The 450640-nt window shown below is 71.1% G+C and carries 400 protein-coding genes, 3 tRNA genes, 38 pseudogenes and 1 riboswitch (2 of these 442 cut by a window edge); of the genes and pseudogenes, 265 read left to right on the forward strand and 176 right to left on the reverse strand.

Features of this window, described 5'->3' with window-relative positions:
- From tmk to ACQ86L_RS18220, 14 genes and pseudogenes are all read left to right on the forward strand, one after another.
- On the forward strand, positions 1-53 hold the final stretch of the coding sequence (gene tmk / locus ACQ86L_RS18155) for a dTMP kinase (protein ID WP_434316643.1). It extends 577 nt beyond the left edge of the window; the window shows 53 of its 630 coding nt (coding positions 578-630); the start codon falls outside the window, past its left edge; the stop codon is at positions 51-53.
- Between the two features lie 50 nt (positions 54-103).
- A complete protein-coding gene (locus tag ACQ86L_RS18160; RefSeq protein ID WP_434316644.1) occupies positions 104-1294 on the forward strand; it encodes a DNA polymerase III subunit delta' in 1191 nt (396 codons plus the stop codon).
- Complete coding sequence (locus tag ACQ86L_RS18165; protein ID WP_434316645.1) at positions 1291-2847, forward strand: alpha/beta hydrolase; 1557 nt, start codon at positions 1291-1293, stop codon at positions 2845-2847. The genes ACQ86L_RS18160 and ACQ86L_RS18165 overlap by 4 nt, the downstream gene beginning before the upstream one ends.
- Before the next feature lie 52 nt (positions 2848-2899).
- The gene (locus ACQ86L_RS18170; RefSeq protein WP_434316646.1) at positions 2900-3595 is read left to right on the forward strand and encodes a TetR family transcriptional regulator; all 696 of its coding nucleotides are present in this window, start codon (positions 2900-2902) and stop codon (positions 3593-3595) included.
- Between the two features lie 88 nt (positions 3596-3683).
- A tRNA-Thr gene (locus ACQ86L_RS18175) sits at positions 3684-3756 on the forward strand.
- A 538-nt stretch (positions 3757-4294) separates the two neighbouring features.
- Positions 4295-5644, forward strand: a complete 1350-nt coding sequence (locus ACQ86L_RS18180; protein WP_434316647.1) for a D-alanyl-D-alanine carboxypeptidase/D-alanyl-D-alanine-endopeptidase — start codon at positions 4295-4297, stop codon at positions 5642-5644.
- 30 nt (positions 5645-5674) lie between these two features.
- Positions 5675-6255: pseudogene (locus tag ACQ86L_RS18185) on the forward strand (isochorismatase family protein).
- A 91-nt stretch (positions 6256-6346) separates the two neighbouring features.
- Positions 6347-8530, forward strand: coding sequence for an MMPL family transporter (locus ACQ86L_RS18190; RefSeq protein WP_434316648.1), 2184 nt, complete (start codon positions 6347-6349; stop codon positions 8528-8530).
- Between the two features lie 93 nt (positions 8531-8623).
- The gene (locus tag ACQ86L_RS18195; protein WP_434316649.1) at positions 8624-9412 is read left to right on the forward strand and encodes a thiamine pyrophosphate-dependent enzyme; all 789 of its coding nucleotides are present in this window, start codon (positions 8624-8626) and stop codon (positions 9410-9412) included.
- Positions 9413-9441: 29 nt separating this feature from the next.
- Positions 9442-10221 carry an alpha/beta fold hydrolase gene (locus ACQ86L_RS18200; protein WP_434316650.1) on the forward strand — a complete coding sequence of 260 codons (780 nt, stop codon included), beginning with the start codon at positions 9442-9444 and terminating at the stop codon, positions 10219-10221.
- Positions 10218-10679: an Lrp/AsnC family transcriptional regulator gene (locus ACQ86L_RS18205; RefSeq protein ID WP_434316651.1), complete on the forward strand. Its 462-nt coding sequence runs from the start codon at positions 10218-10220 to the stop codon at positions 10677-10679. The genes ACQ86L_RS18200 and ACQ86L_RS18205 overlap by 4 nt, the downstream gene beginning before the upstream one ends.
- Positions 10680-10722: 43 nt before the next feature.
- Positions 10723-12185: pseudogene (locus ACQ86L_RS18210) on the forward strand (NAD-dependent succinate-semialdehyde dehydrogenase).
- 30 nt (positions 12186-12215) lie between these two features.
- A pseudogene (locus ACQ86L_RS18215) lies at positions 12216-13399 on the forward strand (thiolase family protein).
- Positions 13400-13435: 36 nt separating this feature from the next.
- A complete protein-coding gene (locus tag ACQ86L_RS18220; RefSeq protein ID WP_434316652.1) occupies positions 13436-14215 on the forward strand; it encodes a 3-hydroxyacyl-CoA dehydrogenase in 780 nt (259 codons plus the stop codon).
- Between the two features lie 4 nt (positions 14216-14219).
- On the opposite strand, the gene ACQ86L_RS18225 is transcribed toward ACQ86L_RS18220, so the two are convergent.
- A complete protein-coding gene (locus ACQ86L_RS18225; protein WP_434316653.1) occupies positions 14220-15677 on the reverse strand; it encodes a helix-turn-helix domain-containing protein in 1458 nt (485 codons plus the stop codon).
- 116 nt (positions 15678-15793) lie between these two features.
- On the opposite strand from ACQ86L_RS18225, the gene ACQ86L_RS18230 reads away from it, so the two are divergent.
- Positions 15794-17728: a phosphoenolpyruvate carboxykinase (GTP) gene (locus tag ACQ86L_RS18230; RefSeq protein ID WP_434316654.1), complete on the forward strand. Its 1935-nt coding sequence runs from the start codon at positions 15794-15796 to the stop codon at positions 17726-17728.
- A 75-nt stretch (positions 17729-17803) separates the two neighbouring features.
- Here ACQ86L_RS18230 and ACQ86L_RS18235 read toward each other — a convergent pair.
- Positions 17804-19762 (reverse strand): annotated as a pseudogene (locus ACQ86L_RS18235) (ABC transporter transmembrane domain-containing protein).
- A 109-nt stretch (positions 19763-19871) separates the two neighbouring features.
- Between ACQ86L_RS18235 and ACQ86L_RS18240 the strand changes: the two are divergent.
- From ACQ86L_RS18240 to ACQ86L_RS18250, 3 genes are read left to right on the forward strand one after another with little or no spacing between them, the layout of a single operon-like run.
- Positions 19872-20798 (forward strand): ABC transporter ATP-binding protein, encoded by a 927-nt coding sequence (locus tag ACQ86L_RS18240; protein ID WP_434316655.1) that lies wholly within the window; start codon positions 19872-19874, stop codon positions 20796-20798.
- Positions 20795-21640: an ABC transporter permease gene (locus ACQ86L_RS18245; RefSeq protein WP_434316656.1), complete on the forward strand. Its 846-nt coding sequence runs from the start codon at positions 20795-20797 to the stop codon at positions 21638-21640. Before ACQ86L_RS18240 ends, ACQ86L_RS18245 begins: the two co-directional genes overlap by 4 nt.
- On the forward strand, positions 21637-22467 hold the full coding sequence (locus ACQ86L_RS18250; protein WP_434316657.1) for an ABC transporter permease: 831 nt from the start codon (positions 21637-21639) through the stop codon (positions 22465-22467). Before ACQ86L_RS18245 ends, ACQ86L_RS18250 begins: the two co-directional genes overlap by 4 nt.
- 80 nt (positions 22468-22547) lie before the next feature.
- On the opposite strand, the gene ACQ86L_RS18255 is transcribed toward ACQ86L_RS18250, so the two are convergent.
- On the reverse strand, positions 22548-23942 hold the full coding sequence (locus ACQ86L_RS18255; protein ID WP_434316658.1) for an MFS transporter: 1395 nt from the start codon (positions 23940-23942) through the stop codon (positions 22548-22550).
- 167 nt (positions 23943-24109) lie between these two features.
- Here ACQ86L_RS18255 and ACQ86L_RS18260 point away from each other — a divergent pair, with 167 nt between their 5' ends.
- Complete coding sequence (locus tag ACQ86L_RS18260) at positions 24110-24556, forward strand: DUF2269 family protein (protein ID WP_434316659.1); 447 nt, start codon at positions 24110-24112, stop codon at positions 24554-24556.
- Positions 24557-24574: 18 nt separating this feature from the next.
- Here ACQ86L_RS18260 and ribH read toward each other — a convergent pair whose 3' ends face one another.
- The 6 genes from ribH to ACQ86L_RS18290 form a co-directional block, all read right to left on the reverse strand.
- The gene (gene ribH, locus ACQ86L_RS18265) at positions 24575-25051 is read right to left on the reverse strand and encodes a 6,7-dimethyl-8-ribityllumazine synthase (protein WP_434316660.1); all 477 of its coding nucleotides are present in this window, start codon (positions 25049-25051) and stop codon (positions 24575-24577) included.
- Positions 25048-26334, reverse strand: coding sequence for a GTP cyclohydrolase II (gene ribA / locus ACQ86L_RS18270; RefSeq protein ID WP_434316661.1), 1287 nt, complete (start codon positions 26332-26334; stop codon positions 25048-25050). Before ribA ends, ribH begins: the two co-directional genes overlap by 4 nt.
- Positions 26331-27005 (reverse strand): riboflavin synthase, encoded by a 675-nt coding sequence (locus ACQ86L_RS18275; RefSeq protein WP_345837332.1) that lies wholly within the window; start codon positions 27003-27005, stop codon positions 26331-26333. The genes ribA and ACQ86L_RS18275 overlap by 4 nt, the downstream gene beginning before the upstream one ends.
- 2 nt (positions 27006-27007) lie before the next feature.
- Positions 27008-28015 carry a bifunctional diaminohydroxyphosphoribosylaminopyrimidine deaminase/5-amino-6-(5-phosphoribosylamino)uracil reductase RibD gene (gene ribD / locus ACQ86L_RS18280; protein WP_434316662.1) on the reverse strand — a complete coding sequence of 336 codons (1008 nt, stop codon included), beginning with the start codon at positions 28013-28015 and terminating at the stop codon, positions 27008-27010.
- A gap of 124 nt (positions 28016-28139) precedes the next feature.
- A riboswitch (FMN riboswitch) is annotated at positions 28140-28292 on the reverse strand.
- Positions 28293-29079: 787 nt separating this feature from the next.
- Positions 29080-29712, reverse strand: coding sequence for a hypothetical protein (locus ACQ86L_RS18285; RefSeq protein ID WP_434316663.1), 633 nt, complete (start codon positions 29710-29712; stop codon positions 29080-29082).
- A 178-nt stretch (positions 29713-29890) separates the two neighbouring features.
- Positions 29891-30913, reverse strand: coding sequence for a sugar-binding transcriptional regulator (locus ACQ86L_RS18290; protein WP_434316664.1), 1023 nt, complete (start codon positions 30911-30913; stop codon positions 29891-29893).
- 138 nt (positions 30914-31051) lie between these two features.
- On the opposite strand from ACQ86L_RS18290, the gene ACQ86L_RS18295 reads away from it, so the two are divergent.
- From ACQ86L_RS18295 to ACQ86L_RS18310, 4 genes are all read left to right on the forward strand, one after another.
- Positions 31052-32791, forward strand: a complete 1740-nt coding sequence (locus ACQ86L_RS18295; RefSeq protein WP_434316665.1) for an FAD-dependent oxidoreductase — start codon at positions 31052-31054, stop codon at positions 32789-32791.
- Between the two features lie 129 nt (positions 32792-32920).
- Positions 32921-33700, forward strand: a complete 780-nt coding sequence (locus ACQ86L_RS18300) for an MIP/aquaporin family protein (protein ID WP_382457249.1) — start codon at positions 32921-32923, stop codon at positions 33698-33700.
- 70 nt (positions 33701-33770) lie between these two features.
- On the forward strand, positions 33771-35285 hold the full coding sequence (gene glpK / locus ACQ86L_RS18305; RefSeq protein ID WP_434316666.1) for a glycerol kinase GlpK: 1515 nt from the start codon (positions 33771-33773) through the stop codon (positions 35283-35285).
- Positions 35286-35415: 130 nt separating this feature from the next.
- On the forward strand, positions 35416-36714 hold the full coding sequence (locus tag ACQ86L_RS18310) for an LCP family protein (protein ID WP_434316667.1): 1299 nt from the start codon (positions 35416-35418) through the stop codon (positions 36712-36714).
- 55 nt (positions 36715-36769) lie between these two features.
- Here ACQ86L_RS18310 and ACQ86L_RS18315 read toward each other — a convergent pair whose 3' ends face one another.
- From ACQ86L_RS18315 to ACQ86L_RS18335, 5 genes and pseudogenes are all read right to left on the reverse strand, one after another.
- Complete coding sequence (locus ACQ86L_RS18315) at positions 36770-37138, reverse strand: HAD family hydrolase (RefSeq protein WP_434316668.1); 369 nt, start codon at positions 37136-37138, stop codon at positions 36770-36772.
- Positions 37048-37512, reverse strand: a complete 465-nt coding sequence (locus ACQ86L_RS18320; protein ID WP_434316669.1) for an HAD family hydrolase — start codon at positions 37510-37512, stop codon at positions 37048-37050. Before ACQ86L_RS18320 ends, ACQ86L_RS18315 begins: the two co-directional genes overlap by 91 nt.
- Positions 37509-38108 (reverse strand): GNAT family N-acetyltransferase, encoded by a 600-nt coding sequence (locus tag ACQ86L_RS18325; RefSeq protein WP_434316670.1) that lies wholly within the window; start codon positions 38106-38108, stop codon positions 37509-37511. Before ACQ86L_RS18325 ends, ACQ86L_RS18320 begins: the two co-directional genes overlap by 4 nt.
- Entirely contained in the window at positions 38108-39118 is a 1011-nt protein-coding gene (gene trpS, locus ACQ86L_RS18330; RefSeq protein WP_434316671.1) for a tryptophan--tRNA ligase, read from the reverse strand. The genes ACQ86L_RS18325 and trpS overlap by 1 nt, the downstream gene beginning before the upstream one ends.
- Before the next feature lie 34 nt (positions 39119-39152).
- Positions 39153-39991: pseudogene (locus tag ACQ86L_RS18335) on the reverse strand (exodeoxyribonuclease III).
- A gap of 210 nt (positions 39992-40201) precedes the next feature.
- Here ACQ86L_RS18335 and ACQ86L_RS18340 point away from each other — a divergent pair.
- On the forward strand, positions 40202-41758 hold the full coding sequence (locus ACQ86L_RS18340) for an RCC1 domain-containing protein (protein WP_434316672.1): 1557 nt from the start codon (positions 40202-40204) through the stop codon (positions 41756-41758).
- Positions 41759-41795: 37 nt separating this feature from the next.
- Here the strand turns inward: ACQ86L_RS18340 and ACQ86L_RS18345 are convergent, their stop codons facing one another.
- Positions 41796-43040, reverse strand: coding sequence for a YihY/virulence factor BrkB family protein (locus ACQ86L_RS18345; protein WP_434316673.1), 1245 nt, complete (start codon positions 43038-43040; stop codon positions 41796-41798).
- Positions 43041-43390: 350 nt separating this feature from the next.
- Here ACQ86L_RS18345 and ACQ86L_RS18350 point away from each other — a divergent pair, with 350 nt between their 5' ends.
- Both ACQ86L_RS18350 and ACQ86L_RS18355 read left to right on the forward strand, forming a co-directional pair.
- Entirely contained in the window at positions 43391-44410 is a 1020-nt protein-coding gene (locus ACQ86L_RS18350; protein ID WP_434316674.1) for a hypothetical protein, read from the forward strand.
- Between the two features lie 168 nt (positions 44411-44578).
- Positions 44579-45607, forward strand: coding sequence for a hypothetical protein (locus ACQ86L_RS18355; RefSeq protein WP_434316675.1), 1029 nt, complete (start codon positions 44579-44581; stop codon positions 45605-45607).
- Between the two features lie 64 nt (positions 45608-45671).
- Here the strand turns inward: ACQ86L_RS18355 and ACQ86L_RS18360 are convergent, their stop codons facing one another.
- The 5 genes from ACQ86L_RS18360 to ACQ86L_RS18380 all read right to left on the reverse strand — a co-directional run bounded on the left by ACQ86L_RS18360 (position 45672) and on the right by ACQ86L_RS18380 (position 50378).
- Positions 45672-46433 (reverse strand): succinate dehydrogenase iron-sulfur subunit, encoded by a 762-nt coding sequence (locus tag ACQ86L_RS18360; RefSeq protein WP_345836804.1) that lies wholly within the window; start codon positions 46431-46433, stop codon positions 45672-45674.
- Positions 46433-48235, reverse strand: a complete 1803-nt coding sequence (sdhA, locus tag ACQ86L_RS18365) for a succinate dehydrogenase flavoprotein subunit (RefSeq protein WP_345836803.1) — start codon at positions 48233-48235, stop codon at positions 46433-46435. Before sdhA ends, ACQ86L_RS18360 begins: the two co-directional genes overlap by 1 nt.
- A 22-nt stretch (positions 48236-48257) precedes the next feature.
- The gene (locus ACQ86L_RS18370) at positions 48258-48701 is read right to left on the reverse strand and encodes a succinate dehydrogenase hydrophobic membrane anchor subunit (RefSeq protein ID WP_434316676.1); all 444 of its coding nucleotides are present in this window, start codon (positions 48699-48701) and stop codon (positions 48258-48260) included.
- A gap of 1 nt (position 48702) precedes the next feature.
- A complete protein-coding gene (sdhC, locus tag ACQ86L_RS18375; RefSeq protein ID WP_185278297.1) occupies positions 48703-49119 on the reverse strand; it encodes a succinate dehydrogenase, cytochrome b556 subunit in 417 nt (138 codons plus the stop codon).
- Positions 49120-49256: 137 nt separating this feature from the next.
- The gene (locus tag ACQ86L_RS18380; RefSeq protein ID WP_434316677.1) at positions 49257-50378 is read right to left on the reverse strand and encodes a mannose-1-phosphate guanylyltransferase; all 1122 of its coding nucleotides are present in this window, start codon (positions 50376-50378) and stop codon (positions 49257-49259) included.
- Positions 50379-50452: 74 nt separating this feature from the next.
- Here ACQ86L_RS18380 and ACQ86L_RS18385 point away from each other — a divergent pair.
- The 11 genes and pseudogenes from ACQ86L_RS18385 to ACQ86L_RS18435 all read left to right on the forward strand — a co-directional run bounded on the left by ACQ86L_RS18385 (position 50453) and on the right by ACQ86L_RS18435 (position 62193).
- Positions 50453-51623, forward strand: a pseudogene (locus tag ACQ86L_RS18385) (glycosyltransferase family 4 protein).
- Between the two features lie 67 nt (positions 51624-51690).
- Positions 51691-52827, forward strand: coding sequence for a magnesium and cobalt transport protein CorA (locus ACQ86L_RS18390; protein WP_434316678.1), 1137 nt, complete (start codon positions 51691-51693; stop codon positions 52825-52827).
- Positions 52828-52990: 163 nt separating this feature from the next.
- Complete coding sequence (locus tag ACQ86L_RS18395) at positions 52991-54073, forward strand: BMP family lipoprotein (RefSeq protein ID WP_434316679.1); 1083 nt, start codon at positions 52991-52993, stop codon at positions 54071-54073.
- 231 nt (positions 54074-54304) lie between these two features.
- Positions 54305-55824, forward strand: a pseudogene (locus tag ACQ86L_RS18400) (ABC transporter ATP-binding protein).
- Positions 55821-57128, forward strand: coding sequence for an ABC transporter permease (locus ACQ86L_RS18405; RefSeq protein ID WP_434316680.1), 1308 nt, complete (start codon positions 55821-55823; stop codon positions 57126-57128). Before ACQ86L_RS18400 ends, ACQ86L_RS18405 begins: the two are co-directional and overlap by 4 nt.
- The gene (locus ACQ86L_RS18410; RefSeq protein WP_434316681.1) at positions 57125-58414 is read left to right on the forward strand and encodes an ABC transporter permease; all 1290 of its coding nucleotides are present in this window, start codon (positions 57125-57127) and stop codon (positions 58412-58414) included. The genes ACQ86L_RS18405 and ACQ86L_RS18410 overlap by 4 nt, the downstream gene beginning before the upstream one ends.
- A pseudogene (locus ACQ86L_RS18415) lies at positions 58411-58844 on the forward strand (cytidine deaminase). The gene ACQ86L_RS18410 and the pseudogene ACQ86L_RS18415 overlap by 4 nt, the downstream one beginning before the upstream one ends.
- 34 nt (positions 58845-58878) lie before the next feature.
- A complete protein-coding gene (locus ACQ86L_RS18420) occupies positions 58879-60183 on the forward strand; it encodes a thymidine phosphorylase (protein ID WP_434316682.1) in 1305 nt (434 codons plus the stop codon).
- A gap of 102 nt (positions 60184-60285) precedes the next feature.
- Entirely contained in the window at positions 60286-61407 is a 1122-nt protein-coding gene (locus ACQ86L_RS18425; protein ID WP_434316683.1) for an adenosine deaminase, read from the forward strand.
- Positions 61408-61562: 155 nt separating this feature from the next.
- Entirely contained in the window at positions 61563-61892 is a 330-nt protein-coding gene (locus ACQ86L_RS18430) for a PTS sugar transporter subunit IIA (RefSeq protein ID WP_434316684.1), read from the forward strand.
- Between the two features lie 28 nt (positions 61893-61920).
- Positions 61921-62193, forward strand: coding sequence for a PTS sugar transporter subunit IIB (locus ACQ86L_RS18435; protein WP_345836785.1), 273 nt, complete (start codon positions 61921-61923; stop codon positions 62191-62193).
- 24 nt (positions 62194-62217) lie between these two features.
- Here the strand turns inward: ACQ86L_RS18435 and ACQ86L_RS18440 are convergent, their stop codons facing one another.
- Positions 62218-62529 carry an ArsR/SmtB family transcription factor gene (locus tag ACQ86L_RS18440; protein WP_434316685.1) on the reverse strand — a complete coding sequence of 104 codons (312 nt, stop codon included), beginning with the start codon at positions 62527-62529 and terminating at the stop codon, positions 62218-62220.
- 51 nt (positions 62530-62580) lie between these two features.
- On the opposite strand from ACQ86L_RS18440, the gene ACQ86L_RS18445 reads away from it, so the two are divergent.
- Positions 62581-63789, forward strand: a complete 1209-nt coding sequence (locus tag ACQ86L_RS18445) for an MFS transporter (RefSeq protein WP_434316686.1) — start codon at positions 62581-62583, stop codon at positions 63787-63789.
- On the opposite strand, the gene ACQ86L_RS18450 is transcribed toward ACQ86L_RS18445, so the two are convergent.
- Together ACQ86L_RS18450 and ACQ86L_RS18455 are read right to left on the reverse strand one after the other, a co-directional pair.
- On the reverse strand, positions 63779-65479 hold the full coding sequence (locus ACQ86L_RS18450; RefSeq protein WP_434316687.1) for a phospho-sugar mutase: 1701 nt from the start codon (positions 65477-65479) through the stop codon (positions 63779-63781). The genes ACQ86L_RS18445 and ACQ86L_RS18450 overlap by 11 nt on opposite strands.
- Positions 65476-66309 carry a purine-nucleoside phosphorylase gene (locus ACQ86L_RS18455; protein ID WP_434316688.1) on the reverse strand — a complete coding sequence of 278 codons (834 nt, stop codon included), beginning with the start codon at positions 66307-66309 and terminating at the stop codon, positions 65476-65478. The genes ACQ86L_RS18450 and ACQ86L_RS18455 overlap by 4 nt, the downstream gene beginning before the upstream one ends.
- An 85-nt stretch (positions 66310-66394) precedes the next feature.
- On the opposite strand from ACQ86L_RS18455, the gene ACQ86L_RS18460 reads away from it, so the two are divergent.
- From ACQ86L_RS18460 to ACQ86L_RS18470, 3 genes are all read left to right on the forward strand, one after another.
- Complete coding sequence (locus ACQ86L_RS18460) at positions 66395-67831, forward strand: NAD(P)H-quinone dehydrogenase (RefSeq protein WP_434316689.1); 1437 nt, start codon at positions 66395-66397, stop codon at positions 67829-67831.
- A 15-nt stretch (positions 67832-67846) separates the two neighbouring features.
- The gene (locus ACQ86L_RS18465; RefSeq protein ID WP_434316690.1) at positions 67847-69724 is read left to right on the forward strand and encodes a cation:proton antiporter; all 1878 of its coding nucleotides are present in this window, start codon (positions 67847-67849) and stop codon (positions 69722-69724) included.
- A gap of 109 nt (positions 69725-69833) precedes the next feature.
- Positions 69834-71168 (forward strand): hypothetical protein, encoded by a 1335-nt coding sequence (locus tag ACQ86L_RS18470; protein WP_434316691.1) that lies wholly within the window; start codon positions 69834-69836, stop codon positions 71166-71168.
- Positions 71169-71189: 21 nt separating this feature from the next.
- Here ACQ86L_RS18470 and ACQ86L_RS18475 read toward each other — a convergent pair whose 3' ends face one another.
- Complete coding sequence (locus ACQ86L_RS18475; RefSeq protein WP_434316692.1) at positions 71190-72953, reverse strand: acetyl/propionyl/methylcrotonyl-CoA carboxylase subunit alpha; 1764 nt, start codon at positions 72951-72953, stop codon at positions 71190-71192.
- 102 nt (positions 72954-73055) lie between these two features.
- Positions 73056-73690, reverse strand: a pseudogene (locus tag ACQ86L_RS18480) (Maf family protein).
- A 24-nt stretch (positions 73691-73714) separates the two neighbouring features.
- Between ACQ86L_RS18480 and ACQ86L_RS18485 the strand changes: the two are divergent.
- The 4 genes from ACQ86L_RS18485 to ACQ86L_RS18500 are packed head-to-tail and all read left to right on the forward strand — an operon-like array spanning position 73715 to position 78003.
- Positions 73715-75004 (forward strand): class I SAM-dependent RNA methyltransferase, encoded by a 1290-nt coding sequence (locus tag ACQ86L_RS18485; protein WP_434316693.1) that lies wholly within the window; start codon positions 73715-73717, stop codon positions 75002-75004.
- Between the two features lie 41 nt (positions 75005-75045).
- Positions 75046-75705: a response regulator transcription factor gene (locus ACQ86L_RS18490; protein ID WP_345836774.1), complete on the forward strand. Its 660-nt coding sequence runs from the start codon at positions 75046-75048 to the stop codon at positions 75703-75705.
- Positions 75692-76972 carry a sensor histidine kinase gene (locus ACQ86L_RS18495; RefSeq protein ID WP_434316694.1) on the forward strand — a complete coding sequence of 427 codons (1281 nt, stop codon included), beginning with the start codon at positions 75692-75694 and terminating at the stop codon, positions 76970-76972. Before ACQ86L_RS18490 ends, ACQ86L_RS18495 begins: the two co-directional genes overlap by 14 nt.
- The gene (locus ACQ86L_RS18500; protein ID WP_434316695.1) at positions 76969-78003 is read left to right on the forward strand and encodes a hypothetical protein; all 1035 of its coding nucleotides are present in this window, start codon (positions 76969-76971) and stop codon (positions 78001-78003) included. The genes ACQ86L_RS18495 and ACQ86L_RS18500 overlap by 4 nt, the downstream gene beginning before the upstream one ends.
- A gap of 419 nt (positions 78004-78422) precedes the next feature.
- Here the strand turns inward: ACQ86L_RS18500 and ACQ86L_RS18505 are convergent, their stop codons facing one another.
- Together ACQ86L_RS18505 and ACQ86L_RS18510 are read right to left on the reverse strand one after the other, a co-directional pair.
- Positions 78423-78677: an acyl-CoA carboxylase epsilon subunit gene (locus ACQ86L_RS18505; protein WP_434316696.1), complete on the reverse strand. Its 255-nt coding sequence runs from the start codon at positions 78675-78677 to the stop codon at positions 78423-78425.
- A pseudogene (locus ACQ86L_RS18510) lies at positions 78674-80286 on the reverse strand (acyl-CoA carboxylase subunit beta). The gene ACQ86L_RS18505 and the pseudogene ACQ86L_RS18510 overlap by 4 nt, the downstream one beginning before the upstream one ends.
- 76 nt (positions 80287-80362) lie before the next feature.
- Between ACQ86L_RS18510 and ACQ86L_RS18515 the strand changes: the two are divergent.
- The 3 genes from ACQ86L_RS18515 to ACQ86L_RS18525 are packed head-to-tail and all read left to right on the forward strand — an operon-like array spanning position 80363 to position 81680.
- Positions 80363-80632: a hypothetical protein gene (locus ACQ86L_RS18515; RefSeq protein ID WP_434316697.1), complete on the forward strand. Its 270-nt coding sequence runs from the start codon at positions 80363-80365 to the stop codon at positions 80630-80632.
- Positions 80548-81123, forward strand: coding sequence for a biotin--[acetyl-CoA-carboxylase] ligase (locus ACQ86L_RS18520; protein WP_434318924.1), 576 nt, complete (start codon positions 80548-80550; stop codon positions 81121-81123). Before ACQ86L_RS18515 ends, ACQ86L_RS18520 begins: the two co-directional genes overlap by 85 nt.
- Before the next feature lie 8 nt (positions 81124-81131).
- A complete protein-coding gene (locus ACQ86L_RS18525; protein ID WP_434316698.1) occupies positions 81132-81680 on the forward strand; it encodes a PH domain-containing protein in 549 nt (182 codons plus the stop codon).
- On the opposite strand, the gene ACQ86L_RS18530 is transcribed toward ACQ86L_RS18525, so the two are convergent.
- Positions 81642-82208 carry a GtrA family protein gene (locus tag ACQ86L_RS18530; RefSeq protein ID WP_434316699.1) on the reverse strand — a complete coding sequence of 189 codons (567 nt, stop codon included), beginning with the start codon at positions 82206-82208 and terminating at the stop codon, positions 81642-81644. The genes ACQ86L_RS18525 and ACQ86L_RS18530 overlap by 39 nt on opposite strands.
- Positions 82209-82327: 119 nt before the next feature.
- Between ACQ86L_RS18530 and ACQ86L_RS18535 the strand changes: the two are divergent.
- The 6 genes and pseudogenes from ACQ86L_RS18535 to ACQ86L_RS18560 all read left to right on the forward strand — a co-directional run bounded on the left by ACQ86L_RS18535 (position 82328) and on the right by ACQ86L_RS18560 (position 88863).
- Positions 82328-83466, forward strand: a pseudogene (locus ACQ86L_RS18535) (5-(carboxyamino)imidazole ribonucleotide synthase).
- 80 nt (positions 83467-83546) lie between these two features.
- Positions 83547-84050 carry a 5-(carboxyamino)imidazole ribonucleotide mutase gene (gene purE, locus ACQ86L_RS18540; protein ID WP_434316700.1) on the forward strand — a complete coding sequence of 168 codons (504 nt, stop codon included), beginning with the start codon at positions 83547-83549 and terminating at the stop codon, positions 84048-84050.
- On the forward strand, positions 84047-85405 hold the full coding sequence (locus ACQ86L_RS18545; RefSeq protein ID WP_434316701.1) for an LCP family protein: 1359 nt from the start codon (positions 84047-84049) through the stop codon (positions 85403-85405). The genes purE and ACQ86L_RS18545 overlap by 4 nt, the downstream gene beginning before the upstream one ends.
- Before the next feature lie 97 nt (positions 85406-85502).
- A complete protein-coding gene (locus tag ACQ86L_RS18550; RefSeq protein WP_434316702.1) occupies positions 85503-87551 on the forward strand; it encodes an acyltransferase family protein in 2049 nt (682 codons plus the stop codon).
- Between the two features lie 92 nt (positions 87552-87643).
- The gene (locus ACQ86L_RS18555) at positions 87644-88444 is read left to right on the forward strand and encodes an acyltransferase family protein (RefSeq protein WP_434316703.1); all 801 of its coding nucleotides are present in this window, start codon (positions 87644-87646) and stop codon (positions 88442-88444) included.
- Positions 88339-88863, forward strand: coding sequence for an acyltransferase family protein (locus tag ACQ86L_RS18560; RefSeq protein ID WP_434316704.1), 525 nt, complete (start codon positions 88339-88341; stop codon positions 88861-88863). Before ACQ86L_RS18555 ends, ACQ86L_RS18560 begins: the two co-directional genes overlap by 106 nt.
- Before the next feature lie 3 nt (positions 88864-88866).
- Here the strand turns inward: ACQ86L_RS18560 and ACQ86L_RS18565 are convergent, their stop codons facing one another.
- The 3 genes and pseudogenes from ACQ86L_RS18565 to rfbB form a co-directional block, all read right to left on the reverse strand.
- On the reverse strand, positions 88867-90015 hold the full coding sequence (locus tag ACQ86L_RS18565) for a glycosyltransferase family 4 protein (RefSeq protein ID WP_434318925.1): 1149 nt from the start codon (positions 90013-90015) through the stop codon (positions 88867-88869).
- A gap of 105 nt (positions 90016-90120) precedes the next feature.
- A pseudogene (gene rfbD / locus ACQ86L_RS18570) lies at positions 90121-90873 on the reverse strand (dTDP-4-dehydrorhamnose reductase); the annotation flags it as partial.
- Positions 90873-91862 carry a dTDP-glucose 4,6-dehydratase gene (rfbB, locus tag ACQ86L_RS18575; RefSeq protein ID WP_434316705.1) on the reverse strand — a complete coding sequence of 330 codons (990 nt, stop codon included), beginning with the start codon at positions 91860-91862 and terminating at the stop codon, positions 90873-90875. The gene rfbB and the pseudogene rfbD, both read right to left, overlap by 1 nt.
- 96 nt (positions 91863-91958) lie before the next feature.
- On the opposite strand from rfbB, the gene ACQ86L_RS18580 reads away from it, so the two are divergent.
- The 5 genes from ACQ86L_RS18580 (at position 91959) to ACQ86L_RS18600 (ending at position 99846) form a co-directional block, all read left to right on the forward strand.
- A complete protein-coding gene (locus tag ACQ86L_RS18580; RefSeq protein WP_434316706.1) occupies positions 91959-93818 on the forward strand; it encodes a cell wall-binding repeat-containing protein in 1860 nt (619 codons plus the stop codon).
- Positions 93819-93827: 9 nt separating this feature from the next.
- The gene (locus tag ACQ86L_RS18585) at positions 93828-94433 is read left to right on the forward strand and encodes a dTDP-4-dehydrorhamnose 3,5-epimerase family protein (protein WP_434316707.1); all 606 of its coding nucleotides are present in this window, start codon (positions 93828-93830) and stop codon (positions 94431-94433) included.
- A 16-nt stretch (positions 94434-94449) separates the two neighbouring features.
- Positions 94450-95313 carry a glucose-1-phosphate thymidylyltransferase RfbA gene (rfbA, locus tag ACQ86L_RS18590; protein WP_434316708.1) on the forward strand — a complete coding sequence of 288 codons (864 nt, stop codon included), beginning with the start codon at positions 94450-94452 and terminating at the stop codon, positions 95311-95313.
- Between the two features lie 103 nt (positions 95314-95416).
- Positions 95417-97726, forward strand: coding sequence for a cell wall-binding repeat-containing protein (locus tag ACQ86L_RS18595; protein ID WP_434316709.1), 2310 nt, complete (start codon positions 95417-95419; stop codon positions 97724-97726).
- An 11-nt stretch (positions 97727-97737) separates the two neighbouring features.
- Positions 97738-99846, forward strand: coding sequence for a cell wall-binding repeat-containing protein (locus tag ACQ86L_RS18600; protein WP_434316710.1), 2109 nt, complete (start codon positions 97738-97740; stop codon positions 99844-99846).
- Between the two features lie 21 nt (positions 99847-99867).
- Here ACQ86L_RS18600 and ACQ86L_RS18605 read toward each other — a convergent pair whose 3' ends face one another.
- Positions 99868-100710 carry a glycosyltransferase gene (locus tag ACQ86L_RS18605; RefSeq protein WP_434316711.1) on the reverse strand — a complete coding sequence of 281 codons (843 nt, stop codon included), beginning with the start codon at positions 100708-100710 and terminating at the stop codon, positions 99868-99870.
- Between the two features lie 4 nt (positions 100711-100714).
- Positions 100715-103210 (reverse strand): glycosyltransferase, encoded by a 2496-nt coding sequence (locus tag ACQ86L_RS18610; RefSeq protein WP_434316712.1) that lies wholly within the window; start codon positions 103208-103210, stop codon positions 100715-100717.
- Positions 103211-103346: 136 nt separating this feature from the next.
- On the opposite strand from ACQ86L_RS18610, the gene ACQ86L_RS18615 reads away from it, so the two are divergent.
- The 6 genes from ACQ86L_RS18615 to ACQ86L_RS18640 all read left to right on the forward strand — a co-directional run bounded on the left by ACQ86L_RS18615 (position 103347) and on the right by ACQ86L_RS18640 (position 111615).
- Positions 103347-104474, forward strand: a complete 1128-nt coding sequence (locus ACQ86L_RS18615; protein ID WP_434316713.1) for a glycosyltransferase family 2 protein — start codon at positions 103347-103349, stop codon at positions 104472-104474.
- Between the two features lie 77 nt (positions 104475-104551).
- A complete protein-coding gene (locus tag ACQ86L_RS18620; protein ID WP_434316714.1) occupies positions 104552-105478 on the forward strand; it encodes an ABC transporter permease in 927 nt (308 codons plus the stop codon).
- 22 nt (positions 105479-105500) lie between these two features.
- A complete protein-coding gene (locus ACQ86L_RS18625; protein WP_434316715.1) occupies positions 105501-106745 on the forward strand; it encodes an ABC transporter ATP-binding protein in 1245 nt (414 codons plus the stop codon).
- A gap of 20 nt (positions 106746-106765) precedes the next feature.
- Positions 106766-108442, forward strand: coding sequence for a hypothetical protein (locus tag ACQ86L_RS18630; protein ID WP_434316716.1), 1677 nt, complete (start codon positions 106766-106768; stop codon positions 108440-108442).
- Complete coding sequence (locus ACQ86L_RS18635) at positions 108439-109410, forward strand: glycosyltransferase family 2 protein (protein ID WP_434316717.1); 972 nt, start codon at positions 108439-108441, stop codon at positions 109408-109410. The genes ACQ86L_RS18630 and ACQ86L_RS18635 overlap by 4 nt, the downstream gene beginning before the upstream one ends.
- Positions 109411-109494: 84 nt before the next feature.
- A complete protein-coding gene (locus ACQ86L_RS18640; protein WP_434316718.1) occupies positions 109495-111615 on the forward strand; it encodes a DUF7657 domain-containing protein in 2121 nt (706 codons plus the stop codon).
- A gap of 64 nt (positions 111616-111679) precedes the next feature.
- Here the strand turns inward: ACQ86L_RS18640 and ACQ86L_RS18645 are convergent, their stop codons facing one another.
- Genes ACQ86L_RS18645 through ACQ86L_RS18660 form a run of 4 tightly spaced genes read right to left on the reverse strand, consistent with a single transcriptional unit; the run spans position 111680 to position 115178 of the window.
- Complete coding sequence (locus ACQ86L_RS18645; protein WP_434316719.1) at positions 111680-112654, reverse strand: glycosyltransferase family 2 protein; 975 nt, start codon at positions 112652-112654, stop codon at positions 111680-111682.
- Between the two features lie 3 nt (positions 112655-112657).
- Entirely contained in the window at positions 112658-113110 is a 453-nt protein-coding gene (locus tag ACQ86L_RS18650; RefSeq protein ID WP_434316720.1) for a GtrA family protein, read from the reverse strand.
- Positions 113107-114075 carry a Gfo/Idh/MocA family protein gene (locus ACQ86L_RS18655; protein WP_434316721.1) on the reverse strand — a complete coding sequence of 323 codons (969 nt, stop codon included), beginning with the start codon at positions 114073-114075 and terminating at the stop codon, positions 113107-113109. The genes ACQ86L_RS18650 and ACQ86L_RS18655 overlap by 4 nt, the downstream gene beginning before the upstream one ends.
- Complete coding sequence (locus ACQ86L_RS18660) at positions 114072-115178, reverse strand: DegT/DnrJ/EryC1/StrS family aminotransferase (RefSeq protein ID WP_434316722.1); 1107 nt, start codon at positions 115176-115178, stop codon at positions 114072-114074. The genes ACQ86L_RS18655 and ACQ86L_RS18660 overlap by 4 nt, the downstream gene beginning before the upstream one ends.
- An 85-nt stretch (positions 115179-115263) precedes the next feature.
- Between ACQ86L_RS18660 and ACQ86L_RS18665 the strand changes: the two genes are divergently transcribed.
- Complete coding sequence (locus ACQ86L_RS18665; protein WP_434316723.1) at positions 115264-115974, forward strand: acyl-ACP--UDP-N- acetylglucosamine O-acyltransferase; 711 nt, start codon at positions 115264-115266, stop codon at positions 115972-115974.
- A gap of 711 nt (positions 115975-116685) precedes the next feature.
- Here the strand turns inward: ACQ86L_RS18665 and ACQ86L_RS18670 are convergent.
- The 3 genes from ACQ86L_RS18670 to manA are packed head-to-tail and all read right to left on the reverse strand — an operon-like array spanning position 116686 to position 120504.
- A complete protein-coding gene (locus tag ACQ86L_RS18670; protein ID WP_434316724.1) occupies positions 116686-117975 on the reverse strand; it encodes an O-antigen ligase family protein in 1290 nt (429 codons plus the stop codon).
- A 10-nt stretch (positions 117976-117985) separates the two neighbouring features.
- Entirely contained in the window at positions 117986-119332 is a 1347-nt protein-coding gene (locus ACQ86L_RS18675; protein ID WP_434316725.1) for an O-antigen ligase family protein, read from the reverse strand.
- A gap of 14 nt (positions 119333-119346) precedes the next feature.
- Entirely contained in the window at positions 119347-120504 is a 1158-nt protein-coding gene (gene manA, locus ACQ86L_RS18680) for a mannose-6-phosphate isomerase, class I (RefSeq protein WP_434316726.1), read from the reverse strand.
- 109 nt (positions 120505-120613) lie between these two features.
- Between manA and ACQ86L_RS18685 the strand changes: the two genes are divergently transcribed.
- The 6 genes from ACQ86L_RS18685 to ACQ86L_RS18710 all read left to right on the forward strand — a co-directional run bounded on the left by ACQ86L_RS18685 (position 120614) and on the right by ACQ86L_RS18710 (position 128176).
- Entirely contained in the window at positions 120614-121792 is a 1179-nt protein-coding gene (locus ACQ86L_RS18685) for an acyl-CoA dehydrogenase family protein (protein WP_434316727.1), read from the forward strand.
- Positions 121793-121952: 160 nt separating this feature from the next.
- Complete coding sequence (gene galE / locus ACQ86L_RS18690; protein ID WP_434316728.1) at positions 121953-122915, forward strand: UDP-glucose 4-epimerase GalE; 963 nt, start codon at positions 121953-121955, stop codon at positions 122913-122915.
- A gap of 183 nt (positions 122916-123098) precedes the next feature.
- The gene (locus tag ACQ86L_RS18695) at positions 123099-123419 is read left to right on the forward strand and encodes a WhiB family transcriptional regulator (protein ID WP_345836731.1); all 321 of its coding nucleotides are present in this window, start codon (positions 123099-123101) and stop codon (positions 123417-123419) included.
- 71 nt (positions 123420-123490) lie between these two features.
- Complete coding sequence (locus tag ACQ86L_RS18700; RefSeq protein WP_434316729.1) at positions 123491-124282, forward strand: glycosyltransferase family 2 protein; 792 nt, start codon at positions 123491-123493, stop codon at positions 124280-124282.
- A complete protein-coding gene (locus ACQ86L_RS18705) occupies positions 124240-126753 on the forward strand; it encodes a glycosyltransferase (protein WP_434316730.1) in 2514 nt (837 codons plus the stop codon). Before ACQ86L_RS18700 ends, ACQ86L_RS18705 begins: the two co-directional genes overlap by 43 nt.
- Complete coding sequence (locus ACQ86L_RS18710) at positions 126746-128176, forward strand: DUF5719 family protein (RefSeq protein WP_434316731.1); 1431 nt, start codon at positions 126746-126748, stop codon at positions 128174-128176. The genes ACQ86L_RS18705 and ACQ86L_RS18710 overlap by 8 nt, the downstream gene beginning before the upstream one ends.
- 25 nt (positions 128177-128201) lie before the next feature.
- On the opposite strand, the pseudogene ACQ86L_RS18715 reads toward ACQ86L_RS18710, so the two are convergent.
- Positions 128202-128644 (reverse strand): annotated as a pseudogene (locus tag ACQ86L_RS18715) (metallopeptidase family protein).
- 42 nt (positions 128645-128686) lie between these two features.
- On the opposite strand from ACQ86L_RS18715, the gene ACQ86L_RS18720 reads away from it, so the two are divergent.
- From ACQ86L_RS18720 to ACQ86L_RS18735, 4 genes and pseudogenes are all read left to right on the forward strand, one after another.
- Positions 128687-128899 carry a DUF3499 family protein gene (locus ACQ86L_RS18720; RefSeq protein ID WP_179607582.1) on the forward strand — a complete coding sequence of 71 codons (213 nt, stop codon included), beginning with the start codon at positions 128687-128689 and terminating at the stop codon, positions 128897-128899.
- A 9-nt stretch (positions 128900-128908) separates the two neighbouring features.
- Positions 128909-130351 (forward strand): phosphomannomutase/phosphoglucomutase, encoded by a 1443-nt coding sequence (locus ACQ86L_RS18725; protein WP_434316732.1) that lies wholly within the window; start codon positions 128909-128911, stop codon positions 130349-130351.
- 43 nt (positions 130352-130394) lie between these two features.
- A pseudogene (ahcY, locus tag ACQ86L_RS18730) lies at positions 130395-131875 on the forward strand (adenosylhomocysteinase).
- Positions 131876-132128: 253 nt separating this feature from the next.
- Positions 132129-132425: a GNAT family N-acetyltransferase gene (locus ACQ86L_RS18735; RefSeq protein WP_434316733.1), complete on the forward strand. Its 297-nt coding sequence runs from the start codon at positions 132129-132131 to the stop codon at positions 132423-132425.
- Positions 132426-132447: 22 nt separating this feature from the next.
- On the opposite strand, the gene ACQ86L_RS18740 is transcribed toward ACQ86L_RS18735, so the two are convergent.
- The gene (locus ACQ86L_RS18740; protein ID WP_434316734.1) at positions 132448-133350 is read right to left on the reverse strand and encodes a cyclase family protein; all 903 of its coding nucleotides are present in this window, start codon (positions 133348-133350) and stop codon (positions 132448-132450) included.
- A 49-nt stretch (positions 133351-133399) separates the two neighbouring features.
- Entirely contained in the window at positions 133400-134263 is an 864-nt protein-coding gene (locus ACQ86L_RS18745; protein ID WP_434316735.1) for an RDD family protein, read from the reverse strand.
- Between the two features lie 17 nt (positions 134264-134280).
- On the opposite strand from ACQ86L_RS18745, the gene ACQ86L_RS18750 reads away from it, so the two are divergent.
- Positions 134281-135276: a stage II sporulation protein M gene (locus tag ACQ86L_RS18750; protein WP_434316736.1), complete on the forward strand. Its 996-nt coding sequence runs from the start codon at positions 134281-134283 to the stop codon at positions 135274-135276.
- A gap of 141 nt (positions 135277-135417) precedes the next feature.
- Here ACQ86L_RS18750 and ACQ86L_RS18755 read toward each other — a convergent pair whose 3' ends face one another.
- From ACQ86L_RS18755 to ACQ86L_RS18775, 5 genes are all read right to left on the reverse strand, one after another.
- Positions 135418-136749: a DUF58 domain-containing protein gene (locus ACQ86L_RS18755; protein ID WP_434316737.1), complete on the reverse strand. Its 1332-nt coding sequence runs from the start codon at positions 136747-136749 to the stop codon at positions 135418-135420.
- A 9-nt stretch (positions 136750-136758) separates the two neighbouring features.
- A complete protein-coding gene (locus tag ACQ86L_RS18760) occupies positions 136759-137784 on the reverse strand; it encodes an AAA family ATPase (protein ID WP_434316738.1) in 1026 nt (341 codons plus the stop codon).
- Positions 137781-138959, reverse strand: coding sequence for a DUF4350 domain-containing protein (locus ACQ86L_RS18765; protein WP_434316739.1), 1179 nt, complete (start codon positions 138957-138959; stop codon positions 137781-137783). Before ACQ86L_RS18765 ends, ACQ86L_RS18760 begins: the two co-directional genes overlap by 4 nt.
- Before the next feature lie 103 nt (positions 138960-139062).
- Complete coding sequence (locus ACQ86L_RS18770) at positions 139063-139719, reverse strand: DUF4129 domain-containing protein (RefSeq protein WP_434316740.1); 657 nt, start codon at positions 139717-139719, stop codon at positions 139063-139065.
- A gap of 2 nt (positions 139720-139721) precedes the next feature.
- Positions 139722-141134, reverse strand: coding sequence for a hypothetical protein (locus tag ACQ86L_RS18775; protein ID WP_434316741.1), 1413 nt, complete (start codon positions 141132-141134; stop codon positions 139722-139724).
- Between the two features lie 228 nt (positions 141135-141362).
- Between ACQ86L_RS18775 and mtrA the strand changes: the two genes are divergently transcribed.
- From mtrA to secA, 6 genes are all read left to right on the forward strand, one after another.
- Positions 141363-142046 (forward strand): MtrAB system response regulator MtrA, encoded by a 684-nt coding sequence (gene mtrA / locus ACQ86L_RS18780; RefSeq protein ID WP_345836715.1) that lies wholly within the window; start codon positions 141363-141365, stop codon positions 142044-142046.
- A 13-nt stretch (positions 142047-142059) separates the two neighbouring features.
- Entirely contained in the window at positions 142060-143754 is a 1695-nt protein-coding gene (gene mtrB / locus ACQ86L_RS18785; protein ID WP_434316742.1) for an MtrAB system histidine kinase MtrB, read from the forward strand.
- Entirely contained in the window at positions 143751-145445 is a 1695-nt protein-coding gene (locus ACQ86L_RS18790) for an LpqB family beta-propeller domain-containing protein (protein WP_434316743.1), read from the forward strand. The genes mtrB and ACQ86L_RS18790 overlap by 4 nt, the downstream gene beginning before the upstream one ends.
- Positions 145446-145536: 91 nt before the next feature.
- Complete coding sequence (locus ACQ86L_RS18795; protein WP_434316744.1) at positions 145537-146220, forward strand: ComF family protein; 684 nt, start codon at positions 145537-145539, stop codon at positions 146218-146220.
- A gap of 165 nt (positions 146221-146385) precedes the next feature.
- On the forward strand, positions 146386-147087 hold the full coding sequence (hpf, locus tag ACQ86L_RS18800; protein ID WP_434316745.1) for a ribosome hibernation-promoting factor, HPF/YfiA family: 702 nt from the start codon (positions 146386-146388) through the stop codon (positions 147085-147087).
- Positions 147088-147373: 286 nt separating this feature from the next.
- On the forward strand, positions 147374-150178 hold the full coding sequence (gene secA, locus ACQ86L_RS18805; RefSeq protein ID WP_434316746.1) for a preprotein translocase subunit SecA: 2805 nt from the start codon (positions 147374-147376) through the stop codon (positions 150176-150178).
- Positions 150179-150268: 90 nt separating this feature from the next.
- On the opposite strand, the gene ACQ86L_RS18810 is transcribed toward secA, so the two are convergent.
- Positions 150269-150814: an Rv3235 family protein gene (locus tag ACQ86L_RS18810; RefSeq protein WP_434316747.1), complete on the reverse strand. Its 546-nt coding sequence runs from the start codon at positions 150812-150814 to the stop codon at positions 150269-150271.
- 141 nt (positions 150815-150955) lie between these two features.
- Between ACQ86L_RS18810 and ACQ86L_RS18815 the strand changes: the two genes are divergently transcribed.
- Positions 150956-152449: a sensor histidine kinase gene (locus ACQ86L_RS18815; RefSeq protein ID WP_434316748.1), complete on the forward strand. Its 1494-nt coding sequence runs from the start codon at positions 150956-150958 to the stop codon at positions 152447-152449.
- A gap of 170 nt (positions 152450-152619) precedes the next feature.
- Here ACQ86L_RS18815 and ACQ86L_RS18820 read toward each other — a convergent pair whose 3' ends face one another.
- Positions 152620-152868 (reverse strand): WhiB family transcriptional regulator, encoded by a 249-nt coding sequence (locus ACQ86L_RS18820; protein ID WP_018190103.1) that lies wholly within the window; start codon positions 152866-152868, stop codon positions 152620-152622.
- A 313-nt stretch (positions 152869-153181) separates the two neighbouring features.
- Between ACQ86L_RS18820 and ACQ86L_RS18825 the strand changes: the two genes are divergently transcribed.
- The 8 genes and pseudogenes from ACQ86L_RS18825 to ACQ86L_RS18860 all read left to right on the forward strand — a co-directional run bounded on the left by ACQ86L_RS18825 (position 153182) and on the right by ACQ86L_RS18860 (position 159380).
- Positions 153182-153529 (forward strand): hypothetical protein, encoded by a 348-nt coding sequence (locus ACQ86L_RS18825; protein WP_434316749.1) that lies wholly within the window; start codon positions 153182-153184, stop codon positions 153527-153529.
- A gap of 36 nt (positions 153530-153565) precedes the next feature.
- Positions 153566-154321 carry a DUF1684 domain-containing protein gene (locus ACQ86L_RS18830; RefSeq protein ID WP_434316750.1) on the forward strand — a complete coding sequence of 252 codons (756 nt, stop codon included), beginning with the start codon at positions 153566-153568 and terminating at the stop codon, positions 154319-154321.
- A gap of 75 nt (positions 154322-154396) precedes the next feature.
- The gene (locus ACQ86L_RS18835) at positions 154397-155896 is read left to right on the forward strand and encodes an ABC transporter substrate-binding protein (RefSeq protein ID WP_434316751.1); all 1500 of its coding nucleotides are present in this window, start codon (positions 154397-154399) and stop codon (positions 155894-155896) included.
- Between the two features lie 156 nt (positions 155897-156052).
- Positions 156053-156550: pseudogene (locus ACQ86L_RS18840) on the forward strand (ABC transporter permease); the annotation flags it as partial.
- A gap of 43 nt (positions 156551-156593) precedes the next feature.
- Entirely contained in the window at positions 156594-156959 is a 366-nt protein-coding gene (locus ACQ86L_RS18845) for an ABC transporter permease subunit (protein WP_434316752.1), read from the forward strand.
- A 102-nt stretch (positions 156960-157061) separates the two neighbouring features.
- Positions 157062-157835, forward strand: coding sequence for an ABC transporter permease (locus ACQ86L_RS18850; protein WP_434316753.1), 774 nt, complete (start codon positions 157062-157064; stop codon positions 157833-157835).
- Positions 157832-158620, forward strand: coding sequence for an ATP-binding cassette domain-containing protein (locus tag ACQ86L_RS18855; RefSeq protein ID WP_434316754.1), 789 nt, complete (start codon positions 157832-157834; stop codon positions 158618-158620). The genes ACQ86L_RS18850 and ACQ86L_RS18855 overlap by 4 nt, the downstream gene beginning before the upstream one ends.
- Positions 158617-159380 (forward strand): annotated as a pseudogene (locus tag ACQ86L_RS18860) (ABC transporter ATP-binding protein). Before ACQ86L_RS18855 ends, ACQ86L_RS18860 begins: the two are co-directional and overlap by 4 nt.
- A gap of 27 nt (positions 159381-159407) precedes the next feature.
- Here the strand turns inward: ACQ86L_RS18860 and ACQ86L_RS18865 are convergent.
- The 4 genes from ACQ86L_RS18865 to aroA form a co-directional block, all read right to left on the reverse strand.
- Entirely contained in the window at positions 159408-160025 is a 618-nt protein-coding gene (locus tag ACQ86L_RS18865; protein ID WP_434316755.1) for an acetate uptake transporter, read from the reverse strand.
- 85 nt (positions 160026-160110) lie between these two features.
- Complete coding sequence (gene bcp / locus ACQ86L_RS18870) at positions 160111-160584, reverse strand: thioredoxin-dependent thiol peroxidase (RefSeq protein ID WP_434316756.1); 474 nt, start codon at positions 160582-160584, stop codon at positions 160111-160113.
- A 67-nt stretch (positions 160585-160651) separates the two neighbouring features.
- Positions 160652-161722 (reverse strand): ribosome small subunit-dependent GTPase A, encoded by a 1071-nt coding sequence (gene rsgA / locus ACQ86L_RS18875; RefSeq protein ID WP_434316757.1) that lies wholly within the window; start codon positions 161720-161722, stop codon positions 160652-160654.
- On the reverse strand, positions 161723-163087 hold the full coding sequence (aroA, locus tag ACQ86L_RS18880; protein ID WP_434316758.1) for a 3-phosphoshikimate 1-carboxyvinyltransferase: 1365 nt from the start codon (positions 163085-163087) through the stop codon (positions 161723-161725).
- 160 nt (positions 163088-163247) lie between these two features.
- On the opposite strand from aroA, the gene ACQ86L_RS18885 reads away from it, so the two are divergent.
- Both ACQ86L_RS18885 and ACQ86L_RS18890 read left to right on the forward strand, forming a co-directional pair.
- The gene (locus tag ACQ86L_RS18885) at positions 163248-163856 is read left to right on the forward strand and encodes a sigma-70 family RNA polymerase sigma factor (protein WP_434316759.1); all 609 of its coding nucleotides are present in this window, start codon (positions 163248-163250) and stop codon (positions 163854-163856) included.
- The gene (locus tag ACQ86L_RS18890) at positions 163853-164098 is read left to right on the forward strand and encodes a zf-HC2 domain-containing protein (RefSeq protein WP_434316760.1); all 246 of its coding nucleotides are present in this window, start codon (positions 163853-163855) and stop codon (positions 164096-164098) included. Before ACQ86L_RS18885 ends, ACQ86L_RS18890 begins: the two co-directional genes overlap by 4 nt.
- 75 nt (positions 164099-164173) lie before the next feature.
- Here the strand turns inward: ACQ86L_RS18890 and ACQ86L_RS18895 are convergent, their stop codons facing one another.
- Genes ACQ86L_RS18895 through ACQ86L_RS18905 form a run of 3 tightly spaced genes read right to left on the reverse strand, consistent with a single transcriptional unit; the run spans position 164174 to position 166871 of the window.
- Positions 164174-164953: a VOC family protein gene (locus ACQ86L_RS18895; RefSeq protein ID WP_434316761.1), complete on the reverse strand. Its 780-nt coding sequence runs from the start codon at positions 164951-164953 to the stop codon at positions 164174-164176.
- Positions 164954-165006: 53 nt separating this feature from the next.
- Positions 165007-165414, reverse strand: a complete 408-nt coding sequence (locus tag ACQ86L_RS18900) for a DUF7144 family membrane protein (RefSeq protein ID WP_434316762.1) — start codon at positions 165412-165414, stop codon at positions 165007-165009.
- Positions 165415-165473: 59 nt separating this feature from the next.
- Positions 165474-166871 (reverse strand): MFS transporter, encoded by a 1398-nt coding sequence (locus ACQ86L_RS18905; RefSeq protein WP_434316763.1) that lies wholly within the window; start codon positions 166869-166871, stop codon positions 165474-165476.
- 165 nt (positions 166872-167036) lie between these two features.
- Between ACQ86L_RS18905 and ACQ86L_RS18910 the strand changes: the two genes are divergently transcribed.
- Complete coding sequence (locus ACQ86L_RS18910; RefSeq protein WP_434316764.1) at positions 167037-169394, forward strand: sulfatase-like hydrolase/transferase; 2358 nt, start codon at positions 167037-167039, stop codon at positions 169392-169394.
- 37 nt (positions 169395-169431) lie between these two features.
- Positions 169432-170535, forward strand: a complete 1104-nt coding sequence (locus tag ACQ86L_RS18915) for an epoxide hydrolase family protein (RefSeq protein ID WP_434316765.1) — start codon at positions 169432-169434, stop codon at positions 170533-170535.
- A 7-nt stretch (positions 170536-170542) separates the two neighbouring features.
- On the opposite strand, the gene ACQ86L_RS18920 is transcribed toward ACQ86L_RS18915, so the two are convergent.
- Entirely contained in the window at positions 170543-170827 is a 285-nt protein-coding gene (locus ACQ86L_RS18920) for an ArsR/SmtB family transcription factor (protein WP_434316766.1), read from the reverse strand.
- Positions 170828-171106: 279 nt separating this feature from the next.
- On the opposite strand from ACQ86L_RS18920, the gene ACQ86L_RS18925 reads away from it, so the two are divergent.
- Positions 171107-171511, forward strand: a complete 405-nt coding sequence (locus ACQ86L_RS18925; RefSeq protein ID WP_434316767.1) for an arsenate reductase ArsC — start codon at positions 171107-171109, stop codon at positions 171509-171511.
- Between the two features lie 93 nt (positions 171512-171604).
- Here ACQ86L_RS18925 and ACQ86L_RS18930 read toward each other — a convergent pair.
- Positions 171605-175473: pseudogene (locus tag ACQ86L_RS18930) on the reverse strand (multifunctional oxoglutarate decarboxylase/oxoglutarate dehydrogenase thiamine pyrophosphate-binding subunit/dihydrolipoyllysine-residue succinyltransferase subunit).
- A 135-nt stretch (positions 175474-175608) separates the two neighbouring features.
- On the opposite strand from ACQ86L_RS18930, the gene ACQ86L_RS18935 reads away from it, so the two are divergent.
- The gene (locus ACQ86L_RS18935; RefSeq protein WP_345836686.1) at positions 175609-177048 is read left to right on the forward strand and encodes a GuaB1 family IMP dehydrogenase-related protein; all 1440 of its coding nucleotides are present in this window, start codon (positions 175609-175611) and stop codon (positions 177046-177048) included.
- A 5-nt stretch (positions 177049-177053) separates the two neighbouring features.
- On the opposite strand, the gene ACQ86L_RS18940 is transcribed toward ACQ86L_RS18935, so the two are convergent.
- Positions 177054-177473, reverse strand: a complete 420-nt coding sequence (locus ACQ86L_RS18940) for a hypothetical protein (RefSeq protein ID WP_434316768.1) — start codon at positions 177471-177473, stop codon at positions 177054-177056.
- A gap of 202 nt (positions 177474-177675) precedes the next feature.
- Between ACQ86L_RS18940 and ACQ86L_RS18945 the strand changes: the two genes are divergently transcribed.
- From ACQ86L_RS18945 to ACQ86L_RS18955, 3 genes are all read left to right on the forward strand, one after another.
- On the forward strand, positions 177676-179007 hold the full coding sequence (locus ACQ86L_RS18945) for a hemolysin family protein (RefSeq protein ID WP_434316769.1): 1332 nt from the start codon (positions 177676-177678) through the stop codon (positions 179005-179007).
- Complete coding sequence (locus ACQ86L_RS18950) at positions 179004-180041, forward strand: hemolysin family protein (protein ID WP_434316770.1); 1038 nt, start codon at positions 179004-179006, stop codon at positions 180039-180041. Before ACQ86L_RS18945 ends, ACQ86L_RS18950 begins: the two co-directional genes overlap by 4 nt.
- A 72-nt stretch (positions 180042-180113) precedes the next feature.
- Positions 180114-180500 carry a VOC family protein gene (locus ACQ86L_RS18955; protein WP_434316771.1) on the forward strand — a complete coding sequence of 129 codons (387 nt, stop codon included), beginning with the start codon at positions 180114-180116 and terminating at the stop codon, positions 180498-180500.
- Positions 180501-180518: 18 nt separating this feature from the next.
- Here ACQ86L_RS18955 and ACQ86L_RS18960 read toward each other — a convergent pair.
- Positions 180519-181603 (reverse strand): annotated as a pseudogene (locus tag ACQ86L_RS18960) (NADH:flavin oxidoreductase/NADH oxidase).
- Between the two features lie 8 nt (positions 181604-181611).
- On the reverse strand, positions 181612-182229 hold the full coding sequence (locus ACQ86L_RS18965; RefSeq protein WP_345836680.1) for an HAD family hydrolase: 618 nt from the start codon (positions 182227-182229) through the stop codon (positions 181612-181614).
- 32 nt (positions 182230-182261) lie between these two features.
- Between ACQ86L_RS18965 and ACQ86L_RS18970 the strand changes: the two genes are divergently transcribed.
- The 5 genes from ACQ86L_RS18970 (at position 182262) to ACQ86L_RS18990 (ending at position 185185) form a co-directional block, all read left to right on the forward strand.
- Positions 182262-183143 carry an ADP-dependent NAD(P)H-hydrate dehydratase gene (locus ACQ86L_RS18970; RefSeq protein WP_434316772.1) on the forward strand — a complete coding sequence of 294 codons (882 nt, stop codon included), beginning with the start codon at positions 182262-182264 and terminating at the stop codon, positions 183141-183143.
- Positions 183144-183211: 68 nt separating this feature from the next.
- Entirely contained in the window at positions 183212-184081 is an 870-nt protein-coding gene (locus tag ACQ86L_RS18975) for a glycosyltransferase 87 family protein (protein ID WP_434316773.1), read from the forward strand.
- Positions 184081-184566, forward strand: coding sequence for a hypothetical protein (locus ACQ86L_RS18980; protein ID WP_434316774.1), 486 nt, complete (start codon positions 184081-184083; stop codon positions 184564-184566). The genes ACQ86L_RS18975 and ACQ86L_RS18980 overlap by 1 nt, the downstream gene beginning before the upstream one ends.
- An 82-nt stretch (positions 184567-184648) precedes the next feature.
- Positions 184649-184969 (forward strand): thiamine-binding protein, encoded by a 321-nt coding sequence (locus tag ACQ86L_RS18985; RefSeq protein ID WP_434316775.1) that lies wholly within the window; start codon positions 184649-184651, stop codon positions 184967-184969.
- Positions 184970-185185, forward strand: a complete 216-nt coding sequence (locus ACQ86L_RS18990) for a hypothetical protein (RefSeq protein ID WP_434316776.1) — start codon at positions 184970-184972, stop codon at positions 185183-185185.
- A 7-nt stretch (positions 185186-185192) separates the two neighbouring features.
- On the opposite strand, the gene ACQ86L_RS18995 is transcribed toward ACQ86L_RS18990, so the two are convergent.
- The 6 genes from ACQ86L_RS18995 to metX all read right to left on the reverse strand — a co-directional run bounded on the left by ACQ86L_RS18995 (position 185193) and on the right by metX (position 190982).
- Entirely contained in the window at positions 185193-186473 is a 1281-nt protein-coding gene (locus ACQ86L_RS18995) for an MFS transporter (protein ID WP_434316777.1), read from the reverse strand.
- A 133-nt stretch (positions 186474-186606) separates the two neighbouring features.
- Entirely contained in the window at positions 186607-187242 is a 636-nt protein-coding gene (locus ACQ86L_RS19000; RefSeq protein WP_434318926.1) for a response regulator, read from the reverse strand.
- Positions 187243-187309: 67 nt separating this feature from the next.
- On the reverse strand, positions 187310-187882 hold the full coding sequence (locus tag ACQ86L_RS19005) for a hypothetical protein (protein WP_434316778.1): 573 nt from the start codon (positions 187880-187882) through the stop codon (positions 187310-187312).
- A complete protein-coding gene (locus ACQ86L_RS19010; protein WP_434316779.1) occupies positions 187879-188598 on the reverse strand; it encodes a hypothetical protein in 720 nt (239 codons plus the stop codon). The genes ACQ86L_RS19005 and ACQ86L_RS19010 overlap by 4 nt, the downstream gene beginning before the upstream one ends.
- Positions 188595-189608: a sensor histidine kinase gene (locus tag ACQ86L_RS19015; protein WP_434316780.1), complete on the reverse strand. Its 1014-nt coding sequence runs from the start codon at positions 189606-189608 to the stop codon at positions 188595-188597. Before ACQ86L_RS19015 ends, ACQ86L_RS19010 begins: the two co-directional genes overlap by 4 nt.
- Before the next feature lie 168 nt (positions 189609-189776).
- Positions 189777-190982, reverse strand: coding sequence for a homoserine O-acetyltransferase MetX (gene metX, locus ACQ86L_RS19020; RefSeq protein WP_434316781.1), 1206 nt, complete (start codon positions 190980-190982; stop codon positions 189777-189779).
- A 126-nt stretch (positions 190983-191108) separates the two neighbouring features.
- On the opposite strand from metX, the gene ACQ86L_RS19025 reads away from it, so the two are divergent.
- A complete protein-coding gene (locus ACQ86L_RS19025; protein ID WP_434316782.1) occupies positions 191109-191399 on the forward strand; it encodes a hypothetical protein in 291 nt (96 codons plus the stop codon).
- Between the two features lie 7 nt (positions 191400-191406).
- On the opposite strand, the gene ACQ86L_RS19030 is transcribed toward ACQ86L_RS19025, so the two are convergent.
- On the reverse strand, positions 191407-192123 hold the full coding sequence (locus tag ACQ86L_RS19030) for a potassium channel family protein (RefSeq protein WP_434316783.1): 717 nt from the start codon (positions 192121-192123) through the stop codon (positions 191407-191409).
- Between the two features lie 10 nt (positions 192124-192133).
- Positions 192134-192909 (reverse strand): annotated as a pseudogene (locus tag ACQ86L_RS19035) (SDR family oxidoreductase).
- 131 nt (positions 192910-193040) lie between these two features.
- On the opposite strand from ACQ86L_RS19035, the gene ACQ86L_RS19040 reads away from it, so the two are divergent.
- The gene (locus ACQ86L_RS19040) at positions 193041-194363 is read left to right on the forward strand and encodes a bifunctional o-acetylhomoserine/o-acetylserine sulfhydrylase (protein ID WP_434316784.1); all 1323 of its coding nucleotides are present in this window, start codon (positions 193041-193043) and stop codon (positions 194361-194363) included.
- Between the two features lie 85 nt (positions 194364-194448).
- Here the strand turns inward: ACQ86L_RS19040 and ACQ86L_RS19045 are convergent, their stop codons facing one another.
- Both ACQ86L_RS19045 and ACQ86L_RS19050 read right to left on the reverse strand, forming a co-directional pair.
- Positions 194449-195240 carry a nucleotidyltransferase domain-containing protein gene (locus ACQ86L_RS19045; protein WP_434316785.1) on the reverse strand — a complete coding sequence of 264 codons (792 nt, stop codon included), beginning with the start codon at positions 195238-195240 and terminating at the stop codon, positions 194449-194451.
- 21 nt (positions 195241-195261) lie between these two features.
- A complete protein-coding gene (locus tag ACQ86L_RS19050) occupies positions 195262-196761 on the reverse strand; it encodes an MFS transporter (protein WP_434316786.1) in 1500 nt (499 codons plus the stop codon).
- Between the two features lie 42 nt (positions 196762-196803).
- Between ACQ86L_RS19050 and ACQ86L_RS19055 the strand changes: the two genes are divergently transcribed.
- The 9 genes from ACQ86L_RS19055 (at position 196804) to ACQ86L_RS19095 (ending at position 204127) form a co-directional block, all read left to right on the forward strand.
- Positions 196804-197325: a phosphoribosyltransferase gene (locus ACQ86L_RS19055; protein ID WP_434316787.1), complete on the forward strand. Its 522-nt coding sequence runs from the start codon at positions 196804-196806 to the stop codon at positions 197323-197325.
- A 50-nt stretch (positions 197326-197375) separates the two neighbouring features.
- Positions 197376-198029 (forward strand): uracil-DNA glycosylase, encoded by a 654-nt coding sequence (locus tag ACQ86L_RS19060; RefSeq protein WP_434318927.1) that lies wholly within the window; start codon positions 197376-197378, stop codon positions 198027-198029.
- A gap of 35 nt (positions 198030-198064) precedes the next feature.
- Complete coding sequence (locus ACQ86L_RS19065) at positions 198065-198643, forward strand: GNAT family N-acetyltransferase (protein ID WP_434316788.1); 579 nt, start codon at positions 198065-198067, stop codon at positions 198641-198643.
- Between the two features lie 27 nt (positions 198644-198670).
- Entirely contained in the window at positions 198671-199219 is a 549-nt protein-coding gene (locus tag ACQ86L_RS19070; protein ID WP_434316789.1) for a DUF2781 domain-containing protein, read from the forward strand.
- 1 nt (position 199220) lies between these two features.
- Positions 199221-199445, forward strand: coding sequence for a hypothetical protein (locus tag ACQ86L_RS19075; protein WP_434316790.1), 225 nt, complete (start codon positions 199221-199223; stop codon positions 199443-199445).
- Positions 199445-199861, forward strand: coding sequence for a VOC family protein (locus ACQ86L_RS19080; RefSeq protein WP_345836661.1), 417 nt, complete (start codon positions 199445-199447; stop codon positions 199859-199861). The genes ACQ86L_RS19075 and ACQ86L_RS19080 overlap by 1 nt, the downstream gene beginning before the upstream one ends.
- Before the next feature lie 101 nt (positions 199862-199962).
- Positions 199963-201057, forward strand: coding sequence for a hypothetical protein (locus tag ACQ86L_RS19085; RefSeq protein ID WP_434316791.1), 1095 nt, complete (start codon positions 199963-199965; stop codon positions 201055-201057).
- Positions 201058-201244: 187 nt separating this feature from the next.
- Positions 201245-202705, forward strand: a complete 1461-nt coding sequence (locus tag ACQ86L_RS19090) for an amidase (protein ID WP_434316792.1) — start codon at positions 201245-201247, stop codon at positions 202703-202705.
- A 51-nt stretch (positions 202706-202756) separates the two neighbouring features.
- Positions 202757-204127 carry a pyridoxal phosphate-dependent decarboxylase family protein gene (locus ACQ86L_RS19095; RefSeq protein WP_434316793.1) on the forward strand — a complete coding sequence of 457 codons (1371 nt, stop codon included), beginning with the start codon at positions 202757-202759 and terminating at the stop codon, positions 204125-204127.
- A gap of 5 nt (positions 204128-204132) precedes the next feature.
- On the opposite strand, the gene ACQ86L_RS19100 is transcribed toward ACQ86L_RS19095, so the two are convergent.
- Positions 204133-205944 carry a gamma-glutamyltransferase family protein gene (locus tag ACQ86L_RS19100; RefSeq protein WP_434316794.1) on the reverse strand — a complete coding sequence of 604 codons (1812 nt, stop codon included), beginning with the start codon at positions 205942-205944 and terminating at the stop codon, positions 204133-204135.
- A gap of 51 nt (positions 205945-205995) precedes the next feature.
- Between ACQ86L_RS19100 and ACQ86L_RS19105 the strand changes: the two genes are divergently transcribed.
- Entirely contained in the window at positions 205996-206703 is a 708-nt protein-coding gene (locus tag ACQ86L_RS19105; protein WP_434316795.1) for a YoaK family protein, read from the forward strand.
- A gap of 6 nt (positions 206704-206709) precedes the next feature.
- Here ACQ86L_RS19105 and ACQ86L_RS19110 read toward each other — a convergent pair whose 3' ends face one another.
- Both ACQ86L_RS19110 and ACQ86L_RS19115 read right to left on the reverse strand, forming a co-directional pair.
- Positions 206710-207042 (reverse strand): MmcQ/YjbR family DNA-binding protein, encoded by a 333-nt coding sequence (locus tag ACQ86L_RS19110; protein ID WP_434316796.1) that lies wholly within the window; start codon positions 207040-207042, stop codon positions 206710-206712.
- 5 nt (positions 207043-207047) lie between these two features.
- Positions 207048-207422 carry a DUF1844 domain-containing protein gene (locus ACQ86L_RS19115; protein ID WP_434316797.1) on the reverse strand — a complete coding sequence of 125 codons (375 nt, stop codon included), beginning with the start codon at positions 207420-207422 and terminating at the stop codon, positions 207048-207050.
- A 284-nt stretch (positions 207423-207706) separates the two neighbouring features.
- Between ACQ86L_RS19115 and infC the strand changes: the two genes are divergently transcribed.
- From infC to ACQ86L_RS19190, 15 genes and pseudogenes are all read left to right on the forward strand, one after another.
- A complete protein-coding gene (infC, locus tag ACQ86L_RS19120; RefSeq protein ID WP_208038327.1) occupies positions 207707-208363 on the forward strand; it encodes a translation initiation factor IF-3 in 657 nt (218 codons plus the stop codon).
- Positions 208363-208557 (forward strand): 50S ribosomal protein L35, encoded by a 195-nt coding sequence (rpmI, locus tag ACQ86L_RS19125; RefSeq protein WP_185278178.1) that lies wholly within the window; start codon positions 208363-208365, stop codon positions 208555-208557. The genes infC and rpmI overlap by 1 nt, the downstream gene beginning before the upstream one ends.
- Positions 208558-208594: 37 nt before the next feature.
- Complete coding sequence (rplT, locus tag ACQ86L_RS19130) at positions 208595-208981, forward strand: 50S ribosomal protein L20 (RefSeq protein ID WP_345836654.1); 387 nt, start codon at positions 208595-208597, stop codon at positions 208979-208981.
- A 169-nt stretch (positions 208982-209150) separates the two neighbouring features.
- Positions 209151-209953: pseudogene (locus tag ACQ86L_RS19135) on the forward strand (TrmH family RNA methyltransferase).
- A gap of 46 nt (positions 209954-209999) precedes the next feature.
- A complete protein-coding gene (locus tag ACQ86L_RS19140) occupies positions 210000-210353 on the forward strand; it encodes an ArsR/SmtB family transcription factor (RefSeq protein WP_434316798.1) in 354 nt (117 codons plus the stop codon).
- The gene (locus ACQ86L_RS19145) at positions 210350-211390 is read left to right on the forward strand and encodes an SRPBCC family protein (RefSeq protein WP_434316799.1); all 1041 of its coding nucleotides are present in this window, start codon (positions 210350-210352) and stop codon (positions 211388-211390) included. Before ACQ86L_RS19140 ends, ACQ86L_RS19145 begins: the two co-directional genes overlap by 4 nt.
- Positions 211391-211422: 32 nt before the next feature.
- A complete protein-coding gene (gene pheS, locus ACQ86L_RS19150) occupies positions 211423-212463 on the forward strand; it encodes a phenylalanine--tRNA ligase subunit alpha (RefSeq protein WP_434316800.1) in 1041 nt (346 codons plus the stop codon).
- Positions 212463-215005 (forward strand): annotated as a pseudogene (gene pheT / locus ACQ86L_RS19155) (phenylalanine--tRNA ligase subunit beta). Before pheS ends, pheT begins: the two are co-directional and overlap by 1 nt.
- A 334-nt stretch (positions 215006-215339) precedes the next feature.
- Positions 215340-216388 (forward strand): annotated as a pseudogene (gene argC, locus ACQ86L_RS19160) (N-acetyl-gamma-glutamyl-phosphate reductase).
- Positions 216385-217538 (forward strand): annotated as a pseudogene (argJ, locus tag ACQ86L_RS19165) (bifunctional glutamate N-acetyltransferase/amino-acid acetyltransferase ArgJ). Before argC ends, argJ begins: the two co-directional pseudogenes overlap by 4 nt.
- A gap of 1 nt (position 217539) precedes the next feature.
- The gene (gene argB, locus ACQ86L_RS19170) at positions 217540-218460 is read left to right on the forward strand and encodes an acetylglutamate kinase (RefSeq protein ID WP_434316801.1); all 921 of its coding nucleotides are present in this window, start codon (positions 217540-217542) and stop codon (positions 218458-218460) included.
- Positions 218457-219686 carry an acetylornithine transaminase gene (locus tag ACQ86L_RS19175; protein ID WP_434316802.1) on the forward strand — a complete coding sequence of 410 codons (1230 nt, stop codon included), beginning with the start codon at positions 218457-218459 and terminating at the stop codon, positions 219684-219686. Before argB ends, ACQ86L_RS19175 begins: the two co-directional genes overlap by 4 nt.
- A 44-nt stretch (positions 219687-219730) precedes the next feature.
- Positions 219731-220669 carry an ornithine carbamoyltransferase gene (gene argF, locus ACQ86L_RS19180; RefSeq protein WP_434316803.1) on the forward strand — a complete coding sequence of 313 codons (939 nt, stop codon included), beginning with the start codon at positions 219731-219733 and terminating at the stop codon, positions 220667-220669.
- Positions 220666-222123 (forward strand): argininosuccinate lyase, encoded by a 1458-nt coding sequence (gene argH / locus ACQ86L_RS19185; RefSeq protein ID WP_434316804.1) that lies wholly within the window; start codon positions 220666-220668, stop codon positions 222121-222123. The genes argF and argH overlap by 4 nt, the downstream gene beginning before the upstream one ends.
- Before the next feature lie 117 nt (positions 222124-222240).
- Positions 222241-222870 (forward strand): DNA-3-methyladenine glycosylase, encoded by a 630-nt coding sequence (locus ACQ86L_RS19190; protein ID WP_434316805.1) that lies wholly within the window; start codon positions 222241-222243, stop codon positions 222868-222870.
- A 91-nt stretch (positions 222871-222961) separates the two neighbouring features.
- Here ACQ86L_RS19190 and ACQ86L_RS19195 read toward each other — a convergent pair whose 3' ends face one another.
- Positions 222962-223561, reverse strand: coding sequence for a hypothetical protein (locus ACQ86L_RS19195; protein ID WP_434316806.1), 600 nt, complete (start codon positions 223559-223561; stop codon positions 222962-222964).
- Positions 223558-224184, reverse strand: a complete 627-nt coding sequence (locus ACQ86L_RS19200) for a DNA-binding protein (protein ID WP_434316807.1) — start codon at positions 224182-224184, stop codon at positions 223558-223560. Before ACQ86L_RS19200 ends, ACQ86L_RS19195 begins: the two co-directional genes overlap by 4 nt.
- A 167-nt stretch (positions 224185-224351) precedes the next feature.
- On the opposite strand from ACQ86L_RS19200, the gene tyrS reads away from it, so the two are divergent.
- Complete coding sequence (gene tyrS / locus ACQ86L_RS19205; RefSeq protein ID WP_434316808.1) at positions 224352-225683, forward strand: tyrosine--tRNA ligase; 1332 nt, start codon at positions 224352-224354, stop codon at positions 225681-225683.
- Here tyrS and ACQ86L_RS19210 read toward each other — a convergent pair.
- From ACQ86L_RS19210 to ACQ86L_RS19220, 3 genes are read right to left on the reverse strand one after another with little or no spacing between them, the layout of a single operon-like run.
- The gene (locus tag ACQ86L_RS19210; protein ID WP_434316809.1) at positions 225661-226734 is read right to left on the reverse strand and encodes a hypothetical protein; all 1074 of its coding nucleotides are present in this window, start codon (positions 226732-226734) and stop codon (positions 225661-225663) included. The two genes, tyrS and ACQ86L_RS19210, sit on opposite strands and share 23 nt — an antisense overlap.
- Positions 226731-227642: a glycosyltransferase family 2 protein gene (locus ACQ86L_RS19215; protein WP_434316810.1), complete on the reverse strand. Its 912-nt coding sequence runs from the start codon at positions 227640-227642 to the stop codon at positions 226731-226733. The genes ACQ86L_RS19210 and ACQ86L_RS19215 overlap by 4 nt, the downstream gene beginning before the upstream one ends.
- A complete protein-coding gene (locus ACQ86L_RS19220; RefSeq protein ID WP_434316811.1) occupies positions 227639-228688 on the reverse strand; it encodes a glycosyltransferase family 2 protein in 1050 nt (349 codons plus the stop codon). Before ACQ86L_RS19220 ends, ACQ86L_RS19215 begins: the two co-directional genes overlap by 4 nt.
- A gap of 218 nt (positions 228689-228906) precedes the next feature.
- Between ACQ86L_RS19220 and ACQ86L_RS19225 the strand changes: the two genes are divergently transcribed.
- The 8 genes and pseudogenes from ACQ86L_RS19225 (at position 228907) to xerD (ending at position 237238) form a co-directional block, all read left to right on the forward strand.
- On the forward strand, positions 228907-230076 hold the full coding sequence (locus ACQ86L_RS19225; protein ID WP_434316812.1) for a hypothetical protein: 1170 nt from the start codon (positions 228907-228909) through the stop codon (positions 230074-230076).
- Positions 230077-230095: 19 nt separating this feature from the next.
- Positions 230096-230251 (forward strand): hypothetical protein, encoded by a 156-nt coding sequence (locus tag ACQ86L_RS19230; RefSeq protein ID WP_434316813.1) that lies wholly within the window; start codon positions 230096-230098, stop codon positions 230249-230251.
- Positions 230238-231035: a TlyA family RNA methyltransferase gene (locus ACQ86L_RS19235; protein ID WP_434316814.1), complete on the forward strand. Its 798-nt coding sequence runs from the start codon at positions 230238-230240 to the stop codon at positions 231033-231035. The genes ACQ86L_RS19230 and ACQ86L_RS19235 overlap by 14 nt, the downstream gene beginning before the upstream one ends.
- 102 nt (positions 231036-231137) lie before the next feature.
- Complete coding sequence (locus ACQ86L_RS19240) at positions 231138-232064, forward strand: NAD kinase (protein ID WP_434316815.1); 927 nt, start codon at positions 231138-231140, stop codon at positions 232062-232064.
- Positions 232065-232113: 49 nt separating this feature from the next.
- A pseudogene (gene recN / locus ACQ86L_RS19245) lies at positions 232114-233855 on the forward strand (DNA repair protein RecN).
- Between the two features lie 52 nt (positions 233856-233907).
- Positions 233908-235668 (forward strand): CTP synthase, encoded by a 1761-nt coding sequence (locus ACQ86L_RS19250; RefSeq protein ID WP_434318928.1) that lies wholly within the window; start codon positions 233908-233910, stop codon positions 235666-235668.
- Positions 235668-236336 carry an NUDIX domain-containing protein gene (locus tag ACQ86L_RS19255; protein ID WP_434316816.1) on the forward strand — a complete coding sequence of 223 codons (669 nt, stop codon included), beginning with the start codon at positions 235668-235670 and terminating at the stop codon, positions 236334-236336. The genes ACQ86L_RS19250 and ACQ86L_RS19255 overlap by 1 nt, the downstream gene beginning before the upstream one ends.
- On the forward strand, positions 236333-237238 hold the full coding sequence (gene xerD / locus ACQ86L_RS19260) for a site-specific tyrosine recombinase XerD (protein ID WP_434316817.1): 906 nt from the start codon (positions 236333-236335) through the stop codon (positions 237236-237238). The genes ACQ86L_RS19255 and xerD overlap by 4 nt, the downstream gene beginning before the upstream one ends.
- Here xerD and ACQ86L_RS19265 read toward each other — a convergent pair.
- Positions 237220-237741: a GNAT family N-acetyltransferase gene (locus ACQ86L_RS19265; RefSeq protein WP_434316818.1), complete on the reverse strand. Its 522-nt coding sequence runs from the start codon at positions 237739-237741 to the stop codon at positions 237220-237222. The two genes, xerD and ACQ86L_RS19265, sit on opposite strands and share 19 nt — an antisense overlap.
- 125 nt (positions 237742-237866) lie before the next feature.
- On the opposite strand from ACQ86L_RS19265, the gene ACQ86L_RS19270 reads away from it, so the two are divergent.
- The 10 genes from ACQ86L_RS19270 (at position 237867) to ACQ86L_RS19315 (ending at position 248729) form a co-directional block, all read left to right on the forward strand.
- Positions 237867-238766 carry a ParA family protein gene (locus ACQ86L_RS19270; protein WP_434316819.1) on the forward strand — a complete coding sequence of 300 codons (900 nt, stop codon included), beginning with the start codon at positions 237867-237869 and terminating at the stop codon, positions 238764-238766.
- Between the two features lie 37 nt (positions 238767-238803).
- Positions 238804-239637, forward strand: coding sequence for a segregation and condensation protein A (locus tag ACQ86L_RS19275; RefSeq protein ID WP_434316820.1), 834 nt, complete (start codon positions 238804-238806; stop codon positions 239635-239637).
- Positions 239627-240241 (forward strand): SMC-Scp complex subunit ScpB, encoded by a 615-nt coding sequence (gene scpB / locus ACQ86L_RS19280; protein WP_434316821.1) that lies wholly within the window; start codon positions 239627-239629, stop codon positions 240239-240241. Before ACQ86L_RS19275 ends, scpB begins: the two co-directional genes overlap by 11 nt.
- Positions 240231-240977: a pseudouridine synthase gene (locus tag ACQ86L_RS19285; protein ID WP_434316822.1), complete on the forward strand. Its 747-nt coding sequence runs from the start codon at positions 240231-240233 to the stop codon at positions 240975-240977. Before scpB ends, ACQ86L_RS19285 begins: the two co-directional genes overlap by 11 nt.
- Before the next feature lie 30 nt (positions 240978-241007).
- On the forward strand, positions 241008-242096 hold the full coding sequence (locus tag ACQ86L_RS19290; RefSeq protein WP_434316823.1) for a prephenate dehydrogenase: 1089 nt from the start codon (positions 241008-241010) through the stop codon (positions 242094-242096).
- A complete protein-coding gene (gene cmk / locus ACQ86L_RS19295) occupies positions 242093-242770 on the forward strand; it encodes a (d)CMP kinase (RefSeq protein WP_434316824.1) in 678 nt (225 codons plus the stop codon). The genes ACQ86L_RS19290 and cmk overlap by 4 nt, the downstream gene beginning before the upstream one ends.
- Positions 242763-244268 (forward strand): ribosome biogenesis GTPase Der, encoded by a 1506-nt coding sequence (gene der, locus ACQ86L_RS19300; RefSeq protein WP_434316825.1) that lies wholly within the window; start codon positions 242763-242765, stop codon positions 244266-244268. Before cmk ends, der begins: the two co-directional genes overlap by 8 nt.
- Positions 244269-244478: 210 nt before the next feature.
- Positions 244479-246800 carry a glycosyltransferase family 2 protein gene (locus tag ACQ86L_RS19305; protein ID WP_434316826.1) on the forward strand — a complete coding sequence of 774 codons (2322 nt, stop codon included), beginning with the start codon at positions 244479-244481 and terminating at the stop codon, positions 246798-246800.
- Complete coding sequence (locus tag ACQ86L_RS19310) at positions 246800-248419, forward strand: chitinase (RefSeq protein ID WP_434316827.1); 1620 nt, start codon at positions 246800-246802, stop codon at positions 248417-248419. The genes ACQ86L_RS19305 and ACQ86L_RS19310 overlap by 1 nt, the downstream gene beginning before the upstream one ends.
- A 233-nt stretch (positions 248420-248652) precedes the next feature.
- Positions 248653-248729 (forward strand) — tRNA-Pro (locus tag ACQ86L_RS19315).
- A gap of 121 nt (positions 248730-248850) precedes the next feature.
- Here the strand turns inward: ACQ86L_RS19315 and ACQ86L_RS19320 are convergent.
- Positions 248851-249150, reverse strand: a complete 300-nt coding sequence (locus ACQ86L_RS19320) for a hypothetical protein (protein WP_434316828.1) — start codon at positions 249148-249150, stop codon at positions 248851-248853.
- A 343-nt stretch (positions 249151-249493) separates the two neighbouring features.
- On the opposite strand from ACQ86L_RS19320, the gene ACQ86L_RS19325 reads away from it, so the two are divergent.
- Complete coding sequence (locus tag ACQ86L_RS19325; RefSeq protein ID WP_434316829.1) at positions 249494-250249, forward strand: hypothetical protein; 756 nt, start codon at positions 249494-249496, stop codon at positions 250247-250249.
- 172 nt (positions 250250-250421) lie between these two features.
- Here the strand turns inward: ACQ86L_RS19325 and ACQ86L_RS19330 are convergent, their stop codons facing one another.
- From ACQ86L_RS19330 to ACQ86L_RS19340, 3 genes are all read right to left on the reverse strand, one after another.
- Positions 250422-250880 carry a DUF1801 domain-containing protein gene (locus ACQ86L_RS19330; RefSeq protein ID WP_434316830.1) on the reverse strand — a complete coding sequence of 153 codons (459 nt, stop codon included), beginning with the start codon at positions 250878-250880 and terminating at the stop codon, positions 250422-250424.
- A 129-nt stretch (positions 250881-251009) separates the two neighbouring features.
- Positions 251010-253871: a helix-turn-helix transcriptional regulator gene (locus ACQ86L_RS19335; protein WP_434316831.1), complete on the reverse strand. Its 2862-nt coding sequence runs from the start codon at positions 253869-253871 to the stop codon at positions 251010-251012.
- 405 nt (positions 253872-254276) lie between these two features.
- Positions 254277-254471 carry a hypothetical protein gene (locus tag ACQ86L_RS19340; protein WP_370056725.1) on the reverse strand — a complete coding sequence of 65 codons (195 nt, stop codon included), beginning with the start codon at positions 254469-254471 and terminating at the stop codon, positions 254277-254279.
- Between the two features lie 132 nt (positions 254472-254603).
- On the opposite strand from ACQ86L_RS19340, the gene ACQ86L_RS19345 reads away from it, so the two are divergent.
- On the forward strand, positions 254604-255098 hold the full coding sequence (locus ACQ86L_RS19345) for a peptidoglycan-binding domain-containing protein (RefSeq protein WP_434316832.1): 495 nt from the start codon (positions 254604-254606) through the stop codon (positions 255096-255098).
- Between the two features lie 99 nt (positions 255099-255197).
- Here the strand turns inward: ACQ86L_RS19345 and ACQ86L_RS19350 are convergent, their stop codons facing one another.
- Positions 255198-256379, reverse strand: coding sequence for an ROK family protein (locus ACQ86L_RS19350; RefSeq protein ID WP_434316833.1), 1182 nt, complete (start codon positions 256377-256379; stop codon positions 255198-255200).
- A gap of 147 nt (positions 256380-256526) precedes the next feature.
- On the opposite strand from ACQ86L_RS19350, the gene ACQ86L_RS19355 reads away from it, so the two are divergent.
- The 6 genes from ACQ86L_RS19355 (at position 256527) to ACQ86L_RS19380 (ending at position 262654) form a co-directional block, all read left to right on the forward strand.
- Positions 256527-257669: a Gfo/Idh/MocA family protein gene (locus ACQ86L_RS19355; RefSeq protein WP_434316834.1), complete on the forward strand. Its 1143-nt coding sequence runs from the start codon at positions 256527-256529 to the stop codon at positions 257667-257669.
- Positions 257666-258682: a TIM barrel protein gene (locus ACQ86L_RS19360; protein ID WP_434316835.1), complete on the forward strand. Its 1017-nt coding sequence runs from the start codon at positions 257666-257668 to the stop codon at positions 258680-258682. Before ACQ86L_RS19355 ends, ACQ86L_RS19360 begins: the two co-directional genes overlap by 4 nt.
- A 1-nt stretch (position 258683) precedes the next feature.
- Positions 258684-259814 carry an ABC transporter substrate-binding protein gene (locus ACQ86L_RS19365; RefSeq protein WP_434316836.1) on the forward strand — a complete coding sequence of 377 codons (1131 nt, stop codon included), beginning with the start codon at positions 258684-258686 and terminating at the stop codon, positions 259812-259814.
- Between the two features lie 187 nt (positions 259815-260001).
- Positions 260002-260787: an ABC transporter permease gene (locus ACQ86L_RS19370; protein ID WP_434316837.1), complete on the forward strand. Its 786-nt coding sequence runs from the start codon at positions 260002-260004 to the stop codon at positions 260785-260787.
- Positions 260784-261596: an ABC transporter permease gene (locus ACQ86L_RS19375; RefSeq protein WP_434316838.1), complete on the forward strand. Its 813-nt coding sequence runs from the start codon at positions 260784-260786 to the stop codon at positions 261594-261596. Before ACQ86L_RS19370 ends, ACQ86L_RS19375 begins: the two co-directional genes overlap by 4 nt.
- Positions 261596-262654 (forward strand): ABC transporter ATP-binding protein, encoded by a 1059-nt coding sequence (locus tag ACQ86L_RS19380; protein ID WP_434316839.1) that lies wholly within the window; start codon positions 261596-261598, stop codon positions 262652-262654. Before ACQ86L_RS19375 ends, ACQ86L_RS19380 begins: the two co-directional genes overlap by 1 nt.
- Before the next feature lie 138 nt (positions 262655-262792).
- Here the strand turns inward: ACQ86L_RS19380 and ACQ86L_RS19385 are convergent, their stop codons facing one another.
- Positions 262793-264460 carry an amidohydrolase gene (locus ACQ86L_RS19385; protein ID WP_434316840.1) on the reverse strand — a complete coding sequence of 556 codons (1668 nt, stop codon included), beginning with the start codon at positions 264458-264460 and terminating at the stop codon, positions 262793-262795.
- 121 nt (positions 264461-264581) lie between these two features.
- Positions 264582-265517 carry a LysR family transcriptional regulator gene (locus tag ACQ86L_RS19390; protein WP_345836604.1) on the reverse strand — a complete coding sequence of 312 codons (936 nt, stop codon included), beginning with the start codon at positions 265515-265517 and terminating at the stop codon, positions 264582-264584.
- 155 nt (positions 265518-265672) lie between these two features.
- Between ACQ86L_RS19390 and ACQ86L_RS19395 the strand changes: the two genes are divergently transcribed.
- Together ACQ86L_RS19395 and ACQ86L_RS19400 are read left to right on the forward strand one after the other, a co-directional pair.
- Complete coding sequence (locus ACQ86L_RS19395; protein ID WP_434316841.1) at positions 265673-267100, forward strand: purine-cytosine permease family protein; 1428 nt, start codon at positions 265673-265675, stop codon at positions 267098-267100.
- Complete coding sequence (locus tag ACQ86L_RS19400; protein ID WP_434316842.1) at positions 267097-268653, forward strand: GMC family oxidoreductase; 1557 nt, start codon at positions 267097-267099, stop codon at positions 268651-268653. Before ACQ86L_RS19395 ends, ACQ86L_RS19400 begins: the two co-directional genes overlap by 4 nt.
- Positions 268654-268884: 231 nt before the next feature.
- Here the strand turns inward: ACQ86L_RS19400 and ACQ86L_RS19405 are convergent, their stop codons facing one another.
- From ACQ86L_RS19405 to ACQ86L_RS19415, 3 genes are all read right to left on the reverse strand, one after another.
- Entirely contained in the window at positions 268885-270393 is a 1509-nt protein-coding gene (locus ACQ86L_RS19405; RefSeq protein ID WP_434316843.1) for an APC family permease, read from the reverse strand.
- Between the two features lie 76 nt (positions 270394-270469).
- Complete coding sequence (locus ACQ86L_RS19410) at positions 270470-271318, reverse strand: HpcH/HpaI aldolase/citrate lyase family protein (protein WP_434316844.1); 849 nt, start codon at positions 271316-271318, stop codon at positions 270470-270472.
- 10 nt (positions 271319-271328) lie between these two features.
- Entirely contained in the window at positions 271329-272792 is a 1464-nt protein-coding gene (locus tag ACQ86L_RS19415) for an aldehyde dehydrogenase family protein (protein WP_434316845.1), read from the reverse strand.
- A 239-nt stretch (positions 272793-273031) separates the two neighbouring features.
- Here ACQ86L_RS19415 and ACQ86L_RS19420 point away from each other — a divergent pair, with 239 nt between their 5' ends.
- The 6 genes and pseudogenes from ACQ86L_RS19420 (at position 273032) to ACQ86L_RS19445 (ending at position 277923) form a co-directional block, all read left to right on the forward strand.
- Positions 273032-273304: an FAD-dependent monooxygenase gene (locus tag ACQ86L_RS19420; protein ID WP_434316846.1), complete on the forward strand. Its 273-nt coding sequence runs from the start codon at positions 273032-273034 to the stop codon at positions 273302-273304.
- The gene (locus tag ACQ86L_RS19425; protein WP_434316847.1) at positions 273301-274308 is read left to right on the forward strand and encodes a flavin-containing monooxygenase; all 1008 of its coding nucleotides are present in this window, start codon (positions 273301-273303) and stop codon (positions 274306-274308) included. The genes ACQ86L_RS19420 and ACQ86L_RS19425 overlap by 4 nt, the downstream gene beginning before the upstream one ends.
- On the forward strand, positions 274308-274730 hold the full coding sequence (locus ACQ86L_RS19430) for a RidA family protein (RefSeq protein ID WP_434316848.1): 423 nt from the start codon (positions 274308-274310) through the stop codon (positions 274728-274730). Before ACQ86L_RS19425 ends, ACQ86L_RS19430 begins: the two co-directional genes overlap by 1 nt.
- A complete protein-coding gene (locus tag ACQ86L_RS19435) occupies positions 274727-275398 on the forward strand; it encodes a DUF1028 domain-containing protein (protein WP_434316849.1) in 672 nt (223 codons plus the stop codon). The genes ACQ86L_RS19430 and ACQ86L_RS19435 overlap by 4 nt, the downstream gene beginning before the upstream one ends.
- On the forward strand, positions 275391-276533 hold the full coding sequence (locus tag ACQ86L_RS19440) for a M20 family metallopeptidase (protein ID WP_434316850.1): 1143 nt from the start codon (positions 275391-275393) through the stop codon (positions 276531-276533). Before ACQ86L_RS19435 ends, ACQ86L_RS19440 begins: the two co-directional genes overlap by 8 nt.
- Positions 276530-277923, forward strand: a pseudogene (locus ACQ86L_RS19445) (aspartate ammonia-lyase). Before ACQ86L_RS19440 ends, ACQ86L_RS19445 begins: the two are co-directional and overlap by 4 nt.
- Before the next feature lie 22 nt (positions 277924-277945).
- Here ACQ86L_RS19445 and ACQ86L_RS19450 read toward each other — a convergent pair.
- From ACQ86L_RS19450 to ACQ86L_RS19460, 3 genes are read right to left on the reverse strand one after another with little or no spacing between them, the layout of a single operon-like run.
- On the reverse strand, positions 277946-278341 hold the full coding sequence (locus tag ACQ86L_RS19450) for a PIN domain-containing protein (protein ID WP_434316851.1): 396 nt from the start codon (positions 278339-278341) through the stop codon (positions 277946-277948).
- Entirely contained in the window at positions 278338-278604 is a 267-nt protein-coding gene (locus ACQ86L_RS19455) for a type II toxin-antitoxin system Phd/YefM family antitoxin (protein ID WP_434316852.1), read from the reverse strand. Before ACQ86L_RS19455 ends, ACQ86L_RS19450 begins: the two co-directional genes overlap by 4 nt.
- Before the next feature lie 32 nt (positions 278605-278636).
- Positions 278637-279290, reverse strand: a complete 654-nt coding sequence (locus tag ACQ86L_RS19460; protein ID WP_434316853.1) for a TetR/AcrR family transcriptional regulator — start codon at positions 279288-279290, stop codon at positions 278637-278639.
- A gap of 93 nt (positions 279291-279383) precedes the next feature.
- On the opposite strand from ACQ86L_RS19460, the pseudogene ACQ86L_RS19465 reads away from it, so the two are divergent.
- The 3 genes and pseudogenes from ACQ86L_RS19465 to ACQ86L_RS19475 all read left to right on the forward strand — a co-directional run.
- Positions 279384-280334, forward strand: a pseudogene (locus tag ACQ86L_RS19465) (primary-amine oxidase); the annotation flags it as partial.
- Between the two features lie 116 nt (positions 280335-280450).
- Positions 280451-281353 carry a hypothetical protein gene (locus ACQ86L_RS19470; RefSeq protein WP_434318929.1) on the forward strand — a complete coding sequence of 301 codons (903 nt, stop codon included), beginning with the start codon at positions 280451-280453 and terminating at the stop codon, positions 281351-281353.
- Entirely contained in the window at positions 281353-281868 is a 516-nt protein-coding gene (locus ACQ86L_RS19475; RefSeq protein ID WP_434316854.1) for a hypothetical protein, read from the forward strand. Before ACQ86L_RS19470 ends, ACQ86L_RS19475 begins: the two co-directional genes overlap by 1 nt.
- A 6-nt stretch (positions 281869-281874) precedes the next feature.
- On the opposite strand, the gene ACQ86L_RS19480 is transcribed toward ACQ86L_RS19475, so the two are convergent.
- A complete protein-coding gene (locus tag ACQ86L_RS19480; RefSeq protein ID WP_434316855.1) occupies positions 281875-282120 on the reverse strand; it encodes a DUF6457 domain-containing protein in 246 nt (81 codons plus the stop codon).
- The gene (mobA, locus tag ACQ86L_RS19485; protein ID WP_434316856.1) at positions 282120-282692 is read right to left on the reverse strand and encodes a molybdenum cofactor guanylyltransferase; all 573 of its coding nucleotides are present in this window, start codon (positions 282690-282692) and stop codon (positions 282120-282122) included. Before mobA ends, ACQ86L_RS19480 begins: the two co-directional genes overlap by 1 nt.
- A 70-nt stretch (positions 282693-282762) precedes the next feature.
- Here mobA and ACQ86L_RS19490 point away from each other — a divergent pair, with 70 nt between their 5' ends.
- The gene (locus ACQ86L_RS19490) at positions 282763-282999 is read left to right on the forward strand and encodes a PLD nuclease N-terminal domain-containing protein (protein WP_434316857.1); all 237 of its coding nucleotides are present in this window, start codon (positions 282763-282765) and stop codon (positions 282997-282999) included.
- 56 nt (positions 283000-283055) lie between these two features.
- The gene (locus ACQ86L_RS19495; RefSeq protein ID WP_434316858.1) at positions 283056-283478 is read left to right on the forward strand and encodes a hypothetical protein; all 423 of its coding nucleotides are present in this window, start codon (positions 283056-283058) and stop codon (positions 283476-283478) included.
- 41 nt (positions 283479-283519) lie between these two features.
- Here the strand turns inward: ACQ86L_RS19495 and ACQ86L_RS19500 are convergent, their stop codons facing one another.
- Positions 283520-284200, reverse strand: coding sequence for a hypothetical protein (locus ACQ86L_RS19500; RefSeq protein ID WP_434316859.1), 681 nt, complete (start codon positions 284198-284200; stop codon positions 283520-283522).
- 168 nt (positions 284201-284368) lie between these two features.
- On the opposite strand from ACQ86L_RS19500, the gene ACQ86L_RS19505 reads away from it, so the two are divergent.
- Together ACQ86L_RS19505 and ACQ86L_RS19510 are read left to right on the forward strand one after the other, a co-directional pair.
- Entirely contained in the window at positions 284369-284965 is a 597-nt protein-coding gene (locus ACQ86L_RS19505; RefSeq protein WP_434316860.1) for a PadR family transcriptional regulator, read from the forward strand.
- A 268-nt stretch (positions 284966-285233) separates the two neighbouring features.
- Positions 285234-286732: pseudogene (locus ACQ86L_RS19510) on the forward strand (ABC1 kinase family protein).
- Between the two features lie 86 nt (positions 286733-286818).
- Here ACQ86L_RS19510 and ACQ86L_RS19515 read toward each other — a convergent pair.
- Positions 286819-287664 carry an SDR family NAD(P)-dependent oxidoreductase gene (locus ACQ86L_RS19515; protein WP_434316861.1) on the reverse strand — a complete coding sequence of 282 codons (846 nt, stop codon included), beginning with the start codon at positions 287662-287664 and terminating at the stop codon, positions 286819-286821.
- A 22-nt stretch (positions 287665-287686) separates the two neighbouring features.
- Positions 287687-287980, reverse strand: coding sequence for a hypothetical protein (locus ACQ86L_RS19520; RefSeq protein ID WP_434316862.1), 294 nt, complete (start codon positions 287978-287980; stop codon positions 287687-287689).
- A gap of 190 nt (positions 287981-288170) precedes the next feature.
- On the opposite strand from ACQ86L_RS19520, the gene ACQ86L_RS19525 reads away from it, so the two are divergent.
- On the forward strand, positions 288171-288443 hold the full coding sequence (locus tag ACQ86L_RS19525) for a hypothetical protein (protein ID WP_434316863.1): 273 nt from the start codon (positions 288171-288173) through the stop codon (positions 288441-288443).
- A 3-nt stretch (positions 288444-288446) separates the two neighbouring features.
- Here ACQ86L_RS19525 and ACQ86L_RS19530 read toward each other — a convergent pair whose 3' ends face one another.
- Genes ACQ86L_RS19530 through ACQ86L_RS19545 form a run of 4 tightly spaced genes read right to left on the reverse strand, consistent with a single transcriptional unit; the run spans position 288447 to position 291886 of the window.
- The gene (locus ACQ86L_RS19530) at positions 288447-288740 is read right to left on the reverse strand and encodes a hypothetical protein (RefSeq protein ID WP_434316864.1); all 294 of its coding nucleotides are present in this window, start codon (positions 288738-288740) and stop codon (positions 288447-288449) included.
- 35 nt (positions 288741-288775) lie between these two features.
- A complete protein-coding gene (locus ACQ86L_RS19535) occupies positions 288776-289006 on the reverse strand; it encodes a hypothetical protein (protein WP_434316865.1) in 231 nt (76 codons plus the stop codon).
- 22 nt (positions 289007-289028) lie between these two features.
- Positions 289029-290381 (reverse strand): M20/M25/M40 family metallo-hydrolase, encoded by a 1353-nt coding sequence (locus ACQ86L_RS19540; protein ID WP_434316866.1) that lies wholly within the window; start codon positions 290379-290381, stop codon positions 289029-289031.
- A 23-nt stretch (positions 290382-290404) separates the two neighbouring features.
- A complete protein-coding gene (locus tag ACQ86L_RS19545) occupies positions 290405-291886 on the reverse strand; it encodes an anaerobic C4-dicarboxylate transporter family protein (RefSeq protein WP_434316867.1) in 1482 nt (493 codons plus the stop codon).
- Between the two features lie 186 nt (positions 291887-292072).
- Here ACQ86L_RS19545 and ACQ86L_RS19550 point away from each other — a divergent pair, with 186 nt between their 5' ends.
- The 3 genes from ACQ86L_RS19550 to ACQ86L_RS19560 all read left to right on the forward strand — a co-directional run bounded on the left by ACQ86L_RS19550 (position 292073) and on the right by ACQ86L_RS19560 (position 293847).
- Positions 292073-292453, forward strand: a complete 381-nt coding sequence (locus ACQ86L_RS19550) for an SHOCT domain-containing protein (RefSeq protein WP_434316868.1) — start codon at positions 292073-292075, stop codon at positions 292451-292453.
- A gap of 102 nt (positions 292454-292555) precedes the next feature.
- On the forward strand, positions 292556-293626 hold the full coding sequence (locus ACQ86L_RS19555; RefSeq protein ID WP_434316869.1) for an APC family permease: 1071 nt from the start codon (positions 292556-292558) through the stop codon (positions 293624-293626).
- Positions 293554-293847: a hypothetical protein gene (locus tag ACQ86L_RS19560; RefSeq protein WP_434316870.1), complete on the forward strand. Its 294-nt coding sequence runs from the start codon at positions 293554-293556 to the stop codon at positions 293845-293847. Before ACQ86L_RS19555 ends, ACQ86L_RS19560 begins: the two co-directional genes overlap by 73 nt.
- 128 nt (positions 293848-293975) lie before the next feature.
- Here ACQ86L_RS19560 and ACQ86L_RS19565 read toward each other — a convergent pair whose 3' ends face one another.
- Complete coding sequence (locus ACQ86L_RS19565; RefSeq protein ID WP_434316871.1) at positions 293976-294650, reverse strand: TetR/AcrR family transcriptional regulator; 675 nt, start codon at positions 294648-294650, stop codon at positions 293976-293978.
- Between the two features lie 107 nt (positions 294651-294757).
- Here ACQ86L_RS19565 and ACQ86L_RS19570 point away from each other — a divergent pair, with 107 nt between their 5' ends.
- The 9 genes from ACQ86L_RS19570 to ACQ86L_RS19610 all read left to right on the forward strand — a co-directional run bounded on the left by ACQ86L_RS19570 (position 294758) and on the right by ACQ86L_RS19610 (position 307636).
- Entirely contained in the window at positions 294758-296440 is a 1683-nt protein-coding gene (locus ACQ86L_RS19570) for an amidohydrolase (RefSeq protein WP_434316872.1), read from the forward strand.
- 47 nt (positions 296441-296487) lie between these two features.
- Complete coding sequence (locus ACQ86L_RS19575; RefSeq protein ID WP_434316873.1) at positions 296488-298137, forward strand: ABC transporter substrate-binding protein; 1650 nt, start codon at positions 296488-296490, stop codon at positions 298135-298137.
- Positions 298124-299092, forward strand: a complete 969-nt coding sequence (locus ACQ86L_RS19580; RefSeq protein WP_434316874.1) for an ABC transporter permease — start codon at positions 298124-298126, stop codon at positions 299090-299092. Before ACQ86L_RS19575 ends, ACQ86L_RS19580 begins: the two co-directional genes overlap by 14 nt.
- Complete coding sequence (locus tag ACQ86L_RS19585) at positions 299089-299955, forward strand: ABC transporter permease (protein ID WP_434316875.1); 867 nt, start codon at positions 299089-299091, stop codon at positions 299953-299955. The genes ACQ86L_RS19580 and ACQ86L_RS19585 overlap by 4 nt, the downstream gene beginning before the upstream one ends.
- Complete coding sequence (locus ACQ86L_RS19590) at positions 299952-301574, forward strand: dipeptide ABC transporter ATP-binding protein (protein WP_434316876.1); 1623 nt, start codon at positions 299952-299954, stop codon at positions 301572-301574. The genes ACQ86L_RS19585 and ACQ86L_RS19590 overlap by 4 nt, the downstream gene beginning before the upstream one ends.
- Positions 301575-301772: 198 nt before the next feature.
- Complete coding sequence (locus ACQ86L_RS19595; protein ID WP_434316877.1) at positions 301773-303038, forward strand: NAD(P)/FAD-dependent oxidoreductase; 1266 nt, start codon at positions 301773-301775, stop codon at positions 303036-303038.
- Between the two features lie 96 nt (positions 303039-303134).
- Positions 303135-304502: an NAD-dependent succinate-semialdehyde dehydrogenase gene (locus ACQ86L_RS19600; protein WP_434316878.1), complete on the forward strand. Its 1368-nt coding sequence runs from the start codon at positions 303135-303137 to the stop codon at positions 304500-304502.
- A 393-nt stretch (positions 304503-304895) separates the two neighbouring features.
- Positions 304896-306275 (forward strand): esterase/lipase family protein, encoded by a 1380-nt coding sequence (locus tag ACQ86L_RS19605; protein WP_434316879.1) that lies wholly within the window; start codon positions 304896-304898, stop codon positions 306273-306275.
- Between the two features lie 389 nt (positions 306276-306664).
- Positions 306665-307636, forward strand: a complete 972-nt coding sequence (locus ACQ86L_RS19610; protein ID WP_434318930.1) for a PrsW family intramembrane metalloprotease — start codon at positions 306665-306667, stop codon at positions 307634-307636.
- A 4-nt stretch (positions 307637-307640) separates the two neighbouring features.
- Here ACQ86L_RS19610 and ACQ86L_RS19615 read toward each other — a convergent pair whose 3' ends face one another.
- From ACQ86L_RS19615 to ACQ86L_RS19625, 3 genes are read right to left on the reverse strand one after another with little or no spacing between them, the layout of a single operon-like run.
- On the reverse strand, positions 307641-308477 hold the full coding sequence (locus ACQ86L_RS19615) for a hypothetical protein (RefSeq protein ID WP_434316880.1): 837 nt from the start codon (positions 308475-308477) through the stop codon (positions 307641-307643).
- Positions 308478-308532: 55 nt separating this feature from the next.
- A complete protein-coding gene (locus tag ACQ86L_RS19620; protein ID WP_434316881.1) occupies positions 308533-309504 on the reverse strand; it encodes an RNA polymerase sigma-70 factor in 972 nt (323 codons plus the stop codon).
- Positions 309501-310433 (reverse strand): NAD-dependent epimerase/dehydratase family protein, encoded by a 933-nt coding sequence (locus tag ACQ86L_RS19625; protein WP_434316882.1) that lies wholly within the window; start codon positions 310431-310433, stop codon positions 309501-309503. The genes ACQ86L_RS19620 and ACQ86L_RS19625 overlap by 4 nt, the downstream gene beginning before the upstream one ends.
- Positions 310434-310545: 112 nt before the next feature.
- On the opposite strand from ACQ86L_RS19625, the gene ACQ86L_RS19630 reads away from it, so the two are divergent.
- The 5 genes and pseudogenes from ACQ86L_RS19630 to ACQ86L_RS19650 all read left to right on the forward strand — a co-directional run bounded on the left by ACQ86L_RS19630 (position 310546) and on the right by ACQ86L_RS19650 (position 315089).
- On the forward strand, positions 310546-310746 hold the full coding sequence (locus ACQ86L_RS19630; protein ID WP_434316883.1) for a hypothetical protein: 201 nt from the start codon (positions 310546-310548) through the stop codon (positions 310744-310746).
- Between the two features lie 40 nt (positions 310747-310786).
- Positions 310787-311371 (forward strand): YdeI/OmpD-associated family protein, encoded by a 585-nt coding sequence (locus tag ACQ86L_RS19635; RefSeq protein WP_434316884.1) that lies wholly within the window; start codon positions 310787-310789, stop codon positions 311369-311371.
- A gap of 58 nt (positions 311372-311429) precedes the next feature.
- Positions 311430-312497, forward strand: a complete 1068-nt coding sequence (locus tag ACQ86L_RS19640) for a hypothetical protein (protein WP_434316885.1) — start codon at positions 311430-311432, stop codon at positions 312495-312497.
- 29 nt (positions 312498-312526) lie between these two features.
- Positions 312527-313141, forward strand: a complete 615-nt coding sequence (locus tag ACQ86L_RS19645; protein ID WP_434316886.1) for a GNAT family N-acetyltransferase — start codon at positions 312527-312529, stop codon at positions 313139-313141.
- Between the two features lie 386 nt (positions 313142-313527).
- Positions 313528-315089, forward strand: a pseudogene (locus ACQ86L_RS19650) (alkyl/aryl-sulfatase).
- A 15-nt stretch (positions 315090-315104) separates the two neighbouring features.
- Here ACQ86L_RS19650 and ACQ86L_RS19655 read toward each other — a convergent pair.
- The 3 genes from ACQ86L_RS19655 to ACQ86L_RS19665 form a co-directional block, all read right to left on the reverse strand.
- Positions 315105-315941, reverse strand: coding sequence for a tetratricopeptide repeat protein (locus ACQ86L_RS19655; protein ID WP_434318931.1), 837 nt, complete (start codon positions 315939-315941; stop codon positions 315105-315107).
- Complete coding sequence (locus ACQ86L_RS19660; protein ID WP_434316887.1) at positions 315926-317698, reverse strand: DUF4062 domain-containing protein; 1773 nt, start codon at positions 317696-317698, stop codon at positions 315926-315928. Before ACQ86L_RS19660 ends, ACQ86L_RS19655 begins: the two co-directional genes overlap by 16 nt.
- Positions 317699-317811: 113 nt before the next feature.
- Positions 317812-318777, reverse strand: coding sequence for a DUF1996 domain-containing protein (locus ACQ86L_RS19665; RefSeq protein ID WP_434316888.1), 966 nt, complete (start codon positions 318775-318777; stop codon positions 317812-317814).
- A gap of 141 nt (positions 318778-318918) precedes the next feature.
- Here ACQ86L_RS19665 and ACQ86L_RS19670 point away from each other — a divergent pair.
- From ACQ86L_RS19670 to ACQ86L_RS19685, 4 genes and pseudogenes are all read left to right on the forward strand, one after another.
- Positions 318919-319181: pseudogene (locus ACQ86L_RS19670) on the forward strand (response regulator); the annotation flags it as partial.
- 207 nt (positions 319182-319388) lie between these two features.
- Positions 319389-319574 (forward strand): winged helix-turn-helix domain-containing protein, encoded by a 186-nt coding sequence (locus ACQ86L_RS19675; RefSeq protein ID WP_434318932.1) that lies wholly within the window; start codon positions 319389-319391, stop codon positions 319572-319574.
- A gap of 5 nt (positions 319575-319579) precedes the next feature.
- Positions 319580-320932: a HAMP domain-containing sensor histidine kinase gene (locus ACQ86L_RS19680; protein ID WP_434316889.1), complete on the forward strand. Its 1353-nt coding sequence runs from the start codon at positions 319580-319582 to the stop codon at positions 320930-320932.
- A gap of 35 nt (positions 320933-320967) precedes the next feature.
- Positions 320968-321606, forward strand: a complete 639-nt coding sequence (locus ACQ86L_RS19685; RefSeq protein ID WP_434316890.1) for a DUF5666 domain-containing protein — start codon at positions 320968-320970, stop codon at positions 321604-321606.
- Between the two features lie 7 nt (positions 321607-321613).
- Here ACQ86L_RS19685 and ACQ86L_RS19690 read toward each other — a convergent pair whose 3' ends face one another.
- The 4 genes from ACQ86L_RS19690 to ACQ86L_RS19705 are packed head-to-tail and all read right to left on the reverse strand — an operon-like array spanning position 321614 to position 324797.
- Complete coding sequence (locus ACQ86L_RS19690; RefSeq protein ID WP_434316891.1) at positions 321614-322801, reverse strand: OmpA family protein; 1188 nt, start codon at positions 322799-322801, stop codon at positions 321614-321616.
- 8 nt (positions 322802-322809) lie between these two features.
- Positions 322810-323736 carry a hypothetical protein gene (locus ACQ86L_RS19695; protein ID WP_434316892.1) on the reverse strand — a complete coding sequence of 309 codons (927 nt, stop codon included), beginning with the start codon at positions 323734-323736 and terminating at the stop codon, positions 322810-322812.
- 10 nt (positions 323737-323746) lie between these two features.
- Positions 323747-324100, reverse strand: a complete 354-nt coding sequence (locus tag ACQ86L_RS19700) for a hypothetical protein (protein WP_434316893.1) — start codon at positions 324098-324100, stop codon at positions 323747-323749.
- Positions 324087-324797, reverse strand: a complete 711-nt coding sequence (locus ACQ86L_RS19705; RefSeq protein WP_434316894.1) for a hypothetical protein — start codon at positions 324795-324797, stop codon at positions 324087-324089. Before ACQ86L_RS19705 ends, ACQ86L_RS19700 begins: the two co-directional genes overlap by 14 nt.
- A 129-nt stretch (positions 324798-324926) precedes the next feature.
- Here ACQ86L_RS19705 and ACQ86L_RS19710 point away from each other — a divergent pair, with 129 nt between their 5' ends.
- Positions 324927-325793 carry an ABC transporter ATP-binding protein gene (locus ACQ86L_RS19710; RefSeq protein ID WP_434316895.1) on the forward strand — a complete coding sequence of 289 codons (867 nt, stop codon included), beginning with the start codon at positions 324927-324929 and terminating at the stop codon, positions 325791-325793.
- Here ACQ86L_RS19710 and ACQ86L_RS19715 read toward each other — a convergent pair.
- A complete protein-coding gene (locus tag ACQ86L_RS19715; protein ID WP_434316896.1) occupies positions 325739-326209 on the reverse strand; it encodes a GNAT family N-acetyltransferase in 471 nt (156 codons plus the stop codon). The genes ACQ86L_RS19710 and ACQ86L_RS19715 overlap by 55 nt on opposite strands.
- Before the next feature lie 41 nt (positions 326210-326250).
- Here ACQ86L_RS19715 and ACQ86L_RS19720 point away from each other — a divergent pair, with 41 nt between their 5' ends.
- Together ACQ86L_RS19720 and ACQ86L_RS19725 are read left to right on the forward strand one after the other, a co-directional pair.
- The gene (locus tag ACQ86L_RS19720; protein WP_434316897.1) at positions 326251-327027 is read left to right on the forward strand and encodes an alpha/beta fold hydrolase; all 777 of its coding nucleotides are present in this window, start codon (positions 326251-326253) and stop codon (positions 327025-327027) included.
- Between the two features lie 165 nt (positions 327028-327192).
- Positions 327193-328572 carry an FAD-binding oxidoreductase gene (locus tag ACQ86L_RS19725; RefSeq protein ID WP_434316898.1) on the forward strand — a complete coding sequence of 460 codons (1380 nt, stop codon included), beginning with the start codon at positions 327193-327195 and terminating at the stop codon, positions 328570-328572.
- On the opposite strand, the gene ACQ86L_RS19730 is transcribed toward ACQ86L_RS19725, so the two are convergent.
- Both ACQ86L_RS19730 and ACQ86L_RS19735 read right to left on the reverse strand, forming a co-directional pair.
- Positions 328544-330016 carry a DUF2252 domain-containing protein gene (locus tag ACQ86L_RS19730; protein ID WP_434316899.1) on the reverse strand — a complete coding sequence of 491 codons (1473 nt, stop codon included), beginning with the start codon at positions 330014-330016 and terminating at the stop codon, positions 328544-328546. The genes ACQ86L_RS19725 and ACQ86L_RS19730 overlap by 29 nt on opposite strands.
- A gap of 72 nt (positions 330017-330088) precedes the next feature.
- Entirely contained in the window at positions 330089-330466 is a 378-nt protein-coding gene (locus ACQ86L_RS19735; protein ID WP_434316900.1) for a hypothetical protein, read from the reverse strand.
- A gap of 112 nt (positions 330467-330578) precedes the next feature.
- Here ACQ86L_RS19735 and ACQ86L_RS19740 point away from each other — a divergent pair, with 112 nt between their 5' ends.
- From ACQ86L_RS19740 to ACQ86L_RS19790, 11 genes and pseudogenes are all read left to right on the forward strand, one after another.
- Entirely contained in the window at positions 330579-330929 is a 351-nt protein-coding gene (locus ACQ86L_RS19740) for a hypothetical protein (protein WP_434316901.1), read from the forward strand.
- 66 nt (positions 330930-330995) lie between these two features.
- On the forward strand, positions 330996-332258 hold the full coding sequence (locus tag ACQ86L_RS19745) for an MFS transporter (RefSeq protein ID WP_434316902.1): 1263 nt from the start codon (positions 330996-330998) through the stop codon (positions 332256-332258).
- Positions 332219-332617, forward strand: a complete 399-nt coding sequence (locus ACQ86L_RS19750; protein ID WP_434316903.1) for a hypothetical protein — start codon at positions 332219-332221, stop codon at positions 332615-332617. Before ACQ86L_RS19745 ends, ACQ86L_RS19750 begins: the two co-directional genes overlap by 40 nt.
- Positions 332618-332720: 103 nt before the next feature.
- Positions 332721-333428: a trehalase-like domain-containing protein gene (locus tag ACQ86L_RS19755; RefSeq protein WP_434316904.1), complete on the forward strand. Its 708-nt coding sequence runs from the start codon at positions 332721-332723 to the stop codon at positions 333426-333428.
- Entirely contained in the window at positions 333419-334552 is a 1134-nt protein-coding gene (locus ACQ86L_RS19760; protein ID WP_434316905.1) for a glycoside hydrolase family 15 protein, read from the forward strand. Before ACQ86L_RS19755 ends, ACQ86L_RS19760 begins: the two co-directional genes overlap by 10 nt.
- Positions 334549-334821: pseudogene (locus tag ACQ86L_RS19765) on the forward strand (helicase HerA domain-containing protein); the annotation flags it as partial. The gene ACQ86L_RS19760 and the pseudogene ACQ86L_RS19765, both read left to right, overlap by 4 nt.
- Positions 334822-334997: 176 nt before the next feature.
- Positions 334998-335645, forward strand: coding sequence for an ATP-binding protein (locus ACQ86L_RS19770; protein WP_434318989.1), 648 nt, complete (start codon positions 334998-335000; stop codon positions 335643-335645).
- 10 nt (positions 335646-335655) lie between these two features.
- Positions 335656-336540 carry an MIP/aquaporin family protein gene (locus tag ACQ86L_RS19775; protein WP_434316906.1) on the forward strand — a complete coding sequence of 295 codons (885 nt, stop codon included), beginning with the start codon at positions 335656-335658 and terminating at the stop codon, positions 336538-336540.
- 24 nt (positions 336541-336564) lie between these two features.
- Positions 336565-337119 (forward strand): hypothetical protein, encoded by a 555-nt coding sequence (locus tag ACQ86L_RS19780; protein WP_434316907.1) that lies wholly within the window; start codon positions 336565-336567, stop codon positions 337117-337119.
- A gap of 60 nt (positions 337120-337179) precedes the next feature.
- Positions 337180-337458, forward strand: a complete 279-nt coding sequence (locus tag ACQ86L_RS19785) for a type II toxin-antitoxin system RelE/ParE family toxin (protein WP_434316908.1) — start codon at positions 337180-337182, stop codon at positions 337456-337458.
- 17 nt (positions 337459-337475) lie between these two features.
- A complete protein-coding gene (locus ACQ86L_RS19790) occupies positions 337476-337739 on the forward strand; it encodes a HigA family addiction module antitoxin (RefSeq protein ID WP_434316909.1) in 264 nt (87 codons plus the stop codon).
- Between the two features lie 6 nt (positions 337740-337745).
- Here the strand turns inward: ACQ86L_RS19790 and ACQ86L_RS19795 are convergent, their stop codons facing one another.
- The 4 genes from ACQ86L_RS19795 to ACQ86L_RS19810 form a co-directional block, all read right to left on the reverse strand.
- Positions 337746-338336 carry a GAP family protein gene (locus ACQ86L_RS19795; RefSeq protein ID WP_434316910.1) on the reverse strand — a complete coding sequence of 197 codons (591 nt, stop codon included), beginning with the start codon at positions 338334-338336 and terminating at the stop codon, positions 337746-337748.
- An 80-nt stretch (positions 338337-338416) separates the two neighbouring features.
- Positions 338417-339640: an AI-2E family transporter gene (locus ACQ86L_RS19800; protein WP_434316911.1), complete on the reverse strand. Its 1224-nt coding sequence runs from the start codon at positions 339638-339640 to the stop codon at positions 338417-338419.
- Entirely contained in the window at positions 339627-341357 is a 1731-nt protein-coding gene (locus ACQ86L_RS19805) for a SulP family inorganic anion transporter (RefSeq protein ID WP_434316912.1), read from the reverse strand. The genes ACQ86L_RS19800 and ACQ86L_RS19805 overlap by 14 nt, the downstream gene beginning before the upstream one ends.
- Before the next feature lie 13 nt (positions 341358-341370).
- Positions 341371-341844, reverse strand: a complete 474-nt coding sequence (locus ACQ86L_RS19810; protein WP_345836532.1) for an SHOCT domain-containing protein — start codon at positions 341842-341844, stop codon at positions 341371-341373.
- Positions 341845-342075: 231 nt separating this feature from the next.
- Here ACQ86L_RS19810 and ACQ86L_RS19815 point away from each other — a divergent pair, with 231 nt between their 5' ends.
- The gene (locus ACQ86L_RS19815) at positions 342076-344421 is read left to right on the forward strand and encodes an arylsulfatase (protein ID WP_434316913.1); all 2346 of its coding nucleotides are present in this window, start codon (positions 342076-342078) and stop codon (positions 344419-344421) included.
- 16 nt (positions 344422-344437) lie between these two features.
- A complete protein-coding gene (locus ACQ86L_RS19820) occupies positions 344438-346042 on the forward strand; it encodes a SulP family inorganic anion transporter (protein ID WP_434316914.1) in 1605 nt (534 codons plus the stop codon).
- Between the two features lie 4 nt (positions 346043-346046).
- On the opposite strand, the gene ACQ86L_RS19825 is transcribed toward ACQ86L_RS19820, so the two are convergent.
- The 4 genes from ACQ86L_RS19825 to ACQ86L_RS19840 all read right to left on the reverse strand — a co-directional run bounded on the left by ACQ86L_RS19825 (position 346047) and on the right by ACQ86L_RS19840 (position 349972).
- On the reverse strand, positions 346047-346952 hold the full coding sequence (locus tag ACQ86L_RS19825) for a hypothetical protein (protein WP_434316915.1): 906 nt from the start codon (positions 346950-346952) through the stop codon (positions 346047-346049).
- A gap of 48 nt (positions 346953-347000) precedes the next feature.
- Positions 347001-348239 carry a hypothetical protein gene (locus tag ACQ86L_RS19830; RefSeq protein WP_434316916.1) on the reverse strand — a complete coding sequence of 413 codons (1239 nt, stop codon included), beginning with the start codon at positions 348237-348239 and terminating at the stop codon, positions 347001-347003.
- Positions 348236-349069 carry a DUF6777 domain-containing protein gene (locus ACQ86L_RS19835; protein ID WP_434316917.1) on the reverse strand — a complete coding sequence of 278 codons (834 nt, stop codon included), beginning with the start codon at positions 349067-349069 and terminating at the stop codon, positions 348236-348238. The genes ACQ86L_RS19830 and ACQ86L_RS19835 overlap by 4 nt, the downstream gene beginning before the upstream one ends.
- A 66-nt stretch (positions 349070-349135) precedes the next feature.
- Positions 349136-349972 (reverse strand): helix-turn-helix transcriptional regulator, encoded by an 837-nt coding sequence (locus tag ACQ86L_RS19840; protein WP_434316918.1) that lies wholly within the window; start codon positions 349970-349972, stop codon positions 349136-349138.
- Positions 349973-350074: 102 nt separating this feature from the next.
- Between ACQ86L_RS19840 and ACQ86L_RS19845 the strand changes: the two genes are divergently transcribed.
- Positions 350075-350851 (forward strand): SDR family oxidoreductase, encoded by a 777-nt coding sequence (locus tag ACQ86L_RS19845; protein WP_434316919.1) that lies wholly within the window; start codon positions 350075-350077, stop codon positions 350849-350851.
- 136 nt (positions 350852-350987) lie between these two features.
- Positions 350988-351401, forward strand: coding sequence for a hypothetical protein (locus ACQ86L_RS19850; RefSeq protein WP_434316920.1), 414 nt, complete (start codon positions 350988-350990; stop codon positions 351399-351401).
- 3 nt (positions 351402-351404) lie between these two features.
- Here the strand turns inward: ACQ86L_RS19850 and ACQ86L_RS19855 are convergent.
- From ACQ86L_RS19855 to ACQ86L_RS19870, 4 genes and pseudogenes are all read right to left on the reverse strand, one after another.
- Positions 351405-352196 (reverse strand): annotated as a pseudogene (locus ACQ86L_RS19855) (DNA glycosylase AlkZ-like family protein); the annotation flags it as partial.
- 342 nt (positions 352197-352538) lie between these two features.
- On the reverse strand, positions 352539-353216 hold the full coding sequence (locus ACQ86L_RS19860) for a DedA family protein (protein WP_434316921.1): 678 nt from the start codon (positions 353214-353216) through the stop codon (positions 352539-352541).
- On the reverse strand, positions 353213-354754 hold the full coding sequence (locus tag ACQ86L_RS19865) for a glycosyltransferase family 39 protein (protein ID WP_434316922.1): 1542 nt from the start codon (positions 354752-354754) through the stop codon (positions 353213-353215). The genes ACQ86L_RS19860 and ACQ86L_RS19865 overlap by 4 nt, the downstream gene beginning before the upstream one ends.
- A gap of 120 nt (positions 354755-354874) precedes the next feature.
- Positions 354875-355960 carry an NAD(P)/FAD-dependent oxidoreductase gene (locus tag ACQ86L_RS19870; RefSeq protein ID WP_434316923.1) on the reverse strand — a complete coding sequence of 362 codons (1086 nt, stop codon included), beginning with the start codon at positions 355958-355960 and terminating at the stop codon, positions 354875-354877.
- A 111-nt stretch (positions 355961-356071) separates the two neighbouring features.
- Here ACQ86L_RS19870 and ACQ86L_RS19875 point away from each other — a divergent pair.
- Positions 356072-358617, forward strand: a pseudogene (locus ACQ86L_RS19875) (ATP-dependent Clp protease ATP-binding subunit).
- A 212-nt stretch (positions 358618-358829) separates the two neighbouring features.
- Entirely contained in the window at positions 358830-361265 is a 2436-nt protein-coding gene (locus ACQ86L_RS19880; RefSeq protein ID WP_434316924.1) for a transglycosylase domain-containing protein, read from the forward strand.
- Here ACQ86L_RS19880 and ACQ86L_RS19885 read toward each other — a convergent pair.
- The 4 genes and pseudogenes from ACQ86L_RS19885 to ACQ86L_RS19900 all read right to left on the reverse strand — a co-directional run bounded on the left by ACQ86L_RS19885 (position 361262) and on the right by ACQ86L_RS19900 (position 364419).
- Entirely contained in the window at positions 361262-362155 is an 894-nt protein-coding gene (locus tag ACQ86L_RS19885) for a 3-methyladenine DNA glycosylase (protein WP_434316925.1), read from the reverse strand. The two genes, ACQ86L_RS19880 and ACQ86L_RS19885, sit on opposite strands and share 4 nt — an antisense overlap.
- A 22-nt stretch (positions 362156-362177) precedes the next feature.
- Complete coding sequence (locus ACQ86L_RS19890; RefSeq protein ID WP_434316926.1) at positions 362178-362783, reverse strand: HD domain-containing protein; 606 nt, start codon at positions 362781-362783, stop codon at positions 362178-362180.
- Positions 362784-362912: 129 nt separating this feature from the next.
- A pseudogene (locus ACQ86L_RS19895) lies at positions 362913-363946 on the reverse strand (alcohol dehydrogenase catalytic domain-containing protein).
- Positions 363943-364419 (reverse strand): (deoxy)nucleoside triphosphate pyrophosphohydrolase, encoded by a 477-nt coding sequence (locus tag ACQ86L_RS19900; protein WP_434316927.1) that lies wholly within the window; start codon positions 364417-364419, stop codon positions 363943-363945. The pseudogene ACQ86L_RS19895 and the gene ACQ86L_RS19900 overlap by 4 nt, the downstream one beginning before the upstream one ends.
- Here ACQ86L_RS19900 and ACQ86L_RS19905 point away from each other — a divergent pair, their 5' ends adjacent.
- A complete protein-coding gene (locus ACQ86L_RS19905) occupies positions 364420-364962 on the forward strand; it encodes a cysteine hydrolase family protein (protein WP_434316928.1) in 543 nt (180 codons plus the stop codon).
- A 4-nt stretch (positions 364963-364966) separates the two neighbouring features.
- On the opposite strand, the gene ACQ86L_RS19910 is transcribed toward ACQ86L_RS19905, so the two are convergent.
- On the reverse strand, positions 364967-366085 hold the full coding sequence (locus ACQ86L_RS19910) for a hypothetical protein (RefSeq protein WP_434316929.1): 1119 nt from the start codon (positions 366083-366085) through the stop codon (positions 364967-364969).
- 198 nt (positions 366086-366283) lie between these two features.
- Here ACQ86L_RS19910 and ACQ86L_RS19915 point away from each other — a divergent pair, with 198 nt between their 5' ends.
- Entirely contained in the window at positions 366284-366424 is a 141-nt protein-coding gene (locus tag ACQ86L_RS19915) for a hypothetical protein (protein WP_434316930.1), read from the forward strand.
- A gap of 19 nt (positions 366425-366443) precedes the next feature.
- On the opposite strand, the gene hpaD is transcribed toward ACQ86L_RS19915, so the two are convergent.
- The 6 genes and pseudogenes from hpaD to hpaH form a co-directional block, all read right to left on the reverse strand.
- A complete protein-coding gene (hpaD, locus tag ACQ86L_RS19920) occupies positions 366444-367517 on the reverse strand; it encodes a 3,4-dihydroxyphenylacetate 2,3-dioxygenase (RefSeq protein ID WP_434316931.1) in 1074 nt (357 codons plus the stop codon).
- 13 nt (positions 367518-367530) lie between these two features.
- Positions 367531-369027: a 5-carboxymethyl-2-hydroxymuconate semialdehyde dehydrogenase gene (gene hpaE / locus ACQ86L_RS19925; protein WP_434316932.1), complete on the reverse strand. Its 1497-nt coding sequence runs from the start codon at positions 369025-369027 to the stop codon at positions 367531-367533.
- 33 nt (positions 369028-369060) lie between these two features.
- Positions 369061-369741, reverse strand: a complete 681-nt coding sequence (locus ACQ86L_RS19930) for a GntR family transcriptional regulator (RefSeq protein WP_434316933.1) — start codon at positions 369739-369741, stop codon at positions 369061-369063.
- Positions 369723-371221: pseudogene (locus ACQ86L_RS19935) on the reverse strand (fumarylacetoacetate hydrolase family protein). The gene ACQ86L_RS19930 and the pseudogene ACQ86L_RS19935 overlap by 19 nt, the downstream one beginning before the upstream one ends.
- A gap of 79 nt (positions 371222-371300) precedes the next feature.
- On the reverse strand, positions 371301-372113 hold the full coding sequence (locus tag ACQ86L_RS19940; RefSeq protein ID WP_434316934.1) for an HpcH/HpaI aldolase family protein: 813 nt from the start codon (positions 372111-372113) through the stop codon (positions 371301-371303).
- Positions 372098-372883, reverse strand: a complete 786-nt coding sequence (gene hpaH / locus ACQ86L_RS19945; protein WP_434316935.1) for a 2-oxo-hept-4-ene-1,7-dioate hydratase — start codon at positions 372881-372883, stop codon at positions 372098-372100. Before hpaH ends, ACQ86L_RS19940 begins: the two co-directional genes overlap by 16 nt.
- 128 nt (positions 372884-373011) lie before the next feature.
- On the opposite strand from hpaH, the gene ACQ86L_RS19950 reads away from it, so the two are divergent.
- Positions 373012-373257, forward strand: coding sequence for a type II toxin-antitoxin system prevent-host-death family antitoxin (locus ACQ86L_RS19950; RefSeq protein WP_434316936.1), 246 nt, complete (start codon positions 373012-373014; stop codon positions 373255-373257).
- A complete protein-coding gene (locus ACQ86L_RS19955; RefSeq protein ID WP_434316937.1) occupies positions 373254-373691 on the forward strand; it encodes a type II toxin-antitoxin system VapC family toxin in 438 nt (145 codons plus the stop codon). The genes ACQ86L_RS19950 and ACQ86L_RS19955 overlap by 4 nt, the downstream gene beginning before the upstream one ends.
- 4 nt (positions 373692-373695) lie before the next feature.
- On the opposite strand, the gene ACQ86L_RS19960 is transcribed toward ACQ86L_RS19955, so the two are convergent.
- Complete coding sequence (locus ACQ86L_RS19960) at positions 373696-374991, reverse strand: MFS transporter (RefSeq protein ID WP_434316938.1); 1296 nt, start codon at positions 374989-374991, stop codon at positions 373696-373698.
- A 66-nt stretch (positions 374992-375057) separates the two neighbouring features.
- On the opposite strand from ACQ86L_RS19960, the gene ACQ86L_RS19965 reads away from it, so the two are divergent.
- From ACQ86L_RS19965 to ACQ86L_RS19975, 3 genes are all read left to right on the forward strand, one after another.
- Positions 375058-376002, forward strand: coding sequence for a GlxA family transcriptional regulator (locus ACQ86L_RS19965; RefSeq protein WP_434318933.1), 945 nt, complete (start codon positions 375058-375060; stop codon positions 376000-376002).
- Between the two features lie 163 nt (positions 376003-376165).
- Positions 376166-377161: a type I glyceraldehyde-3-phosphate dehydrogenase gene (gene gap, locus ACQ86L_RS19970; protein WP_434316939.1), complete on the forward strand. Its 996-nt coding sequence runs from the start codon at positions 376166-376168 to the stop codon at positions 377159-377161.
- A gap of 64 nt (positions 377162-377225) precedes the next feature.
- A complete protein-coding gene (locus tag ACQ86L_RS19975) occupies positions 377226-378176 on the forward strand; it encodes an MBL fold metallo-hydrolase (RefSeq protein ID WP_434316940.1) in 951 nt (316 codons plus the stop codon).
- 77 nt (positions 378177-378253) lie between these two features.
- On the opposite strand, the gene ACQ86L_RS19980 is transcribed toward ACQ86L_RS19975, so the two are convergent.
- From ACQ86L_RS19980 to ACQ86L_RS19990, 3 genes are all read right to left on the reverse strand, one after another.
- The gene (locus ACQ86L_RS19980; protein WP_434316941.1) at positions 378254-378796 is read right to left on the reverse strand and encodes a hypothetical protein; all 543 of its coding nucleotides are present in this window, start codon (positions 378794-378796) and stop codon (positions 378254-378256) included.
- A gap of 11 nt (positions 378797-378807) precedes the next feature.
- Complete coding sequence (locus ACQ86L_RS19985) at positions 378808-380643, reverse strand: alpha/beta hydrolase (protein WP_434316942.1); 1836 nt, start codon at positions 380641-380643, stop codon at positions 378808-378810.
- Positions 380644-380746: 103 nt separating this feature from the next.
- Positions 380747-381049 (reverse strand): DUF1905 domain-containing protein, encoded by a 303-nt coding sequence (locus ACQ86L_RS19990; protein ID WP_434316943.1) that lies wholly within the window; start codon positions 381047-381049, stop codon positions 380747-380749.
- A 109-nt stretch (positions 381050-381158) separates the two neighbouring features.
- Between ACQ86L_RS19990 and ACQ86L_RS19995 the strand changes: the two genes are divergently transcribed.
- Positions 381159-381554, forward strand: coding sequence for a DUF7144 family membrane protein (locus tag ACQ86L_RS19995; RefSeq protein ID WP_434316944.1), 396 nt, complete (start codon positions 381159-381161; stop codon positions 381552-381554).
- 437 nt (positions 381555-381991) lie between these two features.
- On the forward strand, positions 381992-382270 hold the full coding sequence (locus tag ACQ86L_RS20000) for a hypothetical protein (protein ID WP_434316945.1): 279 nt from the start codon (positions 381992-381994) through the stop codon (positions 382268-382270).
- Between the two features lie 15 nt (positions 382271-382285).
- On the opposite strand, the gene ACQ86L_RS20005 is transcribed toward ACQ86L_RS20000, so the two are convergent.
- Both ACQ86L_RS20005 and ACQ86L_RS20010 read right to left on the reverse strand, forming a co-directional pair.
- The gene (locus ACQ86L_RS20005; protein ID WP_434316946.1) at positions 382286-383731 is read right to left on the reverse strand and encodes a lipase maturation factor family protein; all 1446 of its coding nucleotides are present in this window, start codon (positions 383729-383731) and stop codon (positions 382286-382288) included.
- 57 nt (positions 383732-383788) lie between these two features.
- Positions 383789-384517 (reverse strand): endonuclease/exonuclease/phosphatase family protein, encoded by a 729-nt coding sequence (locus ACQ86L_RS20010; RefSeq protein ID WP_434316947.1) that lies wholly within the window; start codon positions 384515-384517, stop codon positions 383789-383791.
- A 97-nt stretch (positions 384518-384614) separates the two neighbouring features.
- Between ACQ86L_RS20010 and ligD the strand changes: the two genes are divergently transcribed.
- Positions 384615-385739 carry a non-homologous end-joining DNA ligase gene (gene ligD, locus ACQ86L_RS20015; protein WP_434316948.1) on the forward strand — a complete coding sequence of 375 codons (1125 nt, stop codon included), beginning with the start codon at positions 384615-384617 and terminating at the stop codon, positions 385737-385739.
- Here ligD and ACQ86L_RS20020 read toward each other — a convergent pair.
- The 8 genes from ACQ86L_RS20020 to ACQ86L_RS20055 form a co-directional block, all read right to left on the reverse strand.
- Positions 385719-386789: an ATP-dependent DNA ligase gene (locus ACQ86L_RS20020; RefSeq protein ID WP_434316949.1), complete on the reverse strand. Its 1071-nt coding sequence runs from the start codon at positions 386787-386789 to the stop codon at positions 385719-385721. The two genes, ligD and ACQ86L_RS20020, sit on opposite strands and share 21 nt — an antisense overlap.
- Positions 386790-386882: 93 nt before the next feature.
- Complete coding sequence (locus tag ACQ86L_RS20025; protein ID WP_434316950.1) at positions 386883-387740, reverse strand: SDR family NAD(P)-dependent oxidoreductase; 858 nt, start codon at positions 387738-387740, stop codon at positions 386883-386885.
- Positions 387737-388117: a Fe-S oxidoreductase gene (locus ACQ86L_RS20030; protein WP_434316951.1), complete on the reverse strand. Its 381-nt coding sequence runs from the start codon at positions 388115-388117 to the stop codon at positions 387737-387739. Before ACQ86L_RS20030 ends, ACQ86L_RS20025 begins: the two co-directional genes overlap by 4 nt.
- Positions 388118-388119: 2 nt before the next feature.
- Entirely contained in the window at positions 388120-389571 is a 1452-nt protein-coding gene (locus ACQ86L_RS20035; RefSeq protein WP_434316952.1) for a dihydrolipoyl dehydrogenase family protein, read from the reverse strand.
- Positions 389572-389634: 63 nt separating this feature from the next.
- Positions 389635-390420, reverse strand: coding sequence for a crotonase/enoyl-CoA hydratase family protein (locus ACQ86L_RS20040; RefSeq protein ID WP_434316953.1), 786 nt, complete (start codon positions 390418-390420; stop codon positions 389635-389637).
- A gap of 22 nt (positions 390421-390442) precedes the next feature.
- Positions 390443-391390 (reverse strand): arginase family protein, encoded by a 948-nt coding sequence (locus ACQ86L_RS20045; protein ID WP_434316954.1) that lies wholly within the window; start codon positions 391388-391390, stop codon positions 390443-390445.
- The gene (locus ACQ86L_RS20050) at positions 391387-392034 is read right to left on the reverse strand and encodes an NADPH-dependent F420 reductase (RefSeq protein WP_434316955.1); all 648 of its coding nucleotides are present in this window, start codon (positions 392032-392034) and stop codon (positions 391387-391389) included. The genes ACQ86L_RS20045 and ACQ86L_RS20050 overlap by 4 nt, the downstream gene beginning before the upstream one ends.
- 16 nt (positions 392035-392050) lie before the next feature.
- Positions 392051-392698, reverse strand: coding sequence for a TPM domain-containing protein (locus ACQ86L_RS20055; RefSeq protein ID WP_434316956.1), 648 nt, complete (start codon positions 392696-392698; stop codon positions 392051-392053).
- Between the two features lie 126 nt (positions 392699-392824).
- Between ACQ86L_RS20055 and ACQ86L_RS20060 the strand changes: the two genes are divergently transcribed.
- A complete protein-coding gene (locus tag ACQ86L_RS20060) occupies positions 392825-393565 on the forward strand; it encodes a gamma-glutamyl-gamma-aminobutyrate hydrolase family protein (protein WP_434316957.1) in 741 nt (246 codons plus the stop codon).
- 55 nt (positions 393566-393620) lie between these two features.
- Here the strand turns inward: ACQ86L_RS20060 and ACQ86L_RS20065 are convergent.
- From ACQ86L_RS20065 to ACQ86L_RS20115, 11 genes and pseudogenes are all read right to left on the reverse strand, one after another.
- Positions 393621-394253 (reverse strand): annotated as a pseudogene (locus ACQ86L_RS20065) (protein-L-isoaspartate(D-aspartate) O-methyltransferase); the annotation flags it as partial.
- A gap of 22 nt (positions 394254-394275) precedes the next feature.
- Positions 394276-395280 carry an N-acetylglucosamine kinase gene (locus tag ACQ86L_RS20070; RefSeq protein ID WP_434316958.1) on the reverse strand — a complete coding sequence of 335 codons (1005 nt, stop codon included), beginning with the start codon at positions 395278-395280 and terminating at the stop codon, positions 394276-394278.
- Entirely contained in the window at positions 395277-395825 is a 549-nt protein-coding gene (locus ACQ86L_RS20075) for a hypothetical protein (RefSeq protein WP_434316959.1), read from the reverse strand. Before ACQ86L_RS20075 ends, ACQ86L_RS20070 begins: the two co-directional genes overlap by 4 nt.
- Before the next feature lie 17 nt (positions 395826-395842).
- Positions 395843-396535, reverse strand: a complete 693-nt coding sequence (locus ACQ86L_RS20080; RefSeq protein WP_434316960.1) for a hypothetical protein — start codon at positions 396533-396535, stop codon at positions 395843-395845.
- Between the two features lie 3 nt (positions 396536-396538).
- On the reverse strand, positions 396539-397285 hold the full coding sequence (locus ACQ86L_RS20085) for a carbohydrate ABC transporter permease (RefSeq protein ID WP_434316961.1): 747 nt from the start codon (positions 397283-397285) through the stop codon (positions 396539-396541).
- The gene (locus ACQ86L_RS20090) at positions 397261-397443 is read right to left on the reverse strand and encodes a hypothetical protein (protein ID WP_434316962.1); all 183 of its coding nucleotides are present in this window, start codon (positions 397441-397443) and stop codon (positions 397261-397263) included. The genes ACQ86L_RS20085 and ACQ86L_RS20090 overlap by 25 nt, the downstream gene beginning before the upstream one ends.
- Positions 397440-398423, reverse strand: coding sequence for a carbohydrate ABC transporter permease (locus ACQ86L_RS20095; protein ID WP_434316963.1), 984 nt, complete (start codon positions 398421-398423; stop codon positions 397440-397442). Before ACQ86L_RS20095 ends, ACQ86L_RS20090 begins: the two co-directional genes overlap by 4 nt.
- A 4-nt stretch (positions 398424-398427) precedes the next feature.
- Positions 398428-399093, reverse strand: a complete 666-nt coding sequence (locus ACQ86L_RS20100; RefSeq protein WP_434316964.1) for an extracellular solute-binding protein — start codon at positions 399091-399093, stop codon at positions 398428-398430.
- Positions 399036-399758, reverse strand: a complete 723-nt coding sequence (locus ACQ86L_RS20105) for an extracellular solute-binding protein (RefSeq protein WP_434316965.1) — start codon at positions 399756-399758, stop codon at positions 399036-399038. The genes ACQ86L_RS20100 and ACQ86L_RS20105 overlap by 58 nt, the downstream gene beginning before the upstream one ends.
- A 70-nt stretch (positions 399759-399828) precedes the next feature.
- Positions 399829-400977, reverse strand: coding sequence for an ROK family transcriptional regulator (locus ACQ86L_RS20110; RefSeq protein WP_434316966.1), 1149 nt, complete (start codon positions 400975-400977; stop codon positions 399829-399831).
- Between the two features lie 105 nt (positions 400978-401082).
- Positions 401083-402078 (reverse strand): SDR family oxidoreductase, encoded by a 996-nt coding sequence (locus tag ACQ86L_RS20115; protein WP_434316967.1) that lies wholly within the window; start codon positions 402076-402078, stop codon positions 401083-401085.
- Between the two features lie 172 nt (positions 402079-402250).
- On the opposite strand from ACQ86L_RS20115, the gene ACQ86L_RS20120 reads away from it, so the two are divergent.
- The 4 genes from ACQ86L_RS20120 to msrA all read left to right on the forward strand — a co-directional run bounded on the left by ACQ86L_RS20120 (position 402251) and on the right by msrA (position 405563).
- Entirely contained in the window at positions 402251-403459 is a 1209-nt protein-coding gene (locus ACQ86L_RS20120; RefSeq protein ID WP_434316968.1) for a mechanosensitive ion channel family protein, read from the forward strand.
- 205 nt (positions 403460-403664) lie between these two features.
- Complete coding sequence (locus ACQ86L_RS20125; RefSeq protein WP_434316969.1) at positions 403665-404480, forward strand: hypothetical protein; 816 nt, start codon at positions 403665-403667, stop codon at positions 404478-404480.
- Positions 404481-404583: 103 nt separating this feature from the next.
- The gene (gene msrB / locus ACQ86L_RS20130) at positions 404584-405051 is read left to right on the forward strand and encodes a peptide-methionine (R)-S-oxide reductase MsrB (RefSeq protein ID WP_434316970.1); all 468 of its coding nucleotides are present in this window, start codon (positions 404584-404586) and stop codon (positions 405049-405051) included.
- Positions 405051-405563 carry a peptide-methionine (S)-S-oxide reductase MsrA gene (gene msrA / locus ACQ86L_RS20135; protein ID WP_434316971.1) on the forward strand — a complete coding sequence of 171 codons (513 nt, stop codon included), beginning with the start codon at positions 405051-405053 and terminating at the stop codon, positions 405561-405563. The genes msrB and msrA overlap by 1 nt, the downstream gene beginning before the upstream one ends.
- A gap of 6 nt (positions 405564-405569) precedes the next feature.
- Here the strand turns inward: msrA and rlmC are convergent.
- Positions 405570-406693: pseudogene (rlmC, locus tag ACQ86L_RS20140) on the reverse strand (23S rRNA (uracil(747)-C(5))-methyltransferase RlmC).
- Between the two features lie 77 nt (positions 406694-406770).
- Here rlmC and ACQ86L_RS20145 point away from each other — a divergent pair.
- Both ACQ86L_RS20145 and ACQ86L_RS20150 read left to right on the forward strand, forming a co-directional pair.
- Positions 406771-406965: a hypothetical protein gene (locus ACQ86L_RS20145; RefSeq protein WP_434316972.1), complete on the forward strand. Its 195-nt coding sequence runs from the start codon at positions 406771-406773 to the stop codon at positions 406963-406965.
- Positions 406966-407086: 121 nt separating this feature from the next.
- Positions 407087-407977: a trypsin-like serine peptidase gene (locus ACQ86L_RS20150; RefSeq protein WP_434316973.1), complete on the forward strand. Its 891-nt coding sequence runs from the start codon at positions 407087-407089 to the stop codon at positions 407975-407977.
- A gap of 68 nt (positions 407978-408045) precedes the next feature.
- Here the strand turns inward: ACQ86L_RS20150 and ACQ86L_RS20155 are convergent.
- Together ACQ86L_RS20155 and ACQ86L_RS20160 are read right to left on the reverse strand one after the other, a co-directional pair.
- Positions 408046-408118, reverse strand: a tRNA-Arg gene (locus tag ACQ86L_RS20155).
- 60 nt (positions 408119-408178) lie between these two features.
- Positions 408179-408790 carry an iron ABC transporter ATP-binding protein gene (locus ACQ86L_RS20160; protein WP_434316974.1) on the reverse strand — a complete coding sequence of 204 codons (612 nt, stop codon included), beginning with the start codon at positions 408788-408790 and terminating at the stop codon, positions 408179-408181.
- Positions 408791-408889: 99 nt separating this feature from the next.
- On the opposite strand from ACQ86L_RS20160, the gene argS reads away from it, so the two are divergent.
- The 8 genes and pseudogenes from argS to prfA all read left to right on the forward strand — a co-directional run bounded on the left by argS (position 408890) and on the right by prfA (position 420043).
- Positions 408890-410593, forward strand: a complete 1704-nt coding sequence (argS, locus tag ACQ86L_RS20165; RefSeq protein ID WP_434316975.1) for an arginine--tRNA ligase — start codon at positions 408890-408892, stop codon at positions 410591-410593.
- A 4-nt stretch (positions 410594-410597) separates the two neighbouring features.
- Positions 410598-411422, forward strand: coding sequence for an LmeA family phospholipid-binding protein (locus ACQ86L_RS20170; RefSeq protein ID WP_434316976.1), 825 nt, complete (start codon positions 410598-410600; stop codon positions 411420-411422).
- A gap of 136 nt (positions 411423-411558) precedes the next feature.
- Positions 411559-412974 carry a diaminopimelate decarboxylase gene (lysA, locus tag ACQ86L_RS20175; RefSeq protein WP_434316977.1) on the forward strand — a complete coding sequence of 472 codons (1416 nt, stop codon included), beginning with the start codon at positions 411559-411561 and terminating at the stop codon, positions 412972-412974.
- Positions 412971-414325, forward strand: a pseudogene (locus ACQ86L_RS20180) (homoserine dehydrogenase). The gene lysA and the pseudogene ACQ86L_RS20180 overlap by 4 nt, the downstream one beginning before the upstream one ends.
- A complete protein-coding gene (gene thrC / locus ACQ86L_RS20185) occupies positions 414325-415446 on the forward strand; it encodes a threonine synthase (protein WP_434316978.1) in 1122 nt (373 codons plus the stop codon). The pseudogene ACQ86L_RS20180 and the gene thrC overlap by 1 nt, the downstream one beginning before the upstream one ends.
- Positions 415443-416405: a homoserine kinase gene (gene thrB / locus ACQ86L_RS20190; protein ID WP_434316979.1), complete on the forward strand. Its 963-nt coding sequence runs from the start codon at positions 415443-415445 to the stop codon at positions 416403-416405. The genes thrC and thrB overlap by 4 nt, the downstream gene beginning before the upstream one ends.
- Before the next feature lie 260 nt (positions 416406-416665).
- Positions 416666-418879 (forward strand): transcription termination factor Rho, encoded by a 2214-nt coding sequence (rho, locus tag ACQ86L_RS20195; protein ID WP_434316980.1) that lies wholly within the window; start codon positions 416666-416668, stop codon positions 418877-418879.
- Positions 418880-418966: 87 nt separating this feature from the next.
- Positions 418967-420043: a peptide chain release factor 1 gene (gene prfA, locus ACQ86L_RS20200; protein ID WP_434316981.1), complete on the forward strand. Its 1077-nt coding sequence runs from the start codon at positions 418967-418969 to the stop codon at positions 420041-420043.
- A gap of 80 nt (positions 420044-420123) precedes the next feature.
- Here the strand turns inward: prfA and epsC are convergent, their stop codons facing one another.
- Both epsC and cysK read right to left on the reverse strand, forming a co-directional pair.
- Positions 420124-420693, reverse strand: a complete 570-nt coding sequence (epsC, locus tag ACQ86L_RS20205) for a serine O-acetyltransferase EpsC (RefSeq protein WP_434316982.1) — start codon at positions 420691-420693, stop codon at positions 420124-420126.
- 4 nt (positions 420694-420697) lie between these two features.
- Complete coding sequence (cysK, locus tag ACQ86L_RS20210) at positions 420698-421636, reverse strand: cysteine synthase A (protein WP_434316983.1); 939 nt, start codon at positions 421634-421636, stop codon at positions 420698-420700.
- 62 nt (positions 421637-421698) lie between these two features.
- On the opposite strand from cysK, the gene prmC reads away from it, so the two are divergent.
- The gene (gene prmC / locus ACQ86L_RS20215; RefSeq protein ID WP_434316984.1) at positions 421699-422571 is read left to right on the forward strand and encodes a peptide chain release factor N(5)-glutamine methyltransferase; all 873 of its coding nucleotides are present in this window, start codon (positions 421699-421701) and stop codon (positions 422569-422571) included.
- A 63-nt stretch (positions 422572-422634) separates the two neighbouring features.
- On the opposite strand, the gene ACQ86L_RS20220 is transcribed toward prmC, so the two are convergent.
- The gene (locus tag ACQ86L_RS20220) at positions 422635-423552 is read right to left on the reverse strand and encodes a TetR/AcrR family transcriptional regulator (protein WP_434316985.1); all 918 of its coding nucleotides are present in this window, start codon (positions 423550-423552) and stop codon (positions 422635-422637) included.
- A 118-nt stretch (positions 423553-423670) separates the two neighbouring features.
- Between ACQ86L_RS20220 and ACQ86L_RS20225 the strand changes: the two genes are divergently transcribed.
- Positions 423671-424567 (forward strand): ATP-binding cassette domain-containing protein, encoded by an 897-nt coding sequence (locus ACQ86L_RS20225; protein WP_434316986.1) that lies wholly within the window; start codon positions 423671-423673, stop codon positions 424565-424567.
- Positions 424568-424637: 70 nt separating this feature from the next.
- On the forward strand, positions 424638-425372 hold the full coding sequence (locus tag ACQ86L_RS20230; protein ID WP_434316987.1) for an ABC transporter permease: 735 nt from the start codon (positions 424638-424640) through the stop codon (positions 425370-425372).
- A gap of 9 nt (positions 425373-425381) precedes the next feature.
- Here the strand turns inward: ACQ86L_RS20230 and ACQ86L_RS20235 are convergent, their stop codons facing one another.
- Entirely contained in the window at positions 425382-426008 is a 627-nt protein-coding gene (locus tag ACQ86L_RS20235) for an HAD family hydrolase (RefSeq protein WP_434318934.1), read from the reverse strand.
- A gap of 74 nt (positions 426009-426082) precedes the next feature.
- Here ACQ86L_RS20235 and ACQ86L_RS20240 point away from each other — a divergent pair, with 74 nt between their 5' ends.
- The 13 genes and pseudogenes from ACQ86L_RS20240 to ACQ86L_RS20300 all read left to right on the forward strand — a co-directional run bounded on the left by ACQ86L_RS20240 (position 426083) and on the right by ACQ86L_RS20300 (position 436900).
- On the forward strand, positions 426083-426811 hold the full coding sequence (locus tag ACQ86L_RS20240) for an L-threonylcarbamoyladenylate synthase (protein ID WP_434316988.1): 729 nt from the start codon (positions 426083-426085) through the stop codon (positions 426809-426811).
- A gap of 4 nt (positions 426812-426815) precedes the next feature.
- Positions 426816-428075 (forward strand): MraY family glycosyltransferase, encoded by a 1260-nt coding sequence (locus tag ACQ86L_RS20245; RefSeq protein ID WP_434316989.1) that lies wholly within the window; start codon positions 426816-426818, stop codon positions 428073-428075.
- Positions 428072-428560: a hypothetical protein gene (locus ACQ86L_RS20250; protein WP_434316990.1), complete on the forward strand. Its 489-nt coding sequence runs from the start codon at positions 428072-428074 to the stop codon at positions 428558-428560. The genes ACQ86L_RS20245 and ACQ86L_RS20250 overlap by 4 nt, the downstream gene beginning before the upstream one ends.
- A gap of 170 nt (positions 428561-428730) precedes the next feature.
- Positions 428731-429527 (forward strand): annotated as a pseudogene (atpB, locus tag ACQ86L_RS20255) (F0F1 ATP synthase subunit A).
- Positions 429528-429579: 52 nt separating this feature from the next.
- A complete protein-coding gene (gene atpE / locus ACQ86L_RS20260; RefSeq protein WP_179607020.1) occupies positions 429580-429801 on the forward strand; it encodes a F0F1 ATP synthase subunit C in 222 nt (73 codons plus the stop codon).
- 33 nt (positions 429802-429834) lie between these two features.
- Entirely contained in the window at positions 429835-430401 is a 567-nt protein-coding gene (locus ACQ86L_RS20265; protein WP_434316991.1) for a F0F1 ATP synthase subunit B, read from the forward strand.
- Positions 430401-431192, forward strand: coding sequence for a F0F1 ATP synthase subunit delta (locus tag ACQ86L_RS20270; protein WP_434316992.1), 792 nt, complete (start codon positions 430401-430403; stop codon positions 431190-431192). Before ACQ86L_RS20265 ends, ACQ86L_RS20270 begins: the two co-directional genes overlap by 1 nt.
- A 33-nt stretch (positions 431193-431225) precedes the next feature.
- Positions 431226-432863, forward strand: a complete 1638-nt coding sequence (gene atpA, locus ACQ86L_RS20275; protein WP_434316993.1) for a F0F1 ATP synthase subunit alpha — start codon at positions 431226-431228, stop codon at positions 432861-432863.
- Positions 432864-432889: 26 nt separating this feature from the next.
- Entirely contained in the window at positions 432890-433789 is a 900-nt protein-coding gene (locus tag ACQ86L_RS20280; protein WP_345836450.1) for a F0F1 ATP synthase subunit gamma, read from the forward strand.
- Between the two features lie 25 nt (positions 433790-433814).
- Positions 433815-435278 (forward strand): F0F1 ATP synthase subunit beta, encoded by a 1464-nt coding sequence (gene atpD, locus ACQ86L_RS20285; protein ID WP_434316994.1) that lies wholly within the window; start codon positions 433815-433817, stop codon positions 435276-435278.
- 2 nt (positions 435279-435280) lie between these two features.
- Complete coding sequence (locus ACQ86L_RS20290; protein WP_345836448.1) at positions 435281-435541, forward strand: F0F1 ATP synthase subunit epsilon; 261 nt, start codon at positions 435281-435283, stop codon at positions 435539-435541.
- Between the two features lies 1 nt (position 435542).
- The gene (locus tag ACQ86L_RS20295) at positions 435543-436100 is read left to right on the forward strand and encodes an AAA family ATPase (protein WP_434316995.1); all 558 of its coding nucleotides are present in this window, start codon (positions 435543-435545) and stop codon (positions 436098-436100) included.
- Between the two features lie 191 nt (positions 436101-436291).
- Positions 436292-436900: a YaaA family protein gene (locus ACQ86L_RS20300; protein WP_434316996.1), complete on the forward strand. Its 609-nt coding sequence runs from the start codon at positions 436292-436294 to the stop codon at positions 436898-436900.
- Positions 436901-437215: 315 nt separating this feature from the next.
- On the opposite strand, the gene ACQ86L_RS20305 is transcribed toward ACQ86L_RS20300, so the two are convergent.
- Positions 437216-437842, reverse strand: a complete 627-nt coding sequence (locus ACQ86L_RS20305; RefSeq protein WP_434316997.1) for a DNA-3-methyladenine glycosylase I — start codon at positions 437840-437842, stop codon at positions 437216-437218.
- Entirely contained in the window at positions 437839-438336 is a 498-nt protein-coding gene (locus ACQ86L_RS20310) for a methylated-DNA--[protein]-cysteine S-methyltransferase (protein ID WP_434316998.1), read from the reverse strand. The genes ACQ86L_RS20305 and ACQ86L_RS20310 overlap by 4 nt, the downstream gene beginning before the upstream one ends.
- Positions 438337-438468: 132 nt before the next feature.
- Here ACQ86L_RS20310 and ACQ86L_RS20315 point away from each other — a divergent pair, with 132 nt between their 5' ends.
- The 4 genes from ACQ86L_RS20315 to ACQ86L_RS20330 all read left to right on the forward strand — a co-directional run bounded on the left by ACQ86L_RS20315 (position 438469) and on the right by ACQ86L_RS20330 (position 443908).
- Positions 438469-439440 (forward strand): aldo/keto reductase, encoded by a 972-nt coding sequence (locus ACQ86L_RS20315; protein ID WP_434316999.1) that lies wholly within the window; start codon positions 438469-438471, stop codon positions 439438-439440.
- 91 nt (positions 439441-439531) lie between these two features.
- On the forward strand, positions 439532-440008 hold the full coding sequence (locus ACQ86L_RS20320) for a TetR/AcrR family transcriptional regulator (protein ID WP_434317000.1): 477 nt from the start codon (positions 439532-439534) through the stop codon (positions 440006-440008).
- 157 nt (positions 440009-440165) lie between these two features.
- On the forward strand, positions 440166-441899 hold the full coding sequence (locus ACQ86L_RS20325) for an ABC transporter ATP-binding protein (RefSeq protein WP_434317001.1): 1734 nt from the start codon (positions 440166-440168) through the stop codon (positions 441897-441899).
- Positions 441896-443908: an ABC transporter ATP-binding protein gene (locus ACQ86L_RS20330; protein ID WP_434317002.1), complete on the forward strand. Its 2013-nt coding sequence runs from the start codon at positions 441896-441898 to the stop codon at positions 443906-443908. The genes ACQ86L_RS20325 and ACQ86L_RS20330 overlap by 4 nt, the downstream gene beginning before the upstream one ends.
- A 4-nt stretch (positions 443909-443912) precedes the next feature.
- Here ACQ86L_RS20330 and ACQ86L_RS20335 read toward each other — a convergent pair whose 3' ends face one another.
- Positions 443913-444695: a DUF1206 domain-containing protein gene (locus ACQ86L_RS20335; protein ID WP_434317003.1), complete on the reverse strand. Its 783-nt coding sequence runs from the start codon at positions 444693-444695 to the stop codon at positions 443913-443915.
- A gap of 117 nt (positions 444696-444812) precedes the next feature.
- Here ACQ86L_RS20335 and nusA point away from each other — a divergent pair, with 117 nt between their 5' ends.
- A complete protein-coding gene (gene nusA / locus ACQ86L_RS20340) occupies positions 444813-445820 on the forward strand; it encodes a transcription termination factor NusA (RefSeq protein ID WP_345836438.1) in 1008 nt (335 codons plus the stop codon).
- Positions 445821-445860: 40 nt separating this feature from the next.
- Here the strand turns inward: nusA and ACQ86L_RS20345 are convergent, their stop codons facing one another.
- Positions 445861-448302: a cell wall-binding repeat-containing protein gene (locus ACQ86L_RS20345; protein WP_434317004.1), complete on the reverse strand. Its 2442-nt coding sequence runs from the start codon at positions 448300-448302 to the stop codon at positions 445861-445863.
- A gap of 135 nt (positions 448303-448437) precedes the next feature.
- Here ACQ86L_RS20345 and ACQ86L_RS20350 point away from each other — a divergent pair, with 135 nt between their 5' ends.
- Positions 448438-448689 (forward strand): YlxR family protein, encoded by a 252-nt coding sequence (locus ACQ86L_RS20350; RefSeq protein ID WP_434317005.1) that lies wholly within the window; start codon positions 448438-448440, stop codon positions 448687-448689.
- 103 nt (positions 448690-448792) lie between these two features.
- On the forward strand, positions 448793-450640 hold the 5' portion of the coding sequence (gene infB / locus ACQ86L_RS20355; protein WP_434317006.1) for a translation initiation factor IF-2. Its footprint extends 927 nt past the window's final position; the window shows 1848 of its 2775 coding nt (coding positions 1-1848); the start codon lies at positions 448793-448795; its stop codon lies off the right edge, out of view.

Raw genomic sequence — 450640 nt, forward strand, 5'->3', positions numbered from 1 at the left:
CGGTCGAGGAGATCGCCGCCGACATCCGCCGCCGGCTGGAGGACCGCGTCTGACCGCCGCAGCCGGGCCCGCGCTGTCCTCCGTTCCCACTAGCCTGGAACGCATGGCGGTGTGGGACGACCTGACGGGTCAGGACGAGGCGATCGCCGTCGTCCGCTCCGCCGCCGAGGCGGCGACCGCCTCCGGCCCCGCCGCGGAAGCTGCACGCGGCATGACGCACTCGTGGCTCATCACCGGCCCTCCCGGGTCCGGCCGCTCCAACCTCGCCTACGCCTTCGCCACCGCCCTGCTCAGCCCGGGGGACCCGGAGGGCGACCTCGCCGCGCAGCGCCAGGTCGAGGCCCGCACGCATCCCGACCTCGCCGTCCTCAGCACCGAGCGCGTGATCATCTCCATCGAGGAGGTGCGGTCGCTGGTCGCGAGCTCCCAGTTCTCGCCGTCGGTCGGTCGCTACCGGGTGATGGTCATCGAGGACGCCGACCGGATGACCGAGCGGACGTCCAACGTGCTGCTCAAGGCGCTGGAGGAGCCGCCGGAGCGGACCGTCTGGATCCTCTGCGCGCCGAGCGATGCCGACCTGCTGCCGACGATCCGCTCACGCGTCCGCACCGTGCGCCTCAAGGTCCCCGGCGTCGCGGACGTCGCGCGCCTGATCGAGCGCCGCGACGGCGTGGACAGCGTCGTCGCCGAGCGCGCGGCGCGCCACGCACAGAGCCATATCGGGATGGCGCACCGGCTCGCCACCAACGAGGAGGCCCGCCGCCGGCGCGCGCAGACCCTCGACCTCGCGCTCGGCATCCGCTCCGTCTCCGGGGCCGTGCTCGCCGCGGCCACGTTGCTGGAGGTCGCGGGCGCCGACGCGAAGGCCATCACCGAGGAGCGCGACGCCGAGGAGCGGGAGCACGCCCTCCGCTCGCTCGGGATCGAGCCGGGCGGAGCCATCCCGCCCGCGCTGCGCGGCCAGCTCCGCCAGCTTGAAGAAGACCAGAAGCGCCGGGCGACCCGCAGCCTCCGCGACGGCATCGACCGCATCCTCACCGACCTGCTCTCGCTGTACCGCGACGTGATGATGCTCCAGCTCGGCAGCGGCAGCGACCTCGTGAACGTCGAGCTGGGCGAGCGCCTGACCGCTCTCAGCGTGCACACGAGTCCCGCGGCTACGCTCGCCGCGATGGATGCCGTCACGACCGCGCGCGAGCGGATCGACGGCAACGTCGCTCCCGCCCTCGCGCTGGAGGCCATGCTCACGACGATCCTGCGCGGGGGAGCCGCGCGAAAGGGGACAGACCTGTGACCATCCGAGAGGGCCGTCCGGCCCGCCGGCGGGCCGCTCGCACCGTCTTCGTCGCGATCGCCGCCGTCGTCGCGCTGACGCTGACCGGCTGCGTCACCTGGTTCATCCCTGCGAAGTCGTCCACGACCTCCACGCCGGCGCCCGAGAAGGTGTCGGCGGCCCTCCAGCCGTTCTACCAGCAGAAGCTGGTCTGGACCGACTGCTCCAGCGGCAAGCAGTGCGCGACCGCCAAGGCGCCGCTGACCTGGAGCGACCCCTCCGCCGGCCAGGTCTCCCTCGCGCTCATCCGCCAGCAGGCGAAGGGCACCAAGCAGGGCTCCCTGCTGGTCAACCCCGGCGGCCCGGGCGGCTCCGGTTACGACTTCGTCAAGGACTCGGTCGACTACGCGACCGACAAGACGCTGCAGAGCCACTTCGACGTCGTGGGCTTCGACCCGCGCGGAGTCGGCCATTCCACCGCGGTGAAGTGCTACGACCCGAAGCAGATGGACGACTACCTCTACGGGATCACGCCGGGACAGCGCGGGTCCGACCAGTGGATCGCCGAGAACACGGCCATCTCGCAGCAGTTCGGCGCCGCGTGCGCCAAGAACACCGGCGCTCTGCTCGACCACGTCGACACGGTGAGCGCTGCGCGCGACCTCGACCTCCTGCGCGCGGTGCTCGGCGACACGAAGCTCAACTACCTCGGCTACTCGTACGGCACCTACCTGGGCGCGGTGTACGCCGGGCTCTATCCGGGCAAGACCGGTCGGCTCGTCCTGGACGGCGCGCTCGACCCGGCGGCGAGCAACGACGAGGTGACGAAGGTGCAGGCGGTGGGCTTCGAGAGTGCCCTCCGCGCGTACCTCAAGAACTGCCTCACGCAGAAGAACTGCCCGTTCACCGGCACGGTCGACGACGGGATGAAGACCATTTCCCAGCTGCTGGCCGCGGTGGAGCGCAGTCCGATCCGCAACTCGGACGGTCGCGAGCTCGGCGCCAACACGCTCGTCACGGCGATCATCTACCCGCTCTACGACGCGACGGCGTGGTCGTACCTGAGCAGCATGTTCGCGAGCGTGATGAAGGGCGAGGCCTCCGTGGCGTTCACCCTCGCCGACGGCTACAACAGCCGCAATAGCGACGGGACCTACTCGGACAACTCCACCGAGGCGTTCACAGCCATCAACTGCCTCGACTACGGCTACGACGCGAACCCCGCCGCGATGCGGGCGCAGGCCGCCGAGCTCGCGGTCGCGGCGCCCGTGATCGGCCCGTACATGGCGTACGGCGACATCGGCTGCGCCACCTGGCCGTACAAGTCCACTGTGCAGCGCGGCCCGATCGCGGCGAAGGGCTCCGCGCCCATCCTCGTCGTCGGCACGACGAACGACCCGGCCACGCCGTACGTGTGGGCGAAGAACATGGCGTCCGAACTGGAGAACGGCCACCTGCTCACCTACAAGGGCGAAGGCCACACGGCGTACAACAAGTCGAACTCGTGCGTGAACAACACCGTGGACGATTTCCTGGTCGGGGGCACTGTGCCGCCCACGGGCAAGACCTGCTGAACGCCGCCGCGTTGAGTGGTGCAATTTTGCAGACAGTGAAATAATCGAAACCGTGACTGTAGAGATCGGAACCTCGGAGGGCGAGCTGGGCCTCCGTGAGCGCAAGCGCATCGCGACCAGGCGCGCCATCCAGCTCGCCGCGCTCGAACTGGCCAGCGAGCGGGGATTCGACCATGTCACGGTCGACGAGATCAGCCACGCGGCGAACGTCTCGCCGCGCACCTTCTTCAACTACTTCCCGTCCAAGGAGTCCGCGATCATCGGCGAGCTCCCGGAGCTCCCCGACGAGGAGAGCATCGAGCGCTTCATCGAGGCGGGCCCGGCCGAGCCGATCCTGGACGGGATGGGCACCCTCCTCATCGCGGCGATCGAGACCGGCGACCTGGACGGCGACCTCGGCGGTTCCGATGACGGTGAGAACGCGGCCACCGCGAAGGAGCTGCATGTCCTCCGCCGCTCGCTCCTGAAGGGCAACCCTGAGCTGTTCGCCCAGCGGATGGCGAGCATGCACAAGTTCGAGGACGCCTTGAGCGCGGTCGTGCAGCGCAGGCTCGCGCACGACGATCCGGAGCTGGCCGCCGACGAGGAGGCCCTGCACCAGCGGGCGCGCCTGGTCACCTACGTGGCGTTCGCCGGCATGCGGCACGCCTGGTCGTGCTGGGCCGACCACGGCGGCGTCGAGCCCCTCTCCGACCGCCTCCGCAGCTCGTTCGCGCAGCTCCAGGCCCTGGGCGGGCAGCTCAGCTGAGCCGTGCCCGCCGCCTCCGCGCGTGGTCGAAAGCACCCCGCGGGATCGGGTAAGCTATCTGACTGTGCCCGGGCGCGAGTCCGGCCACGCCGCCCTAGCTCAGTCGGCAGAGCATCTCACTCGTAATGAGAAGGTCAAGGGTTCGATTCCCTTGGGCGGCTCCGTTTCTTCCGTCTTTCTCCGAGTCCGTCGGCACTGGTCGTTCTCCCGTGCGCGCCCGTCGCCGGCGGCGTAGACTCCTGACTCGACAGCGGCGGTCGCGTTCTCCGGCTACCAGGTGGTAGCCGTGCCCTGAGCCGCCATCGCTTCCTCATCTCCCTTCGCGACGCGCCGGGTGCGAGCGAGGGGAGCGCGGGAGTGATGGCCCGGGCGGATTGGCGCTCTCAGGGAACGCCGGTACTATACCCGGATGCGCGAACCGGACCAGCGCGACTCCGGTGCAACCGACGGCACCGGGTCTGAATCGACGAACCCCCGAACTCTGTTCCCCCCACCGGGGACTCCTCTGCGACGAGTGAGCCCGGGGCGGGAGCGACCCCTTCCGGCCGTCGCTCGGCCGGCGGCGCGGGCTCGGGAGCGGCGGTCTCCGGCGCCCTCAGCGGCGCCGTCGCGGGCGTCCTGTCCGCCATCCGCACCCACCCGAAGGCCTGGATCGCCGCCGGCGCCACCGTCGCGTTCGTGCTCCTCGGTGCGGGCAGTGTGGCTCTCGGCGCAACGGCCGGCTCGGCGCCTGCCGGGGCCGCGCCCGCTGTGACGCCGACCCACTCCGCGACCCGCACGCCCACGCCGACCCCCACTCCCACTCCCACTGCCGACCCCGCGCGCCCCGTGCCCGCCGCGCAGCCGGCCGCGAGCCGCATCCGCACCTGCTCGGTGGGCTCCCTGGCCCAGGACGGCCGGCTCGGCAACCTGGAGGCCCAGGTCGTCAATGCCAAGACCGGTCAGGTGCTGTTCGACCGGAACGGCGGCAAGCCGGGCCCGACCGCGTCCGTGCTCAAGACGCTGACCTCTGCCGCGGCGCTCGCGACGCTCGGCCCGGACTACCGCGTGCAGACCACGGTCGTCGCGGGCAGCGTGCCCGGCCAGGTCGTCATCGTCGGCGGCGGCGACGTCACGCTGTCGCGCCTCCCCGGAGGCCGCGGCGCCTTCTACACGAACGCGCCCTCCATCCAGGACCTCGCCGCCCAGACCAAGCAGGCGCTCGGCGGTGCACCCGTGACCTCCATCGTGGTGGACACGTCGCTGTTCGGCGGCCCGCTGTGGCAGCCGAGCTGGGACGAGCACGAGGAGCGCGTCGTCGAGGGCTCGACGCCGTACATGTCCTCGCTGATGGTGGACGGCGACCGCAACGATCCCGGCGCGGTCGAGTCGCCGCGCAGCACCGACCCGGTCGGCCGCGCGGTGCAGTACTTCCAGCAATACCTCGGCACGAACGTCCCGGTGACCTCCGGGACGGCTCCGGCGGGCGCGCGCCAGCTGGCGGCCGTTCAGTCGCAGCCGGTGACCACGCTGATCGACCAGGCGATGACCTACTCGGACAACACGATCATGGAGGAGCTGGCCAGGCTCGTCGCGATCAAGACCGGCGCCGGCAATACTTTCGCCGCCGAGAACGCGGGCGTGCTGGCCGGGCTGAAGGGCTACGGCATCGACACCACCGGCATCCACATCGCGGACGGTTCCGGGCTGAGCGCCGACAACGCCGTGCCGCCGGCGTACCTGACCCAGCTCTTCATCAAGGTGCTCAACCGGCAGAACGGACTCGGCGTGGTCTACGACGGCCTCCCGGTCGCCGGCCGGACGGGGACGCTCGGGCCGGGCTACAGCCGGTTCACCGGGGCGAGCTCGGTCGCGGACGGCGCGGTGCACGCCAAGACCGGCTGGATCAACAACGGCTACACGCTCTCCGGCATCATCGACGCGGCGGACGGATCGCAGCTCACGTTCGCTGTGTACGCGCTCGGCCCGGTGAGCGACAATGCCAAGCAGGCGATCGACACGCTGACGGCCGGCTTCTACAAGTGCGGTGACAACCTCACCAACGGCTGAGCCGGGCGTCGGCCGAGGAGGGAGGCTTCGATGGGCAAGGCGCTCTTCATCATCGACGTGCAGAACGACTTCACCGAGGGCGGCGCGCTCGGCGTGGACGGGGAGCGGCGGTGGCTGCGGCCATCACCGAGCACCTCCGCGCGCACGCCGACGAGTACGCGATCATCCTCGCGAGCCGCGACTGGCACGATGGCGACAACGACAACGGCGGCCACTTCGCGACCGACGCCGAGCCGGACTTCGTGAACACCTGGCCGGTGCACTGCGTCGGGGGCACGGCCGGTGCGGAGTACCATCCCGCGCTCGACACGTCCCGCGTCGGCTACCACATCCGCAAGGGCCAGGGCGTCCCGGCGTACTCGATCTTCGAGGGCCGCACCGACGCCGGCTCGTCGGTGCACAACCTCCTGGACGAGCACGGGATCGACACCGTCGACGTCGTGGGGATCGCGACCGACTACTGCGTGCGGGCGTCGGCGCTGGACGCGCTGAGCCACGGGCAGCGGGTGCGGGTGCTGACGGGGCTGGTGGCGGGGGTCGCGGCGGAGTCGTCGGAGGCTGCGCTGGCGGAGCTGGCGCACGCGGGGGCGGAGCTCGTCGTCACCTCGTGAGCGCCCGGTCCCGTCGTCTCCGGGTGGCGCGATCCTTTTGATGCGCGCTAGGCTGATTACTAACCAGGCTAGCTAATCCGGAGGCGCGCAGATGAAGACCCGATCCGACTGGACGCCGGCCCGGTGGCTGCGCATCGTCCTGCCCGCCGTCGTCATCGTGATCTGGTTCATCGCCGGGAGCCTCGGCGGGCCCACGTTCGGCAAGCTCTCCGGGGTGTCCAGCAACGACCAGGCCGCCTTCCTGCCCGCCAGCGCCGAGTCGACCGCGGTGCAGGACTGGCAGAAGCGCTTCACCGACTCGCAGGCCGTGCCCGCGATCGTGGTCGTCCAGTCCGACTCCGCCATCCCGCCGAGCGACCTCGCCTCGTTCGCCGCCCTCGGCGCGAAGCTCGGCGACGTCACGGGCGTGCAGGCCCCGGAGTCCGGCCAGAGCACGAGCGTCGCCGGTCCCATCCCGTCGCAGGACGGCCGCGCGGTCGAGTTCATCGTCCCGGTCGCCGACACGAACAACGTCAAGACGGTCGTCGCCGACCTGCGCAGCGTGCTGAAGAACGAGCTGCCCTCCGGGACGCAGGGGTGGGTCACCGGGCCGGCCGGGCTGACCGCCGACCTGGTCAACGCGTTCGGCGGCATCGACGGCATCCTGCTGCTCGTCGCCGTCGGGGCCGTGTTCGTGATCCTGCTGCTGGTGTACCGGGCGCTGCTGCTGCCGGTGCTGGTGCTGCTCACCTCGGTGTTCGCGCTGTGCGCGGCGATCCTCGTCGTCTACCTCTTCGCGCTCTGGGGCTGGATCAAGCTGAGCGGCCAGAGCCAGGGCATCCTCTCCATCCTGGTGATCGGCGCGGCCACCGACTACTCGCTGCTGCTCGTCGCCCGCTACCGCGAGGCGCTGGAGCAGCACGAGTCGCGCTGGACGGCGATCGTGGTGGCGTGGCGGGCGGCGTTCGAGCCGATCCTCGCCTCCGGGGCCACGGTCATCCTCGCGCTGCTCTGCCTGCTGTTCTCCGACCTCAACTCGAACAAGAGCCTCGGCCCGATCGCCGCGATCGGGATCGTCTTCTCGCTGCTGTCCGCGCTGACGCTGCTGCCGACCCTGCTCGCGGTGTGCGGGCGGGCGGCGTTCTGGCCGTTCCGGCCGAAGTACGCGGGCGCCGAGCCCGCGCACGAGCACAAGCACGAGGGGACGGAGCGCGTGGCCGGGCTGGAGGGCATCCGCGGCGTCTGGCGGCGGGTCGGCCAGCTCATCGCGCACCGGCCGCGCCTGACCTGGATCGTGTCGTTCGTGGTCCTCGTCGCGTGCGCGTTCGGGCTGACGCAGCTCAAGGCGAACGGCGTCGAGCAGACCGCGCTGGTGCTCACCCAGTCGGACGCCGTCGACGGCCAGAAGGTGCTCGCGAAGCACTTCGACGCCGGGTCGGGCGCGCCGGTCCTGATCGTGGCGAAGGAGGCCGACGGGGACGCCGTGCTCGCCGCCGCGAAGCAGAACGACGGCATCTCGGCCGCGACCCTGTACGCCGGGAACGTGCGGCCGGCCCGGCCGGGCCAGAGCGCGCCGCCGCCGGTGGTGAAGGACGGCCGCGTCCTCATCCAGGCGACCCTGAAGGCGCAGCCCGACTCGTCCGCGGCCGAGCAGGTGGTCCGCGACCTGCGCCGCGACCTCCCCGCGGCCGGGTCGGGCGTGCTCGTCGGCGGCGTCACGGCGATCGCGCTCGACACCAACGACACGGCGCAGCGCGACCTGCTGCGGATCATCCCGATCGTCCTGCTGGTGATCCTGCTGGTGCTGATGCTGCTGCTCCGGTCGATTCTGGCGCCTCTGCTGCTGATCGGCAGCGTGGTGCTCTCGTACGCGGCGGCCCTCGGCGTGTCGGCGCTGGTGTTCGACCACCTGTTCCGCTTCCCGGGGGCCGACGCGAGCGTGCCGCTGTTCGGCTTCGTGTTCCTGGTCGCGCTCGGCGTGGACTACAACATCTTCCTGATGACGCGCGTGCGGGAGGAGTCCCTGCGGCTCGGCACCCGGCCGGGCATCCTGCGCGGACTCGGGATGACCGGCAGCGTCATCACGTCGGCGGGGGTGGTCCTGGCGGCGACGTTCGCGGCCCTCGCGGTCATCCCGATCCTGTTCCTGGTGCAGATCGCGTTCATCGTCGCGTTCGGCGTGCTGCTCGACACCGTGCTGGTGCGCTCGCTGCTCGTGCCCGCGGTGTCGTACGACGTGGGGCGCGCGATCTGGTGGCCCTCGAAGCTGTGGCGGGCGCCAGGGCAGTCTGTATAGCGGGAGGCCGCCGGCCGCTGCTCGGATGAGCAGGATGCACGGCGTGTCGCCGGCGCGTTGCCGCCTCCGCGACGGTCGGACAGAGTTGCCTGCATGACCCCCACGATCCTCGAGCCGGCTCTCGGCGCGTCGATCGGCGGACCGGGTGCCGACGTCGCCGCACTGCTCCGCCGGCTGTACCGGACCCTGGCGACCGTCCGGCGGCTCGATCGCGAAGCGGTCGTCCTGCGCGGCCACGGCGTCCTCCCGGGCTACGTCGACTCGCGCGGCCGGGAGGCGGTGCAGGTGGGCGCGGCGCTCGCGCTGCAGACCTCCCGCGACCGGGCCTTCCCGACCTCCCACGAGCCGGGGATGTCGATCGCCCTCGGCGGCGACCCCGCGGCCGCGCTGCGTTCCCGGCGCGGCGTCGACGCCGTCGAAGGGCCGGTGACCCACGCCGTCGGGTGGGCGCTCTGCGCGAAGCTCGACCGCACGGGAGGCTGCGCCCTCGTACCGCTCGGCTCCGGCGCCGGATCGACGGCGGAGCTGCGCACCGCGGTGACGACCGCGCGAACCTCCGCCCTGCCCGTGGTCTTCCTGTCCAGCTCGGGCCGCACCGAGGGGGCGGGGATGCCCGTCCTGCTGGTCGACGGCGCCGACGCGCTCGCCGTCCACGACGCCACCGTGAAGGCGCTGGACCTCGCCAGGTCCGGCGCGGGGCCCGTCCTGATCGACGCCGTCCTGCCCGGTCCGTCCGCCTGGCCGGCGCGCGACCCGCTCGTGGTCTGCGAGCAGCGCCTGCGCATGACCGGGACGGTGGACGACGGCTTCTTCGCCGAGGTCGCCGACACCGCGGACGCGCTCGCCGACCGGCTGCGCGCCCGGCTCGCCGTCGGAGCCTGAACCCGGCCGCGATCGGCGAGGATGGGACCATGCGCATCCACGTCGAACGTCATCCCGGAGCCGACCCCGTCCTGCTGGTCCACGGCTTCGCGACCACCGGCGCACTCACCTGGGAGTCCACCGGCTGGGTCGCCGCGCTCGCCGAGGCGGGCCGCGGCGCGATCGTCCCCGACCTGCGCGGCCACGGAGCGTCCGACGCGCCGCACGACCCGGCGGCCTACTCGCCCGACCTGCTCGCGGAGGACCTGCTGGCCGTGCTGGACGAGCAGGGCCTCGACCGCGCCGACGTCATCGGGTACTCGATGGGGAGCTGGGTGGCCCTGGCCCTCGTCGGCCTGGCACCCGAGCGCGTCAGGCGGCTCGTTGTCGGCGGCGTCGGCACGGTCGAGCAGTTCGCCCACTGGGGCGTGGAGGCCGTGCAGCGGGCGATCCTGGACGGCGCGGAGACGCTGCCGGCCGACGCCCCGCTGGCGCCGCTGCTGGCCTCCCTGCGAGAGGCCCCGGAGTCGACCGGGAGGCGCTCGCCGCGTGCGCCGCCGGGATGGCGCAGCATCCGCTCCCGCTGGCCTCGACCGTGCCGACCCTCGTGGTGGCGGGCGACGCCGACCCGGTCGCCGTGGACGCGGACGAGGCCGCCCGCCTGCTCGGCGCCGAGCTGGTGCTGCTGCCGCGCCGCAACCACATCACGGCCCTCAGTGCCCGCGCCTTCAAGCAGGCTGCTCTTCCCTTCCTGGGAGCTTCGGTCAGCCTGTAGGAGACGCGCCCGACGGGTCGTACGATGTGCGAGGAGCGAAGGAGTGCCCGCATGATCGACAGGCTGGATGCCGACCTCATCGCGCTGCTCACGGAGGAGCCCCGGCTCGGCGTGTTCGAGGCCTCCCGGAGGCTCGGCGTCGCGCGCGGCACCGTGCAGGCCCGGCTCGACCGGCTGCAACGTACGGGGGTGATCAAGGACTTCGCGCCGACGATCGACAACCTCCGGCTCGGCTTCCCCGTCACGGCGTTCGTCACCGCGGAGATCACCCAGAGCGACCTCTCCGTCATCGACCACCTTCGGGGCATCCCCGAGGTCCTGGAGGTGCACACCGTGACCGGCGCGGGGGACCTGCTGATCCGGGTCGTCGCGCGCTCGAACGCCGACCTGCAGCGGGTGATCAGCGGCATCCTCAGCGAGCCGGGCATCAGCCGCACCTCCACGGTGATCGCCCTGGAGACCACGATCGAGCATCGCAGCGTGCCGCTGGTGGAGTCCGCGGTGGAGGACTGAGCGCGCGCACACCCGACGACCCGAGACGAGACGAGGAGTGACGATGGACGAGAAGACCCTGCTGGAGAGAGTGCCCGACCGCCTGTTCATCGGCGGCGAGTGGCTGCCGGGAGCGAACGGCACCCTGAAGGTCTACGACCCGGCGACCGGCGACGTCATCCGCGAGATCGCGGACGCGTCGGTGGAGGACGGCGCGCGCGCACTCGACGCCGCCGTGGCCGCCGCCGACGCCTGGGCGGCCACCCCGCCCCGCGCCCGCGGCGAGATCCTGCGCCGCGCCTTCGATCTCCTGCAGGAGCGCCGGGAGGAGTTCGCCCTCCTGATGACGCTGGAGATGGGCAAGCCGCTCGCGGAGTCCAACGGGGAAGTCACCTACGGCGGCGAGTTCCTGCGCTGGTTCTCCGAGGAGGCCGTGCGCATCGCGGGCCGGTACGGGACCAACCCCGAGGGCACCGGCCGCATGATCGTCTCGCAGCATCCGGTCGGGCCGTGCTTCCTGATCACGCCGTGGAACTTCCCGCTCGCGATGGCGACCAGGAAGATCGCGCCGGCGCTCGCCGCGGGCTGCACCGTGGTCGTGAAGCCGGCCGAGCTGACCCCGCTGACGACGCTGTACTTCGCCCGACTGCTGGAGGACGCCGGCCTCCCCGCCGGCGTTCTCAACGTGATCACGACCTCCACCTCGGGGAAGGTCTCCGCGCCGATCATCGCCGACCCGCGGCTGCGCAAGCTGTCGTTCACCGGCTCCACCGAGGTCGGCCGCAAGCTCCTGCAGCAGGCGTCGGAGAACGTGCTGCGCACCTCGATGGAGCTCGGCGGCAACGCCCCGTTCGTGGTGTTCGACGACGCCGACCTCGACCGGGCCGTGGACGGCGCGATGCTCGCGAAGTTCGGAACATCGGGGAGGCCTGCACGGCCGCCAACCGGTTCATCGTGCACGAGGACGTCGCCGACGAGTTCGCCCGCCGGGTCGCCGACCGCGTGAAGGCGATGAAGATCGGCCGCGGCACCGAGGACGGCGTCACCATAGGCCCGCTCATCAACGAGGACGCGGTCGACAAGGCCGCCGAGCTGCTGGAGGACGCGGTCTCGCGGGGCGCCTCGGTGCTCGCGGGCGGGTCGCGGCTCTCCGGTCCCGGCACCTTCTTCGAGCCCACCGTCGTCACCGACGTGCGGGCGGGCAGCGAGATCCTGCGGCAGGAGATCTTCGGCCCGGTGCTGTCGATCGTGCGCTTCCGCGACGAGGACGAGGCGGTGCGGATCGCCAACGACACCGAGTTCGGGCTGGTCTCGTACGTGTTCACGAGGGACCTCGCGCGCGGCCAGCGGATGATCGACCGGCTGCAGACCGGGATGATGGGGCTCAACGTGGGCGTCGTCTCCAACGCCGCCGCTCCGTTCGGCGGCGTGAAGCAGTCGGGGCTGGGGCGCGAGGGAGGCCTGGAGGGCATCCATGAGTACCTCAGCACCAAGTACACCCTGACGCCGGACCCGTTCAGCGTCTGATCCTGCCACCGAGCCGAGGAGCGCACCAACATGGCCACCGAAGCCGTCATCGTCGACGTCGTCCGCACGCCCTCCGGGCGCGGCAAACCCGGCGGCGAGCTCTCCGACATCCACCCGGCCGACCTGCTCGCCGGCGTGCTGGCCGAGGTTGTGCACCGCAACGGCGTCGATCCCGCGCTCGTCGATGACGTCATCGCCGGCTGCGTGACGCAGTCGGGGGAGCAGGCGGGCAACATCGCGCGCACCGCGCTGCTGAGCGCGGGATTCCCGGAGAGCGTCCCCGGCGTCACGATCGACCGGCAGTGCGGCTCCAGCCAGCAGGCCGCCGCGTTCGCCGCGCAGGGCGTGATCGCGGGCGCCTACGACATCGCGATCGCCTGCGGGGTGGAGTCGATGAGCCGGTCGCCGATGGGCTCCAACCTCGGCGGCGCGTCGATCGGCGGCGAGCTGCTGCATGCGCGCTACCCCGAGGGACTGGTGAACCAGGGCGTCGCGGCGGAGCTGATCGCCGAGCGCTGGGGGTTCCCCGCGAGGAGCTCGACGCGTTCGCCGCCGAGTCGCACCGGCGCGCGGCGGAGGCGGCGGCCTCCGGCGCGTTCGAGGGCGAGCTCGTGCCCGTGCCGACGCCGGACAGCGGGAGCGTCGTGGCGGACGAGACCATCCGGCGGGGGACGACCGCGGAGAAGCTGGCGGCGCTGGCGCCGTCCTTCCGCACCGACCGGCTCGCGCAGCGGTTCCCGCAGCTGGACTGGCGGATCACGCCGGGCAACTCGTCGCCGCTGACCGACGGCGCCTCGGCCGCGCTGATCATGAGCGCGGAGGCCGCGGCGCGGCTGGGGCTGCGACCGCGCGCCCGCTTCCACTCGTTCGCCGTGGCAGGCAGCGACCCGCTGTTCATGCTCACCGGCATCCTCCCCGCGACCCGCAAGCTCCTCGACCGCAGCGGGGTCGCGCTGGACGACATCGCCGCGTACGAGGTCAACGAGGCGTTCGCGCCGGTGCCGCTGCTGTGGCTGCGCGAGTTCGGCGCCGACCCGGCGCGGATGAACCCGCGCGGCGGCGCGATCGCGCTGGGCCACGCACTCGGCTCGTCCGGGACGCGCCTGCTCGGCACCCTCCTGAACGAGCTGGAGGCCTCCGGCGGCCGCTTCGGCCTCCAGACCATGTGCGAGGGCGGCGGCACCGCCAACGCCACCCTCATCGAACGCCTGTAGCCCCACCACTCCCTCTCTCCCTCGAAAGGACCACCCATGCAGATCGACGGATGTTCGGCGCTCGTCACCGGCGGCGCCAGCGGCCTCGGCAACGCCACCGCCCGGGCGCTCACGGAGGCCGGCGCGCGCGTCGTCATCCTGGACCTGCCCAGCTCGGAGGGCGAGAAGGCCGCCGTCGCGCTCGGCCCGCACGCCCGGTTCGTCGCCGCGGACGTCACGGACGAGGAGCAGGTGCAGGCCGCCGTGGACACCGCGGGCTCCCTCGGCCCCCTGCGGGTCGTGGTGAACTGCGCCGGCATCGCCACCGCCCAGAAGGTGCTGGGCCGCGACGGCGTCCTCCCGCTGGAGAGCTTCGAGCGCGTCATCCGGGTCAACCTGATCGGCACGTTCAACGTGGTGCGCCTCGCCGCCGCCGCGATGGCGGAGACCGAGCCGCTCGGCGATGACGTCCCCGGCGGCCAGGAGCGCGGCGTCATCGTCAACACCGCCTCCGTCGCCGCGTTCGACGGCCAGATCGGCCAGCCCGCCTACTCGGCGTCGAAGGGCGGCGTCGCCGCGATGACGCTGCCGCTCGCCCGTGAGTTCGCCCGCAGCCTGATCCGCGTCGTCACCATCGCGCCCGGAATCTTCGAGACGCCGATGATGGCCGGTCTCCCGCAGGCCGCGCAGGACTCGCTGGCCGCCCAGGTGCCGCACCCGTCGCGGCTCGGCCGGCCGGCGGAGTACGCGCAGCTCGTGCGGTCGATCGTGGAGAACCCGATGCTCAACGGGGAGACCATCCGGCTGGACGGGGCGATCCGGATGCAGCCGAAGTAGCCGATCAGATCCCGGAGTGCGCCTCCAGGAACGTATACACATCCGAATCGTCCACCCCGGGGAACGACCCCGACGGCAGCGGCGACAGGATGTGCGCGTGCAGGCGCGCGCTCGGCCACGCCTTGCCCGCCCAGTGTCCGGTCAGCTCCGTCGCCGGCCGCTTGCAGCACGACTCGTCCGGGCAGCGGGACTCGGCGCGCGCCGTCGTCTCCCGGCCGCGGAACCACTTGGCCTGGTCGAACGGCACGCCGACGCTGATCGAGAAGCCGCCGTCCGCCGTGGTCCCGGTCTGCGTCGAGCACCAGTACGTCCCGGCCGGAGTGTCGGTGTACTGGTAGAACTCCGTGGTGCGGTTCGTGCGCGCGAACGCGTTGCGGGCGCCCCACTTGCGGCAGACCGTCTGGCCCTCGATCGACCCGGTGACGTCGGTCGGGAGGGGCAGTCCGTCGTTCTCGTAGCCCTTGTAGAGTGTGCCGTCGTCGCCGACGCGCAGGAAGTGCAGGGGCATGTCCAGGTGCCGCGTGGCCAGGTTGGTCAGGCGGAGCGCCGCCGCCTCGTGGGTGACGCCGAACGCGTCGCGGAAGTCCTCGACGGCGACGTCCTTCTCCTTCTTCGCCTGCTGGAGGAACGCCACGGCGGCGGCCTCCGGCATCAGCGCGCACGCCGCGAAGTAGTTGATCTCCAGCCGCTGCCGCAGGAAGTCCGCGTAGCTCGCCGGGCGCTCGTGGCCGAGCAGCCGGTGCGCCATCGCCTGCAGCGCCATCGAGCGGAGGCCGTGGCCGCCCGGGATGGAGGCGGGCGGCAGGTAGATGCGGCCGTTCTCCAGGTCGGTGATCGAGCGGGTGGAGCGCGGGAGGTCGTCCACGTAGATGAGCTCGAAGCCGAGCTTCTCGGCCATCACGCTCACCTCGCGGTGCGTGAGCGCGCCGCGGACGTGGCCTGAGGCGCGCACCTGCTCCTCCGCGAGCCGCTCGATCTCCGGGATGTAGTTGTCCTGCCTGCGCATCCGCTCGCGGAGCTCGGTGTTCGCCCTCCTGGCCTCCTCGGGCGTCGCGATCGCCTCGCTGGCACGACGGGCGAGCTCGCGGTGCAGGCCGACCAGGGCCTGCAGTGTCTCGGTCGGCGTGCCCTTGGTCGGCTTGACGGCGGGGAGGCCGAGCGAACCGTACAGCGAGCCCTTCTGGGCGCGGGAGAGCTCGATCTCCAGCGCTGCACGCTCGTCCGGCGGCTCGGCGGACAGCAGCTCGGCGAGCGGGACGCCGAGCGCGGCGGCCAGCGTGCCGAGCAGGGAGACGCGCGGCTCGCGCTTGCCGTTCTCGATCAGCGAGAGCTGACTGGCGGCGACCCCGGCGGCGGCGCCGAGCTCGTCCAGGGTCAGGCCGCGCTGTGTGCGGAAGTGCCGGATGCGGTGCCCGAGGGTGGCGACGTCGGCGGTCGCCGCTTCGGTGGCGAGGGAGTCCATCCCTTCACAATAGCGAAAGAATCACGATTCTTTACGGGCAGATTTTCACCCGCGACCCTGAATCCTGCTCGATCCTGGATTCACGACCCGATCTTTCCAACCGAGAGGACGACGGAATGTCCATCGCCGAGCTCCCGCTGACCGACCAGGCACACGACGCCGACGCCGACCACGAGACGCACGCGTACCCGGCGGCCTCCACCCCGGCCGCACATCGAACGCCTGCCACACAGTCGCCTGCCACCGAACCGACCCGCCCGACCGGCCTCGCCGGCCTCCGCGCCTGGGTCGCCGAGATCGCCGAGCTCGCCGAGCCCGAGAGCATCGTCTGGTGCGACGGCACACCGGGGGAGGCCGACCGGCTGACCAAGCAGCTCGTCGCCGAGGGCAAGCTCATCCGGCTGAACCCGGAGTGGCGCCCGAACAGCTTCCTGGCGCGTACCGACCCGGGCGACGTCGCCCGCGTCGAGGACCGCACCTTCATCTGCTCCCTCAACGAGGAGGACGCCGGCCCGACCAACAACTGGCGCGAGCCGGAGGCCATGCGCGCCGAGCTGCGCGGGGTCTTCGCCGGCAGCATGCGCGGCCGCACGATGTACGTCGTCCCGTTCTCGATGGGACCGCTGGGCGGCCCGATCTCGCAGGTCGGCGTCGAGCTGACCGACTCCGCCTACGTCGCCGTCAGCATGGGGCTGATGACCCGCGTGACCAGCCAGGTGCTCGACCTCATCGACGCCGGGCAGCCCTGGGTGCCGACCGTGCACAGCGTCGGCGCGCCGCTGATCGACGACGACGGGGCGCGCCACGACGACGTGACCTGGCCGTGCAACACCACCAAGTACATCGTCCAGTTCCCGGAGACCCGCGAGGTCTGGTCCTACGGCTCCGGCTACGGGGGCAACGCCATCCTGGCCAAGAAGTGCTTCGCGCTGCGGATCGCGTCGGCGATGGCGCGCGACGAGGGCTGGCTGGCCGAGCACATGCTGCTCGTCAAGGTCACCTCGCCGGAGGGCCGCGCGTTCCACTTCGCGGCGGCGTTCCCGTCCGCGTGCGGCAAGACGAACCTCGCCATGCTCAAGCCCACCATCCCCGGCTGGAACGTGGAGACCATCGGAGACGACATCGCCTGGCTCCGGCAGGGCGCTGACGGGAGGCTTCGCGCCATCAACCCCGAGGCGGGCTTCTTCGGCGTCGCGCCGGGGACGGGCGAGCTGACCAACAAGACGGCCGTGGAGACCCTGTGGGGCAACACGATCTTCACCAACGTGGCGCTGCGCGACGACGGCGACGTGTGGTGGGAGGGTCTCACCGAGACGCCGCCCGCGCACCTGATCGACTGGCAGGGCAACGACTGGACGCCCGGGAGCGGTCGCCCCGCGGCGCACCCGAACTCGCGCTTCACGGTGGCGGCGGCCCAGTGCCCGACCATCGCGGACGACTGGGACGCGGTCGACGGCGTGCCGATCGACGCCATCCTGTTCGGCGGCCGCCGCGCCACCAACGTGCCGCTCGTGGCGCAGGCCCGGGACTGGAAGCACGGCGTCTTCATCGGCGCGACCATCTCCTCCGAGAAGACCGCGGCGGCCGAGGGCACGGTCGGCGAGCTGCGCCGCGACCCGTTCGCCATGCTGCCGTTCTGCGGCTACAACATGGCGGACTACTGGGGCCACTGGCTCGAGGTGGGCGAGAAGCTCGGCTCGAAGGCTCCCGCGGTGTTCCAGGTGAACTGGTTCCGCAAGGGCGACGACGGCCGGTTCCTGTGGCCCGGTTTCGGCGAGAACTCGCGCGTCATCGAGTGGATCGCCCGCCGGGTGGAGGGCACGGCCGGCGCCGCGTCGACGCCGATCGGCCGCCTCCCGCTGGTCGAGGACCTCGACCTCGACGGCCTGGACATCCCGGCCGAGGACGTCGCCGAGCTCTTCGAGGTCGACACCGAGAGCTGGCTCGCCGAGTGCGACCTCACCGAGCAGTTCTTCGCGCAGTTCGGCACCCGCGTCCCCCCGGCGCTGAACGCCGAGCTCGCCTCCCTCCGCTACCACCTCCACGCGTAACCTCACAATCGCTTCCGGACTTGTGTACGCCTGCGACCGGCGTGTCGCGTACATAAGTCCGGGAGCGATTGTTCGTTAGACGAGGAGCTGGTGCTTGGCGAGGTCGCGGTAGAGGGGGTGCTGGCGACGAGCTCGGAGTGGGTTCCCACTCCGACGACGCGGCCGTGGTCGAGGACGACGATCTGGTCGCTGTCGACGACGGTGGAGAGCCGGTGCGCGATGACGAGGAGGGTGCGGTCCTCGGCGACGGCGTCGATGGCCTCCCGCATGAGCTGCTCGTTGCGGCCGTCGAGGCTTGAGGTCGACTCGTCCAGCAGCAGGACGGGGAGCGGCGAGCAGCGCACGCGCGATCGCGAGCCGCTGACGCTCGCCGCCGGAGAGCATGATGCCGTCCTCGCCGACCGGCGCGTCCAGGCCGAGGTCGCTGCGCTCCAGCACCTCGGTGAGGTTGACGGCGTGGAGGACGTCGATGCACTGCTCCTCGGTCGCGTCCGGCGTCGCGAGCCGCAGGTTGTCGCGCAGCGAGCCGGCGAGCACCGGAGCGTCCTGCTCGACGTAGCCGATGTTGGAGCGCAGGGCGACGCGGTCGAGCGTGCGGATGTCCATCCCGCCGAAGCGCACCTGTCCGGCCTCCGGGTCGTAGAACCGCTCGATCAGCGCGAGGATGGTCGACTTGCCCGCGCCGGACGGCCCGACCAGCGCCGTGCGCTTGCCGCGCGGCACCGTGAAGCTGACGCCGTGCAGCACCCCGCCGTGCGTCGCGGCCGGGGCGTCGGCGCCGAGCCCGGCCGCGGCCTCCGCTTCCGCCACAACGTCGACGCCGCCGAACGCCGCGAGGGCGACGCGCTCGGCGTCGGCAGGCGCGGCCGCGACGACGGACGGCTCGTCGCGCTCCGGCGAGGACGGGTAGGCGAACTGCACGTCCACGAACTCGATCGCCGGCGCGTGCGGCGCGAGCCCCTCGTTCGCGGCGCCGACGGTCATCCCGAGCGGCGCGATCTCGCGGTCGTGCTGGTCCTCGGTGGGGAGGTCGAGGATCTCCTGGATGCGCCCGAGCGCGCCGAGCGCCGAGTTGACCGCGGTGATCGCGCCGAACGCCTGGCCGAGCGGCAGGATCATCATGAACAGGAAGAGGATGAACGCCACCAGGTTCGCCACGGTGATCGCACCGCTGGCGACCCGGAAGCCGCCGACGCCGAGCACGACCAGGAACGACACCTGCATCGCGATTCCCGCGACCGGCACGACGAGTGCCGAGATCTTGGCGACCTGGATGCCCATCTTCCAGGCTCCCGTCGCGTCGTCATCCACCGCCGCGATCTCACGGTCGGTCGCGTTCGCCGCACGGATGGTCCGCACCGAGCTGATCGCGCGCTCCACCGCGGCGGCGAGGTCGCCGACCTTGGTCTGCGCCTTCTGGCTGGCGACGCGGATGCGGCCGGACAGCAGCGTGACCACGACGATCGAGACGGCGACCACGAGCACGGTCAGCCCGAGCAGTACCGGGTCGATGATGAGCATGGCGATGAGCGCGCCGACGAACGTCAGCGCGCCGCCGATGGCCTCCACGAGTCCCTGGGTCAGCACCGCCCGCAGCAGCGTGGTGTCCGAGCCGACGCGCGACACCAGGTCACCGGTGCGGCGGGTGTCGAACTCGCTGATCGGCAGCCGCAGCATCCGCGCCACCAGCTTGCGGCGCGACGACAGCACGACGCCCTCGCCGGTGCGCTGCAGGAGGTAGTGCTGGTAGCCCGAGATGAGCGCGGAGACCACGACGAGCGCGACGAGCCCCCACACGATCCCGTTCAGCGGCTCGCCCTTGCCGACGATCGTGATGACCTGGCTGACCAGCAGCGGCTGGGCGAGGCTCGCGGCGGCGCCGAGCACGCTCAGCACGACGACGAACGAGAGCACGCCGCGGTGCTCCAGCAGGTAGGGGAGGAGCTGGCTGAACCGCGCGCGCGGTCCGCTGTCCGCCTCCCGCCGTGCGAAGGGCGAACGGCGGCGTGGAGCGGCGGTGGTGTCGGTGCTCATGGGGGTCCTTCGAAAGGAGTTCGGGATGCTGCTTCGACCGTACTTCCTGCGGGCTGCCGGTTTGCTGACACTGCGGGAATGTCCGTGGCCCGGACTACAGTGCTGAACTATGCCGACGTCCGTCATCACCGCCGCCGACCTGGTCAAGAAGTACAAGGACTTCCCCGCGGTCGACGGCATCAGCTTCGAGGTCGAGGCGGGGGAGTCGTTCGGTCTCCTCGGACCGAACGGCGCAGGCAAGTCGACGACCATGCGGATGATCGGCGCGGTCTCCACTCGAACGGCGGGCGAGCTGAGCATCCTCGGGCTCGACCCCGACCGGTACGGTCCGGAGATCCGTTCGCAGCTCGGGGTGGTGCCGCAGTCCGACAACCTCGACACCGAGCTACGAGTGCGCGACAACCTCATCGTCTACGGCCGCTACTTCGGCCTCCCGTCGGCGCGGGTGCGGCAGCGCGCGGACGAACTGCTGGCGTTCGCGCAGCTGGAGGACAAGGCCAAGGCGAAGGTGGACGACCTCTCCGGCGGCATGAAGCGGCGGCTCACCATCGCGCGTGCGCTGATCAACGACCCGCGCATCCTGCTGCTGGACGAGCCGACCACCGGCCTCGATCCGCAGGCCAGGCACATCCTCTGGGACCGGCTGTTCCGGCTCAAGGAGCAGGGCACGACCCTGGTGCTCACCACGCACTACATGGACGAGGCCGAGCAGCTCTGCGACCGCCTCGTCGTGGTCGACAAGGGCACGATCATGGCCGAGGGGACCCCGGCGTCCCTCATCCGGCAGTACTCGACGCGGGAGGTGCTGGAGGTCCGCTTCGGCTCCGAGCGCAACGCCGAGGTCGCGCCGCGGCTGGACGGCGTCGGCGAACGCGTCGAGGTGCTGCCCGACCGCATCCTGGTCTACACCGACGACGGGGAGGCCGAGCTCGCCCGCCTGACCGAGCGCGGCCTCCACCCGCTCACCAGCCTGGTGCGCCGGTCGAGCCTGGAGGACGTCTTCCTGCGGCTCACCGGGCGGAGCCTGATCGAATGAGCACCGCCACGCCCGTGGACGAGGGCACGCGGGCCGCGCTCGCCGCCTCTGCGCGGCCGCGCCGGTTCGGCGCCTGGTACGTCGCCGAGCACCGCTTCCGGGTGATGCGCTCGTACCTGCAGACCCTGCTCGTCACCGGCTTCGGCAACCCGTTCCTCTACCTGTTCGCGATGGGTGTCGGTCTCGGGAGCCTGGTGAGCGCCCACATGGGTCCCACCGCGGTGAACGGCGTGAGCTACCTGGCGTTCGTCGCGCCCGCGCTGCTGTGTACGGCCGGCGTCACCGTCGCGAGCGAGGAGTTCACCTACCCGATCTTCCTCGGGTTCAAGTGGAATCCGACGTTCACCGGCATCAGCGCCTCCCCGATCGCTCCGGGGCAGATCATCGACGGCGTCGTCATCTCGGTGGTGGCGCGGTTGCTCGGCACGGGCATCGTCTACTACCTGTTCATGCTGCTGTTCGGGGCGGTGCCGAGCCCGTGGGGCTGGCTCGCCATCCCGGTCGCGACGCTCGGCGGCCTGGCGTTCGGAGCCCCGGTGATGGCGTACGTCTCGACGCTGGAGCAGGATACCGGCCAGATCGCGATGCTGATGCGGTTCGTGCTGCTGCCGATGACGCTGTTCTCCGGCACGTTCTTCCCGCTGGCCTCGATGCCGGTCTACCTGCAGTGGATCGGCTGGATCTCGCCGCTCTGGCACTCCACCGAGCTCGCCCGCGTGTTCGCGTACGGCTACGCCGAGCCGCTCTGGCTCACGTTCGTGCACGTCCTCTACCTCGCGGCGCTGTTCGTCGTGTTCTGGCGGTGGGCGCGCCGGATCGCGCGACGGAGGCTGAACAAGTGACCACCACCCGCGACCCGTTCGTCGAGACCGCCTCCCGGCCGCGGCCGCTGCGCGCGCTCTACGCCGGCAACGCCCGCTCCGTGATGCAGCGCGGCTGGTCGGCCACGCGCAGCACGAACTGGCTGGTCATCGTCTCCGGCTTCTTCGAGCCGATCTTCTACCTGCTCTCGCTCGGCATCGGCTTCGGCCGTCTGGTCGGGGAGGTCACGACCGCCGACGGCCAGCAGGTGCCGTACGCGGCCTTCATCGCTCCGGCGCTCCTGGCGACGGCGGCGATGAACGGGGCGGTGTACGACTCCACCTGGAACGTGTTCTTCAAGATGCAGTTCGCCAAGCTGTACGAGGGGATGCTGTCGACCTCCCTCGGTCCGCTGGACGTGGCGCTCGGCGAGATCCTGCTCGCGCTGCTGCGTGGCGCGCTGTACGCGGTCGGCTTCCAGATCGTGATGCAGGTGCTCGGCTTGAACCTGTCCTGGTGGGCGCTGCTCGCTCTGCCGGCGGTGCTGCTGATCGCGTTCGGCTTCGCCAGCTTCGGGATGGGCATCACCAGTTACATGAAGACGTTCCAGCAGATGGACTGGATCAACTTCATCCTGCTGCCGATGTTCCTGCTGTCGGCGACCTTCTACCCGATCACCGTCTACCCGGCCTGGATCCAGTCGATCATCATGGCCCTCCCGCTCTGGCACGGCGTGGAGCTGGTCCGCGGCCTCACGACCGGCGCCGTCGACGCCGGGATGCTGTGGCACGTCCTGTATTTCGCGGTGATGATCGTGCTCGGCCTCATCCTGACCACCCGCCGCCTCCGCGCCCTCTTCCTCGACTGACCACGCGCGAAGGGCACGTCGTTGTCACTTTCGCTCGCGAAAAGTGACAACGACGTGCCCCTCGATAGCTTTGAACCGGGTCAGCTCACGTTGTCGGTGAAGTCGATGTCGCGGGTCTCCTTCGAGAGCAGCAACGCGATCAGCGTCAGCACGCCCGCCCCGGACAGGTAGACGCCCACCCACACCGTGCTGCCGCCGCCGATCGTCCACAGCCACACCGCGATGGTCGGGGCGACCGCGGCGCCGAGCACGCTGGCCAGGTTGTATGCGATGGCGGAGCCCGTGTACCGGACGTTCGTCGGGAACAGCTCCGGCAGCTCCGCGCCCATCGGCCCGAAGGTGAGCCCCATGAGCGTGAAGCCGACGATGAGCAGCGCCATCGTCCCCACGATGCCGCCGGCGAACAGCGGAACGAACAGCAGCCCGAACAAGATGATCCCGAGGGTCACCCAGATCAGCGTCTTCCGGCGGCCGAAGCGCTCGGCGAGCGGGCCCGCGACGAGCGTGAAGACACCGAAGAACACCACACCGATGATGAGCATGACCAGGAAGTCGTTGCGCGCGTACCCGAGCCCCGGCACGAAGCCGGCGGCCGAGAACGTCTTGCCGGCCTTCTCAGCGGCGGCCCGCGCGGCCTCCGGGGTCGCGGCCGTCGTCCCGTAGGTCAGCGTGAAGGCCGTCATCAGGTAGAACAGCACGTAGGTAGCCAGCATGATGAACGTGCCGAGCACGATCTGCCGCCAGCTGGTCCGGAACACCCGCGCCAGCGGGAGCTTCGCCACCTCGCCGGTGTCCACGACCTTCTGGAAGGCGGGGGTCTCCACGAGCTTCAGCCGCACGTACAGGCCGACGATGACGAGCACCGCGCTCAGCAGGAACGGCACCCGCCAGCCCCACGCCGCGAACTGCTCCGCGTCGATGGAGAGGCTGAGCGCCAGGAACAGCAGGTTGGCGACGATGAAGCCGATCGGCGCGCCGAGCTGCGGGAACGTCCCGTAGATCGCGCGCTTGCCCGCGGGCGCGTTCTCGGTGGCGAGCAGCGCGGCGCCGCTCCACTCGCCGCCGAGCCCGAGGCCCTGGCAGAACCGCATCACCACGAGCAGGAAGGGCGCCCAGAACTCCCAGCCGGGGGTCTGCGCGGTGGGGAGGCAGCCGATCAGGACCGTCGCGATGCCCATCGTGAGCAGCGAGCCGACGAGCGTTCCCTTGCGGCCGATCCGGTCGCCGAAGTGGCCGAACAGGATGGAGCCGACCGGCCGCGCGATGAACGCCACGCCGAACACGGCGAACGACGACAGCAGCGCGGCCGTCGGGTCCTCGCTGGTGAAGAACAGCGACGGGAAGACGAGCACCGCGGCGGTGGCGTAGACGTAGAAGTCGTAGAACTCGATGGAGGTGCCGATGAGGCTCGCGAGGATGACGCGGCCGCGGGTGTTGGCGGGGACGGGAGGGGTGACGGAGGCCGTCGTGGACATGCGTGGAGAACTTCCGGTGACGTGACGTGGAGCCGCAGAGCGTGGGCGTCGGTCGGGCGTCGCGCGGGCGGGGAGGGGAACAGGACGCTTGTGGCGTCCCTTTCACCCTATGCCGCTCGCGTGGCCCGGCCGAATCGGGCGCCCGCACCGCTCGCTAGGCTGAGGGCATGGAAACCCTCTTCGCCGTCCTGCACGTCGTGTCCGCTGTGTTCATCGTGGGGCCGATGGCCATCCTGCCGATGACGGCGATGCGCGCGGTGCGCGCGGGCAACGCCGGCCAGGTGGCGGTGCTCGCCAAGTCGACGAACCTGATCTCGCTGCTGTCGCTGCTCGTCGTCTTCTTCGGTTTCGGCGTCATGGGGCTGGCCGACAAGAAGTACGACCTCAGCATCGCGACGCCGTGGATCCTCTGGTCGATCGTCCTGTACGTGATCGCCCTCGGGCTGACGCTGTTCCTCGTCGTCCCGACCATGCGCCGCGCCGCGGAGGCGCTCCAGGCCGTCGACACCCCGCAGGGCGGCGAGACGTCGAGCTACCCGGCCATCGCGGCCGGCTCCGGCGTCGCCAGCCTGCTGCTGGTCGCCGTGGTCGTCCTGATGGTCTGGAAGCCGTAGCCTCGCCGCGTCCGACCGCTAGGCGCGAAGCTCCCGCAGCACGATCGCGGTCGCGAGCGCCGCGTGCGCGGCCTCCTCGCCCTTGTCCTCCTTGGACCCGGGGAGGCCGGCGCGGTCGATGCCCTGCGCCTCGTCGTCCAGCGTGAGCACGCCGAAGCCGACGGGCTTGCCGGTGTCGAGCGCCACCCGGGTGAGGCCGTCGGTCGCCGCCGCCGAGACGTACTCGAAGTGCGGGGTGCCGCCGCGGATGATCACGCCGAGCGCGACCACCGCGTCGGCGCCCGCCTCCAGCGCCGCCTTGCTGACGACGGGGAGCTCGAAGCTGCCCGGGACGCGCACGAGCGAGTAGTCCGCTCCCGCGGCCTCCAGCGTCCGGGTCGCGCCCGCGATCAGGCCGTCCGTGATCTGCTCGTGCCAGGTCCCGGCGACGATGACGACCCGGAGGCCGCTCCCGTCGATGGTCTCTCCCGCGTTCGGCGCTCCGGCTCCGCTCATCGTGCTGTCCTCTCCGCCGCGACAGCGGCGTCTTCCTCGTTCTCGATCTCCGCGATCACGTGACCCATGCGGTCGCGCTTGGTCTCCAGGTAGCCCTCGTTGAACACGCCGACGCCGACGACGAGCGGCACGCGCTCCTCGACCGTGATGCCGTGCTCCTCCAGCTGGCGCACCTTCTCGGGGTTGTTGGTCAGCAGGCGCACCGACTCGATGCCGAGGTCCTGCAGGATGGCCGTCGCCGCGCCGTAGTCGCGCGCGTCGATCGGCAGGCCCAGCGCCAGGTTGGCGTCGAGCGTGTCGAGGCCGTCCTCCTGGAGCTTGTAGGCGCGCAGCTTGTTGATCAGGCCGATGCCGCGGCCCTCGTGCCCGCGCAGGTAGACGACGACGCCGCCCTCCCGCTGGATGGTCGCGAGCGCCGCGTCGAGCTGCGGCCCGCACTCGCACTTGAGCGAGCCGAACGCCTCGCCGGTCAGGCACTCCGAGTGCACCCGCACGAGCGTGCCCTCGACGGAGGGCGCGCCGGAGACGATGGCGACGTGGTCGGCGCCGGTCATCCGGTCGCGGTAGGCGCGCATCCGGAAGGTGCCGTTCGTGGTGGGGACGGTCGTCTCGACCTCGAAGATCACCCGCGACGACTCCGGGATGGGCGCGGGAGAGGCGAGCTGCTGGTCGCAGTGGAACTCCTGCAGGTACGCGATCAGGGCCTCGATGGTGATCACGAGGACGCCTTCGCGCTCGCCGAGCTCCAGGAGCCCGGGGAGGCGCATCATCTCGCCGTCGTCCGCGACGATCTCGGAGATGGCGCCGACCGGGTTGAGGCCGGCGAGCTTCAGCAGGTCGACCGCGGCCTCGGTGTGACCGTCGCGCTCCCGCACACCGCCGTCCACCGCGCGCAGCGGCATGATGTGGCCGGGCCGGTGGAGGCTGGCGGGCGTCGACTCGATGTCGGCGAGCACGCGCAGGGTGTGCGCGCGGTCGGCCGCGCTGATGCCGGTGGAGAGCCGGTCGGCCGCGTCGACGCTGACCGTGTAGTTCGTGCCGCGGGCGTCCTCGTTGTTCGCGACCATCACCGGCAGTTCGAGGCGGTCGGCGATCTCGTTCGTCATCGGAGCGCAGATGAAGCCGGAGGAGTTGCGCACGGTCCAGGCGATCCACTCCTGGCTGGCGAGCTCGGCGGCGATGACGACGTCGCCCTCGTTCTCGCGGCTCTCGTTGTCGACCACGATGACGGGCCGGCCGGCGCGCAGCTCGGTGAGGGCCTCGGGGATGGTGGCGAGCGTCATGACGCACTCCGTTCTGTCAGCGTCTGGGTGGCTGCTTCGGTGTCGGGGGAGAAGCGGGCGGCGAAGTCGGGCTCGAGCGCGAGCATCCGCTCGACGTGCCGGGCGAGGATGTCGGTCTCGATGTTCACGCGGTCGCCGGGGACGCGGTCGCCGAGGGTCGTGGCGGCGAGGGTCTCCGGGATGAGCGAGACCTCGAACCAGCCGTCCTCGCGGCCGCCGCCGACGTCGCTCACGGTGAGCGAGACGCCGTCGATGGCGATGGAGCCCTTGCGCGCGACGAGCGGCGCGTGGGCGGGGTCGAGGCTGAGCCGGACCACGCGCCAGGCGCTGCCGTCCTCGATGGAGAGCACGGTCGCGGTGCCGTCGATGTGGCCCTGGACGATGTGGCCGCCGAGGCGGTCGCCGACCTGCGCGGCGCGCTCCAGGTTCACCCGGCGGCCCGGTGCGACGTCGTCGAGCGTGCTCATCGCGAGCGTCTCGGCCATCACGTCGGCCGTGAACGTCTCGGCGTCCTGGCCGATCACGGTGAGGCAGACGCCGCTGACCGAGATGGAGTCGCCGTGTCCGGCGTCGCTGACGGCGAGCGGGCCGCGCACGGTGATCCGCATCGCGTCGGCGTCGCGCTCGACGGCGACGACCTCGCCCAGCTCTTCGATGATTCCGGTGAACACGCTCACGCCTCCTGGTGGGTGGTGGGGACGGGCACGGCCCGCAGGTACAGATCGCCGCCGAGCCGTTCGACGTCGAGGATGCGCAGCTTGCGCTGGTCGCCGATGGTCTCCGCGCCGATGTCGCCGAGCGCGAGCTTCGGGCCGCCGAGCAGCGACGGCGCGAGGTAGATGGCGTACTCGTCCACGAGCCCCGCGGCGACGAACGCGCTCGCGAGGGTCGGGCCGCCCTCCACGTAGACCCGGCGGAAGCCGCGCTGGTGGAGGTCGGCGACCACCTCGTGCAGATCGTGGGTGCCCTCGAAGATCACGGGGTGCGGGTGCCGGAACACCGCGGCGTCCTTCGGCACGGCGCGCGTCCCGACGACGACGGGCGTCGGCTGCGTGGCGAGCAGCTCGCCGGCGTCGCCGCGCGCGGTCAGGCTCGGGTCGTCGGCCAGGACGGTGCCGGTGCCGACCAGGATCGCGTCGGAGGCCTCCCGCTGCTCGTGGACGCGCTGCCGGGCGGCGGCGCCGGTGATCCACCGGCTGGTGCCGTCCGCGGCGGCGGTGCGGCCGTCGAGGGTGCTGGCCCACTTGACCGTGATGTGCGGCCGGCCGAGGCGCGCGGCCGTCAGCCAGTCGCCGAGGAAGCGCTCCGCGTCGTCCGCGAGCACGCCGCCGACGACCTCGACGCCGGCCTCCCTGAGTCGCTCGGCCCCTCCGCTGGAGTGCCGGCCCGGGTCGGCGACCGCGTACACGACGCGGGCGACCCCGGCGGCGATCAGCGCCTCCGAGCAGGGCCCGGTGAGGCCCCAGTGGTTGCACGGCTCCAGCGTCACGACGGCGGTCGCGCCGTGCGCGCCGCCCTCGGGGAGGCTGCTGAGCGCGTCGACCTCCGCGTGCGCGGTGCCCGCACCCCGGTGGAAGCCCTCCGCGATCGTGCGGCCCTCGGCGTCGAGGATCACGCAGCCCACGCGCGGGTTCACGCCGGTGGCCGGGCCGCCCTCGGCGAGCCGCAGCGCGGTGCGCATCGCGGCTTCCCAATCTCCAGTCCGGGTCATCCGGGCGTCGTCCTGTCTCTCGTTGCCGTCGAGACGTGGTGCCGGGGTCACTGAAGCGGAAAGCCCGCGTTCGCGACGGTCGTCACCGACCGCCGACGTGCGCCTCCCATCCGGACTGAGCGCCCAGGCTCCCGCCTGCACGCATTACCGTCGGTACCGGAATTCCACCGGTTCAGCAGAGGGCTCTCGCCTCCCGCTCGCGGACTGTCACCGCCGGTTCGGACTCTCACCGACCCCGGAGCACGTTCTTCTGTTGTCGAGTCTAGATCAACGCCGCCGCCCCCGAACTATTCCCGGACATGTGTAGTCATCGAGGGCCGGTGGCTGGGCCCGGTGCCGGCGGGCAGCTGGTAGGCTCCATGACGGCTGACGTCTCAGATTTATGAGTGCTGATGGAAGATTTCGCGGGCGGTGAGGAGCGACGGTGCGGTTCGAAGAGGGAAACGATGTTCATGAATGGCCGAACGACATGACGATTCGCGTGTCTGACGGCGCGAACCTGCTCGATCTCTTGTGGTTGCGTCACATGGCGGTGGGAAACGCCGAACCGTCGCTGCCGCCGGCCGCACTTCCCGGCGAACCGGTTTCCTCGGATGACCACCGACTGGTCGGGACTTGGGAGAAGCTGTGGAAGGAAAGCCTCGAACATTCGCGGAGCCTTCACGAGCTCGACCCGCTAGCGGTGGCGGAGCACAGGGAACTCTGGGCCGCGCCCGACATCGGATCGTTCGCGGATGCACTCGGTCTCGACGCCGGCGAGGGCGTTCGTTCGTGGCGAGAAGCTCCCGTTTTCCACAATGCCGAGAGGATGGCCGTCGAGGACGTTCGTGTTGCCTGGCGGCGAGGTCTGCGGACGGTCATCGAACTCCCTCTCGCCGCCGGGTATTGGCGAAAGCTCTCTCCCGCGACGTTCGTCGTTTCGACTGTCACCCGCCGCGACGCGGCGGCTACTCCGAGGCGCTGCGCTCGTTCGTGCGGAATTGAACGAGCGGGTGTCATCTACGCGATGACACCCACTCGTCGTCCTCGGTCAATCAGGAGTGGAAGTTCTCGCCCGGCGATCCGGACGCGCAGACTGTCCCGTTGTTCATGACGACGTTGGACCCCGGGAGTACGTTCGCGAAGCCGTCTCCGGACATCGAGAACGACCAGCTACTGCTCCAGGAGGAGCCGCTCGCGCCACCCCACCAGTACGAGGGCATGCCCGACCATCCCCACACCTGCACGGTCCAGTTCTTTGCGATCACGGGCCGCGGAACAACGAAACCGGTGGAGATGAACTTCGAGTTGCCGCGACTGACGGCGTTGATCCACGAGTTGCCGCAGGGGCCCTCTACCCAGGTGGTCCGGCTCATCGCGAGTGACTTCTCGAACCGGATGGCTTCGGGACTCACGGCGACCGATCTCTGCTGACCGTCGCTGTCCGTGACGATCTGGTATCCATTCGCTTCCGCGACGACGGAGTCGAATCCGGACAGGACCATCGCGACGGAGACTGTCTCCGTCGCCGGGGCTTGGTCGTCGGCCTGGGCGGCCAGAGCACCGGATAAGACGAGCGTGCCCGAAAGTGCCGCAGCCATGCCGACGCGGATTGCCTTGAGCCCAAAGGTCATGATTTTTCCCTTCATCGTTGAAAGCGCGATCTGTTCACGATCGCCGATCTCCACACTACAAAACGTTAGATTGAAGTTAGAAGGTTAAATTTCAATGACATCGAATGAGCACGCATCGGTCGATGCGGCCTACCCATCCGCTTCAACCACAGTGTGAGCCGAATTCCCGCGCCGAGAGGCGCGCAGACGCTCCTTAAAATCCGCGGGAAAGGGCGATAACGTGCCCTCGGTGTCAGGCTGCGTGGTCGGCGTGCTCGGCGAGCGCGACCGGCTCCACCGGCTCCGCGATGTCCGCCAGCGCTCGCGCCGTCCCCTCGTCCACGATCAGGTCGGTGATCAGCCCGGCGGCCAGCGCGCCCCGCAGGCTGTGCACCTTCGACGGCCCCGACACGATACACACCCGGCGCGGCACGCGCTTGATGAGGTCGATGTCCGGCCCGCTGGCCCGCTCGTTCAGCGGGATGCCGTGGTGGCTGCCGTCCTCGCGGAAGAACACCGTGGCCACGTCGCCGACGACCCGGGAGGCGTCCAGCGACGCGTAGTCGTCCGCGTCGAGGTAGCCGCCGGCGTAGACGTGCGAGCGCACCTCCGAGAAGGGCGAGCCCAGGCCGAACAGCGCCACGTCCATCCGCTCCTGGATGTCGAGGATGCGCCGGGTGCTGCGCTCCCGCCACATCGCCTGCTTGGTCTGCGGGTCGTCGAACAGCGCGGGCACCGGGAACTCCTGGATCGTCCCGGAGTAGGTGTCGCCGAACCGGCGCAGGATCTCCGACGCGTAGAGCACGCCCGTCGTATAGGTGTTGCCCGCGCCGTTGAGCTGCACGAACTCCACGTTGTGCAGATCCTTCGGGATGAGGTGCCTGCTGAGCGCGCTCATCGTCGAGCCCCAGGCCACCCCGACCGTGGTGTTGGAGTCGATGAAGCGGTCGAGAATCCGTGCAGCCGAGATGGCGACGCGCTCCAGGCGGTCCACGTCGCTGATCGCGCTCGGCATCGGGACGATGTGCGCTCCGATGCCGTAGCGGGAGTGCAGCTCCTGCTGCACGCGCGTGGCGCCCTCGTGCGGCTGGGCGATCTGGATGGTGACCAGCCCGGACGCGCGCGCATAGGAGAGGAGCCGGGAGACGCTGGACCGCGAGGTGTGCATCTCGTGGGCGATGGCCTCCATCGTCAGGTCCTGCATGTAGTAGAGGTGGCCCGCCTTGAGGGCGTCGCGGACCTTCTCGGGGAGGTTCTGGGTGTCGGGCGCGGACATTCGGGGACCGCCTTCCGGGTTCGGGTGACTGGTGGAGGTGGCGCTGCACGTATGTGCATCCGGCTTGATCGAAGTTGTGCCGGCATCGAAGACTATAGCGAAACCCACCGCCGTTCAGTAGAAGTTCCAGGAGTCACCGTGACGACGAAGTCGAATATCCGCCCCGAGATCCAGCAGCTGCGCGAGCGCCCGAGCGCGCAGGTCGTCATCGTGGGCGGCGGCATCAACGGGCTCGGCACGTTCCGCGACCTCGCCCTGCAGGGCGTCGACGTCGTGCTCGTGGAGCGCAACGACTTCGTGTCGGGCGCGTCCGCGGCCTCCAGCCACATGATCCACGGCGGCATCCGCTACCTGGAGAACGGCGAGTTCCGCCTGGTCAAGGAGTCGGTGACCGAGCGCAACGGCCTGCTGAAGATCGCGCCGCACTACGTGAAGCCGCTGCAGACGACCATCCCGATCTACTCCACCTTCTCCGGCATCCTCGCCGCGCCGTTGCGCTTCCTCACCCACAAGCAGGGCAAGCCGAAGGAGCGCGGCGCGTTCCTGATCAAGACCGGCCTGACCATCTACGACACGTTCTCCCGTGAAGGCGGCGCCGTGCCGCGGCACAGCTTCCACGGCCGCCGGAAGTCGCTGGAGACCCTCCCGAAGCTCAACCCGGGCCTCAAGTACACCGCCACCTACTTCGACGCCTCGGTGCACGACCCGGAGCGGCTCGCGCTCGACGTCCTCGCCGACGGCCTGGCCGCCGGCCCGCACGCCCGTGCCGCCAACTACCTGGAGGCGGTGGGCGCTCAGGACGGCGGCGTCCTGGTGCGCGACCGGGAGACCGGCGACGAGTTCACCATCACGGCCGACGTGGTCGTCAACGCGTCCGGCCCGTGGACCGACCTCACCAACGCGGCCCTGGGCCGGCCGACGCAGTTCATGGGGGGCACCAAGGGCTCGCACATCGTGCTCGACAATCCCGAGCTGCTGGAGGCCTGCGCCGGCCGGGAGATCTTCTTCGAGAACAACGACGGCCGCATCGTCCTCATCTACCCGCTGAAGGGCAAGGTCATGGTCGGCACGACCGATCTCGAAGCCGACATGTCGGTCCCCGCGGTGTGCACCGAGGAGGAGATCGACTACTTCATCGAGCTGGTCGCGCACGTTTTCCCAACGATCCCCGTCACCCGTGAGCAGATCGTCTACAGCTTCTCCGGGGTCCGCCCGCTGCCGCACCACGACGACACCGCGCCCGGTTTCGTCTCCCGCGACTACCGGATCGTGCCGGGCACGATCGCGGGCCTCGGCGACACCACCGTGCTCAGCCTGGTGGGCGGCAAGTGGACGACGTTCCGCGCGCTCAGCGAGCACCTCGCGAACGAGACGCTGGAGGCCCTGGGCATGCCCCGCACGGTCGCCACCCTCGGCCTCCCGATCGGCGGCGGCGCCGGCTTCCCGGCCACCCCGCAGGCCGAGCGCGACTGGGTGGCCCGCTACGGCGCCGACGTGGGCGCCGCCCGCGCGAGCGCGCTGCTGCACCGCTACGGGACCAAGGCCGCCTTCGTCATCGACGCGATCGCCGGCTGGGAGGGCGAGGACGCGCCGCTCGCCGCCGCCCCCGAGTACTCCCGCGCGGAGATCGACCACCTCGTGCGCACGGAGCGGGTGGCCCACCTCTCCGACGTGTTCCTGCGCCGGACGAGCCTGGCGTTCACGGGATCGGTCTCGATCCCGCTGGTCCACGAGATCGGCGAAATCGTCGCAAACGCCCTCGGATGGTCGCCAAATCGGCGGTCGGAGGAGGAAGATGCGTTCCAAGCGGAACTGGCAGCCGCCCACCGGGTGAACCTGGCGTCGGGGGACGGGAGCGAGGCCGCGGCGCTCCGATAATGCACGAACGTGCATAGAACGGTCCTTGCCCAGGCGGACCCGACCGCAATAGCGTTCGAACGCCCCCTGGCGAGAGCCAACACCATCGCACGACAGGGTGCGGGTCAACTGAACAACTGGAAGGTCAACGTGGACAATATCGGTATTGATTTCCTGTCAGAGTTGTGCGGAACGGCAATGCTGGTGCTTCTCGGTACCGGTGTCGTCGCGAACGTCGCCCTGATCAAGAACAAGGGCTTCAACGGCGGGTTCCTCCTGGTGAACTTCGGCTGGGGCATTGCGGTCTTCGCGGGTGTCAACGTCGCCTACAACTCGGGCGCGCACCTGAACCCCGCCGTGACGCTCGGCCTGGTCGCCAACGGAGCCAAGGCGTTCGGAAGTGCAGCCGCGCACACTCTGGTGCCGGTCAACTTCGTGACAGTGCTGCTGTACATCGTCGCCCAGCTGGTCGGCGCGTTCATCGGCGCCTGCCTGACGTTCCTGGCGTACAAGAAGCACTTCGACGAGGAGCCGGACCCGGGCAACAAGCTCGGCGTCTTCTCCACAGGCCCGGCGATCCGCAGCTACGCCTGGAACCTCGTGACGGAGATCATCGGCACCTTCGTGCTGGTGTTCGTCGTCATCGCCTTCGGCCACCAGCCCGGCACCGCTGCCGGCCTCGCCGCCCTCGGAGCCCTGCCCGTCGCCCTCCTCGTGGTCGGCATCGGCGCCAGCCTCGGTGGTCCGACGGGGTACGCGATCAACCCTGCGCGTGACCTCGGCCCGCGCATCGCTCACGCCGTCCTGCCCATCCGGGGCAAGGGCCCCAGCGACTGGTCCTACTCCTGGATCCCGGTCGTCGGCCCGATCATCGGCGGTCTGCTGGCCGGCTGGCTCGCACTGCTGCTGCTGCCCATCCTCACCAAGTAACACCCGGGGGCCGGCCGGGGAGACCCCGACCGGCCCTCTTCAGTCCCACCCCCAAACAAAGGAGTTACGTATGGCCGACTACGTCGTCGCTATCGACCAGGGCACCACGAGCACCCGAGCGATCATCTTCGACAAGTCCGGGTCGATCGTGTCGAGCGGACAGCTGGAGCACGAGCAGATCTTCCCGAAGGCGGGATGGGTCGAGCACAACCCGGTCGAGATCTGGAACAACACCCGCGAGGTCATCGGCCAGGCGCTGTCGAAGGCCGACCTGACCCGTCACGACATCGCGGCGGTGGGCATCACCAACCAGCGCGAGACCGCCGTGGTCTGGGACAAGAACACCGGCGAGCCCGTATACAACGCCATCGTCTGGCAGGACACCCGCACGCAGCCGATCGTCGACCGCTTCGCGGCGGACGGCGGGGTCGAGCGCTTCAAACAGGATGTCGGCCTCCCGCTGGCGACCTACTTCTCCGGCACCAAGATCACCTGGATCCTGGAGAACGTCGAGGGGGCGCGCGAGCGCGCCGAGCGGGGCGACCTGCTGTTCGGCAACACCGACGCGTGGGTGCTCTGGAACCTGACCGGCGGCCCGGACGGCGGCGTGCACGCCACCGACGTGACCAACGCCTCCCGCACCATGTTCATGGACCTGGAGACCCTCACCTGGCGCGACGACATCCTCGAGGTGTTCGGCGTGCCGAAGTCGATGCTCCCGGAGATCAAGGCCTCCTCCGAGGTCTACGGCACGGTCGAGTCGTCCAGCCTGCTGCGCGAGGTGCCCGTCGCGGGCATCCTCGGCGACCAGCAGGCGGCCACGTTCGGCCAGGCGGCGTTCGATCCGGGCGAGTCCAAGAACACCTACGGCACCGGCAACTTCCTCATCTTCAACACGGGTGAGGAGATCGTCCACTCCAAGAACGGCCTCCTGACGACGCTCGGCTACAAGCTGGGCGACGACAAGCCGCACTACGCCCTGGAGGGCTCGATCGCCGTCACCGGCTCCCTGGTGCAGTGGCTGCGGGACAACCTCGGTATCATCTCCAGCGCCCCCGAGATCGAGGACCTGGCGAAGACCGTGGAGGACAACGGCGGCGCGTACTTCGTGCCGGCGTTCTCCGGACTGTTCGCGCCGTACTGGCGGTCGGACGCGCGTGGCGCCCTGGTGGGCCTCACGCGGTACGTCAACAAGGGCCACATCGCCCGCGCCGTCCTGGAGGCCACGGCCTTCCAGACCCGCGAGGTGCTGGACGCGGTCAACGCCGACTCCGGGGTCGACCTCCAGGAGCTGAAGGTGGATGGCGGCATGATCGCCAACAACACCCTCATGCAGTTCCAGGCCGACATCCTCGGTGTGCCGGTCGTGCGCCCGGTCGTCGCGGAGACCACCGCCCTCGGCGCCGCCTACGCCGCCGGCCTCGCCGTCGGCTTCTGGAGCGACCTGGACGACCTGCGCAAGAACTGGCAGGAGGACAGCCGCTGGGAGCCGAAGATGGAGGCCGCCGAGCGCGACCGCCAGCTCCGCCTGTGGAAGAAGGCCGTCACGAAGACGTTCGACTGGGTCGACGACGACGTGAAGTAGTCCCCGCGCAGTGCCACCGAGCGCCGTCCGGCTCCCGCCGGGCGGCGCTCGCGCATGGTGCGTGTGGAACCTTGCAGATTCCTCACCCGCGGGAAAGGTTTCGCGCAGATTGCTGTCTTAGCTTCGAAGGATGAGGCATTCCACGGTCGCGCGACCGACCCCGGTACGGCACGGCCGCCTGCCGGTCCGTCGCGCCCGCGGACCGGTCGCGCGGCTGCTCGCGGGCATCGTCGCCGTCGCCGTGGTCTCGGTCGGCGCCGTCGCAGCGTACGCGGTGCAGGACACCGTCCGCTCCCTGAAGCCCTCCGTCCACCTGGTCTCCGCGGCGGGCAAGGCCGTCACGGTGCCCGCTGTCGGCGCGGAGTCCGGCGCTGTCAACATCCTCCTGGCCGGAACCGACACCCGCACCGGCCAGGGCGGCCAGTTCTCCAGCTCTCAGGAGCTCGCCGGCAGCTCGGGCGCGGGCAACAACGACGTCACGATGGTCCTGCACCTGTCGGCGGACCACCAGCATGCGACCGTGATCAGCATCCCGCGCGACCTGATGGTGCCGATCCCGTCGTGCCCGACGTCGAACGGCGGCTCCACGTCGCCGCAGGACAGCGCGCAGTTCAACACCACGCTGTCGACGGGCGGTCTCTCCTGCGTCGTGCTCACGGCGGAGGCGCTCACCGGCCTCAGCATCCCGTACGCGGCCGAGATCAGCTTCGACGGAGTCTCGGCGATGTCCAACGCGGTCGGCGGCGTTCCTGTCTGCCTCGCGACGCCGCTGAAGGACCCGTATGTCGGACTGAACCTGCCCGCCGGCCAGCAGACCCTGGTCGGCGACCAGGCCCTCGCCTTCGTCCGGAGCCGCCACGGCGTCGGCGACGGCAGCGACCTCGGCCGGATCAGCAACCAGCAGCTGTTCCTCTCGTCGCTGCTGCGCACGGTGACGAGCGCCGGCGTGCTGAGTAACCCGATCACCCTGTTCTCGCTGGCGAAGGCCGCGACCTCCAACCTCACGCTCTCGGACACGCTGTCGTCGCCGACGACCCTGGTGTCCATCGGGCTCGCGCTGAAGAGCGTCCCGCTGAGCGCCTTCGTCTTCCTGCAGTACCCGGCGATGACGGACCCCAGCAACGTCAACCGCGTCGTGCCGGAGCCGACCGGCGTGGACGCGCTCAAGCAGGCGCTGTCCACGGACACCCCGGTGCAGCTCACCGGAACGACCGGCAATGGCACGGAGTCGGCCACCCCGGCCCCGTCGGCGACGCCGTCGGGCGCGCCCAGCACGGCCGCGACGCCCGCGCCGAGCGCGACGCCGAGCGCCGCGAGCGGCAGCGCGTCGACGGGCAGCACCCCGGCTCCGACGTCCTCGGCCGTCAGCCTGCCCTCCAACGTCACCGGCCAAACCGCCGCCCAACAGACCTGCACCAAGGGCAACTAGGACATCTATCTGACAGGACACGCCGCCAAGCGTGCGCGCCGGACGGCGAGTCCTGTCAGTTCGTTTCTGCGACGAGCGCGCGCGGGACGGCGGCCAGCGAGCTCAGCTCGATAACGCCCAGACGGGCGGCCTCGGCGACGTCCTCGGCCGTCGGCGCGACCCCGCGGCGGTTCAGCCAGATGCCGGTCAGGCCGGCGCGGGCCGCGCCGATCGCGTCGGTGCGCAGGCGGTCGCCCACGTAGGCCGCGTCGGACGGCCGCACGCCGAACACGGAGCAGGCGTGCTCGAAGATGCGCCGATCCGGCTTCGCGACGCCGACCTCGCCGGAGGCGATCAGGTGCTCCATGCGCGTGTCGAGCCCGACCGCCTCCACCTTGCGGCGCTGGAAGGCCAGGTCGCCGTTGGTGATGAGCCCGAACCGCACCCCGGGATCGACGCCTCCAACGCGTCCAGGCACGGGATCGCGTCCTCATGCAGCGACCAGGCCGCGACGTAGTGCTCGAAGTAGTCCGCGAACCAGGCGCTCGCCTCGGCGTCGCTCAGCTCGACGCCGTGCCGGGCGGCGAAGTCGCGGGCGCGCGCCTGACGCTGCCCCTCGAAGTCCAGCCGGCCCGCGAGGTAGGAGTGGTAGTGCTCCTCCTCCAGGTCGTGCCAGAGCGCGGTCAGCTCGGCGGCCTCCATCGGGCCGTACGGCTCGCCGAGCTGGCCCGCGTAGCGCTGGATGCCCGCCGACACCGCGGCGCGGTGCGCGAACAGGGTGTCGTCGAGGTCGAAGAGCACGACGCGCGGGCCGGTCACCGCGTCGCCTGCGCGGACGTGATGGCCGGCCAGCCAGCCGCCGGCCGCCGCGGGTCGGCGGGCAGGATCGCGGCCTGCCAGTCGTCGCGTCGGACGCCCCGGTGCGACACTCCGAGCCGGGCGACGCCCTCCCACTGGAAGCCGGCCCGTCGGGCGACGGCGGCGCTCGCGACGTTGCCCGCGTACGCGTGCCACACGCAGCGCTGGAGCCCCAGCCCTGCGGCAGCGTCGAACGCGTAGTCGAGCACCAGGTCGAGCGCGGCGGCCATCCAGCCCCGACCCCGCGCGCCCGCGGACAGCCAGTAGCCGACCTCGCCCTCGCCGTCGTGGAGGTGGTGCAGCCCGATCATCCCGTGCAGGAGGCCGGTCCTCGCGTCGCGGAGCGCCCAGGTGCACTCCCGCCCGCTCGCCCAGCCGTCCGGGACGATGCCGGTCACGAACCGCTCCGCGTCGGCGCGGTCGTACGGCGAGGGCACGGTGGTCCACGCGGCGACCTCCGGATCGCGGCAGAACTCCGCGATCCGGTCGATGTCGGCCTCGACCGGCGCCGACAGGACGACAGGGCCGCCCGCCAGCTCCACCGGGGCCGGAGGCATCAGTGCGCCCGTCGCAGCAGGCCGATCGCGTTGAAGGCCTTCGCCAGCGTCCGCTCGGCGACCTCGCCGGCCCGCTCCGCGTTCCCGGCGAGGATGCGGTCGAGCTCGGCCGGGTCCGAGAGCAGGTCGAGCGCGCGCTCGCGGATCGGGCCGAACGTCTCCACCACGACCTCCACGAGGCCCTTCTTGAAGTCGCCGTAGCCCTTGCCGTCGTACTCCAGCTCGATGTCGGCCACCGCGCGGCCCGTGAAGGCGGAGTAGATGCTGAGCAGGTTGGAGATGCCCGGCTTGCCCGCGCGGTCGAAGGACACGACGCCGTCGGTGTCGGTCACGGCGCGCATGATCTTCTTGCGCGTCACGTCCGGCTCGTCCAGCATCCAGACGATGCCGGCGCCGGACTCCGCGGACTTCGACATCTTCGACTCCGGGTTCTGGAGGTCGTAGATGCGCGCGCCGTCCTTGAGGATCATCGCCTGCGGCACCACGAAGGTCTCGCCGAACCGGCTGTTGAAGCGCTCCGCGAGGTCGCGGGTCAGCTCGACGTGCTGGCGCTGGTCGTCGCCGACCGGCACGACCTCCGCGTCGAACAGCAGGATGTCGGCGGCCATCAGCACCGGGTAGGCGAACAGCCCGACCGAGGTCGCGTCGGCGCCCTGCTTGGCCGACTTGTCCTTGAACTGGGTCATCCGGGCGGCCTCGCCGTACCCGGTGATCGTGTTCAGCAGCCAGGCGAGCTGCGCGTGGGCCGGCACGTGCGACTGGACGTACAGGGTGGAGGCCGACGGGTCGATGCCCGCGGCGATGTACTGCGCGGCCGTGCGGCGCGTCTTCTCGCGGAGCTCGACCGGGTCCTGCGCGACGGTGATCGCGTGCAGGTCGACGACGGAGAAGAACGCGTCGTGCGTGCTCTGCAGCTCCTTCCACTGCAGGAGGGCGCCGACGTAGTTGCCGAGGTGAAGGGAGTCCGCCGACGGCTGCATGCCGGAGTACAGGCGGGGGAGTGTGCTCATGTCACTGCTTTCGAAGTAGAGGAAGGTGCGGATGCTAGACGGCGTAGTCGACGACCACGGGGGTGTGGTCCGACCATCGCTCGTCGTAGGCGGCCGCACGGTCCACCGCGTAGTTCTTCACCGTCGCCGCCAACGCGGGGAGGCGAGCTGGTAGTCGATCCGCCAGCCGGTGTCGTTGTCGAACGCCTGCCCGCGCCATGACCACCAGGTGTACGGGCCGTCGACCTCGCCAGCGGCCTTGCGGCCGACATCGACCCAGCCGAGCCCGGCGCCGTCGTTGTAGCGTGCGTCGCCCTCCGCGCCGAGGATGCGGTCGAAGTAGGCGCGCTCCTCGGGGAGGAAGCCCGCTTTCTTGACGTTGCCCTTCCAGTTGCGGATGTCCAGCGTCCGGTGGCCCACATTGAGGTCGCCCATGACGACCGCGTACTTGCTGTGCTTCACGAGCTGCGGGAGCCGGGCCTCCATCGCGTCGAGGAAGGCGTACTTGGCGTCCTGCTTCTCGGTGCCGGCCTCGCCCGAGTGCACGTAGGCGCTCACCACGGTGATCACGGTCGAGCCGACCTCGTAGTCGGCCTCCAGCCAGCGGCCGGCGCTGTCGAAGTCGGGCGCGCCGAGCTCGACCCGGTGGATCTCCGCCCGGGGATGCCGGCTGGCGATCGCGACGCCCGCGCGCCCCTTGGCTGTCGCCGGGTCGTGCACGATGTCCCACTCGCTTCCGAGTAGCCCCTGCAGGTCTTCGGAGGAGGCGCGCACCTCCTGCAGCGCGAGGATGTCGACGTCCCTGCTGTCGAGCCACGCGCCCATGCCCTTGCGGAAGGCGGCACGGATGCCGTTGACGTTCACCGTCGCGATGCGCAGGGGTTTCGAGGGCATGCCTCCAGCCTAGCGGGGCGCGCCGACGGCCGGTGGTTCGAAGATCAGACTTCCGATGGATGCGTGCGATATCTCAGATGGATACATTAGCAGGACATTCCCGGGGCATCAGCAGCACGCATTTTCCGCAGAGCAAAGGAGTGACCGAATGAACGAGCCCTTGAATCCCCTGACCGCCCCCTCCCGTCGCACGATCGTCAAGGGCGCCGCGTGGGCGGCGCGTGGGCGGCGCCCGCCATCGCGCTGACGGTCGCCTCTCCCGCTTTTGCGGCCTCCACCCCCGTGTCCGTCCTGACGGTCGAGTTCACCCAGCCGTTCTACACCACGACGCCAGGCGGCCAGTTCAGCTCCCCTGTCGTGGCCGCCAAGGTCTGGGACGCGAGCGGGCCCGTGACGAACGCCTCCGTCACATTCGCGATCGCGCCGATCGAAGACACCGACGAGCCGGACACCGAGGGTGACGACGATTTCGACGGCGTGGATGTCGTCGCCGCTTTCGGCCGTCTCGGCGGCCCGCCGGCGAACACCGTCATGTCGTCGGCCACGGGCCAGGCCACTCCTGAGGTCATCCACGCGGGTGAGGGCGTCGGTGTCCTTCGTGTCACGGCGACCGCCGTGGTCACGCGCGACGGCGCCGTCGAGAGCGCGATGGCAGAGGCGTACATCCGGATCTTCGCCTACACGACAACGACGGTGCCTTTCTCCGCCGGTTACCGCGGCACGTCCGCGCTGGGCACAGGCAGCAAGACCAATAATCCGGTTCCGGCCGCTGTCGCGATGCCGTCGTCCGCGGCTGACGTCATCCTGCTCGGCGCCGGACTGTACCGTGCGGGATTCGCTCTCGACGCGTCGGGGACCGTGTGGAGCTGGGGCTCCGATTACTACCGCACCCAGGCGGTGCGCAAGACCCAGCCGATCCCGGTGCCGTTCGCGAAGATGCCGAACGACATCGTGCAACTCGAAGGCACGTACTACGCGATGTTCGCGCTGACCAGAAGCGGCGAGGTCTGGGGCTGGGGTTACAACCTGGAGGGCCAGTTCGCCGATGGGACGACCATCGGCACGTTCCGGGAGACTCCGGTCCGCATCCCGAATCTCGGCCCGGTGAAGAAGCTGGCCGGTGGCCACTACAACATGCACGCCCTCCTCGAAGACGGAACTCTCTGGAACTGGGGTTACGGGCGGTACGGGAGCCTCGCGGACGGCGTCACCACCGTCCACCGGGCCACCACCCCGAAGCGGGTGACGGGATTCCCCGCCGGTCGCATCGTGGTCGACGTCGCAGGTCGGAACGACGGCGCGTCGGCCGTCCTCGACGACGGCACCGTCTGGTCGTGGGGCCGCAACGGAGAAGGCCAGATCGGCGACGGAACGAACCGGCACCGTTACGTCCCGACCCGGATCACCGCGCTCACCGGCGCGAAGCGGGTCTCCTCCAACTACTGGAACGCCGGCGTCGTCCTCGACGACGGCACCTGCCGGCTGTGGGGCTACGCCGCCTACTACAACCTGGGCAACGGCTCGGCCAGCAATCCCAGAGTTCCCGTCGATCCCGGCCTGACGAACGTGGCCGAGCTCTCCTGGGGGCTCCAGACCGGCCATGCCCTCCTCACCGATGGCAGCGTGTACGGCTGGGGTTACAACGGCAACTACGAGACGGGAACCGGCGTGCGCGGGGCCATCAAGACGCCGCTGCGTGTCCCCGGCATCGGCGCGGTGAAGCAGATCGCCCAGTCGCAGTACTCGACGTACTTCCTGCCCGCTTAGCCGTCGAGGACGTTTCCTCGACAGCGGCGTCGGTGCGCTACTGTCGCGCGCCGACGCCGCTGTCGTCCAGGAGGTCGTTGAGCCGGTGCTCGGCCCGCTCGACCCGGCGCTGGGCGCCGAGCCGCGCGAGGAACCGCGCGTGCGCCAGCTCGTCCTTCGCGGCCTCGAGCTCGGCCTTCGCGACCAGCACCCGGGCCTCGTACTCGGCGGCGGCCCGCTCGGCGGCGGCCTGCTCCGGCGTGATCATCCGCGGCGAGATCCCGCTGTCGAACATCCCGACCGCGATCCAGGACGCCGACAGCAGGATGACGCGCGACACCAGGTTGAACCAGATCAGCAGACCGACGAACACGGCGAAGGTGGCCAGCAGGGGGTTCTTCGAGGCGCCCGTGAGCAGGAGGCCGCCGAGCGCGCTCAGGCCTGCGAGCACGCAGGAGCCGAGCAGCACGCCGAAGAAGAGGTTCCGCCACGGGATGGAGACCCGCGCCATCACGCGGAACATCGCGCCGAGAGTGAAGATGTTCAGGACAACCGAGATGAGCAGCCCGGAGAAGCGGGTGAGCGCGTCCGTCCAGAACGTGTCCGAGCTGAGCCCGATGAGCTGGAAGAAGAACGTCAGCGCCTGCGTGCTGACGATCGAGATCAGCGCGGAGAACACGAGCACCAGCCCGAAGCCGAGCGCCAGGAACAGGTCGCGGATCTTCTGCAGCACGTAGTTGGTCGTGTCGCGGCTGAGCCCGAAGACCGCGCGTACCGCCTGGCGTGTGTAGTAGAGCCAGCCGATCGCCGTCCAGAGCAGGCTGATCGCCGCGACGATGCCCGACCAGCCGAAGGCCGTCGCCGACTCCAGCTGCTCCGAGTTGATGACGCCAGGGGTCGTTTCGGTCGAGATGAGTCCGGGGATCGCCCGGTTGATGATCTCCACGAGCGACTCGTAGATGTCCTGGTTGCCGCTCAGCCAGACCCCCGCCGCCGAGAAGCCGAGCCAGACCGCCGCGAACACGGCGAACAGCGACTGGAAGCCCATCCCGGCCGCGCGCAGGTTGCCGTCGGAGTGCGAGAAGTTGATGTAGACCCGGTACGGGCGCAGGGACTGCACCCACTTCGCCCAGCGGGAGACCCGGGCGACGGGCTTCTCCAGCCGCTCCTTCAGGGGTTCGGTCGCGTCGAGGATGCGCTCCTTCAGCGTCTCCTCCGGTTCGACAGTGCCCTCGGCGCGCTGGAGCGCCGGATCGGGCTGCGCCGTCACCGTGCCCTCCCCGCGTCGCGACTTCCTGGCCACGCGGCAAGGATATCGACTCGGCCGTCGCTGCTGGGCCTCCCGCTCTGCCGGCACGGCTCCGGACACCGCCGGTTCGACGTCGCCGTGGTAGAACTGCGGCCGTCAGCCGCGGACGGTCGCCACGACCGCCGCCTGGACGGCTCCCGCGATGGCCCTGTCGGCGGCCTTGCCGGCATTCGCCACGTCCACCCAGGCCATGATCCTGCTCGATGCCTCCTCGTATGAGTCGTGCCGGGGAGGACGGTGACGATCTGATGGGTTGCTGATAATCGCAGGCGTCGAGTTCATAAGTTCTCGGGTTAGCTGCTAACATTTACACGCAACATTTCAGCCCTCCCGAAAGTGAACTCATGAACGACTCGAAAGACGAAACCCCTCATCTGATCTCGCGGCGTACTGTCGCCAAGACCGCCGCGTGGGCGGCCCCGGCAATCGCCCTGGCGGCGGCGTCGCCGGCTCACGCCGCCTCGCCGGGCGAGGTCGCGATGATCCTGTTCGACGCTGACTCGTACGAGGTGCCGGCCCTGGGCACCATTACGATCACAGGGACGCTGGTCCCTGCCAAGGGGTCGAAGGTTCCCGCCGACATCAAGTTCAACGTGAACTTCCCCGGGGCGACCGGCTTCTACGGCACCCCGCCGGTCGTGTCGGGCAACACCTTCTCGATGATGGTGACGGCCTCTTCGAACGCGACGACGGCGACGCTGCGGGTGTCGTCCTCGAACTACCCGGCCTTCACGCCGGGCACCACCACGGTGACCGTCGCCAAGGCCGGCGCGATCCTCGTCGGCGAGCCGTCCTACGACGTCTCGCAGGCCGGTGTCTCTGTGAGGGGAACCCTGGAGGCTCCGCAGGGCGGAACCCTCCCCGAGGACATCACGCTGGTCGCCTCCGCCACCGACGGTTTCGAGGTGCTGATCCAGCCCCTCGTGACGGGCAACACCTACGAGTTGGTCGTGCGCGGAACCGCGGCGCCCGGCACTACGGGCACCCTCACCGTCTCGAGCTCCAGCCACCCGGCCTACACGCCGGGGACCGCAGTTCTGACGGCCGCGGGCGACGACACCCCCACCGGAGTACCTCAGCTCGTCTTCAACCAGCCGCTCTACATCGCGCCGGGGGCCGGGCCGCTCGACATCCCGGGAACGATCATCGTCCCGCCTGGCGTGACGCTGCCGTCCGACATCACGCTCACCGCGCAGTCCGCGGTCAAGGCATGGGAGATCATCGGGACCCCGCAGATGAGCGGGCCCGACACGTTCCGGGTGGTCATTTCGGCGCCGGTCGAACGCGCGATGACGTACATCATGCTGTGGAGCCCCTCCAACCTGGAATTCGGGTTCGTGTACACGTGGGTGAAGAACTTCTAGGAGGACGCACCTGCGCAATGACGAAGGCGCCCGCGGGACACCGGGGGCGCCTTCGTCGTTCGGCGCCGTTGTCGTGGGCGACGCTATCCATCGGCATCGAAATTACACGAGTCGTGGGTTACCTGCTAAGATTGGGGTCGAATATTTCACCGATTTGAAAGTGAATGCATGAACGACTCGAAAGACGAAACCCCTCATCTGATCTCGCGGCGTACTGTCGCCAAGACCGCCGCGTGGGCGGCCCCGGCAATCGCCCTGGCGGCGGCGTCGCCGGCTCACGCCGCCTCGTCGGGCGAGGTCGCGATGATCCTGTTCGACGAGCCCTCGTATGAGGTGCCGCCCCTCGGCACCATCACGATCACAGGGACGCTGGTCCCTGCCAAGGGGTCGAAGGTTCCCGCCGACATCAAGTTCAACGTGAACTTCCCCGGGGCGACCGGCTTCTACGGCACCCCGCCGGTCGTGACGGGCACCACCTTCTCGATGACGGTGACGGCCTATTCGAACGCGACGACGGCGACCCTGCGGGTGTCGTCCTCGAACCACCCGGAATACACGCCGGCCACCACCACGGTGACCGTCGCCAAGGCCGGCGCGATCCTCGTCGGCCAGCCGTCCTACGACGTCCCGCAGGACGGTGTCATCTCCGTGAAGGGGACCCTGCAGGCCCCGCAGGGCGGAACCCTCCCCGACGACATCACGCTGGTCGCCTCCACCACCGACGGATTCACCGTGCTCATCCAGCCCGTCGTGACGGACAACACGTACGAGCTGGTCGTCAGGGGAGACTCGGCGCCCGGCGCCACGGGGACCGTCACCGTCTCCAGCTCCAACCACCCCGCCTACACGCCGGGCACAGCGGTGCTGACGGCCGTGGCCGGCGACGTCGCCACTGGGGGGCCGAAGCTCGTCTGGGACGAGCACGCGTTCGTTGCTCCCGGGGGCGCGCCGACCGTGATCACCGGAAAGATCATCCTGCCGCCCGGGATGACGTCACTGCCGGCCGGCTTCACGCTCGTCGTCCAGTCTGCGACCGAAACGTGGAAGGTCCTCGGGAACCCGGTGATCACCGGTCCCGACACCTTCTCGGTGACCGTGTCGGGACCGACCGGTCGCCCCGCGATGTGCATCATGCTGGTCCTCAGCCCCTCGCACCCCGAGTTCCGTGGCGCCTTGGCCTACGTGACGAACTTCTAAGTAGCGGGCGAACGACGAAGGCGCCCCCGGGAGACCGGGGCGCCTTCGTCGTGACAGCGGAAGCTCAGACCTTGCCGCGCATGATGGCCTGCTTGACCTCGGCGATGGCCTGGGTCACCTGGATGCCGCGGGGGCAGGCGTCGGTGCAGTTGAAGGTCGTGCGGCAGCGCCAGACGCCCTCCTTGTCGTTGAGGATGTCGAGCCGCACCTGCGAGTTGTCGTCGCGCGAGTCGAAGATGAAGCGGTGCGCGTTGACGATCGCCGCCGGGCCGAAGTACTGGCCGTCCGTCCAGAACACCGGGCAGGACGACGTGCACGCGGCGCAGAGGATGCACTTCGTGGTGTCGTCGAAGCGGGCGCGGTCGGCGACCGACTGGACGCGCTCCTTGCCCTTCTCCGGCTTCGAGTTGGCGACCAGGAACGGCTGCACCTCGCGGTAGCTCGCGAAGAACGGCTCCATGTCGACGATGAGGTCCTTCTCCAGCGGCAGGCCCTTGATCGCCTCGACGTAGATCGGCTTGGAGATGTCCAGGTCCTTGATCAGCGTCTTGCAGGCGAGGCGGTTGCGGCCGTTGATGCGCATCGCGTCCGAGCCGCAGATGCCGTGGGCGCACGAGCGGCGGAACGTGAGCGAGCCGTCCTGCTCCCACTTGATCTTGTGCAGGGCGTCGAGGATGCGGTCGGTCGGGTAGAGCTCCACGTCGAAGTCCTGCCAGCGCGGCTCGGTGTCCACGTCCGGGTCGAACCGGCGGATGATGAGCGTCACGGTGAACGACTGGATCGGGGCCTCGGGGGCCGGGGGAGTCTCGAGCACGGCGCTGGACATCAGTACTTCCTCTCCATCGGCTGGTAGCGGGTCACGACGACCGGCTTCCAATCGAGCGTGATGTGGTCTGCCGCGTCGGCGGAGTGCGGGTCGCCGGTGAGGTAGGCCATCGTGTGCTGCATGTAGTTCTCGTCGTCGCGCTTGGGGTAGTCGTCGCGCATGTGACCGCCGCGCGACTCCTTGCGGTTGCGGGCCGAGAACACGACGACCTCGGCGAGGTCGAGCAGGAAGCCCAGCTCGACAGCCTCCAGGAGGTCGGTGTTGAAGCGCTTGCCCTTGTCCTGCACCACGATGTTCTTGTAGCGCTCGCGCAGGCGGTGGATGGTGCCGGTGACCTTCTCGAGCGACTCGTCGGTGCGGAACACCTGGGCGTTCCGGTCCATCTCGTCCTGCAGCTCCTTGCGGATGGCGGCGATGCGCTCGGTGCCCGTGCCGTTGCGGAGCCCGTCGATCATGTCGCGGACGGCCTTGGCCGGGTCCGCCGGCAGTGGGACGGCCGTGGCGGTCTTGACGTACTCGACTGCGTTGTTGCCGGCGCGCTTGCCGAACACGTTGATGTCGAGCAGCGAGTTGGTGCCGAGGCGGTTGGAGCCGTGCACCGACACGCAGGCGCACTCGCCGGCGGCGTAGAGGCCGGGGACGACGGTGGTGTTGTCGCGCAGCACCTCGGCGTTGTTGTTGGTCGGGATGCCGCCCATCGCGTAGTGCGCGGTCGGCATGACCGGGACCGGCTCGACCACGGGGTCGACGCCGAGGTAGGTGCGGGCGAACTCGGTGATGTCGGGGAGCTTGGTCTCCAGCACCTCCGCGCCCAGGTGGGTGCAGTCGAGGAGGACGTAGTCCTTGTGCGGGCCGGCGCCGCGGCCCTCCGCGACCTCCTGGACCATGCAGCGCGCGACGATGTCGCGCGGCGCGAGGTCCTTGATGGTCGGGGCGTAGCGCTCCATGAACCGCTCGCCCGAGGCGTTGCGGAGGATCGCGCCCTCGCCGCGGGCGCCCTCGGTGAGGAGGATGCCGAGGCCGGCGAGGCCGGTCGGGTGGAACTGGAAGAACTCCATGTCCTCCAGCGGGAGCTTCTTGCGCCAGATGATGCCGACGCCGTCACCGGTGAGGGTGTGGGCGTTGGAGGTCGTCTTGTAGATCTTGCCGAAGCCGCCGGTCGCGAAGACGATCGCCTTCGAGTGGAAGACGTGCAGCTCGCCGGTCGCCAGCTCGTAAGCGACGACGCCGGCCGGCTGGTCGACGCCGTCGACCTCGTTCATGATCACGTCGAGGACGTAGAACTCGTTGAAGAAGTTGATGCCGAGCTTGACGCAGTTCTGGAACAGCGTCTGCAGGATCATGTGGCCCGTGCGGTCGGCCGCGTAGCAGGCCCGGCGGACCGGGGCCTTGCCGTGGTCGCGCGTGTGGCCGCCGAAGCGCCGCTGGTCGATCTTGCCCTCGGGCGTGCGGTTGAACGGCAGGCCCATGTTCTCGAGGTCGATGACCGCGTCGATGGCCTCCTTGGCGAGGATCTCCGCCGCGTCCTGGTCGACCAGGTAGTCGCCGCCCTTGACGGTGTCGAAGGTGTGCCACTCCCAGCTGTCCTCCTCCACGTTGGCGAGCGCTGCGGCCATGCCGCCCTGCGCCGCGCCGGTGTGGGAGCGGGTGGGGTAGAGCTTCGAGATCACCGCGGTCTTCGCGTGCGGGCCCGCCTCGATCGCGGCGCGCATGCCGGCGCCGCCTGCGCCGACGATGACGATGTCGAACTCGTGGTAGTGGACGCCGTCGATGACGGTGGATTCAGTGGTTTCAGTTGTCACAGCGTTGGTTTCCGTCAATCAGTCACTTGGCCGGGCAGAACGAAGGCAGGTCGGCCGCGTGGGCGCCCGCCGGGCACGGGTCGAAGGTGAAGATCACGAGCGTGCCGAGCACGATGAGCACGACGACCGCCGCCAGGACCGCCCACTTGAGGATGCGGTTGACCATGACGTTGTGCGCGTAGTCGTTGATCAGCGTGCGCATGCCGTTGCCGCCGTGGATGAGCGCGAGCCAGAGCATGAGCAGGTCCCAGACCTGCCAGAACGGCGTGGCGTACTTGCCGGCGACGAAGGCGAAGTCGATCTGCTTGACGCCGTCGCCGAGGACGAGGTTGATCAGCAGGTGGCCGAAGATGAGGATCACCAGCACGAGGCCGGAGGCCCGCATGTAGATCCAGCCCCACTTCTCCCAGTTGACGCCCTTGCGGGCCGGACGGGCCGGCGTGCGCGGAGCCTCGATGGTCGTCACGTCAGTTCACCTCCGAGAAGATGTGGATGAGCTGGGTCGGCACGAAGCCGGCCATGAGGATCACCCAGAGGACGATGACGATCCAGAACATGACCTTCTGGTACTTGACGCCCTTGCTCCAGAAGTCGATCAGGATGATCCGGATGCCGTTGAAGGCGTGGAAGATGATCGCCGCGACGAGCGCCATCTCACCGAATCCCATGATCGGGTTCTTGTAAGTGCCGATCACCGCGTTGTACGCCTCGGGGCTGACCCGGATGAGCGAGGTGTCGAGGATGTGGACGAGAAGGAAGAAGAAGATGGCGACGCCGGTGATGCGGTGAAGCACCCACGACCACATGCCCTCACGGCCGCGGTACAGCGTGCCGCCCGGCCTCGACTTCGTCGGTTGCAGGGTCCCTGCCGCTTGCTCTGGCACGAACAACCCTCCCTGGTTGCGATCGCTGAAAGTAGGCGCACGAAGCGCGTGGCAAGTCTATGCCGCGGGGCGCGCGAGCGCTGCTTAGGGTGACCTTGGTTATCTCGACGTCGAGATAAATGGGGCGCGTCCGCGGCTCAGAGCACGTCGGTCGAGCCGGTGACCTTGAGCGCGTCCACCACCGACTTCACCCGTTGAGCGTTGTCCGTCGTCGTGACCAGCAGCGCGTCGGGCGTGTCGACGATGACGATGTCCTTCACGCCGATCAGGCTGATGACGCGCTTGGTCTGGCTGACGACGATGCCGCTCGAGGCGTCCGCGAGCACGCGGGCGTTCTCGCCGAGGATGGCGAGGTCCGTGGTGCGGCCGCCGGAGTTCAGCTTGGAGAGCGAGGCGAAGTCGCCCACGTCGTCCCAGTCGAAGTAGCCGGGGATGACCGCGAGCCTGCCGGCGGCCGCGGCGGGCTCGGCGACGGAGTAGTCGATCGCGATCTTCTCCAGCTTCGGCCAGATCCGGTCGACGGCGGGGCCGCGGGTGGCCGGGTCGTCCCAGGCCTCCGCGAGCTCGAGCAGCCCGGCGAGGAGCGCCGGCTTGCTGCGCCCGATCTCCTCCAGGAGCAGGTCGGCGCGGGCGATGAACATGCCCGCGTTCCAGAGGTATGAGCCGCTGTCGAGGTAGCTCTCGGCGGTCGGCAGGTCGGGCTTCTCCACGAACGCCTGGACCGCGAGCGCGCTCGGGGCGCCGGTCACGGTCAGCTCGCCGCCGCAGCGGATGTAGCCGAACCCGACGGCGGGCTCGGTCGGCTTGATCCCGATGGTCGTGATGTAGCCGGCGTCGGCGGCCGCGACGGCCTCCTTCACGGTGGAGGCGAACAGCCGATGATTGCGGATGACGTGATCGGCGGCGAACGACCCGATCACGACACCGGGCTCGCGGCGCTGCAGGATGGCCGCGGCCAGGCCGATGGCGGCGGTGGAGTCCCGCGGCTCGGACTCGAGGACCACGTTGGCGTCGGCCAGCGCGGGGAGCTGCGCCTCCACGGCGGCCCGGTGGGCGCGTCCGGTGACGACCATGATCCGCTGCTCGCCGGAGATGGGGGCGAGCCGGTCCCAGGTGTCCCGCAGCAGGGTCTGCCCCGACCCGGTCAGGTCGTGCAGGAACTTGGGGGCGTCCGCCCGCGACAACGGCCAGAGCCGGGAGCCGATCCCGCCCGCCGGGATGATGCTGTAGAACCGGTCGAGCGCGCCAGGGGAAGTCATGACGAAAGGATAGCGAGCGGTTCTGGACACCTTCCGTTCACGGTCGGGACATTCCCCGCCGCGACACTGAGGTCATGCGGGTCGCCGTCGTCAGCGAGAGCTTCCTCCCCACAGTGAACGGGGTGACCACCAGCGTCCTCCGGGTGCTCGATCATCTGGCCGCGGAGGGCCACGAAGCGATCGTCATCTGTCCGGAGGCCGGGGCGCCGGAGGAGTACGCGGGGTACCGCATCCACCAGGTGCCCTCCATCGCGTACCGGCAGTTCCCGGTCGGGCTGCCCAGCCCTCAGGTGCAGCGGATCCTCGCCCGGTTCGAGCCGGACGTGCTGCATGCGGCCTCTCCCTTCTTCCTGGGGGCGCAGGCCATCGCCGCCGCCAACCGGGTCGGCGTGCCCTCGGTCGCCATCTATCAGACCGACGTCGCCGGATTCGCGCGCCGCAACGGGCTCGGGATGACCGCCGCCATCGCCTGGAAGTACGTGCGCTGGGTGCACGAGGGCGCCGATGTCACCCTCGTCCCCTCGTCGGCCAGCGAGTACGACCTCCGCCAGGCCGGGGTCCGCCGGCTGGCCCGCTGGGGGCGCGGCGTGGACCTGGAGCGGTATCACCCGAACAACCGGCGCACGGCCGACGCCGTCGCCCTCCGGGAGCGGCTCTCGCCGGACGGGGAGGTCGTCGTCGGCTACGTCGGCCGGATCGCGCCGGAGAAGCAGGTCGAGCGGCTGCGCGTGCTGCGCGGGGTGCCGGGGGTCTCGGTCGCGATCGTCGGGGACGGCCCGGCCCGGGAGGCCGTCGAGCGGCAGCTCCACGGCGTCCCGACCACCTGGCTCGGCCGGCTCGGGGGAGCCGACCTCGCCGCCGCCTACGCGGCCTTCGACGTGTTCGTCCACACCGGCTCCGAGGAGACGTTCGGGCGAGACGGTGCAGGAGGCGCACGCTTCCGGCCTGCCGGTGGTCGCGCCGCGCGCCGGCGGCCCGATCGACCTCGTCGAGCACGGCGTCGACGGGCTCCTCTTCCCTCCGGCCGACGACCGCGGACTGCGCGCCGCCGTCTCGATGCTCGCCGCCGACGCGCCGCTGCGGCTGCGGATGGGGGAGGCCGGTCGCCGGCGTGTGCTCGGCCGCGGCTGGGACGTGCTCTGCTCCGAGCTCGTCGGGCACTACGAGCAGGTCATCCTCGACGCCTGCACCGGCGTCCGCCGCGCTGGGGCCGAGCGCACCGGCGGGCTGCGCGCGTACAGTTAGGTGGCGCTGCCGCCCGGGTCGCCGGGCGCCGGCCACCTCACTTTTTCCGCGCACCAGGAGGTGAACCTTGGCGAACCTGAACCGACGCGGCATCCCGATGCCCTTCGTGTCCCGAGCCCGGCGGGCCGATCCTCCCAGTTCGCCTGAGCCCGTCCTGACCGAGCCGCGGGCCGCCGCCTCCCGGTCGAGCATGGTGGACAGCGCGATCTACGCCGACGGCGTGCGGGTCGCCTCGCCGCGCAGCCTGGCCGAGACCTACCGCGCGCTGGACGACACCCCGGGCGGCGTGGCCTGGATCGGGCTGTACCGGCCGACCGAGCAGGAGCTGATGTCGCTGGCGGAGGAGTTCAGCCTCCACCCGCTGGCGATCGAGGACGCGATCGTCGCCCACCAGCGCCCCAAGCTGGAGCGGTACGACTCCGTGCTGTTCGTCGTGCTGAAGGCGGCCAGCTACCTCGACGTGCCGGAAGAGGTCGACTTCGGCGAGCTGCACCTCTTCGTCGGGCCGAACTTCGTCATCACGGTGCGGCACAGCGAGTCGCCCGACCTGTCCACGGTCCGCCACCGGATGGAGCGCGAGCGCGACCTCCTCGCGCTCGGCCCGCAGGCCATCCTCTACGCGATCATCGACGCCGTCGTGGACGCGTACAGCCCGGTCGTCGCCGGGCTCGCCAACGACATCGACGAGATCGAGACGCAGGTCTTCGGCGGCGACGTGCTGGTGTCCCGCCGCATCTACGAGCTGTCGCGGGAGGTCATCGACTTCCAGCGGGCCACGCACCCGCTGTCGTCGGTGATGGTCGCGCTGGAGCGCGGCTCGGCGAAGTACGGCGTCACCGAGGAGCTGGAGCGGCGCCTGCGCGACGTGGCCGACCACCTCACGCAGGTCAACGAGCGGGTGGACGGCTTCCGCTACCTGCTGCGCGACATCCTGACGGTGAACTCGACGCTGGTCTCCGAACGGCAGAACGAGGAGATGACGCGGCTGGCGCACTCCACGCACCGGCAGGGCGAGGAGGTCAAGAAGATCTCCTCGTGGGCGGCCATCCTCTTCGCACCGACGCTGATCGCCGGCATCTACGGGATGAACTTCCACAACATGCCGGAACTGGCATGGCCGCTCGGGTATCCGCTGGCGGTGCTCGCGATGGTGGGGTTGAGCACGCTGCTGTACGTGGTGTTCAAGAAGCGCGGGTGGATGTAGCGGGCCGCTTGCTCAAATGAGCAGTCGCCAACCGCGCGCGCGTTTGTAACGCTTGCATGAAGAAGCCGGATTTTCGATCAGAGCCGTTCGTCACATTCGGTAACGTGCAATGCATACACTGGCCGTCCGGCACCCGAGGCGGCCTGCATCTTGGAGGACAACCTTGACAATCACAGCTCGTAAGGCCGGCCTCGTCGGCCTTGCGGTGACCGGCGTCGTCGCGCTGCTCGCCGCGTGCTCGGCTGCCCCGTCGTCGACCTCGACGACCGGTGCGGCGAACAGCAAATTCCTGCCCTGCATGGTCTCCGACTCGGGCGGATTCGACGACCACTCGTTCAACCAGCTCGGCTACGAGGGCCTCCAGCAGGCCGCGGGCACCCTTGGTGTCAAGTACAACAAGGCCGAGTCGAAGAGCGAGAACGACTTCGCTCCGAACATCCAGAGCATGGTCGACGCCAACTGCAACCTCATCGTGACGGTCGGCTTCCTGCTTGCCGACGCCACCAAGAAGGCTGCCGCGGCGAACCCGGACGTCTCCTTCGCGATCATCGACGACAGCTCGATCACCGCGAAGAACGTCAAGCCGATCATCTTCGACACCGCGCAGGCCGCCTTCCTGGCCGGCTACGCCGCGGCGAGCTACTCGAAGACCGGCATCGTCGGCACCTTCGGCGGCATGCAGATCCCGACCGTCACCATCTTCATGGACGGCTACGCGGACGGCGTGAAGTACTACAACCAGCAGAAGGGCAAGAACGTCAAGGTCGTCGGCTGGGACGTCGACAAGCAGAACGGCTCCTTCACCGGTGGCTTCGACGCCAACGAGACCGCGAAGAACACCGCTCAGGGCGTCATCGACCAGAACGCGGACGTCATCATGCCCGTCGGCGGCCCGATCTACCAGTCGGCCGCGCAGGCCATCCGCGACTCGGGCAAGCCGATCGCGATGATCGGCGTCGACGCCGACGTCTACCAGTCCGACCCCACCGTGAAGGACCTGCTCCTCACCTCGGTGATGAAGGGCATGAAGCCGGCCACCAACGACGTGGTCACCCAGGCCGCGAAGGGCAAGTTCGACAGCACGCCGTACGTCGGCACGCTGAAGAACGACGGCGTCGGCCTCGCTCCGTTCCACGACTTCGCGTCGAAGGTGAACTCGGGCCTGCAGGGCGAGATCGACAAGATCAAGGCCGGCATCATCGACGGCTCGATCAAGGTCACCTCGCCGTCGTCGCCGAAGCAGTAACCGGCGCGGACGAACACTCGACGGGGAGGTCAGCGCACGCTGGCCTCCCCGTCGCACGTCCACCGCACGCCCGGCCGCACCTTGTCCCGGACGCTCGTTTGAGCACACACTGACATATGCGCAGAAAGGTAGTGTGAGGATGCGCAGCGCGGCCACCAGCGGTCTTCGCGTGCCACCCCCCTCACTAAGCTCTGTGCTCCCCCCGGGCGAGTAGAGAAGGAACCCACCCGAATGAAGCTCGAACTTCGCGGCATCACCAAACGGTTCGGTGCCCTGGTCGCGAACGACCACATCGATCTGGCCGTCGAACCCGGCGAGATCCACTGTCTGCTCGGCGAGAACGGCGCAGGCAAGTCCACCCTGATGAACGTGCTCTACGGCCTCTACCAGGCCGACGAGGGCGAGATCCTGCTGGACGACGTCGTCCAGCACTTCGCGGGCCCCGGCGACGCGATGAAGGCCGGCATCGGGATGGTCCACCAGCACTTCATGCTCATCCCCGTCTTCACGGTCGCGGAGAACGTCATGCTCGGCCACGAGCAGACCAAGCTCGGCGGCCGCCTCGACCTGAACGCGGCGCGTGCGAAGGTGCGCGAGATCTCGGCCAGGTTCGGCTTCCACGTCGACCCGGACGCCCTCGTGGAAGACCTCCCGGTCGGCGTCCAGCAGCGCGTCGAGATCATCAAGGCGCTGTCGCAGAACGCCAAGGTGCTGGTCTTCGACGAGCCCACCGCCGTGCTGACCCCGCAGGAGACCGACGAGCTGATGGCGATCATGCGCCAACTCAAGGAGCAGGGCACCGCGATCGTCTTCATCACCCACAAGCTGCGCGAAGTGCGCGAGGTCGCGGACCGCATCACGGTCATCCGCCTCGGCAAGGTGGTCGGCGAGACCGAGCCCACCGCGACGAACGCCGAGATGGCCTCCATGATGGTCGGCCGCGCCGTGTCGCTGACGGTCGAGAAGGAGCAGGCGAACCCGGGGGAGCCCGCGCTGGTCGTCACGGACCTCTCGGTCATCGACCCGATCGGCCAGCTCGTCGTCAACAAAGTGAGCTTCGAGGTCCGGGCGGGGAGATCCTCGCGATCGCCGGCGTGCAGGGCAACGGCCAGACCGAGCTGACCGAGGCCATCCTCGGCCTCCAGCCGCGCGTCGAGGGCCGGATCCTGCTCGACGGCACGGAGATCCAGGGCCACAGCCCGCGCAAGGTGCTCGACGCCGGCGTCGGCTTCGTGCCGGAGGACCGCAACGAGGACGGCCTGGTCGGCGAGTTCAGCATCCAGGAGAACCTGATGCTCGACCGCTCGACCGGGGCGCCGTTCGTCAAGGGCGGCAGCATCCAGTTCTCCTACCTCAAGCAGTTCGCCGAGGAGAAGGTGTCCGAGTTCGACGTGCGCACCCAGTCGATCGACCAGAAGGTCGGCCGGCTCTCCGGCGGCAACGCGCAGAAGGTCGTGCTCGCCCGCGAGCTGAGTCGCGAGCTGCGGCTGTTCGTCGCCGCGCAGCCGACCCGCGGCCTCGACGTCGGATCGATCGAGTTCGTGCACAAGCGCATCGTCGCCACCCGCGACGCGGGCGTGCCCGTGATCGTGGTCTCCACCGAGCTCGACGAGGTGGCGGCGCTCGCCGACCGCATCGCGGTGATGTACCGCGGAGGCATCGTAGGAATCGTGCCGGGGGACACGTCGCGTGACGTCCTCGGCCTCATGATGGCCGGCGAGTCGCCGGAGCAGGCAGGAGCAGCAGCATGACCGGGACCCCGACGCCCAGCCAGCCGGTGGCGACGCCCGAGCCCGCGCGGCCGGGACAGCCGGTGCAGCCGGGTCGGCCCGCGGCGAAGCCGGAGCACGACGACCGCTGGAGCAAGGCGGTCCGCGACATCATGGGCGGCCCGGTGATCATCTCCGTGCTGGCCGTCGTGCTGGCGCTCATCGTCGGAGGAATCCTGATCGCGCTCACCGACCCGGCAGTGCAGAAGGCGTCTGCGTACTTCTTCGCCCGGCCCGGCGACACCCTCTCCGCGATCTGGACGTCCGTCTCCAACGCGTACACCTCGATGTTCCAGGGCTCGATCTACAACTTCGGTCGGCCGACCTTCGCCGCGGGCATCCGCCCGCTGACCGAGACGCTGACCTTCGCGACCCCGCTGATCGTCGCCGGCCTCGGCGTCGCGCTGGCGTTCCGCGTCGGCCTGTTCAACATCGGTGGTCAGGGACAGCTCCTGATCGGCGCGGCGGCCGCCGCCTGGGTCGGTTTCTCGTTCGACCTGCCCCCGGTCATCCACCTGGTCGTGGCCGTGCTCGCGGGCATCGCGGGCGCTGCGGTCTGGGCCGGCATCGTCGGCCTCCTCAAGGCGAGGACGGGCGCGCACGAGGTGATCGTGACGATCATGCTCAACTACATCGCGTTCTACCTGATCTCCTACATGCTGCGCACCAAGGGCCTACTGCAGGCTCCCGGGTCGAACAACCCGAAGGCGCCGCCGATCCACGGCAACGCGGTTCTGCCTCCGCTGCTCGGCGTGCAGTACAACCTGACCTGGGCGTTCGTGCTCGTCATCGCGGCGACGGTGTTCGTCTGGTGGCTGATCAACCGCTCCAGCCTCGGCTTCCGCTTCCGCGCGGTCGGCGAGAACCCGAACGCCGCACGCGTCGCCGGCATCAACGTCAAGAACATCTACGTCTACGCGATGCTGCTCGCCGGCGCCCTCGTCGGCGTCGCGGGTGCGAGCCAGGCGCTCGGCGTCTTCCCGGCCGGCATCAGCTCGGGTGTGGACGCGGGAATCGGCTTCGACGCGATCACCGTCGCGCTGCTCGGCCGGTCCCGGCCGTGGGGCGTCTTCGTCGCCGGTCTGCTGTTCGGCGCGCTCAAGGCCGGCGGCTACACGATCCAGGCCGGGGGCATCCCGATCGACATCGTGCTCATCATGCAGTCCCTCATCGTGCTCTTCGTCGCCGCGCCGCCGCTGGTGCGCGCGATCTTCCGCCTCCCGACGCCGGGGAGCGCGCCCCGGAGACAGCGTCCCATCGTCTCGAAGGAGGTGGCGGCCAAGTGACCACCGCAGCCCCCGTCATTCCCGACTCCTCGCCCATCGTCCTGGAGAAGGCCGAGGTCCGGTCCTGGAAGGCGCCGATCGCCCTCGCCGTCTTCGTGGTGATCAGCATCGTGCTGTTCTTCGGCTTCGCCCGGCACGGCCAGAGCACCTTCCGGTTCTCGGAGGCGTCCGACGCCGTCAAGCTGCCGAACCTGACCGTCGACACCTTCACGACGACGACCGTCGTCACGATCCTGCTGGTCCTGATCACCGCCTACAGCGCCTGGCTGTCGTGGAAGGTGCGCAAGACGCCGATCTGGTTGGTCATCGTCTACGCGCTGCTGTTCATGTTCGCGTTCCTCGCCTGGGCCGGCTCCGGCCAGCTCCCGGTGCCGGTCACCGGCCTGCTGCTGGGCACGATCAGCCTCTCGGTCCCGCTCGTGTTCGGCGCCCTCGGCGGCGTCATCTCCGAGCGCGGCGGCGTGGTCAACGTGGCCATCGAGGGGCAGCTCCTCGCCGGCGCGTTCGTCTCGGCTATGACTGCCTCGATCACCGGGAGCTGGCTGGTCGGCCTGTTCGCCGCGATGGTCGCCGGTGTGCTCGTCTCCTTCGTGCTCGCCGCGTTCTCGATCAAGTACCTGGTGGACCAGGTGATCGTGGGCGTGGTGCTGAACGTGCTGGTCACCGGCCTCACGAGCTTCCTCTACTCCGCGGTGCTCGCGGGCAACCCGCAGATGCTGAACCACCCGCCGCGCCTGCCGGACTGGCCCATCCCGATCCTCAGCGACATCCCGGTCATCGGCAAGGTGCTGTTCGACCAGACGATCATCGAGTACCTGATGTACGTCGCGATCTTCCTGGTCTGGTTCGGGCTGTTCAAGACCCGCTGGGGCCTGCGCCTGCGCTCGGTCGGCGAGCACCCGGAGGCCGCGGACACCGTCGGCATCAACGTCAACGGCACCCGGTTCTGGAACGTCTCCCTCGCCGGAGCCGTCGCCGGGCTCGGCGGCGCGTACTTCACGCTCGGCTCGGTGGGCGCGTTCTCCAAGGAGATGACCGCGGGCCAGGGCTTCATCGCCCTCGCGGCCGTCATCTTCGGACGTTGGGACCCGATCCGCGCGACCCTCGCCGCGCTGCTGTTCGGCTTCGCCACCAACCTTCAGAACGTGCTCGGCATCATCGGCTCGCCGGTCCCGAGCGAGTTCATGCTGATGCTGCCGTACGTGGTCACGATCTTCGCGGTCGCCGGCCTCGTCGGGGTGTCCCGCGCCCTGGCCGCCGACGGCAAGCCGTACATCAAGTCATGACCGACGCGATCGACTGGCCGGCGCTGCGTGCCGCCGCGAACGAGGCGATGACGCACGCCTACGTGCCGTACTCGCAGTTCCCGGTCGGCGCCGCGGCGCTGGTCGACGACGGCCGCGTCGTCAGTGGCTGCAACGTCGAGAACGCCAGCTACGGCATCACCCTGTGCGCCGAGTGCGGCCTGGTGTCGTCGCTCGCGATGACCGGGGAGGACGGCTCGTCGCGTTCACCTGCGTGAACGGCGACGGCGACACCCTGATGCCGTGCGGCCGCTGCCGCCAGCTCCTGTACGAGCACTCGGCGGAGGGGATGCTGCTGGAGACGGTCTCCGGCATCCGGACCATCGACGAGGTGCTGCCCGACGCGTTCGGGCCGCGCCAGCTCGCCGCCTACGCGGAGGAGCACGGCGCCGCCGAGCGCGACGCCGACTGACCGAACCACCACCGAGCAAGAGGGTTACATCTTCGTGAGCACCGCAGGAGCGGTCGAGGCGTTCGACGCCGTCGACCTGATCAGGACCAAGCGCGACCGTGGCGAGCTGACCACGGCGGAGATCGACTGGCTGGTGGACGCGTACACGCGCGGCTACGTCGGCGACGAGCAGATGTCGGCGATGACGATGGCGATCTTCCTGAACGGGATGACCCGGCGCGAGATCCGGGACCTCACCCTGGCCATGATCGCGTCGGGCGAGCGGATGGACTTCTCCGGCCTCGGCAAGCCGACGGCCGACAAGCACTCCACGGGCGGCGTCGGCGACAAGATCACCCTGCCGCTGATGCCCCTGGTGGCGTCGTTCGGCGTCGCGGTGCCGCAGCTCTCCGGGCGCGGCCTCGGCCACACCGGGGGCACGCTCGACAAGCTGGAGAGCATCCCGGGCTGGCGCGCGAACCTCAGCAACGAGGAGATGATCGCCCAGCTCCGCGGCCCGGGCGGCGTGATCTGCGCCGCCGGCTCCGGGCTCGCGCCCGCCGACGGCAAGCTCTACGCGCTGCGCGACATCACGGGGACCGTCGAGGCCATCCCGCTGATCGCGTCCTCCATCATGTCCAAGAAGATCGCGGAGGGCACCGGCGCCCTGGTGCTCGACGTCAAGTTCGGCTCGGGCGCCTTCCTCAAGGACATCGACAAGTCCCGCGAGCTCGCCCGCACCATGGTGGAGCTCGGCAAGGACGCGGGGGTCGCGACGTCCGCCCTCCTCACCGACATGAACGTGCCGCTCGGCCTCGCCATCGGCAACGCCAACGAGGTGCGCGAGTCGGTCGAGGTGCTCGCCGGCGGCGGCCCGGCCGACATCGTCGAGCTGACCGTGGCCCTGGCCCGCGAGATGCTGACGCTCGCCGGGCAGCCGGACGCCGACGTGGAGGCCGCGCTGAAGGACGGCCGCGCGATGGACAAGTGGCGGGAGACCGTGCGCGCACAGGGCGGCGACCCGGACGCTGCGCTGCCGGTCGCCCGCGAGACGCACACCGTCGTCGCCGAGTCGGACGGGGTGCTCGTGGAGCAGCAGGCGCTGCCGTTCGGCATCGCCGCCTGGCGGCTCGGCGCGGGCCGCGCCCGCAAGCAGGACCCCGTGCAGCACGCCGCCGGGGTCGACCTGCACGCCAAGCCGGGGGACGAGGTGCGCGCGGGCCAGCCGCTGTTCACGCTGTCCGCCGACGAGCCGGCCCGCTTCGAGCGTGCGCTGGAGGCGCTGGAGGGTGCGTACCGCATCGCGCCGCTCGGGACGCCGTTCACGCGGACCCCGCTCGTCGCCGAGCGCATCGGCTAGCGCCGAAGCGGCGCAAAGTGGGGCCGAAACCCGCGAGACGGCGGATTATGCGCCGCTTCGACGACTGTCTGCGGGAGTACGCAGGCCAGTAGATTGAGAGACATGAGCTTGAACGAGAACAGCAGCTACACGCTCGCCGACGGGACCGACATCCGGGCGCTGCCCAAGGTGTCCCTGCACGACCACCTGGACGGCGGCCTGCGGCCCTCGACGGTGCTGGAGCTCGCGGACGGCATCGGCCTCCAGCTCCCGGCCGACGACCCGGTGAAGCTCGGCGCCTGGTTCGCTGAGAAGTCCAACTCGGGCTCGCTGGTCGAATACCTCAAGACCTTCGACCTCACCACCGCGGTGATGCAGACGCGCGAGGGCCTCAGCCGCGTCGCCCGCGAGTTCGTGCAGGACCTCGGCGCCGACGGCGTCGTGTACGGCGAGATCCGCTGGGCGCCCGAGCAGCACCTCACCCGCGGCCTCACGCTCGACGAGACCGTGGAGGCCGTGCAGGAGGGCCTGGAGCAGGGCATCGAGGACGTGCGCGCCGCCGGCGGCCGCATCCGCGTGGGCCAGCTCGTCAGCGCCATGCGCCACACCGACCGCAGCCTGGAGATCGCCGAGCTGGCCGTGCGCCACCGCGACCGCGGCGCCGTCGGCTTCGACATCGCCGGTCCCGAGGCGGGCTTCCCGCCCTCGAACCACAAGGCGGCGTTCGACTACCTCGCGTCGCAGTTCTTCCCCGCCACCGTTCACGCGGGGGAGGCGGACGGGCTCGACAGCATCCGCAGCGCCCTCCTCGACGGGCGCGCCCTGCGCCTCGGCCACGGCGTGCGCCTGGCGGAGGACATCACGATCGAGCGCCAGGACGACGAGAACACCTACGTGACCCTCGGCACGCTCTCGCAGTGGGTGAAGGACCGCGAGATCGCGCTGGAGACGAGCCCGACATCCAACCTGCAGACCGGCGCGATCGCGGCGTGGGGCGACGACATCCTCGACCACCCGTTCGACCTGCTGTACCAGCTCGGCTTCCGCGTCACGGTCAACACCGACAACCGGCTGATGAGCGGCACGACGCTGACGCGCGAGCTCAGCATCCTCGCCGACGCGTTCTCGTACGACCTCACCGACCTGGAGATCTTCCAGCTCAACGCCGCGGCGGGGGCCTTCCTCCCGGTCGAGCAGCGTGAGGAACTGGCCGAGATCATCACAGCAGGTTTCGAGGGTTCGTGACCCGCTAACGCGTACGCTGGACCCATGCCGCTGCCACCGTTGCCCGCCACCGCTGTGACCGTCGGAGCCCACGCGTCCGACTGGCGCGACGCGGTCGAACTCGCGGGGAGGCGCTGGCGCGCTCCGGCGCGACGGAGGAGTCCTACGGCGCGCGGATGATCCAGGTGATCGAGGAGTTCGGCGCGTACATCGTGATCGCGCCGGGCCTCGCCCTGGCGCACGCGCGGCCCGGGCCGGACGTGAACCGCGACGGGCTGTCGGTGGTCACGCTGGACGACCCCGTGGTGTTCGGCCACCCGCACAACGACCCGGTGTCCGTCGTCATCGGCCTCGCCGTGACGTCCCCGGAGGCGCACGTGTCCAGCGTGGCCGAGCTGGCGAACGTCTTCAACGACCCCGACGCCATCCCGGCGCTGGCCGCCGCGGGCGACGTCGCGGAGGTGCAGCGCATCCTCACGCTCAGCGAAGAGGAGGCGGCGCGATGACGACGGCCGGGACGACGGGGACGACCCTGTGAAGATCGTCGCGATCTGCGGCGCCGGGATCGGCACCTCCGGCATCCTGAAGGTGAACGCCGAGCGCGTGCTCGACCGCCTCGGCTTGGATGCGGACGTGACCGCCGCGGACGTCGCGAGCGTGGCCTCCGCGTCGAGCGACGCACAGATCATCCTCACGTCGCCCGAGCTGGTCGACCGGCTCGGTCCGACCAACGCGGACGTCATCGTCGTGCAGAACTACTTCGACCTCGACGAGCTGGAGCAGAAGCTGGACGAGGCGCTGGGCTGAGCGACCGGGCGGCTGGGTCCGGAGTCAGCCGGCCGAGTCGCTGAGCAGGGCGGCGATCAGCCCCGGGAAGCGCTTGTCGAGCTCCGTGCGCCGGAGCTGGATGTCGTGGGTGCGGCCGTTCACGATCGTGTTCGTGAGTCCGGCCTCGCGCAGCGTCTTGAAGTGGTGCGCCATCGTCGACTTCTGCACGTCGAAGCCCCACTCGGTGAGCGCCTTGGGGTGCGGCTCGCCGTCGGCGAGCACTCGCACGATCTGCAGCCGCACCGGGTCTCCGACGGCCCGGAGCAGGTCCACGAGCTGGACCTCGTCCATCGGCGGGGAGGGATATTCCGTCATGACGCACCCAATTGTTTGACAATCATCGAACAATCGCCGTACTCTAACCGTATGACGATCATCGAACAATCGTACCGCAGAACCACGCCGGCGCTCGTGGTCCTCGCGCTGGGCCTCTTCGTCGTCGGGACGAACGCCTTCGTCATCGCCGGCCTGCTGCCGCAGATCGCCGCGTCGCTCGGGACCTCGCCCACGGCTGTCAGCGTGTCGATCACCTCCTACTCGCTCGTCGTCGCGGTCGCCGCGCCCGCCATCTCGATCCTGCTCCCGCGGGTGCCGCGGTCGCTGCTGATGGCGACGGGCCTGGCGGTCTTCGCCCTCGGGACCGCGGTCGCCGCCCAGGCCCCCGACCTCGGCTGGTTCATCGCGGGCCGGACCTTCTCCGGGATCGGCGGCGCCGCGCTGGTGCCGACCGCGACAGCCGCCGCCGCTGCGCTCGCGCCGGCGGAGAAGCGCGGCCGTGCCCTCGCGCTCGTGGGCGCAGGCTTCACGCTCGCCACGGCGGTCGGCTCACCGCTCGGGACCGCGCTCGGCGGCGTCGCGGGCTGGCGCTTCGCGCTGTGGTCGGTCGTGGCCATCGGCGCTGTACTGGCCGCGCTGATCCCCGTGCTCGTGCGAGCGGTCCCGCTCGCCCCGCAGGCCACGCTGCGGCGCAGGCTGGCCGCCCTCGCCGATCTCCGCGTGCTGGCGCTGCTCGCGACCACCGTCTTCATGATCGCGGGGTTCAACATCGTCTACATCTTCTCCGCCAGCGTGACGCGGGCGTCCACCGGAGGCGCCGGGCCGCTGCTCGCGGCGCTGCTCCTGGCCTACGGCGTCGCGGGTGTCATCGGCAACGTCGTGGCCGGCCCGCTGACCGACCGCTTCGGCAGCCGCGGGGTCGCGGCCGTCGCGCTCCTGGGCCAGGTGGCCGCGCTCGTCGTACTCCCGTTCGTGGAGGCGTCGTTCGCCGCCTCGCTCGCGGTCTTCGCACTCTGGGGCGTCGCCGCGTTCGCCATGGCCATCCCGGTCCAGCACCGCCTCGTCCACCTGGATCCCGGCTCCTCGGCGCTCGTGCTCTCGTGGTACTCGACGGCCATGTACATCGGCATCGCGATCGCACCCCCGATCGGCACTCTCGCCCTCGGAGCAGGCGGGGCGGAGGCCGTGCCGTTCGCGGGCGCGGCTGTGACGCTGGTGGCGCTTGCGGCGTTCCTGGTCGGTCACGGCGCGCGTGCAGGGGTACGGCCCGCGGCGGCGCGGCCCGACCCTACTGCGTGAGCGCGCGCATCGCGTCGGCGAGGGCGGCCACGCGCGCTGTCGCGGTGGCGCGGCGTGTGGGCACGTCCCCCTGGTCGCTGGAGGCGTCGATGTAGATCTTGAGCTTGGGCTCGGTGCCGCTCGGGCGGACCATGACGCGCGAGCCGTCCGCGAGGACGATGCGGAGGACGTCGCTCGGGGGCAGCGCGCCGAAGCCGTCGCGGAGGTCGTCGATGTGGTCGACGGCCACGTCGCCCAGGCGGCTCGGCGGGGTCGAGCGCAGCGCGGCCATGATCTCGCCGATGCGGGACAGGTCGGTGACCCGGATCGAGATCTGATCGCTGGCGAAGTAGCCGAAGCGCTCCGCGAACGCGTCCAGATGGTCCGCGATCGTGCGGCCGGAGGCGGCGAGCTCGTTCGCGAGGTCGAGGAACGCCGTCGCGGCCGAGATGCCGTCCTTGTCGCGGATGGTCTGCGGGTTGACGAGGTAGCCGAGCGCCTCCTCGAAACCGTAGATCAGGCCGGGGGCGCGGGAGACCCACTTGAACCCGGTGAGCGTGTCGGCGAAATCGAGGTGGTAGGCGGCCGCGACGGCCGCCAGGGCCGGTGACGAGACGATCGAGCAGGCGAGGGCGCCGAAAGCCGCCCCGGCGGTCGATGTCCGCTCGGCGAGGTCCGCGGCGCGCCAGCCGAGCAGGGCGCCGACCTCGTTGCCGCTGAGCCGGCGGAAGCCGTCGGCCGAGTCGTCCGGGATGGCCACGGCCAGCCGGTCCGCGTCGGGGTCGTTCGCGATGATCAGGTCCACGCCTGCGGCGCGCCCGGTCGCGTAGGACAGGTCCATCGCTCCCGGCTCCTCGGGGTTCGGGAACGACACAGTCGGGAACGCGGGATCGGGATCGCGCTGTTCGGCCACCACGACGGGGGTGGAGAAGCCGACGCGCTGGAACACGGCCTCCGCGGTGCGCCAGCCGACGCCGTGCATCGCGGTGTACGCGAACGTGACGGCGTCGCGCGGGGAGGTCGTGGTCGCGACAGCGGCGGTGGCCTCGATGTAGGCGGCCTCCACGTCGGCCGTCGCGATCTCGAACTGCTCCGAGCGCGGGAGGTCGCCGATGTCGCCGCGCGCGACCTCCAGGATGTGCGCCTCGATCTCGGCGTCCGTCGGCGAGACGATCTGCGAGCCGTGGTTCTCCCCGCCCAGGTACACCTTGTAGCCGTTGTCCTGCGGCGGGTTGTGGCTCGCCGTGACCATGACGCCCGCACTGACGTCGAGGTGCCGCACGGCGAACGCCAGCACCGGGGTCGGCAGCAGCCGGGGGAGCAGGACCGCGCGCACACCGGCGCCGGCCATCAACTCGGCGGTGTCGCGCGCGAAGACGTCGGAGTTCTTGCGGCCGTCGTAGCCGATGACGACGGACGGCTGGGCGCCCTCGGCGTGCTCCAGGAGCCAGCGGGCGAACCCGGCCGCGGCCTGGGAGACCAGCACGCGGTTCATCCGGTTGGGGCCGGCCTCGATCCGGCCGCGGAGCCCGGCGGTGCCGAACTCCAGGCGGGTGTCGAAGCGCGCGTGGAGGTCGTCGACCGCCTCCGCCGAGCCCGCCTCGGCGGCCACGATCAGCGAGTCGAGCTCGGCGCGGGTCTCCGGGTCCGGATCCTGCGCGAGCCAGGCGCGTGCGTCCTCGAGGAGCCGAGGCGTGTCCTGTGGGGTCACAGCGCCTCCACGATCCGGGCGAGCAGGGCGCTGATCACCGGCTCGGCCTCCCGGCCGGCGTCGATGACCTCCTGGTGGCTGAGCGGGGTCTTCTGGATGCCCGCGGCGAGGTTGGTGACGAGCGACATGCCGAGGATCTCCATGCCGGCCTGGCGGGCGGCGATGGCCTCCAGCGCGGTCGACATGCCGACGATGTGGCCGCCGATCGCCTTGGCCATCTGCACCTCGGCCGGGGTCTCGTAGTGCGGTCCGCGGAATTGCGTGTACACGCCCTCGTCCAGGCTCGGGTCGATGGTCTTCGCGAGCTCGCGCAGCCGCTTCGAGTAGAGGTCGGTGAGGTCGATGAAGGTCGCGCCCTCCAGCGGGGAGTCCGCCGTCAGGTTGATGTGGTCGCTGATCAGGACGGGCGTCCCCGGCTTCCAGTGCTCCTTGATGCCGCCCGCGCCGTTGGTGAGAACCATCGTGGTCGCGCCGGCGGCCGCGGCGGTGCGGACGCTGTGCACGACCCGGCGGACGCCGTGGCCTTCGTAGTAGTGGGTGCGCGCGCCGATGACGAGCGCGTGCTTGCCGTTGGGGAGGCGGAGCGAGCGCAGCGTGCCGGCGTGGCCCTCCAGCGCCGGCTTGCTGAAGCCGAGGATCTCGTGAGCCGGGATGACGGCGACGGTCTCGCCGATCAGGTCGGCGGCCTTGCCCCAGCCGCTGCCGAGGGTGAGGGCGATGTCGTGCTTCTCGACGCCGGTCTTCTCGGCGAGCTGCTGCGCCGCCTGCCTGGCGACCTCGAACGGGTCGGCCGCGGGGTCGTCGAGCGGATTCTGGGTGGTTTCGAGCATGAGGCAACTCTACTGAGCGGCACCGCGCGGTACAGCGTCGGCCGGCGTGCGCATCCGTGTACCGGGATACGGAAGAATAAGCAGCATGGCCTATGAATTCGAGCGCAAGCAGCGCATCGCCGTCCTCGGCGGAGGACCCGGCGGGTACGAGGCGGCGCTCGCCGGCGCGCAGCTCGGCGCGGACGTCACGCTCGTGGAGCGCTCCGGTGTCGGCGGCTCGGCCGTCATCACCGACGTGGTGCCCTCCAAGAGCCTCATCGCCACCGCGGAGGCCACCAACTCCATCGCCGAGGCCACCGACCTCGGCGTCCAGTTCTTCTCCCGCGGCGAGACCGGCAAGCCGGTCCGGCCCGAGATCGCCGTCAACCTCGCCGCCGTCAACAAGCGCCTGATGGGCCTCGCCCGCCAGCAGTCGGAGGACATGCGCGCCGAGCTCGTCCGCGCGGGCGTGCGCATCATCACCGGCGAGGGCCGCCTCGACGGGGACGGGGCGATCATCGTCTCGACCGGGACGGGCGCGTCCGGCACCGACTTCGACCGGGTGGAGGCCGACACCTTCGTGATCGCGGTCGGCGCGAGCCCGCGCATCCTGTCCTCCGCCGAGCCGGACGGGGAGCGCATCCTCACCTGGACCCAGCTCTACGACCTCGCCACCGTGCCGGAGCACCTGATCGTGGTCGGGTCCGGCGTCACCGGCGCGGAGTTCGCGTCCGCGTACACCGCGCTCGGCTCGAAGGTCACGCTCATCTCGTCGCGCGACCAGGTCCTCCCGGGCGAGGACGCGGACGCCGCGAGCGTCATCGAGAACGTCTTCCGGCGCAACGGCATGCAGGTGCTGTCCAAGTCGCGCGCCGAGTCGGTGGTCCGCACCGAGAAGGGCGTCGTCGCGACGCTGACAGACGGACGGACCGTGGAGGGCAGCCACTGTCTGATGGCCGTCGGCTCCATCCCGAACACCGCGGGCATCGGCCTGGAGGAGGCGGGCGTTCAGCTCACGCCGTCCGGCCACATCCGGGTCAACCGGGTCGCGCGCACGTCCATCCCGAACATCTACGCGGCCGGCGACTGCTCCGACCTGCTGCCGCTGGCCTCCGTCGCCTCGATGCAGGGGCGCACGGCCGTCTTCCACGCGATGGGCGACGCGGTGAACCCGATCGAGCTGCGCAACGTCACCTCGAACATCTTCACCCAGCCGGAGATCGCGACCGTCGGCTGGAACCAGAAGCAGATCGAGGAGGGCATCGCGCAGGGGGACATCTACAAGCTCCCGCTGAAGTCCAACCCGCGCGCCAAGATGCTCGGCATCCGCGACGGCTTCGTGAAGCTGTTCGCGCGAACGGGTTCGGGTACTGTGATCGGCGGCGTGATCGTCGCGCCGCGGGCCTCCGAGCTGATCTTCCCGCTCGCACTGGCGGTGGAGCACCGGCTGACGGTGGACCAGGTGGCGAGGGCGTTCACGGTGTACCCGTCGCTCTCCGGATCGATCTCGGACGCCGCGCGGGCGATGCACATCGTGCTCTAGGCAGGAGGCCACGGGATGGAGGAGGTCCTGGTCGTCGGCGTCCTCGCCGTGCTGACCATCGCGGCCGCCACCGTCTACGGGCAGCGCTTCGGGGTGGCGTCGCCGCTCATCCTGGTGGTCTTCGGCATCCTGGTCTCCTTCCTGCCGTTCGTGCCGGTGCTGGAGGTCCAGCCCGAGTGGATCATCGCCGGCGTGCTGCCGCCGCTGCTCTACTCGGCGTCGGTGTCGATGCCGTCGATGAACTTCCGGCGCGAGTTCGGCGCGATCGGCGGGCTCTCGGTGGTGCTCGTGATCGTGAGCTCCGTCCTGCTCGGGATCTTCTTCGCCTGGGTCATCCCGGGGCTGGGACTGGCGTGGGGCGTGGCGCTCGGCGCGATCGTGAGCCCGACCGATGCGGTCGCGACCGGGATCGTCAAGCGCGCGGGGGTCTCGCCGCGCGTCGTCGCCATCCTGGAGGGCGAGAGCCTGCTCAACGACGCCACGGCGCTGGTGCTGCTGCGGGCGGCGGTCGCGGCGGCTGCGGTGGCGTCGTTCACCTTCGGCGCAGTGACGCTGTCGTTCCTCTACTCGGTGGTCGTCGCCGTCGTGTTCGGCTGGGTCGTCGGGCGGCTGAACCTGATCGTGCGGGCGCGGGTGAAGGACGCGACGGTCAACACCGTGCTCTCGTTCACCGTGCCGTTCCTGGCCTCCATCCCGGCCGAGGCGCTGGGAGCGTCGGGGCTGGTCGCCGCGGTGGTCGCCGGGCTGATCACCGGCAGCCGCGCGCCGCGGGTGCTGTCGCCGGAGCACCGGCTGTCGGACACCCAGAACTGGCGGACGGTCGAGCTCGTGCTGGAGGGCATGATCTTCCTGACCATGGGCCTGGAGCTGTTCGGCATCGTCCAGAAGGTGCAGACGGACCACTCCGGCGTGCTGCCGGCGGTCGGCATCGCGGCGGCCGCGCTGCTGCTCACGATCCTCGTGCGGGCCGCGTTCGTGGCGCCGCTGCTGGCACTCCTCGCCCGCCGCGGACGCAGGCGCGAGCGGATGCGGCCGGCGCTGACCAAGCTGCAGGAGCGGCTGGAGGACCCTGAGGCCGCGCGGCGGCTGCTGGAGCAGGGGCCGCCTCCACCCGATGCGATGCCCGCCCTGCCGGAGGGCGTCGACCCGGCGGAGGACCCGGACGCCCACGCGGACGTGCTGGCCGCCGACCCCGACGCCGCGCACGCGGAGGTCGCGAAGGTGGCGGGGGTCCAGGAGGCCGCGGGCGTCACGCGCGATCGGATCGGGGCGACGCCCGCGGGCTGGCGCGGCCGGCTGATCCGGCGGCAGCGGCAACGGCAGCGGGCCTGGACGGTCGAGAACATCGCCCGGTTCGGCACGCGGCTGCGGCGGGTGCTGGCGGACATCGACTACTTCACCGGGACGCCGCTCGGCTGGCGCGAGGGCACGATCGTCGTGTGGGCCGGGATGCGCGGCGCCGTCACCGTCGCCGCAGCACAGAGCCTCCCGTCGAACACGCCGGGCCGGTCGGTGCTGGTGCTGATCGCGTTCCTCGTGGCTGCCGGGTCGCTGCTGCTCCAGGGCGGGACGCTCGGGCTGGCGCTGCGCGTGGTGAAGCCGACGGCCTCCGACCCGCAGGCGGAGAAGGAGGAGCGCAGGCGGCTGCTGGAGCTGCTGCACGAGGCGGGGCAGGCGGTGGCGATGCCGGAGACGACGGAGCGGACGCCCGAGGCGTTCAACCAGCACAAGGTCGCCCGGCTGAAGCGCATCCGGGCCCAGCGCGACGCGCTGCTCGACGCCCGCGACGACGGCACCTTCAGCGCCGACGTGCTCGCCGGCGCCCTCAGCAACCTCGACGCCGACGAGATCAGCATCGATCTGAAGGGCGACCCCACCGAGGCCACCGGCTGATCGCCCCCGCGGCGGAATACAAGCGTTGCCGCCGCCGCCATGCGGGTTCTACGCTGTGACTCGCCGCCGACCGGATCGGCCCGGACGGCGGGAGCAGAGGGGGCGCTCCATGTTCTCCGTCTCGACGGGCAAGATCGACATCACACCGAGTGTGGGCTATCCCCTGGCCGGCTACGGGGTGGACGCACCGCGGCTCGCCACGGGCACCAACAGGCCGCTGTACGCGCGCTGCACGATCATCTACGACGGCGCAGTGCCGCACGTGGTCGTGACCGCCGACGTGCTCGGCTTCCGGCGGGACACCCACCAGCAGATCCGCACGGCCGTCACCGGGCTGGGCGTCCCATCGGAGGACTTCGTTCTGACGGCGACCCACACGCACAACGGGCCGGTGCTCACCGAGGGGCTGGATCCGTTCATCGCCTACGACCTCGAGAACCTCACCTCGGTCGGAACGTACACGGCCTGGCTGGTCGCCACCATCACGACACTGGTCGCGCAGACGAAGGCCGCGCCGAGCACCCCGTGCACCCTCGACTACGCGGTGCTGGAGGCGGGCTTCTCGTTCAACCGCGAGGACCTGCCGTACGTCGAGACGGACGTGCCCTGTCTCGTCGCCCGCGCCGGCGACGGGACTCCGCGAGCCGTGCTCTTCGGCTACGGGGCCCACCCGGTGGCGGGCGGCACCCAGACCGTGTTCGACGGGGACTATCCCGTGCCGGCGATCGAGGCGATCGAAGGGCGCTGGCCGGGATGCTTCGCCCAGTTCATGACCGGGCCCGCCGGCGACCAGAACCCGAACGCCGCCGGATCGTTCGACGATGTCGACACCTTCGGGAACGAGCTGGGTACGACCATCGTGGACGCCATCGCGACCGCGGGCCGCTCGCTGACCGGCCCGATGACCGCCGGCTACGGAGAGGTGACTCTCCCGCTGGATGTGTCACTCACCGCCGGGAACGTCGCCGCCGTCCGCGCGGAATACCTCGCCAGGAGCGAGAACCCCGCCATCGCCGGCTACGAGCGCAGGCACGCCTTCAGCATGACCCAGCTCATCGACACGACACCGCTCGCGGACCTGGAGAAGAGCATTCCCCTCCCCGTGCAGCGCTGGACCATCGGCGGCGCCGAGAAGCTGGTCCTCCTGTTCTGCGGAGGCGAGGTCGTGTCCGGGTTCGCCGTCGTCATCCGCCAGGAGAACGGCGGATCGGACGGAGTGTGGTTCCTGGCGTACTCGAACGAGATCCCGTGCTACATCCCGAGCGACGAACTCCTCCAGAAGTCGACCTACGCCGGAGGATGGGACCCCGACTATCCCGGCATCGCCTCGGCGTCGATGGCCGTGTACGACCACTGGGCGCACTTCTTGCGCGGGAGCGCGGGTGTCGATGGCGTCGAGCAGATCTTCCTGGCGCACCTGCGGCAGGTGATGGCGGCTGCCTGAGCGACGGCCGCCATCCCCGGGTCAGACGATGTTGAGGAGGAGGTGGCCGGAGGAGACGGTGTCGCCGACGGTGGCGTTGATGCCGGCGACGGTGCCGTCCTTGTGGGCGGTGAGGGGCTGCTCCATCTTCATGGCCTCCAGCACCAGCACCAGGTCGCCCTTGACGACCTCGTCGCCGTCCGCGACCGCGACCTTCACGACGGTGGCCTGCATGGGCGCGGTCACCGAGTCGCCGGTCGCCGTGTCCACGGCGTGCGCGCCGGAGCGGCGGCGCGGGGCGGGAGCCGCGGCCTCCGCCGGGCCGCCGCCGGTGAGCAGGCGCGCGGGCAGCGACACCTCGATGCGCTTGCCCTCGACCTCGACCACGACGTTGCTGCGGCGCTCGGCCGCGCCGGACTCGCCCAGCTCGCCCGACCACGGCTCGACGCCGCCGGCCCACTCGGTCTCGATCCAGCGGGTGTAGATCGAGAACGGCTCGCCGTCCTGCGGGGCGAAGGCGGGGTCGCGCACGATCGCGCGGTGGAAGGGCAGCACGGTCGGCAGGCCGGCGACCTCGAACTCGTCCAGGGCGCGGCGCGAGCGCTCCAGCGCCTCCTCGCGGCTGGCGCCGGTCACGATGAGCTTGGCGAGCATGGAGTCGAACGCGCCCGAGATGACGTCGCCCGCCTGGATGCCGCTGTCCACGCGGACACCGGGGCCGCCCGGCGCCTTGAACACGTGCACGGGGCCGGGGGAGGGGATGAAGTTGCGCCCGGCGTCCTCGCCGTTGATGCGGAACTCGAAGGAGTGGCCGCGCGGCGCCGGGTCCTCGTAGTCGAGCTCGCCGCCCTCGGCGAGGCGGAACTGCTCTCGCACGAGGTCGATGCCGGTGACCTCCTCGGAGACCGGGTGCTCGACCTGGAGGCGGGTGTTGACCTCCAGGAACGACACCGTGCCGTCCTTGCCGATCAGGAACTCGCACGTGCCCGCGCCCTGGTAGCCGACCTCCTTGAGGATGGCCTTGGACGCGCTGTAGAGCTTGTCGAGCTGCTCCGGGGTGAGGAAGGGCGCGGGCGCCTCCTCCACCAGCTTCTGGTGGCGGCGCTGCAGCGAGCAGTCTCGGGTGGAGACCACGACGACGTTGCCGTAGGCGTCCGCGAGGCACTGCGTCTCGACGTGACGCGGCTGGTCGAGGTACTTCTCCACGAAGCACTCGCCGCGGCCGAAGGCGGCGATGGCCTCGCGGGTGGCGGAGTCGAAGAGCTCGGCGACCTCGTCGCGGGTGCGGGCGACCTTGAGGCCGCGGCCGCCGCCGCCGAACGCCGCCTTGATGGCGACAGGGAGGCCGTACTGGTCGACGAAGTCGAGGACCTCGGCCGCGTCGGCGACCGGGTTGAGGGTGCCGGGGGCGAGCGGCGCGCCGACCTTCTCGGCGACGTGCCGGGCCGACACCTTGTCGCCCAGGCGCTCGATCGCCTCCGGCGACGGGCCGATCCAGGTCAGGCCGGCCGCGATGACGGCGCGGGCGAAGTCGGCGTTCTCGGCGAGGAAGCCGTAGCCGGGGTGCACGGCGTCGGAGCCGGAGCGGCGGGCGACCGAGAGGATCTTGTCGATGACCAGGTAGGTCTCGGCGCTCGTCGTGCCCTCGAGGGCGTACGCCTCGTCGGCGAGCCGTACGTGCACGGCGTCGCGATCCTGGTCGGCGTAGACGGCGACGGAGGCGATTCCGCTGTCCTTCGCGGCACGGATGACGCGGACGGCGATCTCGCCTCGGTTGGCGATGAGGACCTTCGAGATACGGGGCACAATTCCCTAGCCTATGCCGGGAGCGGGACCAGCTTTTGGACGATACTCACAAAAAAGCATTCGCAAGGCTTCAGAGAGTCGACAAATGCTGCTGGATTCGGATCAGGCCCGGTTCCACAGCTCCGTCCACTCGACGCCCAGCCGGCGCACGAGGTCGCGCAGCGTCGACAGCGACAGTCCCACGACGGTGCTCGGGTCGCCCTCCACGCGGGTGATGAACGGGCCCCCGAGGCTGTCGATGGTGAACGCGCCCGCGACCTCCAGCGGCTCGCCGCTCGCGACGTACGCGTCGATCTCCGCGTCGGAGACGTCGGCGAAGGTGACGGAGGCCACCGCGGCAGCGCCGACCGCGCCGTTCTCGCGCCCGTCGCGGTGGTCGATCAGCCAGTGCCCGGAGTGGAGCACGCCGGTGCGGCCGCGCTGCTGCTGCCAGCGCTCGCGTGCGACCTGCGGGAGGTGCGGCTTGCCGTGGATGTGACCGTCGATCGCGAACGCCGAGTCGCCGCCGAGGATCAGGCCGTCGATCGGCGCCCCGTCCAGCGTGCCGCGCACGGCCTCCGCCTTGAGCCGCGCGAGCAGCTGCACCATCGCCTGCGGCGACAGCGGCCCGTGCTCGGCCTCCGCCGCCGCGACGGCCGCCGGCTCGTCCACGTGCGACGGCACCACGATCGGTTCGACGCCGGCCGCGCGCAGCAGCGCGAGGCGGGCGGGGAGGTGGAGGCGAGGTAGAGGCGCATGTTCACCTGTGGGATGCTCGAAGGATGCCCCAGAAGGACGAGGTCGAACTCGACATTATCAACGTCGCGCACGGCGGCGTGTTCGTCGCCCGCCACGAGGGCCGCGTGGTCTTCGTGCCGGACACCATCCCGGGGGAGCGGGTCCGCGCGCGGATCGCCGACCAGGCGCACGACCGGTTCTGGCGTGCGGAGCTGCTGGAGGTGCTGGAGCCCGCGGCCGAGCGGCAGGAGCACGTCTGGGGCGCCGCGGCGATGAGCCGGGCGCCGGAGCGGCGCGCGGGCGGCGCCGAGTTCGGCCACATCCGGCTCGACCACCAGCGCGAGCTCAAGCGGCGCGTGATCGTGGACGCCCTCCAGCGCACGGCGAAGCTCGACGCTGCCGCCATCGAGGCGCTCGGCGCGGGCTCCGGCCCCGTCGTGGAGGCCGTGGCCGGCGAGACCGACGACGGCACCGGCTGGCGCACGCGCGTCCGGCTCCAGGTCGGCGAGGACGGTGCGATCGGGCCGTACGCCGCCCGCAGCCACACCATCGTCCCGGTCACCGATCTCCCGCTGGCGACGGCGGCCGTCGAGGAGTCGGCCCCGTTCGGCCAGCGCTTCCCCGGAGCGGAGTCCGTCGACGTCGTCGCGACCGGCAGCGGGGCGACCCATGTGCTGGTCAACGACCTCCCGGAGCGGCGGGGCAAGCGGCTGGTCCGGCCGCGCCGCCGTCCGGTGCCGATCCGCGAGCGGGTGGGCGAGCGCGAGTTCCGGCTCGACGCGCGCGGCTTCTGGCAGGTGCACCGTCAGGCTGCGGCCACGCTCACAGAGGCCGTCCGCTCCGCGGTGGACGAGGCGCTGTTCGACCCGCGCGCGGCGAACCTCGACCTCTACGGCGGCGTCGGCCTCCTCGCCGCGGCGCTCGGCGACCGGTTCGGCTCGACGCTCCGCATCACCTCGGTGGAGTCCGACGAGGCCGCGACCGACGACGCCGCCGAGAACCTGGCCGAGTGGGTCGGCGCGAGTGCCGTGACCGCCCGGGTGGAGCGCTTCGTCACCGGCCTGGCCGCGGAAGCCACCGCGACCGAGCGCGCGCGGTTGCGCGCGGCCACCGTCGTGCTCGACCCGCCGCGCTCCGGCGCCGGCCGGGAGGTCGTCGACGCCGTCGCCGCGATGCGTCCGGCCCAGATCGTCTACGTCGCCTGCGACCCCGTCGCTCTCGCGCGCGACGTCGCGTACTTCGCTGAGCGCGGCTACCCGCTGCGCACGCTGCGGGCCTTCGACCTGTTCCCGAACACCCACCATGTGGAGGCCGTCGCCACGCTGACTCCGTGATCCGACCGGAATACATGTACCCGCACACTACGATGGTCAGCATGGTGCGAGTGGCAATCGTCGACGATCACGAGTCCGTGCGGCTCGGGCTCAAAGCGGCCTGTCAGGACGCGGGCTACGAAGTGGTGGTCACCGCGGCGACGGTGGACGACTTCGTCCAGCAGCTCGGCACGCAGGAGTGCGACGTCGTCGTCCTCGACCTGTCGCTCGGCGACGGCTCCAAGGTGACCGACAACGTCAAGCGCGCGCAGGCCACCGGCGCCGCCGTGCTCGTCCACAGCATCGCCGACCGGGTCGCCAGCGTGCGCGAGGCGCTCGCCGCGGGCGCCGCCGGCGTCATCCCGAAGTCCTCGCCGACCACGACCGTCATGAACGCGATCGAGACGGTCGCGCGCGGCGACGTGCTGAACAACCTGGAGTGGGCCACCGCGATCGACGCGGACAGCGACTTCGCCAAGGCCCAGCTCGGCCGCCGGGAGCGCGACGTGCTCCACCTCTACGCGTCCGGCCTGCCGCTCAAGGCGGTCGCCGCCCAGCTCGGCATCGCCAACTCGACGGCGCGCGAGTACCTCGACCGTATCCGCGTGAAGTACGTGGAAGTGGGCCGTCCTGCCCCGACGAAGGTGGACCTCCTCCGCCGCGCGGTCGAGGACGGCATCCTGCCCGGGCTCGACCCCGACACGGGCAATGAGCGCGCCTAGCGTCCCGCGCTCTGCCGCCGGAGCACCCCGCGAGTCGGCCAAGCCGCGCAACCCGCTCAGCAGAGCCAGGATCGAACGCATCTCGGACCGCACGGTGTCGGCGTTCGGCCTCGTCTTCGGGCTGCAGACCTTCCCCACGGCGCTCGGGCAGCTCGGCGCCCTGCGCAGTCCGTGGGGCGTCATCGTCCTGGTCGTGATCTTCGGCGGCCTCGCGCTGACGGTGGTGCTGGCGATCTTCGCGCAGCGCGTCGTGAAGGTCACGATGGGTGTGCTGTCGGTCGTGTACTTCGGCGCGATCGTGACCTGGCCGCTGCTCGCGGCCGATCCGGCGGCGTTCACCTCGGACAAGCCGTGGGTCTGGTTCCTCTGCTCGGTCTTCACCGCGTTCGCCGCCGTCGCCTACCCGCTGTGGCTGGCCATCGCCTACACGATCCTGACCCCGATCGCCTACGGCGTCGTCCGCGCGCTGCCCGCGGGCGGGGGAGTCGGCGCGGAGCTGGCGGGGCTGGACGCGGTCTACGCGATCATCCTCGGCGGCGTCATCCTCGCCATCATCGCGATGATGCGGCAGGCGGCGACCGCCGTCGACGTCGCGCAGAGCCAGGCGCTCGCCAAGTACGGCAACGCGGTGCGCCAGCACGCGACCGAGGTGGAGCGTGTGCAGGTCGACGCGATCGTGCACGACAGTGTGCTGACCACCCTGCTGTCCGCCGCGAGCGCCCGCACGCAGGAGCAGAAGGACCTCGCCGCTCGGATGGCCGCCGACGCGATCGGCCACCTGCACGCCGCGGAGGCGTCCGGCCCCGAGGACCAGACCCAGGTCGGCGTCGAACAGCTCTCCGACCGGCTGGTGACGGCCGCGCGGGCGTTCTCGTCGCCGTTCGAGGTGGACGCGCGCGACCACGACGAGCTGCACAGCCTCCCGGTCAACGTCGCGGAGGCCGTCTACTCGGCGGCCGTGCAGGCGATGGTCAACAGCATGCAGCACGCCGGCGGCGACGAGGTGCGGCGCAGCGTGGTCGTCCGCGGCGGCGAGCACGGCGCGGCGGTCCGCGTGATCGTGACCGACGACGGCCGCGGCTTCGACGCCGACGAGGTCCCCGCCGAGCGGCTGGGCCTGCGGGTGAGCATCCGCGAGCGGCTGGCGAAGGTCGGCGGCCGCGCGAACGTCGTCTCGGCGCCCGGCGAGGGCACGACGGTCACCATCGTCTGGCCCGCGGCCGAGCGCACCTCGGTCGTGGAGCGCGAGCAGGAGGCCGCCGGATGATCACCCTCAACCGCGTGCTGTTCCTCGGCCTCGGAGCGCTCTTCTCGGCCTACCACCTGTTCCTCGGGCTGTCGTCGCTGTCGATCCCCGGCACCCCGGGCCCGGCGATCGTCGCGATGGCGCTGTACGCGGTCGCGACGGTGATCAGCCTGTGGCCGACGAGCCCGACCAAGATGCCGCTGTGGCTCGCGTCGTTCGACCTCGCCGTCTGCGTGGTCATCCCGATCCTGGTCACCAGCGAGCTGAACCCGGCCAAGGACAACGGCTACGCGACCTGGTACGTCGCGGCGGTGGGCACGCTGATGACGATCGCCGCCGTCCGCCGCCAGCAGTTCGTGGCGTGGGTCGGCGTCGGCTTCCTCGCGGTGCAGACGGTGGTCTGGGCCGGACCGGGCGCCCTCGCGGGCCTCGGCGTCATCGGCTCGGTCGTCTGGGTCGGTGTCGCCGTCGTCATCTCCGGCTCGCTCGCCAAGGCCGGCCGCGACGCCCTGCAGTTCGCCCGGGCGGAGCGGGAGGCCACCGAGTGGCAGGCCGCGCAGGAGGCGCACGTCATGGAGCGCCAGCTGCGCCTGCGGCAGACCTACCGCGTGGCCGCGCCGATGCTCGCCGAGATCGTGCGGCGCGGCGGCGACCTCACCGAGGCGGAGCGGCGCGAGTGCCGCTATCTGGAGGGCGCCATCCGCGACGAGATCCGCGGCCGCCGGCTGCTCAACGACGACGTGCGCCGGGAGGTCATGGACGCCCGCCGCCGCGGCGTGGTCGTGAGCCTGCTCGACGAGGGCGGCATCGACGACCTCGACCAGTCCGGGCTGGAGACGGTCCTGCGCCGGCTCGCGGACGCCATCCGCGGCACGACGACGGACAAGCTGATCGTGCGCACGGTGCCCCGGTCGTCCAAGACCGCCGTGACGGTGGTGGGGTTGCGGATGTCCGACGACGGCGCCGCCAACGCGCTGGGAGCGGACTCGGAGGACGACGAGGTCGACCTCTGGCTGGAGATCCCGCGCCCGCTCGTGGTCGCCGCCTCCTGACCACCCGCCGAAGGGCACGTCGTTGTCGCTTCGGAGCGCCGAAAGTGACAACGACGTGCCCCTCGGCGACGGGAGAAGTGGGCGTTAACGGATGAAAGGGGCCGACACCCGAATTTGTCGGCCCCTTTTCAAACCCCGAGTCAGGACGACAACCCGAATATCGTCCTGACTCGCCCCCAAAGCACTCGCCCGCTTACCCTAGTCGGCGAGTGATTGGCGGTGTAACTCACGAGGAGAGACACCTAGCAATAACAATATTGTCGGCACGGCCGATAAATACATAGTCGTCATTTTGGGGGACCCCAGGGGGACAGTTTCCGGGCCGCGCGGAGCGTGTGTGGCGGATTGTCGCCTGTCCCCGATGTGGGGGACACCCCGGCCGGGGTACAAAACCGATTTCGGGGTACGCCCGCCGGACGTCAGCCCGAGAACGAGCGCCACACACCGGGACCGGGCGTGAGCGGATTCCGGAGGCCGCGCTGGGTGCGCTCCCAGCCGTCCGGTCCGCGCTGCGGCCGGGCGTCCCGTGCCGCCGCAGCGGCCTCCGCCGCGGCCGTCGCGAGCACGGCGGTGACGGCCGCGATCTCCTCCGGGGTCACGCCCTTCGTGAGGAATCGCAGCTGCGACGGGTCGAGCGGGGACGGCCCGGCCGACGCTGCGTGCGCGCCGCTCACAGCGGGATGTTCCCGTGCTTCTTCGGCGGCAGCGACGCACGCTTGGTGCGCAGCGCCCGCAGCGCCTTGATGACCGAGATGCGCGTGGCGGCCGGCTGGATCACCCCGTCCAGCTCGCCGCGCTCGGCGGCGAGGAACGGGCTGGCGACGTTGTACGTGTACTCGCTCGCGAGCCGGGCGCGCACGGCGGCGACGTCCTCGCCGGCCTCCTCCGCGCGCTTGATCTCGCCGCGGTACAGGATGTTGACCGCGCCCTGGCCGCCCATGACCGCGATCTCCGCCGTCGGCCAGGCGAGGTTCATGTCGGCGCCGAGCTGCTTGGAGCCCATGACGATGTAGGCGCCGCCGTAGGCCTTGCGGGTGATGATCGTCACCAGCGGCACGGTGGCCTCCGCGTAGGCGTACAGCAGCTTCGCGCCGCGCCGGATGACGCCGGTCCACTCCTGGTCGGTGCCGGGCAGGTAGCCGGGCACGTCCACCAGGGTGAGGATCGGGATGCTGAACGCGTCGCAGAAGCGGACGAAGCGCGACGCCTTCTCGCCCGCGTCGATGTTGAGCGTACCGGCCATCGAGCTGGGCTGGTTGGCGACGATGCCGACCGAGCGGCCCTCCACGCGGGCGAAGCCGATCACGATGTTGGGCGCGAACAGCGGCTGGATCTCCAGGAACTCGCCGTCGTCGACGATCCCCTCGATGATCGTGGTCACGTCGTACGGCTGGTTGGGGGAGTCCGGGATGATCGTGTCGAGCCGGCGGTCGGCGTCGGTGATCTCCAGCTCCGGCTCCGCCTCGAACACCGGCAGCTCCGCCAGGTTGTTCTGCGGCAGGTAGCTGAGCAGGGTGCGCGCGTAGTCGAGAGCGTCCTCCTCGTCGCTGGCGAGGTAGTGCGAGACGCCGGAGATCTTGTTGTGGGTGAGCGCGCCGCCGAGCTCCTCGAAGCCGACGTCCTCGCCGGTGACGGTCTTGATCACGTCGGGGCCGGTGACGAACATGTGGCTCGACTTGTCGACCATGATCACGAAGTCGGTGAGCGCGGGGAGTAGACCGCGCCGCCGGCCGCCGGGCCCATCACGATCGAGATCTGCGGGATGACGCCGGAGGCGGCGGTGTTGCGGCGGAAGATCTCGCCGTACTTGCCGAGCGCGACGACACCCTCCTGGATGCGCGCGCCGCCGGAGTCGAGGATGCCGATCATCGGCACGCCGGTCTTGAGCGCGTGGTCCATGACCTTGATGATCTTCTCGCCGGCGACCTCGCCGAGGCTGCCGCCGAAGATGGTGAAGTCCTGGCTGAAGACCGCGACGTTGCGGCCGTGGATGGTGCCGACGCCGGTGACCACCGCGTCGCCGTACGGCCGCTTGGCCTCCATGCCGAACGCGTGGGTGCGGTGGCGGACGAACTCGTCGAACTCCACGAACGACCCGTGGTCGAGGAGCAGGTCGATGCGCTCGCGGGCGGTCAGCTTTCCCTTCGCGTGCTGCTTCTCGATCGCGGCCTGGCCGCTCGCGGTCACGGCCTCGTGGAACCGCTCCTTGAGGTCGGCGAGCTTGCCGGCGGTCGTGAAGGGATCGGGGGTCTGACGTGCTTCGGTGTCGGTCACGCCGTTCACTCTACCTTCCAGCCGAATAGCGATGCCGTCTACGGATTCCTACAAATCCGAGGGCGTTCGCTGGCAGAATCGAGCAATGAGCTTCCGTCGCAGCCGAGCTGTCGTCCCCGTCCTCGAGGTGCTGCCGGAGGCGGCGTCCACCAACGACGTGCTGCAGGCGCGCGCCGGTGACCTGCCCGACCTCGCCGTCGTCGTCACCGACAACCAGACGGGAGGACGCGGCCGCCTCGGCCGGGTCTGGGTCTCGCCCCCGGCAAGGCCCTGGCCATCTCGGTGCTGCTGCGCCCGGAGGGCCTCGCCCCGGAGGCGCTCGGCTGGTTCCCGCTGCTCGCCGGGGTCGCGATGAGCCGCGCGCTCGCGGGCTTCACGAGCCGGGAGGTCGCCGTCAAGTGGCCGAACGACGTGCTGATCGACGAGGCCAAGGTGTGCGGCATCCTGTCGGAGCTGCTGCCGGGAATGGACGGCGTGATCGTCGGCGCCGGGGTGAACCTGACGCTGGAGCACGACGAGCTGCCGACCCCGACCTCCACCTCGCTCGCCCTGGCCGGCGCGACGGACGTCGACCCTGACGCCGTGCTCGCCGCGTACCTCACCCAGCTCAGCGTGCTCTACCGCGAGTTCGTGGCCGCCGGCGGCGACCCGGTGCGCAGCGCCCTGCGCGACGAGGTCGTGGAGGCCTGCCACACCATCGGCCGCTCGGTGCGCGTCGAGCTCCCCGGCGGCGACGTGCTGCTGGGCACGGCGACGTCGATCGACGAGTCCGGACGGCTGATCGTGGACTCGGATGACGGTCCGACGGCGGTGGCGGCGGGCGACGTGACGCACCTGCGGTATTAATGGGATACATGAGCAGCACGCCGGAGGGTACGCCCGCGCCACCTCCCGAGCGGGTCATCGCCCGCCTGCGGTCGAACGCGCGCGCGATGTTCTGGCCGAGCCTCGCCCTGATCGCCGCGGCAGGCGGCGTCGGCTTCTTCGCCGGACGCATCTCCGAGGTGTGGGAGGTCGTGCTGCTGTGGAGCGCGGCGGCGGCCGTCGTCCTCCTGCTGTTCCTGCTCCCGCTCGCCGTCTGGCTGAGCCGGCGCTACACGATCACGACGCGCCGGCTGATCATCCGGCACGGCTTCTTCGTGCGCGTGCGCCAGGAGCTGCTGCACAGCCGCGGCTACGACGTCGCGGTGCGGCGCTCGTGGCTGCAGAGCATGTTCCGCTCGGGGGACGTGCTGATCAACTCCGGCCTCGACCACCCGGTCGTGCTGCGGGACGTGCCGAAGGCCGATCAGGTGCAGCGCGCGCTGAGCGAGCTGATGGAGCGCACGCAGACCGTCGTGGCGGTGCGCAGGCAGCAGTCGGAGTCAGTCTCCGACGAGACCACTGTCTGGGGTTCGCGCTAGCGTCGAGCCCGTCGTGTTGGCCGGCTCCGGCGTGACGACGGCCGTGGTGGTCACGGTCTTCGCCTTCGCCTTCGCGGCGCGCACCGGGGAGAACACCCACCAGCGGTAGAGCGCGAAGCGGAACAGCATGCCGACCGCGAGGCCGACGACGTTCGCCGAGATGTTGTCGGCGACCGGGCCCACCATGCCGAGCAGGTAGTGCGACACCCACACGCACAGCAGCGGGATGCCGGTGCCGGTGGCGAGGCTGACGGCGAAGAACTCGACGCCCTCGCGGGCGGCGTTGTCCTGGCGCTGGCCGGAGAACGCCCAGTAGCGGTTGCCGATCCAGTTCGTCAGGATGGCGATGACCGTCGCGATGATCGTCGCGTAGATCGTCCGGTGCTCCACGTTGCGCAGCACGATCAGCAGCATCACGTTGAAGACGACGAGGTTGACCCCGAAGCCGACAGCTCCCACCGCGCCGAACTTGATCAGCTGCGGGAGGAAGCGCCCCGTGCGGTGCGCTGTGGTCGTCTCGGTCGTCATGCTCCAGCCTGGCTATGCGGGAAGATAGGAGTGCGTTCGCCACATTACGCGGCCCGGGTGTCCGGTATCTGGGAGTTGCCCGCGCACCGTGTGAAGAGTATCGAGGAGAGACATCGGAGATGGCCAGGAACAAAGTCGGTGTGATCGGCGGCGGACAGCTGGCCAGGATGATGATCCCTCCCGCGGTGGAGCTCGGCATCGACATCCGCGTGCTGGAGGAGGCCGAGGGGATGAGCGCCGACCTGGCCGCGACCGGCGTCGGCGACTACCGCGACCTCGACACGGTGCTCGCGTTCGCCGAGACTGTGGACGTCGTGACCTTCGACCACGAGCATGTGCCTCCGGCGATCCTGCGTGAGCTGGTCGGCCGCGGCATCCCGGTGCACCCCGGCCCCGACGCGCTCCTCTACGCGCAGGACAAGCTGCAGATGCGCGCCAAGCTCAGCGAGCTGGGCCTCCCGGTGCCGGACTGGGCGGCGGTGGAGTCCGCCGACGAGCTCGGCGTGTTCCTCGCCGACCACGGCGGCCGCGCGGTCGTGAAGACGGCGCGCGGCGGCTACGACGGCAAGGGTGTCCGCGTGGTGTCGGAAGCCTCCGGCGCCGACGACTGGTTCCTCGCGCTCGCCGAGGACGGCCGCGGCGGCGCGCTGCTGGTCGAGGAGCTGGTGGACTTCCGCCGCGAGCTGGCGCAGCTCGTCGCACGCCGCCCGTCCGGCGAGATCGCCGCGTGGCCGGTCGTGGAGACGGTGCAGCGCGACGGCGTCTGCGCCGAGGTGATCGCCCCGGCGCCCGGCTCGGTCGGCCGCGTGGCGCAGGCCTCCGCCGACATCGCCCGTCACGTCGCCGAGGGTCTCGGCGTCACCGGTGTGCTCGCGGTGGAGCTGTTCGAGACCACCGACGGCCGGGTGCTGATCAACGAGCTGGCCATGCGCCCGCACAACAGCGGCCACTGGTCGATCGAGGGCGCGGTCACGGGCCAGTTCGAGCAGCACCTGCGCGCGGTCCTCGACCTCCCGCTCGGCTCGACCGCGCCGCGCGAGGAGTGGTCGGTGATGGTCAACATCCTCGGCGGTCCGGCCGAGGGCACGCTGCAGGACCGCTACCCGGCGGCGCTGGCGGCGCATCCGGAGGCCAAATTCCACGGCTACGGCAAGGCCCCCGGCCGGGCCGGAAGGTCGGGCACGTCACCGTGAGCGGCGACGACCTGGACGACGTGGCCTACCGCGCCCGTGCCGCGGCCTCCTTCTTCGAAGGCTGAGCCCGGATTCCACCCGAATCTCCGTCCCTCGCGGCGGGCCTAACCCACCCACCCCGCGTGCCGCACCTATCCTGGGTCGCATGCCCGCACAGTCCCAGCCCGTCGTGTCCGTGATCATGGGCTCCGACTCCGACTGGTCGGTGATGGAGGAGGCCTCGAAGGCGCTTACCGAGTTCGGTGTGGCGCACGAGGTGGAGGTCGTCTCCGCGCACCGCACTCCCGAGAAGATGATCGCCTTCGGCAAGGAGGCCGCCGACCGGGGCGTGCGCGTCATCATCGCCGGGGCCGGCGGCGCCGCGCACCTGCCCGGGATGATCGCGGCCGTCACCACCCTCCCCGTCGTCGGCGTGCCGGTGCCGCTCGCCCGGCTGGACGGCCTGGACTCGCTGCTGTCGATCGTGCAGATGCCCGCCGGCGTCCCCGTCGCGACCGTCTCCATCGGCGGCGCCCGCAACGCCGGGCTGCTCGCCGTCAAGATCCTCGCCACCTCCGACCCGGAGCTGTCAGCCGCTCTTGCGCGCTTCGCCGCCGACCTCGAGGCGAGCGTGGAGGAGAAGAACCGGGCGCTGCAGTCGCGGCTATGAGTTCGCGGACCCCGCTGCGGAACCCCGACGCGTCGTCGCCGGGGGAGATGACTGCGCGCGGATGGTGGCTCGTCGGCCTCAACATCCTGCTCCCCGGAACGCCCCAGCTCGTCGCGGGCAACCGCACCCTCGGGCGCGTGGGGATCTATGCGACCCTGGCGCTGTGGGTGCTCGGGCTCGCGGCTCTGATCCTGGTGATCGCGTCTCCATCGTCGCTGTACACGTTCGCGACCCAGGCCGGGAGTCTCACCCTCGTCCAGATCCTGCTCATCGCGTACGCCGTGCTGTGGGTGGTGCTCACCCTCGACACGCTGCGGCTCGTCCGGCTGATCAAGGCGCGGGCGAAGATGCGCGGCTGGATCGCCGCCTTTTCCGTCCTGGTGCTGGTCGGGCTGGCCGGCACCGCGGCCTACGGCTCCGCGGTCGCGGGCTCCGCGCGCGGCGCGCTCGGCGACATCTTCGCAGACGGCGCCCCCGTCGCGCCGGTGGACGGCCGCTACAACATCATGCTGCTCGGCGGCGACGCCGGGCCCGACCGGCAGGGGCTGCGCCCGGACAGCATGTCGATCGTCAGCATCGACGCGAGCACGGGGAAGGCGGTCACGATCGGCCTGCCGCGCGACCTGAACCCGGTGCCGTTCTCCGCGACCTCGCCGCTGCGGACCGTCTACCCGGACGGCTACGGCTACCACGACAAATGCGATGTGGACGTCTGCCAGCTCAACTCCATCTACACCGAGGTCGAACTCTACAAATCGGACCTGTACCCGAACGCGAAGAAGCAGCAGAGCGAGCCGGGCATCGAGGCGATGCGCGACGCGCTGGAGGGCGCGACCGGGCTGACCATCCAGTACTACGTGCTCATCGACATGCAGGGCTTCGCCGACCTGATCGACGCGCTCGGCGGGGTGGACATCACAGTCACCGAGAAGGTGCCGATCGGCGGCGACGAGAACCTCAACGGCGTCGTGGAGTGGATCCAGCCCGGCAAGCACCACATGGACGGCTACCACGCCCAGTGGTACGCGCGGGCCAGGCACGGCACCAGCGACTACGACCGGATGGCGCGCCAGCGGCAGCTGCAGGACGCGATCCTCAAACAGTTCAACCCGCTCAACGTCGTCACCAAGTTCCAGGACATCGCCCACGCCGGCGCGCAGGTGATGAAGACCGACATCCCGCAGTCGATGCTCGGCTACTTCGTCGACCTCGGCATGAAGACGCGCGCGCAGCCGGTCGACAAACTGGAGCTCGTGCCTCCCGCGATCGACCCGACGAAGCCGGACTACACGCAGATCCATCAGCTGGTGAAGACGGCGCTGACACCCTCGACGGCGAAGCCGTCGGCGCCCTGATAGCCCCTCCCATTGGGGCCGCCGTGGTGGCGTTCCCCTCGCGCGGCGTTTCATAGACTGGACCGCGGTCCTCGGCACGGACGCGGAAGGGGAGCCGGTGAGCGCCTCGCCCCGCACCAGTGCGCGCCGGATGCGCCCGGAGATCCAGGCGTTGCGCGCCATCGCCGTCGGGCTCGTGGTGATCTTCCACTTCTTCCCGACCCGGTTGCCCGGCGGCTTCGTGGGGGTCGACGTCTTCTTCGTCATCAGCGGCTTCCTGATCACCGGGAACCTGCTCCGGGAGGCCGGTCGCACCGGGCGCATCCGCTACGGGCGGTTCCTGCTCCGGCGGGCCAAACGCCTCCTGCCGGCCTCGCTGCTCGTGACCGTCTCGGTGTCGCTGGCGATCGCGGTCTGGGTACCCCGCCACCTGTGGGACCAGTTCTACAGCGAAGTCGTCGCCGCGACCCTCTACGTGCAGAACTGGCTGCTCGCGGCCAACTCGGTCGACTACCTGGCGGCGAACAACCAGGCCTCCCCGGTGCAGCACTTCTGGACGCTCTCGGTCGAGGAGCAGTTCTACCTGGTGATGCCGCTGCTGCTCTTCCTCACCATCGTCGTCTTCCGCACGCGCTGGCGCGCGGCGGCCGGCTGGTGCCTCGCGGCGATCTTCGCAGGATCGCTCTGCTACTCGATCGTGCTCACCGCGAACGACCACGCGGTCGCCTACTTCTCGACGGGCACGCGGGCGTGGGAGTTCGCCGCAGGAAGCCTGCTGGCAAGCCTCGGCTGGCGGGCGCCCGTCGGCGTGCGCACCGGCGTCTCCTTCGCCGGCATGGCCGTGATCGGGTCGTGCGGGCTCCTCATGAACGGCCAGCTGCCGTTCCCCGGACTGTACGCGGCGATCCCCGTCGTGGGCACTCTGCTGGTGCTCTGGGCCGGGATGCCGTCCACTGCCCTCGGCGCCCTCTACCGGCTGCGACCGGTGCAATGGCTGGGCGGGGTGTCCTACTCGCTCTATCTGTGGCACTGGCCGGTGCTCGTGCTGTTCCCCTTCGTGGTCGGCCACAAGCCGGTCCTCCCGCAGACGCTGACACTGATCGCCTTCTCGCTCCTGCTCGCCGCGGGGTCGAAGTACTTCGTCGAGGACCCCTTCCTCGGTATCAAGCACCGGTATCAGCACGCCATCACGCTCGGAACGGCGTGGGTGGGGGTGGTGGCCGTCCTGGTGGTCGCGACCGGCTTCACCGCCACGGCACGGGCGGACACCCGGGCGGAGGCGGCCGCCGCGCTGGCCGAGCTGAAGACGCACTCCGGATGCTTCGGGGCGATGTCGATGCGGCCGGACGCGCACTGCGACCCGGCCAAGGCCCCACCGGTGGATCCGGCGTTCGCGAAGAACGACGCCCACGGGATCGAGAGCGGCATCTGCGCAGGCGGCAGGGTGCTCGAGCAGATCTCCGACGGCAAGGCCTGCCTGTACGGGGACCCGAAGGGCGCGGAGTCGATCGCCGTGGTCGGCGACTCCCACGCGCGTCAGTGGGTCGCCCCGCTCGACGACATCGCCCGGTCCCGGCATCTGAGGCTGGTGACCTACGTGCACCCCTCGTGCCCGATGGCCGACTCCCCGGTGATCTCGTCGGACGGCGTCGTGGACGCGTCCTGCGCCGCGTGGGTGGCGGGCTCCATGCGGAGCATCGCCGCGCTCGCCCCGGCGGCGGTGATCGACGCGGCGCTCGTTCCGGCCGGGTACGCCGAGGCGGGCCTGTCGCAGGCGTCCTTCGAGAGCCAGGTCGCGGCGCATCGAGCGGCCATGGAGGCGTTCATCCACGACGGGGCGAAGGTCGTCGCGGTGGCCGACACGCCGTACGAGCCGCAGGACGTGCCCGACTGCGTCGCCGCCCATCCCGAGGATCGGTCGAATGCGTGCGCGGGGCCGCGGTCGACGGCGCTCGACGGGAGGCCGCAACCGCTGCTCGACGCCGCGAAGAGTGTTCCCGGGGTGATGGTGATCGACCTCAGTCCGTACCTCTGCACCCCCGCCGAGTGCCCCGTCGTGATCGGCGGCGTGATCGTCTACAAGGACCGGCAGCACCTGACGCAGACGTACGCGAGATCGCTGGCTCCGTTCATCGAATCCGCCCTCGCGCGCGACCTGATCGTCTGACCACGCCTTCCAGCTGACCCCTGAACAGGTCACAGGAACCACCCAGCGCCCGCCGGTACCGTCGCCCGCCTATGACGGGTACAGGTGGAGGAGTGGACCAGAAGACGCGAACGAACAGCAGTGCACGCCTGACAGCCCTCGACGGGCTCCGGGGGCTCGCGGCTGTCGTCGTCGTATTCCACCACGCCCTTTACACCAACCCGGAGTTCCCCGGCGCCCCGGGCGGCGGCCACGCGCCCGCCGGCTCCTTCATGTGGTGGATCAGCTACACGCCGCTCAAGCTGGCCTCCGCCGGCGTGGAGTCGGTGATCGTGTTCTTCGTGCTGTCCGGGCTGGTGGTGACGCTGCCCGTGGTGCGCCGGCGCGGCTTCGACTGGGTCGCCTACTTCCCGCGCCGCGTGGTGCGGCTGATGGTGCCGGTCGCGGCGTCGGTCGTGCTCGCCGCGGCGTGGGTGGCCGCCATCCCGCAGGTCAGCACCCAGCCGAGCGGGACGTGGCTGAGCAACTCCTCGACCCCGAACTTCTCGTGGGAGTACATCGTCAAGGCGATCGACCTGCTCGGCGGCGACGGCCAGATCAACAACCCGCTGTGGTCGCTGCGCTGGGAGCTCGCGTTCTCACTGCTGCTGCCCGTGTTCGCGATCGCGGCGCTCGCCGTGCGCAAGTGGTGGATCGGCGGCCTGGCGCTGGCCTGCGCGCTGACCTGGCTGGGCGCGCACGCCGGGTCGGGGAGCTGCAGTACTTCCCGGCGTTCTTCGTCGGGGCGATCATCGCCGTGCGGCTCGACGTGGTCCGCGACGCCGCCTCACGGATCAACACCCGCTGGTTCCGGCACCCGCTGTGGGCCGGGCTCACGGTCGGCAGCGCCCTGCTGCTCATCGCGCCGTGGCTGATCGGCCCGGGCGTCGGCAGCATCCCGGAGCTCGACAACGTCCTGAAGGGGCTCCTCCCGCTGGCGGCCGCCGGGCTCGTGGTCGCCGCGATCGGCTGGACGCCGCTGCGCGTGGTGTTCGAGTCGCGTCCCCTGCAGTTCCTCGGCGCGATCTCGTTCAGCCTGTACCTGGTGCACGTGCCGATCATCCTGTTCAGCACGTACCTGTTCGCCGGGCAGGCCTGGTACGTGCCGCTGCTGTTCGCCCTCCCGCTGGCGACGCTGGTCGCGGTCGGCTTCACCTGGCTGATCGAGAAGCGCAGCCACGGCTGGTCGAAGGCGGCGGGCGAGTGGGCGTCGGCGCGCTACCGCGCGTGGTTCGGCCCCGAGGAGGAGAACCGGGAGTCCGAGAAGGCTCGCGAGGACGTTGCCGCCCGGTGAGCCTCAGAGGTCGGCGTGCAGCTGCCAGACGCGCTCGGCGGAGTCGCGCCAGCTGAACGCGCGGGCGCGGTCGGAGGCGAGGACACCGAGGCGGCTCCGCAGCTCCTCCTCGTCGAGCACGCGGCCGATCGCGCCGGCCAGGCGCTCGCTGTAGCCGGCGTCGTCCTCGGCGGAGGCCGGCCGCTCCACGACCAGGCTCGCGCCGGCGGCGACCTCCACCAGGGCGGGGTCGTCGGAGTGGATGACCGGGAGGCCGAACTTGAAGGCCTCCACGATCGGCAGGCCGAAGCCCTCGGCGAGGCTCGGGTAGACGAACAGCGTCGCCCGGTCGAGCACGACCGCGAGGTCGGCGTCGTCCAGGCGGCCGAGCGCGCGCACGCGGTCCTCCGGCAGGCCGGCGGCGGCGGCCACACCGGTCGCCGTGCCGTCGCCGTAGCGGTCGGGGCCGGCGATGAGCAGCGGGATGTCGTGCGCTTCGGGCCGCGCGATGGCGCGGATCAGCGGCGCGATGCCCTTGCGGGGCATGATCGAGCCGAGCGTGAACGCGTAGACCGGCGGCAGGCCGAGCCGGGCGGCGCGCTCGTCGGCGTCGGCCGGGAGCCGCAGCGTCGTGGCGGGGGCGCCGCCGATGACCCGGATGCGGTCGCCGAAGTCGAGGGAGCCCGCGAGGCTGTTCGCCACCGCGTGGGTGGGGACGACGATCGCGTCGGCGTGCTTGCGGGCGCGCTTGGCCATCGACTTCGTCCACATCACCGACGCGGTGCCGAGCGACTCGGGATGCGTCCAGGCGAGGGTGTCGTGGATCGTCACGGCGACCTGGTCGCCGTCGTTCAGGGTGTCGTGCTTGCGCAGCGGAGCGAGGAGGCTCGGCGCGTGCAGCATCCCGCGCACGCCGCCCACGGCTATGCCCGACTGCCACGCGAGCGAGAGCTCGCGGCGGGCGAGCGGCAGCCGCACCAGGTCGGCGAGGCCGGGAAGGGCCGCGCGCAGCTCGTCGAGCTGCTCGTCGGGGACGTTGGACACGTACGCGCGCACCTCGCAGCCGGCGGGTGCGGTGGCGATCAGCTGGCGGGTCAGCTCCTCGGTGTACCGGCGGGCTCCGCCGGTCTCGGCCGAGGTGAGCTCATCGACCACCACGCTGAGTGTCGTCATTCGTCTCCAGGTCCAGGACTCCCTGCCGTGCGGCGTCTGCCAGGGCGGCCTCCACGACCGCATCGGCGCCAGTCCGGCCTTCGCCCAGGCGCCGTGCGCGAGCACGGAATAGGACGGTCGGGGTGCGGGACGGACGAACGTCGCGCTGTCGGTCGGTGTGACCCTATCAGGGTTCAATCCGGCCGCGCTGAAGACCGCCTTCGCGAACTCGAACCAGCTCGCCTGGCCCGAGTTCGTGCCGTGGTAGACCCCGGCGGGGGCGTCGGATTCCAGCAGCGCGACGATCTGTTCGGCCAGGTCGCCGGTCCACGTCGGCTGGCCGAGCTGGTCGGCGACGACGCTCACGGTCTCGTGGCTGCCGGCGAGCTTCACCATGGTCTTGGCGAAGTTCGGGCCGCCCGCTCCGTAGAGCCACGCGGTGCGCACGACGTAGGTGCCGTCCGGGTGGGCGGCGAGCGCGAGCTCCTCGCCGGCCGCCTTGGTGCGGCCGTAGGCGTTGATCGGGTCGCGCACGGTGTCCTCGGCGTACGGCTCGGTCGCGTGGCCGTCGAACACGTAGTCGGTGGAGACGGTCACGTACCGGGCGCCGGCCCGCGCGGCGGCGACGGCCAGGTTCTCCGTGCCGAGCGCGTTGATCGCGTACGCCTCGTCCTCGTGCGTCTCGGCGTCGTCCACCTTGGTGTAGGCGGAGGCGTTGACGACGGCGTCGTGGCCGGCGGCCGCGGCGACGGCCGCCTCACGGTCGGTCACGTCGAGCCCGGCGCGGCCGAGGGCCGTCACCTCGTGCCCGTGTGCGGCCAGCGCCGACTGCAGGTCCTGGCCGAGCTGTCCGTTCGCTCCGGCGACGAGGACGCGCATCAGTTGTCCAGCGCGGCGCGGGCCTTGAGGGGCTCCCACCAGTCGCGGTTGTCGCGGTACCACTGGACGACGTCGGCGAGGCCCTGCTGGAACGGGACCAGCGGCTCGTAGCCGAGCTCGTTCTGGATCTTGGAGATGTCGACGGAGTAGCGCAGGTCGTGGCCGAGGCGGTCGGCGACGCGGTCGACGTACGACCAGTCCTTGCCGGTGGCGTCGAGCAGCAGCTGGGTGAGCTCCTTGTTGGTGAGCTCGGTGCCGCCGCCGATGTTGTAGATCTCGCCCGCGCGGCCGTTCACGAGCACCATCGCGATGCCGCGGGTGTGGTCGTCGACGTGCAGCCAGTCGCGGATGTTGTTTCCCTCGCCGTACAGCGGGACGTGCTTGTCGTCGATCAGGTTGGTGACGAAGAGCGGGATGACCTTCTCGGGGAAGTGGTACGGGCCGTAGTTGTTCGAGCAGCGCGTGATCGACAGGTTGAGGCCGTGCGTGCGGAAGTAGCTGCGGGCGAGGAGGTCGCTGCCGGCCTTCGACGCCGAGTACGGCGAGTTCGGCTCCAGCGGGCGGTCCTCCGCCCACGAGCCCTCCGCGATCGAGCCGTAGACCTCGTCGGTGGACACGTGCACGAAGCGCTCGACCTTGTTGCGCAGCGCGGCGTCGAGCAGCTGCTGCGTGCCGAGGACGTTGGTCTCCACGAAGATCGACGCGTCGCGCACCGAGCGGTCGACGTGCGACTCGGCGGCGAAGTGCACCACGGCGTCGATCGTCGGGAACAGCTCGTCGAGCAGGCCGCCGTCGCGGATGTCGCCCTTGACGAAGGTGTAGCGCGGGGAGTCCGCGACCGGGGCGAGGTTCGCCAGGTTGCCCGAATAGGTCAGCGCGTCGAGGACGACGACCTCGGCGCCCTCCAGGCCCGGGTAGGCGTCCTGGAGCGTGCGGCGGACGAAGTTGGAGCCGATGAAACCGGCGCCGCCGGTGACGAGAATCTTCATAGGGGGTATGACCTGCCTTGGGAGATCGGAAAATGTCCGCCGCCGATTCTACCGGGTCGTTGACGGGAGACCGCTGACGACCGATATCCTGCGGAGATGGTCTCTGGGGGGAAACGGACTGCGGTCCGGCTCATCGTCACGTCCGTCATCGCGCTCGCGGTCGCCGTGGGCACGGCTGTTCCGGCCACGGCCGCGAACGACGCCGGGGGCGGAAGCGGCGGCGGAGGGTTCGATCAGCCGAGCGCCGCGCAGCTCCAGAAGAACCTGGAGGAGGGGCTTCGCGACTCGTTCTCGCCGTCGTCGGCCGCGGACGCGGATCTGTCGAAGTTCGTGGACGGCGACCTGATCAGCGACGCCGTGTTCTACAACGGGAGCGCGTGGAATCAGACGCGTATCCAGTCGTTCCTCGACATGAAGGCGACGAACAACGGGTGTGTGACGGGGAGCGACGGCTCGCCGTGCCTCAACGTGTTCACGACGACGACGCCCTCGAAGGCCGGCGGCGCGGCGTGCAATGCCTACACCGGCGTCACGAACGCGACCGCCGCGCAGATCATCTCCGGCGTCGGCCTGGCTTGCGGCATCAACCCGGTGGTCCTGATCGCGATGATCCAGAAGGAGGAGGGGCTCGTCTCGACGGGATCGCCTACGCAGTGGATGTACGACCACGCCACGGGCTGGAACTGTCCTGACAAGGGTGCGGACCCGTCCTGCGACTCCTCGCCCACGTCGACCGGGTTCTTCAACCAGGTCTACGGCGCTGCCTGGCAGCTCAAGGAGTACGGCGTCGACACGGCGACCTTCAACAACTACCCGGTCGGCAAGGTCAGCCCGGTGCTCTACAGCACCACGTCGAGCTGCGGCACGAAGCAGATCGCCATCCAGAACAAGGCCACCTCAGCGCTCTACACCTACACGCCCTACACCCCGAACGCCGCCTCCCTGGCGAACTACCCGGGTGAAGGCGACGCCTGCTCCGAGTACGGCATCCGCAACTTCTGGTACCTCTTCAACGCCTGGTACGACGGCCCGTCGACTGCGGGCTCCGTCCCGGCGATCAGCCGGCTGTCCGGCGCCGACCGGTTCGCCACCTCCGTCGCGATCTCGCAGGCCGCGTTCCCGACGCCCGGCGCCGGCATCCAGGCGGCCTACATCGCCAGCGGCTACACGTTCCCGGATGCGCTCGCCGCGGCCCCCGCTGCGGTCGCCATGAACGGACCGCTCCTCCTGACCGGGTCGGACACGCTCCCCGCGTCCGTCTCCTCGGAGCTCCAGCGGCTGAACCCCCAGACGATCTACGTGGCGGGCGGACCGGCTTCGGTCACCGACGGAGTCGTGGCGGCGCTCGGAGCGGCCGTGCCCGGCGCGACGGTCACCCGCATCGCCGGAGCCGACCGCTTCGAGACGTCGCGGGACATCGCCTCCAACGCGTACCCGACCGTCTCCACGGCCTACCTCGCCTCGGGGATGAACTTCCCCGACGCCCTGTCCGCGGGCGCCGCTGCCGGGGCCCAGCACCTGCCGGTGATCCTCGTCGGCGGCGACGCGCCGGACGCGGCGATCATCGACACCCTGCACAGCATGAGCGTGACGAACGTCAAGCTGATCGGCGGCACCGCGGTCATCCACGACTCCTACGCCTCCGGGCTCAGCTCGGCCGGGTTCACGGTCACCCGCGTGGCCGGCGCCGACCGGTTCCGCACGAGCCTCGCGGTCAACGCCGACGCGTTCCCGTCCGCGACCGCGAAGACGCTCTACGCGTCGGCCGCGGTCTTCCCCGACGCCCTGTCCGGGGCGGCGTACGCCGGCCGGATCGGGAGCCCGCTCCTGGTCACCCCGGCGGACTGCGTCATCTCGGGTGCGGCGGAGCTGTCGCTGCGGTCGTCGTCGATCGGCCTGCTCGGCGGCACGGCGTCGCTGACCGACGCGGTGGGGGCGCTCAGCATCTGCCAGTAGACTCCCCGGGTGCAGATTCGAGAACTCAACATCCCGGACGCCTACGAGATCACCCCCCAGCAGCACCGCGACGACCGCGGCGTCTTCATGGAGTGGTACCGGTTCGACCGCCTCGAGGAGGCGGTGGGGCACTCGCTCGACCTCAAGCAGGGCAACACCTCGGTGTCGCGCCGCGGCTCGGTCCGCGGCATCCACTTCGCCGACATCCCGCCGAGCCAGGCCAAGTACGTGAGCGCCAACCGGGGCGCCGTGCTCGACTTCGTGATCGACATCCGCGTCGGTTCGCCGACCTTCGGCCAGTGGGACTCGGTGCTCCTGGACGACACCGACCGCCGGTCGATCTACGTCGCGGAGGGCCTCGGGCACTGCTTCGTGGCGCTGACCGACGACGCGACCGTGAGCTACCTCGTGACCGACGTCTACAATCCGGGACGTGAGCACGGGATCAACCCGCTGGACGGCGACATCGCCCTCGAGTTCCCCGTGCCGGCGGACGAGCTCCTGCTGTCCGCCAAGGACACCGACGCCCCCGGCCTCCTGCAGGCGAAGGAGAGCGGGCTGCTTCCCACCTGGGACGCTGCACGCGCCTTCTACGCTTCGCTGGACGAGAAGTAAGGACGACCACTACCTCATGCGCGGAATCATCCTCGCCGGCGGCTCCGGCACCCGGCTGTGGCCCATCACCAAGGGCATCTCGAAGCAGCTCATGCCCATCTACGACAAGCCGATGGTCTACTACCCGCTGTCGACGCTGATGATGGCGGGGATCAACGAGATCCTGATCATCACCACCCCGGAGTACAACGAGCAGTTCCGCGCCCTCTTCGGCGACGGCTCGCAGCTCGGCATCCGGCTGGAGTACGCGGTGCAGCCCTCGCCCGACGGACTCGCGCAGGCGTTCATCATCGGCGAGGAGTTCATCGGCGAGGAGTCGGTCGCGCTCGTCCTCGGCGACAACATCTTCCACGGCACCGGCCTGGGCTCGTCGCTGCGCCAGCACGCCGACATCGACGGCGCCCTGATCTTCGCCTACCAGGTCAGCGACCCGACGGCTTACGGCGTCGTCGAGTTCGACGACAACTTCACCGCGCTCTCCATCGAGGAGAAGCCGGTCAAGCCGAAGAGCAAGTACGCGGTGCCCGGCCTCTACTTCTACGACAACTCCGTGGTCGAGATCGCGAAGACCATCGAGCCGAGCGCGCGCGGTGAGCTGGAGATCTCCACGGTCAACGAGCGCTACCTCCAGGCGGGCAAGCTGCAGGTGCAGGTCCTGGACCGGGGAACCGCGTGGCTCGACACCGGGACCTTCGAGTCGATGATGCAGGCGTCGGAGTACGTGCGCGTCATCGAGGACCGGCAGGGCTTCAAGGTCGGCTGCGTCGAGGAGGTCGCCTGGCGCGCCGGCTGGATCGACGACGAGCGACTCGCAGAACTCGCCGGCCCGCTGGTCAAGAGCGGCTACGGCCGGTACCTGAACACGCTCCTGGATCGCTGAGCGAGCATCGCCGTGGCCCCCTATCGGGGCTAGAGGGACCCCTCGATCCGGTCGACGCCCGAGGTTAGGGTGGAGAGCGTCTGTCGAAAGGGGACTCCACCAGATGGTCAGCGTCAGAGCGGCATCGGCCGCGCTCGCGGTCGTCGCCCTTGCGGTCGGCGTCTTTTCGGCAGCAGCTCCCGCAGCGTCCGCTGCCGAACCGCCGAGCCACGGAACCCCTGTCGGGCACATGGGCGACTACGCGCCGTCGCGCTTCGCCGGCCCGGCGGCCGAGCTTCCGCGCGGCCTGGCCGACGCGGTCCAGCGCGATCTCGGGCTGACCCCGACCGACTACCTGAGCCGTGCCGCGGCCGCGCAGGACGCGGGGCGTCTCGTGGCGAAGCTGAAGGCCGAGGGCGTCCACGTCGCCGACGCCCAGCTGGACGGCACACGGCTGAGCTTGCGGGTGACTTCCGCCGCCGATGTCGCGGTGGCGCAGTCGACCGGCGCGCAGGTGACGGTCGGCCAGGCTCCGCCGTCGAAGTATGCGCACCGCGACTTCTCCGCCGCCAACAGCAACGCGGTGGGTGGGACGGCCTGGGGGTACCTGACCGGGAACACCGGGATCCGCTGCTCCATCGGCTTCAACGGCGTCGGCCCCGCGCAGCGGGTGGACTTCGTGACGGCAGGGCACTGCGTCGCGGGCTACTCCGGCAGCGTCAGCGGCATCCAGCAGGCGATGCCGAGCGACCCCAACGCGTACTGGGGCCCACAGCTCGGGAACGTCGCGGGGACCGTCCAGTACGGCGGCGGCTCCGACACGGCGCGCGTCAACGTCACGAACCCGGCCTATTCGTCCGGCCCGGCGGTCTCCACCTGGGGCGGCGGCGCCAGCGCGCCCGAAGCGAGCCAGCTCGCCGTGCGCGGCGACACCGCCGGAGTGGCGGGCGCCCCGATGTGCAAGTCCGGGTCGAGCAGCGGCTGGACCTGCGGAACCATCCTCGCCGTCGACACCCCGGTGACCGTCGGAGGCCAGAACGTCAACGCCGTCGTGACGAGCGCCTGTGTCATCGAAGGCGACAGCGGAGGAGCGGCTCTCGTCGGCTCGTTCGCTCTCGGCACCACCTCGGGGAGCTCGCAGAGCACGAGCTGCGGCAGCGGCGAGATCGGCGTGTTCTTCCCGATGGTATCCGCCGCCGCGCAGCCGAGCGTGACCAGCATGCAGCCCGACTGGGAGCTCGGAGTCGGCGTCTCGACGCCCACGACCGCGGTGCCGAGCGGCGGCGCGTACTTCACGGGCAGCGCCTTCACCGGCACGGTCGCCGGGGCGGACCCGCAGACCACGGTGGCCGTCTACTGGGACGGCCGGACGGACGCGCAGGGGCCGAGCGCGACCACCAACCCGGACTCCAGCGGCGCCTGGTCGGTGCCGTCGCCCGCCGTCGGCACGCACAGCTACCGCATCCGGGCGACCTGGGGCGCCTACTCGAAGTCGCCGGTCACCAGCGGTACGGTCACTCTGGTCGCCGCGCCGGCCGTGAGCAGGATCTCCGGCAGCGACCGCTTCGACACATCGGTGCAGGTGTCCAAGCAGGCGTACCCGAATCCCGGCTCCGCGCTGGTCGTCGTCGTCGCGAGCGGGATGACCTTCCCGGACGCGCTGAGCGCCGGGCCGGCCGCGGTCAAGCTCGGCGGCCCGCTGCTGCTGACCGGGACGACCGAGCTGCCGTCGTCGGTCTCCTCCGAGATCCAGCGGCTGGCGCCGCCCAGGATCATCGTGGTCGGCGGCACCGCGGCCGTCTCCGACGGCGTCTTCGCCCAGCTCCAGCAGCTCGCTCCGCGGGTGCAGCGGGTGTGGGGCGCCGACCGGTACGAGACCTCCCGGGCGATCGTGCAGCAGGCGTTCGGCTCCGCGGGCAAGGTCTACTTCGCCTCCGGCGGCAACTTCCCCGACGCGCTGTCGTCCGGGGCGGCCGCGGGCAGCGCAACCTCCCCGGTGGTCCTGGTGCCGGGCGTCGGCACCGTCGACTCCGCCACCGCGCAGCTCGTCAGCGGCCTGCACGCGTCGACGCTCGACATCGTCGGCGGCACCGCTGCGATCTCGGATCAGTACGCATCGTCGCTGAGCGGGCTCGGAACGGTCCAGCGGCTCCAGGGCGCCGATCGCTTCGCGACGGCGCAGGCGGTCAACCAGAACGCGTTCGCCTCCAGCACGCAGCTCTACCTGGCGTCCTCCGCCACGTTCCCGGACGCGCTCTCCGGATCGGCGCTCGCGGGGGTGAGCCGGCACCCGCTGTACATCGGGCCGGCCACCTGCATCCCCCAGACCGTGGTGACCGAGGTCGGCCGCCTCGGCGCGACCGGCCTCGTGCTCGTCGGCGGCGCGGCAGCCCTCGGTGGGTCGGTCGCCGCTCTCACGGTCTGCAGCGGCTAGGGTCGGTTCCTGTGAAGACGCTCAGACTCCCGCCGCTGTACGCCGTCGTCGCGATGGTCGTGGCGCTCGTCTGCGGCGACGTCCTGGCAGCGGGGGCGGCGTCGGCTGCTCCGCCTGCCGCGGTGCGCGAGAGTCCGAGCGGCATCGTGAAGACGGCCGTGGCGTCGTCCTGGGATCCCGGCTACATCATCAGCGACTTCAACTTCTACAACGGCCAGGCGCTCGACGCCGCGACCATCCAGGGCTTCCTGAACGCGCAGGTCCCCACCTGCCGGGCCGGTTACACCTGCCTGAAGGACTACCGCGAGAACACGGTCAGCCGTCCGGGCGACGCGATGTGCACGCCATACACCGGTGCGGCGGGGGAGTCCGCGGCGACCATCATCGCGCGGGTGGGGGCGGCCTGCGGCATCAGCCAGAAGGTCCTCCTCGTCCTGCTCGAGAAGGAGCAGAGCCTGGTCACCGACGACTGGCCGTCGACCGGCCAGTTCCTCAAGGCGACGGGATACGCCTGTCCGGACACGGCGGCGTGCAACACCCTCTACTACGGCTTCTACAACCAGGTGTACATGGCGGCCTGGCAGTTCAAGCGCTACGGCAACCCGCCGGGGACGAGCAACAGCTTCACGTGGTACCCGGTCGGCGCGACGAGTGCCATCCGGTACAGTCCCACCGCGTCCTGCGGCTCCAGCCCGGTGCTGATCCGCAACGCCGCGACGGCGGCCCTCTACTACTACACGCCCTACCAGCCGAACGCCGCAGCGCTCGCGAACCTCTACGGCACAGGAGACTCCTGCTCCGCCTACGGCAACCGCAACTTCTGGCGCCTGTACTCCGACTGGTTCGGCCCGACCACCGGCGGTGCAGCGCCGATCGGCAGCTTCGACCAGGCGAGCCTGTCCGCCTCGACGTTCGACGTCCGCGGCTGGGCGCTCGACAAGTCCCTCATGCGCACGTCGATCGACGTCCTCGTGACGTACAACACCCCCGCCGGCCTCGCGAGCCGGACCGTGACGGCCAACCTGGACCGGCCCGACGTCGGCGCCGCGTACCCGGGCGCGGGCAACGCCCACGGCTTCTCCGTCAGCATCCCCCGCAGCGGCGACGGGCAGTACTACGCGTGCGTCACCGCGCTGCCCTCGCCGGGCAACGGCGCGGGGAGCACTCCGCTCGGCTGCCTCAGCGCCTTCTACTCGTCGGCCATCGGGGGAGCCCCCACCACCGCGCGGCTCCAGGGCGCCGACCGGTTCGCGACCTCGGCCGCCGTGTCGCAGGCCACCTACCCGTCCACGACGGGCGGCACGGTCTACATCGCCTCCGGGGTCGACTTCGCGGACGCCATCTCGGCGGCGCCGGCCGCGGCCGCTCAGAAGGCGCCGCTCCTCCTCGTCGGGCAGAATCAGCTCCCGGCGTCGGTGGCCACCGAGCTGAAGCGGCTCGCGCCGAAGAGCGTGATCGTCGTCGGCGGCCCCGCAGCGGTCAGCGACGGCGTCCTCAGCGCGATCGGATCGCTCCAGACCCTGGTCGTCCGCGTCGCGGGAGCCGACCGTTTCGAGACCTCGAGGAAGGTCGCCGACTTCGCGTTCCCCGGTGCGACCGGAGCGTACCTGGCCTCCGGGCTGAGCTTCCCCGACGCGCTCTCCGCGAGCTCCGCCGCCGGGTCGTCGAAGCGCCCCGTGATCCTCGTCGACGGCCGGAGCCCCGCTCTCGACCCGGCGACCAAGACCTACCTCGCGGGCAGGCCGATCTCCACCCTCGTCCTCGTCGGCGGGACGAGCGTCGTGCCGGACGGGATGCAGACCGAGCTGACCGGGATGGGCAGGTCCGTCACGCGGCTCGGCGGCGCGGACCGGTTCCAGACCAGCCAGGTCCTGAACGCCGCGGCGTACAAGACCGCCCAGACGGCCTACCTCGCCACGGGATGGAGCTTCCCCGACGCGCTCTCGGGTGCCGCTGCGGCCGGGGCCCAGGGAGCGCCGCTCTTCGTCGTCCAGGGTGGTTGCGTGCCCCGCAGCATCGGCAACACCCTGGCGAGCATGGGGGTCAAGAAGATCGTGCTCCTGGGCGGCACGTCCGTGCTGACGTCGGACGTCGGCGCGATCGTGCCGTGCTCCCCGTGATCCGCTAGCGGCGCAGGGGTCTCAGCGGGAGATCCACCAGAGCCGCCCCCAGAGCCCGAGGCGCAGCGCCAGGCGCAATGGAGCGAAGTACCAGGCCGAGTAGCGACGGGAGAGGTAGCGGTAGGCGCTGTCGTGGTGCGCGCGCTCCATCCGCTTGACCTCGCGGGAGGCCGAGTGGGCGCCCGTGTGCGTGATGACGGCATCCGGCACGTAGATGTTCCGCCATCCCGCCCTGCCGAGGCGGTCGCCCAGGTCGACGTCTTCGAAGTACATGAAGTAGCCGAGGTCGAATCCGCCGACCTCGCGCCAGGCGGTCGTGCGGATGAGGACGCAGGCGCCGGAGAGCCATCCGGCGGCGCGGCGGCGGTCCGTCTGTCCTTCGGCGCGATACGCGACCGACCAGGGGTTCGACGGCCAGACCCGACCGAAGAGGCCGTGCGCGATGCCGGTGCGCAGCGAGGGCAGCCGGCGGGCCGACGGGTACACATCGCCTTCGGCCGTCAGGATCCGCGGCCCGAACGATCCGCCTCCCGGCATCTCCTCCGCTGCGCGGACGAGCCGGTCGACGGCGCCCTCGGCGAAGACGACGTCCGGATTGACGACGAGCAGGTAGTCGTACTCGTCCTCGATCGTGGCGAGCGCGGCGGCGACGCCGCCGCCGTAGCCTCTGTTGCCGCCGGCGTCGACGAAACGGGCCCCGGCGGCGAGGGCGAGCTCCCGGGTCACCGCGGCATCGGGGGAGGAGTTCTCCACCACCACAGTCTCGGCGATCGACGCGCCTGCCCCGCTCAGTGACGCCAGGAACGCGGGGAGGACCTCTGACGACGCGTAGGTGACGGTGACGACGAGGACGCGAGGCGACATCGAGTCAGCTCTGGGCGTCGCGGCGGCGGACCGCGCGTGCCCGGTACCGCTCCACGACCGCCGTCGGACCGCCCTCGCGGAGGTAGTACATCGCGCGCTCCACGTCCCGGCGGATACCGGTGCTCGGCACCCGCTTGGCGGTCGTCTTGACGGCCTTCTCCCGCTTGGCGGACGCCACCTTCTTGTCGGCGGCGTGGACCGGGGCCTTGCAGAACTCGACCAGCGCCGCGAGGGTGCGCGACCAGCGGAAGTCGTCGCGCACGCGGGCGACGTTCGCGCGCGCCGCTGCGACCTTCTCGGGGTCGTACAGGTAGGTCTCGAGGGCGTCGACGAGCGCGGCCTGGTCGCGCTCGGGGACGGCCGCGCCGAGGCTCTCCGCGGCTACCAGGTCGCCGAACGAGTCGCCCTCCGTGGTCACGATCGGCAGGCCCGACCAGAGGTAGTCGAGGATGCGGGTACGGAACGAGAAGGTGGTCTCGACGTGCTGGAAGTGGGTGGAGACGCCGAGGTCGGCGTCGAGCAGGAAGTTCTGGCGGTCGTCGAAGTCCACCCAGTTGTCGTTGAAGAAGACGTTGACGCCGAGCACTCCGAGCTGGGCGGCCAGCGCGCGGGAGGTCGCGACGATCTCCATCTCGGGCACATCGGGGTTGGGGTGCTTGACGCCCATGAAGAAGAGTCGGACGTCGTCGTGGCGCTTGGCGACCTCGGCGACGGCCCGGATCAGCGTCTCGGGGTCGAACCAGTTGTAGATGCCGCCGCCCCAGACGATCACCTTGTCGTTCTCGCCGATGCCGGGCACCTGGCCGCGGATCGCGTGCCGGCTCTGGACCGGGTCGTCGCTCGAGATCCCGAAGGGCGCGATCGCGATGAGCGAGTCCAGCTCGGAGTCGCGGGAGTACGTGTACGCGTTGACGCGGCCGAGCGCGGCGAGCTGGCCCAGCCAGAAGTGCCGCTGGCGGTCGCTGGCGCAGAGGAAGAAGTCACCGAGCAGGAGCTGGTGGTTCAGCGTCGAGGTCGCGTCGGAGATCTGCTTGTCCCACGCCTTGATCGCCTGGCCACGACCCTGCTCGAGCTGTTCGAGGTGCATCGGATCGTAGACGTCCACGACCAGGACCTTCTCGGTCTTCGCGAGGGCGGGGAACAGCGCGATGCCGTTGCCCTGGGCGATGATGACGTCGGCCCACGCCTCGTGCTCGTTGACGGACGAGGGGTGGTGGTGGGAGATGACCGCGGTCTCGAACGGGATGTCGTCCAGCTTCTCGGCCCGCGTGTAGCTCACCAGGCGCACGTCGTGCTCGGACGAGAGCTCCTTGGCGATGTGCCAGGCGCGGATCGCCGGCCCGGCCATCTTGCCGCCGATCGGGTCGCCGGTCACGACGAGGATGCGCCGCTTCGCGGTGGCCGAGAGCACGTCGAGCTGGCTCACGATCTTCTCGTAGCCCGCGAGGTAGGACTCGATCGGGTACGCCGGCTCGTCGACCTTCCCGAAGAGGCGGATCAGCTCACGGTCGGAGCGCACGCGCGTGCTCTGGACCTTCTCGCGCTCGGCGGTGGCCTCGGGAAGGTGCTCGACGAACTGGTCGATGGCGAAGATGCCGGCGAGCGTCGACTTGTCGACGGGCGATTCGCGCTGCGAGTCGTCGCCGGGGTTGCGCAGGTCGAGGGAGGTGGAGTCGAGGCGACCGCGGGCGACCGCGCGCCGGACGGCGAGCAGGAGGGCGCCGGCGAACACGTCGCGGAGCGAGTCGTCCTCGAGGTTCTTGTAGAGCGTGTAGAGCGCGTTGCGCTCGAGCAGGTACTCCTCGCGGAAGTTGCCGAACTTGTTCATCGACGCGTGGTGCTTGTGATACGCCAGCGACTTCGGCTGGAACCGGAAGCGGTAGCCGAGCAGGTTGAGGCGCCAGCCGAGGTCGACGTCGTCGTAGAACATGAAGTAGTTGTCGTCGAAGCCGCCGAGCTCATCGAAGACCTCCGCGCGGATGAACATGGCGGCGCCCGTGCCGAAGAGGACGTCCTTCTCGACATCCCAGCTCCCGCGGTCCTTCTCGCCGGCGTGCGGCTTGTAGCCCATGCCGTACCAGGTCACCGAGCCGTCGACGAAGTCGACGTCGACGCCGTCCCAGTCGAGGACCTTGCTGGCGACCGCGCCGATCTCAAGGCCGCCGTCGAAGGTCGCGATCGCCTCGGCGATCCAGTCGGGGTGCGGCTTCGCGTCGTTGTTGAGGAACGCGACGAACTCGCCGCTGGAGTGCTCGACCCCGAGGTTGCAGCCTCCGGTGAAGCCGAGGTTGGCGCCGGAGTCGATCAGGACGATGTCGTCGCCGAGCGCCTTCAGCTTCTCGAGGCTGTCGTCACCCGAGCCGTTCTCGACGACGACGATCTCCAGCCGGTCGGCCGGCCAGTTGAGCTCCCGCAGGCCGCGCACGCATTCGACCGTGTCGTCCGCCCCCCGGAAGTTGACCAGGACGACGGAGACGACTCCGTTGCGGCGCTTCTTCATTCGTTCCGAACCCCTCGACCACTCTTCTCTGCTGATGAACCCACCGAGTCTACAAGGTAGCCCCCGGGAAAGGTCCGGATCACGTTTCGCGCTATGGCATGATTGTGTGAATTCCCGAATAGTAGTGAGGAAACCCGTGAGACTTGCCGTCACGCTGATGGTCCGCGACGAGGCGGACATCGTGGGACCGGTGATCGACAACCTGATCGCGCAGGGCGCGGACGCCATCATCGTGACCGACAACGGATCCGTCGACGGCACGACCGAGATCCTGGAGTCGTACGGCGATCGCATCGACCTCCGCCACGATCCCGTCCAGCGCAAGCAGCAGTTCAGCGTGGTCACCGGAATGGCGCGCGACGCTGCGACGGTGCACGGCGCGGACTGGGTCATCAACGCCGACGCGGACGAGTTCTGGCTGCCTCGGGCGGGTGGCGCGACCGTGCGCGACGTCCTCTCCGAGATGCCGGTGTCGCTGCGCACGTTCCCGGTCGAGGTCATCGACATGATCGGCGATCCCGCGGGACGTGGAACGGGGCTGCAGCGGCTCACGCTGCAGGACAGGCGCCCGGTCGGGCGGATGAACGAGCTCGGCATCCACGCGCACGCGACGGCCGACGCCGTCCACATCGGCTCGCCCGACATCGAGGTGGCGCAGGGCAACCACTTCGTCAACCTCGAGCGGAAGGGCGAGGTCCCGGCGGACCTGGCCCTGGAGGTGCTCCACTTCCCGTGGCGCTCGTGGGAGCAGTTCGAGGGCAAGGTCGAGAAGTCGGGTCGCGCGTACGCGTCGAACCCCGACCTCCAGCCCAGCCCGAACCACCACGGGATGCGCGAGTACCGGCGCTACCTCGACGGTCTGCTGTTCGCCTACTACGTGCTGCGTCACCCGGATGCCGCCGAGGTCGACGCGGCCGTCGCCGACGGGACCCTCGTGCGGGACCTCCGCATCGCCGAGGCCTTCGAGTCCCCGGTCGCCGATGTGCCCCTCGACGCGAAGGAGCTGTCGGCGGCGCGGCGCTGGGCGCCCTCGATCGCACGGCTCGAGCGCGAGCAGCGCCAGGCGCAGGCCGCGGCGGACGCGCGGATCGCGGAGCTGCTCGGCTACATCGACGAGGGCAAGCAGCGCATCGACGGTCTGCTCGAGGACGTCCGGGCGGTCGAAGCGCGGGAGGCGCGTCTCTACGAGGAGATCGACCACCTCCGGTCGCGCAAGGTCGTGCGCTGGAGCGACGCCGTCGTCCGCCTCCGTCCCGGCCGCTGACCACCCGGGGCCGCACAGCCGGGAACGGTTCGCTCAGCCGGGGTTCAGGAGGGCGCAAGCTATGCTTGCTTCTGCTCATGGCCAATCAAAGACTCTCCGATCGCGAACTGCGCGACGCCCGTTTCGCTGCGCTCGCCGACGCGCCGCTCGTCCGCACCGGCGCGAAGGGCGGCGCCCTCGGCGGGAGCTGGGCGTCGCTGCGCGAGATCCTCGGGCAGCGCGAGATGCTCGGCCTGCTGGTCCGCCGCGACCTCAAGGCCCGCTACAAGGACAGCACGCTGGGCTTCCTCTGGTCGCTCGTGCGGCCGCTGACCCAGCTCGTCATCTATTACGTGGTCATCGGCCGCTTCCTCGGCGCTGCGCGGGGCACGCCCGACTTCGCGATCTACGTCTTCACCGGCCTGACCGCGTACACGCTCTTCAGCGAGATCGTGGCGGGAGGGACCTCCTCGATCGTCGGCAACTCCGGCCTGATCAAGAAGATCTACCTGCCACGCGAGATCTTCCCGCTCGCGAGCGTCGGTTCCGCGCTGTTCAACTTCCTCATCCAGTTCGGCATCCTGGTGATCGCCACGCTGGTCCTGCGGAAGTTCCCGATCCACCCCGGCATCGTCTACCTCATCCCCGCGTTCCTGCTGGTCCTCGTGTTCGGCACGGCGTTCGCGATCCTGCTCTCGGCGGCGAACGTCTACCTCCGCGACATCCAGTACCTGGTGGAGGTCGGCCTGATGATCCTGATGTGGGCGTCGCCGATCGTGTACCCGTGGAGCACCGTCCAGGCTGCGCTCGGCAACGGCGTCCTGCTGGACATCTACACGAACAACCCGATCACCCTGGCCGTCCTCGGCTTCCAGAAGGCCATGTGGGTGAGCGGGGACACCCAGCCGTCGCCCGAATGGCTCCTGCCGCGGATGCTGATCGCGATCGCCATCGGTCTGATCATGCTGGTCGGCTTCCAGCGGGTGTTCGCGCGCCTGCAGGGCAACTTCGCGCAGGAACTGTGATCAGAAGGCCATGACGAGCAGTATGACTACACCAGTGACCGGCGCCTCGCCCGCCGAGGAGACCGCGCCGGAGATCATCGTCATCGACGATGTCACCAAGCGCTTCGTCGTCCGCAAGGACAACTCCCTCAAGGAGCGCCTCACCGGCTTCGGCCGCGGCCGCAAGCACCGCGAGGACTTCTGGGCGCTCAAGGGCGTGACGGCCCACATCACCGCGGGCACCACCGTCGGCCTCATCGGCCACAACGGCTCGGGCAAGAGCACGCTCCTCAAGGTGATCGGCGGGATCCTCGAGCCGACCGCGGGCTCCGTCAGCCACCGCGGGCGGATCGCCGCGCTCCTCGAGCTCGGCGCGGGCTTCCATCCCGACCTGACCGGCCGGGAGAACGTCTTCCTGAACGCATCGATCCTCGGGCTCACGCGCAAGGAGACCGAGGAGCGCTTCGACGAGATCGTCGCCTTCTCCGGCATCGCGGACTTCATCGACACGCAGGTCAAGTTCTACTCGTCGGGCATGTACGTGCGGCTCGCCTTCGCGGTCGCCGTGCACACCGACCCGGACATCCTCCTCGTCGACGAGATCCTCGCGGTCGGCGACGAGGCCTTCCAACGCAAGTGCCTCGACAAGATCCGGTCGTTCCAGGAGCAGGGACGCACGATCATCCTCGTGACCCATTCCTCCGGCCAGGTGACCGAGCTCTGCGACTGGGTCATCCTCCTCGACAAGGGCGAGGTCAAATACGAGGGCGAGCCGAACAAGGGCGTCGCGCTGTTGCGCGAGAACCTGGAGGAACGGCGCCAGGCCGCCGAGGGCGACAAGGTCGACGAGATCATGGGCCGCGGTGTGATCCACGACGTCCGGGTCTACCCGGCAGGCGGACAGCCGGGAGACGAGGTGTCTCCCGGGTCTGACCTGGTCGTCGAGATGGACGTCGAGCACTACGACGGGCTGGACGACTGGATGGGCGCCATCCAGATCGACAACACGATGGGACAGGCCGTCTACGGCACGACCACGAAGCGCATCGGGCTCCGTCTCCCGACCCTGCGCGAGGAGCGCACCGTCCGGTTCACGTTCAAGGACGTCCGGTTCGGCACGGGGAAGTACTTCCTCAATGCCTCGCTGATGGACTTCGCCGGACGGCACATCCACGACCTGCCGCAGGTGACCTCGTTCGACGTCCCGTACTACGAATACGCGGTCGGCGCGGTGTACGCCGAGCCGACCGCCGAGGATCTCGGCGAACGCAGCGGACGTCCGGCCTGAGCCCGAACGGGGGAAACGATTTGGGGATCACGCTCGCCGTCCACGTCTCGCCGGCCGACGTCGACCTGATCGCAGCGACCGTCGACCATCATCGGGCGCAGGGTGTCGACCGCGTCGTCCTCATCGACCCGGCCGACGATCCTGCGCTGCGGTCGGCGATCGAGAGCAGACTGGCGCCGGGAGCGGTCGAGCTCGTCGCGGCCTGGGCTCCCGACGGTGACGACTGGGTGCTCGATGCCGCCGGGGGCGAGTTCTGGGTGGCGGCCGACCCGTCGACCCGGCTCGTGGAGGCGCTGCGGGCGCTCGACCGCACGGTCGCGCGCATCGATGTTCCGGTGACGGGCCTGACCGGGCCTGCTGCGGCCTCGGGCGCCGGGTTCGATCGGCTCATCCACCGGGACGCGCGGGACCCGGACCGGCTGCGTTCGATCGGCGTGCCGGTGGATCCGGTGACGCGCACGGCGCGACGTCCCGGCCCCGACGTCCCGGCCGAGCAGTCGACCGTCGAGGTGCTCCGGCTGGGTTCGCGCTCGCTCGCGCAACGGCTGGCGGCGTCCGGAGGCGATCCGCTCGCGACCGCCCGGTATCTGGCCGGCACCCCGACGGCAGGCGAGCTGGAGTCCGCGGGCTTCGCGCTCGACGACAGGCTCCGCGACCTCCGGGCCGCGGCGGACACCCCGATCGACGCTCTGCCGGCGGTGGAGCGGGAGGCCCTGCGGGTCGCTGTTGCAGAACAGCTCTCGCTGGCCGGGCGGCTTGCGCACGCCGAACGGCGCGCGGAGGCCGCCGAGGCGGCCCTTGCCGCACAGCGCTCACGGCGCGTCGTGCGCGTGGCGGATCGGGCGGGAGCCGCGGTGAACGGCGTCGCCGGGCGCATCGCCCGCACGGCCGGCTCGGTGCGCGACGACCGCGACCGGCGCCGCGTCGCTCACGCCGAGGCGCGTCGGGCGCGGACCGTCCACGACCTCATCGCGGCTCCGATCCAGCCGCTCGTGACCCTCGGCGAGGTCACCGAGGACGCCGTCCCGATCGTCATGTGCCTCTACAAGCGTCCGGCGCGGCTGCCCGAGATCGTCCGGATGCTCGCGCTGCAGAAGACCGATCGGCCGATCCGGCTGATCCTCTGGAACAACCACGCCGCGAACACCGAGCTCTACCGGCGGGTGCTGGAGGACGCGCGGCTCGTGAACCTCGCGTCGATCGAGCTCTACGAGTCGCCGAGCAACATCGGCGGAATCGCCCGGTTCGTCGTCGCGCACTGGCTGTGGCAGGCCGGTGTGCGCGGTCCGTTCGTCATGCTCGACGACGATCAGGACGTGATGCCCGATTTCGTCGCCACCCTGCTGTCCGAGTACCGGCCGCACAGCGTCACCGCCTGGTGGGGCTTCGCCAATCACGGGAGCCACTGGCAGCGGTCGGAGGTCGCGGCCGGTGAGGCCCTGGACTACGCGGGAACCGGCGGTACGATCGCCGACATCGAGCTCGTCTCCGAGCCGGGCTATTTCGACCTTCCCGCGCGGTTCCTGATGCTCGAGGACCAGTGGATGACCTCGCGAGCGCTGCGGCACGGCTGGCAGGTGCGGAAGTCCGCCGTCCTGATCGGCCAGGTCATGGCGGAGGAGAGCGGCAACCAATACCACGGCCTGCGCGACCGCAAGGACGAGTTCTACGACTACTTGCACCAGGACGCCGAGTGAGGATCTCGGTCGCGTTGTGCACGCACAACGGTGCACGGTTCGTGGGCGAGCAGGTCGCGAGCATCCTGTCCCAGGCGCGGCTTCCCGACGAGCTGGTGCTCTCGGACGACGCCTCGGCCGACGGCACGGTCGCCATCGTCGCCGGGGCCGTCCGGGCGGCCGGAGGCGGTGCGCCCGAGCTGACGGTGATCGAGAATCCCGTCGCCCTCGGAGTGGTGCGAAACTTCGAACAGGCGATCCAGGCGGCGACGGGCGACCTCATCGCGCTCTGCGACCAGGACGACGTCTGGGAGCGGGACCGGCTGGAGGCTCTCGCCCAGCGCTTCGAGGCCGACCCCGGACTGCTCTGCGTGTTCACCGACGCCACGATCATCGACGGCGACGGCGCGCCGACCGGTGCGACCCTGTTCCAGAGCCTGGAGCTGCGTGCGGACGAACTGGACGCGGTGCGTGACGGCAGGGGGTTCGGAGCGCTCCTCCGAAGGAACCTGGCCACCGGGGCGACCATGGTCTTCCGCCGCTCGCTGCTGGAGGCCGCCGCTCCCTTCCCCGATGAGTGGGTCCACGACGAGTGGCTCGCGATCGTGGCGGCGGCGCGCGGCGGGCTCGCCGTCGTCGAGTCCCGACCCACCCGCTACCGGATCCACGGCGCGAACGCGATCGGGGTGATCGAGCCGACGCTCCGCTACAAGCTCGGCAGGATGCTCGAGCCCCGCGGCGAGAGGAACCGCACGCTCGCCAGGCGGGGCGCCGTGCTGGCCGAGCGGCTTCCCGCGATGGGCGCGGCCACCGACCTCGTGACCGAAGCGCGCCGTAAGGCGGTCTTCGAGTCCAGGCGTGCCCGGATGCCGCGCAACCGCCTGCTGCGGGCTGTGCCCGTCCTCCTGCTCGCCACGACGGGGGCGTACGCGCGCTACGCGAGCCGCGGCCTCCAGGACATTGCGCGAGACCTCGTCCAGCCTGCCTAGGCGCGCCGCAGGATCAGCGGAAATCCAGCGCCCGTCAAGTAAGCTCGTGGCTGCCATCACGCCATACACCCAAGGAATGAAGAAGTGAACTCTGCCGTCGGTGAGAAACCGGTCGAAGCCGCCACCGGCGACCAGGAAGAGGTCGCAGGACGGCGCCGTCCCGGCCGCGCCGTCGTCGCGCGCTGGCGCGCTGCGGTCGCACCGACGCAGGTCGGCCTCCCGAATTGGCGTGTCGTCGTCGCGTTCCCCGCGGTGCTGTTCATCCTCCTCGTCGTCTTCGTCGGACTCGGCATCACGGGCTCGTCGACGGGCTTCCTCCACCAGTTCTTCGCCACCGGGTCCGACTCGAGTCTCATCGCCGGCGAGCCGGAGGCGATCCGCAGCGACGAGTGGTCGGTGCAGACGGCCTGGACCATCTCGCAGGTGGAGCAGGGCCTCCCCGTGGTCAACCACACCTTCCCGGGCGGAATCGACTCCACCGTCCAGTCGGACCTGCCGTCGTGGGACTGGTCGATGGTCTTCCGTCCGCACCTCCTCGGCTTCTGGTTCCTGCCTCTGGACAACGCGATGGCGCTGAAATGGTGGCTTCCCGGCTTCGCGCTGATGGCGGCCGCGTACCTGGCCGCCGTCACGTTCCTGCCCCGGCGTCCGGTGACCGCGGCGGCGATCGCGGTCGGATTCTTCTTCGCCCCGTTCTTCCAGTGGTGGTACCTGCCCGTGACCTTCTGGCCGGCCGCGTGGGCGTTCGCCACGATCGCGGCCGTCGTCTGGCTGATCAAATCGCGCAGCCGCTGGCAACGCTGGACCTGGGTCGGCGTGGTCGGCTACCTGACGGTGACCATGGGGATGGGGGTCTACGTCCCGTTCATCGTGCCTGCGGTGTTCGTCGTGCTGTTCGCGGGCGTCGGCCTGCTGCTCGGGCGCCGGCCGCTCGCCTTCGAGGAGGGCGTCGGGTACGACGGCCCGATCCGGGCGCGCGTCCGCTCGCTCCTCCCGATCCTCGTCGGGGGCGCCGCCGGCGTCGCCGTGCTGCTCGTGTGGATCGTGACCAGGTGGGCCACGATCCAGAGGTTCCTCGACACCGTCTACCCGGGCCAGAGATTCGAGCACACCGGGCAGACGAACAAGGACGGCCTGATCGCCCTCTTCGCCGCCCCGGTGACGCGCAACCTCGGCGTTGTCGGCGGGCAGCCGCTCGGCGGGAACGCCTCGGAGGCCTCGACGTTCTTCCTGATCGGGCTGTTCCTCGCTGTCCCGGCGATCTGGCTCATCGTGCGCGACCGCCGCGCCCGGCGGGGGACCGACTGGCTCCTCGTCGCCCTGCTCGCGGTCACCGCGCTCTTCACCCTCTTCCTCGTCCTCCCGGGCTGGGACGCGATCTCTCACCTCATCCTGCTCGACCGGACGACGGATGGCCGCCTGCGGATGGGCTTCGGCCTCCTGTCGGTGGTGTTCGCGCTGGTCATCGCCCAGCGCGCCGACGCCATCCGCCGCGAGAAGGGCAGGATGCCGGTCATCGCCACGGTCCTGGCCGGTGTGCTCGCCGCGGGCTCCGTCGCGATCGTCGCCGTGCACCTCTTCCACCTCGGCTCGCCGCTGGTGATCCAGTCGTGGTCGTGGCCGATCGTCGGTGTGCTCTTCGTGCTCTCGGTCGTGGCCTACTCGTCGGGCTGGGCGCTCATCGGCAGCGTCTGCTTCCTCGCCGTCTCCCTGATCGGCTCGATGGGGGTCAACCCGCTCTACCGCGGGGTGTACGACCTCAACGACACGGCGGTCGCCAAGAAGATGCACGCGATGCAGGCGGCCGATCCCGGGAGCTGGGTGGGCGTCGGGGACTCTCGCCTGCCGAGCGCTGTGCTCGTCCAGTCGGGACTGCCCGGCTACAACGGGTTCCAGGGTGCACCCCCGGCGGAGATGTGGAAGCAGATCGACCCGGCCCACACGCACGAGCTGAACTGGAACCGCCTCGCGAACCTGAGCTGGGTGGCCGGCCAGGGCGCTCCGAACCCGCACAACCCCGCGGCCGATGCGATCGTGATGACCTTCGACTCCTGCTATTCGTTCGCGCAGAAGCACGTGCGTCACGTCATCTCCGACGCGCCCGTCGATCAGCCCTGCCTCGCCGAGCAGGCGACGATCAAACAGGGGCCGACCACCTTCCACCTCTACTCGGTGACGCCGCAGGCGGTCCCTGCCGCGCCCTGACGGAAGACGCACGAAGGCGGCCACCGCGCATCGCGGTGGCCGCCTTCTTCCGTTCGGAGCCCGATCAGGTGATGTCGGGCTCCCGTTCGAATGGGAGGTAACTCGGCGTCGACGGGCTCGCCTGGATGTCGAGTTGCAGGGCGCTGATGAGCATCTGCGTCCCCAGCATCAGCGGCAGTGCCGCGAGCATGACCGTGGCTGCCGTCGCGACCACGGAAGCGGCGATCTGGAAGCAGACCCAGATGGCGACGCCGAATCCGAAGAGGAAGAGGATCATGCCCAGCACCAGGAGCAGTGCGATGGGGGAGAACGACCACAGTACGTAGCGGTACCAGATCCGTCGCCAGAAGCCGCGCGTGAGGAGGCTGAGCAGCTCGGGGACCACCCGGCCGAGGCGGATGCTCGACACCTCTTCGCCGTAGACGGCGGGGATGGGCACGTCCACCGCAGGCACCTGCAGGATGTTGAGGTGGATCAGGAGGTCGTTCTCGAAGCTGTACCGCCGCGCGACGTTGTCCAGCGGCACCCGGCGCAGCACGTCCGTGCGGATCGCCGTGTAGCCGTTCTGCGGGTCGAAGAGGTGCCAGTACCCGGAGGCCAGCTTCGTCATGAACGACAGGACGATGTTGCCGAAGATCCGGTAGCGGGGCATCCCGTGGAAGGACTCCGGGGCGAAGAACCGGTTGGCCTTCGCGAAGCCGTAGCCCTCGGTCGTCACGTGGTCGAGCAGGGCCGGGAGGTAGGCCGGGTCCATCTGCGCGTCGCCGGCCATGATCACGTTCACGTCGGCGCCGAGGTCGATGGCAGCGCGGTGCCCGGTGATGATGGCGCCGCCGACACCCTGGTTGACCTCGTGGCGGATCAGCACGACGCGGTCGTCGGTGCTGGCCTGCACGACCGCGCTCGTCCCGTCCGGGCTGTGATCGTCGACGATCACGATGTGGTCCACGAATTCAGGCATCGTGTCGATGACCTGGGAGATCATCTTCTCTTCTTTGTAAGCGGGCACCACAGCGGCGATTCGTGCGCCGTTGTACATAGTTCAGTCCTCTCCGGGCTCCGGCTCGACGATGGCCGAGGGCGGCGATGCGAACACCCAGTATTTGTACGCGAAGTAGTTCCACACAGTGGTCACCGCGGTGGCGATCACCTTTCCGCCGGCCCAGGAGAGCGCGGATTGGTCGACCAGCCCGACGATGATCGCGGTCGCCAGGGTGTTGAAGGCGACCAGCAGAGTGTACTTGATCAGGGCCTTGCCATGCGGCGCGGTCGACTCGAACGAGAAGACCCGCTGGATGAAGTAGGTGAACGCGAAGCTGACGATGAAGGCGACGCCGGCGGCCAGCCAGGTGACCCATCCGAAGACCTCATGGAACAGCGCCAGGAGCCCGAAGTCGACGAGGAAGGCGACGCCGCCCGCGAGCAGGTAGCGCACCATCGGCTTCTGGAGCAGCGCGGGCATCCGTCTCTCACGGCGCCCGGTGGACGCGCTCATGCCGCGGCGCTCGGCCTCTGCGAGATGACCTGGTCGATCACGCGGTGCGCCGGGAGGAAGCTCGCGCGCTCGGCGGCGGCGTCGATGCGGCCGTCGATGACGTCGAGGAACCGGGCGAACTGCGTGGTCAGGGGCTCCTGCGAGCTCACGAGCTCGGGGATCTCGATGACCGTCTGCTGGCGGTAGCCGCGGCCGTCGTCGACGGAGTTCTCGGAGACGTGGCGGTAGACGGTGACATCGCGCCGCAGCAGGTCCACCTCGATGAGGCGGTCGCGCTCGTAGACCGAGAGCTGACGGATCTTGCGCTGACCGATGCGGCTCGCGGACACATGGGCGATGGCGCCGCCCGGGAAGTCGAGGATCGTCTCGGCGACGTCCTCCGCGCCCTGGAGCGACTCCGGGTGGAAGTATCCGAGCCGGGACTCGGCCGCGACGGGCGCCGCGCCGACGAAGCCGATGGCGAGGTCGACGTCGTGGACGAGCAGGTCCCACGCGACACCGGTGCGGATGCGCGGGGCGTACGGCGAGTGCCGGGACGCCGTGATGTGGATGGGCTCGCCCATGATTCCGCGAGCCGTCATGACCGCGGGGTTGTAGCGCTCGAGGAGGCCGCACATGAACGGGATGTCGCGCGAATCGGCGAGGGCGATGACCTCTTCGGTCCGCGCCAGGCTGTCCGCGACCGGCTTCTCGACCAGCAGCGGAACGTCCTGGCCGAGCACGCGCGTGGCCAGGTCGTAGTGGGCCTCGGTGGCGGCCGCAACGACGACCGCGTCGATCCCGTCGAGGTCGGGGAGCTCCGGGAGCCAGCTGGCGCCGAAACGCTCGGCGACGCTCGCGCCGACCGCTTCGCGGGGGTCGATGAGGAGCGCCAGCTCGGCGCCTGCCGACTGCGAGATCACGCGCGCATGGTGGCTTCCCATGGTGCCGGCGCCGACGAGCGCGACACGCTTGAGGGCGGTCACCGGTGTCCGCCCGCGACGGCGGCGACGGTCTCGACGATGGTGTCGAGGTCTTCGTCGCTCAGCGAGTTGTGGACCGGAAGCGAGACGACCTGGCTTGCGACCTGCTCCGCCACCGGGGCGTCGCGCTTGATCACGTTGGGGTGGTCGCGGTAGGCGTCGTAGTCCCACAGCAGACGCGGGTAGTAGACGCCTGCGCCCACGCCCGCCTCGCCCAGCTTGGCCACGAACTCGTCGCGGCTCACCGCGGCCTCCTCCGTCACGCGCACGGTGAACTGGTGCCACACGTGCGAGCGGCCGGGGAGCTCCTGGGGCGTCACGATGCCCGGCACGCCCGCGAGGCCTTCGATCAGGCGCGCCGCGTTGCGCTTGCGCGCCGCGACGATGGACGCGTACCGCGCGAGCTGCGGGATGCCCAGTGCCGCCTGCAGGTCGGTCAGTCTGTAGTTGTGACCGGCCATCTCGTACACGTACCGGGCGCGCATGCCCTGGTTGCGCATCACGCGGAGCGTGTCGGCGATCGCGTCGTCGTCGGTCGTGATCAGGCCGCCCTCGCCCGTGGTCAGGTTCTTGGTCGCGTAGAGCGAGAAGGAGCCGATGCCATAGCTGCCCGCGTAACGGCCGTTGTAGGTCGCCCCGTGCGACTGCGCGGCGTCCTCGAGGATCCGGAGACCGTTCTGCTCGGCGATCGCGGAGATCGGCTCCATGTCGGCCATCTGACCGTAGAGGTGGACGGGGAGCAGGACCTTGGTGCGCGGCCCGACGGCGGCTGCGACGGACTCGGGGTCGACGTTGAAGTCGTCGAGGCGGATGTCGGCGAAGGTCGCGGTCGCCCCCGTCTCCAGGATCGCGTTGAGGGTCGCGACGAACGTGAACGGGGAGGTGATCACCTCATCGCCCGGACCGAGGCCGAGGGCCTGCAGCGACGCGACCAGCGCGGTCGTCCCGTTGTTCACCGCGATCGCGTGCTTCGCGTCGTGCATACGGGCGAACTCGTCCTCGAGCTGAGCCACCTTCGGACCCTGGGCGATGGAGCCCGAGCGGAGGACCTCCAGGACCTCGCGCTCTTCTTCGGGACCGAACTTGACCGTCGTGATGGGAATCATTGAGCCTCGTGGGTATAGTGCTGTGGGCGTAACGGGAAAACGTGCGCTCCCACCTTACCTTGTCCTCTCCGTTCGATCGGTCTGCATGAGCGCCCAGCCCAATTCCATCCATCCCACCGCGGTCGTCTCGGGCGATGTGCGCCTGGGGGAGGGCAACACGATCGGTCCGTTCGCCGTGATCACCGGCCCCGTGGAGCTCGGCGACGGCAATTGGATCGGCGCGGGCGTCGTGATCGGCGCACCGCCGGAGGTCCGCTCGTGGGACCACCCGCGCGATGCGGCCGACCTGTCGAGCGGAAACGGCATCCGGATCGGCCACCGCAACGTGTTCCGCGAGTACGCGCAGGTGCACCAGGGCTGGCACGCGCAGACGGTCATCGGCGACGACGCCTTCGTGATGAACCAGGTCTACATCGCCCACGACTGCCGCCTGGGCGACGGCGTGACGCTGGCCTCGAGCGTGCTCCTGGCGGGTCACGTGCGCATCGGCGACGGCGCCAACCTCGGCCTCGGCACGTCGGTCCACCAGCGCCGCTACGTCGGCCGCGGGGCGATGGTCGGCATGGGGTCCGTGGTGACGCGGGACGTGCCGCCGTGGGCGAAGGCGTTCGGCAACCCCGCCAGGGTGCGCGGCGCCAACACGGTCGGCATGAGCCGGTCGGGGATCGGCCCGGGCGCGGTTGAGGCGGTCGCCGCGCTCTACGCGGACGGTTTCGGTCCGGGAGCGCTCGACGGACTCGACCACGAGGAGCTCGCCGCCGCGATCGCGGAGTGGCGCGAGGCGACGGCCGGCTGAGGCCTGAGCCCGGACCCTCGTCGATGCGCGGTTCCGGTCCTTCCGTCCATCGGCATCCGGCTGTGACCAAGCGGGGGATCATCGCGGCTGTCGCCGGCGCCTCCCCGTCCCGGGGCGGCGGCGGCCGTCACAGGCAGGGTCGTCCCTGTGCGACCTCCTCCGAGAGTCCCGCGATGCCGCCGAGCAGGAGGAGACACGAACGCAATGAGAACATCCGTGGCGGCGAAGCCCTGAGAACATGATGACTAGCGCGTATGTTCCGATTGATTCCGACACCGGTCTCATCGACGCCGACGTGATCGTGCCTTCGGATCTTCAACCCGGCCCGCACACGCTCGGGTGGATGTGCGCGGCTGATGACATGGCGTTCGGCGCCCATGACGAGCGGGTCCCGTTCATGGTCCTCGGGCCGGTTCCCACCGATCCGCCGACGACGCCTCCGGCCGGTTCTGCAGGATCGGATGGTGCTCCCGAGCTCCCTGCGTCAAAGGATGCGGTTGAGGGAACACTCGCCGAGACGGGCTTACCGAGTCCCGCGCCGGTCTGGTTACCTTCGGCGTCCTCGCCGCTGTCGGCACCGCGGTCGCGGTGCTCGCACGTCGTCGTTCGCGCGCGCGCCTGGACGACGCATGACGTCACCGGTCACTGGCCGTCGCGTCGCGCAACTCTTGCCCGCTCGGGAGCGTCACCCTCATCGAGCAGGCTGACGCCCTACGCCCCGTCCCGGTGCGGCAGCCGCAGCCGCCAGCTCATGCCCTGCGACGCCTTCACCGTGCAGATCACGATCAGCATCCAGCCGGACTCGATCAGGATCGAGCTCTCGAAGACGCTCGTGACCAGCAGGGCGACGAGCACGAGCGGCGCCCAGGCGTAGACGACGCTGCGGCGGTTGGAGGCGAGCAGCCAGGAGCGGCCGAACGCCAGCGCGATGAGCGCGACGAAGATCAGGAGGCCGATGAAGCCGACCTGGAGGTAGACGTCGAGGTAGGCGTTCAGGCCGTCCGGGTGGTAGGTGCCGGTCGCGTCCTGGATGGCGTTGAACGGGTAGAGGTCGGTCGGCCAGGCGCCCACCCAGCCCCAGCCGGCGATCTGGTTGATCGGGATGAGCTCCCAGATCTGGATCCAGAGCTTGTAGCGCACCTGGAAGTCCGCGCGGGCGTTGAGCAGGTCGATGACGCGGGTGCGGTAGATGTACGCGGTGACCAGGATCGCGATCGTCACGAGCGCCAGCACCCACTGCACCAGCGTCCGGCGGTGGGCCGGCACCTTCCGCAGCAGGTACAGCGCGAGCGTGGCGAACCCGACCACCACCGACACCGCGGCGATGACGGGGGAGTGCGCCAGCAGGATGCAGAGCGCGGCGAGCGTGATCGAGAACGCCGCCATCGTCGGCCGCACAGAGCGCGTGCGCAGCTCGACCAGGAACGTGACGAACGCGATCAGCGCGACGATGCTGAGCTGGTTGCGGGTGCCGAACAGGCCCTGGATCGGTCCTCCCGCCGCGATGTTGCCCGCGATCCCCAGGAAGCGGATCGGCACGTCCAGCAGCAGGCCGCTCAGGACCTCCAGCGCGAGCGACACGGTGAGCAGCACGCGCAGGGCGTCGCCCACCACCCGGACGATCTGGATCGCGTCGCGCACCAGGGCGATGTAGACGGCCAGGAAGGCGAACAGCAGTTGGTACAGGACCCCGGCGACCGTCGCCCACTGGTAGTCGCTCCAGATGATGGACAGAGCGCACCAGCCGACGAACAGCAGGGCGGAGATCGGCAGCAGGCCGTGCCACTCGATGAGCTTGCGCTGGGCGATGAACGACAACGCCGCCAGGACGGCGATGGCGCCGAGCACCCCGATGAGGCCGGGCCAGCCCATCAGCGCGCGGATCGCGTGCGTGGAGAATCCGGTCACGACCGCCAGCAGCGCGAGGGTCGAGTTGAATCGCGCCGATCCGAGGAACTCGGTCACCGCGGGCGGCACCAGGGTTCGACGCGGTTCGGCCATGGACAGAATCCTACGTGGCGGACTGCTTGGTCTTCAGGGAGAGCAACGCCAGCACCGCCCAGCCCCCTTCGATCAGCATGCGGCTCTCGGCGAGGCTCTGGGCGAGGAGTGCGGCCAGCAGCAGCAGCGGCAGGAGGGCGAGCGCGGTGTACGGCAGGTCGTCGGCGACGGCCACCCGCGGCCGGTCCACGGCCAGGAACCAGGACCGCCACAGCGTGCTCAGCACCAGGAGGGCGAAGATCACCAGGCCGACGATCCCGAGCTGCAGCCAGACGTCGAGCCAGGCGTTGTGCGCCTGCAGGTATTCGACGCCGCTGCGGACGGCGAGGTCTTTGAACGGCGACACCCAGGGCGCCCAGTAGCTCACCCAGCCCCAGCCGAACGCCGGGCGCTCCTGGGCGAGGTGGATGACGGAGTTCCAGATCGTCAGCCGGCCGGTGAGGTCTTCGCTCTTGCCGAGCAGCACGGGGATGCGGGAGGCGAACAGCACGACGGACACCACGACCACGACCGCGAGCGCCGCCGCGGTGAGGTACACCGGCCGCCTCCGCTCGGGGCCGGCGCGGCGCGTCCAGAGCGCGAAGCCGAGCACGACTGCGGTGAAGACGGCGGCGATGAAGACGGTGGAGGAGCGGGTCAGCGCGAACGTCACGACGGCGACGACGATCCAGGTGATCGCGGTCCCGCGGCGGATGCTGCGATCGGCGAGCTGGATGCCGAACACGACGAGCCCGAGCAGCGCGACCATCGCCAGGAGGTTGCTGTTGCCGACGATCCCCTGGATCTGGCCGCCGTGGAAGAGCAGGTCGCGGCTCCAGTAGAACGCCGACGGGATGTGCGCCGGCGCCGGCTGGGTGGGCGTGAGCGGGAGCACGGGCCGGCGCACGAAGACGGCCACGATCAACTCGAACAGCAGCGAGAGCCCGAGGATCCAGCGGAACGCGTTCGCCAGGGCCGTGAGCAGCGCCCGCCAGCTCAGGCAGAACGCGAGGAACAGCGCGGCGCCGGTCGTGGCGAACTGGGCGACCAGCCCGAGCGCGGTCGCGCCGGGGTACGCCGACCACGCCAGCGAGACGACCGCGAACGTGAGGAACAGCACCAGCGACTTCGGCAGCTTCCGCCAGCGCACGTCCGGCCGCAGCCGCACCAGGAGGACGACGCTCCCCACCGCCAGCACGCCTGCGAGGACGAAGTAGCCCGGCCAGCTGATCAGGTTGCGCCAGAAGTCCCCGGCGAACAGCGTGAACAGCAGCAGCGTCGCGAACACCGAGACCCCGGTGCCGGAGGCGCCGCGGGCGGCGTCGACGCGGTCGCGCAGCGGGTTCGATCCGGGCGCCGAAGGGGAGGGCCTGCTCACCCCCGAAGGATAGCTCACCGGTTCGGCGTCGCCACGAACAGTGTTCCCGCGCCGGCATATACGGTCAGCGTGCCCTCGTCCGCCGTCACCACCGCAGCCTCGCCGCGGGAGAGCCGCACCGAGCCGGTCGCGCCGCGGAGCTCCACGTCCCCTGCCGTGCAGAGCGCGATCGCCGTGCCCGGCAGGTCGACCGTGGCGGACGGCACGTCGCCGCCGACCTCCACGCGCATCAGCCGGAAGTCGGGCACGTCCGGCACGAACTCCTCGACGCCGGGCGCCGGCCGCTCCCGGACCATCGGGGTCACCGCCAACGGCCTGAAGTCGAGGACGCTCACCAGCTCGGGAACGTCGATCCGCTTCGGGGTCAGGCCGCCGCGCAGCACGTTGTCGGAGGCGGCCATCAGCTCGACGCCGAGGCCGCGGAGGTAGGCGTGGATGTTGCCCGCCGGGAGGTAGAGGGCGTCGCCCGGGCGCAGCGCGACCCGGTTGAGCAGCAGCGCGAGGACGATCCCGGGGTCGCCGGGGAAGGCCTCCGCCAGCATCCGGACGGTGTCGGCGTCGACGCCGTCCGCGGTCCGCGCCGCCTCGACCACGGCGTCGACGACCGCCGCCACCTCCGGCGCGCCGCCCAGCAGCCACTCGGTCGCGCGGCGCAGCGCCTGCTGCGGGTCGCCGTCGAGCGTGGCCGCGAACGCGGCCACCGCGGGGTCGCCGCCGGCCAGCCGTTCGAGCGCGGCGCGGCTGTCCGCCGGCTCCCGGAAGCCGCAGAGCGCGTCGAACGGGTCGGACAGCGCGAAGATCATCTCCGGCTTGTGGAACGGGTCCTTGTAGTTGCGCTCGGGGGAGTCCGGCGCCAGGCCCTCGGCGTTCTCGCGCTCGAACCCGGCGCGCGCCTGCGCGGACGAGGGGTGCGCCTGCAGCGAGAGCGGGCCCGCCGCCGCGAGCACCTTGAGCAGGTAGGGGAGCCTCCCGGCCGTCTCGCTCCAGTGCGCGAGGTCGGCGGCACCGCCGGCGTCCTCCGGGTCGAGGATGCGGGCGGGGGAGCCCGGGTGCGCGCCCAGCCACAGCTCCGCCTCCGGGGCGCCGCTCGGCGTCGTGCCGAGGAGCTGGGCGATCGCGGTGGTGGAACCCCACGCGTAATCGCGCGGGGTGTTGCCGATGCGCACAAACATCCGTCGTGTTCCCTTCGATCCGGTTAGACCAAAGTACCAATCGCTTTGCCGCGCCCAGGGCCGGTCCCTAGGCTGGCGGTCTCTGCCGACCGCATGCACTGGAGCACACATGGCCTTCGAACCCCTCGCCAGCGACTTCTACGGCTTCGAGAACCTCCTGACCGAGCGCGAGCGCGACTTCATCGCGAACCTGCGCGCGGCGCTGGAGACCGAGCTGAAGCCGATCGTCAACGAGTACTGGGAGCGTGCGGAGTTCCCACGGCAGATCGTGGACGTGCTGCATGGGGCGGGCGCGATCGGCCTCGGCTTCGAGGAGACCGCGCCGTTCGAGAACTCCGCGGTCTTCCGCGGCTGGGTCGCCCTGGAGCTGTCCCGTGTCGACGCCTCCGTCAGCACCTACGTGGGCGTGCAGAACGGCCTGGCGCTCGGCGCGATCGGCATCTGCGGCTCGACGGAGCAGCGTGCGGAGTGGCTGCCCAAGCTCGCCAGCGGCGAGGTGCTCGGCGCGTTCGGCCTCACCGAGCCGGACTCCGGCTCCGACTCCGCCCAGGGCCTGCGCACGGTCGCGACCCGCGACGGCGACGACTGGATCCTCAACGGCTCCAAGCGCTGGATCGGCAACGCCACCTTCAGCGACATCACGGTCATCTGGGCCAAGAGCGCGGAGGACGGCCAGGTGAAGGGCTTCATCGTCCCGACCAGCACGCCCGGCTACACCGCGACCAAGATCGAGGGCAAGACGTCGCTGCGCATCGTCCAGAACGCGGACATCACGCTGGAGAACGTGCGCGTGCCCGAGTCGCTGCGCCTCCAGAACGCGAACAGCTTCCGCGACACCGCCGCCGTGCTGCGGCAGACCCGCGCCGAGGTCGCCTGGTCCGCCGTCGGCGTCGCGGTCGGCGCGTACGAGGCCGCGCTGCGCTACGCGAAGGAGCGCGTGCAGTTCGGCAAGCCGATCGCCAAGCACCAGCTCATCCAGGACCTCCTGGTGAAGTCCATCGGCGACATCACGGCCTCCATCGCCCTCTGCACCCGGGTGTCCCAGATGCTGGACGACGACGAGCAGCGCGACGAGCACTCGGCGCTGGCCAAGGCGTTCGCGACGGCACGGATGCGCGAGACGGTGGCGCGCTGCCGCGAGCTGATGGGCGGCAACGGCATCGTCCTCGACTACGACGTGGCCCGCTTCTTCGCCGACGCCGAGGCCCTCTACTCCTACGAGGGCACCCGGGAAATGAACACCCTGATCGTAGGCCGAGCCATCACCGGCGAGGCCGCCTTCGTCTAACCCCCACCACCACGCCGCCGAGAGGTGAGTCGTTGCGGGAATCGCGCGAGCTGAACCCGCAACGACTCACGTCTCGGCGGCTGCATGTGGGGCCGGGGCCGGGTGACCGAACGATAGGGTGGCCGGGACCCCAGGAATGCGAATGAGCAGGAGGACGCCCGTGGCGTGGTTGGTGACTGGAGGGGCCGGCTACATCGGCTCCCACGTGGTGCGGGCGTTCCGGGCGGAGGGCATCGACGTCGTCGTGGTCGACGACCTGTCCAGCGGGCATGAGGAGTTCGTCCCCGCCGACGTGCCCTTCTACCGCGGCACCATCCTCGACGGCGCGCTGCTGGAGCGGATCTTCCGGGAGAACACCGTGAGCGGCGTCGTGCACGTCGCCGGCTTCAAGTACGCGGGCGTGTCCGTCCAGCGGCCGCTGCACACCTACGAGCAGAACGTCACCGCGACCGCCGTGCTGCTCGCCGCGATGCAGGAGGCGGGGGTCGACGCGATCGTCTTCTCCTCGTCCGCCGCGGTGTACGGAACCCCGGACGTCGACCTGGTCACCGAGTCCACCCCCAAGAGCCCGGAGTCGCCGTACGGCGAGTCCAAGCTGATCGGGGAGTGGCTGCTGCGCGACCAGGGCGTCGCCGCGAGCCTCCGCCACACCTCGCTCCGCTACTTCAACGTCGTCGGCTCCGGCGACCCGGCGCTGCGCGACACCAGCCCGCACAACCTCTTCCCCCTGGTCTTCGACGCCCTCGTCGCCGGCCGCACCCCTCGGGTCAACGGCGACGACTACCCGACGCCGGACGGCACCTGCGTGCGCGACTACATCCACGTCGCCGACCTCGCCGTCTCGCACGTCGCCGCGGCCAAGCGCCTCGACGCGGGGGAGCCGATCCAGCCCGTCTACAACCTGGGCAGCGGCGACGGCGTCAGCGTGGGCGAGATCATGTCGACGGTCGCCCGCGTGACCGGGATCGCCTTCACCCCAGAAGTGGGGCCTCGACGGCCGGGGGACCCGGCGAGGATCGTTGCCTCAGGAGAGCTCGCCGCGCGCGACCTCGACTGGAAGATGCGCCACTCCCTCGAGGAAATGGTAGGCAGCGCCTGGGAAGCACGGCAGGCGGCGTCCTGACCTGCAGCCCGACGGGGGTAGACAGGTCGGGCGTGTCGCGATTGTTGTCGTGCCCCGGCGCGTCGTGAACTCTCGACCAGGCGTTAAGGCTTTACGATTCGCGACTTGACGGAAGCGAATGACAACGGTGTAATTATTGCGACACGACAAACGTGTACGTCAGTTAGAGGGTGGGGAACCGATATGGCAATTCCTGAATATCGTTCTGGGGTACCCGACGACTGGTTCGTGGATCCGGTGCGACTCGGGGTTCCGGGAGTCCGGGCGGCTGTCGAGGACGACAACCCGCTCGCCTGGCAGTCCGACGCCCTGTGCGCGCAGACGGATCCGGAGGCGTTCTTCCCCGAGAAGGGCGGCTCCACTCGCGACGCCAAGCGGATCTGCACCTCGTGCGAAGTCCGGTCCCAGTGCCTCGAATACGCGCTCGCCAACGACGAGCGGTTCGGGATCTGGGGCGGCCTCTCGGAGCGCGAGCGCCGCAAGCTCCGCAAGCGCGCGGGCTGAGCCGGGTCGAATACGCGCCGCGCCCGATGCACTACCGGGATCGGCGCAGCCCCAACTTAGGCTGACTCCCGATGTATCCGAGAGTCACCGCCATCGTCGTCGCCCCGAGCGGCGGCACCAGCCTGCAGCGCACTCTCGACGCCCTCGCGGCACAGACCCGACAGCCGGACGCCGTGATCGCCGTCGACTGCGCGAGCACGGACGACGCCGCCCGCCTCCTCGCCGACGCCAAGCCCACCCAGCTCCTCCGCAGCCCGGAGAAGCTGTCCTTCGGCACGGCCATCGCCACCGCCGTGCGCGTGCTCCCGCCCACCACCTCGTCCGATGAGCTGCTCTGGCTGCTCGCCCACGACACCGCGCCGGAGCCGGAGGCCCTGGCCGCGCTGATCGGCGCGCTGGAGGTCTCGCCCTCCGTGGCCGTCGTCGGCCCCAAGCTGGTCGACGCCGAGGACGCCGCGTTCATCCGCGAGTTCGGCGAGTCGATGACGCCCTTCGGCGCCTCCCTGCCGCTGGTCGAGAACGAGCTCGATCAGGCCCAGCACGACGGCCTGAGCGACGTGCTCGCCGTGTCGGCCGCGGGGATGCTCGTCCGCCAGCCGGTCTGGGACGCCCTCGACGGCTTCGACCCGGCACTGCCCACTGTCGACTCCGGGCTCGACTTCTGCACCAGGGCGCGCCTGGCCGGCTACCGCGTGACGCTCGTCGCCCAGGCCAGGGTCGCCGTCGGCGGCGACGGCGTGGCCGGCCCCAACCTGTCGCGCAAGTGGTCGGTGCGCCGCAAGCTCGCAGGGAGCGCCGCAGGGCGCAGCTCCACCGCCGGATGGTCTACGCACCCGGTTGGGCGCTCGTGCCGCACTGGCTGACGCTCGTGCCGCTGGCGATCGTGCGCTCCATCGTGCGCCTCCTCCGCAAGGAGCCGGGCTCGGTCGGCGGCGAGCTGGGCGCGGCCTTCCGGGTCGCGTTCTCCGGCATGGCGGTCGGCAACGCCCGCCGCCGGCTCTCCCGCGCCCGCACGGTCGGCTGGGCGGCCATCGCGCCGCTGCGGCTGCCGTTCGCCGAGGTGCGCCGCGGCCGCGCGCTCAAGCGGGAGGCGGCGATGGTCCGCCAGCAGGGCGAACGCCAGGAACTCGACTTCTGGGGCACAGGAGGCGGCTGGGCGGTGCTCGCGATGCTGGCCGTCGGCGTCCTCCTCTTCTACCCGCTGGCCGGTTCCGGCGCGATCACCGGCGGCGGGATGCTGCCCCTGAATACCTCGGTCGGCGACCTCTGGGCGAACCTCGGCTACGGCTGGCGCGACATCAACCTCGGCTTCACCGGCGCCGCGGACCCGTTCTCCGCCGTGCTCGCCGTGCTCGGCACCCTCACCTTCTGGCAGCCGAGCGTGTCTCTCGTGGCGCTCTGGCTGCTCGCCCTGCCGCTGGCGGCGCTCGGCGCGTGGCTCGCCGCCGCACGGCTGACCGTCCGGCCGACCCTCCGGGCCTTCGCCGCCGTCGTCTACGCGCTGGCGCCGACCTTGTTCGTCGCGCTGCAGGGCGGCCGCCCCGGCGCCGTGCTCGCGCACATCCTCCTGCCGTGGCTGTTCTTCGCCGGACTCGCCGCCCGCCGGTCGTGGACGGCCAGCGCCACGACGGCGCTCATCGCGGCCGCGACCGTCGCCTGCGCGCCTGTGCTCATCCCGGCGCTCGTGATCGCCTGGATCGCGGCCATCGTGTTCGCCGGCCGCCGCGCCGCGCGCATCGTCTTCATCCCGCTGCCGGCCGTCGTGCTGTTCGCGCCGCTGGTCTGGCAGCAGGCCTCCCGCGGCGCGTGGCTGTCGATCTTCGCCGACCCCGGCGTCCCGCTCGACGCGAGGCAGACGCCCGCGTGGCAGCTCGCACTGGGCTTCCCGGACGGAGCGCTCGGCGGCTGGCACGCCCTCGCGCACGCGCTCGGGCTCGGCGCCCTCCCGGGCAGCATCATCGTGCCCATCCTGCTGGCGCCGCTCGGCATCCTCGCGATCCTCGCGCTCTTCCTGCGCGGAACCGTCCGCGCGGTCGTCGCCCTGCTGGTCGCGCTCGCCGGTTTCCTCACCGCCGTGACGGCGCTCCACATCGAGCTCGCGGTCTCCGGCTCCGCGGTCGTCCCGATCTGGCCGGGTAGCGCCGTGAGCCTCTACTGGCTCGGACTCATCGGCGCCGCCGTGCTCGCGCTCTCGGCGCTGCGGCGCGGCGCTCTCGCACCGGCCTGGGTGGCGATGGTGACCATTGCGATCGCGGCCGTTCCCTCGGCGCTCGCCACGCACGACGGCCAGGCCCTTGTGACGGCGAGCGACGGGCGGACGATGCCGGCGGTGGTGACGGCGAAGGCCTCGACCCAGCCGCGCACCGGCACGCTGCGGATCACCCCTCAGCCGGACGGCGGCATCCGGGCGGAGGTCGTCCGCGGGGCCGGGCAGACCCTCGACGGCCAGACCACGCTGAGCTCGACCGAGCGTTCGCTGTCGTCGGGGCAGCAGGAGCTCGCGACGCTCGCCGGGAACCTCGCGTCCCGCAGCGGCTTCGACGCCTCGGGCGAGCTGAAGCGGCTCGGTATCGACTTCGTGCTGCTCACCCCGTCGGCGACGGCGCTGGACGAGCACGTCGGGACCAAGCCGGACACCACAGCGGCCGACGCGACCCGGGTGCGCGCGAGCGTCGCGATGGACGCGAACTCGCTCCTCGCACCGGTCGGCCAGACCACGACGGGCTCGCTGTGGGCCTTCGACCGCGGAACGACCGTGGAGCCGCCCGCGGCGCAGATCCCGCCGGACGCGGGCGGGATGTGGCGCGTGATCGTGCTCCTCGTCCAGGGGTTGATCATCGGCTTCACGCTGCTGCTGGCCATCCCGACCACGCGGTCCGCCGACCGCGTCTCCGAGCTGAACTCCCGCCGCCCCGCGCGCAAGCACGGCGGGGAGCCTCCCGCCATCGAGCCGGACGACGAGCCGGTCCCGCCGTCGGACGGCGACGTCCCGGTCGCGGGCGAGAGCCTGGACGAATGGGACGCCGAGCCGGAGGACGAGGCCGTGGTCGAGTCCGCGGACGAGGACGAGGCGCGCGAGGCGCATCCGGAGCCGGAGGAGACCACGCGCCCGAAGCCCGAGCCCGAGCCGGAGCACGAGTCGGCCGCGGTCGTGGCCCCGGTCTCTGAGCCGGAGCCCCTCGCACCGGAGCCCGCCACCGGGCCGAACGCTACCGCGCACGACTTCGCCCTCCAGGCCGCCGTCTCGTTCGAGGCCCCGACCACGCTGGAGGACGGCCTCGACGAGACCATCATCCGGCCCCGTCCCGCCATCGAGAGGAGCGACCGTGGCTGACCGCCGTGCCCTCGCCCAGGGCGGCGTCCGCGCGATCGGAGGCGTCGTCGGCATCGGGATCGCCGCCGTCGTCATCGCCGGTGCGACCCTGCTCCCGCTGTCCGGCTTCGCGATCGACGCGCCGTCGAAGACCGTCCGCCCCGTCCCGGCCGACCAGCAGCGCGTCTGCCCCGGACCCGCGCTCGCCCTCGCCGCCGACGCCGGCCAGGCCTCGCAGCCGAGCGCCATCGGAAGGTTCTCGACCGTCTACGGCACGGACGGCCCTGACACCCAGACCAGGAACCTCAAGCCGGACGCCTCCACCGACTCGGCCGATCAGGCCCCGCTCGCGCTGACCGCGGCGACCCCGCAGGGCGCCACCCGTCCTCCGCTGTTCGCAGGCGCACAGGTGCAGAGCGTCAGCAGCCCGGACCTCGCCGGGCTGGCCGCGGCCTCCTGCGCCGAGGCGAGCGCCGACAGCTGGCTCGTGGCCGGCGCGACCACCCTCGGCCAGACCAGCCTCGTGCTGCTCTCCAACCCGACCTCCGTGGACGCGACCGTCAACCTCGACCTCTACACCGAAACGGGCCGGGTCGCGGCGCCGGGCGCGACCGGCATCGTCGTCCCCGCCGGCGCGCAGAAGGTCGTCCCGCTCGCGGGCCTCGCGCCCTCCGCCACCGCGCCCGTGGTCCACGTGAGCACCACCGGCGGCGCCGTCGTGGCCACCATGCAGCAGAGCTTCGAGCAGGGCATCGACCCGCGCGGCGTGGAGCTCGCCGGCCCGACGGGCGCGCCCTCCCGGGTGCAGACGATTTCCGGGGTGACCATCGCCTCGCTCGCCGCCGTCACCGCCGCGCAGTCCGCGGAGGCGGTCAGCGTCGAGTTCCCGACCGTGCGCGTCTTCGTGCCGGGGACCCAGGACGCCCAGATCACCGTCGGCGCCGTGGGGGAGACCGGAACGGCCGCGGGCAACTCCTACGCGCAGACCGTGAAGGCGGGCAACGTCGCAGAGATCCCGCTCGACCACCTCAAGGACGGGAACTTCGACGTCACCGTGCGATCGAGCGTCCCCGTCGTCGCGGCCGTCCGCACCTCGGTCATCGGGACCAAGACGCGGGACTTCGCGTGGTTCGTGTCCTCCCCGCCCATCACGGACTCCCAGCTCGTCGCCGTGCCGCCGGGACCCGGCCCGCGCCTGCACTTCGCCAACGCCGCCGACAAGGACGTCAAGGTGAAGATCCAGCCGGAGTCCGGCCCGCCGATCTCGCTCACGGTGCCGGCAGAGGGCGGGACCGGCGCGGCGGTCCACAGCGGCCGGTACACGATCACCGGGGGCGACGGTCTCGTGGCCGGCGTCAGCTTCACCGGCGACGGGCAGACGAGCGCGTTCGCGGTCTCGCCCGCGGGACCGCTCGCATCCCCGATCGAGGTCTACCCGCACTGAGTCCCGGGTGCGACCGCGGCTCGGCTCAGAAGTGCCGGAAGCGGTCGGGCGCGAGGTCCCAGGGGTCCTTGCCGAGCAGCTCGGCGACGGCGCGGAAGACGCATCCCTCGATGTACATCCGGCGGTGCAGGTCGTCGTCGCGGTGCAGCTTGGTCAGCCGCTGGATGGGCACGCGGTAGAGCACGACGCGCCGGCGCGCGTGGTCGACGTACCAGCGGTCGACGCCGTCGCTCCCGGTGTTGCCCACCGGCGTGGCCGCGACCTCGAAGTGCACGTCCGCCAGCTCGTCCGGCCAGACGCCCTTGAGGTAGTCGGCGGTGGAGGCCACGGTCATGTCGAAGAAGTCGATGCGGTTCTGCAGCATCGGCAGATGCGGTCCGGTGACCGGCCCGCGCGCGCCGCGTCCGTGACGGCTGCGCCACCGGCTGGTCGCCGGGGGTTGCTGCTGGTGCGGCGGTTGCGGGGCATGTCGCAATCCTACGTCGGTGGGGCTCCGGTAGTCTGAGGCCGATGTTGAGCCGCCCGTGTTCCCGTGTCGCGTGTCCGCGCGACGCCGTGTCGACGCTGACCTACGTCTACGCGGACTCGATGGCCGTGCTCGGCCCGCTTAGCCTCCACCACGAGCCGCACTCGTACGACCTGTGCGCCATCCACGCGGAGCGCCTGTCGGCGCCGCAGGGCTGGCAGATCGTCCGGCACGAGGTCTTCGGCGAGATCAAGTAGTGTGACCGGGTGCACACACCTGACTCGATCGACGACTACCGTGACGCCCTCTCCGGAGTGATCAAGACCTACGATGTGCGCGGGCTGGTCGGCAGCGGCCTGACCCCCGAGATCGTGACCGCGATCGCCGCGGCCTTCGTCGACGAGATCGGCGCCGCCGGCTCGGAGGTCGTGGTCGGCCACGACATGCGCGACTCCTCGCCGGAGTTCGCCGCCGCGTTCGCGCGCGGGGCGCAGGCCCGCGGGGCGGACGTCGTGTCGATCGGGCTGTGCTCCACCGACGAGTCCTACTTCGCCTCCGGCGCGCTGCAGGCGCCCGCCGCGATGTTCACCGCGAGCCACAACCCCGCCACCTACAACGGCATCAAGCTCTCCCGCGCCGGCGCGCAGGGCCTCAGCATGGACACCGGCCTCGCCGCCATCCGCGACCGTGCGGCCGTCTACCTGGCCGAGGGTCTGGAGCCCGTCGCCGAGCCCGGCTCGTACCGCGAGCAGGACGTCCTCGCCGACTACGCCGCGTACCTGCGCGGCCTGGTCGACCTGAGCGACATCCGCCCCATCACGATCGTCGTGGACGCAGGCAACGGAATGGGCGGCCTGACCGTCCCCGCCGTGCTCGGCGAGGCCGCGGGGCTGCCCGCCCTGCCGATCGAGATCGTCCCGCTCTACTTCGAGCTCGACGGCAGCTTCCCGAACCACGAGGCGAACCCGCTGGAGCCGGCCAACCTGGTCGACCTCCAGGCGGCGGTCGTCGAGCATGGCGCCGACCTCGGCCTCGCGTTCGACGGCGACGCGGACCGCTGCTTCGTCGTGGACGAGACCGGGGGCGCGGTGTCGCCGTCCGCCGTGGCCGCGATCGTCGCCCTCCGCGAGATCGACCGCGCCCGCGCGGAGGACCCGGACGCCGAGATCACGGTCATCCACAACCTGATCACGTCCAACATCGTCCCGGAGACGATCGAGGCAGCGGGTGCGACGGCCTACCGCACGCGCGTGGGCCACTCGCTGATCAAGGCGGCCATGCGCGAGTCGGGTGCCGTCTTCGGCGGCGAGCACTCGGCGCACTACTACTTCCGCGACTTCTGGAGCGCCGACAACGGAATGCTGGCCGCGATGCACATGCTGGCCGAGTTCGGGGCGCAGGAGCGCCCGCTGTCCGAGCTGGCGGCGGCGTGCACGCCGTACTCGCAGTCCGGCGAGATCAACTCGACGGTGGAGGACGTCCCGGCCGCGTACGCGCGCGTCGTGGAGGCGTTCACCGGCCGTGCCGAGTTCGACGAGCTGGACGGACTCACCATCACCGGCTACACGGACGAGACCGAGCCGTTCTGGTGGTTCTCGGTGCGTCCGTCCAACACCGAGCCGCTGCTGCGCCTGAACGTGGAGGCGGCGGACGCCCCCACGATGACCCGCATCCGCGACGAGGTGCTGGCGCTCATCCGCGCCGAATAGCCATCCGGCTGGCGCGACAGGACGCGCATGGGAGAATAACGGCATGCCTTCCGCCGTCACTGACACGTCCCTGCCGTTCCGCGTCGCCGACCTCTCGCTCGCCGGGGCGGGCGGCACCAGATCCGGCTCGCCGAGAACGAGATGCCCGGCCTGATGGCCCTCCGCGAGGAGTTCGGCGCCTCCCAGCCGTTGGCCGGCGCCCGCATCGCCGGCTCGCTGCACATGACCGTGCAGACCGCCGTGCTGATCGAGACCCTGGTGGCCCTCGGCGCGCAGGTGCGCTGGGCGAGCTGCAACATCTTCTCCACGCAGGACGAGGCAGCCGCGGCCATCGCGGTCGGCCCGCACGGCACGGTCCAGGCGCCCGACGGCGTCCCCGTCTTTGCCTGGAAGGGCGAGACCCTCGACGAGTACTGGTGGTGCACCCAGCAGATCTTCGACTGGAGCGCGGAGGCCGCGGCCGCCGGCGCCGACTGGACCGGACCCAACCTCATCCTCGACGACGGCGGCGACGCCACCCTGCTGGTCCACAAGGGCCGCGAGTTCGAGCTCGCCGGCGCGGTGCCGGACGACGCCGAGGGCGACAGCCACGAGTACCGCGTCATCCTCGCCGCGCTGCGCGCCTCCCTGGCGACGTCGCCCGACCGTTGGACGCGCGTCGCCGACGGCATCCTCGGCGTCACCGAGGAGACCACGACCGGCGTCCACCGCCTCTACGAGCTGGCCAAGCACGGCGAGCTGCTGTTCCCGGCGATCAACGTCAACGACTCGGTCACCAAGAGCAAGTTCGACAACAAGTACGGCATCCGCCACTCGCTGCCGGACGGCCTCAACCGCGCCACCGACGTGCTCATGGGCGGCAAGGTCGCGTTCGTCGCGGGCTACGGCGACGTGGGCAAGGGCGCGGCGGAGGCGCTGCGCGGCCAGGGCGCCAGGGTCATCGTCAGCGAGGTCGACCCGATCAACGCCCTCCAGGCGGCGATGGACGGCTTCCAGGTCACCACGCTGGAGTCGGTCATCGACCAGGTGGACATCCTCATCACCGGCACGGGCAACGTGAACGTCGTCACGCTCGACCACATCCTCGCCATGAAGCACCTCGCCGTCGTCGCGAACGTCGGCCACTTCGACAACGAGATCGACATGGCCTCCCTGGAGGCGCTGCCCGGCGCCGAGAAGGTGGAGATCAAGCCGCAGGTGCACGAGTGGCGGCTGCCGAACGGCCGCAGCGTCCTGGTGCTGTCCGAGGGCCGCCTGATGAACCTCGGCAACGCCACCGGTCACCCGAGCTTCGTCATGAGCAACTCGTTCGCCAACCAGGTGCTGGCCCAGCTGGAGCTCTTCGTATCGACCGAGGACTACCCGATCGGCGTCTACGTGCTGCCGAAGCACCTGGACGAGAAGGTCGCGCGCCTCCACCTGGCCGCCCTCGGCGTCCAGCTCACCACCCTCACGGACGAGCAGGCCGCCTACATCGGCGTGCCGGTCGACGGCCCGTACAAAGTCGACCACTACCGCTACTGATGGCGCTCGACTTCGCAGACCGGGAGCTCCCCGGCGGCCTCCTCCTGCGCCTGCGCCGGGAGGAGGACGCCGCGGCGCTCGCCGCCGCCTACGTCCGCAACCGCGGCCACCTGGCCCCCTGGGACCCGACGCGCTCGGAGGAGTTCTTCACCGAGGCCGGGCAGCGCGCCCGAACACTGGAGCTCCTGGCGCTCCGCTCGCTGGAGACCGCGGTGCCGCTCGTTATCGTGGACGGGGACGAGATCGCCGGGGGATGGACCTCAGCAACATCGTCCGCGGCGCCTTCCAGAGCGCGATGGTCGGCTACTGGCTCGACCGCGGCCACACCGGCCGCGGCCTGGCGTCGGTGGCGCTGTCGGCCCTGCTCGACGCCGCCCGCGACGACTACGCCCTGCACCGCGTCCAGGCGGCGACCCTGTTGGCCAACCACGCCTCCCAGTCGGTCCTCACCCGCGCGGGCTTCGAGCGGATCGGCGTCGCGCCGAACTACCTGAAGATCGCCGGGCGCTGGCAGGACCACGTGCTGTTCCAGAGGATCCTGCACGACTGAGCAGGCCTCGGGAGGGCTCTCGTCAGACCTCCGCGAACGCCCGCACCGGGAACGTCCCGAACCCCTCCACCGCCGGCGGCGCCGCCGTGAACCGCGCCCCTCGCGCCGGCAGGTCACCGAGCCGCGTCAGGTGCTCCACCACGTGGATGCCGTGGGCCAGCAGGATGCTGTGCGCGGGTCGCGAGCCGCCGCTCTCGGTGTCGTCGATGTTGAGCGAGTCGATGCCGACGAGCGTCACGCCCACGTCGGCCAGGTGCTGCGCGCCGGCCTCCGTGAGGTAGGGCGCCCCGGACGCGTAGGCCGGCGTCCCGAAGCGAGTGTCCCAGCCGGTGTGCAGCAGCACGGCCGTGCCCGCCAGGTCGCGGTCGAAGAACACCGAGGCGGGGATGCCTCGCTCCGCGGCGTCCTCCAGGTGGAACACCTCGGCGGGCAGCCCGACCAGGCTCGCGAGGTCGAGCGAGGCGAGGTCGCCGCCGTCCGCATAGCGGTGGTACGGGCTGTCGAGGTAGGTGCCGGTGTTGCCGATCATCGTGATGACGTCCATCGCGAACTCGGTGCCGGGGGCGTAGCGGGCGCGGGAGTCCTCGCGGGTGAGGTGCGGGGTGATGACCGGCTCGGGGAGGCCCGGGTAGGTGACCAGCCCGGCGCGGATGCGGTGGCTGAGGTCGACGACGCGGCGCGCGGGGGCCTCCGGCCACGGCGTCGCCATCCCGCGGCTGCCGCGGTGCGGCTCGGCCACGATCCGCAGCCCGCGAAGGTCGACGGCGCCCACGAGCGCCAGCCCGAGGTGGCGGACGAAGAGCTCCGCGACCTCCGCCTCGCCGATCGAGGCCGACGGCACATCGAGACGGAAGCCCTCCGCGGTCAGGCCGCCGCCGTTGACGAACGACACGCTCGCGTCGAAATGGGCACGGTAGTCGGTCATCGGCGCTCCTGGGTGTGCGGGATGGGACGGGTCAGCGGCCGGTCACGGGTCAGCGGTCCGGGAAGGAGTGCGGCAGCGCGTCGAGCACCGGCTCCAGCCGCTGCAGCCGCTCGGCCTCCAGCGCCAGGCCGGCGGCGTCCCGCTGCCTGCGCAGCACGGCGACCGCGACGAGGAACGCCTCGGCGTCGACCTGCGGCAGCGGCGACACGTACGGCGCCGCCTCCCGGGCCAGCTCGGTGCTCAGCCCGTACCTGGCGGCGGCGGTCAGCTGCGGGGCCTGCCGCACGAACTGCGCGATCCGGCGCGACAGCCGGTCGGGCAGCCTCCCGACGTCGGCGTTCAGCGCCCAGCCGGCGAGTTGCGGGGGCAGGTACAGCGTGAGCGGCTGCGGGTGGGGGACGCGCTCCATTTGGCTGTAGGTGCCCGCCAGCAGGTCGCCGAGGCGCTTGGAGCGGGAGTTGAGGAGGCCGGTGAGGGCGGCGATGCCGCCGAAGCTCAGGTAGATCTCGAGCACGCCCGCGAGAGCGCGGATGAACGCGTGGCGGAAGCCGGTCGCTCCGCCGTCGTCGCGCACGATGCGGGCGCCGACCGCCAGCCTGCCGAGTGAGCGGCCGCGGGTCAGCAGCTCCATCCCGGTCGGGATGATCACCATCCCGAACACGAGGATGAGGATGACCAGCGCGCGCTGCAGCGCCTGGTCGAGGCCGCCGCCGGTCCCCACCAAGAGCAGGATCAGCCCGAGCATGACGAGCATCGAGAACAGCCAGTCGATGATCGTCCCGGCCGCGCGGAGGATGTAGCTCGCCGGCTTGACGTCGAGGGTGACGGCCTCGCCCGTGACCAGCTCGCGCTCGGGCGCAGGTCCGGTGGCCGAAAGGCCCCCACTCGGGAGGAGGGGCGCGGATGCCGTCATGGCTATCATTCAAGCAGATGGATCTCGACGCATACACTGCCGCGCACAGCGCCGACTGGGACAGGCTCTCCCGGCTGGCCCGCCGCCGTCGCCTGGACGGCCGCGACGCCGACGAGCTGATCGACCTGTACCAGTCCGGGGCGGCCGATCTGTCGGCCATCCAGACCAGCGCGGGCTCGACCGCGGTGGGGGATCGGCTCTCGGTGACGCTCGCCTCGGCGCGGCTGCGCTTCACCGGCGCCGGCTCGAACCTGTTCTCGCAGATCCCGCGGTTCTTCGCCCTCCAGCTCCCGGCGGCGCTCTACCGGATCCGCTGGATCGTGCTGGCGGTGGCGGTCGCGACGGTCATCGTCTCCACGCTCTACGCGCTGTGGATCACCGGAAACCCGGAGGTGCTGCGCAACCTCGGCGACGACGCCGCCCTGAAGCAGTACGTGAACCACTCGTTCGTCGACTACTACTCGAACAACCCGGCCGCGTCGTTCGCGGGCCAGGTCTGGACCAACAACGCCTGGATCGCCGCGCAGTGCATCGCGTTCGGGATCACCGGGCTGTGGGTGCCGTACGTGCTCATCCAGAACGCGGTCGGGATCGGCACGGCGGCGGGCGTCATGTTCGCCTACGGCCGCGGCGACGTGCTGTTCTCGTACATCCTGCCGCACGGCCTCCTGGAGCTCACCAGCGTGTTCGTCGCCGCCGCGGCGGGTCTGCGGATCTTCTGGGCGTGGATCGCGCCGGGCGCCCGCACGCGCGGGCAGGCGCTCGCCGAGGACGGCCGCGCGCTGTTCACGGTCGCGATCGGGTGCGTCATCAGCCTGTTCGTCTCCGGCCTGATCGAAGGCTTCGTGACGCCGTCGGCGCTTCCGGTCTGGCTGAAGATCGCCATCGGAGCGCTCGCGCTCGGCGCGTACCTCTTCTACATGCTCTTCGTCGGCGGCCGGGCCGTGCGCGCCGGCGAGACCGGCGACCTCACCGAGTTCGAGGCGGGCGACCGCCGCGTCGTCGCCGGCTGAGCCCCGCCGCGCGATTCGTGCCGAATGTCGCGTTTCGCGGCGCCAAAGCCGCGATTCGTGCCGAATGTGACAACGACGATTCGTGCCGAATGTCGCGATTCGCGGCGGCGAAGGCACGATTCGGCACGAATGTGCCGAGCGTCAGAGGCGGCCGGCGGCCTTGAGGGCCAGGTAGCGGTCGGCGAGGGCCGGCGGGAGGTCGGCGGGGGAGCCCGTGACCACCTCGCCGCCCAGGCGGCGCACCGCGGCCGACACGCGCGCCACGTCGAGCAGCGCCCGCTCGGCGGAGGCCGCCCGGTAGACGTCCTCGCGGCGGTCGCGCTGCGTCGTCGCGGCCTCCGTGTCCGGGTCGGTGACGCTCGCCACCAGCACGAGGTGCTTGCGGGTGAGCTGCGGCAGCACCGAGAGGAGTCCGCGCGAGCCCCCGGGCGCGTCGAGCGAGGTCAGCAGCACGACGAGCGAGCGCTGGCTGGTCAGCGTGCCGACCTGGGCGGGCACCGCCGACCAGTCCATCTCGATGAGCGCGGGCTCGATGCCCGCCATCGTGTCCACCATCCGGGAGAGCAGCTCCGTCCCGGCCGCCCCCTGCACCCGGCCGCGGACGACGCGGTCGTACGCCAGCAGGTCCACGCGGTCGCCCGCGCGGGAGGCCAGCGCCGCCAGCAGCAGTGACGCCTCGAACGCCGTGTCGATGCGCGGCTCGTCCGCGATCCGCGCGGCCGAGGTGCGGGCCGTGTCGATCACCAGGACCACGCGGCGGTCGCGCTCCGGCCGCCAGGTGCGGACCATCACGCGCGCGCCGCGGCCTCCCGTCGGGTCGTGCCGCCGCGCGGTCGCGCGCCAGTCGATCGAGCGCACGTCGTCGCCACGCACGTACTCGCGCAGCGAGTCGAACTCGGTGCCCTGGCCGCGCAGCATCACGCTCGTGGTTCCGTCCAGCTCGCGGAGCCGCGCCAGTCGCGACGGCAGGTGCTTGCGGGAGTTGAACGGCGGCAGCACGCGGATGCGCCCGGGAGAGGACAGCGTGGCCTGCCGCGCCCAGAGGCCCAGCGGCCCCCACGCGCGCACCGTGACCTCCTCCACCCGGCGCTCGCCGCGCCGCCACGGCGTCAGCGACACCACGACGCGGCGGCGCTCGCCCGGCGGGACGCTGATCGCGGTGCGCGTCGGCTCCGCCCCGGCCGACGGCTCCCACGCGTCGCGCAGCACACCGCGCAGCGTCCGCGCGCCGGTGTTGGTCACGAAGAGCTCGCTCGCGGCCTCCGCGCCGAGGCGGACACGTGCAGGCAGCTCCCTGCTCAGCCGCAGCCGGCGCGGGGAGGCCGCCAGCGCGAGGTCGATCGCCCCTAGCACCAGGCACAGCAGCACCCAGCCGCCGAGCGCGGTGTAGGCGGCTGCCGTCACGCCGCCGAGCAGCACGACGGGGACGACGCCCAGCGCGAGCAGGGCGACGAAACGTCCGGACACGGTCATCGGCGCGGCCTAGATCGGAACCTGGACCTGCTGCACGATCGAGCGCAGCACGGCGTCGGCGCCCACCCCTTCCAGCTCCGCCTCCGGACGGAGCTGGATGCGGTGCCGCCAGACCGGAACGAGCATCGCCTGGACGTGGTCCGGCGTGATCGAGTCGTAGCCGGACAGCCACGCCCAGGACTTGGCTGCGGCGAGCAGGGCGGTCGTTCCGCGCGGGCTGACACCGAGGCGCACCGAGGGGCTGCGGCGGGTGGCGCGGGCCAGGTCGACGATGTAGGCGAGCACGTCCGGGTTCGCGCCGACGGCCGCGGCGGCCGCCCGTGCGGCTTCGAGCTGCCGGGCGTCGAGGACCGGCGTCACGCCCGCCCCCGCGAGGTCGCGCGGGTTGAAGCCGGCCGCGTGCCGGCGCAGCACCTCCACCTCGGCCTCGCGCTCCGGCACGTCGAGGGTGAGCTTGAGCAGGAACCGGTCGAGCTGGGCCTCCGGCAGGGTGTAGGTGCCCTCGTACTCGATCGGGTTCTGGGTGGCCGCGACGATGAACGGATCGGGGAGGCGGCGGCTCACGCCGTCGACGCTGACCTGACGCTCCTCCATCGCCTCCAGCAGCGCCGACTGGGTCTTCGGCGGCGTGCGGTTGATCTCGTCCGCCAGCAGGATGTTCGTGAACACCGGGCCCTCGCGGAACACGAACCCGCCCGTCTGCGCGTCGTAGACGAGCGAGCCGGTGACGTCGCCGGGCATCAGGTCGGGCGTGAACTGGATGCGCGTGGTCGACAGGCTCAGCGCCTCGCTGAGCGCGCGCACGAGCAGGGTCTTCGCGACACCGGGGACGCCCTCCAGGAGCACGTGGCCGCGGGCGAGCAGCGCGATGATCAGCCCGGTGACCGCGCCTTCCTGGCCGACGACGGCCTTGCCCACCTCGGCGCGGACGCGCGCCAGCGCGTGCCGCAGGTCGGAGGAGCCCGGCGAGGAGGGCGCCGTGGCGCCGTACTGTGCTGCCGAGGCCGAGTGAGAGCCGGTGGTGAGGTCGGTCATGGTTCCATTCTTCCGGTCGTTCGCCCAGTGTGTGTGGTGTGCGGCGACGCGGCGTCGGCCGTCGCGCGTTCGAGCTCGGCCAGCCGGTCGGAGAGCTCGACGAGCTCCCGGTCGCTGTCCGGATGCTGTTCCAGGAGCAGGTGGATGATGCCGGCGCGGTCGCGGCCGGTGATCGCGGCGACGGCGTCGGCGACCTCCTCGGTGGTGGCCACGCGCGGGAGGCCGACCTGGGCGGCCAGCCGGCCGATCGCCCCGATGCGCAGGGCGTCGGCGGCGCGGAGCCGGGCGGACGACCTCTGGTAGAGCCGCGCGCGGCCCTCACGGGTCTCACCCGCTCGCACGACGACGGGGAGGTGCTCGACGACCAGCGGCCCGAAGCGCCGGCCGCGCCAGACGGCGGCGGCGACGAACACGAGCGTCAGCAACAGGAGGACCGGCGTCACCCAGCCCGGTGTCAGCGTCGCGAGGTCGGGCGGCCCGGTGACCGGCCGATCGAGCAGGCCGGGCAGGTACCAGACCAGCGTGCGGTGCTCGCCGAGGAGGCCGAGGCCTAGGGCGGCGTTGCCGAGCCGGTCCACGCCGTCGTTCATGAGGGTGGCGGCCGACCCGAGCAGGTAGACGGTACGGCCGTCGTAGGTCGTGCGCACGAGGGAGGCGCGGTCTCCCGACGACACGAAGCACGCGGTCGCGTCGCCGGTCACGCGGAAGCTGCCCGGCGATGCGACGTCCTTGGTGTTGGCCGTGGGCCGGGGGTCGATCCGCTCCGCCCGCTGGGCGACGGGCAGGTCGCAGCGCGCGGCCGCCGTGGAGCCGGGGTCGCCCGCCGCGTGCACGCCGGGGGCGAGTGCCTGCAGCGCCGTGAAGCCGGGCTCGACCACCACGATCGTGCTCGCGATCGAGCTGAGCTGGTCGTAGCCCTTCCGGTCGAGGTTGGCCGCCGGGTCGTAGACCAGCACCGTGGTGTCGTCTCCCGCTGCGGCGCGCACCTCCTCGAGCGTCCCGGCGGTGCGTACGGTCACGCCCTGCTGGCGGAGCACCTGTGCGAGGGCCTTGCCGCCGACCGGACCCGGGTTGGTGGCGCTCAGCGGGTCGCCGCCGATGGTGCCGCCACCGTTCAGCAGCATGCCGGACAGCCCGATGATCACGGCGATGACGGCGAGGACGATCCACGGCACGGCGCGGCGCGCGGTGCGACGGACGGTGGGGAGACCGCGGGTGCGTCCCCCGGGCCGCCCTCGGGCGCGGCCGGTCGCTCGGCCTCTGGTGCGAGTGCTCCGGTCATGCGAGGGTTCCGGTCATGCGCTCGGGGGCCTCCTGGGGCGGCCGCACCCGCCGGAGTCGTCCGTCGAGGTCGAGGAGGTGCCGGTAGCCGGCCTCGGAGCCGGGCCGGTCGAGGTAGCGCACCTCGTCGAAAGTCCGGGCCGCCTGGCGCAGCTCGGCGGCCTCCGCGGGCGCCGCGCGCGAGGCCTTGGATGCGAACTCGGTCGCGGTGGTGCCGGGGCGGACGTCCACCAGGGTGCGCTCGTCGAGGGCGGCCGCGATGGCGCGGAACTGCTCCTCGATCGCGAGCGGCCAGTCCTCGGCCCGCGCCGCGTCGGCCGCCGACCGCCGCAGCTCGTCAGCGGAGCGGGCGTCGCCGGCGCCGAACAGCGCGCGCGGGGTGGACGCCGCCCGCCGGTTGACCCGGGGCCGGCCGAACACGAGGAACGCGACCACGACGATGGCCGCGACGATCAGCACGACCACGACGAGGAGCACCGGGCTCGCGCTCCCGGTCGGACCGTTCAGCAGCGACGCGAGCCAGTCCTGCACCGCCTTGGAGGCGATGTCGAACCAGGTCGGCTTCGACGTCTGGTACTCCGGCTTGGCGAGTTCGTTGCGGATCCAGTCCTGCGCCTGCGGCGAGCTCGGATCGACCGGGATGTCGAGGTGCACGCTCAGGCGCCCGGCCAGGCCGAGTTCGGGGCGGTCGCGCTCGGCGCGGGCTGCGTGAACGGATCGGGCAGCTCCTGGCCGGTCTGCCTGGCCTCCACGAACCGCACGAGCTCCAGGTCGAGGCCCTCCTTGCGCATCCGCAGGTCGATGTAGATGAGGCCGAGCGCGGCGGACTGGACGACGCTGCCGATCGCGCCCACGATCGCCCCGACGATCGCCGACATCCCGTTCACGCCGAGCTGTCCGATGATGACCTGACTGTACGAGTTCGGGTCGGCGGTGCTGAGCGAGGTCGGCGCGAAGATGCCGCCCAGCATCCCGCCGATGATCGCGAACGGGAACGCGATGACCTGGGTCACGGCGTAGATGATCATCGCCAGCAGGACGATCACCCCGAACGTGCGCCAGAAGTAGCCGGTCGTCAGCCGCCAGGAGCGCGCGATGGCGGAGCGGAACGGAAGCCGCTCGATGACGAGCGCGCTCGGCACGATCGAGAGCTTGGTGTACAGCCAGATGAAGACGGCCAGCAGGCCGAGGCTCCCGCCGATCCCCGCCAGGACCGCGCCGAGCACACCGGCCGTGCCGCCGAGCATCGCGAGGGCGACGATGATGGAGACCACGAGCGCGAGGGCGACCAGCCAGAACAGCGACCACAGGAACGTCCAGCCGACCAGGGCGCCGAACCGGGGGCGGATGAGCCGCCAGAGCGCGCGCAGGTTCAGCTTCTCGCCGAGCGTCTCGCGCGACACCTCGGCGACGATGATGCCCTGGAGCAGCGCGCCGAAGATCCCCGAGATGACGATGACGAGGACCCCGAGGACGATGCTGCCGCCCACGGCGCCCGCGGTGATGGTGCTGCGATCGGCGGCGTCCGCCGTCGCGACCCGGGAGAAGAGGAGGTAGAGGCCGCCGTACAGGATCGCGGTGACGAGGATCGCGGGGACGCCCTGGAGCAGGAGGGCCGCGCCGACGGTGATCTTCGGGTTGCGGCGCAGCGCCTGGAACGGCGCGCCCAGCAGGTTGCCGAACGACAGCGGGCGCAGCGGGATGAGTCCCGGCTTCGGCGGCGGAGCCCAGCCGGGTTGAGCGCCGGTCGCGCCGTACGGCTGCTGCCATCCCTGCTGCTGCCAGGCCTGCTGCTGCTGCCACGCGTGCTGCTGGTAGTCGTACTGCGGGTAACCGGGCTGCTGGGGGTAACCAGGCTGCTGCGGATAACCGGGCTGCTGCGGGTATCCCTGCGGTTGCGGGTACCCCGGCTGCTGCGGATACCCCGGCGCGTACTCCCCGTACCGCGGCTGCTCCGGCGCGGCCCCGCCAGCCTCCGGCCCCGCAGACGCGGCGCCGTCGGCCCCGGCGCCCTGGCCGTCCGGATCCCCGGCCTCCCCAGGTGCCCGCCAGCTCTGGTCGTCGCTCACGCCGTGCCTCTCATCCCCCGTTGTGCGGTGCTCCCATGCTGGCACATCCGCCGTCCCCGCGATGCCCCGCCCATAGGGCACGTGGACAACCCGGTTCTCCACAGTCTCGACGTGCCCACAGCCCGCACCGGGCCGGCATACAAGGCTCGTGCAGCGTCCTCGACTACGCTTGACCCGTTACTGCTGCGGCGCGCGCCGCCCGAGAGGGGTTCAGGGGATTCTTCGGACATGACTAGTCGCATCCTGGTGGTCGACGACGACACCGCCCTCGCCGAGATGATCGGCATCGTGCTCCGCACCGAGGGATTCGACCCCGTGTTCTGCGAGGACGGCGCACAGGCGCTCGACATCTTCCGCGCGGCCAAGCCCGACCTCGTCCTCCTCGACCTGATGCTGCCCGGCCTCGACGGCATCGAGGTGTGCGGCCGCATCCGCGCCGAGTCCGGCACGCCCGTCATCATGCTCACCGCCAAGTCCGACACCGCGGACGTCGTCAAGGGCCTGGAGTCCGGCGCCGACGACTACATGGTCAAGCCCTTCAACCCCAAAGAGCTGGTCGCGCGCATCCGCACCCGGCTGCGCCCGGCCCCCACCAGCCCGCCCGCCGAGCAGCTGCGCGTCGGCGACCTCGTCGTCGACGTCGCCGGCCACGAGGTCCGCCGCGGCGACGGCCGCATCGCGCTCACCCCGCTGGAGTTCGACCTCCTGCTCGCCCTCGCCTCCAAGCCGCAGCAGGTGTTCACCCGCGAGATGCTGCTTGAGCAGGTCTGGGGCTACCACTACAAGGCCGACACCCGGCTGGTGAACGTGCACGTCCAGCGCCTGCGCGCCAAGGTGGAGCAGGACCCGGACAACCCCAAGATCGTCATGACCGTGCGCGGGGTCGGCTACCGCGCCGGCGCGGCGACCTGACCGGGAGCCCGCGATGCGCTTCCGGTGGCCCGACAGGGAGTGGTGGCGGCAGGTGCCGTCCGAGCTGTCGCGCCTCTGGAGACGCTCGCTGCAGCTCCGCACGGTCGCGATCACGCTGCTCCTGACCGGCGTCGCGATCCTCGTCACGGGCGTCTACATGGCGCTCAGCATCAGCAACGACCTCTACCAGTCGCGGCTGGACCAGGCGCTCCGCGACTCCAGCCGGGCCACCACGGCTGCGCAGTCGACGCTCAACGCGTCGGACATCTCGTCCGGCGACAGCGGCAAGAACCTGCTCAACTCCACGCTGCAGTCCGTGCAGGCCTCGACCTCCAGCCGGCTGATCGCGGCCTACCGCGTCCCCGGCCAGGACACCAGCGTGCTCGCGCCTCCCGACCGCGGCAGCCCCGCCCTCAACCCGGTGATCTCCCCGGAGCTCCGCACCGCCGTCGAGAACGGCGGGACCAAGCAGTTCTACCAGTCGGTCGCACTGCCGGCGGCGTCCGACTCCACGGACCCGGGGATCGTCGTCGGCACCCAGCTCACCCTGCCGTCGTACGGCCGCTACGAGCTCTACATCGGCTACAACCTGCGCGACGCGGAGAACACCCTGCTCTTCGTCCAGAACACCCTGCTGCTCGCCGGGCTGGCGCTCATCGTCCTCATCGGCGCGATCACCTGGCTGATCGTGCGCTTCGTCGTGGAGCCCATCCGGGTCGCCGCGCGGACCAGCGAACGGCTCGCGGCCGGCGACCTCGCGGTGCGCATACCGGAGAAGGGCGAGGACGTCTTCGCCACGCTGGCCCGCTCGTTCAACGGGATGGCGGACAGCATGCAGAGCCAGATCAACCAGCTCGCGACGCTGTCCCAGCTCCAGCAGCGGTTCGTGTCGGACGTGTCGCACGAGCTGCGCACGCCGCTGACCACCATTCGGCTGGCCGGTGACGTGATCTACGATCAGCGCGGCTCGTTCCCGCCGGCGACCTCCCGGACGGCCGAGCTGCTGCACACCCAGATCGAGCGGTTCGACCGGCTGCTCTCCGACCTCCTGGAGATCAGCAGGTACGACGCCGGCTCGGTCGCGCTCGATCCGGAGCCCACCAACCTGGTGCGGCTGGCCGAGGAGGTCGTGGACGAGCTGCGCACGCTCGCCGAGCAGAACGGCTCGGAGCTCCGTCTGGAGGCCCCCGGTGGCTACTTCGACGTCGGCATGGACCCGCGCCGCATCCGCCGCGTCGTCCGCAACCTCATCGGCAACGCGATCGAGCACGGCGAGGGCGCGCCTGTGGTGGTCACCGTCGACAGCAACGAGACGGCGGTCGCGCTCGCGGTCCGCGACTACGGCATCGGCATGAGCCAGCAGGACGTCAACCACGTCTTCGACCGGTTCTGGCGCGCCGACCCGTCCCGCAAGCGGACCCTCGGCGGGACCGGCCTCGGCCTCGCCATCTCGCTGGAGGACGCCACCCTGCACTCGGGCTGGCTGCAGGTCTGGTCGATGCCAGCGCAGGGGTCGTGCTTCCGGCTCACCCTGCCGCGGTTCACCGGCAAGGGCATCATCGCCTCCCCGATCCCGCTGCCTCCCGTCGACGCGGGGACGAAGCCCTCGCGACCCGAGGCGTCGGCGCCCGACGACACCGGAGCGCTCGACCGCGGGGCGGGTAACCTCGACCCTGCGCCGCGGCCGGGAAGCGAGGCGCACGCATGATCCGGAGGACGTCCCGCGGACTCGCCGCCGCCGTCGCCCTGGCGCTCGCGCTGGTGCTCGCGTCGTGCGCGAGCATCCCCGACACCGGTCCCGTGCGCCGTGGCGGTCCCGTCGCGCAGGTCAACGACCAGCTCGACCTCGACTTCAACCCGTCGCCGCCGGAGAACGGCGCGACGCCGCAGCGGATCGTGCAGGGCTTCATCGACGCGGCCTCCAGCCCGAAGAACAACTTCCAGATCGCCCGCGAGTACCTCACCCGGTCGACGGCGGCCTCCTGGAACCCGGACGAGTCGGTCACGGTGGACGACGGCCGCAGCCGCACCTACGACCACAGCGGGAACCAGTGGTCGGTCGACGTCAACCCGGTCGCCAACGTGGACAGTGCAGGGACCTACCATCCGGTGTCGAGCAAGGCGCCGGTCGGGCTCAGCTACGAGGTGGCCAAGGAGAACGGCCAGTGGCGCATCTCCGTGGCGCCGGCGGGCGTGGTCATCGACGATCCGACCTTCCGCGCCGTCTACAGCCAGCAGACGCTCTACTTCTACAACGCGGACTTCTCCTACCTGGTGCCCGACGCCCGCTGGTTCCCCGCCCGCGTCGCGACGGCGGCCACGCGCGTGGCGAGCGCCGTGCTCGCCGGACCGGCCAAGTGGCTGAACGGCGCCGTGATCAGCGCCTTCCCCGAGGGCACGCAACTCGCGGTGCCGTCCGTGACGACGTCCAACGGCGCCGCGCACGTGGACCTCAGCTCGGAGGCGGGTCAGGCGAACCAGCTCCAGCTGCAGAGGATGCAGCTCCAGCTCGAACAGAGTCTCGGGTCGCTGGCATCGTCGGTCCAGCTGTCGATCGAGGGGAACCAGCTGCAGGTGCCGCCCCTGCCGGACGGGTCGGTGCCGCAGCAGGACCCGCCGGTGGACTCGCACGCCGTGGTCTATCGCGGGGAGTCGTTCGGCCTCCTCAACGGCTCGACCATCACCCCGCTGAGCGGGCTCAGCGACAAGGTCGTGGCCCTGGCGCCCAGCGCCGCTACGGTGAACGCCGCGCGCGACGAGGTCGCGGTGCTGTCGCGCGGGGCCGCCGTGCTCGTCCGGAAGTCCGGGGATCCGGTGCACGTCGACATCCGCCCGGGACTCATCGCCCCCGCATTGGACAACCAGGGCTGGCTGTGGAGCGTCCCGGCGGCGGCTCCCGACGCGATCCAGGTCGCGGGCCCCAACGGGCAGCCGCACGCCGTGAAGGTGGACTGGCCCGGCGCGGTCGGCATCGTCGCGCTCGCCGTCTCCCGGGACGGGACGCGGGTGGTGGCGATCGTGCGCACGGCGACCGGCTACTCGGTGCTCGCCGCGGGCGTGGTCCGAGGATCGGACGGCCTGCCGACCTCCATCACCGCGCCGATCGAGCTCACGGTCGGCGACGGCATCCCGACCTCGATAGCCTGGACGGGCGAGCTCACGGTGGTGGTGCTCAGCGCGACGAACGGCGATGCGACCGGGATCGCGGAGCAGACCATCGGCGGCACGACATCGACCACGACGGGTCCGGTGACCGGGCGGACGATCGTGGGGGCGGGCGGCCTGTCGCGCTACCTGGTGCTGGCCGGCGACGGGACGCTGCAGGCGCCCACGGGGAGCGGGTGGCAGACGCAGGCGGACAAGGTCGGCGCGGTCGCGGTGCAGCTCGGGCAGCCCTGAGTCCTCCTCCACAGCTGACGACGCGCGACGACTTGTCCACGGATTCCGTGATCGACGCCCGGCGCCGTACGGCCGCGGCGAGGGTGGATCCATGACGATCACCAACGCCTCCCTCCGCCCCGACCTCCGCTCGACCGTCCGCGACGCGTTCCTCGACGCCGCCGCCGTGCTGCTCCCGGTGAGTTGCGCGGGATGCGCCGCGCCCGACCGCTCGCTCTGCGCCGACTGCACACGCGCCCTCACCCCCGAGGTGCGCCTCCGCACCGTCCGCGGGGTCGCCGTGTGGTCCGCCCTGGACTACGACGAGGTGCCGCGAACCGTGCTCCTCGCCTACAAGGAGGGCGGCCGGGTGGACACGGCGCGCCCTCTGGCCGGTGCGCTGACTCCGGTGCTCGCCGCGGCCGCCGGGCCGCCCGGGCGCGGTGCCGTCCCCGTCCTGATCCCGTCGACCCGGGCGGCGTGGCGGCGGCGCGGCTACCACCCGACGGGGATGGTGCTGGCGCGCACCCGGGTGCTCGCGCCTCCGCTGTGGCACGCGCTCCGGCTCACCCGGCAGACCGCGGACCAGGCCGCGCTCGGGAACGTCCAGCGGGCCGACAACCGGGCGGGCAGCATGGTCGCCTCCCGGCGGCTTCGCGGCCGGAGGTGCGTGATCGTCGACGACATCGTGACCAGCGGGGCCACGATCGCGGAGGCCGCGCGCGCGATCCGGGCGGCCGGCGGCACCGTCGGCGGCGCGGCGACCATCGCCCGTACGCCGCGCCGCCGACGATGACCGGCCCCGCGCGGCGTCATCCGGCGGGCGTTCGGCAGAATCCTGGAATTCACCCGCTGATCACGGTTCCGTTACGTGCGGGGGAGCACTACGGTGGTCGAAAAGGCGAGAGCGATCCGCCCTTCGTGATCCGGGCGGACGTCACGCCGGATCAGGGAGGTCTTCATGGACATCAACATCGTCGGACGCAACCTGGGAATCACTGATCGCTTCCGTGAGTACGCGACGGAGAAGGCCGATAAGGTCGCGCATCTCGCCGAGCGGGCCATCTCCTTCGAGATCAAGGTCAGCAGGCACAACGAGAAGCTGGGTTCCCAGAACGGCGACGACCGGGTCGAGTTGACCCTGGTCGGACCGCGAGCCGTGGTCCGGTCCGAAGCGACCGGAACGGACAAGTACGCCGCGTTCGACATCGCGCTCGGGAAGCTTCTCGAACGTGTCAGGAGGGCCAAGGACAGGCGCAAGGTGCATCGCGGGCAGCATCGCCCGACCTCGCTGCGCGAGGCGAGCACCGACGGCTTCAGCGCGGTCGGGCTCGCGGCGGCCCCGGTGTCGGTGCTCGACCAGGTGCGCACGGGCAGTGTCCCCGTGGCGTCCGACGAGCCGGCGGACGGAGTGGAGGCCGAGGAGGAGTACAGCCCCGTCGTGATCCGGCAGAAGGTCTTCGCGAGCATCCCGATGACCGTCGACGACGCCCTCTATTACATGGAGCTCGTGGGCCACGACTTCTACCTGTTCGTGGATCAGGAGACCAAGCGGCCGAGCGTCGTCTACCGCCGCAAGGGCTGGGACTACGGCGTGATCGCCCTCGACGACGATGCCGAGGAGCTGCAGGAGGTCGCGACCGCGAGCCGCAAGCTCGGCTGACTCAGCGTCGATGGCGTGCGCCCAGGCGGCGCACGCCATCGCGCGGTGGAGCCAAGGGCAGCGCGAAGCGGTGGGCGACCCCAGCGCCGAGGGAGCCAGCGACCGAGGTTGAGTAGGCACAGAGCTTCCCGTTCACCGGTCTCGCAGCGCCCTCCCAGGGACCGCGGGACGTGCTCCGGGGAGGACCAAGTACGATGTTCTCTATCGTCGGCGGAGTATGCCGTGCGGCGTGCGTCCGCCGTGGCGCGGGCATCACCGGCCCGATCGATCAAAATGGAGTGCATCAGTGGCCTCAGTTCTTGAAAAGGTTCTCCGCGTCGGCGAGGGACGCACCCTCCGGCGCCTGGAGGCGTACGCGAAGGCGGTCAACGCTCTCGAGGACGACTTCAGCGAGCTGACCGACGACGAACTCATGCACGAGACCGTCGAACTGCGCGAGCGCTACAGCAACGGCGAGTCGCTGGACGACCTCCTCCCCGAGGCGTTCGCCGCCGTGCGCGAGGCGTCCAAGCGGACGCTCGGCATGCGCCACTTCGACGTGCAGATCATGGGCGGCGCCGCGCTCCACCTCGGCAACATCGCCGAGATGAAGACCGGTGAGGGCAAGACGCTCGTGGCGACGACCGCGGCGTACCTCAACGCGATCGCCAGCCGCGGCGTGCACGTCATCACGGTCAACGACTACCTGGCGAGCTACCAGTCCGAGCTGATGGGCCGCGTCTTCCGCGCCCTCGGCATGACGACCGGCGTCATCCTCTCCGGCCAGACGCCGGAGGAGCGCCGGGAGATGTACGCCGCCGACATCACCTACGGCACGAACAACGAGTTCGGCTTCGACTACCTGCGCGACAACATGGCGTGGCAGGCGAGCGACATGGTCCAGCGCGGCCACTACTTCGCGATCGTCGACGAGGTCGACTCGATCCTCATCGACGAGGCCCGCACCCCGCTCATCATCTCGGGTCCGTCGTCCGGCGAGGCCAACCGCTGGTTCAACGAGTTCGCCAGCCTCGCCACCCGCCTGACGCCCGACGTCGACTACGAGGTGGACGAGAAGAAGCGCACCGTCGGCGTGCTGGAGCCCGGCATCGAGAAGGTCGAGGACTACCTCGGCATCGACAACCTCTACGAGTCGGCGAACACCCCGCTCATCTCCTTCCTCAACAATGCGATCAAGGCCAACGCCCTGTTCAAGCGCGACAAGGACTACGTCGTGATGAACGGCGAGGTGCTCATCGTCGACGAGCACACCGGCCGCATCCTGGTGGGCCGCCGCTACAACGAGGGCATCCACCAGGCCATCGAGGCCAAGGAGGGCGTGGAGGTCAAGGCCGAGAACCAGACCCTCGCCACCGTCACGCTGCAGAACTACTTCCGCCTCTACAAGAAGCTGTCCGGCATGACAGGTACTGCCGAGACCGAGGCCGCCGAGTTCATGAGCACCTACAAGCTCGGCGTCGTCCCCATCCCGACGAACAAGCCGATGCAGCGCAAGGACCAGCCGGACCTCGTCTACAAGAACGAGAAGGCCAAGTTCGACCAGGTCGTGGAGGACATCGCCAAGCGCTACGAGAAGGGCCAGCCGGTCCTCGTCGGCACCACGAGCGTCGAGAAGAGCGAGTACCTCTCGCGCCTGCTCGCCAAGAAGGGCGTGCGCCACGAGGTCCTGAACGCCAAGAACCACGCGCGCGAGGCCGCGATCGTCGCCCAGGCCGGCCGCCTCGGCTCGGTCACGGTCGCCACGAACATGGCCGGCCGCGGCACCGACATCATGCTCGGCGGCAACGCCGAGTTCATCGCCGTCGCCGAGATGAACGCGCGCGGGCTCTCGCCGGTCGAGACGCCGGACGAGTACGAGGAGGCCTGGGAGGGCGTCTTCGACGAGGTGAAGGCGAAGGTCTCCGAGGAGGCCGAGAAGGTCATCGACGCGGGCGGACTCTACGTGCTGGGCACCGAGCGTCACGAGTCCCGCCGCATCGACAACCAGCTCCGCGGTCGCTCCGGCCGTCAGGGCGACCCGGGCGAGAGCCGCTTCTACCTGTCGCTGACCGACGACCTGATGCGCCTGTTCAACGCGGGCGCGGCCGAGAGCCTGATGGGCCGCACCAGCGTCCCCGACGACATGGCGATCGAGTCGAAGGTGGTCAGCCGCGCCATCCGCAGCGCGCAGTCGCAGGTGGAGGCTCGCAACGCCGAGATCCGCAAGAACGTCCTCAAGTACGACGACGTCCTCAACCGCCAGCGCGAGGCGATCTACAGCGACCGCCGTCACATCCTGGAGGGCGACGACCTGCACGAGCGCGTGCAGAAGTTCCTCACCGACGTGGTGGACGACATCCTCGACCAGCACACCGGCGAGGGCAGCGGCGACGACTGGGACTTCGACGCGCTGTGGGCCGAGCTCAAGACGCTCTACCCGGTCGGCGTCTCGATCGACGAAGTCATCGCCGAGGCGGGCAACAAGGGCCGCATCAACCGCGACTTCATGCGCCGCGAGATCATGTCGGACGCGAAGATCGCGTACCAGAAGCGCGAGGAGTCGATCGGCTCCCCGGCGATGCGCGAGCTGGAGCGCCGCGTGGTGCTCTCGGTCATCGACCGCCGCTGGCGCGACCACCTCTACGAGATGGACTACCTCAAGGACGGCATCGGCCTGCGGGCGATGGCGCAGCGCGACCCGCTGGTCGAGTACCAGCGCGAGGGCTACGCCATGTTCCAGCAGATGATGGGCGCGATCCGCGAGGAGACGGTCGGCTTCCTGTTCAACCTGGAGGTGGAGGTCAACCAGGCCCCCGATGAGATCGCTCCTGCGGTGGCCGCGAAGGGCCTGAACCGCGCAGAGTCGGAGGCTCCGCTCAGCTACTCGGCTCCGGGCGAGCAGGGCGAGGTCGAGGTGCGCAACCAGCGCGGCCAGCTGGAGAAGGCGGCAACCGACCGTGCTCAGCGCCAGCAGCGCCAGGCGGCTCCCGCCCAGGCGGCGCCGCCGGCCCAGGGCGCGTCGCAGCGCGGCGCGTTCGGCCAGCGCGTCCAGGACGGGGACGAGGCTCCCGTCAACCGCGCGGAGCGCAGGGCCCAGGCCAAGAAGCGCTGACCCTCGCGCGAGCGGGCTCCCGAACGGCGGGGCGGTCGACGACCGCTCCGCCGTTCGTCGTCCACGGCGCCGGTTCGCGGGCGTCGCCCGTCACAGCACCGTGATCGCGGTGGCGCGCCAGCGCGTCCTGTGGCGCTCCAGGCGCAGCGCCACCGCCCTCGACCGCGACGGCTGGTGGATCATCACGACGGCCTCCACGACCGAGTCGCCGAGCCGGTTGAGCAGCGGCTCGCCGACGCGCACGCGGGGCCGCTTGGCTTCGTCGCCCGTGACCTCCCGGGAGCGGGCGGCGATGACGGTGCGACGCAGGAGCTGAATGAAGACGGAGTCGCTGACCCAGCGGCCGAGCTGATCGAGCGGACGCGCACCCGCCAGGATCTCGATGACGCAGAGCGCGAGCTTCGCGCAGAGGAGGCGGGCATCCTCGCCGATGCCCGAGGCCGTCCCCAGGCCGTCCCCGGAGGCCGGGAGCTCGGCGTCGAGCGTCCGCGGCTCGAAGCGCGCCGCATCCGGCGGAGGGCCGGGCACCGGCGGCGGCACGACCCGCGGCTGCGGCACGAGCCGGAGCGGTGGCCGGGCCGCGTTCGGCCGCTCGATCGCAGGCCGTTCGAGGACGGGGGACAGAAGTGCGTTCATGCTGGTGGTGCTCGATTCTTTCTCGTCGACGGTGGTTCGTCGGTGCGTGGTGAACACTCAATCAGCGCGCCTCGCGGGTGGTCCAGGGCCTGAACGCGGGTGTGGACAACCGGTGCCGCGCGGGCTGTCTATAGTGGGGGAGTGTCGACGCTCAGTGATCTCGTCCATGCCCAAGGTCGTTCCTCCGAGGCGGACGTGGAGTGGCTCCACAGCCTGGTCGGCGACTGGCAGCTCCTGGCCGATCTGGCCTTCGCCGACATCGTGCTGTGGGTGCCGACCACGGACGACGACTTCGTCGCCGTCGCGCACGCGCGGCCGTCCAGCGCGGCGACGCTGTTCTACCGCGACTTCGTCGGCCAGCGGATCAAGCCGGAGTGGCGCCAGCAGGTCACCGACGCGTACCTGACCAAGCAGATCATCGACACCTCCGCCCCGGACTGGTACGAGGAGACGCCGACGCGCGTGCGCGCCGTCCCGGTGATCCGCCGGCTCAGCGTCCACTCGCCGCAGACGGCGGACGAGCCCGTCGCCGTCATCACCCGGCACACCAACCTCAGCGAGGCGCGCACCCCCAGCCGCCAGGAGCTGACCTTCAACGACTGCGCGAACGACCTGTTCGTCATGATCGCGTCCGGCGACTTCCCCGACCTGGGCGCGCCCGCCGCCCCGCGCCGGGGCGCGCCGCGCGCGGCCGACGGCCTGATCCGGCTGGACGACACCGGCATCACCACGTTCGCCAGCCCGAACGCGCTCAGCGCCTTCAACCGGATGGGGTTCACGGGCGAACTGGAGGGCGAGTCGCTGGCGACGGTCACGACCAAGCTCCTCGCCGGCACCATCACGGTGGACGAGTCGCTCCCGCTGGTGGTCACCGGCCGTGCGCCGTGGCGCACCGACATCGAGGCGCGCGGCGTGACGGTGTCGCTGCGCACCATCCCGATCCGCAACCGCGGGGAGCGCGTCGGCGCGATCGTGCTGTGCCGCGACGTGTCGGAGCAGCGCCACCAGGAGCGCGAGCTCATCACCAAGGACGCGACGATCCGCGAGATCCACCACCGGGTGAAGAACAACCTCCAGACGGTCGCCTCCCTGCTGCGCATCCAGGCGCGGCGCACCCACTCGGAGGAGGCCAGGGAGGCGCTCAGCCAGGCCATGCGCCGCGTCGCCGCGATCGCGGTCGTGCACGACACGCTGTCGACGGGCCTCGCGCAGATCGTGGACTTCGACGACGTGTTCGACCGCGTGCTGCTGCTGGTGGCGGAGGTCGCCGCCAGCCACACGACGACGGTGCACCCGAAGAAGTCGGGCACGTTCGGCTCGCTGCCGAGCGAGTACGCGACGCCCCTTGCGCTGGCGCTGACGGAGCTGGTCACCAACGCCGTCGAGCACGGCCTCGCGGGCCGCGAGGGCCAGGTGGAGATCGTGGCCGACCGCACGGAGGACTCGCTGACCGTGAAGGTCGTCGACAACGGCTCCGGGCTCCCGGAGGGCAAGGTCGGCTCCGGCCTGGGCACGCAGATCGTGCGCACGCTCATCCAGGGCGAGCTCGGCGGCGCGATCGACTGGCACACGATGATGGGCCAGGGCACCGAGGTGACCATCGAGGTCCCCCTGCGCTACCTCACCACCGTTTGACCCGCACCAAACGACCGCCGAGGGGCACGTTGTTGTCACTTCTCGCGCCGAAAAGTGACAACAACGTGCCCCTCGGCGCCTGCGGAATGAGAAACGCCGAGGGGCGCTTCCGGACGATGACGTCTGCTAGGTGTTCGGAAGCGCCGCCTCGGCGGCGATGATGCTGTGTTTCAGGACGCGCGGCGGGCGCGGGCGGCGCGGCGCTTGAGGGCGCGGCGCTCGTCTTCGGAGAGACCTCCCCAGACGCCGGAGTCCTGACCGGTCTCCAGCGCGTACTGCAGGCAGATCTCGGTCACGGTGCAGCGCGCGCAGACCGCCTTCGCCTTGTCGATCTGGTCGACCGCGGGTCCCGTGTTGCCGACGGGGAAGAACAGCTCGGGGTCTGCGGTCAGGCAGGCGGCTTTGTCGCGCCAATCCATGAAGATATGCTCCTTGTTCGCTGGATGTTTCCTTGGCCCGAGGGGACCTAGAATGCAGGTAAGCAGCCGCGTTACAGGGTTCTTCAGATCCTTGGGGAATGAGACCTGCCCACCACCCTGTGAGCACTAACTCGGCCTTGAATATGCTCCCATAGCAGTTGATCCGGATCAATAGTTCTGCATGGGATAACGCTGTGAACACACGCACGAAACGTCAGGATGCTATAGTGACCGACTCCTCCCGGCCTCCGCTGCTCATCGCGCTGGCTGTGATCCTGACGCTCGAAGCGCTGCTGGTCACGGGCCTCGCGGTGTGGCTGCTGGTCGAGCTTCTCACGACGACCCCCAGTCGTACACCACCGCCGTCGCGATCACGATCCTCGTGGCGCTCGGCGCCGCCTGGCTGATCGTCACGCTCGTCGGCATCCTCCGGCTGCACGCGTGGGCGCGCGCCTCCACCGTCACCATCCAGATCCTCATGATCGCGGTGGCCGTCGGCAGCTTCGAGGGCCTGGTCGCGCGGCCCGACGTCGGCTGGGCGCTGCTCGTCCCCGCCGTCGTCGCCGGTGTGCTGGCGCTCGCGCCCTCCGTGGTCCGGGCCACCGCACGCTCGGTCGAGACCGACGAGGACGCCGATCGCAATACGGGGACACACGAATAGCGTGACGGTGGGAACAAGGCGCAGACTCGCACTGTTATGGCTGACATCGTGACTGAACTCTCCGCTCCGGCCCTCGCATCCCCGTCCACCATTCAGACCGCCGAGGCCGGCTACGCCGACTGGCGCGCCTGGCGTCTCTCCTCCGTCGCAGCCCCGACCGGCAACCTGGCGCTCATCGAGACCCGCTGGCTCGCGGACGGCGACGAGACCACCGCGGAGCAGGCGCTCGCGGGGCACCCGGAGACGGTGACCGCCACCGAGCTGAGCCGCCGCAACCTCGAGACCGGCGCACCGGAGCGCGGCATCCGCCTCTGGGACGCGGCCTCGCCCGCGATCCGCGCGTTCGAGACGATCGACGCGTTCCCGTTCGACCCGTCCTGGATCGTGGAGGCCACCTTCACGCCCGTGAGCGGCGAGCGCACCATCCCGTTCGAGCACATCCGCGACAACGGAGGCACCCGCGACCTGGTCGTGCCGGGCGACATCACCTTCGAGCGCGACGGCGTCGACTACACGCTGAGCGCATTCGACGACGACGGCACGCTGCTGCTGGTCTTCGGCGACCCGACGAACGGCGACGACGGCCCGGACGGAACCTACGCCTCCGGACGCTTCCTCTTCGTGACGCGCGACGGCGACCGCGCCGTCCTCGACTTCAACCGCGCCTTCGTGCCGCCGTGCGGCTTCTCGGACCAGTACAACTGTCCGCTGCCGCCGCGGAACAACCGCTTCCCCGTCCCGGTCACGGCCGGCGAGAAGCGCGTCGTGCTCCGCGACGGCGCCACGCACTGAGCCTCGGCTCCACTGCGCTTCCCCTGCTTCACCCCTTCGATCACCCCCAACTCCACACAGCACAGGAGAACTCCGTTGAGAAAGACCCCCCTGCTCGCCACGATCGCGATCGGCATCGCCGCGTCCCTGGCGCTCGCCGGCTGCTCCGGCGCGTCCTCGTCGTCCTCCGGCGGCACGGACGCGTCCATCGCCGTCGGCTCGCTTTACGAGCCCGTCAACCTGGACAACACCGCCGGCGGCGGCCAGGGCGTGACCGAGGCGCTGAACGGCAACGTCTACGAAGGCCTGTTCAAGCTGACCGACGACGGCAAGGTCCAGCCGCTGCTCGCCACGAAGTACACGACGAGCTCCGACGGCCTCACCTACACGTTCACCCTCCGCGACGGGGTGAAGTTCCACTCCGGCAAGCCGCTCACCAGTGCGTCCGTCAAGAGCAGCATCGAGCGCGTGCTCGCCGCCGACTCCCAGTCGGCCCGCAAGTCGCAGCTCGCCGTCATCTCCGGCATCCAGACCCCGGACGACAAGACTGTGGTCATCTCGCTGAAGTCGCGGTCCATCTCGCTGCCGTACAACCTCAGCTACGTCTGGATCTACGGTCCGGGCACGACGAACTACAAGACGGCGGAGGACGGCACCGGCCCGTACACCCTCGGCACCTGGAAGCGCGGCAGCTCGCTGAGCCTGGAGCGCTGGAACGGCTACTGGGGTTCCAAGGCGAAGAACAAGGAGGTCGTCTACGACTACTTCACCGACGCCAGCGCCCTCTCCAACGCCCTGCTGACCAACCAGGTCGACATCGTCACCAGCATCCAGAGCCCGGACTCGCTGACCCAGTTCGAGGGCAACAAGAACTACACGATCAACAACGGCAAGTCGACGACGAAGGAGCTCCTCGCCTTCAACGACAAGGTCGCGCCCTTCAACAACGCGGAGGTCCGGAAGGCGGTCTACTCGGCGATCGACACCAAGAAGCTGCTCACCTCGATCTGGGGCAAGTACGGCACGCTCATCGGCTCGATGGTCCCGCCGAGCGACCCCTGGTACGAGGACCTCACCAAGGTCAACCCGTACGACACCGCCCTGGCGAAGAAGGAGCTGGCCGCGGCCGGTCTCCCGAACGGCTTCTCGTTCACCCTCGACACGCCCACCTACGACCCGCACCCAGCGGTCGCGGAGTTCCTCAAGAGCGAGCTCGCGAAGGTCGGCATCACGGTGAACATCAACTCCATCTCGGCCGACCAGTGGTACACCAAGGTGTTCAAGAACCACGACTTCACCGCGACCCTGCAGGAGCACGTGAACGACCGCGACGTGGTCTGGTACGGCAACCCCGACTTCTACTGGGGCTATGACAACCCGCAGGTCACCACGTGGGTGAACGAGGCGGAGCAGTCGTCCACCACGGCCGAGCAGACGGCGAAGCTGAAGCTGGTCAACCAGCAGATCGCGAAGGACGCCGCCAGCGCGTGGCTGTACCTCTACCCGCAGATCGTGGTGGCGTCGAGCTCGGTGAGCGGCTACCCGGTGAACGGGCTGAACTCGCAGTTCTACGCGTACGACATCGTCAAGAAGTAACCGGCGAACGTCCTCCACAGGACGTCCTCGACCCCGAGTCGTCCACTGATGCTCGGGAGGCCCGCACCGGGCCTCCCGAGCATCTACGCTGAAATGACCATGACCTCCTATCTCCTCCGCCGCACCGCGTTCCTCGTGGTGTCCCTGCTGCTGGCGATGGTCGTGCTGTTCTTCCTGCTCCGCGTGCTGCCGGGCGACCCGGCCAACGCCCTGCTGTCGGCGAGTGCGACGCCCGACCAGATCAAGGCGGCGCAGGAGCAGGTGGGCAGCAACCTCCCCCTGCCCGAGCAGTTCGCGAACTGGTTCGGCTCGCTGCTGACGCTGAACCTGGGGCAGTCCTTCATCACGTCGCTTCCGGTGGGGCCGGAGATCGCCTCGCGGCTGGCGGTGACCATCCCGCTCACCCTCCTGTCGTTCGTGCTCGCGCTCGTGCTGGCGTTGCCGATCGGCTTCGTCGCCGCCTGGAAGGCCGACCGCTGGTACGGCCTCGTGCTGTCCGCCTTCTCGCAGCTCGGCATCGCCGTCCCGGTGTTCTGGGTGGGCATCCTGCTGGTGGACGCCTTCGCGGTGAACCTGCGCTGGTTCCCGTCCGGCGGGTTCCCGCGCGACGACTGGGCCGACCCGGCGTCGGCGCTGCAGTCGCTCGCACTGCCGGTGATCACCATCGCCATCGTGATGAGCGCCTCCATCTCGCGGTATGTGCGCAGCGCGACGGCTCGACGTCATCGGCAGCGACTACCTGCGCAACGCCCGCGCGCTCGGCTCCGGGTTCGGGCGGGCGATGTGGCGGCACGGGCTGCGCAACGGCGCCGTGCCGGTCATCTCCATCCTCGGCATCGAGCTGGCGACGACCTTCCTCGGCGCCGTGGTGGTTGAGAGCGTCTACACGCTGCCGGGCCTGGGGAGCATGCTGCTCACGGCGATCCAGCAGCACGACTACCCGGACATCCAGGGCATCCTGTTCGTCTCGACGCTGCTGGTGCTGATCGTCGGCTTCCTCGCCGACATCGTGCAGCGGCTGATCGACCCGCGCCTGCGCCAGAGCATCTCGGGCAACCGATGAGCGCGGTGGTGCAGCAGGCGGCTCAGAACGGCGCCGGATCCGCGGGAGCGGGCGCGCCGGCGTGCGCGGCGGTCGGTCACGCTCGGGATCGGCCTCGCCCTGGTGGGCCTCGTGGTGCTCGTCGCCGCGCTCTCGTTCGTGTGGCTGCCGTTCGCCCAGGGCGACACCTCGGGAGGCAGGCTGGCGCCGCCGGACGGCACGCACTGGCTGGGCACCGACCGCTTCGGGCGCGACCTGACGACGCAGCTGATGATCGGCGCGCGCATCGCGCTCGCCGTCGGCGTCGGCGCGGTCGCGATCGGCGCCGTCATCGGCATCACGATCGGGATGCTGGCGGCCTTCGCGACGCGCTGGCTGGACGACACGATCTCGGCGGTGCTCGACATCATCATCGCCTTCCCCGTCCTCCTGCTCGCCATGCTCATCGTGGCCGCGCAGGGCGCCTCGCTGGGCACCGCCATCCTCGCCATCGGGCTGGCGATGTCGGCGGTGGTCGCCCGGCTCACCCGGGTGCTGTCCAAACAGGTGCTCGCGCAGCAGCACGTGACCGCGGCCCGCACGTCCGGCACGTCGTGGGGCGGGATCGTCGCCCGGCACGTCCTCCCCAACATCTGGCCGACGCTCGGCGTCAACCTGGCGCTCCAGTTCGGCGTCGCGGTGCTCGCGGAGGCCAGCCTCTCGTACCTGGGCCTCGGCGCGCCGCCGCCCAACGCGTCGTGGGGCCGGCTGCTGCAGGAGGCGCAGGGGACGGTCGCGGTCGCGCCCGTCGGCGCCATCGCGCCCGGTGTCGCGCTCGTCGTCCTGGTGGTCGGCGTCAACCTGATCGCCGACGGCTTGCGGGACGTCGCCGACCCGACGCGGAGGAGGTCGCGATGATCCTCGACGTGCAGAACCTCGGCGTGACGGCCCGCGACGGGTCGCCGCTGGTGTCGGACGTCTCCTTCCGGCTCGACGCGGGGGAGCGGCTGAGCCTGATCGAGGAGTCCGGGTCGGGCAAGTCGCTGACCTCGTTCGCGATCACCGGCCTGCTGCCGGACGGCCTGACGGCGACCGGGAGCGTGGCGCTCGCGGGCGTCCAGGTGATCGGCGCGAAGGAGCGGGCGCTGGTCCCGCTGCGCGGACGCACGGCGTCGACGGTCTTCCAGGAGCCGCTGACCGCGCTCGACCCGCTGATGCGCCTCGGCGCACAGGTTGCGGAGCCGCTGCGCCGGCACCTCGGGCTGCGCGGCGCCGCGCTGCGCGACGCCGTCCACGCGGCGCTGGCGGAGGTGCGCCTGCCCGACCCGGAACGGATCGCACGCGCGTACCCGCACGAGATCTCCGGGGGCCAGCGTCAGCGCGTTGCCATCGCCGCGGCGCTCGCCTGCCGCCCCCAGCTGCTCATCGCCGACGAGCCGACGACCGCGCTGGACGTGACCGTGCAGGCGGACATCCTCGCGCTCATCGACTCGCTCGTGACCGAGCGCGGGATGGCGCTGCTGTTCGTCAGCCACGACCTCGCGGTCGTCTCGCGGATGACGGAGCGTGCGCTGGTGCTGCGCGCGGGACGCGTGGTCGAGGAGAGCACGATCGAGCGCATCCTCACCGACCCCGCCGACCCGTACACGGCCGAGCTCGTCCGCAGCGCGCGCGAGCTGGACGCCGCCCTGGAGGTGCGATGACCGCCGTCCTCGAACTCCGCGACGCGGGCTTCCGCTACCGCCGGTCGAGCGCCCCGGCGCTGGAAGGCGTGTCCTTCGCCGTCGAGCCCGGCCGCAGCGTCGGCCTGGTGGGGAGTCCGGCGCGGGCAAGACCACCCTGCTCTCGCTGCTCCTCGGGCTCACGAGCCCGACCTCCGGGAGCGTGGTGTTCGACGGGAAGCCGCTCGTCCGCGCCGACCGGGGGCTGATGCGGGAGTTCCGCCGCAGCGTGCAGACGGTGTTCCAGGACCCGTATTCGTCCCTCGACCCGCGCCAGAGCGTGGGGAGGATCGTCGCCGAGCCGCTGGCGTCGCTCCGGATCGCCTCCGGCGCCGACGCCCGCTCGCGCGTCGCGGAGGCACTGCGCGCGGTCGCCCTGCCGGAGGACGCAGCGGGCCGCTACCCGCACGAGTTCTCGGGCGGCCAGCGGCAGCGCATCGCCATCGCCCGCGCGATCGTCTCGCGTCCGCGCGTCCTCCTCGCCGACGAGCCGGTCAGCGCGCTCGACGTGACCACGCGCATCCAGATCATCGAGCTGCTCGGTGAGCTCGCGGCTCAGGAGGGGATGACCGTGGTGATGGTGTCGCACGACCTCAGCGTGGTCGCGACACTCTGCGAGCAGACGGTCGTGCTCCGCTCCGGCCGCGTGGTGGAGCAGGGGGCGACGAGGGACGTGCTCGGCGCGCCGGGGGATGCCTACACGCAGCGCCTCATCGCGTCAGTGCCGCGGCTGCCCGCCTGAGCGCGGGTCGGCCAGGCCTCCTGGCGCTCAGGCGCGCGGCCACACCGGCAGCACGGCACGCTTCCAGGTCGCGTTCGTGACGCCGGCCCACGAGGTGTAGAGCGCGACCGCGGCCGTCGCGAGTCCGAGCCAGCCGCCGGTCTGCGTCGCTCCCTGCGCCCCCGCCAGATCGCCGGTCGTCAGCGCCACGAACGTCAGAGTCAGCAGCACGAACACCGCCAGCGTCGCCCCGTTGGTCTTCGCCGCGGCGACCGTCATCAGCGCCGTGAAGATCGTCCACGCGAGCAGGAAGAAGCCGACGCCGATGGAGCCGGCGTCCTCCGCCAGGCCGGGGGCGGTGCGCAGCCGCCAGAACGACAGCCAGAAGGCGCCGTACGACGTGAACGCGGTGGCTCCAAAGGTGTTGCCGCGCGCGAACTCCCACAGCCCCGCCGCGAACTGCGTCAGGCCGCCGTAGAACAGCGCCATCGCGACGGCCGTGGCCCCCGCCTCGCCGACCAGGCCCGCGTTGGCGAGGCTCAGCAGCGTCGTCGTCAGCGCGAACGCGGCGAGGCCGAGCGGGCCGGGATCGGCGACCCCGGCGCGGGCCGGCGGCGCGGCCGGGGTCGTGGGGTGGGCGATGGTCCGCTCGGCGGTTGCGCTCATGCGGTGCACTCCTTCGTACGAGGTCGGCCGGAACGGCCGTCCCTCGACATTAGAATGCCAGATCGCAGATTGCAAACACCTATTGTCAGTCCAGCCCGAGCTTCTTCCGCAGCGACGCGACGTGGCCGGTGGCCTTCACGTTGTAGAGCGGCAGTCGTACTGTGCCGTCCGGGTTCAGCACGAACGTGGAGCGGATGACACCGGTGACCGTCTTGCCGTAGAGCTTCTTCTCGCCGTAGGCGCCGTACGCGTTGTGCACCGCGAGGTCCTCGTCCGACAGCAGCGGGAAGTTCAGGCGCTCCTGCTCCTGGAACTCCTTGTTCTTGGCCGGGGCGTCCTTCGAGATGCCGATGACCTTGTAACCGCTGGAGGCGAGGGAGTTGAGGTTGTCGCGGAAGTCGCAGGCCTCGGTGGTGCAGCCCGGCGTCATCGCGGCCGGGTAGAAGTAGACGATCACATTGTCGCCCGAGTAGTCGCCGAGCGAGACGGGCTTGCCGTCCTGGTCCTGGAGGGTGAACGCGGGCGCGGGCTGTCCCGCTTCGAGTCGAACGTCAGTCATGCTCCCCATTCTGCAGCCTCCCGCCGAAGGGCACGTCAACGCCCCTACGACGCGGTTTCAGGGGCGCTTACGTGCCCTTCGGTGTCTGGTGGGCTGGGGCGAAGGTGGCGAGGAGGCGCTGAAGGGAGTCGAGGCGCGCGCGGCCGGTCTCGCCGAGCCGGCCCTCCTCGACGGCCTCGATGATCGCGCAGTCCGGCGCGTCCGGGAGGTGCGTGCAGCCGCGCGGGCAGTCCTCGGCGATCGCGGCGAGGTCGGTGAACGACTTGAGGATGCTCGCGGTGTCCACGTGGCCGAGCCCGAACGACCGCACGCCGGGGGTGTCGATGACCCAGCCGTGGCCGTCGGCGTTCTCCACCCGCAGCGACACCGTGGAGGACGATGTGTGCCGCCCGCGCCCGGTCACCACGTTGACATGGCCGGTCGCGCGCTTGGCGCCGGGCACGATCGCGTTCACCAGCGTGGACTTGCCGACGCCGGAGTGGCCGACCACCACGGTGTCGTGGCCGACGAGCGCCGATTTGATCTCGTCCACCGGGATGTGGTCCTCCCGGCTGGTGAACACCGGGAGGTCGAGGCCGGCGAAGTTCTCCAGGAACGGCGCGGGGTCGGCGAGGTCGATCTTGGTGACGCACAGCATGGGCTCGATCCCCGCGTCGTACGCGGCGACCAGGTAGCGGTCGACCAGCCGGGTCCGCGGCTCCGGGTTCGCCGCGGCCACCACGATGAGCATCTGGTCGGCGTTGGCGACGATGACGCGCTCCACCTCGTCGGTGTCGTCCGCGCTGCGGCGCAGCAGCGTGGAGCGCGGCTCGATCCGCACGATGCGGGCGAGCGTGCCCTCCTCGCCGGTGGTGTCGCCGACGACGGCCACGCGGTCGCCGGTCACGATCGGCTTGCGCCTCAGCTCGCTCGCGCGCGCCGCGGTGACCTGGCGCTCCTCGGCGGTGTCCTCGTCCAGCAGGACGGTGTAGCGGCCGCGGTCCACGCCGAGGACGCGCGCGATCTCGGCGTCGGCGTGCTCCGGCCGGGTCTTGGTGCGCGGACGATTCCCCTTCGGGTTCGGCCGGGAGCGGATGGCCGACTCGTCGTAGAGGTCGTACTCGTCGTCCTCGTCGTCGTCATCCGACCACCACGACATCTACGCCGCCGCGCCTTCGGCCAGCATCCGGGTCCAGAGCTGCGGGAACTGCGGCAGGGTCTTGGCGGTCGTCGCGATGTTCTCGATCTCCACACCGGGGACGACCAGGCCGACGATCGCGCCGGTGGTCGCCATCCGGTGGTCCTCGTAGCTGCGCCAGACGCCGCCGGTCAGCGGGCGCGGCTCGATGCGCAAGCCGTCCTCCAGCTCGGTCACCGCGCCGCCGAGGCCGTTGAGCTCGGCCGCGAGGGCGGCGAGCCGGTCGGTCTCGTGATGGCGGATGTGGCCGATGCCGGTGATCTCGCTCGGGCCGTCGGCGAACGCCGCGATGGCCGCGATCGCCGGGACCAGCTCGCCGCCGGTGGAGAGGTCGATCGAGACGGGCCGGATACGCTCCGGGCCGGTCACGGTGAGGCGGTCGCCGTCCTTCGTGACGGTCGCCCCGAACAGCGGCAGCAGGTCGGCGAGGTCGGCGCCCACCTGGGTGGTCGACTCGGGCCAGCCGGTGATCGTGACGGAGCCGCCGGTGACGACAGCGGCCGCCAGGAACGGGGCCGCGTTGGACAGGTCGGGCTCGATGTCGACGTCACGCGCGCCGATGGCGCCGGGCCGGACGATCCAGCGACCGACCTCCGGCGACTCGACCGTCACGTCGCGCGCGGCGAGGGCGGCGATGGTCATCTCGATGTGGGGGAGGCTCGGGAGGCGCTCGCCGGAGTGCGTCAGGTCGAGGCCCTCCTCGAACCGGCTCCCCGACAGCAGCAGCGCGCTGACGAACTGGCTGGAGCTGGACGCGTCGATCCCGATGGCGCCGCCCTGGACCGTCCCGGTGCCGTGGACGGTGAACGGGAGGGCGCCGCGGCCGTCGTCGTTGACGTCGACGCCGAGCGCGCGCAGCGCCGCGATGATCGCGCCCATCGGCCGGCCGCGCGCCGAGTCGTCGGCGTCGAACATGGTCGGCCCGAGCGCGAGGCCGGCGAGCGGCGGCACGAAACGCATCACGGTGCCCGCCTGGCCGCACTCGATCGTGGTGCTGCCGAGCAGCTCCTCCGCCGGCGTGATCAGGAAGTCGCTGCCGAACTCGCTCTCGCCCGGCTGCTCCACGATCGAGACGCCGAGCGCACGCAGCGCCTCCACCATGTTGGCGGTGTCGCGGGAGTGCAGCGGCGCGCGCAGCAGGGAGGGACCGTAGGCGAGGGCCGAGAGGACCAGCTCGCGGGCGGTCAGCGACTTGGAGCCGGGCAGGGAGACGGAGGCCGTGACCGGGCCGCCGGCGACGGGCGCGGGCCACAGCGTGTTCGGCTCCTCGGCGCGGTTGTCGCCGTACGGATCGAAGTCGGGGGCGGAATATTTCGAGATGAGCATTGTTGTCAAGGGTATCCGTGATCGAGCCCGAAGGAAGGACCGGCCCGTGCCCGCAGCCACCGCTGTTCTCGACGCCCCGCGCACCCGTGTGCTGGCGCCGTCGAGGGTCCGACCCTCCCGCCGGGTCGCTCGGCGGTCGTCGCAACTAGACTGGCCCCTGATGAGCACCGAAACCGAGGACAAGGGCGCACTGTTCGAAGAGCAGGCGCTACCCTTCATGGACCAGCTCTACGCGGCCGCCCTGCGCATGACGCGCAACCCGGCGGACGCCCAAGACCTGGTCCAGGAGACGTACGTCAAGGCGTATGCCGCCTTCGCGCAGTTCCAGCAGGGCACGAACCTGAAGGCGTGGCTGTACCGCATCCTCACCAACACGTTCATCAACACCTATCGCAAGAAGCAGCGCGAGCCGTATCAGGGGACGATCGACGAACTCGAGGACTGGCAGCTCGGAGGCGCGGAGTCGACCACCGCATCCTCCAGCCGCTCGGCCGAGGCGGAGGCGATCGACCACCTGCCCGACAGTGCCGTCAAGGACGCGCTGCAGGCCATCCCGGAGGACTTCCGGCTGGCCGTCTATCTCGCCGATGTCGAGGGATTCTCCTACCAGGAGATCGCCGACATCATGAAGACCCCGATCGGCACCGTCATGAGCCGCCTCCACCGCGGCCGCCGGATGCTCCGGGAGCTTCTGACCGACTACGCGCACGAACGCGGGCTCTCAGCGGTCCAGGGCCCGCCCGTGCAGACCACCAGGAGAACGAAATGACCGACTGCGGCTGTGACAAGGCGAAAGCCGAACTCGAGGAGTACCTGCGCAACGAGCTCTGCAACGAGGATGCTGCAGACGTGCGCGAGCACCTCGCGAACTGCGACGGCTGCTCCAGCGAGGCGCACCTGAACGTCGTGCTCACCGAGGTGGTGCAGCGCGCCTGCAAGGAGACGGCGCCCGAGACGCTCCGCACCGAGGTGCTGCTGCGCATCCGGTCGTTCCAGGCGTCGGCGCACTGACCCCCACGCGCGATTCGTCACGAATGTCGACGTGGCGGCGCTGAAACGCGCGATTCGTGACGAATGTCGCGGCGCTCAGGCGATCGACCCCGGCACCTCGTGGAGGAAGAAGAGCCCGCCCAGAGGGTCGGTGACCTGCGCGAAGCGGCCGAACTCGCTGTCCCACGGGTCGCGGATCGCCGTGCCGCCGAGCTCGACCACGCGGGCGACGGCCGCCGCCGCGTCCTGGACGCCGAAGTAGACCACCCAGTGCGACGGGACGTCCGGCGGCAGCATCCCGTCCGCGTCGAAGACGCCGCCGCTCGGTGAGTCGGGGTCGCCGAACGTCTCGTAGCGGAAGTCCGCGGTGTCGCCGAGCACGGTCGTCCTCCAGCCGAACACGCGCTTGTAGAACGCGACCTGCTCGGCGTAGCTGCGGGCGTACAGCTCGTGCCAGGAGAGCCCGCCCACCTCGGCCACGAGCTCGAAGCCGCGGTGCTGCTCCGGCTCCCAGAGTCCGACGACCGCGCCGCCCGGGTCGGCCACGACCGCGAGCCTGCCCTGGTCGCCGACCGCCATCGTGGGGGAGAGCACCTGCGCCCCGGCGTTCTCCGAGGCGCGCTCCCCGGCCGAGGCGTCCTCGACGAGCAGGTAGGTCAGCCACGCGTTCGGCTGCTGGCCCTCCATCGCCTGACCCAGACCGGCGACGAGGTGACCGTCCCGCCGGAAGGTCACGTAGCCGCCGTACTCGCCGCCCCCGGTCTCGGCGGTCCAACCGAACAGCGACGTGTAGAACTCCTGGGCGCGGGGGAGGTCGCTGGCGGCGTAGTCCACCCAGCAGGGCTCACCGAGACGGTGCGTGGTCAGGACGGTCATGCCGTCACCGTACGCCCGCCCGCGGCGGCCCGGCTAGCGGCCGGTCAGCGGTATTACGCCCGGTCGTACGCCCGCAGCTCGCGCCCGTGCACGGTGATCGCGTAGATGACGACGAGGTCGAGCGCGAACACGATGATCGACCACCAGGGCTGTGCCGGCAGGGACAGCAACTGGCTCACGGCGTTGACGGCGACCACGATCACCGCGAAGACCCGCGCCCAGGTGCGGCCGTTCGCCAGGGCGATGCCGGCGGCGATGAGCACCAGGCCGATCAGGAGGTGCCACCACCCCCACAGCGAGACGTAGTAGACCGTGGTGCCCTCGCTGGTCGTGAAGTACTGGCTCGCGGGCAGGAGGATCGCGAGGATCCCGAACAGGATCTCGATCGCGCCGCTGATCAGGATCATGATGGCTGCGAACCAGCCCCAGCCGATCCACGCGGTCTGTCGTTCGTCGCTCATGGCAGCCTCCCCGGTCGGCCACACGGTACAACGGCGCTCGTGGCCGCGACAATGCCGTCTCAGGCGGGCACAGGCTCCGCCGCTGTGCGCGGCAGCAGCAGCGCCGCGATCAGCCCCGTCGCCCCGAGCACCGCGACCACGGCCATCGCGATGCCGTACGCCTCGCCTCCGCGCTGCAGGTTCGCCACCAGGATGGTGCCGGCGATGGCGGTGCCGAAGGTCGAGCCGAGGTTGGAGACGCTGCGCGAGAGCCCGGAGATCTCGCCCTGGACCCGCTCGGGGAACGCCGACTGCACCACGTTCACCGACGGCGTCAGCATGAGGCCGAGACCGGCGCCGATCAGGAACAGCCCGGGCACGAACGGCCAGCCTCCTGTCGTGCCCGCCGCGAGCCAGATGAGCAGGACCACCCCGGGCACGCAGAGCACGAAGCCGGTGACGATCAGCCCGCGCTGCGAGAACCGGCGCGCCAGCCTCCCGGCGAGCAGGGAGGTCAGCAGCAGCCCGACCGTCGCCGCGGTGAAGATCACGCCGGTCTGGATGGCGTTGTAGCCGCGCACCACCTGGAGGTACGCCGACACGGTGAACGAGGTCCCCATCAGGATGACCCACTGCAGGTTCTGGGTGATCAGCGCGAGGTTCGACACTCGCACCCGGAACAGGCTCGTGGACAGCAGCGGCGCCTTCCCGGTCCGCTCGCGCCGGCGCACCCAGAGGAAGAACCCCACCAGGATCGCGACCCCCGCGAGCACGAGCACGATCATCAGCGGCACGCTCGTGTCGGCGGCGAGGATCCCCATCACCAGCACGAACAGTCCCAGCGCCGAGAGGATCGCGCCCACCGTGTCGAACGGCCGCGACGGGTCGGCGGGCAGCGGGTCGGTGAGCGACCGGCTGAGCAGCAGGATGACCACGATCACCAGCGCCTGGAACACGAACGCCGCCCGCCAGCTGATGCCGGTCGTGATCAGGCCGCCGATGAGCGGGCCCGCCGCGGCGCCGACGCCGCCCATCCCGCTGATGATCCCGAACGCGACCGCGCGGGTCGGGATGTCCGGCAGGCAGATCGTGGTGAGGATGTAGACCGGCGGGATGAGCATGGCGGTGCCGATGCCCTCCAGCAGCGAGTTGCCCAGGATCACCGCCCACAGCCCCGGCGCGAGCGCCGTGACGAGCGCGCCGACCCCGTAGACGATCAGGCCGATGACGAAGCTGCGCTTGCGGCCGATATTGTCGGTCAGCTTGCCCATCGGGATCATCAGGGCGGCCATCGTGAGCAGGAACAGCGTGATGCTGATCTGGATGCCCTGGACCGTCGTGCCGAGATCGCGCGACATGTCGTTGATCATCACGTTCATGTTCGAGCCGGCGAAGCTGCAGATGAACTGCGCCAGCGCCAGCGGTGCGATGATGCGGCGGATGGTGGCCTGCGAGGCCGCTGCGGTCGTTCCGGTCATGTCGGCTCCCGGGTCTGCTCGTTCGCTGCTCCGGCCGGATGCTACTGCGCCGGGATCGGCCGGTGCAATCGGGGTTGCCGCCGCCGGAAGGACCGGGTTAGGGTGCGGCCGTCCGGGGTCGCCGCGCCGCTCGGTGTCTGCCAGCCGGAGCCGAGAGGGGACATCATGCCTGCACCGTTCCGGGGCCGGATCGACCTGGACATCCGCGACTCGGAGCCCGACTGGGCGCCGTTCGAGCCGCCCAAGGCCCCGGAGGGCGCGCCCAACGTCGTCCTGATCGTGCTGGACGACGTCGGGTTCTCGGCGATGAGCTGCTACGGCGGCCCGATCGACACCCCGAACATCGACCGGCTCGCCGACTCCGGTGTGCGGTTCACGCAGTGGCACACCACCGCGCTGTGCTCGCCGACGCGCTCCGCTCTCCTCACCGGGCGCAACCACACCCGCAACTCGATGGCGTGCATCACGGAGGCAGCCACCGGTTTCCCGAACGCGAGCGGCACCATCCCGCAGGAGAACGGGATGCTCTCGCAGATCCTGGGGGAGCAGGGCTGGAACACCTACATCGTGGGCAAGTGGCACCTCTGCCCGTCGGACGAGATGAACCTCGCCTCCACGCGGCGCAACTGGCCGACCGGGCGCGGATTCGAGCGGTTCTACGGCTTCCTCGGCGCCGAGACGAACCAGTGGTATCCGGACCTGGTCTACGACAACCATCCCGTCGACCAGCCGGCGTCGCCGGAGGACGGCTACCACCTCACCGTCGACCTCACGGACAAGGCCATCGAGTTCATCGGCGACGCGAAGGCGCTGGCGCCGGACAAGCCGTTCTTCCTCTACTACGCGCCCGGCGCCGCGCACGCGCCCCACCACGCGCCCAAGGAGTGGATCGACAGGTTCGCCGGGCGCTTCGACGGCGGCTACGAGGCGATCCGGGAGGAGATCCTGCAGCGGCAGATCGCACTCGGGCTGGTCCCGGAGGGCACGGAGCTGCCGCCCATCAACCCGATCGGCACGACGGAGACCCGCAGCGGACCGGAGGGCCAGCCGTTCCCTCCGCTCGACGTGACCAAGCCGTGGGACACCCTCGGCGACGACGAGAAGCGGCTCTACGCGCGGATGGCCGAGGTCTACGCCGGCTTCCTCGCGCACGCCGACGACCAGATCGGCCGGCTGCTCGACTACCTGGAGGAGTCCGGCGTCCTCGATGACACGCTGATCGTGCTGGTCTCCGACAACGGCGCCAGCGGCGAGGGCGGCCCGGAGGGCTCGGTGAACGAGAACAAGTTCTTCAACGGCATCCCGGACAGCCTGGAGGAGAACCTGGCGTTGCTGGACGAGCTCGGCGGCCCGAAGACCTACAACCACTACCCGAACGGCTGGGCGATGGCCTTCAACACCCCGTTCAAGATGTGGAAGCGCTACGACTACAACGGCGGGACGGCGGACCCCTGCATCGTGTCCTGGCCGAAGAAGCTCGGGCACGGCGGTGAACTCCGGCACCAGTACCACCACGCGGTCGACATCGTGCCGACCATCCTCGACCTGCTGGAGGTGGAGGTCCCCGAGCAGATCGGAGGGCACGTGCAGTCCCGGATGGACGGGGTGAGCATGCGCTCGGCCGTCGCGGACGCCGACTCCCCGACCACCCGGCCGACGCAGTTCTACGCGATGCTCGGTTCGCGGTCCCTCTGGCACGAGGGTTGGAAGGCGGTGTCGAACCACCCCGTGCTCAGCGGCTGGAGCCGGTTCAACGACGACACCTGGGAGCTGTACCACACCGACGTCGACCGCTCGGAGGTCCACGACCTGGCGGCCGAGCATCCGGACAGGGTGCGTGAGCTGGTCAACCTGTGGTTCGCCGAGGCGGGCGCCAACCAGGCGTTCCCGCTGGACGACCGCTCGGCGATCGAGATCCTGCTGACCCCGCGCCCGACGCTGACGAGCCCGCGGAACCGCTATGTGTACCGGGTGGGCGGGGCCGAGATCCCCGAGTCGCAGGCGGTCAACATCCGCAACCGCTCGTACGCGATCGGGGCGCTCGTGGACCTGCCGTCGCCGGGGGCGGAGGGCGTGCTCTTCGCGCACGGCGCCCGGTTCGGCGGCCACACCCTCTACGTGAAGGACGGCCGGCTGCACTACGTCTACAACTTCGTCGGCAGCCTGGAGCAGCGCATCGACGCGACAGAGGACCTCCCCGCAGGCGAGAATCTCCTCCTGTCGGCGGCGTTCGAGAAGGACGGCGAGGAGGCGCCCGGCCTGGCGACCGGCATCCTGAGCCTGTACCACGGCGACCGCAAGGTCGGCGAGGGCCGCATCAAGACGCAGCCCGGTTACTTCTCCCTCACCGGCGAGGGCCTCTGCGTCGGGTACGACGGCGGCGAGCCGGTGACCGACGACTACCCGGGGGAGCGGCCGTTCCGGTTCACGGGCGGCACGCTGCACCGCGTGGTCGTGGATGTCAGCGGAGAGCCCTACCTCGACCTGGAGCGGGAGGCCGCGGCGATGCTGGCGCGGGAGTAGCGGGCCGGCTGTCGGGCGCTCCCGCTACGGTGGCCGGATGGCCATCGACGACTTCCGTATCCAGGCGCCCGACGACGTCCTCGCGGACCTGAGGGACCGCCTCGCCCGCACGCGCTACCCGCGCTCGCCGCGCTCCGGCTGGGAGGGCGGCCTCGGCGGGGAGGAGTTGCGTGCGCTGGTCGACGGCTGGCTGGCGTTCGACTGGCGCGCAGAGGAGGAGCGGCTGAACGCCGTGGAGCAGCACGTCGCCACGGTGGCCGGCCACCGCCTGCACTTCGCGCGCGTGCGCGGCACGGGGCCGGGGCCGCACACCCCGCTCCTGCTGGTGCACGGCTGGCCGAGCGCGTTCGTCGAGTACCTTCCGCTCGCGCGCCTGCTCTCGGACTCCTTCGACGTCGTCGTCCCGTCCCTCCCCGGGTTCGTCTTCTCCGAGGCGCTGGAGCCGCCGCTGACCCGGCGCGCGATCGCGGACGCGCTGCACGGGCTGATGACCGAGGCGCTCGGCTTCGAGCGCTACGCGACGTTCGGCGGCGACATCGGTGGGGGAGCCTCCACCTGGCTCGGCGTCGACCACGCGGACAGCCTGGTCGGCATCCAGCTGCTGAGCGGCCTGTTCCCGGAGGGCGACCCGGTGGACGAGGACGAGGCCCGCTACCTCGCCGCGCTGGACGCGTACGACCGGCTGGACGGCGGCTACAGCGAGATCATGCTCACCCGCCCCGACACCATCGCGGCGGCGCTGAACGACTCCCCGGCCGGGCTGCTGGCCTGGATCGCCGACAAGTGGCACGACTGGATCGACGACCGCGAGGACGGCGCGTGGCAGCGCGTGGCCGACTCCGGCATCCTCTACACGATCGCGACGCTGTACTGGACGACCGAGAGCATCGGGACGTCCTTCCAGCAGTACTACGACTACGAGCAGAACCCGCCCCGGCCACCGATCGCGGCGCCGGTGGGGGTCTACCTCGGGCGGGAGCCGGGGTTCGCCGGCTTCCCGCGCTCACTGGCGGAGCGTGCCGCGCCCGGGCTGCGCGAGTTCGTGCCGGCGCCGGCGGGAGGGCACTTCGCCGGGTTCGAGCATCCGGCAGCCGCTGCTGACGCCATCCGCGGCTTCCACGCCCGGCTTCGTGACGGGTGACCGGGCGTCAGACCGAGGTCAGGAACGACGAGACGATGTCGAGCGAGCCCGGGACGATCCGGTAGTAGGCCCAAGTGCCGCGCTTGCTGCGGCTGAGGTAGCCGGCCTCCACCAGGATCTTGAGGTGGTGGGACACCGTGGGCTGGGAGAGGTCGAGCGGTTCGGTCAGGTCGCACACGCAGGCCTCGCCGTCCTCGTGAGCGGCGACCATCGAGAGCAGCCGGAGCCGCGCCGGGTCGGCCAGCGCCTTCATCGCCCGGGCGACCGAGACGGCGTTCTCCTCGCTGATCACCTCTTTCGTGATGGGCGCGCAGCACGCCTGGAGGTCGCGCAGGGGAGGAGCTCGATGATCGCCATACTCTGATCTTCCTCGATACATTGACAAACGTCAATGTAGTTGTTCATCCTTGGTTCATCGACAACCGTCGATGGAGAAGGGAGAATGAACATGGGTTGCTGCGACACGACCGAATGCCAGCCGCTGCCGGACGGCTCCTGCCCGCCGGACTGCTGCTGACCGACCGGGCCGTCGCGGACGCGGCGGCCCACCACCCCGAACCTGGAGAACCGGATGACCGACACCACCCCCACCGTCCTCTTCGTCTGCGTCCACAACGCCGGCCGCTCGCAGATGGCCGCGGGCTACCTGAGCGCTCTCGGCGGCGACCGCGTGCGGGTGCTCTCGGCCGGCTCCGAGCCCGCCGATCGGCTCAACCCGATCGCCGTGCAGGCGATGGCCGAGGAGGGCATCGACATCGCCGGGAACACTCCGGCGATCCTCACCACCGACGCGGTGAAGGAGTCGGACGTCGTCATCACGATGGGCTGCGGCGACACCTGTCCGATCTTCCCCGGCAAGCGGTATGAGGACTGGGACCTGACCGATCCGGCCGGCCGGCCGATCGAAGAGGTGCGGCCGATCCGGGACGACATCAAGCAGCGCGTGGAAGCACTGGTCGCGGAGCTGCGCGGCTAACGGAGGAGATCCGGGCCGACGCGGCCTCGGAAAGCAGGAAACGGAGGAGCCGCGGCCCGAATCGGGCCGCGGCTCCTCCGTTGTCGACGGGTTCTAGAGCGTCAGTGCGCGCTGGATCAGCAGCGACTGCTCCTGCGCGTGGCGCTTCGCGGAGCCCGCGGCGGGCGACGCGGACGCGGGGCGCGAGATGACGCCGATCGGGCGCGGGCCCAGCTTGGAGGTCTCCAGGATGATGAACGGCCAGGCGCCCTGGTTCTCCGGCTCGTCCTGCGTCCACACCAGCTCGGCGTTCGGGTAGGAGTCCGCCACGGCCTTCAGCTCCTCGCCGGGGAGCGGGTAGAACTGCTCCACGCGCACCAGCGCGATCTCCGGGTTCGGGTTCTTCTCCAGCTCGTTCGCGAGGTCGTGGTAGAGCTTGCCCGCCATGAACAGCACGCGCTTGACCGCCGCCTTGTCGGTGATCCGCGCGTCGTCGATGACCGGCTCGAACTTGCCGTTCGTGAAGTCGGCGACATCGCTGGATGCGCCGCGCAGGCGCAGCATCGCCTTCGGCGTGAACACCACGAGCGGACGGCGCGGCCGGGCGTAGGCCTGGCGGCGCAGCAGGTGGAAGTACGACGCAGGGGTCGACGGGCGCGCGACGGTCATGTTGTTCTCGGCGCACAGCTGCAGGTAGCGCTCGATGCGGGCGCTGGAGTGATCCGGCCCCTGGCCCTCGTAGCCGTGCGGGAGGAGGAGCACGAGCGACGAGCGCTGGCCCCACTTCTGCTCGGCCGAGGTGATGAACTCGTCGATGATGATCTGGGCGCCGTTGGCGAAGTCGCCGAACTGGGCCTCCCAGAGCACGAGCGCGTCGGCCCGCTCGACCGAGTAGCCGTACTCGAAGCCCATCGCCGCGTACTCGCTCAGCAGCGAGTCGTAGATCCAGAACTTCGCCTGGTTGTCGCTGAGGTTCGCCAGCGGCAGCCACTCCTGGCCGTTCATGCGGTCGTGGAGGACGGCGTGGCGCTGCACGAACGTGCCGCGGCGCGAGTCCTGGCCGACGAGGCGCACCGGGGTGCCCTCCAGCAGCACGCTGCCGAGCGCCAGCAGCTCGCCGAAGCCCCAGTCGATGCCGCCGTTGCGGCTCATGTCGCTGCGCTTGTTGAGGAGCTGCTGCAGCTTCGGGTGCACGGTGAAGCCCGCGGGCGGGTTGTTGAACGCGTCGCCGATGAGCGAGATGACCTGCTCGCTGACAGCCGTGGTGTCCGGCTCGCCGACGTTGTCGTTCTCATCCTGCTGCGCGATCGGGTGCTCCAGGTCGGCCGTGGCCTCGCCCTGCGTGATGATCGGCACCGAGTTGGTCTGCGCGGCGTGCGTCTCCATGAAGGCGCGCTCGAGGCGGTCCTGGAAGTCGGCGTGCGCCGCCTGGTACTCCTCCTCGGTGATGTCGCCGCGGCCGACGAGGGCCTCGGTGTAGAGGCGGCGGACGGAGCGCTTGGCCTCGATGAGGTTGTACATCAGCGGCTGCGTCATCGAGGGGTCGTCGCCCTCGTTGTGACCGCGACGGCGGTAGACGATCAGGTCGACGACCACGTCGCGCTTGAACTCCTGGCGGTACTCGAACGCGAGCTGCGCGACGCGCACCACGGCCTCCGGGTCGTCGCCGTTCACGTGGAAGATCGGCGCCTGGATGGTCTTCGCCACGTCGGTCGAGTAGACCGACGTCCGACCTCGCCGGGAGGCGTGGTGAAGCCGACCTGGTTGTTGATGTTGACGTGGATGGTGCCGCCGGTGCGGTACGCCCGCAGCTGCGACATCTGCATCTGCTCGACCACGATGCCCTGGCCCGCCATCGCGGCGTCGCCGTGGACGAGGATCGGCAGGGTGAGGAAGGTGCCGGCGGGGCGGCGGTCCTGCTTGGCGCGGACGATGCCCTCCAGGACGCCGTCGACGGCCTCCAGGTGCGACGGGTTCGCGGCCAGGTAGACCGGGATCTCCGCGTCGTCGGCGCCCTTGAAGGTGCCCTCGGTGCCGAGGTGGTACTTGACGTCGCCGGAGCCCTGCACGGTGCGCGGGTCCTGCGTGCCCTCGAACTCGCGGAAGATCTGACCGTAGGTCTTGCCCGCGATGTTGGTGAGCACGTTGAGCCGGCCGCGGTGGGCCATGCCGATCGCCGCCTCGTCCATCCCGGCCTCGGCGGCACCCTGCAGGATGGTGTCCAGCAGCGCGATGGTGGACTCGCCGCCCTCCAGGCTGAACCGCTTCTGCCCGACGTACTTGGTCTGCAGGAAGGTCTCGAACGCCTCCGCCTCGTTGAGCTTGCCCATGATGCGCAGCTGCTCGTCGTGGGTCGGCTTCTCGTACGGGCGCTCCAGCTTGTCCTGGAACCACTTGCGCTGGGCCGGGTCCTGGATGTGCATGTACTCGACGCCGACAGTGCGGCAGTAGGAGTCGCGCAGCACGCCGAGGATGTCGCGCAGCTTCATCTTGCGCTTGTCGCCGCCGAACGCGCCGGTGACGAACTCGCGGTCGAGGTCCCAGAAGGTGAGGCCGTGGTTCTCGATCTCGAGGTCGGGGTGGCTGCGCTGGACGTACTCCAGCGGGTCGACGTCGGCCATGAGGTGGCCGCGCACCCGGTAGGAGTTGATCAGCTCCTGCACGCGGGCGGTCTTGTCGACGGCGCTGGCCAGGTCGACCGAGATGTCCGGGTTCCAGTGGATCGGGATGTAGGGGATGCGCAGCTCGGCGAAGATGTCCTCGTAGAAGCTGCGCTTGCCGATCAGCAGCTCGTGCACGATCTTCAGGAACTCGCCCGAGCCCGCGCCCTGGATGACCCGGTGGTCGTAGGTGCTGGTCAGCGTGATGGTCTTGCCGATCGCGAGGCCGGCGAGAGTCTTCTCGCTGGAGCCCTGGAACTCGGCCGGGTATTCGAGCGCGCCGGCGCCGATGATGGCGCCCTGGCCCTTCATCAGGCGCGGGACGGAGTGCACCGTGCCGATGCCGCCCGGGTTGGTCAGCGAGATGGTGGTGCCGGCGAAGTCGCCCGCGGTGAGCTTGTTGTTACGGGCCTTGGAGACGAGGTCCTCGTACGCGGCCAGGTATTCGCCGAAGGCCATCGTGTCGGCGCGCTTGATGCTCGGCACGAGCAGGGCACGGGTGCCGTCCGGCTTCGGCAGGTCGATCGCGATGCCGAGGTTGATGTGCGCCGGGGCGACGACGGAGGGCTTGCCGTCGACCTCCTCGTAGTAGACGTTCTGGCTCGGGAAGTCCTTGAGCGCCTGGATGAGCGCCCAGCCGATCAGGTGGGTGAACGACACCTTGCCGCCGCGGGCGCGCTTGAGGTGGTTGTTGATGACGATGCGGTTGTCGATCATCAGCTTGGCGGGGATGGTCCGCACGCTGGTCGCGGTCGGGACGGTGAGCGAGGCGTCCATGTTGGTGGCGAGCGACTTCGCCATGCCGCGCAGCGGGGTGACCTTGTCCTCCTCGGCCGCCTCCACGGTGGCGTTGGGGGAGGTGACCGGCGCGTCGGCGGGGACCGGCTGCGGCTTGGGCGCGATCGAGGTGGTGCGCGCCACCGGCTGGGCGCCGATGATCGGGATGGGGGTCGTGACCGGGCTGGGCTCGGACGACTCGGACGGACCGGAGGGCTGCTCAGGGGCGCCGGGCGCGGGTGCGGGCGCCGGGGGCTGCGCGGGAGGAGTCGGGACCGTCGGCTCGGTCGGCGTCGGGACGGTCGGCTCGGTGGGGGTGGGGACGCCCGGCTCGGCCGGCGTCGGGGCGGGCGTCTCGCTCGGGGTCGAGGCCTCGCCCTCCTTCGCGCTCGGCTTGTAGTTCTCCAGGATCGGCCACCAGGACTTGTCGACCGAGTTCCTGTCCCTGAGGAACTGTTCGTACAGCTCCTCGACGAGCCACTCGTTGGCTCCGAACTCGCCCGACGATCCGTCGTCGGTTCCTACTCCGGTCAATTGGCTCGACACAGCCGATCGCCCACTCTCTCCATTGATTTCGTTACGATCGGGCAGCCTTGGACCACCCGTTCCATCCGAGGTTCAAGCCTAATCCCATCCGCGACCGGGTGCGGGCGTTCGGCCCGGGAGGATACCGTTATTCTCATGCAGTTCTATGCGACGACTCCGCGGCACGACCTCACCTACTCGGACGTCTTCCTGGTCCCCTCGCGATCCAACGTGACGAGCCGTCTCGACGTGTCGCTCGCGCCGCAGGACGGGACGGGCGCGACCATCCCGATCGTGTCCGCGAACATGAACTCGGTGACCGGCAAGCGGCTGGCCGCCACGCTCGCCCGCCGCGGCGGTCTCGGCGTGCTCCCGCAGGACATGCACCTGCAGGACCTGGACGAGGCGATCCGCTGGGTCAAGGCGCAGCCGGTGGCGTTCGACACGCCGTACGAAGCGCGCCCCGAGGAGACCGTGGCCGACGTGCTGCGGCGCGTCCCTGCCGTCGAGGGGCACGGCGTGGTCGTGAGCGACGACGCCGGGAAGTACCTCGGCTGCCTCGCCGCCGTCCAGCTCGGGTCGGCGCTGGCGGACGCGCGGATCGGCGACCTCCTGCACGGCGCGCTCACCTCGCTGGACGCGGACGACCTCCCGGACGGCCGGGCCGCGTTCGACGTCATGGACGCCGCCGGCCTCGCCTTCGCGCCGGTGCTCTCGCACGGGCGGGTGGTCGGCACGCTGAGCCGCACGAGCGCGCTGCGCTCCACCATCTACACGCCGGCGCTCGACGCCCACGGCCGCCTGCGCGTGGCGGCGGCGGTCGGCATCAACGGCGACGTCGCGTCGAAGGCCAAGGCGCTGGCCGCGGCGGGCGTCGACGTGCTGGTGATCGACACGGCGCACGGCGACCAGGACGGCATGCGCCGCGCCATCCACACCGTCAAGAAGCTCGGGCTCGGCCTGCCGATCGTCGCGGGCAACGTGGTGACGGAGCAGGCCGTGCGCGACCTGGTCGCGGCGGGCGCGGACATCCTCAAGGTCGGCGTCGGTCCCGGCGCGATGTGCACCACGCGCATGATGACGGCTGTCGGCCGCCCGCAGTTCTCGGCCGTGCTGGAGACCAGCGCGACCGCGCGCGAGCTCGGCGCGCACGTCTGGGCGGACGGCGGGGTGCGGTACCCGCGCGACGTCGCGCTGGCGCTCGCCGCGGGCGGCGCGTCCGTGATGATCGGCTCCTGGTTCGCCGGCACCATCGAGGCGCCGGGGGCGATCGTGAGCGACGAGCGCGGCGCGCTCTACAAGGAGAGCTGGGGGATGGCCTCCACCAAGGCGGTCACCGGCCGGTTCGAGCGGCTCGACGCGTTCGACCGGGCGCGCAAGACGCTTTTCGCCGAGGGCATCTCCAGCTCGCGCATCTACCTCGACCCGCTGCGGCCGTCGGTCGAGGACCTGCTCGACATGATCACGACCGGCCTGCGCAGCTCGTTCACCTACGCCGGCGCCCGCACGCTGGCCGAGTTCCACGACCGCGCCCTCGTCGGCATCCAATCCGCCGCCGGCTACGAGGAGGGCAAGGCCCTCCCCGTCAGCTGGTAGCGCCCCTAGGAGCCGTTGCCGGAACCGGTGCCCGAACCGGTTCCGGAACCCGATTGGCCGCCGAAGCCGTTGCCGGACTGGCCGCCGAAGCCGCCGTTGCCGCCGAACTGGCGCGGGGTGAAGTTCTGGTTCGTGCCGAAGCCGCCGCGCGCTCCGCCGTCGACCGCGTGGGCGGTGAAATAGCCGGCGAAGAAGACGATGACGAGCACGGCGACGGCGCCGACCGCGAGGGCGCTGTTCTGCGCCCAGCTGGGCCAGCGGTGCAGGACGCTGCCGTGCGACTCCCTGGCCGGGGGCATGGAACCCTGCGGCACGGAGCCCTGCGGCGCGTAGTGCGGAGCGGGCGGCGCGTACTGCGGCGCCGGCTGGCCGTACTGCGGGTCCGGCTGCCAGGGCTGGCCGGGGTTCGGGGCTGTGGTGCTCATCGTGCGTTCCTCTCGGTGGACTTCTGCCGTGAGGATGCCGCCGCCCGCTCCGGACGCGCTATGGCGATCCGATGCGTCCGCTGGGAATCGCGCGGACCGTCCGACCCCCGGCATTTCGGCGGTCCGCGCCGCTATACTTCTCGGGAAATGGACGACCCTCCTTCTGCCAGCCCATTCCAACCGATGAGTCCGCCCGGGCGGGGTGGTCGCCGTGCTCTCTGAGTGGATCCTGCTGGGGGTCGGCCTCCTCCTGACCGTCGGCACCGGCCTCTTCGTCGCCAGCGAGTTCGCCCTGGTGAACCTCGACCGCGCCGACCTCGAAGCGCGGCGCGAGCGCGGCGAGTCGCGGCTGACGATGACGATCGCCGCCCTCAAGATCACCTCCACGCACCTCTCCAGCGCCCAGCTCGGCATCACGCTGACGACGCTGCTGACCGGTTACACGATGGAGCCCGCGATCAGCTCGCTGCTGCGCGACCCGCTCACCGCACTCGGCCTCCCGGACGGCGCGGTCGTGGTGATCGCGTCGGTGGTCGCGATCACGGTGGCGACGCTGCTGTCGATGATCCTCGGCGAGCTGGTGCCCAAGAACTTCGCTCTCGCGCTGCCGATCGCGACGGCCAAGCTGGTCATCCCCTTCCAGACCGTGTTCACGATGGTATTCCGCCCGTTCGTCTTCGTGCTCAACGGCACGGCCAACGGCTTCCTCCGGCTGCTCGGCATCGAGCCGAAGGAGGAGCTGTCGGCGGCCCGCACCGCGGACGAGCTGTCCTCCCTCGTGCGGCGGTCGGCGAGCGCCGGGGTGCTGGAGGCCGACACCGCCACGCTGCTGAGCCGCACGCTCGCGTTCTCGTCGCGCACCGCGTCCGACGTGATGACGCCGCGGCCCCGGGTGGAGGCCGTCAAGCGCACCGACCCGGCGCAGACCGTGATCGGGCTCGCCCGCCGCACCGGCTACTCGCGCTTCCCCGTCATGGACGAGGACGTGGACGACGTCGTCGGCTTCGTGCACGTCAAGCAGGCCGTCGCCGTCCCGCGCCAGCGCCGCGCGCGTGTGCCCGTCTCCGCCCTCCAGACCGAGGCGCTGCGCGTGCCGGAGACGATGACGCTCGACACCCTCCTCGGCGAGCTCCGCGGCCGCGGCTACCAGATGGCGGTCGTCGTGGACGAGTACGGCGGCACCTCGGGCATCGCGACGCTGGAGGACCTGGTCGAGGAGATCGTCGGCGAGGTCGCCGACGAGCACGACCGGACCCGGGCCGGCGTGGTCCGCGGCCGCGACTCCATCACCTTCCCCGGCATCCTGCGCCCGGACGAGCTGCGGGAGCAGGCGGGCGTGACCGTTCCGGAGGAGGGCCCGTACGAGACGGTCGCCGGCTACGTCATGAACGAGCTCGGCCGCCTCCCGAAGGTCGGCGACGAGGTCCTGATCGACGGCGGCACCCTGCGCGTCGAGCGGCTGGACGGGCGGAGGGTCGACCGGATCCGCTACACGCCCGACCCGGACGAGCCGTCGACGGGAGGTGCCGCATGAGCGACTGGGCCGGAATCGCCTGGCTGGTGGTGCTCCTCCTCGTGAACGCGTTCTTCGTCGGCGCCGAGTTCGCGGTCATCTCCGCTCGGCGCTCGCAGATCGAGCCACTGGCGGAGCGCGGCAAGCGCAGCGCCAAGACCGCGCTCTACGCGATGGAGCACGCGACCCTCATGCTCGCGACCACGCAGCTCGGCATCACCGTCTGCTCGCTGCTGATCCTGAACGTCTCCGAGCCGGCCATCCACCACCTGCTGGAGGCTCCGCTGCACGCGACGGGCTGGTCCGAGGACGTGATCGGCACGGTCGCGTTCATCATCGCGCTGGTGCTGGTGTCGTTCCTGCACGTGGTCTTCGGCGAGATGGTGCCGAAGAACATCTCGTTCTCGATGCCCGACCGGGCGGCGCTGCTGCTCGCGCCTCCGCTGGTCGGCATCGGACGCGCGGTGCGCCCGATCATCGTCGCGCTGAACGCGAGCGCGAACGCGGTGCTCCGGCTGTTCCGGGTGGAGCCGAAGGACGAGGCGGCCAGCACCTTCACGCTCGACGAGGTCGCCACGATCGTGAGCCAGTCGACGCGCGAGGGCCTGCTGACCGACCGGATCGGCGCGCTGACCGCGGCGTTCGAGTTCACCGAGAAGAAGGTGCGCGACGCGATGGTGAAGCCGGAGACGCTGGTCTCGCTGCCGCCCGCACCGACGCCCGCGGACGTGGAGAGGGCCGTCGCCAAGTACGGCTTCTCGCGCTACGTCGTGCCGGACGCCGACGGCGAGCCGACCGGCTACCTGCACCTGAAGGATGTGCTCGACCTGGAGGAGACCGGCTTCGACCTCCCGGTGCCCGTCAAGCGGATCCGCCGCCTGGTCACGGTGTTCATCGACTCCGACCTTGAGGACGCGCTGGAGAGCATGCGCCGCACCGGCAGCCACCTGGCGCGCGCGGTCGACGGCGAGGGCACGACCGCCGGCGTGGTGTTCCTGGAGGACATCATCGAGGAGCTCGTCGGCGAAGTGCAGGACGCCACGCGGCGGCTGTAGACCGTTCTGTTCAGGGGGCCAAAGCCGCCACCGGCGAGTAGCATGCGCGCGGAAAGAAGAGGAGAAATTCTCATGTTATCGTCGAGCAAGACCTACTCCGTCCTTCCTGCCTCGGACCTGGCGCGCGCCACGGCGTGGTTCCGCGACAAGCTCGAACTCGAACCGGAGGACACCAGCGAGCAGGGGGTCCGCTACCGCACGGGCGGGGACTCCTGGATCTACATCTACGAGACGTCCAACGCCGGCACCGCGCAGAACACCGCCATGTGCTGGCTGGTGGACGACATCGATGCCGAGATGGAGCACCTGCGCGGCAGGGGAGTGCAGTTCGCGGACTACGACTTCCCCGGCCTGAAGACCGAGAACGGCGTGGCGACGGACGACACCGGCAAGTCGGCCTGGTTCCAGGACAGCGAGGGCAACTACCTCTGCCTGACCCAGCCGCTGACTCCGATGTAGCCGGGGCGATGCGACGCCTCAGTCGCGCCAGACCGCCCGCAGGTACTGCGGCGGCCAGTAGTCGATCCTGACGCCGAGCTCGTGAGCGGCCCGCAACGGGAAGTGCGGGTCGCGCAGGAGTTCGCGCGCCAGCATGACCGCGTCGGCGCTGCCGCCCTCCACGATGTCGGCCGCCTGCTGCGGCGTCGTGATGAGGCCGACCGCGCTGACGTCCACCTCGGCCGAGCTGCGCACGTGCTCGGCGAACGGCACCTGGTAGCCGGGCTGCAGCGGGATGCGCACGCCGGTCTGGATGCCGCCGGAGGAGATGTCGAAGAAGTCGGCGCCGGCCTCCTGCGCCCAGCCGGCGACCGTCGCGGTCTGCTGCTCGTCCCAGCCGCCCGGCGTCCAGTCGCTGCCGGAGAACCGCACGAACAGCGGGAGGTCGTCGCCGATCTCCTCGCGCACCGCGGCGACGACGCGCAGCAGCAGCCGCGCGCGGTTCTCCAGCGAGCCGCCGTACTCGTCGGTGCGGTGGTTGGCGATGGGGAGAGGAACTCGTGCAGGAGGTAGCCGTGCGCGGCGTGCAGCTCCAGGATGCGGAAGCCGACGTCGACCGCCCGCCTGGCGGCTGCGCGGAAGTCGGCGACGATCGTGTCGATGCCGGCGAGGTCGAGCTCCTGCGGCACGGCCAGGTCGCCGAACGCGATCGGGGAGGGCGCGACGGCGCTCCAGCCGCCCTCCTCGGCCGGGACAGAGCCGTGCCGGTCCTCGAAGCCCCAGGCCGGCCAGCTCGACGCCTTGCGGCCCGCGTGCGCGAGCTGGATGGCGGGCACCGCGCCCTGCGACGCGACGAACTCGACGATCGGCCGCCAGGCCTCCGCCTGCTCGCCGGACCAGATGCCGGTGTCGCGCGGCGAGATGCGGCCCTCCGGGGAGACGGCCGTCGCCTCCGTGAAGACGATCCCGCTGCCTCCCGTCGCGAGCGAGCCCAGGTGGACGAGCTGCCAGGTCTGCGGCACCCCCGAGTGGTCGAGCACCGAGTACTGGCACATCGGGGAGGTCCAGATGCGGTTGCGGACCGTCACGCCGCGCAGGGTCAGCGGATCGAAGAGCGAAGTCATACTCGTTACTAAGCCGCGAGAGTCTGCAGATATGCCCGGAGGTCGTCCGCCGACGTGTAGACGTGCCCGGCGATCCCGAGCGCGCGGGCGCCCTCGACGTTCTCGGGCTTGTTGTCGATGAACACGGTATGCGCGGGCGTCACGCCGAGCTCGGCCATGACGTGCTCGAAGATCTCGGCGCTCGGCTTGACCGTGCCCAGCTCGCCGCTGACGAACACCTGCTCGAACAGGTCGCCGAGCGTGCCGTGCCGGAAGTAGGAGCCGAAGTCGCGGCCCGCGTTCGAGAGCAGCGCCAGGCGGGTACCGCCGGCCTTGAGGTCGAGCAGCACCTGGAGCGTGTCGTGGTCGATGGTGAGCCAGCTCCGGAAGTCCGCGAGCCACAGCCGGTGGATCGTCGCGTCCTCCCAGCTCTCGCCGAGCTCCCGCTCGATGCCGCGCCAGTACTGCTGGATCGACAGCGTGCCCTGGTCGAGTGCGTTGCGGTGCCGCCAGTACGCCGGCCAGAACTGCTCGGCGTCGCCGCCGGCGATCCCCACGAGCGCGGTGCGGTCCGCCTCGCTCGGAGTGACAGAGATGACCTCGCCGTAGTCGAAGACGACCACCGTTCCGGGGATGGAGATGCTCACATTCTCAACCTATCGTGGGCGGAGGAGGTTCGATGGAGGAGATGACGGTCCCGTCCGAGCTGGCGGTGGGGACGGCCTGGAGCGGGGAGCTCGCCCGCGGCTGGATCGCCGTGCCCACCGAGTCCGACGACAAGTACACGCGCGGGGTGCTGGGGATGGTCACCGGCTCCGCGCGCTATCCCGGCGCCGCCGTGCTCGGGGCCGAGGCGGCCGCCCGCACCGGCGTGGGGATGATCCGGTACCTCGGCCCCGAGCACGCCGCCCACGAGGTGCTGCGCCGCCGGCCCGAGGTCGTCTCGGCGCCCGGGCGCGTGCAGGCCTGGCTCCTCGGCTCCGGGATGGACGCCGACGACCGCGACGACGACGACCTCCGCCGGCTCCGCGAGGCGCTCGACGACGGCACCCCGCTGGTGATCGACGCCGGCGCGCTCGACCTGGTGATGCGGGGGCGCGGGCCGGTCGTGATCACCCCGCACTACCGCGAGCTGTCGAAGGCGCTCGCCGCGGCGGCCGACGACGCCGCTCCGACGCCGGAGCCCGACGAGATCAGCCGGGACCCGGGAGGCTGGGCCGAGCGTGCGGCCTCCGCGCTCGGTGTGACGGTGCTGCTGAAAGGCCACACCACCCACATCGCCACCCCCGACGGCTCCCGTGTCGCCGTGACCGCCGGGCCGCCATGGCTCGCGACCGCCGGCAGCGGCGACGTGCTCGGCGGCATCCTCGGCGCGCTCGTCGCGACACACGCCGACGCCGTCCGGGAGCGCGGGCACGAGGCGCTCGCGGCGCTCGCGGCAACCGCCGCCTGGGTCCACGGCCGCGCGGGCGAGGCCGCCTCGCAGGGCGGCCCCGTGGCGGCGCTCGACGTGGCGGAGGCCGTGCCTGCGGTGCTGCGGGCGCTGCTCGCGCGAAGCTGAGCGACCTCGCACACTGGCGGGCCTCCGCGGGCGGCGCCACCGATACCGGTCCCATAAGATGAGGCGCTATGGGGATAGACGCCGCGGGGATGGACGCCGCTCCGCTACCGGTTCCTGCGCCGCACGGGGGTTCGGACGCGTCGACTCTGCGCCGGGTCGCGGCCAGCCCGCTGAGCCTGTGGATCGGCTTCCTCGTCGTCCACCTCGTCATCGGCGGCCTCGGGCTGCTGCAGCACACGGGCTTCGGCGACGTCTTCTGGGTCTACAAGCCGTGGGCGCAGCTCGCCGCACAGGGCACCGAGATCGTCGGCCTCAACGCCGACTGGGTGTACCCGTTCGGCGCGATCGTGCCGATCATGCTGCCGCTGCTGTTCGGCGAGGACAACTACCTCGGCGGCTGGCTGACGATGGTCATGCTGCTGAACGCCGCCGCGTTCGCCGTCCTCATCGTCGGACGTGAGCCGCGCCGTCTGGTCGCCGCCTGGTGGTGGCTGGGCTTCCTGCTGCTCCTCGGCCCGATCGCGGTCGGCCGCCTCGACGCCGTCTCCGGCTCGCTCGCGATCGTCGGGCTGCTCTGGCTGACCTTCCACGAGCGCGCCGCGGTCGTGGTGCTGACCATCGCCACGTGGATCAAGGTGTGGCCGGCCGCCATCATCGTCGCCGCCGTGATCGCGATGAAGACGCGGTGGCGGATCGTGGTGACCGGAGCCGTGACCAGCCTGATCATCGCGGCCGTTCCGCTGATCTTCGGCGGCGGAATGCACGTGCTCAGCTTCATCACGGCGCAGACCGACCGCGGCATCCAGATCGAGGCGCCGGTCGCGACCTTCTGGATGTGGCAGGCAGCGTTCCACGTCCCCGACGCCGTCGTCTACTACGACCGGGACCTGCTCACCTTCCAGGTGACGGGCCAGGGGACGGTGCAGGCGGCTCCCTGATGAACCCGATGCTCGCGCTCACCGTGCTGGTCGTCGCGCTCATCGGCATCCGCTCGCTCCGGCGCGGGACGCCCTACACGCGCATCCTCCCCGAGCTGTCGCTGGCGCTCGTGACGGCCTTCATCGCGTTCAACAAGGTGGGCTCGCCGCAGTACATCGTCTGGCTCGCCGCCCCGGTCGTGATCGGGCTGGTGTACCAGGGCCGCGGGTTCAAGACGCCGGCCATCCTGGTGCTGACCACGGCGGCGCTCACCCAGGTCATCTATCCGTACCTGTACGACGGCCTGCTCGTGCCGCTGCCGGCGATGGTCGCGGTGCTCACGGCGCGCAACCTGATGTACTTCGCCGTCCTCGGCTGGACCATCGGCGCGCTCTGGCGCAAGCGGCACAGGGACGAGGCGTCGGGCGACCTGCTGCCCGCGCACGCGTGGCCGTTCCGCGCGGCGCCCGACGCGCACCCGGTACCGGTGAGCGAGGCGCCCTAACCGCACCGGCGTCTGCTCGCCCTCCTAGACTGGTCCGGGCGCCGGACCTACCATCCCGGTGCACGAGAGTAAGGAGGGGCTCATGCTGGTCGCATTCTCGGTTGCTCCGAGCGGGGGAGAGGCGCCGGACGCCTCGGTGCACGACGCGGTCGCGGCCGCGGTCCGGATCGTCCGCGAGTCGGGCCTCCCGAACCGCACGAACTCGATGTTCACCGAGCTCGAAGGCGAGTGGGACGAGGTCTTCGACGTGATCCGCCGCGCGACGGAGGCCGTGGGCGCCTACGGCACGCGCGTCTCGCTGGTGCTGAAGGCCGACATCCGCCCCGGTTACCGCGGCGAGCTCGACGGCAAGGTCGAGCGGCTGGAGGCCGCGCTGCGGCGGGACGAGGCGGCGGGCGAGTAGGTGGACCCGAACCCGTTCCTCACGATCGGCTACTTCGTGCTGCTCTACGGGTGGCCGATCTACCTGCCGGTGCTCGTGCTCATCGCGGGCACCCTCACCGGCGCCGTCGTCGTCGCGATCGTCGGCGCCGTCCGGTCCGGCCTCCGTCGGCCGGAGCGGGCCGAGGAGGGCGTGGACGTGGACGTGGCGGAGTTCTTCGAGGACGGGGCGCGCTAGCCGCCGGTCAGTCGATCGGCACCGGGTCGGGGCGCTGGGCGTGGACGACGCCGGTGTCCACCCCGCGCCGCTCCCGCGAGTGGTCGATCCCGAACGAGACCAGCGCGAGCACGATGCCCGCGACCGCGAGGATCGCGCCGACGACGATCGGCGACAGGTAGCCGAAGCCGGCCGCGATGGTCAGACCGCCGAGGAAGGCGCCGGAGGCGTTCGCGATGTTGAGCGCCGAGTGGTTCAGCGCCGCCGCGATCGACTGGCTGTCGTGGGCGACGTCCATCAGGCGGGTCTGGATCATCGGCGACAGCGCGGAGGCGGCCAAAGCGACGACGAAGACCGAGATCAGGAGGCCGGCCAGGCTCCACGCGGTGAGGAACAGCGCCGCCAGCCCGGCGAGCATGACCCCGAAGAACGCCAGCATCCCGCGTTCGACGCTGCGGTCGGCCATCCGGCCGCCGAGGAGGTTGCCGACGGTCATCCCGACGCCGATCAGGATCAGCACCAGCGGGACAGCCGACGCCGGGAGCCCGGTGACCGTCGTGACCATCGGCGCCACGTACGTGTAGACCGCGAAGAAGCCGCCGAAGCCGATCGCGCCGATGAGCAGCGCCAGCCAGACCTGGAGGCGGGTGAAGGCCCTCAGCTCGTTGCGCAGCGTGGCCCGCGGGTCGCCCGCCTGCCACGGCACGAGGAGGGCGACGGCGGCGAAGGTGAGGGCGAAGATCGCGGCGACCACGATGTAGGCGACGCGCCAGCCATGCTGCTGCCCGATCCAGGTGATGAACGGGACGCCGATGACGTTCGCGATGGTGAGCCCGGAGAGCACGAACGCGACGCCCTGGCCGCGCTTGCCCGGCCCCATCAGCGACGCGGCGACCAGAGAGGCGATGCCGAAGTACGCGCCGTGCGGCAGCGCGGAGAGGAACCGCGCGACCAGCACCAGCTGGAAGGTCGGGGCGAGCGCCGACGCGATGGTGCCGACCGTGAAGGCGACGAGCAGCCAGAGCAGCAGCTTCTTGCGCGGCCACCGTGCGGCGACCGCGGCGATGGTCGGCGCCCCGACGACGACGCCGAGCGCGTAGGCCGAGATGATCCAGCCGGCCTGCGCGTTCGCGGCCGTCGGGGAGGCCGCGTAGAGTTGGGGCAGGAGGTCGTGGGCGATGTTCGGCAGCAGGCCCATCGCGACGAATTCGGTCGAGCCGATGCCGAAGCCGCCGAGGGCGAGCGCGAGGAGCGCAAGACGAGTACGGGCCGGCGACGACGTCGTCGGCCCGTCGATAACCGGGTTCACCGTGACAGTCTATCGAATCGTTTCGAGTGTGACGTTTCAATCACGTTACGACAAAACGAACTGACAGAACACGCCGCCTGCGCGTGGCGCGAGACGGCGTGTCCTGTCAGGTGGTTTGCGCGGGCTCAGCGCGTCAGTCGTTCTGGAGGAGGATGCCGTCCTGGATGGCGCGCTTGCGGAGGGCGACCTTCGTGCCGACGTCGTATCCGGCCACGCGGTACTTCTCACGGATGCGCTTGAGGTAGCTCTTCGCGGTCTCGTCCGAGATGCCGAGCTGGAAGGCCACGGCCTTCACCGGCTCGCCCGCGCCGTACAGCGCCATCACGCGGCGCTCCTGCGCGCTCAGCTTGGGCGCGCCGCCCAGCTCGCCCGCGTTGAGCGCGAGGTCGAGCTCGGCGGAGATGAAGGACTCGCCCTTGCTCGCGGCGCGGATGGCCTCCACGATCATCTCGGCGTCCTCGCTCTTGACGAGGTAGCCGAGGGCGCCGGCGGCCAGCGCCTCCCGCACGACGGCCGGCTCGGAATACGTGCTCATCAGCACAGTGCGCACACCCGTCGTCTTCAGCGTCGACAGCTTCAGCGAGATCGGGATGTTGTCCTTGAGGTCGAGGTCGAGCAGCACGACGTCCACCGGGAACTCCGGGTGCGTCAGCAGCTCCGGCCAGCTCGCGACGGCCGCCACCATGCTGATGTCGTCCGCCGCGCCGCGGATCCACTCGGTGAGTGCGCCGAGGAGCATCTTGTGATCGTCGACGATGGCGATCCTGATGGGGGAGTCTCGCTCATGAGCAGCCCTTTCTTCCGGTGTGACCGGTCTTCCTGGTTGGCCGGCTGGGTCAGGTCAGCTCGGCCGTCGTGTCGCTCACGGTGGTGATCTCGATCCGCAACGCCGAGTCGCTGAACGACTCGGCGTGACGCCCCACCTTACGGATAGCTTGCCACGCCGCAGGGTCTACCCCGTTTCGCGGCACACCGGTGGTCGTGATCACGATGCCCATTGTGGCACCGGTGGCCACGGCCGACCCCGCGGCGACCTGTGGCCCGGCGGCGCGCTCGATGTCGAGGGAGAGGCTGCGGGTCTGTCCGGCGCCGGAGCGCACCGGGTCGCTGATGATCAGCCAGACCGCGGTGAGGAGGCCGTCGCGCTGATCACGGGTGAGGCCGGCGGCGAGGCCGTCCGGGTCGCTGAGCGTGACCGTCGGGCCGAGCAGAGCGGACTCCGTGACCGCGTGGTAGAGCCAGGTCTCCTTGCGGCCCTGGATCAGGTGCAGGCGCAGCTCGGTGGCGATCGAGGCCGCCTGGTCCGCGGTCGCCTCGTCGAGCGGGAGGGCGGTGCGGCCGGTCGCGACGCCGTCGAGCAGCCGCTCGGCCGCGAGGTCGAGCCGGGCGAGTTCCTCCGAGGCCATCATCCCGACCGCGTACCCGGGGAGGACACCGTGCTCTGCGCCTGCACGAGGTCCAGCTCCAGCTGGACCAGGGTGCTGAGCGAACGGACGATCTCGACGCCGACGAGGGGAGGGGCGACGGCGATCGCGACGGTCGCGATCCCGGGCCCGAGCATCTGGATGTCGTGGAACGACCGCAGCAGCAGGACGACGGCGAGCACCACCCCGAGCACCGCCGTCGAGACGAGGATGTCGCGTGCCGGCCGCACCGGCACGCACAGCAGCAGCGCCGGCCCGACCGAGGCCGCGGCGGTGAGGGGGAGCCAGTCCGTCGGGGACACGGTGCCGAGGACGTCGAGCACCACGACCGCCGCCCACAGCACCAGCGCGACGCCGAACAGCCAGTCCGGGAGCACGTCGGGCAGCCGGAAGCGAAGGACGAGCGCGGTCACCAGGGTGACGATCAGGACGCCCCACGCGGCGACGCTGAACGGCAGGGCCGGATAATACGGCGCCGTGATGACCATGATCGCGAACAGGAACGCGATCAGCGCGAGGGAGGCGACGTTGAAGCCGAGGTCGAGCCTGGCGCGCCCGAGGGCGTCGCGCTCCTGCCGGCCGCGCGGGAGCGACGCCGCCCCCAGCTTGGCGGTGCCGGAAGTGCCGGGCTTCGGCGCGCCGGGCACGCGGCCGCCCAAGAGCCCGCGGGAGATCGGGATGGTGCGATCGTTCCTGGTCACTTCGGCACCTCCAGCACCACGGTGGTCCCGCTGCCCGGCGACGAGAACAGCCGGGCATTGCCGCCGACGTCGCGCAGCCGGGCGACGATCGACTCGGTGAAGCCGAGCCTGCCCTCCTCGATGCTCGCGACGTCGAAGCCCTTGCCCGCGTCGGTGACCATCGCGCGCACGGTTGTCTCGTCGTCGGTGATGGTCACGTGCGCCTCGAGGACCCCGGAGTGCCTGCGCACGTTCTCCAGGCACTCGCCGAGCGCCAGCAGGAACGAGTCGAGCACGTCGCTGGGCAGCAGCACCTGGCCGGCGCCGTGCCAGTTGACCTCCAGCCCCATCCGGCGGAAGCGCTGCTTGACCGACTCCAGGGTGTTGCCGAGGGTGGACTCCTCCACGGGCTTCAGCCGGTAGTCGCCCGACCGCGACGGGTCGGGGGTGAAGCCGAGCCGGAGCTGGCGGAGCAGGGCGGCGTCCTCCGCGGCCTGCTCGCGCAGCGCGCTGACGCCCACCCCGACGCCGGAGTGGGCCAGCAGGGTGAGCGTGGCGAGCACCGTGTCGTGCAGCAGGCGAGCGCCCTGGCGGCGGCGCGCCTCCGTCTCGCTGGCCTGGCGCTCCACCCGGTAGGCGCGGCTCATGGTGGAGATGCGCTTCAGGCTCCGCGGCACCGCCCGCGACAGCCAGATGCCGGTCGCGGTCAGGGCGACCCAGCCGGCCGCGATGAAGATCAGGATCTCGACGAGCCGCGACCCGGTGGCCAGCAGCGTGGTCACCGTGGCGCCGATGGTCGCGGCGCCGGCCACCGCGGCCAGCAGCGTGCGGGCGCGGGATGTCGGCCCGACCACCGAGACGCTGGCGATGCCGACCGCGCCGACGACGCCGATCGTGGTGACGGCGGACGGACCGAGCTGGGCGTGCGGGAGCAGGTGCAGGAGGATCAGCCCGAGTCCCGCGACCACGGTCACGCACACCCAGACCGTGAGACGGTTGAGGGCGACGAGCTGGAACTGGGCGACGGCCATGCAGGCCAGCAGGACGAGCGACGCGAAGTAGAGGGGAGCGGGATCGTGCCGGGCACGCTCAGGGTGAGCAGCGTCGTCGCCGTGGCGGTGAGGCCGACGGTGCGGGCGGTGGTGGCGAGCAGCCGATCACGCTCCTTCTGGATGCGCGACATGCCCCTCCGTTCCCCTCTACGCCGCGAACAGCCTCCTGAGCTGCTCGCTGACCGCGTCGTCCTCGATCAGGAATCCGTCGTGACCGAAGTCGGAGCGGATCACCACCGGCAGCCTACCGTCGATCGTCTCCGGGAGGTGGGAGGCGATAAGCTCCTGTCCCTCCAGCGGGAAGAGCCGGTCGCTGTCGATCCCGACCACCAGGGTGCGCGCCGTCACGCGTGAGAGCGCGGCCGCGAGTCCGCCGCGACCGCGGCCGACGTCGTGAGAATTCATCGCCTCGACCAGCGTCAGATAGCTGTTGGCGTCGAAACGCCGGGTGAATTTGTTGCCGTGGAAGTCGAGGTACGACTCCACCGCGAACCGGCCGCCGCCGCCGAGCGGGCTGATCCCGCTCTGCCAGGCGCGCTCGAACCGCTCGTTCAGCTCGGACGGGCTGCGGTAGTTGAGCAGCGCCATCCGGCGCGCGAGCGCGAGGCCGCGGTGCGGGCCCTCGCCGTCCTTCTCGTCGTAGTAGTAGCCGCCGTGGAACAGCGGGTCGGTGCGCACCGCCTCGATCTGCACCGAGTTGAGCGCGATCTGGTCGGCGGTGGAGAACGGGGGTGCGGCGATGACCGCCAGCCGCTCGACGCGCTCGGGGAACGTCACGGCCCACTCCAACGCCTGCATCCCGCCCATCGAACCGCCGACGACCGCGGCCCAGCGGGCGACGCCGATGGCGTCGGCGAACGCGGCCTGCGCGTTCACCTGGTCGCGGATGGTCGTGAACGGGAAGCGCGGCCCCCACTCCGCGCCGTCCGGCGCGATCGAAGCGGGGCCGGTGGTGCCCTGGCAGCCGCCCAGCATGTTCGGGACGACGACGAACCAGCGGTCGGTGTCGATCGCCTTGCGGGGGCCGATGATGCCCTGCCACCAGCCCGGCGTCGAATGGCCGGGACCGGCGGCGCCGACCGCGTGGCTGTCCCCGGTCAGAGCGTGCAGCACGAGCACGGCGTTGTCGCGCGCCTCGGACAGCTCGCCCCAGGTCTCGTATGCGACCCGGACGAACGGGACGCTCTCGCCGCTCTCGAACGCGAACGCGCCGATCCCGGCGAACGACCGCGATCCGGCCGGGTCGGACTCCTTCCACGCGCCGCTCGCCGCGGGCTTGCCGAGCAGCGACCGCGCCTGAGCCTCCGTGATGAAGCTCGAGGGTGCCGTGTCCGCCGAGGTCTGCCACTCCATGCGCCCATTCTCGCCGAGCGCGGGAGTGCGCGGTGCTGTGTTACGCCGCGGTGGCGGCGCGGCCTCCCGCGATCTCTGGCCACTATGTCAGATGCGGAATGTAGCGCGGCAGACAAGGGGGAGTCCGTGCTCGTCTTCATCGCCATCGGCGCCGCCGGGCTCGTCGTCCTGCTCGTCTCGATGCTCTTCGGCGAGCTTTTCGACCTCCTCGACGGCGCGCTGTCGGGGACCGGCCTCGGCGCCGGGCTCACCCTGTTCGGCGCCTCGGGGGTGCTCGCGCTCGCCAACGGCTGGTCGGTCGCCGCCGCCTACCTGATCGCCGCCGGGATCGACCTCGGCGCAGTGCTGGGATCGCTGACCGGCGCAGCGCCGGCGGGAGGCGGCTCGGGGGACGAGCCCGCGTCCATCGAACGCTGAGCCGACGTCAGTCGTCGTCGCGGCGGTGCGGGTCGGGGTCCTCCACGGGCCTCGGCCCGTCCGCCCTCTCGTGCTCCCGCGCCCGGCGTTCCCTGGCCTGCTGGGTCTGGTCGTTCAGGTAGTTGACGATCGTGGCGCTCGCGGTGCCGACGATCGCGACGCCGCCGATCATCAGCACGATCGCCAGCAGGCGTCCCGCCACCGTGACCGGGTAGTAGTCGCCGTAGCCGACGGTCGCCATCGTCACGCACGCCCACCAGAGCGAGTCGCCGAAGGAGTGGATGTTGGACCCGGGGGCGTAGCGCTCGACCTGGTACTCGGCGAGCGAGATGACGTAGATGAACATCAGCACGAAGGTGCCCGCGATGATGATGATGCGCCGGCGCAGATGGCTCCCGCTCCCGCCGCGCAGGCTCGGGATGCGGAACAGATCGCCGATCAGCCGGAACGGCCGCGCGACCGGGATCAGCACCGACAGCAGGTCCACGACGTTGTGCCGGACGAACCGGCGTTTGTCCTCCGCGAGGTGGAAGCGCACGACGTAGTCCACGAGGAACCCCACCCAGATCAGGGCGAGGAGCGAGATGAGCGTCCCGTAGAGCAGCCGCCCCATGTCCGGCTGCAGGACCGTCCACGAGTAGGCGACGAGGAAGACGACGCTCGCGACGACGCCCGGCCACACCGTGGCCGTCTCCCAGCGCCTGCGCTTCGCGTCGTCCGCCATGATCGTCCCGTCAGCCCTTGACCTTCAGCTCGCCTTTGGCGAAGCGGTAGGAGGCCGCCTGCGCCACCGGCTTCACCACGATCAGGTCGAGGTCCACGTGCCGCGGCAGTTCGAGCGCGTGCACGATCGTCTCGGCGACGTCCTCGGCGGTCAGCGGCTCCGGCACGTCCTCGTAGACGGCGTCGCGGCGGGCCCGGTCGCCGTCGAAGCGGACCAGCGAGAACTCCTCGGTCGCGACCATGCCCGGGGCGACCTCCACCACGCGGATGGGCTCGCCGTTCAGCTCCAGCCGCAGCACCTCGGTGAGGGCGTGCTCCGCGAACTTGGCCGCGTTGTACCCGCCGCCGCCGACGTAGGCGTTGAGGCCCGCGATCGAGGTGAGGTTGAGGATGTCGGCGTGCCCGGTCTGGCGCGCGCCGTCTCGCAGCAGGGGAGCAGCGCGCTGATCACGCGCTTGGTGCCGATGACGTTGATCTCGTACATCCAGACCCAGTCGTCGACGCTGGAGGCCTCCACCGAGTCGAGCCCCTTGGCGCCGCCGGCGTTGTTGACCAGGGCGTGGATGGGGCCGGTCGCGGCGAGGTGGTCGCGCAGCGCGTCCACGTCCTCCTGGCGGGTCAGGTCGGCGGCGAACACCTCGGCGCCGGTCTCCGCCGCGAGCTGGTCCAGGCGCTCCTGCCGGCGGGCGACGCCGACGACCTCCCAGCCCCGCTCGCGGAACAGGCGGACTGTCGCCGCACCGATCCCCGAACTCGCTCCCGTCACGACCACACGTCTGCTGCTCATGCTGCCTATTCTCACGGGTTACGGCATGTTTCGGGCACGTTGCCCACGCGCGGCCGCGAGTCTAGCGTGTGAGCGACCACCGAACGGTGCCACCCACCCGCAGGACATCACCCGAACAAGGAGCTCAAGCCATGACCGACGCCGCCGACTGGCAGTTCGAGACCAAGCAGATCCACAGCGGCGCCGCGCCGGACCCCGTGACCAACGCGCGCGCGACCCCGATCTACCAGACGACCTCCTACGTCTTCAACAACGCGCAGCACGCCAAGAACCTGTTCGCGCTCGCCGAGTTCGGCAACATCTACACCCGCATCCAGAACCCGACCCAGGCGGTCGTGGAGGAGCGCGTCGCGGCGCTCGAAGGGGGCACCGGCGCCCTCCTCGTCGCGTCGGGCCAGGCGGCGGAGACCTTCGCGGTGCTGAACATCGCGCAGGCCGGCGACCACATCGTGTCGTCCTCCTCGATCTACGGCGGCACCTACAACCTGTTCAAGTACACGCTCGCCAAGCTCGGCATCGAGACGACGTTCGTGGAGAACCAGGACGACGCCGAGGAGTGGCGCCGCGCGGTCCGCCCGAACACCAAGCTGTTCTTCGCGGAGACCATCGGCAATCCGAAGATCAACATCCTCGACATCGAGCTCGTCGCCGAGGTGGCGCACGAGTCCGGCGTCCCGCTGATCGTGGACAACACGATCGCGACCCCGTACCTGATCCGCCCGTTCGAGCACGGCGCCGACATCATCGTGCACTCGGCCACCAAGTTCCTCGGCGGCCACGGCACGGTCATCGGCGGTGTCGTCGTGGACGGCGGCAGCTTCGAGTGGTCGAAGAACGCCGAGAAGTTCCCCGGCCTGACCCAGCCGGACCCGTCGTACCACGGCGCCGTCTACACGGCAGCGGTCGGCGACGGCCTGGCCTACATCATCAAGGCCCGCGTCCAGCTCCTCCGCGACCTCGGCTCGGCGATCGCGCCGGCGAGCGCGTGGCAGCTCATCCAGGGCATCGAGACGCTCTCGCTGCGTGTCGAGCGGCACACCCAGAACGCGCAGGAGATCGCGGAGTTCCTGGAGGCCCACCCCGATGTCGCCTCGGTCAACTACTCCGGCCTCCCGACGAGCCCGTGGTACGCCGCAGCCAACCGGTACGCCCCGAAGGGCGTCGGCGCCGTGCTGTCGTTCGAGCTCAAGGGCGGCGTGGACGCGGGCGCGGCCCTCGTCGACAGCCTGAAGCTGTTCAGCCACCTCGCCAACATCGGCGACGTGCGCAGCCTCGTCATCCACCCGGCCTCGACCACGCACTCCCAGCTCACCCCGGAGCAGCAGCTCACCGCGGGAGTGACCCCGGGCCTGGTGCGCCTCTCCGTCGGCCTGGAGAACATCGACGACCTGAAGGCCGACCTGTCGGCCGGCCTCGCCGCCGCCCGAGCGGTAGCCGACGCCGCCCGCGTCTAACCCCGGGAACCCCTGACGCCGAGGGGCACGTTGTTGTCACTTTTCCGCCCGAAAAGTGACAACGACGTGCCCCTCGGTCGTCTGCTCAAGCGCGGGCGAGGGCGACGCACTGGCGCAGGAGGGCGATGGCCTCCCGGGCGTCGGCGGTGATGAAGGTCTGCCGGTCGCCGGCGCGGTCGCGGATGGCGCGGTCCAGCAGGTCCGCGTGCTCTGGCCAGCGCGCGGCGGCGCTGCGGGCGGCGTCTGTCTTCGACACGATGCGGCCGGACTCCATGGTCTCCACCAGCCGGATCGGGCCGAGGGCGAGCCAGCGGACCGTCTCCGAGCGCACCGGATCGCCCGGCTCGCGGTCGGCGAGCTCGCCCTCGGCGCTGTCGCCGACCGGCCCCCAGAAGTCGATGAGGTCGCTGCGCGAGCGGGCGCCCACCCGTGACGCCGTGTCCGGGTGGCGGTCGGCGGTCGGCGTCCAGATCACGTCGCCGCCGTCCACGACGCCCTGCACGCCGTCCTCCAGCTCCAGCCAGGTCGCCCAGTTCAGCTGGCCGCCGGCGAGGGCGCTGACGAGCACGCCCTCCACCACCTGCGGCGCGGTCTCCACCTGGTCCGGGCCGCGGGCGATCTCCGACTCGGTGAGGTAGACGCCGTCGATGTGCGGGGACGACGCCGCGTGCAGGGGCGCCAGCACCGGGAGGTCGTCGACCGGGTCGCGCGTGACGACGAACACCACGTCGATGTCGCTCATCCCGTCGTACCAGTCGCCGGTCGCGGCGGAGCCGGTCACGACCGCGCGGCTGACCAGGCCGGGCGCCAGGCGGCGCTGTTCGAGCAGGAACACGGTGAGTGCCTCGCCGACCTGCGGCGGTAGTTGAGTGTCCATGATCCCCCTTGTTCGCGAACCCTAGCCGATCGTCGCCCCTGTGTTCACTGTCGAATCCGCGGCGATGGTCGCCGCCTCCGCGTCGGCGAACGCCAGGCGCGGCACGAAGAACAGCAGCACGGCGGCGACGAGGGCACCGAGTCCGCAGATCGTCCAGACCAGCATGTAGCCGAACAGGCTCGCTGCGGTGGCGGTGACGGTCGCCGCTCCGGTGAGCAGCACGACGCCGAAGACGGCGGACGCGAACGAGCCGCCGATCGTCTTGGTGGTGTTCGTCATCGCGGTGGCGACGCCGGTCTGCCCGCGCGGGGCGGCTGCTGCTGCGGCGGCGGGGAGCGCCCCGACCAGCGCGCCGGAGCCGATGCCGGCGATGGCCATGTTGGTGAACACCTGCCAGGTCTCCAGGTGGAACGGCAGGAACAGCAGGTACCCGATGGCCACCAGGAAGGACGCGCCGATGAGCGTCACGCGCGGGCTCAGCCACGACGACACCACGGGGAAGAGCACCGCGCCGACGATCATCGAGATGAGGTAGGCGCCGATCAGGATGCTCCTCTGGCCGGCGCTCAGCCCCAGGCCGTAGCCGTTGACCGGGTCGGTGCCGGCGTACGTGCTGAGCGGGGCCTGCGCGCCGAGGAGGCTGATCCCGATGAGGCCGGCGGTGAGCTGCACCGGCCACATGGTGGGCTGCCGCAGCACCCGCAGGTCGATGGCCGGGTCCTTCTGCCTCAGCTCCCAGCGCCCGAACGGGATGAACGCGAGCACCCCCAGGACGATCAGCGCCCAGACCCACCAGGTGCCGACGCCGTTGATCCGCAGGAAGGTCAGGCCGGAGGTGATGAGCAGCAGGGCGAGCGTGAGCAGCACGAAGCCGACCCCGTCCAGCGTCCGGCCGCTCACCGGCTCGGACTCGGGGACGCCGAACAGGATGGCGAAGAACACGAGCGTGACCGCCACGGCGGGGACCATGAGCGTGGTCGTCACGTTCTGGCCGAACGCGTCGAACAGCAGGCCCGCGCCGATCGCGCCGACGATGGCGCCGAACTCCAGCGCGACCACGAGCAGGCCGGCCGCCCGCCGGGTGCGCGACGCTGCCGTGTCGGTGCGCCGGCCGCGGTCGAAGATGAGCGCGATCTCCAGGGGCAGCCAGACCACGTAGAAGCCCTGCAGCGCGAACGCGATGAGGTACGTCGTGAAGTCGTGCGAGAACGCCAGCGCCCAGCTCGACAGCGCCGTGAGCACGGTCGCGACCAGCAGGATCCGCTTGTGCCCGAACATGTCGCCGAGCTTGGCGAGCACCGGCACGACGAGGGCGGAGAGCAGGAGCTGAGCGGCCTCGAACCAGTTGTAGTCGGCGTCGTGGATGCCCAGATGCTTGACGATGTCGGAGATCAGCGGCACGTAGTAGCCCTGCAGGATGCCGCTGGTGAGCTCGACGAGTGCGAGCCAGCCGATCAGCGCGGCGGTCGCGCCGATCGCGGTGGTCGCCCGGCGCTGGGCGACCGTCTTCTCCGAAGTCATGCGCGGATGCTAACACCCGCCGCGCCCTTGTACGGTAGAGACGTGGCCAGCGAACTCGACGATTCAGGTGCAGACGTCCTCGAAGAGACGGAGCGGGAGGTCCTGGGCTGGCTCGAGTTCGGCGACGCCGCCCGTCACCTGGCCGGCGAAGTGGTCGAGTCCGGCTTCGAGCCCGACCTGGTCGTGGCCATCGCCCGCGGCGGCCTCCTGCTCGCCGGCGCCATCTCGTACGCCCTCGGCATCAAGGCCTGCGGCGCCCTCAACGTCGAGTTCTACACCGGGGTCGACACCCGGCTGCCCGAGCCCGTCGTCCTGCCGCCGATGCTCGACTCGTCCGCTCTGGAGTCCAAGCGCGTGCTGCTCGTGGACGACGTCTCCGACTCCGGCCGCACCCTCGCGCTGGTCGTCGACCTGATCGCCGCGTCCGGCGCCGACGTGCGGACGGTGTGCCTGTACTCGAAGCCGCGCACGGTGCTGGAGCCCGACTTCGTCTGGCGCCGCACCGACAGGTGGATCACCTTCCCGTGGTCGGCGCTGCCGCCGGTGACGGCCTCAACGCACTGAGCCTCGTCGTGGTCGCCAAGTCCCTGGCCGAGCTCGCCGCCGACGGCTCGATGGACCCGGGCTGGGCGCAGGCGCTCGCCCCGGTCGCCGACCGCATCGCCGGGATGGGCGACTTCCTGCGCGCCGAGGTCGCGGCCGGGAGGCCCTACCTGCCCGCCGGCGAGAACGTGCTGCGGGCGTTCCGCGCGCCCTACGCCGACGTGCGCGTGCTGATCGTGGGCCAGGACCCGTACCCGACGCCCGGCCACCCGATCGGCCTGTCCTTCGCGGTGGAGCGGCACGTCCGGCCGATCCCGCGCAGCCTCCAGAACATCTACCGCGAGCTGCGCGACGACCTCGGCGTCGTGCCGCCCCCGCACGGCGACCTCAGCGCCTGGGCGGGGAACGGCGTGATGCTGCTGAACAGGGTGCTCACGGTGCGCCCGGGAGAGCCGGCCTCCCACCGCGGCACGGGCTGGGAGGCCGTCACCGAACACGCGATCCGCGCCCTCGTCGCCCGCGGCCGACCGTTCGTCAGCATCCTGTGGGGCAGGGACGCCTCCACGCTGAAGCCGATGCTCGGCGGCAACCCGGTCATCGAGTCCCCGCATCCCAGCCCGCTCTCCGCCTCCCGTGGTTTCTTCGGCTCCCGGCCGTTCTCCCGGGCGAACGCGCTCTTGGAGGCGGCGGGGGAGGAGCCGGTGGACTGGTCGCTGGAACCGTAACCCCGGCGAAACGCGCGACGACGTACCCTGGAACGGTGCTGGAAGAGGAATACGAGACGCGCCGGGTCCTGCCGCGACACCTGCGCAAGCCGGAGCCGTCCGAGACGCCGTTCGACTACAGCATCCGCGAGGCGCGTCCCGAGGACATGCCCGACGTGCGCGAGATCTACAACCACTACGTGGCCAACAGCACCGTGACGTTCGACGAGGACGCCATGACGCTGAAGGAGTGGAAGAGCAAGTACGCCTACCTGAAGAAGCTCGGGATGCCGTTCATCGTCGCCGAGTCGCCGAGCGGGCAGATCCTCGGCTACGCGCTGGTCTCGCCGTGGAAGCAGAAGCGCGCCTACCGCTTCACGGTCGAGAACTCGATCTACCTGGGCGCGGCCTCCACCGGCAAGGGCCTCGGCCCCATCCTGATGCAGGAGCTCATCGACCGCTCGAAGGCCGCGGGCCTGAAGGAGATGATCGCGGTCATCGCCGACAAGGGCGCGGAGGCCTCGATCAAGATGCACGAGAACTTCGGCTTCACGGAGATCGGGCGGATGGGGCGCGTCGGGTACAAGTTCGAGCGCTGGCTGGGGACGGTGCTGATGCAGAAATCGCTCAAGTAGGCCCGTCTCGCCGCTAGGCTCGCGTTCGTGACCACCGCCACCCCGCACCCCGGCGAGGTCGCCTCCGCCGCTCCGGCGACGCCCGCGAACCTCCCGCTGCGCAGACGCCCCTTCGACATCTTCTTCGTCGTGATGTTCTCGCTGTTCAGCCTGACCTGCATCATCAGCGACGCCATCCCCACCCTCGGGATCCCGCAGACGGCGACGACGACCAACATCCTCGCGCAGTGGAACTACACGTACTCGTCGCAGTACGACCCGCTGTACCAGCACGAGGCGCTGTGGCTGCGGTTCATCACGGGCACGAGCGCGTTCGTCTACCTGCCGTTCTACATCCTGCTGATCGTGTGCCTGGTCAAAGGCTTCAACTGGATCCAGCTCTACTGCGTGATCTACGCGACCATGATCATCAGCCTGACCGCCATCCCGATCTTCGGCGTCGAGTTCTTCGGGCCGGTCGGGGAGCGCACCCCGAACCCGGTCGTCTTCCTGCTGTACAACGGGCCGTACGTGCTGGTGCCGTTGCTGCTGCTCATCCGGATGCGCAAGCCCATGCCGTTCACCAGGAGGTTCTGAGATGCCGCTGCTGGAAGACCTGTCCGTCTACGAGGACGGCGAGACGTTCACCGTTTACGACCACTCCTACGAGGACGAGGACGCAGAGCCCGGTCGCGGGAGGCCGCTCGGCACCGTGACGCGCACCGCGGACGGCGGCTACGTCCCGGACGGGCCCGGCGCCATCTTCGCGTGGGTGTCGCCCGCGCGCACCATCGACGACGCGCTCGCGGCGTTCGTCGGCTGATGGCCGACGCAGCACCGGTGCGGCAGCTCCGCATCGTGGTGGAGGCCGAGGACTACGACGAGGCGCTGGCGTTCTTCCGGGACGTCCTCGGGCTCCCCGAGGAAGCGAGCTACTCCGGGGACGGCGGCGCGCAGGTCGCCATCCTCGACGCGGGACGGGCGACGCTGGAGCTGGCGAACCCGGCGCAGAAGGCGATGATCGACGACGTGGAGGTCGGCCGTCCGGTGGCGCCGCGCATCAGGCTGGCCTTCGAAGTCGACGACGGGCGCACCGTCACGGCGCGGCTGGTGGAGGGCGGAGCCGAGCTGATCGCGCCGCCGACCGTGACGCCCTGGAACTCGCTGAACTCCCGGCTCGCGACGCCCGCCGACCTCCAGGTGACGGTGTTCCAGGAGCTCGGGGAGGACGGCGTATAACGATTCGGGCATACGCGGCGGTGCGGTCTCCCCGGCGGCCCTAGAATCCGATCACGCGGGCCCGACCAGACGGTGCGCCCGGTGGACGAGTGGGGGATTCGATGAAGGCGGTTCTGCGCGCCTCAGGGGCGGCACTGCTGGCCGTCACGCTGCTCACCTCGTGCGCCGCGCCCAGCCCGGCCGGGCCGACGCCGACCGCCCGGCCCAGCACGCCCACCCCGACGGCGACGGTCGCGTCCGCGCCGACCCGGCGGGTGGCGACGACGTGCGACGCCCTGCTCCCTGCCGCGTCCGCGAAGGCAGCAGCCGGCGCAGGAGTGCAGCCTCGGGAGTGGGCGCCCGACACCCGTAACCCGGTGCTGTACGCGGACCTGCGAGCCGGGGCGCTGACCTGCGAGTACCGCGGTGAGCTTGCCGGGGACTCGGCCTGGCTCGCCCCTGACGTGTTCGTCGGAGTACTGCCGACTCTCGGGGCGAACGACCACTTCGGCGTCTTCGCGAACATCGGGGGAGTGACGGTCGACGGCGACCACTACTTCGGCTGCCCGGACTATCCCGGCCAGAACCCCACGTTCTGCGAGTTCGGCGCGATCGTCGGCGACTACCAGGTGATCGGCACCGTGACGCTCCCCGATCGCACCACGCTCGACCAGGACGCCGTCCGCGCGGTCTTCGACGGCGCGACCGCGGTCGTCGGCCGCCTGGGCGTGCCCGTGCCGCTGTGGCAGCCGGCGGATGGGAGCCTGCGCGGGGTCACCTCGTCGGACGGCTTCCTCCCGCTCGAACGCATCGCCGCCATCCTCGGGGTCTCCTCGGTGTACTCGCCGAAGTCCGAGGGCGGCGAGTACACGACGACCCGGCTCGCCTCCGCCCAGCTCAGCGGCGCCTACTGGTCGGACTTCGTCCAGGAGGACGGTGGGTCGGCCTCGGTTGCCATCGCCGTGCTACCGGGGGGTGCGAGCTACTACGACGACATGAAGGGCACGCCGGTGCCCGGCACGAGCGACGCGCAGGCCGTCCCCGGGCTCGGCGACGACGCGTACCTCTCGACGTTCCGGCTCGCCATGCCGGGCGGTCCGGGCGACCCGGTCCCGTACCTCGACGTGAAGGTGAAGAACAGCTGGCTGCAGGTCTCCGGCGCGTCGCCCGCCGTGCTCGAGCAGCTCGCGCGCGAGGTCGTCGCGAACCTGTCCTGAGTCGGCTATGAGTGTGCTGCGGATCAGGTCGCCGGGTTCGGCGCCGACCTAGGCTGACGTCGACGACATCGTCGGACGGCCCGCGTGGCGAGTCGGCCGAGTGAGGCCGATGGCACAAATCGTGGCCGGGAGCGGGGCTCCCGGCCACGTCCATGTCCGGCGTTCGTCCGCTGCGCAACATCGCGAAATGCATGCATTTTGTCGAGGGCATAGCGTTGGACCCGTGGAACTCCATGAGATGACGGCGCTGGCGTTGTGGCAGGAACTGCAGGCGGGACGGGTGTCGCCGCGGGAGCTGGCCTCCCACTACCTCGACCGCATCGAACGGCTGAACCCGCAGCTCGGCGCGTTCGTGACGGTCACCCGCGAGCGCGCGCTGGAGCGGGCCGACGAGGTCGCGGAGCAGGTGCCGAGGACCGCGCCGCTCTGGGGACTGCCCTCCGGTGACAAGGACCTCTGGCTGCGCGCGGGCGTGCCGGCCGGCTTCGGCTCGCGGGTGATGGCGGGCTTCGTCCCCGACACCTCCGACGAGATCGTGCAGACCCTGGACGCGGCGGGCGCCGTGAGCCTGGGCAAGACCAACGCGCCCGAGTTCGGCCTCCCCGCCTACACCGAGTCGCTAGCCGCGCCGCCCGCGCGCAACCCGTGGAATCCCGACCTCGGCGCGGGCGGGTCGAGCGGAGGGGCGGCCGTCGCAGTGGCGAGCGGGATGCTGCCGTTCGCGCCCGGCTCCGACGGTGGAGGGTCGGTGCGTATCCCCGCCGCCGCGTGCGGGCTGGTCGGGCTCAAGCCGTCGCGAGGGCTGGTCCCCGCCGGCAGCGGCATCGACTCGCTCGCCGGGCTGGTCGTTGACGGCCCGTTGGCGCGCACCACGGCGGACGCGGCGCTGCTGCTCGACGGGATGATCGCCAAGGTCGGCGGCAGAATCGACCACCACTACACGCTGCGCGCGCCCTACGACGACGACGGGCCCTTCCTCGGCACCGCGATCCGCGGGGAGGGGCGGTTCCAGCTCGGCGTCATGACGACCTCCGCGTGGGACGACGCCTACGACATCGTGGTCTCGCCGGAGGCCAGGTCGGCGCTCGACGCGGCGGTCGAGGCGTTCGCGGCGATGGGTCACGGCGTCGAGGAGACCGCGCTCGAGCCCGACCCGACCTACGCCCCGGCGTTCCGGACGATCTGGCAGGCGGGCGCCGCGCGCATCCCGGCCGAGGGGGAGGCGCTCGCGCTGCTGGAGCCGCTGACAGCGTGGCTCGTGCAGCGCGGCCGGAGCATCCTCGCCCGCGAGCTGAGCGAGGCGCTCAGCGCGCTGACCGCGTACGAGCGCTCGTTCATCCGGCAGCTCGCGTCGTTCGACGCGGTGCTGACGCCGGCGCTCGCCCTCACGCCGCGGCCGGTCGGCTGGTACGACCAGGAGGACGGCGAGCGCAACTTCGAGCAGCAGGTGCTCTACACGCCGTTCACCTCGATGCTCAACGTCACCGGTCTCCCGGCGATCGTCCTGCCCGTCGCGCAGACGGAGGACGGCCTCCCGATGGGTGTGCAACTCATCGGCCGCCCCGGCGGGGAGCGCACCCTCCTCTCCCTGGCCGCCCAGCTCGAACGCCGCCTCCACTGGGAGACCCGTCGGCCGCCCATGTGGTGACGACCAGGGCCTCCGTTGTCCACGCCGCCCCGGGAGGGCTACCCTGCGCGTGTGGACGATGCGTTCCGCCCGGTGCTCGGCGAGGCCGCCGTGCTCGCGGGGCGATGGCTGGACGGCGTGCGCGACGGGAGCATCCCGCCTTCCGCCGACGTCGAGGCGGTGAAGGATGCGCTGGGCCGGCGGCTGCCCGAGCGCGGCCCGGCGGCCACGGAGGTGCTGCGCCAGCTCGCCGCGGCCGCCGAGCCCGGGCTCATGCGGATGCACTCGCCGCGCTTCCACGGCTGGGTCATCGGCGGCGCGCAGCCCGTCGCCCTCGGCGCCGACTGGCTGGTCGCCGCCTGGGACCAGAACACGGCCCTGCGCGCCGTCACCCCCGGCGTGATCGCGGCCGAGGAGCTCGCCGCCGAGTGGATGCTCGACCTCCTCGGCCTGCCCGCCGAGGCGGAGGTCGGCTACGTCACCGGGGCGACCGTCGCGAACCTCGTCGGCCTGATCTGCGGTCGCGACGAGACGCTGCGCCGCGCCGGCTGGGACGCGCGGGCGGACGGCCTGGCCGGGGGCCCGCGGGTTCGCCTGCTGGTCGGAGCCGAGCGCCACGGCTCGATCGACAGTGCCGCGATGCTCGCCGGCTTGGGCGCCGGACGCCCCGTCGCCGCCGACGACCAGGGCCGCATCCGCGCGGACGCGCTCCGGGAGGCGCTCGCCGAGGGCGACGGCCCCACGGTCGTCTGCCTCCAGGCGGGCAACGTCCACTCGGGCGCGTTCGACCCGCTGGCCGACGCGATCGAGATCGCGCACGAGGCGGGCGCGTGGGTGCACGTGGACGGCGCGTTCGGCCTGTGGGCCGCGGCAGCGCCCGGCCTCCGTCACCTCACCGACGGGATGGCGGCCGCCGACTCCTGGGCGACCGACGCGCACAAGACGCTCAACGTCCCGTACGACAGCGGCGTCGCGATCGTCGCGCACCCGGAGGTGCTGCACGCCTCGATGGCGCAGCACGCGGCCTACCTCGCGGCGATGTCCGGCGCGTCCGATCCGGAGGACCGGGTCCCGGAGCTCAGCCGCCGGGCGCGCGGAGTGCCGGTGTACGCGACGCTGGCCCAGCTCGGCAGGGAGGGCGTCGCCGACCTCGTGCAGGGCCTCGCCGACGCGGCCACGACGATCGCCGAGGGCCTCGCGACCATCCCCGGGGCGCGGGTGCTCAACGACGTCGTCTACACGCAGGTGTGCGTCACGTTCGGCGACGACGACCGCACCCGGCGGGTGGGGGAGGCGCTGCGGCAGGGCGGGGTCGCGCTCGCGTCGTCGTCGGAGTGGCACGGGAGGGCGGTGCTGCGGTTCTCGGTCAGCAACTGGCTCACGGACGGGGTGGAGGCCGGGCGCACGTTGGACGCGGTGCGGGAGGCGGCGACCAGCGCGTAGGCCGCCTACCGCCCCGCCGCGTACCCCTGCATCCCGCGCGGATTCGCCGCGGCGCTCAGCACGCCCGTCTCCGGGTCCTGCCCCACCGACGACAGCCGCCCAAGCGTCCACGCCCCGGCGCGCGTCACGACATGCCCGCGCGCCTCCAGCCCCGCGATGACCTCCTCGCCGAGCCGCGACTCCACGACAGCGCCGGCCGGCACCCAGGTGCGCGGCCAGAACGACTCCGCCAGCGACGTGGTGTGCAGCGCGGGCGCGTCGATCGCCTGCTGCGGCGTGTAGCCGCCGACGAGGGTGCGCAGCAGGTAGAGCAGCTGCCACTGGTCCTGCTGGTCGCCGCCGGGCGAGCCGAGCGCGGTCACCGGGACGCCGTCTCGCAGCACGAGCGTGGGCGTGAGCGTCGTCCGCGGTCGCTTCCCCGGCTGCAGGGTGGAGGCCGAACCCTCCTCCAGCCAGGTCATCTGCAGGCGGGTGCCGAGGCAGAAGCCGAGCGCCGGGATGGTCGGCGACGACTGCAGCCAGCCGCCGGACGGCGTCGCCGAGACGATGTTGCCCCAGCGGTCCACGACGTCGAGATGGCAGGTGTCGCCGCGGGTGGTCCCGTCGCGCGCAACGGTCGGCTCGCCGACGCCGGCGATGGCCTCCGCCAGCGGCGGCTCGTACGCGGTACGCAGCGGCGGGAGGAACGGCTCGGCGCCCTCCACGCGGCCGGGGCGGAACTCGGCGGAGGCCCGGTCGCCGATCAGGGCGCGACGCTCCGCGATGTAGTCGGGCGCCAGCAGCTCCGCGACCGGCACGCGCGCGTCCCCGAAGTAGGCGTCGCGGTCGGCGTAGGCGAGCTTCTGCGCCTCCAGGATCGTGTGCGCGCCCAGCTCCGTGGAGGGGTCGAGGCGATCGTCCTCGAAGCCGTCGAGGATGGCCAGCGTCTCCAGCAGCGCGGGCCCCTGGCCCCAGGCGCCGGTCTTCGCGATCGTGTGTCCGCGGAACTCCAGCGTCGTCGCCGGCTCGTACCCGGCGCGGAACGCGGCGAAGTCGGCCTCCGCGATCACGCCCGCGTGGTCGGTGCCGGGGGAGTGCCGGTGCGGGATGCGCGCGAACGCGGACGCCTCCCGCGCGACGAGGCCGGTCGCCCACTCGGTGCGGGCGGCCTCCACCCGCTCCTCGCGGGTCGGAGCGACGTCGCCCGCTGCGATCAGTCCGCGCAGGACGCGCGCGTAGGCCGGGTTGCGGATCAGCTCGCCGGCCTCCGGGACGCGCCCGCCCGGCATCCACAGCTCGGCCGAGCTCGGCCAGTGCTCGGTGAACAGCCCGGAGACGGTCCGGATCGTCGTGCACACCCGCTCCAGCACGGGATGCCCGTCCTCGGCGTACCCGATCGCGAACGCGAGGACGTCGGCGAGCTCCCAGGTGCCGTGGTCCTTCAACAGCAGCAGCCAGGCGTCGACCGCGCCGGGCACCGCCGCCGCGAGGGCGCCGGCGCCGGGGACCAGCTCCAGCCCCTCGGCGAGGTAGTGCTCGCGCGTCGCGCCCGCCGGCGCCGGACCCTGCCCGGCGAGCACGACCGGGGTCGGGTCCTCCGCCGTGGCGAACAGCGCCACCAGGTCGCCGCCCGGCCCGTTGAGGTGCGGCTCCACGACGTGCAGCACGAACGCGCCGGCGACCGCGGCGTCGAACGCGTTGCCGCCGCGCTCCAGGACGGCCTGCGCGCTCGCCGTCGCCAGCCAGTGCGTGGAGGCTGTCATGCCGAACGTGCCGGTCAGGGTCGGGCGGGAGGTGACGGCGGGGGAGGGGTGAACGTCATGGACTCCATCCTGCACCGCCGCCATCCGGCACCGTGACGCGGACCGTCTCGAATAGGGTGGACCTCCGTGTCCGTCACTCACCGCCTGGGCCGCGCCGACGCCGATCGGCTGCACCTGGCCCTCATGCTCGCCCTCACGTTCTCGACCGGCGTCGTCGACGCCACCGGCTACCTCGGCCTCGACCGGGTCTTCACCGGCAACATGACCGGCAACGTCGTGCTGCTCGGGATGGCGCTGACCGGGACCACGAACCTCCCGATCCTCCGCCCGCTGCTGGCGCTCGGCGCGTTCCTCGCGGGCGCCGTGGTCGGCAGCCGCCTGGTGCGCCGCGACGACGGCTGGTCCGGACGCGTGACGGCGACGCTCTGGGTGATCGCCGGCCTCCTGACCGCGATCGCCGCGCTGCTGGCGTTCGCCCTCCACCTCGACCCGCAGCTGGTGGGCACCATCGCCACCTCGGCGCTGGGCTTCGCGATGGGGATGCAGGCCGCGCTGGCCCGCCGCGTCAAGGTCGCCGACGTCACGACGGTGGTGGTGACCTCCACGCTGACCGGCCTCGCCGCCGACAGCCGCCTCGCCGGCGGGAACGGCTCGTTCTGGGTGCGCCGCGCGCTCGCCGTGCTGCTGATCACCGCAGGTGCTGCCGCCGGCGCGCTCGCGCTGCTCGTGCACGTGTCGCTGGGCGTCCTGGTCTCGGCCGCGATCACGATCGCCGTCGCATCGCTCGGCCACACCGGCCACCGCGCCCGCAGCGCCGCGACGGTTGAGGGCTAGCGCCCATCAGTCCAGCAGCCGCCGGAGGGCCGCCGGCGCACGGTTGCGCCAGGCGTCCGTGACCAGCTCGCGCAGCAGCGCGGGATCGATGTCGGCGAAGTCGACCTGCGCAGACGAGAGCCGCCCCGCGAACCACCGCTCGGAGCAGTGCTCCGGCCACGCGGCGGTGGCCTCCCGGATGCCGGCCTCGCCCAGCATCAGATGGACCGTCGAGGTCGCAGGGTCGAGCATCGTGGCGAAGCGCTTGCCGCGAACCCGGAACGCCGGGAGGCCGCCGTGCTCGTACTCCTCGACCTCCGGGAGGCCCAGGGCCAGCGCGTGCACGGCGGCGGCGTCCATGGGGCTCAGTTCACCGGGCCGGTGTACTTCTCGCCCGGCCCCTTGCCGATCTCGTCCGGGAACGGCGACGCCTCGCGGAACGCGAGCTGCAGCGAGCGGAGGCCGTCGCGCAGGCTGCGCGCGTGCTGGTCGCCGAGGTGCGCGGCGCTCGCCGTCACCAGCCCGGCGAGGGCGTCGATCAGCTTGCGGGCCTCGTCCAGGTCGGTCTGGTGGTCCGGGTCGTCCGCCAGCCCGACCTTCACCGCGGCGGCGCTCATCAGGTGCACGGCGGTGGTCGTGATGACCTCGACCGCGGGCACCTCGGCGATGTCGCGCGTGGCGCCGGCGACGGCCTCGTCCTCGTGCAGGTGACCGTCTTGGATGGGGGATGTGTCGCTCACTGCTTTCCTCTGTTAGAATCGTTCGGGCTCCGGGGCATCTGCCTCGGGACGAAAGTGGAGATTCCTCCCACCCGCGCTTGACCGCTTTACAGGTTACCGGGTCGTTGCACTCCGCCGACGTGCGTCAGCACGGAGGTAGCCAGGGTGCTGCACCAGCCCCGCGAGACGAATCCTTCGGGAAAAATCGGGCGTGGGGCTGCGCTGGTGCGTGGAATCCTCACTTTCTCTGAGCCGTCTCGCGACGGCCCGAGCACTCGAAGCATCGCTCATCAGAGGAGACTGACATCAGCGAACCCCGTACGAATGACCGTATCCGCGTCCCCGAAGTTCGACTCGTCGGCCCCAGCGGAGAGCAGGTCGGCGTCGTCAAGATCGAGGTCGCCATCCGACTCGCGCAGGAGGCGGATCTCGACCTGGTCGAGGTCGCGCCCAATTCCAAGCCGCCGGTCGCGAAGATCATGGACTACGGCAAGTTCAAGTACGAGGCTGCGCAGAAGGCCAAGGAGGCCAGGCGCAACCAGGCGAACACCATCCTCAAAGAGGTGCGGTTCCGCCTCAAGATCGACAAGCACGACTACGAGACCAAGCGCAAGCGCGCCGAGGGCTTCCTGAAGGCCGGCGACAAGGTCAAGGCCATGATCCTGTTCCGCGGCCGCGAGCAGTCGCGTCCGGAGCAGGGCGTCCGCCTCCTGCAGCGCTTCGCCGAGGACGTCGCCGAGTTCGGCCAGGTCGAGTCCAACCCGACCATCGACGGCCGCAACATGGTGATGATCATCAGCCCGCTCAAGAACAAGTCCGAGGCCAAGGCCGAGGCCAACGCACAACGTGCCGCTTCCAAGGCGCGCGCCCAGGGGCGCGACCAGGACGCGGTTGCTGAGACAGCCGACGCTGCTCAGTCCGAAGAGAGTTCGCCCGCCCAGGCGACGAACGAGGAGAAGTAATGCCCAAGCAGAAGTCCCACTCCGGCGCCAAGAAGCGCTTCAAGATCACCGGCAGCGGCAAGGTCATGAAGCAGCAGGCCGGTATGCGCCACAACCTGGAGCTCAAGTCCAGCCGCCGCACCCGCCGGCTGAACCAGGACCAGGTCGTCCCCGAGGTGGATGCCAAGGTCATCCGCCGGATGATCGGCAAGTAAAGCTCCTCCCCGACACGCACGTAAGGAAAATCGACTAATGGCAAGAGTGAAGAGGGCTGTCAACGCCCACAAGAAGCGTCGGGTCATCCTCGAGCGCGCCGAGGGCTACCGCGGTCAGCGGTCGCGCCTCTACCGCAAGGCGAAGGAGCAGGTCACCCACTCGCTCGTCTACGCGTACCGTGACCGCCGCCAGAAGAAGGGCGACTTCCGCCGTCTCTGGATCCAGCGGATCAACGCCGCGAGCCGCGCGAACGGCCTCACCTACAACCGCCTCATCCAGGGCCTGGGCCTGGCGGGCGTCGAGGTCGACCGCCGCATCCTCGCCGAGCTGGCCGTGAACGAGCCCGCGACCTTCGCCGCGCTCGTCGAGACCGCGAAGAAGGCCCTCCCGGCCGACACCTCGGCCCCGAAGGCCGCCGCGTAAGCAGCGCACCCCAGCACCACGAACGGCCCGGTCGTCACGACCGGGCCGTTCTGCGTCTCAGCACACCGACGAGGGGCACGTCGTTGTCACTTCCGGGCCCGAAAAGTGACAACGACGTGCCCCTCGGCGGTGACTGCGGTGAGGTGCGCCACGCCGATAGGCTGTGCGCATGCTTGACAACCCGCGCTCCCCGCGCGTCCGCGCCGTTGCGAAGCTGGCGAAGCGTCCCGCCCGCGCCGAGACCGGGCTCTTCCTCCTCGAAGGGCCCCAGGCCGTCTCCGAGGCGCTCACCTACCGGCCCGAGCTGGTCGTCGAGCTGTACGCGACGCCGACAGCCCTGGAGCGTTACCAGGACATCGCGCAGACAGCGGTGGAGGCCGGCGTCGACGTCGAGTTCGTCACCGAGCACGTGCTCGACACGATGGCCGACACCGTCACGCCGCAGGGCTTCGTCGCCGTCTGCCGCCAGTTCCCCACCTCCGTCCGCGACATCTTCGCCGACGAGCCGCGGCTGGTGGCGATCCTGGAGGAGGTGCGCGACCCCGGCAACGCAGGCACGATCATCCGCGCCGCCGACTCCGCGGGCGCCGACGCCGTCGTGCTGACCGGCCGCACCGTCGACCTCTACAACCCCAAGGTCGTCCGCTCCACGACGGGGTCGCTGTTCCACGTCCCGGTCGCGGTCGGCGCCGACCTGGCGGACGTCGTCGGTCGCGCACACAGCGCAGGACTCCAGGTGCTCGCCGCGGACATCAAGGGGAGGACCTCCTCGCCGCCCGCCAGGAGGGCCAGCTCGCCCGGCCGACCGCGTGGGTGTTCGGCAACGAGGCCCACGGGCTCGCCGACGACCTGCTGGGGCTGGTGGACCGCGTGGTGACGGTGCCGATCTACGGCCGCGCCGAGTCGATGAACCTCGCGACGGCGGCGTCGGTCTGCCTGTACGAGTCGGCCTTCGCGCAGCGCTCCGAGTGACTAATAAGGCTTGCGTTATATAACGCAGACTTGATAGATTGTCCGCGTGGACGGTCTGGAGGCGGTGGGCGACCCGGTGCGGCGGCGCTTCGTGGAGCTGCTCGCGCGCGGTGAGCGCACGGCCGGTGAGCTCGCGACGCTGGCTGCCGAGGAGTTCGGGATCACGCAGCCGGCAGCCTCCCGGCATCTGCGCGTGCTCCGGGAGTCTGGCGTGGTGGCCTCCCGGGTGGACGGCCAGCGGCGCGTGTACGCACTGGAGCCGGCCGGGCTGGAGGAGGCTGCGGCCTGGTTCGACGGGCTCGCTGCTTTCTGGGAGCAGCGCCTGGACGCGCTCGGTACCGAGCTCGTGCGCGGGCGCAGACGCGCCGACAACCTCCACACCGGAAAGGCCGCCTCATGACCCTCTGGGGAGAGCTCTCCCTCGACGGCCCGCGCCGCTCGGTGACGGTCGAGCGAGAGTACCCGGCGACCGCGGCCGAGCTCTGGGCGGCGCTCACCGAGCCCGAGCGGCTGGCGCGGTGGATCGGGCGCTACGAGCAGTCCGCCGACGGGTTCCGCTTAGCGATGGGCGGCCCCGATACGGACGCCGTGGTCGACGGTCGCGTGCTGGCCTGCGATCCGGAGCAGCGCCTCCTGATCACCTGGCGCTTCAGCGGCGCCGGCCAGGTGGAGGCGCCGACCGAGCTGGAAGCCGTCATCCGGCCCGCGGGGGAGGGCCGCGTCCTCCTCACCCTCACCCACCGGCGCGTGCAGGCGGTCACCGCCTCCGTGTACGGGGCGGGCTGGCAGGACGTCCTCACCCACCTGGCCCGCGAGCTCGGCGCGGAGGCGTCGCCGCAGGAGCACGACGGCTACCTCGGCGAGGCCGCCGACCCGGCCGCGTTCGACGCCGCGCTGGACGAGTACCGCAGCGAGGAGGCGGCGCTCGTGCGGGCGACGACGACCCGCGTGGGCGACCGGTCCGCCGTGTCGCTGCAGCGGCTGCTCGACGCGCCCGTGGACGAGGTCTGGGACGCCCTGACGCTGCCCGACCGGGTCGGCCGCTGGCTGTGGCCGGTCGTGGAGTGGCCCGACGACCCTGCGCGCGAGCGCCGGCTGCGTCGCGGCGACGTCATGCGGCTCGGCGACGAGAACATCGAGGGCGCCATCCAGGAGCTGGAGGTGCTCGAGCTGGACGAGCGCGTCCACCTGCGCTTCACCTGGGGCGACGCCGCGCTGAGCATCCGCCTGGAGGAGACCGATGACGGCACCCTGCTCTCGCTGGAGCAAGACGGAGTGAAGGACATCTTCGGCGCCGGGCGGCTGCGCTCGGCGCCCGACTTCGCGGCGGGCTGGCACACGCTGATCGACCAGCTGACACTCCTGCTCGCGGGGCTGACCGTCCCGGCTCCCGACCGACTGTGGGAGGCCGCGTACCTGGTCTACTCGGCGGAGTAGCCTCTCCGCTCGCCCGGCTAGACTTGGGAACCGTGTCCGAAACCACAGAAATCACCGAGGAGTCCGTCGACGCGGCCGTCGCCGCAGCGCTCAGCGCGATCGACGCCGCCGGCACCTCGGACGCGCTGAAGGCCGTCCGCCACGACCACACCGCGGAGGGCTCCCCGCTCGCCCGGCTGAACGCCGCCATCCGCTCGCTCCCGGGTGACCAGAAGGCCGCGGCCGGCAAGCTCGTCGGCGGCGCCCGCGCCCGCGTGAGCCAGGCGTTCGCCGCGAAGGAGGCCGTGATCGCGGCCGAGGAGGACGCCGCCCGGCTCGCCGCCGAGGCGGTGGACGTCACCGCGCTCCCGACCCGCTGGACGCCCGGCGCCCGGCACCCGCTGAGCCTCCTCCAGGAGCGCATCGCCGACATCTTCGTCGGCATGGGCTGGGAGGTCGCGGAGGGCCCGGAGCTGGAGAGCGAGTGGTACAACTTCGACGCGCTCAACTTCGACGCCGACCACCCGGCGCGCGCGATGCAGGACACCTTCTTCGTGGAGCCCACGAACGCGCACCTCGTGCTGCGCACGCACACCTCCCCGGTGCAGCTGCGCGCCCTTCTTGGCAACGAGCTGCCGGTCTACCGCATCGCGCCGGGCCGGGTGTTCCGCACCGACGAGTTCGACGCGACGCACCTCCCGGTCTTCACCCAGACCGAGGGCATCGCCGTCGACAAGGGCCTGACGATGGCGCACCTGCGCGGCACGCTCGACCACTTCGCCAAGACGCTGTTCGGCGAGGGCGCGCGCGTGCGCCTGCGTCCCAACTACTTCCCGTTCACCGAGCCGAGCGCCGAGCTCGACCTCTGGCATCCGACCTTCAAGGGCGGCGCCCGCTGGATCGAGTGGGGCGGCTGCGGCATGGTGAACCCGAACGTGCTGCGCTCGGCGGGCATCGACCCGGAGGTCTACTCCGGGTTCGCGTTCGGGATGGGCGTCGAGCGGGCGCTGATGTTCCGCAACGACGTCAAAGACATGCGCGACATGGCCGAGGGCGATGTCCGGTTCTCCCAGCAGTTCGGAATGGTGGTCTGATGCGCGTCCCCCTGAGTTGGCTCGGCGAGTACGTCGACCTCGAGCCGGGCACCACGGCCGAGGAGGTCCACGCCGCCCTCGTGTCCGTCGGGCTCGAGGAGGAGGACGTCCACACCTTCGAGATCAGCGGCCCGGTGGTCGTCGGCCAGGTGCTGGACTTCGTGGAGGAGCCGCAGAGCAACGGCAAGACCATCCGCTGGTGTCAGGTCCGGGTCGCGCCGGAAGGCCAGAAGGCGGCCGACGGCGGCGAGGCCGTGCACGGCATCGTCTGCGGCGCCCGCAACTTCCTCGTCGGCGACAAGGTCGTGGTGACGCTGCCCGGCTCCGTGCTGCCCGGCCCCTTCCCGATCGCTGCGCGCAAGACCTACGGCCACGTCTCGGACGGCATGATCGCCTCCGCGCGCGAGCTCGGCCTCGGCGACGACCACGAGGGCATCCTCCGGCTGTCGACGCTCGGTCTCGACCCGGAGGTCGGCACGGACGCGATCTCGCTGCTCGGTCTGGACGACACCGCGGTGGAGGTCAACGTCACCCCGGACCGCGGTTACGCGTTCTCGATCCGCGGCATCGCGCGCGAGTACTCGCACGCCACCGGCGCGGCCTTCCGCGACCCTGCCGACGCGGTGCGCGTCCACTCGACGGGCGCGCACGCCCACGGATTCAGCGTGACGATCGACGACCGCGCCCCCATCCGCGGCCGCATCGGCGCGACGGTGTTCGTGACGCGCGTGGTGCGCGACGTGGACGGCAGCCGGCCGACCCCGCCGTGGATGGTCGCCCGGCTCAAGCTCGCCGGCATCCGCTCCATCTCGCTGATCGTGGACATCACCAACTACGTGATGCTGGAGCTCGGCCAGCCGATCCACAGCTACGACCTCGACAAGCTCTCCGGCGGAATCACCGTGCGCCGCGCCCACCCGGGCGAGACGCTCGTGACGCTGGACGACCAGACCCGGGTGCTCGACCCGGAGGACCTCCTCATCACCGACGAGTCCGGCGCGATCGGCCTGGCCGGCGTGATGGGCGGCGCGTCCACCGAGATCGGCGCGGGCACGAGCAACGTGCTGGTCGAGGCCGCCAACTTCGACCCGGTGTCGATCGCCCGAACCGCCCGCCGGCACAAGCTGCCGAGCGAAGCGTCCAAGCGCTTCGAGCGCGGCGTCGACCCGCGCGTCGCCGTCGCCGCTGCGGCGCGCGTCGTGCAGCTCCTGGAGCAGCTCGCCGGCGGCCACGCCGACGAGCTCGGCTCGCTGCTCGACACGGCGGGGGAGGCCGAGGCCATCCGCCTGCCGAGCGACTACATCCCCAACCTGATCGGCGTGGAGTTCACCGACGACGAGGTGCGCGGCGCGCTCGCGGAGATCGGCGGCACCGTCACCGGCGACGCCTCCGGCCTGCTGGTCGTGCCCCCGAGCTGGCGCCCCGACCTGCGGGACAAGTCCGACCTGGCCGAGGAGGTCGCCCGCATCGTCGGGTTCGACCGCATCCCATCCGTGCTGCCCGTCGCGCCTCCCGGCCGCGGTCTGTCGCGCGCCCAGAAGCTGCGCCGCGCCGTCGCCCAGATGCTCGCCGACAACGGCGCGACCGAGGTGCTTGCGTTCCCGTTCGTCTCGGAGGCGCAGAACGACCTGTTCGGCTCGCCCGAGGCCGCCCGGTTCCCGCGGTCCGCCTCGCGAACGCGCTGGACGCGACCGCCCCGTACCTGCGGACGTCCCTGCTCCCCGGCCTGATCGACGTGGCCAAGCGCAACCTCGCGCGCGGCCTGGTGGATCTGCGCGTCTACGAGCTGGGCACGGTGTTCCTGCCCGGCGGAGGCGTGCTCGGCAGCGAGGAGCTGCCGCTCGGCGCGGCCCTCCCCGGCGACGACGTGCTGGCCGGCCTGAACGCGGGCATCCCCGCCCAGCCGCGCCACCTGGCCGGCCTGATCATCGGCAACCCCGTGGAGAAGCAGCCGGGCCAGACGCCGGTCGCGGCCGGTCTCGCCGACGCGCTCACCGCCGTGCAGCAGACGGCGACCGCGGTGGGCGTGCGCGTGGAGCCGGTGCAGAGCCGCCACCAGGCCTTCCACCCCGGACGCACGGCCCAGCTGGTCGCGCACGCCGCGGACGGCGCGCGCGTCGTCGTCGGCTACGCCGGAGAGCTGCTGCCCGCGATCGCGGAGGACCTCGACCTCCCGCGCGTGGTCGCCGTCTACGAGCTCGACCTGGACGCCCTCATCGCCGTGGCGCCGGCCGACATCGTCGCCGGTGTGATCGCGGGGTTCCCTGCGGCGACTCAGGACCTGTCGCTCGTCGTGCGCGAGGAGGTGTCGGCGGGAGAGCTGCTGACCGCGGTCCGAGAGGGCGCGGGCGCGCTCCTGGAGGACATCCGCCTGGTGGACGACTACCGTGGCGCCGGCCTCCCGGCCGCGCACAAGAGCCTCACCTTCGCGCTGCGGTTCCGCGCCGACGACCGCACCCTCACCGCGGCCGAGGCCAGCGAGGCCAAGCTCGCGGGCGCTGCCCGCGCCGACGAGCTCTTCGGCGCCCACATCCGCGAGTAGTAGCGCCCCCGATTTGTGCCGAATGGCGCGTTCGGCGCCGCCAAACGCGCCATTCGGCACGAATGCGCTCCCTCGCACTTTTGGCGCAAATGGTGGTTACGACGGCGGCTTTCGCGCCATTCGGCACGAATGGTCGCTGTGTGACGGCGGCGATTTGGCGACCGGCGGGGGCGGGGCGCTAGGGTGGTCTACATGCTTACTGTCGGTGCCCCCTCGATGCGCCGACGCCTGCGCGACCGCCGAATCTAGGCGGCGCTCGGGCGACCCTTCGCGGTCGGACAGGGGCGTCGCCGGATCATCGGCCCCCTGTCGTCCATCCCATCAAGGAACAAGCATGACTTTCTCGGTTGCCGTCGCCGGTGCCTCCGGGTACGCGGGTGGCGAGTTGCTGCGCATCCTCGCCGACCATCCCGACTTCGAGATCCGCACCGTGACCGCGCACAACAACGCCGGTCACCCGCTCGCCGCGCACCAGCCGCACCTGCGCTCGCTCAGCCACCTCACCCTCACCGAGAACACGACGGAGAACCTCGCCGGTCACGACGTCGTGTTCCTCGCGCTGCCGCACGGCCGCTCGGGGAGGTGGCCGCCGACCTCCCCGAGGGCACCCTCGTGGTCGACGCGGGCGCCGACCACCGGCTGGACGACCCGGCGGACTGGGCGGCGTTCTACGGCGGCGAGTATTACGGCTCCTGGGCGTACGGCGTCCCCGAGCTCATCGTCGGCGCGGACGGCGCCAAGCAGCGCGCTCACCTCGCCGGAGCGACCCGCATCGCCGCACCCGGCTGCAACGCGAGCGCCGTCTCGCTCGCCCTCGCGCCCGGCATCCACGCCGGCGTGATCGAGGAGGAGGACCTCGTCAGCGTCCTCGCCGTCGGGCCGTCCGGCGCCGGGAAGTCGCTCAAGACGATGTACCTGGCCAGCGAGATCCTGGGCTCGGCGAACCCGTACGCGGTCGGCGGCACGCACCGGCACATCCCGGAGATCCAGCAGAACCTCCGCAAGGCGGGAGCGAACGCGCCGACCCTCTCGTTCACCCCGGTGCTCGTGCCGATGTCGCGAGGCATCCTGGCGACCTCCACCGCCCGGGTGAAGCCGGGGGTGACCGCCGCCGACGTGCAGCACGTGTGGGAGGCCGCCTACGCGGACGAGCCCTTCGTGCACGTCCTCCCCGCCGGGACCGTGCCGCGCACCGCGGACGTGCTGGGCTCGAACACCGTGCTGATCGGGGTCGCCCTCGACCAGGCGGCGGGCCGGGTCGTCACCGTGCTCGCCATCGACAATCTGTACAAGGGAACGGCCGGCGCGGCGATCCAGTCCGCGAACCTCGCTCTCGGGCTCAACGAGACCGCCGGCCTGAGTGTGAACGGAGTCGCGCCATGAGCGTCACCACTGCCAAGGGCTTCTCGGCCGCCGGGGTCGTCGCCGGCCTCAAGTCGAGCGGCAAGCGCGACCTCGCGCTCGTCCAGAACCGTGGGCCGCTCACCGCGGCCGCCGCGGTCTTCACCACCAACCGCTGCAAGGCGAACCCCGTCCTCTGGAGCGAGCAGGTCATCGCCGACGGCGTGGTCTCGGCCATCGTCCTCAACTCCGGCGGCGCCAACTGCTACACCGGCTCGCAGGGCTTCCAGACCACGCACGCGACCGCGGAGGCGGTGGGCGCCGCGCTCGGCGTCTCCGCCGGCGACGTGCTGGTCTGCTCCACCGGCCTGATCGGCGACCAGCTCGACGTCGGCAAGCTGACCGCGGGCGTCGCCCAGGCGGCCACCGCGCTGGCGGGCGACTCCGGGCTCGGCGCCGCCGAGGCGATCATGACGACCGACACCCGGCCGAAGCAGGCCGAGCAGGTCTCCCCGGCCGGCTGGTCGGTCGGCGGGATGGCCAAGGGCGCAGGGATGCTCGCGCCGGGCCTGGCGACCATGCTCGTCGTCATCACCACGGACGCCGTGCTCGACTCCACGCAGCTCGACACCGCCCTCCGTGCGGCGACGCGCGTCACGTTCGACCGGCTCGACTCGGACGGCTGCATGTCGACCAACGACACCGTCGCGCTGCTGGGGTCCGGCGCGAGCGGCGTCGCGCCCGACCCGGCCGAATTCACGCTCGCGCTCACGGAGGTGTGCCGCAGCCTGGCGAAGCAGCTCCAGGAGGACGCCGAGGGGGCGTCCCACGACGTGACGATCGAGGTCGTGAACGCCCGCACCGAGGAGGACGCCGTGACGGTCGGCCGCGCGGTGTCGCGGTCCAACCTCTTCAAGGCGGCCATCTTCGGCAACGACCCCAACTGGGGCCGCGTGCTCGCCGCGGTCGGGACCACCGACGCCGAGTTCGACCCGTACGGCATCGACGTCTCGATCAACGGCGTGCAGGTCTGCACGGCGGGGAGCCGGACCAGCCGCGCGACCTCGTCGACCTGACGCCGCGCGCCGTGCACGTGCTCGTCGACCTCCACGCGGGCGACGAGACGGCGGCCATCCTCACCAACGACCTGACCCACGACTACGTCCACGAGAACAGTGCCTACTCCAGCTGAGATGACGACAGAGACCGACGACAACGACACTGCGGAGGCCGCCGAGCGCGCCGCCGCCGCGGACAAGGCCGCGACCCTCATCGAGTCGCTGCCCTGGCTGAAGACCTTCCACGACCGCATCATCGTCGTGAAGTTCGGCGGCAACGCGATGGTGAACGAGGACCTCCAGCGCACCTTCGCGGAGGACATCGTCTACCTCCGTTACGCGGGCCTCCGTCCGGTGGTCGTGCACGGCGGAGGGCCCCAGATCTCGGCGATGCTCGACCGGCTCGGCATCGAGAGCGAGTTCCGCGGCGGGTACCGCGTCACGACGCCGGAGGCGATGGACGTCGTGCGCATGGTGCTGACCGGTCAGATCAACCGCGACATCGTGAGCAACATCAACAAGCACGGACCGCTCGCAGCCGGCCTCTCCGGCGAGGACGCGGGGCTCTTCCAGGGCCGCAAACGCGCAGCCGTGATCGAGGGCGACGAGGTGGACTTGGGCCTGGTCGGCGATGTCATCGGCGTGAACCCGGAGGGCGTGCTCGCCCAGCTCGACGCCGGCCGCATCCCGGTGGTCTCCTCGATCGCGCCCGACATCGACGACCCGGGGCAGGCGCTGAACGTCAACGCCGACGCCGCGGCGGCCGCGCTCGCTGTGGCCCTCGGGGCGGCCAAGCTGGTCATCCTGACCGACGTGGCCGGTCTCTACAGCGACTGGCCGAACCGCGACTCGCTGCTGTCCAAGATCGCGGCGCCGGAGCTGCGCGAGCTGCTCCCGTCGCTGGAGTCGGGCATGATCCCCAAGATGTCGGCCTGCCTGGACGCGGTCGACGGCGGCGTCCCCAAGGCCGCGATCATCGACGGACGGGTGGCGCACTCGATCCTGCTCGAAGTGTTCACGCAGTCCGGAATCGGAACGGAGGTGGTGCCGGCATGACCGCGCAGCTCGCACACAGCACGGACGCGAACACCCGGGGGCGGTGGAAGCCGCGCTTCGGCGACGCCATGATGCGCACGCTGGCGACCCCGAAGCTCATGCTGGCCCGCGGCGAGGGCTGCCGGGTCTGGGACGTCGACGGCAACGAATACCTCGACTTCCTCGCCGGCATCGCGGTCAACTCGCTGGGCCATGCGCATCCGGCGCTGGTGGAGGCCGTGAGCAGCCAGGTGGCGACGCTCGCGCACGTCTCCAACTACTTCTCCACGCCGCCGCAGCTGGAGCTCGCCGAGCGCCTGCGCGCGATCACCGGCGCGGGCGAGCAGGGCCGCATCCTGTTCGGCAACTCGGGCGCGGAGGCCAACGAGGCCGCGTTCAAGCTGGCGCGGCTCAACAAAGGCCCGCACGGCAGGCGCACACGGGTGCTCGCCCTCCACAACGCCTTCCACGGCCGGACGATGGGCTCGCTGGCGCTCACCGGCAAGCCGCCGATGCGCGAGGCGTTCGAGCCGCTGCCCGGAGGCGTCGAGCACATCGACTCGACCATCCCGGCGCTGGAGGCCGCGATCGACGACCGCGTCGCGGCGCTGTTCGTGGAGCCGATCAAGGGGGAGGCCGGCGTGCTCGACCTCCCGGAGGGCTTCCTCCAGCGCGCCCGCGAGCTCACCGAGCAGCACGGCGCGCTGCTGATCATCGACGAGATCCAGACCGGGATCGGCCGGACCGGACGCTGGTTCGCCTACCAGCACGCCGGCATCCTGCCCGACGCGATCACGGTCGCGAAGGGCATCGCCGGGGGCGTGCCGATCGGCGCCCTCATCACCTTCGGCCGGGCGTCCGAGCTGTTCAGCCAGGGCCAGCACGGCTCCACTTTCGGCGGCAACCCGCTCGCGACGGCGGCAGGCAACGCGGTGATCGCCGAGATCGAGCGCGCCGACCTGGTCGGCAACGCCGCCCGGCGCGGGGAGGAGCTGCGCGCCATCCTGCGCTCGTACGACTCGCCGCTGATCGGCGACGTGCGCGGCGCCGGCCTCCTGATCGGCGTGGGCCTCACCGACGGCGAGGGCCACCGGCTCTCCGACGCGGCGCTCGCCAACGGCCTCATCATCAACGCGCCGAACGAGTCGAGCATCCGCCTCGCGCCGCCGCTGATCGTGGGCGACGCCGAGCTCGCGGAGTTCCGCGAGAAGTTCGGCCGCGCACTCGCCGACGTGCACGCCTCCTGACCACCTCCTGACGCAGCTCCCCGGACGCAGACAAAGGACCCCCGATGACACGTCATTTCCTCCGCGACGACGACCTGAGCCCGGCCGAGCAGGCAGAAGTGCTCGACCTGGCAGACCGGCTGAAGGCCGACCGCTTCTCCGCGAAGCCGCTCGCCGGCCCGCAGACCGTCGCCGTCATCTTCGACAAGACCTCGACCCGCACGCGCGTCTCGTTCGCCGCCGGCATCGCGGACCTGGGCGGCAGCCCGCTGATCATCCAGAGCGGCGAGAGCCAGCTCGGCGGCAAGGAGTCGCTGGCCGACACCGCGCGCGTCCTGGAGCGGATGGTCGCCGCGATCGTCTGGCGCACGTTCGCGCAGGCCGGGCTGGAGGAGCTGGCGGAGGGCACGACCGTTCCGGTCGTCAACGCGCTGTCGGACGAGTTCCATCCCTGCCAGATCCTCGCGGACCTGCAGACGGTCCGCGAGCGCAAGGGCCGCACCGCGGGGCTGACGCTCGCCTTCTTCGGCGACGGCGCCAGCAACATGTCGCACTCGTATCTGCTCGGCGGCGCGACCGCCGGCATGCACGTCCGCGTCGCTGCTCCCGCGGCGTACGCGCCGGACGCCGCCGTGGTGGCCGACGCGGCCGCCATCGCCGAGCGCACCGGCGGCTCGGTCGCCGTGCTGACCGACGCCAGGGAGGCCGCGGCCGGCGCCGACGTCGTCATCACCGACACCTGGGTGTCGATGGGCAAGGAGGACGAGAAGGCCGAGCGCGTCGCCGTCTTCGGCGACTACACGGTGAACGCCGAGCTGATGGCGCTCGCGGCGGACGACGCCGTGTTCCTGCACTGCCTGCCCGCCTACCGCGGTCTGGAGGTGACGGCCGACGTGATCGACGGGCCGCAGTCGGCGGTCTGGGACGAGGCCGAGAACCGCCTCCACGCCCAGAAGGCGCTGCTGGCCTGGCTGCTTGCGAAGAACGAGGAGGGGGCGGCATGACCGCGGACACCGCAGACGGCGTCGGCAAGACCGACGAGGGCAAGCTCTGGGGCGCGCGCTTCGCGGGCGGACCCTCGCCCGAACTGGCCGCGCTGAGCAAGTCCACCCACTTCGACTGGGCGCTCGCCTCCTACGACATCGCGGGCTCCCGCGCCCACGCCCGCGCGCTCGCGGCGGCGGGCTACCTGGACGACGTCGAGCTCGCCGGGATGCTCGGCGCCCTGGACGTCCTGGAGGCCGACGTGGTCTCCGGATCGTTCGCCGCCGCCGAGAGCGACGAGGACGTCCACGGCGCCCTGGAGCGCGGCCTGATCGAGCGGGCGGGCGCCGAGCTCGGCGGCAAGCTGCGCGCCGGCCGGAGCCGCAACGACCAGATCGCGACGCTCGTCCGCCTCTACCTGCGCGACCACGCGGGCATCATCGCGGAGCGCCTGATCGCGCTCATCGACGCGATCGCCGCCCAGGCGGACGCGCATCCCACCGCGATCATGCCCGGCCGCACCCACCTCCAGCACGCGCAGCCCGTCCTGCTCGCCCACCACCTGCTCGCGCACTGCTGGCCGCTGGTGCGCGACCTGGAGCGGCTGGCGGACTGGGACCGTCGGGCGAACGTCTCGCCGTACGGCTCCGGCGCGCTCGCCGGCTCCACCCTCGGGCTCGACCCGCTGCTGGTCGCCAGGGAGCTCGGCTTCGCGACCAGCTCGGAGAACTCGATCGACGGCACCGCCGCGCGCGACGTCGTGGCCGAGTTCGCCTTCGTCGCGGCGCAGATCGGCGTGGACGTGTCGCGCTTCGCCGAGGAGATCATCCTCTGGAACACGCGCGAGTTCGGCTTCGTCACGCTGGACGACTCCTACTCCACCGGCTCGTCGATCATGCCGCAGAAGAAGAACCCGGACATCGCCGAGCTCGCGCGCGGCAAAGCCGGGCGACTGATCGGCAACCTGACCGGCCTGCTGACCACGCTCAAGGGCCTCCCGCTGGCGTACAACCGCGACCTTCAGGAGGACAAGGAGCCGGTCTTCGACTCGGTGCAGACGCTGGAGGTCGTCCTCCCCGCGTTCGCCGGGATGGTCGCCACGCTCCGTTTCCACACCGACCGGATGGCGGAGCTGGCGCCGCAGGGCTTCTCGCTCGCGACGGACGTCGCCGAGTGGCTGGTCAAGCAGCACGTGCCGTTCCGGAACGCCCACGAGATCACCGGCAGCCTGGTGAAGTTCGCGGAGGACCACGGCCTGGAGCTGAGCGACCTGACCGACGCGCAGCTCGCGGCCGTCTCGCCGCTGCTGACGCCCGAGGTCCGCTCGGTGCTGACCGTCGACGGCTCGGTCGCGAGCCGCACGGGAGCCGGCGGGACCGCTCCCGACCGGGTGGCCGACCAGCTCGCCGCCCTCACGGAACGCGTCCGCGCACTCACCCGCGCGCTCGTCGCGACTCGACGGGACCTCGGCTGATGGCGAAGCGGCCGGGGTGGCTCATCCCGCTGGTCGTCGTCGTGGCCGTCGCGGTGATCGTGATCGGGCTCATCGTGACGGTCGTGGCCGGCGGCCGGATCTTCTGAGCCGGCGCACATGACGCTCCACCGGCCCGGACGCGACGTGTTCACCGCGTCGGCGCTGGAGGTCGCCCCGATGCTGCTCGGCGCGGTGCTCCGCCACGAGACGGAGGAGGGCGTCGTCGCGATCCGCATCACCGAGGTGGAGGCCTACGTCGGCGACGGCGTCGACCCTGGGTCGCACTCCTTCCGCGGCCGCACGAAGCGCAACGCGGTGATGTACGGGCCGCCCGGGCATGTGTACACGTACTTCACGTACGGGATGCACGTGTGCGCGAACGTGGTGTGCTCGCCCGAGGGGGTGTCCTCGGCGGTGCTGCTGCGGGCGGGGGAGGTCGTGGAGGGCGCCGAGCTCGCGGCGCACCGGCGTGGAGGTCCGACCGGCCGAACTGTCCCGGCGCGCGACCTCGCACGCGGGCCCGCGCGGTTCGTCGTCGCCGCAGGCATCCTGCTGTCCGAGAACGGGTCCGACGTGCTCGCGCCGCCGTTCGATCTCCAGCTGCCGAGCGAGCAGCCGGCCTACGAGACCGGTCCGCGCACAGGTGTCTCCGGCGCCGGAGGAAGCGTCACGTTCCCGTGGCGCTACTGGCTGCCCGGCGACCCCACCGTCTCCCCGTACAAGCGCCACCCCAAGTCCCACGCCTGAAAGACCGCCGAGGGGCACGTCGTCGTCACTTTCGGCCGCGAAAAGTGACAACGACGTGCCCCTCGGCGAGGTCGGAGGGCGTGGGAGAGGGTCAGGCGACGGCGAAGCGGAAGAGGCCGGCGCAGACGCAGGCCCAGATCAGGCTGACGAGGGTGCCGATGATGAACCGCTCGCGCGCCTCCGGGGCCTCCAGCTCCGTGAAGCGGCCGACGCCCTTGACCGCGATGATCACGCCGAGAGCCTCGGGGAAGCCCGCCATGATCGAGCCGGTCGTCGCGAAGCGCTCCAGGTAGCCGATCGTCGTCCCTCCGCGCAGCACCTCGCGCGTCTCCTCCAGCCCGCTGACGCGGTCGTGCACGACGATGCCGCCGTGGAGGCCGGGCACCGACGTGCTCCGCGTCGCGAGCGCCAGGGCGAGCTGCGCCGCGGGTCCGCCGCCGACGACGCTGAGCGCGAGCGCGACGAGGCCGATGAGCACCCGGAAGACCAGGGGAGCGCCGTGCTGGGGGAGCGCGACGAGGAGGAACGCGAGGCCGAGCAGACCGACGGCGGTGTAGACCAGCGGCCGGCGCGGCGTACGGAGCGTGGCGATCATGCAGCACACCGCGGCGATGGCGCTGATCAGCGCGAGCGCCCACAGGATGACCGGCAGGACGGTGGCGAGGAGCTGCGGCACGGGCAGGGACGTCATCCATCCTCCGGTCGTTCGGCCGACTGCTGGGCTGCGTCGGCGGTCCCCAACAGCCTAACCAGGGCCGGCTGGGCCGCGAGGTCGGCGCGCAGGCCGGCGGCGCGGGCGCGGTCGTTCGCCGACTGCGGGGTGATGCCGAGCCGCGCGCCTGCCTCGGCCTGGGTCAGCCCGGCGGCGACGAGGTCGTAGAGCTCCCAGCCGGCCTCGCTGCGGCCCGCCCGCAGCGCCAGGAGGAGGCCGACGAGCGCCTCGACATCGGCGGCGGCCTCCGGCGCGACGACCGCCTCCGCGGCGAAGCGCAGCGGCGTGCGCTTGGCCCGGGTGACCGCGGCCCGGGCGGCGACGAACGCGTCGCCGCTGGCCTCGCGCGTGGCATCGGGGAGGGGCGAGCGCACGTCGCCGATGCCGAGGCCGACGCTCCAGGCGTCGCCGCGCGCGAGCGTCAGGACGATGTCGAGGGAGGTGGCGGCGTCCGCGGTGAGCGCCTGGAGCTCGTCGCCGGCGTTCCGGTCGGCGGGGAGCGCGAGCCGCTCGCCGTGGCGCTCGTTCAGCGCGGCGAGTGCCGGCGCGACGATGTCGGGCCGGCTGCGGCTGCCGACCTGGTCGGCGGTGACGACGAACACGGGGACCTCCTCGGGCTGCGCTCCGGAATGGATGAGGCGAAGCGAACATCAGGGCTGTGGACCTGATCCAGACTCTATCAGGTCCTGAAGCCTGATTCAAGCCTCATCAGGCCTGGAGACCTGATCATCGGACGGGGTGGAAGGACCGCCGCTGCTACTCTGTGGGAGTGCCAGAAACCGCCGCAGCAGCAGACCGGAGCAGCGCAGAGCAGAGGCTCGCAGCGCAGACCAACGACCCCACGTTCGACGACGTCTGGGACGAGCTGAAGTGGCGCGGACTCGTCCACGTCTCCACCGACGAGGCCGCGCTCAAGGAGCTCCTCGCCGGTGACCCGATCACGTACTACTGCGGCTTCGACCCGACCGCGCCGAGCCTCCACCTCGGCAACCTCGTGCAGCTCCTGACCATGCGCCGCCTCCAGCTCGCCGGCCACCGGCCACTCGGCCTCGTCGGCGGCTCGACGGGCCTCATCGGCGACCCGCGGCCGACCGCCGAGCGCACGCTGAACACCAAGGAGACCGTCTCCGAGTGGGTCGGCTACCTCCGGCAGCAGGTCTCGCGCTTCCTGTCGTCGGAGGGCGACAACGCCGTCCGCCTGGTCAACAACCTGGACTGGACGGCCCCGCTCTCGGCGATCGACTTCCTGCGCGAGATCGGCAAGCATTTCCGGGTCGGCACGATGCTCAAGAAGGACGCTGTCGCCGCCCGGCTCAACTCCGACGAGGGCATCTCGTACACCGAGTTCAGCTACCAGATCCTGCAGGGCATGGACTTCCTGGAGCTCTACCGGCAGTACGGCTGCGTGCTGCAGACCGGCGGCAGCGACCAGTGGGGCAACCTGACCAGCGGCACCGACCTGATCCGCAAGGTGGAGGGCGTCCACGGCCACGCCATCGGCACCCCGCTCATCCTGAACAGCGATGGCACCAAGTTCGGCAAGAGCGAGGGCAACGCGATCTGGCTGGACGCGAGCTTCACGAGCCCCTACGCGATCTACCAGTTCTGGCTCAATGCCGACGACGCCGACGTGATCGACCGCCTCAAGGTCTTCACCTTCCTCCACCGCGCCGAGATCGAGCGCCTGGAGCGCGCGGTCGCCGAGGAGCCCTTCCGCCGCGAGGCCCAGCGCACCCTGGCCTACGAGGTGACGGCGCTCATCCACGGCGCGGAGGCGACCGAGGCCGTCATCGCGGCGTCCGAGGCCCTCTTCGGCCAGGGCGACCTGGCCGGGCAGGACCGCGGCACGCTGGAGTCGGCCCTCCGCGAGCTCCCCAACACGACGACGGCCTCCTCCACGACGATCGCCCAGGCACTGGTCGACACCGGGCTCACCAAGAGCCTCGGCGAGGCCCGCCGCGCGGTCGCGCAGGGCGGCGTGTACGTGAACAACGCGAAGGTCGAGGACGCGGAGTTCGCCGTGGGCGACCACCTGCTGCCGGGCGGGATGGTCGTGCTGCGGCGCGGGAAGAAGACGCTCAGCGGCGTGTTCGTGGAGTAGCCAGCGCCGCTGAGAGCCAGTCGGTCAGAGCGGAGAAGCGCTGAGCGACGAAACTCTCGAGGCGATCGGCGACGGCAGGGTCGGCGCGAGGCGGCGCTGCGCGCAGTCGTTCGTACGCGGCGGTGAGGCCGGCCCGGTCATCGACGAGCTGCAGCATGTCGCCCGCGACGGGAACCAGCTCCTCGACCGCGGGCGTACGGCGGGTGACGACGATCCGCCCGGCCGCCAGGCCCTGCCAGACCTTGTTCGCGACGACGGATCGCGCTTTCGCGGAGTCCCCGAAGATGCCGAGGACGACATCGGCCTCGTAGATGTGCTCCAGCAGCTCGCGATGGCTCATCGTGTCGTGAAAGAGGCAGCGATCCGCGATTCCTGCGCGCTCGATAACCGCTCGCACGGGCTCGCGTGGCCCGTAGGAGACGAGTTCGAGGGTGATCCTGGGATCCGTCGCCTCCAGGGCTTCGAGCGCGAAGGGGAGGCCGTGCAACGGGATGTTGCCGCCGAAGTACAGCATTCGCAGTGTGCCGTCCGGCTCGCGCGGCGGGCGTGGCCGGATCCATGCCGGGGCCCCGACCGGGAGGCCGAGAACAGGCGTGGCCGTCCCGTGACGGTCCCGAAGGGCCTGTGCGCGGACCTCGGTGTCGATCAGATACAGGTCCGCCCACCGCACCGACAGCGCGTCGACCGTGCGGAGCAGACGCGCACGAGGAGAACGTGCGGAGGCGTACCCCCAGTCCTCGATGGCCGTCTCGTACTTTCGCACGAACCCGTCGACGATCAGCGGAATGCCGCGCAGCCGTGTCACCAGCCGGGCGAGGGGAACGAAAGGGAGCGAGAACTCCGAGAGGACGGCGGCGTCGGCGCTACGGGTGTCGCGCCACATCGTGACTGCGTCGGCGATCAGTCGCAGGGCTTTCGGCCCATCGACGCGGCGAAGGGAGACCCGCACGGCGAAGCCTGTCGCCTCGAGGTGCTCGCGGATCCGCGCGTTCCTCGGGTAGCCGGTGTCGTGTACGCGGAGCTGAGCGACGACCGGTTTCGGGACTGTCATCGCGCGACGCCCGCCGATGATCCCGCAGCTGCCGCGATGCGACTCATCCGGTTCAGCCGTCGCATCAGCGGGCCCCTTTCGGCAGGACGGAGACCGGCGATCGTGGCGGCGAATCTCCGGATGTCACCGGTGACGCCGGCGGGCGTCTGGTCGGGCGGGAATCCGGCGCGCCGCCATTCGAACCACCGCGGGACGAACCCCAGGCTGCGCTCCGCAAGCTCGTCGAACGACTGCTGGACGAGCGGATTCGCGGAGCGAGCCTGCCACCAGGACGGCTGAGCAGTCGTCTGGGTCGGTGTGCGGCGATAGATCATGCGCGGGAAGCGGAGGCGTTCGATGCGGTGACCGGCGCTGGCGGCGCGCAGATACAGGTCGAAGTCCTCACTCGCGATGTCGCTGCGCCAGCCGTCCAGCGCACGCACCGCATCGGTTCTGGCCAGCATGGTGGGTTGCATGAACGGATTCGTCAGCAACAGGATGTACGGCGCCGACGCGGGTGAGATCGCGTACGGCTTCTGCGGCCGGACGATCGCGCTACCCTCCCTCCACTCGACTCCCGTGGTGAAACTGAAGTCGACCCCGCGTCGGAGTCGTCGCAGCTGAGCGGCGAAGCGCCCGGGAAGCGAGATGTCGTCCGCGTCCATCCGGGAGAGCAACGGAGTGTCCACGCGGTCGAGGAGGAGATTGCACGAGCGCGCGATGCCGAGTCCGGTCTCGTCCTCGAGCACCTCGACGCGTCGGTCCGGGACCCTTCGGGCGACCGACTTCGTCCCGTCGACGCTGCCGTCCGACCGCACCAGGACTCGGCCGCTGTCGGGAAGCGAGGACAGGATGCTGCGGATCGCGGTCGCGATCGTGCGTTCCGCATTGCGCGCCGTGATGATCACGGTGATGGCCTCATCGTTCACGCGTCGGGCTCCTCTCGGTGCGATGGCCGGCGGACTCGGCGACCGAGATCGAGGACCGCGAGCGCCGACCTCAGCGCGACCGGCAGGAGCGCGGGCACCGTGCGGAGGAGCGTCACGGCGGCGGCGATGCCGAGCGATCGCCGGGCGATCGAGGGTATCGACAGTCCTCGCGCGTGTCTGCACGCGAGCAGAAGGGCCTCGTCGATGGCCGCCCTGTCGGCGTTCCAGCGCACGGCGGTCTTCACGGCGGCGAGGCAGAGGAACCGGGCGGTGAAGAGGTCTCGAAGCGACGGGGTCGCGGCGTCGTTCAACAGGGCGAGCACGTCGTCGTGAGCACGCTCGAGCGCACGGAGATCGGGTTTGCGCTTCCGGGTGATCGAGCCGGGCAAACGGATGTACGTGTAGACGGTCTCTGGGATGAGGCGGGCGCGCCGAGACCGTGCGATCGCTCTTGCGACTCCCACGATGTCGCTCTGCGACACGATCAGGGGGAACGGATCGACGCCGAGCGACGTCCGCCGGAACAGCTTCGACCACAGAAAGCCGTGGATCGTGCCGTCGAGCAGGAGCACGGCCGCCGCGGGCGCGTCGATGTCCTGCGGGGCACCGACCTCGGCGCCGTCGATGCGCCGACGCTCGTGTGCGTCCTGCCCCCACTGGAAGTCGGCGCGGCCGACGACCAGGTCGACACCCTCCGCGTGTCCGCGCAGAGCGGCGAGCCCGCTCTCCGTCCAGTCGTCGTCGTGGTCGACGAACCAGATGAACTCCCCGGTCGCGCGAGCAAGCGCCTCGTTGCGACGTGCGGCGACCCCCGCATTGTCGGAGTGGCGAACGTAGGCGATGCCGTCCGCCTCGCCGATGCGCTCGCCGAGTCGGTCGGCGCTCCCGTCGGTCGAACCGTCGTCGACGACCAGGACATCGACGCCCTCGACGCGGGAGAGACGGCGGAGGCGCTCTGCGAGCTGGTCTGCGCTCGCGCCGACATTGCGGAGGCTCAGGATCACCGTGGCGGATGGCGGTGGATCGAGTGCGGGGGAATCGGTCATCGTCAGGGTCGGCTCCAGTGATGAGGCTCGCGGATACGGCGGCTTTATAGTCTAACCTGTCACCATCTGACAGACCAATATCAAACCCATATTTCACCTACGGTGCGCTTCCTCCGCCGCCGGGATGGAGCCTCGTGAATCGCGCGTTGTCGTTCGCTCGACTCCTTTCCGGCTACCTGGCGGTACCGCTGCTCAATGCCGTTTCGCCTCTGCTGGCATTGCCCGCGATCACCGCGATGCACGGCGGCGGCGCGTGGGCGGCTGTCGCGATCGGCCAGTCCGTCGGCGGAGCAGCGGGCGTCATCGTCGAGCTCGGCTGGGCGTTGTCGGGACCACAGCGTGCCGCCCGCCAGTCGAGGCGCAATCGGGCGCGCGCTTTCGCTCTGTCGGTCGTCACCAAGGCGATGATCTCGATCCCGGTCCTCATGATCGCGTGTCCGCTGGCGTTTCTTCTTTCGCCCGGCTTCGAAGCGGACTCCGCGCTGGTGGCCGTGGGCGCGATCCTCGGCATGTTCGCCGGTGGTTGGATCTTCATCGGAATGATGAGGCCCGTACTCTTCCTGCTCACCGAGGTCCTGCCTCGCGCGCTCCTCATCCTCGGGGCTGCGCTGGCGATCTGGCTCGGCGGCCCCCTGCTCTGGTATTCCGGCGCGTTGGTCCTCGCGTCGCTCTTCGCATGCGTGTCGGGCGCGGTCGTGCTCGGCGTGCGTCCACAAGACTTCGTCGCCGTCGGCTTCCGACGGTGCCTCCGGATCATCCGGATGCAGGGGCACGCGCTCGCCGCCAATGTGTTCTCCAGTGTGTACATCTCGCTGGGAGTCACCGTGGCCACGCTCGGATCTCCGCACTCGACCCTCTTGTATGCGACCGTGGACCGTCTGCAGCGCATGACCCAGCAGGTGCTCTCCGCTCAGAACAGCCTGATGAAGGGATGGGTGGGCACGGTCGTCGATCCGACCGCCCGGCTGGAGCGCGCCCGCCGAATGGGAATCCTCGCGTCGCTGCTCGGCGTCGTCTTCGGCGTGGCCTTCGCCCTGGGCAGCCCCCTCGCAGCGGACCTCGTATTCTCCGGAACCGTGCACATCCCGCCCGCGGCCGCGGTGATCGGCGGGGCCTCGATCTGGGTCATCTGCACGTCGATGGCATCGGGGGGAGTGCTGCTCGTCACACTCGGTCGGGTCGACGCCATTGCGCGATCGGCGCTGGGCGGGGCGGTGGTGGGCGTCCCGCTCATCTTCCTCGGGAGCATGTTCGGCGGCGGGACAGGAGCCCTCGCGGGACAGCTCTCCGCAGAGGCGACCGTCCTCGTCATCCAGGTCGTGACCATCGCGAGCGTGCTGAGACGCCGCCGCGCGGCCCTCGTGGAGTCGGCGCCCGCGTCGCCGTGAAACTGTGTAGTGTGACCGCATGCCCGACTTCTCAGCAGCCGACGGCGACGCCCTCGTCGAGCGCCTCGAGGTGATCGAGGGGCAGCCGCTCGCCGAGCGCGCCGAGGCCTACGCTCAGCTGCACGAGTCGTTGCAGGCCCGGCTGGAAGGCAGCGATCGGCGTGGCGGGAACTGAGCGCCTCGACGTCGCCCTGGTCACCCGCGGTCTCGCCTCGTCGCGCACGCGCGCCGCGTCGCTGATCGCCGACGGCCTGGTGACCGTCGACGGCAGGCCTGTGGTGCGTGCGTCCGCGAAGGTGGGCGACGGGCAGGAGCTCGTCGTCGCCGGCGCCGATCACTACGTGAGCCGTGGCGCGCACAAGCTGATCGCGGCGCTCGACGCCTTCGAGGTCCCCGTCGACGGACGGGTCGCTCTCGACGCCGGCGCCTCCACGGGCGGCTTCAGCCAGGTGCTGCTGGAGCGCGGAGCGCGGCTCGTGGTGGCCGTCGACGTCGGGCACGGGCAGCTCGATCCGCGACTTGTCGGGGCGGAGAAGCTGCGGTCTTTCGAGGGCGTGAACGTCCGCTCCCTCGACGCGGCGTCATTCGCCGCGCTCGTGGGCGACGGGGTCGAGCCTCAGCTCGTCGTCGCCGATCTGTCGTTCATCTCGCTGACCCATGTCCTCCCGGCGCTGAGGTCGGTCGCGACCGGCGACGCCGACTTCGTTCTGCTGATCAAGCCGCAGTTCGAGGTGGGCAGGCAGGGCGTCCGCGAGGGGATCGTGACCGACCCCGGGCTGCGGCTGGAGGCGGTCGAGCGCGTGCTCTGGGCGGCCCACGATGTCGGGCTCGGCACGGCCGGCGTGATCGCGTCCCCGATCGCCGGCACGCACGGCAACCACGAGTTCCTCGCCTGGTTCCGGGCCGACGCGCCCGACCCGTCCGCGTCGCGCGAGGTTCTCCTCCACCTCTCGCCCTGAGTGAACGTTCTCCACAATCTCCCCGTCCCCAGCACATCCCCGACCGAAAACCGACAGAATGGTGGGACGGCCCGGAACCGGGCGGACGCAGAGGGAGGCGACGTGGCGGCATCGGGTGACGCGCAGCGATACATTCTCGTCGTCGCGCACACCGGCCGTCAGGACTCCCTCGACGCCGGCGTTCAGGTGTGCAGGCAGCTCATCAGCGCGGGTGTCGTTCCCGTGCTCAGCGAGGACGAGCGGCGCGATCTGCTCGCCGCGGAGCCCGACCTCGACGCGGTCGCCGTGCTCGGCGACGAGGTGCAGGCGAGCGAGCTGGAGCTGGTGATCGTGCTCGGCGGCGACGGGACCATCCTGCGCGCGGCCGAGCTGGTCAGGGGCTGCACGGCGCCGCTGCTCGGCGTCAACCTCGGGCACGTGGGCTTCCTGGCCGAGAGCGAGCGCGATGACCTGGAGATCGCCGTCGCGCGCGGGCTCGCGAAGGATTACGAGGTGGAGGAGCGCATGACGCTCTCCGCCCGCGTCAAGGTCGGCAAGGAGGTCGTCTACGAGAGCTGGGCGCTCAACGAGGCGACCGTCGAGAAGGCCAGCCGGGAGCGGATGCTGGAGGTCGTCATCGAGGTCGACGGGCGGCCGATGTCGAGCTTCGGCTGCGACGGCGTCGTGATGTCGACGCCCACCGGGTCCACCGCCTACTCGTTCTCCGCCGGCGGACCGGTGGTCTGGCCCGGCGTCGCCGCGCTGCTGCTCGTGCCGCTCAGCGCGCACGCCCTGTTCTCGCGGCCGCTCGTGGTCGACGCCGACTCGTCGCTCGCCATCGAGCTGCTCGATCGCGCGGGCGGGGAGGGCATCCTCTGGTGCGACGGCCGGCGTGCGTTCGACCTGCCGCGCGGCTCGCGCGTCGTCGTGCGGCGCTCGCCCATCCCGGTGCGGCTCGCGCGCCTGCACCCCGGGCCGTTCACCGACCGGCTCGTGCACAAGTTCGATCTCCCGGTGACGGGATGGCGGGGGCCGGCCGGACGTGACTGAGCGCTCAACCGCCCGCGCCGCTGCGGGACGCCCGAAGAAATCCAGCCCGATGGCACCCGCACCGCGCGGCGGCATCGACGAGATCTCCATCCGCGACCTCGGCGTCATCGCCGAGGCCGCGTTGCCGCTCGGGCCCGGGTTCACCGCGATCACCGGCGAGACCGGCGCGGGCAAGACCATGGTCGTCTCGGCGCTCGGCCTCCTGCTGGGCGAGCGCGCCGACACCGGCGCCGTCCGGCTCGGCAGCGCCCAGGCCTGGGTCGAGGGCCGCTGGCGCGTCGAGGAGCCGGGGAGGTCGTGGAGCGCGTCCGCGACGCCGGCGGCGACGTCGACCCGCTCGGCGACGGCGCGGCGGAGCTCGTGCTGAGCCGCTCGGTGTCCGCGGAGGGCCGGTCGCGCGCCGTGGTCGGCGGCCGCAGCGCCCCGGTGAGCGTGCTGACCGAGCTCGGGGAGCAGCTCGTCGTCGTGCACGGCCAGTCCGACCAGCTCCGGCTGCGGTCGGCCGTCGCCCAGCGCGAGGCGCTCGACCGGTTCGCCGGGCCCGATCTCGCGAGCGCGCTCGACGGCTACGTGCAGGTGTTCCACCGCTGGCGCGACAACGCGACCGAGCTGGACGAGCTCCTCGCCGACCGGGACCGGCGCGCGCGGGAGGCCGACGACCTCCGGATCGCGATGGCCGAGATCGAGGCCGTGGCGCCGCAGCCGGGCGAGGACGACGAGCTCGGCGAGCGCGCCGAACGGCTGACCAACCTCGAAGACCTACGGCTCGCCGCCTCCGGCGCCCGCGAGCTGCTCTCGGCCGAGGAGTCCGAGGAGCCGGACGTGGTCGGCCTCCTGGAGGCCGCGCGCCGCCAGGTCGAGCGGGTCGCGCCGCACGACGCCGAGCTCGCCCCGACGGTGGAGGCCGTCGCCAACCTCAGCTACCTGGCCTCCGACATCGCCGCCCAGCTCTCCACCTACCTCGCCACGCTCGACACCGACGGCTCCCGCGAGCTGGAGGCCGTCCAGGAGCGCCGGGCGGAGCTGTCCACGCTCGTCCGCAAGTACGGGCCGACTCTGGACGACGTGATCAGCACCCTGGAGACCGGGAGCCTGCGGCTGCTGGAGCTCGACGGCGACGCCGACCGCATCCAGGAGCTCACGGACGAGGTGGCGGCCGACCGGGCGCTCGTGATGGAGCTCGCCGCCGACCTGAGCGAGCGTCGCAGGGTCGCCGCCGCGCGGCTCGCCGACGCGGTCTCCGACGAGCTCGCCGCCCTCGCCATGCCGGACGCCCGGGTGGTCGTGGAGGTCACCCAGCGCGACGAGGCCGACCCGCAGAGCTACACGGCCAGCGGCCGCGACCAGGTCGCGATCCTGCTGCGCCCGCACCCGGGCGCAGAGCCGCGGCCGCTCGGCAAGGGCGCGTCCGGCGGCGAGCTCTCGCGCGTCATGCTCGCCATCGAGGTCGTCATCGCGGCGACCGACCCGGTGCCGACCTTCATCTTCGACGAGGTGGACGCCGGCGTCGGCGGCGCCTCGGCCATCGAGATCGGCCGCCGGCTCGCGCGGCTCGCCCAGAGCGCGCAGGTGATCGTCGTGACCCACCTCGCGCAGGTGGCGGCGTTCGCGAACAACCACCTCACGGTCGTCAAGGGCAACGACGGCGCGGTCACGGCCTCCAGCGTCCGCCGGCTCGACGGGGACGAGCGGATCGCCGAGATGGCGCGGCTGCTGTCCGGCCTGCCCGACTCCGAGAGCGGGCTCACGCACGCGCGCGAGCTCGTGGACATGGCCGCGTCCGCACGCTGACCCGCGACACGCGCGGGACTCCCCGCCGTAGGTGATAAGCTGAGAGCCCGTGGTGGATTATTCAGACGCGGCTCAGACCAACAGCAAAAACGGCACTACCAAGCACATCTTCGTGACCGGTGGTGTCGTTTCTTCGTTGGGGAAGGGCCTCACGGCCGCCTCCCTCGGAAACCTCTTGACGGCGCGCGGACTCCGCGTGGTCATGCAGAAGCTCGACCCGTACCTCAACGTGGACCCGGGGACGATGAACCCGTTCCAGCACGGCGAGGTGTTCGTCACGGACGACGGGGCGGAGACCGACCTCGACATCGGCCACTACGAGCGCTTCCTCGACATCAACCTCTCCCAGTCGGCGAACGTCACCACCGGCCAGATCTACTCGAACGTGATCGCCAAGGAGCGCCGGGGCGAGTACCTGGGCGACACCGTCCAGGTCATCCCGCACATCACCGACGAGATCAAGCGCCGGATGCGCCTCCAGGCCCAGCCGGGACCGGACGGCGAGCCCGCGCCCGACGTCATCATCACCGAGATCGGCGGCACCGTCGGCGACATCGAGTCGCAGCCGTTCATCGAGTCCGCCCGCCAGGTGCGCCACGAGCTCGGCCGCAAGAACTGCTTCTTCGTCCACGTCTCGCTCGTGCCGTTCATGAACGCCTCCGGCGAGCAGAAGACCAAGCCCACCCAGCACTCCGTCGCAGCGCTGCGCTCCATCGGCATCCAGCCGGACGCGCTCGTGCTGCGCAGCGACCGGCCGGTGTCCGAGTCGAACAAGCGCAAGATCGCGCTGATGTGCGACGTGGACGAGCAGGCCGTGGTCAACGCCGTCGACGTGCCGAGCATCTACGACATCCCGACCATGCTGCACGAGCAGGGACTGGACGCCTACATCATCGACCAGCTCGGCCTCGACAAGGCCAACGACGTCGACTGGAACGGCTGGGCGCGCCTCCTGGAGGCCGTGCACGACCCCAAGCACGAGGTCACGATCGGCCTGGTCGGCAAGTACATCGACCTCCCGGACGCCTACCTGTCGGTCACCGAGGCGCTGCGCGCGGGCGGCTTCGCCCACCGCACCAAGGTGAAGCTCAAGTGGATCCCGTCCGACGAGTGCCAGACCCCGGAGGGCGCAGCCGCGCAGCTCGGCGACGTGGACGCGATCTGCGTGCCAGGCGGCTTCGGCGTCCGCGGCATCGAGGGCAAGGTGGGCGCGCTGAAGTTCGCCCGCGAGAACGGCATCCCGGCGCTCGGCCTGTGCCTGGGCCTGCAGTGCATGGTCATCGAGTACGCGCGCAACGAGGCCGGCCTCGCCGGAGCGTCGTCGTCGGAGTTCGACCCGGAGACCGAGTTCCCGGTGATCGCCACGATGGCGGAGCAGGTGGAGATCATCGCGGGCGGCGACCTGGGCGGCACCATGCGCCTCGGCCTGTACCCGGCGCTGCTGGCGGAGGGGTCCCTCGCCGCCGACCTGTACGGCGCCCCGGAGGCCAGCGAGCGCCACCGCCACCGCTACGAGGTCAACAACAACTACCGCGAGCAGATCGCCGACGCCGGCCTCTGGTTCTCCGGCACCTCGCCGGACGGCCACCTGGTCGAGTACGTAGAGCTGCCGCGCGACGTGCACCCGTTCTACATCGGCACCCAGGCCCACCCGGAGCTGCGGTCGCGCCCGAACCACGCGCACCCGCTGTTCGCCGGGCTCGTCGGCGCGGCGCTCGACCGGCAGAAGGCCAGCCTCCTGTTCGAGGTCGCCGCGGACGACGAGGTCGGCGCCGCGGTCGAGGGCGCGGTCGAAGTCGGCGCGGACGCCTGATGGCGGACGGCGGCGCGTTCCGCGACGAGCCGTTCCGTCCGGAGATCGTCTCGTCGGAGGTCCCCTTCGACGGGAAGATCTGGGACGTGCGGCGCGACACCTTCCGGTACAACGGCGAGGAGATCACGCGCGAGTACGTCGACCACACGGGCGCCGTCGCGGTGCTCGCGCTGGACGACCAGGACCGCGTGCTGCTGATCAAGCAGTACCGGCATCCCGTGCGGCACCGCGACTGGGAGGTCCCGGCCGGGCTCCTCGACATCCTCGGTGAGGACCCGCTGATCGCGGCGCAGCGCGAGCTGGCCGAGGAGGCCGACCTCGAGGCCGAGCGCTGGAACGTGCTGACCGACGTCTTCACGAGCCCCGGCGGCAACGACGAGGCCATCCGCGTCTACCTGGCGCGCGGGGTGCGGGCCACCGCCGAGGCGTTCGAGCGCGAGGCGGAGGAGGCCGACATCGAGGTGGCGTGGGTGCCGCTGGAGGACGCGGTCGACGCGGTCCTGGAGCGGCGCGTCCACAACGCGGTGCTGATCATCGCGGTGCTCGCCGCGCGGGTCGCCCGCGAGAAGGGCTGGGCGAGCCTCGGCGCCGCCGACGCGCCCTGGCCGAGCCACCCCAAGCTGGCCGCGGCCGAGGCCGAGACCGCCGGGCAGAGCGCCGCGGGATGACCGTCGCGGCGGACGTGGACGCCTTCCTGAGGCACGTCGCCATCGAGCGCGGCCTCTCGGAGAACACCGTCGCCGCGTACCGGCGCGACCTCACGGTCTACACGGTCTGGCTGGAGGGCGAGGGCGTCGGCGACGTCCGCGAGGTCCAGCCGGTGACCGTCTCGACGTACCTCGCCCACCTGGGCTCGCGCGCGGAGTCGCCGCTGACCGCGACGTCCCTCGCCCGGATGCTGTCGACCGTGCGCGGCTTCCACCGGTTCCTGCTGGAGGAGGGCCGCGTGGAGGTGGACGCCGCCCGCGACATCCGCCCGCCCAAGCAGCCGAGCACCCTCCCGAAGGCGATCACCGTCGACCAGGTCGCCGCGCTGCTCGCGGCCACCGACGGCGACGAGCTGGACCACCTCCGCGACAAGGCGCTGCTGGAGCTGATGTACGCGACCGGCGCGCGCGTCAGCGAGGCGGTCGGCCTCAACGTGGACGACGTGATCGACACCGACGTGGTGCGCCTCACCGGCAAGGGCGCCAAGCAGCGGATCGTGCCGCTCGGCAGCTTCGCGCAGACCGCGGTCGCCGCCTACCTGGTGCGGGCGCGCCCCGTGCTGTCGGCGCGGGGGAGGGCGACGCCCGCGCTGTTCCTCGGGATGCGCGGCGCGCGGCTGTCGCGGCAGAACGTCTGGCTGATCATCCGCGCCGCCGCCGAGCGCGCCCAGCTCGGCGTCGAGGTCTCGCCGCACACCCTCCGGCACTCGTTCGCCACCCACCTGCTGGCGGGCGGCGCGGACGTGCGCGTGGTGCAGGAGCTGCTCGGCCACTCGTCGGTGGCGACGACGCAGATCTACACCCTCGTGACGGCGGACGCGCTGCGGGATGTGTACGTGACGGCTCACCCGCGGGCGCGGTGACGCCCCCGCGGCGCGCGGCGGAGCATCCAGATCAGCACGGCGCCGTCCTCGCCGGTGACGCGCCGCGGAGCGAAGCCGAGCTTCTCGAGGACGCGGAACGACGGCGCATTCCAGCGTCGGACGGTCGCCCACAGCGCGGGGAAGCCGGCCTCGAACGCGGCGTCGGCGACCGCGGCCGCGGCCTCGGTCGCGTACCCGCTGCCCACGTGGCCGCGCAGCAGCTCGTAGGCGAGCTCGGGCTGGGCGGCGCTGGCGCGGCCGACGATGAGCCCGCAGTAGCCGATCGGCTCGCCCGACTCGGCCAGCTCGACGGTGTAGAGGCCGAAACCGGCGTCGTCGGCGGCCCGGCGCTGCGCGTCGAGCCTGGCGCGCTCCCGGTCGAGCGGCAGCGGTTCGCGTTCCGGGGTCTCGGCGATCAGCCGCAGGTTCCACTCGGCGTCGCGGCTGTCGCGCAGCCGGAGGCGCAGGCGCTCGGTGGAGAGCTCGGCTGGCATCGTCGGCATCCGCACAGCGTACGCCTGCGGACCCGCCGTGGTCACGGCCCGCGGAGAGGGGTGGGCGCGGATAGGATGGAGCCCGTGAACAGGCCGTGAACGGCCGTCGATCGAAAGGGACGAGGATCAGCCAGGTGACGCGCAACGACGAGGTCAGGACGGAGCTTCCCGGCATGGACACCCCATCCCTCGCCGCGCCGCTCGGACCCACCGGGCGACCGCTGCGCACATTCCCCGCACCGGCCGAGCTCACCCAGCACGGGCCCGCCAAGGTCGTGGCGCTGTGCAATCAGAAGGGCGGGGTCGGCAAGACCACCACCTCCATCAACCTGGGCGCGACGCTGGCCGAGTACGGCCGTAAGGTGCTCGCGATCGACTTCGACCCGCAGGGTGCGCTCTCCGCCGGCCTCGGCGCGCAGACCCACGACGTCACGACCATCTACGACCTGCTCCTGAACCGCAACGCGGACGTGCGGGAGGCCATCCAGACCACCGGCGTGCCCGGGCTGGACATCATCCCGGCGAACATCGACCTCTCGGCCGCCGAGGTGCACCTGGTCAACGAGGTGGCGCGCGAGCAGATCCTCGCCGGCGTGCTGCGCAAGGTGTCGGCCGACTACGACGTCATCCTGATCGACTGCCAGCCGTCGCTCGGCATCCTCACCGTCAACGCGCTGACCGCGAGCCACGGCGTGCTCATCCCGCTGGAGTGCGAGTACTTCGCCCTGCGCGGCGTCGCCCTCCTGATCGAGACCATCGACAAGGTGCGCGAGCGGCTCAACCCGGCGATCGAGCTCGACGGCATCCTCGCGACCATGTACGACTCCCGCACGCTGCACTCGCGCGAGGTGCTGGAGCGCGTGGTCGACGCGTTCGGCGACCGCGTGCTCGAGACGGTGATCTCGCGCACGGTGAAGTTCCCGGACGCCTCGGTCGCGGCGACGCCGATCACGCAGTTCGCGCCCGAGCACCAGGCGGCGGAGGCCTACCGCCAGCTCGCGAGGGAACTGATCTTCCGTGGCGCCGTCGCCTGAGGACGCCTCGAGTGCAGTGACACCGAAGGGCACGTCGTTGTCACTTCCGGGGGCCGAAAGTGACAACAACGTGCCCCTCGGCGGGCAGGATGGTGGGTTTCGGGTTGCGGTCGGCCAGTTCGAGGGGCCGTTCGACCTCCTGCTGTCGCTGATCTCCAAGCACGAGCTGGACATCACCGAGATCTCGCTGAGCCGAGTCACAGACGAGTTCATCGCCTACCTGCGCCGCCTCGACGCGGACGAGAGCCTGGACGAGGCGAGCGAGTTCCTGCTCGTCGCGGCCACCCTGCTCGACCTCAAGATCGCCGGGCTGCTGCCGCAGGGCGAGCTGGTCGACGCGGAGGACGTCGCGCTGCTGGAGGCGCGCGACCTGCTGTTCGCGCGGCTGCTGCAGTACCGCGCGTTCAAGGAGGCGTCGACGTGGTTCGCCTCCCACCTCGACGCGGAGAGCTCGCGGCACGCGCGCACGGTGCGGCTGGAGGACAAGTACCGCCAGCGCACGCCGGAGCTGGTCTGGACGTTGACCGCCGAGGACTTCGCGGCCCTCGCCACGCTGGCGATGACGCCGCGCGAGATCCCGGTCGTCGGCCTCGACCACCTGCACGCACCGCTGGTCAGCATCCGCGAGCAGGCCGCCGTGGTCGTCGGGATGCTGCGCGCCGGAGAGCCGCTGTCGTTCCGGCAGCTCGTCGCCGGGGCGGAGCAGAAGGGTGTGGTGATCGCGCGGTTCCTGGCCGTGCTGGAGCTGTACCGGCACGCGGCCATCGCGTTCGAGCAGGTCGAGCCGCTGGGCGAGCTGACGCTGCGCTGGACGGCGGAGCACTGGTCGGAGGAGAACCTGTCGAACTTGGGAGCGGACTATGACGGTTGACGGAACCGAGCTGGAGACCGAGCCGGCGGGGGTCGAGGACGCGCAGATCGAGCGCGCGCTGGAGGCCGTCCTCATGGTCGCCGACGAGCCGATGAGCCTGGTGACGCTCGCCACTGCGGTGGGCGCGCCGGTCAAGCGCGTGCGCGCGGCCGTCGACGCGCTGGTGGCCGACTTCGACGGCGAGACAGGACCCGACGGCACGCCGGGCGTGCGCCGCGGCTTCGAGCTGCGGGAGGTCGGCGGCGGCTGGCGCGTCTACGTGCGGCCGGAGTTCGACGCTGTCGTCTCGGGCTACGTCCTCCAGCAGAACCCCACCCGGCTGTCGCAGGCGGCGCTGGAGACGCTCGCGGTGATCGCCTACAAGCAGCCGATCAGCCGCGGCGCCATCGCCTCCATCCGCGCCGTCAACGTGGACTCGGTGGTGCGTACCCTCGCCGGCCGCGGGCTCATCACCGAGCTCTTCACCGACAGCGAGACCGGCGCGATCAACTACGGCACCACCGATCTGCTGCTCACCCAGCTCGGCATCAACTCCATCGAGGAGCTGCCGAAGATCTCGCCGCTGCTGTCCGACGGCGCGGAAGGGTTCGACGATGTCCGCTGAGGCTGCGCAGGGCGAGCGCCTGCAGAAGGTCATGGCCGCCGCCGGGGTGGCCTCCCGCCGGGTGTCGGAGGACATGATCGTCGCCGGCCGGGTCACCGTGAACGGCCAGGTGGTCACCGAGCTGGGCCGCCGCGTCGACCCCGCGACCGACCGGGTCGCCGTCGACGGCACTGCGGTGCAGCTCGACACCTCCCGGCGCTACGTGATGCTCAACAAGCCCGTCGGCGTGGTGAGCTCGATGCGTGACGAGCAGGGCCGCCCCGACCTGTCGCGGTTCACGGCGGACTACCCGGAGCGGCTGTTCAACGTCGGCCGCCTCGACGCCGAGACCTCGGGCCTCCTCATCCTCACGAACGACGGGGAGCTCGCCCACGTGCTCGCGCATCCCAGCTTCGGCGTGACCAAGACGTACATCGCACGCGTACGCGGCACCGTCGCACCCCAGACGATCGCGCGCCTGACCAAGGGCGTCGAGCTGGAGGACGGCCCGATCGCCGCCGACAAGGCGCGCCTGCTGCAGTCCCGGTCGGGCGGCGGCGACAGCCTGGTGGAGATCACCCTCCACTCGGGCCGCAACCGCATCGTCCGCCGGATGATGGCGGAGGTCGGCCACCCGGTGATCGAGCTGGTGCGCCGCCAGTTCGGGCCGCTGCACCTCGGCACGCTGAAGGTCGGCGCGATGCGCGACCTGACGAAGGAGGAGCTGGGGGCGCTGCTGACGATCTCGCGGCAGTAGCGCGCTTTACGCCCCGGCTAAGGTTGATCCGTGACTGATTCCGCCTCCCGCCTCGCCGGACCCGTCCGCGTGGTCGGCGCGGGACTGCTCGGCGCCTCCGTCGGCCTCGGCCTGCGCGCCCGCGGCGTAGACGTCCTCCTCGCCGACGCCTCTCCGGCCCACCTGCGCCTCGCCGCCGACTACGGCGCGGGCCGCCCGGACGACGGGGGAGCGGAGCCCGCACTGATCGTGGTGGCGGTGCCGCCCGACCTCGTCTCGCGCGTCGTCGCCGAGGAGCTCGCCGCCCATCCCGGCGCCGTCGTCACCGACGTCGCAAGCGTCAAGGGCCAGCCGCTCGCCGAGCTGGTCGCGACAGGCATCGACCTCTCCCGCTACGTCGGATCGCATCCCCTCGCCGGACGCGAGCGCGGCGGCCCCAGCGCCGCCCGCGCGGACCTGTTCATCGGCCGCCCCTGGGTGGTCGCCGCGCGGCCCGAGAACGCGCGCGGCTCGGTCAACCTGGTGGAGGCGCTCATCCTCGACCTCGGCGCGACCCCGGTCGAGATGGCCGCGGCCGACCACGACGCCGCCGTCGCGCTCGTCTCGCACACGCCGCAGATCGTCTCGTCGCTGATGGCCAAGCGGCTCGCGGCCTCCACCGACGCCGCGCTCGGCCTCGCCGGCCAGGGCGTGCGCGACGTGACGCGCATCGCCGGCAGCGAGCCCGAGTTGTGGGTGCAGATCCTCGGCGCCAACGCGCCCGCGATCGTGGCGATCCTGCGTGACTACCGCGACGACCTCGACCGGATGCTCACCGCGCTGGACGACGTGGACGCCGCCGGCTCCCGCCGCACCATCGCGGAGGAGATCGCGGGCGGCAACCTCGGCGTCTCCCGGCTGCCGGGCAAGCACGGCCAGGACAAGCGCTTCTCCAGCCTCGTCGTCATGGTGGACGACCGGCCCGGCGAGCTCGCGCGCCTCCTCGCGGAACTGGGCGAGCTCGACGTGAACCTGGAGGACCTGCGCCTGGAGCACTCGCCGGGCGCGGCCTTCGGCCTGGCGGAGATCGCCGTGCTCCCCGAGGTGTGGCAGCGCACCGTGACCGACCTGACCGACCGCGGCTGGAGGATCGCCGGATGACCGACACCAACCCCATCGTCGTCGCCGTCGACGGCCCGGCCGGGAGCGGCAAGTCGTCGGTCTCCAAGGCGGCCGCGCGCTCGCTCGGCTGGTCGTACCTCGACACCGGCGCCGCCTACCGGGCGCTGAGCTGGTTCCTCGTGCAGCGCCGGCTCGACCTGACCGACGCGGACGCCGTGATCGACGCGCTGCCCGACTTCGACTACCGGATCGGCACCGACCCCGACACCTACCACGTGTTCGTCGGCGACCGCGATGTCACGGCTGCCATCCGCGAGCCGCAGGTCACGGCCGCGGTGAGCGCGATCGCGAAGGTCCCCGAGGTGCGCGCGTTCCTCACCGGCCTGTTCCGCTCGATCATCGCGCACGGCGAGAAGCGCGGCATCGTGGTGGAGGGACGCGACATCACCACGGTCGTCTGCCCGGACGCCCAGGTACGCATCCTGCTGACCGCCGACGAAGAGGTTAGAATTGCCAGGCGTTCCGCTGAGCTGGCCGATCATTCCGCCTCTCACGTCGGCGAGGCCCTCCGCCGCCGCGACGCAGCCGACTCCCGCGTGGTGGACTTCATGAACGCCGCAGACGGTGTGACCACCGTCGACTCCACCGACCTCGACTTCGACCAGACCGTTGACGCGGTCATCGCGGTCGTACAGAAAGAGACCCATGTCTGACATCGACAACGAGCCCACGGGCGCCGACGACCTGGTCGAGCGCCTCGCCGGCCTGGACGAGACCCTCGCGGTGCAGCGCGCCGCCGCCCTCCGCACCGGGCTGGAGGAGTACGAGCTCGACGACACCGACCTCGACCTCCTCGGCGCCGTCACCGAGGACCCCGACGCGATCACCTACCTGCCCGCGCTGCCGGTGCTGGCCATCGTCGGCCGCCCGAACGTGGGCAAGTCGGCGCTCGTCAACCGCATCCTCGGCCGCCGCGAGGCCGTGGTGGAGGACACCCCCGGCGTCACGCGCGACCGCGTCTCGTACCAGGCGGAGTGGAACGGGCGCCGGTTCACGATCGTGGACACCGGTGGCTGGGAGCCGGACGCCCGCGGCATCGACGCCTCGGTGGCAGCCCAGGCCGAGGTCGCGATCGACCTCGCCGACGCCGTGCTCTTCGTCGTGGACGCGACCGTCGGCGCGACCGCCACGGACGAGCACGTGGTCCGGCTGCTCCGCAAGACCAGGAAGCCGGTGTTCCTCGGCGCGAACAAGGTGGACGACGCCCGCCAGGAGCCGTACGCGACCGAACTGTGGTCGCTGGGGCTCGGCGAGCCGTGGCCGGTCTCGGCCCTGCACGGCCGCGGTGTCGCGGACCTCCTGGACGAGATCCTGAAGGCGCTGCCCGAGGTCTCCAAGGTCGCCAAGCGCGAGGTCGGCGGACCACGCCGCGTCGCGATCGTCGGCCGCCCGAACGTCGGCAAGTCCTCCCTGCTCAACAAGGCGGCGGGGGAGGAGCGCGTGGTCGTCAACGAGCTCGCCGGCACCACCCGCGACCCCGTGGACGAGCAGGTCGAGCTGGGCGGCAAGGTGTGGCGCTTCGTCGACACCGCCGGCATCCGGCGGCGCGTGCACCTGCAGCAGGGCGCCGACTTCTACGCGTCGCTGCGCACCTCCACCGCGCTGGAGAAGGCGGAGGTCGCCGTCGTCGTGCTCGACGTGTCCGAGCCGATCAGCGAGCAGGACGTCCGCATCATCGACCTCGTGCTGGAGTCCGGCCGCGCGCTCGTGCTGGCCTTCAACAAGTGGGACCTCCTGGACGACGACCGCCGCCGCTACCTGGAGCGGGAGATCGAGCAGGACCTCGCGCACGTCTCGTGGGCGCCGCGCGTGAACATCTCCGCCCGCACCGGCCGCCACCTGGAGAAGCTGGTTCCGGCGCTGGAGCTGGCGCTGGAGTCGTGGGACACCCGCATCCCGACCGGCAAGTTCAACGCCTTCCTCGCCGAGCTCACCGCGGCGCACCCGCACCCGGTCCGCGGCGGGAAGCAGCCGCGCATCCTGTTCGGCACCCAGGCGACCAGCCGCCCGCCGACATTCGTGGCGTTCACCACCGGCTTCCTCGACCCGGGCTACCGCCGCTACATCATCCGCCGCCTCCGCGAGGTCTACGGCTTCGAGGGCAGCCCCATCGTCCTCAACATGCGCGTCCGCGAGAAGCGCAAACGCTAGCTCCCGCTCCATCGATTCCGGAGTTGTGTACGCCCGCCGCCGGCGTGTCGCGTGCATAACTCCGGAAGCGATTGCGGCGATGCTCGGGCGTGCCTCGCTTGGGGGTCTTTGTACCCCGGTCTGTCCTCACTAGTGTGGACACCTGAGAGAGCTACCCGACTGCGCTACCCGAAGGCGCAGGCTCTCGTCATCGAGGACGCATACCCGAAAATGAGTTCTACAAGTTCATACACGCACGCCCGAAAACGGCAATGGGGCGCCGAGCGCCGCACCGAGCCACTGCCCACGGTCCACCCGAAGCCCTCGGACCGGAAAGTCACCTGGAGTCGCGTCGCCATCGTCGCGACGATCATCTTCTGGGCGATCTACGTCGTCACCACGATCATCCGCCAGTTCCTCGTGCTGGGCACGCAGGACTTCCGCTTCACGATGGAGGCGATCGGCTACACGGTCGTCGTCACTTTCCTGACCTTCTCCGCGCTGATGTACCTGGTCGCCCGGCAGGGCGCGCTGCAGCGCTTCCAGAAGCACGTCCGCGTCCCTCGCGCCGAGCTCGACCGGCACTTCGCCCAGCACCAGCCGTCCATCACGGTGCTGGTGCCCTCCTACGCGGAGGAGCCGGAGGTCGTGCGGATGACGCTGCTCTCGGCCGCCCTGCAGGAGTTCCCCTCCATGCGCGTCGTGCTGCTGGTGGACGACAACCCGAACCCCACCGACCCGGCCGTGGCCGAGCGGCTGCACGCCACCCGCGCCCTCGCCGACAGCATCACCGGCCAGCTCGCGGAGCCGCGCTTCCGCTTCTCGGACGCGCTGCTGCGCTTCGAGCTGAGCGACGAGCGCGCCTTCGTCGACGACGAGGCCGCGCTCGAACTGGCCGGTCACTACCGCTGGGCCGCCGAGTGGCTCTACGCCCAGGCCGACGCGCACGGGATCGACGACCACGTGGACGTCTTCTTCGCCGACCAGGTGCTCCGCGCTCTCGGCGACGAGCTGGCGCTGACCGCGGAGGCCGTGACGGCCGCCGTGAGCGAGGGCGCCGCGCTCACCACCGAGCGCGTGGCCCAGCTCTACCGCCGCCTGGCGTGGACGTTCGACGCCGAGCTGATGATCTTCGAGCGCAAGAAGTGGGCGTCCCTCTCCCACGAGGCCAACAAGGCGATGAACCTCAACTCCTACATCGGCCTGATGGGCGGCACCTACCGCGTCGAGGAGACGCCGGACGGCCCGATCCTGAACGCCGTCCCCGCGGGATCCCGCCGGCCCGGCGACATCGAGATCCCGGACAGCGACTTCCTGCTGACCCTGGACGCCGACTCCATCCTGCTGCGCGAGTACTGCCTGCGGCTGACGTACTTCCTGCAGCAGCCGGACAACGCCCGCGTCGCCGTGACGCAGACCCCGTACTCGTCGTTCCGCGGCGCCGGCACCCGCATCGAGCGCCTCGCCGGGGCGACGACCGACATCCAGCACATCCTCCACCAGGGCAAGAGCTTCTACGGGGCGACGTTCTGGGTGGGCGCGAACGCGGTGATCCGCAAGCGCGCGCTGGAGGACATCGTCGAGACCGAGTGGGTCGGCGGCTTCGAGGTGCGCCGGTACATCCAGGACCGCACCGTCATCGAGGACACCGAGTCGAGCATCGACCTCGGCACCCACGGCTGGACGCTCGTGAACTACCCGGAGCGGCTCAGCTACTCGGCCACGCCGCCGGACTTCGGCTCGCTGATCGTGCAGCGTCGCCGCTGGGCGAACGGCGGCCTCCTCATCCTGCCGAAGCTGTGGAAGCAGGTCAGGGAGCGCAAGCGCCGCGGGGAGAGCGTCTCGCGCATCGAGCTGCTGCTGCGGGTCAACTACATGGCCTCCATCTGCTGGGCGAGCTTCGGCCTGGTGTTCCTGCTGGCGTACCCGTACGACGGCCGGCTGCTCAGCCCGATGGTGCTGCTGGCCGCGCTGCCGTACTTCATCAGCCAGGCGAGCGACCTCCGCTACGCCGGGTACAAGGCGACGGACATCTTCCGGATCTACGGCTTCAACCTGATCCTGCTCCCGGTGAACCTGGCCGGCGTGCTCAAGTCGATCCAGCAGTCGCTGACCGGCAAGAAGATCCCGTTCGCCCGCACCCCGAAGGTGAAGAACCGCACCGCGTCGCCGCTGCTGTACGTGATCGCGCCGCTGGCGATCATCGCGTTCTCGCTGTTCACGCTGTGGCGGGACTGGAACGCGCACAACTGGGGCAACGCCGCGTTCGCCGCGTTCAACGCCTCGCTGGCGATCTGGGCGCTCGTCGCCTACATCGGCATCGGCAACACGATCGTGGACATCTGGCTCGGCCTGACCAAGCCGCTCTACGTCGAGAAGAAGCGCAAGCGCTCCGCCCCGGCGGCCGCGCCCGTGACCGAGTCGATCGACTGGCGGTCGGTGCTGTACCACGGCCACGCCGGCGGGGACGTGCCTCACCTGGAGCGCACGGCCGTGCGGGATGACGCGCCGCTCGACGCCCCCTCGGTCGACGGCGAACGGCAGGCCGCCTGATGTCGCGCAGGGACAGGAAGGCCGCCGCGGAGGCCTCCGCGACCGACCGGCTGCAGGCTCCCGAGTCCGACTCCGGCCGCCGCCTCTCGCCGCTGCGCGTGATCGGCGCCGCCCTCGTCGCGGTGGTCGTGGTCTCGGCCGGCGTCGTCGGCTTCCAGTGGTGGAGCGCGCGGGCGTCGGTGGACGTGAAGCCGTGGTTCGCCTCCTTCGTGGACGTGACTGCGACCCCGAAGTACGCGTTCGAGAACCTGGGCGCGACCTCCACCAAGGACGCCGTGCTCTCGTTCATCGTGTCCGACCTGACGAACCCGTGCACGCCCTCCTGGGGCGGCGCCTACACGATGGCGGAGGCGCGCGGCTCGCTCGACCTGGACCGCCGGATCGCCCGCCTGCAGCAGCAGGGCGGCACCGTCGCGGTGTCGTTCGGCGGCCAGCGGAACGAGGAGCTCGCGGTCGGCTGCACCGACCCGACGGCCCTGAAGGAGGCGTACGCGTCGGTCGTCGACCGCTACAAGATCGGCACCGTCGACCTCGACCTGGAGGGCGACGGCCTCGTGAACTCCGAGGCAGCCGCACGCCGGGCCACCGCCATCCACGACCTGCAGCAGGAGCGCCGCGCCGCCGGCAAGAGCCTCGCCGTCTGGCTGACCCTCCCGGTGTCGCCTACCGGCCTGACCGTCGACGGCACCGACGCGGTGTCCGCGATGCTGAAGGCCAAGGTGGACCTGTCCGGCGTCAACCTGATGACGATGGACTTCGGCACCGCGAAGGATGCGGGGAAGTCGATGGCCGCGACCTCCGAGGCCGCGCTCACCGCCGCCCAGCGCCAGCTCGGCGTGCTCTACGACCTGGCCGGCACGCACCAGTCCGACCCGAGCCTGTGGTCGAAGATCGGCGCGACCCCGATGATCGGCCAGAACGACGACCAGGGCCAGGTGTTCGGTCTCGCCGACGCCCGGACGCTGAACGCGTGGGCCGTCTCCACGGGCATCGGCCGGATGTCGATGTGGTCGGCGAACCGCGACAAGACCTGCGGCTCCAACTACGTCGACACGAGCGTGGTGTCGGACGCGTGCAGCGGGGTGAACCAGGGCAAGCAGACCTTCGCCGGCCTCCTCTCGAAGGGCTTCGACGGCCGCATCGCGCTGGGGGAGGGCGCGGTCACCACGGCCGAGCCGACCTCCGCCGCCGCGACCGACGATCCGGCCCACTCGCCGTACCCGATCTGGTTCGGAAGCAACTCGTACCTGAAGGGCACGAAGGTCACCTGGCACCACAACGTGTACCAGGCGAAGTGGTGGACCAAGGGCGACGTCCCGGACAACCCGGTGCTGAACGCGTGGGAGACCCCATGGGACCTCGTCGGACCGGTGCTGCCGGGCGAGACGCCGATCCCGCAGCCGACCCTCCCGCCCGGCACCTACCCGAACTGGAGCGGCGAGACGGCCTACGACAAGGGCGCCCGCATCCTGTTCGACGGCGTTCCGTTCGAGGCCAAGTGGTGGACGAAGGGCGACAGCCCGGAGGCCGCCAGCGCGAACCCCGACTCGTCCCCCTGGGCCCCGCTCACCCAGGACGAGATCGACACGATCCTGGGCGGTGGTACCGCCCAGAAGTGACTCGATGGCGGGATGCTGCCGCTGCGCGCATCCCGCCGCCGACCCCCTGGACGCACCGCTGCGGGGCGGGAGGTCCGGGCGTCGCGTCGCGCCTCCCTCGTCGGGAGGAAGGCCGCGCGGCGCTGTGTCGGCGGGGCCTGTGGCTTTCGGGTTGGTCACGACCGGCCCCGCCGACACGCTAAGATAGACGAGTTGTCCTGCTTGGCGCTCTCACGGCCTGGGCGGGACAGCAACGGGCTGTGGCGCAGCTTGGTAGCGCACTTGACTGGGGGTCAAGGGGTCGCAGGTTCAAATCCTGTCAGCCCGACCAACAAAAAGCCCCGGAATTACGCGGATCTCGCGTGCTCCGGGGCTTTTTCTATTCGTGCCGCCATGTCCGAAAATCGGCTTGTGTGTGCAGTGTGTGTGCATGCTTGGATGTGGGTGTGTCGTCATTCCCGCTGGTCTTCCGGTGACTTCCCACGGCGCATGAGGCGGGCGACCAGGTCGATGACGAGGAAGGCAACGCATACGACCACGCCTGCGCAGGCCGCGATGCCCGAGTTGGTGAACACGTCCGGGGCGTGGGCCGGCGACCAGAAGGCGACGATGAGCGAGGCGGCGGCGACAGCGATGGTCCTCCGAATTGACCGCCATGCGACAAGCGCGAGGATGGCGGGGACCGCGATGATCATCCAGGCCCGATTTGTGAAGTAGCCGTCGTCTACGAACGAGGCGAACGCGTGGTGCACGACATTCAACTTAGCGGTCCGACTTCTGCCCCACGGCTGCGGGGTTGCAGGGGACCAGAGATGCCGCGCGCTCGGACGCGTCGAGTGCGGCCGACCCGATGAGGTGCGAGTAGATATCGGCGGTCACGCTGACCGACGAATGCCCAAGCATCTCGGACACCACTGCGATATCCGGCTGACGGGTCTGAGTTGAAGTAGTCACGCCGGGTACATGTGGGCTGTGAAACGCGGTTCATCCAATTCCGGCTAGGACGGGCGTTGATGGGTTCGGCGCCCGTCGTCTTCCCGATATGGCCTAAGCGAATCCCGGAGCGTAGACCTAGTAAATCAGGGGAGGCACACGATGAAGATCAGGGATCGGGAGCGGATGCTGGAAGCGGTGAAGCGGGCGCAGTTCGAAGCATGTACCAACTACGTGGACGCGGGGCGAGTGCTCGCTCGTTCGAACGCGCGCACCGGGATGGAACTCGTCTCCGTCCTCGACGAGGAGGACAAGCCAGCGAAGCTCGTCGGTAGGAAAGATGGCTTGCGGGCCGCCCTCTCCGTCATCCGTTCCAAAGAGTTCTTAGAGCAGCCGACGTCGAGGTTCCATAGGGAGCACGGATGGACGTACTCCCTTTCAGTGGACGACCCGCGCTGGGATTTCTGGGTGGGCGACGACGCGGATCGCTTCTTTTACGGCCTGGTCGAACCAGTGAGGTACGTAACGAACTACCTCGTGGAGGCGATGGTTCCCGAATGGAGCGCGGAACGGACCCCCGTCCTGTGGGCGCTCGATTTCGGCGATCTCACGTCGGACACCGTCTTCTTCGCGATGAGCGACCGAGGCTACGCGTACATGGCTCTCGGGCCCGCTGACCCGGTTGCGAAGAAAGGTTGGGAGCCGCGGCTGAGTGATTTCACCGTCGAGCTGGATCGGACCAGAAAGGCTTTGACCGAGGCGATCGCGGCGGTGGCTCCGGCTCTGGACGCCACGGCTCTGGCGGGCGCGTGCTGGCAGTACTTCACTGAGGCGCACGGCCTCCGAGATGACGGGACCGATCCTCGGTGGGACGCACTCCAGGATGGGGTTACGGGCAGTCGCTCAACGTCTGCTTGATCGGGTCTGCGTCCATGCCGGCTGATGCTGAGCCTGGGGGTCAGAGGAAACACGGTGACGGAATGCCTCTGGCAGTCGGGGGTTGTCAGGTTTCGTAAACAGCCCACGTTCGCACTGACTATTGGGGGAGCGGGTGGGGCGCAGCCTGGCGACGCCCGTGGAGAACGGTGTCTCAGCCCCCTTCCCCACCAACCCGCCGCACAACCTCCACAACCCGCTCCCACGCCGCCTCGGTCGGCTCGATGAGCGCATACGACGTCGGCCACATCCCGCTCTCGTCGTCGAGGTTCGCCTCCGGACTCACCCCGAGCGTGGAGTAGCGCACCTTGTCGACCTGCCCGCTCCGGAAGAACACCACAGCCTTCCCGCCGCGCGCGTACCCGGGCTGGCCGTAGTACAGCTTGGGGGAGAGCCCAGGGGCGACCTCCGCCACGATCGCGTGCAACCGTTCCGCGAGCTCGCGGTCGCCGTCCGGCATCTCGGCGATCTTCGCCAGTACGTCCGCCGTGTCGGCGGCTGCCTTGTCGGCGGCTTTCGCGCGCTTGGCCTCCGCCCTCAGCTCTGCGGCGCGGGCCTTGATGGCGGCCCTCTCAACGGCCGAGAGTCCACCGGCCTCGTTCGTGTCGGTCATGTCGCCGCTCCTCGTTCCCACTCGCAGCTCGGAGTGGCATCCACGCTACCCGAGGGCCCCGTCGGCTGGTGAGTGGCATGAACTGCTCGCTGCCGGCGTTCGGGGGAGCGGGTGGGCTCGTCCCGACGCTTATCCCGTGGACGCGACCGCGTAGTAGGCAGCGGCCTCGGTCCGGTTGGCGGCGCCGAGCTTTGCGAGGATGGCGGAGACGTGCACGGATACCGTTTTCGGTGAGATGTAGAGACGGCCGGCGATCTCCCGGTTGGTGAGTCCCTCTGCCACGAGCGCGAGGATCTGCCGTTCGCGCCGAGTGAGCGGTGCGGCGACCTCGGGGCGCGGTTGCGGCAGGACGACTGGCACGTTCAGGCGCGCACGGATGATGAGCTCGCGCGCCCACCTGGCGATGAGGGACGCCCCTCTCGTGGGCGCCTCGGCGATCACCTGCTCAACGAGGGTGGCCGCTTCGTCGCGATGGCGGCTCTCGAGAAGGGCCTCGGCCAGCCGGAGGCGCGCGAGGTGGACGTACCGGTTCGGGATGCGCCCCTCTTCAGCCTGAGCGAGCGCATCACTCCACGCGGGGACCCCGTCGTCGGAAAACGCGTACGCGAGAGCCCCGAAGGCGGAGGATTGCGAACCCGTGGACGGGAGCGCCCGAGCGTGTTGAATCGCGGGTAACAGCCTCGTGCGCAGGGCCGGCTCGCGCATCGCGAGCCAGCCCGCCATGGGGAGCAGATGTTGTGTGCGCCCGGGGCGCTCCCAGTCGAGAACGGCCAGGATCCGTTCCCCGAGTGCGTTCGAACCCTCGACACGATGGCCCGGTGCAGCCTCCGTCAGCGCCGCATATCCGTCCAGCAGCAGTCGGCCGACGATGTTCTCGTCGTTGCCGTTGTCGGCCACCACGTCCTTTTCGCGTTCCCGGAGGGCACGCGACCGATCGCCTTCGTCGTCCCAGAGCGCCGCCATCGCGAGTACAAGGAGTATGCAGTTCTGGAAGTACGGCGTGGTGGGGAGGAACGGGAGCGCCCTTTCGCCGCAGGCGACGCCGAACTCGACGTCGCCCAGGTTGATCGCCGTCTCGGCGAGGTTGAGACTGAGGAATGCGCCGAGCCCGCGTTCTTGACCGGCGGCGATCGCCTCGTCATAGGCGCGTCGCCCGGCCTCGATGCCTTCCTGGTACTCGCCGATCTGGAGAAGGTGACCGGTCAGATTGACCATGGCGGCAAGATGGGTGCCGACGTCTGGAGCCACCGCAGCCGCCCGGTGCAGGGCGATACCGCCGCCCTCGAAATCCCCCCACTCGTCAAGCCAGTGCGCACGCGCAAAGAGGGCGTACGTGAGCGAGACAGGATCTCCTGCACCCTCGGCGAGTGCCACGGCACGGTCCGTCACCTCACGGGCTGTCGACGCGAGCCGCCGGTCGGTGATCGCCCTGGTCGCATCGATCCGCGCCAGTAACGCGCGTTCTTCAGGCTCGCCGTCGCCATCCACAAGCCTTCGCGCCGCGAGGAAGCACTCCGATGCCTCGTCGCGACGTCCAGCGCTGCGGTGCCGGCTGCCGATTTCGAACAGCAGCCGCGAACGCAGCAGCGTCTCGCCGGGTTCGGCCAGTCGCAGGCCGGCCTCGGCCGCAGTGAACGCTTGTACACGTTCGCCGGCGTCCTCATATGCGCGCGCGACCTCCAGAGCGACAGCGGCGCGAGAAAGTCCCGCTCGCATTTGCGCATCGGGTACCAGTGACCAGAGTTCGAGCAGGCGCTCACCGAGCGAGGCGGCGGAGATCGGTGCGAGCGTGTCGTTCGCATGATCGCGCGCCACGAGGATGGCGTCGAACGCATCCGGGATGCGACGGGCTCTGAGCCAGTGTTCGGCCAATTCGGCCGCGTGCTCCCGGTGACCCGCCGACACGCGACGGTGAAGGGAGGAGGCGTAGCGGGCATGCAGCTCCACGCGTTCCCCGGGCAGGAGAACATCGTGCACAGCCTCCTGGATGAGCGCGTGCCGAAACCGGTACCCATCGCGTTCGGTGACCAGCACACTCGCATCGATCGCTTCGCGCAAACCGATACGAAGCGAGTCGGGGCGGCCGTCGTAGACCTCGGCCACCAGGTCGTCGTCGACATACACGCCGCCCCCGGCCACCGTCGCGACCACGCCTGCAGCGAGCGGGCTCAAACGCTCGTAGCGGGCAAGCACGACATCGCGGAGCGTGACGGGTAAAGGGGTTCCGATGTCCAACTCGGCGAGTTCCTCGATGAAGAACGGCACGCCCTCGCTGCGCGCCGCGATCGCCGCGGCCTGGTCGTGCCCGAGGCCTCCGCCGACAGCGCGGGCGATCTGCTCGGCATCCGCCATGTCAAGCCGTGTCAGAGGCAGAGTGGTGACTGTGCGGTGACGATCCAACTCGGCCAGAAGTGCGTGCAGCGGATGAGCTGGCCCGACGTCATCGGATCGGTAGGTCATCACGGTCGTCACATGCTCAGAACGCGGCGTGATGCTCAGCGCCGTCATGAGGGCGAGAGTCGCGGGGTCCGCCCAGTGCATGTCTTCGAACACCAGGACCAGGTGACGAGCCAGGCTCAGGCCTGCGACCAGTCGCTCGACGGCCTCCCGGATGAACTCCGGAGGCACATCCGGCGTGGTGTCGGAGTCCGGTGCGAGTTCAGGCACCAGAGCACGGAGTGCCTTCACGGCGAGTGCCGAGCCCGCGGCGTCCCGAAACTCACGATCGCCGACCATTGCATACAACTCGCGAAGCATCCGACGGATCGGGGTGAACGGGGCACCGAAATCTCCCAGGTCCACACACTGTCCGGTCGCGACCACGACAGGCGGTGTTTGTGGTGCGGACTCGATCTCGTGGAGGAATTCGTTGATGAGGCGGGTCTTGCCGATGCCTGCTTCACCCGACACGAGCGCGACGCGCGCAACGCCGGTCGAGCCCGCAGCGAACACGTCGCGCATCACCGCCAGCTCGGCCGCGCGGCCGACCATGACGAGGCTCGTCCTCGCGGGAGGCATAGGACATGGTCCCACGGGCTCTGCGCCCGGAGTAAGAGCGGCTTCGGCTCACGGGGGGAACCCGAGGCCAGGCGGGTTGCCGACCGTGCTCGGATCGCTCCTTCTCGCAGACGTGTGTCGTCTCTCCCGGTGAAGGTTGTTCCCAGCGACCTCGAGCACGAGTACGTCGCTGCAGCACACACGCGGGGCAAGAGCATCATCGTCCCGTAGCCGGGGTCCGGCGGGCAGCGATGTGCGAGTGGGGCAGGAAGCGGCGCCGGCGGCGAACTGCCTTGGGGGAGGGCGGCCGCCGACGCTGCTGATGAATCTTCATCTACCGGGTCTAAGACGCGGCTAAGAATCCGACCGAACCGGGCGCCGGCTCGGAAGCGAACACCCCTATTCCTGGAACACCCCCAGCATCCGCTCCCGGTTGTCGCCGAGCGCCCGCTCGCAGCCGGACACGCAGTGCACGTCCTGCGGGGCCGTGCGGAAGCCGGCCTGGCCCGGGTTGCCGAGCATCTTGACGGTGCCGTTCATGCGCTTTCCGCAGACAGGGCAGTCCGCCGTCCGCAGTTCGATTCTGATCGCCATGCGCCCACGGTAGGCCCCCCATTCGCGGGACACGCGCGGCCACGCGGGAAGGCCACGAACGCCCAGGATCGGCGCCTTGCCGTAGACCGGGCGGTCTGCCACACTGGCGGCGCTCGGACGAGAGGAGTCATCATGCCGAATCCAGGACAGCCGACGGTGCAGGAGGGCGACACCGGCGATGCGGTCAAGCGGGCCCAGCGCGCGGTGCGGCGCACGCCGAACCTCGGCATCGTCGTCGACGGGATCTTCGGACCTGCGACGAAGGCCGCGATCATCGACTTCCAGGGCGGCGCCGGACTCGTGCCCGACGGGATCGTGGGGCCGCTCACCTGGGCCGCCCTCCCGGACGGCGGGCCGATGCCGACGCTGAGCGAGGGCTCGACCGGCGCCGTCGTCTCCAGCCTCCAGACCGTCCTCACCAACGGGGCCGACCAGTGGGGAGGCGTCACTCCGGGCGGCGTCGACGGGATCTTCGGGCCGCACACCCGTGCCTCGGTGGAGGCGTTCCAGGGCTGGGGCGGCGTCACAGTCGACGGCGTGGTCGGGGATCAGACCTGGAGTGTGTCGCTGCACGCGGCCAGCGCGACGTTGGAGACGGCCGTGGGGTTGGAGTACGTGATCTCCTGAGAAGGAAGACACGACGGGATCTCCGTCCGAATGGGGTTCGGAAGGAGTCCGGGGGTGTGTCGGGCACGAATCTCCTGGCACTGTGAAGGTGCGGTGGGGTTAGCTGGCGGCATCCTCGAGGGCGGGGAGGGGGATCCGGGCTCGGCCGATGGTGGCCACGCCCGCCGGCGTGAACAGCTGGTCGCCGAGGGACTCGATGCACATCCGGAGGCAGCCGGTCAGGACGCTGGCGTCGCCGTACTGGGAGCCGCGCAGGCGGGTCTCGATGGGGCGATCGTTGGTGGCGAGCTTGCGTTCGAGTGCGGGGATGAGGAGGTCCGCGAGGGTGCCGAGAGAGCCGCCGAGGATGATCTCCTCCGGCGCGAGCAGCCACGCGATCAGGGTGACGCCGGTGCTGAGCGCGCTCGCGAGGCGGTCGACCTCCGCTAGTGCGTGCGCCTCGCCGGCGCGGGCGGCGGTCACGAGCTCCCAGGTCGCCGCGTGGCCCGGCGCGAGCTCGTCGTCCAGGTCGACCAGCAGCGGGCTGACCAGGTCGTGGAGGCCGAGGTCGCGCGCCCAGCTCACCTCGCCGGCCGCGCCGTCGCGGCCGCGGTACAGCTCGTTGCGCAGCACCAGACCGATGCCGATGCGCTCGCTGTCCGAGAAGATGTAGGCGAAGTCCTGCACCTCGCCGTCGCGCGACCACTTCTCGCCGAGCGCGGCGACCTTCGCGTCGTTCTCGACGCGCACCGGGCAGTCGAACAGCTCGCCGACCGCGTCGCGCAATGAGAAGCCGGTCCACTCGGGCATGGTCATCGGGAGGTCGACCATCCCGTCGTCGCGCACGATGCCGGGGGTGGAGACGGTGACCGCGACGACGGCGGACCGATCGACGGCCGCCTCGTCGAGCAGCCGGGTCACGCAGTCGTCCAGGAGGCTGAGCCGCTCGGCGCGGGAGGTCTTGATCGGCAGCGGCACCCGCAGGTCGCCGAGGATCGTCGTCGCCAGGTCGGCGACGGTCGCGTGGATCTGCCCGGCCTCCAGCTGCAGCGCGACCACGCACGCGGCGTCGTAGCGGAACGCGAAGGACCGCGCGGGGCGGCCGACCGGCCGGGCGTCGGGGGAGGCCGCGGCCAGCTCCACGACCCAGCCGGAGTCCATGAGGTCGTCGAGGATCAGCTCGATCGTCCGCCGCGACAGCCCGGACTCCTGCTGCAGCTCGGTCATCTTCGCCGGACCGGTGCGGTACAGGATGCCGAGCGTGCTGGCGGCGTTGCGCTGCCGCATCTCCGAATGATCCATGTGTGGTCTACCCCTTCGTGCCAGTGCCTGATCTTACGCGAGAAAAATTAGTTTTGCTATTACCGCGCATAATTGCTAACGTTCCCGTTCAACGGCGAAAAGCAAACGTGCTTCCCCCGCCGAAAGCTTCGAAGAAGAAGGGCCAGCGTGACTGTTCAGAAAGACCGGATCGGGGTCGGCATCGTCGGCTGCGGCAACATCTCGGGCGCGTACTTCCGCGGGCTGGAGCGCTTCGACGGCCTCCACATCGTCGGCTGCACGGACCTGAGCCAGGAGCTCGCGCAGGCGGCGGGGGAGCGCTACGGCGTCCCGGTGTTCGCCAACGTGGAGGAGCTGGCCGCGGCGGAGGGCGTGGACATCCTCGTCAACCTCACCCCGCCGCTGGCGCACGAGAGCGTGACCCGCGCCCTCCTCGCGACGGGAAAGCACGTCTTCACGGAGAAGCCGCTCACGGCCTCCTTCGCCACGGCGGCCCCGCTGGTGGCCGAGGCCCGGGAGCGCGGGGTGCTGTTCGGCTCCGCTCCCGATACGTTCCTCGGCTCGGCGGGCCAGACCGCGCGCGCTGCGGTGGACGCGGGGCTGATCGGTGAGGTGATCGGCGCGAGCGCCTTCGTCACCCACAGCAAGGCCGAGCTCTGGCACCCGGACCCCACCTTCCTCTTCATCCCCGGCGGCGGGCCGGCGCTCGACATGGGCCCGTACTACATCGCCGCGCTGGTCAACCTCCTCGGCCCGGTCGCGACCGTCTCCGCCAGCGCCCGGATCGGCAGCACCGTCCGTCCGGTCTCCACGCCGGGCCGGCGGGTGGAGTCCATCGACGTCACCATCCCGACGCACGCCTCGGCGACGCTCGGCTTCACGTCGGGAGCGATCGGCACGGTGCTGGCCAGCTTCGACGTCTGGGACCACAACCTCCCGTTCATCGAGCTGTACGGCTCGAAGGGCACGCTCAGCGTCCCCGACCCCAACGACTACGACGACGCGGTGCGCGTGCGCCTGCACGGCGAGGACGAGTGGCGGGAGCTGCCCGCCGTCATCGAGGGCTTCACGGACGGTCTCCTGGAGGAACTCCTTCCGCTCCGCGGCCCCGGCGTCGCCGACCTCGCCGCCGCGCTGACCGGCGAGCCTCACCGCACCAGCGCCGGCTTCGCCCTGCACGTGCTGGAGGTGCTCGACGCGATCGCGAACGGCACCGACGGCCTCCACACCCTGACCACCACCTGCGAGCGCCCCGCACCCTCCGCGGAGACCTGGCGCTCGGCATCCCTCGAGGAGACCGCGATCGCATGACCGCCACCGCACCCACCACGACCCGCGCCTTCGGCGTCGACCTGATCACCTTCTTCGACCCCGGCTTCTGGGGCCTCAGCGGCAGTGAGGAGTTGGAGGCCCTCGCGGCCGCCGAGCCGCGCCGTGTCTGGGACACCATCCTCGACGCCCTGCAGGAGGCCGGTGTCGCCGAACTCGAGATGACCTTCCCGCCCGCCGACCGCCTCACCGCGATCGCGGCCTACGGATCGGCGGAGGCCTTCTCCGCCGAGCTGGAGCGCCGCGGGCTCTCGGTGGTCAGCGCCTACTTCGCCGAGATCGAGCACGCGGAGGACGTGACCGACCCGGCCACGCGCGCCGCCATCCTCGCCGCCGCCGAGACCGAGGCCGCCTTCCTCGCGGGCATCGGCGCCTCCTTCCTGGTCGCCGGGCTCCCGATGCGCCGCAACAACGCGGAGGGCGACGGCCTCGCGCCGGTCGACCTCGCGACCGCGGCGCCGATCGCCGACATCGCCAACGAGGTCGGTGCGATCACGAAGCGCCACGGCGTGACCCTCGCCCTGCACACCGAGAGCCACTCGGTGTTCTGGACGCCGCGCGACGTCGACCTGTTCCTGCTGCTGACCGACCCCTTCCTCGTCGCGTTCTGCCCGGACACCGGCCACATCGTGCTCGGCGGGGAGACCCGGTCCAGCTCGTCTCGCGCCACCGTGAGCGGGTCGTCATCGCGCACTGGAAGGACGCCGCCGGCGCCTTCCGCGAGCACGCGCTCGTGGACGAGGGCATCTGGGAGCGGCACCGCCCGTACTTCCGCGCCGCAGGCCAGGGCGTCGTCGACTGGCCCGCGTTCGCGGCGACGCTCGCCGGGATCGGCTACGAGGGCGGCATCCTGCTGGAGCTCGACGCCGCCTCCGACCCGGTCGGGCAGCTCATCGCGGCCCGCACCTACCTGGAGGACGCCACCGCCGGCATCCTCTGACCCACCCCCACCGCCAAGAGTGGACAGACGCACCACAACAACAAGGAGAGAATGACGTGAAAGACTCACGCAGCACCAAAGGGCAACGGCGCCGCTCCATCGCACGACGGACGAGCATGGCCGTCGGAGCAGCCGTCGCGGCCGCTGTCGCCCTGACCTCGTGCTCGCTGTCGCCGAGCGCATCGGGCAGCGGCAGCAACACCCTGACCGTCGCCATCTGGAAGGGCTACGGCGCCGACCTGCCGTGGGTCGCGACGGACTTCAAGAAGGAGACCGGGGCCACCCTCAAGTTCCAGTACATCGACTCCGAGTCGAACGAGCTGCAGCTGGTGGACAAGGCCAACGGCGGCATCGACGTCGCGCTGCCGAACATCCAGTACATCGGCCAGGGCATCGACCAGGGGATCTTCCACGAGCTGGACACCTCCAAGCTGACGAACTACAGCGACTTCTACTCGGACTTCTCGGGCCGCAAGGAGATCCGCAAGGACGGCAAGCTCTACGGCGTGCCGTGGACCTGGGGGAGCACCGGCCTGTTCTTCGACGGCAGCAAGGTGACGCCGACCCCCGATTCGCTCAGCGTGCTGTGGGACCCGAAGTACAAGGGCCAGATCGCGCTCATCGACGACGCGACCGTGCTCGTCCCGATCACCGCGCTGTACCTCGGTGAGGACCCGCAGAACCCCGACATGGCGAAGGTCACGCCGGCGCTGCAGAAGCTGAAGGACAACGCCAAGCTGCTGTACTCGTCCACCGACGACCTCGCCAAGGGCATCGCCAGCGGCGCGATCGTCGCGGGCATCGCCAACTCCGACGGCATCGGCGGACTGGTCGCCGGCAACGCCCCGGGGACGAGCAACTTCACGTACGAGATCACCAAGGAGGGCGCGGTCGGCTGGATCGACAACTGGGCGATCGCGGCCAAGACGCAGCACCTCGACCTGGCCTACAAGTGGCTCAACTACATGACGGGCAAGGACTTCCTCACCAAGTGGGCGAACACCCCCGCCGACTCGTCGCCGGCCCCGGCGAACAAGTCGGTCGTCGCCGCGCTCGAACCGGCCACGCTGGACCGCCTCCAGGCGAACCCCGACAAGATCTCGAGCCTCGCGCTGCAGCTCCCGCAGCCCGCGGACCGGCTCCAGTCGTGGGTCGACGCCTGGACGCAGGTGAAAGCCGGCTCCTGATGACCACCGTCCCGCTGTCCCTGGCCCGCCGTCCCCGGCGGCGGGCCAGGGGGCCCTGGGCGCGGGCTTCCTGCTCACGCCCGGCGGCCTCCTGCTCGTCCTGTTCGCCCTGCTCCCGCTGGTCGCGCTGCTGATCATCGGCTTCACGAACGGCTCCGGCGGCTTCACGGTCGAGAACTTCACCGAGATGTTCTCCAGCGCCGTCTACATGTCGCTGCTGGGCCGGACGCTGCTGATCGCGTTCTGCGTGACCGTGGTCAGCATCGCGCTGGCCTGGCCGGCGGCGTGGGCGCTGGCCCGCTACACGAGTCCGAAGGCGAAGCCGCTGATCCTCGGATTCGTCATCATCCCGTACATCACGTCGCAGCTGCTGCTGATCTACGGGTTCGTCAGCCTCATCCAGGCCGGCGGCCCGGTGATGTCGTTCCTGTCCTCGATCGGGCTCGCCGACCCGCAGGCGTCGATCATGTACACCCCGGCGGCGAACATCCTGATGCTGATCCAGGAGTCCATCCCCACGGCCATCCTGGTGATGTACTCGGCCTCCGAGCAGATCAGCGGCTCGGTGCTGGAGGCCTCCCGTACCCTGGGCGCGTCGAAGGGCTTCGTGTTCACCCGGGTCATCTGGCCGCTCAGTTCGGCGATGATCGGCGTGAACTTCGCCCTCACCTTCGTGCAGACCGTCGGCGCCTTCGCCGAGCCCGCCATCCTCGGCGGCCCCAACGGGCAGATGCTCGGCAACACCATCTCGGCGCAGCTCTCCGCGGGCGTCCACCAGCAGTTCGCGGGGGCGATGTCCCTGGTGCTGCTGGTGACGTCGCTGGCGATCGTCGGCGGCGTGACCGGGCTGCTGTCGTGGTCGCGCTCCGCCCTGTCGGGCGTCTCGAAGGCGGGTCGGCCACGCGTGGAGAGCGTCGCCGCTCAGACCCGCATCGCCGAGGATGCGCTGACCACGGAAGGAGTCCTCCGATGAAGACCGCCGTCCTGCCCCGGCTGATGAAGATCTGGCTCTACGTCGTGCTGGTCATCCTGGCCTTGCCGCTGATGGCGATGACCGCGCTCAGCCTCAACCAGTCCCGGTACGGCACGTTCCCGTTCCACTTCACCGTCGACTGGTACGCGAACCTCTCGCACGACCAGGCGCTCGTGGACGCGCTGCTCACCAGCCTCAACCTGGCGACGCAGGCGACGATCTTCGCGGTGATCGTCGGCACGCTCCTCTCGCTCGGGATGGCGCGCAGCCGCATCTACATCACGGCTCCGATCAACAGCCTCCTGCTCGCCCTGCTCACGGTGCCCGCGCTGATCCTCGCCGCCGGGTTCGTGGTGGTGTTCGGCTGGCTGGGCCTCGGGTCGAGCACGCTCGGGCTGATCCTGGCCTCTATCGTGACCTCGTTGCCGTTCGTGGTGCTGATCGTCTCGGGCCGGCTGCGGGACCTGAACCCGAACTACGCGGAGGCGGCGCACTCCCTGGGCGCCGGTCCGCTGCGGACGTTCCTGACGGTGACGATCCCGCTGATCGGGCCGTCGATCATCGCGGGAGGCCTGCTGGCGTTCGTGATCACGTTCAACAACTTCGCGATCCAGCTCTTCCTCGCTCCGATCGGGGTCTCGACGCTGCCGGTGCAGATCTACTCGATGGTCCGCCTCGGTGTGACGCCGGATGTGGACGCGCTGGCGACGATCATCATCCTCTCCACGGTGCTGCTGGTGGTCATCCTCAACTGGCTGTCCGGCAACGCCGCCAAGCTCTTCACGACCTCTACGAACAAAGGAAACTGATGGCCGAGCTCACCGTGACGGGTGTGTCCAAGACGTTCAACGGCACCCGGGTCCTCGAACCGCTGGACCTGACCGTCGGCGACGGCGCCTTCTGCTGCATGCTGGGCTCCTCCGGGTCCGGCAAGTCCACCCTGCTGCGCATCGTCGCCGGCCTGGAGGACCCCGACGACGGCGCCATCCGCGTCGGCTCCCGCGATGTCACCCGGCTCTCGGTGGAGAAGCGCAACATCGGGTTCGTCTTCCAGAACTACGCCCTCTTCCCGCACCTGTCGGTGCTGGCCAACGTGATGTACGGGCTGCGCGCCCGCCGCACCCCGCGGCCGGCGGCGAAGAAGAAGGCGGAGGACATGCTCGGCCTGGTCGGCCTCGGCGACTTCGGCGGGCGCTCCCCGGCCCAGCTCTCCGGCGGCCAGCAGCAGCGCGTCGCCCTCGCGCGCGCTCTCGTGACCTCCCCGGACCTGCTGCTCCTGGACGAGCCGCTGTCGGCGCTGGACAAGAAGATCCGCGGCGAGATGCAGCGCGAGCTCAAGCGCATCCACCAGGAGACGGGCCTGACGACGATCATGGTCACCCACGACCAGGAGGAGGCGATGGACCTCGGCGACCAGGTGATGATGCTCGACCACGGCGTGGTCCAGCAGAACGACACCCCCGAGTCGCTGTACCGCACGCCGGGCAACCGGTTCGTGGCGCAGTTCCTCGGCGGCCAGTCCCTCGGCACCGGCGTCGTCCACGGCTCCGGGCCGGCCGCGACGGTGGCGATCGGCGGGCTGTCGCTGACCACGGCGCAGGACGACCTCCGCGAAGGCGACCGCGTCGAGGTGCTGGTCATGGCCGAGCGCGTGCGCATCCTCGCGGACGACGCGGCGACCACCGCCGGGTCGGCCACGGGCGTACTGCGCGCGGTCGACTTCTACGGGCCGTTCGCGCGGGCCGAGATCGTCGCCGGCGACCTCCGCATCCCGGTCACCATGCTGTCCCAGGCCGCCGACGCGCTGACGCCCGGCCAGCAGGTCCGCTTCGCCATCGCCCCCGAAGGCCTTCACGCCTTCGCCTGACCCCTCGAAACGTGACTAATCGCGGCAATCCGACCTCGGATTCCCGCGATTAGTAACGTCTCGTCGGCGCGGATGGTGCGGCGGCGGGATGCGGGATCGGTGAGGATGGTCTGACCGGGGCCGACACGGTGTCGTCGATCACACCCCATCGTGCCGCGGGAGGCGTGCGTCAGGCGCGGTACACGCTGACGCCGGCGACGAGCGTCTCCACGACGCTCGCCGCGTCCAATCCGCGGCCGTCCGAGATGTCGCGGTCCAGGAGCACGAGGTCGGCCGCGAGGCCGGGGAGAGCCGGCCGGTCGCGTCCTCCAGCCGTCCGACCCACGCCGCCGTGCCTGTGTAGGCGTCCAGCACGGTCGCGTATGGAAGCGCCTCCGAGGCGAGCAGCGGCTCCGTGAGCGCCTGCCCCGTCGCATGCGGGTCGGTGGAGGGTGCCAGTCGCGTCGTGCCCGTGTGCATCGCCCACAGCGGGTTCGGGTCGGACACCGGCCAGTCGCTGCCGCCGACGATGCGGGCCCCGTGCCTCCGCAGCGACTCGAACGGGAAGTGCCGGCTCGCTCGTTCGTCGCCCATCATCGGCAGCTTGCGCTCCACAATCTCGGTGTCCGTGCGCGCCCACAGCAGCTGCGCGTTCACGGTCACGTCGAGCGCGGCGAACCGGTCGAAGTCGGCGGCGTCGACCACGTCGAGGTGCGCGAGCTGGTGACGGCCTCCCGCCGGCCCGTTGACGGACCGCGCGTGCGCCACCGCGTCCAGGCACTCGCGCACCGCGCGGTCGCCCACGGCGTGCAGGTGCACGTCGAAGCCGCGGGCGTCGAGCGCGGCGACGATCGTCGCGAGCTCCTCGGCCGGAATGAACGAGTCGCCGCGCACGCCCGGCTCGTCGCTGTAGTCGTCCAGGAGGGCGGCGGTGCGGTTCTCGATCATGCCGTCCTGCATGATCTTGACCGTGCCGGCCTCGATCCACCCGGCCTGCGCGACGCGCTCCCGACGGGCCTCCAGGTCGGCGAGCTGCTCCAGGCCGCGGTCGCGGTCCCACCACTGGCAGAGCACCACCCGGGCGGTGAGGGCGCCCTGCCGAGCCAGGTTCAGGTAGGCGTCGAGGGAGTCCGGCCCGAGCTCGCTCTTGCCCACCGCGGCGTCGTGCCAGGTGGTCACGCCGACCGAGTGGAGGCGGCGCTGGGCGGCCAGGACGGCCTCCTCCAGCGCGCCGGGGCCGGGCTCGGGGAGGATCGGGTCCAGCGCCTGCATCGCGGTGTCGAGCAGCACGCCGGTGAGCGCGCCGCCCTCGTCGCGCACGAACCGCCCGCCCAGCGGGTCGGCGGTGTCGGGCGCGATCCCGGCGGCCTCCAGCGCGCGGGAGTTGACCCACACGCCGTGGCCGTCGTGGCTGGTGAGGATGACGGGTCGGTCGGCCACCACACCGTCGAGCAGCGCGCGCGTGGGGAGGCCGCCGGGGAAGACGTCGCCGTACCAGCCGACGCCCACGATCGCGTCGAGTTCGGGATGCGCTGCCGCGTACCGGGCGATGATCCGCAGGTACGCGTCGACGTCGTGCACGGGCATGAGGTCGATGCCGAGCAGCGAGCTGCCGGCCATCGGCGGGTGCACGTGCGTGTCGTGGAAGCCGGGGAGGACGGAGGCGCCGGCCGCGTCGCGGACGACGGTGCCGGCATCCCGGAGCGCCGCGAGCTCGTCGTCCAGCCCGACCGCCGCGATCCGCCCGTCCCGGACGAGCACGCCGCCGTCCTGCCAGACGCCGTCGCCGAGGTACAGGCGGGCGTTCGTGATGTGCAGACTCGTCATCGGCGTCCCTTTCGCGCTTCCGACCAGTCTCGGCGAGAGCGCTGGATCACGCAAATAGCTTCAGCTGGATCAGTTCATCATCCATTCAGATGTGTGATCCTCCCGAAACCTCCCCGTCATCTCACGCGCGCAGCGGGTCGGGATTGAGTGCCTCCGCGACCACCTGCGCCGCGATGTCGCTCACCGCGCGCGCCCGGGCCGTCGCCCGCACCGAGCGCATCGCCGCCAGCACCACGGGGAGGGCGGGGACGCTGTCCGCGATCGGCAGCGCGGCAACCCGCTCGCCGTCGTAGCTGAAGTCGTGCCTGGGCCGCTGGTTGAGGATCGAGAAGCCGTGCCCGTGCGCCACGAAGGCGCGCACTGTCTCGTAGTTGAGCGACCGGTGCCGGATCTCCGGCTGGAGACCTGCGCCGGCGAGGATGCCGAGGAAGTACTCCCGGCTGTGCGGCAGGTCGAGCAGGATCATCGGCTCGCGCGACAGCTCGCGCAGGAACACCTGCGGCGACGCGGCGAGCGGATGGTCGGCGGGCAGGATGACGTGCGGCGGAGCGTCGGACAGCACCGCCGTGCGGATGTCGTTGCCGAAGCCGAAGTCGTAGCCGATCAGCAGCTCCACCCGGCCGCTGCGCAGGGCGGCCCTGGCGCCGTCGGTGTCCAGCTCGTCCACCTCGATGTCGAGGTACGGGTGCTCGGCCCGCACCCGGCTGACGATCGCGGGGAGGATGAACGGCGCGAGCGTGACGAAACAGCCGATCCGGATGGTGCCGCGCACCTGGTTGTCGATGCCGCGCGCGGTGTCGAGCGCCTCCTCCAGGTTGAGCAGGAGCGCCCGGGCGTCGCCCAGGAACTGCTGCCCGGCCGGCGTGAGCGTCAGCCCGCGGGAGCGCTGCCGGATGAAGAGCTGCGCGCCGACCTGCTGCTCCAGTTGTGCGATGGCCGACGAGACGGCCGACTGGGCGACGAACAGCTCCTCGGCGGCGCGGGTCATCGAGAGGTGAGTGGCGGCCTCGATGAAGTAGCGGAGCTGCGCGAGCGTGACGTCCGGCTTCTTGCTCATGGGAGGCCTCCATTACGACCAGGTTTCGGCACTGTTACCTGCGGCGCGGTATCTCCCCAAGTGATGCAGTGCTTCAGGCAACCTTAGTTGATTGATGCGCCAGGAAGGCAGAGGCTTCTATGCCAAGCCCCCAGGCCACGACGAGGAGCACACCCATGACCACAGAGGTCCGCAGCGACGCCCTCGGCGTCGAGACCCGCACCATCGACTACATCCCCGAGGACGAGCGGCACGGCAAGGCCCGCAACCTGTTCACGATCTGGTTCGGCGGCAACATCATGATGCTGTCGATCGCGACGGGCCTGCTGGCGACCGCGGTGTACGGCCTCCCGATCTGGGCGGCGATCGTGGCGCTCGTGGTCGGCAACCTGATCGGCGGCGTCGTGATGGCGCTGCACGCGGCGCAGGGGCCGCAGATGGGCGTGCCGCAGATGCTGCAGACCCGCGCGCAGTTCGGGTCGTACGGCAGCCTCCTGGTGGTCGTGATCGTGGTCGGGATGTATGTCGCGTTCTTCGCCTCGAACGTGATCCTCGGCGGCCAGGCGCTGGACTCGCTCACCCACCTCGGCGCGTTCTGGTCGACGGTGATCGTCGGCCTGATCAGCGTCTTCGGCGCTGTGTTCGGCTACCGGCTGCTGCACGTGTTCGGGACGGTGATGAGCGTCGTCGCCGGCCTCACCATCGCCATCGTCTTCGTCTACATCTTCGCCGCGGGAACGCTGCCCGCGAGCGCCATCGACTACGGCTCGGTCACCGCCGCCGGCATCATGGGGACCATCTCGGTCGCCGCGCTCTGGCAGATCGCGTACGCGCCCTACGTGTCCGACTACACGCGCTACATGCCGAAGGACACCGGCGTGCGGGCTGCGTTCTGGGCGACGTTCGCCGGCTGCGTGGCCGGGTCGGTCATCCCGATGGTGCTCGGCTCGATCGTCGGCGCGGCCTTCCCGAAGGACGACGTCGCGACCGGCCTCAGCGCCCTCATCCCCGGGATCGCGGGGCTCGCGATGCTCGTGTTCGGCGTGGGGATCAGCGTCAGCAACGGGATGAACCTCTACTGCGGGAGCCTCGCGATCATCACCATCGGGCAGACGCTGTTCCCGAAGTGGATCCCGCGGGCCGTCACGCGCGGCGCCATCGCGGTCATCCTCTTCCTGGTCGCGCTGGTGCTCGGCTTCGCGTTCTCGGCCAACTTCCTGGTCAACCTGTCGAACCTGATGATCCTGCTGCTGTGCGTGCTCATCCCGTGGACGGCCGTCAACCTGGTCGACTACTACGCGGTCAAGCACGGCAAGTACGACATCGCCTCGCTGTTCCGGCAGGACGGCGGAATCTACGGCCGGATCAACCGCAACGCCGTGATCTGCTACGTGCTGGGCGTCCTCATCCAGCTCCCGTTCATCAACACCGCCTTCTACACCGGCCCGATCGCGACCGCGCTCGGCGGCGTCGACATCTCGTGGATCGTCGGCCTGGCCGTGATCTGCCCGCTGTACTACGCGCTCATGAAGTGGGCGCCGTCCAAGGCTGCCTCGCCGGCGGCCTCCACCTCCCTCCCCACCCCCGTCGCAGGAGCAGAATGACCCTCGATCCAGCACAGGCCGCCGCCGAGTACGACTACGTCGTGGTCGGCGGCGGCACTGCGGGCGGCATCGTCGCCGCGCGCCTCTCCGAGAACCCGGACGTGACGGTCGCCCTCCTGGAGTGGGGGCCGAGCGACCGCGGCGAGAGCCGCGCCCGCGAGCTGCGGCGCTGGGAGGAGATGATCGGGAGCGCGTACGACCTCGACTACCGCAGCGTGCCGCAGGAGCACGGCAACTCGTCCATCCGGCAGACCAGGATGCGCATCCTCGGCGGCTGCTCGACCGCGAACACGATGATCGCGTGGCGGCCGCCGGCGTCCGACCTCGCCGAGTGGGTGGAGGCGGGGGCCGCCGGGTGGGACGCCGCGAGCTTCCAGCCGTATTTCGACCGGCTCGACATCCCCGTGCACCCGGTCGGCGCGGCGGACCGGAACCCGTTCGTCGCGGACGTGGTCGCCTCCGCCGTCTCGGCCCTCGGCCTCCCTTTGCAGGAGCGCTGGAACGACGGCCGCACCGACACCCTGGCGCGCGGCGCCGGCTTCTTCGAGGTGGGCTACGACCCGGCGACGAACGTGCGCGGGTCGAGCTCCATCCACTACCTGCACGACGTGATGGACGACCGCGCGTCGCTGGACGTAATCACGGGCGCGCGTGCGTCGCGGATCGTGCTGGAGGGCGGCCGCGCCGTCACGGTGCGCTACCGCGACGCGTCGGGCGTGCTTCGGGAGGTCCGGGCGCGCCGCGAGATCGTGCTCGCCTGCGGCGCGATCGACACCCCGCGGCTCCTGCTGCTGTCCGGGATCGGCCCGGCTCCGGTGCTCGCGGCGGCCGGTGTGCCCCTGGTGCACGAGCTGCCGGGCGTGGGGGAGAACCTCCAGGACCATGCCGAGGGGCTGGTCGTCTGGGAGGCCGTGTCGGCGCCGCCCGCGGTCTCGGCCTCGGGCTGGGACGCGGGCGCGATGGTCGGCGTGGACGGCGACCCGGCGCGCGCGGACGTGCTGATGCACTTCCCGGTGGAGCCGGTGGTCGACCATCCTCGCGCCCGCGGCGTCGAGTTCCCACCCGCCATCGTCGCGATCGCGCCCAACGTCGCCAAGCCGCACAGCCGTGGCCGCGTGACCATCGCCTCCGCCGACCCGGACGAGCCGCCCGTGATCGACTACCGCTACTTCACGGACGCGGACGGCCACGACGAGCGGATGCTGGTCGCCGGCGTGCGCCTGGCCCGCCGCATCGCGGAGGCCGAGCCGATGCGCGGCCACCTGGTGCGGGAGGTCTTCCCCGGCCCCGACGTCCAGACCGACGAGGAGCTGTCGGCCCTCCAGCGCGACATCCACCAGACCGTCTACCACGTGAGCGGCAGCTGCCGGATGGGCGCCGCCGACGACGCACTCGCGGTCGTCGACCCGGAGCTGCGCGTGCGCGGCATCGCCGGCCTGCGCATCGCGGACGCGTCGGTCTTCCCGACCCTCACGTCGGTGAACCCGGTCATCACGGTGATGATGGTGGCCGAGCGCGCCGCCGACCTGCTCGCGGCCACCGTCCCGGCCTAACCGCCCACCCGCCCCGCCCTCTCGTCGCTAACGGAGGAGATCTCGCCCCACGAGGGCGCAGACTCCTCCGTTAGCTGCTTTCAGGGCACCCGCCGCACCCGATCTCCTCCGTTACCGACGGCGTCGCTAACGGAGGACATCCACCGGCCGCGGCCCCCGGGTGCCAGTCAACGGAGGAGATCCCGGCTTGGTGGGCCGGGATCTCCTCCGTTGACCGTGTGTGGCCGCGCGTCAGTCGCGGACCGGCTCCAGCAGGACCTCGGGGCCCGGGTCGATGCGGCGGTCGCGGGCGCGCTGCCAGAAGTAGCCGGCCAGGGCCAGCACCGTGATCACGATCAGCGTCCCCACCGTGAAGCCCTCGAACGTCGGGCGGTCGACGCCCCAGGTGTCGACGAAGTCGTACTTCAGGCCGAGCAGCCCCTCCAGCGTGCCCGGGAAGACCGCGACCCAGGAGCCGAGCAGCACCCACGCGTAGATGATCACGACGGCGGTCCACAGGCCGCCGCGGCCTCCCGGGACCCGGAAGGGGCGCTCGACGTCCGGGTACTTACTGCGCAGCCGGACGATCGACGGGAAGATGACCAGGTACGAGAGCAGCAGGGTCGAGATCGCGACCGTCAGCACCACCGTGAACACCGCCGCGGTGCTGCCCTTGAGCAGGAGCGTCGCCGCGATGCAGAACACCGTGGCCACGATCCCGGAGAGCAGGTTCATCCGCACGGGGGTGCCGAAGCGCTTCGAGAAGACGCCGAAGTAGCGGAAGAACGCGCCGTCCGCGCCGGCGGCGGCCTGCACGCGGTCGGAGGCGATCATCCACGCGCTCGCCTGCGTGAGCACCACGAACACGAACAGCAGCGCGGCGACGAACATCACCGGGCCGGTGGCGATCCCGTAGACCGAGAAGACCTCCTTGAACGCGTCGAGCAGGCCGCTGGCGCCCTGGACCTTGTTCGCGGGGAGCACGGCCAGGATGGCGAAGATCGGCACGAGGTAGCACAGGATCGAGATGATGCCGGAGGAGGTGATCGCGCGCGGGACGTCGCGCTGCGGGTTGCGCATCTCCTCGGCCGCGCCGTTCGGCGCCTCGAAGCCGACGACCGCGAACAGGATGACCGGCGTCACCGCGAGGAACCCGCCGAGCGTCGGCGAGAACGCCCCGGCCGCATACCCGTGCACGCCGTTCTTGACCGCGTAGACGGCCACGGTCACCACGAACACCACCAGCAGCAGGATCTTGATGATCGCTCCCGCGGCCACGATGTGCTTGCCGTACTGGAGGCCGATGATCGCGGTGCCGATGGCCAGCCAGATGAACGCCAGCTTGAAGACGATGTCCCCTGCGCTGCCCTCCGGGAGCAGGGCGATGTAGGCGCCCCAGGTCGCGGCGGAGATGAACACCAGCGAGCCGCCCATCCAGAGCGGGTTGGTGATCCAGTAGAACAGCGTCGCGATCGCCGCGGTCAGCTTGCCGAACGCGAGCCGCACCCAGACGAACGGGCCGCCCTCGTCGTGGAACGTGCTGCCCAGCTCGGAGATGACGAGCGCGTACGGGAAGAGGAAGGTGATCCCGATCACCGCGGTCCAGGTGAACGCCTCTGCGCCGCCTCCCGCCGCGATCTGCGCGACGGTGTCGATGGAGATGACCGCGCTGATCGACAGGAAGACGATGTCGAGCCGGCCGAGGGTCTTGCGGAAATGCCGGGTTCGGATGTTCGAGGTCTGGAGCTTCGTATCGGTCATCGGGGGACTCCTTCGTCCTTGCATTCTCTTCGGATGGGACTGGCGGGGGAAATCCGGGCGGCGCCCGGTCGATGGGCTACCCGGCCGCGCTGAACGCGCGGTCCAGGCGCAGGATCTTCTCGGCGCGGCCGAGCCGCGGGAGGTCGCTGCCGTCGCGGACGACGCCGCCGGCCTCCTCGAACTCGCCGAGGAAGCCGGCCGCCCAGGACACGTCCTCGGCGGAGGGCGCCATCACCTCGTTGACGATGCCGACCTGCGTCTCGCGCAGGCAGAGCCGCCCGGTGAGGCCGAGCGCGGCGGCCGACCGGGACTGCTCGGTGACGATCGGCGCGCCGTCGACCACCGACGGCCCGTCGATCGGGCCGGGGAGGCCGCCGACCCGGCTCGCGACGACTAGCCGCGAGCGCGGGTAGGCCAGGGCGGCCTCCGAGTTGGCGACGCCGGTGTCGCGGCGGTAGTCGCCGCTGCCGAACGCCAGCCGGAAGGCGCCCGGCGCGCGGGCGATGAGGGCGGCGTTCTCGATGCCGAGGGCGGACTCGATCAGGGCGACCACCGGTGTCGAGCCGCCCAGCCGCTCGGCGGTCTCGGTGACGTGGGCCGCCTCCTCGGTCTTGGCGAGCACGACGCCGAGCAGGCCTGGGAGGCCACGGAGCCGCTCGACATCGCCGGACCAGAACGCCGAGGTGCGGTCGTTGACGCGCACCCAGGCCTCGCCGCCGGACTCCAGGAACCGTGCGACCCGCTCCCGCTCGACCTCCTTGCGGGAGGCGTCGATCGCGTCCTCCAGGTCGATCACGACGGCGTCGGCGGACGACCCCGCCACGGCCACCGCGTCGAGTCGGGCCGCCGAGAGGAGCAGCCAGGAGCGGGCGACCTCGGGCGGCACCCGGGTCGCGCGCGGCGTGGTGTCGAGCTGCATCGTCATGGCCGTCCTCCTACGCGTGCTGGAACCACGTGGTCTTGAGGCCCACATAGTTGTCGATGGCGTGCCGGGAGAGGTCGCGGCCGAAGCCGGACTGCCGGAACCCGCCGAACGGGGTCGTGGAGCCGAGCGCGTCCACCGTGTTCACCGAGACGGTGCCGGCGACCAGTCGCTCGGACACCCGGTGGGCGCGAGAGAGGTTCGAGGTCCACAGCGACGCGGCCAGGCCGTAGTCGGTGGCGTTCGCCGCGCGCACTGCCTCGTCCTCGTGGTCGAACGCCTGGACCACGACCAGCGGGCCGAAGACCTCGTCACGGTGCAGCGGGTGCGAGAGCGGGAGGCCGGCGACGATCGCCGGGTCGATGAACGCGCGCGAGCCCTGCCGCTGGATGCGCTCGCCGCCGATCAGCTCGCCGTCGCGCGCTGCCGTCTCGATCGCGGCGGCGACGCTGTCGGCGTGCGACTCGGAGACGAGCGCTCCGTTGCCGCTGGCCGGGTCAAGGGGGTCGCCGGAGCGGTACGCCTCGGCGGCGGCCGTGAGCAGCCCGACGAACTCGTCGTAGACAGGACGCTCGACGAAGATGCGCGAGTTGGCCGAGCAGACCTCACCCTGGTTGTAGAACGCGCCGAACGCGGCCTTCTCGGCGGCCAGCGCCAGGTCGTCGACGTCGGCGAAGACCAGGTTCGAGCTCTTGCCGCCGGCCTCCAGGCTCAGCCGTTTCAGGTTCGACTCGCCCGCGTAGGTCAGCAGCTTCTTCGCGACCGCCGTCGAGCCGGTGAACGTGAGCGCGTCGACGTCCGGGTGGAGGCCGAGCGCCCGGCCGATCACCGAGCCTGGGCCGGGGACGACGTTGAGCACGCCCGCCGGGATGCCGGCCTCCAGCGCCAGCTCGCCGAGGCGGAGGGCGGTGAGGCTCGTCGTCTCCGCGGGCTTCAGCACGACGCTGTTGCCGGCGACCAGCGCGGGCGCGAGCTTCCAGGCGGCGATGTCGAGCGGGTAGTTCCACGGCACGATCGCGGCGACCACGCCGAGCGCGACCCGGCTGACGATCGCGGTCGAGCCGGGAGGAGTGGAGGGCACCTCGTCGGTGAGCTTGTCGGCGAGCTCGCCGTACCAGCGGAAGGTCGCCGCCGTGCCGGGGAGGTCGACGGCGCTGGTCTGCGAGAGCGGCTTGCCCATGTCGAGGGATTCGAGGAGGGCGAGCTCGGCCGCGTTGTGCTCGATGAGGTCGGCGAGCCGGCGGAGGACGGCGCCGCGGTCGGCGGCGTCTCGGCGGCTCCAGACGCCGGATTCGTAGGCGGCGCGGGCCGCGGCCACGGCGCGGTCGACGTCGGCGGGGCCGCCCTTCGCGACCTCCGCGAGCGCTTCGCCGGTCGCCGGGTTGACCGTGACGAACGTGTCGCCCGACGCGGAGGCGACGCGGTCGCCGTCGATGATGGCCCTGCCGTCGATGCGGACGGTTGTGTCGATCGTCATGCCGGAAGAGTACGCACGTCCAGTGCATCGAAACGAGCGTTGAAAACCGTTCCAGTGGATCGTTTGAAGTGATGTAGCGCGCCCCGGCTGGGCGCCGCGCGATCATGAAATGAGGAGTTCACGCGCGTGAAACGCGCGCGAAGCATCACTTCCGTTGATCCAATACGGCGATTCTCATTGTTTTACAGATTCGGTCCGGCCTGCTGACAATGGCTGCACCATCAGCGAAGGAGATCAGCATGTCGAGCCAGGAAATCGAGGTCCTCGTCGTCGGCGCGGGACAGGCCGGTGTGGCGATGAGCGCCCACCTGACCGAGCGCGGCATCCCGCATCTCGTGCTGGAGCGCGACCGCATCGCCGAGCGCTGGCGCTCGGGCCGCTGGGACTCGCTCGTCGCCAACGGCCCCGCGTGGCACGACCGCTTCCCCGGCCTGGAGTTCGACGACGTCGACCAGGACGGCTTCGCCCCAAGGAGCGCGTCGCCGACTACTTCGTCGCCTACGCCGCCATGACGAACGCGCCGATCCGCAGCGGAGTGGAGGTGCTGTCGGTCCGCCGCAACGCCGGCGCGCCGGGCTTCACGGTCGAGACCACCGACGGCTCCTACACGGCGCGCCATGTCGTGGCCGCGACGGGACCGTTCCAGAAGCCGGTCATCCCCACCGTCATCCCGGCGGACGCGGGTGTCGAGCAGCTCCACTCCAGCGACTACCGCAACCCGGACCAGCTCCCGGCCGGCGGCGTGCTCGTCGTCGGCGCCGGGTCCTCGGGTGTGCAGATCGCCGACGAGCTGCGCCGCGCGGGACGCCGGGTGCACCTCTCGGTCGGCCCGCACGACCGGCCGCCGCGCCGCTACCGGGGCCGCGACAATGTGTGGTGGCTGGGCGTCCTCGGCAAGTGGGAGGCCTCCGCCCCCGCCGCCGGCGCCGAGCACGTGACCATCGCGGTCAGCGGCGCCCGCGGCGGCCGCACCGTGGACTTCCGCGAGCTCGCCGAGAGCGGCATCACGCTCGTCGGCCGGACGCAGGACTACGCCGACGGGGTCCTCCGGTTCGGCGGCGACCTGGCCGCCAACATCCACGCCGGCGACGCCAACTACCTCTCGGTGCTCGACGAGGCGGACGCCTACATCGAGCGCAACGGCCTCGACCTCCCGGAGGAGCCGGAGGCCCGCATCCTCGGCCCCGACCCCGCGTGCGTGACCGACCCGGTCACCGAGCTCGACCTCGCGGCGGCCGGGATCACCTCCATCGTCTGGGCCACCGGGTTCGGCGTCGACTACGGCTGGCTGCAGGTGGATGCACTGGACGCGGCGGGCAAGCCGGTGCACCAGCGCGGGGTCTCCGCCGAGCGCGGCGTGTACTTCCTGGGCCTGCCGTGGCAGTCGCGCCGCGGCTCCAGCTTCATCTGGGGCGTCTGGCACGACGCCGGCTACATCGCCGACCAGATCCAGATCCAGCGCACCTACCTGTCGTACGAGAACGCCGCGGTCGCGGCGGAAGGAGCAGCCGTCTGATGCCGACCCACACCCGCATCCGCCCGTTCAACACCAAGGACACCTACCCGGAGCAGAACCTCGACAACGACCTCTGCCAGGCCGTCGTCGCCGGCGGCGTCGTCTACCTGCGCGGCCAGATCGGCCAGGACCTGGAGACCCGCGAGTCGGTCGGCATCGGCGACGTGGAGGCGCAGGCCGAGAAGGCGATGGCGAACATCGCGATGCTGCTGGAGGAGGCCGGTTCGAGCCTGGAGGACATCGTGAAGGTCGTCATCTACATCATCGACCCGCGCTACCGGGAGGCGGTCTACCGGGTGGTCGGACGCTGGCTGAAGGGCGTCTTCCCGGTGTCCACCGGCATCGTCGTCTCGGCGCTCGCCCGGCCGGAGTGGCTGGTCGAGATCGACGCCACCGCGGTGCTCTCGGGAGGTGCAAAGTGACGTTCTCGATCCTCGCCGTCGACGGCACAGGGGCGATCGGCTCCGCCATCTGCTCCTCCTCGCCCGCGGTCGCCGCCCGCTGCGTGAACCTCGCCGACGGCGTCGGCGGCGCGCACTCCCAGAACATCACCGACCCGCGGCTCGGCCCGCGGCTCATCGGCGGGCTGCGCGACGGCCGGCCGGTGGAGGAGGCGCTGGCGTGGGTCGTGGACTCGACGCCGGACATCGACTACCGGCAGCTCCTCGTGATCGACCGCAACGGCCGCTCGGCCATCCACTCGGGCTCGCACGTGCTCGGCCACCACGGCCAGGCGCAGTCGGCGCACGCGGTCGCGGCGGGCAACATGCTCGCGCGCGCCGACGTGCCGCAGCTCATGGTGGACGCATTCGAGGCGGCCGCGGGCGAGCTGGAGGTGCGGCTGCTGGCCGCGCTCCGGGCGGCGATCGCGGCCGGCGGCGAGGAGGGGCCGGTGCACTCGGCCGGCGTCGCGGTCGTGCGCGACGCCGGCTGGCGGGTCACCGACCTCCGCGTCGACTGGGCGGAGAACCCCGTCGAGCTGCTGGGGGAGATCCTGGTGGAGACGTGGCTGCCGCAGCGGGACGCGTACGTGACGCGCGGGCTGATGCCGGCGGGTGCGCCGAGCTACGGGGTGCCCGGCGATGAGTGACACCGCGACGGCGACGTCGCTGAAGGACCGGGCCCGCTCGCTCGTGGACGCCGGCCTCCCGTCGCTCGTCGCGCTGTCCGAGGCGCTCCACGCCGACCCCGAGACGGCCTGGAACGAGCACCGCTCCAGCGCCCGCCTGCAGCAGGCCCTCGCCTCGCGCGGCTTCGCCGTGACGCCCGCCTACCTCGGACTGGACACGGCCTTCCTCGCCACCGCCGGCACCGGCCCGGTCCGCATCGGCGTCTGCGCCGAGTACGACGCCCTCCCGGGCCTCGGCCACGCCTGCGGCCACAATCTCATCGCCGCGATCGCCGTCGGCGTCGCCTCCGCCCTCGCCCCACTCGCGGACGAGCTCGGCATCACTGTGGAGGTCTACGGCACCCCCGCCGAGGAGGGCGGCGGCGGCAAGATCGAGCTGCTCGACCGCGGCGCGTTCGCCGGCCTCGACCTCGCCGTGATGGCGCACCCCGGGCCGGTGGACGTCGCCGAGGCGCGCCCGTTCGCCGTCGCGCACTCGCACGTCCGGTACGACGGCAAGGCCGCGCACGCGGGCGCGTATCCGGAGGAGGGCGTCAACGCCAACGACGCTTTCGTGGTCGCGCAGGTCGCGATCGGCCTGCTGCGCCAGCAGCTCCCGCACTCGGCGCGCGTGCACGGCATCCAGACGGTCGGAGGCCAGGCGCCCAACGCCATCCCGGACCGCACCGAGGGTCGCTGGTACGTCCGCGCCGAGACGCTGGAGGAGCTGGAGCGTATCGAGGACCGGGTGAACCGCTGCTTCGAGGCCGGCGCGCTCGCCTCCGGCACGACCCTCACGATCACGCCGGAGAGCAAGCCGTACTCCGAGTTCCGCAACGACGAGCGCGCGCTCGCGCTGTACCGGGCGAACGCGGAGGCGCTCGGCCGGGTGTTCGACGGCTCGTCCGCCGCGGGCCGGATGAACCGTGCCTCCACCGACATGGGCAACGTGTCACAGGTCGTCCCCGCCATCCATCCGTACATCGGCGTCGGCAGCCTCCCGGCCACCAACCATCAGCCCGAGTTCGCCGCCGCGTGCGTCGGTCCGCAGGCCGAGAAGGCGCTCCGGGACGCCGCCGTCGCCCTCGCGCAGACCGTCGTGGAGTTCGTCTCGTGACCGCCACCCGCACCGAGCACGACTCGCTCGGCCCCGTCGAGGTCCCGGCCGACGCCTACTGGGGTGCGAACACGCAGCGCGCCGTGGAGAACTTCCCGATCTCCGGGCGGGGGATCGGGACGTATCCCGAGCTCGTGACCGCACTGGCGCTGGTCAAGCAGGCGGCCGCCCGGGCGAACGCGGAGATCGGGGTTCTGGAGCCGGCGGTCGCCGACGTCATCGAAGCCGCCTGCCAGGACATCGTCGACGGCCGCCTCCACGACCAGTTCGTGGTCGACCTGATCCAGGGCGGCGCCGGCACCTCCACGAACATGAACGCCAACGAGGTCATCGCGAACCGCGCGCTCGAACGCCTCGGGCATCCGCGCGGGAGGTACGACGTCATCCACCCCCTGGACCACGTCAACCGCAGCCAGAGCACGAACGACGTGTATCCGACCGCCGTCAAGGTCGCGCTGACCATCGGGCTGCGGCGGCTGATCGTCGAGCACGCGCTGCTGGCCGGGGCGTTCCGCGCCAAAGGGGTGGAGTTCCGCGACCACGTGAAGATCGGCCGCACCCAGCTCCAGGACGCCGTGCCGATGACGCTCGGCCAGGAGTTCACGGCGTTCGCGGTGACGATGGACGAGGACAACCTCCGGCTGACCGAGACCATCCCGCTGCTGGCGGAGATCAACCTCGGCGCGACCGCGATCGGCACCGGCATCACCGCCTCACCCGGCTACGCGGCCGCGGTCGTGCGGCACCTCGCCGCGCTGACCGCCCTGCCGCTGGTCACGGCCTCCGACCTGATCGAGGCGACCTCGGACACCGGCGTCTTCATGCTGGTCTCCGCTGCCCTGAAGCGCGCCGCGATCAAGCTCTCGAAGATCTCCTCGGACCTGCGCCTGCTGTCCAGCGGCCCCCAGTTCGGCTTCGGCGAGCTGCACCTCCCAGCGCGCCAGGCCGGCTCGTCGATCATGCCGGGCAAGGTCAACCCGGTCATCCCGGAGGTCGTCAACCAGGTCGCGTTCGCGATCGCGGGCGCCGACGTGTCGATCACGATGGCGGCCGACAACGGCCAGCTCCAGCTCAACGCCTTCGAGCCGGTCATCGCCAACGCGCTGCTGCAGGGGCTGACCTGGCTGACGAACGCGTGCCGGACGCTGCGGGTCAACTGCGTGGACGGCATCCAGGCCGACGCCGAGCTGCTGCGGGCCCGCGTGGCGTCCTCGGTCGGGCTCGTGACGGCGCTGACGCCGCGAATCGGCTACACGACGGCGGCGCAGATCGCGCACGAGGCGCTGGAGACCGGGGAGACGTACGCGCGGCGATCGTCGGGCGCGGGCTGCTGACGGCGGAGGAGTACGACGCGATCACGGACCCGCGGGTGCTGACCGGGGCGCGGTGAGCCGGCGTCAGGGACCGTGCGGTCAGTCAGCGGGGATCACGCGGACGATGCGTTCGAGGCCGGCGAAGTCGGCGACATTGTGCGTGACGATCGCGGCGCCGTGCGCCCGGGCGACCGCCGCGATCATCAGATCGGCGATCCGGCCGCGCGGCGACCGGCCCGCTGCGTGCACCGCCTCCACGATGCGCCCGTAGTACATCGCCGCTACGTCGTCGAACGGGAGGCCGCTCCCGAACGCCTGCCGGATCTCCAGGACCTGGAGCTTGCGGTCGGCGAGCATCGACGGATCGAGCCCGGGCGCCCCCTGCCCCTGCTCGAGCTCGGCATACGAGACGGAGCAGATCGCGACGTCGGTGATCCCCTCCGGGATGACGAACCCGCCGGTGATGAGGACGTTCGTGTCGAGCAGAGCCCTCACTGCCAGGGGTCTCGCAGATCCTGCTCGGCCCGCTGGTCCTGGAGCTCGCGTGCCCAGTCCTCGTCGCCGCTGCGCTCGAGCAGCGCCGCGACCCGCTCGACCGGGACCCACGCGGACTCGACGTGGGGCACGACGTCGGCGACAGGACGACCATGATTGGTCACCACATAGCGCTCGCCGCCCTGGACGTCGGCGAGCATCTTCGTCGGGTTCTGCCGAAGCTGCCCGACGGTGATGCTGTGGTCATCGATGGTCGATATCATCCCCACACGCTACCTCAGCCGTAGACATTTATCTACGATGCGTCGCGACCCGCCCAGTATTGCAGCGTTCCGGTGGCAGGGGATCCGTTCTCGCCCAGCCACGGCAGAACGGCGGTCGCGAACGTCGCACGCACCTGGCTCACGTCGTCCTCCACGGACTCCGCCGCCCAGATCACCTGCTCGCCCGCGTAGATCGAGTCGAGCAGGCGCACCAGCGGCTCCACCGGAGTGGTGGTCGCGAGCTCCCCGTCGGCCACCGCCTGCGCGAGCGCGGTGCGGGTGAGCTCGGTGAACTCGCGCGTGCGGCCGAACGCCGAGCGCGGGTCGGAGCCCGGGTGCACCTGCCCCCAGAACGCCACGACCACGCGCGCCTCCTCGCGCGTCACCGCGGAGGTCGGCAGGATCTCCTCCGCGATCGCGAGCAGCGCCGCGAGCCCGCGGGCGTCCCCGGCGCGGGCGGCGATCCGCTCCAGCGTGCGCTCGACTCCCCGCTGGGCCGCTGCCTCCGCGATCTGCTCCACCGAGTCGAAGTAATGCCACAGCGTGCCGGGCACCACGCCGAGGTCGGCCGCGACGGAGCGGCCGTGCGTCCCCGCGACGCCGGTGCGCGCGAGCACGCGCAGGTAGGCGTCCACGATGTCGCGGCGGCGCTGGTCGTGATCGACGATCTTGGGCACGTCCCCCATCTTGCACGATCGTTTCGCCGGCGCTCTTCCGGAAACGGGTTTTTGACGCTACAGTCAATAACCATCGGGAACCACCGACGAAGGAGTTCTGGAATGTCCCTGACGATCGCCACCGCGACCTCCCACCCGCTCGCCGCGCTCACCGAGGCCGAGATCGACCGCGCCCGCGAGGTGTTCGCCGCGTCCGGCCTGGTGACCGAGCACACCCGGTTCACCTACGTGATGCTGCGCGAGCCGCACAAGCGCGATGTCCTCGACCCCGACCGCGCGCCCGGGCTGCACCGCGAGGTGGAGGCCCTGCTGCTCGACTTCTCGACCGGCGCCGTCACCCAGGCCGTCGCCGACATCACCGCGGGGGAGGTCGTCCACACCCGCGAGCTCGACCCCGTCGCCGAGGGCACCGCGCCCGTCCTGGACGAGGAGTTCACCCTCGTGGACGACATCGTCAAGGCCGACCCCGGTTGGGTCGCCGCGCTCGCCAAGCGCGGCATCCACGACGTCAGCGCCGTCCGCACCTGCCCGCTGACGGCCGGCCACTTCGACTACGACGACGAGGAGGGCCGTCGGATGTTCCGCGTGCTCGCCTTCGTCCAGCAGAGCGAGTCCGACCTCCCGTGGGCGCACCCGATCGACGGCGTGGTGGCGCACGTCGACACCCTCTCGCGCTCGGTCATCCGGCTGGTGGAGACCCCGGTCGACACCGTCCCGATGGAGTCGGGCGACTACCTCGACCCGGAGGTCACCGGCCCGCTGCGCACCACGCTCAAGCCGATCGAGATCACCCAGCCGGAGGGCGTCAGCTTCGAGTACCGGGACGGCGTGCTGAGCTGGGAGAACTGGGACCTCCGCGTCGGCTTCAACGGCCGCGAGGGCCTCACCCTCCACGACGTCGCCTTCACCTACCAGCAGGAGCGCCGCCCCATCCTGTACCGGGCGTCCATCTCGGAGATGGTGGTCAACTACGCCGACCCGACGCCCATCCACGGCTGGCAGAACTACTACGACGCCGGCGAGTACCAGTTCGGCCGCCTCGCGAACTCGCTGGAGCTCGGCTGCGACTGCCTCGGCGACATCTTCTACCTGGACGCCGTCGTCGCCGACGACTTCGCCGGCCGCGCACCATCAAGAACGCGATCTGCATCCACGAGGAGGACTACGGCATCCTCTGGAAGCACACCGACGAGTTCACCCACACCTCCGAGGCCCGCCGCCAGCGCCGCCTGGTCGTCTCCTTCTTCACGACCGTCGGCAACTACGACTACGGCTTCTACTTCTACTTCTACCTGGACGGGACGTTCGAGGTGGAGGCCAAGGCCACGGGGATCGTCTTCACCGGCGCCCACGACGGCGGCGACGACCCGTACTCCACCCCGCTCGCACCGGGCCTCGGAGCCCCGGTGCACCAGCACATGTTCTGCGCCCGGCTCGACATGACCGTCGACGGCGTGGCCAACTCCGTGGACGAGATCGACGTCGCCCGCGTCCCCGTGTCGGCGAGCAACCCGTGGGGGAGCGCGATCGGCCGGACCATGACGCGCCTGTCGTCGGAGTCCGACGCCGTGCGCGACGCCGACGGCTCGGTGGGCCGCGTCTGGTCGATCAGCAGCGCATCCCGTCGCAACCGCGTCGGCCGCCCGACCAGCTACGTGCTGCATCCGTCGTCGGAGCCCGCACTGTTCACCGCGGACGAGGCGCACCAGCGCCGCCGTGCCGGCTTCGCCGCGCACCACCTCTGGGTCACGCAGTACGAGCCGTCGGAGCTGTGGGCGGCCGGCTACGCGGTGAACCTGCACCCCGGTGGCGCCGGCCTCCCCGCGTACGTCGCCCAGGACCGCCCGCTCGACGGCGAGGACATCGTCGTCTGGCACACGTTCGGCCTGACGCACTTCCCGCGCCTGGAGGACTGGCCGATCATGCCCGTCGACTACGCCGGGTTCACGCTGAAGCCGTACGGGTTCTTCGACCGGAACCCGACGCTGGACGTGCCGCGGTCGGCGTTGTCGTGCCACTCCACGGCTGCGGAAGCCCCCTCCTGCGGCGCCGATTGCACCTGCGGGCACTGATGCTCCTCGACGTGGGCGCGCTCGGGGCATCCACTGTCTCCGCCTGCTGCCTGTTGGGTTCGCCGCGGCCGGTGCGGGTGTGGGTGTCGGCCGGGCTGATGGTGCTGGCGATGGCGGGCTGTGTGCTCGGAGCGTCCGTGCCCGGCGTCAGACTGGCCGCCATCGTGCTGTCGCTGGCGTCGGCCGGGTTCGCGCTGCAGCGGCGGTCGGGGAGGGTGCCGCCGATGAGCCTGCACCGGGCGCTGGGCGGGGTGACCATGGCGGCGCTCGTGGGGATGTCGTTGGGGATGTCGCGGGATGGTGGTGGTGGTGGTGCCGTCTCGGCGCACGCGCACGGGGTGTCGCTCGGCTCGATCGTGGTCGCGTTCGTCGCGGGGTACCTCGCCTACAGTGCGTGGCTGCTCGTCACGATAGTGCGGACTCGCCACCTCCCGCGTCGCCCCGGACGAGGGCTTCTGGAACTCGGCGAGGTCGCCGGGATGGCGGTCGGCGTCCTGCTGATGGCGGCGATGTAGGCGGGATCAGTCCTCGCTCTGCCCGGCCTCCGCGATCGCCACCCGCAACTCGCGGGCGACATCCTCGAACGTCCGCCCCGACCCGACGGCCATGCCGGCGATGTAGGCCGTGAGCGGCGCCGCCGGCCGCGTCACGCCGTGGGCGGCATCCCGCGCGAGGTCGAGCAGGGCGGCCACATCGCCCGGCTCGAGGCTCACCCCGAGCCGCCGCGCGGCAGCTCCGGCCCAGGCGTCGAGTTCCTGCGGTTCCATCAGGGTCGCTCCTTCACTCGTTCGAGGTCGTGCCGTTCGTCGATGTCCGCGACCGCGTCGCGGTGCGCGCGGACGATCGGGAGGCCGAGGTGGCCGATCAGAGCGCGGACCGGAAGGCCGGCCGTGCCCCCGCTGGCGTCGAGCACGGCGAGCTGTGTCCGGAGCGCCGCGGCCGGGACGCGCGCGATCAGCCACTGCGCGTTCCCGTCCTGGTCGGCGAGGACGCCCGACGCGATCGCGTGCAGCGCGGCGACGGCTCGGTCCGGTCGTGCGAGATCGGCCGAGACGATGAGCGTCTCGGCGGCGGTCTCCGGAAGCGCCGCGACGCCCGCGGCGATGCCGGCGCAGGGCCCGCCCCACCGCGGGAACTCGGACACGGTCACGACCCCGCGCGGCACCGTCTCGTTGGTCGCCGACACCAGGACGACCGTCGCGCAGCCTCCCACGGCCTCCATCGTCCGCTGCAGCAGCGTGCGGCCCTCGACCTCCGCGAGCAGCTTGTCGCTGCCGAAACGCGACGAGCGGCCACCGGCGATGACGATGGCGGCGGGCGGCGGGGGAGGAAGGGCCACGGTGTTCAGCTTGGCACGGTCGGAGGCGAGTTGCGGGAGCTGTTTCCCTACCGTTCGGTATTGTTCGGACATGCTCTATGGACTCACCGGTTGGCATGTGATGGTCGTGCTGTCGTTCTGGATCGTGCCGTTCGTGCTGTGGCTGATCGCACTCGTGCAGATCGCGAAGTCGAAGGCGGCGGCCGGGCCGGTGGTCGCGTGGGTGGTGCTCGTGACGCTGATCCCGCTCGTGGGCGCGATCGTGTGGTTCGCGATCGGGCGGCGGTCGCTGCGCGAAAGCGGTCCGGGTGACAGGGTGGTGGGTTAGGAGGGCCTCGCCGTCGACGGGAGCGAGGCAGGTATGTCGAATGGCAGGCTGGGCCTATGCAACGCGAGATCACGGGCCTCAGCTTCGACGTGGTGGGGATCGTCATCGATCCGGCCACCCAGGTGGAGCTCCCGGTTCCCGCATTCAGCGATCCGGAATCGACGGTGCTCCGCGAGACCAGGCGCCGCTCCGGCGAGTTGCGCGTGGTCCGGTTCTTCCCCGATCACGGCCACCGCTGGCCTCTCTGGGACTCGTCGGTCGGCTACACGGCCGTCCCCGAAGATTTCGGCCTGAGCGGCGCGCTCACCCGTGACCTTCGTCAGTGGTACGACGAGTGGGAGGCTGCGGTCGGCCCTGCGGAGCCGTGGAAGGATCCGGTCGCCGAGCGCGCATGGGAGGATCGTGGCGATGTGCTCGCTGTGCGGCTTGCTGCAGAGGTCTGGGATTTCGCGATCGTCTACGTCGCGCATCGCGCGTAGGCGAAATTCGGGGTGACGCGAGTTCGCGTCACCCCGAACGGTCAGCAGACCTTGCGGTTGGAGGGGAATGACGTGATCAGTTTGTCGCTGTCGGACGCCCACACGGTCTCGACTCCGAAGTCGTAGACGATCCTTTTGTAGTTCGTGTCCCACAGCCCGAACATCGCTTTCGTGCACCATTTGTTGCTGACCGCAATGTGCGTAAGTCCCAAACCGGGGTCTGCGACGACGGCGCTCGTGGTTCCGGACATCAGGTCGTCCCAGGAGTTGACGCCGAAGGCGGCCGAGTTCCACCCGTGGGCACGCGCTGAGTCCAAAGTCGCTTGCCATTGGGACTCGTGCCTCTCGCGGATGTGCTTGTAGCCCCACGAGCCGTTCCCGCATTTCAGGCGTACGCCGTTGACTCGCCCGTCCCACGGGAACCAGTACGTGGCGAAGACGTCGTTCTCGTTGTTCAGCACGTCGCAGCCGAACGACTGATTCCAGCCGATGAGTCGAGAGTTTCGGTTTCCGGCATCGTCGGGGGAACTGCTCTCGAGGTGGAGCGTGGCCGCCCGGAACCCGTCGGCGTCGAGGGGGATCCATTGGTCGCCCTCGAGGACTGCCAATTGGAGCGAGTCCGGTTCAGGCTCCGCTGCAATGGCCGGGCTGCTTGCGCCGATGCTGAGCAGACCCACCAGTACAGCCGACAAGGTCCACGCGGATGCGCGTCGAATCTTCATTTAGACCCTTCCTTAGATGTAAAAAGAAGAATCTAAAACGTTACCTATTCGACCCGTTGGCCCAAGTGATTGCTGAGAGATTCACCCGCATTCTCCCGCTCCACCCCTCAACGATATATCGTTGACTATCGTTACCGACTCACCACGATCCTTATCAGGAGGCACATCATGAGCGGAACTTTCACCGGTGGCGGCGGCTGGGGCAACATGAACGCCGACGGCCTCTTCCAGGCGTTCGACCAGCTGCGGTCGCAGTTCGAGAAGAAGGTCGGCACGCGGATGGGGCGCGGCGACGTCCGTAGCGCCGTGCTCGCGCTCCTGGCCGAGAAGCCCATGCACGGGTACCAGATCATCCGGGAGATCGAGGAGCGCAGCGGCGGGAGCTGGAAGCCGTCCGCCGGGTCCGTGTATCCGACGCTTCAGCTGCTGGCCGACGAGGGGCTGATCACGGCCGAGGAGTCCAATGGGCGCAAGACGTATGCGCTCACCGAGGAGGGCAAGGCTGCGGCTGAGGAGGCCGGGCCTGCGCCGTGGGCGCCGGAGGAGAAGACCGAGACCACCAACATGCCCTGGGGTCCCGGCAACTGGAGCGGCGGGCACAACCCGTTCGACTCCGAGCTTCCGAAGGCGGGGATGGCGCTCGCGCAGGCCGCCGCCCAGGTGCGGCGCACGGGTACGCCCGAGCAGGTGAAGGAGGCCGCCGCGGTCCTCGACGAGGCGCGGCGGAAGCTGTACTCGATCCTCGCCCAGGACGCCCAGGACTGAGCGGGTGGCGGCGCCCGACGCGGCCGGATCAGGCGCGACGACGACACCCACGAACAACAGGACAGCAGCAGTAGCGGGCTCGGGCAACACCCGGGCCCGCTACCGCCGCATCCTGCGGTTCGCCGCGGCCAACCTCATCCACATCTGGTGGTACGACCTCTTCCTCCCGCGCATCGGGCTCGGGCGCTTCAGCGAGCGCGGGCGCACCAAGCGGCTCACCGCGTTCGCCCGGCGGTTCCACGACCTCGCCGTCGAGCTCGGCGGACTCATGATCAAGGTCGGGCAGTTCATGTCGTCGCGGCTCGACGTCCTCCCTCCGGAGATCACGAAGGAGCTCGAAGGCCTGCAGGACGAGGTGCCGGCGGTGCCGTTCGACGCCATCCGGCGGCTCGCCGAGGCCGAGCTCGGGATGCCGCTGGAGCGCGTCTTCGACAGCATCGACCCCGTTCCCGTCGCGGCGGCATCCCTCGGGCAGGCGCACCGGGCACGGCTCGCGGAGCAGGACAGGAACGACACGGGCCTCGACACGGTCGTCGTCAAGGTGCAACGGCCGGGAATCGACGCGATCGTCGACGTCGACCTGGCGGCGCTGCGGCGGGTGGGCGGCTGGCTGAAGCGTGTCCGTGTGGTGGCCGACCGGGTGGACATGCCGGCGCTGATGGAGGAGTTCGCGGCGACGAGCCTGGAGGAGATCGACTACCTCCACGAGGCCAGGAGCGCGGCGCGATTCGCGGAGGAATTCACGCACGACCCGCGCGTGGCGGTCCCGGAGGTCGTCTGGGAGCGGACCACCCGCCGCGTGCTCACGCTCGAAGACGTCACGGCGATCAAGATCACCGACGTGCTCGCTCTGCGCGCCGCGGGGATCGACCCGGCGCACGTGGCGCCGGTGTTCGCCTCCGTGATGTTCGACCAGCTCTTCACGAACGGGTTCTTCCACGCGGACCCGCACCCGGGCAACATCTTCGTCACGCCCGACCCCACGCTCGCCGCCGACGGGATGGACGCGACCACCGCGCACCCGTGGAAGCTGACGTTCATCGACTTCGGGATGATGGGGGAGGTCCCCGACGGAACGCGGCGCGGCCTCCGCAAGCTCCTCATCGCGGCGGCGGGGCGCGACGGCAGGGACTCGTCGACGCGATGCGCGACGTCGGGGTGCTGCTGCCGACCTCCGACACGTCCGAGCTGGAGCGGGCGATGACGCAGCTCTTCGCGCGGTTCGGCGGGATGGGGTTCGCGCAGCTGCGGGAGGTCGACCAGCGGGAGTTCCGCGACTTCGCCGTCCAGTTCGGCGACGTCATCCGGTCGCTGCCGTTCCAGCTGCCGGAGCACTTCCTCCTCATCGTGCGGGCGATGTCGCTGACGTCCGGCGTGAGCAGCGCGCTCGACCCGGAGTTCAACCTGTGGGACTCGATCGAGCCCTACGCGACGCAGCTGCTGCGCGACGAGAGCGGCAACATGGTGCAGGACGCGCTGAAGGAGGCCGCCTCCATCGCGGGCGTGGCCGTCCGGCTGCCGAAGCGCCTCGACGGGATGGTCAACCGCATCGAGGAGGGCAACTTCTCGGTCAAGACGCCGGCGCTCGACCAGCGGATCGGGCGGCTCGAACGCGTCACCCGGCGGCTGATCGCGGCGGTGCTGTTCAGCGGGTTCCTGGTCGCGGGGGCCGTGCTGCTGCCGACGGTGCAGGCGTTCGGGATCGTGCTGATGAGCGTGTCGGCGCTGCCCCTGATCTACGTGCTCGTCGGCGGCCGGCGGCGGTAGCCCGGAACGTCGAGGGGCACGTAGACGCCCCTAAAACCGTGTCTTGAGGGCGACTACGTGCCCTTCGACGGCTAGGCGAGCGCGCGTCAGGCGGTGGTGACCCAGTGGCGGGTGACCGCCTGCACGTGGGCGCCGTCCAGGTCCGCGAGCTTCACCGCGGCGAAGCGGCGCGCCGCCTCCGAGGTCTGCACGCGCGCGGGAGGCTCGGCCGCCGTCAACGTCTCCACGATCACCTCGGCCACGCCCTCCGGGGTCTGCGCCGCGGACGGGTCGAACGCGGCGGCGGTGCGGGCGAGGTAGGCGTGCAACGCGCCCTCGTACGGCGTCCCCGCCACGGCCGGCGGCTCCTGGGCCTGCACGCTCGCGACGAACTCCGTCGTCACCGCGCCGGGCTCGATCACGCTCACGCGGACGCCGACGGTGGCGGCGACCGGGGTCAGCGACTCCATGAAGCCCTCGACGGCGAACTTCGCGGCGCAGTACGCCTCGTTGAACGGCTGGCCCACCACGCCGCCGACGCTGGAGACCGTGACGACGCGGCCGCCGCTCTCCCGCAGCAGCGGCAAGGCTGCCTTGGTGACGGCGACGACGCCGAAGAAGTTGACCTCCATCACGGCGCGCACGTCGTCGACGGACTCCAGCTCGACCGTCCCGAGATGGCCTGAGCCCGCGTTGTTGAGGAGGGAGTCGAGCCGGCCGTAGGCCGACCGGATGTGGTCGAGGCAGGCCTCGATGGACGCCGGCGACGTCACATCCAGGGCCTGCAGGTCGAGGGTGACGCCGGCAGCGTCGGCCGCAGCCTGCAGCGCGGACGCCTTGCCGATGTCGCGCATGGTCGCCACGACCGTGAACCCGTGGCGAGCGGCGGCGACCGCGGTCGCGAGGCCGATCCCGGAGGACGTCCCGGTGACGAGGAGGATGGTTTCGGTCACCCTGTCATCCTGCCATCCAAGCTCACTGCTCCGGCAGCGTCACCCGCGCCCCGTCTCGGGTGAATCCGCGCGTCGCCTCGTCGTACGTCGTGTGCGACCGCTTCGGCGACGAGTCGGCGGGCGGCGGCACCTCGGCGTGTTCGAGTGCGCGCAGCACGAGCGTCTCCACGAGGTGGGACGCAGTGGTGTGGCGGTGCAGTGCGATCCGGACGAGCGCGGCGTACTCCGGCTCGCTCAGGTGCAGTTTGAGTGGAATGCCCCCTGGCACGGTGCCGGGGCCGAGGGCGGTGGGGCCGGTGGCGTTGGCTTCGCTCATGTTCGGATTGTGCCTCCTGCGGCACGGCCTTGGCTATTACCGAGATTTTGTCCCCCGGGTGACCCTGCGCGACGTCTTGCCGCGCTCGTGACGGCTGGTGCATCATGCGGCCACACGGTTCGGGGAGGTGCCGGTTGGCTGAGGCGCGGTGTCCCGGCTGCGCTGCGGAGACGACTTTCGGGGGTGGGTCATGGACGAGGCGCGTGGCACGTTCGTGGCCGTCTTCCTCTACCCGGACGACTCGGCCGAGAGCCTCAGCAAACGGCTCCCGATCGTCGGTGCCGGGCCTCCCGCGGTGATCCGGGCGGCCTCGGCGTTCGAGGGAGCGGCGGCCGTCGACGTGTTCCGACTGGTGGACGCCAGTGCGTGGCCGGAGGCGGCGGCCTACCTCTACGAGGGGACCGTGCCGGGCACCGTGGCCGACAGCGAGGGCGTCGAGCAGGTGACGACGCCAGACGACTGACCGCTACCGCGGGGTGTACTCGTACACGACCGCCGACCAGTGGTTCTCCAGCTCATCCCACGCCGAGTCGTCCATGTACGCCAGCCGGAACTGCAGGTTGAGCACCGGCCCCAGCACCTCCAGAACGTCGGGCCGGAACGGCATCTCCGGCGGCAGCCCGATCCCGAAGCTGTGGATGACGCTGTCGTCGGCGGCGCGCAGCCACACGCCCCAGCCGCGGTCGAGCGGCATCGCGACCACGCGGAACACATGCGCGGGCTCGTAGTCGGCGGGGAGCGCGTCCGGGAGGTCGGTCATGGGAACAAACTACACAGGGGTGCCGTACGACCGGGCTATGACGGCACCCTCGACTTCGCCACCGGATCCGCCGCGACGGCCGCAGACGCCTCCCGCCCCCGCCGCACCTCCGCCACCCCCGCGCTGAACGCGCACACCGCCGCGGCGATCAGCACCACCAGCGCGTCCATCAGCCGTACCGTGCTCAGCGCGGCGCCCGGTGTCGTCGCCAGGGCGACCAGGGCGACGAGGGCCACCGCCCCCGCGAACCTGGCGAGCTCCCGCATCGACCGTCACCGCATCCCGGGCCTACATCGCGGCCGCGAGTTTCCGGATGAACAGGGTCTGGGTGACGATGATCCGCTCGATCTCGTCCGGGTCGACCGACTCGTCGGAGGCGTGGATGCGCGACTGCTTCGTGTCCTCCGCGCCCCACAGCAGGATCGCCGCCTCGGGCGACACCTTCTTCAGGGAGGCGACCAGTGGGATGGAGGCGCCGCTGCCGATCGACTCGACGTCGCGGCCGTAGGCCTCCCGCATCGCGTCCATCGCGGCCGGGATCGCGGGGTGGCTCTCGTCCACCCGGAACGCGTGCCCGACCTTCACCTTCTCCACCTCGACGACGCAGTTCCACGGCCGCTGCGAGCGCAGGTGCGCCATCAGCGCCTCCAGCTGGGCGTCGCCGTCCGAACCCGGGATGATGCGCATCGAGAGCTTCGCCGTCACCGACGGCAGCAGCACGTTCGACGCCTCGGCGGTGTTCGGGAGGTCCATCCCGAGCACCGTCACCGAGGGCTTCATCCAGATCCGGTCGGCCAAAGAGCCGGTGCCCAGGAAGTCGACACCGGGGAGGATGGCCGAACCTTCCCGGTACACCGGCTCGTCCATCGCAGCCCCGTCCCAGCGACCCGAGTCGACGCCGGGGATCACCGTGTCGCCGTTCTCGTCGTGCAGGGTGTCGAGGATGCGGATCATCGCCGTCATCGCGTCCGGCGCCGCCCCGCCGAACTCGCCGGAGTGGACAGGGTTGGCGAGCGTGCGCACGGTGACGGTGCACGCGACGTCGCCGCGCAGCGCGACGGTGAGGCCGGGGCGGCCGACCTCCTGGCCGCCGATGTCGGCGATGACCGCGGCGTCGCACGCGAACAGTTCGGGGTTGGCCTCCACGAACGCCTCCAGGTGCGAGATCGTCTCCTCCTCGCCCTCCGAGAGCAGGATGACGCGGCAGGGGCGGTCGGCGCCGAGCAGTTTCAGGGTGGCGTAGTTGGCGACCAGGCCGGACTTGTCGTCGGCGGCGCCGCGGCCGTAGATGCGGCCGTTCTCCCGCGGGGTCGGCTCCCACGGCGGGGTCGACCAGCCCTGGCTCTCCGGAGCCGGCTGCACGTCGTAGTGCGCGTACAGCAGGACGGTGGGGGAGCCCTCCGGACCGGGCAGGTCGGCGTACACGCACGGGTAGCCTCCCGGCACGTCGAGCAGGCGGACGCCCTCCGCGCCCGCCGCCGCGAACAGATCGACCACCGCCTGGCCCATGCGGTGCACGGGCTCCGGGTCGAAACCGGGGAAGGCGACGGACGGGATGCGCACCAGGGCGCCGAGCCGTTCGAGAACGTCGGGCATCAGCTCCTTCGCGGCTGCCGTCGCGTCGGCTGCGGTGTCGGTCATGGGTCTCCTCCGGGATGCGGCGGTCAGTGGACGACGAGCTGGATCAGGAGGCCGGAGGCCACGACGGCGACCCAGGACACCAGCATCGGGATGGTGAAGGAGTGCCAGATCGGCACCTGCGTCAGCTTGGTCGACCCGGTGCGGTCGGTCTCCACCGACGCGATCTGCGAGCCGTTGGCCGGGAACAGCCAGACGCCGATCAGCGACGGCCACATGGCGGTGATCACTCCGGGGGCCAGCCCGGCGGTCAGCGCGATCGGGATGAGCGTGTTGGTGGTCGCCGACTGGCTGGTCGTCAGGCCGCAGACGATGAACAGCGCCACGGCCAGCAGCAGCGGGTTCGCCTGGATGAGCTCGCCGAGAGGCTTGATGATCGTCTCCTCGTTGGCGGAGATGAAGGTGTCCGCCATCCAGGCGATCCCGAACAGCGCCACGGCGGCCACGTAGCCGGCCTTCAGCAGCGGCTGCTCGACCACCAGCGACGGCTTGACCCGGCGGACGAGGATGATGACGAGGGCGACGGTGAACATCACCATCTCGATCACGATCGCCATGGCGAGCGGCTGCGGGTTCCCCTCCGCGTCGGGGAAGGCCGGGCGCAGCGACGGGAACAGGCCGAGCAGCACCACGAGCAGCGTGCCGGCGACGAAGATCCAGGCGGCGGTCGCGCCGCCCGGCGGGACCGGGTGCTCGATCGCGGATGCCTCCTCCTTCGAGAGCCGGCCGGCCCCGCGCGGCGGCTTCGTGGCGACGGCGGTGGGGGCGGTGCCGGGAGTGCCGGCTGCTTCGCCGCCCGCGGTCGCCTCGGCGGGCGCCGCGCGGCCGATCTGCTGCTCGTACCGGCGCTCCAGCGCGGCGGGGACCTCCACGGTCCCGGCGTCCACGCGCTTGAGGAACACCGGGTCGTCGAGCAGCTCCTTGCCGATCCGCTGCTGCACGAACGAGGTCACGATGCACGCGACGATCGCGGACGGGATGGTGATCGCCAGCACCTGCGGGAGGCCGAAGCCCTTCGACTCCATCAGCACCAGGTAGGCGGCCATCGCCGCGGACACCGGGCTCGCCGTGATGCCGAGGCCCGACGTGACGGTGGAGGCCGCGAGCGCCTTCTCCGGGCGCTGGCCGTTGCGGTACGCGGTTTCGTAGATGACCGGGATGAGCGCGAAGAAGATGTTCGACGTGCCGGAGAGCACGGTGAAGACGAACGCGACGAGCGGAGCCACGTAGGTGAGGCGTCTCGGGTTGCGCTGGATGATCTTCGACGCGATCGACACCAGGTAGTCGATGCCGCCCGCGGCCTGCATCGCACTGGACGCGGTGATCACGGCGATGATGATGAAGAAGGCGTCGATCGGCGGCGACCCGGGCGGCAGCCGGAAGACGAACACGAGGATCGCGGTGCCGACCACGCCCCACAGCCCGAGGCCGATCCCGCCCGTCCTGACCCCCAGCACGATGGCGCCGATGACGACGCACCCCTGAATGATGACCAAGGCGATTTCCATGATCGGCCTCCCCTGTGGCGTCCCCCCAGCGCCGTCTCCCCAGCGCTGTGTCCCCGTCCGGCCACAGGATGCATCACCCGGCCTGCGATGGGAATAGGGCAAAAACCGGGTGTAGCCAGAAGCGTCGGGACGGGGTTACATTCCGGTCGCCGGTCAGAGGGCCGGCGGTGGAGGGGAGGAACCGAAATGAGCAACTTCTGGAGTACGGTCTGGCTGTTCTTCTGGTGCTTCGCGTTCGTCGCATACCTGTTCGCGCTGTTCGCGATCATCGGCGACCTGTTCCGCGATCAGAAGCTCAACGGCTGGTGGAAGGCGGTGTGGATCATCTTCCTGATCTTCGTGCCCTTCCTCACGGCGCTGATCTACCTCATCGCGCGCGGCCGCGGAATGGCGGAGCGCAACATGAAGGAGGCCGTCGACACGCAGGCGGCGGTGGACGCGCACATCCGCGAGGTCACCTCCACGGCGAGCCCGGCCGACGAGATCGCGAAGGCGCAGGCACTGCTGGACGCCGGCGCGATCTCGCAGGACGAGTTCGCGCACCTGAAGGCGCGCGCGCTCGGCTAGCGCGCACGCCGGATCACCGGCTCCGGGCGCCGCGACGGTTCAACCCCACGCGCAGCGGCGCCCGTTGTCGGACGCCGATGGGGAGGGGATCGGAGGCCGCGGATGAGTTCGACGACGGGCGCCAAGCGCATGACGGTGCTGCAGGCGACCTACATCGGGGTCGGCTCGATGGTGGGGGCGGGAATCTTCGCCCTCCTCGGAGCTGCGGGCGCGGTCGCCGGCGCGGCGGTCTGGCTGTCCTTCCTGATCGCGGGGATCATCGCCCTCCTGCAGGGCTACTCGTTCGCGAAGCTCGGCTCCAAGTACCCCTCGGGCGGCGGCATCCTGACGTTCCTCTCGAAGGGGTACGGGGAGGGCCACGTCGCCGGGATCGGGGCGTGGCTGTTCTTCACCGCGGGGTCGATCGTGGTCGCGATGATCGCGTCCTCGTTCGGCAGCTACGCGAGCTCGGTCGTGGCGCACGACGACCCGTTCTGGGCGAAGGTGCTCGGCGTGCTGCTCATCCTGGTGATGAGCGGGCTCAACACCATCGGCTCGACCGCGGTGGCGCGCGTGCAGTCGGTCATCGTGAGCGTCGTGCTCGTCATCCTGGTGCTGTTCGCGGTCGTGACGATCGCGACCTGGAACCCGGCCCTCCTCGCGCCGTCCGGCTATCCGGGTCTGCAGCACATCATCTCCAGCGTCGCGCTGACGTTCTTCGCGTTCCTCGGCTTCGGCGTCATCACGTTCACCGCGAAGGACCTCCCGAACCCGGCGCGCCAGCTGCCGAGGGCCATCTATTTCGCGCTGCTCATCGCCACGACGGTGTACGTCGCCGTGTCGCTCGGCGTGTTCGGCACGCTCACCGCCGACCAGGTGGTTCAGTACGGGTCGACGGCGCTCGCCGAGGCCGCCAAGCCGGTGCTGGGGCAGGCCGGGTACGTGCTCATGGTGGTGACGGCGCTGTTCTCGACGACCGGCGCGGTGAACGCCGGCCTCTACCCGTCGATCGGGATGACGCAGCACCTGGCGCGGGTCGGCCAGTTCCCGCCGTTCTTCGGCCGCAAGTGGGGCCGTTCCCGGCCGGGCTGGTCGTTATGGCGGTGCTGGCGATCGTGCTGGTGTCGTTCTTCAACCTCAACGCGATCGCCTCCATCGGCAGCGCGGTCGCCCTGTTGGTGTTCTCGGCGGTGAGCGTCGGCCACCTCCGCATCCGGCACGAGACCGGCGGCAACGTGGTGGTGCTGATCGTCGGCCTGCTGGCCACGCTCGGGACGTTCGTGATCTTCAGCACGACCACCCTCGTGAACGAGCCGAAGACGGCGTTCGCGCTGCTCGGGATCCTGGTGCTGGCGGTGGTGATCGACTTCGGGTGGAAGGCGGCGACGCGCGGGCGGAGTGCGCGCGCTGCGTGAGCGCGCGCGTCGAAAGGAAGACACAGCTGGATCTCCTTCCGAAGGGTGGTCGGCAGGAGATCGTTGGGGTGTCGACGCCGGAACTCCTGCCAGCGGGGGCAGAGGGGCGGGGGAGCGGGGAGCAGGGGTTAGGGGGCGGCGCGGGTGGCGGAGTCGAGGATGGCGTCGACGCCCATGCGGAAGATGTCCTCGTCGCGGAGGTCGCGGAGGTCCGCGGCGACGGAGGCGATGTGGGAGTGGGTCAGCGGGTCGACCAGGAGGGGGCCCTCGAACCAGGCGTTGCTGACGCGGGTGTCGTCGCTGGTCGCCGACGGGGCGGTGCGGCCGCGGGCGATGCCGGCGGCCTCCGAGAGCACGAACGAGGCGAACAGCGCGTAGTGGCGGACCAGGTCGGAGCGGCTGAGACCCGCCTCCGCGAAGGCGGCCAGGATGTACTCGATGGTCGCGAGCTCCGCCGGGCCGTTGGTGGTGAGCACCGTGGCCTCCAGGGCGATCGCCGGGTACTGGACGAAGGTGTCGAGCGTCGCGCGGGAGAGGGCGCGGAGGCGGTCGCGCCAGTCGCCCTCGACGTCTGACAGCTGGGCCAGCGCGACTGCCTGCACCTCGTCCAGCAGGGCCTTCATCAGGTCGTCCTTGCCGCGGAAGTGGCGGTAGACCGCGGTCGGGTCGACGCCGAGCGCGGTGCCGAGCGCGCGGATGGAGATCGTCGTGGTGCGCGGGCTGGAGGCGATCTCCAGGCCGGCCCTCACGATCGTGGCGCGATCGAGGCGCTTCGAGTGGTCGTGCGTCATCGCTTCAGTCACGAGCCAACACTAGCCCATGCCAACAGCAATGTCAGCAGTGTTGACATTGGTGTTGAAAGTCTTCTAGCATCGCCTCGATCCACTCGAAGACGAAGGGAACCAGGGCGATGGCCGACGCAGACGTGATCCTGACCGGGGGTCAGATCTTCACCGGGACAGGGCAGCCGCTGGCCGGCCATGCCGTGCTGATCGGCGACGGCCGCATCCTCGGGCTGGTGACCGAGGCGGCGGCGGAGGCTCACCGCGGCCCGGCCACCGAGGTGGTCGACCTGCGCGGCGCCCTGCTCAGCCCGGGCTTCCAGGACGCGCACATCCACCCGGTCGGCGGCGGCGTCGAGCTGCTGCAGTGCTCGCTGGCCGACTCGGCCGACGCGGCGGACACGCTGCGCCGGGTCGCCGAGTACGCGGCGGAGCATCCCGTCACGGACGACGCGAGCGCCTGGATCCTCGGCGGCGGCTGGTCGATGGACCACTTCCCGGGCGGCGCCCCCGTGCGCGGCCTCCTCGACGCCGTGGTGGGCGACCGACCGGTGCTCGTCGCCAGTCGCGACCACCACAGCCTGTGGGCCAGCACGGCCGCGATCCGGCTCGCCGGGCTCGACGCGAGCACGCCCGACCCGGTGGACGGGCGCATCGAGCGGGAGGCGGACGGGTTCCCGGCCGGCACGTTCCACGAGGGCGCGGGCGACCTGTTCGACACGGTCAAGCCGCCCATCGACGCCGACCTCGCCTACGCCGGACTGCTGCGCGCCCAGAGCGAACTGCTGAAGCTCGGCGTCACCGGCTGGCAGGATGCCATGATCGGCGTCGTCGCCTCGATGCCCGCCAACCTCCCCGCCTACCGCCGCGCGCTGGAGGAGGACACCCTCATCGCGCACGTCCGCGGCGCGCAGTGGTGGCTCCGCGACACCGGCGCCGAGCAGGTCGACGCGATCGTGGAGCGGCGCGACGAGTTCGAGCGGCTGGGGGACGACCGCTTCACGCTCGGCACGGTCAAGATCATGGTCGACGGCGTCGCCGAGAACTTCACCGCGGCGATGAAGTCGCCGTACCTCGACGCGCACGGCCACGAGACGGCCAACTCCGGGCTGTCGTTCATCGACCCGGTGCGGCTCGCCGACTACGTCACCGAGCTCGACCGGCTCGGCTTCCAGGTGCACTTCCACGCGCTCGGCGACCGCGCCGTGCAGGAGGCCCTGGACGCCGTCGAGGCCGCGCGCGACGCCAACGGCGCGAGCGACGGCCGGCACCACCTCGCGCACCTCCAGGTGGTGTCCGAGGAGGACGCCGCCCGCTTCCCGGAGCTGGGCGCCGTCGCCAACCTGCAGGCCCTCTGGGCGTGCCACGAGACGCAGCTCGACGAGCTGACGCTGCCCTTCCTCCGGGACGGCCTGGAGGAACGGCAGTACCCGTTCGGCGACCTCGACCGGGCCGGCGCCCGGCTGGCCGCCGGGAGCGACTGGCCGGTGTCGAGCGCCGACCCGATCGCCGCCATCCACATCGCCGTCAACCGCGTCTCGCCGGGGTCCGCCGACGCCCCGCTCGGGGGAGAGCGGCAGCGCCTCGACCTCTCCACCGCGTTCGCCGCCTACACCTCGGGCTCCGCGTACGTGAACCACCGCGACCACGACACCGGCACGATCGCCCCCGGATACCGCGCCGACCTCGTCGTGATCGAGCCGAACCCGTTCGCGGTGCCCGCCGACCGCATCCACGAGAGCACGGTCGTCTCCACCTGGGTCGGCGGCGTGCCCGTCTACGTCCGCGACCAGGTCGCCGCGACCGCCTGACCATCCCCGCCCGCCAACCCGCCCCCACCGCACAGGAGGATCACGCAATGCCTCGACTTCGCACCCGACGCCGTCTCGTCCTCGCGACGGCCGCCGTCCTCGCCACCGGGCTCGCGCTCGCCGCGTGCTCGCCCGCCGGCTCCGGCGCCTCCTCGTCCGGCGCCCATCCGTCATATCAGCTCACCGCCCAGACCCCCAGGCCCTCCGGCGACATCGGCTCGTTCACCTGGGTCTCGTACTCGGAGCCGTACTCGCTCGACTACGCGTACGCGTTCGACTACTCCGACAACCAGGTGCTCTCCAACGTCTGCGAGTCGCTGCTGCGGCTGAACCCGGACTACACGATCTCCCCGGGGCTCGCCGAGTCGTACAGCAACCCGACGCCGACGACGTGGGTGTACGAGCTGCGGCCCGGCGTCACCTTCCACGACGGCACCCCGATGACCGCCGCCGACGCCGTCGCGTCGATGCGCCGCCACCTCGACCCCGCGGTCGGGTCGTCCTGGTTCTCCGTCTACCAGAACGTCGCGTCCATCGACCAGACCGGGCCGATGGAGGTCACGGTGACCCTGACCAAGCCGGACTCGCAGTTCAACCTCGGTATCAGCGGCGCCGCCGGCGTCGTGGAGTCCGCCGCCACGCTCGCGGCGAAGGGCAAGAACTACGGCAACTCGACCGGACTGGTCAACTGCACCGGGCCGTTCGAGCTCACCTCGTGGAAGTCGGGCGAGTCGGTGACGCTGACCCGGTACGACAAGTACTGGGACCCGAAGCTCAGGGCCAAGGCGGGCACGGTCACCATCCTGTTCATGACCGACCCGAACGCGCGGGTGAACGCGCTGACGTCCGGCCAGGTCGACGGCGGCTGGATGGTGCCGACCGAGGCCATCCAGAAGCTGAACTCGACCAGCGCGGGGAAGCTCTACTTCGGCCTCAACACCGCGGTCGGCAGCCTGATCGTCGGCAACCTGAAAGGCGTCCTCGGCGACCTGGACGTCCGCAAAGCGCTGCTGATGGCGATGGACCGGCAGGGCATCGTGGACGCTGCAGTGAAGGGCTACGGCTCGGTCACGAACGCGCTCACCACCGAGTCGGTGTGGGGCCAGGCGTCCGACGCCACCAGGAAGGCGGCGTTCAGCGGACTGGACTCGTATAAGTACGACGTCGCCGCGGCGAAGAAGCTGGTCGAGAAGGCCGGAGCGACCGGCAAGACGATCACCATCCGCACCGCGCCGATGGGCGCCGACTTCAGCGTCGTCGCCCAGGCCACGGCCGCGGCGGCCGAGTCGATCGGCCTGAAGGCGAAGATCCAGACGATGACGCCCGACTCGTACACCACGCTGTTCTCCGACCCGACCGCGCGCCAGGGCGTCGACCTGTTCTACACCTCCTGGTACCTCTCCACGCCCGACCCGCTGGAGATGTACGGCGTGCTGCGCACCGGCCAGTTCAGCAACTACGGCAACTGGTCCGACCCGTCGTTCGACGCGCTCGTCGACAAAGCCGTGGGGACCGCCGACCCGAAGGCGCGCGCCGAGACGTCGGCCCAGCTGCAGAAGATCGCCAACCAGCAGCTCCCGTGGCTGCCGCTTTTCCAGGGGCCGATGACCGTGTTCGTCGGCAAGAAGATCACCGGGGTGGCGCCGTCCGTCGCGTTCCTCTACTACCCGTGGGCGGCCACGATTGGCGCGCGGTAAGGCGACGGCGCGGCGGGTCGCGGGCAAGCTCGGCTCGCTCCTGCTGACGCTGTTCCTCGCCTCGCTCCTGGTCTTCTTCTCGCGCTTCCTGGTTCCGGGCAACCCGGTGGGCTTCCTCCTCCGGGGGCGCAAGCCGTCCCCGGAGGCGGTGGCCCAGGTCACCGCCGAGTTCGGCCTGAACCTGCCGCCCTGGCAGCAGTACCTCAACTGGGTCGGCGGGATGCTGCACGGCGACTTCGGCCGCTCCCTGCAGTACCGCCAGTCGGTCGCCACGGTGATCGGCGACCGGCTGCCGGTGACCCTCGGGCTGGTCGTGATGGCCGGTCTGATGATCACGGTCGTCGGCCTCTTCGCCGGCACGGTCGCCGCGCTCAACCGCGGCAGGATCGCCGACCGGGCGACCCTGACCCTGCTGACCGTGCTGGGCGCCATCCCGTCGTTCGTGGGCTCCATCGTGCTGATCGCGGTCTTCGCCGTGCAGCTCGGCTGGTTCCCCGCGTTCGGTTCGGGCACCGGCCTCCTCGACATGGCCTACCACCTGGTGCTCCCCTCGATCGCGCTGGCGATCGTCTTCGTGGTCCTGATCGGAAAGGTGACGCGCATGTCGATGGTCGAGCAGCTCGGCCGCGAGCACGTGGAGGTCGCCACCAGTCGCGGCCTGAAGCGCGCCACGGTCGTGCGGCGGCACGTCTTCCGCAACGCCATCGGCCCGATCGTGACGGTGAGCGGCATGCTGGTCGCCGGCCTCCTGGTCGCAACGTCCATCGTGGAGTCGGCGTTCGGCATCTCCGGCATGGGCTCGCTGCTCGTGCAGTCGGTCGACCGGCTGGACTTCCCGGTCGTGCAGGCGATCGTGCTGTTCGTGGTGACGGCGTTCATCGTGGTCAACGCGATCGTCGACCTCCTGGAGCCGGTCATCGACCCACGTGCGGCGGCGGGGGAGGCCGGACGATGAGCGCCCCGACTCCGACCCTCGCGTTGAAGGTGATGCGCTCGACCGTGCGGAGGCCCGCGCGGCTCGGCTTCACCGTCGCGCTCGTCGTTCTCGCCGTGATCGCGCTCGCCGCGGTCTTCGCTCCGTTCATCGCGCCCTACGATCCCGACCACGTCGACTTCTCCGCCGTGTACGCGAACCCGAGTCCGGCGCACTGGCTCGGCGCCGACGCGCTCGGCCGTGACACTCTCAGCCGGATGATCTTCGGCGCACGCACGGCGCTGCTCGGGCCGCTGCTGGTCGTCATCGCCTCCACTTTGCTCGGCATCGTCCTCGGGCTCGTCGCCGGCTGGCGGGGAGGGTGGCTGGACGCCACGCTCGCCCGCGTCTTCGACGTGCTGTTCGCGTTCCCATCGCTGCTCATCGCGATCATGGCGGTCGCGCTGTTCGGCAAGGGACTGGTGGCCCCGGTGATCGCGATGAGCATCGCGTACTCGCCGTTCGTGGCGCGGCTGACGCGCCAGCTCGTGGCGACGGAGCGGTCCCGCCCCTACGTCTCGGCGTACCGGGTGCAGGGGTTCGCCGGCTCGTGGATCGCCGTGCGGCGCGTTCTGCCGAACGTCGCGCCCACAGTCGGCGCGCAATCCACGCTGAACTTCGGCTACGTGCTCGCCGAGCTCGCCGGCCTGTCGTTCCTCGGGCTGGGCGTCCAGGCGCCGACGGCCGACTGGGGCGCGATGATCAACGAGGCACAGGCCGGTGTCGCCGGTGGGTACTTCCTGCCTGCGATCGTCCCTGCCGTCGCGGTGGTGATCGCCGTGGTCGCGGTGAACGTGATCGGCGAGGAGCTCTCGGACCGGATCGGCGGAAGGACCCTGCCATGACCCTGCTCGACATCTCCGGGCTGACCCTCGACCTCCCCGCGACCGCCAAGGGTGCAACGAGCCGGCGCCTGCTCGACGGCATCGACCTCGCGGTGGCGGACGGTGAGACCGTCGGGCTGGTGGGGGAGTCCGGCTCCGGCAAGTCCATCACCTCCCGCACGGTGCTCGGCCTCCTGCCCGAACGAGCGGAGACGACCGGCTCCGTGAGGCTCGACGGCGCGGACGTGCTCACCGCGAGCCGCGCCGACCTGCGCAGGCTGCGCCTCACGACTGCCGCGATGGTGTTCCAGGACCCGCGCGCCGGGATCAACCCGATGCGCACGATCGGCGACCACCTCACCGAGGCCCTGCGGCTCGGCGAGGGCCGTCCGGCGGCGGAGGCCCGGGCCCGCGCCGTGGAGCTGCTGGAGGCCGTCCACCTGCCGCATCCCGGGCAGCACCTGCGGCAGTACCCGCACGAATTCTCCGGCGGGATGCTGCAGCGCGTGATGATCGCGGGCGCGCTGGCCGGATCGCCGAAGCTGCTGGTCTGCGACGAGCCGACCACGGCCCTCGACGTGACGACGCAGGCGCAGATCCTCGACGTGCTCGCCGAGCAGCGCGACCGGCGCGCGATGGGGATGCTGTTCATCACCCACGATCTCACCCTCGCGGCGGCGTTCTGCGACCGCGTCTACGTGATGCGCGAGGGGAAGGTCGTCGAGCAGGGATCGGCGGCACGTGTGCTCCGTCAGCCCGCGAATCCGTACACGCAGCGGCTGGTCGCGGCGACGCCCACCATCGAGGTGACCGGGGACGAGCCGCGCGAGCGGGCCGCAGCCGGCGCGCCTCCCGTGCTGGACGTGCACGACCTCGCCAAGACCTACGAGGTGCGCGGCCGGGGGCCGGTCCGCGCGGTCGCCGGCGCCAGCATCGCGATCCCGTCCGGGGAGGCGCTCGGCGTCGTCGGGGAGTCCGGCTCGGGCAAGTCGACGCTGGCCCGGATGATCGTCGGCCTCGAACAGCCGGACTCCGGGACGGTCGAGATCGACGGCGTCGCCCAGGCCGGACGTCCGCGCACCCGCGCCGACCGGCTGCGGCACGCGCGCCGCGTGCAGATGGTGTTCCAGGACCCGTACCTCTCGCTCGACCCGCGGATGACCGCCGGCCGGGCCGTGGAGGACGCGCTGCGCCTCCACCGCCCCGGCCTGAGCGCGACGGACGCCCGCGCGCAGGTGCTCGAACTGCTCGGCCGGGTCGGGCTCGTGGAGGCGCACGCGCAGGCGCTGCCGCGCACGCTGTCCGGCGGCCAGCGGCAGCGGGTCGCCATCGCCCGCGCGCTCGCGATCGAGCCGGCGCTGCTCGTCATGGACGAGGCGACCAGCGCGCTCGACGTCTCGGTTCAGGCGCAGGTGCTCGAACTGGTCGCCGACCTCCGGCGCGAGCGCGGGCTGACCGTGCTGTTCATCAGCCACAACCTCGGCGTCGTGCGCACGGTCTGCGAGCGGACGGTCGTGATGCGCTCCGGCGAGATCGTCGAGAGCGGCGCGACCGTCGACCTGCTCTCGGACCCGAAGCACCCGTACACGCGCCTGCTGCTCGACTCGGTCCCGCGGGCGGAGCCCGACCCGGTCTCCTGAGCCGCCGCACCCATCCATCCATCCATCCTTCGACAGGAGCTCCATGCCCCACACGACCGTCTTCGAACGGCACGCCCCTCCGCCTCCGCCGTCGCGCGCCTCCTGGAGGGCAGCGAGCACGGCTCGTTCTGGATCGCCGACGCTCCCGCGGCCCGGCGGCCCGCCGTCGAGGAGCCGCTCCGCGCCGACCTGGCGGTCGTGGGCGGCGGGTACCTCGGCCTCTGGACCGCGCTGCTCGCCAAGCAGGAGCATCCCGGGCGGCGCGTGGTGCTGCTGGAGGCCGAGCGGATCGGCTGGGCGGCCTCCGGACGCAACGGCGGCTTCTGCGAGGCCAGCCTCACGCACGGCGAGGTCAACGGCCGGGGCCGCTTTCCGAAGGACTTCGACCGCCTCCAGCAGCTCGGCCGGGAGAACCTCGACGCCATCGAGCGGACGCTCGCTGAACTGCGCGTCGACGCCGATTTCGAGCGCACCGGGCTGCTGAACGTCGCGGTCGAGCCGCATCAGGTCGCCTGGGCGGAGGAGGCCGCGGCCGGCGGTGACGGCGAGTTCCTGGACGCGGAGGCCGTGCGCGACGAGGTGGACTCGCCGACCTACCTCGCCGGGGTCTGGAACCGCCGCGACGCCGCCCTCGTGCACCCGGCCAAGCTGGCCCGCGGCCTCGCGGACGCCTGCGAGGCGCTCGGGGTCGAACTGTACGAGGGCTCGCCGGTCGGCGGCGTGGAGACCGACGGTTCCGGCCCGGTGCGCCTGCCGGTCAACGGCACAGTCGTGACCGCCGACCGCGTGGTGCTCGCGACCAACGTGTTCCGGTCGCTGCTGAAGCGCAACCGGCTGATGACCGTCCCGGTCTACGACTACGTGCTGATGACCGAGCCGCTGAGCGACACCCAGCTCGCGGACATCGGCTGGAGCAACCGGCAGGGGCTCAGCGACATGGCCAACCAGTTCCATTACTACCGGCTGTCCCGCGACAACCGGCTGCTGTTCGGCGGTTACGACGCCGTCTACCACTACGGCCGCCGGGTCGAGCCGGGTTACGAGGAGCGCAGCGCGACCTTCGAGCGGCTGGCCGGCCACCTGCTGACGACCTTCCCGCAGCTGGAGGGCATCCGGGCGACGCACCGCTGGGCCGGCGCGATCGACACCTGCAGCCGGTTCTGCGCGTTCTACGGCACGGCCCGCGCGGGACGCGTCGCCTACGCGAGCGGCTTCACCGGGCTCGGCGTCGGGAGCACGCGGTTCGCCGCGCGCGTGCTGCTCGACCTCCTGGGCGGCACGCCGACCGAGCTGACCGACCTGAAGATGGTCAGGAGCAAGCCGAGCCCGTTCCCGCCGGAGCCCCTGGCGAGCACCGGCATCAACCTGAGCCGGTGGGCGCTGAACCGCGCCGACCACAACGAAGGACGCCGCAACGTCCTCCAGAAGACCCTGGATGCGCTGGGGCTCGGCTTCGACTCGTAGCGCGAGCCGACACCGGACCCGTAGTGTCTTCTCGGGGGCTTCTCCGCCCCGATCACCCAGGGCCACGACCCCGTCACTGTAGGAATAAGGAGCAACATGAGCTACGCCGTGACCAATCCCGCCACGGGCGAAACGGTCAAGACCTTCGACACGATCACCGACGCCGGTCTCGAGGCCGCGATCGCGTCGGCCGAGAACGCCTACCGAACCTGGTCGAAGACGACCACGGTCGAGGAGCGCGCGGCCCTGGTGCGCCGCGTCGGTGAGCTGCACGTCGAGCGTCGCCAGGAGCTGGCCGAGATCATCGTGCGCGAGATGGGCAAGCCGATCGAGCAGGCGCTCGGCGAGGTCGACTTCGCCGGCGCGATCTACGAGTACTACGCCGACCACGCGTCGGAGTTCCTGAAGGACGAGCCCATCCAGCTGCTCGACGGCACCGGCTCCGCTGTCGTGCGCCGGTCGGCGCTGGGCGTGCTGCTCGGCGTCATGCCGTGGAACTTCCCGTACTACCAGGTCGCCCGCTTCGCCGGCCCGAACCTGATCATCGGCAACACCATCCTGCTCAAGCACGCCGAGCAGTGCCCGGAGTCGGCCGCCGCGATCGAGCGGATGTTCCTGGACGCGGGCTTCCCGGAGGGCGCGTACGTCAACATCTACGCGTCGCACGACCAGATCGAGAAGGTCATCGCCGACCCGCGCGTGCAGGGCGTCTCGCTGACCGGTTCGGAGCGTGCGGGCGCGGCCGTCGCCGAGATCGCCGGCCGCAACCTCAAGAAGGTCGTACTGGAGCTGGGCGGGTCCGACCCGTTCATCCTGCTGTCGACCGACGACCTGGACGCGACCGTGCAGAACGCGGTCGACGCGCGCCTCGACAACAGCGGCCAGTCCTGCAACGCGGCCAAGCGCTTCGTGGTCGCGGACGAGCTGTACGACTCGTTCCTCGCGAAGTTCACCGCCAAGCTCGCCGAGGTCGAGGCCACCGACCCCACCAGCGAGAGCTCGGCCCTCGGGCCGCTCTCGTCGCTGAAGGCGGCCGAGGGTCTCGACGAGCAGGTGCAGCGCGCCGTCGCCAACGGCGCGACCCTGGTGCGCGGCGGCGGGCGGAACGGCGCCTTCTTCGAGACCACCGTGCTCACCGACGTCACCCCGGAGAACCCGGCCTCCAAGGAGGAGTTCTTCGGACCGGTCGCGCAGGTGTTCCGCGCGAAGGACGAGGCGGACGCCGTGCGCATCGCCAACGACACCCCGTTCGGCCTCGGCTCGTACCTCTACACGACCGACGAGCAGCAGGCCCTCCGGGTCGCCGACCAGATCGAGGCCGGCATGGTCTTCGTCAACGTCGTGCTCGCCGACGGCGCGGAGCTGCCCTTCGGCGGCGTGAAGCGCTCCGGCTCCGGCCGCGAGCTGGGCCGCTTCGGCGCCGACGAGTTCGTCAACAAGAAGCTCATCCGCATCGGCGGCTGAGTTCTGTCCACAGGAGGCCGGTCGCGTCGCGCGGCCGGCCTCCTGTGTTGTACAGGAGAAACGTCACAGATCTCCTTCTGAACGGGGTTGGGAAGGAGATCCGCGGCGCGTCGGTCGCAGAACTCCTGCAGGAGGGTTGGGGCGGGGCGGGGTGGAACGGGCGGTCTTGACAGTTCCTCACCATCGGCGGGACCCTTTCCCCGTGCAAGAGTTGCCGATTGTCTATTGCCGGGGGTATGCGGGGCCGACCAGCCAGATCGACTCCACGGTCAACGATCCCTTCTACGGCTTCAACGAGGGCGCCACCCACACCCGGGTCAACGGGGACGGCGACCCGATGTTCTACCAGTTCGAGGGGCCGCTGCTGCGCCTGCTGGGGAGCGCGCCTACCAGGTGCTCGTACGCGGCAGCCAGAAGGAGCTGCTGGCGACCGCCGCCGACGGCTCCCTGCCGCAGAAGTCGATCTGGATCCACCGCTTCTACGACGAGGCCGCCACCACCTACGCCGCGCCGACGCCGCGCACCGGCAATCTGTTCGACCGGGCGATCACCTGGACGGAGGACCTCGTCAAGGAGCACACCAGCGCGCAGGGCTTCGACATCGAGCAGGCCGGGCGCGAGCTGTACGACCTCGTGCTGCAGGTGCGCGAGAAGACCGGCGCGCCGAAGGTGTTCCTGGTCGCGCACTCGATGGGCGGCCTGGTCGCTCGCTGCATGATGCAGAAGGTGTGCGAGGAGGGCGGCCGCATCCCGGCGAAGGAACTGGTCGCCAAGTTCTGCACCTACGCGACGCCGCACGGCGGGATCGTCTTCACCGGCGGCCTCCTGAACTGGCTGATGGAGACCTTCGGCCCGGCCGGGTCGGACATCTTCTCGCCGCCCAAGATGTACGGCTACCTCACGCCCGGCAAGAAGTTCGGGGACAAGCCGATCGGGGAGGCCTGGGACCCGCGGGTCATCCCGCCGGACGTGTTCGACGTGGACGATGTGTTCTGCATCATCGGCACCGACCAGAACGACTACAACCTGGCCAAGCTCGGCGTCGGTCCGCGCAGCGACGGGCTCGTGCTCATCGAGAACGCCTACGTGAAGGGCGCGCACCGGGCGTTCGTCTACAAGTCGCACTCCGGACCCTACGGGGAGGTCAACTCCGAGGAGGGCTACCAGAACCTGTCCCGCTTCCTCTTCGGCCACTGGTCGGTGCAGGTGGAACTGAGCAAGCTGCCTCCCGCCTCCGCCATCGCCGCGCAGCCCGACGTCGCCTGGCAGGCCGACCTCCAGCTCGCCATCCGCGGGCTGTCGGTGCTCATCACCGAGCAGAAGGCCGCGCACTACAACCCCGTGCAGCTCAACGCGGAGATCGCGCAGCACGCCGCCGGTGGGCCGGGCGACGACTCGGTGGACGCGCCGATCCCGCTGGTCGGCACGTTCCTGTTCTCGAAGGAGCCGCCGACCGACCTCCCGCCGACGCACGTCACGCCGGGGGTCGGCGACGACCAGGCCCCGGCGGTCGCTCCGACGCCGAGCGCACCGCCCCCGCCGGCACATCAGGGCTGGTGGCATCGCTTCGTCGAGTCGTTCTCCGCGGGGAGGAGGAGCAGGAGCGGGAGGCGCCGACGCTCGAACCGGCGAACGTCGCGCTCGACAATCCGCTCGACCCGACGCTGCCCGCGGTGGCTGCGGCGGCGGTCGCGTCGGTGTCCCACGACCTCGCGGCCGACGCGGCCGCGACCTCGTCGGGAGCGCAGCCGGCCTCCGACTACGCCCGCCTGAGCGCGGACCTCTCCCGCTACGCCCTCACCCTGCGCGTCTACCAGGTCATCACCCGCAACGGAGTCTTCGACTTCTCGAGCAACCTGGAGCAGGTCGGCGACTGGCAGGACGTGCTCATCGTCGACATCGGCCGCGCAGCGGACGGCCGGTTCGGCGCGTGGACGGGCTGGAACAGCGCCGTCCCCGGGGCGATCAACCAGCTCGGGCAGATGACGGACGAGCTCGCGCTCACCCCCGACCCGCAGGACCGCAACGTCATCCACGCGGTGCTCGACCTCCCGCCCGCCGCGCGAGCCCTGCCGGTCTTCGGCCCGGCCGCCCAACTCGCTTTCACCATCACCAACCGCGACCCGGTGTCTGCGCGCCCTCAACGGGGTAGCGTCGGGCGCATGACCGCAGCTGAAGCGCTGAACGTCGAGAACCGGAATCACCCGCACCACCACCACGGCTGGTGGTGGAAGACGCTCCTCGCCGGCCTCGGGCTGTGGATCATCACCATCGTCGTCACCGCGGTCACCGGCAACGTCAACCTCGTCCCGACGCTCATCCTGCTCGGCAGCTTCCTGGTGCCGTTCTGCGTCGTGCTGTTCGCGATCGAGCGCGTCACCGGTTCGATCAGCACGCTGCAGCTCATCCTCGCCTTCTTCGTCGGCGGCATCTTCGGCGTGCTCGGGGCGTCGCTGCTGGAGGCCGACCTCCATCAGAGCTTCTGGGTCTACGGGCTGGTCGGGTTGATCGAGGAGTTCGTCAAAGTCGTGCTGCTGGTGATCTTCGGCTGGCGGACCGTGCCCAAGACGGCGAAGCAGGGCGCGCTGCTCGGCGCGACGATCGGCGCGGGGTTTGCGGCGTTCGAGTCGGCGGGCTACGCGTTCAACGCCGCCATCACCTCACGCGGCATCGACCTGGTGTCGCTCCTGCAGACGGAGCTGGTGCGCGCCATCCTGGCGCCGGTCGGGCACGTGCTGTGGACGGCCATCCTCGGCGCGGTGATCTTCGGCGCGGCCGGGGGCCGGAGGCGGTTCCGCTGGTCGTGGTGGATACTCCTCACCTACGCGTGCGTGTCGCTGCTGCACGCAGCGTGGGATTCGGCGGGGGACGTGGCCTCCTTCTTCGCGGTGCTGTTCAACGGGGAGGCGGTGCAGGAGCTGCAGAACGGGTCGCTGCAGCAGAGCACCGCGAACCAGGTGGAGGCGCTCGCGACAGTGCTCTACGTGGCGGGGCTGGCGATAGTGTCGGCGGCGGGGATCGTCACCCTGTGGCTGGTGCTGCGGCACTACCACCGGGTGGAGGCCGTCGCCGCGGAGGTGGAGGCGCCGGACGCTGCGGCGCTCCCGACTGCGCCGCCGGCCCCGCCGCAGTAGCCGATCAGGCGTGCTGGTCCGCGATCGGTCCCGGCCGGTCCGCGTACGTGCGCCCGGTGACCACGAGCCGCAGGATGGCGGGCGCGACGTCGTAGCGCTCCGCCAGCTCGGCGAGCGGCGTGCCCTCCGCGTACGCCTCCCGGATGCCGCGGACCTCGTCGTCGCCCAGCCGCCTCCTGTGCGGCTGGGCGATCGGGCCGCCGTGCGCGGCGTGCGAGCTGCCGCGCACGATGAGGCTGACCCGCTGCTGGCTGGTGCCGAACCGGCGGGCGATCTCGGTCTGCGACACCCCCGCGCTGTGCAGCCGGCGCATCTGGACGACCTCGTCGTCCTCGCCGGTCGCCTCCGCCACACCCGTCGTCGCGCCGCGGACGACCGACGCGATCGTCCAGTGCGAGACGCCGAAGCTGTCCGCGATGGCCTGGCGGTCCTCCCCGGCGCGGACGCGCTCCCGGATGCGCTCCACCTGCTCGACGGTCAGTGGCCGGGCCCGCGTCGCCGCGCTGCTGGTGAGCGGCCCGCCGACGTCCGCGAACGCGCGGCCGGAGGCGATGTTGGAGACCATCTGGTGCGAGATGCCGTAGCGCTCGGAGACCTCCGCGCGCGGGGCGCCGGCGGCGACGGCCTCCCGGATCGCGACCACCTCCGCGCTCGTCACCTTGCGCGCCTTGCCCGGCATGATCGGGCCGCCGGCCTCCTGGCGCGACCTCCCGGTCACCAGGCTCGACACGGTGTTCTGGCGCACGCCGTACTCCGCCGCGAGCTGCACCTGGCGTGCGCCGGCGGCGTACTTCTCGCGCAGCTCGCGCACCTGCGCGTCGGTGAGCGGGACGGAGGCCATGAGCCGAGAGTATCGGTGCGGACGGGCGCGGAAAAGGCTCCGCGCGCGGCGCCGCTCAGTCGGGCCGGACGCGCTTGGCCAGCGGAGGAAGCGGGTCGCCGCCGGCCGCGAGACGCGCCCGGTTGGCCTCCCGCAGCACCGACCAGGCGTCGGCGACCGGGCCGACGTGGGTCAGCTTGTCGGGGTTGATGACGGTGCGGATGGTCTGGACGCCGCCGCCCGCGATCTCCAGGACCATCGTGTTCACCACCCGGCCGTCACGGTCGCGGAACACCGCGCCCGGCTGGCCGTTCACCTCGTGCGGCTCGATCGTCCCACCGATGCTCGCGAACGGCCCCGCCATCGCGACCAGCACTCCCGCCACCTCAGCCGCCCCCACGATCCGTCGCGCCCACTGCGGCGCCTTGCCTCCGCCGTCGCCGACCAGCTCGACATCGGCGAGGAGCAGCGCGCGCAGCGCCTCCACGTCCCCCGCGCGGAAGGCGTCGAAGAACCGGGCGGCCAGGTCCTCGCGCTCGACCCGGTCGGCGTCGAAGCGCGGCCGGCCGGCGTCCATGTGGCGGCGGGCGCGCACCGCGAGCTGGCGGCACGCGGCCTCCGACCGCCCGACGGCCGCCGCGATCTCCGGGAAGTCGAACGCGAACACCTCGCGCAGCACGAACACCGCGCGCTCCAGCGGGGTGAGCCGTTCCAGCAGCAGGAGGGCCGCCATCGACAGCGAGTCCGCCAGCTCGGCCGAGCGCTCCGGATCCTCGTACGGGTCGGAGAGCAGCGGCTCGGGGAACCAGGGCCCGACGTAGGCCTCGCGGCGCACCCGTGCGGAGGAGAGCACGTCGATGGACACGCGGGTGACGATCGTCGACAGGTACGCCTTCAGCGAGACCGGCTCGACGCCCGCCGCCTCGTAGCGGAGCCAGGTCTCCTGCACGGCGTCCTCGGCCTCCGTCACGCTGCCGAGGATGCGGTACGCGATCGAGAAGAGCAGCGGGCGCAACTCCTGGAACGTCTCCTGCGTGCCCTCGGTCACCTCAGCCCCTCCGCGAACCCCTGCCGCCACGACGGGTAGCGCAACTCCCAGCCCAGCTCGCGCTTGGCCTTCGCGTTGGAGAAGCCGCGGCCCTCGGTCATCATGATGACAGCCTGCTCGCCCGCGGCGATCCGCGCCAGCCACACCGGGATGCGCAGCGGCGGCTTGGCGCCGGCCGACTGCGCGAGGTACGGGAGCCAGTCGCTCGCCGGGGCCGGGTCGTCGTCCACGATGTCGAACACGCCGGTCGCGCCCTGCTCCAGCGCGAGGACGGTCGCCGACGCCGCGTCGTCCAGGTGGACCCAGGAGCTGTAGCCCTGCCCGCGGCCGACGAGCGGGTACTGCCGCCGCCGCACGAGCTCCACCTGGTCGTCGGTCGCGCCCGGGCCGTAGAAGGCGCCGTAGCGCAGGACGGTCCCGCCGAACGCGGTGACCGCGTCCTCGACGTGCTTCATCGCCCGCATCCCCGGCTCGGCCGGCGTGCCGGGGAGCAGGTCGAGCGGGTCGGCCTCCGTCTTCACCCAGCCGCCCGCACGGAGGCCGTTCCAGCTCGCGTAGCCCTGGGCGAGGAACCGCGTCACGCCCTGCGCCTCGGCCGCGGCCAGCAGGTGGTCGGTGCCCTCGGTGCGCAGGCGGTTGGTGCCGGCGAACCACTTGTCGGGATGCTTGAGGTCCGGCTTTCCCGCGTGCGCCGGGTTGATCGCGGTCATCTGGTGGATGATCGCCTCCGGCTCGGCCGACGCCACGGCCCTGCCGACGGAGGCGCCGTCCAGCCCGTCCATGACGACGCCCGCCGCGCCCATCGCCTCGATCGTCCCGAGCTTCGCCGAGCTCGTCGTCGACGCCGTCACCGCGTGCCCGCGCGCCACGAGCTGCGGCACCAGCCGCCGCCCGAGCACGCCGCTCCCGCCTGCTACGAAGACCCGCATGATGTCCACCTTTCGCCGTGTTCTCTGCGTACACCCCTGCAGACGGGACAGCGGTCGCGCGTGTGACATCGGGCGCTACCCGGCGCCGTCGCGGCTCGCTACGCTGGCGGCCATGAGCGAGAACGGGCGCGGCCGGGTGGTCGTGCAGTCGGCGCAGTGGGGGTTCTTCTTCTTCATCGCCTACATCGGCGCTGCGGTCTACTTCGTGTCGGTCTCCGACGGCTCCTTCTGGGGCGTCGTGCTCGGACTGCCGCAGGCGATCGTCTGGCCCGCGTACGTCGTCTACCACGTGCTGGTGCTGCTGCACGTGTGACGCCGCGGCCGGTGTCGGGGGCGGTCGCTAGGGTGGCGGAATGGGGCAGGAGACGATGACCGAGCTGATCGTCGCCGACGCCGCCGCGTGGCGCGCGTGGCTCGACGCCAACGAGGACGCCTCGGACGGCGTCTGGCTGGTGCTCGCCAAGAAGGGCACGACCGACCCGACCTCCCTCAGCTACGCGCAGGCGGTGGACGAGGCGCTGTGCAGCGGCTGGATCGACGGCCAGAAGCGCAGCCGCGACGCGTCGACGTTCGTGGAGCGGTTCACGCCGCGGCGCGCGGCGTCGCTGTGGTCGCAGCGCAACATCGGGCTCGTGGAGGCCTTGATCGCCGAGGGCAGGATGCGAGACCGCGGCCACGCCGAGATCGAGCGCGCCAAGGCCGACGGCCGCTGGGAGCGCGCCTACGCGCCGTCGAGCACGGCGGAGATCCCCGAGGACCTCGCCGCGGCCCTGGAGGTCTCGGCCGCGGCCGCCGCCACGTTCGCGACGCTCAACGCGGCGAACCGCTACTCCGTCATCCACCGCGTGATCACCGCGCCCAGCGCGACCAGCCGCGGCAACCGGCTCGCCAAGCTGATCGGGATGCTGGAGGCGGGGGAGACGCCGCACCCGCAGTAGGGGCTGACACCCGAACCGGGGAGCATCGCTGTGCGCCCGCGCCCCCTAAGCTCACTCCGTGACCGACACCGCGCCGCAGCGGACCCAGTACGACCTGGTTCCCGGGATGACCGCCTACCGCCTCAACGCCATCCTCAAGCGGGTGCAGTTCGGGGTGTACGCGGCCGCCTTCGCGGTGGTGCTCGTGTACGTCTTCAGCGTCTCCACCCACGGCGGCGGCCACGCGGACCGGATCGTCATGACCCTGATCATGGTCGTCCCGGCCCTGGCCTGGATCGTCATCGGCGTCCTCCTCGTGCGGCGACGCGACGCCGCGGAGACGGCCGCCGGGTACACCACCCGTGCGGGCGTCCTCCATCAGTTCGACCAGGTGGACCCGGTGACCGGTGTCGTCATCCGGCGCGCGGGCTCCGCTGTGCTCACCAAACCGGGGCGTGCGGCCACGGGAGACGCGACCGGACTCTCCGCGGGGGCGGTGCTCAACGGCGGGTCGTCGGGCGGAGTGCGGTTCGACGGTCGGTCCGGCAAGACGGGCGCGATGCTGATCGGCATCGCCGTGGTCGTCGCTGTGACGCTCGTGGTCGCCATCCCTCTGATCGCCGCACCCCCGGACGGCGCCGACACCGGGTCGGCGCTCGCGGTGGTCCTGCTGGTGCTCGGCCTCACGGCCGTCCTGATCGCGGCCGTCTACGGCGGCATCGCGCTCCGGACGCAGCTGAAGACAACCGCGGTCGCCGCGCGGCGCCCCGACGCGTTCGTCTTCCTCAGCCGCCGCACGCCCGAGCTGCAGGACGCGCTCGAGGAGCTGATGGGCAAGTATCCGAGTCTCGCGCAGTCGGTCACGGTCTCCGTCGGCCCGCTCGGTGTCGAGCTGTGGCGCGGGTCCGCCGACGAGCCGCGGGTCGTCCTCCCGTGGACCGCGATCGGTCACGTCCACCCGGGGCGGCTGCTCGTGGCTGTCAACAATCGCGAGTTCCCGGCCCGCGCCATCCACATCTTCCTGGGCGACGGCGCGCGACTGGACGCGCCGCTCCCGGTCTACGGCCGGCACGGGATCACCGTCGCGGGCGCCGACCGCGCCAACGAGGTGCTGGACGCCTTCCGCCGCTACACGACGGTCGCCTGAGCAGAGGCCTCCCCGCTACAGTTCCCGGTATGAACCACCGCACCGCCCGTCCCGACGACGTGGACGCGGTCACCACCACCATCGCGCTCGCGTTCCGCGACGACCCGGTGTGGGGTCCCGCGCTCGTCTCCGCGGACGGCGGCACCGGCCACCTCCTCCCGTTCTGGCGCTTCTTCGTGGAGGGCGCGGTCGGCCACGGGTCCGTCTCCCTCGTCGACGGACCGGACGGGGAGGCCGCGACCGTCGCCGTCTGGCTGCCGCCGGGAGCCGACGAGCTCACGCCCGGGCAGGAGCGCGACCTCGACGCCCTCCTGGTCGCGGCGCTGTCGCCCGAGCGGTACGCCGCCTACGAGCAGCTCTACTCGCTGTTCGACGACGCGCACCCGCACGAGCCCGACCACATGTACTTGAGCCTCCTGGCGACGCATCCCGACCATCGCGGTCAGGGGATCGGGCAGCGACTGCTCGCGGAGGACCTCGCCCGGTTCGACGCGGACGGCCTGCCCGCGTACCTGGAGTCGACCAACCCGGCGAACGACCACCGCTACGCGCGCGCCGGCTTCCGGCCGGTGGGCGGCTTCCGCGCGGTGCTCGACGGCGCCCCCGTCACGACGATGTGGCGCGATCCCGCGAATCGGGGCTAGACGCTCCGGTCGTCCCTGAGGAAACCTCGCGGTGACGGTGCGCACCGTGCGCCGCCTGGCCCCGAGGGAGAGACCCGATGAAGCAGAACGACCCGACCGCCTCCGTCGCCGACGCCAACCGCGCGCTGCTCGACGCCCTGCCGTTCGCCGACATGGCCGACTTCGCCGACGCCGACCGCGGCTACCTCGGCACGCTGGAGGACCCGGTGATCCGCGACGCCGACGGCAACGCGGTCTGGGACGCGGCGGCGTACGACTTCGTCGACGGGGACGCGCCTGACACGGTCAACCCGAGCCTGTGGCGGCAGTCGAAGCTGGTGGCCAAGCACGGCCTCTACGAGGTGGTCGAGGGCGTCTATCAGGCGCGCGGGCTCGACCTGTCGGTCATGTCCTTCATCGAGTCGGACAACGGCGTGATCGTCGTGGACCCGCTCATCTCGAAGGAGACCGCGGAGGCCGCGCTCAGCCTGTACCGGGCGCACCGCGGCGACCGCCCGGTGGTCGCCGTGATCTTCACGCACAGCCACATCGACCACTTCGGCGGCGTCCTCGGGGTGGTGGAGGCCGCCGACCTGGAGGGCCGCACGGTGCAGATCGTGGCGCCGGACGGCTTCCTCGGCCACGCCATCGCGGAGAACGTCTACGCCGGTACGGCGATGGGCCGCCGCGCCGGTTACATGTACGGCGCCGCGCTCGACAAGGGGCCCTCGGGCCAGGTGGGCGCCGGCCTCGGCCAGACGACCTCCACCGGCGAAGCGGGCATCCTCGTCCCGACTGTCGACATCCGGGAGACCGGCCAGACGCACACCATCGACGGCGTCGAGATCGAGTTCCAACTGGCGCCGGGCACAGAGGCTCCGTCGGAGATGCACTTCTACCTGCCGCGCTACCGCGCACTGTGCATGGCCGAGAACGCGACCCACAACCTCCACAACCTGCTCACGCTGCGCGGCGCGCTGGTGCGCGACCCGCACATCTGGTCGGCCTACCTGACCGAGGCGATCGAGCGCTTCGCCGACCGGTCGGATGTGCTGTTCGCCTCCCACCACTGGCCGACCTGGGGAGGCGACCGCATCCGGCACTTCCTCGGCGTGCAGCGCGACCTCTACGGCTACCTGCACGACCAGACGCTGCGCGGCATCAACCGCGGCTACACCGGGGCGGAGATCGCGGAGGACTTCGAGCTGCCGCCGGCGCTGGTCGCCGAGTGGAGCACGCACGGCTACTACGGCTCGGTGTCGCACAACGTCAAGGCGATCTACCAGCGCTACATGGGCTGGTTCGACGGCAACCCGGCGCGGCTCTGGCCGCACCCGCCGCAGGCGCTGGCCGAGCGGTACGTGGCGGCGATCGGCGGCCTGGACCGGGTGGTCGAGCTCGCGCGCGAGGCGTACGAGGCGGGCGACTTCCGCTGGGCCGCGACACTGCTCGACCACGCCGTGTTCGCCTCCCCGGGGCACGAGGCGGCCACGACCCTCTACGCCGACACCCTGGAACAGCTCGCCTACGGTTCGGAGAACGGCACCTGGCGCAACTTCTTCCTCTCCGGGGCGACCGAACTGCGCGAAGGCAACTTCGGCACCCCGACGACCGCGGACTCGCCGGCCATCCTCATCCAGCTCTCCCCGGAGCAGCTCTTCGACTCGGTCGCGATCCGCGTCGACGGCCCGCGCGCCTGGGACCTCGACCTGGCGTTCGACATCACGCTGACCGACCTGGGCCGCAGCTTCCACCTCACGCTGCGCAACGGGGTCTTCGTGTACGTCGAGCGCGAGCCGTCGGGGAGGCGCCGCTGCACCTGACGCTGACGAAGCCGCGGCTGCTGCGGCTGGTCGGGGGCGACACCACGTCGGACGGGCTGACGGTGGACGGCGACCTCGGAGTGCTGACGGCGCTGATCGGGGTGCTGGATCAGGGGGATCCCGGGTTCGACATCGTGGTGCCGTAGGGGCGGTGGTGTCCGTCAGTCCTCGTCGGGCCGGTTCTCCCCGCCATCGTCCGCGAACTCGCCGCGACCCTCCGCCAGCGCCTCCGCGACGGCCTCCTCCACGGTGAGCTCCCGTCCGTCCGCGATGGCGGCCGCGACCAGATCACCGTGCGGCCCCGCGAGCAGGTCGTCGAGGTATCGGCGGTGGAACGTGAACGTCGGCCCATTGTGGAGGCCGCTGCGCTCCCGCAGGGCCTGCGCCGCGCCGGCCAGCTCGCCCGCGCGCTCGTCGTCGTGCGACAGCGCCGCGACCGCGACCATGCCCTCCAGCCCGTACGCGATGCCCTCCGGGTGCCCGACCGCCGCGGAGATGGTGACGCTCAGCGCGAAGTCCGACCGCGCCGCCGCCACGTCGCCGAGCATGAGCTCGGTCCAGCCGAGGTGATACGACGCGATCCGCTGGCCCACGCGGTCGCCCGACCGGTTCGTGAGCGCGAGGCTCGTGGTGAAGTGGTCCTGCGCCTCCGCCAGGTCGCCCTCCCGCAGTGCCACCCGCCCCAGCAGCACCAGCGCCATCGACTCGCCCCACACGCTGCCGGTCGACCGGTAGAGGGCGAGGGCGGCCTCCATCACCCGCCGGGCGCGCTCGGTGTCGGGACTGTCGCCGGCGAGGAGCGCGAGGGCGAGCGAGATGGAGGCGATCCCCTCGCCGTTCGGGTCGCCGGTGCGGTGGAAGAGCTCGATGCTCTCGGCGAGGTCGGCGGCGACGCTGCCGTCCGGGTCCTTCCAGAACATGATCGTGCGGCTGAAGTAGAGCGCGATCGCGCGGGTGTGCGGGTCGAGCTCGTCGCCGGACGTCAGCGCCTCCTCCATCCAGGTGCGCACTTCGCCGAGGAGGCCGGTGACCCACCAGTAGAGGTAGAGGCTGAAGGCGAGGCGCGCCGCCCGATCCCAGTCGCGGCCGTCGAGCAGGAACCGCTCGGCCGCCCGCAGGTTGTCGCGCTCGTCGCCGAGCCGCTGCATCCACCGGCGCTGGCCTGCTCCGCGGAGGTCGTCCTCGGCGTCGTCGCCGAGCGCCAGGAAGTAGCGGGCGTGCGCGTCGCGGGTCGCCGGCTGGTCGCCGCTGCGGGCGAGCTGCTCCCTGGCGTACTCGCGGACGATCGCCTGCATGGAGAACCGCGGCCGGTCGTCGCTGTCGTGCTGCCCGACGAGGCTGCTGTCGACGAGAGCGGCGAGGTTCTCGAGGACGTCCGGGTCGCCGCCGCTCGCGTCCTCACGCTCTGCCGGCGCCGCCCCCACGAACTCTGCGGCCTCCAGCGTGAACCCGCCCTCGAAGACGCCGAGCCGGGCGAGCAGCGTCCGCTGGTCGCTGTCGAGCAGTTGCGTGCTCCACTCGATGGTCCGCCGGATGGTCTGCTGACGGGCCGGGAGGTCCCGTGGCCCGCCGACCAGCACCGACAGCCGGCGGTCGAGCCGGTCCAGCAGTTCGGCGGGGAGAGCACCCGCACGCGCGCCGCCGCCAGCTCGATCGCGAGTGGCACCCCGTCGAGGGCCTCGCAGACCCGCTCGACGGCCTCCTCGTTGTCCGGTGTGATCTCGAAGTCCGGTTTGACGGCGTGGGCGCGCTGCACGAAGAGGTCGACCGCCTGCTCGTCCGCGAGCGGCTCGACGTCGTAGCTCTGCTCGCCGCTGATCCGCAGCAGCACGCGGCTGGTGACCAGGATGGCGAGCTCCGGCGCCTCCGCGAGGAGGGTCGTGAGGGCGGGCGCGGCCTCCACCACCTGCTCGAAGTTGTCGAGCACGAGCAGGATGCTGCGCTCGCGCAGCGCGGTCGCCAGGTTCTCCATGATGGGTGCGTCCCCGGTGTCGCGGACGCCGAGGGACTGCGCGATGCGGCTGGGCACGCGATCGGGGTCGTGTACCGCGGACAGGTCGACGAACACCGAGCCGTCTTCGAAGTCCGGCGCCGACGCGCGGGCCGCCGCGATCGCGAGCCGGCTCTTGCCGATCCCGCCCGGGCCGACCAGCGTGACGAAACGGGTCCCGGCCGCGAGCATCCCGTGGATCGCAGCGATGTCGCGCTCGCGCCCGACGAGCCCGGTGAGCGGCGAAGGCAGCCGAACGGGATCCGCCACGGCCGGATCGGGGCCCGACCGTCCGATGGCGGGCCCCGGCGAATCCTGCTCCCCGAGGAACAGGGGCCGACTCTGATCGAACCGCTCGGCGAGGAGGATGGCGAGGTCGGCCTCCACCAGCCGGGCCAGCTCCTTGGCGGTCTCGAAGTACTTGTAGGCGGCGCGATCGTCCTCACGGATCCGGTTCAGCAGGCCGGTGAGGCGTTCGTCGCGGTGGTCGGACACCTTCACGTAGAGCAGCCGCGGCACGTCGTCGGGGCAGAGGTTGTACTCGTCCTCGAGCCCGGAGACCTCCTCGTCGGACGCCACCCAGCCGTAGCGCTCCCAGTACAGCCCGAGGAAGACGTCGGACTGCTGGAGGTAGGAACGATAGAGCTCCCGAGGAGGGTGCGGGCGCGCGCCGAGCTCGAACATGACGGGAGCGAGGTGCAGCCGCTCGATGGCGGTCTTGGCCGCATTGCGCTCGGCCGCGAGCTCCTGCAGCGTGGACGACACGAAGATGCGTAATCGCTGATCGGGAGTCCGGATTACATGAGGGTGGCTCATGTTATGTCATTGTGTTGCGTTCGTATGGAAATGTACAGGGGGCGGTCGAGCCCTTTCTACGGTTATGCCGTGCCGCCCTGAACCCTGCCACCCTGCGGCGTCGCCTCCGCCCCCTTCACCGGTCCGCAGCGCACCTGGGCCGTGTCGCACGCCGCGACGTCGGCGTCCATCCGGCTCTGCTGCCAGCCGCTCACGAAGTCGGCGTGCCCCGTGACCGGCGGTCCCTGGGTCTGCGGTCCGGTCGAGAGGGTGATCCCCGCGCCGCTCGCGGTCGGATACGTGACGTGCAGGACCAATTGCGGAATGTGCACGGGGTGCGACGCCGGGCATCCCGTGGTCGTGGAGTAGGCCGCCCCTGCACGGTCGCGGCCGTCCATCGTGTGGCCGTCCCAGCAGTCCGGGAAGGTGATGACGAGCCGGAGCTGCGAGCCGGACGGGCAGTCGTGCGGCAGCGCGGCCCGTCCCGGCCGGGGGTCGGAGGCGGTCGTCGTGCACGTCCAGTCGACCACGGACGTGCTCTGCGGCGCGGTCGCCGTCTCGTTGCCGGCGATCAGGCTGATGCCCTCGGGCATGGTCCGCGTGGAGGACGCGATGCCGGCCGGGGTCCGCCAGTACAGCAACGTGCGCTGCGGGACCAGGGCCGCGCCGTTCTGGTAGACGACCGGCGTCCAGTACGCCGAGGCGTCGGCGGAGGTCGAGCAGGTGGTCGAGCCGGCGCGGAGCATCGCCGGCGTGGAGGAGGCGTTCACGGCCGGATTGCCGAAGAAGTCGTGCTGCATCGACATCCCGGCCATGCCGGGCATCATGATCGGATCGTTCGGCGCGGTGGTCGACCGGGCGCAGGTGTCGGTGAAGATGCCCGGGTTCGAGCCACCCGCGGGGAAGCCGGTCGTGTCGACGGGCGGCGGCGGGGCCGACGAGGCGACCGTCGCTGCGGTCGCCGCCGCGGCGCCCGCGGCGAGGACGAGTGCGGCGCCGAACGCGATCAGCAGAGCGGCCGGGCTGCGGAGGCGGGAGGTGGCGGACATGCGCCGAGTCAACGCCCGCTGTGTTCGGATGGTGCGCGGGGAATGTAAGGAAACGGTAAGACGGTGCTGGAAACGGCCGTGCCCCGCCGCGCGACCAGGGAAGATGGTCAAGTGAGTGAGGAGAGAGGGCTGGTGCTCGTCGTGGAGGACGAGGCCGCCATCGTCGAGCTGGAACGCCTGTACCTGTCCGGTGCGGGGTTCGGCGTGCACGTCGAGACCGACGGGCACGCTGCGCTGGCCGCGGTGGATCGGCTGCGGCCGGCGGCGATCGTGCTCGACGTCGGCCTCCCCGGCCTCGACGGCATCGAGGTCTGCCGCGCGCTGCGGGCGCGCGACGACTGGACCCCGTCATCTTCGTGACCGCGCGGGACGACGAGATCGACCGCGTGGTCGGCCTCGAGCTGGGCGCGGACGACTACCTCACCAAGCCGTTCTCGCCGCGCGAGCTCGTCGCGCGGGTCAAAGGCATGGTGCGGCGTGCGGCGGGGCCGGTCCCGGCACCCACCCGCACGGTCGGCGGCGTGAGCATCGACGGCGCGCGGCGGCGTGTGGAGACCGCCTCCGGACGGGTCGAGCTGACGGCGACCGAGTTCGACCTCCTCGACCACCTGATGAGCCAGCCCGGCCGGGTATTCACCCGCGAGCAGCTGCTCTCGTCGGTGTGGGGGGTCGCGGACTACAGCAGCAGCCGCACCGTGGACGTGCACATCGCGCAGCTGCGCGTCAAGCTCGGCGACGCTGCCGGGATCGTGCGGACGATCCGCGGGGTCGGCTACAGCGTCGCGGACGAGGGCTGAGGGGCATGGCCCGGCGCACGCGGCTGTTCGGATCGCTCAGCGCGCGATTCACCCTGGTGACGTTCGCCGTCGCCCTGATCGCCGTGCTGGTGACCGCTCTCGTCGCCGTGCAGGTGGTGCAGACGGTGGAGCAGAACCAGGCGCGCCAGCAGCTCAAGGCGCAGGCGGCGGCGCTGGTCGCCTCCGGACGCGCAGCCGAGGGCCGGGTGGGCGTGGTCGGCGACCGGTTCGCCCTCGTCTCGCCCGACGGCACGGTCACCGGCGCGGCGCGCGGGTCGGTCGGACCCGACGTGGTGCGGATGCTGCAGGCCGGGAAGCCGGTCTCGGCGAACACGACCCTGAACGGCAAGGACGCGGTGCTGGTCGGCATCCCCGGCCCGAACGGCGGCGGGATCGTCGGGGTGCGCAAGGTGGCGGACATCGCCGCGGGCGACGCCGAACTGCTGCGCGGCATCGTGCTCGCCCTCGCGATCGGCCTCGCGGTCGCCACCGCGGCCGGTGTGCTGCTCGCGCGACTGCTCGGCCGCCCGCTGCGCCGGGTGGCCGACAGCGCACGGGCACTGGCCGGCGGCCGGCGCGGGGTGGCGATCGAGACCCAGTCGGTCGCCGAGATCGACGACATCGCCCAGGCGCTGCGCACCCTCGACACCGCCCTCGCGACGAGCGAGGACCGTCAGCGCGAGTTCCTGCTGTCCGTCTCGCACGAGATCCGCACGCCGCTCACGGCCATCCGGGGCTACGCCGAGGCGCTGGCCGACGGCGTCATCCCTCCCGCCGATGTCGCGGAGGCCGGGCGGACCCTCTCGGCCGAGTCCGAGCGCCTGAGGAGGTTCCTCGACGACCTCCTGGAGCTGGCCCGCCTGGAGGCGGACGAGTTCACGATCGTGCCGCAGCACTTCGACGCGCGCGACACCGTCGGCGCCGTGGTGCGGGCGTGGGCCGGAGCGGCCGGAGGCGCAGGCGTGGCGCTGCGCGCCGACCTGCCGGGCGACCCGATCCCGGTGCACACCGACGAGATGCGGCTGCGGCAGATCCTCGACGGGCTGGTGGAGAACGCGCTGCGGGTCGCGCCCGCCGGCACGGAGATCATCATCGTCGGGGGCGTCACCTCGCACGGGGTCGTCGAGCTCGCCGTCCGCGACCGGGGACCGGGGCTGAGCGCAGAAGACACTGCCGTCGCGTTCGACCGCGGAGCCCTCCACGCCCGCTATCGCGGAGCCAGGCCGGTCGGCACCGGCCTCGGCCTGTCCATCGCGCGGGCGCTCGTCGGCCGGCTCGGCGGCTGGATCGCCGCGGCGCCTGCCGAGGGCGGAGGGACCGAGTTCCGGGTGACTTTACCTTCCTCTGACATTCCGTGAGCCTCGCCCTGATCTGCGCCTGACACGGTTGTGCCATGAACACGAACGACGAGGCCGGCTCCGAACCCGCTTTCGCTGATGGAAATCCCACCGAGCCGCTGCCGTGGTGGTCGGAGCGGCCGGATGCCTCCGGTGCATCCGAGTCTGCGGCGCCCGTGAACCCTCCGGGCCGGGCGGTCACGGACACGATGAAGTCCGCCGACGCCGATCGCCCCTCGTTCTTCCGACGTCACGTGGTCGGGCTCTCCATCGCCGCCGCCGCGGTCGCGATCGTGGTGGTCGCGGGCGGGACGGCGTGGGGCGTGTCCGCCGCGGTCGCCGGGGTCGGCTCGGCGGCCCCCGCGGCGATGAACACGGCGGCGCACGCCAAGAAGGGCACGACCTCCGCCAAGCAGAAGCACACCCACGGCACCGTCGGAACCGTGACCGCGCTGTCGGGGGGCTCCTGGACGATCCAGTCGGCCGCCGGTGCGACCGTCACGGTCACCGTCGACTCCGCCACCGCGTTCGGCACGGCGAAGAAGCCGGCCACCGCCTCCTCCTTCGCCGTCGGCGACCGGGTCGGCGTCATCGGAGCCCGCAGTGGCGACACCGTCACGGCGACGCGCATCGTGCACCTCGGTGCGGCGAAGCACGGCACGACGGCCAGTCCCGCTCCGACGCCGAACACCTGACCGGCGGTCAGCCGCAGAGGGACACTCCGGACGACGTGAGGATGACCGACCGGTTCTGCTCGGCGAGCGCGTCCGAGTAGGAGCCGGAGGCGTCCGTCTCGCTCTGCCGGCCGCACCACTGGAAGCCGACTCCGGCGGTCGCGAGCTTCGCCTCCGGCACGCCCAGCGACACCAGGGCGGCCTTCACGGAGTTCGCCCGGCGGAGCGACAGCGCGGTGTCGGCGGTGTTGTCCGTGGCCTGGTCCTTCGACGCGGTGCCGGTGATCGTGATCACGCCGCTGCTCTGCTCGATCGAGGGTGCGAGGGTCGACAGGAGTCGCTGGGCGGCCGTCGGGTCGGAGAACGTGGCGGTGTCCTTGACGAAGTGGAGGTCGCTGTTGCGGATGACCACGGGATGCGACCAGTCGGTCTTGGTCGCGACGGCCTCCACCGGCACCGGAGTCACGGCGGGCAGCCCGGTCGCCGCCGCGCCGGACGCCGGCTCGGGCAGCAGCGAGAGGGTCCCGCCCGCGGCCTTGATCACGGCGGTCCAGATGGCGGCCAGATTGCTGCGCGCGGGGACGGTCAGCGGCTGTTGCGCCCCCGCCGTGTCGCCCATGCCGGACCAGTAGACGGTGACGCCGTGGAGGTCGGTCGGGAGGAGGTTCCGCGAGCGGAGGTCGGAGACCACCTGCGCCGGGTCGGCGTAGAGCAGGCCGCTTCCGGCGAAGTTCAGGGGGTCGGCGGTCTGGAGGCCGTTGCCGATGACGAGCACGCCGAGCGGATGGTCTCCGAGGTCACGGGCGGCCTGGCCGATCGCGCCGAGGAAGTCCACCTCCGGTGTGGCGGCCTTGAGGCCCGCGAGGTAGCTGCCGATCTGGGTGAGCTTGGTGCGCTGGTCGTTCTGGCAGACGATCGCGTCCTGCGCGCTGGAGCCCAGCGACGTGGTGCCCATCGTCTGCGGCGTCCCCGAGGGGATGACCACCGTCACGCTGCCGTTGGTGGTCCCGGCCGCCTTGAGCTGGTCGGTGGCGCTCGCGGGCACCGCCACGGCGGGGGCGTTGGCGGTGCTCCCCGCGACCACCCCGAGGTTGCGCTTGTGCGATTGGTCGCACGCCTGGCCCGCGGCGGTCGCCGACGTGCACGCGGTGAGGCCTGCGCCCACGGCGAGGACTCCGGCGACGGCGACGAGCGCGCGGACAGAGCCGGATCTCATGCCGCCTCTCATCGCTCGAGCCCGGTCGTCGAGGACGGCCACGTCGGCGCGGCCTCCGGCCCCTCCACCGCTGCGGCCTCCGGCGCCATCGGCACCGCCGGCGCCGGGGCCGAGGCCTCCACCACCCGCCGCGCGCGGAGTTCGCGGATGAGCTGGCTCGTGCTCTCCGGGTCCCGTTCGCGCTGGGCGAGGCTGGTGGCGAGGCGGGCGCGGATGACGTCCACCCGCGAGTGGAACGTGACGCGGGCGCCCGTGTAGCGGACGGCGTCGTGGGCGTCGAGCTGGGCTGCGTGGCGGGCGGCCTCCTCCGCCTTCACCGCCTCGGCGAGCAGCCGGTCGCGGTGGGTGCGGAGCTTCGCGACGTGAGCGTGAGCCTTCTCCACGGCGGTCAGCAGCGGCCGGGTCGTCAGCCAGGCGACGACGAAGCTGATCGTCCCGGAAGTGGCGAGCACCCCGAGCATGAGGAACGCCATCAGCGTGTCGGGCGCGGTCCACGAGAACGCCGGGGCGGTCGCCGCTCCGCCGCCGACCAGGCCGGTGAGGCCTCCCGAGCTCGCCGCGTCCATGCCCGCCTTGATCCGCGCGACCGTGATCGCCGTCAGCAGCGCCGCCCAGACCACGAGCAGGGCGACCGCGACCACGATCCAGCCGCGGGACATCACGCGCGCCTGCACGCGCCGCAGCAGGATCGCCGACACGTGGGGCAGCGAGACGACCGCGAGCGAGATGCCCAGCGTGATCACGTACATCTGCAGACCGATCGAGCCGTACTGGCTGTCGTTCCGCAGCAGCAGCGTCAGTGCCTGGGCGAGGAGGAGGTAGTCGACGGCCAGCATCGCCAGCAGCAGCACGTAGACCATGACGTGCGCGGCCGGCGACAGGTGCCCGACGCTGGGGCGGACCCGCGGGGGCTTGGTGACGATGTCTCTCGGCATGCGGTCCTCCTCAGGCGTAACTGTGCAGCTCGGGGTCGCCGCCGGCGAGCTTGGCATCGAGGCGGGCGGCGTCCTGCTCGGCGCGGCGGATGTCGGCTTCCGTGCGTTCCAGCGCGTGCCGGATCAGCTCGACCCTCGACTGCGCCTCGGCCAGGCGGGCCGAGCAGTCGGAGACGTTGCGGGTGCGCTGGCGTTCCAGGTCCGCGACCCCGACGCGCTCGAACGCGGCGAGCTCGTGCTCGAAGACCTCCAGCGTCTCGACGTCGACGGCGCCGCGCAGCCGCCGCAGCCGCCAGAGCAGCCGCCGTCGCAGCCCCGCAGTGGAGGGGACCCGGTACTCGGTGATCCTGTCACGGTGACGCATCGACGCTCCCCGGTTCGGTGGATGGTGATGTGGATGGTGCGAACGGCTGCACGGAGCCGGCGGGATGCCAGCGGTCGACGGACGTCTCCCGGCCGGCCAGCGAGTCGGCGCGACGCAGGGCCGGCGCCCGGACGGGCACGAGCCGCGGCGACAGTGCCCGCAGGTACGCGCTCCAGTAGACGGCGATCTTCTCGTCCGAACGGTCGAAGTGGCGGGTCGCGCGCAGCCGCGCGGCGGTGAAGCGGCCGTGGATGCGCGCGCCGAGCTGCTCCGACCGTGCGTTGCGGGCGGCGATCCGGCGGCGCAGCCGGCGCAGGTCCTGGAACGCCACGCCCTCGCCCTCCGTGATGCGGGTGGCGGCGCGGTCGGCGGGCGGCAGGGCGTCGAGCCGCTCGTCGTAGGCGTCGAGGTCCGCGGCCAGCGCCTGGGACAGTTCGCGCTGCTCGGCGAGGTCCCGCCGGGACCGGGCGAGGAAGCGCTGCTCCTCGCGATGGGCGTAGGCGTTCGCCCTGGCTTGGAGGGCGGCGACGGTCGGCGTCGGCTCGGCGCCGAAGGCGGCCTCGTCCGCCGGGTCGGCGAACCCGCGGGTCCCGGTCGGCTCCCCTGTCCGCGGTCGCACGGCCTCCGCGTCGCGGCGCGCCCGTGTCTCCAGCCGGCGCCGGGCGAACGGTCCGAGGCGGAGCGGTTGGGTCCCCATAGCGGGGGAGCGTACGAAGCGATGCTGAGCGCTTCCTACGTTTCCGGTGACGATGTGCCGTGTGAGACCGAACCGTGACCTCGGCGCGACGGCACGGGATGACACTCCCGGACAGGGCAGGATGGTCGCATGGAGATGGTGCTCGAACTGCGCGACGTGACCTTCCGGCGTGACGGCCGCCACATCCTGGAGGACATCGGCTTCGCCGTGCGCGCGGGGGAGCACTGGGCGCTGCTCGGCCCGAACGGCGCCGGGAGGAGCACGGTGCTCGGGTTCTGCGGCGCTGTCGCGTTCCCGACCTCCGGAACGGTCGACGTGCTCGGGCAGCGGCTCGGACGGGTCGAGCTGCAGGAGCTCCGCCGCCACATCGGCCAGGTGAACCCGCGTCATCCCGTGCGCTCACCGCTCACCGTGACCGAGGTCGTCCTCACCGGGATCACCGGCACGCTGGAGCCGCCGATGCGCTGGGAGCCGACCGCAGCGGAGGTCGCCCGCGCCAGCGACCTGATCCGCACGATCGGCCTCGACGGGCTGCGCGACGCCCGCTGGCCCACGCTCTCGCAGGGTGAGCGCGGCCGGGCCCTGATCGCGCGGGCGCTCGTGTCCGAGCCGCGGCTGCTGCTGCTGGACGAGCCGACGACCGGGCTCGACGTCGCCGCGCGGGAGCAGCTTCTGGAGACCATCGACGGACTGTCGGTCGCGGTGCCCGACCTGGCGAGCGTGCTCGTCACCCACCACCTGGAGGAGCTGCCGGAGACGACCTCGCACGCCCTGCTGCTGTCGCACGGGCGCATCGTCGCGGCCGGGCCGATCGCGGAGGCCGTGACGACCGGGACGGTGAGCGCGGCGTTCGAGCACCCGATCCGGGTGGAGCGCGAGGAGGGGCGTTGGAGCGCGCGGGCGGTGCGGGGCCCGCGGTCGGACGGATACGGGACGGCCGCTCAGCGCAGTTCGAGCAGCAGCTCCTCCACGGGTCTCCCGGCCCCCGCCGCGTAGGAGGTCTCCCGCCCCGTCTCCACGAACCCGGCGCGTGCCAGCACCCGCTGCGAGCCGATGTTGGCCGCGGCGACCCGCGCGTGCAGCGGCCGGCCCGGCTCCGTCGCGACGAGCAGGAGGAGCGCCGCCGTCGCGATGCCGTTGCCCCAGAGCTCGCGGCGGATCCAGTAGGTGACCTCCCGGTCGCCGGCGAGGGTGAACGCCGCGACCGTTCCCGCGAAGCCTCCGTCGGCTTCCACCGCGCGCATCGTGATCGCCGGATCGCCGAGGTGGCGCCGCCACCGGGCGTCGAAGTCGGCCCGGTCGTCGGGGTCGGCGGCGGTGAACGCCGCCATCCGCACGGCCTCCGGGTCGCGCATCATCTCGAAGGCGGCGTCGGCGTCGGCGTCGGTCACCGGCCGCAGTCGCACACGCATGCCGCGATGCTAGCGGGTGGCGGCCGGTAGACTCACACGCCGTGCCCCCTCTCGCGACCGCCGACGACGGTGTGCCGATCGCGTTCGAGGAGCGCGGGAGCGGCGTCCCGCTGCTGCTCGTCGCCGGGCAGGCGACCGGGATGCACGGCTGGGGGCCGTTCGCCGACGCCCTCGCCGAGGACTTCCGCGTGATCGTGTTCGACCACCGCGGCATCGGCGAGAGCGGCGCGGGCGACCCGGCCGCGTACAGCACGCGGCAGTTCGCCGACGACGCGCTCGCGGTGCTGGACGAGGCGGGCGTCTCCGCCGCGCACGTCCTCGGGCACTCGATGGGCGGGCGCGTGGCGCAATGGCTCGCGGCCGAGCACCCGTCGCGGGTCCGCCGGCTGGTGCTCATCGGCACGACGGCGAGCGACCGGGCCGGCGGAGCGCACAGCCGCCACGACCCTGCCGTCATCGGCGACCTTCTGAGCGGCGACCGTGAGCGGATGCTGCCGCTGTTCTTCGACGCGGACTGGGCGCGGGCCAACCCGGAGGCCGTGGCCGGGTTCTTCGACCGGGTCGCCTCGCGTGCGGCCCTGCGCGGGCACTTCGCCGCGAGCCGCGACCACGACGCACGGGAGGCGCTCGGCCGGATCCGCGCGGAGACGCTGGTGATCCACGGCCGGGAGGACGCCCTCACGCCGGTGGCCCATGCCCGCCTGCTGGCCGAGGGCATCCCGGACGCGCAGGTGCTGGAGCTCGACGCGCGGCACGGCCTGCACCTGGACACGCCGGGCGTCCTGGCCGCCGTCCGCGCCTTCCTCGCCGCTCGCTGACCCCGCGCCGGGCGACCATCAGGGGAGCGCGCCTGCTCACATGAGCAATTTTCAGTTTGGGGTGGTGCGAGCCCGGCGCCGAGGAGCATCCTTGCTCCCGTCGCCGTGCGTGCCCGGCCGCCGGCGGCCTTCACCAGAAACCAGTACCCGAACAGGAGCACCACTATGTCTCTCACCGAGACCGCCGTCTCTGATCGATTCCGAGATCTCGCCGCCCGGCTGACCGGCCGTGTCGTCACCCCCGCCGATCCCGACTGGGACCTCGAACGGCAGGGCTGGAACCTCGCCGCCGACCAGCGCCCCGAGGCCGTGGTCGTGGCGGCCGACGCCTCCGACATCGCCGTCGTCCTGGGGTTCGCGCGCGACCTCGGCCTGCGCGTCGTGCCGCAGGGCACCGGCCACCTCGCGGCGCCGCTCGGCGACCTCGCGGGCTCCGTCCTGCTGCGCACGTCGCGGTTGCGCGAGGTGGAGGTCGACGTCGCGAACGCGACCGTCCGCGCCGGCGCAGGCGTGCTGTGGGGCGAGGTCACCTCCGCCCTCGCGCCGCACGGCCTCGCCGCCCTCGCCGGGTCGTCGCCGGACGTCGGCGTCGCCGGCTACCTGCTCGGCGGCGGCTACAGCTGGATGGCACGCGAGCGCGGCCTCGGCTGCTCGGCGGTCACCGCGATCGACGTGGTCACGGCCGACGGCAGGCAGCGGCACGTGACGGCAGCCACCGAGCCCGACCTGTTCTGGGCGCTGCGCGGCGGCGGGGGCAACGTCGCGGTCGTCACGGCGCTCACCTTCACCGTGTTCCCGGTCGCGACCGTGTACGCGGGGATGCTGCTCTACCCGATCGCGCGCGCCGGGGAGGTGCTGCGCGCCTACGAGGAGTGGACGCGCGACCTGACCGAGGCGGCGACGACCTGCGTGCGGCTGCTGCACGTCCCGCCGCTGCCCGACCTCCCGGACTTCCTCCGCGGGCAGGCGTTCGTCGGAGTGGACGGCGCGATCGACCTGCCGGAGGACGAAGCCGCGGCGGTCCTGGAGCCGCTGCGCGAGCTCGGGCCGGCCATCGACACGTTCGGTGTCCTCCCTGCCGCCCAGCTCGGGCTCGTCCACATGGACCCGCCGCAGCCGGTGCCGGCGATCGGCGACGGGCTGATCCTCGACGACCTCCCGGAGGCCGCGATCGAGGCGTTGCTCGCGCTCGCCGGCCCCGAGGCGGACACCGCGCTGCTGGCGATCGACCTGCGGCACCTCGGCGGAGCGGCCGGCCGTCCGGCCGACAACGGGGGAGCGGTCGACCACTTCCCCGGCCGCTTCCTCGCGTACGCGGTCGGGATGCTGCCCGACCCGGCGCTCGCCCCGGTGCTCATGTCCCAGGTGGCGGCGATGCGCGCGGCGCTCGAGCCGTGGACGAGCGCGCGCGACTACTCCAACTTCCGCGAGGCCCCGGCCTCGCCGTCGCGGTTCTACGACCCGGCGACACTGGAGCGGCTGCGCGCGATCAAGCAGGCGTACGACCCGGAGCGCGTCATCCGCACCGCCCACCCGCTCGACTGAGCGCGCAACGCCCACCGAAGGGCACGTAAACGCCCCTAAAACGCGATTTTAGGGGCGTTAACGTGCCCCTCGGCGAGCATGGGTCAGCCGAAGTCGCCGGCGCGGACCGCGTCGACGAAGGTCGCGTAGTCCGCTTCGGACTGGTTCGCGTAGGAGTGCGCCCACTCGGCCACCGCGCGCACGAACGAGCCCCCGTTCCGATGTACCCCGCCGCGAACTGCGCCTTGGGCGAGCGCGCGTGGGCACGGCCCAGGACGACGGCGCACGACTGCGCGTAGTCGCCGAACTGGACGCGGTTCATGTCGGCGATCTCGAACGACGCGTTCCGGTTGCGGAAGATGCGCATGTAGAAGCTGAAGTCCTCCACGTTCAGATAGCCGAGGAACGGGTCCGACACCGCCTGCAGGATGCGCTGGCAGCCGACGACCCGGTAGCCCTCGTGCAGCGCCTCCAGCTCCGGGTCGAGGTAGCCGACGACGGGTGGGACCCCGCCGTACTGCTGGATGACGGAGCGGCTGGCCTCCTTGAGCTGGAGGATGAGCACGTCCCCGGTCGGGTCGCCGAGCGCGATGATGAAGCAGCGCGTCCCGACACTGCCGACTCCGACCACGCGCCGCGCGGCGTCGAGCACGGTGTACTGCGACAGCATCAGCGCGAGGTTCGTCGGGACGGTCTTGCGATACGCGCTGAAGACCGACTCGATGAGCGTGCGGATCTCCGGCTCCAGCCGGGTGAGCACCGGCGGGTTCTCGACGAACTGCACGCCCCCGTCGCCGCCCTCCTCGAGGGAGCGCCGGGCGACGCGCTCGCTCGTGCGCTTCTCCGACTCTTTGAGGGTCCGCTTGATCATGCGCTCGCTGTCCGGACTGAGGATCTGCCTGTCCACCAGGCTGGTCGGCCGGAAGTACCGGCCGATGAGCGTCTGCTGGAGGGCGTTCCGCAGGGAGTTGCGGTACATCGCGGCCGCCGAGACCACGATGGAGCGGAGGTCGGAGCCGCCCATGCCGAGCGAGCGTCCGGCCAGGACGACGCTGGCCAGCAGCCGCCGCACATCCCACTCCCACGGGCCGACGGACGCCTCGTCGAAGTCGTTGATGTCGAACACCATCGCGCGCTCCGGCGAACGGTAGATGCCGAAGTTGCTCACGTGCGCGTCGCCGCAGATCACGACCTCGGCCCCGGAGGTCGGGGCCCCGCGCATGTCGGCGGCCTGCAGCGCCGCGGTGCCCCGGTAGAACGCGAACGGGTCGGTGGCCATCCGCTGCATGCGCAACTGCACGAGGTTCGGGAGCCGCGACTCGTTCTGCTCGTGCAGGATGCCGAGCGGGTCGCGCCCGGGCGGAGGCGTGTACTCCGCCTGCGCGGACCGCGGAACCTGCGAGCGGGCCGCGCGGCCGGCGTCGTAGAGCTCGGTTTCGGTGAGCGGGGTCGCGATGGTCGTCATGACGCACCTCCTGGGTGGCGCTCATGGTAGCTCGGCGCGCGGCGGGCGGGTAGACGTCTCCCGTTAGGGTGGTCACCAGCGCTCGAAATCGCTCCCGACGAGCCTCTGGACGGCGATCCTCAACAGCCAGCCCGCGCCCGCGGACAGCAGAAGGCCACTGAACATTCCAACGCCCCCCGACAGTCCGAGCACGATGAGCACGGACGGGTACAGCGCCACCTGGCTCTCGACCATGACACGTGGGTCGATCTTCCTGATCAACAAGGAACTCGCGACGGCGATATCGGGAATCACGAAAGCAGTGACGGTGGCCCACAGGTGATCGGTCCCGGCGGTCGCGCACGCGATCGATGCGAGCAGCACGATCCCGAACGCATCGCGGCGGGTCACCGCGGCGCGCGAGGCCGCTTCCCAGTGCAGTTGGAGGACCTTCATGCTGTTCTGTGCCAATCCACTCATCAATATTCCATTGTGTCTGTACCGAAATCTTAGGTCAAGGTGTCGTGTGGGTGAAGAAGCAGGGTTCCTGCTGGTGAATGCGCGCATCGTTAGGGTGGAGACCGTGGATCAGACGGGATGGATCGAGCACCGCCGCCACGACGGCGAGCGCGTCGGCTGGATGCGCCCGTCCGGCGACCTCTTCGTCCCTGTCGACCTGCTCGGCCGTGACCTGAGCGCGCCGGTCGGCTGGCTGGAGGCCGAGGAGGCGCTCGAGGCGGCGGGCATCGGCTACCTCGCCGAGCTGTACGAGCTGCGCCAGCCGGACGGCTCCTGGCTGCGTGTCCGGCTCGCGGAGGTCTCGCCGGAGCGGATCGTGGCGAAGAAGGACGACTTCGGCGCGGTCGGGGCGCCCCAGCTGTACTACCCGCTGCCGTTCCCGGCGCCGGAGGGCCTGCGGCCGCTGCCGCGCTGAGCGCGGGTCTGGTGCGGCGCGACGGCCGCGGGCTACCATCGGGCAGATTTTCCGGAGGTGGCGGTCATGGCGAGTCGGTGGGGCGCGGTCACGGTGCTCGCGTCCGCCCAGTTCGTGATGACGCTCGACAGCACCGTGATGAACGTCTCCATCTCGACCGTCGTCAAGGACCTCCACACCACCATCTCGGCCATGCAGGCGTGCATCACCTTCTACACGCTGACGATGGCCGCCTTCATGCTGCTCGGCGCGAAGCTCGGCGACGTCTGGGGTCGCCGGCGCGCGCTCGTCATCGGCTCGATCGTGTACGCCGTCGGCTCCGGCACCACCGCGCTCGCGCCGAACATCGTGGTGCTGTTCCTGGGCTGGTCGGTGGTGGAGGGGCTGGGCGCCGTGCTGGTCATCCCGGCCATCGCCGCCCTCATCGCGGACAACTACTCGGGGCACGCGCGGGTGACGGCGTTCGCCGCGATCGGCGCCGCGTCCGGCGTGGCGGTCGCGGTCGGGCCGCTGATCGGCGGTTTCCTCACCACCTACGCGAGCTGGCGGTACGTGTTCGCGGGCGAGGTCGTCATCATGGCGGTCGTGCTGCTGTTCCGGAACGTGGTCGCCGACAACGGCGAGCGCCTGCGCATCCGGATCGACATCCTCTCCGTCGTGCTGTCGGCGGCGGCGCTCGTGCTCATCGTCTACGGCCTCCTGCAGACCAAGACCTGGGGCTGGATCCTGCCGACGCAGCAGAACATCAAGATCCTCGGGATCTCGCCGGTGCCGTTCATCGTCGGGTTCGGGGCCGTGCTGCTCTGGCTGTTCTTCCTCCGCCAGCGCCGGCTGATCCGGCTCGGGAGGCCTCCGCTGCTGAACACCGCCATCCTGCGGCTCCGGCAGCTCCGCGCGGGAGTGGGGAGCCTCGGCATCCAGTACACGGTGACCGCGGGCCTGTTCTTCGTCGTGCCGATCTTCCTGCAGCTCTCGCTCGGACTGGACGCGCTGTCGACCGGGCTGCGGATCTTCCCGCTGTCGGTCGCTCTGGTGCTGTTCTCCATCCTCGGGACCGCGCTCGCGCGGCGGCTGTCGCCGAAGCTCATCGCCCGGATCGGCCAGTACGGGCTCGTGCTGTCGAGCCTCGTGCTGCTCGGCTCGGTGGACACGAAGCTCGACAACTGGATCTTCGGCACCGGGATGTTCCTGGCCGGAGCCGCCCTCGGCCTGCTCGCGTCCCAGCTCGGCAACGTGACCATGTCGGCGGTGGGGGACGACGAGCTCAGCGAGGCGGGAGGCGTGCAGGGGTGTACCAGAACCTGGGATCGTCGCTCGGGACGGCGCTGATCGGCTCGGTGATGATCGCCTCGCTCACCACGCTGTTCAGCGGCGGCGTGGCGGCCAGCACCCTCCCCGACTCGGTGCAGCAGCAGATCGCGTCGGAGACGCAGGCCGGGGTCGCGGTCGTGCCGGTGGCCGACGTGCCGAAGATCGCGACGGACGCCGGGCTCTCGCAGGATCAGGCGAACGAGCTCTCCGCCATCTACAGCACGTCGCAGCTCGACGCCCTCCGGCTGTCGTTCGCGGCGCTGGCGATGGTCTCGCTCGGCGCGGTGTTCTTCTCGCGCAACCTGCCGTCGAGCGTGCTGGGGAAGCCGGACGGCGAGGCGAAGGAGGAGGCGGAGGAGGAAACCCCCTCCCGCTGACGGCCCGCGCCCTCCCGCTGACGGGTCTGGTGCCGCGCTCGCGCCCGGAGCTAGCATGCGGCCGTCAGCGCCGCCCGGCGCGGCACGACGGGAGGAGACCGGCATGGAGGCGTTCCCCGACATCGCGGACCACGGTCTGATCGGCGACCTGCAGACCGTCGCTCTGGTCTCGACGGGCGGCTCCATCGACTGGTTCTGCGCTCCCCGGTTCGACTCGCCCACGATGTTCGCGTCGCTGCTCGACCGCGAGAAGGGCGGCTTCTTCCGCATCCACGCGCTGGCCGACGACGTGCGCATCCGGCAGATGTACTTCCCGCAGACCGCGGTGCTGATCACCCGGTTCATGTCGTCGGCGGGCGTCGGGGAGGTCATCGACTTCATGCCGGTCGCCGACGAGCCGCGGATCGCCACCGCCAGGCGCATCATCGTGCGCGCTGTCCGCGTGGTGCGCGGCGAGCTGACCTTCCGGCTGGAGTGCCGTCCGCGGTTCGACTACGGCCGCAGTGCGCACACCGCCACGGCCTCCGACAACGGCGTGCTGTTCGCCGACGACACGACCAGTGCGGCTCTGCACGGAGTGCCGGCGGACGCGCTGGTGGACGGGGACGTCGACCTGGAGTTCGCGCTCGGCGCCGGCGACCTGCGCATCTTCGCGTTCGAGACCGAGCCGCGCGGCGAGCCCGCGACATCGGGCGCGCGCGCGGCAACCGCCTGTTCCGCGAGACCGTCGCCTTCTGGCGGGACTGGATCGGCCGCAGCAGTTACTCCGGCCGCTGGCGGGAGGACGTCGAGCGCTCGGCGATGGTCCTGAAGCTGCTGCAGTACGCGCCGAGCGGAGCGCTGGTCGCAGCTCCCACCGCCGCGCTTCCCGAGCAGCTCGGCGGCGTGCGCAACTGGGACTACCGCTACACCTGGATCCGCGACGCCTCCTTCTCGGTCTACTCGCTGCTCGCCCTCGGCTACGAGGAGGAGGCGATCTCCTTCGCGCTGTGGACCGCCGACCGGGTCTCGGAGCAGGTGGGCGAGGGCTCCGGCCCGCTCAAGATCATGTACCGGATCGACGGATCGTCCGATCTGGAGGAACTGACCCTCGACCACTTCGAGGGCTACGCGGGCTCGACACCGGTGCACATCGGCAACGGCGCCGCCGACCAGCTCCAGCTCGACATCTACGGCGAGGCGATGGACGCGCTCTCGATCGCGGAGGACCATCACCCGATCGGCCATCCCGGCTGGATGAAGCTCCTCGGCATCCTCGACTGGCTCGCCGACAACTGGGACCAGCCGGACGAGGGCGTCTGGGAGACCCGCGGAGGCCGCAAGGACTTCACCTACGGCCGGATCATGTGCTGGGTCGCCTTCGACCGAGCGATCACCATCGCCCGCGAGCGCAGCCGCCCGGCGCCCCTGGAACGCTGGATCGCCACCCGTGACGCGATCTACGAGCAGGTGTTCACGAAATGCTGGAACCCGGAGCGGAAGGCCTTCACCCAGCATCCCGGCACCGACGTCGTGGACGCGATCACGCTGCTGATGCCTCTGGTCGGGATGATCTCGCCGAAGGACCCGATGTGGCTCTCGACGCTGGACGCGATCGGGGAGGAACTGGTCACCGACAGCCTCGTGTACCGGTACAACCCGTCGGCGTCGCCGGACGGCCTCCCGGGCGAGGAGGGCACCTTCTCGCTGTGCTCGTTCTTCTACGTCTGCGCCCTGACCGATGCCGGCCGCCTGGACGAGGCGCAGTACGCGTTCGAGAAGATGCTGACGTACGGCAACCACGTGGGCCTGTTCGCCGAGGAGATCGACCCCGCCGGCCTCCAGCTCGGCAACTTCCCGCAGGCGTTCACCCACCTCGCGCTCATCCGGGCGGCGATCGCGCTCGACGCCGCGCTGACCGCCCAGAGCGCCACCGACCGGAAGGCGGCACGATGATCCCGCTCACCATCGGCACCACCGTCGACGCCCCCGAGCGTCCCGCCGTCATCGACGGCTCGCGCTTCAACCGGCACACCTTCTGGTGCGGGCAGAGCGGGTCGGGCAAGACCTACGCGCTCGGCGTCGTGCTGGAGCAGCTGCTGCTGCAGACCGAGCTGCCGATCGCGGTGCTCGACCCGAACGCCGACTTCGTCCGGGTGTCGCGCACGCGGGACGACGCGCTGGCCGAGGAGCGCGAACGGTTCGCCGCCTTCGACATCCGCGTCTTCCACTCCAGCACACGCACCGAGCCGCAGCTCCACGCCCGGTACGTGGACCTCAGCGTGCGCTCGCAGGCGGCGGTCGGCGGCTCGACCCGATCGCCGACGAGGAGGAGTACAACGCCCTCCTGCACCTCGACAAGTCACCGGGGCAGCACTTCGACAAGCAGCGCTTCCTGGAGATGCTCGCGTCCTCGGACGACCCGGCGCGCCAGCGGCTCGGGATGCGGATCGACAACCTGGAGATCCTGGACTGGCCGCTCTGGTCGTTCGGCCGCTCCTCGGTCGTGGACACGATCGACGAGCGCCCGCGGGTCACCGTGCTCGACGTCGGCGGTTTCGCCCACCAGGCCGAGCCCCAGGCGGCGGCCCTCTGCGTGCTGGAGCACCTCTGGGAGAAGCGGATGGAGCGCAACCCGCTGCTGATCGTCCTGGACGAGGCGCACAACTTCTGCCCGCCCGTCCCGCGGAACAGCGTGGAGGCGCAGCTCACCGAGCAGCTCATCCAGATCGCCGCGGAGGGCCGCAAGTTCGGGCTGTGGCTGTTCCTCTCCACGCAGCGTCCCACCAAGATCCACCCGAACGTGTTGTCCCAGTGCGACAACCTCGGCCTGATGCGGATGAACTCGCCGCGCGACATCGACGAGATCGGCGACGTGTTCGGGTTCGTGCCGCAGCACCTGCTGGAGCAGTCGCCCACGTTCCGGAAGGGCGAGGCGCTGTTCGCGGGCGCGTTCTCGGACGAGCCGCAACTCGTCCGGGTCGGCCGTCGCATCACCGTGGAGGGCGGCAGCGACCTGTCGGTGGAACCGAGCGCGGTGGGAGTGTAGAGGAGGCAGCATGAGCCAGGAGCAGACCGGCAGAGATGCCGCGGAGGCGCGCGGGATCATGAACGACGTCGTCCACGGGCGGCTCATGCACGTGCCCGCGTCGATCGAGCAGTCCATCGAGGACTTCCACGACACGTCGCAGGAGTGGCGGCGGCTGTTCTCCGAGCTGCTGGGCACCTTCTTCCTGGTGCTCGTGGCCGCCGGCGGCGGGATGATGGGCCAGGCGTTCCCCGGCGTCATCTCGCGCACGGCGGCGGTGACCGCGCCGGCGCTGATGGTGTTCGCGATCATCCTGTTCATGGGCAAGGTCTCCGGCGCGCACCTCAACCCGGCGGTCAGCGTGGCGTTCGCGCTGCGCGGAGACTTCCCGTGGGCGCGCGTGCCCGGCTACATCGTCGTGCAGCTCGGCGGGGCCTCCCTCGCGGCGTGGTTCCTGGAGGGCGTCACCCATGTGTCGGCGCGCTACGGATCGAACTACCCCGCGTCCGGCTTCACGTCGTGGGATGCGCTGCTGATGGAGACGGTCCTGACCTTCGGCCTGGTGAGCGTCATCCTCGGCACGGCCTCCGGAGCCCAGAACCTCGGCATCATCGGCGCGTTCGGCGTCGGCGCCTACATCGCGCTGGCCGGGCTGTGGGGCAGCCCGATCTCCGGCGCCTCGATGAACCCGGCGCGCACGTTCGGGCCCGACCTGGTGAGCGGGCACTGGGACGCGTACTGGGTGTACATCGTCGGTCCGGTCGCGGGCGCGGTGATCGCGGTCGGCGCGGCGTTCCTGCTGCGCGGCCGCGGGGAGGCCTCGCCGGGTCGGCCGCGGCGCAGGGCGGGCTCGCGACGGAGGCGCGCTTCCCGGACAAGGAGTGAGGCGCGTGCCACGACGGGGCTGACGCCGTGACCGGCCGCGGACCATGATGTCCTCATGGACTCGATGGACCTCAACCAGCCGGGTGCTGCTGCAGGCGGCGGAGTCCGGGTGCAACGCGCTCTGTGGCGGCACTGGGGCACGCCTGCGGGCATCTACGGCACCATCGTCTACGCGAGCGTGGTCGCCGCCAGCTCGGGCGGCGCGTCGGACCAGGCGGACGCCCTGCACGTCCTGGTCTTCAGCCTGGTCAGCATCGTGGTGTTCTGGTTGGCGCACGTCTACTCCACCGCCCTCGGCTTCCACGCCGACGACGACAGCGTCCGGGGGCGGATCGTGGACTCCCTCCGGCACGCCCTGTTCGAGTCGAGCGGCATGCTGGAGGCGGCGGTCGTCCCCAGCATCCCGCTGCTGCTGGCCGCACTCGGCATCCTCCCCGCCGAGGTCGGTGTGTTCGTATCGCTCTGGTTGGCCGTGCTGCTGCTGGCGCTGCTGGGGTACCTGGTCTTCCTGATCCGCGGAAGGTCGGTCCTGGTGTGCCTGACCGGGGCGGCGGTGACCGGCCTGTTCGGTTTCGTCGTGATCGTCCTGAAGACGACATTGCAGCACTGAGGGCGTCGGCGGCGGCTTCCGAGTTTGTGCCGCGTGCCGTTACGCGTTACAGTGGTCGAGGTGATCAAGAGTTTCGCCCACAAGGGTCTGTCCGCGTTCTACCACACAGGCTCGGCGAAAGGGATCGTTCCGCAGCACCGGCGACGGCTGCGGCTGATCCTGGCGACGCTCGATGACGCCGCAGTACCCGAGGATGTCGACCTGCCCGCGTTCGGCCTCCATGCACTGAAAGGCGACCTCGCCGGCATGTACTCGCTGCGGGTGAACGGCAACTGGAGAGTGATCTTCGCCTTCGACGACGAGGACGTGATCCTCGTCGACTACCTGGACTACCACTGACCAAGAAGGAGCGGATGATGACGATGCACAACAGACCGCACCCGGGCGAGGTGCTCGCGGAGCAGCTCGGACCCGAGGGCCTCGGGCTGACCGTCGGCGAGGCCGCGCTGAAGCTGGGCATGTCCCGCCCGGCCCTGTCACGGGTCCTCAACGGCCACGCCGCGATCAGCACCAAGCTCGCTCTCGCCCTGGAAGCCAACAGCATCGGTACTGCTGAGCTGTGGCTCAGGATGCAGATGCGCTACGAGCTGGAGAACGCCAGGGCCGCCGCGGCGGGCTGACCCCCCTCAGAAGCTCCCGATCCCCTTCCCGATCAGCACCACCCCGATCACCAGCAGCAGCACCGCCATCACCGTGGCGTTGTTCGCCACGAGCCATCCGCGCAGCGCGTCGAGCGGGCCGCGCATCGCGTCGGCGGCCACGAGATAGCCGATCACCGGGATGGCGACCGAGCTCGCCGCGACGACCACGAAGATCAGGATGACGATCGTCGCGGAGCCCGCGCTGAGCCCGGCCGTGCCGATGGCGACGCCCGCGCCCGCGGCGAGCAGGAGGTTCTTCGGGTTCACCGCGGCCAGGATGAACGCGAGCACGAACCCGCGCCCGGCGGTCATCGAGTCGATCGCGCTCATCCACTTCGGGAGCGCGGCCGTCTCGCCCGGTTTCGGCCGTGAGCGCCACTGCCGCAGCGCGAGGAACAGGAGGCCCAGCCCCAGGACGATCTTGATCGTCCCCGCGATCGGCGCGGACGCGTTCGGGTCGGCGGCGGGGATGAGGCCCGACAACAGCGTGAAGACCACCACCGCGACGACGATGCCCAGCACCCAGCCGATCAGGAACCCCACGCTCGTCCCGCGCGCCTTCGGCGAGAGCAGCATCAGGATCGCCGCGATGATCGGTATCGGGCTGATCGCGATGCCCAGCGCCAGCGGAGGGTGTCCCCGATCGCACTCCCCATCTACTCCTCTTTCCGCTCGTCGACCGCGGGCGTGTGCTTCGCGTCCTTGGCCGACTTGCGCTCCGCCTTCGCTGCGTCGGACTCCACCTTCATCAGGTCCTTCGTCTCCCGGAGGTCGCCGATGACGGCGCGCCAGATCCGGGCGCGCGGGTCGGAGTCCACCAGGATGGCCCGGGCCAGCAGCGTCAGCGGGATGGCGAGGATGGCGCCGATCGCGCCGAGCACGATCGCCCAGAGCAGCACGGAGAAGAAGGTGAGCGTCTGGCTGAGCGCCACCGCGTTCCCGACCACCTTGGGCTGCACGACCGACTGCACGACGGCGTTGACGACTCCGTAGATGACGATGATCGCGATGACGGTGCCCCAGCCGCCGATGAGGTAGCCGAACACCAGTGGCGGCACCAGCGCCAGGAAGTAGCCGACGTTGGGGATGAAGCTGCACAGGAACGACAGGATCGCCCAGAGCAGTGCCGCGGGCACGCCCAGGATGAACAGCGCGACGCCGTTGATGACGCCCTGCACGACACCGAGCACGGTGGTGACGACCATGTACCGCCGGACGCTGTGGGCGAAGCCGGTGAGCGCGTACACCAGGTTGGGCTTGGTCGGTTCGAGCTGGCGCAGCAGGGTCGGCGTGTAGGCGGCGTCGGCGGGCATCAGGATGAGCATGGTCAGCACGATCACGCCGAAGGTGATGAGACCGAACGCGCCCCCGAGCAGGCCGCTGAAGAAGTTCAGCAGTTTGGTCGGGTCGAAGCCCTGGGTCACGACCTTGAGGTCCTGCGGACTGATGCCGATGCTCGTCAGCCAGCTCGCGAACTGCTGGCCGATCTGCTGGAACTGCTCCTTGTACTGGGGCAGCATCGAGACGAACTGGGCCATCGCGATGATGAGGAGGGCGGCGAAGCCCGCCAGCAGCGCGAACGTCGTGAGCGCGACGGCGCCGGTCGCCACCCCGCTCGGCGTGCCGTGCCGCTCCAGCCAGACCCGCACCGGCTGCGCGCAGATGACGAGCACCAGGGCGAGCAGGGTCGGGGCGAGGATGCCGGCGATCGCGTGCATCCCGATCAGGATGACGACACCGCCCGCCAGCGCGAGGAGGATGCGGACGCTGCGGCCGTTCGCGGCGGCGGCCTCCTGGTCGGGGTCGGGCCCGGCCGGCGGGGGCGGCTCCGGCGCGCGGGTGCGGCGGCGGAACGGCCAGATCCCGCTAGTCGTGGACATGATCGGTTCCCGCGATCGGGGTCTGGAGCGCCATGATGGCCTCCCGGTTGGTGTCGAAGAAACGCACCCCGTCGAGGAGTTCGAGGTGGTGGAGGCGGTCGCGGATGCCGGGGCGCACCCGGCTGAGGGCGAGGTCGCCCCCGTGCGCGGCCAGGAAGGTCTGCACGGCCTCCCACGATTCGGCGCCGGTCACGTCGACGTCGGTGACGGCCTCCATGTCGAGCACGACGTGGGTGGCGCCGGTGTCCTGGACGGCGCGCTTCACCGCCTTCTCGAAGGAGGTCGAGTTCGCGAAGAACAGCGGTGCGGCCAGCCGGACGACCACGACGCCCGGGACGGTCGGCTCCCCGGCGGGGGCGGCCTCCAGGAGGGAGTGCTCCGGGTCGCCGTCCGCGGCCAACGTGTCGATCGGCGGGTTCGCCGCCCGGCGCGTGACGTTGATCACCGCGAGGACGAACGCGATGACGATGCCGGCGATCGGCCCGACGATCAGGGCGCCGAGGAAGCACGCGGCGCCGATCGCGAACTCGAACCGGTCGAGCCGCCAGAGCCGGATGAAGTCGGGGATGCCGAGAAGCGGGACGACCGCCACGGCGACGATCGTGCCGATGGCGGGGGAGGGGATGTCCGCCAGCAGGGCGGTCCCGAAGGTCAGGAGCAGCAGGGTGCCGAGGGCCGTGATCAGGGAGGGCAGCTGCGTGCGGGAGCCGGACTGGTCCATCGCGGCGGTGCGGGAGGTCGACGACCCGACCGCGAAGCCGCCGCTGACGCCGGCGGCGATGTTCGCGGCGCCGAACGCGAACAGGTCGCGGTCGGGGCGGGTCGGGTAGCCGCGCTTCTCGCCGTAGGAGCGCGAGACGAGCAGGCCCTCGCCCATCGCGACGACGGTGAGGGCGATGGCCGAGGGGATGAGGGCGAGCCACTGCCCCCACGCGATGACCGGCCAGGTGAGTGTCGGAGGGCCGGCATCGACGTGGCCGAGCACAGCGACGCCGGCCCTCTCCGCGCCGGTGAACACGACCACGACGGTCGCGACGATGAGGACGAGAAGTGCCCAGGGCATGGAGCCGGCGAGCCGGCGGCCGACCAGCAGGACGATGAGGGCGCCGAGCGAGATGAGCAGCGACCAGACGTTGAGCGTCGGCAGCCCGGTGATGAGGTCGCCGACCTTCTCCAGGAACTCCCCGCCGGAGTTGATCTTGACGCCCAGCATCTTGGCGACCTGCGACACCAGGATGTCGAGCGCGAGGCCGCCGACGAAGCCGACCAGGATCGGCTTGGAGAGGAAGTTGGCGAGGAAGCCGAGCTTGAAGAACGAGCACAGCAGGAAGAGCACGCCGCTGATCAAGGCCTGCGCGAGCGCCAGCGTTATGTAGTCCTGGTGGCCGGCCACCGCGAGGCCGCCGAGCGAGGAGGCCACCAGCGCGGCGGCCGCGGCGTCCGGCGACGCGACGAGCTGCCGCGAGGACACGGTGAGCGCGTAGACGACGGCGGGGATGACCAGCGCGTACAGCCCGGCGGTGGCGGGCAGGCCGGCGATCTGCGCGTAGCCGATGTTGAGCGGGATGGCGATGGCGAGCAGCGTGACACCGCCGAGCACCTCGCGGACCGCGTTCTTCGCGGTCAGGCCGGCCAGCGGCCGGATGCGGGTGCGCGACGGCGCCGGAGCCCTGGAGGACTCCGGCGCCGTCGCGGTCGGGTCGGTCACGTCGGTCACCGATCCCGTTCGATCACGCCGTGGGCGCTGCCGGCGGCGGGGTCGGCGCGGACGGGGCGGCGGGGGCCGCGGGCGCTGCGTGCGCTCCGGCTCCGGCCTGGTGGCCGAGGGCGACGCTCTTCAGGTGCGCGAACTCCTCGGGGGTGATGGTGCCGGCGTCGAGGAGGGCCTTCGCCTTCGCGATCTCGTCGGACGGGCTGGAGGACGCCACCTCGCGGATGTAGGCGTCGGTGCTCTGCTGCACCTGGCGGGCCTCCTTCTGGCTGCGCTCCGCCATCCCCGGCCCGCGGGCGATGAGGTAGACGAGCGCGGTGAGGAACGGAACGAAGATCAGGAAGATGATCCACAGCGCTTTCCACCAGCCGTTGAGCTTGTGGTCGCGGAACAGGTCGCTGATGATCGCGAACAGCGCGAACAGGTACGCGATGAATGCGAAGCTCCAGAAGAACAGCCAGATGATGTTCCAGAAGTTGTTCCAGAAATCCATGTCGTTTTACCTTTCCCCCTGGGCTCGGGTCCGAGCCTGGATGTGCGCTGAGAGTAACGCCGCGGGGGAGATGCGTCTAGAGGTCGTTGGGGTGGTGAGGAGGTGAAAATAAGAGAGGTCGTTATTTACACTCAGGCCGCTAAGTGTAAATAAGGACGACGCCGTGACACGCGTCTAGACGCCACTGCCCGCCTCGCCTAGCGTGACCCGTGAACCGAGGGGGTACACGCTGTGACCAGGGATTTCCAGGGAAAGATCGAACTCGATGTGCGGGACTCGGTGTCCGACTGGGACGCCTTCCTGCCGCCGAAGGCGCGCGAGGGGTCGCCGAACGTGCTGCTGGTGCTCTACGACGACACCGGGCAGGCCGCCTGGTCGACCTACGGCGGCCGCATCCAGATGCCGACGATGGAGCGGCTCGCGCGGAACGGCCTGACCTACACGCAGTGGCACACCACGGCCCTGTGCTCGCCGACACGGTCCACCCTGCTCACCGGGCGCAACCACCACTCCAACGGGTTCGCCACCATCTCCGAGTCGTCCACAGGCTTCCCCGGCTACAACTCGCACATCCCGGCCTCCAACGCGACGATGGCGAACCTGCTGCGCGACGCCGGCTGGGCGACCTTCTGGGTGGGCAAGAACCACAACGTCCCGATCGACGAGTGGACCGCGGGCGCCAGCAAGAAGAACTGGCCGCTGGCGCAGGGCTTCGACCGGTTCTACGGCTTCATCGGCGGCGAGACCAACAACTGGTACCCGTCGCTGGCCGAGGACAACCACTACATCGACCAGCCCTACCTCCCGGAGCAGGGCTACCACCTGTCCAAGGACCTCGCCGACCAGGCGCTCCGGATGCTGCGCGACGTCAAGCAGACCGAGCCGGGCAAGCCCTGGTACCTGTGGTTCTGCCCCGGCGCCAACCATGCCCCGCACCACGCGCCGCAGGAGTACATCGACAAGTACAAAGGCGTCTTCGACGACGGCTACGAGGCGTACCGGGAGTGGGTGCTGCCGCGGATGATCGAGCGCGGCCTGCTGCCGGAGGGCACCGAACTGACCGAGCTGAACCCGATGCCGCCGGGGACCTTCTCGCCGACCGACGAGGTGCGGCCGTGGGCCGAGCTGAGCGCGGAGGAGCGGGCGCTGTTCTGCCGGCTGGCCGAGGTCTACGCCGGCTTCTCCGAGTACACCGACGCCCAGGTGGGCCGCATCGTCGACTACCTGGAGGAGTCCGGGCAGCTCGAGAACACGCTCATCGTCTACTGCGCCGACAACGGCGCCTCGGGGGAGGGCAGCCCGAACGGGTCGGTCAACGAGGGCAAGGTCTTCGGCGGCTACCCCGACGACCTCCAGGAGAACCTGACGATGGTCGACAAGCTCGGCTCGCCCGACACCTACAACCACTACCCGACAGGCTGGGCGGCCGCGTTCTCCACCCCGTACCGGATGTTCAAGCGCTACGTCTACCAGGGCGGCGTCTGCGATCCGCTGGTGATCTCCTGGCCGAAGGGCATCGCGGCCCGCGGGGAGGTGCGCAACCAGTACCACCACTCGACGGACATCGTCGCGACCATCCTCGACGTCTGCGGGGTGGAGCTGCCGGAGACCTACAACGGCGTCGAGCAGCGCCCGCTCGACGGCGTCCCGATGACCTACAGCTTCGACGCCGGCCCCGACGGCGCGACAACGAAGCGCACGCAGTATTTCGAGATGTTCGGCAACCGCGGGATCTGGCACGACGGCTGGAAGGCGGTGACCGAGCACGGGCCGGTCAGCGGCCGCGGCGACTTCCCGAGCGACACCTGGCAGCTGTTCCACACCGATGTCGACCGGTCGGAGGCGCACGACCTCGCGGCCGAGCACCCGGACCGGGTGGAGGAGCTGAAGGCGCTGTGGCTGGAGGAGGCGAAGCGCAACGACGTGCTGCCGCTCAACGACCTCCAGATCCTCGGCAACCCGAAGGACTTCGAGACGTTCATGTCGATGGAGTTCAAGGTCCCGGTGCCGCCGAGCGGGCAGTACACCTACTATCCGGGCACGACCGAGATCCCGGAGCGGTCGGCGGCGAACACGCACGGCGTCTCGTACAAGGTCCTCGCGGAGGTCGAGACCACGCCGGACACCGAGGGCGTGATCTTCGCGCACGGCTCGCGATTCGGCGGCCACAGCCTGTTCGTGAAGGACGGGAGGCTGACCTACGTCTACAACTTCCTCGGCATCCCGCCGGAGAACGTCATCTCGGCGCCGGTGCCCGGCGCGGGCCGTCACATCTTCGGCGTGTCGTTCACGAAGGAGCGGATGGGCGAGTACCGGGAGAGCATCGGCCCGCTCGCGCTCTACATCGACGACGAGAAGGTCGCCGAGCAGGAGATCCGGACGATCCTCGGGCACTTCTCGCTCTGCGGCGAGGGCCTGTGCATCGGCTACGACTCCGGCGACGCCGTGTCGAAGCTGTACGAGGGCTCGCACTTCGAGTACAGCGGCGGCGGGATCGTGAAGGTCGTCTTCGACATCGCCGACGACGCCTACGTGGATGTGGAGGCGCACCTGGCCGCCGCGATGGCGCGGGACTGACAGCGCGGGGCCGACCATGACCACCGCGCCCCCGGCCGTCCGGCGGTCGTGGCTGCTGCCGACCCTGGCGGGGTACCGCAGGGAATGGCTGGGCCGCGACATCCTGGCCGGGGTGTCCGCGGGCGCGGTGGTGGTCCCGCAGGCGATGGCGTACGCGACCATCGCGAACCTGCCGGTGGAGGCCGGTCTCTACACGGCGACGGTGCCGATGGCGGTGTACGCGTTCCTGGGCGGCTCGCGCGCGATGAGCGTCTCCACGACCTCCACGATCGCGACGCTCACCGCCACAACGTTCGTGTCGGCGGGGGTCGTCGCGAACTCGCATGCGATCCCGCGCGACCTGGTGACGCTGACCCTGCTCGTCGGCGTGGCCCTCCTGCTGGCGCGGCTGCTGCGGCTCGGCACGCTGGTCGAGATCATCAACAAGCCGACGCTGCTCGGCATCCAGATCGGCGTCGGCGCGACGGTCGCGGTCGGTCAGCTCCCGAAGCTGCTGGGGGAGACGGACGCCCCGACCGGCGGCGGCTTCGTCCACAGCGTGAACGCGGTCGTCGCGGCGATCCCGCACGCCAACCCCGTGACGACGATCCTGTCGCTGGTGTCGGTCGCCGCGCTGTTCCTGTTCAAGCGCTTCCTGCCGCGGGTGCCCGGCCCGCTGCTCGTGGTGGCGGCGGGGATCCTGCTGGTGGCGTTCGGCGGGCTCCGTGCCGCTGGGGTGGAGCTGATCACCCCGGTGGCGCGCGCGTTCCCGCTGCCGGCGCTGCCGAGCCTCGACCATGTCTTCCAGCTGATCCCCGGCGCGTTGGCGATCGCGGTCATGGCTTTCCTGGAGTCGGCGGCCGTCGCGCGCGGCATCCGCGAACTGGACGACCCGCGGATCGACAGCAACCGCGAGCTGCTCGCGACCGCGATGGCGAACCTGATCGGCGGCTGGTTCCAGACGTTGCCGGCGGCGGGCGGCTTCTCGCAGAGCGCGGTGAACAAAGCGGCGGGAGCGCGCTCGCAGCTGGCGGCGCTGGTCACGGTCGTGCTGGCGCTGCTGATCGGGCTGTTCCTCGGGCCGGTGATCAGCCTCCTGCCGCAGGCGACGCTCGCCGCGCTGGTGTTCGTCGCGGTGTTCGGGCTGATCGACGTGAAGGACCTGGTGCTGCTCTGGCGGATCAGCAGGCGAGATTTCGCCATCGCCATGGCGACCGCGGTCATCGGCCTGACCGCCGGGCTGCTCGCCGCGGTGGGAGTCGGGGTGCTGTTCACCCTCGTGCTGGTGCTGGCGGCGCTCAACAAGCCGCGCGTCCGGGTGGAGGAGGCGGCCGGCGGCCGCCTGGGCGTCAGCCTCCTCGGGCCGCTCTACACCGCCAACGTCCTCGCGACCGAGCAGGCCATCCTGGACGCAGCGGATGCCGCCCGCGCGGCCGGCGAGGTCGCCGAGCTCACGCTGGACTGCTCACCGCTCCAGGACATCTCCATCACCGTCATCCTCGCCCTGCAGAACCTCGACCAGGAGCTCGAAGGGCGCGGCATCCGGCTCCGCGTGCGCGGCATCCCCTCCGCCGCGCACGCGGTCGCGGCGCGGACGAAGTGGTTCCAGAAGCTGGAGGCGGAGGGACGGGTCGTGGACTAGTCCGTCACGCTCCGGCCCACTCCAGCACCCGCAGCGCGCGGAGCGTGTTCCACCGGCTGGGCTCGCCCACCGCCTCCATGTCCAGGAGGGCGCGGCCGGAGTGCTCGTGGTCGAGCAGCCAGCGGCCGTCGGGCTGCCGGCGCGAGGAGACGACCGCCACGGCCTCGGCGACCCGCTCGTCCGGCGGGACGCCCGCCGCCCGCAGGTGGTCGAGGCCGCGCAGCAGGTCGAACGCCCAGTAGTACGGGAACGAGAACCGGAGCCAGCTCTCGCGAATGAGCGAGCCGTCGCTCAGGCGGCGCATCAGGCCGCGCGCCAGCAGGTACTCGTGGCCGCGGGCGATGGCCGCCTCCACGTCGGTCGGGCCGCCCCCGTCACGATAGGCGGTCAGGCCCTCGAGTGCGCAGATCGTGCTGTGGAACGATCCGGGGTCCTGGCGGGTCTCCGCGTAGCAGTTCCAGCCGCCGTCGTCCTGCTGCTCGTTCAGGAGCCGCTCCACGATCAGCTCGCTGGGATGCCCGAACCGCGCCCCGGCGACGAGCACCCGGCCGTTGATGCACGGCTCCACCTCGCCGTCGAAGAAGGCGTGGTTCCACCACTCCTCGCCCCAGTCGACCTGACGCGCGACCCGGTCGACCGCGACCCGGGTGCGCTCGCCGTCCGCCGGCGCGCCGAGCACCGCCAGCATGAGCATCGCGTCGTCCACGCCCACCCGGTCGCGCTGCGTCCAGACGCCCTCGCCCCAGGTGCCGTCCTCGCGCTGCAGGTCGAGCAGGCGTGCGCCCCAGCCCTCGGTCTCCACGTTCGCGCGCTCCGCGGCGACCGCGGCGTCCGACTCGTGCAGGAGGTCGCGGCGCACCTGCCAGCGGATCGCAGGGTCGCCGTCGAGAAGCCAGCCGATGACATCCACGGCGCACAGGCTACCCGGTGCCGCGGGCGGCCGTCACGTCCGCGCCGCTCAGTTGCTGTTGCATGCCGCCGGCTGGACCGCCGGCGGGAGGACGTTCTGCGCGCACACCGCGGTGCGGTCGCGGACCTGCCAGGCGCCGTCCACCCACTGGAACACCGCGGTCGTCTGCGCCTCGGGATGGTTCACGCCGGCCGTCGCCCAGCCAGCGCTGCACGCCAGGTCGGTGCCGATGGTGCCGGTGAGCCCCGCGGCGTCGAGGGCGCGCTGGAGGGCCGCGGCGCTGCAGTCGGCGCCGGCCGAGCCCCCGGAGCCGCCGGCGGGCGCGGTCGCGGTCGGGGCGGGTGTCGCGGACGGAGCCGGTGAAGAGCCCGGCGACCCCGCGACCACGTCCCCGTACGCCAGCGCCCCCAGCGGCCCGTCGATGCGCCCGGCGGTCGTCCAGGTCGTCCCGTCGGCGCTCGCGGACACCGTCGTCGTGTTGAGGGAGTGCGCCTGGTTCTGCATCCCCGAGTCCTCGCTGCCGAGCAGCCAGCGACCGCCGCCGAACGCGAGGCCGTGCGGGAGCCGCCCCGTGAGCGCGGCCGGGGTGGACGTCGACCAGGTCTGCGCGTCCGTGCCCGCGTCGATCACGGTGTCCTCGGTCGCGGGCAGCCCGGTGGCCTGGTCCGCGGGGTAGGTCGTCGCCGCGGCGATCCGCCAGCCGCCCGACCCGTACGCGACCGAGCCGGTCGTCTGACCGGAAAGCGGGGCTCCACTCACCGCCCACGCGCTGCCGTCCGCGCTCTGGAACACGGTGACCGGCGAGTTCTGCACGTACACGGCCGCGGTCGTCGCGAGCCAGTGGCCTCCGCCGTACGCCACCGACCAGAAGCCGTCGGCGCCGGGAGTCTGCACCGTCGCCGCCGGAGTCCAGCTCGCGCCGTCGTCGCTGGCGTGCACCACCGCGCGGCCGCTCGGCGCGGAGAGGCCGAGGGTGTCGCTGTAGCCGTCGGCCGGGTCGCCGACCGCCAGCCAGCGTCCGGCGCCGAAGCCTACGCCGCGGAGCCGCTCGGCGACCGTCGCGGCGGTCGACCAGGAGGCCAGGTCCGCCGAGGTCAGGATCTCGGAGTGCACGCTGGCCTGGTCGTCGGACAGGGCGACGGCGACCCAGCGGCCGTCGCCCCAGGCCAGGTCGTCGATCAGCTCGTGGGGAACGGTGGCGACCTGCGCCCACGAAGCACCGTCGCGACTCGTCCACACCACCGACTGGTCCACCAGCCCGATTCCGGCCGACGAGCTCCAGGTCACCGCCGCCCAGACCGCCCCGGCCGATCCGACCGGCTGGTCGTAGACCCGACCGGTCTCCAGATCGACCAGGGGAGCGAGCCGCCGGGGCGCCCCGAGTGGATGAGGATCACCGAGCGGCCGGTATACCCCGGCCACGCCGTCCCGACCGTGGCCGCCGACGGCACCGAGAGCGGCTGCGGCTCGGTCAGCGGGTTGCCGCAGTTGCATTTGACCCGCGGTGTGCCGGTCGCGTCGACGAGCACGGCGGTGCCCGCCTGGAGGATCGCGGGGAACGAGGTCGCCGCTCCCGAGCGGTAGCCGTGGTTCTGCACGAGCGTATCGCTGCCCAGGATCACCGGCGTCAGGCCGGAGACGTAGGCCGCGATCTTCGTGGGCGCGATGCCGAGCACACGCGCCCACGCCGCCGCCTTCGCGTGGGCGCCGGCGAGGAACGCCACCAGGCGCTGCGGGTCGCAGACCTGTGCGTCCCCGCTCCCGCCGTAGAGTCCCGGGGTGGTCCCTCCCGCGACCGGCGTGTCCGTCCCCGCATCCTTCGGGAGGGAGGCCCGGAGCTGGGCGGTCTTCTTCGCGACGATGTCGCTCGGGGCGGGAGCCGCGTCCCGCTGGGTGCTCTGGGTGAACGGGTTCGGCCCCGGCTCTCCGGCCGCGACGAGCCGGATGGGACCGGAGGCCGCCGAGCGTCCGATGGCGATGCCGCCCAGCACGGCGGCGGCGATCACCGCCGCGGCGACGACGATCCCGCCGGCCAGCCACCAGCGGCGTCGGTTGTGGGGGCCCGGGGATCCGCCCGGCTCAGCGGGCTGCGTCCCAGGGCCGGAGCCCGCGGACATGAAACTGAGCATAACTCATTAACCTGAGAGGGCTCAAATGTCGAGACGGGACGGAGCGCCGCCCGCTCAGGCGAAGGACTGCGTGCCCAGCACGCCCAGCAGCGCCAGCTTCTCCGCGGCCTCCGTGCGCGGCGCGGCCGTCAGCACGAGGAGGCACTGCGACTGGTCCTCGGTGAACAGGGCCTGGCAGTCCAGCTCGATCGCGCCGAGCTCCGGGTGGAGGAGGGTCTTGTGGTCCTCGAACCGGCGGGCGACCTCGTGCCGCTCCCACAGCTCCGCGAACTCCGGGCTCCGCTCCTGCAGCGCGCGCACCAGCTCGCCTGCGCGCGACTGCGGCCCCAGGGCGCCGTACGCGTCGCGAAGGGAGGCCACCTGGGCGCGGCTCTGCCGGTCGCGGTCGGCCTCCGGGTACATCGCCCGCTCGGTCGCCGGGTCGGTGAACCAGCGGTAGTACTCGCTGCGCTCCAGTCCCGTGTAGTGGGAGCGGTCGCCGAGCAGCGCGACGGCGAGCCGGTTCTGCACGAGGGTCTCGCCGAGGTTCGACAGCACGAGCGCCGGGGTGTCCTCCAGCCGGTCGAGCACGCGCTGGAGCGCGGGAGGCACGTGCGCTCCGCCGAGGCGGTCGGGCGGGTTGTGGCCGGCGACGCGGTACAGGTAGTCCCGCTCGTCGGCGGACAGCCGGAGGGCGCGGGCGAGGGAGGCGAGCATCTGGTCGCTCGGCTGCGGGCCGCGGCGCTGCTCCAGCCGCGTGTAGTAGTCGTTCGACATCGCGGCGAGCATCGCGACCTCCTCGCGGCGGAGGCCGGGAGCGCGGCGGCGGGGGCCGGAGGGCAGGCCGACGTCCTCGGGGCGCAGGGCCTCGCGGCGGCGGCGGAGGAAGTCGGCGAGGGCGGTGCGGTCCATCCCACCATCATCCGGCCTCGGGCGCGGCCGAGCCAGGGATCGCGGATCCCCCGATGAGGGCTCCGCTCCCGCCCGCGGAGGAACGCCCGCAGAGTGGAGGGCATGGACATCACAGGGAACACCGTCTTCATCCCCGGCGCCACCAGCGGCATCGGGCTCGCCCTCGCCGTCGCCCTCCACGAGCGCGGCAACACCGTCATCGTCGGCGGCCGCCGCACCGAACTGCTCGAACGGATCGCCGCCGAGCACCCCGGCATCGACACGGTCCGCATCGACACCGCCGACGCCCGGAGCATCCGGGAGGCCGCCGACACCGTGCTCGCCGCCCACCCCGACCTGAACGTGCTGGTCACGATGGCCGGCATCATGCGTGCAGAGGACTGGCACCGCCCCGAGGCCTTCCTCGCCTCGGCCGAGTCGATCGTCACCACGAACGTGCTCGGGCCGATCCGGCTGATCGCCGCGTTCGTGGAGCACCTGCAGACGCGTCCGGACGCCACGATCGTGACGGTCTCCTCGGGCCTCGCGTTCACGCCGCTGAAGGTCACGCCGAGCTACAACGCCAGCAAGGCGGCCATCCACATGCTCAGCGAGAGCATCCGCCTGCAGCTCGCCGACAGCACGGTGAGCGTCGTGGAGCTGGTGCCGCCCGCGGTGCGCACGGCGCTGATGCCCGGGCAGGAGGAGAGCGACTTCGCGATGCCGCTGGACGAGTTCGTGGCGGAGGTCATGGAGCTGATCGAGACGCAGCCCGCCGCGACCGAGCTGCAGGTGGAGCGGGTGAAGTTCCTCCGCTACGGCGAGGCCCGCGGCGACTACGACCGCGTCGTGGAGGTGCTGAACGGCTCCGACCCGCACGCGCGCGAGTCGGCCGCCTAGGGAGGCGCTACGCCGGTGGGCGCGCCGCCGGGCCTGCCCGACGGCCGCCCGCTGACGTAGGGTGAGCGCGTGGCGGACTGGTTCACCTTCGCGGTGGTGAGCGGAGGGGCCGGGGCCGCTCCTCGGCCTCCTGTTCGTGGCGGTCTCGATCCGCATCGAGGCCATCGCGTCGTCGGCCGAGCTGCGCAACCGGGCCGCTCAGACCCTCGGACTCTTCCTGGTGCCGGTGCTCGTCGGGCTGGCGCTCGCGCTGCCGGGGCAGGGGATGGTCGCGGCCGGGATCGAGCTCGTGGTCGTCGCCGTGGTGGTGGCTGCGGCGCTGGAGGTGCTGGACCGCCGGGCCGGTCGCTCCCGCCGGGGCGAGCGGCTCTCGCGCGTGCTGGATGTCGCCCCGCCGCGCACCGTCACGTGCGTCATCCTCGTCGTCGGCGCCGCCCTCACCATCGCCGGACTCCCGGTCGGCCTCTACCTCGTCGCGCTCGCGGTGGCGGTCGCCGTGGTCGGCGGCACGGTCAGCGCGTGGCTGTTCCTGACACGCGTCGCGCGCTGACGGTCACGCCGCGTAGTCCGGAGTCAGCCCCAGCCAGGCTGCGAGGGCGGCGATCTCGGCGCACACTTCGTCCCGGACCTCCGGTGCGAACGGCTCGTCCTCGTGGACGGCCGCGACCCGCAGGACTCCCGCCTTGCGGTCGGCCGTCGCGTCGAGCTTGCCGACCAGCCGGTCGCCGTGCAGGATCGGCAGCGCGAAGTAGCCCCAGCGGCGCTTGGCTGCGGGCTTGTACATCTCCAGCAGGTAGTCGAAGCCGAACACCTCCTTCGTCCGGACACGGTCGTGCACGAGCCGGTCGAACGGCGACAGCAGCGCGGTGCGGCCGGCGAAGGGGAGGCCGACCGCGGCGGGGTCCACCCGCCACTCCAGCGAGCTGCCGTCCACCCGGGCCGGCTCGCCCGCCTCGCCGACCAGGGCGCGGCGGGCGATGCCGAGGAGCGCAGCCTCCGCTCGTCGCGCAGCGGACCGGCCTCGGCCTCCGGCACCACCACGATGTCCGCGGGGTAGACGCGTTCGCCCAGGTCCCAGGTTCGCTGGCGCCCGATGCGGCCCGCGACCGCAACCTCCCCGCGCCCCTGCAGCAGTTCGAGCAGCCGCGTGACGTTCTGGTTGTGCGTCCAGCCGGTGGACACCCACGGCACGGCGGCGGTGTCCGGGATGTCCTTGGAGAGCGTCGGGCCGTTGTCGCGCAGCCGGGCGAGCACGTCGCGGCGGAAGGACTCGTTGGCCTTCAGCCAGGCGTGAGCCCCGCTCATGCGTTCCGGCCAGCGCGACATCCGGTCGAGGTGCAGGCCGAGGTCGGACACCGGCCGGACCATCGCGAACGGCGGGGTGACGGGATCGTCCATCGCCTTCACCTCGTAGAGCAGCCGGTCGGTCTCCAGCGCCGCGACGAGGGTCTCGGGCCGGTAGGCCGCCCCGAGGCGCGTGTACGCGATGAGGTCCGCGCTCGGCGCTATGGCGGCCGTGGGGTCGAGCTGGAGGAAGGTCAGGCTCTCGGCGAGCGGCACGAGCCCGGCGGGCCGGTCGGCGTCCAGGCGCTGCGCGCGCACGGCGATCCGGCGCGCTTCGTCGCGGTCCAGGGTGACGACCATGGCCCCTACGCTAGCGGCGGCCGCCGACGCCGGGCGCCGTGCCTCACGACTCGACGCGCGACTTCCGCCGCCGGAGCGCGATCGCACGCACCAGCACCGGCCCGACCGAGATGACGACGATCCCGATGAGGACGATGTCCAGGTACTTCGACACGAAGTCCGCGACGCCCGGGATGTGGCCGAGTCCGAACCCGATGAGGGTGACGGCGGCGGCCCAGACCGCGGCGCCGATCACGTTGAACAGGCTGAACACGCCGTGCCGCATCCGGCCGACGCCCGCCGCGACCGGCGCGAAGGTGCGCACCACCGGGACGAAGCGCGCGACCACGACCGCGCCGCTGCCGTACTTGTCGAAGAAGGCCTGAGTGCGGGTCACGCTCGCCCGGCTGAACACGCCGGACTCGCGCCGGTCGAACACCGCGGGTCCCGATTTCCGGCCGATCAGGTAGCCGACCTCCCCGCCGAGGATCGCGGCGATGGCGACGGCCACGATCACCAGCCAGAGCGGCTGCGGGATGTGTCCGGTGAGCGTCAGCACGCCCGCGAAGAACAGCAGGGTGTCGCCGGGCAGGAAGAAGCCCAGCAGGAGGCCGGTCTCGGCGAAGACGATCGCGCAGATGCCGACCAGCGCCCAGGGTCCTGCGGCCTGGATGAGGCCCTGTGGGTCGAGGAGGCCGGTATGGACGAGGGCGCCGGCGGCGGCCAGTGCGTGGGGGGTCATGGGGTCCTTTCGTACAGCGAGATCAGCTCGCGATGCGTCGCGATCCGCGTGGTGGTCTCGTGGAAGCCGAGAGTGGTGAGGTCGGCGACGCCGTAGTCGTCGACGGAGCCGCGGGAGGAGGCGTACTCGATCAGCCAGACCCGGTCGACCCTGTCGAACCGGCCGCGGGCGGCGGCCTGGCGCACAGTGTAGGCGCTGTCGTGCCACGACGTCGTCTTGGCGGCCGGGAGGTCGATGGCGACGTCCGTCGTGTCCTCGAAGCCCGCCGGGTAGGTGTGCTCGGCGAGGCGCGGGCGCTTGGACGGCTTGGCCGACTCGTCGAACACGACCGCGTCGCCGGGGCGGGCATGCGCTCCGATCGCGGCCGAGACCTCCGCCCAGTCGCTCTGGTTCTTCGCGTAGGGCGTGCGCTCCGCCACATAGACCGGGACGCACAGCGCGAGCACGAGCACGCCGGCGACCGCGCCCGCCCAGCGCCGCCACCGGAGGAGGTCGTCCACACCGCACGCGATCAGCAGCGCAGCGGCCGGCGCGCAGAACGACACGTACCGGGCGGTGAAGTCGGGCACGAACGACTGCACGGCGATCAGGATGGCGGGCGGCAGCAGCAGCCAGAGCAGGGCGACGCCGACGAGCGTCGGGAGGCGCGACTCCCCGCGGGCGAAGAACCGCTCTCCGCGGGCGCGCGCGGCACGCATCCACTGCCGGATCGCGACCGCCGCGGCCACGACGATGAGCGCCCAGGCCGCGATCGCGAGCGGCCAGGAGTCGCCGAACCACAGTCCGCTGAACAGGGTCTCCGCCGAGAGCTGCGGCACTGCGCCGAGGTAGGAGATCTGGTGGTGCTGGCCGATCGCGAAGACCAGCAGCGGAGCGACGGCCGACACCGCGGCGCCGACCGCGATCAGCAGGCCGCGGACGGTGCGTCGCGGCGGGCGGCACACGGCGACGATCACGCCGTGGACCACCACGAACAGGATCGTGTAGAGGAAGACGTACGTCCCGGCCGCGAGCAGCACGCCGTAGCCGACGAACCACGCCGCCCGCGGACGCCGGCGGTCGAGCGCGGCGACCAGCAGCACGGTCAGCCACGCGGCGACCGCCGCCGAGAACGCGAACGACCGCGCCTCCTCGCCCATGTAGGTGACGCGGGGGAGGATCGCGCAGACCAGGCCGGCGATGACCGCCGTGCGGGCGTCCCGCAGCCGCGCCGCCAGCAGCACGACGGCCGCGGTGGCGAGCCCGACCACGATCGCACTCGGGAGCCGGACCGCGAACGGGGAGAACCCGACCAGGTCGCCCCAGAAGTGCAGGCCCAGATAGTACGTGCCGTGCACGGCGTCGACGTTGCCGAGCATCCGGAACAGCGACGGCAGCGTGCGCTGCGCGGACATGATGCTGGTGGCTTCGTCGCCCCAGAGCGACGGGATGCCGGAGCCGATGGCCGCGAGCGCGGTCGCGAGCACGCCGAACAGCGCGGCGAGCACCGCGGGGCGGGTGAGCGTGGCGGCACTCCTGGTCGGGGCCGGCCGCAGCATCGTGACAGACAGGTCGGCACCGTCCTTCCGAATCAGCGTCCGTTCCCAGTCAATCCCCGTCGTCCCCAGAAAAGTCCAAGACGGCGGTGAACGCCGGAAGGATAGCCGGTGAAGAGCCGGTCAGGCGAGCGTTGCGAGGATGCGCTCCGCAAGCAGGTCGCCGATCAGCGGGCCCATGGTGAGGCCCCCGGCGCCGAAGCCGGTGCTGACGTAGAGGCCGGGCCGGTCGTCCACCGGGCCCGCGGTCGGGAGGTCGCCTTCCGGGGCGGGGCGCAGCCCGACCCACGTCTCGACCACCGTCGCGTCGGCCAGGCCGGGCGCGATCGCGAGCGCATCGTCCAGCACCTGCCGGACGCCCGCCGCCGTCACCCGGGCGTCGAACCCGGAGCCGGCCTCCCGGGTGGCGCCCGCGACGATCCGCCCGGCGTCGAACGCCACCAGGTAGTGCGGGGCGACCGGGTGCACGGACGGCCACGCGCGGGTGTCGGCGTCGACGCGCAGGTGCACGAGCTGGCCGCGCTGCGGCTCCACGGGCACGCGGACACCGAGCGGGAGGAGCACGCGGTCGGTCCAGGCGCCCGCGGCGACCACGACGGCGTCGGCGGGGACGGTCTCCCCGTCGACGGTCACGACCCGGTCGGCGTCGAGCGCTGCGGTGGCGTCCAGGTGCGTCGCGCCGAGGGCGGTCGCGGCGGCGAGCAGGCCGGTGCGCAGCGCGCGCCCGTCCACCCGGGCGCCTCCCGCGATGTGGAGGGCGTGGAGGTCGTCGGCCAGCGGAGGGAACAGTTCGCGCGCCTCCGCCGCGCCCACCCTGCGCACCTCGCCGGCGGTGCGGGAGGCGGCAGCGCGTCCGCGGACCCTGGCCTCCACCTCGTCGATGACGGCCGCCTCCCGGTTGACGACGAGCGCGCCCGAGCGCCGGTAGCCGATGTCGTGGACGCCCGCCTCGGCCAGCCGGTCGATCAGCTCCGGATAGAAGTCGGCCCCGGCCGCGTAGAGCTCGTAGAAGTCGCCGCCCGCGCTGGTGCTCCACGGCTGCACGATGCCCGCGCCCGCGTCGGTCGCGCGTCCGGGGAGGCCGGCGTCCAGGATCGTGACCGCGGCGCCGAGCCGGGCGAGCGCGAAGGCGGTGGCCGCACCCGCGACGCCGTCGCCGATCACCACGACGGCCGGACCGGGACTGTTCGAGACGCCGTGCTTCCCCATGCGGGCGACGGTACCACCGCGCCGAATTCGTCCCCGCATCCCGGAATAAACCTTCCCCCGAATCGTTGAACTTGAGTGCAACCAACTCAACTTTATGAAACAGGAGATCAGGTGCCCGAGAACTTCACCCCTGAGAGCGGCAGCGAGAACTCGTTCGACGAGTTCCTCTCGCGCTACCTCGCGGGGAGCGCGCCCGCGCCGCGCGCTCCATCGACATCAGCCGGTTCCTCAGCCGGCGCACGCAGGAACTCCTCGCCGAGGCGGGCCGTTACGCGCTTGAGCACGGCCACCGCGAGCTCGACGCCCTGCACATCCTCCGCGTGATGGCCCGCCAGGAGCCCGCGTCCGAGGCCATGCGCCGCATCGGCGTCGACCCGTCCGCGGTCGCCGACGCCGCCGAGCAGCGCCTCCCGGCCTCCGGCGAGCCCATCGACGCCGACGGCGCCTCGATCACGGCGTCCGCCCAGCGCGTACTGTTCCACGCCTACCAGGTGGCCCGCGCCTCCGGTGCGACCTACATCGACCCCGAGCACCTCTTCTTCGCGCTCGTGATCGGCCAGGACGCGCCCGCCGGTCAGGTCCTCCAGGCCGCGGGCGTCACCCCGGACTCCCTCACCAACGCCATGCGGCAGTCCGCCACGGTCGGCGCGGGAGGTCAGGAGGCCGCCGAGGCGGCAGGCGACTCCGAGACCCCGATGCTCGACCAGTTCGGAACCGACCTGACCGCGCTCGCGCGCGAGGGCAAGCTGGACCCGGTCATCGGCCGGCTCGACGAGATCGAGCAGACCGTCGAGATCCTCTCCCGCCGGACCAAGAACAACCCCGTCCTGGTCGGCGAGGCCGGCGTCGGCAAGACCGCGATCGTGGAGGGCCTGGCCCGCGCGATCGTCGCCGGCGACGTCCCCGACCAGCTGCTGGAGAAGAAGGTGGTCGCGCTCGACCTCGCCGGAATGGTCGCCGGCACCCGCTACCGCGGCGACTTCGAGGAGCGGCTCACGAAGCTCATGGACGAGATCAGCGCGGGCAAGGACGAGCTGATCGTGTTCGTGGACGAGCTGCACACCGTGGTCGGCGCCGGAGGGTCCGGCGAGTCCGGCGGCATGGACGCGGGCAACATCCTCAAGCCGCGCCTGTCGCGCGGCGACCTCCACCTGGTGGGGGCCACCACGCTCAAGGAGTACCGCCGCATCGAGAAGGACCCGGCGCTGGAGCGCCGCTTCCAGCCGGTGATGGTCGGCGAGCCGAGCGTCGAGGACGCCGTGCTCATCCTGGACGGCCTGCGTTCCGCCTACGAGGACCACCACGCCGTGTCGTACACGCCGGAGGCGATCCGCGCGGCCGTGGAGCTGTCCAACCGCTACATCTCCGACCGGTTCCTGCCGGACAAGGCGATCGACCTGATCGACCAGGCCGGCGCGCGGCTGCGGCTGTCGCTCGGCAAGCGCGTCGACGCGTCCGAGCTGATGCAGCGGCTGGCGACCCTGGAGTCCGAGAAGAACTCCGCCGTCGCCGCCGAGCACTACGAGGAGGCGTCCCGCCTGCGCGACGAGATGGAGGCCGTCCAGCACGGGATCGACGAGCTCGGGAAGGCCCCGCGCCACGCTGCGGAGGCGGTCGTGGACGAGCCCGAGATCGCGGCGATCGTGTCCCGGGCGACCGGCATCCCGGTGTCCCGCATCGGCGACGCCGACCGCGAGCGCCTCGCCGCGCTGGAGTCGGAGCTGCACGCGCGCGTCATCGGCCAGGACGACGCCGTGACGGCCGTCGCGAAGGCGGTGCGCCGCAACCGCACCGGCCTCGGCGACGAGCGCCGCCCGGTCGGTTCGTTCCTGTTCCTCGGCCCGACCGGCGTCGGCAAGACCGAGCTGGCCAAGTCGCTGGCGGAGTCGCTGTTCGGCGACGACAAGGCGATGATCCGGTTCGACATGAGCGAGTTCGGCGAGCGCCACACGGTCGCCCGCCTGGTCGGCGCCCCTCCCGGATACGTCGGCTACGACGAGGCCGGCCAGCTCACCGAGCGCGTGCGCCGCAACCCGTACTCGGTGGTGCTGTTCGACGAGATCGAGAAGGCGCACCCCGACGTGTTCAACCTGCTGCTGCAGGTGCTGGACGACGGCAGGCTGACGGACGGCCAGGGCCGCACGGTCGACTTCCGCAACACGGTCGTCATCATGACCTCCAACCTGGGCTCCGAGTTCCTGGCGTCCCGCAGCGGCGCGCTCGGCTTCGTGGCTGCGGGCTCCGACGGGTTCGCGTCCGACAAGGACATCCGCGACCGCGTGATGGGCAAGCTCCGGGAGGCCATGCGTCCCGAGTTCCTGAACCGCATCGACGAGATCGTGCTGTTCCGCAAGCTGGACACCGAGCAGCTCCGCGACATCGTCCGCCTGCTGCTGCAGGCGACGGCGGCCCGGCTGGCACACCGCTCGATCGGCTTCGAGGTGACGGAGGCGGCCGTGGCGTGGATCGCCGAGGCCGGCTACGAGCCGGAGTACGGCGCCCGTCCGCTCCGCCGCGTCATCCAGCGCGAGGTGGACGACCGGATCGCCGAGCTGATGGTCGCGGGCAGCGTGGTGGACGGCGGGACCGTCGTGGTGGACGCCGTCGACGGGGCGCTGCAGGTGCGGCCACGGGCGGTGTACGCCGCGGCGGCGTAAGCGCGCTCAGCGGTGCGAGGCGCCGGCTCCTTCGGGGGCCGGCGCCTTTCCGCGCCCCTTCCTGAAAGTCCCCATAGGGGTACAGTGCATGTCTCAACCCGTCCCACAGCAGACCCTGGAAGCGTGGATACGTGCCCAACCCGGACAGATTCCCAAATTCCCCGCGCCTTCAGGCGATCGACGAGCGTATCGAGCCCCTCAAGCGGTTCGAGATGCGTACTCCGCGCACCCGAAACGCCGCGATCGTGCAGTGGGTGGCGCTCGCGCTCGTCGCCGCAGTGCTCTCGACCTTGTTCTTCCTTCCGGGTTTCCTGGGAGCCGGCGTAGCGGCCGCTGCGGGCATCAGCGACTTCAACAAGCTGCCGGCCGACCTCAACATCGGGCAGTTCGCGCAGAACTCGACCGTGTACGCCAAGCAGGGCGGGAACGACGTCCCGATCGCCCAGTTCTACGCGCAGAACCGCAAGGACGTCGCCTGGGCCCAGGTCGCGAACGTCGCCAAGGACGCCGCCACCTCCGCCGAGGACCCCCGGTTCTACAGCGAGGGCGCCGTCGACCTGTTCGGCACCGTGCGCGGCGCGCTCTCCACCGTCGTCGGCGGGAACGTCCAGGGCGGGTCGTCCATCACCCAGCAGTACGTCAAGAACGTCGAGGTGGAGCACTGCGAGGGGCTCACCGACCAGAAGAAGGTCCAGGCCTGCTACAACGACGCCGCGGGTGTCACCCTGCAGCGCAAGATCCAGGAGATGCGGTACGCGGTCGGGCTGGAGAAGAAGTACAGCAAGCAGGACATCCTGCTCGGCTACCTCAACGTCGTCGGCTTCGGCGGCCAGGTGTACGGCATCGAGGCGGCGTCGGAGTACTACTTCAACACCAGCGCCGCCAACCTCACCCTCCCGCAGGCGGCGACCCTGATCGCCATCGTCAACAACCCGTCGAACCTCCGCATCGACGAGCCGAACAACAAGGACAACGGCGCCGCGAACGGCTACAAGCTCACCAAGCAGCGGCGCGACTACGTGCTCGACCGCATGTACGTGAACCACAAGATCTCGCTGGCCGACCGGGACGCCGCCAAGAAGGCGGCCATCCAGCCCACCGTCACGCAGACGGCCTCGGGCTGCGCCATCGCGCAGAACGTCAACGCGGCGTTCTTCTGCGACTACGTCCGCGACGTCATCCTCAACGACCCGGCGTACGGCAAGACCAGCGCCGACCGTTGGACCACGCTCAACCGCGGCGGGCTCAAGATCTACACGACCCTGAACCTCGACCTCCAGGCCGCTGCCCAGCAGTCGATCTCCAAGTACATCCCGGCGTCGCGGCCCGACATCGACGTCGGCGCGACGAACGTGTCGGTCGAGGTCGGCACCGGGCGCATCGTCACGATGGTGCAGAACAAGGCCTTCAACAACACCGACCAGGCGCAGCCCGGCACCACGGCGGTGAACTACAACACCGACGAGGCCTACGGAGGCTCGCAGGGCTTCCAGACCGGCTCGACGTTCAAGGCGTTCGACCTCGCCGGCTGGCTGGAGGGCGGCCACAGTCTGTACGAGTCGATCGACGCCTCCCAGCACAACTTCTCGATGTCCCAGTTCCACAGCTCGTGCGGCACGGTGTCCGGGCCGGACTGGCCGGTGTCCAACGACGAAGGGTCGGCGAGCCGGCTGTCGGTGATGTCGGCGACGGCGCAGTCCGTCAACACCGCGTTCGCCATGATGGCCACCAAGACCGACCTCTGCTCCATCCTCAAGGCGGCGCAGAGCCTCGGCGTGCATCCGGCCAAGAGCGGCGCGCAGCTCAACTCCTACCCGTCGATGATCCTCGGCACGAACAACATCGCGCCGCTGACGATGGCGACGGCCTACGCGGGAATCGCGAACGGCGGCACGGTCTGCACGCCGATCGCGATCGACAAGGTCGTCAACGCGGACGGGACCCCGCACAAGGTGAGTCCGTCGACCTGCACGCAGGGCCTCCAGAAGAACATCGCGTCCGGCATCACCTACGCGCTGCAGGGCGTCATGCGCGGCGGCGGCACCGCGGCCAGCGCGAACCCGTACGACGGCACCCCGATCATGGGCAAGACCGGAACGACGGACGACTCGCTGCAGAACTGGATGATCACCTCCACCACCAAGGTCGCCCAGGCCACCTGGGTGGGCAACGTGTCCGGGTCCGTCCCGCTGCGGAGCCTCGACTTCGACGGCATCGGCGGCGGCAACGTCAAGTTCTCGATCGCCAAGCCGATCCTGAAGGCGCTCGACGACGTCTACGGCGGCGACTCCTTCCCGAAGCCCGACAGCTCGGTGCTGTACGGCAGCCAGGTGACCGTGCCCGACGTGAGCGGCAAGACGCCCGACCAGGCGACCACGCTGCTCCAGGGGCTCGGGCTGACGGTGACCGTCGACCAGACGCCGGTCCCGAGCGACCAGCCGGCCGGCACCGTCGCGGGCACGGACCCGTCGTCGGGCTCCTCCGTGGACGGCGGGTCGAGCATCACCCTCCAGATCAGCTCGGGTCAGAACACGTCGACGCCGGCGCCGACCACCACCCCGACGCCGCAGCCGACCGGCGGCGGCCTCCTCGGTGGAGGAACCGGCGGAGGCGGAGGCAAGGGCGGCGGCGGAGGCAACGGCGGCTAAGCCGGGACGCGGTCCGGGGCGGGCGTGACCCGCCGACCGCCCGGCCACGCTTCGAGCACCCGCTCGCGCAGGGCGTTCGACCGCTCGGCGAACGCGCGCTGCCTGCGCACGTACTCGGCCTTGCCCTCCGCGGTCTCGACGCGCACGGGCTCCGCGCCCCACGGCCGCATGTCGTAGGGCGAGGCCTGCATGTCGAGCATCCGGATGTCGCGGGCGAGCTCGAACGCGTCGAGCAGGAGCTCGCCCGGGACGAGCGGGCCGAGCTTCATCGCCCACTTGTAGACGTCCATCCCGGCGTGCAGGCAGCCGGGCTGCTCCAGCTCCGGCTGCGTCTCGCGCGTGGGCGCGAAGCGGTTGCGGGGCACGGCCTCGGGCGTGAAGAAGCGGAACGCGTCGATGTGCGTGCAGCGCAGCTCAGCGGCCTCCACCACGGCGTCGGTGCCGCCCTGGCCGAGCCGCAGCGGGACGTCGTGGCGGTGCTCGTCCTGCCGGTAGACCATCGCCCACTCGTGCAGGCCGAAGCAGCCGAACTGTCCCGGCCGCGCGGCGGTCGAGCGGAGGATGCGCTCGATCGTGCCGAGCAGCGGCGCCTTCTCGCGCTCCATCGCGGCGCGGTCGACGACGAGGGCGCCGGGCGTCGCGCCTGCGGTGTACCAGCGCCAGGACGCGCGCGGGTCGCCCGCGGCCTCCAGCAGCTCCACCCCGGCGCCGGGGTGCCAGCGGCGCAGCACAGACGGCGAGTAGGCGTAGTAGGTGAAGAGGAAGTCCTCGATCGGGTGCTTCTCGCCGCGGGAGGCGCGGGCGCGGTGACCGGCCGTGAGCGCGTCGGCGCGCTCGGCGTGCGCGGCCTCGCGGGCGCGCCAGTCGGCGGCGGGGAGCGGGATTGTCACCAGACGAGGATACGCGGCCGCGTCAGCCGAGGGACTCCAGCGGGTTGCGCCGCAGCTTCTCCGCGACCCCGCGATCGACGATCCGCTTCGCCGCGGTGTCCGGCTTGCGCTCGGCCTGGTCGGTCACGCAGGCGGTGAACTCGGCAGCGAGGCCGAGTCGCGGGAACGCGGTGACGACCTCGCGCCGGAACTCCACCGGCAGCACGTCGGGCCGCACGCCGGAGATGTCGAGCGCGGTCGCGACCTCCAGCAGGTGGCCCTCCGGGTCGAAGGCCGGGTCGACCTCCGGCCAGTTGTGCCGGACGATCACCTCGTGCGCGCGGGTACGGCGCGCGGCGGGCCAGCCGGCGCCCGCCGTGAGGGCCTTCGCGACGTGGCCACCGGCGTCCTCGTAGGCGAGGGTGTGGTTGTCGAAGGCGGGCACGATCCCGATGTCGTGGAGCACGGCGGACACATAGAGCAGCTCGCGGTCGACGCCATGCAGGCCCTCCACGGTCGCGAAGCCTTCCGCCCACAGCCACGACCGGATCACATGGTTGAGCAGGGACGGCGTGTGGTATTCGGTGGCGAGCTCGAGCGCGGCCCGGGCCGCGGCGGAGTCGGGGACGGGGATGTCGGCGAGGCGCATGCCTCCATCCTGCCGCCCGCGACCGCACAGATCCGGCCCGCCACCACCCGTTTCCGGCCGACATTTTCGTGCCGAATGTCGTGTTTCGCGTGCCGTTTCTCGACATTCGGCACGAATGTCGGCGCGGTGTCAGGGGCGGGTGGGGTCGAGGACGGTGATTCCGGTGCTGGGGGCGGACTCCGCGAGGGGAGGAGGCGCGCGGCCTCGGCCAGGCCGACGGTGCGGGTGACCAGCAGCTCGGGCCGGAGGGCGCCGGACGCCACGAGCGCCAGCATCCCCGGGTAGTCGGCGGCCGCCATCCCGTGGCTGCCGAGGAGGTCCAGCTCCCAGGCGATCGCGCGGTCCAGCGGCAGCACGGGCATCCCGCCGGCCAGGAGGCCGATCTGCACATGCCGGCCGCGGCGGCGCAGCGACAGCACGCTCGCGGCGGCGGTCTCGGCCGAGCCCACCGCGTCGACCGAGACGTGTGCGCCGCCGGAGGTCAGGGCGGCGACGGTCTCCGGCGCGTCCGTGCCGGCCGGGACGGTGTGCTCGGCGCCGACGCGGGCGGCCGCGTCGAGCGCGTCGGACGAGCGGTCGATCGCGATCGGACGTGCGCCCAGCGCGCGGGCGATCGCGATCGCGCTCAGCCCGACGCCGCCCGCGCCGTAGACCGCGATCCACTCGCCGGGGCGGAGGACGGCTCGCGCGGTCAGCGCGCGGTACGCGGTCGCGAACCGGCAGCCCAGGGCCGCCGCGGCGGAGTCCGGGAGGCCGTCGGGCACCGCCACCAGGTTGAGGTCGGCGGCCCGCACGACCACGACCTCGGCGTGCGAGCCCCAGTGCGTGAAGCCGGGCTGGGTCTGCTGCGGGCACACCTGCGCCTGGCCCGACAAGCACCACTCGCAGGCGCCGCACCCGTTGACGAACGGCGCCGTGACCCGGTCGCCCGGCCGCCAGCCCTCGACGCCGGCTCCGACCGCCTCCACGATCCCGGCGAACTCGTGTCCCGGGACGTGCGGCAGCCGCACCGAGTCGTCGTGGCCGGCCCAGGCGTGCCAGTCGCTCCGGCAGAGCCCGGAGGCGCCGACGCGGATCAGCGCACCGCCGTCCGGAACCTCGGGCGAGCGGAGGTCGCCGACGCCGACCGGGCCGGAGAATGTCTCATAGTGCAGCGCCTTCATCGGGACTCCTCCTCAAAACCGGTCGCAGCGGCCAGCTCCGCCGCCCCCATCCTCCCCAGCAGCGCGACCACCGGCCGGTCGGCGTCGGCCCAGTCGAGCCCGTCGAGGTCGTCGGTCGCGCGCCACTCCAGCGCGTCGTGATCGGTGGAGGCCGTCGGCGCGGCGCCCTCCAGCGTCACCGCATAACAGGCGAGCTCCACACCCCCGGTCACGGTCCTGTCGAGCAGCGCGCCCACCCGCACCGCGGCGCCGAGCTCCTCGCGCAGCTCGCGGAGCAGCGCCTCCTGGGACGTCTCGCCGGCCTCCACCTTGCCCCCGGGGAACTCCCACCGCCCCGCCGCGTCCTTGTGCGCCGCGCGCCGGCAGGCCAGCACGGCCCCGCCGCGCACGATCACCGCCGCGACGACGGGGAGGGGTCTGCTCGGTGAGGTCACCGTCCCATCCTGCCCCGTCCGGGATGCCAGGATGGTCACGTGACCGACTCGAACCCGACCGTCCTGCTCGTGATCGACTTGCAGAAGGGGGTGCTCCCCGGCTGCCTGGACGCGGACGGCGTCGTCGCCCGCGCCGCCGCGCTCGTCGAGCGGGCGCGCGCCGCCGGCACCCCGGTGGTCTGGGTGCAGCACGAGGAGGAGGACCTCCCGTGGGAGAGCGCGCCGTGGCAGCTCGCCGACGGCCTGGTCCCGGCGAGGGGCGAGGCGCTCGTCCGCAAGGAGTACCGCGACGCGTTCGCGGGCACCGACCTGGACGAGGTGCTGGAATCCCTCGACGCCACCCGCCTGGTCGTCGCCGGCGCGCAGACGGACTTCTGCATCCGCACCACGACGCAGAGCGCGGCCGTGCGCGGCTTCGATGTCGTGCTCGTCGGGGACGCGCACACGACCACCGACGCGCAGTGGGAGGGCGTGACCATCAGCGCGGAGCAGATCGTCGCGCACACCAACCGGTACTTCTCCGGGCTGCGCTACCCGGGTCAGGAGTTCGCGGTGGCGGCGGCGGCCGACGTCGAGTTCTGAGCGCTCACGGGGTCCAGCGCAGCTCGATGATCTCGTGCGCGTCGCTGAGGTAGAACACGTTCTGCGTGCCCTCGTCGACCTCCACGAACGCCACCGGGTCCCCGACGATCGCCGGGGCGCCCACCAGCGGCCCGATGTCGTTCGTGTGCCAGACGCCTTCACGCCACCAGAGCTCGTGCACGTTGTTGTCGTGCCCGGTGAAGATCACGTGCTGCGTCGCGACCGGCTGGAACAGTCCCGCCTCGAACGCGTAGCCCGCGGGGCTGGAGGTGGCGTACGGCGTGACCGCGGACGCGGCGGTGGTGAGGTCGAAGTAGTGCCAGCCCGACGCATCCCACCACAGCTCGATCAGCCGGCCGTTGCCGCTCACATAGTCGATGTGCTGCGTGCCCTGGCCGCGGAAGACGTACCCGTTCACCGTCTCCGCGTCGCTCACGATCGGCGCCCCGGTGACCGCGGTGAGGTCTCCCCAGTGCCAGGCGGAGGCGTCCTTCCAGAACTCCAGCAGGTGCCCGACGTCGGTGCGCACCAGCACGTGCGCGGTCTTCTGGTCCTCGAACGAGTACCCGGTCGGCGCGGCGTCCGGGGCGCACGGCGGGGCCCCGGTCGCCGCGGTCAGGTCGAGGTCGTGCCAGCCGTTCCCGGAGTTGCTCAGCTCGTGGATGTGGCCCCCGCCGCGCGCCTGGTAGACGACGCGCTGCGTGCCGTCGTAGTACGTCTCGTAGCCGAACGGCTGCGAGAGGGTGAGCGGCGCTCCCGCCGCCTCGGTGAGGTCGTTGGCGTTCCAGCCGTCGTCCTCGGTGTACCAGAGCTCGTGGACATGGCCGTCGAACCGCTGGCCCTGGTACACGACGTGCTGCGAGCCCTGGTGCGCCCAGATGTAACCGTTCGCGTTGGTCGCCGCGGCCGCGCCTCCCGCCTCGGAGACCAGGTTCTTGACGTTCCAGTCGTCGCTCGCGCTGCAGTACAGCTCGTAGAGCTGGCCGTCGCCGCCGGTGAGCGAGTTGTAGCCCTGGAACACGACGTGGCGCGTGAACTGCGCGAACAGCCACGCGGTCGGCTGGTACACGGCATGCGGCGCCCCGGAGGTGGCCGTCGTCAGGTTCTTGAGTCTCCAACCCATGATCCGCTCCGATCCTGCGGCGTCGGCGCCGGGGATCGGCGTCGACAGCACCCAGGGTAGGCGCGAGCGGGCCGCTGCGGGCTGGCCGATTCCTGGTACTTTTCCGTCGGCGAGGAGGAGTGGCACAACGACGCCACCGGCCTCCACGCCGAGGTCTACCACTGGGAGACGCTGGAGGCGCTGCACCAGCTGATCGGGATGCCGGTGCACAAGGAGGCCAAGAGCGTCCACGAGCGGTGGATCGGGCCGTACCGCGTGGTGATCGCGGAGGTGCGCAGCACGTATGGGGAGCGGGGATTGGGGTTGGCGCATGTGCCGCCGGCGGCGGCGACGGCCTGAGCCCCGCCCGCACCCCTCCTTACAACTGCGCTCCCAACTTGAACCCGTGCTCCGTGTCGTCCTTCCGCGTGTACGAGAACCCGTCCGCACCGATCGTCACGGCCATCTCCGAGTCGTCCGTCCGGGCCGTCAGCGGCTGCACGTTCCCGTCCAGGTCGAGGACCGGCGACGCGTCCGTGTACCAGGACGGCACGACCGGGTTGCCCCACCAGTCGCGGCGCTGGTTGTCGTGGACGTCCCAGGTGACGACCGGGTTGTCCGGGTCGCCGGTGTAGTAGTCCTGCGTGTAGATCTCGACGCGATGGCCGTCGGGGTCGCGCAGGTAGAGGTAGAACGCGTTGGAGACGCCGTGGCGACCCGGGCCGCGCTCGATGGCGTCGCTCATGCGCAGGGCCCCGAGCTTGTCGCAGATCGCGATGATGTTGTGCTTCTCGTGGGTGGCGAACGCGACGTGGTGCATGCGCGGGCCGTCGCCGCCGGTCATCGCGGTGTCGTGCACAGTGGGCTTGCGGCGCATCCACGCGGCGTAGGTCGTGCCCGCCTCGTCCTGGATGTCCTCCGTCACCCGGAACCCGAGGTCCTCCATGTACTTCACGGCGCGCGGGACGTCCGGGGTCACCTGGTTGAAGTGGTCGATGCGCACCAGCTCGCCCGGCGTGTGGACGTCGTAGCGCCAGGTCAGGCGCTCGACGTGCTGGACGTCGTAGAAGAACTCGTACGGGAAGCCGAGCGGGTCCTCCACGCGGACGCTGTCGCCGATGCCCTTCGTGAAGCCCCCGGGCCGGCGCTCGACCCGGCAGCCGAGCTCGGTGTAGAACGCGACGGCGCGGTCGAGGTCCTCGGGTGTCCGCACGCGGTACGCGAACGCGGCGACGGCGGCGACCGGGCCCTTCCGCAGCACCAGGTTGTGGTGGATGAACTCTTCCAGGCTGCGCAGGTAGACCGCGTCCTCGTCCTCCTCGGTGATGTGCAGGCCGAGCACGTCGACGTAGAAGTCGCGGCTGGCCTGCAGGTCGGTGACGACGAGCTCCATGTACGCAGCGCGGACGACGTCCGGCGGCGCGGAGGCGGGGGTGGGGATGGGCGTGCTCATGCTGACTCCTTCGTCATTCGGCGCCGAAGCGCGGCGTGTGGACCGGGCCCAGCGTGATGTGGACGGCCTGCTGGTCGGTGTAGAAGTCGATGGAGCGGTAGCCGCCCTCGTGGCCGAGGCCCGAGGCCTTCACCCCGCCGAACGGGGTGCGCAGGTCGCGGACGTTGTGCGAGTTGAGCCAGACCATCCCGGCCTCCACGTTCTGTGCGAAGGTGTGGGCGCGGGTCAGGTCGTTGGTCCAGAGGTACGCGGCGAGGCCGTACTTGACGCCGTTGGCCAGCTCCAGGGCCTCGGCCTCCGAGTCGAACGGGGTGATCGCGACGACCGGGCCGAAGATCTCCTCCTGGAAGATGCGCGCGTCCGGCGCGACGTCCGCGAACACGGTCGGCGCGATGTAGTTGCCGTGGTCGATCCCCTCGGGGCGCCCGCCTCCGGCGAGGAGGCGGCCCTCCTGCTTACCGAGCTCGACGTAGCTCATCACCTTCGCGTAGTGCTCGGGGTGCACGAGCGCGCCGACCTCGGTCTTCGGGTCGTGCGGGTCGCCGACGACGATGCGCTTGGCGCGCTCGGCGTACCGCTCGGTGAACTCGTCGTAGACCGCGCGCTCGACCAGGATGCGGGAGCCGGCGGTGCAGCGCTCGCCGTTCAGCGAGAACACGCCGAACAGGGTGGAGTCGATCGCGGCGTCCAGGTCGGCGTCGGCGAAGACGATCGCGGGGGACTTGCCGCCGAGCTCCATCGACAGGCCCTTCAGGAAGGGCGCGGCGTTGGCGAAGATGAGCTGCCCGGTGCTGCTCTCGCCGGTGAACGAGATGAGCGGGACGTCGGGATGCTTCACCAGCGCGTCGCCGGCCTCCTCGCCGAGGCCGTTGACCAGGTTGAACACGCCGTCCGGCACACCGGCGTCGCGGAAGATCTCGGCCCAGAGCGAGGCCGACAGCGGGGTGAACTCGGCCGGCTTGAGCACCACCGTGTTGCCGGTCGCGAGCGCGGGGGCGAGCTTCCAGCTCTCCAGCATGAACGGCGTGTTCCACGGCGTGATGAGGCCCGCGACGCCGATCGGCTTGCGGTTGACGTAGTTGAGCTGGCTGCCGGGAACCTTGTAGGCGTCGTCGGCCTGCGCCACGATCAGGTCGGCGAAGAACCGGAAGTTCTCGGCCGCGCGCTGCGCCTGGCCGAGCGCCTGGGTGATCGGGAGGCCGGTGTCGAAGGTCTCCAACTCGGCCAGCCGGGCGTCCTGCGCGGCGACGGCGTCGGCGATCCGGTTCAGGACGCGGGCGCGCTCACGCGGCTTCATCTGCGGCCACGGCCCCTCGCGGAACGCGCGGCGGGCGGCGGCGACGGCGAGGTCGATGTCCTCCTTCTGGCCGGCGGCCGCCTGCGCGTACGTCTCGTTGGACACCGGGTCGAGCACGTCGAACGTCTTTCCGGAGACGCTGTCGACGAACCTCCCGTCGATGAAGTGCTGGATCGTCGCCGGGAGATCGGCGGGGACGTGGTGCTGCGGCATGCGCGGCCTCCTGTTACGTGGATCGGTGGGACGTCAGTGCTGACGCTCGGCCTGGTAGTGCTGGAGCGCGTCCAGCGTCGCGAGCCGGTGGTCGCGGGCGGCGAGCTCGATGTCGATGGGGTCGGCGCCGGTCTCGATCAGCCGGAGGAGCTGCTCGTGCTCGGTCACCGACTCGCGGGCGCGGCCGGGCACGAAGCTGAAGGTGGAGTCGCGCAGCACGGTCAGGCGGTTCCAGCCGCGCTGCACGAGGTCGAGGATGTGCGGGTTCGGGCACTCCTCGAACAGCACCGAGTGGAACCGCTGGTTGAGCTCGGTGAAGCGGTGCGGGATGAAGTCGTCCAGGCACGCGATCAGCTCGCGGTTGATCAGCCGGGCGCGATCGAGGTGGTCGCCGGTCAGCAGCGGGGCGGACAGCCGGGTGGCCGCGCCCTCGACCAGCGCGAGGGTCTCCATCGTGTACGCGTACTCGGCATCGTGCAGCAGGGCGACCTGCGCGCCGACGTTCTTCTCGAACGTGACCAGCCCCTCGGCCTCCAGCCGCCGGATCGCCTCCCGCACCGGGACGACGCTGATGCCGAGCTCACCGGCGATCTGGCCGAGGACGAGCCGGAACCCGGACACGTAGCGGCCGTCGTCGATGCGGGCGCGGATGAAGTCGTAGGCGAGCTGGGACTTGCTCGGCGCCGCGGCCTGCCTCACTGCTGCGTCAGCCATGCCCGGTACCTCTCCTTCCAGGCCGCGTTCATCGGGAACAGGCCGTCGACCTTCTCGCCGGCCCGCACCATCTCCGCGATGAACTCCTCCTCGCGCTCCTGCTCGAGGGCGTCCGCGACCACCTCGGCGACGAGCGCGGGCGGGATGACGAGGAGGCCGTCCGCGTCGCCCACGATGACGTCGCCCGGCAGCACGGTCGCGCCGCCGCAGGCGATCGCCACGTCCGCGTCCCACGGGACGTGCTTGCGGCCGAGCACCGCCGGATGCGGCCCGGCGTGGTAGGTCGGGATGTCGAGGAGGCGACCTCCGCGAGGTCGCGGACGCCGCCGTCGGTCACGATCCCGGCCGCGCCGTTGACCTGGGCGCGCAGCGCGAGGAGGTCGCCGACGGTGCCGCTGCCGCGCTCGCCGCGGGCCTCGATCACGAGCACCTCGCCGGCGCCGACCGCGTCGAACGCACGCTTCTGGGCGTTGTAGCCGCCGCCGTGCGACGCGAAGAGGTCTTCGCGTCCCGGGAGGTAGCGCAGCGTCCGGGCGGTGCCGACCAGGCGGGCGCCGGGACGGGTGGAGGTGAGGCCGTCGATCGAGACGGCGTTGAGGCCGCGCTTGCGGAGCTGGGAGCTGAGGGTGGCGGTGGAGACGGAGGCCAACCGGGAGCGGAGCTCGTCGGTCAAGACGAACTGTGCTTGTCCCGGAACCTCGGTCGCAGGCTCCCTCGGGGCTGGGGTCGCGGCATCGCTCCGCGCTGCCCCTGAGCTCCACCGCCCCCACGCTTCAGACCGCTGCAACTCGTCCACGCTCGGCTTCGACCCGAAGTCGCCGAACGCGACAGTGCCCTCGGTGATGCGGGTGACCAGCCGCCCGGAGCTCGGGGCGCCCGGCGCGGTCGGGGCGTCGACCTCGACCTCCACCGTGTCGCCGGGCTGGGTGACCGACGAGCCGGCCGGGGTGCCGGTGAGGATGACGTCGCCGGGCTCGAGCGTCATCAGCTGAGAGAGGTCGGCGACCAGGCGGCCGAACGGGAAGAGCAGGTCGTCGCTCGTGCCGTCCTGCACCAGCTCGCCGTTCAGCCAGGTGCGCACCCGCACCGCGCCGGGATCGACGGCGGCGGCCGGGATGATCGCGGGGCCGAGCGGGGTGAAGCCGTCGCCGCCCTTCGAGCGGACGTTGGAGCCCTTGTCGGCGGCGCGCAGGTCGTAGAGGCCGAAGTCGTTCGCGGCGGTGATGCCGGACACGGCCGCCCAGCCCTCGTCGGGGGAGACCCGGCGGGCGGGCCGGCCGATGATGAGCGCGACCTCGCCCTCGAACGCGAGGAGCTCGGTCCCGGCCGGACGCTCGAGGGCGTCGCCGGAGGCCGCGACCGAGGAGGCCGGCTTGAAGAAGTAGGAGGGCTGCGCCGGGGTCCGTCCGCGCTGCGCGGCGCGCGAGCGGTAGTTGAGGTGCACCGCGATGATCTTGCCGGGCCGGCCGGGGTCGCTCACAGCTCAGGTCTCCTCGTCGTCGGGGATGGGTGGAACGTATTCGAGATTGTATACGATCTGGCGAACCTGCGGAAGGGCGTCAGTGTGACGCCGGAGCCGGACCGCTGTCCGCGTCGCCGATGAACTGCGACGCGAGCCCCTCCGAGGCCCGCGCCAGCAGCGTCACGTCGCTGCCGACCAGCACATAGGCGGCGCCGGCCTCCGCGTACCGGGCGGCCATCGCCGGGTCGAAGGCATTCACGCCCACCGGGGTCCCGGCCTCCCGCCCCGCGCGGATGACGCGCTCGACGGCGGCCACCACGTCCGGGTGGTCCTGCTGCCCGAGCAGTCCCATCGACGCCGCGAGGTCCGCCGGGCCGACGAGCAGGGCGTCCACGCCCTCCACCGCCGCGATGGCGCCTGCCGCGTGGAGGCCGTCGGTCGTCTCGACCTGCACGGTCAGCGACACCAGCTCGTGGGCGCGCGCCAGGTAGTCCGGGATGCGGCTCCAGCGCGACGACCGCGCCAGCGCGCTGCCGACGCCGCGGACGCCGAGCGGCGGATATCGCACCGCCCGCACCAGCTCCTCGGCCTCCCGCACGCTGGACACCATCGGCACGAGCACGTTCTGCGCGCCCAGGTCGAGGAGCTGCTTGAGGATCACCGCGTCCCCGATCGGCGCGCGCACCACCGGGACGACCGGGTAGGCCGCCGCCGCCTGGAGCTGCGCGAGGATCGACTCCAGCCCGACGGGGGAGTGCTCGCCGTCGATCAGGAGGATGTCGAGCCCGCTGCCCGCGCAGATCTCCGCGACGAGCGGGCTGCCCGCGCACGACCACATCCCGTACAGGGTGCGGTCGGCCGCGCGCAGGCGGTCGGCGAAGGTCGGCGCGGGGGTCAGGCGAATCGGCATGTCACGGCTCCCAGGGTCCCGTAGTCGGCGTGGATGGTGTCGCCGCGCTCCACCCAGAGCGGGCGGGTGAACGAGCCGGCGAGGACGATGTCCCCGGCCTCCAGGCGCGTCCCGTGCTGCGCGAGCTTGTTCGCCAGCCACGCGACACCGGCGGCCGGATGGTCGAGCACCGCGGCGGCGACGCCGGACTCCTCGATGGTCTCGTTGCGGTACAGCAGCGCGGACACCCAGCGCAGGTCGACCGCGTCGGTCGCGACCGGGCGCCCGCCGACGACCATGCCGCCCATCGCGGCGTTGTCGGAGATGGTGTCGACGATGGTGCGGCCCGCCAGCTCGATGCGCGAGCTCAGAATCTCCAGCGCCGGCACGACGTACCGGGTCGCGTCCAGCACGTCGAACAGCGTGGCGTCCGGCCCCTCCAGCGGCTCGGCGAGCACGAAGGCCAGCTCGACCTCGATCCGCACGTTCGAGTACCGGTCGAACGGGATGACCGACCCGGTCTCGTGGACCATGTCCGCGAAGATCGCGCCGTAGTCCGGCTCGGTGATCCCCGTCGCCTGCTGCATCACCTTGGACGTCAGCCCGATCTTGCGGCCGACCAGCCGCCGCCCGGCGGCGAGCCCGCGCTCGACCCAGACGCGCTGCACGGCGTAGGCGTCGTCCACCGTCATGCCGGGGTGGCGGGCCGTCAGCAGCGGGACCGTCGTGCGCCCGCGCTCGGCGTCCGCGAGCTCGTCCGCGATCGCGTGGATGGTGGAGGTGTCGAGCATCGGCGGCTCCCTGTCGTCGTCGGAGGGCGTCATCCGGGCCCGGAGGAGGCCCGTTCAGGATCGTATATCATCCGGTCGCTCCCGTGTGATAGCGTTTGTAGCTACGTAGCTACCTTGGGGAGGCGAGCATGGCGATCATGACGGCCAGGGCGTTCAATCAGGACACCTCGGCGGCGAAGCGGGAGGCGGCCACGGAGCCGCTGATCATCACCGACCGCGGCGAGCCGTCGTTCGTGCTCCTGACTTACGCGACGTACAGGCAGATCACTGGGACGGCCGACAACATCGTCGACCTCCTCCGTCAGGACGACGACGCGGATTTCGACGTCGAGTTCCCGCCGATGACCTTCCAGGCGAAAGACATCGACCTGTGAAGTGGCTGCTCGACACCATGACGCTGTCGGCGACGCGCCGCCCCGAGCGTGAGGACCCGGACGTCATCCGCTGGCTCGAACGGCAGAACCCGTTCTCGCTGCATCTCTCGGCGGTCACGATCTTCGAGCTCGAACTCGGCATCCAGCGCAAGGAGCGCGTCGACCCCGTGCAGGGGATCAAGCTCAGGCGATGGCAGGACGACGTGATGACGATCTTCCACGAACGCATCCTCCCCGTCGACGCCGAGGTCGCCGGACTGGCCGCCGGCTACCACGTGCCCGATCCGCGCCCCGAGCGGGACGCGCTGATCGCCGCGACGGCCGAGATCGGCAAGCTGACGCTGGTCACCCGCAATGCGCGCGACTTCGAGCTGTTCGGCGTCAGCATGTTCAACCCGTGGGAAACCCGGTTCGCGAAGATCCCGAGCCGGTAGGCCCTCACGGCCTCGCCGCCGACCGCGGCCGCAGCGCCCAGAACACGACCGGCACCAGCAGCGCGGAGAGCACCCCGCCTGCGATGGACAGCAGCGCGTAGCCGGCGCTCGCCATCACGACGCCGGACATCGCGCCGCCGCCCGCACCCGCCAGCGCGATCAGCACGTCGATCGTGCCCTGCGTCCTGGCGCGGTTCGCGGGAGTGGTCGCGTCGATGACGAGGGCCGTGCCGGAGATCAGGCCGAAGTTCCAGCCGAGGCCGAGCAGCGCGAGGGCCAGTACGAGGAGCCCCAGTGAGTCCGCGGGGGCGACCGCGCCGACCACGCCTGCGGCCAGCAGCGTGACGGCGGCGGCGACGGCCATCGGGATGCGGCCGACTCTGTCCACCAGGAGGCCGGTGAGCGGCGACGGCAGGTACATCGCGGCGATGTGGATCCCGATGACTACGCCCACCTCGGACAGGTCGTGGTGGTGGGCGCGCATCTCCACCGGCGTCATGGTCATGATCGCGACCATGGCGATCTGGGTCAGGATCATCACAGCCGCACCGACGATCGCGCCGCGGCCGACCGGTGGGACCGGTGCAGGCGCCGCTGCGTCCCGTTCGGCGGACGCCGCGGACGCCGCAGACGCCGCGGACGCCGCGTCCGCCTCCAGCCGCCTCGCGAGCAGCAACGGGTCCGGCCGGAGCAGCAGCACCAGCACGAGCCCCGCCAGGAGGTACGCCGCCGCCGCGAGCAGGAACGGCCCGGCGAGCGCGGGGATGCGGAGCGCGACCGCCACCGAGCCCATCGGGGCGACGAGGTTCGGTCCTGCGACCGCACCCAGCGTCGTGGAGACCAGCGCCACGCTCACCGCCGTGCCCCGGGCGGACGGCGCGGCGAGATCCGAGCCGGCGTAGCGCGCCTGGAGGTTCGTCGCGGTCCCCGCGCCGTAGACCAGGAGGGCGACGAAGAGCAGCGGGACGTCGTCGGTGGCTGCGGCGACGACGACGCCGAGCGCGCCGAGGCCGCCGGCGCCGAAGCCGATCCCGAGCCCGATCCGCCGCCCTCGTCGCTGGCTGACCCGGCCCACGACGAAGGCGGCGCCGGCCGAGCCGAGCGTGATCAGCGCGGCGGGGAGGCCGGCGAGCGAGTCGGCGCCGACCAGCTCCTGGGCCAGCAGGGCGCCGACCGTGACACCCGCGGCGAGACCCGCGCCGCCGAGCACCTGGCTCGCGACCACCACGGCGAGCGTGCGGCGCTGGACCCGGCGGCGCAGCGCCTCGTCCGCCGCGAGGTCCCGATCGCCGGACGTCACGACAACTCCATGGGCTTCAGCGTAGGACCCCGCCCGCCCCGCTAGCCTGAACCCGTGTCGGACCGTCTGCATCGCGTCGCCGTCCTCGTGCTGGAGGGCGCCAAGCCGCTGGACGTCGGCATCCCGGCGCAGGTGTTCACCACGCGCGCGAGCATGCCGTACGAGGTCCGCGTGTGCGGTGCGGCCCCCGGGCTCGTGACCGGCGGCGACGGGCTCTCGTACCACGTGGCGCACGGCCTGGAGGCGCTGGGCTGGGCGGACATCGTGTTCCTGCCCGGCTACCGCCATCCCGACCGCGACGACCCGCCGGCGGCGGTCGTGGAGGCCCTGCTCGCGGCGCACGCGCGCGGCGCGCGGCTGGCGGCGATCTCCACCGGTGCCTTCGCCCTCGCGGCGACCGGCCTCCTCGACGGCAAGCGCGCCACGACGCACTGGCACTACACGCGCGCGCTCGCCCAGCGCCACCCGCTGATCCGGGTGGACGAGAACGTGCTGTTCGTCGACGAGGGCGACGTGCTCACCTCGGCCGGCGCGGCCAGCGGGATCGACCTCTGCCTGCACATCCTCCGCCGCGACCTCGGCATCGCGGCCGCCAACCACGCCGCCCGACGCCTGGTCGCTGCGCCGTACCGCAGCGGGGGACAGGCGCAGTACGTCCCGCGCAGCGTCCCGGAGCCGCTCGGCGAGCGGTTCGCGGCCGTCCGGGAGTGGGCGCTGCACCGTCTCGGGGACCCGCTCACGCTGGAGGTGCTCGCACGCAGGGCGGCGGTGTCGCCGCGCACGTTCTCCCGCCGCTTCGTGGAGGACACCGGCTACACGCCCATGCAGTGGGTGATGCGGGCGCGCATCGACGTCGCCCGGGAGCTGCTGGAGCGCTCCGAGCTCAGCGTCGAGCAGATCGCGGCGGATGTCGGGCTCGGCACCGGAGCGAACCTGCGCCTGCACTTCCAGCGCATCCTCGGCACTACGCCGAGCGAGTACCGCCGCACCTTCAGCGGCGACGCCGGCTGACCCCACGCGATTCGTGCAGAATGTCGCGAATAGCGCCGCGAATCGCGACATTCGGCACGAATGTCGGGGCGTGGCGGGATCCTTTTGAAGGGTGGCGATTGCGCCGCTGGCGAGGTTGCGACAGCGGCGCGAGCCTGGAGGGGAACGAAAGGATCCCCTCCGCATGACCCGCATCGCCATCAACGGCTTCGGCCGCATCGGTCGCAACGTCCTCCGCGCCCTCCTGGAGCGCGACACCGACCTGGAGGTCGTCGCCGTCAACGACCTGACCGAGCCGGCCGCGCTCGCCAAGCTCCTGGCCTTCGACTCCACCGCCGGCCGCCTCGGCCGTCCCGTCTCCGTGGACGGCGACGTCCTCGTGGTCGACGGCCACCGCATCCGCGTGCTCGCCGAGCGCGAGCCGGCGCAGCTCCCGTGGGCCGAGCTCGGTGTGGACATCGTGCTGGAGTCCACCGGCCGGTTCACCTCCGCGACCGCCGCGCGCGCCCACCTGGAGGCCGGCGCGAAGAAGGTCCTCGTCAGCGCCCCCGCCGACGGCGCCGACGTCACCCTCGCCTACGGCGTCAACACCGACGCCTACGACCCGGCCGTCCACACGATCGTGTCGAACGCCTCCTGCACCACGAACGCGCTCGCGCCGCTCGCCGCGGTCCTGGACGACCTGGCCGGCATCGAGCACGGCTTCATGACCACGGTCCACGCGTACACGCAGGAGCAGAACCTGCAGGACGGCCCGCACCGCGACCCGCGTCGCGCCCGCGCCGCCGCCGTCAACATCGTGCCGACCACGACCGGCGCGGCGAAGGCGATCGGCCTGGTCCTGCCGAACCTGGACGGCAAGCTGTCCGGCGACTCGATCCGCGTGCCCGTCCCGGTCGGCTCGATCGTGGAGCTGAACACCGTCGTCGCCCGCGATGTCACCCGTGACGAGGTGCTCGCCGCGTACCGTGCCGCCGCCGAGGGCACGCTCGCCGGCATCCTGGAGTACTCGGAGGACGCCCTGGTCTCCTCCGACATCACCGGCAACCCGGTGTCGTCCATCTTCGACTCGGAGCTCACCCGCGTCGACGGCCGCCACGTGAAGGTCGTCGCCTGGTACGACAACGAGTGGGGCTTCTCCAACCGCGTCGTCGACTCGCTGGCGCTGCTCGCCGGCTGAGTCCTCCGCAGTGCCGACGGACCGCGTCCCGCTGGGGCGCGGTCCGTTCGGCTACCGTGAGGGGATGCCGTCGCACTCCGCCGCCGACCCCGCCGACGACCATGCTGCCGAGCCGATCGCGCCGGGCGTCCGCCGTGTGCGCATCCCCATGCCGCCCGGCACCGGCCTCCCGTTCAGCAACGCCTACCTGATCGAGGACGCGGACGGCCGCGTGCACGTGATCGACCCAGGCTCCGCGACCCCGGAGGCGCACGAGACGCTGAAGGCGGCCCTCGGGGGATCCCCGGTCGCCTCGATCGTGCTCACCCACCTGCACGCCGACCACTCCGGAGGCGCCGCGCAGCTGGCGGCCGAGACCGGGGCCTCCGTCCTCGTCCACGAGCGCGAGCGAGCCGCGCTCGGACTGATCGCGGCGGGCCTCCCCGCGCCGGACCTGGAGGCGTGGGGCGTCCCCGCCGAGCGCCGCCCCGAGCTCCTCGGCGCCGCCGCTGTGCCGACGGGTCCGGCCGCGCAGCTGGACGCGGTGATCACCGGCGTGCTGACGGACGGCGACGTGCTCGCCCTCCCCGGCCGCCGCCTCCGCGTCGTCGGGACGCCCGGCCACACCGGCGGCCACCTCTGCCTTCACGATGAGGAGGCCGGCCTCCTCATCACCGGCGACCACGTGCTGCCGACGATCAACTCCGGTCTGGGACTGGGCGGTCCCACCGAGAGCAACCCGATCGCCGACTACCTCGAATCGCTCGACCGGGTCGCGCGCCTCGATCGGGGCGGCCTCCGCGCCCTCCCCGGCCACGAGGACCCCTTCACCGGCCTGCGCGAGCGCTGCTCCGCCCTCGCCGCCCACCACCTCCGCCGCGCGGACGAGGTCGCCGCCCACCCCGGCGGCACCGTGTGGGAGGTCGCGCGCACCCTGACCTGGACCGGCGGCTGGGACGGCCTCGCCGGCTTCACCCTGCTCTCCGCGCTGCAGCAGACGGCACAGCACCGGGAGTTCGTCTCCCGACGGGCGTGAGCGCAACAGCGCCGACGCTTGCCGACCGGCTCACGTCTCGGGGCGAGCCCGGGTAAACCCGCAGCACCCGCCTTGAGCTACTGCACTATGTAGCATTCGCCTTGCGTGGAGATCGCCATCCCTGTCGTGCTTGCGTTGAACTCGAGGCCCGCGCCGAACGGAAGGTCAACGAAAATGTGCGTCAACAACTCCTCGTCGGCTTCGGCAGGTCCGAGCTGGCGGACCCGATATCCTAGGCGCTTCCAGTGCTCGCGAACCTGTTCGATCTTCGCAAGCGGGTCCGCCACCGGGACGACCTGGCGGACATGGATGGAGTACTGATCGGTTCCGGCGGCGCCACACGGACCCCCTGACCATCCAGAGCGGACAGTGGGATCGAACAATTCACGCGGCACTCCGTCGTCATACCAGTCTCCGCCGAGGAATCGGACGAGATCCTCCGTGTGGGCGAGGGTATCGTCCAGGGTCTGCTCACCCGTCTTCGACGAGAACTCGGCGGGAGGGACGATGCCCTGGTCACCTGATTCGGACATGATTCCTCCCAACAGTGCGCACCCGGCCAGCGTGGACGCCAGCACGACTGCGGTAACGGCCTCGATGATACGGCGCGTGCGCATCACTGCACTCTCCCTCAATGAGTGCCGCCATTGATCTTGCCGTCCAATCCCGACGCTGCAGCGGCAGCATTTTTGACAGCCTCGGTCCTCCCGTTGAAGTAGCCGTGCCCGGCTGTCGCGTGGGCGAAAGGGCCGATGCCGCCTCGGTCGGTGCCATAGCCGAGTGAGTCATGCCCATCGGTCGGCTCCAGCCCCTGTGCTGCGTCACCTTCGGAGGAGAACACTTTCGCGCCGAAAGACTCATCCCGAGGATCGCCGCGGCCGGACCCGAGCCGGCCCGCATCCGCCACCTGATCCTGAGAGGACTGCGACGCGTACACGCGCCCCGCGCCGCCGTCCACGCGCAGAGCCTCCGCGGTGGGGATGTCCTCCTCCACCCCGGCCGAGGCCAGCAGCACCACCGACTGCACGCCGTGCGTCAAGGCGCCGTCCTTGCTGACCGCGTTTGTCACGACAGTCGTTCCGTACGAGTAGCCCACCACGGCCGTGAACGGGCGCGGGTTCCCGCCCAGAATCGTGTCCGCCGCCCATTGCCCGTCCAGTTCCTTGGTCAGCCGATCCGCTCCGGCCCGGGCACGATTCCCCTCCAACACCGAGGTGTCGGGGAAAGCGGGCGGGGGCGCGTACCCGATCCACGCCACCACCATGTGCAGCACCCCACGCTCGATGTCATCCTGCGCGTTGTAGAGGTTGACGGCGGCGTTGGTCCATCCGGAGAGACGGTCGGCCTCGCCGAGCCCGCTCGCCATGCCGGGCACCGTCCAGGTCACCTTCCCCGACTTCTCCGCACCCGTTTCTCCGACCGCGACCGCCGCCAACGGAGGCTCAGCGGTCGGGTTGTAGGCGAGTAGTCCTCGGGGTGGCTTTTCTTGTTTCGCAAGCTTCTCGTAGTCCAGTCCCGGTCCGGAGAACCGGCCGACGCGGAGGGCTGTGAGGATGTCCCGGATGAGGACCCCGCGGGGAGAGTTCGGGTGGATGCTGGTGTCGTACAGGTCGCGTTGGAACTGGATCATGTTGGCGTGGATGCGGGTGTCCGCGTCCAGGCCGGGCAGATTCCCGATGATCGCCGGCACGGCCTGACACCACTTCTCCCGCTGATCGGGAGTGAGGCCCTTCCACCAGGCCGCCACCACTTCCGGCGGGGGCGGGTTGTCCCAGAACCGTTGCGCCAAGTCTGGGTCGCCGGCCAGCATCCGTTCGAACTCGGCCGGGCCGATCATGGTGAGCATGATCATCAGGTCGGATGCGGTCCACCCTGCCCGCGGAGCCACCCGTCCCGGCGACGCGACGAAGCCGCTGGTGAGGGTGTTCTGGAAGAGCCCTCTGGTCGCCGCATCGAACCCATGCAACGCTCGCAGCCTGTCCTCCAGATCGCGAACATCGTTCTCAAGCTGCGTCAGCACTAGCTCCAACTGCGAATTGAGCGACCGCAACGCGTCACCCAACCCCGGCACCGCACTCAACGTGATCGCGGCAGCGCTGTTCACCGCCATGATCCGTTCGGTCGCGTCCCGCTGGTTCTTCGTCGCCTCAAGCTGAATGTTCAGCTCGTCTTCCTTCAGCACACCGAACTGACTTACCTTGGAGTCCTCGTAGGTGTACCTGTCGAGCTCCGTCTGGAGGGTGTCGATCTCGCCCATCGCATCCACAAGGGAGGGAATCAGGACCTGCGAGAACATCGCCTCGATCGCGGAGTAGCCCTTCCCGGACAGCTCCTCTGTGCCCAGGGAGGCGACAAGATGATTCGACGCGCTCTGCGTCGCCGTCAGCACCGACCGAGCCGTAGCGAGGTTCCCGGAAAGCGCACTCTTCATGCTTGCCGAATCGCGGGAATCGTAAATCAAACCCACGACGCGTCAGCCTTCAGGATCGCCATCAAGCTAGCATGCAAGATAAGCAACCTGAACGCAACACCATTAATATTTATATGAGCGACTTCTCTGGACAGTTCGCCTACAGCAGCGTCTCCACGCCCAGCGTCACCCGATCCCCGAGCGCGACGCCCTCGCGGCGTCGCACGTCGCCCTTGATGGCCAGGACGTACGCGCCGTCCGCGCTCTCCGGGAACACCGACGTGGACCAGCGCGAGCCGCCGAGCGTCACCATCACCTTGACCGAGCCCCAGCCCGCGGGCGGGTGCGGCTGCAGGCGGATCTCTTCCGAGATGTCATCGGGCAGGCGGGCGAACACCCACAGGTCGCGCCGCGCCTCCCAGCGGAACAGCTCCGTCTCGAACTCGTAGCGCACGCCGGCCATCACCCCAGCCTGCCACCGACCGCCGACATCCGCCCGTATCGCGCGACGGACGCCCCTGCCCGGCGGCGCACCCGCGGCGCTATCCTCGCACCGACCGTCAGGAGGACCCATGCCAGCCACCCGCCCCGGCACCGTCACGTTCGTCGCCGTGCTCGCCTACATCAACGGCGTCCTCAACATCGTCGGGGGCGTGGTCATCCTGTTCACCCGCGACCAGATGGTGCGCGCGTCGAACGCGGGCGCGATCGCCGGGATCACCACCTCCGCGATCCTGGCGATCATCCTCGGGATCGTGATCCTGGTCGTCGCCCGCGGCCTCCTGAACGGCAGCCGCTTCGCGCGCGGGATCGTCACCATCGTCATGATCCTGAACGCGATCGGCGGGGTCGTCCTGCTGTTCAGCTTGCAGTTCTTCAGCGGGATCCTGGAGATCCTCTGGGCCGTGGTCATGCTGTCGCTGCTCTACACCCAGCGCGCCAACGCGTTCTTCGCCGGCCGGGGCTGAGTCCGACGCGCCGTGGTGTCGGCGCGATCGGACAGAATGGGAGGTGGCGCCGACGCCCGGCGTCCCCGACCGACCCGAAAGGCTGTGGCCATGCGCTGGCCGAACTGGCTCAGGAAGCCCACGGTGAAGACCGTGCGCACGCGCCCCTTCGACGAGGACGCCCTGCCGGAGCCCGCCGCGCCCACGCTGGAGCAGACCCTCGAAGAAGGTATGCTCCTGGCGGAATACGCCACCAGGATGGCGGTCAAGAACCACATCGTGGTCGACACGCTGCAGTACGGGAACGACTTCGACCCGGCCCGGCACACCGGCGAGGCGGCGCACCTGCTGCGCGAACTCGCCTCCGAGCAGGGGAGGCCGCCGGCCGGATCGACGCGGACCTGGAGGTCGCGCAGGGGCTCCGCGGCGACGCGACCCACCCGCACGACTACCGCGACGTGGACGTGGCGAACCTGCGGCTGCGCCGGGACGCGGCGGTCGCGCTGGCGAGTGCGTTGCGGGCGAAGGCCGACTCTGAGGAGGAGTTGCTGGCGCTGGTGGAGCGTGGCCGGGTGGACGCCTGGGACGAGGTCGGCCGGGCGATCGAGGCCGGGCTGGACGCGTTCTCCGGAGTGGAGGCGCTGAAGGCCGACTACGAGCGCGAGAAGCCGGGGCGGCTCAAGCTGCTGATCTGGCGCGACCTGGCCCGGCTGGAGGAGCAGCACACCGGGTACTGAGCGCGGCGGGCCCGCTCAGCCGCCGGCGCGCAGCGCCACCGGCGGCACCAGCGTCCCGACCTCCGACCGCACCCAGCGGTCCCCGGTCGCGCGCTTCTCCGCGTGCGTCGCGAACCGGTACAGGAACATACGCGCCCGCACCGACCGCGGCGCCTCGCCGCCGAACGGGTCGTCCCGCAGCAGCCGGAGGGTCGGCCTGTCGGCCTCCAGCAGCCGCAGCAGGAAGACCTCGAACCACGGCGAGTCCCGGGAGCCCAGCGCGAGGAACCACATCAGCCAGTCGAGCCGCAGGTGGTACGGCGCGTACTGGCGGGGCAGCCTCCGCACGTCGCCCGGCTTGCCCTTGAAGCCGTACTCGCGCCACTCGGCGCCGGGATCGTGCGGGTCGTCGGCTGTGCCCTCCACGACCACCTCGTAGCGCTCCTTGGTGACGCTCCCGAACGCGCCGTACGCGTTGACCAGGTGCCAGCGGTTGAAGCTCGCGTTCATCAGCTGCCGCCGGCGGAACAGGTTCCGCAGCGGCCACCAGCTCAGCGCCACCAGGAACGCGCTCACCAGGAGCGCGACGACGGCGTACCAGAGCGGCACGTCCGTCGCGCCGATCCCGCCGTGGAGGACGCCGCCGCTGATCCACCGCCAGGCTCCGTCGCTCACGCCCGCGAACGCGAGCACGATCGTGATCCAGTTGAGCCACGCGAAGTTGCCGGTCGCGACCAGCCAGAGCTGGGTCAGGATGACCACCGCGGCGGCGGCGCTCGCGACCGGCTGCGGGAGGAACAGCAGCCACGGCACGACCAGCTGCGCGAAGTGGTTGCCCAGCACCTCCACGCGGTGCCACCACTTCGGCAGCAGGTGCGCCGTCCGGCTGAGCGGGTTCGGCATCGGCTGGGTCTCGTGGTGGTAGTAGAGCGCCGTCAGGTCGCGCCAGGACCGGTCGCCGCGCATCTTGATCATCCCGGCGCCGAACTCGAGCCGGAACACCAGCCAGCGCAGCAGGATGACGATCGTGATCGGGGGAGCGGTGTCCCAGGAGCCGAGGAAGGCGACGGTGAAGCCGGCCTCGCAGATCAGGCTCTCCCAGCCGAAGCCGTAGAAGGTCTGCCCGATGTTCGCGATCGACAGGTACAGGAACCAGATGACCAGGAACACCGGCACGAACACGTACGACGGCGTGAGCTGCAGCACACCGACCACGACGAGCGCCGCGAGCGCCGCGCCGGTCCAGGCGACGGCGCGCAGCAGCCGGTCGGAGTACCGCCAGCGGAACAGGGTGGGCTGCCTCCGGGCGTAGGCCGACCGCAGGAAGCGCGGCGCGGGCAGGAGGCCGTGCTCGCCGAGCAGTGCGGGGAACTGCGCGACGGCCGAGAGGAACGCCACGACGTACAGGGCCGCCACACCGCGCTGCAGGATCTCCCGCGCGATCGTGTAATCGGTCCCGGCCAGCCAGCCCAGTGCATCCATCGGACCTCACCGTACGCTCGCCGGGGCGACGGGCGAACGCCGGATCGGGAGGGGTGACTAGGCCGCGAGCTCCGCGTCCAGCCGGATGGCCCGGTGGTCCGACGCACCCGCGGGCAGCACATCCACCCGCTCCACGTCGAAGCCCGTGGAGGTCACGAAGTCGAAGTAGCCGCTGAAGAACTTGTAGCGCAGGTAGGTCGGCTCGTCGCTGCGCTTGAGCGTGTAGCCGGAGGTGGTCAGGTGCCGCTCCAGCCCGCGGATGAACCACGGGTAGTTGAAGTCGCCGACCATGATCGCGGGCGTCTCCGGCGCGAGCGAGCGCATCCCCTCGTGGGCGGCCGCGATCTGCTTGCGGCGCAGCGAGTTGGAGGCCGTCAGCGGCGCGGCGTGGAACGAGCCGACCAGCACGCGCTCGCCGGAGTCGCGGTCGCGCAGCAGCACGGCGAGCAGCCGCTCGCTGGCGGGGGCGAGCACCCGGTCGTGGAGGGACTTCTGCACGGCGAAGACCTGCGTGTCCAGCACCTCCCAGCGCTCGTCGCGGACGTACACGGCGAGGCCGAGCCGGTTGGCCCTGGTGGCGTCGGCGAGCTGGAGGTCGTGCAGCCGCGGCGCGAGGGCCTCGCTGTCGCACTCCTGCAGGCACAGCGCATCGACGTCGTACGTCTTGGCGATGTCCTCGAGCTCGTGACCGGCGGCGTGCTTGCGCAGGTTGTAGCTGATGATTCTCAGGGTCCTGCACCTCCTCGCGTCGTAGGGTCGCCGGGGAACACCCGGGTCACCGCTCATTGTGGCCCAACCCGCAGGGTGCGCAACGATGACCTCCGACATCCCACACGGAATTCACACCCTGGTCATCGCCCGTTGTGCCGGTACGGTGGTCGCTATGGCAGGCGACGCAGTCATCCTCACGGTCCCTGGGCCGCACGGGGATCGGGAGATCCGCATCTCGAGCCCGGGCAGGGTGCTCTACCCGGAGCTGGGGATCACGAAGCTCGACCTCGCGAACTACCTGGTGGAGGTGGGGGAGGCGTTCGTCCGGGCGAACGGCGACCGGCCGCTGTCGCTGCAGCGCTTCCCGGACGGCATCGACGGCGAGCAGTTCTTCTCCAAGAACCCGCCGCGCGGCACGCCGGACTTCGTGCGCTCGGTGATGGTCGTCTACCCGAGCGCGCGGTCGCACCCGCAGCTCGTGATCGACGAGCCGGCCGCCGCGGTGTGGGCGGCGCAGATGAACACGGTGGTGTTCCACCCGTGGCCGTCGCGGGCGGAGGACTCGGACAACCCGGACCAGCTCCGCATCGACCTCGACCCGCAGCCGGGCACGGACTTCACCGACGCGATCCCGGCCGCGATCGAGCTGCGCGCGGTTCTCTTCGAGGCGGGGCTGGAGGCGTACATCAAGACCTCGGGCAACCGCGGCCTGCACGTGTTCGCGCCGATCGAGCCGAAGCGGGAGTTCCTCGACGTGCGGCACGCGGTCATCGCGGCGGCGCGCGAGCTGGAGCGGCGGATGCCGGAGAAGGTGACGACGGCGTGGTGGAAGGAGGAGCGCGGCGAGCGGATCTTCGTCGACTTCAACCAGGCCAACCGCGACCGCACGATGGCGGGCGCGTACAGCCCGCGGGCGCTGGCCCACGCGCCGGTCTCCACGCCGGTCACCTGGGACGAGTTGCCGGAGGTCGACCCGCGCGACTTCACGGTGCGCACGGTCCCGGAGCGGCTGCGCAGCGCAGGCGACCCCTGGCAGGACTTCGGCGAGCGCCCCGGCACGATCGACGCACTGCTCGGCTGGTGGCAGTGCGACCTCGACAACGGCCTCGGCGAGCTCCCCTTCCCGCCCGACTACCCCAAAATGCCCGGCGAGCCCCCGCGCGTCCAACCCTCCCGCGCCAAAAAGCCTGACCAACCATCAGTTCCGGAGTTGTGTACGCCCGACTCCGGCGTGTCGCGTACACAACTCCGGAATTCATCGTGGGGGGTTGGGGGGTTAAGACAGGACGTCGGCTAGGTCGTAGGCGATGGGGCGGTCGAGCTGGTCGTAGGTGCAGGAGGCCGCGTCGCGGTCGGGGCGCCAGCGCTCGAACTGCGCGGTGTGGCGGAAGCGCCAGCCCTCCATCTGGTCGTAGCGCACCTCCATGACGCGCTCCGGGCGCAGGCGCACGAACGACACGTCCTTGCTTGCCGAGAACCGGCTGCGGTCGGTCTCGCCGGTGACGGCCGCGCCGCTGTCGTCGCGCTCGACCAGCGGCTCCAGGTCGTCGACGAGCTGCAGGCGCACCTTGTCGCTGAACGCGGAGACCCCGCCGACGTTGCGCAGCACGCCGTCGTCGCCGTAGAGCCCGACGAGGAGCGAGCCGACGCCCTGGCCGCTCTTGTGCACGCGGTAGCCGAGCACGACGACGTCGGCGGTGCGGTGGTGCTTGATCTTGAGCATGGTGCGCTTGTTCGGGGCGTACACGCCGTCGAGGGGCTTGGCGACGACGCCGTCCAGCCCTGCGCCCTCGAACTCGACCAGCCACTGCCGGGCGCGTTCGGTGTCGACGGTCGTCCTGGTGACCTTGATGGGGTCGGGGAGGTCGCCGGCGAACTCCTCCAGGGCCGCACGCCGCTCGGAGAACGGCCGGTCGAGGTAGGACTCGGCACCGAGGGCGAGCAGGTCGAACGCGACGAACGTGGCGGGGGTCTGCTCCGAGAGCAGCTTCACGCGGCTGGCGGCCGGGTGGATGCGCTGCGAGAGCGCCTCCCAGTCGAGCCGCTGCGCGCCGGGCTCGCCGGTGGGGACGACGATCTCGCCGTCCAGGACGCACGGCCCGGGCAGCAGCTGCCGGAAGGCGGCGATCAGCTCGGGGAAGTACCGGGTCAGCATCTTGGACCCGCGGCTGCCGATCTCGATCGCGCCGATCGTGCCGTCCCCGGCGTCGTCGGCGTAGACGAGCGCGCGGAAGCCGTCCCACTTCGGCTCGAAGCTGAGGCCGCCGGGGACGCTGTCCTGCTCGGGGACGGCGGGCAGCGCCTTGGCGAGCATGGGTGCGACGGGGGAGCCGGAGGTCGGACGCATGTCTCGATCATGCCCTGCCGCGCAGCCGATCCGAAAGGGCGCCGCGCGGCCATCCGGAAGGGCGCTCGGGTCGGGCCTGCGCCCGAGAGGATGTCAGCTCCGCTGCGCGACCCCCGTGAGCCCCTCGCTCAGCGTCCAGAGGTCGCGGGCGAGCTGCGGGTCCTTCGCCTGGCCGGTCACCCGGCCGTTGGCCCTGAACCGGTCGAAGTAGGTGCCGCTCGGCGCCCCGACCGGGACGGGGCCGGTGAGCCGTTCCAGCGGGGCGGAGCCCTCCTCCGGGGTGATGCCGTACCGTCCGCCGGTCACGGCGCCGCCGAACCGGATGAGCGGGGAACTCGCGCCGAACCGGGTCACGACCGTGCCCGGATGGAACGAGTAGGCCGTGACACCGGTGCCGGTGAGCCGCTCCGCGAGCTCGGAAACGAACAGGATGGTCGCGATCTTGGACGTGCCGTACGCCCGCCAGCCACCGCGCCAGCGTCGACGCTCCCAGTCGAGGTCGTCCAGCCTCAGGCGCCCGAACTGGTTGGCCATACTCGCGGTCGACACCACACGGACGTCCCGCCCCGCGGCCGCCGACTCCAGCAATCGCGGCTGGAGGAGCCGGGTGAGCAGGAACGGCGCGAAGTGGTTGAGCTGGATGGTGCGCTCGTGCCCGTCGGCGGTGACGCGCCGCTCGTGGTACAGCCCGCCCGCGTTGTTCGCGAGCACATCGATGGCGTCGTAGCGGTCGAGGAGGGCAGCGGCGAGCGCGCGCACATCGTCCAGCCGCTCGAAGTCGGCGAGGAACGGGGTGGCCCCGATCCGCTCCGCGACCGCGCGCGTCCGCTCCGGGTCGCGGCCGACCACCGCGACGTCGTCGCCGGCCGCGGCGAGCCGGCCGGCCGCGACGGCGCCGATGCCGGAGCTGGCGCCGGTGACGACGATGGTGCGACGTTCCTTTGCGTTCATCGGTAGCCGCCTTTCTCGAGGCCGGCCTCGATCTCGAACCGGTTGCGCAGCGGGTCGCGCCCCGCCAGCAGGTAGAGGAACGGGAAGAGCATGCCGTAGCGCTGCCACTGTCGTTTGTGGACGGCCTCGTGCTCCAGGACGTCGTCGCTCACGTTCCGGTCGGTGAGGTAGCACGCGCCGACGCACGATCCGCCGCGGCCGAAGGTCCGCTTCGGCATTCCGCGGAACACGAACAGCCCGGCGCGGCGCTCGACCCGCCCGGTGCTCCAGGCGAAGCCCCAGGCCATCCCGACGGCGGTCGCGTAAAGATAGCCGAGCCGACTGACCGGCGAGTCGAAGAAGACCGCCGAGAGCGAGCGCACCAGATCTCCGCGCACCGTCACGTGGTGGGCCGGCCGTACGTCTCGAGCAGTCGCAGCCAGACCTCGCTCACCGTGGGGTAGGACGGGACGGCGTGCCACAGCCGGTCCAGCGGCACCTCGCCGACGATCGCGACGGTCGCCGAGTGCAGGAGCTCGCCGACGTCCTGCCCGACGAAGGTCGCGCCGAGGACGACGCCGCGGTCCTCGTCCACGATCATGCGCGCCATGCCGTCGTAGTCGTCGGCCAGGACGTAGGCGCCGCTCACCGAGCCGATCGGGTGGTCCACCACGCGGATGCGGTAGCCCGCCTTGTCGGCCGCGGCCGCGGTCAGCCCGACCGAGGCCACCTCCGGCTCGGTGAAGGTCACCTGTGGCACCGCCTGGTGGTCGGCGGTCGCGACGAACGCGCCCCACGGTGCCAGGGATACCTCGTGGCCCTTCGCCCTGGCGGCGATCGCGTCCCCTGCCGCGCGGGCCTGGTACTTGCCCTGGTGGGTGAGCAGCGCGCGGTGGTTCACGTCGCCCGCGGCGTACAGCCAGCCGCCGTCGACCGGCTCGCCCGCCGCGTCGAGCACGCGCATGCTGTCGTCGACGGTGAGCCAGCCGCCGTCCTCCAGCCCGAAGCTCTGCAGCCCGAGACCCGAGGTGCGCGGCAGCTGGCCGGTCGCGACCAGGAGCTCGTCGGTCTCGACCACCGTGCCGTCGCCGAGGCGGACCCGGTACCGGTCGTCGTCGGTGCGCTCGACGGACTCCGTCGCGACATCGAGGCGCACGGTGACCCCGAGCTCCGTCAGGGCCGCCGCGACGCGTTCGCCGGCGAACGGCTCGGCGCCGCCGAGCAGCCCGTGCCGCGCGATGAGGTGCACCTCGGTGCCGAACCCCGCGTACGCGGTCGCCATCTCGCTCCCGACCGTCCCGCCGCCCAGGATCGCCAGCGACACGGGCACGCGCTGCACGCTCGTCGCGTCGCGGCTCGTCCACGGCTCGCTCTCGCGGAGGCCGGGGATGTCGGGCAGGAGGGATGCGGAGCCGGTGCACACCGCGACCGCGTGCTTCGCGGTGAGGACGGTCGTCGCGCCGTCCGGGCCCGTGACGGTGACCTCGCGGGGCGCGGAGATGGTGGCCCAGCCGCGGACCAGGTCGATCCCCGCGCCCTGCAGCCACTTCACCTGCCCGTCGTCCGTCCAGTCGCTGGTCATGTAGTCGCGCCTGCGGAGCACCGCGGCGACGTCGAGCGGCCCGGTGACGGCCTCCCTGGCGCCGCCGACCCGTTGCGCCGCCCGGAGCGCGGCGGCGGAGCGGAGCAGGGTCTTCGACGGGATGCAGGCCCAGTACGAGCACTCGCCCCCGATCAGCTCGGCCTCGACGATCACCGTGCGCATGCCGCCCTGCGCTGCGCGGTCGGCGACGTTCTCGCCGACGGTGCCGGCTCCGACGACGATGACGTCGTACTCGGTCGTTGCGGTCATATGTCCTCCACAGTGCTCGGTGGTCCCTGGGTCGTGGTGCGTGGCCGGATGGTCGGGGCGGCGTCAGCGCCCGACGAACTCCGCGGCGGTGCGGGTGAGGAAGGCCTGCATGCCGATGCGGGCGTCCTCGCTGCCCGCCAGCCGGACGAGCGCCGGCTGCAGCGCGGCCTCGGCTGCCGCGTCGCCGTCGCGGACGGCGGTGACCGCGTTCGCGAGCGTCGCCTGCACGGCCAGCGGCGCCTGGGCGGCGATCCGCTCCGCGATGGCGAGCGCGGCGCCGAGCTGGGCGCCGTCGTCGACCACCTCCTGCACGAGTCCCATCCGGTACGCCTCGTCGGCGCCGAAGGGGTCGCCCGAGAGGATGTACCGCATGGCGTTGCCCCACCCGGCCGCGCGCGGGAACCGGATGGTGGCCCCGCCGAACGGCAGGATGCCGCGGGCGACCTCGATCTGCGCGAATGTCGTTGACCGTGCAGCGACCGCGACGTCGGCCGCCAGGATGAGCTCGATGCCCAGTGTGAGGCAGGTGCCCTGCACCGCGACCACGACCGGCTTGCGGACGCGAGGGCCCGAGACGCCCCACGGGTCGACGCCGGTGTCGCCGACGAACGACAGCCCCTCCGGGCCGATGCGCGGCCCGACGTCGGCGAGGTCGAGCCCGCCGGTGAAGTGGTCGCCGATCGCGTGGACGACGCCGGCCCGCAGCTCGGGATCGCGGTCGAGCTCCCCGTAGGCCTCCGCCAGCGCGTTCAGCAGCTCGTAGTCCGCCGCGTTGCGCTTGTCGGGACGGTTGAGGCCGATCAGCAGCACGTGGCCGCGCCGCTCGGTCAGGATCTTCGGTTCGCTCATGCCTCTCAAGCTACCGGCGGGATCACCGGACGTCATCCGGCGGCGCGGTATCCGTGGACAAGTGGCGCGGCCGGTGATCTGTGGAGGAACTTCCGCCGACCGGGCTGCCGGCCGCCGCGCCGTTCTTCAGCGGCGCCGTCAGGCTGCCGAGAACCCGCAGGATCACGCTCAGGTCGCGCCCCGCCGCGTCCGGCGACTCCGGCGCGAACTCCGTCACCGCCGCCCCGGCCAGCTCGAACCGCGAGCGCAGCGCCCGGACGGCGTCGGTGAGCTGCTCCGGCGACACCCCGAACGGCTCGGGGAACCCGATGCCGTCGATCGCGGACGGGTCGAGCACGTCGAGGTCGATGTGCAGGTACACGGAGGTGGCGCCGGTCGCCTCCACCGCCCGCACCAGCGCCTCCGGGTCGTCGAACTCGCCCGGCGCGACCACCCGGATCCCCATCCGCTCCACGAACGCCGACTCGCCGTCGTCGAGGGCGCGCGTGCCGGCGAGGACGAGCTGCTCGTGGTGCAGGCGCGCCGCCCCGGTCGACGCCAGCCCGTCCGGGCCGTCGCCGAGGAGGGAGCGCACGACCATGCCGTGGAAGGCACCCGACGGCGAGGTCGACACGTTGTTGAGGTCGCCGTGCGCGTCGAACCACACGACGGCGACCGACCCGGCCGGATGCGACTGGACCGCGTGCTGCACCCCGGCGAGGTCGGCGCCGCAGTCGCCGCCGATCGTGACGATCGGCGCCTCCAGCACCGCCAGCTCCGCCGCCGCGAGCTCGCGGACCAGGCTGAGCGAGGAGTACCGCAGCACGCCGGTCCCCAGCGCCTCGCCCGCCGCAGCGGGGACCGCCACAGCGTGGGTCGCGTTCGCGGGGAGGTCGCCGCGGATGGCCTCCGCGCCGTCGATCAGCCGCATCGCCCGGGAGGAGCCGGAGCCCTGCCACTGCGGTACGACGAGGAACGATGCCGGGCTCATCCTTTTTCCTTCCGTGTCGCCGCCGCGGCCGCGCTGCGCAGGCCGGAGGCGGTCAGGTGCTGCCCGTAGGCGGGCATGTCGCGCTCGAACCGCCAGCCTTCGGCGAGCGGGCCGAGGTCGACCACGTCGAAGCCGAACTCGTCCAGCAGCTCGGAGACGAGGGCCTTCGCGTCGTCGTCGTCGCCCGCGATCGCGAGGGCGCGGCGGCCGGGAGTGCCGGGCGGCGCAGCGTCCGCTGTCAGGTTCGGCGCCGGGATGTGGTTGAACGCCTTGACGACGCTCGCCTGCGGCAGGACGCGCTGCAGCAGCCCGGACACCGTCTCGCGGCCATCCTCCAGCTCGGGGATGACGCCGTCGCGGGCCGGGTAGTAGTTGCCGGTGTCGATGACGACCTTGCCGGCGAACGCGGCTGAGGGCAGCGAGGCGATCGAGCGCAGCGGGATGGCGACCACGACGATGTCACCGGCCTGGACGGCCTCCGTCACCGTCCCTGCGCGCGCGTGCGGGCCGAGCTCGCCGACCAGCGCGGCGAGCGACTGCGGCGCCCGCGAGTTGCTGATGACCACGTCGTAGCCGTGCGCGATCCCGAGGCGGGCCAGCTGGCTGCCGATCCGGCCGGCCCCGACCAGGCCCAACGTCGTCATGATGCACCCGGCGTCGTCATGCTGCGCCCTCCCTGTGCTCCACGATCCGCCTCGCGCCGCGCCTGCGGCGGAACACCAGCCACAGCACCACTCCGCCGACGACCAGGACGACCGCCAGCGCCACCCAGAAGATCACGGCCCCGCCGCCGTCGCCGACAGCCGCGCCGAGTCCCTGTGCGGCGGCGACGGCGGCCGGCGTCCAGTCCTGTGTGCTCAGCTTCGGCTCGACCTGCGTCTGCTCGATGGTGGTCAGCTCGCGGTCGCTGACCGGGCCGCTGCTGTCGCCCGACAGGTAGTAGGACTGCCCGTCCGTCGCGACCGCGAGCAGGTAGTCGGTCGGGCCGAGGCCGTTGCGGGCGGCGGTCTCGTTGGCCCAGTCCTCCTCGTCGGTCGGGTTGGTGAACCGGTCGACGTAGGCGACGTAGAGGCGGATGCCGTGGTCCTTGTAGAGGGAGGCCGACGCCGCCTCGATCGTGTCCACGTCGGCGTCCGAGAGCACGCTCGCCTGGTCCACGACGTGGCCGGAGCCGAAGCCGACCGGGTCCGCTGTGCGCGCCGCGTGAGCCGCGGGCGCGGACAGGACGAGCGGCGCGGACACCGCGCCCGCCACCAGCAGGAGGGCGATGAGCGCGCGACGCCCGATCAGCGAACGGTGCACAGACATTCACCCACTCTCCCGAGCTTTCCTGTCATCGAGCCGAGTCTAGGAGCGCGCTCCGGGCCGTGTCACTGTTTCGACCTGTTACGCGTCCGGGTGCGTGCAGTCGGAGGCCGCCGCAGAATGGCTGTCATGTCCCCGGCCGCCCGCACCCTCGCCGTCGTCGAGGCGACGCGCTTCCGCGGCCACGACCCGGAATACCACGCGTACGTGCAGGTGCTCGTCGGGGGAGTCGTCCGCGCGGCGGAGGCCGACGGCTGGACCGTCTCCCGGCTGGCGGCCGACGGCGGCACCGACGCCTTGCTGGCCGCGACCGAGCGCGCCGACGCTGTGGTGATCGTCGGCGGCGAGGACATCGCGCCCCGGTTCTACGGCGGCTCGGCGGGCTACCCGCACGAGAGCCTGCACCGCGAGACCGCGGACGCCGCCCAGCTCGCGCTCGTGCACCGCGCGATCGAGCGCGGCCTCCCGCTGCTCGGCATCTGCCGCGGCCTGCAGATCGTCAACGTCGCGCTCGGCGGCACCCTCGTCCAGGACCTGGGGGAGTCCGACCACGTGCGCCGCGGGGTCCCCATCCCGGAGGTGCTCACCACGCATCCCGTGCTCCTGGAGCCGGACAGCCGCGTGGAGGAGCTGCTCGGCGGCCCCGTGGTCGACGTCCGCAGCGCGCACCACCAGGCGGTGGATGTCGTGGGAGCGGGCCTCCGCATCACCGGGCGTGCGCCGGACGGTCACGTCGAGGCGATCGAGCACGAGAGCGCCCCGATCCTCGCCGTGCAGTGGCACCCGGAGGACCCGGCCGCCCCCGCGGGTCAGCTCGCCGCACTGCTCGGCGCGCTGCGCGCCCCCGCACGCGCCTCCCTCGCCGCCTGACATTCGTGCCGGAGGTCGCGAATGCGGCGCCGGAACGCGACATTCGGCACGAAGGTCAGCGGCTCCAGCCGTCGTCGCCGATGAGCGGGACGAAGGCGACCGCACCGAGGTTGCGCTCGCGCAGCGAGCCGTCGGCGGCGCGCTCGAACACGGCCAGGTGCTGGGCGCCTCCCGGATGCCCGACCGGCATCACGATGCGGCCGCCCGGCGCGAGCTGCTCGGGCCAGGCGCGCGGCACGGTCGGACCGGTCGCCGCCGCGACGATCGCGTCGTACGGTGCGCCCGCCGGCCAGCCGAGCGTCCCGTCGCCGGTCACGACGTTCACGCGGTAGCCGAGCGCCTCCAGCGTCGCCGCCGCGGTGACGGCGAGCTCGGCATGGCGTTCGATGCTGACCACCCGGTGCCCGAGCTCCGCGGCGACCGCTGCCGCATAGCCGGAGCCGGTGCCGACGTCGAGCACGGCGTCCTCCGGGCCGATCCTGGCGGCCTCCAGCATGAGCGCGACGATGTAGGGCTGCGAGATGGTCTGGCCGTCGCCGATCGGCATCGGGTGGTCCTCGTAGGCGTACCGCTCCGCGCCCTCCGGGACGAACTCGTGCCGTGGCACGCGTCTCATCGCGTCGAGCACCCGTTGGTCCTCGATCCCGCGGAGGCGGAGCTGCTCCTCGACCATCCGCTCGCGTTCGGCGCTGAATTCCCTGTTCGTACGGCTATTGAACCACCGCGGCCCGCCGGTCCTGAAGGCCGGATGTCGCGGTCTCCAGCGCCTCGGCCGACGCGCCCGCGGCCTCCAGGGCCAGCAGGGCGGCGCCGAGGATGGGAGCGGCGGTGACCAGCCGGATGCGCGCGAACGGAGCGCGCGCCGAGAGCCTGCGCTCCACCCCGGACAGCAGTCGCTCGTCACGCGCCCCGATCACGCCGCCGCCCAGCACGACCGGCACCTCGCGCTCCAGGAGCCCGAGCCGCCGCAACGTCGTCACGGCGAACACCACGATCTCCTCGGCCTGGCGGTCCACCAGGTCCTGCGCCACCAGGTCGCCGGTGCGGGACGCCGCGAGCACGGCCGGGGCGATGCGGGAGAGGTCGCTGCTCGGGAGGCGCCCGAAGTGCAGTGCCTCGATCACGGCGGGGATGCCGTCCAGCCCGAAGATCGGCGGAATGGCCTCCACGAGCGCGGTCGCCGAGCCCCGGCCGTCCACCGCGCGCGCGGCGTGCCAGAGCGCCTGCTCGCCGAGGTGCCAGCCGCCGCCCCAGTCGCCGGAGGTCATCCCGAGCGACGGATAGCGCACCACCGCGCCGTCGGAGCGCACGCCGACGCAGTTGATGCCGGTCCCGCAGACGACGGCGACGGCGTCGGGCTCGCTCGTTCCGGCGCGCAGCAGGGCGAACAGGTCGTTGTCGACCACCGCGTCGGCCCACGCGTAGCCGGCGATCCCCGCGCGGAACTCGACCTCCTCGGCCGGGAGGTCCAGCCCGGACAGATAGATGTTGGCGGCGGCGATCGGGCGCGGCCCGGTCTCGGCCAGCAGTCGCTCGATGAGCTCGTCGACCAGCGCGGCCGTCGCGGCCATCCCGATCAGGTGCGGGCTGGAGGTGGCGCCGCGGGCGGTGGCCGCGACCGTCCCGTCGAGTTCGAGGGCGACCGCGTCGGTCTTCGACCCGCCGCCGTCGACGGCGATGACGATCGGGGCGACCTCTCCGTGCGCCCCGCTCATCGCGCCCACGCCAGGTGCGCCCGGTTCTGGGCGAGGAGCAGGTCGGTGAGCTTCTCCGCGCGGTCGTACTGACCGACCAGCGGATGCGCGAGCATCGCCCGCAGCACCCGGTCGCGGCCGCCGTGGACCGCGGCGTCGAGGGCGAGCCGCTCGTAGCCGGCGACGTGGCCGATCAGCCCGGCGAGGTCGTCGGGGAGATCGGCGACCTCCACTGCGCGCACGCCGTCCGCTCCGATGACCGCCGGCACCTCGATCACGTGGTCGTCGGGCAGGAACGGCAGCGTGCCGTCGTTGCGCAGGTTGACCACCTGCACGTCGCCGCGGTCGCCGGTCAGCGACGCCAGCAGGTCGACCGCCGCCTCCGAATAGAACGCCCCGCCGCGCTGGGCGAGCTGCTCGGGCTTGCTATTCACGGACGGGTCGGCGTACAGCTCCAGGAGCTCGCGCTCCACCCGCTGCACGGCCTCCGCCCGGGAGGGGGCGTCGAGCTGCTCGCGCAGCACCTCGTCGTGGGCGTAGTAGTAGCGCAGGTAGTAGCTCGGCACGTTCCCGAGCAGGCGGATCAGGGGGCCGGCAGCTCGATCTCCTCGGCGAGCTGCGCGAGGTGGGCGCTCAGCAGCTCCGGGAGGACGTCCCGGCCGCCGACGGTGACCGACCGCTCCCAGGTGAGGTGGTTGAGGCCGACGTGCCCGAGCGCGACGTCGGCCGGCGCGACACCGAGCAGGCCGGCGAACCGGCGCTGGAAGCCGATCGCGACATTGCAGAGCCCGACCGCGCGGTGGCCCTCCTGCAGGAGCGCGCGCGTCACGATGCCGACCGGGTTGGTGAAGTCGACGATCCAGGCGCCCGGCTTGGCGCGCTTCCGCACGGCCTCCGCCACCGACAGGACGACGGGCACGGTGCGCAGCGCCTTCGCGAAGCCGCCGGGGCCGGTGGTCTCCTGCCCGATGCAGCCGCACGCGTGCGGGAACGTCTCGTCGCCGTGCCGGGCGGCCTGGCCGCCGACGCGGAGCTGGAGGAGCACGGCGTCGGCGTCGGCGACGCCGGCGACCAGGTCGGAGGTCGGCACGATCCGCCCGGGGTGTCCCGCCGCGCGGAACATCCGTTCGCTCACGCCGCCGACCAGCCGGAGCCGCTCCGGGTCGGTGTCGACGAGCCAGAGCTCCTCGATCGGCAGCAGGTCGCGCAGCCGGGCGAACCCGTCCACGAGTTCGGGGGTGTAGGTGGAGCCTCCGCCCACGACGGCCAGTTTCACGAGCTATCCCTTCACGCCGGTGAGAGTGATGCCCTCCACGAACACGCGTTGGGCGAAGAAGAAGATGACCACGACGGGCACGGTCACGAGCATGGTCATCGCCATCGTGAGCCCCCAGTCGGTGCCGTGGACGCCGCGGAACGACGCCAGTCCGTAGGCGACCGGCCACGCGGCCGGGTTCTCTGACGTGTACAGCAACGGACCGTAGTAGTCGTTCCACGAGTTGAAGAACATGAAGATGGCGGTCGCCGCGATCCCGGGCTTGGCCATCGGCAGGACGACCCGCCAGAGCACCCCGAACTCGCCGTTTCCGTCGATGCGCGCCGCGTCCGAGTACTCCGGCGGGATCGTCAGGAAGAACTGGCGCAGCAGGAAGATCGAGAACGCGTCGCCCAGCAGGTTCGGCAGGATGAGCGGCCACAGCGTCCCGGTGAGGCCGAGCTGCGACCACAGCACGTAGATCGGGATCGCGGTCACCTGCGGCGGCAGCAGCATCGCGACGATGATCGCGGTGAACAGCACGCCGGAGCCGCGGAACCGGATCTTGGCCAGCGCGTACGCGGCGGGGACCGACGAGATCAGCATGAAGGCCGTGGCCAGGATCGCGTACATCGCCGAGTTCGCGAACCACTGCGCCAGCGGCACGGTCGTGAACACGGTGACGTAGTTGCTCCAGACGAACGGCTGCGGCCAGAGCGACGCGGTCAACGTCTGCGAGCTCGACATCAGCGAGGTGAGCAGCACGAACACGACGGGGAGACGAACAGCACGGCGAGGACGATGAGCACGGCGTGCTCCGCGATCCAGCCGAGCACCCGGCGGGCGCGCAGCGAGCGCGGGCTGCGGATCCTGCGCTGCGCGGGGGCGGGAGACGCTGCCGTCTCCGGGGTGAGGGTTGCGGACGTCATTGTGCGCCTTCCGGGGTGAACGCCTTGAAGCGGCGCAGCAGCAGGACGAGGATGAGCGCCGCGACGACGAACAGCAGCACGGCGAGAGCGGACGCGTAGCCGAGCTGATAGGTGCCGAAGCCGCGCACGTACAGCCACTGCGTGTAGGTGAGCAGCGAGCCGTCGGGGTACCCCAGGGTGTTGCCGATCCCCTCGCCGACCACGGCCTTGCCGCTGGCCACCGAGGAGGCGACCGCGGCCTCTGTGAAGTACTGGATCGCGGCGATCACGCCGGTGACGACGGCGAACAGCAGCACGGGCGAGATGCTCGGCAGCGTGACGTAGCGGACCTTCTGGAGGCCGCCGGCGCCGTCGAGGGACGCCGCCTCGTACTGCTCGCGCGGCACGTCGAGCAGCGCCGCGAGCAGGATGATCATGATGTCGCCCATCACCCACACCCCGAGCAGCACGAGCGACGGCTTCGACCAGGCCGGGTCGTTGAACCAGAGCGGCCCCCTCATCCCGAACCAGGCGAGCACCTGGTTGACCGGGCCGGTTCCCGGGTTGAAGAGGAACACGAACGCGACGACGCTCGCGACCGGCGGCACCAGCGCCGGCAGGTAGAAGATCGTCCGCCAGAGGCCGGACGCCCGGCGCGCGCGGGCGAGCAGGCCGGCGACGATGAGCGCGAACCCGGTCTTCACCGGCACCCAGATCACCACGAACCACAGCGTGTTCAGGGTGGCGAGCCAGACGTTCGGGTCCTGCGTGAACAGGTACTCGTAGTTGCGCAGGCCGATCCACTGCGGGGGCGACACCAGGTCGAACCGGGTGAACGAGTAGTAGACGGAGGCGATGAGCGGGTAGACGAAGAAGATCGCGAGCCCCAGGAGCGCGGGTGCGAGCAGGGCCAGCGTCACCAGGTTGCGGCGCCGCCGGCTGCGGGAGGTCCGCGCGGGGCGGGCGGTCGCCCGCCCCGCGCTTCGAGCCGTGACGGTCACGAGGTCACGGACCCGTCGAGAGGGCGAGGGCGTCGTTGATCTGCTTGTCGACCGACTTCAGCCCGGCGTCGATGTCGCCGCCCTGGCTCTGGTACTTGTTCCACCAGTCCTGGAAGGTGTTCTGGTAGCCGGCCCCGAGCGGGCTGGCGGGCGTGGTCATGACGTTCTTGTTCGACGAGATGTCGAGGAACGTCTTGAACTGCGGCGAGACCTCCAGCTTCGGAGACGCGAGCGCGTCCTTGGTGGTCGGCACGTTCTTCAGGCCGTTCGCGAGCTTCACGACCGCGTCGGTGTCGGTGGTGAGGTACTTCAGGAGCGCCCAGGCGAGCTCGGGCTGCTTGGAGCCCTTCGAGATGCCGATGATGTTGCCGGTGATGTACCCGCCGCCGTAGAGGTCGGTGTGGTCGTCCGCGGTCGGGAACGGCGCCGTGCCGTAGTCGAGCCCCTTCGCCTGGTCGTCGATGAACGCGGTGCGGTACTCGCCGTCCAGGTTCATCGCGACCTGGCCGGTCTGGAAGGCGTTGTCGGCGGAGAACTCCTGGCCGAGGCCCGAGGTGAAGGCGTTGAGCTTGTCCCAGCCGATCTTGTCGACGTAGGCCTTCTGCCACTCGATCAGCTCCTTCCAGCCGGGGAGGAGGAGATCGCGCTGGTGCCGTCGGCCTTCAGCCACTCGGCGCCGGCGGCCGGGCCGTAGTGGGCGGCCGAGTTCTCGTACCAGCCCATCGTCGGGTTGAAGCCGAGCGTCTTGATCGAGCCGTCGGCGTTGAAGGTCGTCAGCTTGTCGGCCATTGACTCCAGCTCGCTGAGCGTCTTCGGCGGCTCGGTGAAGCCGCCCGCCTGGAGGAGCTTCTTGTTGTAGTAGAGGCCGTACACGTCGGCGAGCATCGGCATCGCGCAGCGGTTGCCCTTGAACTCGGTGTACGACTTCACGGTGTCGCTGAACTGGCTCATGTCGACCTTGTCTCGCTCGATCACCTTGTTGAGCGACCGGAACGCGCCGTTCGAGCAGAAGTTGCCGACGATGTCCGTCGAGTACGAGAGCCCGACGTCGACCTTGCTGCCGGTGGCGATGGCCTTCTGCAGCTTCTCGTCGTCCTGGCCGGAGTGCACGTCGACCGTGATCTTGGGGTACTTCTTCTCGAAGTCGTCGACGACCGACTGGATGACCTTGGCCTCCCGGTCGGAGAAGAAGTGCCAGAACGAGACGGTGCCCGAGAGGTCGGACGGCGTGCTGTCCTGAAAGGACGCGCCGCTGGTGCCGCCGGAGCAGCCGGCCAGGGCGAGCGCCGCGGCCGTGGCGACGGCGGCGGCGGCGATGAGTTGACGGTGTTTCACGGGTGGTTCCTCGCTGATCCTTCTCGTGATGTTCGGGTGGACGGTGTGGTGCGGAGGTGCCGGCGCCATCTCAGACGGCGATGCGCGACACTTCGTCGAAGAGCGCCTCGCGCACCTCGCCGAGGAGGTGCTCGCGTGCGCCGCGGAGGACGGGATGGGTGGCGACGCCGGTGGCGACGATGGCGCGCTCGCCCCAGGCGTCGCGCAGTTCGGCCGCGACGAGCTCGGCGAGCCGGGCGCCGAAGGCGGCCCCGGTCGGGCCGCCGAGGACGACCAGCTCTGGGTCGAGCAGCGCGAGCACGGGGACGACGCCGACGGCGACTCGCGGGGCGAGCTCGGCCACGAGTGCGTCCCGAGCTTCGTCGTCGCCCTCGAGATCGCCGGTCAGGCCGTGCGCGCCGGCGAGCCGGGCCACGGCTGGGCCTCCGATGAGATCCTGGAGGTCGGCGGCCTCCGGGTCCAGGGCCGCGGCCGATCGCGGGATGGGGAGGTAGCCGATCTCGCCCGCTCCGCCGGAGGCGCCGCGGTGGACCGAGCCGGCCTGGTCGACGGCGAGGCCGAGGCCGTCGCCCATCCAGAGCAGCGCGAAGCCGCCGGCTTCCGTGCCCACGCCGTCGGTGCGCTCGGCGACCGCGGCGAGGTTCACGTCGTTGTCGATGTGGACCGCGATGCCGAGTGCGTCCTCCAGCCGGCGGCGGATGCCCCGCTTCGGCCAGCCGGGCAGCGTCTCGATGTAGGTGAGCTCGTCCGTCCGCGGGTCGAGGGCGCCCTGGACGCCGACGCAGACGGCCCGGACGCGGGAGGCGTCGACGGAGGCCGCATCGCAGGCGGCGTCGATCGCCAGCCGGAGGTCGGCCTCCGGCGTCCGCGAGGCGAGCGGGGTGACCGCGATGGGGTGCTCGGCTCCCGCGGCGTCCACGATGGTCGAGCGGATGGAGGTCGCGTCGATGTCGACGGCGACGCCGAGCATCCGGTCGGTGCGCACCGCGTAGCCGGCGGCGTTCGGTCCGCGGCCGGCGGAGACCTCGCCGACCACGTGGATGAGCCCGGCCGTCTCCAGCCGCGAGACCATCTGGGCGGCGGTGGGCTTGGAGAGCCCGGACAGCTCGCCGATCCTGGTGCGCGTCAGCACTCCGTGCTCGAGCAGCAGGGCGAGCGCCGTGCGGTCGTTGGTCTCGCGGAGCCACCCCGGGGTGCCCCGGACAGGTCGGTCGGCCATTCTCATCCCCTCGTCGGAACGATCTGATGGCCAGAATGTATCAGGAAAGTTTCTTTATAGTAAAGAGGGAAGCGAAAATCGGCGAGGAGTGCGCGGCGTGTGGGCTCAGATGACCGAGCGCGCGTGGTCCACGAGACGGTCGAACGCCGCGTCGAGGTCGGGGTCGAGGCGCTGGCGGGAGGCGTCGGCGAGGTACCAGTCCACGATCTCGCCCGCGCCGTGCGCGAACGTGACCCTGGCCTGGTACTCGGGCACCAGCGCCTTCACCTTGGCGTTGTCGAAGTGCATCGAGTGCGCCTTGTCACCGAGCAGCCCGGGACCGAGGTCGGGGATGACGGCGGCGATGGTCTCGCTCGCGACGTGCACGAGCTCGGCCTCCACGCCCAGCGCCTCGGCGAGGTAGCAGTAGATCTGGTCCCAGGTCGGCGCCTCGTCCGAGGTGATGTGGAAGGAGTCGCCCACGGCCTCCGGGCGGCCGAGCAGTCCGACGAACGCGACCGCGAAGTCCGTGTTGTGGGTGATCGTCCACCGGCTCGTGCCGTCGCCGTGCACCACGACCGGCGCCCCGCGGCGCATCCGCTCGAGGTCGGTCCAGTGCCCGCTGGTCGGGATCATGGTGCGGTCGTAGGTGTGCGACGGGCGCACGATCGTGACGGGGAAGCCGCGCTCGCGGTACGACTCGACCAGGAGGTCCTCGCAGGCGATCTTGTCGCGGGAGTACTGCCAGAACGGGTTGCGCAGCGGCGTGGACTCAACCACCGGCATCCGCGCAGGCGGGGTCTGGTAGGCCGACGCGGAGGAGATGAAAACGTACTGGCCGACCCTGCCCTCGAACAGGTCGAAGTCGGTGCGGATGTGCTCCGGCGTGAAGGCGAGGAACTCGGCGGCGACGTCGAAGCTGCGTTCGCCGAGCACGCTGTGGACGCTCTCCGGGTCGCGGATGTCGGCGTGCAGCACCTCCACGCCGTCCGGGAGGGGACGCAGGTCGCTGTTCCCGCGGTTCACGACCGTGACCTCGTGGCCCTGGTCGAGCGCCCGGGCCACGCACGCGGAACTGATGACCCCTGTGCCGCCGATGAAGAGTGTCCGTGTCGCTGTCATCCCTGCTCCTCGCATCGTCGCCGGCGGTCCCGACAGGATTGCGGCCGTCGCCGGCCACGCCCCCAGACGACCCAGACTAACGCTCCGACGGCCCCCGAGGTTAAGGTCCCGTCGCGTCCCGGGTACAGTGCAGGGCGTCCACCCCGCAGACCAGGGAAGGAGTCCTCCCGCCGTGCCACTGCGAACCTGGCCCTCACTCGTGATCGCGTGCCTCATCGCCATCGTCGCCGCAGTGGTGGTGACGGCGATCGTGGGGGCGATCCTGCGCGGCGTCGGCCGCCATCGTCAATGGCCCGCTGTGCTGGTGAAGCGCGCGAGGGTGCCGTTCCGGCTGTTCCTGGCGGTGATCGTGCTGTGGATCGCGGTCACGCTGACCATGCCGCCGGACGTGCCGCCGGAGTGGGTGGGCGTCATCCAGCACACCTTCCTGATCCTCGCGATCGCCACCGGCACCTGGTTCCTCGCGGCGCTGGTGGTCTTCGCGGAGGACCTCGGGCTCGCCCGTTACCGGGTCGACGTCCCGGACAACCGGTACGCCCGCCGGGTGCACACGCAGGTGCTCGTGCTGCGGCGGCTGACGGTCGTGGCGGCCGTCGTGATCGGGCTGGCCGCGATCCTGCTGACCTTCCCCGTGCTGCAGGCGGCGGGGGCCAGCCTGCTGGCGTCGGCGGGGATCATCGGTGTGGTCGCCGGTGTCGCCGCGCAGTCGAGTCTGGCCAACCTGTTCGCCGGGATCCAGCTCGCCTTCAGCGACGCCATCCGGATCGACGACGTGGTGGTGGTGGAGCAGCAGTGGGGGACCATCGAGGAGCTCACGCTCACGTACGTGGTGGTGCACATCTGGGACGACCGCCGGCTGGTGCTGCCGTCCACGTACTTCACGACGAAGCCGTTCGAGAACTGGACGCGCCAGCACAGCGAGCTGCTCGGCTCGGTGGAGTTCGACCTGGACTGGCGGGTGTCGCCGTCCGGGATGCGCGCGGAGCTGAACCGCATCCTGGCCGCGACGGACCTGTGGGACGGCCGCACCGGCGTCCTCCAGGTCACCGACGCCACGCAGGGCTGGGTGCGGGTGCGGGTGCTGGTCACCGGCAAGGACGCTCCGACCCTGTTCGACCTGCGCTGCCACGTGCGGGAGCGCCTGATCGACTGGATGCAGCGCTACTCCGACGCCGCGCTGCCCCGCAAGCGCGTGGAGATCGTGGAGACCCCGGAGACGCAGGTGCCGAGCTCCCGCGCCCGCACCGCCCAGGCGGCCGAGGGTCGCCTGTTCGGCGGCACCCCCGAGAAGGAGCAGCGCGCCTCCCAGTTCACCGACGCGATCCCCATCGTCCCCGACCCCACCCGCACCGACGAGCGGAAGGCCGACCCCGCCGACTGACCGGCCCGCCCCCCACCCGCCTACCTCGCCCAGCCCCCGCCAACAGGAGGAATCCCGGCGACACCCCCTCGATCTCCTTCCGAACCCCCATCGGCAGGAGATTCAGATCGTGTCTCCTGTTCACACCCGGCGCCCCCGGCGCCGGGTTGTCCACAGATTCGGCGATCGGGCCCCGTCGCCGCCCTCCGGCGTCCAGGATCGGACCATGACCTGGATGAATCGGCTCAGAGAACTCGGTGGCGCGGCCACCACCCACCAGCTCCGGATGGCGGGCGCGACCCCCGAGGACCTGAAGCGCGCCGTGAGCGGCGGCGCGGTGGATCGCGTGCGCAGGGGCGTCTACGCGTCTCCGCTCCTCGGCGGGGTGGCGTTGGAGGCCGTCCGTGCGGGCGCGCGCCTGTCGTGCGTCTCGGCGTGCGCCAGCTACGGGCTCTGGTCCGGCTCGGATCAGCGGACGCACGTGACGCTGTCGCCGCAGTCGCGCCGTGCGCCGCCCGGCCTCGTCTGCCATTGGCGGCCGGCCGAGGAGCATCCCGAACTCTGGCGGGTGTCGCTCGCCGACTGCATGCGGTCCGTGGCGCGGTGCGCCGACGAGGAGACGGCGGTCGCGGCGTTCGACACGGCGCTCACGGCAGGGCTCGTCAGCCCCTCCGGGCTTCGCCGGATCCTGGAGGACGCGCCGAGGGACGCGCGCGAGCGGGCGGCGCTCGCACGGCCGGGCTCGGACTCCGGGGTCGAGTCGCTCGTGCGGCAGCGGCTGGAGCGCGGCGGGCACAGGGTCGAGCAGCAGGTGTACGTGCGCGGCGTCGGCCGCGTGGACATGCGGATCGACGGCGAGCTGTACCTGGAGGTCGACGGGTACGCCTTCCACAGCGACCCAGGCGCGTTCGAGCGCGACCGGCTGAGGGACTCCACGCTCGCCGAGCTCGGGCACCGCCGGCTCCGGGTGACCGCGCGCCAGGTGGTCGGGGACTGGCCGAGGGTGGAGGCTGCGATCGACCGCATCGTGCTGGGGGTGTAGCCACTCGGTGAACTCACAGGAACGCCGGGACCAACCCGGCGCCCTCCGCTGTTCTCCTTACTGACGGCGTCGCAGCCAGCGCTCGCCGCACACAGGAGGAAACGTGACACAGGACTACCGCAAGAGCCAGGACGCCGTCGCGCGGCTCACCCCCGCGCAGTACGCGGTCACCCAGGAGGCGGCGACAGAGCCCGCCTTCCGCAACGAGTTCTGGAACAATCACGAGGCGGGGCTCTACGTCGACATCGTGTCGGGGGAGCCGCTCTTCGCGTCCGTGAACAAGTACGACAGCCGCTCCGGGTGGCCGAGCTTCACCGTTCCGGTGGAGCCGGGCAACATCGTGGAGAAGACCGACCGCACCTACGGGATGGTCCGCACCGAGGTGCGCTCCGCCCACGGCGACAGCCACCTCGGGCACCTGTTCGACGACGGGCCCGCCGAGGCCGGCGGACTCCGCTACTGCATCAACTCCGCCGCGCTCCGCTTCGTCCCGCTCTCCGAGCTGGACGAGCAGGGCTACGGCGACTACCGCCGCCTTTTCGAGAACGAGAACAACGAGGACAACCACTGATGACGACCGAGAAGGCCATCCTGGCCGGAGGATGTTTCTGGGGCATGCAGGACCTCATCCGCAAGCGCCCCGGCGTCGTGAGCACCCGCGTCGGCTACACCGGCGGCGACGTGCCCAACGCCACCTACCGCAACCACGGCACCCACGCCGAGGCGATCGAGATCGAGTTCGACCCGGAGAAGGTCAGCTACCGCGACCTCCTGGAGTTCTTCTTCCAGATCCATGACCCCTCGACGAAGAACCGCCAGGGCAACGACGTCGGCACCAGCTACCGGTCGGCGATCTACTACGAGGACGCCGAGCAGCGGCGCGTCGCCGAGGACACCATCGCCGATGTGGACGCGTCCGGTCTCTGGCCGGGCAAGGTCGTCACCGAGGTGGAGCCGGCCGGGCCGTTCTGGGAGGCCGAGCCCGAGCACCAGGACTACCTGGAGCGCATCCCGTGGGGCTACACCTGCCACTTCGCCCGCCCGGACTGGAAGCTCCCGCGCCGGGAGGCCGCGGCGAGCTAGTCCCGGCTAGACCCGCTCCAGCAGCACCGCCACTTCCTGGTGGCCGGTCTGCGGGAACATGTCGAGCACGCGGCCGGTGCGGATGCGGTACGACGGCATCCGCGCCAGGTCGTGGGCGAGGCTCGTCGGGTTGCAGCTGGAATACACCACGCTCGGAACACCGGAGCCCTCCAGCCAGCCGGACAGCTCCGCACCGATGCCGCGCCGCGGCGGGTTCACGATGACCAGCTCGGGCGCGGTCTTCGCCGCCAGCGCGAACGCGGTCGCGTCGCCCGCCCGGAACGCCACGAGGGGCAACCCGGCCGCGGAGGCCGTCGCGCGGGCGCTCCGCACGGCCTCCGTGCTGGTCTCCACGCCGACCACGCGACGGCCCGGCGCCGCAACGTTCAGGGCGAAACCGCCGACGCCGCAGTACAGGTCCCACACGCTCGCCGGCGACACCTCGTCCACCCAGGCGGCGACCTGCGCGTACAGCGCCTCCGCGACGGCGGTGTTGGTCTGGAAGAAGCTCTGCGGACGCAGCCGGAGCGGGATGCCGCCCACCCGCATCACGAGCGACGACTCCGCGGTCAGCACGATCTCCCGCTCGCCCTCCACCACCGCCTTGTGCTCCGGCTGGAGGTTCACGGTCACGACCCGCGCGTGCGGCAGCGCGGCCAGCAGCTCGGGCAGCAGCGCGCGGATGCGGCCGACGGACTCCTCGGAGCGGACGACGAACCGCACCATCAGCTCGTCGTCGGGGAGAGGGTCACCAGCACGTACTTGAGCTCGCCGCGGCGGTCGGGCACGCTGTACGGCTCGATCCGGGCGCGGGTCACGAAATCGGCGAGCACGGGCAGCGCAGCCCGGACGCCCGGCGCGCAGATCCCGCACTCGCGGAGGTCGACGCCGCGTCCCGCCTCGTCGAGGATGCCGATGGTCGGCGTGTCGACTGTGCCGGAGACGACCATCTTCGCCTTGTTGCGGTACCCGGACTCGGCGCTCGCGACCGGCGGCAGCCACACGGCGTCGCCGAACGGGGCCAGGAGCTCGCGCGAGTGGCAGTCCTTGCCGGCGAGCTGCTCGGCGTAGGGGACGCCCATCAGCGTGCACGAGCGGCACACGCCGGCGTCGAAGTACGAGCAGTCCATTCCGCGAACGATTGTACGTGGCGACGCCATTCCCATATGGCCGCACGGAAACACAGAAACAACCACAACGATTTCTCTTGCGTCATTTTGTTCCGGCCGGAACGCTGGTCGCGGCCGTCCTCGTGGTCGGCCTGAAGCGGTTCGCGGCACTCCGCACCGCGACCCGCACCGCGGCGGAGGCCGTCGTCACCCTGAAGTCGGACGACCCGGGCGCGGAGGTCGCACTGGACGAGCTCGTCGTGCTCCTGGAGACCGACCTCGACGCCGAGTAGCGGCTGAGCCGGCACCCTCTCCGGCCCGACGCGGCACGCCGCCTCCCCGCCCTAGCGTCGAAGGACACGACCGCTCCGCAGTCGCGTCCGACAGGGACGCAGGGGCGGGAAGGGGAAAAGGATGCGCACGCTCACTCGAGGACGGGCCGCGATCGCGGTGGCTGCCGGGCTGACGGCAGGGGGTCTCGTGCCCGCGTCAGCGACGGAGCCGGTGATCGATCCGCGCGGTTACTGGTCGGAGCAGAAGCTCCGTGCGGCAGCGGCCGACGAGCTCCCGGCCGACGCGGGATCGCCCGCTCCGGCGGGCGAGCGGGCGCTGGTCTGGGGAATCACCACGCCCGTCAACCACACGGTCGGGAGGCTGTTCCTCCGCACGCCGGCCGGTGACACCTCCTGCACCGCGACCGTCGTCAACAGCGCGACGAAGAACCTGCTCATCACCGCCGGGCACTGCGTGCACCCCGGAGGGCCGGGCAACGCGTATTACACGGACTTCCTGTTCGCCCCCGGCTGGAACAACGGGCCGTCGGCGCACGGTTACTGGTCCGGCACCGCGGTGGGCGCCTCCGCCGAGTGGACGCAGAGCAAGAAGTGGGACCACGACTACGCCTTCGTCCGGCTCGCCGCGAGCGGAGGGCAGCAACTCGCGAACCGGGTGGGCGGCAACGCCGTCGTGGCGGGGGCGGGTCACGCTCAGGCGAAGGCGCAGATCTGGGGCTACCCCGTGCTCGCGCCCTACACCGGGCAGACCGCGCAGCGCTGCGATGTCTCCACGACACGCGTGAACAGCTACGCCCCCGACGCCAGGGCCGCGTGCGGCTTCACCCACGGCGCGAGCGGAGGCCCGTGGCTGAAGGACGTGCAGTCGTCGGGGATCGGCTCGGTGTGGGCCGTGACCTCCCGCTGCGAGAGCGCGCCGGGCGGTGGGGGCGCGTGCGCGGGGACGGCGCTGTTCGCGACGCCGTTGCCGCAGGCGGTGTACGCGCTCCGGGATGCGGTCGCCGGCGCCTGAGCACATCGCCGGCACTGAGAACAGCAGAAGGCCCCTCCCGCGGGAGGGGCCTTCTCTGCTGCTTTCGGTGCCCCCAGTAGGATTTGAACCTACGGCCTTCTGCTCCGGAGGCAGACGCTCTATCCCCTGAGCTATGGGGGCCAGGAGTGCCCGTCCAGGCTAGCATCCTTTCGCCCGGCGCCCGTCCAGGCCGGGCCGCGCTCAGCTCGCGGGCAGGTTGCCCAGCACGCTCTGCATCAGCGGAGCGGCGTCGCCCGGCTCGAAGAACGCGGTCGACTCGGCGACCACCCAGTATTTGCCGCGGAAGATCTGCACCTGGCCGGCCGTGCCCGGCTTGAAGTAGCCCTCGACCTGCGGCGGCGTCCCGTAGGTGGGAACCGGCTGGGCCACCGTGATCGCGGTGTTCTTGAGCCCTTCGAGCCGGTCCGCGGGCGGCATCGCCACGGCGATCTGGACCACGTCGCCGCTGGTCTGGTTCTTCCAGGCGCAGGTGACGCCCTTCCAGTCCGCGACCTGCTTCTCCAGTGTCCCGTCGCCCGGGGCGTAGCCGGGGTCGGTCGAGAAGTTGGGGTTGTAGGCGTAGAGCTGGTCGGCCGTGACCACCTGGTCGCAGGTCAGCGTGACCGGCGTCGGCGGCAGGGTCGGGGTCGGCGTCGGTGTGGGCGTCGCGGCGGGGTCGGCGTTGGAGCCGCCCGCGTGCGCCGACGAGGACGCGGTGGCGTTCGGCTTCGCGGCAGGCGTGCAGCCCACGAGCGCGACGGCGGCGGCGGCGATCGCGAGGGCGGCGAGGGTCCGTGCTGTGTGCTGCTGCATGCGGTTGTGCGTCTTCCGTGTCGTCCCGGTGCGTGTCGCATCGCACCCTATCAAGAGCGGGAACGGGTTGCCTTGGAAGCGCCATTAGACTGGTTCTTCATGACTCCCGCTGACCTCTCCGCCGCCCTGCTCGCCATCGTGACGACCGTGGTGAGCCGACGACGCGAGGCCGACGAGAGCATCCCCGAGCTCACCATCACAGCGGAGGACATCCCGCTGGAGCGCCCGAAGAACCGCGAGCACGGCGACTGGTCGTCCAACGTCGCGATGCGGCTCGCCAAGCGGCTCGGCGCCAACCCGCGCGAGCTCGCGGGCGAGATCGCCGAGGGCGCCGCCGGCATCGAAGGCGTCTCCTCGGCCGAGGTCGCCGGCCCGGGCTTCATCAACTTCCGCCTGGAGGCCGCGGCCGCGGGCAAGCTCGCGCAGACCATCCTGGAGGCCGGCGAGGCGTACGGCCGCGGCGACCTCTACGACGGCCTCCTGGTGAACCTGGAGTTCGTCTCCGCGAACCCGACCGGCCCGATCCACCTGGGCGGCGCGCGCTGGGCGGCCGTCGGCGACAGCCTCGCCCGCATCCTGCAGGCCGAGGGCGCCGACGTGACGCGCGAGTACTACTTCAACGACCACGGCTCGCAGATCGACCGCTTCGCGCGCAGCCTGCTCGCCGCCTACCTCGGCGAGGCCACGCCGGAGGACGGCTACGGCGGCGCCTACATCGGCGAGATCGCGGCCGAGGTCGCGACCCGTGCCGCCGCCGACCCGGAGGTCGGCGACCTGGCCGCCCTGCCCCGCGAGCAGCAGCAGGAGGTCTTCCGCAGCCTCGGCACCGAGCTGATGTTCCAGGAGATCAAAGACCGGCTGCACGCGTTCGGCGTCGACTTCGACGTGTACTTCCACGAGGACTCGCTGCACGAGTCGGGCGCCGTCGAGCGTGCGATCGAGCGCCTGGACGAGCTCGGCCACATCTTCGAGGCGGACGGCGCGATCTGGCTGCGCACCACGACCTTCGGCGACGACCGCGACCGCGTCATCGTGCGCTCGAACGGCGAGCCCGCCTACATCTCCGGCGACCTCGGCTACTACCTCGACAAGCGCGAGCGCGGCTTCGAGCAGAACATCATCATGCTGGGCGCCGACCACCACGGCTACATCGGCCGGCTGATGGCGATGGTGGAGGCCTTCGGCGACGAGCCGCACGTCAACCTCCAGATCCTGATCGGCCAGATGGTCAACCTGGTCAAGGACGGCGAGCCGGTCAAGATGTCCAAGCGGGCGGGCACCATCGTCACGCTCGACGACCTGGTCGACGTCGTCGGCGTGGACGCCGCGCGCTACTCGCTGGTGCGCTCGTCCACCGACTCGCAGCTCGACATCGACCTCGACCTGCTGACCAAGCGCAGCAACGAGAACCCCGTCTACTACGTGCAGTACGCGCACGCCCGCACCGCCTCGGTGGCGGCGAACGCAGCAAAGACGGGCGTGGACCGCAGCGTCTTCAAGCCGGAGCTGCTCACCCACGAGACCGAGAGCGCCCTGCTCGGCGGCCTCCAGGAGTTCCCGCGCGTCGTCGCCCAGGCGGCGGAGCTGCGCGAGCCGCACCGCGTCGCGCGCTACGTCGAGGAGCTCGCCGGGCTGTACCACGCCTGGTACGCCGTGCGCGACGGCTCGACCCGCGTGCTCCCGCACGGCGACGAGCCGGTCACCGACGCGCACCGCACCCGCCTGTGGCTGAACGACGCGACCGGCCAGGTCGTCCGCAACGGCCTGGCGCTGGTGGGGGTGTCCGCTCCGGAGCGGATGTGACGGCATGAGCGATCAGCGCGATCAGTCCACCGAGGTCCTGTCGGGCGCGCAGCCGCCGGCGGGAGGTCCGGCCGCGCCCGAGCGCCGGGGCCGTCCGCGCTGGTTGAAGACCCTGCTGTGGATCGTGATCCCGGTCGTGGTCGTCGTCCTCCTGCTGGTGGTCGCCGACGCGGTGACACGCGCGGTCGCGGAGCAGCGGGTCGCGGCCGAGATCGAGAAGAACCTCCCGTCCTCGGTGAAGGCCGACGTCACCGTGCACATCGGCGGCTTCTCCGTGCTCGCGCAGTTCCTGGAGGGCAGCTTCTCGGACGTGGACCTGGCGGCGCCGCACGCGACCGTCAACGGCGCCCCGCTGAGCGCAGCCATCCACGCCACCGGGGTGCCGGCCGACCTGAGCAAGCCGATCCAGTCGGCCACGGGCACGCTGACCATCTCGCAGGACTCGCTCAACAAGCTCGTCACCATCCCCGGCGCGAAGGGTGACATCACGCTCGGCGACGGCGTTCTCGGCTACGACGGGAGCATCGACCTGCTCGGCCTCCCGGTCGACTACACGGTGAGCGCCACCGCCAAGGCGAACGGGACCACTGTCCTGCTCACCCCGGGCAAGGCCAGCGTCTCCGCCGGGTCGGGCAACGTGAGCATCACCAAGCTGATCCAGGCGCTGACGGCCAGCGGCCCGTTCCCGCTGTGCGCCGCGCAGTACCTCCCGGACGGCGTGCAGGTGAGCGACATCCACGTGACGCCCAATCGGGCGACGGTCACGCTGACCGCCTCGAACTTCGTGATGGACGAGAAGTTCCTGCACAGCAAGGGCAGCTGCTCCTAGCCGCGTAACACGGCGAAGCGGCCTGCGCCGCGTCGATAGACTGCTTTCAGCTTCTCCACCGGCTTCAGGGGCCAATCCGGGTCCGCTCGCCAGAGAGAACCCCACTCGTGATTCCCGTACTCGTGAGGTTGTCCCCATGGCATCGAATCCGCTCGCCCCTCCGTGGCTGAGGGAGCCGGCCGACGCGAACGCGCTGGTACCCGGTCTCTGGTCGCGCACCGTCCACCGCGAGGAGGGCGCGATCGTCGTCGGCGGCGTCCCCGTCGCCGACCTCGCCGAGCGCTTCGGCACGCCGCTCTACGTCGTCGACGAGGCCGAGGCTCGTGAGCGCGCCGTCGAGGTCCGCTCTGCGTTGCAGCGCGCGTTCGCCGAGGTCGACTCCGCCGCCCGGGTCTACTACGCGGGCAAGGCGTTCCTCTCCATCGAGGTCGCGCGCTGGATGACGGAGGCCGGGCTCAACATCGACGTCTGCTCGGGAGGCGAGCTGGCGGTCGCCCTCGCCGCGGGCGTCCCGGCCGAGCGGCTGGGATTCCACGGCAACAACAAGTCGCTCGCCGAGATCGACCGCGCCGTGGCGGAGGGCGTCGGCGCGATCATCATCGACAGCCTCCAGGAGATCGAGCGCGTCGCGGAGGCCGCGGAACGGCACGGCGTCGTCCAGCGCGTCCGGCTGCGGGTGAACAGCGGGGTGCACGCGCACACGCACGCCTTCCTGGCCACCGCGCACGAGGACCAGAAGTTCGGCATCGCCCTGGCCGACGCCGCGGACGCCGTCGCGCGCATCCGCTCGCACGCCGGGCTGGCCTTCCTCGGCCTGCACTGCCACATCGGCTCGCAGATCTTCGGGGCCGATGGCTTCGCGGAGTCCGCAGCCCGCCTGCTCGGCGTTCACAAGGAGCTGCTCGCCGGCGGCGACGTTCCCGAGCTGAACCTCGGCGGGGGCTTCGGGATCGCGTACACCGCGGTGGACGACCCGGCGCCGATCGACACCCTCGCCCGCAGCATCGCGGAGACTGTGGCCGCCGGATGCGAGGAGCTGGGCATCCCGATCCCCGCCGTCGCGTTCGAGCCCGGCCGTTCGATCATCGGGACCGCAGGCCTCACGCTCTACACGGTCGGCACCACGAAGAACGTCACCGTCGCGGCCCAGGACGACGGCGAGACCGCCGTCCGCCGCTACGTGAGCGTGGACGGCGGGATGAGCGACAACGCCCGCCCCGCGCTCTACGGCGCCGACTACTCGGCCAGGATCGCCGGCCGCGAGTCCTCCGCCGCGCCCGCGCTCGTACGCGTGGCCGGCAAGCACTGCGAGAGCGGCGACATCGTGGTGGACGCCGAGTACCTGCCGGGCGACGTCGCCCCCGGCGACCTCCTCGCCGTGCCCGCGACGGGCGCCTACTGCTGGTCGCTGGCCAGCAACTACAACTACCTCGGCCGCCCGGCCGTCGTCGCCGTGAAGGACGGCGCGGCCCGCGTCATCGTGCGCGGCGAGACCGAGGCGGACCTGCTGGCACGCGACGCCGCGTACGAAGACGGGAGCACCCGCCGATGATCGAATACCGCAACCTCCGGGTCGCGCTGCTGGGCGCCGGCTCCGTCGGCTCCCAGGTGGCGCGGCTGCTGCTGGAGCAGGGCGACGAGTTCGCCTCGCGCGTCGGCGCACGGCTGGAGCTCGTCGGCATCGCCGTGCGCGACGTGGACGCGCCGCGCGACGTCGACCTCCCGAAGGAGCTGTTCACCACCGACGCCACCTCGCTCATCCTCGGCGCGGACATCGTCGTGGAGCTGATGGGCGGCGTCGAGCCGGCGCGCGGCTACGTGCTCGAGGCGCTGAACTCCGGCGCCGACGTCATCACGGCCAACAAGGCCCTGCTCGCCACCCACGGCCCCGAGCTGTTCGAGGCCGCGGAGCAGGTCGGCGCCCAGCTCTACTACGAGGCGGCCGTCGCGGGCGCCATCCCGATCATCCGGCCGCTGCGCGACAGCCTCGCCGGCGACACCGTGTCGCGCATCCTCGGCATCGTCAACGGCACCACCAACTTCATCCTCGACCGGATGGACGCGACGGGGAGACCCTCGCCGACGCGCTCGCCACCGCCACCGAGCGCGGCTACGCGGAGGCCGACCCGACCGCGGACATCGGCGGCTACGACGCCGCGCAGAAGGCCGCGATCCTCGCCAGCCTCGCGTTCCACACCACCGTGCCGCTGGAGCAGGTCTACCGCGAGGGCATCACCGCGGTCACCCGGGAGCAGGTCGAGGCGGCCCGGGCGGGCGGCTGGGTGATCAAGCTGCTGGCGATCTGCGAGCGGCTGGTCGACCCGGAGACCGGCGAGGAGGGCGTGTCCGCACGCGTCTACCCGGCCCTGATCAGCCGCGAGCACCCGCTCGCCGCCGTGCGCGGCGCGCACAACGCGGTCTTCGTCCAGGCCGAGGCCGCGGGCGACCTCATGTTCTACGGCGCGGGCGCCGGCGGCGTGGAGACGGCCTCCGCCGTGCTCGGCGACGTGGTGTCCGCCGCCCGCCGGCACGTCGTCGGCGGCCCCGGCGTCGCCGAGTCGACGCACGCGGGCCTGCCGGTGCTCGACGTCGGCCGCGTCGTGACCCGCTACCAGATCACCCTGTCGGTGGAGGACCAGCCGGGCGTGCTCGCGACGGTCGCCCGCATCCTGAGCGACGGCGGCGTGAGCGTGGAGACGGTGCAGCAGTCCGTGCCGAGCACTACCAGCTCCGTCGTAATACCCGGTAACGCTCCGATTCACGGCGCGGGCGCACCCACCGCTACCCTGGTGATCGGCACCCACGAAGCCGAGGAGGCCGCGTTGGCGGCCACCGTGGAGGCGCTCGCCGCGAGCGACGTGGTGACCGCCGTCTCTTCCGTTCTCCGAGTCGAAGGATCGTAATGCCCCAGTCGTCGAATGGGCCGAAGTCGTACAGCCGGCAGTGGCGCGGCGTGCTCCGCGAGTACGCGGACCGCCTGAACATCTCCGAGGCGACTCCGATCGTGACGCTCGGCGAGGGCGGCACGCCGCTGCTCCCCGCCCCGGCGCTCTCCGCACGCACGGGTGCGAATGTCTTCGTGAAGTTCGAGGGCATGAACCCGACCGGCTCCTTCAAGGACCGCGGCATGACGATGGCCATCTCCAAGGCCGTCGAGCACGGCGCCAAGGCCGTCATCTGCGCCTCCACCGGCAACACCTCCGCCTCGGCCGCGGCGTACGCGACGCACGCCGGCATCCAGGCCGTCGTGCTGGTGCCCGAGGGCAAGATCGCGATGGGCAAGCTCAGCCAGGCGATCGCGCACAACGCGCAGCTGCTCCAGGTGCAGGGCAACTTCGACGACTGTCTCGACATCGCCCGCGACCTGGCCACCAACTACCCGGTGCACCTGGTCAACTCGGTGAACCCCGACCGCATCGAGGGCCAGAAGACCGCCGCGTTCGAGGTCGTCGAGGTCCTGGGCGACGCCCCGGACTTCCACATCGTCCCGGTCGGCAACGCCGGCAACTACACCGCCTACCACCGCGGCTACACCGAGGAGCTGCAGCGCGGCGAAGCCACCAAGCTGCCGCGCATGTTCGGCTTCCAGGCCGCGGGCAGCGCCCCGATCGTGCTCGGCCACGCCGTCAAGGAGCCCGACACCATCGCCACCGCCATCCGCATCGGCAACCCGGCGTCGTGGGAGCTCGCGCTCAACGCGCGCGACGACAGCGAGGGCTACTTCGGCGCGATCGACGACGCCGGCATCCTGGAGGCGCACCGCATCCTCTCGGCCGAGGTCGGCATCTTCGTGGAGCCCGCGAGCGCGATCAGCGTCGCCGGCCTCCTGGAGCGCTCGGCCGCCGGCGTCATCCCGGCCGGCGCGACCGTCGTGCTGACCGTCACCGGCCACGGCCTGAAGGACCCGCAGTGGGCCCTCCGCACGGCCGACGGCTCGGACGTGCAGCCCACGATCGTGCCTGTCGACACGAACGCCATCGCCGACGTGCTCGGCCTGGTCCCGTCCGCCGGGGCGTCCGCATGACCCTGCGCGCCGCCGACCTGAGCGGGCGGACGGTCGCAGTCAAGGTCCCGGCGACGAGCGCCAACCTCGGTCCCGGTTTCGACACGCTCGGGCTCGCGCTCGCCCTCTACGACGAGCTGCGCGTCAGCGTGCGGGACGAGCCCGGCGCGACCGTGGAGGTCGTCGGCGTGGGAGCGGGGGAGGTCCCGACCGACGAGAGCAACCTGGTCGTGCGTGCGATCGCCCACACCTTCGAGTCGGTCGGCGTCGCGCTGCCCGGGCTGAACCTCCTCGCGCGCAACAGCATCCCGCACGGCCGCGGCCTCGGCTCGTCCGGAGCGGCGATCGTCTCCGGCATCATGGCCGCCAAGGGCTTGCTGGAGGGCGTGGTCGAGTTCGACGCCCAGGCGCTGCTCGCGCTCGCGAACGACATGGAGGGCCACCCCGACAACGTCGCGCCCGCGCTCTTCGGCGGCCTCACGATCGCCTGGGTCACCCCGGACGGTCCGCGCTTCAAGAAGCTGATCGTGCACCGCGGCGTCTCGCCGCTGGTGCTCGTCCCGGAGCACGTCATGTCGACGGCGCTCGCCCGCAGCCTCCAGCCGCAGTCGGTGCCCCACGAGGACGCCGTCTTCAACGTCTCGCGCTCGGCCCTGCTGGTCGCCGCGCTCATCCAGAGCCCCGAGCTGCTGCACGCCGCGACCGAGGACAAGCTCCACCAGAGCTACCGCGCCTCGGCGATGCCGGAGACCGACCGGCTGATCACGCTGCTGCGGTCCAAGGGCTTCGCGGCCGTGGTCTCGGGCGCGGGACCGTCCATCCTGGTGCTCTGCAGCGACCCGAGCCAGCGGCTCGCCGCGGCGGAGCTCGTCGCCCGCGAGGCGCAGACGGCCTGGCAGCCGCTGATGCTCGCGGTCGATTTCAAGGGGGCGACGGTCACCGCGGTGGCCGCCGAGGACGCGGACACACCGGCGGCGTAGCGTCAGAAGCGCCTGTCGCGAGGTGGTAAACTACCGAGTGCACCCGTGAAGAACCCGCGTCACGAGCGAATCCAGCTTCCGGGTGATCTCTTAGCAATCATGCCGTCACTCCTGCCTGCGCTTTTCGGTTCTCCGGAGCATCCGGAGATCCAGAGCGCACCGTAGCGCGGATCCGAACGCAGCACGGTAAGGCAGGCTCACGTGACGAGTGCTCCACAGCGGCGCGCAGAGTGCGCGCCGGGGGAAAGGAATCCTCTTCAGTGACTGATGTCGAACTCCACGCCGGGGGCGTGGACACCAGCGACCTGACCTCGCTCAAGGTGGCGGAGCTTCAGGCTCTCGCCGCCGAGCTCGGCCTCCAGGGCGCGACCCGGCTCCGCAAGGGCGAGCTGGTCGAGGCGATCGCGGCGGCTCGCGCCGCGGCCGCCGGAACCGAGGCGCCCGCCGAGCCGGAAGCGGCTGAGCCCGTCTCCATCGAGACGGCCGCGGCCGAGACCGAGCAGCAGGCGGACCACGCGACCGCGGCCTCCCAGGTGCTCATCGAGCCGCTCATCGCCGAGCCTGTGGCCGACGAGCCCTTCGCGGGCGACGCCCTCCTCGCCGAGGTCGTCGCCGAGCCGCGTCGCCGCGGCTCGCGCCGGGTCTCCAGCCCGGACGGCACGGGCATCGCCCCGTCGACCAGCGTCGGCGCCGGCACCCACGTCAACACCGGCGAGACCGGTGTCGGGTCGCTCATCCCGGATGTCGACGCTCTGCTCGACTCCGCGCTCGCTTCCCGCGAGCAGGCGCAGCGCGACGGCCAGGGCGGCGGACGCCGTCGCCGTGGCCGCGGCCAGAACGGCCAGGGCCAGCAGAACGGCCAGGGCCAGGAGGCCGACGAGCAGTCGCCCGAGACGACGACGCAGACCGAGCAGGCCCGTGGCGACCAGAACCGTGGCGACCAGAACCGTGGCGACCAGGGCGGCGAGCAGCAGGACGCCGCCGAGCAGGGCGGCGAGCAGCAGCCCTCCGGCCGCAGCCGCCGCAACCGCAACCGCAACAAGGGCAACGCCCAGAACGGCGACCAGGGTCAGCAGGGCGCTCAGCAGAATCAGCAGGGCGGCCAGCAGGGTCAGCAGAACCAGCCGAAGGACCTCCAGGGCGACGGCCAGCAGCGCGGCCAGCAGAACCGCGGCCCGCAGGAGCAGCAGCAGGCCGAGGGCGACCGCGCCTCCCGCTACCGCGACCGCAACCGCAAGCGCCGCGGCGGCGTGGGCGGCGACGAGCTCGAGCCCGAGATCGCCGACGACGACGTGCTGATCCCCGTCGCGGGCATCCTCGACGTGCTGGACAACTACGCGTTCGTCCGCACCACGGGCTACCTCCCCGGCGCCAGCGACGTCTACGTCTCGCTCGGCCAGGTCAAGAAGTACAACCTCCGCAAGGGCGACGCCGTGGTCGGCGCCATCCGCCAGCCGCGCGACGGCGAGAACAACAGCCGCCAGAAGTACAACGCGCTGGTGAAGGTCGACTCGATCAACGGCCAGACCGTCGAGGAGGCCGCGACCCGCGTCGAGTTCGGCAAGCTCACCCCGCTGTACCCGCAGGAGCGCCTGCGCCTGGAGACCGAGCCCGGCAAGGTCACCCAGCGGATCATCGACCTGGTCGCCCCGATCGGCAAGGGCCAGCGCGGCCTCATTGTCGCGCCCCCGAAGGCCGGCAAGACCATCGTGATGCAGCAGATCGCCAACGCGATCACCACCAACAACCCCGAGGTGCACCTCATGGTCGTGCTGGTGGACGAGCGTCCCGAAGAGGTTACCGACATGCAGCGCACGGTGAAGGGCGAGGTCATCGCCTCCACCTTCGACCGTCCCGCCGAGGACCACACCACCGTCGCGGAGCTCGCGATCGAGCGCGCCAAGCGCCTGGTCGAGCTCGGCCACGACGTGGTCGTGCTGCTCGACTCGATCACCCGCCTCGGCCGCGCGTACAACCTCACGGCCCCGGCCTCCGGTCGCATCCTGTCGGGCGGTGTCGACGCCTCCGCGCTGTACCCGCCGAAGCGCTTCTTCGGCGCCGCGCGCAACATCGAGCACGGCGGCTCGCTGACCATCCTCGCCTCGGCGCTGGTCGAGACCGGCTCCAAGATGGACGAGGTGATCTTCGAGGAGTTCAAGGGCACCGGCAACATGGAGCTCCGCCTGTCCCGCCAGCTCGCGGACAAGCGCATCTTCCCGGCCGTCGACGTCAACGCCTCCGGCACCCGCCGCGAGGAGATGCTGATGGGCCAGGACGAGGTCAAGATAACCTGGAAGCTGCGTCGCGCCCTCGCCGGCGTCGACCAGCAGCAGGCCCTGGAGATCGTGCTCGGCCGCCTCAAGGAGACCTCGAGCAACGTCGAGTTCCTCATGCAGGTGCAGAAGTCGATGCCCGCGCCGACCAACGGCCACGGCAACGCGCACTCGCACGGCCACGAGAACGACCACCGCTAGCTGACGAAGTGCCCGTCCGCCGCGCCACTGTGCGCGGCGGGCGGGCGCTTTCTCATTTCCAGCCGCGCCCCCAGAAAGAAGTCACGCATGTTCGAGTCGGTCACCGGCCTCATCGCCGAGCACGACGACCTCCAGCAGCAGCTCTCCGACCCCGAGCTGCACAGCGACCCTGTGCGCTCCAAGAAGGTGAACCGCCGCTACGCGGAGCTGTCGCGCATCGTCGCCTCGTACAACCAGTGGAAGCAGCTCTCCGACGACCTGGAGGCCGCGCGCGAGCTGGCCGCGGAGGACGAGGCGTTCGCGGAGGAGATCCCGGGCCTGGAGCAGAGCCTGGAGGAGTCGGGCGAGAAGCTGCGCCGCCTGCTGATCCCGCGGGACCCCAACGACAGCCGCGACGTCATCATGGAGATCAAGATGGGGGAGGGCGGGGCCGAGTCCGCGCTGTTCGCCGGCGACCTCCTGCGCATGTACCTGCACTACGCGGACTCGAAGCGCTGGAAGGCCGAGATCATCGAGCAGACCTCCAGCGACCTCGGCGGCATCAAGGACGTCCAGGTCGCGTTCAAGGGCTCGTCGAGCGATCCGGCGGAGGGCGTATGGGCGCACCTCAAGTACGAGGGCGGCGTGCACCGCGTGCAGCGCGTGCCGGCGACCGAGTCGCAGGGCCGCATCCACACCTCCGCCGCCGGCGTGCTGGTCTTCCCGGAGGTGGACGAGCCCGAGGAGGTCGACATCAACCAGAACGACCTCAAGATCGACGTCTTCCGCTCGTCCGGCCCCGGCGGCCAGTCGGTCAACACGACGGACTCGGCGGTGCGCATCACCCACGTGCCGACCGGCATCGTGGTGTCGATGCAGAACGAGAAGAGCCAGCTGCAGAACCGGGAGGCCGCGATGCGCGTGCTCCGGGCGCGGCTCCTCGCCAAGCAGCAGGAGGAGGCGGACGCCGAGGCGGCCGAGTTCCGCAAGGGCCAGATCCGCACGATGGACCGCTCCGAGCGCATCCGCACCTACAACTTCCCGGAGAACCGGATCGCCGACCACCGCACCGGCTACAAGGCGTACAACCTCGACTCGGTCATGAACGGCGCCCTCGACCCCGTCATCGAGTCCAACATCCTCGCCGATGAAGAATCCCGCCTAGCCGACCTCGCCTCCGACTGACGCCGCCTCCATCGATTCCTGAGTTGTGTACGCGACACGCCGATGCTGGGCGTGCATAACTCCGGAAGAGATGGCTGGGGTCAGATGTAGAGGGCGGGGTCCAGCCACTCGTCGCCGGCGATCTGCTCGTGGCCGGAGCGCGGGCGGGCGCGCGCGGGCACGCCCGTCAGCACCGAGTCCGGGGGTGCGTCGTGCACGACCACGGCGTTCGCGCCGATGACGGTCCGCGTGCCGATCTCGATCGCGCCGAGCACCTTGGCGCCGGCGCCGACCGTCACGTGGTCGTGGATGGTCGGGTGGCGTTTGCCGTGGCCGCTGCCGCGTCCGCCGAGGGTCACGCCGTGGTACAGCATCACGTCGTCGCCGATCCAGGTGGTCTCTCCGATGACGACGCCCATCCCGTGGTCGATGAAGAAGCGGCGGCCGATGCGGGCGCCGGGGTGGATCTCGATGCCGGTCAGGAAGCGCGTGAACTGGGAGAGCATCCGTGCGGGCATCCGGAAGCCGGCCCGCCAGAGCCGGTGGGCGACGCGGTACGACCAGACGGCGTGGAGGCCGGAGTAGACCAGCGCCACCTCGGCGCCCCCGCGCGCGGCGGGGTCGTGGGTGCGCGCGTTGCGGATGTCCTCGCGCGCCCGGAACAGGGCCACGCCGTCAGTCCAGCAGGTCGGCCCACAGGGCCGTCGAGATGTACCGCTCACCCGTGTCGCAGACGATCGCGACGATGGTCTTGCCCGCGTTCTCCGGTCGCTTGGCGACCTCCAAGGCGGCCCAGACGATCGCACCGGACGAGATGCCCGCGAGGATGCCCTCCTCGGACGCCAGCCGCTTGGCCACGGCGATCGAGTCATCGAACGAGACGTCGATGACCTCGTCGTACACGGACGTGTCCAGGATCTCCGGGACGAAGTTCGCTCCCATGCCCTGGATCTTGTGCGGGCCGGGCTTGCCACCGTTCAGGATCGGGGAGTCCGCCGGCTCGACCGCGATCACCTGCACACCCGGCTTGCGCTCCTTCAGCACCTGCCCGACACCGGTGATGGTGCCCCCGGTGCCGACGCCCGCGACGAAGATGTCCACGCCGCCGTCCGTGTCCGCCCAGATCTCCTCAGCCGTGGTGGCGCGGTGGATGGCCGGGTTGGCCTCGTTGGCGAACTGGCGCGCCCAGATCGCGTTGTCACTCTCGGCGACGATCTGCTTCGCCGCCTCCACCGCTCCGCGCATCCCGTCGGGGCCGGGGGTGAGGACGATCTCAGCGCCGAACGCGCGCAGCAGCACGCGGCGTTCCTTCGACATGGTCTCCGGCATGGTCAGGATCACCTTGTAGCCGCGGGCCGCGCCGACCATCGCCAGGGCGATGCCGGTGTTGCCGCTGGTGCCCTCCACGATCGTGCCGCCCGGGCGCAGTTCCCCGGACTTCTCGGCGGCGTCGATGATCGCGACCCCGATCCGGTCCTTCACGCTCCCGGCCGGGTTGAAGAACTCGAGCTTCGCCAGCACGGTCGCACCGGTGTCGGCGGCGAGCCTGTTCAGCTTGACGAGGGGAGTGCGTCCGACGGTTTCAGTGATGTTCTCGTAGACCTGTGCTGGCATGGCCTCCACTCTATTCCGCCCCGGGGCCCGATGGCGGCCTGTGACGGTAAGCTCGTCGGGCCATGTCTGACGCCGCGCCCTCCACCGTCCGCTCCCTCCGCGACGAGACGGTCGCCGTCCTCGCCCAGGCGGGGGTGCCCGACCCCGAGGTGGACACCGACCTCCTCGTCGCATTCGTGCTCGGCGTGGGGCGCGGCCGGGTGCAGGCGCTGGTGGTCATGGATGCCGCGATCGACGCGGACGACGCCCGCCGGGTCCGCGAGCTCGCCGCCCGCCGGGCCACCCGCGAGCCGCTGCAGCACATCACCGGCGTCGCGCCGTTCCGCTCCCTGGAGCTCGCGGTCGGCCCCGGCGTGTTCGTGCCGCGGCCGGAGACCGAGCAGGTGGTCCAGTTCGCGATCGACGCCCTCCGGGCGGTACCGTCCGCTGAGCCGGTCGGCGTCGACCTCGGGACGGGCAGCGGCGCGATCGCCCTCGCGATGGCGACGGAGGTCCCGCACGCCCGCGTCTACGCGGTGGAGAAGTCCCCGGAGGCCTTCGCCTGGACGCGCCGCAACGTCGAGTCGGTCGGCGCGGCCAACCTCCAGGCCGTGCTCGGCGACCTCGCCGACGCCCTCCCCGAGCTGGACGGCGCCGTGGACGTCGTCATCTCCAACCCGCCGTACGTGCCGGACGACGCGATCCCGCGCGACCCGGAGGTGCGGCTCTTCGACCCGTCCGCTGCGCTCTACGGAGGCGCGGACGGGCTGGACGTCGTGCGCGTCATCTCCGGCGTCGCGCGGCGGCTGCTCCGCCCGGGCGGGACGCTGGTGCTGGAGCACGGCGAGCTGCAGGGTGCGCAGATCCGCGAGCTGCTGACCGCCGACGGCTGGCGCGCCGCGGCGACGCACCGCGACCTCACCACCCGCGACCGGGCGACGACCGCGCTCAAGTAAGCCCCGCCGATTCGTGCCGAATGTGCTGTTTCGCGCGGCGAATCGCGACATTCGGCACGAATGTCAGCGGCGCTCGGCGCGCTCCCTCGCTCGCTCGGTGGCCTCGCGCTCGCGCTTGCGGGCCTCGCGGAGGGCTTTCTCGGCTTCGCGGCGGGCTTTCGTCGCCTCGCGGACGGCCTTGTCGCGCGGCACCGGCTCGGGGCGCGGCTCGGACGCCACGACGGGCCGGCCGGCGGCGCGGGCGGTGACGTAGCGCTCGATCCCGTCCAGGATGCGCTCCAGCCCGAACGCGAAGTCGTCCTGCTCGTCCTCGGCGTCGGAGTACCCTCCGGAGGCGACCAGGGGAGCGAGGTCGGGGAACCGCTCCGGCGTGACGAGTTCCGCGAGCGCGGCCGTGAACGCCTCCCCGCTCTGCGGCGGCGTCGTGCCCTTCTCGCGTGCCTGGCGCACGTCGCGCTCCACGACCCCGACCGCGCGCGCGTACGACGACAGCACCAGCGCCGTCGACATCTTCTCGGCGTCGGTCAGCGGCAGGTCGCGCATCTCGCGCAGCCCCCAGTCGAGCACGGCGAGGTTGTTCGGCATCAGCGGGATGCCGGAGATCGGGATGTCGGGGAACCACGGGTGCGCCTGGATGACCTCGATGGTGGCCATCGACCAGCGCCGCAGCCCGGCGCGCCAGTCCGCCCCGCGGTCGTCCTCGGCGGGGATCGGGATTTCGCACACCGCGTCCTGCATGAGCGCGAGAACGTCGTCCTTGCTCGTCACATAGCGGTACAGGGACATCGTGGTGAAGCCGAGCTCCGCCGCGATCCGGCTCATCGAGACAGCGGACAGGCCCTCCTGGTCGGCGACGCCGATCGCAGTGTCGACGATGCGCTCGATGCTCAGCTCGCGCTTGGGTCCGCGCTGCGGGCGCTCGGCGACGCCCCAGCTCAGCGCGACGGCGCGCGGGAGCGCCTCCTCGACTTCGTCCGCCATTGAGCACGCCTTCCCGGTTCAGTGTTGACACCCATCCTAGAACTGTGTATCACTTAAACAAAATGGTATGCGCCATAAACAGTTTGCAACGTACACAGAACTCGAAAGGAATCGGATCATGACAGCACCAGCGATCGAGGTCGCCGGACTGCGCAAGTCCTTCGGCGCGCAGACCGTCCTCGACGGGGTCGACCTGCGCGTCGAGCGCGGCAGCGTGTTCGCCCTGCTCGGCCCGAACGGGGCGGGCAAGACGACGTTCATCAACATCCTCAGCACCCTGGTCGCGCCCGACGGCGGGAGCGCGGTGATCTGCGGCCACGACGTCGTCGCCGACCCGGAGGGCGTGAAGGAGTCCATCAGCCTCACCGGCCAGTCCGCGGCGGTGGACGAAGTCCTCACGGCGGAGGAGAACCTCCGGATGATGGCGCGGCTCTCCGGCTTCGGCCGGGCGGAGGCCGCGCAGCGCGCCGCCGAGCTGATCGACGGCTTCGACCTCCGGGACGCCGCGCGCAAGCGCGTGAAGACCTACTCCGGCGGCATGCGACGCCGGCTCGACCTGGCGCTCAGCCTCGTCGCGACGCCGCCGGTCATCGTCCTCGACGAGCCGACCACCGGGCTCGACACCCGCAGCCGGCAGGCGCTCTGGGCGATCATCCGGGACCTCGCGGCGGGCGGCGTCACCATCCTCCTCACGACCCAGTACCTGGAGGAGGCCGACCAGCTGGCCGACCGGATCGCCGTCCTCGACCACGGCACGATCGTCGCCGAGGGCACGGCCGTCGAGCTCAAGGCGCGCGTCGGCGGGGAGGTCGTGGAGCTGCGCGACGCCGCCGACGAGATCGTCCGCGAACTGCCCACCGACGGCACCGTCGACGGCCTCCGGGACGCGATCGACGTGCTCGACCGCCTCGGCGTCGCCGGCGCATCCATCTCGATCCGCAAGCCCAGCCTGGACGACGCGTTCCTCGCGCTCACCGGCAACCGCACCGAACTCCAGAAGGAGGCCGTCCGATGACCGCTCTCGCCGCTCCCGCTCTGCCGGGCGCCGCCCCTCGCGCCGCGTCGGCCGGGCCACCGCCACCGCGGTGTTCATCGGCCGCAGCGTGCGGCACTCCCTCCGCAACGTCGAGGCGCTGACGATGGCGATCGTCCTCCCGGTGATGCTGATGCTGCTCTTCACCTTCGTCTTCGGCGGCGCGCTCGACAAGGAGGGCGGGTACGTCGACTACGTCGTGCCCGGCATCATCCTGCTCTGCGCCGGGTTCGGGGCCTCCAGCACCGCGGTCGACGTCGCCGAGGACCTGAGCAACGGCATCGTCGACCGGTTCCGCACCATGCCGCTTCAGGCCGGCGGCGTGGTCACCGGGCACGTCGTCGCCAGCCTGCTGCGCAACCTGCTCGCGACCGGCGTCGTGATCGGCGTCGCTCTCGCGGTCGGCTTCCGCCCGACCGCGAATCCGCTCGAATGGCTCGGCGCGCTCGGGATGGTCGCGCTCTTCATCCTCGCCATCACGTGGCTGTACGCGGCGATCGGCCTCGCGGCGGCCAACCCGACTGCTGCCAGCGGCTACGGCTTCGCGCTGCTGTTCCTGCCGTACCTGTCGAGCGCGTTCGTGCCCACCGACACGATGCCGGCCTGGCTGCAGTGGATCGCGCAGAACCAGCCGATCACGCCGATCATCGAGACCATCCGCGCGTTCCTGTTCGGGCGGGACCTGGGAAGCGAGCTCTGGTGGGCGCTCGGGTGGTGCTCGGTGATCATCGCCGGGGCGTACGTCTGGGCGGTGTGGCTGTTCCGCCGCAAGGCCGGGAGGCGCTGAAGGTGTCGCTCACCGCGCCGCGAACGCGCGGATCGCGGTGAGCATCCCGTCCGTGTCGAACGTCCCGTCGTCGGCGCGCGTGAAGTGGTGGGCGTGCATCCCCGCCTCACGCGCGCCCTCGACGTTCGCGAGCGAGTCGTCGAACAGGATGGCGTCCTCCGGCCGCACCCCGAACCGGCCGAGCGCCCTGGTGTAGATGCGCCGCTCGGGCTTGCGGGCTCCTAGCACCGCGGAGACCAGGTCGTTGCTGCCGAGGATGTCGGCCACCTCCGGCATCAGGACGGGAAGCGAGTCCTTGAACGGGATCGGGTTGTTCGACAGCAGCGAGACCGTGCCGAGCGACGCGGCGACACGGAGGGCCGCCACCGACCCGTCGATCCGGGTCATCGCGGCCTTCCTGGCCTCCTGCCACTGCTCCAGTGTGAGGTGCGCTCCCGTCACCTCCGCGAACGCCGCGAGGTACTCCTCGCTCGTCGCGTACTCGCCGATCTCGGCGGCGCGCTCGTGGCCGCCGGCCCACCAGCTCGACGCGAGCCGGTACTGGCTCACGCCGCTCAGCTCGGCGAGGCGTGGGAGCCGTTTGTGGAAGTCGTAGTCGTACAGGGTCTTGTCGCAGTCGAAGAAGTAGACGTCCATCGCCACCAGTATCGTCCCGCGCGGGGCACTGTCGCAGGGAACCTTGCAGTGGCTCAACTATCATGGGTGCCGTCATGGCTCCCATCTACGACTGCTCCGTCGACTCCGAACTGCTCACCGGCATGCGCCTCGCCCGAGGCGCCATCGGCCGCGGCGAGCTCGTCGTGATCCCCACCGACACCGTCTACGGCGTGGCCGCCGACGCGTTCAGCCCGGCCGCGGTGCAGCGGCTGCTCGACGCGAAAGGGCGCGGCCGGCAGTCGCCGCCGCCGGTGCTCGTGCCCGGCATCCCCACGCTCGCCGCGCTGGCGGAGCACGTCCCCGCCGAGGTCGACGCGCTCGTGCAGGAGTTCTGGCCGGGCGGCCTCACCATCGTCCTGCCCGCCACGCCCTCCCTGGTCTGGGATCTCGGCGAGACCAAGGGCACCGTCGCGCTGCGCATGCCGCAGGACCGGATCGCCCTGGAGATCCTGTCCGAGACCGGTCCGCTGGCCGTCTCGTCCGCCAACCTCACCGGCCGGCCGGCCGCACGCACCGCCGCGGAGGCGGAGGCCATGCTCGGCGAGTCCGTGTCCGTCTACCTCGACGGGGGAGTGGCGGGGACCGCGTACGAGCGCGTCGAGGGCAAGGACTCCTCCTCCACCATCGTCGACGCGACCGCTCTCGCCGCCGGCGCGGGCAAGCTGCGCATCCTCCGGCACGGCGTCATCACGGCCGAGCAGCTCCGCGCGGTCGTGGGCGACGCGCTCGCAGACGAGGCCGACGAGGCCGAGGCGGTCGCCGACACCGCCGCGGACACCTGAGCCCGTGACCCTCTTCCTCGCCCTCGCTCTCATCTCGGCCGTCATCACGTTCGGGATGTCCCTGGTGGTCTACCGGGTGGCGATGCGCTTCAAGCTCTACCCGAAGATCCGGGAGCGCGACGTCCACACCCGGCCGACGCCCCGGCTCGGCGGCGTCGCGATGTTCCTCGGGATCCTCGTGGCGTTCGGCGTCTCGTGGCTGCTGTCCAGCCAATTCGGCGTGCTCTCGCTGATCTTCTCGGACGCCGGCCCCATCATCGCGATCCTGGGCGCGGCCCTCCTCATCGTCGTGCTGGGCGTCGCCGACGACCTGTGGGACCTCGATTGGATGACCAAGCTCGCCGGGCAGTTCGTCGCGGCCGGGATCGTCGCCTGGCTGGGCGTGCAGATCTACTCGCTGCCGATCGGCGGCCTCACCATCGGCTCGCCGGTGATGAGCATCGTGATCACCCTGTTCGCGATCGTCCTGGTGATGAACGCGATCAACTTCATCGACGGCCTGGACGGGCTCGTCGCCGGGGTCGCGCTGATCGCCAACGGCACCTTCCTCGTGTACACGTACCTGCTGCAGCGCGACATCAGCCCGCAGAACTACTTCAGCCTCGCGGGCGTGATCGCGGCCATCCTGGTCGGCGCGTGCGCGGGCTTCCTGCCGCTCAACTGGCATCCGGCCAAGATGTTCATGGGCGACGCCGGAGCGCTGCTGATCGGCCTGCTGATGGCCACCTCCGCCATCTCGGTGACCGGCACGATCAACCCCGAGGCGCTGCAGACGCTCGGCAAGTCGTCGCTGGTGCCCGCGTTCATCCCGGTCACCATCCCGTTCGCGGTGCTCGTCATCCCGCTGCTCGACTTCGGCCTGGCCGTCGTGCGCCGCCTGCGCGCAGGCAAGTCGCCGTTCAGCGCCGACCGCAAGCACCTGCACCACCGGCTGCTCGACATGGGCCACTCCCACCTGCACGCCGTGCTGATCTTCTACGGGTGGACCGCCGTGCTGTCGATCGGCTGCCTGCTGTTCTTCTTCGACCCGTACTGGATGGCCATCGTCTTCGTCGCGATCGGCCTCGTGATCTGCACCGCGATCACCCTCGCGCCGCTCAGCCGCCGCAAGCTCAACGAGGCCGTCGCCGAGCTCGCCCCCGCGGGGAGCAAGGAGGCCGAGGAGACGGCGAAGTACGACGCGCTCGACATCGCGAGCGAGAGCATACCCGTCACCATTCCGCCGGGCGAGACCGACGACCCCACCAGCAAGGAGACCCGATGACCGACCACCAGGACGGGACGCCCGACGCCGAGCGCGCGGCGCAGCAGCCCACCTCGACGCCGGTGCTGAAGGACGTCCTCAAGTACGGGTTCATCCTCGCCGCAGGCATCGCCGTCGTCGGCATGGTGCTCGGCGGCGTCTTCGCCGGCTGGGTCGGCGTCACCAGCGCGCTCATCGGCACGCTCATGGCGGCCGTGTTCCTCAGCATCACCGCGCTCAGCATCCTGATCGCCAACCGGTTCATCGGCTCGGACCTCTTCGTCGGGCTGTTCTTCGGCATCGTGCTGGGCGGCTGGATCGTCAAGTTCGTGCTGTTCATCGTGCTGGCGCTGCTGCTGCGCGACCAGCCCTGGATCAACCCCGTCGTGCTGTTCCTGAGCCTGATCGCGGGCGTGATCGGGTCCCTCGTCGTGGACATGATCGTCGTCTTCCGATCCCGCATCCCCTACGCCAGCGACGTCAGGCTGCCGGGGGACAAACGCTGAACCTTATCCGATTCGTTACCGGTTGAAAACTCTTGTAGAGTTGTCAGTGATCCCCCACCCGACGCGCTCCCGCATCATCGGAGCGCGAATGCCGGGTGTCCACCGTTCGTCGTCGCGAGAGCTTTCAGCTCAACGCCCCGAAACAGGAGATAGCGCTGTTAGCTAACGCTGTGAACCTGCTGGTCCAGGCCGCAAGCTCCGATGGAGGAAGCTTCCAGGGGCCCTCGATCGATGAGTTCTTCCCCCGACTCTGTTCACCATCGCAGGACTCGAGTTCAACCGCATCACCGTGGTTCGGCTCATTTCGACCCTCGCGCTGATCCTGATCTTCTGGCTCGGCACCCGCAAGATGAAGATCATCCCCGGGCGCTTCCAGTCCGTGGTCGAGATGGGCCTGGACTTCGTCCGCGTCAACATCGCGGAGGACCTGCTCGGCCGCAAGGACGGCCGCCGCTTCCTCCCACTGCTGACCACCATCTTCTTCATGGTGCTGTTCTTCAACATCACGGGCATCATCCCGTTCCTGAACATCGCGGGAACCGCGGTCATCGGAACGCCGCTCGTGCTGGCCGTCGCCTCCTACATCGCGTTCATCTACGCCGGAGTCAAGAAGAGCCCGAAGAACTTCTTCCGCAACGCCCTGTTCCCGCCCGGCGTGCCGTGGTTCCTCTACATCCTGGTGACGCCGATCGAGTTCGTCTCGACCTTCATCCTGCGTCCCATCACGCTGACGCTCCGACTCCTGATGAACATGGTCGTCGGCCACCTGCTGCTCGTGCTGTTCTTCACCGGCACTGCGTTCTTCATCTTCACGCTCAGCGGTCTCTGGTCGCTGTTCGGCGTGGTGACCTTCGCCTTCGGCTTCGCATTCTCCCTGTTCGAGATCCTGGTGGCCGTCCTCCAGGCATACGTCTTCGCACTGCTCACGGCTGTCTACATCCAGCTCGCAGTCGCCGAGGAACACTAACAACGGTCCGCGCAACCCGCGCGTCCCGCTATCACGGAAGGAAACACATAACGTGGACATCGCTGCTATCAACGGCAACATCGCCACCGTCGGATACGGCCTCGCCGCCATCGGCCCGGCCATCGGTGTGGGCATCGTCGTCGGCAAGACCATCGAGGGCGTCGCCCGTCAGCCTGAGCTGGCCGGCCGTCTCCAGGTCCTGATGTACATCGGTATCGCGTTCACCGAGGCGCTCGCGTTCATCGGTATCGCCGTCGGCTTCATCTTCCAGTAATCCTCTTTATCCCATCCCCATAAGGAGGAACTGATGCTCAACGGTGTGGTTTTCGCCGCCGCGGAGGAGCACAACCCGATCATTCCGGCCTGGCCTGACATCATCGGGTCGCTGATCTGCTTCATCATCATCCTGGTCTTCTTCTGGAGGCTCGTCCTGCCGCGCATGCGCAAGCTCCTCGACGAGCGCGCCGAAGCGATCGAAGGCAACATCGCCAAGGCGGACGAGGCTCAGCACAAGGCCGAGGCACTGCTGGAGGAGTACACCGCCCAGCTCGCCGACGCGCGCGCAGAAGCGGCCAAGATCCGCGAGACGGCCCGCACCGACGGTCAGCAGATCGTCGCGGAGGCCAAGGACAACGCCGCGGCCGAGGCCGCCCGCGTGACCGCGAACGCCCAGGCCCAGATCGAGGCCGAGCGCCAGGGTGCGCTCGTCTCGCTCCGCGGCGAGGTGGGCTCGCTCGCCATCGACCTCGCCTCCGGCGTCGTCGGCGAGGTGCTCACGGACGACAAGAAGGCCCAGGCGATCGTCGATCGCTTCCTGGCCGACCTGGAGTCCAGCGACGCCCGCAAGGCCCAGGAAGCAGGGTCGAGCAACTGATGGGAAGCGCCTCCAGAGAAGCACTGGCCCGATCCGTCCAGGCGCTCGCCGGGATCGGGTCCAAGGCCGATCTGGCGACGGCTGAAGACCTGTTCGCCGCAGGACGAGTCGTCGCCGACTCCGCCCAGCTCCGTGCGGTCCTCAGCGACCCCTCGGCGTCCGCCGAGGGCAAGACCGCGCTGGTCCAGCGCGTCTTCGCGTCGCTCTCGGCGCCCGCGGTCGAGCTGCTGACCGTCGTCGCCGGCGAGCGCTGGTCCGGCCCGGACGACGTCCTGGCCGCGATCGAGGAGCTCGGCATCCGGTCGATCGCCGCCTCCGCGCCGCGCAACGTGGACATCCCGGGCGAGCTCTTCGCGTTCGGAGGCGCCGTGACCTCCGACGCCGGGCTCGAGCTCGCGCTCCGCAGCAAGCTCGCCGCGCCTGAGGCCAAGGCAGCTCTCGCCGAGCGCCTGCTCGCGGGCAAGGCGTCGATGCAGACCGTCGCGATCGCGCGCCAGCTCGTGCTGCAGCCGCGCGGCCGCAGCGTCCGCGAGTCGCTCCGTGAGGCCGCCCGCATCGTGGCGGCCCAGTACGGCCAGGCGATCGCCACGGTCGTCACAGCCACGCCGCTCCCGGCCGCGCAGGCCGAGCGCCTCCGCGCGAGCCTCGCCGCGAAGTACGGCGACCTCAAGCTCAACGAGGTCGTCGACCCGGCGATCCTCGGTGGCCTGCGCGTGCAGATCGGCGACGACGTCATCGACGGAAGCGTCGCGTCGCGCCTCACCGAACTCCGACTTCAGCTCGCGGGCTGACCGCCCGAGATAGAACCCAGATAGGGAACAACGATGGCAGACATTCAGATCAGCCCCGATGAGATCCGGGACGCGCTCAAGGACTTCGTCTCGAAGTACGAGCCGGCCGGCGCCACCACCACCGAGGTCGGGCACGTGCTCGACGCCTCCGACGGCATCGCGCACGTCGAGGGCCTCCCCGGCGTGATGGCGAACGAGCTCATCCGCTTCGCGGACGGCACCCTGGGCCTGGCGCAGAACCTCGACGAGAACGAGGTCGGCGTCGTGGTCCTCGGCGAGTTCGACCAGATCGTCGAGGGCATGGAGGTGACCCGCACCGGCGAGGTCCTCTCCGTCCCGGTCGGCGACGGCTACCTCGGCCGCGTGGTCGACCCGCTCGGCAACCCGATCGACGGTCTCGGCGAGATCGCGACCGAGGGCCGCCGCGAGCTCGAACTCCAGGCTCCCGGCGTCATGCAGCGCAAGTCGGTGCATGAGCCGCTCCAGACCGGCATCAAGGCGATCGACGCCATGATCCCCGTCGGCCGCGGCCAGCGCCAGCTCATCATCGGCGACCGCCAGACCGGCAAGACGGCCATCGCGATCGACACGATCATCAACCAGAAGGCCAACTGGGAGTCCGGCGACGTCAACAAGCAGGTCCGCTGCATCTACGTCGCGATCGGCCAGAAGGGCTCGACCATCGCCTCGGTGAAGGGCGCGCTCGAGGACGCCGGAGCGATGGAGTACACCACCATCGTCGCGGCCCCGGCCTCCGACCCCGCCGGCTTCAAGTACCTCGCCCCCTACACCGGCTCGGCCATCGGCCAGCACTGGATGTACGGCGGCAAGCACGTCCTGATCATCTTCGACGACCTGTCGAAGCAGGCCGAGGCCTACCGCGCCGTCTCCCTCCTCCTCCGTCGTCCGCCGGGACGCGAGGCCTACCCGGGCGACGTCTTCTACCTGCACTCCCGCCTGCTGGAGCGTTGCGCCAAGCTCTCCGACGAGCTGGGCGCCGGCTCGATGACCGGCCTGCCGATCATCGAGACGAAGGCCAACGACGTCTCGGCCTACATCCCGACCAACGTGATCTCGATCACCGACGGCCAGATCTTCCTGCAGTCCGACCTCTTCAACGCCAACCAGCGTCCCGCGGTCGACGTGGGCATCTCGGTCTCCCGAGTCGGCGGCGACGCGCAGGTCAAGTCGATCAAGAAGGTCTCCGGCACGCTGAAGCTCGAACTGGCGCAGTACCGCTCGCTGGAGGCGTTCGCGATGTTCGCGTCCGACCTCGACGCGGCCAGCCGCCGTCAGCTCGCCCGTGGCGCCCGCCTCACCGAGCTGCTCAAGCAGCCGCAGTACTCGCCGTTCCCGGTGGAGGAGCAGGTCGTCTCGATCTGGGCCGGCACCAACGGCAAGCTCGACGAGGTCGCGGTGGAGGACATCCTCCGCTTCGAGGCCGAGCTGCTCGACCACCTGCGCCGCACCACCGACATCCTCACCACCCTGCGCGAGACGAACGTCCTCGACGACGACACCGTGTCGAAGCTCGGCGAGGCGGTCGACAAGTTCAAGCTCGAGTTCCAGACCGGCGAGGGCAAGCCGCTCGCCTCGGTCGGACGCGAGGAGTTCGAGGCCAGCGCCGCAGAGGACGTCAACCAGGAGCGCATCGTCAAGGCGAAGCGCTGAGCACGGATAGGTACTGAGGAAGACACATGGGAGCACAGCTTCGGGTCTACCGGCAGAAGATCAAGTCTGCCCAGACGACCAAGAAGATCACCCGTGCGATGGAGCTGATCTCCGCCTCACGCATCCAGAAGGCGCAGGCCAGGGTCGCCGCGTCCACGCCGTACGCCCGCGCGATCACGCGCGCGGTGTCGGCGGTGGCGACCTACTCGAACGTCGAGCACGTCCTCACCACGGAGCCGGAGAAGATCGAGCGCGCCGCGATCGTCATCTTCTCGTCGGACCGCGGCCTTGCCGGCGCGTTCAACTCGAACGTGCTCAAGGAGTCGGAGAAGCTCGCCGAGCTGCTCCGGAGCCAGGGCAAGGAGGTCGTCTACTTCCTGATCGGGCGCAAGGCGCAGGGCTACTTCAGCTTCCGCCGCCGCGGGTTCGAGCGGGTGTGGACCGGCAACACGGACAGCCCCGAGTTCGAGCAGGCCAAGGAGGTCGCCGACGCGGTCCTGGAGTCCTTCCTGCGTGACGCGTCCGACGGCGGCGTGGACGAGATCCACATCATCTACAACCGCTTCGTCAGCATGCTGACCCAGGAGCCCCAGATCGTCCGCCTGCTTCCGCTGGAGGTCGTCGAGGGCATGGAGGAGCCGGACCGCACGCAGGTCCTGCCGCTCTACGAGTTCGAGCCCGACGTCAACACGGTGCTCGACTCGCTCCTGCCGGTCTACATCGAGAGCCGCATCTTCAACGCGATGCTGCAGTCCGCGGCCTCCAAGCACGCGGCGACGCAGAAGGCCATGAAGGCCGCGAGCGACAACGCCGACAAGCTCATCACCGACTACACACGACTGGCCAACAACGCCCGTCAGGCGGAGATCACCCAGCAGATCTCCGAGATCGTGGGCGGCGCTGACGCGCTGAGCTCGGCAAAATAATCGTCCAAACGAGAGAGAACGAATCATGACTACCGCTACCGCCGAAGCCCAGGCTTCGACCGCGCAGCCGGCCGGCGTGGGACGCATCGCCCGCGTCACCGGTCCGGTCGTCGACATCGAGTTCCCGCACGACTCGATCCCGGGCATCTACAACGCCCTGAAGACCACCATCACGATCGGCGAGCAGTCGACCGAGATCACGCTCGAGGTCGCGCAGCACCTCGGCGACGACCTCGTGCGCGCCATCGCCCTGAAGCCGACCGACGGCCTGGTCCGCGGCGGCGAGGTGCGTGACACCGGCTCGCCCATCACGGTGCCCGTCGGCGACGTCACCAAGGGCAAGGTCTTCAACGTGACCGGCGACATCCTCAACGCCGAGCCCGGCGAGAAGATAGAGATCAGCGAGCGCTGGTCCATCCACCGCCAGCCGCCGGCGTTCGACCAGCTGGAGTCCAAGACCCAGCTGTTCGAGACCGGCATCAAGGTCATCGACCTCCTCACCCCGTACGTCCAGGGCGGCAAGATCGGCCTGTTCGGCGGCGCGGGCGTCGGCAAGACCGTCCTCATCCAGGAGATGATCCAGCGCGTCGCGCAGGACCACGGCGGTGTGTCGGTGTTCGCCGGTGTCGGCGAGCGGACCCGTGAGGGCAACGACCTCATCCACGAGATGGAGGAGGCGGGCGTCTTCGACAAGACCGCCCTCGTCTTCGGCCAGATGGATGAGCCGCCGGGAACGCGTCTGCGCGTCGCCCTGTCCGCGCTGACGATGGCGGAGTACTTCCGCGACGTGCAGAAGCAGGACGTGCTGCTCTTCATCGACAACATCTTCCGCTTCACGCAGGCCGGCTCCGAGGTCTCCACGCTGCTCGGCCGCATGCCGTCCGCGGTGGGCTACCAGCCGAACCTCGCCGACGAGATGGGCCTCCTCCAGGAGCGCATCACCTCGACCCGCGGTCACTCGATCACCTCGCTGCAGGCGATCTACGTGCCGGCCGACGACTACACCGACCCGGCGCCGGCGACCACGTTCGCGCACCTCGACGCCACGACCGAGCTCTCCCGTGAGATCGCGTCGAAGGGTCTGTACCCGGCCGTCGACCCGCTGACCTCGACCTCGCGCATCCTCGACCCCCGCTACCTGGGCGCCGACCACTACCGCGTGGCCACGACGGTCAAGCAGATCCTCCAGAAGAACAAGGAGCTGCAGGAGATCATCGCGATCCTCGGTGTCGACGAGCTGTCCGAAGAGGACAAGATCACCGTGTCGCGGGCCCGCCGCATCCAGCAGTTCCTCTCGCAGAACACCTACATGGCGAAGAAGTTCACCGGTGTCGAGGGCTCGACCGTCCCGCTGAAGGACACCATCGAGTCGTTCGACGCCATCGCCAAGGGCGAGTTCGACCACGTCGCCGAGCAGGCGTTCTTCAACGTCGGTGCGATCACCGACGTCGAGGAGAAGTGGGCGCAGATCCAGAAGGAGAACGGCTGAGCATGGCTGTCCTCAACGTCAGCGTCGTCGCCGCCGACCACGAAGTGTGGTCGGGCGAGGCGAGCATGGTCGTCGCGCGGACCGTGGAAGGGCAGATCGGTATCCTGCCCGGCCACGAGCCGCTGCTCGCCATCCTCGCCCAGGGCGAGGTGCGCGTGACCCTGAACGGTGGGGAGTCGATCCGGGCGCAGGCCGACGACGGCTTCCTCTCCGTGGAGAACAACACAGTCACGATCGTGGCCCGTCAGGCCGAGCTCGTCTGATATGTCCGACCAGAAGGCCCCGCTCGAACGGCAGTTCGGCGACGTCCGCGTCCCTGTGCTGATCGTGACGGCGGGGCTTCCCGGTTCCGGCAAGTCCACCATCGCGGAGATCATCGCGGGGCGCCTCGGCGCGACGGCGATCTCGGTGGACCCGATCGAGGGCGCGATCCTCAAGGCCGGCATCGACTCCGACCAGCCGACCGGCCTCGCCGCCTACCTCGTGGCAGAGCGGATGGCCGAGCAGGTGCTCGTCAGCGGCCACTCGGTCGTCGTGGACGCCGTCAACGCCGTCGAGCCCGCTCGGTTGCAGTGGCGCGACCTGGCGCAGCGGTGCAGTGTGAAGCTGCGCATCGTGGAGACCGTGTGCTCGGACGACGAGCTGCACCAGCAGCGGCTCGCGAAGCGCACCGGCCTGATCGCCGCGTACGCGGTCGAGCAGAGTGTGGACGAGTACCACGAGTGGAAGGGCGCCGCGGCGTCGCTCCCGCGGGTGACCCTCGACACCTCCCGGCCGCTCGGCGAGAACGTCGACGCGGCACTCGCCTTCCTGGAGGGCTGAGTGCTCATCCTGCTGCCCCCGTCGGAGACCAAGCGCGACGGGGGAGAGGGGAGCCGCTCGCCCTGAAGTCGCTCGGCTTCCCGGCGCTGAACGCGACGCGCAGGGGCGTCGTCGCCGACACGGTCGCCCTGTCGCGCACCCCGGAGGACGCAGCGAAGGCGCTGAAGCTGGGTCCGAAGCAGGCGCACGAGGTGCAGCGGAACCGCGGCCTGCGCCGGGCGGGAACGATGCCGGCGTTGCTGCGCTACACCGGCGTGCTGTACGACGCGCTCGATGCGCCGTCGTTGACGGAGGAGCAGTGGCGGTTCGCCGCGCACTCCGTCGCGGTGCAGTCGGCGCTGCTGGGGCTGGTGCGCGCGGACGACCCGATCCCGGCCTACCGGCTGTCGTTCGACTCGCGGCTCTCGCCGGCGCTCAAGAAGCGCTGGGCTGCGGCGTGCGCCGCGGAGCTCGCGGCCGTCGACGGCGTCATCCTCGACCTGCGGTCGGAGGGCTACGCCGCGCTCGGCCCGCTGCCCGAGCGCGACGGGGTGCACTACCTGCGCGTGCTCGCCCGCGACGAGGGCGGGACCGTGCGCGCGCTCAACCACTTCAACAAGCAGGCCAAGGGCCTGTTCGCGCGCGCCCTCATCGAGCGCGGCGAGGACTTCGCCTCCACGGACGCCCTGCTCGACTGGGCCGCCGGCGAGGGCTACGAGCTGACGCGCTCGCCGGACCGCGCGGGCGAGCTCGACCTCGTCGTCCCGGAGGTCGTCGGCGTGCCGGGGAAGCTCAGCGCGGTGCTGCGATCAGCTAGCTGAACATTTGCTTCCGACCGCAACGAAGCGGTGGTGCTCGGCATGTAAGTGAGATATGCTCAGCTCACGAGAGAAGGGACATCCCGCCAGTCCCGGCGTGACCGCCGGAAGACCCACATACCAGTCGGGCCGACGCGCAGATCGCGGACACATCACACGGATGTGCCGAGTCCGGAACCGGTGTGGCGGCAGCACAGTGATTCCGCCTGCGGTCGGGCACGAGCGGACGCGCCGTCACCAGCGAGAACGGTTCCCAGATCGACTTCGTCGGCCCGACTTTCTCATGCCCGCTGCTCCTGGTGTGCAGCGCAGTGAGCGTCAGGCCGCGCGGAAGCAGCCCTCGAAGTGGTCGTCCACCATCCCGGTCGCCTGCATGAGCGCGTACATCGTGGTCGGCCCGACGAAGCGGAAGCCTCGGCGCCGCAGCTCCTTGCTCATCGCCGTCGACTCCGCGGTGACCGCCGGAATCTCCTGCCACTCGCGCGGCCGCGTCCGGGAGCCGGCCGGCGCGAAGCCCCACATCAGCTCCTCCAGCGGCACGTCGAGCGCGAGCGTCGCGCGCGCGTTCGAGATGGTCGCCTCGATCTTGCCGCGGTGCCGGATGATGCGCTCATCGCCCAGCAGCCGCAGCACGTCGGTCTCGGTCATCGCCGCCACGCGCTCCGGGACGAAGCCGTCGAAGACCTCGCGGAACGCCGGCCGGCGGCGGAGGATCGTGATCCAGGACAGCCCTGCCTGGAAGCCCTCCAGGCAGAGCTTCTCGTAGAGCGCGCGGGGATCGTGCTGCGGCGTGCCCCACTCCTCGTCGTGGTACCGCCGGTACTCGGGATCGTTCGCCGACCACGAGCACCTGGCCCTGCCGTCGTCGCCGGTCACGAGGGTCGCGCGGGCGACCGTCTCGGCCGGGAGGGTGGACGTCGTCTCGGTCTGCTCCGTCGTGCTCATGCCGCGAGGGTGATCCCCTCGTGCTCCAGCAGCCAGAGCTTGGTGGGGATGCCCTCGCCTCCGCTGTACCCGGTGATCTTGCCGCTGGACGAGAGGACGCGGTGGCAGCCGATGATGATGGGCACCGGGTTCGCCCCGACTGCGCCGCCGATGGCGCGTCCGTAGCCGGGGTGGCCGAGCGACAGCCCGAGCTCGCCGTAGGTGGTGAGCGTGCCGTACTCCAGCGCGGTGAGGCGCTCCCAGACAGCGGTGCGGAACGCGGTGCCGTTCAGGCGGACGGGGACGTCGAACTCCCGGCGCGTGCCCGCGAAGTACTCGTCGAGCTGGGCCGCCGCGCTCTCGAGCACGGCGTCGCGGTTCTCGGGGAGGTCGTCGTGGGGGAGCACGTCGTCGCGTGCGATCGAGAGGGACGTGACGGCGTCGCCGTCGCCGGTCAGCTCGATGCGGCCGATGGGGCTCGGCATCCGGAGGAGGGTGATCGTGGAACTGCTCATGGAACGACTCTACGGCCGGCCACCGACAGTCACTCGCGGAAATCGGACATCGGGGATAAGCCGCATTCAGCGCCTTTCTGTGGAGGACTGATTGGTCGGAGCGCACCCCGGCTGCTGCCTAGACTCGACAGCATGGCGAACATCGAATACCGCACCCTCGGCACCTCCGGCCTGGTCGTCTCGACCATCGGCCTCGGCTGCAACAACTTCGGCCGCGCGGGCACGGCCACGGAGACGCAGGAGGGCACGGACGCGGTCATCGGCGCCGCCATCGACGCGGGCGTGACGTTCTTCGACACCGCAGACATCTACGGCAAGGAGCGCGGGCTCTCGGAGACGCTGATGGGTGCGTCCCTGCAGGGCAAGCGCGACCGGATCGTGCTGGCCACCAAGTTCGGCATGGACATGGCGGGCGAGAACGGCCCCGACTGGGGCGTGCGCGGCTCCCGCCGCTACATCCGGCTCGCCGTGGAGTCGTCGCTGCGCCGGCTGCGCACCGACTGGATCGACCTCTACCAGCTCCACCAGCCCGACCCGGTGACGCCGATCGAGGAGACGCTGGAGACGCTGGACGACCTCATCGCCGAGGGCAAGATCCGCTACATCGGCCACTCGAACCTCGCCGGCTGGCAGATCGCGGAGGCCGAGTTCACCGCCCGGCTCGCCGGTCACCCGAAGTTCATCTCCGCGCAGAACGAGTACAGCCTGCTGGTCCGCGGCGCCGAGCGGGAGGTGCTGCCGGCGGTCAACGCGTACGGCCTGGGCTTCCTGCCGTTCTTCCCGCTCTACAACGGGCTTTTCACGGGCAAGTTCAGCCGCTCGGGCGGTCCGGCGGACAGCCGCATCATGATGCTCCGCAAGCACCTGCTCGACGGCGCGCCGTGGGACGCGATCGAGCGGTACCAGGCGTTCTGCGACGAGCGCGGCGTGACGATGCTCCAGGCGACGTTCGCGTGGCTGCTGGCCCAGCCGGGACTCACGAGCGTGATCGCCGGGGCGACGCGCCCCGAGCAGATCGTGGCGAACGCCGACGCGGCGACCGCGTGGACGCCGTCGGCGGACGACCTCGCGACGATCTCGGCCTTCTTCCCGCTCGAAGGCTGAGTTTCCCGCTCGACCGCCGAGAAGGGTCGTTCGCTCAGGGCGAACAGCCTTGTCATTGTGAGTGAGCACTCACTCCGCTTACGATTCCTCCGTGGAAACCGAGTTGGAGACGACGCGCAACCGCGCTCAGCCGCTGCCGCCGGAGGACCGGAAGGCGATGATCATCGACGCGGTCATCCCGCTGCTGATCGAGCACGGCCGCGGCGTGACCTCCCGCCAGATCGCCGACGCCGCCGGGATCGCGGAGGGGACGATCTTCCGCGCGTTCGGCGACAAGGAGACGCTCGTCCAGGCCGCCGTCGAGAAGTACCTCGACCCGGAGCCGCTGCGTGAGGCGCTGCGCTCCATCGATCCCGGCCTCCCGCTGGAGCACAAGGTGCGCGCGATCGTCTACCTGCTGCGCGAGCGCTTCCAGAACGTCATGCGGATCATGACGGTGGTGGGTCATCAGCGGCCGCCGATCCCGCACGAGCGCACCGAGTTCGCGGCCATCATCGCCCGCATCCTCGCTCCGGAGGCCGAGGAGCTGAACTGGCCCCCGACCGCGTCGCCCACATCCTGCGCCTGATCAGCTTCTCGTCCGCCTTCCCCGCCCTGAACGACGGAATCGAGTTCAGCGTCGACGACCTCGCCCGGATCGCCCTCGTCGGCGTTGCGGGCCGCCCCTTCGCCATCTACACACCCGTTTCGACCGCCGCGGACGCGGCAGACCTGGGAGAGCCCGGATGCTCCTGAAACTCCTCGGCCGGTATCTCCGGCCGCACTGGCCGCTGCTCATCGGGGTGGTGGTGTTCCAGCTCGCGCAGTCGCTGCTGTCGCTGTGGCTGCCGACGCTGAACGCCGACATCGTGGACAACGGCATCGCCAAGGGCGACACCGGATACATCCTCTCGACCGGCGCCGAGATGCTCGGCGTGACCATCGTCCAGATCGCGTGCTCGATCACCGCGGTGTACTTCGGCGCGAAGGTGGCCATGCTGGTCGGCCGCGACCTCCGCGGCGCGATCTTCCACCGCGTGGGCGAGTTCTCCGAGCGCGAGGTGACGCACTTCGGCGCCCCGTCGCTCATCACGCGGAACACCAACGACGTGCAGCAGGTGCAGATGCTCGTGCTGATGACCTGCACGCTCCTGGTGTCGGCGCCGATCCTCGCGATCGGCGGCATCATCCTCGCGATGCGGCAGGACCTCCAGCTCTCCTGGCTGATCGCGGTCAGCGTGCCGGTGCTGCTGATCGCCGTGAGCCTGATCATCGTCAGGATGGTCCCGCTGTTCCGGAAGATGCAGGAGCGGATCGACCGGGTCAACAGGGTGCTGCGCGAGCAGCTCACCGGTATCCGCGTGGTGCGCGCGTTCGTGCGGGAGGACGTCGAGACGGCGCGGTTCACGGTCGCCAACGACCAGGTCACCGACACCGCGATCCGGGCCGGGCGGCTGTTCGCGCTGATGTTCCCGATCGTGATGCTGGTGCTGAACGTGTCGAGCGTCGCCGTGATCTGGTTCGGCGCCTACCGCGTCGCAGACGGGTCGATGCAGATCGGCACGCTGACCGCGTTCCTGCAGTACCTCGCGCAGATCCTCATGGGCGTGATGATGTCCACGATGATGGCGGTGCTGGTGCCGCGCGCCGCGGTCTGCGCCGACCGCATCGGCGAGGTGCTGAACATGGAGCCGTCGGTGGGCGCCGTGGAGAACCCGATCACCGAGGTCTCCGCGCACGGCACAGTCGAGTTCGTCGGGGTCGGCTTCTCCTACCCGGGGGCCGAGCAGCCGGTCCTCAGCGACGTGACGTTCTTCGCGGAAGCCGGCAAGACCACCGCCGTGATCGGCAGCACCGGAGCCGGCAAGACGACGCTGGTCAACCTCATCCCGCGGCTCTTCGACGCGACGAGCGGCATCGTGCTGGTCGACGGCGTGGACGTCGCGGAGCTCGACCCCGAGCTGCTCTGGTCGCGCATCGGCCTGGTGCCCCAGAAGCCGTACCTGTTCTCCGGCACCGTCGCCAGCAACCTCCGCTACGGCAACCCGGACGCCACGGACGAGGAGCTCTGGCGTGCGCTGGAGATCGCCCAGGCGAAGGGCTTCGTGGAGGAGATGCCCGAGAAGCTGGACGGGCCGATCGCCCAGGGCGGCACGAACGTGTCCGGTGGCCAGCGGCAGCGTCTGGCCATCGCCCGCGCGCTGGTGCGCCGCCCGGAGATCTACATCTTCGACGACTCCTTCTCCGCACTCGACACCGCGACCGACGCGCGCCTGCGCAGCGCGCTCGCCCGGCACGAGGCGGAGGCGACGATGATCGTCGTGGCCCAGCGGGTGTCGACCATCGTGGACGCCGACCAGATCGTCGTCCTGGAGGACGGCCACGTGGTCGGCCGCGGCACCCACGCCGAGCTCGTGGAGACCAATCCGACCTACGCCGAGATCGTCTCGTCGCAGCTCACCGCGGAGGAGGCGGCATGACCCGCGAAGACAGCGCCCGTCGTCCCGCTCCCGCGGCCGGTGCTCCCACCACGACGCAGACTCCCATCCGAACCCCTGTCCGGCGCGGCCCGGGAGGCGGCCCCTTCGGCGGGATGACGCTGCCGGGCGACAAGTCGCTGAACTTCGGCCCGTCGGCCAAGCGGCTCGCCGCGCGGCTGCGGCCGGAGTGGATCGGAATCGTCTTCGTCACCCTCCTCGCCGTCGCCAGCGTGGTGTTCGCCGTGCTCGGGCCGAAGCTGCTCGGCAACGCCATCAACCTCGTCTTCGCCGGCGCGATCTCCGCGCACCTTCCGGCGGGAATCACCCAGCAGCAGGCCATCGCCGGGCTGCGGGCGAGCGGTCAGGGTCAGCTCGCGGACCTCATCTCCGGGATGACGCTGACGCCCGGAGCCGGCATCGACTTCACCGCCGTCGGCCACATCCTGATGTGGGTGCTCGCGCTGTACATCGCGTCCTCGCTGTTCGCGTACCTCCAGGGCTACGTGCTCAACGGGATCACCCAGCGCACGGTCTACCGGCTGCGCCAGGATGTCGAGGCCAAGATCCACCGCCTCCCGCTGACCTACTTCGACCGGATGCAGCGCGGCGAGCTGCTCAGCCGGGTCACCAACGACATCGACAACATCTCGCAGACGCTCCAGCAGACGATGAGCCAGCTGCTCACCTCGCTGCTGACGGTGATCGGCGTGACGGTGATGATGTTCGTGGTGTCGCCGCTGCTCGCCCTGATCGCGCTCATCACCATCCCGCTGACCCTCGTGATCACGATGCTGATCGCCAAGCGCTCGCAGAAGCTGTTCGTCGCCCAGTGGCGCAACACCGGCGAGCTGAACGGGCAGATCGAGGAGGCCTTCACCGGCCACTCGCTCGTGAAGGTCTTCGGCCGGCACCGCGAGGTGGAGGAGCGTTTCCGCTCCAAGAACCAGGAGATGTACCAGGCGAGCTTCGGCGCGCAGTTCATCTCCGGCCTGATCATGCCCTCGATGATGTTCGTCGGGAACCTGATGTACGTCGCCATCGCGGTGGTCGGCGGCCTCCAGGTCGCCAACGGCGCGATGCAGCTCGGCGACGTGACGGCGTTCATCCAGTACTCGCGCCAGTTCACGCAGCCGCTCACACAGCTCGGCTCGATGGCCAACCTGCTGCAGTCGGGCGTCGCCAGCGCCGAGCGGGTCTTCGAGCTGCTGGACGCCGACGAGCAGAGCGCGGACCCGGCGGAGCCCGTCGACCCGCAGGGCACCCGCGGCCGGCTGGCCTTCGAGGACGTGTCGTTCCGGTACGTGCCGGACCAGCCGCTCATCGAGGACCTCTCGCTGGTGGCCGAGCCCGGCCAGACCGTGGCGATCGTCGGCCCGACCGGCGCGGGCAAGACCACGCTGGTCAACCTGATGATGCGCTTCTACGACCTGGACTCCGGCCGGATCACGCTCGACGGTGTGGACATCGCGACGATGACCAGGCACGGCCTCCGCGAGCGGATGGGGATGGTGCTGCAGGACACCTGGCTGTTCAAGGGCACGATCCGCGAGAACATCGCCTACGGCCGGCCGGGTGCGACCGAGGAGGAGATCCTCGACGCGGCGCGCGCGACGTACGTCGACCGCTTCGTGCACTCGCTGCCGGACGGCTACGACACGGTGCTGGACGACGAGGGCTCGAACGTCTCGGCGGGCGAGAAGCAGCTGCTGACGATCGCGCGGGCGTTCCTGGCCCGGCCGAGCGTGCTCATCCTGGACGAGGCGACCTCCTCGGTCGACACCCGCACCGAGCTGCTGGTGCAGAAGGCGATGAGCGCGCTGCGCGCCGACCGTACGTCGTTCGTGATCGCCCATCGGCTCTCCACGATCCGCGACGCCGGACTCATCCTGGTGATGGAGGCGGGACGGATCGTCGAACAGGGGACCCACGCCGAACTGCTCGCCAAGGGAGGCGCCTACTTCACGCTGTACAACGCCCAGTTCGCGGCGCCGGCGGAGGAGGAGGCGTAGCCGCCTACAGGCGGGCGCGGACGGCCCTGACGCACCAGAACAGGCCGTAGGCCATCAGGCCGAGCGCGATCAGGATCAGCAGCACCACCCCGAAGGGGAGGCTGACGAGCGTCTTGAGGCTGCCGTCCAGCCCGGAGGCCTTCGAGGGGTCGAAGGTGACGGCGGCCACGACCACCAGGCCGCCGACCAGCAGCAGGGCGACGCCCTTCGCGATGTAGCCGACCCGGCCGAGGACCGTGATGGCCCCGGCCCACCGGTCCGGCGGCAGCTTCAGGTCGCGCTCGAACCGGTGCGTCGCGCCGTTGCGGATGAAGCCGACACCGACCCCGACGATGACGAGCCCGATCAGCGCCAGCACGAACACGCCGCCGGGGAGGGCGAGCAGCCGTGCGCTCGCGGTCTTCTCGCCGGACGACGAGTTGTGCCCTCCGCCCGAAGCGACCGTGATCGTCAGGTACGCGAGGCCGGCGTACACGACGGCTTTGACGACCTCGAGCGCTTTCGTGCCGGCGCCGTGCGCCGTGAACGCCACCAGCACCTGCCAGACCGCGAGCACGACCAGGCCGATCACGATCAGCCACAGCACGAACACGCCGCCGGGAACCGAGGCGACCGCCTGCAGCGCGCCGGACTGGTCGGCCTGGCCGCCGGCGCCGAACGCCACGGCGAGGGCGATGACGCCGATGAGGATGTGCAGGAGGCCGATCGAGGCCAGGCCGACGCGGGTGAGGACCCGCACGGCGGTGCTGTGCTCCAGCCGGGCGGCTGTTCGGGATGGCGAGCTCATGCCCTGCACGGTACCCGGGGTCCCAGGCCGGCGGAATCTCCGGTACCGTAGATAGCTGAGTCCGCCGCGCCATCGCGCGGCGGCGAGGATCTGAATAGCTGAATAGAGGAGGCCGGCATGGACATCGACCTCAGCGTCTTGCGTCTCATGGAGCGCGAGAAGGAGATTCCCTTCGATGAGCTGGTGCAGATCATCGAGCAGGCGATCCTGACCGCGTATCTGAAGCACACCAACCAGGCCGACCACCGCCACGGGCACAGCGACCAGCCGCCCGCCGCGCGCGTCCACCTGGACCGCAAGACGGGGCATGTCACCGTCTACGTCCCGGAGCGCGACGAGGAGGGCAATGTCATCGGCGAGGCCGAGGACAGCCCCAGCGACTTCGGCCGCATCGCGGCGTTCGCCGCCAAGCAGGTGATCAACCAGCGGCTGCGCGACATCGCGGACGACGCGGTGCTCGGCGAGTTCCGCGGCCGGGAGGGCGACATCGTCGCCGGCATCATCCAGCAGGGGCCGAACCCGCGCATGGTGCACATCGACCTGGGCAGCGTGGAGGCCATCCTCCCGCCCGAGGAGCAGGTGCCCGGCGAGGAGTACACGCACGGCTCGCGCATCCGCGTCTACGTCACGAGCGTGGCGAAGGGCCCCAAGGGCCCGTCGATCACCGTCTCGCGCACGCACCCGGCGCTCGTCCGCAAGCTGTTTGCTCTGGAGGTCCCGGAGATCGCCAGCGGCATCGTGGAGATCGTCTCGCTCGCCCGGGAGGCCGGCCACCGCACCAAGATCGCGGTGCGCGCGACCGAGCCCGGCGTGAACGCCAAGGGCGCCTGCATCGGCGAGCTCGGCCAGCGCGTGCGCGCGGTCACGGCGGAGTTGAACAACGAGAAGATCGACATCGTCGACTACTCGCCCGACCTCGCGACGTTCGTGTCGAGCGCCCTCTCGCCGGCCAAGGTGACCAGCGCGTTCGTCATCGACGAGTCGCTCAAGGCCGTGCGCGCGCTCGTGCCCGACTACCAGCTCTCGCTCGCGATCGGCAAGGAAGGTCAGAACGCCCGCCTCGCTGCGAAGCTCACCGGCGCCAAGATCGACATCCAGCCCGACTCCATCCTGGACGAGAAGTGACGCCCGAGCTGTAGGCCCGGGCCGGCCGGCGCCTGACCGCCTACGGCACGTAGGCGGCCAGTGCGGCCTGCACCCCGTCGCTCACCGCGTCGGTTCCGCCTGCGACCGTGATGTGCGCGGGCCGGATGCGCGAGAGCTGCGCGCCGACCGGGTCAGGGACGGCGCCGGGCATCGTGAGAAGCAGAGGCGCCCCTCCCGCGCCTGCTGCCGCAGAGGCGGAGAGCGCGTCCGCGAATCCCGTGCCGGAGGCGACGAACGCGGACGCTGTGCCCGCGGGGAACGCCGCGGCGACGGCGGCGCTGGTCGCGAACCGGTCGGCTCCGCTGAGCCGGGTCACCGAGCCCGTCGTGTATCCGCCCAGCTCGTGCACGACCGCATCGGAGACGGCGCTCGCACCGCCCACGACGACGATCGACTTCGGCGCCAGGCGTTGCAGCTCGGCCGCTGTCGCATCGGGGAGGACGGCCTGCGCTGTCAGCAGCAGCGGGGCGCCCGCGGTGCGGGCGGCGAGAGCCCCGGCGGACAGCGCGTCCGGGAACGTCTCACCGGAGACCACATACGCGACGGCGGGTCCGGCCGCCGCTGTGGCCCGGGAGATGGCCGCGCTGGTGGAGTACCGGTCGCTGCCCGCGACCCGGGTCACGCTCCCCGGGGTGTAGCTCGTCAACTGTGCCAGGACTGCGTCGGCGATCGCGTCGGTGCCCCCCAGCACGGCGATCCTCCCCGGATGGAGGCGCTGGAGCTCGGTCTGGACCGCCGCGGGGATCGTCGTCGGGCCCACGAGGAGCACCGGCCCGCCGGCGCGCGCTGCCGCGGGGGAGCCGCTCAGAGCGTCCGGGAAGGACAGGCCGGAGGCGATGTAGGCCACGGGCGCGTTCGCCGGGAAGGTCGCGGCCGAGACGGCGGCGCTGGTGCCGAACCGGTCGGCGCCCGAGAGCCGGCCGACCTTCTGCGCGCCGGCGGGCACGGAGTAGGCGCGCAGCGAGCCGCCCCCGTCGGTGAAGTAAAGCTTCCCGTTCACGACGATCGGGCTCTGCCAGTGCAGACCGCTCGCTCCCGCCGCGTCCGACCAGAGCTGCGTGCCGGTCGCCGGGTCCAGGGCCCGCACGCCGTTGCGCGACAGGTAGAACAGGACCCCGCCCGCGATCACCGGCGTCGTCCCGCCCACCGTCTGCGACCACACCGGCGCGAGGGAGGGCGCGCCCGCGCTCGCGGTCAGTTTCAGCGCCGAGATACCGCTGTTGTCGGCGATGAACACCCAGGAGGTGCCCGATCCGTCCACCCAGGTGGCCGGCTGGGTGAGCACCTGGCCGCCCTGGGGGACGGCGATGTTCTGCAGTTCGCCTCCCGTCGCTCCGTGCCCGGCCCCGCCGAGGGCGGACGTGTTCAGCAGGCGGATGCGCGAGTCCTTGCCGCTCTGCACGGCCAGGTGGGTCAGGGTGGACCCGGCCGGGGGTGCGACCACCTGCGGAGCGGTGCTGCCGAGGTCGAGGTCCTGCTGGTTCAGCGTCGCGTAGTTCGATGGCGTGTAGCTGTCGACGGGGCCGCCGCCTGTGCCCGTGCCGTCGGGGTTGATGGCGAGCACCGAGTCGCCCCAGTTGCGGGAGCCGTCGAAGACCGCGTTGCCGGTGGAGAAGAGGATGCGCTGCGTCCCCGGGTCCCAGACCACGCTCGGCCGCGCCCACACCGCCGACTGGACGTTTCCGCATCCTCCGGCGGCGATGTGCCCGGTGTTGTCGCTGCAGAGCGTGTTGAAGACGCGCTGAGCCCCGCTGGCGAGGTCGATCGTCGTCACGTGGCCCTGGTAGTCGCCTCGGTCGCCGGGGTACCCGCCGTTCGCGACGTAGAGGTAGGTGTGGCCGCCGGTGGAGACGATGGTGAGGGCCGGGGAGCTCTTCTCGTCGTACGGCTTGAGTGTCGCGATCTGCGGCCAGCCGCCTCCCGTGGTCTCCGTCCCGCTGCCGGTCGCATACTTGTGGACCTTGCCGTCGAGCCCGTAGCTGTACACGAAAGCCCCGCTCGGGTCGACGGCGGGCGAGGAGGTCGTGTAGCAGGGGGAGCTCCCGTTGTTGATCATGCACGACCCCGGGCCGTTCTGGTGCTTCCACACCTCGGCGCCGGTGTCGGCGTCGGTCGCGGTCACCCAGCCGTCCTTGGTCGTCGTGAAGAGGAGGTCGCGCGTGCCTCCCGCGGTGGCGACGCCCGGTTGCTCGACGGGCGGCCCGTCGGAGACGCCGGGGAGGGTGGCGGTGAACAGGGGAGCCAACGCACCGACCGTCGACGGAATGATCTGGCCCTCCGCGCTGTTGACACCGGCGTGCGTCGGACCGTTCCCGAACTGGCTCCACGCCACGGGCGCCGCCGAAGCGGGTGACGCGAGCGGCTGGGTGGCAGCCAGGGCGGCCGCGGTCAGAGCGGCGGCCGCGACGAGGTGCAGAGTGCGTCGTCGAGCGGGCAGCGCGTCATGGAGCGAAGTGTGCATGGTTCCTCCGAGGCGAAGTGTCCGCCCATCCCGGTTCAGTTGCCAGTCCTCCACGTGGAGGACAGGCCCGCGACCGATAGCCTGGAAGCACCCGCACGGACCGTCCGTTCGGAGCACACCGCGGGGAGGAGTAGGATGGAAGCCGTCAGAACGTGCATCGGATGCCGTTCTCGCGCTCCCCGGTCCTCGCTTCTGAGGGTCGTCGCCCAACAATCGGCCCTGGTGGTGGATCCGTCCGCCACGCTGCCGGGGCGGGGCGCGTGGCTGCATCCGGTCGACGAGTGCATCGAACTCGCGATCAAGCGCCGGGCCTTCGGGCGCGCGCTCCGCGTGGAGGGGGCACTCGAAACCGCGACCATCCGGTCGCAATTCATTAGAACAGGCTGAAGAAGTTGACTTCACATGAGTGACAACCGATGAGCGGCTCGAAATGAGATCCGTCCACTACTAACGCCTGCCCTGTCCGGGGTGGGCCCCAGACAGGAGAATTGTGGCTGCAAAACCACGCGTACACGAGGTCGCGAGCGAGCTCGGCGTCGACAGCAAAGTCGCGCTCGCGAAACTCAAGGAGATGGGCGAGTTCGTCAAGGGACCGTCCTCCAGCATCGAGCCCCCGGTAGCCCGCAAGCTGCGTGCCGCCCTGGAGGCTGAAGGCTTCACCGCCGACAAGGCGTCGGCCCCCAAGGCCGAGGCGCCCCGCCCGGCCGCGCCGCGCCCGCCGGCGTCGAGCGAGTCCGCCGGCCCCAAGCCGCAGGCTCCGCTGTCCGTCGCCGAGCGTCAGGCCGCCGCCGAGAAGGCGGCTGCCGAGAAGGCCGCTGCGGAGAAGGCCGCCGCCGAGAAGGCCGCTCAGGCCGCTCCCGCCGCGTCCAGCACGACCGACGCCGCCAAGCCTGCCTCGCCGCGCCCCGGCACGGCGTCCGGCTCCGGCTCCGGCAGCATCCCGCGCCCGGGCAACGCCCGCCCCGGCAACAACCCGTTCTCGTCCAGCCAGGGCATGGGCTCGCGGCCCAGCACCCCGCGGCCGGGGAACAACCCGTTCTCCAGCTCGCAGGGCATGGGCTCGCGCCCGAGCCCCGGCAACATCCCCCGTCCGGCCCCGCCGCGTCCCGGCTCGCCGCGCATCGGCGCGCCCGGCCAGGGTGGCGGCGGCAACCGTCCCGGCCAGCGCCAGGGCGGCGGCGGCGGACGTCCCGGCTTCCAGCAGCGCCCGGGCGGCGCCGGTGGCGGTGCGGCAGGCGGCGGCTTCCAGCGCCCAGGCGGCGCTCCGGGCGGCGGCTTCGGCGCGCCGCGTCCGGCCGGCGGCGGTGGCCGCGGCCGTGGACCGGGCGGCGGCACGGCCGGCGCGTTCGGTCGTGGCGGCGGCAAGTCCAAGGCCCGCAAGTCGAAGCGCGCGAAGCGCCAGGAATTCGAGATGAGGGAAGCTCCGTCGCTGGGCGGCGTGAGCGTTCCCCGCGGCGACGGCGGCACGGTCGTGCGCCTGCGCCGCGGCTCCTCCATCTCGGACTTCGCCGACAAGATCGACGCGAACCCCGCGTCGCTGGTCACCGTCCTCTTCCACCTGGGCGAGATGGCGACCGCGACCGAGTCGCTCGACGAGGCGACCTTCGCGATCCTCGGCGAGGAGCTGGGCTACAAGATCCAGGTCGTCTCCCCGGAGGACGAGGACCGCGAGCTCCTCGAGGGCTTCGACATCGACCTCGACGCCGAGCTGGAGGGCGAGTCCGACGAGGACCTCGAGATCCGGCCCCCGGTCGTCACGGTCATGGGTCACGTCGACCACGGTAAGACGCGCCTCCTCGACGCCATCCGCAACGCGAACGTCGTCGCGGGCGAGGCCGGCGGCATCACCCAGCACATCGGCGCCTACCAGGTGTGGACCGAGCACGACGACATCGAGCGCGCCATCACCTTCATCGACACCCCGGGTCACGAGGCGTTCACCGCCATGCGTGCCCGTGGTGCGCAGGTGACGGACATCGCGATCCTCGTGGTCGCGGCGGACGACGGCATCATGCCGCAGACGATCGAGGCGCTGAACCACGCCCAGGCGGCCAACGTGCCGATCGTGGTCGCGGTCAACAAGATCGACAAGCCGGACGCCAACCCGGCCAAGGTGCGCCAGCAGCTCACCGAGTTCGGTCTGGTCGCCGAGGAGTACGGCGGCGACGTCATGTTCGTCGACGTGTCGGCCCGCAACAACATCGGCATCGACGCTCTGCTCGACGCGGTCCTGCTGACCGCCGACGCAGGTCTCGACCTGCGCGCGAACCCGAACAAGGACGCACGCGGTGTCGCGATCGAGGCGAAGCTCGACAAGGGCCGCGGCGCTGTGGCGACC

This window comes from Leifsonia sp. P73, from assembly GCF_051059105.1.
GTDB lineage: Bacteria > Actinomycetota > Actinomycetes > Actinomycetales > Microbacteriaceae > Leifsonia.

Excerpts from the sequence above, each read along its gene's own strand:
- ACQ86L_RS18160 (WP_434316644.1), top strand. The coding sequence starts at position 104 with ATGGCGGTGTGGGACGACCTGACGGGTCAGGACGAGGCGATCGCCGTC.
- ACQ86L_RS18190 (WP_434316648.1), top strand. The coding sequence starts at position 6,347 with ATGAAGACCCGATCCGACTGGACGCCGGCCCGGTGGCTGCGCATCGTC.
- ACQ86L_RS18195 (WP_434316649.1), top strand. The coding sequence starts at position 8,624 with ATGACCCCCACGATCCTCGAGCCGGCTCTCGGCGCGTCGATCGGCGGA.
- ACQ86L_RS18200 (WP_434316650.1), top strand. The coding sequence starts at position 9,442 with ATGCGCATCCACGTCGAACGTCATCCCGGAGCCGACCCCGTCCTGCTG.
- ACQ86L_RS18205 (WP_434316651.1), top strand. The coding sequence starts at position 10,218 with ATGATCGACAGGCTGGATGCCGACCTCATCGCGCTGCTCACGGAGGAG.
- ACQ86L_RS18220 (WP_434316652.1), top strand. The coding sequence starts at position 13,436 with ATGCAGATCGACGGATGTTCGGCGCTCGTCACCGGCGGCGCCAGCGGC.
- ACQ86L_RS18225 (WP_434316653.1), bottom strand. The coding sequence starts at position 15,677 with ATGGACTCCCTCGCCACCGAAGCGGCGACCGCCGACGTCGCCACCCTC.
- ACQ86L_RS18230 (WP_434316654.1), top strand. The coding sequence starts at position 15,794 with ATGTCCATCGCCGAGCTCCCGCTGACCGACCAGGCACACGACGCCGAC.
- ACQ86L_RS18240 (WP_434316655.1), top strand. The coding sequence starts at position 19,872 with ATGCCGACGTCCGTCATCACCGCCGCCGACCTGGTCAAGAAGTACAAG.
- ACQ86L_RS18245 (WP_434316656.1), top strand. The coding sequence starts at position 20,795 with ATGAGCACCGCCACGCCCGTGGACGAGGGCACGCGGGCCGCGCTCGCC.
- ACQ86L_RS18255 (WP_434316658.1), bottom strand. The coding sequence starts at position 23,942 with ATGTCCACGACGGCCTCCGTCACCCCTCCCGTCCCCGCCAACACCCGC.
- ACQ86L_RS18260 (WP_434316659.1), top strand. The coding sequence starts at position 24,110 with ATGGAAACCCTCTTCGCCGTCCTGCACGTCGTGTCCGCTGTGTTCATC.
- ribH (WP_434316660.1), bottom strand. The coding sequence starts at position 25,051 with ATGAGCGGAGCCGGAGCGCCGAACGCGGGAGAGACCATCGACGGGAGC.
- ribA (WP_434316661.1), bottom strand. The coding sequence starts at position 26,334 with ATGACGCTCGCCACCATCCCCGAGGCCCTCACCGAGCTGCGCGCCGGC.
- ribD (WP_434316662.1), bottom strand. The coding sequence starts at position 28,015 with ATGCGCACCGCGCTGCGGCTCGCCGAGGGCGGCCCGGCCACCGGCGTG.
- ACQ86L_RS18290 (WP_434316664.1), bottom strand. The coding sequence starts at position 30,913 with ATGTCCGCGCCCGACACCCAGAACCTCCCCGAGAAGGTCCGCGACGCC.
- glpK (WP_434316666.1), top strand. The coding sequence starts at position 33,771 with ATGGCCGACTACGTCGTCGCTATCGACCAGGGCACCACGAGCACCCGA.
- ACQ86L_RS18310 (WP_434316667.1), top strand. The coding sequence starts at position 35,416 with ATGAGGCATTCCACGGTCGCGCGACCGACCCCGGTACGGCACGGCCGC.
- ACQ86L_RS18325 (WP_434316670.1), bottom strand. The coding sequence starts at position 38,108 with ATGCCTCCGGCCCCGGTGGAGCTGGCGGGCGGCCCTGTCGTCCTGTCG.
- trpS (WP_434316671.1), bottom strand. The coding sequence starts at position 39,118 with ATGAGCACACTCCCCCGCCTGTACTCCGGCATGCAGCCGTCGGCGGAC.
- ACQ86L_RS18350 (WP_434316674.1), top strand. The coding sequence starts at position 43,391 with ATGAACGACTCGAAAGACGAAACCCCTCATCTGATCTCGCGGCGTACT.
- ACQ86L_RS18355 (WP_434316675.1), top strand. The coding sequence starts at position 44,579 with ATGAACGACTCGAAAGACGAAACCCCTCATCTGATCTCGCGGCGTACT.
- ACQ86L_RS18360 (WP_345836804.1), bottom strand. The coding sequence starts at position 46,433 with ATGTCCAGCGCCGTGCTCGAGACTCCCCCGGCCCCCGAGGCCCCGATC.
- ACQ86L_RS18380 (WP_434316677.1), bottom strand. The coding sequence starts at position 50,378 with ATGACTTCCCCTGGCGCGCTCGACCGGTTCTACAGCATCATCCCGGCG.
- ACQ86L_RS18405 (WP_434316680.1), top strand. The coding sequence starts at position 55,821 with ATGACCGGGACCCCGACGCCCAGCCAGCCGGTGGCGACGCCCGAGCCC.
- ACQ86L_RS18425 (WP_434316683.1), top strand. The coding sequence starts at position 60,286 with ATGAGCTTGAACGAGAACAGCAGCTACACGCTCGCCGACGGGACCGAC.
- ACQ86L_RS18430 (WP_434316684.1), top strand. The coding sequence starts at position 61,563 with ATGATCCAGGTGATCGAGGAGTTCGGCGCGTACATCGTGATCGCGCCG.
- ACQ86L_RS18440 (WP_434316685.1), bottom strand. The coding sequence starts at position 62,529 with ATGACGGAATATCCCTCCCCGCCGATGGACGAGGTCCAGCTCGTGGAC.
- ACQ86L_RS18445 (WP_434316686.1), top strand. The coding sequence starts at position 62,581 with ATGACGATCATCGAACAATCGTACCGCAGAACCACGCCGGCGCTCGTG.
- ACQ86L_RS18455 (WP_434316688.1), bottom strand. The coding sequence starts at position 66,309 with ATGCTCGAAACCACCCAGAATCCGCTCGACGACCCCGCGGCCGACCCG.
- ACQ86L_RS18460 (WP_434316689.1), top strand. The coding sequence starts at position 66,395 with ATGGCCTATGAATTCGAGCGCAAGCAGCGCATCGCCGTCCTCGGCGGA.
- ACQ86L_RS18465 (WP_434316690.1), top strand. The coding sequence starts at position 67,847 with ATGGAGGAGGTCCTGGTCGTCGGCGTCCTCGCCGTGCTGACCATCGCG.
- ACQ86L_RS18470 (WP_434316691.1), top strand. The coding sequence starts at position 69,834 with ATGTTCTCCGTCTCGACGGGCAAGATCGACATCACACCGAGTGTGGGC.
- ACQ86L_RS18485 (WP_434316693.1), top strand. The coding sequence starts at position 73,715 with ATGCCCCAGAAGGACGAGGTCGAACTCGACATTATCAACGTCGCGCAC.
- ACQ86L_RS18490 (WP_345836774.1), top strand. The coding sequence starts at position 75,046 with ATGGTGCGAGTGGCAATCGTCGACGATCACGAGTCCGTGCGGCTCGGG.
- ACQ86L_RS18495 (WP_434316694.1), top strand. The coding sequence starts at position 75,692 with ATGAGCGCGCCTAGCGTCCCGCGCTCTGCCGCCGGAGCACCCCGCGAG.
- ACQ86L_RS18500 (WP_434316695.1), top strand. The coding sequence starts at position 76,969 with ATGATCACCCTCAACCGCGTGCTGTTCCTCGGCCTCGGAGCGCTCTTC.
- ACQ86L_RS18515 (WP_434316697.1), top strand. The coding sequence starts at position 80,363 with ATGAGCTTCCGTCGCAGCCGAGCTGTCGTCCCCGTCCTCGAGGTGCTG.
- ACQ86L_RS18525 (WP_434316698.1), top strand. The coding sequence starts at position 81,132 with ATGAGCAGCACGCCGGAGGGTACGCCCGCGCCACCTCCCGAGCGGGTC.
- ACQ86L_RS18530 (WP_434316699.1), bottom strand. The coding sequence starts at position 82,208 with ATGACGACCGAGACGACCACAGCGCACCGCACGGGGCGCTTCCTCCCG.
- purE (WP_434316700.1), top strand. The coding sequence starts at position 83,547 with ATGCCCGCACAGTCCCAGCCCGTCGTGTCCGTGATCATGGGCTCCGAC.
- ACQ86L_RS18545 (WP_434316701.1), top strand. The coding sequence starts at position 84,047 with ATGAGTTCGCGGACCCCGCTGCGGAACCCCGACGCGTCGTCGCCGGGG.
- ACQ86L_RS18565 (WP_434318925.1), bottom strand. The coding sequence starts at position 90,015 with ATGACGACACTCAGCGTGGTGGTCGATGAGCTCACCTCGGCCGAGACC.
- rfbB (WP_434316705.1), bottom strand. The coding sequence starts at position 91,862 with ATGAAGATTCTCGTCACCGGCGGCGCCGGTTTCATCGGCTCCAACTTC.
- ACQ86L_RS18580 (WP_434316706.1), top strand. The coding sequence starts at position 91,959 with ATGGTCTCTGGGGGGAAACGGACTGCGGTCCGGCTCATCGTCACGTCC.
- rfbA (WP_434316708.1), top strand. The coding sequence starts at position 94,450 with ATGCGCGGAATCATCCTCGCCGGCGGCTCCGGCACCCGGCTGTGGCCC.
- ACQ86L_RS18595 (WP_434316709.1), top strand. The coding sequence starts at position 95,417 with ATGGTCAGCGTCAGAGCGGCATCGGCCGCGCTCGCGGTCGTCGCCCTT.
- ACQ86L_RS18605 (WP_434316711.1), bottom strand. The coding sequence starts at position 100,710 with ATGTCGCCTCGCGTCCTCGTCGTCACCGTCACCTACGCGTCGTCAGAG.
- ACQ86L_RS18610 (WP_434316712.1), bottom strand. The coding sequence starts at position 103,210 with ATGAAGAAGCGCCGCAACGGAGTCGTCTCCGTCGTCCTGGTCAACTTC.
- ACQ86L_RS18620 (WP_434316714.1), top strand. The coding sequence starts at position 104,552 with ATGGCCAATCAAAGACTCTCCGATCGCGAACTGCGCGACGCCCGTTTC.
- ACQ86L_RS18625 (WP_434316715.1), top strand. The coding sequence starts at position 105,501 with ATGACTACACCAGTGACCGGCGCCTCGCCCGCCGAGGAGACCGCGCCG.
- ACQ86L_RS18645 (WP_434316719.1), bottom strand. The coding sequence starts at position 112,654 with ATGTACAACGGCGCACGAATCGCCGCTGTGGTGCCCGCTTACAAAGAA.
- ACQ86L_RS18650 (WP_434316720.1), bottom strand. The coding sequence starts at position 113,110 with ATGAGCGCGTCCACCGGGCGCCGTGAGAGACGGATGCCCGCGCTGCTC.
- ACQ86L_RS18660 (WP_434316722.1), bottom strand. The coding sequence starts at position 115,178 with ATGATTCCCATCACGACGGTCAAGTTCGGTCCCGAAGAAGAGCGCGAG.
- ACQ86L_RS18665 (WP_434316723.1), top strand. The coding sequence starts at position 115,264 with ATGAGCGCCCAGCCCAATTCCATCCATCCCACCGCGGTCGTCTCGGGC.
- ACQ86L_RS18670 (WP_434316724.1), bottom strand. The coding sequence starts at position 117,975 with ATGGCCGAACCGCGTCGAACCCTGGTGCCGCCCGCGGTGACCGAGTTC.
- manA (WP_434316726.1), bottom strand. The coding sequence starts at position 120,504 with ATGTTTGTGCGCATCGGCAACACCCCGCGCGATTACGCGTGGGGTTCC.
- ACQ86L_RS18685 (WP_434316727.1), top strand. The coding sequence starts at position 120,614 with ATGGCCTTCGAACCCCTCGCCAGCGACTTCTACGGCTTCGAGAACCTC.
- ACQ86L_RS18695 (WP_345836731.1), top strand. The coding sequence starts at position 123,099 with ATGGCAATTCCTGAATATCGTTCTGGGGTACCCGACGACTGGTTCGTG.
- ACQ86L_RS18700 (WP_434316729.1), top strand. The coding sequence starts at position 123,491 with ATGTATCCGAGAGTCACCGCCATCGTCGTCGCCCCGAGCGGCGGCACC.
- ACQ86L_RS18705 (WP_434316730.1), top strand. The coding sequence starts at position 124,240 with ATGGTCTACGCACCCGGTTGGGCGCTCGTGCCGCACTGGCTGACGCTC.
- ACQ86L_RS18720 (WP_179607582.1), top strand. The coding sequence starts at position 128,687 with ATGTTGAGCCGCCCGTGTTCCCGTGTCGCGTGTCCGCGCGACGCCGTG.
- ACQ86L_RS18735 (WP_434316733.1), top strand. The coding sequence starts at position 132,129 with ATGGACCTCAGCAACATCGTCCGCGGCGCCTTCCAGAGCGCGATGGTC.
- ACQ86L_RS18740 (WP_434316734.1), bottom strand. The coding sequence starts at position 133,350 with ATGACCGACTACCGTGCCCATTTCGACGCGAGCGTGTCGTTCGTCAAC.
- ACQ86L_RS18745 (WP_434316735.1), bottom strand. The coding sequence starts at position 134,263 with ATGACGGCATCCGCGCCCCTCCTCCCGAGTGGGGGCCTTTCGGCCACC.
- ACQ86L_RS18750 (WP_434316736.1), top strand. The coding sequence starts at position 134,281 with ATGGATCTCGACGCATACACTGCCGCGCACAGCGCCGACTGGGACAGG.
- ACQ86L_RS18755 (WP_434316737.1), bottom strand. The coding sequence starts at position 136,749 with ATGACCGTGTCCGGACGTTTCGTCGCCCTGCTCGCGCTGGGCGTCGTC.
- ACQ86L_RS18760 (WP_434316738.1), bottom strand. The coding sequence starts at position 137,784 with ATGACCGACCTCACCACCGGCTCTCACTCGGCCTCGGCAGCACAGTAC.
- mtrA (WP_345836715.1), top strand. The coding sequence starts at position 141,363 with ATGACTAGTCGCATCCTGGTGGTCGACGACGACACCGCCCTCGCCGAG.
- mtrB (WP_434316742.1), top strand. The coding sequence starts at position 142,060 with ATGCGCTTCCGGTGGCCCGACAGGGAGTGGTGGCGGCAGGTGCCGTCC.
- ACQ86L_RS18790 (WP_434316743.1), top strand. The coding sequence starts at position 143,751 with ATGATCCGGAGGACGTCCCGCGGACTCGCCGCCGCCGTCGCCCTGGCG.
- ACQ86L_RS18795 (WP_434316744.1), top strand. The coding sequence starts at position 145,537 with ATGACGATCACCAACGCCTCCCTCCGCCCCGACCTCCGCTCGACCGTC.
- hpf (WP_434316745.1), top strand. The coding sequence starts at position 146,386 with ATGGACATCAACATCGTCGGACGCAACCTGGGAATCACTGATCGCTTC.
- ACQ86L_RS18810 (WP_434316747.1), bottom strand. The coding sequence starts at position 150,814 with ATGAACGCACTTCTGTCCCCCGTCCTCGAACGGCCTGCGATCGAGCGG.
- ACQ86L_RS18820 (WP_018190103.1), bottom strand. The coding sequence starts at position 152,868 with ATGGATTGGCGCGACAAAGCCGCCTGCCTGACCGCAGACCCCGAGCTG.
- ACQ86L_RS18830 (WP_434316750.1), top strand. The coding sequence starts at position 153,566 with ATGGCTGACATCGTGACTGAACTCTCCGCTCCGGCCCTCGCATCCCCG.
- ACQ86L_RS18845 (WP_434316752.1), top strand. The coding sequence starts at position 156,594 with ATGTGCGCAGCGCGACGGCTCGACGTCATCGGCAGCGACTACCTGCGC.
- ACQ86L_RS18855 (WP_434316754.1), top strand. The coding sequence starts at position 157,832 with ATGATCCTCGACGTGCAGAACCTCGGCGTGACGGCCCGCGACGGGTCG.
- ACQ86L_RS18865 (WP_434316755.1), bottom strand. The coding sequence starts at position 160,025 with ATGAGCGCAACCGCCGAGCGGACCATCGCCCACCCCACGACCCCGGCC.
- bcp (WP_434316756.1), bottom strand. The coding sequence starts at position 160,584 with ATGACTGACGTTCGACTCGAAGCGGGACAGCCCGCGCCCGCGTTCACC.
- rsgA (WP_434316757.1), bottom strand. The coding sequence starts at position 161,722 with ATGTCGTGGTGGTCGGATGACGACGACGAGGACGACGAGTACGACCTC.
- aroA (WP_434316758.1), bottom strand. The coding sequence starts at position 163,087 with ATGCTCATCTCGAAATATTCCGCCCCCGACTTCGATCCGTACGGCGAC.
- ACQ86L_RS18885 (WP_434316759.1), top strand. The coding sequence starts at position 163,248 with ATGAGCACCGAAACCGAGGACAAGGGCGCACTGTTCGAAGAGCAGGCG.
- ACQ86L_RS18890 (WP_434316760.1), top strand. The coding sequence starts at position 163,853 with ATGACCGACTGCGGCTGTGACAAGGCGAAAGCCGAACTCGAGGAGTAC.
- ACQ86L_RS18895 (WP_434316761.1), bottom strand. The coding sequence starts at position 164,953 with ATGACCGTCCTGACCACGCACCGTCTCGGTGAGCCCTGCTGGGTGGAC.
- ACQ86L_RS18900 (WP_434316762.1), bottom strand. The coding sequence starts at position 165,414 with ATGAGCGACGAACGACAGACCGCGTGGATCGGCTGGGGCTGGTTCGCA.
- ACQ86L_RS18905 (WP_434316763.1), bottom strand. The coding sequence starts at position 166,871 with ATGACCGGAACGACCGCAGCGGCCTCGCAGGCCACCATCCGCCGCATC.
- ACQ86L_RS18910 (WP_434316764.1), top strand. The coding sequence starts at position 167,037 with ATGCCTGCACCGTTCCGGGGCCGGATCGACCTGGACATCCGCGACTCG.
- ACQ86L_RS18915 (WP_434316765.1), top strand. The coding sequence starts at position 169,432 with ATGGCCATCGACGACTTCCGTATCCAGGCGCCCGACGACGTCCTCGCG.
- ACQ86L_RS18925 (WP_434316767.1), top strand. The coding sequence starts at position 171,107 with ATGACCGACACCACCCCCACCGTCCTCTTCGTCTGCGTCCACAACGCC.
- ACQ86L_RS18935 (WP_345836686.1), top strand. The coding sequence starts at position 175,609 with ATGCAGTTCTATGCGACGACTCCGCGGCACGACCTCACCTACTCGGAC.
- ACQ86L_RS18940 (WP_434316768.1), bottom strand. The coding sequence starts at position 177,473 with ATGAGCACCACAGCCCCGAACCCCGGCCAGCCCTGGCAGCCGGACCCG.
- ACQ86L_RS18950 (WP_434316770.1), top strand. The coding sequence starts at position 179,004 with ATGAGCGACTGGGCCGGAATCGCCTGGCTGGTGGTGCTCCTCCTCGTG.
- ACQ86L_RS18955 (WP_434316771.1), top strand. The coding sequence starts at position 180,114 with ATGTTATCGTCGAGCAAGACCTACTCCGTCCTTCCTGCCTCGGACCTG.
- ACQ86L_RS18970 (WP_434316772.1), top strand. The coding sequence starts at position 182,262 with ATGGAGGAGATGACGGTCCCGTCCGAGCTGGCGGTGGGGACGGCCTGG.
- ACQ86L_RS18975 (WP_434316773.1), top strand. The coding sequence starts at position 183,212 with ATGGGGATAGACGCCGCGGGGATGGACGCCGCTCCGCTACCGGTTCCT.
- ACQ86L_RS18980 (WP_434316774.1), top strand. The coding sequence starts at position 184,081 with ATGAACCCGATGCTCGCGCTCACCGTGCTGGTCGTCGCGCTCATCGGC.
- ACQ86L_RS18985 (WP_434316775.1), top strand. The coding sequence starts at position 184,649 with ATGCTGGTCGCATTCTCGGTTGCTCCGAGCGGGGGAGAGGCGCCGGAC.
- ACQ86L_RS19005 (WP_434316778.1), bottom strand. The coding sequence starts at position 187,882 with ATGATGGCCTCGGAGGAACTCGCCCGGCTCGACCTCGCGGCCGAGCGG.
- ACQ86L_RS19015 (WP_434316780.1), bottom strand. The coding sequence starts at position 189,608 with ATGGCCGTCGCCCAGTTCCAGCTCGTCGCCCTCAACCGTCTCACGGTC.
- metX (WP_434316781.1), bottom strand. The coding sequence starts at position 190,982 with ATGGAGTGGCAGACCTCGGCGGACACGGCACCCTCGAGCTTCATCACG.
- ACQ86L_RS19030 (WP_434316783.1), bottom strand. The coding sequence starts at position 192,123 with ATGGCGGACGACGCGAAGCGCAGGCGCTGGGAGACGGCCACGGTGTGG.
- ACQ86L_RS19040 (WP_434316784.1), top strand. The coding sequence starts at position 193,041 with ATGACCGACGCCGCCGACTGGCAGTTCGAGACCAAGCAGATCCACAGC.
- ACQ86L_RS19045 (WP_434316785.1), bottom strand. The coding sequence starts at position 195,240 with ATGGACACTCAACTACCGCCGCAGGTCGGCGAGGCACTCACCGTGTTC.
- ACQ86L_RS19050 (WP_434316786.1), bottom strand. The coding sequence starts at position 196,761 with ATGACTTCGGAGAAGACGGTCGCCCAGCGCCGGGCGACCACCGCGATC.
- ACQ86L_RS19060 (WP_434318927.1), top strand. The coding sequence starts at position 197,376 with ATGGACCCGGGCTGGGCGCAGGCGCTCGCCCCGGTCGCCGACCGCATC.
- ACQ86L_RS19075 (WP_434316790.1), top strand. The coding sequence starts at position 199,221 with ATGCCGCTGCTGGAAGACCTGTCCGTCTACGAGGACGGCGAGACGTTC.
- ACQ86L_RS19080 (WP_345836661.1), top strand. The coding sequence starts at position 199,445 with ATGGCCGACGCAGCACCGGTGCGGCAGCTCCGCATCGTGGTGGAGGCC.
- ACQ86L_RS19085 (WP_434316791.1), top strand. The coding sequence starts at position 199,963 with ATGAAGGCGGTTCTGCGCGCCTCAGGGGCGGCACTGCTGGCCGTCACG.
- ACQ86L_RS19090 (WP_434316792.1), top strand. The coding sequence starts at position 201,245 with ATGCATGCATTTTGTCGAGGGCATAGCGTTGGACCCGTGGAACTCCAT.
- ACQ86L_RS19110 (WP_434316796.1), bottom strand. The coding sequence starts at position 207,042 with ATGGACGCCGCCGCCGTGCACGCGCTGGCCCTGGGCCTCCCGGAGGTC.
- rpmI (WP_185278178.1), top strand. The coding sequence starts at position 208,363 with ATGCCCAAGCAGAAGTCCCACTCCGGCGCCAAGAAGCGCTTCAAGATC.
- rplT (WP_345836654.1), top strand. The coding sequence starts at position 208,595 with ATGGCAAGAGTGAAGAGGGCTGTCAACGCCCACAAGAAGCGTCGGGTC.
- ACQ86L_RS19145 (WP_434316799.1), top strand. The coding sequence starts at position 210,350 with ATGACCCTCTGGGGAGAGCTCTCCCTCGACGGCCCGCGCCGCTCGGTG.
- argB (WP_434316801.1), top strand. The coding sequence starts at position 217,540 with ATGACGACAGAGACCGACGACAACGACACTGCGGAGGCCGCCGAGCGC.
- ACQ86L_RS19175 (WP_434316802.1), top strand. The coding sequence starts at position 218,457 with ATGACCGCGCAGCTCGCACACAGCACGGACGCGAACACCCGGGGGCGG.
- argF (WP_434316803.1), top strand. The coding sequence starts at position 219,731 with ATGACACGTCATTTCCTCCGCGACGACGACCTGAGCCCGGCCGAGCAG.
- argH (WP_434316804.1), top strand. The coding sequence starts at position 220,666 with ATGACCGCGGACACCGCAGACGGCGTCGGCAAGACCGACGAGGGCAAG.
- ACQ86L_RS19190 (WP_434316805.1), top strand. The coding sequence starts at position 222,241 with ATGACGCTCCACCGGCCCGGACGCGACGTGTTCACCGCGTCGGCGCTG.
- ACQ86L_RS19195 (WP_434316806.1), bottom strand. The coding sequence starts at position 223,561 with ATGACGTCCCTGCCCGTGCCGCAGCTCCTCGCCACCGTCCTGCCGGTC.
- ACQ86L_RS19210 (WP_434316809.1), bottom strand. The coding sequence starts at position 226,734 with ATGACAGTCCCGAAACCGGTCGTCGCTCAGCTCCGCGTACACGACACC.
- ACQ86L_RS19220 (WP_434316811.1), bottom strand. The coding sequence starts at position 228,688 with ATGACCGATTCCCCCGCACTCGATCCACCGCCATCCGCCACGGTGATC.
- ACQ86L_RS19230 (WP_434316813.1), top strand. The coding sequence starts at position 230,096 with ATGCCCGACTTCTCAGCAGCCGACGGCGACGCCCTCGTCGAGCGCCTC.
- ACQ86L_RS19255 (WP_434316816.1), top strand. The coding sequence starts at position 235,668 with ATGGCGGACGGCGGCGCGTTCCGCGACGAGCCGTTCCGTCCGGAGATC.
- xerD (WP_434316817.1), top strand. The coding sequence starts at position 236,333 with ATGACCGTCGCGGCGGACGTGGACGCCTTCCTGAGGCACGTCGCCATC.
- ACQ86L_RS19265 (WP_434316818.1), bottom strand. The coding sequence starts at position 237,741 with ATGCCGACGATGCCAGCCGAGCTCTCCACCGAGCGCCTGCGCCTCCGG.
- scpB (WP_434316821.1), top strand. The coding sequence starts at position 239,627 with ATGACGGTTGACGGAACCGAGCTGGAGACCGAGCCGGCGGGGGTCGAG.
- ACQ86L_RS19285 (WP_434316822.1), top strand. The coding sequence starts at position 240,231 with ATGTCCGCTGAGGCTGCGCAGGGCGAGCGCCTGCAGAAGGTCATGGCC.
- cmk (WP_434316824.1), top strand. The coding sequence starts at position 242,093 with ATGACCGACACCAACCCCATCGTCGTCGCCGTCGACGGCCCGGCCGGG.
- der (WP_434316825.1), top strand. The coding sequence starts at position 242,763 with ATGTCTGACATCGACAACGAGCCCACGGGCGCCGACGACCTGGTCGAG.
- ACQ86L_RS19305 (WP_434316826.1), top strand. The coding sequence starts at position 244,479 with ATGAGTTCTACAAGTTCATACACGCACGCCCGAAAACGGCAATGGGGC.
- ACQ86L_RS19310 (WP_434316827.1), top strand. The coding sequence starts at position 246,800 with ATGTCGCGCAGGGACAGGAAGGCCGCCGCGGAGGCCTCCGCGACCGAC.
- ACQ86L_RS19325 (WP_434316829.1), top strand. The coding sequence starts at position 249,494 with ATGAAGATCAGGGATCGGGAGCGGATGCTGGAAGCGGTGAAGCGGGCG.
- ACQ86L_RS19330 (WP_434316830.1), bottom strand. The coding sequence starts at position 250,880 with ATGACCGACACGAACGAGGCCGGTGGACTCTCGGCCGTTGAGAGGGCC.
- ACQ86L_RS19335 (WP_434316831.1), bottom strand. The coding sequence starts at position 253,871 with ATGGTCGGCCGCGCGGCCGAGCTGGCGGTGATGCGCGACGTGTTCGCT.
- ACQ86L_RS19340 (WP_370056725.1), bottom strand. The coding sequence starts at position 254,471 with ATGGCGATCAGAATCGAACTGCGGACGGCGGACTGCCCTGTCTGCGGA.
- ACQ86L_RS19345 (WP_434316832.1), top strand. The coding sequence starts at position 254,604 with ATGCCGAATCCAGGACAGCCGACGGTGCAGGAGGGCGACACCGGCGAT.
- ACQ86L_RS19350 (WP_434316833.1), bottom strand. The coding sequence starts at position 256,379 with ATGGATCATTCGGAGATGCGGCAGCGCAACGCCGCCAGCACGCTCGGC.
- ACQ86L_RS19360 (WP_434316835.1), top strand. The coding sequence starts at position 257,666 with ATGACCGCCACCGCACCCACCACGACCCGCGCCTTCGGCGTCGACCTG.
- ACQ86L_RS19370 (WP_434316837.1), top strand. The coding sequence starts at position 260,002 with ATGTTCTCCAGCGCCGTCTACATGTCGCTGCTGGGCCGGACGCTGCTG.
- ACQ86L_RS19375 (WP_434316838.1), top strand. The coding sequence starts at position 260,784 with ATGAAGACCGCCGTCCTGCCCCGGCTGATGAAGATCTGGCTCTACGTC.
- ACQ86L_RS19380 (WP_434316839.1), top strand. The coding sequence starts at position 261,596 with ATGGCCGAGCTCACCGTGACGGGTGTGTCCAAGACGTTCAACGGCACC.
- ACQ86L_RS19385 (WP_434316840.1), bottom strand. The coding sequence starts at position 264,460 with ATGACGAGTCTGCACATCACGAACGCCCGCCTGTACCTCGGCGACGGC.
- ACQ86L_RS19390 (WP_345836604.1), bottom strand. The coding sequence starts at position 265,517 with ATGAGCAAGAAGCCGGACGTCACGCTCGCGCAGCTCCGCTACTTCATC.
- ACQ86L_RS19395 (WP_434316841.1), top strand. The coding sequence starts at position 265,673 with ATGACCACAGAGGTCCGCAGCGACGCCCTCGGCGTCGAGACCCGCACC.
- ACQ86L_RS19400 (WP_434316842.1), top strand. The coding sequence starts at position 267,097 with ATGACCCTCGATCCAGCACAGGCCGCCGCCGAGTACGACTACGTCGTG.
- ACQ86L_RS19405 (WP_434316843.1), bottom strand. The coding sequence starts at position 270,393 with ATGACCGATACGAAGCTCCAGACCTCGAACATCCGAACCCGGCATTTC.
- ACQ86L_RS19410 (WP_434316844.1), bottom strand. The coding sequence starts at position 271,318 with ATGACGATGCAGCTCGACACCACGCCGCGCGCGACCCGGGTGCCGCCC.
- ACQ86L_RS19415 (WP_434316845.1), bottom strand. The coding sequence starts at position 272,792 with ATGACGATCGACACAACCGTCCGCATCGACGGCAGGGCCATCATCGAC.
- ACQ86L_RS19420 (WP_434316846.1), top strand. The coding sequence starts at position 273,032 with ATGTCGAGCCAGGAAATCGAGGTCCTCGTCGTCGGCGCGGGACAGGCC.
- ACQ86L_RS19425 (WP_434316847.1), top strand. The coding sequence starts at position 273,301 with ATGACGAACGCGCCGATCCGCAGCGGAGTGGAGGTGCTGTCGGTCCGC.
- ACQ86L_RS19430 (WP_434316848.1), top strand. The coding sequence starts at position 274,308 with ATGCCGACCCACACCCGCATCCGCCCGTTCAACACCAAGGACACCTAC.
- ACQ86L_RS19440 (WP_434316850.1), top strand. The coding sequence starts at position 275,391 with ATGAGTGACACCGCGACGGCGACGTCGCTGAAGGACCGGGCCCGCTCG.
- ACQ86L_RS19455 (WP_434316852.1), bottom strand. The coding sequence starts at position 278,604 with ATGATATCGACCATCGATGACCACAGCATCACCGTCGGGCAGCTTCGG.
- ACQ86L_RS19460 (WP_434316853.1), bottom strand. The coding sequence starts at position 279,290 with ATGGGGGACGTGCCCAAGATCGTCGATCACGACCAGCGCCGCCGCGAC.
- ACQ86L_RS19475 (WP_434316854.1), top strand. The coding sequence starts at position 281,353 with ATGCTCCTCGACGTGGGCGCGCTCGGGGCATCCACTGTCTCCGCCTGC.
- ACQ86L_RS19480 (WP_434316855.1), bottom strand. The coding sequence starts at position 282,120 with ATGGAACCGCAGGAACTCGACGCCTGGGCCGGAGCTGCCGCGCGGCGG.
- ACQ86L_RS19490 (WP_434316857.1), top strand. The coding sequence starts at position 282,763 with ATGCTCTATGGACTCACCGGTTGGCATGTGATGGTCGTGCTGTCGTTC.
- ACQ86L_RS19495 (WP_434316858.1), top strand. The coding sequence starts at position 283,056 with ATGCAACGCGAGATCACGGGCCTCAGCTTCGACGTGGTGGGGATCGTC.
- ACQ86L_RS19500 (WP_434316859.1), bottom strand. The coding sequence starts at position 284,200 with ATGAAGATTCGACGCGCATCCGCGTGGACCTTGTCGGCTGTACTGGTG.
- ACQ86L_RS19505 (WP_434316860.1), top strand. The coding sequence starts at position 284,369 with ATGAGCGGAACTTTCACCGGTGGCGGCGGCTGGGGCAACATGAACGCC.
- ACQ86L_RS19520 (WP_434316862.1), bottom strand. The coding sequence starts at position 287,980 with ATGAGCGAAGCCAACGCCACCGGCCCCACCGCCCTCGGCCCCGGCACC.
- ACQ86L_RS19525 (WP_434316863.1), top strand. The coding sequence starts at position 288,171 with ATGGACGAGGCGCGTGGCACGTTCGTGGCCGTCTTCCTCTACCCGGAC.
- ACQ86L_RS19530 (WP_434316864.1), bottom strand. The coding sequence starts at position 288,740 with ATGACCGACCTCCCGGACGCGCTCCCCGCCGACTACGAGCCCGCGCAT.
- ACQ86L_RS19535 (WP_434316865.1), bottom strand. The coding sequence starts at position 289,006 with ATGCGGGAGCTCGCCAGGTTCGCGGGGGCGGTGGCCCTCGTCGCCCTG.
- ACQ86L_RS19540 (WP_434316866.1), bottom strand. The coding sequence starts at position 290,381 with ATGACCGACACCGCAGCCGACGCGACGGCAGCCGCGAAGGAGCTGATG.
- ACQ86L_RS19545 (WP_434316867.1), bottom strand. The coding sequence starts at position 291,886 with ATGGAAATCGCCTTGGTCATCATTCAGGGGTGCGTCGTCATCGGCGCC.
- ACQ86L_RS19550 (WP_434316868.1), top strand. The coding sequence starts at position 292,073 with ATGAGCAACTTCTGGAGTACGGTCTGGCTGTTCTTCTGGTGCTTCGCG.
- ACQ86L_RS19555 (WP_434316869.1), top strand. The coding sequence starts at position 292,556 with ATGAGTTCGACGACGGGCGCCAAGCGCATGACGGTGCTGCAGGCGACC.
- ACQ86L_RS19570 (WP_434316872.1), top strand. The coding sequence starts at position 294,758 with ATGGCCGACGCAGACGTGATCCTGACCGGGGGTCAGATCTTCACCGGG.
- ACQ86L_RS19575 (WP_434316873.1), top strand. The coding sequence starts at position 296,488 with ATGCCTCGACTTCGCACCCGACGCCGTCTCGTCCTCGCGACGGCCGCC.
- ACQ86L_RS19585 (WP_434316875.1), top strand. The coding sequence starts at position 299,089 with ATGAGCGCCCCGACTCCGACCCTCGCGTTGAAGGTGATGCGCTCGACC.
- ACQ86L_RS19590 (WP_434316876.1), top strand. The coding sequence starts at position 299,952 with ATGACCCTGCTCGACATCTCCGGGCTGACCCTCGACCTCCCCGCGACC.
- ACQ86L_RS19600 (WP_434316878.1), top strand. The coding sequence starts at position 303,135 with ATGAGCTACGCCGTGACCAATCCCGCCACGGGCGAAACGGTCAAGACC.
- ACQ86L_RS19610 (WP_434318930.1), top strand. The coding sequence starts at position 306,665 with ATGACCGCAGCTGAAGCGCTGAACGTCGAGAACCGGAATCACCCGCAC.
- ACQ86L_RS19615 (WP_434316880.1), bottom strand. The coding sequence starts at position 308,477 with ATGGCCTCCGTCCCGCTCACCGACGCGCAGGTGCGCGAGCTGCGCGAG.
- ACQ86L_RS19625 (WP_434316882.1), bottom strand. The coding sequence starts at position 310,433 with ATGCGGGTCTTCGTAGCAGGCGGGAGCGGCGTGCTCGGGCGGCGGCTG.
- ACQ86L_RS19630 (WP_434316883.1), top strand. The coding sequence starts at position 310,546 with ATGAGCGAGAACGGGCGCGGCCGGGTGGTCGTGCAGTCGGCGCAGTGG.
- ACQ86L_RS19635 (WP_434316884.1), top strand. The coding sequence starts at position 310,787 with ATGGGGCAGGAGACGATGACCGAGCTGATCGTCGCCGACGCCGCCGCG.
- ACQ86L_RS19645 (WP_434316886.1), top strand. The coding sequence starts at position 312,527 with ATGAACCACCGCACCGCCCGTCCCGACGACGTGGACGCGGTCACCACC.
- ACQ86L_RS19655 (WP_434318931.1), bottom strand. The coding sequence starts at position 315,941 with ATGGAGGAGGCGCTGACGTCCGGCGACGAGCTCGACCCGCACACCCGC.
- ACQ86L_RS19665 (WP_434316888.1), bottom strand. The coding sequence starts at position 318,777 with ATGTCCGCCACCTCCCGCCTCCGCAGCCCGGCCGCTCTGCTGATCGCG.
- ACQ86L_RS19675 (WP_434318932.1), top strand. The coding sequence starts at position 319,389 with ATGAGCCAGCCCGGCCGGGTATTCACCCGCGAGCAGCTGCTCTCGTCG.
- ACQ86L_RS19680 (WP_434316889.1), top strand. The coding sequence starts at position 319,580 with ATGGCCCGGCGCACGCGGCTGTTCGGATCGCTCAGCGCGCGATTCACC.
- ACQ86L_RS19685 (WP_434316890.1), top strand. The coding sequence starts at position 320,968 with ATGAACACGAACGACGAGGCCGGCTCCGAACCCGCTTTCGCTGATGGA.
- ACQ86L_RS19690 (WP_434316891.1), bottom strand. The coding sequence starts at position 322,801 with ATGAGATCCGGCTCTGTCCGCGCGCTCGTCGCCGTCGCCGGAGTCCTC.
- ACQ86L_RS19695 (WP_434316892.1), bottom strand. The coding sequence starts at position 323,736 with ATGCCGAGAGACATCGTCACCAAGCCCCCGCGGGTCCGCCCCAGCGTC.
- ACQ86L_RS19700 (WP_434316893.1), bottom strand. The coding sequence starts at position 324,100 with ATGCGTCACCGTGACAGGATCACCGAGTACCGGGTCCCCTCCACTGCG.
- ACQ86L_RS19705 (WP_434316894.1), bottom strand. The coding sequence starts at position 324,797 with ATGGGGACCCAACCGCTCCGCCTCGGACCGTTCGCCCGGCGCCGGCTG.
- ACQ86L_RS19710 (WP_434316895.1), top strand. The coding sequence starts at position 324,927 with ATGGAGATGGTGCTCGAACTGCGCGACGTGACCTTCCGGCGTGACGGC.
- ACQ86L_RS19715 (WP_434316896.1), bottom strand. The coding sequence starts at position 326,209 with ATGCGTGTGCGACTGCGGCCGGTGACCGACGCCGACGCCGACGCCGCC.
- ACQ86L_RS19725 (WP_434316898.1), top strand. The coding sequence starts at position 327,193 with ATGTCTCTCACCGAGACCGCCGTCTCTGATCGATTCCGAGATCTCGCC.
- ACQ86L_RS19730 (WP_434316899.1), bottom strand. The coding sequence starts at position 330,016 with ATGACGACCATCGCGACCCCGCTCACCGAAACCGAGCTCTACGACGCC.
- ACQ86L_RS19745 (WP_434316902.1), top strand. The coding sequence starts at position 330,996 with ATGGCGAGTCGGTGGGGCGCGGTCACGGTGCTCGCGTCCGCCCAGTTC.
- ACQ86L_RS19755 (WP_434316904.1), top strand. The coding sequence starts at position 332,721 with ATGGAGGCGTTCCCCGACATCGCGGACCACGGTCTGATCGGCGACCTG.
- ACQ86L_RS19760 (WP_434316905.1), top strand. The coding sequence starts at position 333,419 with ATGGTCCTGAAGCTGCTGCAGTACGCGCCGAGCGGAGCGCTGGTCGCA.
- ACQ86L_RS19770 (WP_434318989.1), top strand. The coding sequence starts at position 334,998 with ATGCTCGCGTCCTCGGACGACCCGGCGCGCCAGCGGCTCGGGATGCGG.
- ACQ86L_RS19775 (WP_434316906.1), top strand. The coding sequence starts at position 335,656 with ATGAGCCAGGAGCAGACCGGCAGAGATGCCGCGGAGGCGCGCGGGATC.
- ACQ86L_RS19780 (WP_434316907.1), top strand. The coding sequence starts at position 336,565 with ATGGACTCGATGGACCTCAACCAGCCGGGTGCTGCTGCAGGCGGCGGA.
- ACQ86L_RS19790 (WP_434316909.1), top strand. The coding sequence starts at position 337,476 with ATGACGATGCACAACAGACCGCACCCGGGCGAGGTGCTCGCGGAGCAG.
- ACQ86L_RS19795 (WP_434316910.1), bottom strand. The coding sequence starts at position 338,336 with ATGCTGCTCTCGCCGAAGGCGCGCGGGACGAGCGTGGGGTTCCTGATC.
- ACQ86L_RS19800 (WP_434316911.1), bottom strand. The coding sequence starts at position 339,640 with ATGTCCACGACTAGCGGGATCTGGCCGTTCCGCCGCCGCACCCGCGCG.
- ACQ86L_RS19810 (WP_345836532.1), bottom strand. The coding sequence starts at position 341,844 with ATGGATTTCTGGAACAACTTCTGGAACATCATCTGGCTGTTCTTCTGG.
- ACQ86L_RS19820 (WP_434316914.1), top strand. The coding sequence starts at position 344,438 with ATGACCACCGCGCCCCCGGCCGTCCGGCGGTCGTGGCTGCTGCCGACC.
- ACQ86L_RS19835 (WP_434316917.1), bottom strand. The coding sequence starts at position 349,069 with ATGTCCGCGGGCTCCGGCCCTGGGACGCAGCCCGCTGAGCCGGGCGGA.
- ACQ86L_RS19840 (WP_434316918.1), bottom strand. The coding sequence starts at position 349,972 with ATGGACCGCACCGCCCTCGCCGACTTCCTCCGCCGCCGCCGCGAGGCC.
- ACQ86L_RS19845 (WP_434316919.1), top strand. The coding sequence starts at position 350,075 with ATGGACATCACAGGGAACACCGTCTTCATCCCCGGCGCCACCAGCGGC.
- ACQ86L_RS19860 (WP_434316921.1), bottom strand. The coding sequence starts at position 353,216 with ATGACCCCCCACGCACTGGCCGCCGCCGGCGCCCTCGTCCATACCGGC.
- ACQ86L_RS19865 (WP_434316922.1), bottom strand. The coding sequence starts at position 354,754 with ATGCTGCGGCCGGCCCCGACCAGGAGTGCCGCCACGCTCACCCGCCCC.
- ACQ86L_RS19870 (WP_434316923.1), bottom strand. The coding sequence starts at position 355,960 with ATGGGGAAGCACGGCGTCTCGAACAGTCCCGGTCCGGCCGTCGTGGTG.
- ACQ86L_RS19880 (WP_434316924.1), top strand. The coding sequence starts at position 358,830 with ATGCGTACTCCGCGCACCCGAAACGCCGCGATCGTGCAGTGGGTGGCG.
- ACQ86L_RS19890 (WP_434316926.1), bottom strand. The coding sequence starts at position 362,783 with ATGCGCCTCGCCGACATCCCCGTCCCCGACTCCGCCGCGGCCCGGGCC.
- ACQ86L_RS19910 (WP_434316929.1), bottom strand. The coding sequence starts at position 366,085 with ATGGGTTGGAGACTCAAGAACCTGACGACGGCCACCTCCGGGGCGCCG.
- ACQ86L_RS19915 (WP_434316930.1), top strand. The coding sequence starts at position 366,284 with ATGCCGGTGCACAAGGAGGCCAAGAGCGTCCACGAGCGGTGGATCGGG.
- hpaD (WP_434316931.1), bottom strand. The coding sequence starts at position 367,517 with ATGAGCACGCCCATCCCCACCCCCGCCTCCGCGCCGCCGGACGTCGTC.
- hpaE (WP_434316932.1), bottom strand. The coding sequence starts at position 369,027 with ATGCCGCAGCACCACGTCCCCGCCGATCTCCCGGCGACGATCCAGCAC.
- ACQ86L_RS19930 (WP_434316933.1), bottom strand. The coding sequence starts at position 369,741 with ATGGCTGACGCAGCAGTGAGGCAGGCCGCGGCGCCGAGCAAGTCCCAG.
- ACQ86L_RS19940 (WP_434316934.1), bottom strand. The coding sequence starts at position 372,113 with ATGCCGATTCGCCTGACCCCCGCGCCGACCTTCGCCGACCGCCTGCGC.
- hpaH (WP_434316935.1), bottom strand. The coding sequence starts at position 372,883 with ATGCTCGACACCTCCACCATCCACGCGATCGCGGACGAGCTCGCGGAC.
- ACQ86L_RS19950 (WP_434316936.1), top strand. The coding sequence starts at position 373,012 with ATGGCGATCATGACGGCCAGGGCGTTCAATCAGGACACCTCGGCGGCG.
- gap (WP_434316939.1), top strand. The coding sequence starts at position 376,166 with ATGACCCGCATCGCCATCAACGGCTTCGGCCGCATCGGTCGCAACGTC.
- ACQ86L_RS19975 (WP_434316940.1), top strand. The coding sequence starts at position 377,226 with ATGCCGTCGCACTCCGCCGCCGACCCCGCCGACGACCATGCTGCCGAG.
- ACQ86L_RS19990 (WP_434316943.1), bottom strand. The coding sequence starts at position 381,049 with ATGGCCGGCGTGCGCTACGAGTTCGAGACGGAGCTGTTCCGCTGGGAG.
- ACQ86L_RS19995 (WP_434316944.1), top strand. The coding sequence starts at position 381,159 with ATGCCAGCCACCCGCCCCGGCACCGTCACGTTCGTCGCCGTGCTCGCC.
- ACQ86L_RS20005 (WP_434316946.1), bottom strand. The coding sequence starts at position 383,731 with ATGGATGCACTGGGCTGGCTGGCCGGGACCGATTACACGATCGCGCGG.
- ACQ86L_RS20010 (WP_434316947.1), bottom strand. The coding sequence starts at position 384,517 with ATGAGCGGTGACCCGGGTGTTCCCCGGCGACCCTACGACGCGAGGAGG.
- ligD (WP_434316948.1), top strand. The coding sequence starts at position 384,615 with ATGGCAGGCGACGCAGTCATCCTCACGGTCCCTGGGCCGCACGGGGAT.
- ACQ86L_RS20020 (WP_434316949.1), bottom strand. The coding sequence starts at position 386,789 with ATGCGTCCGACCTCCGGCTCCCCCGTCGCACCCATGCTCGCCAAGGCG.
- ACQ86L_RS20025 (WP_434316950.1), bottom strand. The coding sequence starts at position 387,740 with ATGAACGCAAAGGAACGTCGCACCATCGTCGTCACCGGCGCCAGCTCC.
- ACQ86L_RS20035 (WP_434316952.1), bottom strand. The coding sequence starts at position 389,571 with ATGACCGCAACGACCGAGTACGACGTCATCGTCGTCGGAGCCGGCACC.
- ACQ86L_RS20040 (WP_434316953.1), bottom strand. The coding sequence starts at position 390,420 with ATGAGCGAACCGAAGATCCTGACCGAGCGGCGCGGCCACGTGCTGCTG.
- ACQ86L_RS20045 (WP_434316954.1), bottom strand. The coding sequence starts at position 391,390 with ATGAGCCCGGCATCGTTCCTCGTCGTACCGCAGTGGCAGGGCTCCGGC.
- ACQ86L_RS20050 (WP_434316955.1), bottom strand. The coding sequence starts at position 392,034 with ATGACGACGTTGGGCCTGGTCGGGGCCGGCCGGATCGGCAGCCAGCTG.
- ACQ86L_RS20055 (WP_434316956.1), bottom strand. The coding sequence starts at position 392,698 with ATGTCTGTGCACCGTTCGCTGATCGGGCGTCGCGCGCTCATCGCCCTC.
- ACQ86L_RS20060 (WP_434316957.1), top strand. The coding sequence starts at position 392,825 with ATGTCCCCGGCCGCCCGCACCCTCGCCGTCGTCGAGGCGACGCGCTTC.
- ACQ86L_RS20070 (WP_434316958.1), bottom strand. The coding sequence starts at position 395,280 with ATGAGCGGGGCGCACGGAGAGGTCGCCCCGATCGTCATCGCCGTCGAC.
- ACQ86L_RS20090 (WP_434316962.1), bottom strand. The coding sequence starts at position 397,443 with ATGACGTCCGCAACCCTCACCCCGGAGACGGCAGCGTCTCCCGCCCCC.
- ACQ86L_RS20110 (WP_434316966.1), bottom strand. The coding sequence starts at position 400,977 with ATGGCCGACCGACCTGTCCGGGGCACCCCGGGGTGGCTCCGCGAGACC.
- ACQ86L_RS20115 (WP_434316967.1), bottom strand. The coding sequence starts at position 402,078 with ATGACAGCGACACGGACACTCTTCATCGGCGGCACAGGGGTCATCAGT.
- ACQ86L_RS20125 (WP_434316969.1), top strand. The coding sequence starts at position 403,665 with ATGACCTGGATGAATCGGCTCAGAGAACTCGGTGGCGCGGCCACCACC.
- msrA (WP_434316971.1), top strand. The coding sequence starts at position 405,051 with ATGACGACCGAGAAGGCCATCCTGGCCGGAGGATGTTTCTGGGGCATG.
- ACQ86L_RS20150 (WP_434316973.1), top strand. The coding sequence starts at position 407,087 with ATGCGCACGCTCACTCGAGGACGGGCCGCGATCGCGGTGGCTGCCGGG.
- ACQ86L_RS20160 (WP_434316974.1), bottom strand. The coding sequence starts at position 408,790 with ATGCAGCAGCACACAGCACGGACCCTCGCCGCCCTCGCGATCGCCGCC.
- argS (WP_434316975.1), top strand. The coding sequence starts at position 408,890 with ATGACTCCCGCTGACCTCTCCGCCGCCCTGCTCGCCATCGTGACGACC.
- ACQ86L_RS20170 (WP_434316976.1), top strand. The coding sequence starts at position 410,598 with ATGAGCGATCAGCGCGATCAGTCCACCGAGGTCCTGTCGGGCGCGCAG.
- lysA (WP_434316977.1), top strand. The coding sequence starts at position 411,559 with ATGGCATCGAATCCGCTCGCCCCTCCGTGGCTGAGGGAGCCGGCCGAC.
- thrC (WP_434316978.1), top strand. The coding sequence starts at position 414,325 with ATGCCCCAGTCGTCGAATGGGCCGAAGTCGTACAGCCGGCAGTGGCGC.
- thrB (WP_434316979.1), top strand. The coding sequence starts at position 415,443 with ATGACCCTGCGCGCCGCCGACCTGAGCGGGCGGACGGTCGCAGTCAAG.
- prfA (WP_434316981.1), top strand. The coding sequence starts at position 418,967 with ATGTTCGAGTCGGTCACCGGCCTCATCGCCGAGCACGACGACCTCCAG.
- cysK (WP_434316983.1), bottom strand. The coding sequence starts at position 421,636 with ATGCCAGCACAGGTCTACGAGAACATCACTGAAACCGTCGGACGCACT.
- prmC (WP_434316984.1), top strand. The coding sequence starts at position 421,699 with ATGTCTGACGCCGCGCCCTCCACCGTCCGCTCCCTCCGCGACGAGACG.
- ACQ86L_RS20220 (WP_434316985.1), bottom strand. The coding sequence starts at position 423,552 with ATGGCGGACGAAGTCGAGGAGGCGCTCCCGCGCGCCGTCGCGCTGAGC.
- ACQ86L_RS20225 (WP_434316986.1), top strand. The coding sequence starts at position 423,671 with ATGACAGCACCAGCGATCGAGGTCGCCGGACTGCGCAAGTCCTTCGGC.
- ACQ86L_RS20235 (WP_434318934.1), bottom strand. The coding sequence starts at position 426,008 with ATGGACGTCTACTTCTTCGACTGCGACAAGACCCTGTACGACTACGAC.
- ACQ86L_RS20240 (WP_434316988.1), top strand. The coding sequence starts at position 426,083 with ATGGCTCCCATCTACGACTGCTCCGTCGACTCCGAACTGCTCACCGGC.
- ACQ86L_RS20250 (WP_434316990.1), top strand. The coding sequence starts at position 428,072 with ATGACCGACCACCAGGACGGGACGCCCGACGCCGAGCGCGCGGCGCAG.
- ACQ86L_RS20265 (WP_434316991.1), top strand. The coding sequence starts at position 429,835 with ATGCTCAACGGTGTGGTTTTCGCCGCCGCGGAGGAGCACAACCCGATC.
- ACQ86L_RS20270 (WP_434316992.1), top strand. The coding sequence starts at position 430,401 with ATGGGAAGCGCCTCCAGAGAAGCACTGGCCCGATCCGTCCAGGCGCTC.
- atpA (WP_434316993.1), top strand. The coding sequence starts at position 431,226 with ATGGCAGACATTCAGATCAGCCCCGATGAGATCCGGGACGCGCTCAAG.
- ACQ86L_RS20280 (WP_345836450.1), top strand. The coding sequence starts at position 432,890 with ATGGGAGCACAGCTTCGGGTCTACCGGCAGAAGATCAAGTCTGCCCAG.
- atpD (WP_434316994.1), top strand. The coding sequence starts at position 433,815 with ATGACTACCGCTACCGCCGAAGCCCAGGCTTCGACCGCGCAGCCGGCC.
- ACQ86L_RS20290 (WP_345836448.1), top strand. The coding sequence starts at position 435,281 with ATGGCTGTCCTCAACGTCAGCGTCGTCGCCGCCGACCACGAAGTGTGG.
- ACQ86L_RS20295 (WP_434316995.1), top strand. The coding sequence starts at position 435,543 with ATGTCCGACCAGAAGGCCCCGCTCGAACGGCAGTTCGGCGACGTCCGC.
- ACQ86L_RS20305 (WP_434316997.1), bottom strand. The coding sequence starts at position 437,842 with ATGAGCACGACGGAGCAGACCGAGACGACGTCCACCCTCCCGGCCGAG.
- ACQ86L_RS20310 (WP_434316998.1), bottom strand. The coding sequence starts at position 438,336 with ATGAGCAGTTCCACGATCACCCTCCTCCGGATGCCGAGCCCCATCGGC.
- ACQ86L_RS20315 (WP_434316999.1), top strand. The coding sequence starts at position 438,469 with ATGGCGAACATCGAATACCGCACCCTCGGCACCTCCGGCCTGGTCGTC.
- ACQ86L_RS20325 (WP_434317001.1), top strand. The coding sequence starts at position 440,166 with ATGCTCCTGAAACTCCTCGGCCGGTATCTCCGGCCGCACTGGCCGCTG.
- ACQ86L_RS20330 (WP_434317002.1), top strand. The coding sequence starts at position 441,896 with ATGACCCGCGAAGACAGCGCCCGTCGTCCCGCTCCCGCGGCCGGTGCT.
- ACQ86L_RS20335 (WP_434317003.1), bottom strand. The coding sequence starts at position 444,695 with ATGAGCTCGCCATCCCGAACAGCCGCCCGGCTGGAGCACAGCACCGCC.
- nusA (WP_345836438.1), top strand. The coding sequence starts at position 444,813 with ATGGACATCGACCTCAGCGTCTTGCGTCTCATGGAGCGCGAGAAGGAG.
- ACQ86L_RS20345 (WP_434317004.1), bottom strand. The coding sequence starts at position 448,302 with ATGCACACTTCGCTCCATGACGCGCTGCCCGCTCGACGACGCACTCTG.
- ACQ86L_RS20350 (WP_434317005.1), top strand. The coding sequence starts at position 448,438 with ATGGAAGCCGTCAGAACGTGCATCGGATGCCGTTCTCGCGCTCCCCGG.